Below are 458,175 nucleotides of genomic sequence, written 5' to 3' on the forward strand. Positions count from 1 at the left end.
AGCATGGCGGCGGGGCAATCGTTCTTCGCAAGCATCGCGCGAGGCTTCGCGCTGTTCGTGCGTGAGATGGGTATTCGCATGGTCGCGGCTACCGGCGCGATTCACGTCGAGGCGCAAAGCGATAAGGTGCATATCGCCGCGCAGAAGGACGCCGACCTCGTTAGCGCGGATGGCTGGATTAACCTGACGGCTGCTAAAGGCGTCCGCATTAATGGCGGCGGAAGCGTATTAGAGATTAGCCCGCAAGGGTTGATCGGCTACACGAACGCGGCGTTTCTCGTACATGCCGGCAGTCACGGCACGGACGGCCCGAAAGCGGACCCGCTTACCGCGAGCGTCGCCGCCGTCGCGCCGCGCATCTGCCTTGAATGCCTGCTGCATGCCGTCGAGAACGGCACCTCTACATTGGTGCGCGCATGATTCCGCAAGATATACAAACACGCCTTAGCGACCTGTGCAAACGGCATGACAACGCGCGCCTCTATGCACTTGTCGACGGCATCCAATACGAGCGCGAGATTGGCGAACGTCTGAACGCGACGAATACGGGCATTACCGCGCTGTTCGCTGGAACGGAGGACGAACCGCTTGCGCATGCGGGGCCGTGGCTTGTCGAGGTGCTGACGGATGAATGCGCGGCCACCACAGCACGCCTTGAAGCGTCACGTCCATCCGTGGTCTGGCTTGTCTGCACGGATGATGCGCCGACGCTGGCGGGGAAACTCCGCGAACGATTGAACGCTGTGCAGCCGGACGGTCAGGAGGTGCTATTGCGCTATTGGGACCCGCGCGTATTACATGGGCTTGCTGCGTCGTTAAAGGGCGACGCGAGCGCGCAGTTCTTCGGCGCGGCGCTCGAATGGTTTTATTTGTTCAACGGTGAACGTTTTTATTTGAAGTCCAATGTATAAGTTTTCTGAAGCTGAATGGGCGGCATTGCGCGCGTCCGATGAAAGAAATTTTGTTTTGACGATCAAAGAAGACATTGTGACCGATCGCCCCGATTTGGTCGATGACCATGAATTGCTGAACCGCCTGAACGCCGCCTATGAAGAGGCTAAACGGATTGGCTTCACGGACGATAAGCATCTGGTGATGTTTTTATGGCTGGATAGCGTTCAACGCGGGTTCTACATGCAGCCCGCTATGGCTGCGTGGCTCAATAAACGGGGGGTCTCACCGGAGGAGCGTTTTGACATGATGATGGACGTAGCGCGTGGCAAACTCCGCGAAAAGCAGGAGGCTAGATAATGGCGGCATTAGCTCTTCCACTGCTCGAAGGCGTCGGCGAATTACTCGCCGCCGCGTGGACCGCATTCACTTCGTCAGGCGCGGCGTCAGCAGTAGCCGGGGGCGTCGCAACCGGCGCGGTTCTTTCCCTGCCGGGAGATACCGCGAAAGACAAGGACAAGGCCAAGACGGAAACCGGCGCTGCCACGCGGACGCAGTCGCGTAACTGCAAGTGTCCGCCCGATCGCGGGCAGATCGTCACGCGTAACCTGGAATATGTCACAGATATCGCGGGAATATCAGAGCTACGTGACTGGCTTTGCACCGATGACTGAATGGAGTTTCGCCGGCGCGGACTTCGACGGGTTCAGGTCGTCGCTATGCCAGTTAGAAGAAGCAAAGGCGCGTTACGATCAGTTTTTTGACAAGATGGGCGAGCCAAAGAGATTCTTTAGGCTTTTCGGCGTTACTAAGATGCTCGGTCAGGGAGCGAATCAGAACGCCATTGTTGTCGCTAATGCACCCGCTAAATTAAGATGGTATTTCATGCAGCCGGTCAGCCATCGATATTTTACGCGTGCCTTTCGAACGAGTGCGCCGTTAATCGTTACTGAACTTAAACCAATGCAGTGATTAAGAAACGCAGAGGCATATAAGATGAGTGCAGACTTCAGATTGAATTTCGAGTTTCTTTTTTCTGTTAAGGGGCAGCAGCTTCCGGCAAAAGACGCGCAGTTTGAGCAGTTAAGGCGGTTCTGTTTGGCTTTTCCTCAAGACGATTTGCCGACTGATCGCTGGTTTCCGGCTGCAGCAAGCGAAAAGGAATCGCTTCTTTCTCCTGCTTTCGAGCAAGACCGGGTTTCTTCGCGAGCGATCGACTTAGTGGATGAAGATTACGACGATATTCGTACGGTCGGAGTTTGGAATGGTCGAGAAGGAAGAGGAAGCGCAGTCGTTACGCTAATGTTGAACACGAAAGGAGTCTGCCTCGCGTCGTTTGAATCGGACGGAATCTCCGGCCTGAAATTTTACGGTCGCGTCGCGGATGTCATTGAAAGCGCTTTGGCAGTTTGGCCGGTCAAAGCTGCGACAGCCGGGCCGTTTGCATATGCAGCAGACAAGCAGGTATTTCCAGACCGTCCCGGCGTAGGCTGGATGCTCTACCTACCGCAGCGCATTGAGTTCGAGCAGGTGCCGGAGGCGCGAATGATTCGCCATGTAAAGGACCTCAACGGCACAGAGGGAACCATCATCATCAGCGAGATTGACGGACCTTTCGACGCCGACAACCCCGAGCATGTGAAGGTGGCGAACTCGATAGAGATTCGGCTGGCCGATCAAGACTTTTTGCCGCGCTATGCGGACCTGTAATCGTTGCGACAAAGTGCAGGAGTGGCATAAATGGCGGCATTAGCTGTTCCACTGCTCGAAGGCGTCGGCGAGCTTATCGCCACCGCATGGGCTGCTTTCGCGTCGTCGGGCGCTGCTACTGCGGTCGTCGGAGGCGTTGCAACAGGCGCGGTCCTCTCGTTGCCGGGAGATACCGCAAAAGACGAGGACAAGGCGAAGACGGAGACCGGCGCTGCCACGCGGACGCAGTCGCGTAACTGCAAGTGTCCGCCGGACAAAGGGATGATGGGTCCGCCGCCTCATAAAATAGCGGGCCTGTCAGCCGCTTATCAACAGTACGTCACAGGTTTTCCGATGGGGCAAGAATGGTATTTCGCGCCGATCTGGTTCGATGGCTTTCGCTCACAGCTATGTCAACTCGAAGAAGCTAAAGCAAGGTATGACCAATTTTTTTTAGACGATGGGCAGCCTAAGTATTGGTGGGTCGACACTGGCGGCGCAGATATGATTGACGAAGCGCAGAGGCAAAACGTTGTGGTAATGGCTAACCCTGGCACAAAGCTGCGGTGGTTTTTCATGCAACCGAGAAGTTGCGCATGGGCGACACGCCAATTCGCAAGCCGCGCGTTTTTGATTACAACGGAAGTCAAGCCGATGGCTTGAAATCAAGAAGGAGACTAGCTCATGGACTTCCCACAACAACTTGAATTGCGCTTTCGTCTCTCGGACGACAAGTTTCCGACCTGCGAAGAATAATGCGTGCAGCTTTGGCGGTTCGCTAAGTCGCTAGAGCCGTTTGGCTATGCCCTAAACCGTTGGCATCCCCCCGCGCCTAAGCCCAAAGAGCGTTTGTTATACGAAGCGTTTGACACGGACGGACCGACTGCGGTTATGTTGGAGCGCGCCGCTATCGAACGGTCAAGACGCCCCGGCACGGCGAGCGTCGGAGTGTGGAACGGCTTAGAAGGAAGGCAAGGAGCAGTATTTCTGGTCGGATATAGCCAATCTGGACTTTCCACTGTGTCCCTGCAGATGGGGGCGGTATCCGTCGCTCTAGGCTATTCGCATGCTGCGAAGCTTATCGAGGAAGCGTTGACCATATGGCCGGCTCTAACCGTTGAACTAGCCCCATATCGGTACTCTGCCGACAGCAAGCAAATTTTCCCCGATCGCCCCGGCGTCGGCTGGATGCTTTACCTACCGCGTCGGATTGAATTCGAGCAGGTTCCCGAGGCGCGCATGATTCGCCATGTAAAGGACCTGACCGGAACAGAGGGAACCATCATCATCAGCGAGATTGACGGTCCTTTCGACGCCGACAATCCCGAGCATGTGAAGGTCGCGAACTCGATCGAGATACGGCTCGCGGATCAGGACTTGTTGCCGCGCTACGCGGACCTGTAAGGGAGCATAACGGCGCGGACTCTTTCAGGGCCGCGCCGTTTCTTCGCCGTCGCCGTCCGCGTCCGCTTCTCCTTCGTCCAGCTCGGGGACCTCAACGATACCATCCGGTTCTGTCTCGAAGACTTCGGCCTCTCCGGGTTCCAGCGTCAAATCGTTGACGTTATCTACGGGCTTTTCGGCGCGCCTCGCTGATAAGACAGGGCATGAACCATAACGCAATTGTTATAGCGAATGCGCCGGCGAAATTAAAATGGTATTTCATGCAGCCTGTGAGTCATCGATATTTCACCCGCGAGTTCAAAGTGAATGCACCGTTGCTGGTAACTCAACTGAAGCCAATGCAATAATTGATAAAGCTAGAGGCAAAAGAACTATGAGTGCAGATTTGGATCTTCGCTTTCTTTTCTCTACTAAAACGGAATCGTTGCTGACGAAAGCCGAGCAATTCGAGGAGTTGAGGCAGCTTTGCCTTAGCTTTCCACAAGCCGACTTGCCTATTGATAGGTGGTATCCGGCTGCATCAACTGAAAAGGAATCGCTTCTTTCTCCAGCTTTCCAGCAAGACCGGGTTTCTTCGCGAGCGATCGACTTAGTGGACGAAGATTACGACGATATTCGTACGGTCGGAGTTTGGAATGGTCGAGAAGGAAGAGGAAGCGCCGTTTTTACCTTAACCCACCACACTAAAGGAGTCTGTCACGCGTCGTTTGAATCGGACGAAATCCCCGGCCTGAAATTTTATGGTCGCGTCGCGGATGTCATTGAAAACGCTTTGGCAATTTGGCCGGTCAAAGCTGCGACAGCCGGGCCGTTTGCATATGCCGGTCTTGTTGACGAAGGTAGTAGGAAGAAAAGCCCCGCAAGGTTTGCGCCTTGCGGGGCTTTCGCTTTGCAAAGTCAGGAACGACTCGTCTCGGTAACGTGGCATGAGCCCGTTGCGTCGCCGACGTGTTCGTTGAAGTCGCGAGGGGCCTCGGCGGTCGTCCACGTTAATAGGCATGACTAATAAACGCTGGCACGTTGCGGATAGTTGCGCTGCCGTCGCAATGACAGCCTGACCGTCGGCGTGCATTACTTTTTCTGATCGCCGAGGCGTTGCGGCGCGGCCTCGATGCCCGCGCCGCAAAACACCGGCGGCAACACTGCCGCCGGTTGACCTCAAATTACTTGCTCGAAGCGATGCGCTCTTCGATGTGCTTCGCACGCGAAGGCGACGACGGGTGCGAGCTCAACATGCTCGACTTGCCGCCGTCGAGCGCCGCCAGCTTCTGGAATGCCGTCACGAGGCCGGCCGGGCTGTAGCCCTTCTTCTTCTGCTGGTCGAACGAGTAGTCGTCCGCGGCGCTTTCCTGCGACTGCGAGAACTGCGCGTTGACGAACTTCTCCGACAGATCGCCGAGTTGCGAAGCCGAGAGGCTCGCGACCGCGCCGCCCGCCGCCGACGCCACCGAGCGCGCCGCCGACGTCGCGTAGGCGACCTGCATCGCCTTCTTGGTGTGACCGAGCGCCACGTGGCCCATCTCGTGACCCACGACGCCGCGCACTTCGTCGTCGTTCATCATGTCCATCAGGCCACTGTAGACGCGCACGCAGCCGTTGGCCATCGCCCACGCGTTGACATCCTTCGTCATGTACACCTTGTAGTTGACCGGGACGCCGTTGATGTTGTCGCCCAGTTGCTTCGAGATGCGGTTCAGGCGCTGCGTGTACTGGCTCGACGCCGGCGCAATCTTGTTCTCTGCGTCCATTTGCTGGCAGGACTTGTCGGAGAGACCGCGCACGTCGCTGTCGCTGAGCGTGAGCGCCTGGGTGGCCAGTTGGCCCGACTGAAGGAGCGTATCGGGATTCAGATTGGCAACGCTGCCGCACGAGGCGAGCGTGAAGATGGCGGATGCAACTGCGGTCGCGGCCAATGCCAGGCGGGTAATTTTCATGGTCTGCCTATGTTTATGAGCTGTTGTGGTTGTCTATCCGCGAACATCGCGGACGGGCGCAATGCTCAATGGGAGTCGTGCCGTAAGCTATCCGACAATTCCGATTTTGCTGACAAAGAGCGATGCAAGGCCAGCGGCGAACGTGAATCAGTCGCGCGCGAAAAGCGAAACCGGTCACGGACAGGCGATAGCGGCAGGAGCGCAGCGGTCGACGAAAGCCGGGCGCCCGTCGCGCATCTTACATTTTCGCAAGCGTTAGCTTCAGTAATGGGACGTTACCAAGTCGAACACTCGTCGCACCGTTTCTCGATATAGTCCGGTCACACAACAAACAACGCATCGAGGTAGGGCTTCACATGAACAAGGTATGGAAGGCCTCCGTGGCCTACGCGCTCGTCATCGGCGGTTTGACGCTGTCCGGTGCAGCGATGGCGGGCGTTTCCGTGGGCGTCAACATCGGGATTCCGGCGCCCGTGTACGTCGCTCCGGCCCCCGTCTACGCGCCGCCTCCGCCGCCCGTCGTGTATGCGCCGCCGCCCGTGCCGGTGTACGCGCAACCGGCTATCGTGATCGGCTGGCACGGGGATCGATACTATGACGGCCGCCGCTACTGGGACCGCGACGATTGGTATCGCCATAACGGTCGCGGTCACGCCTATGGGCACGAAAATCATGGGCGACACGGCTGGCATTGAGTAACCGTCTCGCATTCCCCCCAAAAAAAAAACCACCCGCGCGGGTGGTTTTTTCTTGCCGTGCGACGGAACGGCGAAGTGTCCACCGTTGGCGGTTGGCGACAGAATGTAACAAAAGGTAAGCTTTCCTCTGACGTTACGTCAGAATGCGCGGGAACTTACAAAGCTGAAATATCCGCCAGAAAGCCTTTGGTTATATTTCCTGCACGCCAACATTCCAATAAAGAGGTTCGACGCCATGAAAGCCAAACTTACGGGGCGTATTCTTACAGCCGCGCTGAGCATCGTCGCTTGCGCTGCGATCAACACCGCCCACGCGGCGGATGTCCATGTGGGCGTCAATATCGGCACGCCCGCGCCGGTATATGTCACGCCGGCGCCCGTCTATGCGCCGCCGCCACCGCCAGTCGTCTATCAGGCTGCGCCGCCGGTGATCATCGGCTGGCATGACGACCGGTACTGGGACGGCCGGCGCTACTGGAGCCGCGGTGACTGGGAGCGGCATCACGGCCACGGGAAGGGGCACGACAAACACGGCCACGGTCACGGCAACGGACATGGCAACGGACACGGTCACAGTCACCACTGAGTGCCCGCGCGCCGCGTCGCTGCTCAACGTACGCATTTCGCGCGAATCGCGGCCCCCTGCATCCGCCACGATGACCTGATATCGGCGCGCCAGAACGGCAAAAGGGCCGCTTCCCTCAGGAAAGCAGCCCTTTTTTGCTTGTCGCTGCGGGAACGCGCCAGGGCTTACTCGCCGATGCCCGCCATTCCACCCACGACCGCGTGGAAGCCCGAATCGACGTGAACGATCTCCGCGCTCACGCCGCCCGCCAGATCCGACAACAGGAACGCCGCCACATTGCCGACTTGCTCGATCGTCACGTTGCGCTTGAGCGGCGCGTTGTCTTCGACGAAATCGAGAATCTTGCCGAAGCCCTTGATGCCGCTCGCCGCGAGCGTCTTGATCGGGCCGGCCGAAATGCCGTTCACGCGCACGCCCTTGTTGCCGAGCGATACCGCGAGATAACGCACGCTCGCCTCGAGCGATGCCTTCGCGAGACCCATCGTGTTGTAGTTCGGGATCGCGCGTTCCGCACCGAGGTAGCTCAGCGTGAGCAGGGACGCGCTGTCCGACAGCATCGATTGCGCCGCTTTGGCGAGCGCCGGAAAGCTGTAGGCGGAGATGTCATGCGCGATGCGGAAGTTCTCGCGCGTCATGCCGTCGAGGAAATCGCCTGCGATAGCCTCGCGCGGTGCGAAGCCGATGGAATGCACGAGACCGTCGAGCGTGCCCCAGCGTTCCTTGAGCGACGCGAAGAGGGCGTCGATTTCCTCGTCGCTGCCGACGTCGCACGGATAGATCATGTCGCTGCCGAACTCCGTCGCGAATTCGGTGATGCGGTCCTTGAAGCGCTCGCCGACATACGTGAACGCCAGTTCCGCGCCTTCGCGCTTGCAGGCTTCCGCGATGCCATAAGCGATCGAGCGGTTCGACAGCAAGCCGGTCAGCAGAATTCGTTTTCCAGCGAGAAAGCCCATGAATGCTCCTTGAATGTCAATGTCACGCGAGGCGCGCGGGGCGGCTCGATTGCGGTTGCGGGGTGCGCGCTTCGCGTCGGGTGCTGCGCGCATCGGTTCGACGGGCGGGCAGGCATCGTGCTAGTGCCTCCCATGCGCCGGAACCGGATGGCGTTTCGATTGGGTAGAATTCTCTCACATCGACACTGCGGTCCGGCTGTCTTCAAGCCTTCTTCACTGCCCTGCAGGCCGCGTTTCCATCGTGCCGGGGCCCTTACTCATCCCGCAAGGAGCCTATGACCGGGCTGACGACGTCCGCCACGCCGATCGCATCATCGCCCGCCTGGGGCAAGCGCATCGCGCTCGCGCTCGCGGCGTGCATTGCCTGTGGTGCCGGCACGCCCGCGTATGCGGCGCATGCCATCGCACAGTACGGCGAGCCGAAATATCCGCCCGGTTTCAAGCACTTCGATTACGTCAATCCCGACGCCCCGCGCGACGGCACGCTGGTGCTGGCGAATCCGAATCGCCTCACGAGCTTCGACAAGTTCAATCCCTTCACTCTGCGCGGCAATCCCGCGCCGGGCCTCGGCCTCATGTTCGAGAGCCTGACGACCGGCAGCTCGGACGAAGTGGCGAGCGCCTATTGCCTTCTTGCCGACGATATCGCCGTCGCGCCCGATGGTCTTTCGACGACGTTCCACATCAATCCGAAGGCGCGCTTCACCAACGGCGACGCGGTCACCGCCGAAGACGTCAAGTTTTCGTTCGAAACGCTGAAGAGTCCGAAGGCCGCGCCGCAGTTTTCGGTGTACTTCGGGCAGATCGCGCGCGCGGTCGTCGTGGATCGGCTCACGATCCGCTTCGAATTCAAGGTCGCGACGCGCGAGATGCCGCTGCTCGCGGGCGGCATTCCGGTGTTTTCGCGGAAGTGGGGTTTGCGGTCGGACGGCACGCGCATCCCCTTCGATCAGCTCGCGTTCGAAAAGCCGATCACGAGCGGCGACTATCTGATCGACACGTTCGACAACGGCCGCACCATCACCTACAAGCGCGACCCGAACTATTGGGGCGCGTCGCTGCCGGTGCGCGTCGGCACGCACAACTTCGCGCGCATCGATTACAAGCTGTATTCCGATGCAACCGCGCGGCTCGAAGCATTCAAGGCGGGCGAATACGACGTGCTCGTCGAGAACGTCGCGCGAAGCTGGGTGCGGCGAGACATCGGCAAGCGTTTCGACAGTGGCGAGCTCATCAAGCGCGAGTTTCCACATCACAACGGCACGGGCATGCAGGGTTTCTTCATGAACCTGCGGCGGCCGCTTTTCAAGGATGTGCGCGTGCGCCAGGCGCTCGATCTCGCGCTCGACTTCGAATGGCTCAATCGCCAGTTGTTCTTCAATCAGTACAAGCGGACCGACAGCTTCTTCGTCAACACCGATCTCCAGGCGAAGGGCACGCCGAGCGAAGGCGAGCTCGCGATCCTGGAGCCGCTGCGCAGGAAGCTCGATCCGGCCGTCTTCGGCGAGATGCCGAAACAGCCGGACACCGATCCGCCCGGCTCGCTGCGGGCAAATCTCATCAAGGCGCGCGAGTTGCTGTCGCAAGCCGGATGGACCTATCGCGATGGCGCGCTGCGTAACGCAAAGGGCCAGCCGTTCGTGTTCGAGATACTGGACGATACGGGCGGCGGCGCGTCGATGGAGCCGGTCGCCGCCGCATTCGGCCGCAATCTGCAAAAGCTCGGCATCACGATGAACTTCCGCACGGTCGACTACGCGCTCATCCAGAAGCGCCTCGACGCGTTCGATTTCGACATGACGAGCGTGCGTCTGCCCGACGTGCAGGTGCCGGGCACCGAGCAGGTCTCGCGCTTCGCGAGCAAGTATGCGGACGAGCAGGGCTCCGACAATCTCGCGGGAGTGAAGTCGCCGGCCATCGATGCGATCCTGCACAAGGTCGTCGGTGCGCAGACGCGCGAACAGCTCGTCGATGCGACGCACGCGCTCGATCGCGTGCTGATGCATGGCTACTACGTCGTGCCGCACTGGTACTCGGCGACGCACCGCATCGCGTATCGCAATACGCTGGGTTATCCGTCGACCCTGCCGCTCTATTACGCGGCGGACGAGTGGGTGCTGTCGACGTGGTGGAAGAAACCCGCCGGCGCTTCAAGGTAGAGGACGACGAGCATGTGGAGCTATATCGCGAAGCGCATCCTGTTGATGATCCCGACGCTCATCGGCGTGCTCACGCTCACGTTCGTCGTGATCCAGTTCGTGCCGGGCGGTCCGGTCGAACAGGCCGTGCACGACTTGCGGCGCGGCAATGCGGAAGGCGGAGGCGGTGGCGCGGGCTTCGGCATGCGCGCGCATACGGGCGTCGATGCGCAACAGATCGCGCAACTGAAGGCGCTTTACGGTTTCGACAAGCCGCCGCTCGAACGGTATTTGTCGATGCTCGGCAAGTTCGCGCGCTTCGATCTCGGCGAAAGCTACTTTCGGCATCAGAGCGTGTGGTCGCTGATCGTATCGAAGCTGCCGGTGTCGATCAGCATCGGCTTATGGACGTTCTTCATCACGTATCTGATATCGGTGCCGCTCGGCATCGCGAAAGCGGTGAAGAACGGCTCGCGCTTCGATGTCGCGACGAGCCTCATCGTGCTGATCGGCTTTGCTATTCCGGGCTTCGTGCTCGGCGTGCTGCTGCTCGTGCTGTTCGGCGGCGGCACGTTCCTGCAGGTCTTTCCGCTGCGCAACCTGACCTCCGATAACTGGGCGGCGCTCTCGCTCGGCGGAAAAATCGTCGATTATTTGTGGCACATCACGTTGCCGGTGGTGGCGTCGGTGGTGGGAAGTTTCGCCATCGTCACGATGCTGACGAAGAACGCGTTTCTCGACGAGATCCGCAAGCAATACGTATTGACCGCGCGCGCCAAGGGGCTGTCCGAGCGGCGCGTGCTGTGGAAGCACGTGTTCCGCAACGCGCTCCTGCCGCTGATCGTGGGCTTTCCGGCGGCGTTCATCGGCGCGTTCTTCACGGGCAGTTTGCTCATCGAGACGCTCTTTTCGCTCGACGGACTCGGGCTGCTTTCTTACGAATCGGTCGTGCGGCGCGATTATCCGGTCGTGCTGGGCACGCTTTATCTCTTCACGCTGATCGGGCTCGCGACGAAGCTCATCTCGGACCTCTGCTATGTCTGGGTCGATCCGCGCATTCAATTCGAGCAACTGGAGCGCTGACTTTGAACCGAGCCGCATCGTCGCGCCGCGCCGCGACCGCCAGCGACGGCCAGCCGCTTTCGAGCGAAGTATCGATCACGCCCGGGCAGCGCGTGTGGCTGCGCTTTCGGCAGAACCGGCTGGGTTACTGGAGCCTCGTCGTGTTCGTCGCGGCGTTCGTCATCAGCCTTGCCGGGCCGTTGTGGTCGAACGACAAGCCGCTCGTCGTGCGATATCAGGGGCAGTTCTACTTTCCGCTCGTGAAAACGTATCCGGAGACCACGTTCGGCGGCGATTTCCCCACTCCCGCCGATTATCTCGATCCCTTCGTGCGCGACCGCTTCAGCGCGCCCGGCAACTTCGCGGTGTATCCGCCGAATCACTACGACTACGACACGCTCAACTACTTCTCGAAGGGCTCGAATCCGGCGCCGCCGTCGCGTGAAAACTGGCTCGGCACCGATGATCGCGGACGCGATGTATTCGCGCGGCTGCTCTACGGCTTTCGCGTGTCGGTGCTCTTCGCACTGGTGCTGACGGCTATCGGCACGGTGCTCGGCGTGGTCGCGGGCGCGGTGCAGGGCTTTTTTGGCGGAAAGACGGATATCGTCGGGCAGCGGCTGATCGAAATCTGGAGCGCGCTGCCGGAGCTTTATCTGCTCATCATTTTCGCGTCGATTTTCGAGCCGAGCCTCGTGCTCCTGATCGTGCTGCTGTCGCTGTTCGGCTGGATCGGGCTGTCGGATTACGTGCGCGCCGAGTTCCTGCGCAATCGCACTCAGGACTATGTGCGCGCCGCGCGCGCGATGGGCTTGTCGAACTGGCAGATCATCTGGCGGCACGTGCTGCCCAATAGCCTCACGCCGGTCATCACCTTCTTGCCGTTCCGCATGAGCGGGGCGATTCTCGCGCTCACGAGCCTCGATTTTCTCGGCCTGGGCGTGCCGTCGCCGACGCCTTCGCTCGGCGAACTGCTGGCGCAGGGCAAGGCGAATCTGGATGCGTGGTGGATTTCGCTCTCGACTTTCGGCGTGCTCGTCGCGACGCTCCTGCTGCTTACGTTCATGGGCGATGCGCTGCGTAACGCGCTCGACACGCGCATCGCGGATGCGGTGAAAGCGGGAGGCGGGCAGTGAGCGAACAATTGCTGTCCATCGACAATCTGCGCGTGCGTTTCGGCGATACGCTCGCAGTCGACGGCGTGAGCCTCGACATTCGTCCGGGCGAGCGTGTGGCGCTCGTCGGCGAATCCGGTTCGGGCAAGAGCGTGACGGCGCTGTCGATTCTGCGGCTCATCCGCGATGCGGATGTCAGCGGCTCCATCCGCTTCGCCGGCGAGGAATTGCTCACGAAAAGCGAGCACGCGATGCGCGGCCTGCGCGGCTCCGATATCGCGATGATCTTTCAGGAGCCGATGACCGCGCTCAACCCGCTGTACACGGTCGGCGACCAGATCAGCGAAACCATTCAGTTGCACGACGGCGCGAGTCCGCGCGAGGCGCGCGAGCGTGCCATCGCGCTTCTCGCGCGCACCGGCATCACCGAACCGGAGCGACGCGTCGACAGTTATCCGCATCAGCTTTCGGGCGGCCAGCGTCAGCGGGTGATGATCGCGATGGCGCTCGCGTGCCGGCCGCGTCTCCTGCTCGCCGACGAGCCGACGACCGCACTCGATGTGACGATCCGCGCGCAGATCGTCGAATTGCTGCTGGAACTGCAGCGCGACGAAGCCGAGAAGCGCGGCATGGCGGTACTGCTCATCACACACGATCTGAATCTGGTGAAACGCTTCGCGCAGCGCGTCGCGGTGATGGAGAAGGGCGTGCTCGTCGAAAGCGGAGCGGTCGATGCCATCTTCGAGGCGCCGCAGCATGCCTATACGCAGCGGCTCTTGCAGAGCCGGCCGAAGCGGACCGTCCTGCCAGTGTTGCCGATCGCGCCGGTGCTGCTCGACGCGAAAGACGTCCGTGTCGAGTATCCGACGCGGCTTCGCGGATTCGAAGGCTGGTTCCGGCGCGGCCGCTTCAAAGCCGTCGACGACGTCACGCTCGCCGTGCGGCAGGGCGAAACGCTCGGGATCGTCGGGGAATCGGGATCGGGCAAGTCCACGCTCGCGATGGCGCTCCTCGGCCTGCAGCGCATCTCGCACGGCAGCGTGCAATTTCAGGGCAAGGCGCTCGACAGCTTTCGCGGACGCGAAAAAACGGTGCTGCGCTCGAACCTGCAGGTGGTTTTCCAGGACCCGTTCAGTTCGCTCTCGCCGCGGCAGACGGTGGAGCGGATCGTCGGTGAAGGGCTCGCGCTGCATCGGCCAGAACTCGACGCCAATGCGCGGCGCGCGAAGGTCATCGCCGTGTTGCGCGAAGTCGGACTGGATCGCACTGCGCTCACGCGTTATCCGCACGAATTCTCCGGCGGACAGCGGCAACGCATCGCAATCGCCCGCGCGCTCGTGCTCGAACCGAGTATTTTGATTCTCGACGAACCGACGAGCGCACTCGATGTCTCAATCCAGACTCAAGTTCTGGCGCTTCTTGCCGATATTCAAAGAAAGCACAATCTGGGTTACGTCTTCATCAGCCACGACTTGCAGGTGATCGGCGCGATGGCGCATCGGGTCGCGGTCATGCGAGATGGAAATGTCGTCGAAGCTGGTGACGTGGAGAAGATTTTTGCGAATCCCTCCGACGAATACACACGAAACCTGCTGGCGGCTGCCCTGAATTCCTAAATTTCTTTCTTTTTCGCCAATTGCGTGTCCGCGTCCATTGTATTTTTCTATTTCTTTTGACAGTTAAATACTTTGTGGCTAGTATGCGTTCAAACTTTCGCATATCTCACTGATTTTTCAGTCTTTAATTGTAAAACCTACCGACCGATGCAGCCACTCACAATGACTCAGACATGCGCGCGCGCTGCCGCTGGCATGTTGATCGGCCTCCTGATGACAACCACTTCCGGCGCTTTCGCCGACGAAGTCAGCAGTTACAGCCAAAACGCCGGCAACGGCAACCTTGCTCCGAAGTCCGCCGACGCTGCAGCTCCGCTCGACAGCGCGAGCGCTCCCAGCGGCGCGAAGTCCTTTCTTTCCGGCATGGCGAGCAAAGCGGGCGACGTGGTCGTCGGCGCGCTCAATATGATCGGCGTGCGTTATCGCTGGGGCGGCAACACGCCGGACTCCGGTCTGGATTGCAGCGGCTTCGTGCGCTACGTCTTTCAGGACACGCTCGGCATGACGCTCCCGCGCCGCGCAGAAGAAATGAGTCGCGTGGGCGAAAAGGTCCGCGTGTCGGATCTGAAGCCGGGCGACCTCGTGTTTTTCAATACGATGCGCCGCTCCTTCTCGCACGTAGGCATCTATATCGGCGACAACAAGTTCGTGCATTCGCCGTCCACCGGCAGCACCATCCGCGTCGACGACATGGAAAGCGGCTACTGGGAACAGCGTTTCCAGGGCGCGCGCCGTATCGAGAATGCTCAGATTGGCGACGGCAGCGAACTGCGTCAGCGCGTCAGCGCCACGCTCGGCGGTTATTGACCGACCAATCGCTTCCTGACCATGGTCAACGAAAAGCCTGCTTCTTGCGAACGCAGGCTTTTTGCTTTTCGGGGCGGCGTACTGGCAACTCGCATTCACCGCCTATGGATTCCATCGGAAAGCCTCATTGCACGGGTTTCCAAAAGCCGTTATAGTTTTCGAATGAACTTTTCTTCGTTCCTCCTCTCGTCTTCTCTGGCTGGTGCGCCCCTACGCGCGCTATCGCTACTAGCGCCGCTCGCGCGCTGATTCTTCTCGCCTCCCGTCTGCTCGTTCAAGGTTTTCGACGCCAGCGGTGGCGCGAACACCCGGATTCCGTTTTGTCGTTTCATCTCGATATTCCCAACAATCGATAAATCTCCCCACAGGAGCCCAAAATGGCAGCAGACAAGTTGATCATCTTCGACACGACCTTGCGCGACGGCGAGCAATCCCCCGGCGCTTCGATGACGAAGGAGGAGAAGATTCGCATCGCCAAGCAGCTCGAGCGGATGAAGGTCGATGTGATCGAAGCCGGCTTTGCCGCGAGCTCGAACGGCGATTTCGACGCGATCAACACCATCGCATCGCTCGTGAAGGACAGCACGGTCTGCTCGCTTGCGCGTGCCAACGACAAAGACATTCAGCGCGCCGCCGATGCGCTCAAGCCCGCGAACCAGTTCCGCATCCACACGTTCATCGCTACCTCGCCGCTGCACATGGAAAAGAAGCTGCGCATGACGCCGGAGCAGGTGTATGAGCAGGCGCGGCTTGCGGTCCGCTTCGCGCGCAAGTTCACCGACGACGTCGAGTTCTCGCCGGAAGACGGCAGCCGCTCGGACATCGACTTCCTGTGCCGCGTGCTCGAAGCCGTCATCGCTGAAGGGGCGCGGACGATCAATATCGCCGATACGGTCGGCTACGGCGTGCCCGAGCTCTACGGCAACCTCGTGAAGACGCTGCGTGAGCGCATCCCCAATTCCGACAAGGCAATCTTCTCGGTGCACTGCCACGACGACCTCGGCATGGCCGTGGCGAACTCGCTCGCGGGCGTGCAGATCGGCGGCGCGCGGCAAGTCGAATGCACGATCAACGGCCTCGGCGAGCGCGCGGGCAATACGTCGCTCGAAGAAATCGTGATGGCGGTGAAGACGCGCAAGGATTACTTCGGGCTCGATCTCGGCATCGATACGACGCAGATCGTCCCGACCTCGAAGCTCGTGTCGCAGATCACCGGCTTTGTCGTGCAGCCGAACAAGGCGGTCGTCGGCGCGAACGCGTTCGCACATGCGTCGGGCATTCACCAGGACGGCGTGCTGAAGGCGCGCGACACCTACGAAATCATGCGCGCGGAAGACGTGGGCTGGAGCGCGAACAAGATCGTGCTTGGCAAGCTGTCCGGGCGCAATGCGTTCAAGCAGCGGCTCGAGGAACTGGGCGTGGCGCTGCAATCGGAAGCCGATGTGAACGCCGCGTTCGCCCGCTTCAAGGATCTTGCCGACCGCAAGGCCGAGATTTTCGACGAAGACATCATGCAGATCGTCTCCGAAGAATCCGCGGAAGCGCAGGCCAAGGAGCATTTCCGCTTCGTCTCGATGAAGCAGCATTCGGAGACCGGCGAGCAGCCGCAAGCGAGCGTCGTGTTCGCGGTGGAAGGCACCGAAGTCACCGGCGAAGCGCGCGGGAACGGTCCGGTCGATGCGACGCTGCACGCGATCGAATCGAAAGTGGACAGCGGCGCGGAGCTCGTGCTGTATTCGGTCAACGCCATCACCACCGGCACGCAGGCGCAGGGCGAAGTGACGGTGCGTCTGTCGAAGAGCGGGCGCATCGTGAACGGCGTCGGCACCGATCCGGATATCGTCGCGGCATCGGCGAAGGCGTATATCGCGGCGCTGAACAAGCTGCATTCGAAGGTCGAGAAGCTCAATCCGCAGCTTTGATGCGCGAGCGCTCCATCTGAAACAGGAAAGCCCTCCGAGCGAGGGCTTTCCTGCTTTTGCGCTTGGTCAGAACAGGCTGCGCCGGTCGGGATCGTGCAGCGGATCGGGCGTTTTCTGCGTCATGCGCAGGATGCCCTGATCGTCGAAATAAAAGTTGTACATCAGATACCAGAAGTTCGCTTCCATATAGCGATACGTCCACACTTCCCGCTTCATCAGCGGAAAGTACGACGTCTCGACCGGCCGGCCGAAGTTGACGAGCACGTCGTTCTTCGTCCACGTGCCGATCTGCGCCTTGTAGAACTCGTTCTCGTCGAGCACCTGGCGCACGCTGACGATTCGTCCGGATGCGTCGATATCGGCGGCAGTGGTGAATTCGCCGAGCGGCTGTGTCGGCCACATCAGGCGCTTGCCGCCGCCGGGCAGGTCATAGACTTCGCGCGGCGGGCCGAGTCGCGCGGTGATTGTTGATGCGTCCGCGCCCGGCTGATAGTTCTGCCACGGCTGCGCGCACGCCGACAGCACAAGCGCGGCCCCCGCGCATGCCAGCGCGCCGCGCAGACCGATGAATGAGTGCAGCATTGCAGCCTCCACGTGCTTGTCCCGCACGAGGGCGGGAATCGTTCGTCGTTTTCCGTGATTCTGACACGCGGCGCAAGAAGCATGCGCTCTTGCTCGCCCACGAGGCGCGGCCTATCATCCGCGCTTCCTCTCTCTCGGAAGGATCGATGGCAAGCGTTCATCCCCGGAAAAAATCGCGATGGCTGCTCGCGTGCGTCGCGTTCCTATGCGTTCAGGCGAGCGCGGCGACTCTGCCGCCGATCAGGCTCGCGATGATCGAAGGCATGTCCGGCCCGTTCGCAAACGCGGGCGCGGCGGTCGAGCGCAATCTGCGCTTCGGCGTGGAGCGCGTGAATGCGAAGGGCGGCGTGAAGCTCGCCGACGGCATGCATCCGCTGGAGCTGGTCGTGCTCGACGGCAAGGGCAGCAGCGAAGCGAGCCTCGTGCAACTGCGCGCGGCGATCGACGAGAGAATCGGGTTCGTCATGCAGGGCAACAGTTCAGCGGTGGCGGCGGCGCTGGTCGCGGCCATCGACAAGCAGAACGCACGGGAGCCCGATCGCCGCGTGCTGTTCCTGAACTATTCCGCCGATGATCCCGCGCTCACCAACGAGGCGTGCAGTTTCTGGCATTTCCGTTTAGACGCGCACGCCGGCATGCGCATGGACGCGCTCGCCGATGCGCTCGCGCGCGACCGGGCGGTGAGGAAAGTCTATCTGCTGAATCAGGACTACAGCTTCGGTCACGACGTGAGTCGTGAGGCGCGGCGCGCATTGGCGGAGAAGCGGCCCGACGTCGCGATCGCGGGCGACGAGTTTCATCCGATCGGACGCGTGAAGGATTTCGCGCCGTATATCGCCAAGATTCGCGCGAGCGGGGCGGACGCGGTCATCACCGGCAACTGGGGCAACGACCTGACGCTGCTCGTCAAGGCGGCGCGCGAGCAGGGGCTCACAACGAAGTTCTACACGTTCTACGGCAATAGTCTCGGCGCTCCGGCCGCGCTCGGCGATGCCGGCGTGAAGCGCGTGATCGCCGTCGCGGACTGGCATCCGAACGCGGGCGGCGCGGCTTCGGACGCGTATTATCGGGCGTTCCGCGCGCGCTTTCCGTCCGCATCGGACGATTACCTCGTACTGCGCATGCCGCTGATGGTCGAGATGCTCGCCACGGCGATGACACGCGCCGGCAGCGCCGATCCGCTCGCCGTGGCGCGCGCGCTGGAAGGCATGCGGTTCGATGGCGAGGGCTTCCATCCGTCGACGATGCGCGCGGCCGATCATCAACTGATTCAGCCCCTTTACGTGATGGAGATGGACAAGGCCGGCGCGCCGGGCGTGCGTTTCGACAACGAAGGCTCCGGTTACGGTTTCCGCACGCTCGTCGCGGCGCCGGCGGAAGCCACCGCGCAGCCGACGACCTGCAAGATGACGCGGCCGTCGCGCTGAGGACGGGCGGATCGCGTGCCGACCACGCGCTGTGCTATACTCTGCGCTTCGTTTTTGGCGCCAAGCTGAAGATGAAAGGAGACGGGCTCAGGCCGAGCTCGTCGAAGCAAACCACGGCACGGCCTTTCTTCCGTGACCGCCTGTCTGTTTCAAAGGAAAAGCAAATGTCCGTAGCAGAAATCAAGAAATCCGACGTCGTCGCTGAGTACGCGCGCGGCGCCAACGACACCGGCTCCCCCGAAGTGCAAGTCGCACTGCTCACGAGCCGCATCAACGAACTGACCGTCCACTTCAAGGCTCACACGAAGGATCACCACAGCCGCCGCGGCCTGCTGCGCATGGTGAGCCGCCGTCGCAAGCTGCTCGACTATCTGAAGGGCAAGGATGCGGACCGTTATCGCTCGCTGATCGAAAAGCTGGGTCTGCGCAAGTAATTGGCCCATAGCGTGGCTTCGCGGCCAGTGTTCTAACGAAGTGCCTGTGTCAGTTCGCTGATGCAGGCATTTTGTTTTTGCGCGATCCGCTCGCGAAGTGGTGCCTGATCGAAGTTTCATCGTCGGCACGTGTTGTTGCAGTCAGCAGTCCCGGTCGTACCCGGATGAGTCATCCGGTTCACACACGGTCCAGCCTCGCGGCAGAGCTTTGTGTCATTCCAGCGCGGCACGGCGGCGCAGTACGCGCGTCGCGCTGGAATGGCATAACACACCTCTCAAGCCTGGCGCGGGACCGTCCCAGCCCAGCGCCGTTCGACAGCCCCATGCGCTCGGTCGAAGGCGCGGCGCAACATAGAAGGAGTCGCAATGTTCAATAAGATCGTCAAAGAATTTAAGTGGGGACAACACAACGTCCGCCTCGAAACCGGTGAAATCGCGCGTCAGGCGAGCGGTGCGGTCATCGTCGATGTTGAAGACACCGTGGTTCTGGCCACCGTCGTCGGCGCGAAGACGGCGAAGCCCGGCCAGGACTTCTTCCCGCTGACCGTCGATTACCTCGAGAAGACCTACGCCGCCGGCAAGATCCCGGGCGGCTTCTTCCGCCGCGAAGGCCGTCCGTCCGAAGGCGAGACGCTCATCTCGCGCCTGATCGACCGTCCGCTGCGTCCGCTGTTTCCGGAAGGCTTCTATAACGAAGTGCAGGTAGTGATCCACGTCCTGTCGCTGAACCCGGAAATCCCGGCGGACATCCCCGCGCTGATCGGCGCGTCTGCTGCGCTCGCCGTGTCGGGTCTGCCGTTCAACGGCCCGGTCGGCGCCGCGCGCGTCGCGTACATCAACAACGAATACGTGCTCAACCCGACGCGCGCGCAGATGAAGGAATCGGCGCTTGATCTGGTCGTCGCGGGTACGGAGCGCGCGGTGCTGATGGTCGAATCCGAAGCGCAGCAGCTTTCGGAAGAAGTGATGCTCGGCGCGGTCGTGTTCGGTCACGACCAGATGCAAACCGCGATCGACGCCATCCACGAACTCGTGCGCGACGGCGGCAAGCCGGAATGGGACTGGCAGCCGGCCCCGAAGAACGAAGCGCTGATTTCGCGCGTGACCGAAATCGCCAAGCCGGAGCTCGAAGCGGCTTATCAACTGCGCAACAAGCAGGCGCGTTCGGCCAAGCTGAAGGAAGTCTACGCATCGACGTCGGCCAAGCTCGCCGAAGAAGCGGCGGCGTCGGGCACGGCGGCAGCGGATGCGGCCACCGTCGGCAACGTGCTGTTCGACATCGAAGCGAAGATCGTCCGCACGCAGATCCTGAACGGCGAACCGCGCATCGATGGCCGTGACACGCGCACGGTGCGTCCGATCGAAATCCGCACTGGCGTGCTGCCGCGCACGCACGGCTCGGCGCTCTTCACGCGCGGCGAGACGCAAGCGCTGGTCGTCGCCACGCTCGGCACGAAGGGCGATGAGCAGAACATCGACGCACTCGAAGGCGAGTACCGCGAGCGCTTCATGCTCCACTACAACATGCCTCCGTTCGCGACGGGCGAAACCGGCCGCGTCGGTTCGCCGAAGCGCCGCGAAATCGGTCACGGCCGCCTGGCCAAGCGCGCGCTGGTCGCGTGCCTGCCGAGCGCCGACGAGTTCGGCTACTCGATCCGCGTCGTGTCGGAGATCACGGAATCGAACGGTTCATCGTCGATGGCTTCGGTTTGCGGCGGCTGTCTCGCGCTGATGGACGCCGGCGTGCCGATGAAGGCGCACGTCGCGGGCATCGCGATGGGCCTGATCCTCGAAGGCAACAAGTTCGCGGTGCTGACCGACATCCTCGGCGACGAAGATCACCTGGGCGACATGGACTTCAAGGTGGCCGGCACGGCGCAAGGCGTGACCGCGCTGCAGATGGACATCAAGATCCAGGGCATCACGAAGGAAATCATGCAGGTCGCGCTCGCGCAGGCGAAGGAAGGCCGCATGCACATCCTCGGCAAGATGACCACGGCTGTGCCGGGCACGAACACGGAACTGTCCGAGTTCGCGCCGCGCATGATCACGCTGAAGATCAATCCGGAAAAGATTCGCGATGTGATCGGCAAGGGCGGTTCGGTGATTCGCGCGCTGACGGAAGAGACCAACACGACCATCGACATTTCGGACGACGGGGTGGTGACCATCGCGAGCACGAGCTCCGAAGGCATGGCCGAGGCGAAGAAGCGTATCGAGAACATCACGGCGGAAGTGGAAGTGGGCCAGGTCTATGAAGGCCCGGTGCTGAAGCTGCTTGATTTCGGCGCGATCGTGAACATCCTGCCGGGCAAGGACGGTCTGCTGCACATCTCGGAAATCGTCAACGAGCGCGTGAAGGACATCAACGACTATCTGAAGGAAGGCCAGATCGTGAAGGTCAAGGTCATCCAGACCGACGAGAAGGGCCGCGTGCGTCTGTCGGCCAAGGCGTTGCTGAACGAAGCCGCGCAAACGGAGACGACGCACCCGCAGCAGTAATGCGGTAATGTGTCGACGGCCGGCTCGCCTTACGCGAGCCGGCCGTTTTCATGTATGGGAGCGTCCGGGCTATGCATTGTCCGACGCGTCATCGGATTCGATGGCAGTGTGGCGCGTGCATCGCGCTTCGCGTGCGCACTGCCATCCGGTTAGAGCCGTATGTTCTTTCGATCAACCTGCCACGCATTCAGGGGAAAGCTATGAAGGCCATCGAAATCACGGAGTTCGGCGCACCCGAGGTGCTGAAGCCGGGCGAGCGTCCGATGCCCGAAGCGGGCAAGTGCGAAGTGCTGATCAAGGTCGCGGCTTCGGGCGTGAACCGTCCGGACGTCTTTCAGCGCAAGGGTGCCTATGCACCGCCGCCCGGCGCCTCGGACCTGCCGGGGCTGGAAGTGGCCGGGGAAATCGTCGATGGCGATTTTGACGCGAGGCACAATCCGTTCGGCTTGAAGAAGGGCGATCGCGTCTGCGCGCTGCTCGCGGGCGGCGGCTATGCGGAATACGCGGTCGCACCGATCGAGCAATGTCTGCCCGTCCCGGCCGGTCTGTCCGATATCGAAGCGGCATCGCTGCCGGAGACGTTCTTCACGGTGTGGAGCAACGTCTTCGAGCGCGCGCATCTCGGCGCCGGCGAGAACGGCGAAGAGGAGACGCTGCTCGTGCAGGGCGGATCGAGCGGCATCGGCGTAACGGCGATTCAGATCGCGCGAGCGCTCGGTTTTCGCGTGTTCGCCACGGCCGGCAGCGATGAGAAATGCCGTGCGTGCGAATCGCTCGGCGCGGAGCGTGCAATCAACTACAAGACGGAAGATTTCGTCGAAGTGGTGAAGTCGCTGACGAACGACCGCGGTGTCGATGTCATTCTCGACATGGTCGCCGGCGACTACCTGCCGCGTGAGCTTAAGGCGCTTGCCGACGGCGGGCGCATCTGCGTGATCGCGCTTCTCGGCGGCGCGAAGGCGGAAATCAATCTGAACGACATCTTGCGCCGCCGGCTGGTCATCACCGGTTCGACGCTGCGTCCGCGTCCGATTGCGTTCAAGGCGAAGATCGCTGCGAAGCTGAAGGAGCGCGTGTGGCCCGAGATCGAAGCGGGGCGCATCAAGCCGGTGATCCACCAGGTGTTTCCGGCGCGCGAGGCAGCCGCTGCCCATGCGCTGATGGAGAGCAGCACGCATGTCGGCAAGATCGTGCTCGACTGGCGCGAGATGCGTGACGGCGCGCGATGCAAGACTCCGTTTTCGGCGGTTTGACCGGTTTCGCCGTATCACAGTAAAATCGCCTGTTTTGTAAGCAATCGGCAGTTCATAGCGCTTCATTCCATAACAAGGCGGTCCGCGCAGCAACGGGCCGTTCCTGATCGACAACAAGGGCGGCTGTCGCCAGCCGCCGAGCGACGAGACAATGTCCAGAGAACGAGCAAAACTGGTGGTGGGCAACTGGAAGATGCATGGTCGCATCAAAGACAATGCGGCCTTGCTGACCGAAGTCGCCGCGGGCGCATCGGCTTTGCAGAATGGCGTGAGCGTCGGCGTATGCGTGCCGTGTCCGTATCTGGCGCAATCGCAGGCGCTGCTCTCGGGCTCGCTGATGCGCTGGGGCGTGCAGGATATTTCGGCGCACGCGCAAGGCGCATACACCGGTGAAGTCGCTGCGGAGATGGCGGCGGACTTCGGCGCGACGTATGCGATCGTCGGACATTCGGAGCGTCGCGCGTATCATCGCGAAACGCCCGAACTCGTCGCGGCGAAGGCGCGTCGCGCGCTGGAAGCGGGCTTGACGCCGATCGTCTGTATCGGCGAAACGCTCGAGGAGCGGGAATCCGGCGCAACGGAGCAGGTCATCGGCGCGCAACTGGACGCCGTGCTCATCATGCTGAGCGCGGAAGAAGCGGCGCGTATTGTCATCGCCTACGAACCAGTGTGGGCGATCGGTACGGGCAAGAGCGCCACCGCTGAGCAGGCGCAGGGCGTTCACGCGTTCGTGCGCGCGAAGCTGGCTGAGAAGGGCGAGGCCGTGGCGAACGTGCCGGTGTTGTATGGCGGCAGCGTGAAGCCCGAAAACGCGCAGGAATTGTTCGGGCAACGGGACATCGACGGCGGGCTGATTGGCGGCGCGTCGCTGAAGTCGAAGGATTTTCTAGCGATCTGCCAGGCGGCGCACACCGCGACGCGATAAGCGGCCGGGCGCAGGGCAGTAGAAAGAGAGCAAGTCGCGGCACGTGAGTGCCACGGAAACATCAAGATCAGGTGAGTTGAAATGCTGTATTTGAAGACAATCATTATCGTCGTCCAGTTGCTGTCGGCGCTTGGCGTCATCGGACTCGTGCTGTTGCAGCACGGCAAGGGCGCGGACATGGGCGCGGCTTTCGGCAGCGGCGCATCGGGAAGCCTGTTCGGCGCGACCGGATCGGCCAACTTCCTTTCCCGCACGACTGCGATCCTCGCGGCCATCTTCTTCATCACGACGCTCGCGCTCACCTACCTCGGAAGTTACAAGCCGCAGGTTTCGGCTGGCGTGCTGGGCGGTGCCGCTCCGGTGCCTGCATCGGCACCTGCTGCGGGTGCTTCGACGCCGGCAGTGACCGCTCCTGCATCGGCAGCTCCGGGCACTGACGTGCCGAAATAACGTCCGGAACATTTTTTCGCGAAATTCGTGTTTTATGCGTTGAACAATTCTTGAGGCCTAGTTATAATTCAAGTCTTGAAGCGATTCGCGGCAATTAAGAAGTTGTTTTCCCGGATTGCAGTACAGTGCCGACGTGGTGAAATTGGTAGACACGCTATCTTGAGGGGGTAGTGGCGAAAGCTGTGCGAGTTCGAGTCTCGCCGTCGGCACCAAAAGTTATCCAATGCCAGCCGCTTGCAACGCTTCGGCTGGCATTGTCACTTCTGGAGTACCCTTACGTTGCTGCGGGCATCGTGAGTGCTCCCAAGTGAGTCCCACCGCCGGGTGGTCCGTCCCGGCAGAAGTGCCCAATCATCGACTGACCGAACCTACCGATCTGAGGATAGCCTTGAACCTCGCACCCTATTACCCCGTCTTCTTGTTCCTCGTGGTGGGCCTTGGTTTAGGTATAGCGTTGGTCAGCATCGGCAAGATTCTCGGTCCCAGCAGACCCGACACCGAAAAGAACGCGCCTTACGAGTGCGGCTTCGAAGCCTTCGAAGACGCGCGAATGAAGTTCGATGTGCGTTACTATCTCGTCGCAATTCTTTTCATCATTTTCGACCTTGAGACGGCGTTCCTGTTTCCGTGGGGCGTGGCTCTGCGTGATATCGGCTGGCCCGGCTTCATGGCCATGATGATCTTTCTCCTCGAATTCCTGCTCGGCTTCGCCTACATCTGGAGAAAGGGCGGGCTTGACTGGGAGTAACGGGTAGATCACCGGATTCATGGGCGGCTTTGGCTGGCTGCTCATCTGGAGTGGAAATCAAATGAGTATCGAAGGGGTCTTGAAGGAAGGCTTTGTCACCACCACGGCTGACAAGCTGATCAACTGGACGCGCACCGGCTCGTTGTGGCCGATGACGTTCGGTCTCGCGTGCTGTGCGGTCGAGATGATGCATGCGGGCGCGGCCCGCTACGACCTGGACCGCTTCGGCGTGGTGTTTCGCCCGAGCCCGCGTCAGTCCGACGTGATGATCGTCGCCGGCACGCTGTGCAACAAGATGGCGCCCGCGCTTCGTAAGGTGTATGACCAGATGGCCGAGCCCCGCTGGGTCATCTCGATGGGTTCGTGCGCGAACGGTGGCGGCTACTACCACTATTCGTACTCCGTCGTGCGCGGCTGCGACCGGATCGTGCCGGTCGATGTTTACGTTCCCGGCTGTCCTCCCACGGCCGAAGCGCTGGTCTACGGCGTGATCCAGTTGCAGGCGAAGATTCGCCGCACCAACACCATCGCCCGTCAATAAAGGCCTGAGCCTCCCCAACTATGGCAAGCAAACTCGAGACCCTGAAGGCGAACCTCGAGGCGGCGTTTGGCGGCCGTCTCCAGAGCATCACCGAGTCGCTGGGTCAGCTGACGGTCGTCGTGAAAGCGGCCGATTACCTCGAAGTCGCAACGAAGCTGCGTGACGATCGCACGCTCGGCTTCGAGCAGTTGATGGACCTCGCCGGCCTCGACTATTCGACCTATGGCGACGGCGCCTACGAAGGCCCGCGCTTCGCAGCCGTCCTGCATCTTCTCTCCGTTTCGAACAACTGGCGCGTGCGCGTGCGCGTGTTCGCACCGGACGACGACGTGCCGATCATCCCGTCGGTGGTCGATGTCTGGTCGTCGGCCAACTGGTACGAGCGCGAGGCGTTCGACCTCTACGGCATCGTGTTCGAAGGCCACCCCGATCTGCGTCGCATTCTGACGGACTATGGCTTCATCGGCCATCCGTTCCGCAAGGATTTCCCGGTGAGCGGTTTCGTCGAAATGCGCTATGACCCGGAAGAGAAGCGTGTCGTGTATCAGCCCGTGACGATCGAGCCGCGCGAAATCACGCCGCGCGTGATTCGCGAAGATCGCTACGGTGGCCTGAAACATTAAGAGAGCGTCATGGCAGAGATCAAGAACTACACGCTGAATTTTGGCCCGCAGCACCCTGCCGCACACGGCGTGTTGCGCCTCGTGCTGGAGCTGGATGGCGAAGTGATCCAGCGCGCCGATCCGCACATCGGCCTGCTGCATCGCGCGACCGAAAAGCTCGCGGAAACGAAAACGTTCATTCAGTCCGTGCCGTACATGGACCGTCTGGACTACGTGTCGATGATGTGCAACGAGCACGCTTACGTGCTCGCCATCGAAAAGCTGCTCGGCATCGACGTGCCGGTGCGCGCGAAGTACATCCGCGTGCTGTTCGATGAAATCACGCGGGTACTGAACCACCTGATGTGGATCGGCTCGCACGCGCTCGACGTCGGCGCGATGGCCGTGTTCCTCTACGCGTTCCGCGAGCGCGAAGACCTGATGGACGTCTACGAGGCCGTATCGGGCGCGCGCATGCACGCGGCGTATTACCGTCCGGGCGGCGTCTATCGCGATCTGCCGGACGCGATGCCGCAATACAAGGTCTCGAAGATTCGCAATGCGAAGGCGCTCGAGAAGATGAACGAGAACCGCCAGGGTTCGCTGCTTGACTTCATCGACGACTTCTTCACGCGCTTCCCCGGTTATGTCGACGAGTACGAAACGCTGCTCACCGACAACCGCATCTGGAAGCAGCGCCTCGTCGGCATCGGCGTGGTCAGTCCCGAGCGGGCGCTGCAGCTCGGCATGAGCGGCGCGATGCTGCGCGGTTCGGGCATCGAATGGGATCTGCGCAAGAAGCAGCCGTACGAAGTCTACGACCAGCTCGACTTCGACATCCCCGTCGGCGTGAACGGCGATTGCTACGACCGTTATCTCGTGCGCGTCGAAGAAATGCGTCAATCCACGCGCATCGCCAAACAGTGCATTGCCTGGCTGCGTGCGAATCCCGGCCCTGTGATGATCGATAATCACAAGGTTGCGCCGCCGTCGCGTGTCGGCATGAAGAGCAACATGGAAGAGCTGATTCACCACTTCAAGCTCTTCACGGAAGGCTTCCACGTGCCGGAAGGCGAGACGTACGCCACGATCGAACACCCGAAGGGCGAGTTCGGCATCTATCTGGTTTCGGACGGCGCGAACAAGCCGTACCGCCTGAAGATCCGCGCGCCCGGTTATGCGCACCTCGCTTCGCTCGACGAAATGGCGCGCGGCCACATGATTGCCGACGCCGTCACGATCATCGGGACGCAGGACATCGTGTTCGGCGAGATCGATCGCTGATCCATTCGCCCGCTGCAAGCACGGCGCGCTCGTCGGGCCGCCGTCGCGGTGAGTCGGAGCGGGAAGCGTAGAAGCAATTACAGGAAACCGCAGGACGCCAGGTCTGCTGCAATAAGATGGTCGCGGCAGGTTTTCGTTCGGTAGGAATTGAAAGAGTCGTGTCTGAAAATGATCTCAGCTGAAGGCCTCAAAGAAATCGATCGTGCGATCGCGAAGTATCCCGCCGAGCAGAAGCAGTCGGCGGTGATGGCGGCGCTCGCTGTCGCGCAGGAGGAGCACGGATGGCTGTCGCCGGAACTGATGAAGTTCGTGGCCGACTATCTGGGCATGCCGCCTGTTGCAGTGCAGGAAGTCGCCACCTTCTACACGATGTACGAGCTCGCGCCGGTCGGTAAGCACAAGATCACGCTCTGCACGAACCTGCCTTGCCAGCTCGGTCCGGACGGCGGCTCGGACAGCGCGGCGCAGTATCTGAAGCAGAAGCTCGGCATCGATTTCGGCGAGACCACGCCCGATGGCAAGTTCACGCTGAAGGAAGGCGAGTGCTTCGGCTCGTGCGGCGATGCGCCCGTGATGCTGGTGAACAATCACCGCATGTGCAGCTTCATGAGCCGCGAGAAGATCGACCAGTTGATCGAGGAACTTTCGAAATGACGTCTCTCCACGATCGTCACATCAAGCCGCTGATCCTCGCCGGCCTCAACGGCGAGAACTGGCATCTCGAAGATTACGTTGCGCGCGGCGGCTACAAGCAACTGCGCCGCATCCTCGAAGAAAAGATTCCGCCCGAGCAGGTGATCGCCGACGTCAAGGCGTCGGGTCTGCGCGGCCGTGGCGGCGCCGGTTTCCCGACGGGCCTGAAGTGGAGCTTCATGCCGCGTCAGTTCCCGGGACAGAAGTATCTCGTCTGCAACTCGGACGAGGGCGAGCCGGGCACGTTCAAGGACCGCGACATTCTTCGCTGGAACCCGCACGCGCTGATCGAAGGCATGGCCATCGGCGCGTACGCGATGGGCATCACCGTCGGCTACAACTATATCCACGGCGAGATCTTCGAAGTCTATCGCGTGTTCGAAGCGGCGCTGGAAGAAGCGCGCGCAGCCGGTTATCTCGGCGCGAACATCTTGGGCTCCGGCTTCTCGTTCGAGCTCTACGCGCATCATGGTTACGGCGCGTATATCTGCGGCGAGGAAACGGCGCTGCTGGAATCGCTCGAAGGCAAGAAGGGCCAGCCGCGTTTCAAGCCGCCGTTCCCGGCGAGCTTCGGCGTGTACGGCAAGCCCACCACGATCAACAACACCGAGACCTTCGCGGCGGTGCCGTTCCTGCTGGAGATCGGGCCGCAGAATTATCTGGAACTGGGCAAGCCGAACAACGGCGGCACGAAGATCTTCTCGGTGTCGGGCGACGTGAATCGTCCGGGCAACTACGAGATTCCGCTCGGCACACCATTTTCGACGCTGATGGAACTCGCCGGCGGCGTGCGCGGCAACTCGGTCAAGGCGGTCATCCCGGGTGGTTCGTCGGCGCCGGTGGTGCCGGGCGAGATGATGCTCGCCACCGACATGGACTACGATTCGATCGCCAAAGCGGGCTCGATGCTCGGTTCGGGCGCGGTCATCGTCATGAACGAAACGCGCTGCATGGTGCGCTCGCTGCTGCGCCTGTCGTACTTCTATTACGAAGAGTCATGCGGCCAGTGCACGCCTTGCCGTGAGGGCACGGGCTGGCTGTATCGCGTGGTGCATCGCATCGAGCATGGTCTCGGACGCAAGGAAGATCTGGATCTGTTGAACTCGGTCGCCGAGAACATCATGGGTCGCACGATCTGCGCGCTCGGCGATGCAGCGGCGATGCCCGTTCGCGGCATGCTCAAGCACTTCTGGAACGAATTCGAATATCACGTCGAGCACAAGCACTGTCTCGTCGGCGGGCACGCGCATCATGCGGCGTCCGAAGCGCTTACCGCGTAATCAGGCGCACAGTCAGTTGCGCGAAAGAGGTTGAGGACCATTCCCCATCATGGTTGAACTAGAAATTGACGGCAAGACGGTCGAGGTGCCCGAAGGCAGCATGGTGATCCAGGCTGCGCACAAGGTCGATACGTACATTCCTCACTTCTGCTATCACAAGAAGCTGTCGATCGCGGCGAACTGCCGGATGTGCCTCGTCGAAGTCGAGAAGATGCCGAAGGCAGTCCCCGCGTGCGCGACGCCTGTTTCGGCTGGCATGGTCGTTCGCACCACGTCCGACAAGGCCGTGAAGGCCCAGCAGTCGGTGATGGAATTCCTGCTGATCAACCATCCGCTCGATTGCCCGATCTGCGATCAGGGCGGCGAATGCCAGCTGCAGGACCTGGCGGTCGGTTACGGCAAGTCGCAGTCGCGCTATAGCGAAGAAAAGCGCGTCGTGTTCCACAAGAACGTCGGTCCGCTCATCTCGATGGAAGAGATGACGCGCTGCATCCATTGCACGCGCTGCGTGCGCTTCGGCCAGGAAGTCGCCGGTGTGATGGAACTCGGCATGCTGGGCCGCGGCGAGCACTCGGAAATCACCTCGTTCGTCGGCAAGACAGTGGATTCCGAACTGTCCGGCAACATGATCGACCTGTGCCCGGTCGGCGCGCTCACGAGCAAGCCGTTCCGCTACAGCGCGCGGACGTGGGAGCTGTCGCGCCGCAAGTCGGTGAGTCCGCACGATTCCGTCGGCGCAAATCTGGTCGTCCAGGTGAAGAACAACCGCGTGATGCGCGTTCTGCCGATGGAGAACGAAGCCATCAACGAATGCTGGATTTCGGACAAGGACCGTTTCTCCTACGAAGGCCTGAACAGCGACGAGCGTCTCAGCACGCCGATGCTGAAGCAGGGCGGCAACTGGATCGAGACCGACTGGCAGACCGCGCTCGAGTACGTGGCGAAGGGCATCAAGGGCATCAAGGCGGATCATGGCGCGAACGCCATCGCCGCGCTCGCGACGCCGCACAGCACGGTCGAGGAACTGCACCTGCTGAAGGCGCTGGCTGAAGGCGTCGGCACGCCGAACGTCGATTTCCGTCTGCGTCAGAACGATTTCTCCGCGCCAGTCGGTGCGGGCGCGCCGTGGCTCGGCGTGAAGATCGCGGATCTGTCGAATGTCGACACCGCTTTCGTGATCGGCTCGTTCCTGCGGCGCGATCATCCGCTCTTCGCGGCGCGCCTGCGTCAGGCGGCGAAGAACGGCGCGAAGCTCACGTTCCTGAACGCAACCAATGACGACTCGCTGATTCCGACCGCGCATCGCCTGGTGGCGGCGCCGTCAACATGGCTGGATCAACTGGCCGGGATCGCGGCGGCCGTGTCCGAGGCGCGCGGCGTCGCGTTGCCCGAGGCGTTTGCGGGCCGCGAAGCGTCGGCTGCGGCGAAGGACGTTGCCGCGTCGCTGTCGGCGGGCGACAAGCGTGTCGTGCTGCTCGGCAACGTGGCGGTTCAGCACCCGGATTTCGCGCAGATCCAGGCAGCGGCGCAGTGGATCGCCGACAACACCGGCGCGAGCTTCGGGTTCCTGACCGAAGGCGCCAACTCGGTCGGCGCGTATCTTGTCGATGCATTGCCCGGCGAAGGCGGCCTCAACGCGCGCGAAGTATTCGAACAGCCGCGCAAGGGCTACGTGCTTCTCAACGCCGAGCCGGAATTCGATACGGCGAACCCGGCGCAAGCCATCGCCGCGCTCAAGGCGGCGGAGATGGTCGTCGTGATGTCGCCGTTCAAGCACGGCATGGAGTATGCGGACGTGCTGCTGCCCATCGCGCCGTTCACGGAAACATCGGGCACGTTCGTCAACGCGGAAGGCACGGCTCAGTCGTTCAACGGCGTGGTGCGCGGTCTGGGCGATACGCGTCCGGGCTGGAAGGTGCTGCGCGTGCTCGGCACGATGCTCGGCCTGCCGGGCTTCGAATTCGACACGGCCGAAGAAGTGCGCATCGCGGCCCTGGGCACGGGCGACCTGACCGCGCGTCTGTCGAACGAGACGACCGTGGCGGCGAAGCGCGCAGCTTCGAACATCGCGGTGAAGGGTGGCTTCGAGCGTCTCGCCGATGTGCCGATCTATCACGCCGACCCGCTCGTGCGTCGCGCGCCGTCGCTGCATCTGACGGCAGCGGCCCGCGAGGCGAATGTCGCCGGCCTGCCGACGACGCTCTTCGACAAGCTCGGCCTGAAGGATGGCGACGCGGTGCGAGTCAGGCAAGGCGATCTGTCGGTGGTGCTGCCCGCGGTCCGTGACGCGAATCTGGCTGAATCGGTGGTTCGCGTGCCGGCGGCCACGGCGGCCGGAGCGGCACTCGGCGGCCTGTTCGGTGAACTGGTAGTGGAGAAGGCGTAAATGGGCTTGTTCGATACGATCAACGCAGGCGGCACGCAGCTTCTTGGCGTCGCATGGCCGACCGTCTGGGCGCTCGTGCGCATCCTCGTCGTCGCGGTAGTGATCCTGCTGTGCGTCGCGTACCTGATTCTCTGGGAGCGCAAGCTCATCGGCTGGATGCACGTGCGTCTCGGTCCGAACCGCGTCGGCCCGGCGGGTCTGTTGCAGCCGATCGCGGACGTGCTGAAGCTGCTGCTGAAGGAAGTGATCCAGCCGACGCAGGCCAGCAAATGGATCTACGTGATCGCGCCGATCATGACCGTGGTGCCGGCGTTCGCCGTGTGGGCGGTTATTCCGTTCCAGGCGAAGGCGGTGCTCGGCAACATCAATGCGGGCTTGCTGTACATCATGGCGATCTCGTCGATCGGCGTGTACGGCGTGATTCTCGCGGGCTGGGCGTCGAACTCGAAGTACGCGTTCCTCGGCGCAATGCGCGCGGCGGCGCAGATGGTGTCCTACGAAATCTCGATGGGCTTCGCGCTGGTCGTCGTCCTGATGGTGGCCGGCACGCTGAACATGTCGGACATCGTCGCGTCGCAGCAGCGCGGCATCTTCGCGAGCTTCGGCGTGAACATCCTGTCGTGGAACTGGCTGCCGCTGTTGCCGATGTTCGTCGTGTACTTCATCTCGGGCATCGCTGAAACGAACCGTCACCCGTTCGACGTGGTGGAAGGTGAATCGGAAATCGTCGCGGGCCACATGATCGACTATTCGGGCATGGCGTTCGCGCTGTTCTTCCTGGCCGAATACATCAACATGATCGTCATTTCGGCGATCGCGGCGACGCTCTTCCTGGGCGGCTGGGATGCACCGTTCGGCTTCCTGTCGTTCATTCCTGGCGTCTTCTGGTTCGTGCTGAAAGTCTTCTTCCTGCTGTCGATCTTCATCTGGGCGCGCGCGACTTTCCCGCGTTACCGCTATGACCAGATCATGCGTCTCGGCTGGAAGGTGTTCCTGCCGGTGTCGGTCGTGTGGGTGGTCGTGGTCGGCTTCTGGATCATGTCGCCGCTCAACATCTGGAAGTAACGGCGAAAGAGCGGACGAAAACCATCATGAATGCAATTCAGAACTTCTTTAAGACCTTCTTCCTGACCGAACTGCTGAAGGGGCTGGCGCTGACGGGACGTTACACGTTCCAGCGCAAGATCACCGTGCAGTTCCCGGAAGAAAAGACGCCGGTTTCGCCGCGCTTCCGTGGGCTGCATGCGCTGCGCCGCTACGAAAACGGCGAAGAGCGCTGCATCGCGTGCAAGCTGTGCGAGGCGGTATGCCCGGCGCTCGCGATCACCATCGAATCGGAAACGCGCGCGGACAACACCCGCCGCACGACGCGCTACGACATCGACCTGACCAAGTGCATCTTCTGCGGCTTCTGTGAAGAGAGCTGCCCGGTCGATTCGATCGTCGAGACGCATATCCTCGAGTATCACGGCGAGAAGCGCGGCGACCTGTATTTCACGAAGGACATGCTGCTTGCAGTGGGCGATCGTTACGAGAAGGAAATCGCCGCGTCGAAGGCGGCGGACGCTCCTTACCGTTGATGCGGATTCGATGCCGGTGAAGAATCATGGCTCCGCGCGAGACCGGCATCGAAACCCAAGCGATTCTGTTGTTGCTGTCGGCGCACGTGAAGAGCGGGACGCGCGCCGACACACCATGCCTGATGATGGCCTAACGATGAACCGGTAATCATGGAATTCACAACCGTACTGTTCTACATCTTCGCGCTGCTGCTGACCGTATCCGCGCTAAAGGTGATCACTTCGCGCAACCCGGTGTCGTCCGCGCTGTTTCTCGTGCTCGCGTTCTTCAACGCGGCCGCGATCTGGATGCTGCTGCAAGCCGAATTCCTCGCGATCCTTCTGGTTCTCGTGTATGTCGGCGCCGTGATGGTGCTGTTCCTCTTCGTCGTGATGATGCTGGACATCAACATCGACGTGCTGCGACGCGACTTCCGGCGCTTCGTGCCGCTCGCGACCATCGTGGGCGCGATCATCGTGATCGAAACGGCGCTGATCCTGTGGCACGGCTACGGCGCGACCGTCACGCCGCTGCGCGATGCGGCAGCGGGCGCGGGCGTCGGCAGCGCCGCGGTGATGCCGAACACGCAACTGATCGGCAAGGTCATCTACACCGATTACATCTTCGCGTTCGAAATCGCGGGTCTCGTGCTGCTCGTCGCCATCATCGCGGCAATCTCGCTGACCATCCGCGACAAGAAGGACAAGAAGACGCAAACCGTCAGCAAGCAGGTCAAGGTTCGCCGCGAGGACCGCGTGCGTCTCGTGAAGATGCAGGCCGAGAAGCAGGCGCCGGACGCGTCTGTCGAGCCCGCCGTGACCGGCAACGTCGGCGCGGGCACGGTCGACAACAAAGGCTGAGCGAGAGAGGAGAAATCGAAACATGTTGAGTCTTGCCCATTACCTCGTGCTCGGCGCGATCCTGTTCGCGATCAGCATCGTGGGAATCTTCCTGAACCGCCGCAACGTGATCATCATCCTGATGGCCATCGAGCTGATGCTGCTCGCGGTGAATACCAATTTCGTCGCGTTCTCGCACTATCTGGGCGACGTGCACGGCCAGATTTTCGTGTTCTTCGTCCTGACCGTGGCCGCTGCCGAAGCCGCGATCGGTCTCGCGATTCTCGTGACCCTGTTCCGTAGCCTCGACACGATCAACGTCGAGGATCTCGATCAGCTCAAAGGTTAATTTCAGGCTAGGCTGTTATGTCCACGACACTCAACGAAAACCTCCTGCTTGCGATCCCGCTGGCGCCGCTCGCGGGCTCGCTGATCGCCGGGCTGCTCGGGCGTGCGATCGGGCGCAAGGGCGCGCATCGCGTGACCATTCTCGGCGTCTTCGTCGCGTTCATCCTGTCGGCGATCGTCTACGCCGACGTGCTGAAGGGCGCGAGCTTCAACGCCACCATCTACCAGTGGATGTCGCTCGGCTCGCTGAAGATGGAGGTCGGCTTCCTGGTCGACTCGCTCACCGCGATGATGATGGTCATCGTCACCTTCGTCTCGCTGATGGTGCACATCTACACCATCGGCTACATGGCGGAGGAAGACGGCTACCAGCGCTTCTTCTCGTACATCTCGCTCTTCACGTTCTCGATGCTGATGCTCGTCATGAGCAACAACTTCCTGCAGCTCTTCTTCGGCTGGGAAGCGGTGGGTCTCGTGTCGTACCTGCTGATCGGCTTCTACTACACGCGTGAAAGCGCCATCTACGCGAACCTGAAGGCGTTTCTCGTGAACCGCGTCGGCGACTTCGGCTTTCTGCTGGGCATCGGCTTGTTGCTCGCGTTCGCCGGATCGCTCAACTACGGCGATGTCTTCGCGCAAGGCGACAAGCTCGCGAACATGCAATTCCCCGGCACGACCTGGGGCCTGTTGACGGTCGCCTGCATTTGCCTCTTCATCGGCGCGATGGGCAAGTCCGCGCAGTTCCCGCTGCACGTGTGGCTGCCTGACTCGATGGAAGGTCCGACGCCGATCTCCGCACTGATTCACGCGGCGACGATGGTGACCGCCGGCATCTTCATGGTGACGCGCATGTCGCCGCTTTTCGAGCATTCGGACGCGGCGCTGTCGTTCGTCACGGTCATCGGTGCAATTACCGCGCTGTTCATGGGCTTCCTCGGCGTAGTGCAGAACGACATCAAGCGTGTCGTCGCTTATTCGACGCTCTCGCAGCTCGGTTACATGACGGTCGCACTCGGCGTGTCGGCGTATCCGGTCGCAGTGTTCCACCTGGGCACGCACGCGTTCTTCAAGGCGCTGCTGTTCCTCGGCGCGGGTTCGGTCATCATCGGCATGCACCACGATCAGGACATGCGCAACATGGGCGGTCTCGCCAAGTACATGCCGATCACGTGGATCACGTCGCTGCTCGGTTCGCTCGCGCTGATCGGCACGCCGTTCTTCTCGGGCTTCTACTCGAAGGACTCGATCATCGATGCAGTGAAGCTCTCGCACCTGCCGGGTTCGGGCTTCGCGTATTTCGCGGTGGTGGCGAGCGTGTTCGTCACCGCGCTGTACTCGTTCCGCATGTACTTCATGGTGTTTCATGGCAAGGAGCGTTTCCGCGGTCCCAAGCACCCCGACTCGCCGATGGGCGCCGAAGAAGCGGCGCACGGTCATGGCCACGGCCACGATGACCACGGTCACGGTCATGCGCACGAGCCGCACGAGAGCCCGTGGGTCGTTACGCTGCCGCTGATTCTGCTGGCGATTCCGTCGGTGGTGATCGGCGCGATCATGGTCGGCCCGATGCTCTTCGGCGACTTCTTCTCGCACGGCGTCGTGTTCGACAAGGTGATCTACATCGCCGAGAACCACGAAGGCATGCACGAAATGGCCGAGGAATTCCACGGCTGGTTCGCCATGGGCCTCCATTCCGTCACCGGTTTGCCGGTGTGGCTGGCGCTCGCCGGCGTGATCGTCGCCTGGTTCCTGTACATGAAGCGCCCCGATCTGCCGCCGGTCATCCGCCGCCGCTTCGGCCCGATCTACACGCTGCTCGACAACAAGTACTACTTCGACAAGATCAACGAAGTGGTCTTCGCGAAGGGCGCCATCGCAATCGGCCGCGGGCTGTGGAAAGAGGGCGATGTGGTCGTCATCGACGGCGTCGTCAACGGCAGTGCGCGATTCGTCGGCTGGTTCGCCGGTGTCATCCGCTTCCTTCAATCCGGTTACATCTACCACTACGCGTTCGCCATGATTATCGGCATGTTGGGGCTGTTGACCCTGTTTGTAACGCTCGGCGGCAAATAAGAGGCGAGGGACCCCATGCATTCTTTTCCGATTCTCAGTGTCGCGATCTGGTTGCCGATCATCTTCGGCCTGCTGGTTCTCGCGGTAGGCAATGACCGCAATCCGGCGCCCGCGCGCTGGGTCGCGCTGGTCGGCTCGGTGCTCGGTTTGATCGTCACCATTCCGCTGGTCACCGGTTTCGACTCGTCCACCGCCGCGCTGCAGTTCGTCGAGCAGGCGAACTGGATCGAGCGGTTCAACATCACGTATCACCTGGGCGTCGACGGCATCTCGATGTGGTTCGTCGTGCTGACCGCGCTGATCACGGTCATCGTCGTGATCGCCGGCTGGGAAGTGATCACCGAGCGCGTGTCGCAGTACTTCGCCGCGTTCCTGATTCTCTCGGGCATCATGATCGGCGTGTTCTCGACGGCCGACGGCATGCTGTTCTACGTGTTCTTCGAGGCCACGCTCATTCCGATGTACATCATCATCGGCGTGTGGGGCGGCCCGAACCGCGTCTATGCGGCGTTCAAGTTCTTCCTGTACACGCTCGCCGGCTCGCTGCTGATGCTGGTCGCGCTGCTGTATCTGTACACGCAGACGCACACGTTCGACCTCGCTACGTGGCAAGCCGCGAAGATCGGCATGACGCCGCAGGTGCTGCTTTTCATCGCATTCTTCCTGGCGTTCGCCGTGAAGGTGCCGATGTGGCCGGTCCACACCTGGCTGCCCGACGCGCACGTCGAAGCACCGACGGGCGGTTCGGTCGTGCTGGCGGCCATCATGCTGAAGCTCGGCGCATACGGCTTCCTGCGCTTCTCGCTGCCCATCGCGCCGGACGCGAGCCATTTCCTCGCTCCGGTAGTCATCACGCTGTCGCTGATCGCGGTGATCTACATCGGCCTCGTGGCGATGGTGCAGGCGGACATGAAGAAGCTCGTCGCGTATTCGTCGATTGCGCACATGGGCTTCGTCACGCTCGGCTTCTTCATCTTCAGCCAGCTCGGCGTCGAAGGCGCGATCATCCAGATGATCTCGCACGGCTTCATCTCGGGCGCCATGTTCCTTTCCATCGGCGTGCTGTACGACCGTGTCCACTCGCGTCAGATCGCGGATTACGGCGGCGTCGTCAACACGATGCCCAAGTTCGCGGCGCTGTCGATGTTCTTCGCGATGGCCAACTGCGGCCTGCCGGGCACGTCGGGTTTCGTCGGCGAGTTCATGGTGATTCTGGCTGCGGTGAAGTTCAACTTCTGGATCGGCTTCCTCGCCACGTTCACGCTGATTCTCGGCGCGGCCTACACGCTGTGGATGTACAAGCGCGTGTACTTCGGCGCGGTCGCGAACGACCACGTCGCCAAGCTCGCGGACATCAACAAGCGTGAGATGTTCATGCTCGTCGTGCTCGCGCTGTTCACGCTTTACATGGGCCTGCATCCGAAGCCCTTCACCGACGTGATGCACGAGTCGGTGGCAAACCTGCTCTCCCACGTCGCGCAGTCCAAGCTGCCGCTGGATCAGTAACGCCGTGCGGAGGAACTAAAAGATCATGCAAAACGCCCCTATGAGTGTCCTGTTGCCCGACGCGGTCCTGATGGCCGCGGTCGTCGTGGCCTGGTTGAACGACACGATCTTCGGACCGTCGAGCCGTCGCGTCACGTATCTGATCGCGCTCTGGTCGACGGTCGTCGTCGGCGTGTGGTTCGCGTTCACCGCGCTCGATCCGACGCCGCATTACTTCTTCTCGCGCATGTATATCGTCGATCCGTTCGCGAGCGCGATGAAAGCGGTCGTGACGCTCGGTTACGCGGTATCGATCATCTATTCGCGGAAGTACCTGGAAGACCGCGATCTGTTCCGCGGCGACTTCTTCCTGCTCGGCCTGTTTTCGCTGCTCGGCCAGTGCGTGATGATTTCGGGCAACAACTTCCTGACGCTGTATCTCGGCCTGGAACTGATGTCGTTGTCGCTGTATGCGGTCATCGCCCTGCGCAAGGACGTGCCGCAGTCGAACGAATCGGCGATGAAGTACTACGTGCTCGGCGCGCTCGCTTCCGGCTTCCTGCTCTATGGCGTGTCGATGCTGTACGGCGCGACCGGCTCGCTCGAACTGAACGAAGTGCTCAAGGCGGTGGCGTCGGGCCGCATCAACGACGCCGTGCTGCTCTTCGGCGTGATCTTCATCGTCGCGGGCGTAGCGTTCAAGATGGGCGCGGTGCCGTTCCATATGTGGGTGCCTGACGTCTATCAGGGCGCGCCGACCGCCATGACGCTGCTGACCGGCGGCGGCCCGAAGGTCGCGGCGTTCGCGTGGGGCCTGCGCTTCCTCGTGATGGGTCTGCTGCCGTTCGCAGTGGACTGGCAGGAGATGCTGGTGATTCTCGCGGCGCTGTCGCTGATCGTCGGCAACGTCACGGGTATCGTGCAGCGGAATATCAAGCGGATGCTGGCTTACTCGGCCATCTCCAACATGGGCTTCGTGCTGCTCGGCCTGCTTGCGGGCGTTGTCGACGGCAAGGTGACGGGCGCGGCGGGCGCATACAGCTCGGCAATGTTCTACAGCATCATCTATCTGGTGACGACGCTCGGCACCTTCGGCGTGGTCATGTTGCTGGCACGCCGTGACTTCGAAGCCGAAATGATCGACGACTTCAAGGGTCTCAATCAGCGCAGCCCGGTTTTCGCGTTCGTCATGATGGTGATGATGTTCTCGCTCGCGGGCATTCCGCCGACGGTCGGCTTCTATGCGAAGCTCGCCGTGCTCGAAGCGACGATGAACGCCGGCCTCACGTGGCTCGCCGTGCTCGCGGTTCTGACCTCGCTGGTCGGCGCGTTCTACTACCTGCGTATCGTGAAGCTCATGTACTTCGACGCACCGCAGGACGCATCGCCGATCGAAGCCGGCACCTTCAATCGTTCGCTTCTCGCGTTCAACGGCCTGGCCGTGCTGGTGCTCGGTCTGGTCCCGGGCCCGCTGATGACGGCGTGCCTGCAGGCGATCTCGCATACGCTGCCGCTGTAATGTCGGCTGCGGGCTGGTTCATTGTGCTGTTGGCGCTCGTGGGCGCCAACATTCCTTTCCTGAATCAGCGCCTTTTCGCAGTCGTGCCGTTGCCGCTTCCCGCGGCGGCGGGGCGCAAGACCGCGAGGAAGAGCGCCTGGATCAGAATCGGCGAGCTTATCGTTCTGTACTTCGTCGTCGGCGCGCTCGGCTTCATGCTCGAAGCGCGCGCCGGCAACCGCTTCACGCAGGAATGGCAGTTCTATGCCATTACCTTCAGTCTCTTCGTGGTGCTCGCGTTTCCGGGCTTCACGTATCAATACCTCGTCAAACGCCGCTGACGGTCCTGCCGTCAGCGGCTTGTTTGCGTCCGACACAGGGTTCAGCATGGCAGATCACACGTCCACTCCCGGCAGCGATGACGGCCTCATCGAGAAGAAGGTCGAGAGCGTCACCCTGCACGCAGGGAAGTTCCTGACGCTTAAGCGCGACACCGTTGCCTTGCCCGACGGCAAACACGCCACGCGCGAGTTCGTCGAGCATCCGGGCGCGGTGATGATTCTCCCCGTGTTCGACGATGGCCGCGTGCTCCTCGAACGGCAGTTTCGTTATCCGGTCGGCCGCGTGCTGCTCGAGTTTCCGGCGGGCAAGCTCGATCCGAACGAGGACGAACTCGCGTGCGCGAAGCGCGAGCTGCAGGAAGAGACGGGCTACAGCGCGCGCGAGTGGACATTTTTGACGCGCATCCATCCGGTGATTTCGTATTCGACGGAATTCATCGACCTGTATCTCGCGAGCGGCCTCACAGCCGGCGACGCCAAGTTGGACGAAGGCGAATTCCTCGAGACGTTCATCGCGGATCATGCGCAACTGATGACGTGGGTCAAGGACGGAACCATCAGCGATGTGAAAACGATCATCGGCGCGTTCTGGCTCGAGAAGCTCCGGTCCGGCGAGTGGCAGGCGGGCGAATCGATCAAGGCGTAAGCCGAAGCGTCGTCGAATATCGAAGCGGCCCATGTGGCCGCTTGGTCGTTTTGGTGCACTCGAACGGCTAAGCGTTGCACGCTTCGAACGGCTAGAATCCAAAGAACGGACGCCTTATCGTCCTACATGACGAACGACCGTTCACAAACAGCAGTTCCGAGCCTAAACTCCAAGAATCCCCATCAGCATGAAGGTCCTCGATTTAAAGTGCGCGCACGAGCATCGCTTCGAAGGCTGGTTCGCATCGGCCGACGAATTCGAGTCGCAGTTGGCGCGCAAGCTGGTCGCCTGTCCCGTCTGCTCGGCGACTGACGTCAGCCGCATGCCGTCCGCGCCGCGGCTGAATTTGTCGTCGGCGCGCGGGGATGCGTCCGCACCGGCTCAAGCGCCGGTGGCCGCTCCCGACGCCGCCGCGTTGCAGGCGCGCGCGCTGCAATTCATGCGCGAGCTCGTCGAGAAGACTGAAAACGTGGGGGAGCGGTTCGCGGAGGAGGCAAGGCGCATTCACTACAACGAAGCGCCCGCGCGCAACATCCGCGGCGTTACGACGCCGGAAGACGCGCACGCTTTGCTCGAAGAGGGAATCGAAGTGATGCCGCTGCCGGTGCCGGCAGCGTTGAAGGAGCCGCTGCAGTAAGCGCGAGCGCGGCGTCTCCGAAGGCTTCGGCACGATGAGGAGACACCGCGCATGGATCTCGATTATTCCCCTGCGGACAACGCCTTTCGGGCCGACGTCCGCGCCTGGCTCGAAGCCAGTCTGCCACGCGCCCTGCGCGACAAAGTCCTCGGACACAAACACCTGAACCGCGATGACTACGCGAGCTGGCACAAGCTGCTTGCGGCGCGCGGCTGGTCGGCGGTGGCGTGGCCGCGCGAATACGGCGGTCCCGGTTGGGACGCCACGCGGCGTCACATCTGGGACGAGGAATGCGCCCGCGCCGGCGCGCCGATCGTGCTGCCCTTCGGCGTGTCGATGGTCGCGCCCGTGCTGATGAAATACGGCAGCGACGCGCAGAAGTCTCGCTATCTTCCACGCATCCTCAATGGCGACGACTGGTGGTGCCAGGGCTATTCCGAGCCCGGCGCCGGGTCCGACCTCGCGTCGCTGCGCACGCGCGCCGAGCGCCACGGCGATCACTACATCGTCAACGGACAAAAGACCTGGACGACGCTCGCGCAGCACGCCGACATGATGTTCTGCCTTGTCCGCACCGACAGCAGCGCGAAGAAGCAGGAAGGCATCTCGTTTCTGCTCATCGACATGAAGACGCCGGGCATTACCGTGCGTCCGATCATCACGCTCGATGAGGATCACGAGATCAACGAAGTCTTCTTCGAGGACGTGAGGGTGCCGGCCGCCAATCTCGTTGGCGACGAGAATCGCGGGTGGACCTATGCGAAGTATCTGCTTGGCCACGAGCGCACGGGCATCGCGCGCGTCGGACAATCGAAGCGGGAACTGGCGTTTCTGAAGCGTCTCGCGCTCGATCGGAACAAGCACGGCAAGCCGCTGCTGCACGATCCCCTGTTCGCGGGCAAGGTCGCGGCGCTCGAGATCGAATTGATGGCCCTGGAGGTGACGGTCCTGCGCGTCGTCGCGAGCGAGGCGGGCGGAAGGGGACCGGGACCGGAAGCATCGATGCTCAAGATCAAGGGCACGGAAGTCCAGCAGGCGCTGACCGAACTGATGTTCGAAGCCATCGGCCCGCAGGCGGCCGCCTTCGATCCGGCATTCCTCGAAGGCGAGCGCGAAACGAGCGTGACCGGCGACGATGACGCCGCGCCGCTCGCCGCTTACTACTTCAACTTCCGCAAGACATCGATCTACGGCGGATCGAACGAGATTCAGAAGAACATCATCGCGCAGATGATTCTGGGACTTTGAGGAGCCGCCATGAACTTCGACTTCAGCGATGAACAGCAGCAGTTCCGCGATGCGCTGCGCCGCTATCTCGACAACGAGTATGGATTCGATGTGCGGCAACGAATCGTGGCATCCGAGGCGGGCGTCGATGGCAAGCACTGGCGCGCCTTCGCCGAGCTCGGCCTGCTCGCGTTGCCGGTTCCGGAAGCGCTGGGCGGCTTCGATGGCGGCCCGGTCGACATGCTCGTTGTCATGGAGGAACTGGGGCGCGCGCTCGTCGTCGAGCCGGTCTGGGCGACGTTGTCGGGTATCGAGGCTTTGCGGCTCGTCGCATCGCAGGGAAGCGCAATGGCCGGCGAGTTGCTCGAGCGCGCGGCAACAGGCGACGTGCGGTTGACGGTCGCTTTCCACGAGCCGCACGCGCGCTACGACCTGTTCGACCTGCGCGCGACGGCCACCGTCACCGGCGATGCCTGCGCGATCACAGGCGTGAAGTCGGTCGTGCAGCACGGCGCGCAAGCGGATTACTGGATCGTGCCGGCGCGCGTCGACGGCGAGATCGCGATCTTCGTCGTCGCGCGCGATGCGGCCAACGCCGGCATCACCGAATATCGCACGATCGACGGCCAGCGCGCGGCAACCCTCGTCTTCGATGCAACGCCCGCCACGCGCCTCGATGAGCACGGCGCGGGCGCAGCGACGCTCGAACGCATCGCGGACTACGCGACTTTCCTGCTATGTGCCGAAGCGCTCGGCGCGCTCGATGCACTGAATCGCGCGACGATCGATTACACGAAGGAGCGCCAGCAATTCGGCGGACCCATCGCGCGGTTTCAGATATTGCAGCATCGCATGGTGGACATGTTGATTCACACGGAGCAGGCGCGCTCGATCACCTACCTCGCCGCCGCACGCTATCCGAACGACGACGCCGCCACGCGCGCGCAAGCGATATCGGCGGCAAAAGCGCGTATCGGACAGGCTGCGCGCTTCGTCGGTCAGCAGGCGGTGCAGTTGCACGGCGGCATGGGCGTGACGAACGAGTTGCCGGTTGCGCACTGGTTCAAGCGCCTGTCGATCATCGAGACGACGCTCGGCGACGTGGATCATCATCTCGCGCGCTTTGCATCGTCGCCCGCGTTTTCCCTTACCGACGTTTGACGTTCAAGAGGACCTTTGCATGACCTATAGCTTTGAAGACTTCGAAGTAGGCGCGGCGGTGACGCTCAGCGCGCATACCTTCACGCGTGAAGAGATCGTCGATTTCGCCGGCCGCTACGATCCGTAGCCGTTCCATCTTTCCGACGAAGCCGGGCGGGCGTCGCATTTCGGCGGTCTCGTGGCGAGCGGCTGGAACACCTGCTCGGCGATGATGGGCATCCTCGTGCGCGACATGCTCGCGGATTCCACATCGATGGGCTCGCCGGGCCTCGACAACATTCGCTGGCTGAAGCCGGTGCGCGTCGGCGATTCGGTGCGCCTCACGGTGCGCGTGCTCGATAAGCGCGTATCGAAGAGCAAGCCGGATCGTGGCATCGTGTCGACGCGATGGGAGGCACATAATCAGGATGGCGAACTGGTCCTGACGGTGGACTCTGCTGCGTTGTTCGGACTGCGCGAGCCGGCATCGCAGTCCTGATCGGATAGTCGTGGTATTTCGCCTGCTCCAGCCTGGCGATCGCGTGTTCCGGTGCACTTCATCCGGCCCGTCCGCCAGGCGCAGGCGCAAGGTGCGGGCAGACGCATACGCATACGCATACGGATACGCGGGCGGAGAGTCACCGCAGACGCCGCCCGCGCCGTGCGCCTGGATCGCCCAGTCGATGACCTGACACGCGACATCCCACGCGCATCTTTGTTGCCGACGGTTTCGACTTTCCCGGTGTCTTACCGCCGGGCCTCTTTTTTCCTTACTCTTGCGTTCCCGGAACAGGCCGCTGATCCCATATCATTGGTTCGTCCAGTGTCAACTCCAGACGGGGCCGCAGCTCCGGATGAGCTTGGGCTTGCGAAAGAAGCACCATGCAGCCGATTTGCCGGGCGTGTTCGTCAGTGAAGGGAGCGGTGCTGAAGTCTTCCCTATCAGTGGGCACATTGAATACGAAGCCAGCCTGATCAATCACCGACTGCACGTGCTTGCGCATGACGCCGCAAAGTCGCACTTGCCGGGTGTCCTCGTCATAGAAGACGATCGTTGCTCGTAGGGTTTGCTCATAGATTCCGCGACAGGTCTGGTATCGCGCAAATGCACGCGCTTTACACATTGCAAGCGTGCGAGTCATGCAGATGCGTCCCTCCGTGATCATCGTCCCACTTTCTGCGCGTATCGCCACGCGAGTTCCGCCATCGGGCGGGCGCGGCGTCCCGCGTCGATGGCTTGCGCGCTCGCGGCGGTGCCATCGGCGACGCGCTTCATGATGCCCTGCAGGATCGCCGCGATGCGGAACATGTTGTAGGCGAGATAGAAGTTCCAGTCGCCTTCGATGGTGAACCCCGTGCGCTCGCAATAGCGCGCGACATATGCGGCTTCTTCGGGAATCCCGAGCGATGTCCAGTCCAGTCCGGCGATGCCGCGAAACTGCGACGGTTCGACATGCCACGCCATGCAGTGATACGCGAAGTCGGCAAGCGGGTCGCCGAGCGTCGACAGTTCCCAGTCGAGCACGGCGAGCACGCGCGGCTCGTCGCGATGAAAAATGAGGTTGTCGAGCCGGAAGTCGCCATGAACAACGCTGGCTTTCCGTTCCGATGCGGGCGGAATGTGGTGCGGCAGCCAGTCGATCAGCCGATTCATCGCATCGATTTCCTCCGTCTGCGACGCGACGTACTGTTTGCTCCAGCGCCCGATCTGCCGCTCGAAGTAATTGCCCGGCTTGCCGTGATTCGCGAGACCGGCGGCTTCGGCATCGACCGTATGCAGGGCGGCGATCACGCGATTGGCTTCGTCGTAGACCGCGGCACGCTCGCCCTGCGTCATGCCGGGCAGCGACGGGTCCCACAGCACGCGGCCGTCGACGAACTCCATCACGTAGAACGCGCGGCCGATCACGCTTTCGTCCTCGCAGAGCGCCAGCATGCGCGCGACGGGCACGTCGGTGGCGGCGAGCGCGTCCATCACGCGGTATTCGCGTTCGATTGCGTGAGCCGAAGGCAGCAGTTTCGCGGCGGGGCCGGGCTTGGCCCGCATCACATAGCTGCGCGATGGCGTGACCAGCTTGAACGTCGGGTTCGACTGGCCGCCCGCGAACTGCTCCATGTCGAGCGGACCCGCGAAGCCATCGACGTGCGATGCGAGCCATGCGGTCAGCGCATCGGTATCGAAGCGCTGCCGTTCGTGAACGGGGCGCGTGCCTTCGAATGCTGAAAAATCGGAGTGCTTGTTCGTATCGTTGTCGGGCATCGTCTCCTCCGGTCTGGTTGGCGAAGCGTCGTCAGTTCATGCCGCTCGCCTTGAATCGCACGAACTGCGCGTAGAGCAGTTCCATCGTCGTGTTGCGGACGTCCGCGTGCAGGGGCGAGGGCGGCGAGTGGTTGATCGCATGCACGACCCAGTCGCCGGGTTTGTCGCCGACATCGAGCGCGTTGATGCAGCCCGTCGCCTGCGACAGATGCCCGTAGAACGCGCGCCCGCCCGCAGTGATCGCATGCGAGAGCAGCGCGCGATTGACGCCGCCGTGCAGCACGAGCAGGACCGTGTCCCACGCGGTGTCGGCGCGCAGCCGGGCCATCGCGGGGAGGGCGCGGTCGAGCAATTCGCCGATGGTCTCGCCGCCGAGAAACTGCGTCGCCTCGGGCACGACGCCATCGAACACCGAGAGGAACGCGCGCTCGATGTCGCTCGTCGAAAGATTCGCGAGCCGGCCGCCGCGTATCTCCTGCCATTCCGGCCAGATTTCGATATCGACCGATTGCCCCGTCTCCGCCAGCACGCGCTGCGCGGTTTCCAACGTGCGCGGCAGGCCGCTCGCGATCACGCGATCGAAGCGTACGCGTTGCGCCGCGAACTCGCGCCCGGCCGCGCTCGCTTCCTCGCGGCCGCGTTCGTTGAGCGGCACGCTTTCGGGATCGATCGCGCGGCCTGTGTCGTCGAAATAGGTGACGTCGCCGTGACGCATCAGGAAGATGCGCCGCCGCTTCGGCAGTTCGTAGTGAGCCATGACTTAACGATAGTTGGGCTGGCGCTTGTCGAGGAACGCGGTGATGCCTTCGAGCGCATCGCCGTGATGGAGGGCATCGACGAAAGCGTCGCGTTCGAGGTCGAGATGCGCGGCGAGCGGCTGCACGTCCGCCGCGTTGATCAGCGACTTGATGCGCGCGAGCGCTTTCGGCGACACGCTGCCGAGATCGTCGGCCCAGGCGATGGCCGCATCGAGCGCAATGCCCTTCTTCGTCAGCCGGTTCACGACGCCGACCTCATAGAGACGCGGCGCGCCGATCGGCTTCGCTTCGAGCAGCACCTCGCTCGCGAGCGTGCGCGGCAGCGCGCGTGACAGGAACCACGAAGCGCCGCCATCCGGCGTCAGGCCGACGCGTGCGTACGACATGACGAAGCGCGCATCGTCGGCGGCGACGATCAGATCGCATGCGAGCGCGAGCGAGAAACCCGCGCCGGCCGCCGCGCCTTCGACCGCTGCGATCACCGGCTTGGTCGATGCCCGCAGCGCGCTGATCCATTCCGCGAGCAGGTCGATGCTTTCCGCCTGCACCGATGGCGCCTTCGCACGGTTCTCCAGCAGACGATTCAGATTGCCGCCCGCGCAGAAGAAATTGTCCGCGCCGGTCAGCACGATTGCGCGCACCGAGCTGTCGCGCTCGGCGGTGGAAAGCGCCTCGATGCCCGCTGCGTACATGTCCGGATGCAGCGCGTTGCGCGCGCCCGGATTGGACAGCTTCAGCACGAGCGTGGTGTCGCTGCCGGCGGGGCGATGTGTCAGAAGTTCGGCGCTCATCGGCGCTCCTCGTCGTGGGTGAGCGAAAGTCCAAGCTGCGCGCGGCGCGTGAGCCACGGAGAAGGGCGGTAGCGCGGATCGCCGAGCACGCTTTGCATATTGCGCAGGATCGTGAGAATGGTCGCCGCGCCGAGCGAGTCGCCCAGCGCGAGCGGCCCGCGCGGATAGCCGAGCCCGAGCGTCACGGCGAGGTCGATATCCCCGGGCGTCGCAATGCCTTGCTGCGCGATATCGCAGCCGATATTGACGATCGTCGCCACGACGCGTTGTGCGACGAAGCCGGTGGAATCGCGGATCACGGTGACGGGCACGCCGTCGGCGGAAAAGAGCGCGTGGGCGGCGTCGCGCATGGCGGGCGTCGTCGCGGGCGTCGTCATGATCGTGCGGCGCGCGACGGTATCGAGCGGAAAGAGCGTGTCGACGGCGACGACGCGCGTGGCGTCGAGATGCTCCGCGACGGCGGTCGTCGTCGCATCGAAGCCGAGCGGCGTGACGACGATCAGCGATTCCGGCGCGGGCGTGACGCCGCAATCGATGTGAACGCCCGCGTCATGCTTCGCGATCACTTTGAGCACTTGCTCGCGCGCGGCGGGCGTCGCCCGGCTGATCCACACGCGCGCCGGAAGTTGCGTCGGCGCGGGGGCTTCGTCGGGCGCCTGCTGCTTGCCATCGATATAACGATAGAAGCCTTCGCCCGCCTTGCGCCCGATCAGCCCGCCCGCGAGCCGCGTGCCGGTGATCGGCGACGGCGTGAAGCGCGGCTCTTCGTAGAACTGGTGATAGATGGATTCCATCACCGGATGCGAGACATCGAGCGCGGTCAGGTCGAGCAATTCGAACGGTCCGAGCCGGAAGCCCGCCTGCTCGCGCATGATGCGGTCGATATCCGCGAAGCTCGCGACGCCTTCGCTCGCCACGCGCAGGCCTTCGGTGTTCATGCCGCGCCCCGCGTGATTGACGATGAAGCCCGGCATGTCCTTCGCGCGCACCGGCGTGTGGCCGATGCGGCGCGCGAGTTCCATCAGCGCATCGCCGGCGCTCGGATCGCCGCGCAGTCCGTCGATGACTTCGACGACGCGCATCAGCGGCACCGGATTGAAAAAGTGGAAGCCCGCGACGCGCTCCGGTTTCGCGCAGCCCGCGGCAATCGCGGTGATCGACAGCGACGACGTGTTCGACGCCAGAATGCATGATGCGCCGACGACCGCTTCCAGTTCGCGAAAGACCTCGCGCTTGATGTCGATGTTCTCGACGATCGCCTCGACGACCGCGCCGCAGTCGGCGAGTTCGCTCAGGTCCTGTGCATCGTGGACGAGTGCGAACGCGGCGTGCGCGTCGGCCTCCTTGATCTTGCCTTTGGCGGCGAGCTTGCCGAACGTCTCGGACAGATACGCGCGCGCGGCGTCGAGCGCGGCCGGGTTCGAATCGCAGAGACGCACGGTCAGCCCGGCGAGCGCGGCGATCTGCGCGATGCCGCGTCCCATCGCGCCGCTGCCGACGATGCCGAGTGTCTCGATCTTGTATTCCTGCGGACTCATGATGCGTTTCGTCTCCTCGGTATGCTTCATCTGATCTGAATGTCCGGCAGTGAGACGCGGCTAGAGCTTGCTGAGCCGCTCCAGTGCCAGCGCAAGCGTCTCTTCCTTCTTCGCGAAGCAGAAACGCACGACGCCGGATTCGTGAGGCTCGTGATAGAACGCCGACACCGGAATGGCCGCGACGCCGATCTCGCTCGTGAGCCATTGCGAAAAGTCGGCTTCGGACATGTCGCTGATCGCCGAATAGTCGACGCACTGGAAGTACGTGCCGTCGCAAGGCAGCAGCGAGAAGCGCGTGTTCGCGAGGCCCGCGCGGAAGAAGTCGCGTTTCTTCTGGTAGAACGCGGGCAGTTCCAGATACGGCTTCGGGTCTTCGAGATAGTGCGCGAGGCCGATCTGCATCGGCGTGTTCACCGTGAACACATTGAACTGATGCACCTTGCGGAATTCAGCCGTGAGCGGCGCGGGTGCCGCGACGTAGCCGAGCTTCCAGCCCGTCACATGAAACGTCTTGCCGAAGCTCGACACGACGAAGCTGCGTTTCGCGAGTTCCGGATAGCGCGAGACGCTTTCGTGCGGCGCGCCGTCGTAGACCATGTGTTCGTAGACTTCATCGGAGACGATCAGCACGCCGGTGCCGCGCACGATGTCTTCGAGCTTGCGCATGTCCGCTTCGCGCCAGACGCGGCCGGTCGGATTGTGCGGCGTGTTGATCATCAGAAGGCGCGTCTTCGGCGTGATCGCGGCGGCGATCTTGTCGAAGGGCAGCGCGTAGTCCGGCGCTTCGAGCGATACGAACACCGGCTTGCCGCCCGCGAGTTCGATCGCGGGCACGTAGCTGTCGTACATCGGCTCGATCACGACGACTTCATCGCCCGGATGCACGCAGCACAGCACGGCGGTCAGCAGCGCCTGCGTCGCGCCGGCGGTGACGGTGATTTCGCGGTCGGCGTCGTAGGCGCGGCCGTAAAGCGCTTCGATCTTGCGCGCGATGGCCTGCCGCAGCGGCGCCGCGCCGGCCATCGGCGGGTACTGATTATGGCCGTCGCGCATCGCGGAGGCGACGGCATCGACGATACGGGGATCGCAGTCGAAATCGGGGAAGCCCTGACCGAGATTCACCGCGCCCTTTTGTGCGGCGAGGGCGCTCATCACGGTGAAGATGGTCGTGCCGACGTTCGGCAGACGCGAGGGAAAGGACAGCTCGGGTGACGCTTCAGGCATTGGGTGCATGGCGTTCATGATGATTGTTGGACGTGGGCTGTGCGGTTCTCGCGCACGTTTCAGGCGACTTCTGCGATGGCCCTCGCTTCGAATGCCGCGACGAACGGCTTCGGCTCGGCGATGCGAAACGCGAAGTCGCGCGCGACGCGGCGTGCGAGCTTCAGCACCGCGCGGTCCTTCGAGACGAGCCAGTCCGCGTTCGATGCGTGCGCGAGTTCGAGAAACTTCTGGTCGTCGCGGTCGCGGCACTTCGGCAAGGGCCGCTCATCCGCCGATGCTTCCGGCGCGATCAGTGTCGACAGGCGCGCGAGCGTATCGAGCGCCGCCGCCTTGTCGATGTTGATGCGCACGAACTGCGGATAGTCGAGCACGTGCGTGAGTTCGGCGAGACACCGCGCATCGATCAACGCGTCGAGCGTGCGGGCTTCGAGCGCGGCGCGGATCGGCCGGGTGGCGGGATCGTCGAACACCAGGATGTCGATCCACACGTTCGAATCGAGCACGACGCGCGCTCTGGTGGGTGACGCGGCGGAATTTTCCATTCGATACAATCGGGGGTTTATGCCTATGATCGTCGGCGGCGTGCCGGCGAGCCTCCATGATAATCGTTCTCTCGCCTGCCAAATCGCTCGACTACGAGACGCCCGCCCACATCAGGAAGCACACGCTGCCCGAATTCGTCGATGATGCCGCCGAACTGATTCAGGGCTTGCGGCAGCTTTCGCCGCAGCAGATCGGCGGAATGATGGGCATCTCCGACCAGCTCGCCACGCTCAACTTCCAGCGTTACGCCGAATGGTCGAAGACTTTCGACGCGCAGAACTCGAAGCAGGCGGTGCTCGCGTTCAACGGCGACGTGTACGAAGGCTTCGCGGCGAAGACGCTCACCTCCGCCGATCTCGATTTCGCGCAGAACCACGTGCGCGTGCTGTCGGGGCTGTATGGACTCTTGCGGCCGCTGGATCTGCTGCAGCCGTACCGGCTGGAGATGGGCACGAAGTTTCCGAACTCGCGCGGCAAGGACCTGTACGCGTTCTGGGGCGAGCGCATCACGGCGGCGCTCAATGAGCAGTTCAGACGGCGGCGCGGCGCGCGGGTGCTGGTCAACTGCGCATCGGAAGAATACTTCAGGTCGGTGAAGCCGAAGCTGCTCGACGCGCCGGTGGTTTCGCCGGTGTTCGAGGACTGGAAGGGTGGCCGCTACAAGATCATCAGCTTTCATGCGAAGCGCGCGCGCGGACTGATGGCGCGCTATGCGGTGCAGAATCGGATCGACGAGCCGGAGGCGCTGAAGGGCTTCGACAGCGAAGGCTACCGGTTCGACGAAGAGGCATCGAACGATACGACTTACGTTTTTCGCCGCCGCATCGCGGAGTGATCTGCACGCATCGCGAGTGGACAAAGGACATCGACATGAGCATTTCCATCACCAGCAACTTCGACGCGGGCGCGATCGAGGTCATCGACGCCCGCAATCCCGCGGACATTCGTCTGCGCGTTCGGCCGGATACCCGCGCGGACTTCGCGCAGTGGTTCTACTTTCGCGTGTCGGGCGGGCGCGGCCAGCGCCTCGTGCTCACCTTCGAGAACGCGTCGAAGTGCGCGTTCCCCGACGGATGGCGCGATTACCAGGCGGTCGCGAGCTACGATCGGGTGAACTGGTTCCGCGTGCCCACGCGGTACGACGGCACGGAACTGGTGATCGACCATACGCCGGACTTCGATCGCATCTATTACGCGTATTTCGAGCCGTATAGCGAGGAGCGCCATGCCGAATTTCTCGGCGCGCTTCAGCAGATGCCCCACGCGACGCTGACGGAACTCGGCCGCACCGTCGAGAATCGGCCGATGTCGCTGCTCACGCTGGGTCTCGATGCGGAGCCGGGCGGACAGCCGAAGAAGAACATCTGGATCATCGCGCGCCAGCATCCCGGTGAAACGATGGCGGAATGGTTCGTCGAAGGGCTCGTCAAGCGCCTCGCCGGATGGGGCGACTGGTCCGGCGACCCCGTCGCGCGCGCGCTGTTCGATCGCGCGGTGTTTCACATCGTGCCCAACATGAATCCGGATGGCAGCGTGCTCGGCAATTTGCGCACGAATGCGACGGGCGCAAACCTGAATCGCGAATGGATGGAGCCGAGCGCCGAGCGCAGCCCCGAAGTGCTGCTCGTGCGCGACGCGATCCGCGCGAACGGCTGCGACATGTTCTTCGATATCCACGGCGACGAAGGCATTCCGTATGTGTTCGTCGCGGGCTCCGAGATGCTGCCGGGCTTCACCGCGCAGCAGGCGAAGGAGCAGAAGGCGTTCGTCGAATTCTTCAAGCAGGCGAGCCCGGACTTTCAGGATGTCCACGGCTATGAGTCGGGCAAGTATCAGTCGGATGCGCTGAAGCTCGCGTCGAAGTACATCGGCAACGAGTACAAGTGCGTATCGCTGACGCTGGAAATGCCGTTCAAGGACAATGCGAATCTGCCGGATGAGCGCGTCGGCTGGAACGGCGAGCGAAGCGCCGCGCTGGGCGCCTCCATGTTGCAGGCGATTCTTTGGCACTTGCAGGCGTTCGCTGACGGCATCGCGCGAGCTGATTGAACATCGCCGGCGTGGGATAAGAACGAAGGGCGTGGTCATCTTTCGATGGCCACGCCCTTTGTCTGGTTATGTCTTCTTGAGGCCTGGTTGAAGCTCAGTGCTTCTTCGATGTCTTCTTCGTGCTGCCCGACGCCTTCGTGGACTTGGCGGGCGCCTTGCTCGTCGTTGTCGCCTTGCCTGCCGGCGCCGCCTTGGTCTTCGCGCCGTGTCCGGCGGTTGCGCCGTGCTTCGCGCTACGCGCCGTGCTTCGCGCAACAGGCGCTTCGGCCCGCGGACGCAGGGGCGGGACGGGGTCATTCCAGCCGAACGCGAGCATCTGACTGCCGACATAGCCGCAGCGGAACTTGAGCGGCATTGGATCGCGCTCGCCGCTCTTCGACATGCCTTGTCCCTCGACGGTCACGACGTTGTCGACCTTGATGCGCTGCTTCTTCTCATCGAACGAATCGTTCCACGGTTCGATGGTGGAATGCGATGAATCGAAGGAAGATGCGGGGAATTCGACGTGATCGAACGCCGCCGATGTGCTGGCGATGAAGTTGCCGTGCGCTGCGCAATCGGCAACAAGCGGATTGGCGCTGTAATCGGTGACGAAGTGGTGAATCAGTTCATTGCGCTCGTCGAGCGTATCGGCAAAGGCGGATGCTGAGCATGCAAGCCATGCGCATACCGCGAACCGGCCGACGAGCCGCATGAGCCGGCGCGGTGCGTAAATACTTTCCATCAATTTGGCGCTAAGAAGACACGGGCAAGTAAGATGCCTCGTGTGGGGAAGGAGTTCAATCTTATCGTACTTTGTGCGCGCTCCGGACCGCCTGAAGTCCGAGATGATGCCGCCGGGCCCGTGAAAAGGCCGGCGCGTTCACACCCGAGGGCCGCGGTCCAGCCGATAGCGGCGGACGTCGTAGGTGGTGATCCACGCGGGCTTGTAGACCGTGATCAGGATGGTGAGCAGCCCCGTGAACAGCGCCTCGCCGGTGCCGAGCAGCAGCGAGCCGCGCGTAAAGGCCGCAGGGACGTTGATGCGGCCGCCCGCAAGCGCCATCTCCAGAAGCACCGTTGCGCCGCATGCAGCCGCCACCGCCGCTGCCGAAGCGATGAAGCCGTGCCCGACGATAAACGTGAAGAGGTTGCGCGGCAGCCACGCGTTGGAAAGACGTTGCAGCAGCGTCGATACCCCGACCGGGAGGGCGCCGAAAAGCAGGTACGTGGTTGCGACCGAGAGCCACGACGCATCGAGCACCACTGCCGCGAGCCCTGTGCTGGCGGCAGTGCCGATGAGCGCGAGCCGCCAGTCAAAGAGCGTGACCATGAGCGTTGCGCCCAGCAAGTGAATGACGGGTCCGTCATCGAACCATGCATTGCACGCCCACAACACCGTCACCGACACGATCACGCCCAGCCACACGTGCTGAAGCGTAGCGTCATGCAGGCGGCTAAACGGCCGCTGCACGACTACGAGTGCGAGCAGCCCCGCGGCGACAAGCCAACTGCCGACGGTCAGCCACAGCGGTAGCGGTGTATAGAAGAACCCCATGCCTTGCATCTTACTCGTTGCGTGTGAAACGTGTGCGCAATCCACGAACCCGCTTTCCGCCATTGTTGCTAAAACGAAGCCTCAGGTTCCGCGGCCATGGGCAGGGGCGCGGCGGCGCCGTCCGTCAGGGGCGGATACTTGATGTGCCGATGACGAAGCGGAATGACGTTGGACTCGCCGGGCGTCGGGCGGACCGATTGCTGAGTTTCGCTGCGCAGGATCTCCAGGTGCGAGTTCTGCACGCCGTTGTAGATGGCCACCGCGGCTGCGCGATTCGTCGCGCCTAGTTGCTGAAAGATGCTCGCGAGATGAATCTTGACGGTGCCTTCACTGATGCCGAGCGTCTTCGCGATCATCTTGTTCGTGCTGCCCATATGGACGCAGCGCATGATCTGCTGTTGACGCGGCGACAGGGTCGAATGAATCCTCCTGCTGCGCGGTAGTGCAGCGTTGCTTTGAAAGCGGCGGAGCGGAAGGTCGCGCAGCGATTCGAGGTCGATGATATCGGGCGGAACATAGTGCCCGCCGATGAGCACCATCTCGAGCGCGCGGAGAATCAGGATAGGTTCGAGGGTGCGCGGGATGACGCCCATCGCGCCGGCGCCCATCAGCATATACACCTGCGCAGCCCCGCAGCGATCCACCATCGTGGCGGCGGGCACGCCGGGCGCGTTATCGAGCAATGTCTCCAGATCGCTCATGCGCAAGGTTTCGGCCCAGTCGATGACGATCATGCTGGCCTCGATACGCTTCAGCGCCGACGCAGCTTGCCGCCAGTCTTTCACTTCGGTGAACTGTGCTTGACGCGCGACACGGCGCAGCAATGTTTTCAGGCCCGCACGGCGCTCCGCGTCCGAACCCATGATGATAATTTTCATGCTTGACCTCGTTTCAATACGTCCGCCGCCATTCGCGACGGGTCTCGACACCGGCGATTTGTCGGTGTCGGCGTCATATTGACAAACTTCTGGCCGTTGCGCGCCCTATCCGAACGGCATAGGCAAAATGGACAAAGCCCCGCGCGAGGCGGGGCTTGGCTGGGCGGCAAATTAGCTGAGTTTGGTCAGTGAAAATGAGGCTGCGCGGGCTCCGCGTCTTCAGGCATTTCCGCGTGTACGATCTCGCCGAGAGGGTCGGCATAAAGCGGGACGCCGCAGTCGTCGCAGAATTCCGGTTCGAAGCGGCCAGCGTGGCGGCGGACGTCCGAGACGCCTGCTTTCCTCAGCAGTTCGACGATTTCTTCGATCGGCCCGTCCGCCCCTTCCATGTCGGCTTCGTCTTCCATGGTGGCGTCTGCGTTTTCACGGCCATAAAGCGGCCAGACGACGCCGTAGATCACATCGTTGCTGCCACGGCGCGTGAAGCCGATGCGATATTCGTCGATACGGCGCTCGCCGAAGCCGGCGATGACCGCACGCAGTTCCTGGGGTGCGGTGCCGAGCGTATCGAAAAGATAACGGACGGCAGTGCGAACAGTGTGGGGTCGTACTTGCTCATCAGCATCACGACACGCTGAATAGTAGGCATCCGGCAGCAAACATTCGAACTCGCAACCAGGCAGGATCGTCGCAAAGCTGGCTCCGCCCTGCGTCGCCCATTGTTCGAGACACTGACCGCGTTCGATCCGCGCGCCGTTCTCCTCTTGCTGCCAGCGGAAGAACGCGGCGTCCGCCGGCACGACAGCCACCGCGAGCAAGAAGCGCGGGTCGGCGAGAATCGGTGATGTCTCGGGCAAGTCGGACAGGTTGAGGCGGGCGGTGGCGCCGCCAAGCGCGGTCTGCATCAACTGTTGCGCGAGACGCGCCGTGTCGACGTGATGGCGCGGCAACTGGTCGATGCTATACAGGTACGGCGCGACGGCGACGCGCGCGTCGGACGCGAGAACATGTGCCTGCAATTGCGTGCGCAGGGCGTCGATCGTATCGCTCTTGAGCGTACCCGAGGGGATCGCATAACGCGTCCACGCGAGCACCGGCGCCGCGATCAACAGCGCTTCATGCGGAACGCCGTCGATGTCGATGCGGAACGACTCGCTGTGCGTTTCGGCCATATCGGCGAGTGCGCCGTAGGCATCGGGATGATTCTGCTGAAGGTGATCGAGCGCGGCATCGAGCGTCGTCTGGTTGCCGTTGCGCACGAGTTTGGCGATGATCGTGTCGAGGCGGCCTTCCCAGAAGCGATCCTCGACGCGGCTGCCCGAGGCGAACAGCGCGAGAGATAGACTGACGAGTTTGTCCGCGTCGGGGGGAATACGTTTTGCGGTTCGCGTGCGCATATCGATACAAGTTATTGGGGCAGTGAACCTTTTATTGTAGTCGCTCGGGCCACGGTTTTACCGGAGCGATCGTCGCGGAAGGCAGACAAGCGACGATGCGGCGCGCCTTGCGACGTAGCCGCGACGGCCAGGCACCGCAGTGACTTTGCAGATTTTCGTGTTGCAGGCCTTGCATATTGCCCCGGCGCTAACTAGAATTCCGTTCCTTCGCGATTCACTGAACGCGAAGGAAGCGGGATGAGGCGGTTTGGAAGGGCGCGGGAGAGTGGAGGTAGAAGGTCTCCAGCGCAGTCAGCAAGTAAAGCGATTAAAAAACTTGTTGACAGACTTCGAAGCGATGTTCATAATCTCGTTTCTCTGCTGCTGACGCAGCGACGCAAGACGAAGCGGGAAGGTCTAGCGAATGTTCTTTAAAAACTAACAGCCGATAAGTGTGGGCGCTTGATGGCGAGTGCGGTTCTGGTGCTTAGGTGCTGGAGCGACAAGCAAAAGTAATCAAGAGTCTCACACGAAGTATTAAGAGGAAGGTTTATCTGTCTTCTGACGGATTAATCATCGTCAGTACGTTGAGTGAGCGACCGGTTTCTAACGGAACCGAAAAACAGTAACAGGGTTTGAACTGAAGAGTTTGATCCTGGCTCAGATTGAACGCTGGCGGCATGCCTTACACATGCAAGTCGGACGGCAGCGCGGGCTTCGGCCTGGCGGCGAGTGGCGAACGGGTGAGTAATACATCGGAACGTGTCCTGTAGTGGGGGATAGCCCGGCGAAAGCCGGATTAATACCGCATACGATCTACGGAGGAAAGCGGGGGATCTTCGGACCTCGCGCTGCAGGGGCGGCCGATGGCAGATTAGCTAGTTGGTGGGGTAAAGGCCTACCAAGGCGACGATCTGTAGCTGGTCTGAGAGGACGACCAGCCACACTGGGACTGAGACACGGCCCAGACTCCTACGGGAGGCAGCAGTGGGGAATTTTGGACAATGGGGGCAACCCTGATCCAGCAATGCCGCGTGTGTGAAGAAGGCCTTCGGGTTGTAAAGCACTTTTGTCCGGAAAGAAAACTTCGTCCCTAATATGGATGGAGGATGACGGTACCGGAAGAATAAGCACCGGCTAACTACGTGCCAGCAGCCGCGGTAATACGTAGGGTGCGAGCGTTAATCGGAATTACTGGGCGTAAAGCGTGCGCAGGCGGTCTGTTAAGACCGATGTGAAATCCCCGGGCTTAACCTGGGAACTGCATTGGTGACTGGCAGGCTTTGAGTGTGGCAGAGGGAGGTAGAATTCCACGTGTAGCAGTGAAATGCGTAGAGATGTGGAGGAATACCGATGGCGAAGGCAGCCTCCTGGGCCAACACTGACGCTCATGCACGAAAGCGTGGGGAGCAAACAGGATTAGATACCCTGGTAGTCCACGCCCTAAACGATGTCAACTAGTTGTTGGGGATTCATTTCCTTAGTAACGTAGCTAACGCGTGAAGTTGACCGCCTGGGGAGTACGGTCGCAAGATTAAAACTCAAAGGAATTGACGGGGACCCGCACAAGCGGTGGATGATGTGGATTAATTCGATGCAACGCGAAAAACCTTACCTACCCTTGACATGGTCGGAACCCTGCTGAAAGGTGGGGGTGCTCGAAAGAGAACCGGCGCACAGGTGCTGCATGGCTGTCGTCAGCTCGTGTCGTGAGATGTTGGGTTAAGTCCCGCAACGAGCGCAACCCTTGTCCTTAGTTGCTACGCAAGAGCACTCTAAGGAGACTGCCGGTGACAAACCGGAGGAAGGTGGGGATGACGTCAAGTCCTCATGGCCCTTATGGGTAGGGCTTCACACGTCATACAATGGTCGGAACAGAGGGTTGCCAAGCCGCGAGGTGGAGCCAATCCCAGAAAACCGATCGTAGTCCGGATCGCAGTCTGCAACTCGACTGCGTGAAGCTGGAATCGCTAGTAATCGCGGATCAGCATGCCGCGGTGAATACGTTCCCGGGTCTTGTACACACCGCCCGTCACACCATGGGAGTGGGTTTCACCAGAAGTAGGTAGCCTAACCGCAAGGAGGGCGCTTACCACGGTGGGATTCATGACTGGGGTGAAGTCGTAACAAGGTAGCCGTATCGGAAGGTGCGGCTGGATCACCTCCTTTCTCGAGCTTCGCGCTTAAAGTTAAGCGCTCACGCTTATCGGCTGTCAGAAAGACAGGCTAAGGGTCTGTAGCTCAGTCGGTTAGAGCACCGTCTTGATAAGGCGGGGGTCGTTGGTTCGAATCCAACCAGACCCACCATCCGAATCAGGCGTGGCTGGGCAACACCTTAGTCAGGCCTCATCGGGGGATTAGCTCAGCTGGGAGAGCACCTGCTTTGCAAGCAGGGGGTCGTCGGTTCGATCCCGTCATCCTCCACCAATCCTCAATGCCTAGCGCTTCGGGTAAGCGTTAAGCATTGGCGATTGCTAGCCAGTTGATGTCGCAAGTATTGAAACACGCTTGTCGGCTAAACGTTCTTTAACAATCTGGAAGAAGTAGTAAAGAGAATCTGGGAAAGCGCTTAGAGATGGGCGTGAGTAGCAGGTTCAGGGTAGTGATTGTATCGAGTATGAAAAGTGATCTTAATGATGACTTGGAATACGGCACAACGCGAAAACTCAGCCTATGGCGGATGTGGCTCGATGAGAGACGCACTCGTTATAGGGTCAAGCGAACAAGTGCATGTGGTGGATGCCTTGGCGATCACAGGCGATGAAGGACGCGGTAGCCTGCGAAAAGCTTCGGGGAGCTGGCAAACGAGCATTGATCCGAAGATGTCCGAATGGGGAAACCCGGCCCGTATGGGTCACCCATGACTGAATACATAGGTCATGTGGAGCGAACGCGGTGAACTGAAACATCTAAGTAACCGCAGGAAAAGAAATCAACCGAGATTCCCAAAGTAGTGGCGAGCGAAATGGGAAGAGCCTGTACTCTTTATCTGCATTGTTAGCTGAACGCTCTGGAAAGTGCGGCCATAGCAGGTGATAGCCCTGTAAGCGAAAGCAGCGTGGAAGAACTAGGGGTACGACAAGTAGGGCGGGACACGTGAAATCCTGTCTGAAGATGGGGGGACCATCCTCCAAGGCTAAATACTCGTGATCGACCGATAGTGAACCAGTACCGTGAGGGAAAGGCGAAAAGAACCCCGGGAGGGGAGTGAAATAGATCCTGAAACCGCATGCATACAAACAGTCGGAGCCTCGCAAGGGGTGACGGCGTACCTTTTGTATAATGGGTCAGCGACTTACGTTCAGTAGCGAGCTTAACTGATTAAGGCAGGCGTAGCGAAAGCGAGTCCGAATAGGGCGATCAGTTGCTGGGCGTAGACCCGAAACCAAGTGATCTATCCATGGCCAGGTTGAAGGTGCGGTAACACGTACTGGAGGACCGAACCCACTAACGTTGAAAAGTTAGGGGATGAGCTGTGGATAGGGGTGAAAGGCTAAACAAACTTGGAAATAGCTGGTTCTCTCCGAAAACTATTTAGGTAGTGCCTCGTGTATCACCTTCGGGGGTAGAGCACTGTCATGGTTGTGGGGTCCATTGCGGATTACTACGCCATAGCAAACTCCGAATACCGAAGAGTGCAATCACGGGAGACAGACATCGGGTGCTAACGTCCGGTGTCAAGAGGGAAACAACCCAGACCGCCAGCTAAGGTCCCCAAGATTGGCTAAGTGGGAAACGAAGTGGGAAGGCTAAAACAGTCAGGAGGTTGGCTTAGAAGCAGCCACCCTTTAAAGAAAGCGTAATAGCTCACTGATCGAGTCGTCCTGCGCGGAAGATGTAACGGGGCTCAAGCCAGTCACCGAAGCTGCGGATGCGTACGCAAGTACGTGTGGTAGGAGAGCGTTCCGTAAGCCTGCGAAGGTGTGTCGAAAGGCATGCTGGAGGTATCGGAAGTGCGAATGCTGACATGAGTAGCGATAAAGGGGGTGAAAAGCCCCCTCGCCGTAAGCCCAAGGTTTCCTACGCAACGTTCATCGGCGTAGGGTGAGTCGGCCCCTAAGGCGAGGCAGAAATGCGTAGCTGATGGGAAGCAGGTCAATATTCCTGCACCATTGTTAGATGCGATGGGGGGACGGATCGCGGAAGGTTGTCCGGGTGTTGGACGTCCCGGTCGCTGCATTGGAGAAGGTGCTCAGGCAAATCCGGGCACAGGATTCAAGGGTGTGGCGCGAGCTTCTTCGGAAGCGAAGCAATTGGAAGTGGTTCCAAGAAAAGCCTCTAAGCTTCAGTCTAACGATGACCGTACCGCAAACCGACACAGGTGGGCGAGATGAGTATTCTAAGGCGCTTGAGAGAACTCGGGAGAAGGAACTCGGCAAATTGGTACCGTAACTTCGGGATAAGGTACGCCTCTGTAGCTTGACTGGCCTGCGCCAGAAGGGTGAAGAGGTTGCAATAAACTGGTGGCTGCGACTGTTTAATAAAAACACAGCACTCTGCAAACACGAAAGTGGACGTATAGGGTGTGACGCCTGCCCGGTGCCGGAAGATTAAATGATGGGGTGCAAGCTCTTGATTGAAGTCCCGGTAAACGGCGGCCGTAACTATAACGGTCCTAAGGTAGCGAAATTCCTTGTCGGGTAAGTTCCGACCTGCACGAATGGCGTAACGATGGCCACACTGTCTCCTCCCGAGACTCAGCGAAGTTGAAGTGTTTGTGATGATGCAATCTCCCCGCGGCTAGACGGAAAGACCCCATGAACCTTTACTGTAGCTTTGCATTGGACTTTGAACCGATCTGTGTAGGATAGGTGGGAGGCTATGAAACCGGAACGCCAGTTTCGGTGGAGCCGTCCTTGAAATACCACCCTGGTTTGTTTGAGGTTCTAACCTTGGTCCGTGATCCGGATCGGGGACAGTGCATGGTAGGCAGTTTGACTGGGGCGGTCTCCTCCCAAAGCGTAACGGAGGAGTACGAAGGTACGCTAGGTACGGTCGGAAATCGTGCTGATAGTGCAATGGCATAAGCGTGCTTAACTGCGAGACCGACAAGTCGAGCAGGTGCGAAAGCAGGTCATAGTGATCCGGTGGTTCTGTATGGAAGGGCCATCGCTCAACGGATAAAAGGTACTCTGGGGATAACAGGCTGATACCGCCCAAGAGTTCATATCGACGGCGGTGTTTGGCACCTCGATGTCGGCTCATCTCATCCTGGGGCTGTAGCCGGTCCCAAGGGTATGGCTGTTCGCCATTTAAAGAGGTACGTGAGCTGGGTTTAAAACGTCGTGAGACAGTTTGGTCCCTATCTGCCGTGGGCGTTGGATATTTGAAGGGGGCTGCTCCTAGTACGAGAGGACCGGAGTGGACGAACCTCTGGTGTACCGGTTGTCACGCCAGTGGCATCGCCGGGTAGCTATGTTCGGAAGAGATAACCGCTGAAAGCATCTAAGCGGGAAACTCGCCTTAAGATGAGATATCCCCGGGGCTTCGAGCCCCTTGAAGGGTCGTTCCAGACCAGGACGTTGATAGGTCAGGTGTGTAAGTGCAGTAATGCATTGAGCTAACTGATACTAATTGCCCGTAAGGCTTGATCCTATAACCAGTGTGTTTCACAGTGAGTTAGCGCTTTAGCGCTTACTCAATGCAACCCCCGAAGGGAGCACGCCGGTTGAGTGACGCGACTGTGCCCAACAGTCACTACCGAATCTACTTCTTCCCAGATTGGTTGTCGCGCCACCTCGCGAGACAACAACAAGTCATGCCTGATGACCATAGCGAGTCGGTCCCACCCCTTCCCATCCCGAACAGGACCGTGAAACGACTCCACGCCGATGATAGTGCGGATCCCCGTGTGAAAGTAGGTAATCGTCAGGCTCCTCATGCCTTAAACAAAAACCCCACCCCATAAAGGTGGGGTTTTTGCGTTTCGGCGCAAGAATCTTCGCAGTAACCCGCCTTTCCTCGCACTCCTAAGCCCCACTCCTACTACCCCTAGCGGTTACCATTCCCCTCGAAATACTGTATAAATATACAGTACAGCTAGAGGTCGCCACGTATCAGGCATGAGCGGCCCGTCCAATTTATCGAGCGGGAACATATGGGTGCCGCACTTTCATTGCTCGATTTCCAGCTGACTGCGCGCTTGCAACAGCAACTGTGGCAAGGCGAGCAGTTCAGCTCGTCGCATCCGAATGTTATCTCGAGCGGTTATCGGTTACTTGATCGCGTTTTGCCCGGCGCAGGCTGGCTTCCCGGCACCGTGACGGAATTGCTGATCGAAGAGAGCGGCGTTGGGGAAGTCCGCCTGCTTGCACGCTGCCTTCGAGAACTGACGACCATCCAGAGTCGTTCCGTCGTACTCATCGCGCCACCGTGGATGCCTAATTTCGCCGCCTTCCGGGCGATGCACATCGCGACGAACAAGCTGGTTTGGGTCAGAGCAACTGACGAGCAGGTGCTGTGGGCCGCGGAACAGTCGCTGAAGCAGGAGGGCATCGGCGCAGTGCTGATCTGGCTGCCGAAAGCGCGTCCTGAAGCGTTGCGCCGACTTCAGGTGGCGGCCCAGGAGTCGCAATCGTTGGCGTTTTTGTTCCGCCCGCTCAATGCCGCAAAGCAATCTTCCGCCGCGCCGTTGCGCATGGTGTGCAAGCCGATCCTCCCGCCCACCGCACAGACGATGAACCGTCGCGAATGGATGCAGGCCGTCATGCTGGAAATCGACATCATCAAGCGGCGCGGTCCGCTGCTGGAGAAGCCGTTGCAGTTGCGCTTGCCGTTGCAGTTGCCGGCGTTGCCCGAGCATTTGCGTCGCGCGAGTCAGCAAAGGAAAGCACGAGAGGTCAAACATGTTGTGGATAGCGGTGACATTGCCGCTTTTGTCGCTCGAAGCAGTCAGGCCGCCATCGATGCCATCCGCATCGGCGAGTTCGATTTCGCCTGGAGCGAGGCCGACGGGCAATGACGACCCAGCAGACGCCATCGACCAGCCTTGCTTCGCGCTTGCCGATCACGCGCGCATCCTGCTGCCCGATCTCATCGCGTTTCGGCTCGGCGTGCGGCCCGGCAGCACGCGCTCGCACGCGTTTGCGCTGGCGCCGCACCTGACGCTGCTGGCGGTGGATATCAGCGAGGAGCAGCGCGCGCTCGAAGCCGTCGCGTTGGCCTTGCTCGCCTTTACGCCGAAGGTCGTGCTCGCGCACGCCAATACGGTGCTGCTGGAAGTCAGCGGGAGCACGCGGCTGTTCGGCGGGCTGCGCGCGCTGCTGGCGAAGGTGACGTCCACGGTGAGGGGCTGCGGCTTTACTTCACGCCTGGGTTGCGCGCCGACTCCGTGGGGCGCGTGGCTGCTCGCGCACGCGCGTACGCGACGCGTGACGCGTCGTGTGCGAATCGTGAAAGGTACGACGCTCGTGCGCGTGCTCGACGCCTTGCCGGTGTCGCTCGTTCCGTCGGCGGAATCGCATGGCAATGTGTTCGAACAGATCGGCTGCTCGACGCTCGCCGATTTGCGCCGCTTGCCGCGCAAGGGCGTGGCGCGCCGGTTCGGTCAAGGCATTCTGCAGTGGCTCGCGCAGGCGTACGGGCAGGCGCCGGATCCTCGCGAGGCGTTTTGCGCGCCCGCATCGTTCGAGGCGCGGCTCGAATTGCAGGCGCGCGTCGATAGTGCCGAGGCGTTGCTGTTCGCAGCGCGCCGGCTCGTGCTGCAGTTGGCCGGCTGGCTGAGCGCGCATCACGCCGCCGTCAGCGGATTCGCTCTGCTGCTCGAGCACGAACTCGCCGCGCGCAACGCGCCGAAAACCTCGACGTTGCAGATCGGCTGGGCCGTGCCGACGCGCGATGCCGACCACATCCTCTGGCTGCTGCGCGAAAAGCTGAATCAGACGACGCTCATCGCGCCGGTCATCGAGATGAAGCTGCTTGCCGACAAGGTCAGCGAGCACGCGCCGCCGTCCGACACGCTTTTTCCGATGCCCACCTCCGATAACGAATCGATGGCGCAACTGCTCGAACGTCTGAGCGCGCGGCTGGGCGCGGAGAACGTCGTGCAACTGGTCGCGCGCGAGGATCATCGGCCGGAGGCGGCAATGACGGTCGAGCCGTATCAGATCGTGCGCGATGCCAGGCCGAAGCGCGGGAAAAAGCCGAAGGAAGCGCCTGCCGAAGCACTACCTGACGAAGAGCAGGAAACGGCGGAGCCGGACATGGAACTCGGCGAGCAGTTAGAACTTCCCGACCGGGCTGTTCCTTCGCAGCCGCGCCCGTCGTGGATTCTGGAGACACCGCAGCCACTGAAGCTGCGCAACGAGCGGCCGTTCTATCGTCGTCCGCTGAAGCTGATCAGCCGCACCGAGCGCATCGAGGCGGGATGGTGGGACGGCAACGGCGTGCAGCGCGACTATTACGTCGCCTCTGACGATCGCGGCCGCATGTTCTGGCTTTATCGCGAGCGATTGAGCGGCGCCTGGTTCCTGCACGGATTTTTCGGATGACGCCGCCATGGACGATCTGAACGACATCATCGGTCTGAGCGGCGAGGGCAGCGACTTGTCGGGCGCGGTGTCTGCATCGGCGCTTTTGCCCGGATATGCCGAACTGCACTGCCTGAGCAACTTCTCGTTTCTGCGCGGCGCGTCGCATCCGCAGGAACTGGCCGCTGCCGCGCTCGAACACGGCTATACCGCGCTCGCCGTCACCGACGAGTGTTCACTTGCGGGCGTCGTCCGCGCGCATGGCGCGATCAAGGACATTCAGGCAAAGGCGAAAGCCGCGATCGAGGCCGCACGGCTCGCAGGCCAGCCGCTACCCGACAAGCCGACGTTGAAGCTCATTATCGGCAGCGAATTGCATCTGACGGATGCGGATGGCCAGCCGTTCTGCACGCTCATCGCGCTCGCGACGAACCGCGAAGGCTACGGCAATCTGTCGGAGCTGATTTCGCTCGCGCGTTCGCGTTCGCCGAAAGGCCAATATCGGCTGGGGCCGGAAGATTTCACCGATCCGGCCGCATCGTCCGATGCCACGGACGTCACCGACTTGCGCGGCGACATCGCGCATCTGAAGCATTTGCCCGGCTGCCTGCTGATTCTCGTGCCGCAGCGCGCAGCGACGCTTGCCGACACGCTCGACCGCGCGCACTGGCTCGCCGGTTTCGCGGCGGGGCGAGCGTGGCTCGCGCTGGAGTTGTGGCAGGACGGCAGCGACGACGAGCGTCTCGCCTCATGCCGCGTCATCTCAGAGGCGAGCGGTCTGCCGCTCGTCGCGGCAAGCGGCGCGCTGATGCACGCGCGATCGCGCAAGCCGTTGCAGGACACGCTGACCGCCATTCGACTGGGCCGGCCGCTCGGCGAATGCGGGTATGCGCTCGAAGCGAACGCGGAGCGGCATTTGCGCACGCGCTTGCGTATCGGCGCGCTGTATCCGAAGGCGGCGATCGCGGAAACGCTGAAAGTCGCAGCCCGCTGCACGTTCCGGCTCGACGAGCTTCAGTACGAATATCCCGAGGAACTCGTGCCGACCGGCGAGACGCCCGCCAGCTATTTGCGCAAAAAGGTGATCGAGGGCGCGAAGCAGCGCTGGCCGGACGGATTCGACGCCGACACCATCGGCCAGATCGACAAGGAACTGGAACTCGTCGCCGAACTGAAATACGAGAAGTATTTCCTGACGGTCTACGACATCGTCGCATTCGCGCGCAGCCAGGGCATCCTGTGTCAGGGACGCGGTTCGGCGGCGAACTCCATCATCTGCTTCTGTCTCTTCATCACCGAGCTCGATCCGGTCCGGATGGGTCTCCTGGTCGAGCGCTTCATCTCGCGGGCGCGCAACGAGCCGCCCGATATCGATGTCGATTTCGAGCACCAGCGGCGCGAGGAAGTCATCCAGTACATTTATCGGAAGTATGGGCGGCATCGCGCGTCGCTGGCGGCGTCGGTCACGACGTATCACACGAGAAGCGCGCTGAAGGACGTCGGCAAGGCGCTCGGACTCGATGCATCGCTGATCGAACGCATCGGCAAGTCGCAGCAGTGGTGGGATGGACCGTCGGCGGTCGCCGGCTATCTCAGAGAGGCGGGTTTTAGCGAGGACTCGCACATCACGCGGCATCTCATCCGCCTGACGCGCGAACTGCGCGGATTTCCGCGCCACCTGTCGCAGCACGTCGGCGGCTTCGTGATTGCGCGCGAGAGGCTGTCGCGGCTCGTGCCGATCGAAAACGCCGCGATGAAAGACCGCTGTGTGATCCAGTGGGACAAGGACGACATCGACCAGCTCAAGCTCCTGAAAGTAGATGTGCTCGCGCTCGGCATGCTGTCGGCGATCCGCCGCGCACTCGAGTTCGTCGCGCTGCGGCGCGGTGTCCCGAATTTCGGCATTACGCACATTCGCCGCGAAGACAAGGCGGTGTATGAGATGTGTTGCCGCGCGGATACCATCGGCGTGTTTCAAATCGAATCCCGGGCGCAGCAGAGCATGCTGCCGCGCTTGCGGCCCCAAAAGTACTACGACCTCGTGATCGAAGTAGCGATCGTGCGGCCCGGCCCGATTCAGGGCGGCATGGTGCATCCGTATTTGCGACGCAAGCAGGGTCTGGAAGACGCGGACTACCCGAAGGAAGAACTGCGGCCGGTGCTCGGCCGCACGCTCGGCGTGCCGATTTTTCAGGAGCAGGTGATGAAGCTGGCGATGGTCGCGGCGGGCTATTCGGCGGAAGAGGCCGATCAGTTGCGCCGCGCGATGGCCGCCTGGCGACGCGGCAGTTATCTGGAGGAGTATCAGGCCGACCTGATGAAGAAGATGCTCGCGCGCGGCTACGAGCACGACTTCGCGGCGCGTGTGTGCAAGCAGATCGAGGGCTTCGGCGAATACGGTTTCCCGGAGAGCCACTCGGCGAGTTTCGCGCTGCTCGTCTATTTCAGCGCGTGGATCAAGCGTTACGAGCCCGCGGCGTTTCTTGCCGGCTTGCTGAACAGCCAGCCGCTCGGGTTCTATTCGCCGTCGCAACTCGTGCAGGACGCGCGGCGTCACGGCGTCGAGGTTTTCGCGCCGGATGTTTCGCTGAGCGACTGGGAATCCGTGCTGGAAAGGGCGCCTGGGAGGGGCGAGCGCGTCGTGTTCGATCCCGGCAGGGAGCAGCGGCGTCAGCAGTTCTACGGCACGCCGCTACCGGATCAGGTGTTTCGCAAGACCATGCGGCGCGGCGCGCGCAAGCTGAAAGCGCGCATCACGCTGGCCGCGCAGCGATACGGCGCCAATGGGCCGGGCGTGCGGATCGGCCTGCAACTGATCAAGGGTCTGCCGCAAGCCGCGGCCGAGCGGATCATGATCGCGCGCGCCGAAGCGCCTTTCGTCGATGTCGACGATCTCACGCGGCGCGCGGCGCTGTCGCGTCGGGAACTCGAAGCGCTGGCGGCCGGCAATGCGCTCGCGAGCATCGCGGGGCACCGGCGTCAGGCGTGGTGGGCGGTGACCGCACAGCAGCGCGCGCCGGAATTGCTGCGCGATGCCCCGATGACCGAAGCGCCGCTCGCGTTGCCGCAGGCATCGGAAGGCCGCGAAATCGTCGATGACTATGCGAGTCTCGGGCTCACGCTCAACCGCCATCCGCTCGCGTTGCTGCGCGCAAAGCTCTCGCGCCTGCGCTTCAGGACGGCCGCCGATCTGGCGGATCTGAAAAGCGGACGCATCGTGCGCGCATGCGGCATCGTGACGGTGCGTCAGCGGCCGGGCACTGCTAACGGCACGATCTTCGTGTCGATCGAAGACGAAACGGGCGCAATCAACGTGATCGTCTGGCCGGGGCTCGTCGAAAAGCAGCGCAAGGTGTTGCTCGGGTCATCGCTGCTCGGCGTGCATGGCGTCTGGCAGAACGAGGGCGACGTGCGGCATCTCGTCGCGCAACGGCTCGAAGACCATACCGCGATGCTCGGCCGCCTCGCTGCGGCGAGTCGCGATTTTCACTGAGCGTCACTGCGCCGGCAGTGCCGGATAGCCCGCCAGCAGACTGGCGATAGCCGTATCGAACGGCGTGCGCCGGCCGATACCGAGCGCTTCGAGCCGCGCCGAATCGAGATGGCAGTCGCGCGGTCGCGGGGTTGCGTCGGCGGGTGTGCGCTGCGCGATCAGTTTCGCGTCGACCTTCAGCGCCCGCGCGATGCGTTCCGCGATATCGAACTTCGTCATCGGCTCGTCGCCGGACCATTGGGTGATGCCCGAGATCGTCGCGCCCCGCGCGTGGTGCCCGATCATGCCGCGGATTGCCACCGCGACGTCGGGCGTGTAAGTCGGATAACGCGTCGCCCAGGCGTCCATCGTGGCGGGCGCGTTCGCCGGATCAGCCGATGCGACGATCGCCGGCGTGAGGCTCGTCACCGCCGATTCGCCCCAGTCGACGACCGGCCCGTAAAGCAGCGGCAAGCGCAGCACGCACGCGTTCGGATCGCAGCCGAGCAACGCACGTTCGCCGTCCAGCTTGCTTTGGCCGTAGGCGTTGAGCGGCGCGGGGGCGTCATCGGGCGAATACGGCGGGGACGTGCCGTCGAACACGTAATCGGTTGAAATCGACAGAACCCAGGCGCCGAGCGCGCGCGCTTCGGCAGCGATCGCGCCGAGCGCCTCGACGTTCAATGCGCGAGCGAGCGCGGGGTCGTTCTCGCACACGTCCGGCCGGCGCTCTGCCGCCGCAACGACGACCGCCTGCGGCTTCTCACGCCGAAGGAAGGCGCGCACGGCCTCGTGATCGCGAATGTCGAGCGGCACGCTTCCGGCCGCGGGCCGGCGATATGCCGTACGCACGACACGCCAGTCCTTCGCGTGTTGCGCCAGTTCCGCCGCGACCGCGCGTCCGAGCAGTCCCGACGCCCCGATCAGCGCGACCGTGAAGCGCTCGCCGCCCCTCATGCCGATGCGACGCCGACGACCGTGTAGCCGGCGTCGTCGATGGCATCCTTCAGCGCCTGTTCCGGCTGCGTGGAATCGATCGCGACCTTGCCGTTGTCGAGGTCGACGCGCACCTGCGCTTTCGGATCGATCTCCTGAATCGAGCGCGTGACCGCAGCGACGCAATGCTGGCAACTCATACCTTGAACCCTGAATTCCGTCATGTCGGTTTCCTCTTCGAATGAGCCTCAATATCGACATCGTATACCTTGCCATAATGGGAAGGTGTAGAGTCGGGCCAATAAATAACGAAGGAGCGGACCATGAACATCGGCGAGGCTGCGCGCGCATCGGGCGTGACGGCCAAGATGATTCGCTATTACGAGAGTGTCGGACTGCTTAATCCGGTCGGGCGTACGTCGGCGGGGTATCGCGTGTACGGGCCGCAGGAGGTGCATGCGCTGCGCTTCGTGCGCCAGGCGCGCAGGCTCGGCTTTCTCGTGGAAGACATTCGGAAACTGCTGGCGGTGTGGCAAGACCGCTCGCGCGCGAGCGCGGAAGTGAAGGCCATTGCGCTGGAGCATGTTGCAGAACTGGATCGGCGCATCGCGGAACTGACCGACATGCGCGACACGCTGACGCACCTGGCGAAGCATTGCCACGGCGATGGCCGGCCCGAGTGCCCGATCTTGGACAAACTCGCGCAGTAAATGCACCGTTATGGTGCTCCGAAGTTGCCGTTTCTCGATAAATCAACGCTCTGGACATGGTTTCGGCACGCACCATTCCGAAACAGAATGCACCTTATGCATGCATTTCACTACCGGATTCCTGAGGGCACCGCTATAATCCGGGTTATCCCTAATGCGGGTTATCCCTGACCCGAACGCCAGGGACCATACAGAATCCTTGGAGAACATCATGTTTGCAATCCTGCTCGAAAAACTCAGCATCTGGTTTGAAGCCGCCGAACAACGCCGCCGCGAAGAATACCTCGCGCAATCGTCGGACGTGGTTCAACTCGAGAAGCGCATCCGCTCGCTCGAGAACAACGGCTACAACTTCTAAGGCAACGAGCCCCGCGCGAACAGCGCAAGAAGTCGAATGAAAGCCCCGCATTGCGGGGCTTTGTCGTTTCTGGCGGGGTGCGCGGTGCGCGCGAACCTTACTTTTTCTCCGGATGCGCGGCCAGCCACTGATTCATGAACGCGATTTCCTTGTCCTGCGCCACAATGATTTCCTTAGCCAGCTTGCGCAGCTTCGCGTCTTTCCCGTACTTCAGCTCGATCTTCGCCATCTCGACCGCGCCCCGATGATGCGGGATCATGTGCGCGACGAAATCGCGGTCCGCGTCGCCGGTGTACTGAATGTCCGACATGGCCGACATCATCGACTGGTCCGCGGCCTGAAAGGCAGCCGTGGAAGGGAAATCCGTGTCGCTCGCCGCAGGCTGGCTCGCGTTCATGCCAGGCATGTCGCCGTGCGCGGGCGCCGTCGTTTGTGCGATAGCGGTCGCGCTGCAGAAGGCGATGCAGACGGCGAGTAGCGCGCTTGTAGGTTTCATCGATTCTCCTTAGAGCTGTTGTCCGAGTCGAAGCGCCTAGCGTAAAGCTTGCCACCGGGGTAAGGTAAAGCGTTTCGTCTATTCAATCGAGCCAGCGATGCCAGGCGCTATCCGCAAGAAGATGAAGTTGCGTATCTGTATGCTCGTCGCCGTGTGCGTGCCATGTTGTCAGGTGGCCTGGGCCAAGCCTGGCGGTGAACCGCTCGTGCTCGACACGCAGACCGGCATCCACAGCGGCGTGAGCGGAACGGTTCTGCAAAGCGCGCCGCTCGGAGCGCCCGGCATGGTGCCGATGGCGACGTTGCCAGGCTTGCAGCAACAAGAGCAGCAGCCGATCGTCGTTTCGCCGTATGTTCAGTATGGCGGCGAGAGCGCAGTGTCGCCGGGTACGAGCCAGGGCCACTATCGCAGGCAGCGTGCGCCGTATCCCTGAACGCCGCCGGCTCAGTCCGCGCGGTGCTCCAGCTTGAACGATGCGTTCGCGTCCTGCCCCAGCACATCGACCAGGTAGGGCAGCGCGCCCTTGAGTTCGCTCGCCAGCTTGTACGGCGGATTCAGGATGAACATGCCGCTGCCGAAGAGACCGAAACCGTCCGCCGGCGGCGCCTTGATCGTCAGCGAGGCGTGCAGCCATCCGTTCGGCTGAATGGCCTTCAACTGTTCCGCGAAGCGCTGCGACTCCAAACGCGCGACCTGCGGGTACCACACCGCGTAGGTGCCCGTCGCGAACCGCTTCAGCGATTCCTCGAGACACGTCAGCGTGCGCGCGTAATCGCGCTTGTCCTCATACGACGGATCAATCAACACCAGCGCACGGCGCGGGGGCGGCGGAAGAAGCGCCTTGATGCCGTCGAAGCCGTCGCCGTCGTAGATCATGGCGCGGCGGCCGGCATCGCGAAAATTGTGGCGCAGCACGTCGATCTCCGTGCTGTGCAGTTCGAAGAGCCGCATGCGGTCCTGCTCGCGCATCGCGCGCCACGCCAGGTACGGCGAGCCGGGATAAAAGCGCAAGCCGCCGTCCGGATTCAACGCCCGTACTTCGTCGACGTAATCCGAAAGCAGTGCGGGCAGATCCGTGCGGTCCCACAGCCGCGCGATGCCGGTTTCGTACTCGGCGTTCTTGGCCGCGAAGCCTTCGGTGAGCGCGTACACGCCCGCGCCCGAATGAGTGTCGATGTACCAGTACGACTTGTCCTTGAGGCCCAGATAACGAAGCATTTGAATGACGATCGCGTGCTTCAGCACGTCGGCGTGATTGCCGGCATGAAAGGCGTGGCGGTAACTGAGCATGGCGAATGGCGCCTGAAATGAGAGCTAAACAGCCGATTGTAGCGGAGCATGTGCGACCGGCTTACGGGTTGATACGCTGGTGCGGCGCACCACGGCGTTCATGCACAATAGCCGGTCCCGGCCGCGCGTAGTAGTCAGCCGAACGGCATAGGCGGTGTCGCATGCATCGCTCAATTGGTCCTATGCCGAACGGACAGCTTGATGGGCCGCTGCATCGCGTGTTGTCATTCAGTCATCCGACAAGGAGATTCGCATGTCACAGAACGGTAAGCTCGACGGCAAGACGGCGGTAGTAACGGGCGCGGCGAGCGGCATCGGCCGCGCGATCGCTTTTACGCTCGCCGAGGCAGGCGCGGCGGTCGCGATCGCCGATCTGAATCAGGCCGGCGCGGATGCCGTCGCCGCCGAGATTCGCGGGAAAGGCGGCAAGGCGGTCGGCATTGCGATGGACGTCACCGACGAACAAGCCGTCGATAGCGGCATCGACCGCGTCGCGGCGGAGCTGGGCTCGGTGGACATTCTCGTATCGAACGCGGGGATTCAGATCGTCAATCCGATCGAGAGCTACGCCTACGCCGACTGGAAGAAAATGATGGCGATCCACGTCGACGGGGCGTTTCTGACCACCCGCGCCGCGCTGCGACACATGTACAAGGACGACCGCGGCGGCGTAGTCATCTACATGGGATCGGTGCATTCGCAGGAGGCGTCACCGCTCAAGTCGGCTTACGTCACGGCCAAGCACGGTCTGCTGGGGCTCTCACGCGTGCTGGCGAAGGAGGGCGCGAAGCATAACGTCCGCTCGCATGTTGTCTGTCCCTGGTTCGTGCGCACGCCGCTCGTCGACAAGCAGATTCCCGAGCAGGCGAAGGAGCTGGGCATCAGCGAGGAAGAAGTCATTCGCCGCGTAATGCTGGGCGGCACGGTAGACGGCGTGTTCACCACGGTCGACGACGTCGCGCAGACGGTGCTCTTCCTGTCCGCGTTCGAAACGGCGGCGCTGACGGGGCAGTCGTTTGTCGTCAGTCACGGCTGGCACATGCAATAAGGGGGCGCGTCGTGGCAGACATGGAACCGCTCACCGAGAACCAAACCGCGCCCGCTGCGCACAGCAAGCCGGCCCCTGACAAGCGCATCGCGTTGCCCCCGTACGAGACGATCGCGCTCATGCTGCAGGGCGGCGGCGCACTCGGCGCGTATCAGGCCGGCGTCTATCAGGGGCTGCACGAGGCGGATATCCATCCGAACTGGATCGCCGGCATTTCGATCGGCGCGCTGAATACGGCGATCATCGCGGGCAATGCGCCGGAGAATCGCGCGACGCGTCTGCTGGAGTTCTGGGAAACGATCTGTCAGCCGGCCTTCGGCTTTCCGTTGCCCGCGTTCGCGGAGCGCGCGTTGTTCGAGTCGCCCGACGAAATCCGAAAGGCATTCACCGCCCTCCAGGCGGTCGGGGCGCTCGTGGAAGGGCAGAAAGACTTCTTCGTGCCGCGCTTCCCGCCGCCGTCTCCGCTGGCCGCCGGTTCGCCGCAAACCGCCAGCTACTACGACACGACGCCGCTAAAAGCCACGCTCGAGCGCCTCTGCGACTTCGATCGAATCAACTCGGGCGAGACACGCGTGTCGGTTGGCGCGGTCAACGTCGGCACGGGCAACTTCGCCTATTTCGACAACACGCAGATGAAGCTGCGCGTCGAGCACTTCATGGCTTCGGGTGCGCTGCCGCCCGGCTTCGCGGCGGTCGAAATCGACGGCCAGTTCTACTGGGACGGCGGCCTCATGTCGAACACACCCTTGTACGAGATCGCGCAGGCTACGCCGCGCCGCGATACGCTCGGCTTTCAGGTCGACCTGTGGAGCGCGCGGGGACCGGTGCCGGACAGCATCGTCGATGTGATGGGCCGCGTGAAAGACGTGCAGTATTCGAGCCGCACGCGACTCGTGACCGATCAGATGCAGCGCGCACAGCGGTACCGCAACGTGCTGCAGCACGTGCTCGATCTCGTTCCCGAAGAGGTCCGCAAGAACGACGAATGGTGCCGCCGAGCCGCGGAACTCGCGTGCTCCAAGCGCTATAACATCATCCATCTGATCTACCGCCAGAAAGAGTACGAGGGACATTACAAGGACTACCAGTTCGGCCTGTCGACCATGCGCGAACACTGGGAAAGCGGGCTCACGGATATCCGCCGCACGCTCGCTCGTCGGGACTGGCTCGAAATGCCGAACGGCGAAGCGCGGTTCGTCACCCACGACATCCACCGCGAGGAACGCTGATTCGCCGAACCGGCCGTCCCGGCGCGTTTTGTCACCACTTTGTATAATCCGACCGCGCCGCCCCCATCGTTCTTCACGTTCTCGTCCCGATGAATTCGATCGCTGTCTGCTTCGTCTGTCTCGGCAACATCTGCCGGTCTCCCAGCGCGGAAGCGGTCATGCGCGAACTGGTCGCGCAGGCCAGGCTCGCGGACCGGATCATCATCGATTCGGCGGGCACGGGGGACTGGCACATCGGCCAGCCTCCGGATGAGCGCGCCCAGCGCGCGGCGAAGAAACGCGGCTACGACTTGTCCAGCCTGCGAGGCCGTCAGGTCGCGGCGGACGATTTCGCGCGCTTCGACCTCTTCATCGTCATGGACGACGCGAACGCGTCGGCGCTCGCCTCGGTCTGTCCGCCGGAGCACCGGGACAAGATTCGTCTGCTGATGGAATTCGCCACGCTCGATGACAGCCGCGTCGTGGTCGATCCGTACTTCGGCGGCGAGGAAGGCTTCGAGCGCGTGCTCGATCAGTGCGAAGACGCGTGCGCGGGCTTGCTCAAGACGTTGCGCGCGCAGCTGATGGCGTGAACGGGCGCGAGCCGACGCGGCAGAAAGCAGCGGGCGAAAAATCCCCTTAAACCGCTACATATTTCGCCCCAGATACTTGACTAAAACTGTGGGCTATTTATACTTGACGAAAATCATCGAGTATTAGCGTTAGCCCCCAATTATGAGACTCACCACGAAAGGCCGTTTCGCCGTCACGGCGATGATCGACCTGGCGTTGCGCCAGGAGCAGGGCCCGGTGACGCTGGCAGGCATCAGTCAGCGCCAGCGCATCTCGCTTTCCTACCTCGAACAACTGTTCGGCAAGCTGCGGCGCCATGAGATCGTCGAATCGGTACGCGGTCCGGGTGGCGGGTACAACCTCGCGCGCCGCGCGGAAAACGTCACCGTGGCCGACATCATCATCGCGGTCGACGAGCCGATCGACGCCACGCAGTGCGGCGGCAAGGGCGCGTGCGAAGGCACGAAGCAGCACGACGGCCACTGCATGACGCACGAGCTGTGGGCGACGCTCAATCAGAAGATGGTCGAGTACCTCGATTCCGTCTCGCTGAAAGACCTGGTCGACCAGCAGCGCGCCCGCGAAGGTTCCGCGGCGGTGTTGCGCGACCGGCGCGCCGAGCCGGCCGGCGTCGAGGCCGCGCGTGTCGTGCCCAAGGGCCCGAATTCCATTTTCAATCTGGCCGGATGATCTGCGCCGCCGCGCGAAGCCGGCAACGGCGGCGCGGCAGGCAGCGGCCTGGCAGACGATTAGACCGATTATCCCGGAGCGACTGATGAATAACGATATTCCCCACCTGCCCATTTACATGGACTACAGCGCGACGACGCCGATCGATCCGCGCGTGGTGGACAAGATGATTCCGTATCTTCGCGAGCAGTTCGGCAATCCGGCCTCGCGCAGCCACCAGTACGGCTGGGACGCGGAGCGTGCGGTCGAGGAAGCGCGCGAGAACGTCGCGGCGCTCGTCAACGCCGACCCGCGCGAAATCATCTGGACTTCGGGTGCGACGGAATCGGACAACCTCGCCATCAAGGGCGCGGCGCACTTCTACAAGAGCAAGGGCAAGCACATCATCACCGTGAAGACGGAGCACAAGGCCGTGCTCGACACCACGCGTGAGCTGGAGCGCGAAGGCTACGAAGTCACGTATCTGGATGTGAAGGACGACGGTCTCATCGACCTGGAAAAGCTGAAGGCGGCCATTCGGCCGGACACGATCCTGGTCTCGGTGATGAGCGTGAACAATGAGATCGGCGTGATTCAGGACATCGAGGCGATCGGTGAGATCACGCGTGCGAAGGGCATCATTTTTCACGTCGATGCCGCGCAGGCCACCGGCAAGATCGAAATCGACCTGCAAAAGCTGAAGGTCGATCTGATGTCGTTCTCGGCGCACAAGACGTATGGCCCGAAGGGCATCGGCGCGCTGTACGTGCGCCGCAAGCCGCGCGTGCGCATCGAAGCGCAGATGCACGGCGGCGGCCACGAGCGCGGCATGCGTTCGGGTACGCTCGCGACGCATCAGATCGTCGGCATGGGCGAGGCGTTCCGCATCGCGCGCGAGGAAATGGCGACCGAAAACGAGCGCATCCGCATGCTGCGCGACCGGCTGCTGAAGGGCCTGCAGGATATCGAAGAGGTGTACGTCAACGGCGACATGGAGCGCCGTGTGCCGCACAACCTCAATATCAGCTTCAACTTCGTCGAAGGCGAATCGCTGATCATGGCGGTGAAGGATGTCGCGGTGTCGTCGGGATCGGCGTGCACGTCGGCCTCGCTGGAGCCGTCGTATGTGCTGCGTGCGCTCGGCCGCAACGACGAACTCGCGCACAGCTCGATCCGCTTCACGGTCGGCCGCTTCACGACCGAGCAGGACGTCGATTACGTCATCAACCTGCTCAAGAACAAGATCGCGAAACTGCGCGATCTGTCGCCGCTCTGGGAAATGCACAAGGACGGCATCGACATTTCGACCATCCAGTGGGCGGCGCACTGAGCGACGCGCGTCATCGAATAAAGGAGAGTTTGAATCATGGCTTATAGCGACAAGGTTCTGGACCACTACGAAAACCCGCGTAACGTCGGCTCGTTCTCGAAAGACGACGACACGGTCGGCACCGGCATGGTCGGCGCGCCCGCTTGCGGCGATGTGATGAAGCTGCAGATCCGTGTCGGCGCGGACGGCGTGATCGAAGACGCGAAGTTCAAGACGTACGGCTGCGGTTCGGCGATCGCGTCGAGCTCGCTCGTCACCGAATGGGTGAAGGGCAAGACGCTGGACGAGGCGATGTCGATCAAGAACACGCAGATCGCCGAGGAACTGGCGCTGCCGCCGGTGAAGATCCACTGCTCGATCCTCGCGGAAGACGCGATCAAGGCAGCGGTCGCCGACTACAAGCAGCGTCACGGCGCGGCCGCTCCGCAAGCGCAGGAAGCGCAAGCGAAGCAACAGGCAGCGTAAGCACGCGCACGGGACGGATTTTGAAGCAGGGCAAGGCCGCAGCGGCGCCGCATGAACGGCGGCCACGCTGCGAGAAGCGGGATTTGAGCGCGAGAGACGCGAAGACTATGGCAATCACGTTGACGGAGAAGGCGGCACAACACGTGCAGAAGTATCTGACGCGGCGCGGCAAGGGCGTCGGCCTGCGCCTGGGCGTACGCACGACGGGCTGCTCGGGTCTGGCTTACAAGCTTGAGTATGTCGATGAACTCGCACCGGAAGACATGGTGTTCGAATCGGCCGGCGTGAAGGTCGTGATCGATCCGAAAAGCCTCGCGTATCTCGACGGCACGGAACTCGACTTCGCGCGCGAAGGGCTGAATGAGGGTTTTCGCTTCAATAATCCGAACGCGAAGGACGAGTGCGGCTGCGGCGAATCGTTCCGCGTATGACGCGAGTAACGCCGGCGGTTTCGGCAAAAGAGGCGGCGCGGGCCGCCTTTTTCATTCGCGTTTCTTGAACACACACTACGTCATGGCCACGCTCACCGACAGTCATTTCGATCTCTTCGACCTGCCGCAGACGTTCGCCGTCGATCGCCAGAAGCTCGACGACGCCTATCGCACCGTGCAGGCGCAAGTTCATCCCGACCGCTTCGCCGCCGCCGGCGACGCCCAGCGACGCCTCGCGATGCAATGGGCGACGCGCGCCAACGAGGCGTATCAGACACTGCGCGATCCGCTCAAGCGCGCGCGCTACATGCTGTCGCTGCGCGGCGTCGATGTCGGCGCGGAAAACAACACGGCGATGGAACCCGCCTTTCTGATGCAGCAGATGGAATGGCGCGAAAATATCGAGGATGCCGCCGCCGCGAAGAACGTCGGCGCACTCGAGGCGCTGCTCGACGAGTTGCGCGACGAAGAGCGCGTGCGCTTCACGAAGCTCGAAGCGTTGATCGACGGCAAGGCCGATCAGGCGGCGAGCGAAGCGGTGCGTCAGTTGATGTTCATCGAGCGCGTGGCGCATGAAATCGGCGCGCAGATCGAGCGGCTCGAACACTGACCAGCACGCGCCGGATACAACCCCACAAGACCAACGATGGCTTTACTGCAAATCTCAGAACCCGGCATGGCGCCCGCGCCGCACCAGCGGCGCGTCGCGGTCGGCATCGATCTCGGCACCACGAATTCACTCGTGGCCGCCGTGCGCAACAGCGTGCCCGAAGCGCTGCCCGACGAGGACGGCCACGTGCTGCTGCCGTCGGTCGTGCGCTATCTGGAGAAGGGCGGCCGGCGCATCGGCCGGATCGCGAAGGAAGAAGCCGCCACCGATCCGCGCAACACGATCGTCTCCGTCAAGCGCTTCATGGGCCGCGGCAAGAGCGAAGTGGAGGGCGCGGAGAACGCGCCGTACGATTTCATCGACGCCCCCGGCATGGTGCAGATTCGCACCATCGATGGCGTGAAGAGCCCGGTCGAAGTATCGGCGGAAATTCTCGCGACTTTGCGCTATCGCGCGGAAGATTCGCTCGGCGAGGACCTCGTCGGCGCGGTCATCACCGTGCCCGCCTATTTCGACGAAGCGCAGCGCCAGGCGACCAAGGACGCGGCCAGGCTCGCGGGCCTGAACGTGCTGCGCCTGCTGAACGAACCGACCGCGGCCGCGATCGCGTATGGCCTCGATAACGGCGCCGAAGGCCTTTACGCGGTCTATGACCTCGGCGGCGGCACCTTCGACCTGTCGATTCTCAAGCTGACGAAGGGCGTCTTCGAAGTGCTCGCGGCGGGCGGCGATTCCGCCCTCGGCGGCGACGACTTCGATCACGCGCTGTACCGGCATGTGCTCGCGCAGGCAGGCGTTCAGCCGGACGCGCCGGAAGACGTGCGCCTGTTGCTCGACCGCGTGCGTACCGCCAAGGAAGCGTTGTCGTCGGCGAGTGAAGCGCGTGTGCAGGCGACGCTATCGACGGGCGCGCGAATCGACGTGACCGTGAGCGAAGCGCAGTTCGCCGCGCTGACGGAATCGCTCGTCGCCCGCACGCTCGGGCCGACGAAAAAGGCGCTGCGCGACGCGAAAGTGACGCCCGCCGAAATCAAGGGCGTGGTGCTGGTCGGCGGCGCGACGCGCATGCCGGTCATCCGCCGTGCGGTCGAGGCGTTCTTCGGCCAGCCGCCGCTCGTCAATCTCGATCCCGATCAGGTGGTCGCGCTCGGCGCCGCTGTTCAGGCGGATCTGCTCGCGGGCAACCGGCGCGGCGAAGGCGACGACTGGCTCCTGCTCGACGTGATCCCGCTGTCGCTCGGCGTCGAAACGATGGGTGGCCTCACCGAGAAGATCATCCCGCGCAATTCGACGATTCCGACCGCCCGCGCTCAGGATTTCACGACGTTCAAGGACGGCCAGACGGCGATGGCGATCCATGTCGTGCAAGGCGAGCGGGAGCTCGTATCCGACTGCCGCTCGCTCGCGCGTTTCGAGCTGCGCGGCATCCCGCCGATGGCCGCCGGAGCGGCGCGCATCCGCGTCACGTATCAGGTCGATGCGGACGGCCTGCTGTCCGTGTTCGCGCGCGAGCAGTTGTCGGGCGTGGAGGCGTCGGTGGTGGTGAAGCCGTCCTACGGTCTCGCCGATGACGACGTCGCGCGCATGCTCGAAGAGAGCTTCAGGACCGCGGAAACGGACATGCGCGCCCGCGCGCTGCGTGAAGCGCAGGTCGAAGCCGAGCGCCTCGTCGAAGCGACGCACGCGGCCCTCGCCGCCGACGGCGAATTGCTCGACGACGCCGAGCGCGCCGAAATCGACACCCTCACGGCCGAACTGGCGGCGCTCGCGAAGGGCGACTCGACGCAGCAGATCGAAGACGCGACCAAAGCGCTGTCCGCCGCCACCGACGAATTCGCCGCGCGCCGCATGAACAAGAGCATTCGCCGCGCGCTCGCCGGCCGCAAGCTCGACGACGTCTGATCCACTCAAGCATTCACGGAAAACCATGCCTCAAATCGTTGTGCTGCCTCATGTCGAACTCTGCCCGGACGGCGCGGTGATCGACGCCGATGTCGGCAAGAGCATCTGCGACAACCTGCTGGAACACGGCATCGAAATCGAGCACGCGTGCGAGAAGTCGTGCGCGTGCACGACCTGCCACGTGATCATCCGGGAGGGCTTCAACGCGCTGGAACCGTCGGAGGAGACCGAAGACGATCTGCTCGACAAGGCCTGGGGCCTGGAGCCGACTTCGCGGTTATCATGTCAGGCGATGATGCCGGCCGAGGAAGACCTGGTGGTCGAGATTCCCCGGTACTCCATCAATCACGCCAAGGAAAATCACTGACAGGAGGCTCGCCCATGAAGTGGACGGATACCCAGGAGATCGCGATGGCGCTCACCGACGCGCATCAGGATGTCGATCCCCAATACGTGCGTTTCACGGATCTGCATCGCTGGGTGACGGAACTCGACGGTTTCGACGACGACCCGCAGAACTCGAACGAGAAAATCCTCGAAGCGATCCAGGCGGCCTGGATAGAAGACGCGGATTATTGATTTCCCCACTGCATCGGTTCAGGCAAACGGCGGCGCTCGCAAGAGGCCGCCGTTTTTCATTGGGCGCGCCGCACGCCAGCGCCGCCATGTGCCGCCGTCGAATCTTGACAGAACTTGACGCCCCGAGCGTTGTTCACCTTTCCCCTGCGACTTAAAATCGCGCCCGCTATCTGTCGGCAACCAATGCCGACCGGCATCCATCACGCCCAGACGCCGTAGTTGCTTGCGCGTCGATGTTTGGCATCACGAACAAATTTTTACATGCCCGCGTCGAGGCGGCGTGGGGCCGTCCGTCCATCGGATGGTCTACGGGCGTTCATTTGAGGAGAAGTACATGGGGAAACTCGGCCTGTCGCGTCGTGGTTTTCTGAAAGCGGGCGCGCTTGCGGGCGTGTCGGTTTTCATTGCGCCCCTGGGAAGCCGCGCGTTCGCGGCCCTGTTCGAAGAGACGATCCTGACGCCCGTGCAGTGGGATGCGGCGAGCGGCAACGCGAAGTTCCGTATCGACGGCATCGCGAAGGTGACGGGCGCGAAAGTGTTCGCCCGCGACATCCGCGCGAAGGACATGCCGCACTGGCCGCAGGAGCAGTCGCACGCGCTCGTTCTGCGCACGACGCTCGCGGATCGGACCTATGCGGGTATCGACCTTTCGTCGCTCGATGGCGGACTCGCGCCCGATCGCATCGTCACGGCGGACGATCTCGCGCGCGACAAGCTCGCGTTCCCCGCTTTCTACGGCGACGACATGCTGTTGCCCGCCGGCAAGACGCCCGCCTATCTGGGGCAGGCGGTCGCCATTCTGATTTATCACGACTTCGCGCGCTTCCGTCTCGCGAAGGACAAGCTGCAGTTCCGCGAAGGCGTCGTCCGCTACGGCGAGCGCACTGCGTTGCTCGAGCGCGATCCTTGGGCGTCGTTCCGCTTCGTGCGCGTCGGCGGCAAGACGCCGTATGACGACGACACCTTCTCCAGCATGAAGGACTCGCCGCTCTTCCCGCACATGATGAAGAAGCGCGAGCCGGTCTGGGCCGACGCACACGAGCATGGCAAGCTCGACGAACAGGGCATGTTCCACGCCGAGGCCATCGCGAGCGAGCTGGATCATCCGCCGGCGGAATGGCTCGTCGTGGATCGCGAGTACAAGACGCAATCCGTCGATACTGCTGCGCTCGAACCGGACAACGCGAACTGCTGGTACGACGCGGCGACGCAGTCGCTGCACATGGTCGTCCCGACGCAGGGGCCGCACGAAGTGGCGCAAAGCGCGCTCGAAATGGCGGGCAAGTCGCGCTTCCCGGTGAAGAACCTGTTCCTGCATCCGTGCTACACGGTCGGCTACGGTTCGAAGGATCACTACAACGTGCCGTTCTACGGTCTCGTCGCGGCGATGTACGGCGATGGCCGCCCGGTGCGCCTCGCGTACGACCGCTTCGAGCAGTTCCAGCAGTCGCTCAAGCGGCACGCGTTCGACATGCGCTATCGCATGGCGGTCGACCGGAAGACTGGTCAGATCCAGTCGTTCAAGGGCGACTTCAGCGCGAACGGCGGCGGACGTTGCAACTTTTCGCCGTCCGTGGCGATGGTCGGCGCGACGGCTGCGCAGTCCATCTACTACATCCCGAAGAGCGACCTGACCGCTGTCGCGACGGCCTCGCGCGCGGTCGACGCCGGTTCGGCGCGCGGCTACGGCACGCTGCAGAGCATGGCGGCGACCGAGATGATGATCGACGATATCGCCGCTCAGCTCGATATCGATCCGATCGACCTGCGCCTCAAGAACGTGATGCGCACCGGCATGAAGAACACGCAGGGCGCGATTCCCGCTGGCGCCGTGCGCGCCGAGGAGGTGCTGCGCAAGGCGAAGGGCCATCCGCTATGGGTCGAGCGCGCGAAGCGCAAGGCCGAATTCGAGGCCGCGCATCCCGGCACGCGCTATGGCGTCGGCTTTGCGTGCACGCAGAAGGACTTCGGCACCGGCGCGGAAAGCGCGTTCGCGAAGGTCGAATTCACGGCGGACGGGCGCATCGCGCTGTCGCACTCCGGGGCGGAGATCGGCACGGGAACGTCGACCGCGCAGGCGCTCGTCGTTGCCAAGTGGCTGGGCAAGCCGGCCGCCGAGGTCCACATGGCCGTCACCGACTGGGCCGATCTGCCCGTCGTGACGAGCGGCGATCCGTACATCATGTCGCAGGCGGAGCAGGATCGTCTGAGCGCGAATCCGCGCTGGTCGCCGTCCTACATGTCGCCGGCGAGCGCCACCAACTCCGCGTACTACTTCTCGCACGCGACGCGCGAGGCGGCGCGCGTCGTGTTCCGTCACGGCCTGTGGCCCGCTGCGATGGCCATCTGGACCCAGGGCATCGGCGGCGGTCAGGCCGCGTCGTTCGTCGTCCTTATCGAGGATGCGCGCTGGATCGACGGGAAGCTCTCCGCCGACGGCCTCGAACCGATCCCGTTCGACGTCCTCGCGAAGAAGGCGCACGAACTCGGACTCGTGACCGGCGCGGTCGTGCATACGTTCAACCGCTGGCAATGGAGCGAGGCGCAGTTCGATATCGCGGGCAAGGCCGATCAGCTTCCGCTCGATGGCCTGTCGGTGCGCTTCGGCGCGAACGACGCGCAGCACAAGGGCAAGGCCACGGCCAACGGCTACACGGTGCTGGATCGCAAGAAGCTGTCGATTCCGCCCGTTCAGCGCAACAACGCAACGGTCACGTACTACAGCGCGGTCGGCACGCTCGTCGAACTCGCGGTGAACGAGGCGAGCGGCAAGGTCGAACTGCTGTCGCATCACTCGATCATGGAGTGCGGCAACCAGATTTCGCCGCAACTCGTGTCGGGCCAGTTGCACGGCGGCCTGGCGATGGGCATCGGCCACGCGCTGCACGAATATCTGCCGCTCTACGAAGACGGTCCCGGCAACGGCACCTGGAACTTCAACCGCTATCACTTGCCGCTCGCAAGCGACGTCGCCGTGTGGAAGCAGACCGGCGAAGTGTTGCCGCCGCTCAGCGAGACCGATCCGCCGAAGGGCATCGCCGAAGTGGTGATGATCCCGGTGGTAGGGGCCATCGTCAACGCGATCGCGCATGCGATCGGCCATCGCTTCACCGATCTGCCGGTGACGCCGAAAAACATTCAGGAGGTGCTCGCATGACGGCCATCCAATCCGCTGCGGGCGTCGAAATGCGCTCGCTCTCGATGACCATCAACGGCAACAAGGTCGGCCCGATGCAAGTGCCGGCCGGCCTGCCGATGATCGATTTCCTGCACGAGTACGCGGGCCTCACGGGCTCACGGCTCGGCTGCGGCCAGGGCATCTGCCATGCGTGCGTCGTGATCGTCGATCGCGCCGACGGGACCAGCGAGGAAGTACGCACGTGCATCAACGGCGCGCATTTCTTCGACGGCAAGACGGTGCGGACGATCAAAGGCCACGCGAAGCGCAACGAGCAGGGCGAAGTCGTCGAACTGGCTCCGGTGCAGCAGAAGTTTCTCGAGCACTTCAGTTTCCAGTGCGGCTATTGCACGCCCGGCTTCGTCAACGCGACGACCGTGCTGCTGGAGCGGCTCAAGCGCGAGCCGGTCGCGAAGGATCGGATCGAAGCGACCATCATGGATGCGCTCAACGATCACATCTGCCGCTGCACGGGATACGTCCGCTATTACGAGGCGGTGAAGGACCTCGTGCTGTCCACGCCCGGACTCGTGAAGGACGCCGCATGATGGGAGCGACCGTGACTCGTTACTTCACCCGCGCGATGCGCGCGTTGCCGCTCGCGCTTGCAGCCGCCGGCGCGTTCGCGTTGTCGGCATGCGGCAGCCACGAGAGCGCCGCGCCGAAGACCAGCTCTCCCGAACTCCTTGCGCGAGGCCGCTATCTGTCCCAAGCCGCCGATTGCGCCGCGTGCCACACCGCGACGGGCGGCGCGCCGTTCGCGGGCGGGGTGAAGCTGGAATCGCAGTTCGGCACGTTCTACGGTACGAACATCACGCCCGATCCGAACTACGGCATCGGCAAGTGGAGCGCGGATGACTTCTACGCCGCGCTGCACGACGGCAAGGCGCCGAAGGGCAAGCTTTACCCGGCGATGCCGTACACCTCGTATCGGCAAATTACCCGCGACGACAGCGATGCGATTTACGCCTATCTCATGTCGCAGAAGCCTGCGGCCGTGCCGAACATCGACGCGAACCTGACGTTCCCGTACAACGTGCGCTTCGCCGTGCGTTTCTGGGACGCGCTGTTCCTGAAGGACCGGCTGCCCGATGCATCGACGGGGCAGTCCGCCGACTGGACGCGCGGTCGCTACCTGGCGAACGGCCTCGGTCACTGCACGGAATGTCATACGCCGCGCGGCGCGTTCGGGCAGCTTCAGGACGCGAAGACACTGCAGGGCGGAACACTCGGCCGCATCGGCGCCCCCGACATCACGCCCGCTGCACTGGCGGCGCGCGGCTGGACGGGTCCGGATCTGCAGGCATTCTTCTCCACCGGCTTCGCCAAGCAGGGCTCGGCGTTCAGCGAGATGCATCCGGTGATCTACCTGAGCACGCAGCATCTGAATCCGGACGATCTCCGTGCGCTGACGGTGTATCTGCTGGGCGACGCGCCGCCCGCACCGGCGCCGGTGACCGCACAGCGTGGCGATGCGGCGCAACTGGCGGCAGGCCGCAATCTGTACCTCGATTCGTGCGCCGGCTGTCACGGCCGCGAAGGCGAGGGCAAGCCGCATGTCGCAGTGGCGATGAAGGAGAACTCGACGCTGCGGCAGAGCGATCCGCGCAACGTGATCGTGTCGATGCTCGACGGCATCGAGGCACAGGCGTTCCCGGGCGTCGAAAGCATGCAGCACATGCCGGGCTTCGCCGGGACGTACAGCGACGAGCAGATCGCGCAGTTGACGAACTATCTGCGCGCGACCTGGGGCGGACAGCGAAGCGACGTGACCGCCGATGAGGTCAAGTCGTTGCGTTAAAGAGGAAAGGCCACGCATTGCGTGGCCTTCGTGCTTTCAGGCCCTCCGTTTGTCGGACCTGGCGTTCAGACGCGCACGCCGCGCTCAACAAGCTGGCGCTGAAGCGCCGGCCACATCTTCGCCACCGCTTCCTCGCCCGCAAGTATCGCCGCGTTGCGCTGACTGAAGTCGCTGCTGCTCATCGCGTTGAGATTCGGGCGAATGACCGCGTCCGCGTACTTGTCGAGTTCATAGGCCTTGATCGACTGGCCCATGATCGTGAAGGTCTGCATCAGCACGTCGAAAGAACTTTGCGTGAGCGCGGTTTCCGGTCTCGCGGAGATGTCGACGGCGATCACGAAATCCGCGCCCATCTTGTGCGCGAACGCGGCGGGGACGGGGCTGACGAGCCCGCCATCGACGTATTCGTGATCGCCGATCTTCACCGGCTCGAAAATCGAAGGCACGCTGCACGACGCCCGCACCGCGATGCCGGTATTGCCGCGCTGAAAGAGAATCGGCTGGCCGTTTCTGAGATCCGTGGCGACGATGCCGAGCGGCTTTGCCATTTTCTCGATCGGCCGATTGTCGAGCGTCCTGTTGAGATAATTCTGCAGCGCGACGCCTTGCAGGATGCCGCGCGTGCGAAAGGGCATCGCCCAGTCGCTGATCGACGCTTCGTCCATTGTCAGGGCGAGTTTGTTGATCGCGATGCCGCTCATCCCCGATGCATAGAGCGCGGCGATCACCGATCCCGCGCTCGTGCCTGCAACGAGATCCACGCGCACGTTACGCGCTTCCAGCGCCTTGATGACGCCGATATGCGCAAAGCCGCGCGCCGCGCCGCCGCCGAGCGCGAGACCGATGCGGGCCGGGCGCTGCGAGCCCGCGTTCGGCGCAGGCGTCGCCGCGACGGGCGCGCCGCCGCCGCTGCTGCCGCCGCTCGTGGTCGTGCACGCGGCGAGAACGGAAGAGGCCGCCGCGAGCGAGAACGCGCGGCGCGAAAGGCGAGGTGACGATGACTTCAAGACGGACTCCAGCGGTGCGGCAGGTTCGAAGCCGGTCGCGTTGGGCGACGGCTGCGCGTGCAAGGGAAGCGGCGCGCACATCATAAAACAAAGCCGCGCGGGGCGGCGCGAAGCGGTCGACGAGTATAATTTCGTCTCATTTTCCAGGTGGCGCGCGCCTCGTACACGTGGTGCTTTCCGTTCGCGCCGAGCGCTTCGGGCGACCGACATGCGAAGGCATCGCGGTTTGCGCGCGCCGACCATCGAGTATTTCGAGAACAACGCAATGACTCAAGTCCGTACACGCTTCGCCCCGAGCCCGACCGGCTTCATCCACCTCGGCAACATTCGCTCCGCGCTTTATCCGTGGGCGTTCGCGCGGAAGATGAAGGGCACCTTCGTGCTGCGCATCGAGGACACGGACGTGGAGCGCTCCACGGAAGCCTCCGTCGACGCCATCCTCGAAGGCATGGCGTGGCTCGGTCTCGATTTCGACGAAGGCCCGTTCTATCAGATGCAGCGCATGGACCGGTATCGCGAAGTGGTCGCGCAGATGCTCGAGAACGGACTTGCGTATCACTGCTATATGTCGACGGAAGAACTCGACGCGCTGCGCGAACGGCAGCGCGCCGCCGGCGAGAAGCCGCGTTACGACGGCACGTGGCGCCCGGAGCCGGGCAAGGTGCTGCCGCCGGTGCCCGAAGGCGTGCAGCCGGTGGTGCGCTTTCGCAATCCGCTCACGGGCGTCGTCGCGTGGGACGACGCGGTTAAGGGACGCATCGAAATCTCGAACGCAGAGCTCGACGACCTCGTGATCGCGCGGCCGGACGGCACGCCGACGTACAACTTCTGCGTGGTCGTCGACGATCTCGACATGAAGATCAGCCACGTCATTCGCGGTGACGATCACGTGAATAACACGCCGCGCCAGATCAACATCCTGCGGGCGCTCGGCGGCGAGCCGCCCGTGTACGCGCATCTGCCGACCGTGCTGAACGAGCAGGGCGAAAAGATGAGCAAGCGCCACGGCGCGATGAGCGTGGTCGGGTATCGGGATGCCGGCTATCTGCCGGAAGCGGTCGTGAACTACCTCGCGCGGCTCGGCTGGTCGCACGGCGATGCGGAAATCTTCTCGCGCGAGCAGTTCGTCGAATGGTTCGATCTCGAGCATCTTGGCAAGTCGCCGGCGCAGTACGATCACGACAAGCTCAATTGGCTCAACGCGCATTACATCAAGGAAGCGGACAACGGGCGGCTCGCCGAACTGGCCCGGCCGTTCCTTGCCGAAGCGGGGATCGACGCCGCGGCCATCGATGGCGGCGCGCCGCTGGATCAGGTCGTCGCCCTGCTGAAAGACCGCGCATCGACGGTGAAGGAGATCGCCGATAACGCCGCGATGTTCTATCGCGAGCCGGCCATCGACCCCGACGCGTATGCGCAGCATGTGACCGATGCGGTGCGCCCGGCCATCGCCGATCTGCGCGCGGCGCTCGAACAGGCGGAATGGAGCAAGGAAGCCATCTCCGCCGCGCTGAAATCGACGCTGGCCGCGCACAAGCTCAAGATGCCGCATCTGGCGATGCCGGTGCGCCTGCTCGTCGCGGGCACGACGCACACGCCGTCGATCGACATCGTGCTGATGCTGTTTGGCCGCGAAGCGGTGCTGCGTCGGCTTGGAAAGGCGGCTGGTTGAGGAAGCGGCGCGCAATGGGCGGATGGCGGATCATCCATTGCGCGCGAAACCGGCAGGTGAGGCAGAAAAGTTTCGATTTATCGCTCCGAAGGTATTTACAAGTTCGAAAACGGCCGATAGAATCTCGTTTCTGTTCTGCAAGGGGGTATAGCTCAGCTGGGAGAGCGCTTGCATGGCATGCAAGAGGTCAGCGGTTCGATCCCGCTTACCTCCACCAAAGAACAGATGAAGCAGTTTCGCGAAGTATTGTCCGGTTCATTTGCCAGATTCGGAAGTCGCAAAAAATACTTCACAAGATACTCGAAGTTGTTTAGAATCTCGGTCTTCGTTGATTCGAAGCAGCAAACGGAATCAGCGAAGCAAGCATCAAAGACAGATTCACAAGTTTCTGTCCCCTTCGTCTAGAGGCCTAGGACATCACCCTTTCACGGTGAGTACAGGGGTTCGAATCCCCTAGGGGACGCCAGAACATCGGCGGCTGCTAGTTAAAAGCGCTGCAAGGTTTCATGAGCTGAATAAGCGCGTGAAACGACGAAAGAGCTGGAGCGGTAGTTCAGTTGGTTAGAATACCGGCCTGTCACGCCGGGGGTCGCGGGTTCGAGCCCCGTCCGCTCCGCCAACACTTTGCGAGCAGGAGTAAGTCCGGCTGATCAGCCGGTTTTTTTTCGCCGCAGGGTTGCAATAAGTTTGTTGTCCCCTTCGTCTAGAGGCCTAGGACATCACCCTTTCACGGTGAGTACAGGGGTTCGAATCCCCTAGGGGACGCCAGAACATCGGCGGCTGCTAGTTAGCGCTGCACGTTCGCGAGGTTCATCATCCTCGCGGGCGGGATGAAAGAGTTGGAGCGGTAGTTCAGTTGGTTAGAATACCGGCCTGTCACGCCGGGGGTCGCGGGTTCGAGTCCCGTCCGCTCCGCCAACTCACGATGAGAAAATCCAGCCTTCGGGCTGGATTTTTTTTCGCCTGTTCTTTCCGCGCCGTCCGCTTGAATTCTGCGGCGTTTGCAAACCGCGTCCCGACCATCGCATTTTCGATTGCCAGCACGCTCGCGCTGACATAGTGTGGAGGCACTGTCCCGTGCCTGCATGCGTGCGATGCTCGACCCGACCGAAGACCTTTCCCTCTACCAGCTCCGCCAGGCGACCATGGCCGACTTCGCGTTCGCCGAGGCGCTCACGCACGACAACATGGTCGGCTACTACCGGCGGCACAATCTCGTCTGGCGCGGCGATCTTTTCTTGTCGAGCTGGCGCGAATCCGAGAACTTCATCCTGCAGGCCGACGGCGTGCCGATCGGCATGATGCGCGTCACCGAGGAACATCACTCGCTTCATATCCGCGATGTCCAGATCGCGCAGGGCTATCGCGGCCGGGGCGCCGGCACCTTCCTGCTCGACACGGCCCATCGATGGGCCCGGGCGCGCGGTCTCACGGAATGCCAGTTGCGCGTGTTCGTCGATAACCCCGCCGCACGCCTCTATGTGCGCATGGGCTATCGGCCGGCCGGGCCGCGGCTGGCGCAACTCGGCGCGATCCGGCACATGGTTCGGCGTGTCTAGCGCCTTCGCCGCAGCCGATCAGAGGCTATCGACGTTGCGCTCGTCGCTCGCATCGCGTGCGAAGAAGGCGCGGGGACTTTCGCCGAAGGCGCGGCGGAACATCGCCGAGAACGCGCTCTGACTCTGATAACCCAGCTCCCGCGCAACCTGCGCGAGCGGCCGCCCCTGGCTCAATAGCGGAATGGCGCGCGCGAGCACGGCCTGCTGACGCCACTGCGAGAAACTTACGCCCAACTCGCGCCTGAAAAGCCGTGCGATGGTGCGCGTGCTCGCGCCCGCTTCCGATGACCAGCGCTCCAGGTCCGCATGCGACGGATCGGCGAGCACCGCGTTGCAGAGCGCGCGCAGGCGTTTCTCCGTGGGCATCGGCACGGAAAGCGGCAGCGGCTGGGAACGAATGATTTCGTCGAGCGCGAGCGTGCCGAGCAGCCGCTCGCGCTCGCGGGTGATCGGCTTATCGTCCAGTGCTGCGATCACTTCGCGCAATAGCGGCGATACCTCGACGACGCGGCACGCATCGAGCCCCGGCGGCACGACGCTGGCATCCACGTAAAGCGTGCGCAGATACGCGTCCTCGACGATCACGACTTCGTGCGTGACGTTGGGCGGCATCCAGATCGCGCGCGAGGGCGGGACCATCCATGTGGAATCGGCGGTTGCGACGCGCAGCACGCCGCGCGACGTATAAGCTACCTGCGCCCACGCATGCGTATGCAGCGCGATCCGGACGCCGGACGGCACCGGCCGCGAGCGCACGCGAATGGGATGATCGAGCGTCGGCGAGTGCTCGACGGGGATATCGAGATGCTCGACCTCCTCGTTGAACGGCCGCGGATCGGCAAACGTCGCCATATTCGGATTGGTGTGAAAGCGTGCTGCATGACGGCGCTGGACCCTGGCCGCGACTTGTCGATGTTAATCGACCATTGCAGGCAGCGGTTTTTTGGGCGGCGATAATGCTCGCTCATCCGATTGTCGACATGGGAGCGCTTCCGCCGATGCAACACGTTTTCGTCTATGGCACGCTTCGCGCGGGCGAGGTCAACGATATCAATGCCGCCGCGCAACGTCATGCGATTGCGGCGCCGACGCGGATCGGCGCGGCGCACGTGGCAGGCCGTCTATACGATTTCGGCTCGTATCCGGGACTGGTGCTGGACGACGCCGGCGCGCCCGTTCATGGCGATATCTATCTGATCGAAGATGCGCTCGTGCCCGTGCTCGATGAGATCGAGCACGTGTATCCGGGCGTGGAAGGGCTGTTCCGCGCGCATCGATTGCACGTCGAAGTCGAAATGGACGGCGGCGCGACGCACATCGATTGTCTGGTCTACCCGGTGACGGCCGCGGCGGCGCAAGGGCTGCCGCGCATAGAAGGCGGCGACTGGATCGCGCACCGCACTGCTCGCGCCTGAGCGAAGGGCGAAGGGCGAAGGGCGAAGGGCGAAGCGAAAAGCGGGGCAAAAGCAACCCACGCCGTCACGCGAGGCACATGCATCGCCGTGACGGCGCGGCCGACCCGCGCGGCGAGGTCGGAAAGCCGAAGCGCGTTACTCGGCCGAGTGCTTCTTCGACTTGCCGTGCGACTTCTTGTGATGGCCCGACTTGCCCGACGTCGACTGATCCATCTGCATGTCCTGCATGCTGGACTGACGCGATTGCAGCGCCTGCGCGCGCGACTCGACGTCGGCGATCCGTGCCGGGTCCGTGCTCATGCGCACGCCTTGTTCGCTTTGCGCGTATGCCGATGCGACGGCGCTGATGGACAACAGAACAGCCAGGGACACCTTCTTCATTTTTAGCTCCTAATAGCAGTTGAACCCGGGAATCGCCTGCCGACCCGGTCAGACAGACCCAAGGATTCGAGCAAAAAGCGCTCCTGCTTTTGCCGGCGAGCGCCTCTCCGGTCGAGCGACGATCCGGGTAAGTCGATCGTAAGCCTAAAACAAGTGCGCAGGATGTCGGGCAGGCGATTTCGGCCGGCCGTCGGCCGGTGCGGAATCATACCGGCGCGGTTCGGTCCTTTCTAGTCCTGATTATTTTGATATGGCGCCCTAGTAGAGGTGCAGCCAGCGATACACATGAAACCGCGCAAGCCCGACGAGTTCATGCAGCGCGAGCTCGCTATTTTCGAAACTCTTGAAACGCGGAATGAGCGTTAGCCGGGAGCGCCGCACGTCGGAGACATAAGGCTGTGGTTCATAGCCGAACGCTTCGAACGCCCGGACAGAACGCCGCATGTGATAGGCCGACGTGATGACGATCAACGCGCCATCGTGTGCATTCCCTAATATCTCGGCTACGTTTTGTGCGTTTTGATAGGTGTTCAGGCTCTTGTTTTCTCGCGTGAGATCGGCGGAAGGCACGCCTCTCGCCAGCACGTAGGGCGCGTAATTGTCGGCTTCCGCTTGTCCGTGATCCTGCGGATCACCGCCGCTGACGATCACGCGGCACGATGCGCCTCTCTCCCGGCACTCACGATACACCTGCGCCGCCGCCGCGATGCGCGGCATCGCGGCCCGCTTGGGAACGAGTCCCGAGTCGCTGCGCGAGGTTCCGCCGCCCATCAGGACGATCGTCGTCTTCGGTGCGAAGGAGGGCGGTATCGTCTCTTCATAACCGTACTGTGCGAGAGCGAACAGCGGTCTTGCGAACCAGCCTGTACCGAATCCCCAAGCGAGCAGTAATCCGACGATGGCGATTTGCTTGCGCCTTCTCGGCCAAAGCGCGAACAATGCAAAAAAAAGCAGCAATAAAGTAAATAGAACCAATTTGATTGGGGTAACGTATTGGTTTCAGGGCAATTCGCTCCGTCATCGCGTGTTCAGAGCGCATCGGCGAGTGGTGCAGAAAGCGCGTGATCAGCGCGCGTTCAACGGGGGTTTTTAAGAGAAAGCAGCACCTAACGCAAGCGGCGGCCAAACATTCAGGCTGCGAACGGTGGTCTCGCTCGTCAGTGTGAAATTCGGCGCGCCGCGTTTAGTCGACGTCGCGGGCCGTCTTGCGACCGTCACGAGCGTCGTCATGGCTGCATAGGAAGAAAGAACGAGATGACCACGTATTCCAACGAAGCCGTACTGGAAGCACTTCGCCGGGCGCAGTATCGTCAGGTTCCGTGGGCGAAACGCCCCAACGTTTTCGACCGTCTTCGCGCCCTCGGACTACTCGAACTCGCGCGGCAGAGAACCGTCGCGCCGGCGCCCGGGTTCCACGCACCCGTCGATATCGCCGTCGTCACCGAGCGGGGAAAGCAGGAATTTTCGCGGTTGTCGAAAGATGAGCGGTCGATCGACTGGGACCTGCGCCGGAGCGAGCCTTACACCTTCGGCGGCCACGAAGCGATGCTCGAAGCGAGAATCTAGTCCACGCGCTCGAGGGCAGCGTCAGCATCGGCTACTGGCCGAGGGTGCGGCGTCGTCGGTGCATGCGGGTGAGGAAAGTGGAAAAAAGCCCGTATCCTGGGATACGGGCAGACCGGATATCACTGTTGCCATGCTGTGCTCATGGCATAAGGTGTGACTGATGGCGGCGCGCGTGGTTCCGCCTCGACGAACGTCGGCGATCAGTGCTGCGGCGAGCGTTCTTCGCGATCGTTGTCAGGCCGGGCGCGCACGTTACTCGCGATATCCCCGCGCGGCGCGGGCGGTGCCGTAGCGCGGGCGCGCGCGGCGTTCTGTTGCGTGGCCGTCGCGGTCCGGGTACTCAGGCGCAAATCGGACGATGCCAGCGGCGGCTGCGTGTGGCCCGCTGCCGCTACACCGGCGAGCGCACCGAGCGCACCTCGGACGAGCAGAGTCGATGCCTTCATGGAAAGTCCTTCGAGTCCTCGTGGACGTGTTTATCCACCCCACAAGCTATGCCTCGTCGGACCGAACCGCTGTAAGCAATGGTAAAGAGTTGTATCGCGTCAGGCGCGCAGCGCTTGGGCGATGAGGGAGAACAGCATGCGCGAAAGGGAGAGCGGCCGAGCCGTAGCCGGCGCGCAACCGGCTACGTTCAGAGAAGCGAACTCAGGCCATTTTGGCGGGCGCGCGCCACGATTCCGGATTGGTCCAGAATGCGCCGCGCAAGCGATCGCGGCTCGGCGGCGCCGGCGGCTTTACCGCGCTGGAGCCGATGCGTCCACGCAACGAGACCTCGCGGCCGTTGCTCGACAGACGCTTCACGATTTCGGCGAGCGTGCCATCGGCTTGCCATTCGTCGAAGCGACGACGGCAGGTGGGCGGCGAAGGATAACGGCCGGGGAGCTTCGACCAGCCTTCGCCTGTCGACAACACCCAGAGCACGGCGTTGACTACCGAGCGCGCTTCGACACGCGGACGGCCGCGCCGCTCGCTGCGTGCCGGCTCGGAACAGAACAACGCCTCAACCAGCGCCCACTCGTTATCTCTCAAATCGTCGAACAGCACCATATCTCACCTCAGCGAAGCTAACCCCGGTGCGCTGCCCCGCGCCGCGCACTCTGGTCGGAATCCGATGAACGAATACCAGGGAAGGCCGAAACCGCCGCGGCGACCATGTTTCGATATCTCCGCGTAGGACTCCGACCCTGTGCGCAATGAAATGCGAGAACCGTGCCATGCATGTCGCGAAATCCGGGAAACCCGCATGGCAGTAGGCTGACGCGATGCCAGCATGGCCCGTATCAGACCCGAAACGGATTGATTAAGAAATCGGGACAATCACCAATCCTGTGCAGCGGGCCCATCAGCCGTGCGTCGAGGGTGGATTGCTGCACTGCGGCGAAACCGCGGCTGCGAGCGGCGCGAGGCGCTATGCGCATATAATCCGGCATGAAAACCGGCTATTAATGAATCATCGGAATGAACGCGCCTTTGAACGTGACGTTGCGGCAACTGCGCGTCTTTATCGAGGTATCGCGCCTGCGCAGCTTTAGCCGCGCAGGCGATGAGATCGGCCTCACGCAGTCGGCGGTCAGCCGGTGCGTGCGTGAGCTGGAAGGCGAGATCGGCCTGAAACTGATCGACCGGACCACGCGCGAAGTGCAATTGACGGATGTCGGCGTCCATCTCGTCGGCACGGTGTCGCGGCTGCTGGCCGATCTGGACGAAGCGCTGCGCGAAGTGCGCGACCTCCGGCAGCAGCGCCGCGGACGCGTGATTGTCGCCGCGAGTCCGACGGTCGCCTGCCGGCTGATGCCGCGCGTGATCGCATCGTGTCTGCGTCAGCATCCGCTGATCGCCCTCAGCCTGCGCGACGACGTGCAGTCGGACGTGGTGCGCAAGGTCAAATCGGGCGAAGTCGACTTCGGGGTCGTGATCGGCCCGTTCGCCGCCGACGAGCTCGAGTGCCAGCCCGTGATGACCGATTCCTTCTGTCTCGTCGCGCGACGCGACCACCCGCTCGCGCAGGATCGCGTCGCGCCCTGGGCCGCCCTCGCCGGCGAACGGCTCGTGATGCTCGATCACGCATCGGGCAGCCGGCCGATTATCGATGCCGTCATGGCGGAGCACGGCGTCGACGCGCACGTCGTGCAGGAGCTCGGTCATTCGGCGACCGTCTTCGGTCTCGTGGAGGCGGGCGTCGGCGTCAGCGTGCTGCCGTGGCTCGCGCTGCCGCTGCCGGCGGATTCGTCGCTCGTCGCGTTGCCGCTCGAGCCGCGCGCCGAGCGCACCGTCGAGCTGGTGCGGCGGCGCGACCGGTCGTTGTCGCCTGCCGCGGAATCCGTCTGGACGCTGATCGCTGGGCTCCCGGCGCGAGCGGAAGAACTGGAGTGAGCGCGAATGAACGCGAATGAGCGGCGGGCCATCTCGAAATTGACGCCGCCGCGTTAGACTTCGTTCTTTTCGACGGAGCGGGCGATGAGTGAATCGGAAGGCGCGGTGATCGTTGAATTGAGCGGCTTGACGGGCGCGCAGCCGGACACGCGCGGCGCTCCTAATGCGCGCGATGCCGTGCGGGCGCTGCGGCCTTCGCAGATCCGCGAAGTCGCGAATGCGGGCTTCGGCGTGCCGGATGTGCTGCCGTTCTGGTTCGGCGAGTCGGACCGCGTCACGCCGCCGTTCATCCGGGATGCCGCGAGCCGCGCGCTCGCCGACGGCGCCACCTTCTACACGCACAATCTCGGTGTCGCACCGCTGCGCGAGGCGCTCGGGCGCTACGTCGGCGCACTGCACGGCGAGACGCCGGCGGCCAACATCGCGGTCACGAGCGCCGGAGTCAACGCGCTGATGCTGGCGGCGCAGCTCGTCGTCGGGGCGGGCGATCGCGTCGTCGCCGTGACGCCGCTCTGGCCGAACCTCGTCGAAATTCCGAAGATTCTCGGCGCGACGGTCGAGACCGTGTCCCTGAGCTACGGCCCGCGCGGCTGGGCGCTGGACGTCGAGCAACTGCTCGCCGCGTTGACGCCGTCCACGCGGATGCTGATGATCAACTCGCCCAACAACCCGACCGGCTGGACGATGACCCGCGACGAGCAGCGCGTCGTGCTCGAACACTGCCGGCGGCATGGCATCTGGATCGTCGCGGACGAAGTCTACGAGCGCCTCTATTACGGCGGGGAGGCAACGGTCGCGCCGTCGTTTCTGGATCTCGCGGCGCGCGACGAACGCGTGATCGCGGTCAATTCGTTCTCGAAAGCGTGGCTCATGACCGGCTGGCGTCTCGGCTGGATCGTCGCGCCGGCGGCCTTGATGGACGATCTCGGCAAGCTCGTCGAATACAACACATCGTGCGCGCCGTCGTTCGTGCAGCAGGCGGGCATCGTCGCAGTCGAGGAGGGCGAAGCCTTCACGCGATCGCTCGTCGCCGATCTGCGTGCAAGCCGCGATCACCTCGTCAAGGCGCTGCAAACCATCGACGGCGTGGATGTCCGCGCCCCCGACGGCGCGATGTACGTGTTTTTCTCGCTGCCCGGCGCGTCGAGCAGCCTCGCGTTGTGCAAATCACTGGTGCGCGAGGCTGGCCTCGGACTCGCGCCCGGCAGCGCGTTCGGCGCGGAAGGCGAAGGATTCGTGCGCTGGTGCTATGCGTGCGACCCGGCGCGACTCGACGAAGGCGTCGAACGCTTGCGGCGTTTCCTCGCGGAACGCACGTAATCAGTGAGCGCCGGGGCAGCGAATCAATCACCTTTACGCCCCGGTTCTTTTTGCGTAATATGGCGCTCAGTCATGCGCTTTCGCCTAGGAAAGCGCCACCTCGTCCGGCTGGGATGGCCCGGCGATTCGCTCACCGATCGCCCATTGACGCCTCTCCCCGGTGCGTGCTCCCAATCAATATGACCGATCAATCGGGCGAGCGCGTCTGAAACTCCGCGTCCAGCATTATCGCGCGCACCGCTTCGGTGCCTTTCGAACCCGCTCAGGCTCGATTTGAATTCGGATCATTGACCATACAGGGTTGACCCAAGCTGCATGAATACCCAAGAGGCGAAAATCGTCCTCGAGACCGCTTTGATTTGCGCGCAAGAGCCGTTGCGGCTGAGTGAACTGCGCAAGCTCTTCGTCGAAGACATATCGGCGGATACCGTGCGCACGCTGCTCGAAGAACTCCAGGCCGCATGGTCGGATCGTGGCGTCGAGCTGGTGGCGCTCGCGTCGGGATGGCGCTTTCAGAGCAAGCCCGCCATGCGGACCTATCTCGATCGTCTGCATCCGGAAAAACCGCCGAAGTATTCGCGCGCCGTCATGGAGACGCTGGCGATCATTGCTTATCGTCAGCCGGTGACGCGGGGCGATATCGAGGAAATTCGCGGCGTCACGGTCAATACGCAAGTGGTCAAGCAGTTGGAAGATCGCGGATGGATCGAGGTGATCGGTCATCGTGACGTGCCCGGCCGGCCCGCGCTCTACGCGACGACGAAGCAGTTCCTCGACGATCTCGGCCTCACCGCGCTCGACGAGTTGCCGGCGCTGGACAATCCGTCGTCGCAACTGGAAGCGACGCTGCTCGCGCAGCATTCGATCGATTTCCCGGATGGCGCGGCGGCGCAGACATCGCCGGAAAATGCTGCCGGCGAGAGCGGCGGGCAGGGCGCGCCAGCGGTGGTTATCGATAAGACCGGCGCAGGCGCGTCGGAGAGTCACGACGAAGGCGGAACGGTTCATGCGGATTTCGATGGCGCCAATGCTGCCTCGCCGCTGACCGAACTTCGCGTGCAGCCGCTGAAGCCCGAGCACGAGGCCTCCGAAGCCGGCCGTGCGGATGCCGCTCGTGGGGCGCAGCGCGACGAACAGGACACACACGCATCGGCCGACGCTGATCTGACTGACGACGATTCCGAAGAGGAACCGAAGGCGCGCCGCGCGTGATGCAATTGCATGGCCCCTGATTTCACCGGTCTTCGATAAAAGATTACGTCGAAGACGAAGGCCGGACCGGTCAGCGGATATTTTTGACGCGCCCCCTTGTGCGCGCAATTCGACATTTGAGGTTGTTTTGACACACTCCCACGACAGCGATTCGCCCGAATCCGCGCGGCCCGTGCATGCCGCGGACGCCCATGAGTCGGCCGATGCCGGCGAACGCACGCGCATCGACGAGAGCGCCGATGGCGATGATCGCCCGCGCCGCGGCCTGCGCCGCGGGCCGCGCAGCCTGATCGCGCGACGCCGCGCTGTCGCCAAGACGAAGGGCGCCGATGGCGCGCCCGCCGCGCCCGGCGCGGTGACGGAAGCGCCGCCCGATGGCGTCGTGGCTGCGCAGGTCCGCATGCCGCGCAAGGATGCGAGCGCGAAGAAGCCGCGCAATGCCGGCGGCGAACCGCACGAGGACAAGCAGGGCGAGAAGCCCGCGCAGAAGCAAGGCGGGCGCAAGAACACGCGTCGCAATCCGGGCGAGGCGGGAGTCGAGGCATCGGGCGATGCCGCAGCTGCTGCCCCGCGCGAAGGCGGCCGGCGCAAAGGTCCGCAGCAGAAGCGCGAGAAGCCGGAAAAGCAAGGCAAGCGCGGCGACGCGGGTCCCGCGACGGTCGAGAAGGCCGCCGCCGCTGCCGTCGACGACGTCTTCGCCTACGTGACATCGCCCGCATTCGACGCGGACAACGGCGCCGCCGGCGTGCGCGCGCCGATGCTGCGCCGTGGCCGCAACGCGCCTCAGCAAAAGCGCGTGCTCGAGCCGGACGACGACGCACCGAAGCTCCACAAGGTCCTCGCCGATGCCGGCATGGGCTCGCGGCGCGACATGGAAGAACTGATCATCGCGGGGCGCGTGTCGGTCAACGGCGAGCCGGCGCACATCGGCCAGCGCATCATGCCGACCGACCAGGTGCGCATCAACGGCAAGCCGCTCAAGCGCAAGCTCGCGAGCAAGCCGCCGCGCATCCTGCTGTATCACAAGCCGACGCGCGAGATCGTCAGCCACGCGGACCCGGAAGGGCGTCCGTCTGTGTTCGACAAGCTCCCGTCGATGAAAACGGCCAAGTGGCTCGCGGTCGGCCGTCTGGACTTCAACACGGAAGGGCTGCTGCTGCTCACCACATCGGGTGATCTGGCGAATCGCTTCATGCACCCGCGCTATAGCGTCGAGCGCGAGTACGCGGTGCGCGTCGTCGGCCAGTTGTCGGAGGCGATGAAGCAGAAGCTGCTGAAAGGCATCGAACTCGACGACGGTCCCGCGAACTTCCTGCGCATTCAGGATGGCGGCGGCGAAGGCACGAATCACTGGTATCACGTCGCGCTGGCGGAAGGCCGCAACCGCGAAGTGCGCCGGATGTTCGAAGCCGCTGGCCTGATGGTCAGCCGTCTGATCCGCACGCGTCACGGTCCGATCGCGTTGCCGCGCGGCCTCAAGCGCGGCCGCTGGGAAGAACTGGAAGACAATCAGGTGCGCAGCCTGATGGAGTCCGTCGGACTGAAGGCGCCGGTTGCCGAAAAGGGCGGACGCAGTGCGGCGCCGCGTGTGCAGCCCGATCCGATGCAGACCTCGATGGGCTTCATCACGCGCGAACCCGTGTTGAGTTCGCACTCGCGCATGGCGCAGACGCCGGTTCGCGGCGGGCGGCGCGGTGCGGCGGCGGGCGGGATGCCGGGCGCGTTCGGCGTCGGCGGCATGGGGGGCTTCGGCGCGAACACCGGCAATGCGGGCGGTCCCGGCCGACGCGGCGGCCGTGAAGTGAACGGCAACCGAATCGGCGGTGAGCCGAACGGCAATCGCGCAAATGGCGGCGGTCGCGGTCCGGCTCAGCGCGGCGTTCGTCCGCAAGGCGGGCCGCAGGGTGCGAGCGGCCCGGCCAAGCGCGCAAACGGCAATGGCCCGCGCGGCGGCAATCGTCAGGGCGGCGGCCAGCAGCCGGGCGCAGCGCAAGGGAAGGCCGGTGCGGGTCGTGGCGGTCCGCGCAATCGCTCGCGCGGGCGATGAAAACCGTGCGCGTCGCCTGATCGGGCGACGGGCCGAACCGGTCGGAAGCGGTGCTTTCGACCGACTTCGAAAACGCGCAGCCAGCACTATCGAGAGAACGCAAAAAAGCATGCGATCCGGCGCGAAACGGGGCCGAACGCGCGCGCTACGTTTGCGTTTATCCCGAAAAATGGCTAAAATCACGAAGTCGCTGGGCACATAGTTTTCGCGCTGCCCGGGTGCGACCTCGGTTGAAAAAGATGGGCGTTGCGCCCATTTTTTTTTGGCTTTTTGGTTCGGCATCTCGGGAGCAGGGGTGCGCGCCCGGTCAAGGCGCTCGCCCGCAGGTGTTTCGCGGCGCGATGCGCGAACACCTTGGAGTTACTGTGCAACTGACGGAATTGATTGAAACCACGGTCTCGAGCCTGGGCTACGAGCTTGTCGATCTCGAACGTTCGGGAGGCGGCATGCTGCGCATCTATATCGACCAGCCGGCCGGTATCGCCATCGAAGACTGCGAAAAAGTCACGCGTCAGCTCCAGTACGTGCTCGAGGTCGAGAATATCGACTATGACCGCCTCGAAGTGTCGTCGCCGGGGCTCGATCGCCCGCTCAAGAAGCTGGCCGATTTCGAGCGCTTCGCGGGAAGCGAAGTCGTCATCACACTGAAAAAGCCGCTGGACGGGCGCAAGTCGTTCCGGGGCATTCTGCACGCCCCGCAAGGCGAAAAGATCGAATTGGAATTTGAAGGGAAAGACGGCGCCGCAGTGCTCGATTTCACGCTCGCGGACCTCGATAAAGCACGTCTCGTCCCCAAAGTTGACTTTAGGAGCCGCAAACAATGAGTCGCGAAGTTTTGATGCTGGCGGATGCGCTGGCGCGCGAAAAGAACGTCAACAAGGACGTGGTGTACGCAGCCCTGGAGGCTGCGCTTGCTTCGGCAACGAAGAAGCTGTTCGAGGAAGATGTCGATATCCGTGTCGCGATCGACCGTGAAAGCGGCGAACACGAAACGTTCCGCCGCTGGCGTGTGGTGCCGGACGAGGCCGGCCTTCAAGAGCCGGATCAGGAAATCCTGTTGTTCGAAGCGAAGGAGCAAAAGCCCGACGCGGAAGTGGACGATTTCATCGAAGAACCCATTCCCTCGATCGAGTTCGGCCGTATCGGCGCGCAGGCGGCCAAGCAGGTCATTTTGCAGAAAGTGCGTGATGCCGAGCGCGAGCAGATTCTGAACGACTTTCTCGAGCGCGGTGAAAAGATCATGACCGGCTCGGTCAAGCGTCTGGACAAGGGCAATTTCATCGTCGAATCGGGCCGCGTCGAAGCGCTGCTGCGCCGCGATCAGCTCATTCCGAAGGAAAACCTGCGCGTGGGCGACCGCGTGCGCGCGTACATCGCGAAGGTGGACCGCACGGCGCGTGGCCCGCAAATCGAACTCTCGCGCACGGCGCCCGAGTTCCTGATGAAGCTGTTCGAGCTGGAAGTGCCGGAAATCGAACAAGGGCTGCTGGAAATCAAGGCGGCCGCGCGCGATCCCGGCGTGCGTGCGAAAATCGGGGTGATCGCCTATGACAAGCGTATCGACCCGATCGGTACCTGCGTTGGCATCCGCGGTTCGCGCGTTCAGGCGGTACGTAACGAGCTCGGTGGCGAGAACGTCGACATCGTGCTATGGTCGGAAGACCCCGCGCAGTTCGTGATCGGCGCCCTCGCGCCGGCAGCCGTCCAGTCGATCGTCGTCGATGAAGAAAAGCATTCGATGGACGTCGTCGTCGACGAAAGCGAGCTCGCGGTCGCCATCGGCCGCAGCGGCCAGAACGTTCGACTCGCCAGCGAACTCACCGGCTGGCAGATCAACATCATGACGCCGGACGAATCGGCGTTGAAGCAGAACGAAGAGCGTGGCAAGTTGCGCGACCTGTTCATGGCGCGTCTGGATGTGGACGAGGAAGTCGCAGACATCCTGATCGACGAAGGCTTCACGAGCCTCGAAGAAATCGCCTATGTGCCGCTCAACGAGATGCTCGAAATCGAAGCCTTCGACGAAGACACCGTGCACGAGCTGCGTAACCGCTCGCGCGATGCGCTCCTGACGATGGCCATCGCCAACGAAGAGAAGGTGGAAGGCGTCGCGCTCGATCTTAAAAGTCTGGAAGGCATGGACAACGAGCTTCTCGCGAAGCTCGCGGAGCACCAGGTTCAAACCCGCGACGACCTCGCGGAGCTGGCAGTAGATGAACTGGTCGAAATGACCGGTATGGAAGAGGATGCCGCTAAGGCGTTGATCATGAAAGCACGTGAACACTGGTTCCAGTGAGAAATGACCATGGCGCACTGAAATTTGGCGGCCGGTTCGGCCGCGTGACCCCGATCTAACCGCAAGGATTGGTCCTTGCATCAAGAGGAATGAATGGCGAGTAACAACGTAGCCCAATTTGCCGCGGAACTCAAAATGCCTGCGGGCGTCCTGCTCGAGCAGTTGCAGGCGGCTGGCGTCCAGAAAGCGAGCGCGAATGACGACCTGTCCGAGACGGACAAGGCGCGTCTGCTCGATCATTTGCGCAAGTCGCACGGTTCCGCCGAGGCCGACAAGCGCAAGATCACTTTGACCCGCCGGCATACGTCGGAAATCAAGCAATCCGACGCAACGGGTAAAGCTCGCACCATTCAGGTCGAGGTGCGCAAAAAACGTGTTTTCGTGAAGCGCGACGAAACCGGCGTCGAGCAGCCTGTCGAAACGCCGAATCACGTCGAAGAGCCGGAAGTCGACGAGGCCGAACTGCAGCGCCGCGAGGAAGAAGCACGCCGCGCCGCCGAGCAGCTCGAGCGCGAAGAGCGCGAGCTGAAGGAGCGTCAGGCTCAGCTCGAGCGCGAGGAAGCGGAGCGTCGCGCTCGCGAGGAAGCGGCCGAAGCCGAGCGTCGCAAGCAGGAAGCCGAGGCGGCACGCCGCGCGGCGGCGGCGGCGCAGGCAGCCGAAATCTCGCGCGCGGCTCAGGCTGCGCGTCAGGAATCGCGCGCGCAGGTCACCGCGGAAGCGAAGGCCGAGCCGAAGCAGGACAAACAAGACAAGCAGGACGACAGCGCCCAGCGCGCAGCCGCTGCTGCCGCCGAGAAGGCCGCCGCGGAAAAGGCAGCGGAAGAGAAGGCAGCCACCGAGCGCGCCGCGCAGCGCGAAGCCGCGAAGAAAGCGGAAGAAGACGCGAAGGCGGCCGCTGAGAAGGCGCGCATGGAGCAAGAAGCAATCGCGAAGCGCAGGGCGGCGGCCGAAGCCGAAGCGCGCGCTATCCGCGAAATGATGAACACGCCGCGCAAGGCGCAAGTCAAGGCGCCGGAGCCGGCGCCTGCTGCAAAGCCCGCGGAAGCGGCGAAGGCGGCCGAGGCCAAGGGTACGCTGCACAAGCCGGCGAAGCCGGAAGGCGCGCAGGCACCCCGCCCCGCAGTGAAGAAGCCGGCTGTCGGCGGTGCGGCGGCGCCCGCAACGGCGGCTCCTTCCGGCGACAAGAAGAAGGCCGGCGGCAAGGGCGGCTGGCAGGACGACGCATCGAAGCGCCGTGGCATCAAGACGCGCGGCGACACGAGCGGCGGCGTCGATCGCGGCTGGCGCGGCGGTCCGAAGGGCCGTGGCAAGCATCAGGACCAGACCACGTTCCAGGCGCCGACCGAGCCGATCGTCCGTGAAGTGCACGTGCCGGAAACCATTTCGGTGGCCGACCTCGCGCACAAGATGTCGGTGAAGGCTTCCGAAGTCATCAAGGTGATGATGAAGCTCGGCCAGATGGTCACCATCAATCAGGTGCTGGACCAGGAAACCGCGATGATCGTCGTCGAGGAACTGGGTCATCGCGCGGTTGCGGCCAAGCTGGACGATCCGGAAGCGCTGCTGATCGAAGGCGAAACGACCGAGGAAACGGCGGAGCGTCTGCCGCGTCCGCCGGTGGTGACCGTGATGGGCCACGTCGACCACGGCAAGACGTCGCTGCTCGACTACATCCGTCGCGCGAAAGTGGCGGCGGGCGAAGCGGGCGGCATCACGCAGCATATCGGCGCTTATCACGTCGATACGCCGCGCGGCGTCATCACCTTCCTCGACACGCCGGGTCACGAAGCCTTCACGGCCATGCGTGCGCGCGGCGCCAAGGCGACCGACATCGTCATTCTGGTGGTCGCAGCCGACGACGGCGTGATGCCGCAGACGAAGGAAGCGATTGCTCACGCGAAGGCGGGCGGCGTGCCGATCGTCGTCGCGATCAACAAGATCGACAAGCCGGAAGCCAACCCGGACCGCGTGAAGCAGGAACTGGTCGCGGAAGGCGTGGTGCCGGAAGAGTACGGCGGCGATTCGCCGTTCATCGAAGTGTCGGCGAAGACCGGCAAGGGCATCGACGATCTGCTGGAAAACGTCTCGCTGCAGGCCGAAGTGCTGGAACTGACCGCACCGGTCGAAGCGGCCGCGAAGGGCCTCGTCATCGAAGCCAAGCTGGATAAGGGCAAGGGCCCGGTCGCGACCATCCTGGTGCAGTCGGGCACGCTGAATCGCGGTGACGTGGTTCTCGCGGGCAGCGCCTACGGTCGCGTTCGTGCAATGCTGGACGAAACTGGCAAGCCGACGAAGACCGCGGGTCCGTCGATCCCGGTCGAAATCCAGGGCCTGTCGGAAGTGCCGGCGGCGGGCGAAGAAGTCATCGTGTTGCCGGACGAGCGCAAGGCGCGCGAAATCGCGCTGTTCCGTCAGGGCAAGTTCCGCGACGTGAAGCTCGCGAAGCAGCAGGCCGCGAAGCTCGAAAACATGCTCGAGCAGATGGGCGAAGGCGAAGTGCAGAACCTGCCGCTCATCGTCAAGGCGGACGTGCAGGGCTCGCAGGAAGCGCTGGTGCAGTCGCTGCAAAAGCTGTCGACGGGCGAAGTGCGCGTGCAGATCGTGCACAGCGCGGTCGGCGCGATCAGCGAGTCGGACGTCAACCTGGCGACGGCGTCGAAGGCGGTCATCATCGGCTTCAACACGCGTGCGGACGCGCAAGCCCGCAAGCTGGCCGAATCGAACGGCATCGACATTCGCTACTACAACATCATCTACGACGCAGTGGATGAGGTGAAGGCGGCGATGTCCGGCATGCTCGCGCCGGAGAAGCGCGAGACGGTGACGGGCACGGTAGAAGTGCGTCAGGTCATCCGCGTGCCGAAGGTCGGTCTGATCGCGGGTTGTATGGTGACGGACGGTTTCGTCAAGCGTTCCTCGTCGGTGCGCGTGATCCGCAACAACGTCGTCATTCATACGGGCGAGCTGGATTCGCTGAAGCGCTTCAAGGACGACGTCAAGGAAGTGCGTCAGGGCTTCGAGTGCGGTATCTCGATCAAGAACTTCAACGACATCGTCGAAGGCGATCAGCTGGAAGTGTTCGAAGTGACGGAAGTGGCTCGCACGCTGTAACGCATCACTACGCTGAGCCTCGGGGCGGAGCGGGCCAATTGGCTGGCTCCGCCTTTTTCTTTGGCGCGGCGGCGGATTAGAAACGGAACGAAATCATGGCTAAAAGACGGACATCCACGAACCGCAACGTGCAGATTGCGGATCAGATTCAGCGCGATTTGTCGGAGCTGATGCGCGAGGTGAAAGATCCGCGCGTCGGAATGGTGACGATTCAAAGCGTCGAGCTCACGCCGGACTACGCGCACGCGAAGGTCTACTTCACCACGCTGACGGGCGATCCCAAGCAGACGCAGGAAGCGCTGAATCACGCGGCGGGGCATCTGCACAATCAGTTGTTCAAGCGGCTGCATATTCATACGGTGCCGACGCTGCACTTCCGCTATGACCAGACGATCGAGAAGGCTGTCGAGATGTCGCGCCTGATCGACGAGGCAAACGCGACGCGCGCGAAGGACGACGAGGAAGGCGCCTGAGCGATGACCGCTTCGAAGAATCAGGCCGCGCGGCCCAAGCTCGTGCGCCGCGCGCTCGATGGCGTGCTGCTGCTGGACAAGCCGCTCGGGTTGTCGAGCAACGACGCGCTCATCAAGGCGAAGCGCATCTATCTCGCGAAGAAAGCCGGTCACACCGGCACGCTCGATCCGCTCGCGACCGGCCTCTTGCCGCTTTGCTTCGGCGAGGCAACCAAGTTTTCGCAGGACCTGCTCGAAGCCGACAAGACCTACGAAGCGACGATGCGCTTGGGTATCCGCACGGCGACGGGCGATGCCGAAGGCGAGGCGGTCGAAGTCCGCGACGTCGCGTGCGATGAAGCGGCTGTCGAAGCGGCGATGACGCGATTTCTAGGCGATATCGTGCAGGTGCCGCCGATGTACTCGGCATTGAAACGTGATGGCAAGCCGCTCTACGAGTATGCACGCGCGGGGCAGACGGTCGAGCGCGAAGCCCGTCCGGTGACGATCCACGCTTTGAAGATGATCGCGTGCGCGCTGCCGCTCGTGACCTTTCGCGTGACGTGCAGCAAGGGTACGTATGTGCGTACGCTCGCGGAAGATATCGGTGAGGCGCTCGGCTGCGGCGCGCATCTGACGGCGTTGCGTCGCACGTGCGTTGGCGCGTTGACGCTCGAGAACGCGGTGACGCTGGACGAACTGACGGCACTGAACGAAGCGGACCGGGACGCGCGGCTTCAGCCGGTGGATGCGCTGTTGTCCACGTTTCCCGCCGTGCAGCTCGACGACAAAGCATGTCGCCGGTTTCTGCATGGGCAGCGGCTGAGGCTGGCCGATGTATCGCCCGATCAAATCGAAGCGGGCCGCGTGCGCGTCTATGCGCAGGAAGGCGGCCGATTGCTCGGCGTCGCGAAAGCGGGCGAGGGCGTGCTCGCGCCGGAGCGGCTGGTGGTCACGGCAAGCTGAGAGCGTAAAAGAAAAGCCCGGAGGCGCAAGACTCCGGGCTTTTTTTCTCAGGCGTGCGGCGCAAGAAGACTCAATGCGCCGCCGATGCCGCCGCCGCCGAATCCCCGCCGCCCGCACGTTCCGGGCGCGTAATCCAGATCAGCGCGATCAGCGCGACGAAAATCCCCGCCGAAATATAAAACATGTCGTTCACGCCGAGCTGCGCGGCCTGCTGCGTCGCCATGCTGTTGAAGAGACCGTAAGTCTGTTCCTGCGACATGCCCAGCGCGCCCATCTGCTGCATCGAATTGGCGAATGTCGGGTTGTAGGCGTTCGCCTGTTCGACGAGCTGCGCGTGATGCACGATCGTCCGATGCTCCCACGCCGTCGAGAAAATCGACGTGCCGATACCGCCGCACATGATCCGCACGAAGTTCGACAATCCCGACGCCGCCGGAATCCGATGCCCCGGCAGGCCCGACAGCGTGATCGACACCAGCGGAATGAAGAAGCCCGCCATGCCGATGCCCTGAATCAGCGTCGGCAGCGTCAGCGACCACGTATCGACGCCGGTCGTGTAACGCGAACGCATCCAGAAGCAAAGCGCAAACACGAGAAACGCAGCCGTCGCGATGCGGCGCGGATCGGTGCGCGGCAGGAACTTGCCGGTGATCGGCGAAAGCAGGATCGCGAACACGCCGACGGGCGCCATCACGAGCCCCGCGTTGGTCGCGGTATAGCCGATGTCCGTTTGCAGCCACAGCGGCAGCAGCACCAGATTGCCGAAGTAGAGGCCGTATCCGACCGACAACGCGATCGTCCCGCCCGTGAAGTTGCGCAGATTGAAGAGCGACAAATCGACGACCGGATGCTCCGCCGTCAACTCCCACACGATAAAGAACGCGAACGAGATGACCGCGATCAGCGCGAGCACGACGATGGTCGTCGAATTGAACCAGTCGAGGTCCTTGCCCTTGTCGAGCATGACCTGCAGCGAGCCGACCCACACGACCAGCAGCGCGAGTCCGACCGTGTCGATCGGCGCCTTGCGGATGGCCGAATCGCGGTCGCGGAAGATCGCGTACGTCGCGAGCGCCGCCGCGATCCCGACGGGAATGTTCACGTAGAAGATCCACGGCCACGAGATGTTGTCCGAAATCCATCCGCCGAGCACGGGGCCGGCAACGGGCGCGATCAGCGTGGTCATCGACCACATGGAGAGCGCCATCGGCGCTTTTTCGCGTGGATAGCTTGCAAGCAGCAGCGTTTGCGAGAGCGGAATCATCGGGCCGGCGACCGCGCCTTGGAGCACGCGCGCGGCGAGCAGGAAGGGCAGCGTCGGCGCGAGCCCGCACAGCCACGACGCGAGCACGAAGAGAATGATCGAGCCGAGAAAGAGGCGCACCTGGCCGATGCGCTGCGTGAGCCAGCCCGTGAGCGGCACCGAGATCGCGTTGGCGACCGCGAACGACGTGATGACCCACGTGCCCTGATCCGACGATACGCCGAGGTCGCCGGAGATCGACGGAATCGATACGTTCGCGATGGACGTGTCGAGCACGTTCATGAACACCGCGAGCGACACGGCGATCGTCCCGACGACCAGCTTCCCGCCCGAGAGAGGCGCATGAACGACGTTAGCTTGAGACATGTGTTAGGTCCGCGATACTGCCGCTTACATGAGCTTGGCGGCCGACGCCGACTTCGCCGCAATGCCGCGCGAAGCGGACGACGGCGACGACGACGCGCCCTGCGTACCAGCGCTCGTACCGGCGTTTTGCTGGATGATGCGCGCGATTTCAGCGTCCGCCTGCTCGCCGTACTTGTCGAACACGTTGGTCTGATACACCGTGTTCTGCGCCGCGCCGAGCTGGCCGCCTTGCTCGTCCTTGATCGTGACATCCACGTTCATCGACAGGCCGATACGCAGCGGATGCTGTTCCAGTTCCTTCGGATCGAGCTGGATACGGACCGGCAGGCGCTGCACCACCTTGATCCAGTTGCCCGTCGCGTTCTGCGCCGGCAGCAGCGAGAACGCCGAGCCGGTGCCGGCGGAAAAGCCGATCACCTTGCCGTGGAACACCACGCCCGAACCATAGAGGTCGGCCGTCAGTTCGACCGGCTGGCCGATGCGCATGTGCTTCAGCTGCACTTCCTTGAAGTTGGCGTCGACCCATACGGCGTTGAGCGGCACGATCGCCATCAGCGGGTTGCCCGGCGCCACGCGCTGGCCGACCTGCACCGAGCGCTTCGCCACATAGCCGGTGACCGGCGCGGGCAGCGTGTTGCGCGCATAGTTGATGTACGAATCGCGCACCTTCGCGGCGGCGGCGAGCACGTTCGGATGATCGGCGATGGTCGTGTTGGCCGTCAGCGACCGGTTCGACGCGAGTTCCTGCTGGGCTGCGTCGAGCGCGGCCTGCGCGCTGCGCACGGCATCGCGTGCGTGCGAGATTTCTTCCTGCGATACCGCGCCCGTCTGCGCAACGGTCAGGCGGCGGCGAAGGTCGTCCTGCGCGCGAGAGAGGTCCGATTTGCGCAGCGCGATCTGCGCTTCGTACTGGTTGTTGTTGACGAAGAACGTGCGGACCTGGCGAACCGTCTGCGCGAGGTTCGCTTCGGCCTGATCGAGTGCGACCTTCGAATCGGCCGGATCGAGCGCGACGAGCGGATCGCCCGCTTTCACGGTCTGCGTATCGTCGGCATTGACGGATATGACCGTGCCGACCACTTGCGGCGTGATCTGCACGACGTTGCCGTTGACGTACGCGTCATCGGTGTCTTCGTGGAAGCGCGCGACGAGGAAGTAATACAGGCCGTACGCGACAGCCGCGATGATGATGACGAGCACGATCAGCGCCATCAGCCGGCGGCGCTTGCCGTTGTTTTGCTTCGGCGCGGGCGCGGCGGCGGGTGCGCTGGCGGCGTTTTGTTTAGGGTCGCTCATGAAGGGCTCCGAAAATTCCGTATTGGTCTTGATGCGTGTTCTTGTGCGCGGCTCAGTGCGATGCCGCCTGATTCGCGGTCTGATTCGCGGTCTGGTTCGCGGCCTGGCGCTGTCCGCTGCCGTCGATGGCGAGGTCGGTGCTCGTCGCGTCGAATCCGCCGCCGAGTGCGCGGATCAGCGCGATTTGCAGATCGCTTCGCTTCAGGCGCAGGTTCGTCACCGTCTGCTCGTTGGCGAGGCGGTTCTGATCGGCCGTCAACACCTGCAATTGCGGCGACAGGCCCGCCTTGTAGCGGATCACCGCGAGCTGGTAGGCGCTCGTGGCTGCGGCGAGTGCGCGCTGTGCGTCGGCCATTTGCCTGTCGAGCGCGCGGATCGCGGCGATGTTGGTCGCCACGTCGTTCAGCGCGTTGATGAGCGTCTGGTTGTAGTTCGCGACATCGCCCTCGAAATCCGCGTAGCGGCCTTTCAGCTGCGCGCGCAGTGCGCCGGCGTCGAAGATCGGCAGGTGGATTGCCGGGCCTGCCTGAATCTGCCGGCTGCTCGCCTGCAGGAAACGGCCCCAGCCGAAGGCATCGAAGCCGAAGCCCGCCGCCAGGTTGATGTCCGGGAAGAACTCGGCCTTCGCTTCCTTGATGTTGTGCGTAGCCGCTTCGATCTGCCAGCGGGCCGCGACGATATCCGGCCGGCGCGAAATCAGATCGGCGGGCACGTTGTCGGGCAGCGCCACGTTGATGTCCGGATTGATCACCGGATTGGCGATCTGCAGCCCGCGATCGGGACCCTTCCCGAGCAGCGCCGCCAGCTGATAGCGCACCGACTGGATTTGCCCGTCGAGCTCGCTGAGATTGGTCTGGCTGGTCGCGACGTTGCCCTCGGCCGTGCGTTGTTCGACGTTCGTGTCGAGACCGGCGGTGACGCGCCCGCTCGTGATGCGGCCCACGTTCTCCCGATTGGCGATTTCGCGCTGCGTGACGTCCCGCAGCGCGTAGAGCAGCGCCAGCTGGTTGTACGTGCGCGCCACCGACGCGGCCAGCGTGACGCGCGCCTGCTGCATGTCCGCCTCGGCGGCTTTCTGCTGCGAAACCGCCATGTTCAGGCGCGAGCGGTTCTTGCCCCACAGATCGAGGTCCCACGACGCGCTCGCGAGCACGTTGTTCTCGCTGTACCACGTCCCGCCGTAGGGCGGCGGGAAGAGGGCGTTCGCCGAGTACAACTCGCGCGTCCACGAATACTTCACGTCGGCGTGCGGATACAGCGTCGAGCGCGAGCTTTCGATATAAGACGACGCCTTCGCGATGCGCGCCTGCGCCTGCGCGATGCTCGGATTGCCCGCGAGCGCCTCGTCGATCAGTTGCGGCAGTTGCGGGTCGCCGAACTGTTTCGCCCAGTCGAGGCTCGGCCACTGGCCGCCCTGCGCCGGCACGCTCTGCGAAGACTCCAGAGTCTCGGGCGCGGTGATCTGCTTGTCGCTCGAAATGCCCGCGTAATTCGCGCAGCCCGCGACCGCGAGCGCCGCCACGGCGGCGGCCACGGCGCTCTGCGCTCGGCGCAATCCGCTCGCGGGCCGAAGTGCGGACAAGGAAAGGTGTTTCATCGCTCGTCTCTCGAGAGAGGTATGGATTATGGACGTTGCAACTATCTCAGGTGCTGGCAGACGCGAAATCTGCGTCATCGCGAAGGCGCGCCTGGCTTCTCGACATTGCCGGCGAGGCAGGCGGCAGCGGGATCGCACGTGTTCGCGAGAATCCGGCGCAGCATGCTCTTCAGGAAGCCCACTTCCTCGGGCGTGAATCCCGCGAGCAGCGTGTCGAGCACGCGGGTGAAGATCGCCGGAACCTGCTCGGCCATCGCGCGCCCGTCGGGGGTGAGCGCAAGACGCACGACACGCCGGTCCTCGTTGCTGCGCACGCGCGACAGCAGCCCGCGCTTTTCCAGACGGTCGATGAGGCGCGTGACCGCGCTTGCATCGATGCCGTATTCCCGCGCGATATCGGCGGCCGTCATGCACTTGCCGACCGCCAGCATGAACACGATGCTCGCCTGCGTGCTCGTGATGCCGAGTTCGGACGTCGTGTGCTGCGTCACCATGTTCCAGAGCGTCGAGCGCACGCGACTGAGCAGATAGCCGACGCTTTCGCTCAGCACATAGCTGTCGATCGCCGTGGGTTTTGGAGCGTCGCTCATGAAAGGAATATGCAACTGCAATAGTGGACTAGGCAGGATTATAGGCGCGGCGTTACGTCGCCTGCAAGGAACTTTTATGGACTTGCTTACAATATGCGCGCGGCTTCCTCGGATGCCTTGTGGGACGGGGCTTCGCGCGTGGGTGGAGTCGGCGCGGCCCCGCTGGCCTGGCGCCGCGGATTCGGGTAGCGTCCTATTGTCGAAAAGCGGACGTTTGTGCGTGCTATACTTTACGGTTCTCACCGCGCCGGGCCGGAAGAGTAGTTCAAATCCCTGAAGTCTTCCGAGCGATCCACGCCGGGCGTCACGCACGATCTGACGCTCAATCGACGGTTTGCCGAGCCAGCAGGAGCCTTCAACTCCCGGGTTCGCTTCGACGGCGCACAACCAAGATATCCCTTATGACTCGCGCCCTCCGCAATATCGCCATCATTGCCCACGTCGACCACGGCAAGACCACGCTCGTCGACCAGTTGCTCCGTCAATCGGGCACGTTCCGTGAAAACCAGCAGGTCGCCGAGCGCGTCATGGACTCGAACGACATCGAAAAGGAACGCGGCATCACGATCCTCGCGAAGAACTGCGCGGTCGAATATGAAGGCACGCACATCAATATCGTCGATACCCCCGGGCACGCCGACTTCGGCGGCGAAGTGGAGCGCGTGCTGTCGATGGTCGATTCGGTCTTGCTGCTCGTCGACGCCGTCGAAGGCCCCATGCCGCAAACGCGCTTCGTCACGAAGAAGGCGCTTGCGCTCGGCCTGAAGCCGATCGTCGTCATCAACAAGGTGGATCGTCCGGGCGCGCGTATCGACTGGGTCATCAACCAGACCTTCGATCTGTTCGACAAGCTCGGCGCAACCGAAGAGCAGCTGGACTTCCCCGTGGTCTACGCATCCGGCCTCAACGGCTATGCGGGCCTCGACCCGGACGTGCGCGAAGGCACCATGCGTCCGCTGTTCGAAGCCATCCTCGAGCACGTGCCGGTTCGCCCGGCCGACCCGGACGGTCCCCTGCAACTGCAGATCACCTCGCTCGACTACAACACGTATGTCGGCCGGATCGGCGTGGGCCGCGTTGCGCGCGGCCGCATCCGCCCCGGCATGCAAGTGGCCGTGCGTTCGGGTCCGGACGGCGCGATCCTGAATCGCAAGATCAACCAGGTGCTGTCGTTCCACGGCCTCGAGCGCGTGCAGGTCGAAGAAGCGCAGGCGGGCGACATCGTGCTGATCAACGGCATCGAGGAAATCGGCATCGGCGTGACCATCTGCTCGCCGGAAAACCCCGAAGCGCTGCCGATGATCACCGTCGACGAACCGACGCTCACGATGAACTTCCTCGTGAATTCGTCGCCGCTCGCGGGCAAGGAAGGCAAGTTCGTGACGAGCCGCCAGATTCGCGACCGTCTGATGAAGGAACTGAATCACAACGTCGCGCTGCGCGTGAAAGATACCGGCGACGAAACCACGTTCGAAGTGTCGGGCCGCGGCGAATTGCACCTGACGATTCTCGTCGAGAACATGCGCCGTGAAGGGTATGAACTCGCGGTGTCGCGTCCGCGCGTGGTGCTGCAGGAAATCGACGGCGTGAAGTGCGAGCCGTACGAGAACCTGACGGTCGATATCGAAGACCAGCATCAGGGCGGCGTGATGGAAGAACTCGGCCGCCGCAAGGGCGAAATGCTCGACATGACCTCCGACGGCCGCGGCCGCACGCGTCTCGAGTACAAGATTTCGGCGCGCGGTCTGATCGGCTTCCAGAGCGAGTTCCTGACGCTCACGCGCGGCACGGGCCTGATGAGCCATACGTTCGACTCCTACGCGCCGGTGAAGGAAGGCTCGGTAGGCGAGCGTCGCAACGGCGTGCTGATCTCGCAGGACGATGGCGCCGCTGTCGCTTATGCGCTGTGGAAGCTGCAGGATCGCGGCCGCATGTTCGTGTCGCCGGGCGATGCGCTGTATGAAGGCATGATCATCGGCATTCACAGCCGCGACAACGACCTCGTCGTGAACCCGATCAAGGGCAAGCAGCTGACCAACGTGCGCGCGTCGGGCACCGACGAAGCCGTGCGCCTCGTGCCGCCCATTCAGCTTTCGCTGGAATACGCGGTCGAGTTCATCGATGACGACGAACTCGTCGAAGTGACGCCGCAGTCCATCCGTCTGCGCAAGCGTCATCTGAAGGAGCACGAGCGCCGTCGCGCGAGCCGTGAGGCCGCTGCCGACTAAGCGCACGCAGCGTCAGCCGCAGCCGCAGCAAGAAGCAAAAGCCGCCTTCGGGCGGCTTTTGCGTTTAGTCGCCGCAGATAGTCCTGCAAGCGCCTAAAGTTTGTCCGGCGGCAGCCGCTAAACATCGGCAGCATGCGCCCTTGCATCGCGGACAAACGCCCGCAAATGCCCGTTGCGCAAGGGCGAAGACGAGAGTGAAGGTGCGACCACCGGTCATATGACGAATGGTTCTGTGCTATGCTACCCGGATTAGCTGTCGCTTTTTAGGTCCTTCCAAGCAGACTTGATTCGCGCAATCCGCTAAACGGTCAGGCCGTGTCGCGGAAGGTTTCGTAACCCGCACTTCCTCGAGAAACTCGAAGAAAGGTGAGCGTAAAATGATGAAGCAATTCCAGTCGAACTCTTATTTGTTCGGCGGTAATGCTCCGTACGTCGAAGAGTTGTACGAGGCATATCTCGATAATCCCGCGTCAGTGCCCGAGACCTGGCGAGCCTATTTCGATGCGTTGCAGAACGTACCCGCATCGGACGGCACGAACCACAACGACGTGGCCCACGGCCCCATCGTCGAATCTTTCGCCCAGCGCGCGAAGTCCAATGGCTTCCTCCCGCGCGAAGGTGGAACGGAAGATCTCGCCACCGCGCGCAAGCAAGTCTACGTTCAGTCCCTGATCGGCGCATATCGCTTCCTCGGCTCGCAATGGGCCAATCTCGATCCGCTCAAGCGCCGCGAGCGTCCGCATATCCCCGAACTCGAGCCTGCGTTCTACGACTTCACCGAAGCCGACATGGACCAGACGTTCAGCGCCACGAACCTGTACTTCGGTTTCGAGCGCGCGACGCTGCGCGAGATCGTCAAGGCATTGCGCGACACGTACTGCGGCACGATCGGCGCCGAGTACATGTACATCAGCGATCCCGAGCAGAAGCGCTGGTGGAAGGAACGCCTCGAGTCCATCCGCTCGACGCCGAACTTCTCGAACGAGAAGAAAAAGCACATCCTGAATCGCCTGACGGCCGCCGAAGGCCTCGAGCGTTTCCTGCACACCAAGTACGTCGGCCAGAAGCGCTTCTCGCTGGAAGGCGGCGAGAGCTTCATCGCGTCGATGGACGAAGTCGTCCGTCACGCGGGCAAGAACGGCGTCCAGGAAATCGTCATCGGCATGGCGCACCGCGGCCGCCTGAACGTGCTGGTCAACACGCTCGGCAAGATGCCGGCGGACCTCTTCGCCGAATTCGAAGGCAAGCACGTCGATGACCTCCCGGCCGGCGACGTGAAGTACCACAAGGGCTTCTCGTCGGACGTCTCGACCGAAGGCGGCCCGGTTCACCTGTCGCTCGCGTTCAATCCGTCGCACCTCGAAATCGTGAACCCGGTGGTCGAAGGGTCGGCGAAGGCGCGCATGGATCGTCGTGGCGACGAAGAAGGCCTGCAAGTGCTGCCGGTGCAGATTCACGGCGACGCGGCTTTCGCGGGCCAGGGCGTCGTGATGGAAACGCTGAACCTCGCGCAGACGCGCGGCTACGGCACGCACGGCACGCTGCATATCGTCATCAACAACCAGATCGGCTTCACCACGTCGGACCCGCGCGATTCGCGCTCGACGCTGTACTGCTCGGACGTCGTCAAGATGATCGAGGCGCCGGTGCTGCACGTGAACGGCGACGATCCCGAAGCCGTCGTGCTCGCCACGCAGCTCGCGATCGACTTCCGGATGAAGTTCCACAAGGACGTGGTGGTGGACATCATCTGCTTCCGCAAGCTCGGCCACAACGAGCAGGACACGCCGGCCGTCACGCAGCCGCTGATGTACAAGACCATCGCGAAGCATCCGGGCACGCGCGCCGTCTACGCTGAAAAGCTCGTGCAGCAAGGCGTGATCACCGCCGAAGACGCCGACAACTTCGTGAAGGCGTACCGTCAGGCGATGGACGAAGGCCATCACACCATCGATCCCGTGCTCTCGAACTACAAGAGCAAGTACGCGGTCGACTGGGTGCCGTTCCTGAACCGCAAGTGGACCGACGCCGCCGATACGGCCGTCCCGCTCGCCGAACTGAAGCGCCTTGCCGAGCGTGTCACGACGATTCCCGAGAACTTCAAGCTGCATCCGCTCGTGGAGCGCGTGATCAACGATCGCCGCGCAATGGGCCGTGGTGAAGCGAAGCTCGACTGGGGCATGGGCGAGCATCTCGCGTTCGCGTCGCTGGTCGCATCGGGCTATGCGGTGCGCCTGACCGGCCAGGATTCGGGCCGCGGCACGTTCACGCATCGCCACGCCGTTCTGCACGATCAGAACCGCGAGCGCTGGAACGACGGCACCTACATTCCGCTGCAGAACATCGCGGACGGTCAGGCCAAGTTCACGGTCATCGACTCCGTGCTGTCGGAAGAAGCGGTGCTCGGCTTCGAGTACGGCTATTCGACCGCCGAGCCGAACACGTTCGTCGCGTGGGAAGCGCAGTTCGGCGACTTCGTGAACGGTGCGCAGGTCGTGATCGACCAGTTCATCTCGTCGGGCGAAGTGAAGTGGGGCCGCGTCTCGGGTCTCACGATGATGCTGCCGCACGGTTACGAAGGCCAGGGTCCGGAGCACTCGTCGGCGCGCATCGAGCGCTTCCTGCAACTGTGCGCGGATCACAACATGCAAGTGGTCCAGCCGACGACGCCCGCGCAGATTTTCCACCTGCTGCGCCGTCAGATGATCCGCCTGTTCCGCAAGCCGCTGATCATCGCCACGCCGAAGTCGCTGCTGCGTCACAAGGAAGCCGTGTCCGATCTGTCGGAACTGGCGAAGGGCTCGTTCCAGCCGGTCATCGGCGAAGTGGACGAAACCATCGAGGCGAAGAAGATCAAGCGCGTGATCTGCTGCTCGGGCCGCGTGTATTACGACATCGTCGCGCATCGCCGCGAAGCGAAGGCGAACGACGTCGCCATCGTGCGTATCGAGCAGTTGTATCCGTTCGCGCACAAGCAGTTCGACGCGGAACTCAAGAAGTTCGAGAACGCGACCGAAGTGGTCTGGGTGCAGGACGAGCCGCAGAATCAGGGCGCATGGTTCTACATCGAGCACCATCTGCGTGAAGGCATGAAGGAAGGGATGAAGCTCGCCTACAGCGGCCGCCCCGCTTCGGCCTCGCCGGCAGTCGGCTACTACGCGAAGCACTACGAGCAGCAGAAGGCGCTGATCGAAGGCGCGTTCGGCCGCCTGAAGGGTGCGCAGACCATCGCGAAGTAATCTGCCTGACCGGGACCGGCGCGCGAAGCGTGCGCCGGTCCCGATGCTCGTACACACAGACACGCATTAGGACAATACAGAAATGGCTATCGTAGAAGTCAAGGTTCCCCAGCTTTCCGAGTCGGTCTCGGAAGCGACCATGCTGCAATGGAAGAAGAAGCCGGGCGAGGCTGTCGCCCAGGACGAAATCCTGATCGAAATCGAAACCGACAAGGTCGTCCTCGAAGTGCCCGCGCCGTCCGCCGGCGTGCTCGCGCAAGTCATCAAGCATGACGGCGATATCGTCACCGCCGACGAAATCATCGCGAAGATCGATACCGAAGCAACGGCGGGCGCCGCGCCCGCCGCCGTCGCCGCTGCCGGCGACGCCGAAGTGAAGCCCGCGCCGCAAGCGGAACCGGCGGTTGCATCGTCGTCGGCGAACGCGCAGGCGACCGCCACCGCCACGGGCGGCTCGGTCACGGGTGGCGCAACGTCGCCGGCCGCGACGAAGATCCTCGCAGAGAAGGGCGTGTCCGCCGACCAGGTGTCCGGCACGGGCCGCGACGGCCGCATCACCAAGGGCGATGCGCTCGCCGCTTCGGCATCGGCGTCCGCGCCTGCGAAGGCTGCTGCTCCGGCCGCTGCACCGGCGAAGGCTGCGAAGCCGTCGCTGCCGCAAGTGAACGCGCCGGCATCGGCCGATCAATGGCTGAAGGATCGCCCGGAGCAGCGCGTGCCGATGTCGCGTCTGCGTGCGCGTATCGCCGAGCGCCTGCTCGAATCGCAGCAGACCAACGCCATCCTGACGACGTTCAACGAAGTCAACATGGCGCCGGTCATGGACCTGCGCAACAAGTACAAGGACCGCTTCGAGAAGGAACACGGCGTCAAGCTCGGCTTCATGTCGTTCTTCGTGAAGGCCGCCGTGCACGCGCTGAAGAAGTTCCCGCTCGTGAATGCGTCGATCGACGGCAACGACATCGTGTATCACGGTTACTTCGATATCGGTATCGCGGTCGGTTCGCCGCGCGGTCTCGTGGTGCCGATCCTGCGCAATGCGGATCAGATGAGCCTCGCCGACATCGAAAAGAAGATTGCCGAATTCGGCCAGAAGGCCAAGGACGGCAAGCTGTCCATCGATGAAATGACGGGCGGCACGTTCTCCATCTCGAACGGCGGCGTATTCGGCTCGATGCTGTCGACGCCGATCATCAACCCGCCGCAGTCCGCGATTCTCGGCGTGCACGCGACGAAGGAACGTCCGGTCGTCGAGAACGGCCAGATCGTCATCCGTCCGATGAACTACCTCGCGCTGTCCTACGACCACCGCATCATCGACGGCCGCGAAGCCGTGCTGTCGCTGGTCGCGATGAAGGACGCGCTGGAAGATCCGGCGCGCCTGCTGCTCGATCTGTAAGAAGCATCGTTGCCCCGGCGCGCGCGATAGGCTCGCGCGCGCCGCGTCACGCGTCTCCGCAGAAGCGGAGTCACCTCAAGGAAAGTCATGTCCAAAGAATTTGATGTCGTCGTGATCGGCGCGGGCCCTGGCGGCTATATCGCGGCGATTCGCGCAGCGCAGCTCGGCAAGACGGTTGCGTGTATCGAGAAGTGGAAGAACCCGGCCGGCGCGCTCAAGCTCGGCGGCACGTGCCTCAACGTCGGCTGCATTCCGTCGAAGGCGCTGCTCGCGTCGTCCGAAGAATTCGAGAATGCGTCGAAGCACCTGGCCGATCACGGCATCAGCGTGTCGGACGTGAAGCTCGACGTATCGAAGATGCTCGCGCGCAAGGACGGCATCGTCGAGAAGATGACGAAGGGCATCGAGTTCCTGTTCCGCAAGAACAAGATCACGTGGCTCAAGGGTCACGGCAAGTTCACCGGCAAGACGGACGCCGGCGTGCAGATCGAAGTGTCCGGCGAAGGCGAGACGGAAGTCGTCACGGCGAAGAACGTGATCATCGCGACGGGTTCGAAGGCGCGTCATCTGCCGAACATTCCGGTCGACAACAAGCTGATCGCCGACAACGAAGGCGCGCTGTCGTTCGACTCCGTGCCGAAGAAGCTCGCCGTCATCGGCGCAGGCGTGATCGGCCTGGAGCTCGGCTCGGTGTGGCGTCGTCTCGGCGCGGACGTGACGGTGCTCGAAGCGCTGCCGCAATTTCTCGGCGCAGCGGACGAATCGCTTGCGAAGGAAGCCGCGAAGCAGTTCAAGAAGCAGGGCCTCGACATTCACCTCGGCGTGAAGATCGGCGAAGTCAAGACGACGGGCGAAGGCGTGTCGATCGCCTACACGGACAACGCCGGCAATGCTCAGACGCTGGAAGCGGATCGTCTGATCGTGTCGATCGGCCGCGTGCCGAACACGGACAATCTGGGTCTCGAAGCCATCGGCCTGAAGGCGAACGAGCGCGGTTTCATCGACGTGGACGACCATTGCGCGACGAGCGTGCCGGGCGTGTACGCGATCGGCGACGTCGTGCGCGGCCCGATGCTCGCGCACAAGGCGGAAGACGAAGGCGTGGCGGTGGCGGAAATCATCGACGGGCAGAAGCCGCATATCGACTACAACTGCGTGCCGTGGGTCATTTACACGGAACCGGAAATCGCGTGGGTCGGCAAGACGGAACAGCAGCTCAAGGCCGAAGGCCGCGAGATCAAGACCGGCCAGTTCCCGATGATGGCCAACGGCCGCGCATTGGGCATCGGCCGTGCGGAAGGCTTCGTCAAGATGATCGCCGACGCGAAGACCGACGAGATTCTCGGCGTGCACGTGATTGCTGCGGACGCGTCGGACCTGATCGCGGAAGCGGTCGTGGCGATGGAGTTCAAGGCGGCGTCGGAAGACATCGGCCGGATCTGCCATCCGCATCCGTCGTTGTCCGAAGTGATGCGTGAAGCGGCGCTGGCGGTGGACAAGCGCGCGCTGAACATGTAACGCTCGGCTTCGGGCATCGAGGCATCGCAACGAAGGCGAGCGGATCAACCGCTCGCCTTCGTCATTTTCAAACGGCAGAAGATGAACGTCACCGAATACTACGAAAACGAACTGCGGACGCGGGGTTATCAATCGGATGCGGCGCAGCTCGCGGCGGTCGCGCGGCTGCAGCGCTGCTACGAGGAATGGGTGGCGTACAAGGCGCGCCGCTCGAACGCGCTGAAGAAGTTCCTCGTGCATCCCGATCTGCCGCGCGGCGTCTACATGTGGGGCGGCGTGGGGCGCGGCAAGAGCTTTCTGATGGACAGCTTCTATGCGGTCGTGCCGGTGCAGCGCAAGACGCGCCTGCATTTTCACGAATTCATGCGGGAAGTGCATCGCGAGCTGGAAGAACTGAAAGGCCAGTCCGACCCGCTCGACGAACTCGCGCGGCGCATTTCGAAGCGGTATCGGCTGATCTGCTTCGACGAGTTTCACGTTTCGGATATCGCCGACGCGATGATTCTTTATCGCCTGCTCGATCGCCTCTTCACGAATGGCGTGCAGTTCGTGATGACGTCCAACTACGAGCCGGACACGCTGTATCCCGAAGGGCTGCATCGCGACCGCCTGCTGCCGGCGATCGAACTCATCAAGAACAATCTGGACGTGCTGAACGTGGATGCCGGCACCGACTATCGCAAGCGCACGCTCTCGCAGGTGAAGGCGTATCACTGGCCGCTCGGCGCGGCGGCGGACAAGGCGCTGCGCGCGGACTACGCGAAGCTCGCGGCCGTGCCGGACGAAAGCCCGATCCTGCATATCGAGAAGCGCGAGATCAAGGCGTTGCGTAAAGCCGATGGCGTCGTCTGGTTCGACTTCGCGACGCTGTGCGGCGGGCCGCGCTCGCAGAACGACTACCTGGAACTGGCGAGCCGTTTTCATGCGGTCATCCTCTCGGACGTGCCGCAGATGTCCCCGCGCATGGCGTCCGAAGCGCGCCGCTTCACGTGGCTCATCGACGTGTTTTACGACCACAAGGTAAAGCTGCTGATGTCGGCGGCCGTGCCGGCCGAGCAGCTCTATGTGGAAGGCCCGATGGCCAACGAGTTCGCGCGCACGGTGTCGCGCATCGTCGAGATGCAGTCGCAGGAATACCTCGAGGCGCCGCGCCGCACAGTGAACGTATCGCTTACTTAGGCTAATACGAGAAATCAAAATTAGGCCGTTAGGCAAACGGCACAAGGCTCGCGCCGGGTTTTCAAGATTCGGATGCCTCTGATTTGCCAGCCGGAAGGCACTCGGTATCGTTCTAGCCAGTTATTGGTCAGCTAATTGGAGAGAACACCGTGAAGCCCTACCGCGACATGTCCGACGAAGAATGGCAGATGGTTGCTCCTCTGCTCCCCGAACTGCGCCCGCGTTCGGAATTGCGCGGCCGGCCGCTCGCCAACACGCGCGCCGTGCTGAACGGCGTGCTGTGGGTCATGTACAGCGGCGCGTCGTGGTCCACGCTGCCGCGCAAGTATCCGTCCTATCAGACGTGCCATCGCCGCTTCAAGGCATGGCACGAGTCGGGCGTGCTGCTGCGCGTGATGACGCAACTGTTCGGCCCGGCGGGCGAATCGCTCTATGCGCTCATGACCTCGCGCATGCGCGTGCCGGCGGAGATGCCTGTTGCGACGGCGGAGACCATCGGCGTCGTGCAGCAGATTGCCGTCCCGCGCGTGCAGCATGTCGAGGCGCCTGTGCGTCAGGCAGCCTGAACACGGTTCGAAAGACGGCACGCGCTTGCGCGTAGCCCGAAAGACAAAAGCCGGCAAGACGCGAAGTCTTCGCCGGCATTGTCGTTTATAAGCGCGTCGCGCGCATCATTGCTGCCGCAGCCACGTCTGCGAGCGTCCGAGCAGCGAAACGCCGATATAGCCGCGCACCACCAGCTTCTGTCCGCCGCTCTCGAGCGTCATCCTGCACTTGTAGAGCTTGCCGTTTTCCGGATCGAGGATGTGTCCGCCGGTCCACGCGTCGCCGTCGCGCTTCATGCCGGTGATGATGGTCATGCCCTTGATGAGCTGGTCCTTGCGCTCGTCCGTGCAGGCCGTGCAGCGGCGCTCCGGATGATCGAACTCGCCGATACCCCGCACGACCTTGCCTTCCAGTTGTCCGTTGCCGTCGTCGACGATCTGAATGATGGCCCGGGGCTTGCCCGACGCGTCATCGATGGTTTGCCACGTGCCGACCGGCGTCGCCGCTTGCGCGAACGCGGCCGATGCCGTCAGCGCGAAGAGGGCGCTTGTCACCACGCGCGCGCCGAGGCGGCCAATGTAATGCGTCATGTCGTCTCCTTGTTCTTGTGATGGCGCGTCGATGCCGAGGGCTTTCAGCCGCTCAGACGTTGCCCTTCAAGCCGGCCTGAAGCGTTTCGAAAGTCTGCAGGGCGGTGCGGTCGAAATGCAGCGGCGTCACCGAGACGCGCTTCGACGCCACGACCGCCGTTTCGCTGTCGGGGGCATTCTCGCGCGGTCCGCGCTGAAAGCGCAGCCAGAAATAATCGATGCCGCGCGGATCGACTTCCGGCGCCACGTCGATGCCTTCCACGAGCCCGACACCTTGCCGCGTGACGGTCAGCGGACCGGCGGCGGAGGCATCGCAATCGGGGAAGTTGACGTTGAGACAAGTGGGCGCGTCGTGCGAGATGGCGAGCAGCCGGCGGATCACGCCAGGCGCGAGTTCACGCGCGGTGTCCCAGCGCACGTTCTCGCGATCGCTGAACGTCTGACTGAGCGCAATGGACGGCAGGCCGAGCAGCAGGCCCGTCATTGCTGCACCGACGGTGCCGGAGAACATCGTCTCCACGCCCAGATTCGCGCCGCGATTGATGCCCGAGAGCACGAGCGTCGGCGGCGCGTCTTTCATCAGATGGCGCGCGGCCATCACGACGCAGTCGCCGGGTGTGCCTTGTACGCCGAAGCGCCGCTCGCCCCGGCGCGAGATGCGCAGCGGCGAATGCAGGCTGATGGAATGCGACGTGCCGCTTTGATCGTGCTCGGGTGCGATCACCCAGACTTCGTGCGCGAGCTCGGCGGCGACGGCTTCGAGCACGGCGAGGCCGGGCGCGTCGATGCCGTCGTCATTGGTCAGCAGCACACGTTGAACGATGGGTTCAATAGCGGACATCGCGAATCGCTCCTTCGGCCGGTGGTGAAAGTATCGACCGATTATTACAGAGTTCGCGATGAAAAGCGGGCCGCTTATTTGACGCCGAGACCGCGCAGCACGGCGTTGCCGTCTTCGGTGAGGCGCACTTTCGGGCCGCTCGCGTCCGGCGACACGATCTCGACATAGCCGTATTCCTGCAGCGACGCGACGTCGGGCGTCGCTGCCATGGCGTCGATCGGTGCGTGCAGCAGCAGGAGCAGCGTCGCGATCTCGTGGTGGCTGAGCAGCCGCTTGATGACTCGCCTGGGAGCGAGGTTGGCGCGGAGGTTCATGAGCGAACTCCTTGTGTTTGCATGACGATGCGCGCCGCTTGTCCGTGCGGCCGCGTTGATGTCGATGATGAGGTCGGGCAAGCGTATCGACGCATTCTTAGGCGAGACTTAAATCCTGCGCCGCGAGCGTGAAGCAGGCGTTACAGCGTGTGTCAGCAACTCAGTAGGCGCTTCAGAAGCGATAGTCGGGATTGGCGGGATCGAAGGTCAGATCGTCGAACGACCTGGGGACGATGTGTTCGAACAAGACGCTTTCAAAGAGATTGCCGTCGTCGTCGAATGACTCGACGGTGCGAAAGAGCGGCTGGTTCAGGTCGAGGCCGAGCACTTCGCGTTTCGCGTAGAAGCCCGGCTGTGCATCGGGCGCGGCGTAGGTAAGGGCGACCACGCGTACGCCGTGGACCGTTTTCACTTCGATGTCCGCCGGCTGCGTGATGCCGGCTGCGGGGAACTTGCGGCCTTCGTCGATGAATCGTTGCGTGATGGCGTCGATACCGAGTTCGCGGATCGAGTGATTCGATTGCGCGCGGGCGAGTGGTCCGTTGATAGACGCCCACATCGGCAGGACGCCGAGCATGCCGCCCAGATGACCGTAAAGTTCGCCCGGCCGTCTGGATGCGTCGTAGATCACTTCCTGACCGGCGTGCGCGCCGTCGGGGAGCCACTTGGCGTAGATGCGTAGCGGGTCGTGCGTGACGCGCACGAGCATGTGATCGGCGCGCCGGGGCCATCGCCCGTTGATGCGTTCGCGCCGCAGCATGGTGAATTCGCACGATGCGTATCGCGCGAGTCCTTGTTGCAGGTAGAGGGGGAGCGTATGCGGATCGAGCGAGCGGAAGAGGGCGACGAGTTGATGATCGTCGAGCGCGGCGAGCGTGCCATTGGCGGCGGCGTGGGCGAGCCAGCGCACTTGCTGGCCGGTGGTTAGCGCGCCGACGCTGTCGGGACTGGTTACTTGCGCGTGGGCGTGCAGGCCAATGCAGAGGCAAGCGAACGCAACAACGCGACGAAGCCAGCGGCAAAAACGGCGGGGCGTTGGCGGCATGGCGAATCCTCGATGTCGGCACGGCGTGGGCTGGCATCAAGCGAGAGCGATGCCAAATGCATCGTTAACGATGGAGTTGGTGAACTTCTTCCGCGGATGCTTCGCGAGGTACGGTGCGACCGTTGGTGTCAACCAGCTAACGGGCTGGGAGGACGCAAGTTGTCAGCGGGCGTGGAAGGTGACCGATGTGCTACGGAGCAATTACGCCAGTTCGTGCCTTTTGCGGTTCGAAAAAGGCTGCTTTCTCACCCCCGCTCGCGGGACGGGCGCGCCAACAACCGGCACGAATACAAGCTCTCCGCAGGATGACCGTTACCGCTCCAGAACCGCAACAACCCCTTGCCCGCCGGCGGCACAGATTGAGATGAGCCCTCGCAAGGGCTGACCATCGCTATGCTCAGGCGCATGGGCGAGCAGCTTGGCAAGCGTCCCCACGATCCGTCCGCCGGTAGCAGCAAACGGATGCCCGACCGCCAGCGATCCGCCACAAACATTCATCCGTGCAGGATCTACACCGCCAAGCGGCGCGGAAAGCCCGAGCGCATCCCTGCAGTACTCCTCGTCCTGCCAGGCAGCAAGCGTACAAAGCACCTGCGCGGCAAACGCCTCGTGGATCTCGTAAAAATCAAAGTCCTGAAGCGAGAGGCCGGCGCGCGCGAGCATCGAAGGCACCGCGTAGACAGGCGCCATCAACAAGCCTTCGCGCTTGTCGAAGTAATCAACCGCAGCAGTAGCGGAGAACGTGAGAAAAGCGAGCACCGGCAGTCCTCGCCGCGCCGCCCATTCCTCGGAAGCAAGCAGAACGACAGAAGCCCCGTCGGTAAGCGGAGTCGAATTGCCGGCGGTGAGCGTCCCGGCATCGCGATCGAATACGGGCTTCAGCTGCGCGAGCTGGTCGAGCGAAACATCGGGACGGACATTGTTGTCCCGCGTGAGCCCATGAAACGGCGTCATCAGATCGTTGAAGAAGCCGCGCGAATAGGCCGCCGCGAGCTTGAGATGGCTCTCTTGCGCAAGCGCGTCCTGCCCCTCGCGCGAAATCTTCCAGCGTTTGGCCATGAGCTCGCAATGCTCGCCCATCGAAAGCCCGGTGCGCGGCTCGGCGTTGTGCGGCAGCGCGGGCCGAAAGAACATGCCGGGCCGCAGCTTGGCCAACGCACCGGCACGCTGACGCGTCGAACGGCTGCGATTCGCCTCGAGCAGAATCTTGCGCATCCGCTCGTTCACGCCGATGGGCGCGTCCGACGCCGAATCGACACCCCCCGCGATGCCGGCATCGATCTGCCCGAGCGCGATCTTGTTGGCGACGAGAATCACCGCTTCGAGCCCGGTGCCGCACGCCTGCTGCACATCGCAGGCGGGCGTTTCCCTCGCAAGCGTCGTCGCGAGCGCGGCTTCACGCGTGAGATTGAAGTCGCGCGAATGCTTGATGACCGCGCCCGCCGCCACTTCGCCGAGGCGCACGCCGTGCAGTTCGTAGCGGTCGACGAGCCCTTGCAGCGTGAAGCTCAGCATGTCCAGATTCGACGCCGTGGCATAAGCGGTGTTCGATCGCGCGAACGGAATGCGATTGCTGCCGATGATCGCGACGCGCCGCACTTCGCTCATGGCAGCTCCCATTCGAAGCGACCTCGCAGATGCGGACGCTCGCCCGCGAGATCGCGCACTTCGAAATCGCGCGCGTCGGGCGAGGGCGCGGCGGTCCACAGGCTCGCATCGCCGGGAAGGTAGAGCGGCAGCTTGAAGTCGCCGTGCGCGTGACCCGCTGCGAGCGTCTTCGACGGAGACAGCGCCGCGAGCGTGCGGGCGAGCGTCCACATGCCGTGGGCGATGGCGCGCGGAAAACCGAACGCCTTTGCGCTGAGCGCGTGCAGGTGGATCGGATTGAAGTCGCCCGATGCCTTCGCGTAATCGCGTCCGAGCTGCGCGGGCAACTGCCAGCGCGCCTCGCGAGCGAGCAATACGGCGGGCGGTTCGGCGGCGCGAGGCAGCGGCGCGACGCCATGGCTCTTGCCGTCACGTCTCAGATAGACGCTGTCGCCATCCCAGACCGCTTCGCCGCGTCGATAAATCCGCGTGTGCAGCGTGAAAGCATGGCCTTTCTCGTGCGGCACGACCGGCCCGCATTCCACTTCGATCCGCACGCGCTGCCCGGCGGCGAGCGGCCTGCGCAGCCGGACGCTGTTCGAGAGATGCACCATGCCGAGCGCGGGCCACGGAAACGACGGATCGGTGAGCATCATCAGATGCAGCGGAAACGCGAGCACATGCGGAAACGTGAGCGGCAGGCCATGTTCGGGAATGAAGCCGCACACGCGCGCATAGCGCCCGATGTGTTCGGCGTCGAGCCGCACGTCCGGCCGCACGAGCCGCAGCGCGGGCAGCTCCGGAGCACGACCGCGCCGGAATAGGCCGGGCAGGGCGCGCCCATACAGCCTGGCGGGCGGCGGCAGCGTGTCGATGACGACGGTGCGCGCGCGCTGCATCGGCGATGCCGGCAGGGGCGTCTGCATCGCTAGGCTCCGACGAGGCTTTGGCCGCACACGCGCACGACGTTGCCGGTGATGTTCGCGCACCCCGGACTCGCGAGCCACGCGACGGTTTCGGCGACATCGACGGGCAGGCCGCCTTGTCCCATCGAGTTGAGGCGTCGTCCGGCCTCGCGCGTCGTGAACGGCATGCGCGCGGTCATCTGCGTTTCGATGAAGCCCGGCGCGACCGCGTTGATCGTGATGCCGCGCTCGCGCAAGAGCGGCGCCATGCTTTGCACACGCCCGATCACGCCGGCCTTCGATGTCGCGTAGTTCGTCTGTCCGCGATTGCCCGCGATGCCGCTGATCGACGACACCGCCACGATGCGGCCTCCCGCGCGCAGCACGCCTTGCCCGAGCAGTGCATCGTCGATGCGTTCCTGGGCGATCAGATTGATGTCGAGCACGCTGTCCCACATGTCGCCTGTCATCCGCGCGATGGTCTTGTCGCGCGTGATGCCCGCGTTATGCACGACGATATCCACGCCGCCCGATGCGAGAAGCGCCGCTGCGATTTCGGCGGGCGCATCGGCGGCGGCGATATCCGCGATCAGCGCGGCATGCGCGCCGTCCGACGGCGACATGTCCTCGATGGCGAGCATGGTCTGGTCGAGCGCGTCGCGGGCGGCGTCGATGTCGATTCCGGTGACGATGGCGCCTTGCGTCGCCAGCACCGTCGCGATCGACGCGCCGATGCCGCGCGCCGCACCCGTCACGACGGCGCGCTTGCCGGCAAGCGGCTGCGTCCAGTTCCCGGGGACGGGGACGGGGGCGGGGGCGGCGGGTCCGTCGATGTGCACGACCTGGGCCGATACATAGGCCGAGCGCGGCGAGAGAAAGAAGCGCAGCGCGCCTTCGATATCGGCGTTGCCGGTCACGTACAGCAAATTGGACGTGACGCCGTTGCGCGCTTCCTTGCCGAGCGAGCGCGTCATGCCTTCCAGCGCGCGCTGGGCGGTGGCGGCGCGCGGGTCCGCACAGGACGATGGTGATCGCCCGAGCACGACGATGCGTCCGCTTCTCGCGAGCGAGCGCAGTGCGTCGTGAAAGAACGCGTACATCGACCGGAGTTCGCTGCTTCCGGTGATGCCGGTTGCGTCGAAGAGGAGCGCATCGACGCGGTGAGCGGCGGCATCGGCGGTATCGGCGGTATCGGCGGCGTGCGGCTCGAATCGGCCGGTCATCGCGCCGTGGGCGCGCGCAAGCGTGAGCCAGCCCGGCGCGGTGTCATGGGCGATGCCCGTCATGCCGATCGCCCTGAGCACCCCGATGATCTGATCCAGCAGTTGAGGCGACGGCCCGGCTCCGATGGCCGCCATGCCGCCGAACTCGGCAACGCCCGGGCGATGACGCCGCAGCACCTCCGGCTTCGGCAGCCCGAGCGCGCGGGCGAGGCTCATGCCGAAGGGCGAATTGACGAAGTCGAGATAGCGGTCTTTCATCGATTCATTTGGGCGGCGGTCAGTCGGGCGCGATGCTCGCAGAAACCGTCGCTGCGGTTATGCCATGAATCGAGGATACCGAAGTTTCGGGGAGGGCGTCGACCGCGACTCCTGGCTTGCGAGAAATCGCGAGCGCGGCACTCCGCATCCCGCGTACTAGCGGGCCGCTCCCATTTCCCGCGCCGACCGCGTCATATCGATTCCCCTTCGCTCGCGGCTAAAGAAAATCAACGCGGCAATGACGACAGCGACCGTCCCCGCGACGATCGCCATCGCCAGGCCATAATTGTTTCCGTGCGCTGTCGCAATACTCGCCTGCATCGTCGCGTTAATGGCGGCGAGCAGATTGCCGAGTTGATAGACGAGCCCCGGAAACGTCGCGCGTATCTCGTCCGGCGATATTTCGTTGAGGTGAACGGGAATCACGCCCCACGCGCCTTGCACGGAAATCTGCATGAGAAACGCGCCGATTGCGAGCGCCACCGGTCCGGCGGAAAACGCCCACAGATAAAGCACCGGCAATGCGATCAACGCCGCGATGAAAATTGCCACGCGCCGCCCGATTCGCTCCGACATCGCCCCGAAAAACAGCCCGCCGACGATCGCACCGATATTCAGCACGATGGTGATGATGGAAACCGTGTGCGGGTCGAAACGATGCTGTTCGCGCAAGAACGTCGGATACAAATCCTGTGTGCCGTGCGAAAAGAAATTGAATGCGGTCATCAGAACGATTGCATAAAGCGAAAGCGTCCAGTTTTGCCTGAGCATCGCGATCAGACCGGGCCGCTCGCGCTTTTCCATTGCGCGCCAGGCGGGCGATTCCGGCACATGCGCGCGCACATAAAGCACGAGCAGCGCGGGCGCGACGCCGACAAAGAACATTCCTCGCCAGCCGACATACTGATACAGCACACCGAACACGATCGACGCGAGCAGATAACCGCTCGGATAACCCGCCTGCAGCAGCCCGGAAACGAAGCCTCGCGCTTTCGGCGGCACGGTTTCCATCGTCAGTGCGGAGCCGACGCCCCATTCCCCGCCCATTGCGATGCCGAAAAGCGCCCGAAGAACCAGAAGCGTCGTCAGATTGGGCGACAGCCCCGAAAGCAGTTCCAGCAGCGAATAAATCGCGATGTTGATCATCAGTGTCGGACGGCGGCCGAATCTATCCGCAAGCCGGCCGAAAATCAGCGCGCCGATGGGCCGCATCGCGAGCGTCAGCGTGATGGCAAAAGCGACTTCTGGAATCTTCGTGTTGAACTCGGCGGCAATGTCTTTCAACACGAAGACCATCAGGAAGAAATCGAATGCATCCAGCGTCCAGCCAAGATAAGCCGCAATCGTTACGTTTCTTTGTTCTCGCGTCCAACTCATCGCTCGCGCCTCCCGTTCCGTTCCGATCTAATCAATCAGCGTTGACACGCGGCAGGCATCATGCGCCGCGCCGTATCGACGCGCGCGACAAAAGTATGGCGAGCCGCGCGGGCAGAACGAGTGTACGCCGGCGATTAACGGTGCGCTGAAATCGGAAGTGGAAGCGAGTGTTAATCCGGAGCGAATATGAATAACCGGATTCGGGATTAATTCAATTGCCTTTTATCGAATAAGAACTTCGAACGAACGTGAAAGGGCGTTGAATCTGATTGGAAATAAAAAGGCGCGGCGGGAAAGACGCATCGCAAAAACAAAGCCCCACGTTCAAAGCGTGGGGCTGCTTGCGGCGCTGTTGCGCGTTCGCGTGTTTCGCGAGAGGGACCTTGGTGCCCAGGAGAGGACTCGAACCTCCACGGTGTTGCCACCGCTAGGACCTGAACCTAGTGCGTCTACCAATTCCGCCACCTGGGCCAAGGGGTACAGCGAGCCCGCTATTTTAGCGGGAAGCCGGGCCGTGTCAACTGCAAACTTCACGACCGGCAGGAGCCAAAAACGCGGTCTCCGCATAAAAAGAAAACGCCACCCGAAGGTGGCGTTTTCCGACATCTGGTGCCCAAGAGAGGACTCGAACCTCCACGGTGTTGCCACCGCTAGGACCTGAACCTAGTGCGTCTACCAATTCCGCCACCTGGGCAAGGGTGCGTGTTGCTGCCGTCTTGTGTTCAGCAGCAAAGAACGCCATTGTAGCGTGTGCAAGAGGCTTGTCAAGCGTTTCTTTCGATCATTCTTCTGGACCGACGTTTGCACGTGGTCTGCCACCGGGGCGCCTGCCAGCGCATTGGCGGCAGGGGAAGATCACGGCAAGACCATGTATGGTGCGGTGTTAGAATCGTTTCGACGATTGCCGCTCGACTCGCGGCAAAACACGGCGAAACTCCCGTTCAACGAGAAGAACATTATCAAGCCCTTGAGCAAATATCCGTATCCGATTCCCAGCCGCGAAGAGATCCTCGGTGTGCTGCGCACGAGCGAGACTCCGCATGCCGCGAACGACATCGCAGAGGCGCTGTCGATCAAGCGCCAGGAGCGCGAAGGCTTCTTCAAGCGACTGGCGGCCATGGAACGCGACGGGCAAATCCGCCTCGACAAGCGCGGCCATTACCAGCTCACTCATCCATCGAATTTCGTCGCGGGCCGCGTGCAGGGCCATCGCGATGGTTTCGGCTTCCTGATCCGCGACGACGGCCAGGACGACCTGTTCCTGCCCAACGGCGAGATGCAGAAGGTCATGCACAACGATCGCGTGCTCGCGCGCATCGTCGGCTATGACCGGCGCGGACGGCCCGAAGGTCATATCGTCGAGGTCACGGAGCGCGCGAACAAGCGCATCATCGGCCGGCTCATCAACGAGAACGGCGCGCTGATTCTCGTGCCGGAAGACAAGCGCATCGGCCACGACATCCTCATCACGCAGAATCCGAGGAAAGCGAAGGTCGGCCAGGTGGTGTCCGTCGACCTGACGGACTTCCCGAGCCGGCATTCGCAGCCGCTCGGACGCGTGGCCGAAGTGATCGGCGATATCGACGATCCCGGCATGGAAATCGAAATCGCCGTGCGCAAGTACGGTGTGCCGCATCAGTTCAGCGAAGCCGCGCTCAGCGCAGCCGCGAAGCTGCCCGACGAAGTGCGTCCGGTGGATATCAAGCATCGCGTCGACTTGCGCGATGTGCCGCTCGTCACGATCGATGGCGAAGACGCCCGCGATTTCGACGACGCCGTGTATTGCGAGCCGATGACCGTCGGCCGCGGCACGGGGTTCCGTCTGCTGGTGGCGATCGCGGACGTCTCGCACTATGTGCAGCCGGGCGAGCCGCTCGATGTCGACGCGCTGGATCGCAGCACATCGGTGTACTTCCCGCGCCGCGTGATCCCGATGCTGCCGGAGAAGCTCTCGAACGGCCTTTGTTCGCTGAATCCGGATGTCGACCGCTGCGTGCTCGTGTGCGATATGGTCATCACGGCGCGCGGCGAGATCAAGGCGTATCAGTTCTATCCCGGCGTGATGCATTCGGCGGCGCGGCTCACGTACACGGAAGTCGCGGCGATCCTCGCGAACACGAAGGGCCCCGAAGCCGCGCGACGCGCCGAGCGCGTGCCGGACCTGCAGAATCTGCACGGCGTCTTCAAGGCGCTGCATGCTGCGCGGCAAAAGCGCGGCGCGATCGATTTCGATACGACCGAGACCTATATCGTCGTCAATTCGCAAGGCAAGATCGAGCAGATCGTGCCGCGTCATCGCAACGACGCGCATCGGCTGATCGAGGAATGCATGCTGGCCGCGAACGTCTGCGCGGCGGATTTTCTGAAGCGCAACAAGCATCCGGGGCTGTATCGCGTGCATGCGGGGCCGACCGAGGAAAAGCTCGAGAATCTGCGCCAGTTTCTGCGCGGCGTCGGCCTCACGCTCACCGGCGGCGACAAGCCGCATGCGAGCGATTACGCCGCGCTGATCGCGCAAATCCGCGACCGGCCCGATGCGCAGATGCTTCAGTCGATGGTCCTGCGCTCGATGCAGCAGGCGGTCTACAGTCCGGACAACATCGGCCACTTCGGGCTTGCTTACGAGGCCTATGCGCACTTCACGAGCCCCATTCGCCGCTATCCCGACTTGCTCACGCATCGCGCGATCTACGCGATCCTGCAGGGCAAGAAGTACGTGCCAAACATCGGACACGACGTTTCGCTGAGCACCGGCCTCACGAAGGCGGCGCGCGAGATGCAACTGGCCGACGACAGCGCGCGCGGCCGCTCGAGCAACAACGTCGCGGTGTGGGAGGAGCTGGGGCTGCATTGCTCGTCGAACGAGCGCCGCGCCGACGAAGCCTCGCGCGATGTCGAAGCCTGGCTCAAGTGCTACTTCATGCGCGACAAGCTGGGCGAGGAATACGGCGGCATGGTGAACGGCGTGACGTCGTTCGGCATCTTCGTGCAGCTCGATTCGCTGTTCATCGAAGGGCTCGTGCATGTGACGGAACTCGGCTCCGACTACTTCCAGTACGACGAGATCAAGAACGAGTTGCGCGGCGAGCGCACCGGCATCCGCTATCGGATGACGGATCGCGTGCGCGTGCAGGTCGGCCGCGTCGATCTCGATGCGCGCAAGATCGACTTCCGCCTCGTGCGCGATACGCCGGTGAAGCCGTCGCCGAGAGCGGCGTCGTCGGCGGAGGCTGGTGCGGCGGGCGGCAACGGCTCGTCGGGTCCGCGCATCCGTCAATTGAGCGATGACGACACGCCGGGCACGCGTCAGCGCGGCGGCTCGAAGAAGGGCGCGACGGCGACGGTGCGCGGCGGCGGCGCGGCGAAGAAACGCGGCGCGGCGTCGAAAGCGCCGGCGCAGGCGAGGCCGGCTCGCAAGAAGCGCGGATAATCGCTGACGGGCGGGGCCGTTCGCGGTCGTTTGGCCCACTACATTACGCGCGGTCCGATGCGTTTTCGCGTCGGACCGCGTCGTGCTTTTCATGGTTTCCAGCTCAGGTTCAGATCAGTCATGTCACGTCTCAAGGTTCTATACGGTTTTCACGCGGTGACGGCGCGTTTGCGCGCGGATGCATCGTCGATCGAGGAGGTGCTGTACGACCCCACGCGCAAGGATCGGCGCATGCAGGACTTCCTGCGGACCGCGAAGGAAGCGGGCGTGCGGCTGATCGCCGCCGATGAATCGCGCCTGTGGGGCCTCGCGGGCAACATTCAGCATCAGGGCGTGGTCGCGCGCGCGAACGACCTGCCGCTTGCGCAGAATCTGGCCGAACTGCTCGATGGCATTTCGGGTACGCCATTGCTGCTGGTGCTCGACGGCGTCACCGATCCGCACAACCTCGGCGCGTGCCTGCGTGTCGCGGATGCGGCGGGCGCGCATGCGGTGATCGCGCCGCGCGACCGTTCGGCGGGCCTGAACGCGACGGCCGCGAAAGTGGCGAGCGGCGCGGCGGAAAGCGTGCCGTACATCACGGTGACGAATCTGGCGCGCGCGCTGCGCGAACTGAAGGATGCGGGCGTCTGGGTGATCGGCACGGCGGGCGAAGCGACGGCGAGCCTCTATGAGACGAAGCTGGATGGCCCGGTGGCGATCGTCGTCGGCGCGGAAGGCGAGGGCATGCGCCGCCTCACGCGCGAAACGTGCGACGAGATCATGAATATTCCGATGGCCGGGGCGGTGGAAAGCCTGAACGTGTCGGTGGCGAGCGGGATTTGCTTGTTCGAGGCAGTGCGGCAGCGGGGAGTGAAGAAGTAACGTGCACGTCCCGCTTCGCCTGTCGGCGTTCGCGCTTGCCTGTGCCTTCGCCCTGACCCTCACCGCCTGCACCTCCACCATGCAAAACCGCGGCACCTACATCGCCGACACGCAGTACCACGCGAAGAACGCCGACTCGCGCGTGCGCTTTCTCGTGATGCATTACACGGAGATCGACGAAGCGCGCTCGCTCGCCGTCCTGACCGGCGACGAAGTCAGCGTCCATTACGTCGTGCCCGACGCCCCGCGCATCCGCGACGGCGAGCCGGTCGTCTATCAGCTCGTGCCGGAAGATCAGCGCGCATGGCACGCCGGCCAGAGCTACTGGCAGGGCGCGACCGAACTCAACGCATCGTCGATCGGCATCGAGAACGTGAACCTCGGTCCCGTCGATACCCTTTCGGGCCGCGGCTGGCAGCCCTATCCGCCGGCGCAGATCGACGCGCTCGTAAAGCTCTCGCGCGATATCGTCGAGCGATACCGCATTCCGCCAACGCGCGTCGTCGGCCACAGCGACATCGCACCGCAGCGCAAGATCGATCCCGGTCCGCTGTTCCCGTGGCGCACGCTCTACGATGCGGGCATCGGCGCATGGCCCGATGAATCGACGGTCGCCGCGCATCTCGCCGGCCGCGATCCGAAAGCGCCCGCCGACGTGCGCGCGCTGCAGGAGAAGCTCAGGCGCTACGGCTACGATATCGCCGCCGACGGCGAATTCGACGAACGCACGCGCCGCGTCTTCAGCGCGTTCCAGATGCATTTCCGCCCGTCCGACTACGCCGGCGATGCGGACGCCGAAAGCGACGCCATCGCACAGGCATTGCTCGACAAATACTTCTCACGATAAAGAACATGGGCGATTACTTTCTGCCGATACGCGCGCTGCACATGGCCTGCGCGGGCATCAGCATCGCGGGCTTCGTGCTGCGCTGGATCTGGATGCTGCTGGATTCGAGGCTCCTCGCCGCACGCGCGACGAAGATCATTCCGCATATCGTCGATACGCTCTTGCTCGTGAGCGCCATCGCGCTCGTCGCGATCATCGGCTTCGGGCCGAACGCCGCGTGGCTGTCCGCGAAGATCGCCGGGCTGCTCGTGTACATCGTGCTCGGGACGCTCGCGCTGAAGCGTGGCCGCACGAAGGGCGCACGCGCGGTGTTCGGGGTGCTGGCGATCATCGTGTTCGCGTTCATCGCATCCGTGGCGCGCACGCACGATCCCGCAGGCTTCCTGCATCGCATCGCCTGAAGTCGCGCAAAAACGCATGGCCGCCGTGCGCGCTCCGATAAAATCGGGCTTTTCTCTCACGCGCAGCACCACTTCATGACTCAGGACGAACTCAAGCAACTGGTCGGCCAGGCCGCCGCCGACTATGTGAACGCGCAGGTGCCGGAAGGCTCGATCATCGGCGTCGGCACCGGATCGACGGCCAACTGCTTCATCGACGCGCTCGCCGCATCGAAGTGGCGTTATCGCGGCGCGGTATCGAGCTCGCTTGCCACGACCGCGCGGCTGGAATCGCACGGCTTCCAGGTGTTCGACCTGAACGAGATCGAATCGCTGCCGGTCTATGTCGACGGCGCCGACGAGATCGACGCAAGCGGCGCGATGATCAAAGGCGGCGGCGGCGCGCTCACGCGCGAGAAGATCGTGGCCTCGGTGTCGGACGTGTTCCTCTGCATCGCCGATGCAAGCAAGCGCGTCGACGTGATGGGTACGTTTGCGCTGCCCGTCGAAGTCGTGCCGATGGCGCGCACCGCGATCGGCCGCAAGCTCGCGGCGCTCGGCGGCGTGCCGATCGTGCGCGTGACGAAGGACGGCATGCCCTACATCACCGACAACGGAAACGAGATCATCGACGTGAAAGGCCTGGCGATCACCGATCCGCGCGCGCTCGAAGCGCAGATCAACGCATGGCCGGGCGTGGTGACGGTCGGTCTCTTCGCGGCGCGCGGCGCGAACCTGTGCCTGCTCGGCACGGAGCAGGGGGTCGAGCGCATCGACTACTGAAGCGGCGCATGAAACGCAAATGGCCGGGCGACTCGCGTTGCCCGGCCATTTTTATTGCCTCTCTCGCGATCAGTACGCGTTGCGCCCGATGAAACCCTTGAACAGCGTCATCGCGACGATCTTGATATCGAACCAGAACGACCAGTTGTGAATGTAGAACAGGTCGAACTTGACGCGGCTCTGCATCTTTTCGACCTTCTCGGTCGCGCCGCGATAGCCGTTCACTTGCGCCCAGCCGGTAATGCCCGGCTTGATGCGATAGCGGAACATGTAGCCGTACACGAGATCCTTGTACAGATCGTCGTGCTCGATCGCATGAGGTCGCGGCCCCACCACCGACATATGCCCGAACAGCACGTTGATGAACTGCGGCAGTTCGTCGAGGCTCGTGCGGCGCAGGAAAGCGCCGATCTTCGTCACGCGCGGATCGTTGCGCGTCGCCTGCGTGACATGGCCCTGCGTTTCCTTGTGCACGGCCATCGAACGGAACTTGTAGATGCGGAACGGCCGTCCATCCGCGCCCTTGCGATGCTGCGTGAAGAACACGGGACCGTCAGACGTCGCCTTGATCGCGATGGCGATCGCCACCAGCAGCGGCGACAGCGCCAGCAGCGCGGCGGCCGCGAAACAGCGATCGAACAGCAGCTTGGGCCACATCTGCAGCGTATTGACCGGTGACGTCGTCAGGTTGATGGTTGCAAGCCCGGCGACATCGGTCATCGAATGATTGAAGAGCGAGATGCTGCGCGTGTCCGGAATCAGCCGCAGGTTCACGAAATCATGGCGCAGCGCATGCACGAAGCGATAGATCGTGTGCTCCTGCGACAGCGGCAACGCGAGCCACACTTCGTTGATTTCCTCGGCGCGCACTTTCTCGACGAGTTCGTCGAAGTCGTTCAGCACCGGCAGGCGAGTGGAAGCGCCGAGCCGGCTGCCGACGCCACTTGCCTGCAATTCTTCATCGCCGGTCGTATCGAGCAGGCAGACGGGCGTGAAGCCCTGTTCCGGCGTGCTGCTCAAATGCGCGAGCAGCGTGCGCGCGAAGCCCTGCGCGCCGACGATCGCCACGGTGCGCTGATTGAAGCCGCGTGAGCGCATCACGCGCAAGCCGAAATGCACGGCGCACTTCGCGAACACGATGAGCGCGCCGGAGATCAGCGTCGAGTAACCGAGCCACAGGCGCGACACCGCATCCATGCGATGCAGCGTGAACGCGAGCAGCAGGGCGCCCGCGACCACGGCCATCCAGGCGAGCGTGACGCGCGCGAGCATCATCGGCAGCGGCTTGCCGCGCCAGGTGTCGTACACGCCGAACGCGGGGAACAGCAGCAACGCGAGCACACTGTTGAACGCGATCAGCAGTTTCTCGACATCGCTGAAATCGAGCGAGGAGAAGCGCATCGAATGCGCGATTACCCCGCCTGCGACGATCAGCGACACGTCGAGACAACGTGCCGTCCAGCCGAACATGTCGTGCGTATTTCTCGTCTGCATCTGCATCGTCAGACGCTGGACGCCGACACGGCTTCCTGCGCACGCAGACGGGGCAGAAGGCGGTCGAACTCGCGCTTCACGAGGCCATAGCACTCGCAGGCGCGCGCTTCGAGGCCTTCGCGATCCACGACCTTGATGCAGCCACGGCTGTGATGGATGAGGCCCGCGTCGTGCAGCTTGCCCGCCGCTTCGGTCACGCCTTCGCGACGCACGCCCAGCATGTCGGCGATCAGTTGCTGCGTCACCTGCAGTTCGTTCGACGCGGTGCGGTCGATCTCGATCAACAGCCAGCGGCAGAGCTGCTTGTTGAGCGAGTGATGACGATTACATGCGGCGGTTTGAGCGACCTGCGTGAGCAGGGCTTGCATGTACAGCAGCATCAGGCGACGCAGAAAGTCGGAACGGCCGAACTGCTCACGCAGCGCCTGCGCGCTCATGCGGTACGCAAAGCCCGGGCATTGCACCTGCACGCGCGTCGGCATGGTTTCGCCGCCCGTCAGCACGGGCACACCGGTCATGCCTTCGCGGCCCACTGCGGCGATTTCGACCGAGCCGCCGTCTTCCATCGTATGAAGCAGGGAGATGATGGCCGTCGTCGGAAAGTACACGTGATGGATGCGTTGGCCGGAGTCACAGAGCAGTTGTTCAGTGCGGAGCTGAACGAGTTCGAGATGCGGAGTCAGCGCTTGCCATTCGTGCGCGGGAAGCGCGCCAAGCAGGTGGTTGCCGTGCAGGTCGGACTGGAGGGTCAGCATGATTTTTTCTCTCGTAACTTCGCGCGTTGCGCTTCACTTTTTATACTGGTGTCACCGTTCTCTCGCGCGGCGCTTGCCGCTGCTGAAAACGCCTCACACCAGCCCCGTTAGCAGCCCGTCCTCGCTTGAGTTGGTTTAGTTGTCGCGTCGGTTCGGGTTGCGCGACTCTTTTAGCGAGGACTGTGCCAATCCGGGCAACCTCAATGCTGGTGGGGCCTCATAGCGGGAGCACCCCTCGTGATGCGGCGCAGCGCCGCATTTTTGTTTCAGTCTTGAACATGGGTGGTCTTAAGAATACGAATGCGCCGCCGAGCCTATCGTCAGCGCAATCCCGAGAATCCGCAGCCCTGTCGTCGATCATCACCGTGCGATAAGCCTCGCGGCGATCCGCCATCGTTACCGAACACTTACTATCGTAGGGATAAAGAAAATTGATTCATCCATGTTCCATCGGTTTGGTGGCTTAGCGAACGCGTAATCGGGACACGCGATCTTCATCCCCCTCGCAGCCTTGTCATACGGGGCTCACAGCGCGCCCGACGAAACGTCGCGGGATTTTTCCGGAAAACAGCGAACGTTGCGCTGACTGCACGTTTCGAAAAGTGTGTGGGCAACGCCTCGTACGAATGCGCCCAGGCGCACCACGCCGCAGCGCGAAGAGGCCCACACAAGCCTTGCGCGGCCTCCGACTTTCTCATGACAAAAAGGCCGCAGGCGTAAAACGTTTGCGTGGGATAAACGACGCGTCGTGCTTTTTCGACTGACGAGAGTCGTGATGCAAGCGCACAGAAACGTTTCATCGAGGACAATCTTCGTGGTCATTCATCTCATCACGTGCCGATGAAATGCCAATGACACGGTCCGGCTGCACGACGCTACTGTCGGCGCTGCACCGACACACCGCCTCGATGTGTCGGCGCGGGCGCGTTTCGAATGATCAACAGACGATAGCGGCCAACGGCGCAACGACGCGATCGTAGGCCTCCTGCATCGCGTCGAAGGATGCATCGCAGAGGTCGCGCTTCGAGTGCGAGAGCGCACGAGCAAGACGGCATTGCATGACCATCGCTTCGCTCGCGATTCTGCGCGCGCCGAGATGCGTCGACACGGGAATATCGAAGCCGTGCTCGCGCATCCATTGCAGGTAATGCGCGAGCAGCTCGAAATTCGCGCCGAGTGGATGCATCACGTTGCACGCACAGAGGCGAGCGTATGCTTCGCCCCGCGAGAGCATGGTATCGACGTGTTCGGGGAACGCAGCGCGCCATCGTTCGATCGGGTTATGCATCGGACGCCGCAGGAGATGCGCGCAAAGCAGATCCGCCGAAACTTCGGCGAGCGCCGTCCCGGCAAGCGGATCACGTACACGCTTTGCGAACTCGACGTGCGGAAAGAGCGCCTGCCCATGCACTGTGCCCGCTGCACCGCCTTGTTCCGCCGCGTGCGCAGGGCTGGTTCTCAGGACGCCGTCGTAATCGTCGTCATCGAGCAGGTGATAGCCTGTGTGATGAAAGTAGCCGAGCCGCTTCGCATCGGGATCGATCACGTCGATACCGATAGTCGTCTTCGCATGTTCCGATCGATACGACGGCGCACGCGTATCAGGCAGAAAGAAGGCGTCCACTTCGACGAGCACGATGTTCCCGCGCCGCGTCTGCACCATCGCGCGTTCTTCGAGCGAATCGAATACGGACAGCTCCTGCACCTGCAGCCCGTATAGCTTCTCGATGTCTTCTTGCGGCAGGCGCGCGAGCGTGAACTGATCGTCTTCGAAATCCTGCGTGACGGTGAAGGCGAGCCCCGCATGCGGGTCGAGTCCGTTGCCGTGGAGAAGCTCGATCCACAGATCGACAGGACCGGCGCCGTCGCGCCAGATGCGCTCGCCGCGATGCAACTCGTGCGCACGATGACGCCGCGCGCGCATGCGTAGCGGGTCCAGTGAAACAACGCGTGAACGACTGACGCTGGAAGTCGTCATAGCGCTGGTATGAAACGCGCTCATGGTGTGACCTCGGGACCGGAGAAGCCGGCAACCGATACCGCGTGCGTTTGGAAGCGCTCGTTGTTTTTACCTGCGTTTTTATCGCGTTCGATGGCGGTATGCATTTTGATTTTCACATGAAGGCGCCTGAAGACGCGAGCGCAATCGGCACACGTGCGCCATCCTTGCGTGATTTTTTTCGCAAGGCATTTCGACGTGTGCGCGCTGAAGCGAGCGACGTCTTTTCCCCGGACGTCTCGTGCGCTTGAGGCCTTATTTGACGGGCCCGCAACGTCGAGCGTCGGTGCGCCCGCGCACTGAAACATTGGCGCGCGGGACTTAACGTTCAATCGTCAACGCCGGGACAACCGGAAAGCAAGGAGAACAAGAATATGAATTGGAAAATCCTGGATTTCGAACAGCTCACTGCGCGCGAGCTTTATCTGATTCTGCGCGCGCGCAGTGCGGTGTTCGTCGTCGAGCAATCGCATGTTCATCTCGATGCAGACGGCCGCGATGAAACCGGCGTGCATATCTTCGCCACCGATGACATGACGCGCCCGATGCCGGTGCTTGCCTACGCCCGCGTTCATGAAGGCGATCTCGAAGATCCCGAAGTCGTGGTGGACAAGATCCTGACAAGCCCTCTGCGTCGTGGCGACGGCACCGCGCACGCGCTCATCGAGCGCGTGCTCGCGGTATGTGCGGAACGCTGGCCCGGCCGCGCCGTGCGTCTGACGGCGCCGGTCAGCCTGCGCGGTTTCTACGAAGCATTCGGCTTCAGAAAAACTGAAGGGCCGTTAATCGAACATGGCATGCCTTTTATCGGTCTGACGAGAAAGAGCCGTCAAGCGCGCGAAACGATGAACTCGGGCAAACGTCCGATCGGCGCGAACGCATTCGCGAACACCTACGAACTGCTGTAACCCGCGCCGGCGCGCGTCGCTCTGCTGCGCGCCATCCGCATTTCCAATCCAGAAGAATAACGAAACACGCGACCGGCGTACTCACGTATGACGGGCACGCGTGCAACCTGCACCCTCATGCGAATAGTTCATCTCGCCAGCCACGCGCAGACGATCGGTAACGGCACCGTCAACATGATGGTGGACCTCGCGTGCATGCAGGCGCGTATGGGGCAAGACGTGGTGGTGGCTTCGTCGGGCGGCGGCTTCGAGCCGCTCTTGCGCCGGCATGGCATCACGCATATTCCGCTTCAGCAGTCGCGCCAGCCGTGGCGTGTGCCGTCGATGATCGCGGGCTTCAACAGACTCATCGATCGTTTCGATCCCGACATCGTTCACGCGCACATGATGACGGGCGCGCTCATTTCGCGTTTCGGCAGCATGCGCCGGCGTTTTGCGCTCGTGACCACGGTGCATCACGAGTTGCAGAAGAGCGCATCGCTGGTGCGCGCGGGGGACCGCATGGTCGCGGTGAGCGACGCCGTCGCGCGCACGCTCGAGGAGCGAGGCATCGGCCGCGAGCGGCTGTCGGTCGTGCTCAACGGCGCGGTAGGCGCGCCGCGCCTCGTGTGCCGGCCGATGGCGCGGCAGGTGCGCCTGAAGCATCCGAACGTCGTGTGCGTCGCGGGGCTGTATCGCCGCAAAGGCATCGCCGATCTGCTCAGGGCGTTTGCGCTCGTGCGCGCACAGACCGAGGATCAGCGCTCATTCGTGTCGGAGCCGCATCTGTACCTGATCGGCGATGGCCCCGAGCGCGACGCGATGGAAGCGCTCGCCGCCGAACTCGGCATCGCGCATGCGGTGGAGTTCACGGGCTTCGTCGCGGACCCGCGCCCGTATCTCGCGTGCACCGATGTTTTCGCGCTTGCATCGCATCAGGACCCGTGTCCGCTTGTGATCGCGGAGGCGCGCGAGGCCGGTTGCGCAATCGTTGCGACGCGCGTGGGCGGCATCCCCGACCTGCTCGACGATGGCGCCGCCGGCGTGCTCGTGCCGCCCGGCGATCCCGCGCAGTTCGCCGCGAAGCTGCGCTGGCTGCTCATCGACTCGCCGGCGCGCGGCCAGTACGCATCGCGCGCGCGGGACGATCTGCAGCGCCTTTCGGTGGAACGCGTCGCGTCCGACTACATGACGGTTTATCAGCAGACGCTGACCGAACGCGCGTCGCTGGATCATCGGTCGATGCGTATCGACACGAGGCGCACGCATACTTCCGACGGAGCCGCCTGACGTCACGACGAAAGCGTGCCGGCAATCGTATTCGTCAGGGGAATGTACTAAGCAGTGCAGGATATTCGCTGCAACGCGTCATACAATAGCCGCGCCCAATCGGGCGAGCGTTCGCGTTCGCACAGAAAGCCTACGAGATGCTTGCTCAAATGGGTGTATCAGCGGCCAGCGAAATTAACGGCCGAAAAATAGCGAACGCCAGCGCCGCGCTGCGGCGCCGCCATTCCTCAGTTTTGCTGATGAATGGCGGCACGCGCGCGGCGCAAGCGCAGCTAGGAGAAACAAGCGGACGGACAAGGCAAGCGGCAATGCGCGGCGCTTCGTGCGAAGGTGAGAGGGATAACCCTGTCAGGAGTCCCCCCGACTGGTTTTCGACGCAACGAAGACGCAACGTATAGCGCGATGATCGAATGCGAAAGCAGTCATCGTGCCTTGCCGCCAGGGGACGCGCAACGCGATGCGCACGGACACACACGGCTACGGACAGGCGGAAAGGGGAGAAGCGTAATGGATGAAAACAAAGAGCGATCGCTGGTGGCGAAAGTCATGGACGGACTCGTCTCCGGCATCGTCGAGCAAAAATACGGCGCGATATTGCCGCCGCAGGACATTCTCTCGAAAGAATTCGACGTGAGCCGCACCGTAATGCGCGAGGCGCTCTCGATGCTGCTCGCGCGGCACATGCTGGACGTGCGGCCCAAGACGGGCACCCGCATCCGTCCGATGAGCGACTGGCGTCTCATCGACGAAGACGTGGTGAGCTGGCGTTTTCGCGCCAAGCCGGATCAGACTTTCTTGCGCGATGTAATCGAATTCCGCATGCTGATCGAGCCGCGCGCCGCCGCACTCGCCGCCGCCCGCGCGACGCCCGATGAGATCGCCGGCATCCGCGATGCGTTCGAAGCGCTGTCGCGCCTGCACTTCGGCGAGCCCGAATATCAGGCGGCGGACGAGGTGCTGCATACGCGCATCGTCGCCGCGAGCGGCAATCAGTTCTTCAGGCAAATGACCGCCATCGTGCGCGGCGCGCTGGTCACGGTGAATCCGATCGTCGACGGCATCGAGTCCGTGCGCGAAGCGACGCTTGCGGCGCAGCGAAGCGTCGTCGAAGCGATCGAGGCGAAAGACCCGGCAGCGGCCGAGCGCGCGACGCGAGAACTCGTCGATCTCGCAGCGGAGGAGGTCGGCCGCGCGTTTTCGCTCGAGCGCATGGGCGCGCGCGCGACGCCGCCGGACGTGAACGCTTCCGCAGGCGCCTGACGCCATCGCCCGCGCAATCGCGCCAGGGGCGAACATGCTGTCCGAGCGAAGCCGGGATGCGTCCCGGCTTTGTGCTTTCTGCCACGCGCGCTCCGATACCTTTTCGCGCACGCGTTCAGGCACAATGCCCCGCACGACGAACACATCGCGGAGGCGCGCTTGACGCATACCGACACCAATCTCGAAACGATACGCTGGGGCATCGTGGGCGCGGGACGCATCGCGCGGCGCTTCGCCGACAGTCTTCAACACGTGGAAGGCGCGATGCTCGCGGGCGTGTGGTCGCGGCGCGGGGAAACGGCGCGCGCGCTCGCCGAGCCCTTTGGCGCGCGGGCATTCGATGGCTTCGACTCTCTGCTTGCGGGCATCGACGCCCTCTATATCGCGACGATGCAGGACAGTCACCCGCAGTACGCGTTGCGCGCGTTCGAAGCGGGCAAGCCGGTGCTCTGCGAAAAGCCTGCCGCCGTGAACGCGCGCACGCTGCAGCGCATGATCGATGCGGCGCGTGCATCGAAGCTGCTCTTCATGGAAGCGATGAAGCCGCCTTTCTACCCGCTCTATCGACGCTTGCGCGAGCATCTGCAAAAGGATCCGATCGGCGATATCGGTCTCGTGCGCGCGGGCTGCTCGATGGCGAACGTGCCGGCCGATCATCCGTCGTTTTCGCTGGAGGCGGGCGGCGGCGCGCTGCTCGATATCGGCATTTACGAGGCGTTTCTCGCGGTGGACTGGCTCGGCGAGCCGCTCGACGTGCAGACCATCGGCCGGCTAGGCGCGACGGGCGTCGATGTGTTCGCGAGTCTCAACGTGCGTCACGAGCGTGGCATATCGCAGACGTTCTGCGGGCTCGACATGCAGGGGCGCGGCGATGCGCTGATCGGCGGCACGCTCGGCACGGTGACGATTCACGAGAACTGGTGGAATCCGGCGCGCGCGACCATCGCTTATACGGACGGGCGCACGGTCGAACTGGATGAGCCGTTCACGGGCGGCGGCCTCAATTACGAGACCGCGCATTTCTGCGCGCTGCTGCGCGAAGGTGCGATCGAAAGTCCGGTGATGCCGCACGTGATGTCCATGCGCATGATGACGATCATGGACGCCGCGCGGCGTGATCTGGGGGTTCGGTTTCCGTTCGAAACCGATTGAACGAAGGCGGCCTCTCAATGCCGCCCAGGCAACGCGAGACGCCGCTCGAACACGCGCTGCACCACTTCGAGCACGCTGCACAGCACCCAATAGACGAACGCCGCCGCGAGATAGAGCGGCAGCGGCTGATACGTCGATGCAATCACCTCCTGCGCGCTTCTCAAGAGTTCCGTGACGGTGATGACCGACACGAGCGACGTATCCTTGATGAGGCTGATGAGGCTGTTCGACAGGCTCGGCACCGCGATGCGCAGCGCCTGCGGCCCGATCACGTAGCGCAGCGTCTGCGTGCGCGACAACCCGAGGCTGTACGCCGCGAGCCATTGCCCGCTGTGGATGCCGAGAATCGCGCCGCGCATGCTTTCGGACAGATACGCCGCGACGTTCGCCGACAGTGCGATCACGCCGGCGGGCGTCGGTTCGAGCGAGATGCCGAGACTCGGCAAGCCGTAATAGATGACGAAGATCTGCACGAGCAAGGGCGTGCCGCGCATGACGCTCACATAGCAGCGCCCGACGGCGACCAGCGCCCGATTGCGGCTGATGCCCATCAACGCCAGCACGACGGCCGCAATGAGGCCGAAGAACATCGAGTAGAGCGCGAACTTGATCGTCAGTAGCGCGCCTTGCGCCAGCACCGGCGCCGATTGGACGAGCAGGGAAGTCGTGGACATGAAAGGGGAAACGTAAGCGGAAAGCGCGCGAATGGCGCACCGGTTGCGCGCAAAGCGCCCATCATAAACCGGACGCCAAAAAGAGAAGGGCGGCACCGCGAAACGATGCCGCCCACCACCAATGCCGATCAGGCTGCGATTACTTCGCCGGCTTGGTCACGTCGATGCCGAACCATTTGTCCGAGATCTTCGCGAAGGTGCCGTCCTTTTCGAGCTGGGCCATCGCGTCGTCGATCGCCTTCGCGAACTTCGGATTGCCCTTCTTGAACGGAATGCCCGACGGGTTGCCCGCGCCGACGCTCGCGCCCGTGCGCAGCGGCAATTGCGAGTTCTTCAGCAGATACGCGAGCATCAGGCGGTCGTTGAGCGCCGCGTCCAGACGCCCCGCAGCGAGATCGCGCAGGTATTCCGGCGCGCCCGGATACGTCTTCACGTCGATGCCCGGCACCGACTTCGCCATGTCCATGTAGTTCGTGCCGAGGCCGACGCCGAGCTTCTTGCCCTTCAATTCCTCGAGCGACTTGAACTCGCGCTTGTCGTCGGCGCGCTGGATCAGCTGCGCGTTCGAGTACGTGTACGCCGGCGAGAAGTCGAGCGTTTCCTTGCGCTTGTCGGTGATGCCGACCTGGTTGACGATCACGTCGAACTTGCCCGCCTGCAGGCCCGCGATGATGCCGCTCCATTCCGTCGTGACGAATTCCGGCTTCACGCCGAGCTTGGCGGCGACCGCCTTCGCGATGTCCACGTCGTAACCGACGAGCTCGCCCGACGGCGCTTTCGAGTTGAACGGCGGGAACGTGCCTTCCAGACCGACGCGCAGCGTGCCGCGCTGCTTGACCTGATCGAGCAGGTCCTCGGCGTGCGCGGCCGTGGCGACGGCGGTGAAGGATGCGCCGATCAGGCTGGCGGCGACGAGCTTCTTGAGCGTGGACAGTTTCATCGTATTGTTTTTCCTGGTGTTGACTAGGGCGCGGCGCGCGTCTCTCGCGTCACGCCCGATAGGTGCGGCATCATAGAGAAAAGGCAAGCCGCGCGTCATATCGTTTGCTTATGTCGATATTCCCTGAGCGAGCGCCTCGACGCATTCCGTCACCAGCGCCGGCCCGCGATAGATCAGCCCCGTATAAATCTGCACGAGCGATGCGCCCGCCGCGAGCTTCGCGCGTGCATCCGCGCCCGAAAAGATCCCGCCCACGCCGATGATCGGCACATCCGCGCCCATTTCCGCGCGCAACTTGCAGATCACCTCATTCGATGCATCGAACACCGGACGCCCGGACAGGCCGCCCGCTTCGTCGGCGTGCGGCATGCCGGCGACAGCCGTGCGCGAAAGCGTCGTGTTGGTCGCGATCACGCCGTCGATGCCATGCGTGAGCACGGTGCCGGCGATCGACTTGATCTGCTCGTCGTCGAGATCGGGTGCGATCTTGAGCGCGAGCGGCACGAGCTTGCCGTGCAGGTCGGACAGGCGCTGCTGCTTGTCCTTCAGCGCGCCGAGGAGGGCGTCGAGCTCGCCCGCGCCCTGCAACTGGCGCAGGTTCTTCGTGTTCGGCGACGAAATGTTGATCGTCACATAGCTCGCGAACGGATACACGCGTTCGAGGCAATAGAGATAGTCCTCGGCGGCGCGCTCGATCGGCGTGTCGGCGTTCTTGCCGATGTTGAGCCCGAGGACGCCGCGATACCGCGCGGCCTGCACGTTGGCGACGAACTGATCGACGCCGCCGTTGTTGAAGCCCATCCGGTTGATGAGCGCGTTCGCCTCCGGCAGCCGGAAAATGCGCGGACGCGGATTGCCTGCTTGCGCGCGCGGCGTGACCGTGCCCACTTCGATGAAGCCGAAGCCGAGCGCCGCCAGCCCGTCGATGCACGCGCCGTCCTTGTCGAGACCCGCAGCGAGCCCGACCGGATTTCGGAACGTGAGGCCCATCACCGTGCGGGGCGAGTCGGGGCCGTGTTTGCCGAGGATGCCGGCGAGCCCGGTGCGGCCGGCCGCGCGAAGCATGCGCAGCGTCAGGTGATGCGCGTCTTCGGCGTCCATGCGAAAGAGGTGCGAACGCGCGAGCGGGTAGAGAGAACTGAACACGAAGTGAAAGCCGGCGACGGCGATTTTTTTTAAGACCGCCATTTTAGCGGCTTTGGCGCGCCTGCCGGACTGCTGGAAACGCTGCCGCTATTTGGGCTGGCCCGGACCGTTCATGCGCCCGGGCATCGGCAGCGCACCGGCCGAATGCGTCGACGTGGGATCGAGCAGCGACCAGTGGCCGTCGATCAGTCCTTCGAGCGGCCGGAAGTTGGCCTTGTACGCCATCTTCTCGCTTTCGCGAATCCAGTAGCCCAGATAGACGTGCGGCAAGTCGAGGCTTTTCGCCTGCTCGATCTGCCAGAGGATGTTGAACGTGCCGAAGCTCGTCTTCGGCATGTCCGGTTCGAAGAACGTATAGACCGATGAGAGCCCGTCGCCGAGGATATCGATCATGCTGATCATGCGCAGCGCGCCCGGCGTATCCGGCTGCTCCGGCGACGGCCGCTCGCGGAATTCGACGAGCCGCGAGTTGATCCGGCTCTGCAGCAGGAACTGCTCGTACTGGTCGCGGCTGTCGCGGTCCATGCCGCCGCCCGCGTGCCGCGCCGACTGATAGCGCATATAAAGCGCGTAATGTTCTTCGTCGTAGTGCAGCGGCGCGACGCTCGCGACGAGATCGCCGTGCAGCTTCCAGACGCGCCGCTGCGCACGGTTCGGCACGAAGCGCCCGACCGGCACGCGCACCGGCACACAGGCCCGGCAGCCGTCGCAGTACGGCCGATAGGTGAAGACGCCGGAGCGCCGGAAACCGGCCTTGACCAGTTCCGTGTAGACATCGGAGTTGATGAGATGACTTGGCGTCGCGACCTGGGAGCGCGCGACGCGCCCTTCCAGATAACTGCAAGGGTAAGGCGCTGTTGCATAGAATTGCAGCGCGGAAAGCGGTGACAGCGGCAGCTCGTTCGGATGTGTCACGTTGGCGGCTCTCGCAGGCGTCGTCTCTCGTGGCCGGCATCGCGGGCTTAGGCAAGCGGTGCCTGGCTAATCGGGCTTGTCGTCAGTAGTGCGTCGCACACTCGTTGCAAGGGTCGCGCCTGGCGGGATGCCGTGCGCTGAAGGCGTCAGCGCGCGGGCGTCTCGATGAGACCGGCGAGGACGGATTTGTCGAAGCGCCAGGGAATGGGCGGTTCGGCGACAGCCTTGCGCAGATGCGCGACGAACGCGCGGCGGGCAATCTCGCGGCCGCCCAGTGACGCCAGATGCGACGTGTTCTGCTGGCAGTCTACCATCTCTATTTCGTGGCGGCGCAAGTGTCCGACGAGTGCGGCGAGCGCAATTTTCGACGCATCCGTGCGGTGCGCGAACATGGATTCCCCGAAGAACATTCTTCCGAACGAGACGCCGTACAGCCCGCCGACGCGCACGCCGTCGAACCACGTCTCCACGCTATGCGCCTTTCCCGCGCGGTGCAGCGTCGTGTAGGCGTCCACGATATCCGCCGTGATCCACGTGCCGCGCTGGCCCTCGCGCGGAGTTTGCGCGCACGCGCGCATGACGGCGGGGAAATCGTCGTCGACGCGCACTTCCCAGCGCGGATCGCGCAGGACGTGCTTCAGCGTCTTGCGCAGCGAATGCGACACCTTGAACTCCGCGGGCAAGAGCACCATGCGCGGATCGGGGCTCCACCAGAGCACCGGCTGGCCGTCCGAATACCAGGGAAAGATGCCGCGCCCGTAAGCGTCGACGAGGCGCGCCGGCAGCAGATCCGCGCTCGCGGCGAGCAGCCCCGGCGCACCGCTCGATGCGCCGAGCGCCCGCTCGACGGGCGGGAACGGATCGTCAAATGCGAGCCAGGGGACCATGATCGTCGGGCGGGCCGGATTCAGCCTTCGCGCAAGGTGCGGAAGATATCGCCCGTATGCAGGGTGAAATTGCCGGCGGCGCGGTCCGCGAAGAAGAAGCGCAGCGTCTGCCCGACTGTCGGGAACGCGATTTCGTCCCACGGAATCTCGTTTTCCTCGAAAAGACGCACTTCGAGACTTTCCTCGCCGGCATCGACTTCGATGTCGAGCAGCCGCGCGAGATAGAACAGATGCACCTGATGCACGTGCGGCACGTTGAGCAGCGTGAAGAGGCTCTGAATCTCGACGCGCGCGCCGGCTTCCTCCAGCGTTTCGCGCGCCGCGCCCTCGCTCGTCGTCTCCTCCATTTCCATGAAGCCCGCCGGCAGCGTCCAGTACCCGTAACGCGGCTCGATTGCGCGGCGGCAAAGCAGCACCTTGTCGTCCCACACTGGCACCGTGCCCACGACGTTGCGCGGATTCTGGTAGTGGACGGTGCCGCAACTGCCGCAGACATAGCGCTCGCGGTTGTCGCCGGGCGGAATGCTCAGGCCGACCTCATGGCCGCAGACGGAACAGAATTTCATGGAAATGGATGGCGGGAAGTGTGGTGCGAGTGTATCACCGGGGCGGGGCGGCTTTGGCGCGTGACGGCGGTTCGCTTTCTGTCTTGTCGATGCTTCGCTCGCGCGGGCGGAGCCGGCCGCCTACTCGCTACAATAGTTGCCTATAACCTGCCGTCCCTCTACACGAGCGCCCCGCGCGCCCCCAAGCGAACCATGTCATCACAGCCCCGTCCTCCGCTGCTCGCCACCGCCGACGCCCTCGGCCTCCTGCTCGACGCCGCGCGCCGGGTGGATGGCGTCGAGCGCATCGACACGCTCGACGCGCTCGGCCGCGTGCTCGCCGCCGACGTGATCTCCCCGCTCGATGTCCCGCCGATGCACACCAGCTCGATGGACGGCTATGCGGTCCGCGCCGCCGATCTCGCCGCCGCCAGCGACGCCGCGCCGGTCACGCTGCCCGTGTCGCAGCGCGTCCCGGCCGGTCACACGGCCGAGCCGCTCGCGGCGGGCACGGCGGCGCGCATTTTCACGGGCGCGACGGTGCCGCCGGGCGCCGATGCGGTCGTGATGCAGGAAATGGCGCGCGTATCGAATGACGGTGCTGTCGCCTTCATGCAAGCGCCCGGGGCGGGCGAGTGGATCACGCGGCAGGGCGCGGATATCCGGCACGGCTCGGTCATCCTGCCGTCGGGGACGCAATTGACCGCGCAGGCGCTGGGGCTCGCCGCATCGGTCGGGTGCGCGTCGCTCGACGTCGTGCGCCCGGTGCGCGTCGCGATCTTCTTCACCGGCGACGAACTGCGCATGCCCGGCGAGCCGCTCACGCCCGGCGCGATCTACAACTCGAACCGCTTCACGCTGCGCGCGCTGCTTGCGAAGCTCGGCTGCGACGTGACGGATTTCGGCATCGTTCCCGATCGCCTCGACGCGACCCGCGATACCCTGCGCCGCGCCGCGCTCGAACACGATCTGATACTGACGTGCGGCGGCGTGTCGGTCGGCGAGGAAGATCACGTGAAGCCCGCGGTCGAGGCCGAAGGCCGCATCGCCATGTGGCAGATCGCGATGAAGCCGGGCAAGCCGCTCGCGTTCGGCGCGGTGCGGCGCGGCCAGGCGGGTGAATCGGGGCGGCCGGACGAGGCGTATTTCATCGGTTTGCCGGGCAATCCGGTATCGAGCTTCTGCACGTTTCTGCTCTTCGTGCGGCCGTTCATTCTTCGGCTCGCGGGCGTGGCGAACGTCGCGCCGCGCGTCCATACGATGCGCGCCGACTTCACGCAGAAGAAGGCCGACCGGCGCAATGAATTCCTGCGCGCGCGCGTGAACGAAACGGGCGGGCTGGACGTGTTTCCGAACCAGAGTTCGGCGGTGTTGACATCGACGGTATGGGGCGACGGAATCATCGATAATCCGCCGAATCACGCGATTCAAGCAGGTGAAATGGTGCGCTTCATTCCGTTCTCTGAACTGATGCGCTAATCGAGGGTGAAGGACCCGCGTAAATGAAAGTCGAACTGAGATTTTTTGCGAGTGTGCGCGAGGCGCTGGGCGTCGCGAACGAGACGGTGAGCGTGCCGGACACGGTCGTCAATGTCGGCGATGTACGCGCCTGGCTGCGCATGCGCGGCGGCGCATGGGCCGAGACGCTCGCGGAAGGCCGCGCGCTGCGCATGGCGTGCAATCACGTGATGACGAACGCCTCGCAGCGCATCACCGAGGGCTGCGAAGTCGCGTTCTTTCCGCCGGTCACGGGTGGCTGACATGACGACGCTCGCCAAAGTCCGCGTACAGGAAGCCGACTTCGATCTGAGCGCCGAAGTCGCCGCGCTGCGCGCCGAGAACCCGAAGGTCGGCGCGGTGGCGTGCTTCATCGGCACGGTGCGTGACCTGAACGAAGGCAGCACCGTCGAGACGATGGAGCTCGAGCACTATCCCGGCATGACCGAAAAATCGCTGGAAGCGATCGCCGATCAGGCGCGCGAGCGGTGGCCGGGCTCGGACGTGCTGATCGTGCATCGCGTGGGGAAGCTGAAGCCGCTCGATCAGATCGTCCTCGTCGCGACGACGGCGATGCATCGCGCGGAAGCGTTCGAATCGTGCGCCTTCGTGATGGACTATCTGAAGACGCAGGCGCCGTTCTGGAAGAAAGAGAAGACCGAACGCGGCGAGCGCTGGGTCGACGCCCGCGAATCCGACGACGCCGCGCTCACGCGCTGGACGACGCCGGAAACCTGATCGCTAGCGCCCGTCGACGGACTTGCCGACGAACTTCGCGGGAAACGGCTCGCCGGCCGGCCGCTCGGGAAACCGTGGCTCGTCGTTGCCGCCGGTGCGCTGGCGCTTGAGCGCCGCAAGCAGTTCCTCCTGCTCGGCGGGAATCTTGTAGTCCCAGCCGAACTTGCTCAACTGCAGGCTCTGCGCGATGCGCAACGCCGGTTCCATGAACTGCACCGCGGCGGCCGGCTCGTAGCGCGCCTCGACGGTGTTGAGAAACAGCGACAGCCAGCGCGCGAAGTGACGCGGCTCGATGCCTTCCAGTGGCCGATGCGCCTCCTGCACATTCCCGCGATACCGCTTCGAGCCGAGCACGAGGCTCGACCAGAAGGTCGTCATCTTCGCGAGATGCTCGTCCCATCGGCCGGTGAGTTCGCGGGCGAAAATGGTGCCGAGCAGGGGATCGTCGTCCACGCGGCGGTAAAACGCTTCGACCAGCGCGCGCACGTTGGCTTCGTTCGGTTCGCGCTCGCGCGTGGCGGCGGCGCTTCGGTGTTCTTGAATCATGGCGGGAAATCAGTCGGACAGACGTCGATAGCTTTTCCTGACGACACGCATTCAAGTGACGCGGAATGCGTGTCTCATGCAGGCTGTGCCCGGATATTAGACCTTGCAACGCCCGCGTGCGCTGATCGTCCCCTCGCATCGCACGGACTTATTGCCGCGCCCGGCATTCCACTCATCCCACGACATCATGCGACTGACCGACTGCATCGATAATGCGTTGTGCGTCCTGTTTTACCTGTCGGTGCGGCCGTCCGGCCTCTCGACGATTCGCGAAATGGCCGACGCTTACGGCATCTCCGGGGACCCTCTGACGAAGGTCGTTCAGCAACCCGGAGACCCGGGGTCGGTCGAGACGGTGCGCGGGCGGCGCGGCGCTCTGCGGCTGTTTCGGTCGTGAACCGGGCAACGCCGATCAGCCGGGTCTGCTGCTTGCGCGGCGCGCTCGCCGCTGCCCGCGACGCCGTCTCGGTCGATGCGACACCCCGAGCGCGTCTTCGCGCTGTAGCGCGAACGGTCGCACCCTCGTCGCGCCCGAGACTCAAAAAATGCGCTCGCTTAGCGAAACCATGCTTGAAAGCGGCCAAAACCGCCTCATTTTGGTCGTATTCAGAATTGGAGCTTTCCAAAAATGAGAATCGACAAACTCACAACCAAGTTTCAGGAAGCACTCTCCGACGCGCAAAGCCTGGCTGTCGGCAACGACAACCAATACATCGAGCCGGTGCATCTGCTGTCCGCGCTGATCGCGCAGCGCGACGGCTCCGCGCGCTCGCTGCTGTCGCATGCGGGCGTGCAGGTTCAGGCGCTGCAGGCGGCGGTGAACGAAGCGATCGGCCGTCTGCCGCAAGTGCAGGGCACCGATGGCAACGTGCAGGTGAGCCGCGATCTGGCGGGCCTGCTCAACAACGCGGACAAGGAAGCGCAAAAGCTCAACGACACGTACATCGCAAGCGAAATGTTCCTGCTGGCGGTGGCCGATGACAAGGGCGAGGCCGGCCGCATCGCGAAGCAGCACGGGCTCACGCGCCGTGCGCTGGAAGCGGCGATCAACGCGGTGCGCGGCGGCGCGCAGGTCAACAGCCAGGATGCCGAAAGCCAGCGCGAGGCGCTGAAGAAGTACACCGTCGATCTGACCGAGCGCGCCCGCGCCGGCAAGCTCGATCCGGTGATCGGCCGCGACGACGAAATCCGCCGCTCGATCCAGATCCTGCAGCGCCGCACGAAGAACAATCCGGTGCTGATCGGCGAGCCGGGCGTCGGCAAGACGGCGATCGTCGAAGGTCTCGCGCAGCGCATCGTCAACGGGGAAGTGCCGGAGACGCTCAAGGGCAAGCGCGTGCTCTCGCTCGACATGGCGGCGCTGCTCGCGGGCGCGAAGTATCGCGGCGAGTTCGAGGAACGCCTGAAGGCCGTGCTGAACGATATCGCAAAGGACGAAGGGCAGACCATCGTCTTCATCGATGAAATCCACACGATGGTTGGCGCCGGCAAGGCCGAGGGTGCAATGGACGCGGGCAACATGCTGAAGCCGGCGCTTTCGCGCGGCGAGCTGCATTGCATCGGCGCGACGACGCTCGACGAATACCGCAAGTACATCGAAAAGGACGCGGCGCTCGAGCGTCGTTTCCAGAAGGTGCTGGTGGATGAACCGTCGGTCGAGGCGACCATCGCGATCCTGCGCGGCCTGCAGGAGAAGTACGAGCTGCACCACGGCGTCGAGATCACCGATCCGGCGATCGTCGCGGCGGCGGAACTGTCGCATCGCTATATCACCGACCGCTTTTTGCCGGACAAGGCCATCGATCTGATCGACGAAGCCGCGTCGCGCATCAAGATGGAAATCGATTCGAAGCCCGAAGAGATGGACAAGCTGGACCGCCGTCTCATTCAGTTGAAGATCGAGCGCGAGGCCGTGAAGAAGGAAAAGGACGAGGCATCGCAGAAGCGGCTGCAACTCATCGAAGAGGAAATCGAGCGGCTCAACCGCGAGTATTCCGATCTCGAAGAAATCTGGACCGCCGAAAAGGCTGCGGTGCAGGGCAGCGCGCAACTGAAGGAAGAGATCGAGAAAGCGCGCGCCGATATCGCCCGTTTGCAGCGTGAAGGCAAGCTCGAGAAGGTCGCCGAGTTGCAGTACGGCAAGCTGCCCGAACTGGAGGCGCGGCTCAGGCAGGTCACGCAGGCGGAATCGCAGGAACAGAACAACCCGACGCGTCCGCGTCTCTTGCGCACGCAGGTGGGCGCTGAGGAAATCGCCGAAGTCGTGTCGCGTTCCACGGGCATTCCCGTTTCGCGCATGATGCAGGGCGAGCGCGAGAAGCTGCTGCAGATCGAAGGCAAGCTGCATGAGCGCGTCGTCGGCCAGGATGAAGCGATCGGCGCGGTAGCCGATGCGATCCGCCGTTCACGCGCGGGCCTGTCCGATCCGAATCGTCCGTATGGTTCCTTCCTGTTCCTCGGGCCGACGGGCGTGGGCAAGACGGAACTGTGCAAGGCGCTCGCGGCGTTCCTGTTCGATTCGGAGGAGCATCTCATCCGCATCGACATGAGCGAGTTCATGGAGAAGCACAGCGTCGCGCGGCTGATCGGCGCGCCGCCGGGATACGTCGGTTATGAGGAGGGCGGCTATCTCACGGAAGCGGTGCGTCGCAAGCCGTATAGCGTGATTCTGCTCGATGAGATCGAGAAGGCGCATCCGGATGTGTTCAACGTGCTGCTGCAAGTGCTGGACGATGGCCGCATGACGGACGGACAGGGCCGCACCGTCGACTTCAAGAACACGGTGATCGTGATGACGTCGAACCTCGGGTCGCATGTGATTCAGGGCATGGTCGACGAGCCGCACGACAAGGTGAAGGACGCGGTCTGGGAAGAAGTGAAACTGCATTTCCGGCCGGAGTTCCTGAACCGTATCGATGATGTCGTCGTGTTCCATTCGCTCGATCGGGCCAATATCGAGTCGATCGCCAAGATTCAGCTGCAGCGCTTGCATGACCGGCTGGCCAAGCTGGATATGCAACTCGACGTGTCGGATACAGCGCTGGAGCAGATCGGGAAGGTCGGTTACGACCCGGTGTTCGGTGCGCGGCCGCTGAAGCGGGCGATTCAGCAGGAGATCGAGAATCCGGTCGCCAAGCTCATTCTCGCGGGGCGTTTCGGGCCGAAGGATGTCATTCCTGTCGATGTGCGCGAAGGCGAGTTCGTGTTCGATCGGGTGATGCATTAAGGTGGATGCCGGTTTCTCGGTTCGGTAAGGAACCGGCTCCAGAAGGCAACGGAGCAATCCGTTGCCTTTTTTGCTTTCGTTGTCGATTGACCGGGAGGACGATCCTCATGCCGCCGCATGGCGCCTGTCGTTCCAGATGATGACTTCCTGCTGCAGGTCAGGTCCGTAGCCGACCTCGCCGGGCGCGTATGGCGCGGTGAAAGAAGCTTGCCTCTCGATCATCGGGGATTCGTCGAAAACATGCGCGCAGGTCGGGTAGATATAGACGATCGTAAGCCTTTGAATCGCTTGTTCGGTAAGCGCTTTGTCGAACCTTTCACGCATGACCGTCATGAGTTCGGCGCCGAACGGATTGAAGAAGAATGCGACGATGTCCTTTGAAGGAAAGGGCATGGTGGTCGCATCATCGACGAACGCCCGCATCGGCGTGCGATCAGGGAATCGGCGCGCGACGATCGCCGCATTGCGGTTCGCGGTCTCGACGAGCGGCGCCGCAATGTCGTAGCCGAGCACGGCATCGAAGGGAAATTCGGTGGCGACGATCATCGGCCGGCCCTTGCCGCAGCCAATGTCGATGAACGTGCGACCCGTCACGTCGCCGAGCTGCTGCAGCACATGCCGGACGATGCTCGGCTGGCATCCCATATAGGGCAAATTGCCGGACTCCGGACCATTGGTTCCCGTAGCCGATTCGGGCGGATAAATGCCGCCGGTATCGGTGCCGAGCATGCGGTCGATCGGATGCGTTCGATAACACCCGCTGTAGACCGCCCGCAAAACCGGCACGCGCTTGCCATACTTGCGGATAGCCGAAACGAAAAGAAGAGATTGGACCGAATCGGGTAGCCTCGCGACCGCGCCGATCAACGACCATTTGACTCGCCGCTTGATTTCCGCCTTCAGGGTTGCGTTCATAACCAATGTATCCTCCACGTCGAGTAGAAGAGAACGATCGTATGATCGGGTGAACGAAATGAACGCCGCGACGTCAGGCGTAAAGATGCGGTTCAAGGAAGCGATTTCATACAGCATGTGTCAAGCGAAACTAAAGAAGAAGAGTATCTTCCCGTAGTGCAGCGGTGCGATGGCGGGTTTCATGCGTCGGCGCTTTCATCCGCTGAAAGAGACCCAGCCAGTTTTTAATTACATCGTTATCCGAATAATCTTATCGCTCTGGAATTGTTCGCCGTTTCGCGCTTGCGATCGCGCTTTAGCCAAACTGGCGAAGAGCAAAAAACAAAACCCCGCACGGCGCTAACCGTGCGGGGTTCGGTCAATGCAGACGATTCGCGCTTAACCTTGCTTCGATTGTCCGAACAGGCCGGCGAGCCCGCCAAGCGACCCAAGCACGCCCGTCAGATCCAGTTTTCCCTCTGGCGGCACTTCGCCATTCGGCGTCGCCCGGTCGACGATATGCGGCAGCACCGCCGCGAGCAATCCGGAAAGCTGGTCGCCTGACACACCCGCCTTCTGCGACAGCGCGCCGATATTTTCCGACCCGAGCACGTTCGTCAGCAGCCCTGGACTAATGGACTTGTTCTCCCCGGTCCCAATCCACGACGAGACGATATCGCCCGCGCCGTTATCGTGAAAACGCTGGATCAGCCCCATGATGCCGCCGGGCTGGCTGTTGACGAATTCAAGCGCTGCCGCGATCAGCGCGGCCTGGCCGCCGCCGCTCTGGCCGCCTTGTTGCGACGAATTGCCGAGGGAAGAGGCAAGGATATCGAGTAGGCTCATTTCTATCTCACTACGAAAAGTTTTGGGGTAACGTTGCGCATCAAAGGCTGCTGGCGGCAGCATCGCTCGCCGCCTTGTCTTTCTTGCGCTGCGATCGGGACGTTTTGGCGTCGCTCGTCGCCGCCGGTGCGGATGCGCCGGCAGTCGCCGCGCTCGACTTCTTCTTGCCGGAGGCAGCCGATGCGCCCGATGCCGGCGTCAGGGCCGGCGTGCGTTCGTTCGTCGCGGCGGGCGATGTCGCCGCCGTCGCGGCCGTCGACGACCTGACCGTCGAATTCGGCGCCGCGCCACCCTGCGACGCGGTCGGCGCGGGCTTCGAAGGCTTGCCGGTCGGCGGCAGCGACGAACCGCCGATGGTCAGTCCGCGCTCCTCCAGCTTCGCCACCGATTTCGCGCCCAGACCCTTCACGCGGTTCGCGAGATCGTCCGCGTCCTTGTAAGGTCCGTTCTTGGTGCGTTCGTCGATGATCGCCTTCGATTTTACCGGCCCGAGGCCTTTGACCGATTCGAGCGCGGCTTCGTCGGCGGTATTGACATCGACGGTGGCGAAGGCGGCGCCGATGGACAGCATGAACGCAATGCACAGCATCAAAAGCTTCTTGAGCATAACGACACTCCGGACAAAAGAATTGGACAGTGGATCGGAAACGCTCCGCACGTGCCGCTGAACGCGCCGGCAGGGCGACGCCGTCAAGCATAGGACAAATTCCGCCCCGGGCGTTGACCGGGGCATTTTGCATGAGTCCGCAAGATGCGCCGCGTCTGCGCACAATCTTTAACGTCGCAGACGTGAGAAGCGTGCCGCGCAGCAATGGATGGCTGCGAAACTTTGGTTATGCCAATATCCCGCGCGACAGGCAGCTTATTTCGATGCCGGCGCGGCCGTTTTCGCGAACGCGCCGCGCACTTCGAAGCCGACCTTGTCGACCGTTTCGCCGCGTGCATCGACGAGTTCGAGCACGTGCCGTCCGGGCCACGGCAGCCAGGCGGCGCGGGCATCGTGACCGAACGGCTTGCCGTCGAGCCGCCACGTGAGCCGCCCGCCGCCGGCGCGTTCGAACCACACGCGCTGGCGTGCGGGCGGAATGTCGGGATCGAGCGCGAAGATGGTGCCGTCGGTCGGTGCGCCGATCTTTGCCGCCTGGGCATCGGGGCGCGCGTTGCGCTTCGCTGTCGTGGCCGATGACGCCGCCGCCGTCGCCGTCAGCCCGACACGGTCCATCTGCGTGCCGCGCAGGAACCATTCTTCGCGCGGCGGCTCGATGTCGTCCTGATAGGCGACGCGCGTCTTCGCCACGCCCGGCGGCGCATCGGGCGCGCGGCTTCCCGCCCGCCGATGCAGATAGTCGACCAGCGCATGCCACGCGGGCGCCGCGCCCGTCACGCCGGAGACATCCCACATCGGCGCGCCGTCGGCATTGCCGACCCAGACGCCCACTGTATAGCGCGACGTGAATCCGACCGTCCAGTTGTCGCGCATGTCCTTGCTGGTGCCGGTCTTGACCGCGCTGAACGTGCGCGTGGCGAGCACGCTGTCGAAGCCGAACGTGCGGGTGCGCGCGTTGTTGTCGGCGAGAATGTCGGTGACGATGAAACTCGCGTCCGCGCTGAAGACGCGCGTTCCGGCAGGCGCGGCCGGATGATCCGCCAGATCGAAAACGGGCCGCGCGATGCCCCCGTTCGCCAGCGCGCGATACGCGTTCGTGAGCGACGCGAGTGTCACGTCGGCGCTGCCGAGCGCGAGGCTGAAGCCATAGTAATCGCCCGATTGCGACAGCGGCAGCCCGAGCGCGACGAGCGTTTTCGCGAAGCGATGCGGCGTCACCAGCACGAGCGCGCGCACGGCGGGCACGTTCAGCGACGAGCCGAGCGCCGTGCGCACGCTCACCCAACCCTTGAAGTCGTGGTCGTAGTTCTGCGGGATGTAGAGGCCGCCGCCCGTTGCGAGATCGAGCGGGGCGTCGTCGAGCAGCGTGGCGGCGGTAAGCCGCTTCTCGTCGATCGCCTGCGCATACAGGAAAGGCTTGAGCGTCGAGCCGGCCTGACGTTGGGCGACGACGGCGTCGACTTCGGGTGCATTCGACAAGCCGCCTGCCGATCCGACCCACGCGAGCACGTCGCCGGAAGCATTGTCGATGACGACCGCCGCCGCATCGTGCACATTGCGCGGATGCGCGCGTGCGTTGAGTTCGGCGAGCGTGCGGGCAAGCGTGTCGCGGGTGAAGCGCTGCAGCCGCGCATCGAGTGTCGAACGCACGCGTGCGCCGGCCGCCGGATGCACTTCATTCGCGATGCGCCGGGCAAAATGCGGGGCGAGGGCATCGTCGCTGCGCGCGTAAGACGGGGCCGAGGCTGTGCGCGTCAGCGTCAGTTGCACATAGCTGTCGAGGTTGACGCACGGATCGGGAGTGTTCTTCTTGCCGTCTCCGTGCAAGGTCTGCATGTCACGCAGGATGATGCACGCGCGCGCGGCAACCTTCGCGTAGGGCGCATTCGGTGCGCGCACGAGCGAGGCGGCAAGCGCTGCTTCGCGCTCGTCGAGGCCGGAGGGCGTCTTGTCGAAAAGCGTCTGCGACAGCGCCGACAGTCCGATGATCTCGCCGCGAAACGGCACGAGGTTCAGATACGCTTCAAGGATCTGATCCTTGCGCCACGTACGCTCGAGCCACAGCGCGCTGACGGTTTGCCGCGCCTTCTCCGCGAAAGAGCGCCGCCCGGACGGCTTCCTGCCCTCATCGCCGATGAGGCCGGTCAGCTGCATCGTCACGGTGGATGCGCCGCGCGTCCGCGTGTTCCACATGTTGCCCCACGCGGCGGCGGCGGCCCCGCGCCAGTCGACGCCCGCGTGCTCGTAGAACCGTTTGTCCTCCGAAACGACGATCGCTTCCCGCAGCGCCGGCGACACGTCCGCGAGCGCGACCCAGTCGCCGCGCCGCGCGCTCTTGTCGATGCGCGTGCGCTGCAGCGTTTCGCCGTCGCGGTCGAGCAGCAGCCAGTCGGAACTGCGCCAGTTCGCGCGCACGCCGTCGAAACCCGGCGCGGCGTAAGCGGCCGCGCAAAGCGCCATCGCGACGACGAAACAGGCGGCGCGTTTCACGATGTCACTTTGCCGCGAGCGGTTTGACGACCATCGGCGCATTCGGCAGCGCACCGAACGTCGACGGGGCGTAGAGCGCTTCCACGCGCGTGGGCGGCAGGCCGAACGTGCCGGCGTTGTTGAGGCGCATCGTGTATTCGACGTGCAGCGAGCCCTTCGGCAGATAGTCGTAATACGCGCGATAGCCGTCGAAACTGCGCTCGATGAACGCCGCCCACGCGCCTGCGTCCGGCTTCTCGCCGCGCGTCGCCGCTTCGGAATCGCGGCCGAGTCCCGAGCCGAGAATCGTCGCGCCGGCGGGGATCGGATCGTTGACGACGACCCAGGTCATATCGCTCTGCGCGTCGATGTCGAGACTCACGCGCACGATGTCGCCGCGCGACAACATTCCTTTGACGGCGGGTTCGATCGGCGTCACGGTCTTCGTGATGCGATAGCCGGCCGCCAACGGCGCTTTCAACGCGACCGCGGCGAGACTCTCGATGGTCGCCCACGGCTTGCCCGTGCCGTCCTGCGTCAAGGTCAGCGAGCCCGTGGACCACGGCAGCATCGTGCTGCGCGTGCTGGCTGCCTTCGTGACCGGCGTGGCCGATGCCATCGACGCCATCGCGGCGGGCGCGGCGACGTCCCAGTTCACGTCACGCGCCGACGAGCCGAGCGCGATCTTCGTGCTGCCCGTGACCGGCGTGCTCTCGAAGAGGCGCGAGAAGCGGCCGACCGCAAGCGATCCCCACAGGTTGGCGGTGGTCGTCTGCCACGCGCCGTGCTGCTGCATCGCGAGCAGGCCCGCGACCAGACGCGGCATCTCGTCCTTCCAGCCGGGCGCATTCGCAAAAATCAGCGCGGTGCGCGCGGCGTTCGTCTCGACGCCGGTCATGAGCCACCAGAGGTCGTCGTCGCGCTCGGTGGAGAAGGTGAGGCGGGTGCCCTGATACGTCAGCCGCGCGCGGATGATCTGCTCGGCCTGCGCACGCTTCTCGTCGCGATTCGGAACGCCGTCGACGCGCGACAGGATGGCGTAATAGTCGAGCACCGCCGATGTCGGCCACTGATTCGGCGCGACCGTGATCGAGCCCAGCATGCGCGGCTGTGCAAGGCCGTAGCGGGAGAGCGCCTCGATGGCCGCGAGCTTTTCGAAGTCGAGATCGTCGCGGGGCGCCCAGAACTTTCGTTGGAGCTTGCCTTCGACGAAGTTCGCGAGGCCCGCCGTGAGACGGTCGCGCAGATCGGCAGACAGCGCGAAGCGGCGATCCAGCTTCGCAGCTTCGTCCGTGACCGCGAGCAGATACGCAGTCAGCGTCGGGCTGCCGCTTGCGCGCTGATCGTCGGACGGCGGGAAGTAGTTCGCGAGGCCGTCGCGGTCCAGATACGCGGGCATGCGCGTGAGCACGCCTTGCCATTGCGCGGCGTCCATCAGGCCGAGCGCGCGCGATGTCTGCTGTTCCAGGCAGATGTACGGATAACGCTCGAACCAGCGGCGCACGCCCGGCAAGCCATCCGCGAGCTTCGGCTGCAGCGATACCGCGATGCCGCCGCGCACCGCGCCATCGGCGGACTTCGCGGCATCGGCGGGCGGCGCGACGGGCAGCGCGAGCGTGCCGTCCACCTGCGCGATGGTCGCCTGCTGCACCGTCACCGGAACCGCCGCGACGACGCGCTGCGTGACTTTCACGGCGTCGGTGGCGCGGCCGGTCCCTTGCTCGCTGGCGCTCACAGTCCACGCGAGGCTCGCCGAAGCGTTCGTGCCGAGCACGTCCGGCGTGCTCACCTCCCAGGCCACTTCCTGCGACGATCCCGCCGCGAGTTCGATGTTGCGCACATCCAGCGCGAGCGAACCCGCATGCGGCGCGACCACGACGCGCATCGTCCGGGCGGCCGCGTTGCGCAGCGTGAACTGCGCACGGAACGCATCGCCGACGCGCACGAGCGGCGGCAGTCCCGAAATGAGCTGCAAGTCCTGCGACGTCTGAACCGACGCACTGCCCGTGCCGAAACGGCCCGCGCCGACTGCCGCGATGGCGACGATCCGAAAGCGCGTGAGCGCATCGTTCAGCGGGACATCGACGGATGCTTCGCCGTTCGCGTCGAGCGTCACGCGCGGATTCCACAGGAGCAGGGTATCGAAGAGTTCGCGCGTCGCGCCATGTCCGCCGCCGCCGCCCGCGGGCACGGCCTTGCGTCCGAAATGACGCCGCCCGACGATTTCCATCTGCGCGGTTGCCGTTTCGACGCCATATGCGCGCCGCTGCAGCATCGCGTCGAGCACGTTCCAGCTTTGGTTCGGCATGAGTTCGAGCAGGGCTTCGTCGACGGCGGCGACGGCGATCTGCGTGCCGGCCGGCGCGGGCTTGCCATCGGGCAGGGCGACCCTGACCTTTACATGCGCCGTCGCGCGGACGGAATACGACTTCGCGTCCGGGCTCACGCTGACCGCGAGCTTGTGCGACGCCGTGCCGACTTTGATCGATGCAACTCCGTAACGGAACGCGGGCTTCGACAGATCGACGAGCGGCGTCGGCGCCTGATACTGGCGTCCTTCGTACCAGAACGCGCGCGCCCATTCGACCGGCGCCTTCCAGCCCCACGTGAAGAAGGAGTACCATGGCACTTCGCGCACGCGTCCGCGAAGCGCGAGCACGGACACGTAGACGTTCGGCCCCCAGGCCTCCTGCACCTTGAAGTCGATGGTCGGGTCTTTGCCGTTCAGTTCGACGACCCGCGTCTCCACGATCCCTTCGCGCTCCACCGCGACGAGCGCCGTCGCCGCGCGGAACGGCATGCGCACCTGAAAGCGCGCGGTTTCGCCCGGCTCGTAGCTGGTCTTCTCCGGCAACACGTCGATGCGGTCCGTGTTCTCGCCGCCGAACCACAGTTCGTCCTCGCGCGTGACCCAGACCGACGTGCTCGCGTTGGCTTCGCGGCCGTCGCCGTCTTTCGCAACGGCGATCAGATCGACGTTGCCGGCCTGTTTCAGTTTCGCGTCGCAGGAGAGCAGGCCGTGATCGTCGCTCTTGCCGCTGCAGAGCGTGCCGAGGTTGCTCGTCTCGCTGTGGTTGTCGTAAGCGTAGAAGCCGCCGACCATGCGCTTGCGCGAACTCGACATCACGCGCGCAACGCCCCTGATTTCGATCGATACCCCCGCGCGCGGCTTGCCTTGCAGGTCGAGTGCGAGCGCCTGGACCGGCACCGTATCGCCGACCGATACCCAATGCCCGGCCTTCACGCCGACGGCGACAGCGGCGGGCCAGAGCGTCGCGTCGCCGCTGATCGTCTGAACCTCGCCGTTCGGGTCGGCGAAGGTGGCTTCGAGCGCGAGACGCTTCGGCGAATCGACGGCGGGCAGCGGCATCACGGTGAGCTTGCCCGCGCCATCGCGATCGAGCGTCACGCGCACCTTGTCGGCGACGAGCTTCGTCGTCGAATCGCCTGCCTGATCTTCGCCGCCATCGCCTTCCTGATCCTCGGCGGGCGCGCTTGCGCCATCGTCCACCGGCTTGCGATACGGCGAGAAGCCGAACCCTTCGAATTGCGAAGCGAACGGCGGATACGTATCGCGCACGAGCGCCGATACGTGCACCGGCAGATTCGACGCCGGCCCGCCCTGTACGTATTCGACGCGCACGGAAACCGGCGCTTCCTTCGCGGCGACGAGTCCGGGCGAATTGTTGTCGCCGGCCGAAATCGAGCCCTTGAACACCGGCAGCCGGAACTCTTCGACGCGGAAGCTGCCCGTTTCATACGACTGACCGACCGGGCCGCCGTCGTCGTCTGCGTTGCTGGCGCTGGAGGTGCCGTCATCGAGCGATACGCTGTACTCGCCGAGCTTCGCCGCTGCGGGCACAGTAAAAGCAGAGTCGGCGCTGTGGTCCGCGGCCCACGCGAGCGGCAGATGCCACGATTGTCCGCTGCCGATATGGCGGATGGTCACGCGCGTCGGATACTTCTTCGCGAATGCAAAGCCGCCGAGCGTCTCGACGCGCAGCAGGTGCTTCATCGACACTGTTTCGCCCGCGCGCAGCAGCGTGCGGTCGAAAATGGTGTGGGCGCGCTCGGTGCGCGTCGCGCTCATGTCCGTCGGCACATTGAAACGCCACGATTCGATGCCGCGATTCCAGTCCGATTGCACGAAAGCCATGTCGGGACCGGTGACGGGATCGTTCACGCGTGCGGATACGAAGAAGCCGTCGTAGGAGAAGCTCGCGTCATTGCACTTGCGCGCGGCCGCGAGCGGCTTGCCGATTCTCGCGATGCCCTGGGCATCGGTGGTGGCGGTGGCGATCTGATCGCCGTTGCAGTCGGTCACGCGCACTTGCGCGTTCGCCACAGGCTTGCCCTTGTCGAGCGTCGTCACCCAGACGACGCTGTTCTCACGCCCTTGCTTGAAATGCACGCCAAGGTTCGTGACGAGCACCGAGGTGCGGACGTACATCGCCTGTTGCTTGCTGAGGAGCGATGCGCCGAGCGTCGGCGACGCCAGTTCCACCACGTAGAACCCGGGCTTCGCGAACGGAATGCCGACGACTTCGAACGGCCGCAGCGCCTTCGGATCGGCGGCGGGCAGCGTCAGCGTTTCGACGCCCGCGCGTTGGGTCAGAAGCGAGAGCGAGCGAATGTCGATGGCCGGATCCTTGCTGACGGAGCCATCCTGATTGCGCACGATGACCGGCGCAATGCCGTTGCGCAGCGCCTCCGGCATGCGCGCCTCGACGCCCGAGCGCGACATCGTCATGCCGTTGAATTCGTCGACCCTGCGCATCCATCGGCGAATGTCGCTATCGGCGTCCAGCCTCAGTTTCGCGATCTTCGACGTACCCGCATTCAGCCCCTGCACGTGCAGATCCGCTTCGACGTGACGCAGCGTGACCGGCAGCATCGCGGGCATGTCCGGTTCGGCGAACCGTTCGATGATGCCGAACGCACCCGACGAGAACTTGGCGAGCGGCGGCATCCCGGCGGTGGCCGTCTTCAGCGGGAAGAAGTCCGCATTGGCGAGCGCACGTCCGCTCACATCTTTCAGGTTCGACGGCGCTTCGATCGTCAGCGTCGCGCGTTCGGGCAGCGGCGCGGCGAATTCGACGGTAGTTACTTCGGCATCCTTGTCGTCCGGATTGGAGTACGGCGCGGCGGCGCCTTTCGGCCCGCGCAACACGAATTTCGCGGCGTCCGCGCGGCTGATCGGCGCGGTGAACGTGAGCCGCAGCGGACTCAGTGGCGTGCAGGGCGCGTTCGCGTTCTCGCGCTCGCACGTGAAGGCGGCCTTGAACGGTTCGCGCACTCTGTAGTCGAAGCGCTCCTCGACGTCGTTCGGGAGGCCGCTCGGGCCAGTGACGCCTTGCCCGAAAACGAGCTGCATCTTCGACGCCGACGGCAATCTCTGCTGACACGCGAGCGTCAGCACGCGGTCGCTTTCCTTCTGATAGCCGAAGTGTTCGAGGAGTGCTTTGCGCGTCGCGTCATCGGACATGCGCACAGGGATGCGGTTGCCGAGCGCGCTCGATTCGCACCAGACGTGATCGAGCACGGACGCTTGCGTGGCCGGCCCGTTCAGGCGCAACACGAAGACCTGATCTTCTTCGATATCGCCGTAATTCGGCTGGATGCGCGTGACGAAAGGCCCGCCGGTCTGGAACGTGAAGTGACTCGGGCGCGCGAGCGCGTTGCCCGCGGCGGACTTGATGCCCGCCTTGAGATCGACCGCGCAGCGCACGCCGGGCGGAAGATCGCTGTTGAAGTCGAAGGCCCACGTCTTCTCGTCGATCCAGCGCGCGCTGCCGGCCGTGGCCGCAGCCGGCGCGCCGTCACACGCGAGTTTCCCCGGTGGCGCGGCAGCGGGGCTGCCGAACGCGGTCATTGCTTCGTCGAACTTGACAACGACCTGCCTCACCTGGGCGACCTTGCCTTGCGGCGACACGCTGACGGCGCGCGCGGCATCGGCCCGATGGTTCGTCACGCTGAAGGTCAGCGCGGCGAGTACGGTGGTTGCGGCCAGGATCCATTTTTGTTTGCTGATAACGCGGCTCATCCACTCGCTCCGAGTGTTCCTCGACGCGCGATTTTACTGGAGGCCTACGCCGTTCTTTCCGTCCGGGTGCAAGCGTTGACGCTTTACGACGATTTCCTAACGCAGGTCGACGGTGCCGATATGCCGGGCGCTCACGCGCCGCCAATAAACGAAGAGGCCGACGCCCGCCACGCCGAGACTCAGCGAATTGGCGATCCAGAAGCCGCGCGCGCCTTGCAGCGAAGCGGGAATCGCGCCGCCGACGTCGAAGCCGAGCAGATAGCCGCCGCCGAGCCCGATGCCCCACAGCGCGATCGCATAGATGACGGTGGGCACGATCGTCACCTTGTACGCGCGCAAGATGAACGCGGTGGTGATCTGCAGCGCGTCGCACAGGTGATAGAAGAAGATGATGAGCACGAGCGGCATCGCCGCGGCGATCACGTTCGGATCGGGCGTGTAGGCGGCGATCACGTGCGGGCGGGCGGCAATCAGCACCACGCCATAGACGAGCGCCAGCACGCAGGCCATCGCGATGCCGTGACGCGAGATCGACGCGGCATCGTCGAAGCGCTGTGCGCCGAGCGCCTGCGAAACGAGTGTGGACGATGCAATGCCGATCGCGAGCGGCGTCATGTACAGCACCGCGCCGAGGTTGCCCGCGATCTGATGGCCGGCGAGCGTCGTCGTGCCGAAACGCGAGATGAAAAGCGCCATGAACGTGTACGACGTCACTTCGATCAGGTACGAGAGGCCCATCGGAATGCCGAGCCGCAAGAGCGCGACCTGACGTCGCAACACGGGCCACGTGAAGCGCGAAAAGATGCCGAAGGGGCGGAAGAACTCGAACTTCAGCAGCACCGTCATGCCGACGACCGCCAGCACCCAGTTGATGAGCGTGCTCGCGAGCGCGCAGCCCGGACCGCCGAGCGCCGGCACGCCGAAGCCGCCGAAGATGAACCAGGTGTTGAGCGGGAACTTGAGCACGAGTCCGCCGACCTGCAGGAACATCACGAGCCGCGGCTTGCCGACCGCGTTCGTCAGCGAGCTATAGACGCGAAACGCGAGGCTCGCGGGCAGGCCGAACGACAGGATGCGCAGGTAGTCGACCGTGCGGTCGTGCAACGCGGGCGGCGCTTTGGCGAGACTCAGGAGCGGCTCGGGAAAATAGAGCAGCACGAAGCCGATGACCGTCAGCGCTGCGGCGAGCCACAGCGCCTGGCGCGTCTCCTCGCCGATCTCGCTTTCGCGGCCCGCGCCGAAAAGTTGCCCGGCAATCGGCTGCAGTGCGACGAGGATGCCCGTCAGCCCGATGTAGACGGAGATATAGACCGATGAGCCGAGGCCGAGCGCGGCGAGATCGGTGGCGGAAAAGCGGCCGACCATCGCGGTATCGATGACGCCGAACGCGATCACCGCGAGCTGGCCGATCAGCACGGGCCACGCGAGCGATGCGATCTTGCGCACATCGCGCCACATGCCGGTCGTGCCGGGTTGAACGGGTGATGTCGAGGTCATGTCCTTTTTATTGCGGCCGGCGCAGGCTGCGCTTGCGCACGGGTTTTTTCGGCGGCGGAACGGGGCGCTCGATGCGTACATACAGCCGGAAGCGCTCGTCGCGATCGGCGACGCGCCGGCCTTCCCAGACGAGCTTCCATTCGAACGTCGACATCGACGACGGATCGCCGAAGTCCGAGCGATCCTGACGCAGGATGACGTCGCAGTCTTCGTCGAACGCAAACTGCATGCCGCCGAAATAGGCGAACGTCGCGATCTGCGCGTCGCCCAGGCGCGCGGGCGAGATGCAGGTGTAGTCGGCCGGAAGATGCGAGGCGATCTGCTCCGCGACATCGCGATACGTGCGGCTATAGTTGACCACCGGCAGCCATAAGGTCATGAGCAGCACCCACATGAGCGTGGTGCCTGCGCTCGACAATACGACGCTGCGCCACAGTACCTTCGGATGACGCGTGAGCCGCCAGCGCGCGAGCACGAACCAGCAGACCGTCACGGCGACCGCGCAGACGAACGAGATCAGCTTGAACTCGGGATGAAAGCCCGGCGCGAGGCGCGCGAGGTTGCGGGCCATCGGCGCGGGAAAGCCGAACATGCCGGCCGTCCACACGAGCCAGACCAGCGTGCCGATGATCGTGAAGCTCAACATCGCGAACCAGTCGATCGCGTTGATCGCGCCGCGCTTGAGCGTGGGCAGCGCGAAGGTCGCGAGCACCGAAAGCGGCGGCAGCAGCAACATGAAGAGCCGGTTCGTTTCGTGTGCCTGCAGCACGACCAGCACGAGCAGTGGCCCGATGACCGACAGCGGCACGGCGACGTGCGGCGAGCGGCGCATGCCGCCCCAGCTCACGAACGCCCAGATCGCGAGCGGCCACGCGGGCCACGTGAAGAGCGGGAGGTTCTTCATCGCGTAGCCGAACTCGAGCGCCGGCGGCGCGGTGAACGTGTGGAAGCTGTTGCGCCACCATTGGCGCAGCCACCATTCGCCGTCGTCGGGGAAAAAGTGCAGCGTCGGCAGCACCCAGGCGGCGATCAGCACGACTGCGACCGGCAAGCCGAAGATCAGCAGCGGCGCGGCCCGCACCTGACGCACGATGACCGTCATCGCGAGCGTGCAAAGCAAGAGCGCGAACACGAGCACGGGCGAGCTCGACAACCCGACGACGCCGATCGCCGCACCCCACACGAGCGCGCCGTGGATCGGCTTGTCGAGGCTGCGCACGAGGCCGTAGATGAGCATCGCGGTGCCGGCGAACTGCGCGACTTGCGGCGTGGTTTCGTGACCGCGCTCCGCGAGGCCGAAGCAGGCGAGCAGAATGAGCAGTGCGCCATCTGCGAGCGTGCGGCCGTAGTCGCGCGGTTCCGGCTCGCCGCCGAATGCATATTTGAAGGGCTGCGCTTCGTCACGCCGGCCGAGCAGATACGCCGAATACCAGACGAACGCGCAAGCGAGACAGAACAGCAAGCCGGTGATCACGCGCGATGCGTTGCTCGCATCGACCCACGGACTCAGCACGCGTATGAACGACGCGCCGAGCCAGTACATCAGCGGTCCGTCGCCGGTGGCGGCCTTGCCGAGCAGGTTCGGCAGAAGCCAGTCGCGGGCGTCGCCGTTGGCCATCGTCCACATGACGCCGAAGCCCGCCGCGTCTTCGTTCTTCCAGGGATCGCGGCCGAACAGGCCGAACGACGCATAGGTGATGCAGATGGCGAGCAGCAGCCAGCGCGGCAGGGCGCTGGTAGCGGAGGCGGTCAGACGAACGACAGATCGCATGCGAGAAGGCTTGATGGAGAGACGGGCCTGGAAGATGCGCCGCGGGGCCGGAGCATCCGGCATTGTAGTCGTGTCGCGGGTCCTGGCGGCACTGCGAAACTTCGCGCCACGCATCGCGATGCAGGCCGCGCCGATGTTTAAAACCGCGAGCCGACAAAAAAGGGCAGCCGAAGCTGCCCTTTCTTGCTGAAACCCGAAGCCCGACTTACTTCTTGGTGGAGAAGCGCGCGAACTTGTTGTTGAACTTCTCGACGCGGCCGGCCGTGTCCATGATCTTCTGCTGGCCGGTGTAGAACGGATGCGATTCCGACGACACTTCGATCTTCGCGAGCGGGTAGGTCTTGCCGTTGAATTCGGCGGTTTCGCGCGTCTGGATGGTCGAGCGGGTCACGAAACGGAAGTCGTTCGACATGTCGACGAACAGGACTTCGCGGTAATCCGGGTGAATGCCTTCTTTCATGGTCTTTCCTGATATCTGGCGGTAGCCAACCCGCCGCACCGTTTCATGGCGCCCTTAGCGAGTCACTTGCCTGGGTCGAAAAACGGCGATTATGCCAGAAAATCAGCCGCTCGACACCTTTTCCCGTCACGCGTGCGAGCCGGCCAGCGCGCCGACGCCGGCGGGATCCTGCCGGTAGTACCGCGCGAGCAGCCGGTACAGTTCCGGGTATTCGGCCTCGAATGCGCCTGGCGTGACGAACAGCGCCTCGCTGCACACGGCGAAGAACTCCGACGGATGATCCGCTGCATAAGGGTCGATCAGCGATTCGCGCTCGAAGCGGCGAAAGCGCGATTGCGGCACGGCATCGACGCCGGCGCAGAACTGGTCGTAGGCGTTGTCGAAGATATCGGACCAGGCGGCGTTATCGAGCGGCGCATGCCAGCGGCGAAAGAGCGGAGGATGCCCGTCGGCTTCGCCGTTCACCATGTCGATCTTGTGCGCGAACTCGTGGATGACGACGTTGTACGCGTCCGAGGCATCGGCCATCTGCGTGTCTTCCCACGACAGCACGACCGGCCCGCCTTCCCATGCCTCACCGCTCGCGTCGTGCTCGATCTCGTGAACGACGCCGGCCTCGTCCTCCACCGTCTTTCTAATGACGAACTCGCCGGGATAGACGATCACGCCGACCCAGCCGCCATAGAGGTCGAGGTCAAGGTTGAGCACCGGCAGGCAGGCTTGCGCGGCGATCGAGACGATCATCTCGTCGGTCAGTTCGAGCCCGTGCGCGGTCGAGAACTCCTTTTGCGCGATGAACAGGCTCGTCGTCTCGCGCAGGCGCTCGCGGTCGGTCGCGATGAGGTGGCGATAGAACGGGAAGGCATCGAGCGTGCGCTGCCAGAGGGCATCGTCGATTGCATACTTGCGCAGCGCGCGCTCGCGGCGTTGCGCGCCGAACCAGCGGGTGAAGAGGTTGGCCATGCGTGGTATCGGAAGGCTCGGACAATGCGGATTGTACGCAAGGCGCCCATGAAAAAACCGCCTGACGATGCAGGCGGTTCTTTTATACGTCACGCGGAAGATCAGCTTCCGCCGCGGCGCATCATGTCGAAGAACTCCGAGTTGCTCTTTGTCTGACGGATCTTGTCGAGCAGGAATTCCATGGCTTCGACTTCGTCCATGTCGTGAATGAATTTGCGCAATACCCAGACCTTTTGCAGTAGGTCCGGCTTGATGAGCAGTTCTTCGCGGCGCGTGCCCGACTTGTTCAGATTGATCGACGGATAAACGCGCTTTTCGGCGAGGCGGCGTTCGAGGTGCACTTCCATGTTGCCGGTGCCCTTGAACTCTTCGTAGATCACGTCGTCCATGCGGCTGCCCGTTTCGATCAGCGCCGTGCCGATGATGGTCAGCGAACCGCCTTCCTCGATGTTGCGCGCGGCTCCGAAGAAGCGCTTCGGACGCTGCAGCGCGTTTGCATCGACACCGCCCGTCAGCACCTTGCCCGACGCCGGCACCACCGTGTTGTACGCACGCGCGAGACGGGTGATGGAGTCGAGGAGAATCACGACGTCGTGCTTCATTTCGACGAGACGCTTGGCCTTCTCGATGACCATTTCGGCCACTTGCACGTGACGCGCGGCGGGTTCGTCGAACGTCGATGCGATGACTTCGCCGCGCACCGAACGCTGCATTTCCGTCACTTCTTCAGGACGTTCGTCGATGAGCAGCACGAACAGAATGACATCCGGATGATTCGCCTTCACCGCATGCGCGATGTGCTGCAGCATCACGGTCTTGCCCGACTTCGGCGACGCCACCAGCAGGCCGCGCTGGCCCTTGCCGATGGGAGAAATCATGTCGATGATGCGGCCGGTGACATTCTCTTCGCCGCGCATTTCGCGTTCGAGCGGCAGCGGCTTGTTCGGATGCAGCGGCGTGAGGTTCTCGAACATGATCTTGTGTTTCGAGGCCTCGGGCGGCTGCCCGTTGACTTTGTCGACCTTGACGAGCGCGAAATAGCGTTCGCCGTCCTTCGGCGTGCGCACCTCACCTTCGATCGTGTCGCCGGTATGCAGATTGAAGCGGCGAATCTGCGACGGGCTGATATAAATATCGTCCGTACTCGCGAGATAGGAAGTCTCGGGCGAGCGCAGGAAACCGAAGCCGTCCGGCAGCACTTCGAGCGTGCCGTCGCCGAAAATCGTGTCGCCAGCCTTGGCGCGCTTTTTAAGAATCGCGAACATCAATTCCTGCTTGCGCAGGCGGTTCGCATTTTCGATCTCGAGGCCATTGGCCATCTCGATCAGTGCAGACACGTGCTGAGACTTGAGCTCGGATAAATGCATACGGATTTCCCGCCAGGGAGAAGAGGTGCGACAGAAAGATGGGAGAAGAGGTGAGCGGAACCGCTCTAGGACTTAATACTTCTTGAAGTCTTGTAATTCTAGCATAGCACACGCCGTGCGGGCCTCGGATAGGCCGGGGGCGGGGCTTTTCAGCCGATGTTGTCGCGCGACAACATCGGCCGGGGCGCGGTCTTCAGGGCTCCGCCGCCGCGATCGAGCGAGGCAGACTTCCGATGACGACGCGTTTTACAGGTTGCTATCGAGGAATGCGGTGAGTTGCGACTTGGACAGCGCGCCGACCTTCTGCGCGGCGACCGCGCCGTTCTTGAACAGGATCAGTGTGGGGATGCCGCGCACGCCGAACTTGACCGGCGTCGACTGATGCTCGTCTACATTGATCTTCGCGATTTGCAGGCGATCGCCGTAATCCTTCGCGACTTCGTCGAGGATCGGGGCAATCATCTTGCACGGACCACACCACTCGGCCCAGAAGTCGAGCAGGACAGGTTTATCCGACTTGACGACGTCCTGTTCGAAAGAAGCGTCGCTGATGTGCTTGATTGATTCGCTCATTGTCTGAATACCTCAATTGATTCGAGGCCGCGTTGGAATGCTCGCCACGATACACCAAAACTGAAAAGGAATTTCGCCGCTCGAAGCCGCGAACTCCGCTCGCCGGACGTCGTGCAAAAGCGTGCAATTCGCCGGTCACGGATAAGTCATGTGTCATCTTAGCCTACTTTGCTATCCGTTGCCGGTGCCCGATAGGGACAATCTGAGGCCGAAAGCACGCAGCGCAAGAGGGCGCCGATCGCAGGCTTCCGGGCCTCGCGCGGGGCGTGATATACTTCGACGTGACGGGCCTCCTCGCATGGTGGCGCGGTCAACCTGGTCAGGTCGGGAACGAAGCAGCCACAGCCGTTTTCTACCAGTGCCGAGGGTCGGGCTCGTCACCTTCCGCTTTTCTTCTGCGCTTTTTCTGCGCTTCTCTTTCGCTGTATCTCCTTCGTCTTTGAGTCATTCCGGCACTGGCCGGTGCTTCTGACGCGCGTGTGTCGTTTGCATACTGCTGCCGCGAAAGCGGCCGTTCCGACGCCTGGCTTCGCCCGTCCGAGCGGCGTTTGCCATAAGTCGTTGCTGATACAATTTCGCGCATGACCTATCAAGTTCTCGCACGCAAATGGCGGCCGAAATCGTTCGAGTCGCTCGTCGGCCAGGAGCACGTCGTTCGGGCGCTCACGCACGCGCTCGACGGCGGCCGTCTGCATCACGCTTATCTCTTCACGGGCACGCGCGGCGTCGGCAAGACCACGCTCTCGCGCATCTTCGCGAAGGCGCTCAACTGTGAAACCGGCGTGAGCTCGAAGCCGTGCGGCGTGTGCCGCGCGTGCCGGGAAATCGACGAGGGCCGGTTCGTCGACTATGTCGAAATGGATGCGGCGAGCAATCGCGGTGTCGATGAAATGGCCGCGTTGCTGGAGCGCGCCGTGTATGCGCCCGTCGATGCGCGTTTCAAGGTCTACATGATCGACGAAGTCCACATGCTGACGAACCACGCCTTCAACGCGATGCTGAAGACGCTGGAAGAACCGCCGCCGCATGTGAAATTCATTCTCGCGACCACCGATCCGCAGAAGATTCCGGTGACGGTGCTCTCGCGTTGTCTGCAGTTCAATCTGAAGCAGATGCCGGCGGGGCATATCGTCTCGCACCTCGAGAACATCCTTCAGCAGGAACAGATCACGTACGAGCCGCAGGCGCTGCGGCTTTTGTCGCGCGCAGCCGACGGCAGCATGCGCGATGCGCTGTCGCTGACCGATCAGGCCATCGCGTATTCCGCGAACGAGGTCACCGAGGAAGCTGTGCGCGGCATGCTCGGCGCGCTCGATCAAAGCTATCTGATCCGCCTGATCGACGCGCTCGCCGCCAGCGATGGCGCAGGCGTCCTGACCATCGCGGATGAAATGGCGCTGCGCAGCCTGTCGTTTTCGACGGCGCTGCAGGATCTGGCGAGCCTGCTCCATCGAATCGCGTGGGCGCAGTTCGCGCCGTCGTCCGTGCTCGACGAGTGGCCCGAAGCCGCGGATATCCGCCGCTTCGCGGAGATGCTGTCCGCCGAGCAGGTTCAATTGTTCTATCAGATTGCTACCGTGGGGCGCGGCGAACTCGGCCTTGCGCCCGACGAATACGCGGGCTTCACCATGACGCTCCTGCGCATGCTGGCGTTCGAGCCGGCGGGCGGGCCGGGCGGTGGCGTCGTCGCCGTCAACGCGCCGCAAGCGACGAAGGCGCCGCGCAGCGCCGCGCTTGCCGGCGCAATGGCCGAACGTGCGGTCGTGCCTCTGCCCGTGTCGGCGAAGGCGGCGGAAGCTGCGCCGGTCGAGACATCGGCGAACGGTTCGCCGCAGCCAAAGCGCGGGGACGTTGCGGAAACTCGTGTATCACAGCCGGCGACTGGCATCACGTCGACGCGTTCGGACGAGCCGACTGCGAGCAGCGCAGAGAATCCCGCGGCTTTGCGCGCAACGAGCGACGCGAAAGCCAGTGACGCACCGCCGGTCGTGGTAACGCGAACGATCGAGCCGAATGAACCGGCAGACGCGCCGCCCGCCGCGACCGCGCCGATTCGCGCAGCAGCCCGTCAGGCGGCCGATGATGCCGTGAGTCAACCACAGGACGCATCGCAAGCCGATGCAGCGAAGCGCCCTGGCGGCGGAGCCAGCGCGGCGCTTGAAGTGCTGCGCAGCGCGGGCATGCGCTTGTCTTCGGATCGCGGAGCGCGGGGGGCATCGGCGGCTGCGGCGAATGGATCGGCTGCACCGAAGCCTGCCGCACCGAAGCCCGCCGTCCAGGTCCAGCCGCCCGTGCCGCGCCGGCCCGCGCCTGCGCCCGCCGCCGCTGCCCCCGAACCGAAGGCGAAGCCCGCGGCGAAAGTCATCCCGCCGTGGGAGGACATGCCGCCGGACGACTATCCGCCGGCATCGTCGCAAGACGAGTATTTCATGCCGCCCGATGACGGTTTTATGCCCGCGTTCGACAGCGGCCCCGACGACATGCGTTTCGCCGGCGAGCCCGCATCCGCATCCGCGCCCGCGCCGAAGGTCGATACGACGCCGCTGCCGCCCGCCGTCCCGCTCGATGCGCTCGGCGTCGCGGTCGAATGGGCGGTGCTCGCGGCCGATTTGCCGCTCAAGGGCGTTGCGTATCAGCTCGCGTTCAATAGCGAACTGACCGCCTGCGACGCGAATTCCGTCACGCTCAAAGTCGCCGTACAGATGTACTCGGACGCCTCGCACGTCGCGAAGCTGAAGGCCGCGCTCGCGGAAAAGCTCGGGCGCGCAGTCGAAGTCAACGTCGATGTCGGCCCGGTGCGCCGCACCGCCGCCGCGCTCGATGCCGTCGAACGTGCACGACGCCAGCAGGAGGCCGAGCAGGAAATCCAGCGCGACCCGTTCGTGCAGTCGCTGATCCGCGATTTCGGCGCGAGCATCGTTCAGGGTTCCATCCGGCCGCTCGCATCGGACGCATCCGCACAGCAGGCGCCGCGCGCACAGTAAGATAGGCCGCATTCGCGGCATCGCCATTTTTCGCGCGCCGTTGCAGTCGTTGCACGCGCGGCGCGCTCGTCGCCATCCGCCATATCCGCTTTCCAGTAAGGAGCCGAACCATGATGAAGAACCAACTCGCCGGGCTGATGAAACAAGCTCAGCAGATGCAGGAAAACATGAAGAAGATGCAGGACCAGCTCGCGCTGATCGAGGTCGAAGGCCAGTCCGGCGCGGGCCTCGTGAAGGTGACGATGACCTGCAAGAACGACGTCAAGCGCGTGTCGATCGACCCGAGCCTGCTCGCCGACGACAAGGACATGCTCGAAGATCTCGTCGCCGCAGCCTTCAACGACGCGGTACGCAAGGCCGAAGCCACCACGCAGGAAAAGATGAGCGGCATGACGGCCGGCATGCCGATGCCGCCCGGCTTCAAGCTGCCGTTCTAAATCCGCGCGCCCCGCGCGGGGCGCGTCATGAGGACACATGAAACAACCTTCCGCTTTGTCGGCGCTCGTGGAGGCGCTGCGCGCGCTGCCCGGCGTCGGTCCCAAGTCGGCGCAGCGCATGGCGTATCACCTGATGCAGCACGACCGCGCCGGCGCCGAAAAGCTCGGGCAGTCGCTCTTGTTCGCGACCGAGCATCTGCGGCACTGCGAGAAGTGCAACACCTTCACCGAGGCGGCCGTGTGCGAAGTCTGTCTCGATGAAGAGCGCGATCCGGCGATGCTGTGCGTCGTCGAGACGCCCGCCGACCAGATCATGCTCGAACAGACGCTCACCTATCGCGGGCTTTATTTCGTGCTGATGGGCAGGCTCAGTCCGCTCGACGGCATCGGGCCGAAGGAGATTCACTTCGACCGGCTCATCAACCGCGCGCTCGACGGCGTCGTGCAGGAAGTGGTGCTCGCCACCAACTTCACCAACGAAGGCGAAGCCACCGCGCACTACCTCGCGCAGACGCTGAAGTCGAAAGGGCTCAGGGTGACGCGGCTCGCGCGCGGCGTGCCGGTCGGCGGCGAACTCGAATATGTCGATGCCGGCACCATCGCGCGGGCGATGATCGACCGGCGCTCCGTCTAACTCAGCAAACCAACACGTCATGACCGAAAACGAAGCACTCGCGATTGCGACGCACCGGCATTACAAGGGTGGGCTCTATCGCGTGATCGGCGTTGCGCGGCATTCCGAAACCGAAGAAGAGATGACGGTCTACGAACATCTCTGGCCGCACGAGCGCGGCATGTGGGTGCGTCCCGCAGCGATGTTCAACGATACCCTCGCCGACGGCACGCCGCGCTTTACGCCGCTCTGAAGCGGGACAGCAAAGCCCATAAGAAAAGGAGACGAGAATGACCGCATCGACCGGGCCGCTCGCCGGCGTCAAAGTGCTCGAACTCGGCACGCTCATCGCCGGCCCGTTCGCCGCGCGCTTCATGGGCGAGTTCGGCGCGGATGTCATCAAGATCGAAGATCCGAACGGCGGCGATCCGCTGCGCAAGTGGCGCAAGCTGTATCCCGAAGTGGGCGGCACGTCGCTGTGGTGGGCGGTGCAGGCGCGCAACAAGAAGTCGGTGACGGTCAATTTCAAGGCGGAAGAGGGCAAGGAAATCGTGCGGCGGCTCGCGAAGGAAGCGGATATCGTCGTCGAGAATTTTCGTCCGGGCCTGCTCGAGAAGCTTGGTCTCGGCTACGAAACCTTGTCCGCCGAAAACCCTGGCCTCGTGATGGTGCGGCTTTCGGGCTACGGGCAGACCGGGCCGTATCGCGATCGGCCGGGCTTCGGCGCGATCGCCGAATCGATGGGCGGCCTGCGTCACATCACCGGCTATCCGGATTTGCCGCCGCCGCGCATCGGCATCTCGATCGGCGATTCGATCGCGGCGCTGCATGGCGTGATCGGTGCGCTGATGGCGCTGCATCATCGGCAGGTGAACGGCGGCAAGGGGCAGGTGGTCGACGTCGCGCTGTACGAAGCCGTCTTCAACATGATGGAGAGCGTCGTGCCCGAGTACGGCGTCTACGGCCTCGTGCGCGAACGCACCGGCGCGTCGCTGCCGGGCATCGTGCCTTCGAATACGTATCCTTGCAGCGATGGAAGCATCGTGATCGGCGGCAACAGCGACCCGATTTTCAAGCGCCTGATGACGGCAATCGATCGCCCCGATCTCGCCGACGATCCCGCGCTCGCCTCGAACGATGGCCGCGTGCCGCGCACGCAGGAAATCGACGACGCCATCGCCGCGTGGCTCGCGACGCGCAGCATCGACGAGGCGCTCGCCGTGCTCAATGCCGCCGATGTGCCGGCAGGGCGCATCTACAGCGTCGCGGACATGTTCACCGATCCGCAATATCTGGCGCGTCAGATGCTGCAACGCTTTCCGTGGCAGGACGGCCGCGAGATCACGCTGCCGAACGTCACGCCGAAGCTCTCTGACACGCCCGGCGAGACGCGCTGGCTCGGACCCCGACTCGGTGAACACACCGATGAAGTGCTTCAAACGCTCGGGTATCATCCTGACGATATTGCGCGGCTGAGAGCGGCCAGGGTTATCTAGGCCAGGCTCCGCCGCGACAACGACAAAGAACATGCAGCGCGCCATGTTGCATGAGACAGGAGACGAACAACGATGAAACGAAGGACGTTCATCGCGAGCGGCGCAATGCTCGCGGGTAGTGCACTGTCGGGCATGCCGCTCGCATTGGCTCAGGGCAAGCCCGAGCAGACGAAGGTGTCGATCGCGGTCGGCGGCAAGAATCTTTTCTACTACCTGCCGCTCACCATCGCGGAGCGCCGCAACTACTTCAAGGACGAAGGGCTCGACGTCGAGATCGCGGACTTCGCGGGCGGCGCGAAGGCGTTGCAGGCGGCGGTCGGCGGCAGCGCCGATGTCGTATCGGGCGCATTCGAACACACGCTGCTGCTGCAGGCGAAGAATCAGTACTTTCGCGAATTCGTGCTGCAAGGACGCGCGCCGCAGATCGTGCTCGCCGTATCGAAGAAGACGATGCCGAACTACAAGTCGGTCGCCGATCTGAAAGGCAAGAAGATCGGCGTCACGGCGCCGGGTTCGTCGACGGCCATCATGGCGAGCTTCGTCCTCGCGAAGGCGGGGCTCAAGGCGAGCGACGTGTCGTTCATCGGCGTGGGCGCGGGAGCGGGCGCGATCGCCGCGCTGCAATCCGGCCAGATCGATGCAATCGCCAATCTCGATCCCGTGATGACCAAGCTCGATCGCGCGGGCGAGATCCGCATCGTCTCCGATACCCGCACGCTCGCGGATACGAAGACGGTCTTCGGCGGCAACATGCCGGCGGGGTGTCTCTATGCTTCGCAGAGCTTCATCAACAAGAATCCGAACACGACGCAGGCGCTGACCAATGCGATGGTCCGCGCGCTGAAGTGGCTGCAGACGGCCTCGGGCAAGGAACTGATCGCGACTGTGCCGGAAGGTTATCTGCTCGGCGATCGCGCGCTGTACCTCGATTCGTGGCAGCACGTGAAAGAAGCGCTGTCGCCGGACGGACTGATGCCCGAAGACGGCCCGGCGACATCGCTGAAGACGCTGCAGGCATTCGACGAAACGGTGAAAGGCAAGCCGATCGACGTGTCGAAGACGTGGACCAACGACTTCGTGAAGAAGGCGCTCGCGACCGTCAAGGCGTGAGCGATGAGCACACTTTCGACACACGCGCTCGCGCTGGAAGACGTCACATGCACGTTCGCTGCGCGCGAGAGCCGCAGTGACCGTTATACCGCCGTTCGGAATACGAACCTTTACATTGCTCCCGGCGAATTCGTATCGGTCGTCGGCCCGACGGGCTGCGGCAAGTCCACGTTGCTGAACGTATCGGCGGGACTGTTGCAGCCGTCGTCGGGCGCGGTGAGCGTGTTCGGCGAGCCGCTCAGGGGCATCAACCGGCGCGCGGGCTACATGTTCCAGGCCGATGCGCTGATGCCCTGGCGTTCAGCGCTCGACAACGTCACCGCCGGCCTCGCATTCCGTGGCATGACGAAGGACGAAGCCGGCGCGCGCGGCGAGGAATGGCTCAAGCGTGTGGGCCTGGGCGGTTTCGGCGACCGCTATCCGCATCAACTGTCGGGCGGCATGAGAAAGCGCGTCGCAATGGCGCAAACGCTCATTCTCGATCCCGACATCATCCTGATGGACGAGCCGTTTTCCGCGCTCGACATCCAGACGCGCCAGTTGATGGAGAACGAACTGCTCGATCTATGGGCCGCGAAACGCAAGGCGGTGCTTTTCATCACGCACGATCTGGACGAAGCCATTTCGATGTCCGATCGCGTCGTGGTGCTGTCGGCGGGGCCGGGGACGCATCCGATCGGCGAGTTCGCCATCGACTTGCCGCGTCCGCGCGATGTCGCGGAGATCCGCTCGCATCCGCGTTTCGTCGAACTGCACGCGCAAATCTGGGGTGTGCTGCGCGAGGAAGTGCTCAAGGGTTATCAGCAGCAGTTGAAACGGAACGATCATGTGGAATAGGCTGCGCCCGAATCGAACGAATCTGATGGTCTGGCAATGGCTGTTGCTCGTCGCGTGCTTCCTGCTGTGGTACGCGCTCACCAGCCCGACGCTTCTGCCGCCTTTTTATTTCGACGACGCGAACAAGGCCGCGTTCTTCTTCGGCGAGCCGCAGAAGGTGCTCGTGCGCATCTGGGAGTGGTTCAGCAGCGGCGAGATTTACCTCCATCTGTGGGTGACGCTGATCGAGACGGTGCTGGCGTTCGTCATCGGCACGGTCTTCGGTCTCGCGGTCGGGCTATGGCTCGCGCTCGCCCCGACGATGAGCGCGCTCCTCGATCCGTACATCAAGGCCGCCAACTCGATGCCGCGCGTGATTCTCGCGCCGATCTTCGCGGTCTGGTTCGGTCTCGGCATCTGGTCGAAGGTCGCCCTCGGCGTGACGCTCGTGTTTTTCATCGTGTTCTTCAATGTCTATCAGGGCGTGAAGGAAGTGAGCCCGGTCGTGCTCGCGAACGCGCGCATGCTCGGCGCGAATCGCAAGCAACTGCTTCGCTACGTGTATCTGCCGAGCGCGACGAGCTGGGTGTTTTCCAGTCTGCATACGTCGGTCGGGCTGGCGTTCGTCGGTTCGGTGGTGGGCGAGTATCTCGGCTCGGCGCGCGGGGTCGGCTATCTCATCTTGCAGGCCGAAGGCACGTTCGATATCAACACGGTGTTCGCCGGTATCCTCGTGCTGACCGCGTTCGCGCTCGTGCTCGACGGACTCGTCGCGCTCGTCGAGCGTCGGCTCATGAAGTGGCAGCCGAAGAGCGGCGAGACCGAGAAGCTGTAGGCCTCCTGCGCGTGATGATACGTGTCAGCCGGTGTCGGCCCGATCGGCGCAGGTGGGTTATCCTTTCGCAAACCGAATCGATACCATCGCCGCGCTCGCTGCCGCATTGCTGTAAGATTCGGCCCGACTTTCCCGCCTCGGGGCATCGGCGACACGGCGCCTTCGTGACGCGATTCACGCGATTTGCGCAAGACAAAGAATGAGATTGGACACCAGCAGTGCGGTGGCGGTGGCGTTGCCACCGCCGATCGGAGATAGCCTCATCGGGCTCGTGCTCGTCAACAATCTCGTCCGCAACGGCTATCGACCGGTCGTGTTCGGCTGGGTGGCGGAACAGCTCGCGGACGGGCTGCCAGGCGTGGAGGTGCGGCAACCGGGCGCGTGTCCGCGCGCTTTCGAGACGGTCATCGAACTCTGGAAGACCGACTACGGCGCGGCGCTCAGCCGTTCGGGACAGACGCTTCGTCTCGACCAGCTTCCGGAATACGGCGGCACCAAGCATATGGTGGAGCGCATCGTCGATGTCGCGACCCATGTGCTGGAGCTTCGCGAAGTGACGCGTTCGAATGGACTCGTCGTGCCGGCCGGCGTCATGCGCGGGCGGTTCGCAAATCGCGTGGCTATCCATCCGACCGGCAGTCATCCTGAAAAGATGTGGGATCGCGACAAGTTCATTGCGCTGTCGCGCGCGCTCGCGCGGCGTCAGTTCGTGCCGAGCTTTCTGGTTTCGCCGGGCGAAATGTCCGACTGGAACGATGTTGCGCGTGCCGGGCATGAAGTGAATGCGCTGCCGCGCCTCGGCGATGTCGCGACGTGGATCGCCGAATCGCGATGGTTCATCGGCAACGATTCGGGGCTTGGGCTCTCGCGTCGTCCCTCGGCGTGCCGACGCTGACGCTCTTCATGCGACGCGGCCTCGCGCGGTCGTGGAGGCCGGGCTGGGGGCCGGGCGCTATCGTGCTGCCGCCGGCGCTGGTGCCGTCAGCGGCGTTGAGGGAGCGGTTCTGGAAGCGGCTCCTGAGCGTGCGTCGCGTGATGGCCGCGTTCAGCGCGTTGCAGGGCGCGAACGCGCGCGAGACGCAGCACCTGCGATCCACTGCGCGGCGGGAGAGGGATGCAGCGCAGGCGACGATATTACCGGATGCCTAGCCGGCATGCCTGTGTCGCCGGCGCCCCTCACATCGACATCTCCACCACGACCTTCCCTGTGACCCGGCGATTCATCATGTCATCGAGGGCCTGCGCGGTCTCATCGAGCGGATAGCGCCGCGTCACGGCGGGACGCAGCTTCCCCGCTCGAATCCACTCGACCATCGTCGCGAATTCGCTGTCTGCAAGCGCAGGTTCGCGCCGCATGTGGTCGCCCCAGAACACGCCGACGATGCTCGCGCCTTTCAGCAGCGCGAGATTGAGCGGCAGCTTCGGAATTTCGCCATTCGCGAAGCCGACGACGAGATAGCGCCCGCGCCAGCCGATGCTGCGAAACGCCGGCTCCGCATACGCGCCACCGACGGGATCGAATATGACATCGGGGCCATCGCCGCCGGTCAGCGTCCTGACGCGTTCGCGCAAGTCCTCGTTCGCATAGTCGATGACATCGTCCGCGCCATGTTCGCGGCAGAACGCGAGCTTCTCCTCACTCGACGCCGCCGCGATCACGCGCGCCCCGATTATCTTGCCGATCTGCACCGCGGCCAGCCCGACGCCGCCCGCCGCGCCGAGCACGAGCAGCGTGTCGCCGGCTTTCAGCGCGCCGCGATCGACGAGCGCGTGATACGACGTGCCATAGGCGATGGTGAAGGCGGCGGCATCGGCGAAATCGACGTCATCGGGCAGCGCGATGCACGCGGCCTCGCTCGCCCGCGCCTGTTCGGCGAACGCGCCCTGCGCCGTGTAGGCCGCCACGCGCATGCCGGGGCGAAAGCGCGTCACGCTTGCGCCCACTTCACGCACGACGCCCGCGAACTCCGCGCCCGGCGTGAAGGGCAGCGGCGGCTTGAACTGATACTTGTTCTGAATGATCAGCACGTCAGGGAAATTGACGCTCGCCGCCTTCACGTCGATGACGACTTCGCCCGCTTCGGGATGCAAGTCGGGCAGCGTCTCGACGGTCAGCGTGTCGGGTAATCCATGCTGGTTGCAGCGAACGGCGCGCATGTCGTCTCCTTGTCGATAGTCGCTCAGTTTATGACACGGCGCGCACCCCGGACGAGCCCCGGCGAGTCGTCCGCGCGCCATCTTTCCTCGGTTACAATCGCCGGATGCGAATCCTAATCAGCAACGACGACGGTTACCTGGCTCGCGGCATCAACGTGCTGCACGACGCCTTGCAGCCGCTCGGCGAAGTGACCGTGATGGCGCCGGAGCAGAACTGCAGCGGCTCATCGAACTCGCTCACGCTGTCCCGGCCTCTGAGCATCCATCGCGCGGCGAACGGTTTCAATTTCGTGAACGGCACGCCAACCGACTCCGTGCATATCGCGCTGACCGGCATGCTCGACGAGCAGCCGGACCTCGTCGTGTCCGGCATCAACAACGGGCAGAACGTCGGCGAGGACACGCTGTATTCCGGCACCGTTGCGGCGGCCACCGAAGGCTTCATGTTCGGCATTCCGTCCATCGCGTTCTCGCTGGTCGGACGCGACTGGCTGCATCTCGAAGACGCGGCGCGCGTGGCGGCGGAAATCGTCGCGCATTTCCTCGAGCACCCGATGCCCGGCCATCCGTTGCTCAACGTAAACATTCCCAGTCTGCCGTACGACCAGCTCGGCGAATGGCGCGTCACGCGCCTCGGCAAGCGCCATCCTTCGCAGCCCGTCATCCGCCAGACCGATCCGCGCGGCAATCCGATCTATTGGATCGGCCCCTCGGGCGATGCACTGGACGCGAGCGAAGGCACCGATTTTCATGCCGTGGCGAACGGCCATGTCTCCATCACGCCGCTTCAGCTCGACCTGACGCATACGCGGCTCATGGCGGAAACGCGCGAATGGGCGCGCGCCGGGAGCCGCCGCACATGAGCGACGAGCGCGCCAAGCGCTTTCCGCTGGCGCTCGCGGACCTCGTGCGCGAGCCGCGCAAGCCCGCTGGCCGGGCCGATGCATCGCGCGTCAAGCCGGCCGTCGCATCGTCGGGCAAACCCGGCGCGTTGCGGTCCGCCGCAAGCGCGCCGAAGAGCGGGGCGGCTGCATCCACGTTTTCCGCGAAATCGTCAACCGGTCTCGCGAAACCGGTTCCCGGCACGACGCGCAGTCCGGCTCAAGCGCCGCATCCGCGTACGAGCGCATTGCGCACTGCGCAGCGCGGCGGCGAGCGCGATGCGCTGAACGGCGCGGCGAACGCTGCGTCGAAAAAAGGCGCGCCCAATGTCGCGCTGGCCAGCACGCAGACGCTGACCTCGGAACGGGTGCGCGAGCGCATGGTCGAACGGCTGCGCGCCAACGGCATCACCGATTCCCGCGTGCTCAACGCGATGTCGGTGGTGCCGCGCCACATGTTCGTCGATCCCGGGCTCGCCGCGCAGGCCTACGAAGACGCCGCGCTGCCCATCGGCCATCACCAGACCATCTCGAAGCCGTCTGTGGTCGCCCGCATGATCGAACTCGTCGCGGCCGGGCGCACGCTCGACAAGGTGCTCGAGATCGGCACCGGTTGCGGCTATCAGGCGGCGGTGCTGTCGCAGGTCGCGAAAGAGGTGTATTCCATCGAGCGCGTGCGCCCGCTGTCCGAGCGCGCGAAGCTCAATCTGCGGCCGCTGCGCGTGCCGAACATCCGGCTTCACTACGGCGACGGCCGCCTCGGCCTGCCGGCGGCGGCGCCTTTCGATGCGATCGTGATCGCATGCGCGGGGCTCGATGTGCCGCAGGCCCTGCTCGATCAACTGGCGGTGGGTGGCAAGCTCGTCGCGCCGGTCGGATCGCAGGCTGCGCAGTCGCAGGTTCTCACGCTCGTCACGCGCATTTCGGCGACGCAGTGGCGAGAGTCTCAGCTTGATCGCGTTTTCTTTGTACCTTTAAAATCCGGAGTGATTTGACACCGATGAGTATCTTGCGTGCTTTGCGAGAAGGAAGTGCGGACGTTCGTCTGACGGCGGCGCAACGCGGCGTTTGCGTATTGGCGCTATCCGTGCTGGCGGCCTGTTCGACGCGCATGGACATGGCGCCGGTGGTCGACAGGACCGGCGCCCCGATCGCCACCGACGCGGCCCAGGCAGCCGCCGCCGCAAACCTTCCGCCGCCGCCGGGCTATTACCGTGTGAAGCCGGGCGACACCCTATATCGGATCGCACTGGAAAACGGTCAGAATTATCACGACATCGCCACGTGGAACAACCTGACGAACCCGAATCAGATCGAAGTCGGTCAGTTGGTGCGCGTCGCGCCTCCGGGCGCCAATCTCGCGGCGGCGACGCCGGGTGTGTCGACGGCTCCGATCGCCGGCGGCGCGGTGCAGGCGCAGCCGCTCGGCGGCACGCAGCAGCCGGGCGTTGCAGCGGGCGCAACGCCGGGTGCAACATCCCAGCCGCCGTATTACGGTCCGAGTTCGGGCATGGGCGCCGCCACTGGCGAAGCGGGCAGCGCGCCGGGCGTGCCGGGCGTCGATAGCAGCGCGGCGGCGACTCAGCCGGCGTTCAGCTGGCCCGCACGCGGTCCGATCATCGGTACGTTCGACGAAGCGAAGAACAAGGGTTTGAATATCGGCGGTGCGGCGGGCGACGCGGTCAACGCTTCAGCGGATGGACGCGTGGTCTACTCCGGAAATGGGCTGCGCGGCTACGGCAATCTCATTATCATCAAGCACGACGCTACTTTTCTCACGGCATATGCACATAACCGCGCTTTGATGGTAAAAGAAGGAGACGCGGTGACTAAAGGGCAGAAGATCGCTGAGATGGGCAACAGCGATTCGGACCGTGTGATGTTGCATTTCGAAGTTCGCCGGCAGGGTAAACCTGTTGACCCACTGAAGTATTTGCCGCCGCAATAAAGCGGAACCATCATGCCGAAAACGAAGCGCCGCCTGCCGCAAGCCGAGACTGAGACGATCAGCCGACCTTTGCAAGTGTCGGTGGAGGAGGGTGCTTCGACCCATGATGACGACGCCGAGAACATCGACGTCGACGTCGATTCCGAGGAAGAAAGCGGAAGCCGGGACAAGAGCGAAGAAGGCGCCGAACGCGCAAACGATTCCGCTCCCGACGCCGACGACTTTCGCTCGCTTCTTCAGGCCGAACTCACGGCCGATACCATCCAGCATTACCTGAACCGCATCAGCGTGAAGCCGCTGCTTACCGTCGAGGAAGAGCAGCGGTATTCGCGTCTCGCAAAGGCGGGCGAGTTCGAGGCGCGGCAGGTGATGATCGAGCGCAATCTGCGGCTGGTCGTCAGCATCGCGAAGGGTTACCTGAACCGCGGCGTGCCTTTGCTCGATCTCATCGAAGAGGGCAATCTCGGCCTCATGCATGCCATCGAGAAGTTTGATCCGACGCGCGGTTTTCGTTTCTCGACATATGCGACATGGTGGATCCGCCAGAGCATCGAACGTGCGATCATGAATCAGGCGCGCACGGTGCGGCTGCCGGTGCACGTGATCCGCGAACTCAATCAGGTGTTGCGCGCCAAGCGCCATCTGGAAAAAAATTCCGCCAACTCGAACGATGCCGTCGCGCCCGAGCGCCGCGATGCGAGCATCGACGATATCGCCTATCTCACCGGCAAGACGCCGGAGGAAGTGACCGACATTCTCGCGCTCAACGAACATACCGCGTCGCTCGACGCGCCGCTCGATCTCGATCCGGGCAGCAGCCTGCTCGATCTTCTGTCGGACGACCAGAGCCAGTCGCCCGATGCCGAAGTGCAGCATCGCGAACTCGAGTCGCTCACGCGCCTCTGGCTGTCGCGGCTGTCGGACAAGCATCGGCATGTGATCGAACGACGTTTCGGACTCAATCACATCGAGCCCGCGACGCTCGAAGAACTGGCCGACGAGATGGGCCTCACGCGCGAACGTGTGCGCCAGATCCAGCAAGAGGCGCTCGTAAGGCTCAAGCGTTTCTTCGCATCGAACGGCGTTCGCAAGGACGCCGTGCTTTAAAGCTGATCGACGTCCGCGAGGGCGTCGCATCGCCGTACTTCTGCAGGATTCAATGACACCGATTCTCGTATTCGACATCGAGACCATTCCCGATGTCGACGGCATTCGCCGTCTCGAAGATTTGCCCGACGATCTCTCCGACCGCGAAGTCGCGGACCATGCATTCGCCGCGCGGCGCGAACGCGTCGGCAACGATTTTTTGCCGCATCATCTGCAGCGCGTGGCCGCGATCTCCTGCGTGTTCCGCGACAACAACGGCTTCCGGGTCCGCTCGCTGGGCACGAAGGACGATGGCGAGGCTGCGCTCATCCAGTCGTTCTATCGCGTGATCGAGAAGTACACGCCGCAACTCGTTTCGTGGAACGGCGGCGGCTTCGATCTGCCGGTGCTGCATTACCGTGCGCTCGTGCAGGGCATCGCCGCACCGCGATACTGGGATCTCGGACAGGACGATCGCGAGTTCAAGTTCAATAACTACATCAGCCGCTATCACATGCGGCATATCGATCTGATGGACGTCCTCGCGATGTATCAGGCGCGCGCCAATGCGCCGCTCGATGCGCTCGCCAAACTTTGCGGCTTTCCGGGCAAGCTCGGCATGGACGGCGGCAAGGTCTGGGAAGCGTATTGCGACGGCCAGCTCGACGAAATCCGCAATTATTGTGAGACCGATGTCGTCAACACGTATCTGATGTATTGCCGTTTTCAGATGATGCGCGGCGGTTTCACGCCCGACGAGTACGCCGACGAAATCAACTTCGTGAAGAACGCGCTCGCGCAGGAAGCATCGCCGCACTGGGCGGAGTATCTCGCCGCGTTCGGGCAATGACTTCGTGACGTTCGTCTACAATCTCGTGTTTGCCATCCCGTCAGTCAGGAAGTACGCAGGTGTCTGAAGCCGCTCGAAAAAATCCGCATCGCCGCCGCGCCGCGCCGGCCAAATCCGTTACGCCCGATCCCTCGTTCGTCGCGCCCGAAATCGAAATCGACGCGCTCGATATGGAAGCGCGCGGCGTCGGCCGCACGGTCAACGAGGACGGCGAGCCGGGCAAGGTCATCTTCGTCGAAGGCGCGCTGCCGGGCGAACGGGTCAGCTACTCCAGCTACCGCAAGAAGCCGAGCTTCGAGCAGGCGCAAGTCGTCAAGGTGCTGCGCGAAAGCGTGATCCGCGCGAAGCCGAAGTGCCAGTTCTTCGGCACGTGCGGCGGCTGCTCCATGCAGCATCTCGATGTCCGCGCGCAGATCGCCGTGAAGCAGCGCGTGCTGGAAGACAACCTGCAGCATCTGGCGAAGCTCCGCGCCGAAACCATGTTCCGGCCGATTCACGGTCCGTCGTGGGGATACCGCTATCGCGCGCGGCTGACGGTGCGGCATGTCGAGAAGAAGGGCGGCGTGCTGGTCGGTTTCCACGAGCGCAAGAGCAGCTACGTCGCGGACATGACGAGCTGCGAGGTGCTTCCGCCGCACGTCTCCGCGATGCTGGTGCCGCTGCGACACATGGTGGCGGGGCTGTCGATCCGCGATCGCATGCCGCAGATCGAACTTGCCGTCGGAACGGACGTGACTGCGCTCGTGCTGCGCATTCTCGAACCGCTCACCGAAGCAGACGAAGCGCTGATTCGCGCGTTCGCCGATGAGCATGACGTGCAGTTCTGGCTCCAGCCGAAGGGGCCGGATACGGTTTATCCGTTCTATCCGCTCGACCGCGAACTGGCTTATACGCTGCCGGAATTCGATATCCGCATGCCGTTCAGGCCGACCGATTTCACGCAGGTCAATCACCAGATCAACCGCGTGCTGGTGGCGCGCGCGCTGAGCCTGCTCGCGCCGCAGCCGTCGGACCGCGTGCTGGACCTGTTCTGCGGCATCGGCAATTTCACGCTGCCGCTCGCGCGGCTGTCGCGCGAGGTCGTCGGCATAGAGGGAAGCGAAGCGCTGACGGCGCGCGCGCTGGAAAATGCAAAGGCGAATGGCGTCGACGGCCATACGTCGTTCGCTTGCCGGAATCTCTTCGAAGTCACGGCCGATGATTTCCGCGCGCTAGGCGCATTCGACAAGTTCCTGATCGATCCGCCGCGCGAAGGCGCGCTCGCGGTATCGAAGGCGCTCGCGCACATCGCGCAAAGCGGCGACGGGCCGCTGCCGGAGCGCATCGTCTATGTGTCGTGCAATCCGGCGACGCTCGCGCGCGATGCCGGTCTGCTCGTACACGAAGCCGGGTATCGGATGAAGGGGGCCGGCGTCGTGAACATGTTCCCGCATACGTCGCATGTCGAATCGATCGCGTTGTTCGAGCGCGACTGAGGCATCGCCCGATTTCAGCGGACGCCAAAAAACCGGCCTGAAAAGGCCGGTTTTTCATTTTCGAAGCGCGTACCGCCGATCAGTTGCGGTTGCCGCCGAAGATGCCGAGCAGCGCCAGCAGGTTCGTGAACACGTTGTAAAGATCGAGGTAGATCGCGAGCGTCGCGCTGATGTAGTTCGTCTCGCCGCCGTTCACGACGCGCTGCACGTCGAACAGCATGTATGCCGAGAAGATCACGATGGCGAGCACCGAGATGGTCATCATCAGCGCCGGCAGTTGCAGGAAGATGTTCGCGAACGCCGCCAGCAGGATCACCAGCACGCCCATGAACAGCCACTTGCCGAGGCCCGAGAAGTCACGCTTGCTGACCGTGGCGATGGTCGCCATTGCGGCGAAGATCACGCCGGTGCCGCCGAACGCCATCATGATGAGCTGCGGCCCGTTCGAGAAACCGAGGATGAAACTCAGCAGGCGCGAGAGCATCAGGCCCATGAAGAACGTGAAACCCAGCAGGACGACGACGCCCATGCCGCTGTCCTTCGTCTTTTCGATCGCGAACATGAAGCCGAACGCGATGGCCAGGAACGCGATGAAACTCATCGCCGGGCTCGTGGCGGCGAACAGCGAGAAGCCCGTCGCCACGCCGACCCAGGCGCCGAGAACCGTCGGCAGCATCGACAGCGCGAGCAGCCAGTAAGTATTGCGCAGCACCTTGTTGCGCACCTCCACCGAGGTGACGCTGCCGTTACGGCCAAAGCTGTAGGGTGATTCGTTCATGGTTTCTCCTTGCTCCAATTGTCTTCGTTGGTCCTGCTTCAATATGCGTCACACGTCAATGATAGGGTCGCGGACTTAAGCCATTCTTAGGATTCGCGGCGCTTCCTTCCCGCCATAACCGGCTCGAATATGGCTGCGGCCCGTGCCGAATTCAATGCCTGGCGCTGCCTTTCACGCGGGGTGGTCCTTGCACCTTTGATGCTTACGGCGCCGTAAGGTTTCAATCGCAATCATACCTTGGTTCGTGCTACAATTGTCGATTCGTTTTAATCCGTAAACCGTTCATTTTTTGGAGTTTTTCATGGCGATCGAGCGCACCCTGTCGATTATCAAGCCGGACGCAGTGGCAAAGAACGTTATCGGCCAGATCTACAGCCGTTTCGAGAACGCTGGTCTGAAGATCATCGCGTCGCGCATGGTTCATCTGTCGCGCGCCGACGCTGAGAAGTTCTACGCCGTGCACGCCGCACGTCCGTTCTTCAAGGACCTCGTGGAATTCATGATCTCCGGCCCGGTCGTCATTCAGGTGCTGGAAGGCGAAAACGCAATCGCCAAGCATCGCGACCTGATGGGCGCGACCGATCCGAAGAAGGCCGAGAAGGGCACGATCCGCGCTGACTTCGCCGACAGCATCGACGCAAATGCCGTGCACGGCTCGGACGCACCGGAAACGGCACGTCAGGAAGTCGCGTTCTTCTTCCCGGAAGTGAACGTTTACTCGCGTTAATCGCAACGCCGATCGCACGCCGGTCGGCAAACCGATCCAAGCGTTGGTCGCCGCGCCGGACCAATCGCGCGGTCATCGCGCCGCAACGCAGAAATAGTTGTCACAAAGCAGGAATTGGCGCGAACGGTCCCGGACCCGGTTGATGCAACCGGTCCGGGCTTCGCAATCTGTAAATGGCAGAACTAGACATGACGAGCAGCACCACCGTCAATCTTCTCGATCTCGACGCCGCCGGGCTGGTCGCTTACTGCGGCAGCCTCGGCGAAAAGCCGTTTCGCGCCAAGCAATTGCAGCGCTGGATCCACCAGTTCGGCGCCGACGATTTCGACGGCATGACCGATCTCGCGAAATCGCTGCGCGAAAAACTCAAGGGCCGCGCCACGCTGGCGATGCCCGGCATCATAAGCGACCACGTTTCCTCCGACGGCACCCGCAAGTGGCTGATCGACGTCGGCAACGGCAACGCGGTCGAAACCGTGTTCATTCCCGAAGAAACGCGCGGAACGCTGTGCGTCTCGTCGCAGGCGGGGTGCGCGGTCAACTGCCGGTTCTGCTCCACCGGCAAGCAGGGTTTCTCCCGTAATCTGACGACCGCGGAAATCATCGGCCAGTTGCGCATGGCGGAGTTCGCCCTGCGCAAGTCGCTCGGCCGCGAAGTCGGCGGGCCGGGCAAGGGCGAGCGCGTCGTCACGAACGTCGTGATGATGGGCATGGGCGAACCGATGCTGAATTACGACGCCGTCGTGCCGGCCATGCGCCTGATGCTCGACGACAACGCCTACGGCCTGTCGCGCCGGCGCGTCACGCTGTCCACGTCCGGCGTGGTGCCGATGATGGACCGCCTCGCGGCGGACCTGCCGGTGGCGCTCGCGGTATCGCTGCACGCGCCGAACGATCCGCTGCGCGACATGCTGGTGCCGCTCAACAAGAAGTATCCGCTGCGCGAGTTGATGGCCGCGTGTCAGCGTTATCTGAAGGTCGCGCCGCGCGATTTCATTACGTTCGAATACTGCATGCTGGACGGCGTGAACGACACCGAAGCGCACGCGCGCGAACTGCTCGCCGTCACGCGCGACGTGCCGTGCAAATTCAACCTGATCCCGTTCAACCCGTTCCCCGAGTCGGGCCTGACCCGGTCGAAGAACGAGCAGATCAAGCGGTTCGCGCAGGTTCTGATCGACGCGGGCATCGTCACGACCGTGCGCAAGACGCGCGGCGACGATATCGACGCGGCCTGCGGTCAGCTCGCCGGTGCGGTGCAGGACCGGACGCGGCTCGCCGAGCGCACGAATCGCGCGGGCGGCAAGGTGATCGAGGTGCGCGCGGTCTGACGGCGGCGCGTTCCCGGACGCACCGTCGGGCATGCTAGCCGGCACTGGTCTGTCGCTACAACAAAGTCCATACATAACAACGAAGCAAGCGCCCCACAGGGCGCGCAAAGCCGAACATTTTGTTATAAAGCGGTCTGCAACAGCGCCGGAGTTGTATCGTTCAGTGCTTTTTGCACTTCACGGCGCAGCAGCGCTATATAAAAGATTCGATGCGAGGAATTTGGGATGAGTGAGCCGCAACACCCGACGCCTTTCGGCAGTCATACCGGCGATCTGTCTGCCACTCAACAGGATGGCCGGACGCGAGTCGACGGGGCGGCATCGGACGAGCGCCAGGCGGGGCCCCTGGACTCGCTGCAGGCAGTCGGCGCGCGTCTCGCGCAGCTCCGGCACGCGAAAGCATGGTCTATCGACGATGTATCGGCGCGCCTCAAAGTGTCGCCGCAAAAGCTGGCGGCGCTCGAAGAGGGCGATATCAGCCACTTGCCGGACCGTACGTTCGCGGCGGGCATCGTGCGCAGTTATGCGAAGGTTCTGGGCGCTGACCCGACGCCGTTCACGCAGGCGTTTCGCCGTGACGGCGTGCCGGTGGAACATAATCTGAAGGTGCCGGCGTCGTCGGGAGCGGGCTTGCCGCGGGGGCGCGTCTCGGTGCCGCTCGGCAGTTCCTCCGGCCGCAAGCGTTCGTGGCTGTGGGGCGTAGCGGCCATCGTCGTGGCGCTGGTGGCGCTCGCGATGTGGCATACGGGCGGGGATTCGTCGGTGTGGCTCGCCCGGTTGAAGTCGAGTGCGACTCCTGCAGCGACTTCGAGCGACAAGCCCGCCGCGTCGCAAGTCGCGACGCCCGATGAAGCAGCGGCGGCGAATACCGGCGAGGCATCGTTGCCCGAGGTGGCCGCAGCGCCCGGCGAACAGCCGATGCCACGACCGCTCGGCACGAACGCGTTGCCGGCGTCGTCGTCGACGATTGCAGCGGTGCAGGGCGCGAGCGCGGCGGCTGCGGCATCGACCGTCAAGGCTGCGCCGGCGGCTGCGGCGCCCGCATCCGCTGCGGTGGCATCGGCTCCGACGGTCGGAAGCGTGGGCACGGGCGCGAACGCCATCGAATTGAAGGTAAAGGAAGACAGCTGGTTCAACGTGCGCAGCAAGGACGGCAAGGAATTGTTCTCCGGTCTGGTTCGCGCGGGCAGCGCGCAGCGCGTGCAGGGCGAGGCGCCGTTCCGGGTGACCGTCGGGAATGCGAAGGGCGTCGAATCGCTGTCGATCGACGATCAGCCCGTCGATGCAAAGAAGTATTCCGGCGCACGCGGAAACGTCGCGCGCCTGTCGTTGCCCTGACAGCCAGGCAGAGCCGGCCGGCGTCGGTGATTCAGCGTGCGGAAAAACGAGGGGCGTCACGGTTCGGCTGTGACGCCCGTTTGAGGTTCAAACCAAGCGACGGTCGCTGCGCGTGCAGCGCGCCGGTTGCCAAAGGGTTTTTCGATGCAATCCGAAGCTCAATCCCTGATTAGCAGCAAGATTTGTTCGACCGATCCGGTCTTCGGCGGTCCGCTGCCGCGCCGTTCGTCGCATGCGGTGGACGTGCGCTGGGGCGGCCAACTGGTGACGATCGGCGGTGATGCGCCGGTGCGCGTCCAGTCGATGACCAACACCGACACCGCCGACGCCATCGGTACCGCGATCCAGATCAAGGAGCTCGCACAGGCCGGCTCCGAACTCGTGCGCATCACGGTGAACACGCCGGAAGCGGCGGCAGCCGTGCCGCACATCCGGGAGCAGCTCGATCGCATGGGCGTGACCGTCCCGCTCGTCGGCGACTTCCATTACAACGGCCATTTGCTGCTGCGCGACTATCCCGCTTGCGCCGAGACGCTGTCGAAGTACCGAATCAATCCCGGCAACGTCGGCCAGGGCGCGAAGCGCGACACGCAATTCGCGCAGATGATCGAAGCCGCGATCAAGTACGACAAGCCGGTGCGGATCGGCGTGAACTGGGGCAGTCTCGACCAGGACCTGCTCGCGCGCATGATGGACGAAAACGCCGCGCGCGCGAAGCCGTGGGACTTGCAGAGCGTCATGTACGAAGCGCTGATCCAGTCGGCGGTCGGCTCGGCGGAACGCGCCGTCGAACTGGGACTCGGGCGCGACAAGATCATCCTCTCGTGCAAGGTGAGCGGCGTACAGGACCTGATCGCGGTGTATCGCGAACTGGCGAAGCGCTGCAGCTTCGCGCTGCATCTCGGGCTGACCGAGGCGGGCATGGGCTCGAAGGGCATCGTGGCTTCGACGGCCGCACTTTCCGTGCTGCTGCAGGAAGGCATCGGCGACACCATTCGGATCTCGCTGACCCCGGAGCCGGGCGGCGCGCGGACGGGCGAAGTGGTCGTCGGGCAAGAAATCTTGCAGACGATGGGCCTGCGCTCGTTCACGCCGATGGTCATCGCGTGTCCCGGTTGCGGCCGCACGACGAGCACGCTGTTTCAGGAACTGGCGTCGCAGATTCAGACGTATCTGCGCAACTCGATGCCTGAATGGCGCGACCAGTACCCCGGCGTCGAGAAGATGCACGTCGCGGTGATGGGCTGCATCGTCAACGGGCCGGGCGAGTCGAAGCACGCGAATATCGGCATCAGCCTGCCGGGTTCGGGCGAGAATCCGGCCGCGCCCGTGTTTATCGACGGCGTGAAGGTCAAGACGCTGCGCGGCGAGCGCATCGCCGAGGAATTCCAGCAAATCGTTAGCGATTACGTCGAGCGCACTTACGGCCAGCGCGTCGAGACGTCCGCGGCATCACTTTAAAGACAGATGACTGAACAGAAGAAACGGCTTCCGAAGCTGAGCGGCGTGAAGGGCATGAACGACATCCTCCCGCAGGATGCCGCGTTGTGGGACTTCTTCGAAAGCACCGTCAAGTCGATGCTGCGCGCATACGGCTATCAAAACATTCGCACGCCGATCGTCGAGCATACGCAGCTTTTCACGCGCGGCATCGGTGAGGTGACCGATATCGTCGAGAAGGAGATGTACAGCTTCACCGACGCGCTCAACGGCGAGCACCTCACGATGCGTCCCGAGAACACGGCGGCCGTCGTGCGCGCGACCATCGAACACAATCTGCTGTACGACGGCCCGAAGCGCCTGTGGTACATCGGCCCGATGTTCCGCCACGAGCGTCCGCAGCGCGGACGGTATCGGCAGTTCCATCAGGTCGGCGTGGAAGCGCTCGGCTTTGCCGGTCCGGATACGGACGCAGAAATCATCATGATGTGCCAGCGCCTGTGGGACGACCTCGGCCTCACCGGTATCCGCCTCGAACTGAATTCGCTTGGTCAGGCGCAAGAGCGCGCGGCGCATCGCAAGGAACTGATCGCCTATCTGGAAAAGCACGCCGATTCGCTGGACGAAGAAGCGAAGCGCCGTCTCTATACCAATCCGCTGCGCGTGCTCGACACGAAGAACCCGGCGATGCAGGACATCGCGCAGAACGCGCCGAAGCTCGTCGATTTTCTGGGCGAGGAATCGCGCAAGCACTTCGACGGCGTTCAGCGTCTGCTGAAGGCGAACAACATTCCGTTCACCGTCAATCCGCGTCTCGTGCGCGGCCTCGACTACTACAACCTCACCGTGTTCGAATGGGTCACCGACAAGCTCGGCGCGCAAGGCACGGTGGCGGGCGGCGGCCGCTACGATCCGCTCATCGAGCAACTCGGCGGCAAGCCGACGGCGGCGTGCGGCTGGGCGATGGGCGTCGAGCGCATTCTCGAACTGCTGAAGGAAGAGAATCTCGTGCCGGAAGCCGAAGGCACCGACGTGTACGTCGTGCATCAAGGAGAGAAGGCGGCGGAGCACGCGTTCATCGTTGCAGAGCGGCTACGCGACACGGGGCTGGACGTCGTTCTGCACTGCAGCCCGGATGGCGCACCCGCAAGCTTCAAGTCCCAGATGAAGAAGGCGGATGCGAGCGGCGCGGCGTTCGCCGTGGTGCTCGGTGAAGACGAGCTCGCGCAGGGGATGATCGGCGTGAAGCCGCTGCGCCGCACCGGCGACGAAACGGCCGATGCGCAAAAGAACGAGCAAGTGAACGTTCCGGCGGAAGACTTGACCGAATACCTAATCAATGCGATGGTTGCATCCGCCGACGAGGACGCCTGACAAACAGGCATCGATCGGATCAAGAGCCGCGCGCATCGTGGAGATCGGTTCGATCCCGCCATCGCGCAACGCTCAGGATGAGCAATGAGACGCAGGAAGGAATAGCTGGACGATGAGTTACCACGACGAACAAGAATCACTGGAAAGTGTGAAGGCCTGGTGGGCCAAATGGGGTAACGCCACGACGTGGATCGTGCTCGTGGCGCTCGTCGTTGCGGCCGGTTTCAACGGCTGGAATTACTGGCAGCGCCGTCAGGCGGCCGAGGCTTCTGTGCTCTACGACCGGCTGCAGCAAGCCGCGAACGGCAACGATCAGAAGCTCGTCGCGCGTGTGGCGTCGGACATGGAAGACAAGTTCGGCGGCACCGCGTACGCGCAAATGTCGGCGCTCGCGGCGGCCAAGTCGCTCTATGCGGCGGGCGATTCAGCCGGCGCGAAGGCGCAACTGCAGTGGGCCATCGACCACGCGAAGGACGACGAGTACAAGCAGATCGCGAAGCTGCGCATGGCGCTGATCCTGCTTGACGAAAAGAGCTACGACGCCGGCCTGAAGCTGCTCGCCGACGCCCCGCTCGATGCGTTCAAGGGCGTCGTCGCCGACCGCCGAGGCGATCTGCTCGCGGCGCAAGGCAAGCGCGACGACGCGCGCACCGCCTACAAGACGGCGCTCGACACGTTGCCGAAGAACGACACGGCCACGCGGCAACTGATCGAGTTCAAGCTCGATGCGCTTGGCGGCTGATCGCTGACGAGCGGCGGTTCCGCCCGTCGCCTCGTGCAAGCGCCAACGCAATTTCGCCAATCAAGCCGCCGCGCCGCGCATCGCCATCGAGCGAAAACGCGGCTGCGCCGGTCAACCGAATTCACCCATTCATGTTGCGTCCACCGATGATTCATTTGAAACGCTACGCCGTGCCCTTCGCCTGCGCGATGACCGTCCTGCTGGCCGCCTGCGCGTCCACCAAGGACGAGCGCCGCGTGCCGACACCGCTCGTCGACATCAAGCCGGTGCTCAACGTCACCCAGGCATGGAAAGCGAGTGTCGGCAAGGCCGGCCGTTATCTGTTCGCTCCGGTCGCCGTGGGCGATGCGGTCTTCGCCGCGGGCGAGAACGGCACCGTCGCGAAGATCGACGCAAAGACCGGCCAGGAAGTCTGGCGCACGAAACTCAAGGACGATCTCTCGGCGGGTGTCGGAAGCGACGGCAACCTGACGGCCGCCGGCGGCCTGAAGGGCTCGGTCTACGCGCTCGGACCGGACGGCAAGCAATTGTGGACGGCCACGGCGCCGGGGGAAATCATTTCGCCGCCGCTCGTCGGCAACGACCTCGTGGTCGTGCGGACCATCGACGGCAAGGTTATCGCGTTCAGCGCGCAGACCGGCGAGCAGAAGTGGATATTCCAGTTGCGCGCCGTGCCGCTGAATCTGCGCGTGGCAGCAGGCATGACGTTCGCCGGCAATCAGGCGGTGCTCGCGGGCTTCCCGGGCGGCAACTTCGCGGCGATCAATCTGCAAACGGGCGATGCGTACTGGCAAGCGCCGGTGTCGTATCCGAAGGGTGTGACGGAAGTGGAACGCATCAACGACGTGACCGGTGCGCCGGGTCTCGTCGGCGCGCAAACCTGCGCGGTGACGTTCCAGGGCAAGATCGGCTGCTTCGATGCGAACTCGGGCCGTCCCGTCTGGGAAAAGAACTTCTCGAGCGATAGCGGCCTCGCGCAGGACGAGCAGATCGTCGCGGCCGGCGACGACTGGTCGGTGGTCAACGCGTTCCGCGCATCGGATGGCGCGCCCATCTGGAAGAACGACAAGCTGAAGAGCCGTCAGGTCAGCGTGCCGTTCATCCTGGGCCGCGCCGTCGTCGTCGGCGACTACAAGGGCTTCGTGCACTTCCTGAGCGTGGACAACGGCGAGATCGTCGGCCGCGCGCCGACCGATGGCAGCCAGATCACCGCGGCGCCGGTGCTGGCGGGCAACACGCTCGTCGTGCAGACGCACGATGGCGGGCTGTACGGCTTCCGTCCGCAGTAAGCGTCACGCAGCGCTTCGTCCTTCGCCGGACGAAGCGCAGTCGGAAAGACCGGCGCCCGTGGCGCCGAGACCCCGAACGGGTTGCAGAACGAGGGCGCGACATCCGTTCGCGCTCGACAAGAAAGCCCGCTCAGCCGGGCATGAAAGAACAAGGCGCGCGATGCCGCGCAACAAGAGCCCGCGCACGGCACCGGCCGATTCACGGCGCCGGCGCCTGACAGCGGCGTGCGCTGCAAAGCGGCGGGCCGAATCCATGCTAATTTTCGACAAGCGCAGCCATTCTCGCGGCGCAAGCGGCGAAGACGCCGACCCGCGCCTTTCGCACATCGCCTGCGTTCAACTGTGAACAAACTCTGATGAAACCCGTGATTGCCCTCGTCGGGCGCCCCAATGTGGGGAAATCGACTCTCTTCAACCGGCTGACGCGCTCGCGCGACGCGCTCGTCGCCGATCTGCCCGGTCTCACGCGCGACCGCCACTACGGCGAAGGGCGCGTGGGCGGCGAACGTCCGTATCTCGTCGTCGATACGGGCGGCTTCGAGCCGGTCGCGAAGGACGGCATCCTGCACGAGATGGCGCGTCAGACGCGGCAGGCCGTCGAAGAAGCGGATGTCGTCGTGTTCATCGTCGATGGACGCAACGGGCTGGCGCCGCAGGACAAGTCGATCGCCGACTATCTGCGCAAGACCGGCCGGCCGCTCTTCCTGGTGGTCAACAAGGCCGAAGGGATGAAGTACACGGCGGTCGCGTCGGACTTCTATGAACTCGGTCTCGGCGATCCCCGCGCCATCTCAGCAGCGCACGGCGACGGCGTCAGCGAGATGATCAACGACGCGCTCGACATCGCCTATGCCGGTCAGCCGGAAGAAAGCGAGGAAGAAAAGGCGCAGCACGGCGTCAAGATCGCGATCGTCGGGCGGCCGAACGTCGGCAAGTCGACGCTCGTCAATACGCTGATCGGCGAAGAGCGCGTGATCGCGTTCGACATGCCCGGCACCACGCGCGATTCGATCTATGTTGATTTTGAGCGGCAAGGCCGCAAATACACGTTGATCGACACGGCGGGTTTGCGTCGCCGCGGCAAAGTGTTCGAAGCGATCGAGAAGTTCTCGGTGGTGAAGACGCTGCAGTCGATCTCGGATGCCAACGTCGTGATTCTCCTGCTAGACGCACAGCAGGACATCTCCGATCAGGATGCGCATATCGCGGGTTTCGTCGTCGAACAGGGACGCGCGCTCGTGGTCGGCGTGAACAAGTGGGATGGGCTGGATTCGCATGTGCGCGAGCGCACCAAGGCCGATCTCACGCGCAAGCTCAAGTTTTTGGACTTCGCTAAATTTCACTACGTCTCGGCGCTGGAGAAGACCGGCATCGGCGCGCTGATGAAATCGGTCGACGACGCCTATGCCGCCGCGATGGCGAAGCTGCCGACGCCGAAGCTCACGCGCGCGCTGATCGAAGCCGTGGAGTTTCAGCAGCCGCGCCGCCGCGGGCCGGTCAGGCCGAAGCTGCGCTACGCGCATCAGGGCGGGCAGAATCCGCCGATCATCGTCGTGCACGGCAATGCGCTGGATGCAGTCACAGATACCTATAAGCGGTATCTGGAAGGGCGCTTCCGCGAAACTTTTGGGCTGGCCGGCACTCCATTGCGCATAGAGTTTCGCTCGAGCAAGAACCCTTACGCGGACAAAGAGTAACTGCCGCGGAGCCAAGTGTTTCGGGCCGGTTGGCCGAATGGCCGGTCTGGTGCGGAAACGAAAATCGGCTATAGTGTAGCGATTGTCGGCGGATCTCTTTTTCTTCGTCACAATACTTCTAACCTGCAAAAAACACGGAGTTTGCTATGAGCAACAAAGGGCAATTGTTACAAGACCCGTTTTTGAACGCACTGCGTAAAGAGCACGTGCCGGTGTCGATCTATTTGGTCAACGGCATCAAGCTTCAAGGGAACATCGAATCGTTCGACCAGTACGTCGTGTTGCTCCGGAATACGGTCACCCAGATGGTCTACAAGCACGCCATTTCCACGGTCGTGCCGGCTCGCCCGGTGAATTTCCACCCGGACGCTGAATCGTCCTAACCTCGTTGCGGCCGGCGCGCCGTTGCCATTCCGAATTCGAACATTGCGCAACTCGCCGGTCGCTTCAAAAACTATCCAGACATAATTTGATTAACGCAGCGCTCGTCGGCATCGACTTCGGCAAGATTGATTTCGAAGCCAGCCTCGAAGAACTCAGCCTGCTCGCAGAAAGTGCGGGCGCCCATCCTGCCGTTACGCTCACCGGCCGCCGGTCCAGTCCGGACGCCAAAATGTTCATTGGCAGCGGAAAGGTCGAAGAACTGCGCCTTTCCTGCGAAGCGAACGACGTCGAACTCGTTATCTTCAATCACGCGCTCGCACCCGCGCAGCAACGCAATCTCGAGCTTGCGTTGAACCGCCGCGTGGTCGATCGCACCAGTCTCATCCTCGATATCTTTGCGCAGCGCGCGCGCAGCCATGAAGGCAAGCTGCAGGTCGAACTCGCGCAATTGCAGTATTTGTCCACGCGGCTGATTCGCGCCTGGACTCACCTCGAACGTCAGAAAGGCGGGATCGGTTTGCGCGGTCCCGGCGAGACGCAGCTCGAAACCGACCGCCGGCTGATCGGCGAGCGCATCAAGGCGCTAAAGACGCGTCTTGCGAAACTGCGCCGCCAGCACGGCACTCAGCGCCGGCAGCGCGAGCGCAACCAGACGATGTCCGTGTCGCTCGTCGGCTATACGAACGCGGGTAAGTCGACGCTCTTCAACGCGCTGACCAAGGCGCAGGCGTATGCCGCGAACCAGTTGTTCGCCACGCTCGACACCACCTCCCGCCGCGTGTTTCTCGGCGAAGAGGCGGGCCATGTCGTCGTGTCGGATACCGTGGGCTTCATCCGCGAGTTGCCGCACCAGCTCGTCGCGGCGTTTCGCGCGACGCTCGAGGAAACCATCCACGCCGACTTGCTGCTGCACGTGGTAGATGCCTCCAGCTCCGTGCGCCTCGATCAGATCGATCAGGTGAACGAGGTGTTGCGCAGCATCGGCGCGGACTCGATTCGCCAGATTCTCGTCTTCAACAAGATCGACGCCGTGCCCGAACTTGCGGCCCGCGGCGAGGCGGTTGAAAGGGATGAGTATGGTAATATTTCGCGCGTCTTTTTGAGCGCACGCACGGGTCAGGGACTCGACGCACTGCGCGCCGCCATCGCCGAAATCGCTTCAGCGGAAGCAGGCGAACCCGAAGAAAGCATGCCGAGCGTATTGGCCGAAACCGGCGAGCCGGCACAGGCGTCAGAAGCCACGCAATCCACGCAGTCCGGGCCGAACGAGACACACGACGCGAACGCGCAGCCGGAAGACCACCGGCCAGCCGGAGAACGTGACGGCCACAAGGTTCCCGAACACGGACACTGAACTGCTCCGCATGACCCGCGGCATCGAACCGGCTGTCTAATGGTGAATCACCGAGTGAACGATTACAACGAGCGGACTAACAGGCAGCGCATGCATGCCGTCTTTTCGATCAACGATCCGCGCTGGGGGCGGGGCGAGGGCGACGGCGTGAAGAACGATTCCAAGCGCCCGCAAGACGGCAAGCGCGGTAACGGCAAGGAAGAAGGCCCGCCGGATCTCGATGAAATGTGGCGCGAATTCAATCGCCGGATTGCGGGCATTTTCGGCCGCAAGCCGAACGGCGGCATGCCGCGCGACAACGGACGGGGCACGCGCATCGGCGTGGGCATCGTCATTGGCGTGCTGATCGCGATCTATCTCGGCAGCGGCGTGTTCGTGGTGCAGGATGGACACGTCGCCGTGGTCTCGCAATTCGGGCAGTATCGGCAGACGGTGACGCAAGGTATTCACTGGCGCCTGCCGTACCCGTTCCAGTCGCACGACATCGTCGATACGTCGCAGGTGCGCTCCGTCGAAATCGGGCGCGGCGCGGCGCTGTCGCAAGGCAATGTGCGCGATGCATCGCTCCTCACGAACGAAGCGGACATTCTCGACGTGCGCTTCGCCGTGCAGTATCAGATCAAATCGCCGACCGACTTCCTGTTCCGCAACGTCGATCCCGACCAGAGCGTCACCGAGGCGGGGCAGGCTGCGATCCGTGAAATCGCCGGCGCCGCGACCACCGACGACCTGCTTTACAAGGACCGCGAAGCACTTCGTCCGCGGCTGACCGAATCCATCCAGCGTTCGCTCGACGCCTATCGTACCGGCCTGCAAGTGACGGGCGTCACCGTGCAGAGCGTGCAGGTGCCGACTCAGGTGCAGGCGGCGTTCGAAGAAGCATCGCGCGTGCGGCAGGACAACGAACGCGCCCGCGATACCGCCGAGGCCTACGCGAATCAGCTGCTGCCCCGCGCGAAGGCGGATGCCGCGAAGATGGTCGAAGAAGCCACTGCGTACAGCAATCGCGAGGTCACGCAGGCTCAGGGCGACGCCGAGCGTTTCAAGGAGGTCTACGCGGAATACTCGAAGGCGCCGGCGCTCATTCGTCAACGCATGTACCTGGACACGATGCAGCAGATCTACTCGCGCACTACAAAGGTCTTCGTGGATAGCAAGGCAGGCAATAACGTGATTTATCTGCCGCTCGACAAGCTCGTCGATGCGAACCGTCAGCAGGCGAAAGACACAGCGGCGAATACCGGGGGCGCAGCGTCGGCTGCCGTGGAAGCGCAGGTGCGTCCGCAGGCCGCCGCGCCTGCTTCCGCGCCGGCCGCGCCCGCGACGGCGGCGCCCGCAAGCGGTGCAAGCCCCGCAAGCGGCGCCAGTGCCGCCAGTGGCGACCCGCTGCGCTCGCGCGATGCGTTCCGCTCGCGCAGCCGTCAAGACGACCTGCAGTAAGGAGCGCGAACATGAATCGAATCATTGCGCTCGTCGTCGCAGTCGTCATCGTGCTGTTCATCGGTTCGTCGATGGTCTTCACCGTCGACGAACGGCACGCCGCCATCGTCGCCGCTCATGGCGACAGCAACCCGCGCCTCGACGGTCCCGGCCTGCACTTCAAGCTGCCGCCGCCGTTTCAGACGCTCACGCTGATCGACACGCGCACGCTCACCATCGACGAGAGCGGGGCGGACCGCTTCACGACGTCGGACAAGAACGAAGTGCTGGTGAACACGGTCGTGAAGTATCGCGTGGCCGATCCGCTCAAGCTCTTCGTCAGTAACGAGAAAAACACGCAGACCGCCCAGGAGCGTTTGATCGCGCTTGCCCGGACGGCACTGGCGAGCGCGTTCGCAAACCGCTCACTGACCGATGCGCTCGGCAACCAGCAGGCACTCGAAAGCGAGGCGCTGAAGGCGGTGGAAAGCGCGGCCGGTGCATTCGGCGTGCAGCTCGTCGATCTGCAAATGACGCGTATCGACTTTCCGTCGGCGGTGGCCGAGTCCGTCTACAAGCGCATGATCGCGGCGCGCCAGCAGGCGGCGGCGAACGAGCGCGCGAAGGGCACGGCTCAAGCCGACAAGATCAAGGGCGATGCCGAACGCGAGCAACAGCAGATTCTCGCCGATGCCTATAGTCAGGCGCAGTCGATCCGTGGCGAAGGGGACAGCAAGGCGGCGGCCATCGCAGCCGACGCATATGGACGCGATCCGCAGTTCTATCAGTTCTATCAGAGCCTCGAGGCGTACAAGAAGACGTTCAAGCCGGGCGACGTGATGGTGGTCGATCCGAGCAGCGATTTCTTCCGCTTCATGAAAAGCCCGAACGGCGGTGCGGACGCATCCGCTGCCGCAGCCAAACGCTGACCGTACCTGCGCCGCGCGCGAAGTGAACCAACAATCGCGCGGCGCCTTCTTCCCATGAACATGGTCGAGACGATACTGCTCGCTCTTGCGTTGATGCTCATTATCGAAGGCATGTTTCCCTTCGTCTTTCCCACGGCCTGGCGCGACACGTTTCGCCGTATCGCCGAGCGGCCGCCGCATCACATCCGCATCGGCGGGTTGATCGCAATGGCGCTGGGGCTGATTCTGTTGTGGATCGCCACGTAAGTCCGTCTGCCGATCTCAGCGCCCGGCGGTGTTCCGCCATTTAGCCTATCTTGTCTCTATCCGCCCAATGCGCGCCGTGCCGAGCGCCGCGCGCCCAAGCAGGAAACGTATCGATGTCCACCTGGTTGCTTCCCGAAAATATCGCCGACGTGTTGCCGTCGGAAGCCCGCAAGATCGAAGAGCTGCGCCGCCGCCTGCTCGACCGGTTTCGCTCGTATGGCTATGAGCTCGTCATGCCGCCGATGCTCGAATATCTCGAATCGCTGCTGACGAGCGGGGGAAGCGACCTCAATTTGCGCACGTTCAAGCTCGTGGATCAGCTGTCCGGACGCACGCTCGGCCTGCGCGCGGACATCACGCCGCAGGTCTCGCGCATCGACGCGCACTTGCTGAACCGGCAGGGTGTGACGCGTCTTTGTTACGCGGGTGTCGTGCTGCATACGCGTCCGCGCGGCCTGCACGCCACGCGCGAGCAGATTCAGATCGGCGCCGAAATCTACGGCCACGCGGGGCTCGAAGCGGATCTCGAAATTCAGCAACTGATGCTCGATTCGCTGCATCTCGCGGGGTTGTCGAAGGTGCGTCTCGACTTGTGTCATGCGGGCGTGCTCGCGGCGCTGCTTGAACTGGAACCGGCGGCGGCATCGCTCGGAGAAGCGCTCTACGACGCGCTCGCCAGCAAGGACGTGCCGCGTCTCAACGAACTGACGGCGCATCTAAGCCACGTGCCGCGCGAGGCGCTGCGTGCGTTGCCGTCGCTCTATGGCGATGCCTCGGTGCTCGAGATGGCGCGCGCGCGTCTGCCGAATCTGCCGGTGATCGCCCGTGCGCTCGACGATCTCGCGTTTCTCGCCGCCCGCGCGGACGGCGCCGAACTGATGATCGATCTGGCCGATCTGCGCGGCTACGCGTACCACAGCGGCGTGATGTTCTCCGCTTACGTCGACGGCGTGCCGAACGCGGTCGCGCGCGGCGGCCGTTACGACGATGTCGGCTCGGCGTATGGCCGTGCGCGGCCCGCGACGGGCTTTTCGCTCGACCTGCGCGAAGTGGCGCGCATCTCGCCCGTCGACGCACGCGGCAGCGCCATCCTCGCGCCGTGGAAGCATGAGGAACCGTTGCGCGCGGCCGTCGCGGCGCTGCGCGATGCGGGCGAAGTCGTGATTCAGGCGCTGCCGGGCCACGAACACGATCTCGACGAATTCGCGTTCGATCGCGTGCTCGTGGAGCGCAACGGGCAATGGGCGGTGGAAGAGCGTTCCGGCGCCTGAGCGCCGAGGACTTTTCGCCAGGACACGCGCGAACGTGGCCTGATCGCGGCATGCATCCCGAAAAACTCGGAAACGGCCGCGAACATAGGTAAAATGCGTTTTTAACCAGCTAACGAATCAACATGTCTGCCAGTGCAGTGAATGTGAACCCGGGGCGCAACGTCGTCGTGGTGGGCACCCAGTGGGGTGACGAGGGCAAGGGCAAGATCGTCGACTGGCTGACGGACCATGCCCAGGGCGTCGTGCGCTTCCAGGGCGGCCACAACGCCGGCCACACGCTCATCATCGGCGGCAAGAAAACCATCTTGCGCCTCATCCCGTCGGGCATCATGCGCGCGGGCACGGCCTGCTACATCGGCAATGGCGTCGTGTTGTCCCCGCAGGCGCTGTTCAAGGAAATCGACGAACTGGAAGCCGCGGGCATCGATGTCTGCCAGCGCCTGTTCGTTTCCGAAGCCGCCACGCTCGTTCTGCCGTACCACGTTGCCATCGACCAGGCGCGCGAAGCCAAGCGCGGCGCCGGCAAGATCGGCACGACCGGTCGCGGCATCGGCCCGGCGTACGAAGACAAGGTTGCCCGTCGCGGCCTGCGCGTGCAGGACCTGTTCGATGCGCCGCTCTTCGCCGAACGCCTGCGCGAAGCGCTCGACTTCCACAACTTCGTGCTGACGCAATATCTCGGCGCGGCCGCAGTCGACTATCAGGAAACGCTGGACACCATGCTCGGCTACGCCGACCGTCTCGCGCCGATGGTTACGGACGTCTCCCGCCGTCTGTACGACGAAAACCACGCCGGCCACAATCTGCTGTTCGAAGGCGCGCAAGGCACGCTGCTCGATATCGACCACGGCACGTATCCGTATGTCACCTCGAGCAACTGCGTGGCCGGTGCCGCGACGGCTGGCGCGGGCGTCGGTCCGCAGAAGCTCAACTACATGCTCGGCATCACGAAGGCGTATTGCACGCGCGTCGGCGCGGGCCCGTTCCCGAGCGAACTGTACGATGCGGACAATCCCAAGCGTCAGGACCCTGTCGGCGTGACGCTCGCCTCCGTCGGCAAGGAGTTCGGCTCCGTCACGGGCCGTCCGCGCCGCACCGGCTGGCTGGATGCAGCCGCGCTGCGCCGCTCGATCCAGATCAACGGCATCACGGGCCTGTGCATGACGAAGCTTGACGTGCTGGATGGCCTCGAAGAAGTGAAGCTCTGCGTCGGCTACACGCTCGACGGCAAGACGCTCGACATCCTGCCGCGCGGCGCATCGGAAGTGGCGCGCTGCGAGCCGGTCTACGAGACCTTCGGCGGCTGGAAGGAAAGCACGGTCGGCATCACGCAATGGGACAACCTGCCCGAGAACGCGCGTGCTTACCTCACGCGTGTGCAGGAAGTGGCGGGCGTGCCGATCGACATGGTGTCGACCGGTCCGGACCGCGACGAAACCATCCTGCTTCGTCATCCGTTCAAGGTCTGAGGGCACCGAGCCTCGGCCTGAACGGACGCTGTAAAGAATGTGGCCGCTTCATGCGGCCACATTTCGTATATAACCGCACTAATGCAATCGAAAGAGCCTCACCATGATCGCGATGACCGACCCGCGTAACGACGAAAAGAACCTCTGGGTCAACTGGGACGAATATCACCGGTTGATCGAACTTCTCGCGCTGAACGTGCACGAGTCGGGATGGAAGTTCGACAAAATCCTCTGTCTCGCGCGCGGCGGCTTGCGCGTCGGCGACCAGCTTTCGCGCATCTACGACCTGCCGCTCGCCATTCTCGCGACGAGTTCGTATCGCGAGGCCGCGGGCACGCAGCAGGGCGACCTCGACATCGCGCAGTACATCACGATGACGCGTGGCGAACTGTCGGGCAACGTGTTGCTCGTCGACGATCTCGTCGACTCCGGCGTCACGCTCGCGCGCGTGCAGGACCATCTGAAGGAGCGCTATCCGGCGATCACGGCGGTGCGCTCGGCGGTGCTGTGGTACAAGGCGTGCTCAAAGGTCAAGCCTGACTACCACGTGCAGTTTCTCGAGACGAATCCGTGGATTCATCAGCCGTTCGAGGAATGGGACACCGTGCGTCCGCACAACCTCGGCGCGTGGATCAAGCGCGGCACGCAGAACGGCCGCGTGTAAGGCATCGGCGTTCGCTCTTGGTTCGCTGCGCTGCGCCGTTGCGCCGGGTTGTCTCCCGACGCAACGGCGTTTTGCTTTCCGGCCGCGTTCGACCGTGACCGGGATGCGAGTGTGCACGCGCGCCGCTTACGCTTACGGGGCACGATGCTAAACTCTCACTCGCGTCTCTCGTGGCGCATCAGCAACATGCGGGCAGACGTTTTTGCGTGCGACGTTAGATAGAATGGCGTTCGGTTTTCTTCCGCCCTGGACGGATATCTCGCTTTTATGACTAACTTGACTCACGCGCAAGAGCGCAAACAGCCTTTGCCTTCGCTTGCGCTCGCGGCCATCGGCGTCGTCTTCGGCGACATCGGCACGAGTCCCCTCTACGCTTTGAAGGAAGCCTTTAGCCCGACACACGGCATCGCGCTTTCGGAAGCCTCCATCCTCGGCGTCATCTCGCTGTTGTTCTGGGCCATCGTGATTGTGGTGGCCATCAAGTACGTGCTCTTCGTCATGCGCGCCGACAATAACGGCGAAGGCGGCGTCTTCGCGATGATGACCCTCGCGTTGCGCAGCGTGAAAGACCCGGGCCGTCTGTCGGGCGTGCTGATGATGCTCGGCATCTTCGGCGCATGCATGTTCTACGGCGATGCGGTCATCACGCCGGCGATGTCGGTGATATCGGCGGTCGAAGGGCTGGAGATCGCCGCGCCCAAGCTCTCGCCCTACGTGATTCCCATCACGATGGTGATCCTCGTCATGCTGTTCTGGATTCAGCGTCACGGCACCGCCGTCGTGGGCAGGCTCTTCGGCCCGATCATGCTGGTGTGGTTCGCCACGCTCGCGGTGCTGGGCGGCTATCACATCGTGCTCGCACCGGGCGTGCTGGTCGCGTTGAATCCGTATTACGCTGTCTCGTTCATGGCCGAGCACGTGCTCCAGGCGTATATCGTGCTCGGTTCGGTCGTGCTGGTGCTGACCGGCGCGGAAGCGCTTTATGCCGACATGGGCCACTTCGGCGTAAGGCCCATCCGCTACGGCTGGTACGGGTTCGTCATGCCGTCGCTGCTGCTGAACTACTTCGGCCAGGGCGCGCTGCTGATGCACTCGCCGAAGGCCATCGAAAGCCCGTTCTTTCTGCTCGCACCGGATTGGGCGCTGCTGCCGCTCGTGATTCTGTCGACGATCGCCACCGTCATTGCATCGCAGGCCGTGATTTCGGGCGCGTATTCGCTGACGAGCCAGGCCATCCAGCTCGGTTACGTGCCGCGCATGAAAATCCTGCATACGTCGGACCTCGCGATCGGGCAGATTTATATCCCGCTCGTCAACTGGATGCTGTTGTTCATCATTCTGTGCATCGTGGTCGGGTTCAAGAGCTCTGAGAATCTGGCAGCCGCGTACGGCCTCGCCGTGACCGCGACGATGCTCGTGACGACCATCCTCGTGTCGGTCGTGATGACGAACCTGTGGGGATGGAACCGCTTTCTCGTCGGCGCGATGATCGCGGTCTTCCTCGTCATCGACATCGGTTTCTTCGGCGCGAGCCTCTTGAAGATCGAGCAGGGCGGCTGGCTGCCGCTGTGCATCGGCGGGGCGCTCTTTTTCCTGCTGATGACCTGGTACAAGGGCCGCATGATCGTGAAGGATCGCACGGCCGCCGACGGCATTCCGCTGATGCCGTTCCTGCAAGGCTTGCTTGCGCACCCGCCGCATCGCGTGTCGGGTACGGCCATCTATCTGACCGGCAGCGATTCGCTCGTGCCCGTCAGCCTGCTGCACAACCTGAAGCACAACAAGGTGCTGCACGAGCGGACCATCTTCCTGAATTTCATCACGCGCGATATTCCTTATGTGGACGACGCGCACCGGCTGGAAGTGAAGGACGTGTCGGGTGGTCTCTTCCTCGTGAAGGCCGCGTATGGCTTCAACGAGACGCCCGATGTGAAGGCCGTCCTCGAACAGATCACGCGCACGCACGCGATGACTTTCGAGCTGATGGACACGTCGTTCTTCATGGCCCGCGAGACCGTGGTGCCGACGGAGTTGCCCGGCATGTCGGTGTGGCGTGAACGCGTGTTCGCGTGGATGCATCAGAACGCCGCGAAACCGACCGACTTCTTCAGTATTCCGGCAAATCGCGTGGTCGAACTGGGGACGAAGATCGAAATCTGAGCGCCGCGACGACCAAACAAAAAACCCACGCACTGCGAAGTGCGTGGGTTTTTTATTGTCAGCGTAGTCGCTTACCGTTTCAGCTTCGCGAAAGCCGCGGCCATCGCGCCGCCTGGTACCGGCTCCCGGCGCTGGTTGCGCTGCGCATCGCGCCCGCCGCTGGCGCCGCGACGATCCTGCCCGCCGCGCGCCGCCGATGAACCCGCGCCGCCGCCCGCCGACGCGGGCGCGAAATCGTCATCGAGGCGCATGGTCAGCGAGATGCGCTGGCGCTTCACATCGGTTTCGAGCACCTTGACCTTCACGACCTGGCCCGCCTTCACGACTTCATGCGGGTCCTTGATGAACTTCGTCGACAGCGCCGACACGTGCACGAGACCATCCTGATGCACGCCGATATCGACGAACGCACCGAATGCCGCGACGTTCGTCACGACGCCCTCGAGCACCATGCCCGGCGCGAGGTCGGAGATTTTCTCGATGCCTTCGCGGAACGTCGCCGTCTTGAACTCGGGACGCGGATCGCGGCCCGGCTTTTCGAGCTCGGCGAGAATGTCGCGCACGGTCGGCAGGCCGAAGCGATCGTCGACGAACTCGGCGGCCGTCAGCCCCGCGAGGGCTTCGCGCTTGCCGAGCACATCGCCGACGTGCTTGTTGATCTTGGCGAGAATGCGCTGCACGACCGGATACGCCTCCGGGTGCACCGATGAACGGTCGAGCGGATTCTCGCCGTTGTTGATGCGCAAGAAGCCCGCAGCCTGCTCGAAGGTTTTGTCGCCGAGACGCGGGACCTTCTTCAGGTGCTCACGCGACGGGAACGGCCCATTGGCGTCGCGATAGTCGACGATATTGCGCGCGAGCGTGGCGTTCAGGCCCGACACGCGGGCGAGCAGGGCGACGGACGCCGTGTTCGCATCGACGCCGACGGCGTTCACGCAGTCTTCGACGACCGCATCGAGCGACCGCGCCAGTTCGCGCTGATTCACGTCGTGCTGATACTGACCGACCCCGATGGCCTTCGGCTCGATCTTGACCAGTTCGGCGAGCGGGTCCTGCAGACGCCGCGCGATCGATACCGCGCCGCGCAGCGATACGTCGAGCGCCGGAAACTCCTTCGCCGCCAGCTCGGACGCCGAATACACCGACGCGCCCGCCTCCGACACGACGATCTTCTGCAGCTTCAGATCCGGGTGCTTCGCGATCAGTTCGCTTGCGAGCTTGTCGGTTTCGCGCGACGCCGTGCCGTTGCCGATCGACACCAGTTCCGCCTGCGTTTCGCGTGCGATCCGCGCGAGCTTCGCGATGGAGCCGTCCCAGTCGCGGCGCGGCTCGTGCGGGTAGATCGTATCGGTGGCGAGCAGCTTCCCGGTGCGATCGACGACGGCGACCTTCACGCCGGTGCGCAGGCCCGGATCGAGACCGATCACGGCCTTCGGACCCGCGGGGGCGGCGAGCAGCAAGTCTTTGAGATTGCGCGCGAAGACGCGAATGGCTTCGTGCTCGGCTTCTTCGCGCAGCTGCGTGAGCAGTTCGTTCTCGATGTGCGGCTGCACCTTCACGCGCCAGCACCAGCGGCAGACATCGGAGAGCCACTTGTCGGCGGCGCGTCCGCGACTGGCGATGCCGACGTGCTGCGCGATCATCGCTTCGCACGGGTGCGGCACCTGCGCGTCCAGCTCCTCGCCGAGTCCGAGCTTGACGGACAGCACGCCCGCGTTCCGGCCGCGGAACAACGCGAGCGCGCGATGCGACGGCACGGTGCGGATGGTCTCGCTGTAGTCGTAGTAATCGCGGAACTTCTCGCCTTCCTCGCCTTGCTTGCCGTCCACGACGCTCGACATCACGCGGCCCTGATTGAACAGGTAATCGCGCACTTTGCCGAGAATCTCGGCCGTCTCGCCGAACTGCTCCGAAAGGATGTCGCGGGCGCCGTCGAGTGCGGCTTTGGTGTCGGCGACGCCCTTTTCGGCATCGACGAACTTCGCCGCCTCGGCTTGCGGATCGAGCGTCGGGTCGGCGAGCAGGGCCGCTGCCAGCGGCTCGAGGCCGGCCTCGCGAGCGATCTGCGCGCGCGTGCGGCGCTTCGGCTTGTACGGCAGATACAGGTCTTCGAGCACCTGCTTGCTGTCGGCGCCTTCGATCGCGTCGCGCAGTTCGGCGGTCAGCTTGCCTTGCTCGTCGATGCTTTGCAGGATCGCGGCGCGGCGGTCTTCCAGCTCGCGCAGATAGAGGAGCCGCTCTTCGAGCGTGCGCAGTTGCGTGTCGTCGAGATTGCCGGTCACTTCCTTCCGATACCGGGCGATGAACGGGACAGTCGAGCCTTCGTCGAGAAGCTGCACGGCGGCGGCGACCTGGCGCGGCTGCACGGTGAGTTCGGTGGCGATGCGCTGTACGATCTTGAGTGCTACAGTTTCCGTCATGATTCTGCGCTGTCTGCTGGCTCGTCGGGAAGCGGCGGCGGGGATGCTTCGGGCTTTCGCGGATGCGGGCGTGCGTGCGCTTCTGTGCGCCGCCGGACGCTGTGACGAGCGATGGGCCGGGTTGCTGGAGCGGGGCATTTTGCCATAAATGCCGGAGCGCTCCGGCGCGCGGTGATAGAATTTCGGGACCGCGCAAGCCCCTTTTTTACCTTCGCGCACCTGATTCCTGATCACGTTGCCGTTCATCAATTTGCTCAACTTTCGCTCTTCAAAGGCCCCGCGAATTGCGCTGGCCGTTTCGTCGATAGGCGCGCTTCTGGCGCTCGCGACGCAGCCGGTAATCGCGCAGACGGCTAATGCGCCGAGTTCGACGACCGCCGCGATGGCGCAGTCGCCCGATGCGGCCGAGAGCGACGCCGGCAAGCCCGACGAGGCGTTGCGAGCCGACTACGACAGGCGCCAGAAGGCGCTCGACAGGCGGACATCGGAGAACGACTACCGCTACGGCGTGAAGCAGCACAATTGCTACAGCGCTTTCTTCGTCAACCACTGTCTCGACAATGCACGCACCGAAATGCGGGAAGCGCGTCAGCAGATCCGCCAGGAACAGCTCGCGCTCGACGACGAGCAGCGCACCGAACGCGCGAAGGAGCGCGATCGGCAAACGGCGTTGAAACAGGCGCAATACGAAGCCGAAGCGCCGCAACGCGCGGCCAACGAGAAGGCGAATCAGCAGGCGTACGAGGACAAGCAGCGCCAGAATGCGCTGGCCGCCGCCCAGCGCGACGCCGATGCACCGCAGCGTGCGGCCAATCAGGCCGCGTACGACCGGAAGCAGGCCGACTACCAGAAGAAGCTCGACGAAGCCCGTGCGCGGGGTGTCGCCCAAGCGCAGGAGCGCGAGCAGAAGGCGCAACGTTTCGAGCAGAAGCAGCAGGAAGCTGCGCAGCATCGCGCCGAGGTGGAAGCGCGTCAGAAGGAAGCCGCGCGCAAGCAACAGGAAAAGGCGCAGCAAGCACAGCAGGAACAGTTGAAGCAGCAACAGCAGCAACAGCAGGGAAAGTAGCGCCGCAGGGCGCGGCGCGATGGTCGACGGCGATGCATGGGACCGGACTAAGCGCTAAAGCGCCAACTCCGGTCGACAGCTTTGCATGGGACGGGACTAAGCGCTAAAGCGCCAAGCCCGGTCGACGGCGATGCATGGGACCGGACTAAGCGCTGAAGCGCCAAGCCCGGTCGACAGCTTTGCATGGGACCGGACTAAGCGCTAAAGCGCTAAGTCCGGTCGACAGCTTTGCACGGGACCGGACTAAGCGCTAAAGCGCTAAGTCCGGTCGACAGGAGGCGAGGATGCAGCAGCGATTGAACGCACCCCGACAATCCGCCGCGGATGCCGCTCTGATCCGCGATCGAATCGCGCAGTTGCAGGAAGAGCATCACGGCCTGGACACGCTCATCGACAAGCTGTCCGGCATCGACGATCTCGAATTGCGCCGTCTCAAAAAGCGCAAGCTCAAGGTCAAGGACACCATACTCCTGCTGCAATTGCAGCTGGACGCCGACCCGCACTAGGCCGCTTCGCGCCGTGCCGGAGCCACGCGCTCGCTGGCCGCACGCGCCGCCGGCGGCGCGGCGCATTGCACAACCCGCGGTATCCGCAGAATTCGCAGAATCGAGCTCACTTTGAACTCTCCCGTCCCATCCCCCGACGCCGCGAACACGCCGTTCTCACTGACGGACAAGCGCCGCGTCGAACTCGATGCAATCTTCTCCGCCGATGGCCTGCTCGCGCGCGCGATCGACGGCTATCGGCCGCGCGCGTCGCAGATCGAAATGGCGCGCTCCGTCGCTGCCGCGATGGAAGCGTCCGGCCGCGCAATGCCCGAGCCCGCGATGTTCGAAGCGCAGCGCCGTCCCGCGCGCAAGCTCGGGCCATCGGACAAGCCGTATGCCCCCGACGAGACGCCCGCCGACGACATCGGCATCGCAACCGCGAAAGCGGCCATCGACGGCGGCGAGAACACGCTCATCGTCGAAGCAGGGACCGGCACCGGCAAGACCTACGCCTACCTGGTCCCGGCCATGTTGTGGGGCGGCAAGGTCATCGTCTCGACCGGCACGAAGCATCTGCAAGACCAGCTTTTTCAGCGCGACATCCCGACCGTGCGCGATGCCCTCGCCGTGCCCGTCTCGGTCGCGATGCTCAAGGGCCGCGCGAACTACCTCTGCCACTATTATCTGGAGCGCACCGCCGATAACGGCCGCCTGCCGTCGCGGCAGGACACGTCGCATCTGCAGGAGATCGTCCGTTTCGCGAAGATCACGCGCACCGGCGACAAGGCCGAACTCGCAAGCGTCCCGGAAAACTCGCCCGTCTGGTCGATGGTCACGTCCACGCGCGACAACTGTCTCGGCCAGGAATGCCCGCATTACAAGGATTGCTTCGTGATGCAGGCGCGCAAGGAGGCGCAGCAGGCGGACATGGTCGTCGTGAATCACCACCTCTTCTTCGCCGACGTGATGTTGCGCGACACCGGCATGGCCGAACTCCTGCCGATGGCCAACACGATCATCTTCGACGAAGCGCATCAGCTTCCGGAAACCGCAACGCTTTTCTTCGGCGAGACGCTCTCGACGACGCAACTGCTCGAACTCGCCCGCGATACCGTCGCCGAAGGTCTGAGTCACGCTCGCGACGCGGCCGACTGGACCAAGCTCGGCGCCGCGCTGGAACGCGCCGCACGGGATTTGCGGCTCGCGTTCAAGGAAGACTCGGCGCGCTTCTCGCTCGGCCAGCTTCCCGACGGGCATCCGCTGTTCGACGCGCTCGATACGCTCGAAACGCATCTCGATGCGCTCGCGGCGGCGCTGTCATCGCATGCGGAGCGGGCGGAATCGCTGCAGGCGCTCGTGCGCCGCGCGCGCGAGTTGCAGGACCAGCTCTCGGGCTGGACCACGCCGCCGACGCCGCTGGAGCGCGCCGTCGTCGAGGACGAGGCCATCGCGAAAGAAGCCGCGAAGGAAGAGCCGAACGAGATGGTGCGCTGGATCGAAGTGTTCTCGCACACCGTTCAGTTGCACGAGACGCCGCTGTCGGTCGCGCCGATCTTCGCGAAACAGCGCGCCGGCGTGCCGCGCGCGTGGATTTTCACGTCGGCGACGCTGTCGGTGCGCGGCGACTTCACGCATTACGCGGCGCAAATGGGTCTGAACGCGCGCCGCTCGATGACGCTTCCGAGCCCGTTCGATTACCCGTCGCAAGGCCTGCTCTACGTGCCGCGCAATCTCCCGCAGCCGTCGTCGCCGCAGTTCACCGACGCCGTCTTCGAAGCCGCGTTGCCGGTGATCGAGGCGGCGGGTGGCGGCGCGTTCGTGCTGTGTACGACGCTGCGCGCGGTCGATCGCATCGCTTCGCGTCTGCGCGATGTGATCGAGCGGCGCGGCTGGGACAATCCGCTGCTCGTTCAGGGCGATGCGAGCCGCACCGAACTGCTCGATCGCTTCCGCGCGTATGGGAACGCGATTCTCGTCGGCAGCCAGAGTTTCTGGGAAGGCGTCGATGTGAGAGGGGATGCGCTGTCGCTCGTCGTCATCGACAAGCTGCCGTTCGCGCCGCCCGACGATCCCGTGCTCGCCGCCCGCCTCGACGCGCTCACGAAGAAAGGGCTGAGCCCCTTCGCGGTGCATCAGTTGCCGCAGGCGGTCATCACGCTCAAACAGGGCGCAGGCCGCCTGATTCGCGCCGAAACCGACCGCGGCGTGCTGATGATCTGCGACACGCGCCTCGTCGACAAGCCCTACGGACGGCGAATCTGGCAGAGCTTGCCGCCGTTCAAGCGCACGCGTGAACTGGACGTCGTCCGCGCGTTTTTCAGTGATTCGCCGACTTCCGCCGTGGAACTGGCCGACTAGCGGCCGTCGCGATGCGTTCGATGTTCGCGACCGCCTGAGCGACGCGCGCGCTCGCGTCCGTGGTCGATGGCGCTCGCGCCGGCGCTTGCCTGAAACGCATGGAAAGGCTGCCGTATGCGTCGCCGTAGCTCCGCGCTTCTCGTGGCGGATTGCCGGATGCCGCGCGCTCGCTCGCTTCGTCGTTACCCGCCGAAAGGTTCGCAACGATACGCGCATTGGTGATCGTGCCGGCCTTGATGCGAATACCGTTCGCCGCCATCACGCCGTTCACCTCGGCCAGCAGCGCCGCCGCCGATTGCTGCGACTGAAGAACGCTCCGGAATTGCTGAATTGCCCGGGCGTCAGGCGCGATCGGGCATTTTTCATCGATGCGCGCGAAACGCCTGAACGCGAGGCTGTCGATGAGCGCATCCTCGCAAGCGCGATCCGACAGACCGAACCAGCTCTGGATGAAACAGACGCGCAACATGCGCTCGATGCCTGCGGGAAAGCGCTCGCCGCCATCGCGCCGGTGCTGCTTGACGATGGCGCACAGGCGCGGCCACGGAAGCAGCAGGTCCATCGCATCGAGGAACTCGTCTCGCTGCGTGAGCCTGGGTTGCGTCGCCGGAGCTGATTTGTTGCGCAAGGAGGATGCGGCCATGCTGATCTCTTTTAGTTTTCGTCGAGTTGAGGCGCGCGCAGCACCGCTGCCATGCCTGACACTGACGTGAGGATTGCTAAATTTTGTTGCTCAAGAGAAAAATTTTGAGCGAAAAAATAGGGCCTCCGCGACGCCCTGTCGACAGGCCGACGCAATGCGCCGGCCGTTACGCGACTCTTACCAGATTTGATACCACGGCTTGTCGGCGCCCGCGCGGCGCTTGCCGGTGACATACGGGCTGTCGGGGAACGTCGCGGCGAGCACGCGCTTGGTGTCGTCGGCGAGTTGCGGCTGGTCGAGCCGCTGATACGACATCATCATGATGTGCAGCGCCTCTTCCGTTGCCGGCGCATTCTTGTATTCGCGGATGGCGAGCTGCGCGCGGTTGATCGCCGCAACATACGCGCCCCGGCGATAGTAATAGTCGGCCGCATGCACTTCATGCGACGCGAGCGCGTTCACGATGTAACGCATGCGCTGTGCGGCGTCCGGCGCGTACTTGCTTTGCGGGTATTTGTCGACGACGACCTTGAACGCGTCATACGACTCGCGCAGCGACTTCGGATCGCGCTCGCTCATGTCCTGACCGGAGAAGCGGCCGAAGAGACCCAGGTCGTCGTTGAAATGGATCATGCCCTTGAGATAGTACGCGTAGGAAATCTCGGGATGATCCGGATGCAGCCGGATGAAGCGGTCGATGGCCTGATCGGCGTTGGCGGTTTCGCCGTCCTTCCAGTTGCAGTACGCGACGTTGATCTGCGCCTGCTGCGCGAAGTGACCGAACGGGTCGCGCCCTTCGAGTGCTTCGAAGTACTTGGCGCATTTGCCCCAGTCGCTGCCCGACAGCGCGTCCTGGGCCTCCGTATATAATTTGTTGTTGTTCCAGAGTGCGGTTTCGTCGGTCTTCTCGGGCAAGCCGTGACAGGCCGCCACGACGGCGACGCTCGCGGCCAGCGCCAGATACTTGATCGATTGCCGCATCGATTGATGAATGGTGTTGAAGGCTCGCATCAGTGCTTGCTTATCCTGGCTAATACTGGCTGTTACTGGCTGATTGAAGCTGTGTCCAGCTGTGATTCCGGTGCAGTCTCTACCGCGCGGCATGCCGTTCGGTCGATCGCGATGTTTCCCGGTCCGCAACGTCGAAGCACGGGGACTCGCGGGTTGCGTGCTGACGTTCCGCATTCATCGCTTCGTCCGCCGGTTGGCTCCCCGCGGCGGTTCTCCGCGGTGGTTCTCCGCGGTGGTTCTCCGCAACGTTCCCGCCGCATTCCCGCAGCTTTCCCGCTAATCTTCTGCAAATGACCCGCTCAAGTACTCGTGGTACCAAAGATCAACTCAAAGATTATAGCCGATGCAATACGGCCGACGACGCGGCTTCGCCGGAACCGGCGCGCGTGACGGACCCGGCTGCATCGTCCGGGGACGTGCGCACCGCGCTCGTTCCCGACGCGCTCGCGGGCGACCGGCTCGACAAGGTGCTCGCGAAGGTTTTCCCAGAGTTCTCGCGCAGCCGCCTGCAGGGCTGGATCGAAGAAGGGCGCGTGCTCGTCGACGGGGCGCGCGCCAAAGTGCGCCAGTCGGTACCGCTCGGCGCGACCATTTCGCTTGTGCCCGACCTGCTGCCGGAGCAACTGGCTTTCACACCGGAGCCGGTGCCGCTTCATATCGTCCATGAAGACGACGCGCTCGTGGTCATCAATAAGCCGGCGGGCATGGTCGTGCATCCGGCGGCCGGGAACTGGAGCGGCACGCTGCTGAACGGCCTGCTCCATCGATACGGCGACGCGGCGGCCGGTCTGCCGCGCGCGGGCATCGTGCATCGGCTGGACAAGGAGACGTCGGGGCTGATGGTCGTCGCGCGCACGCTCGAGGCGCAGACCGACCTGGTGCGCCAGTTGCAGGCGCGCACCGTGAAGCGCCGCTACGTCGCGTTCGTCTGGGGCAACATGCGCGATGACGGCGCGATCGACGCGCCCATCGGCCGCGATCCCCGCGAGCGCACGCGCATGGCCGTCGTGCAGAGCGCGGCGGGCAAGCACGCGCGTACGCATTTCAGGACCATCGACCGGGCGCTCTGGAAAGGCCAGCCGGTCAGCGCCATCCATTGCGATCTCGAAACCGGCCGCACGCATCAGATCCGCGTGCATTGCGCGCATGTCGGCCATCCGCTGCTGGGCGACCCGGTTTACGGACACGCGCGCGGCAAGCGTTCTGTGACGCCGCTGCCGAACGGCTTCGCGCGGCAGGCGCTGCATGCGTGGCGGCTCGGGCTGATCCATCCGCTGACGGGCAAAGACGTGCACTGGCGCGCGGACGTGCCCGACGATATGTCCGCGCTCGCCGCCGAACTCGGCTTCGGGCGCGACGAGGATATCGATTTCGACGAAGACGACGACTTCGCCCAGGCCTACGAGACGGACGAGGACGAAGGCGACTGGGACGAAGACGAAGATTACGAGGACGACGAAGCATGAGCGAGAGTTCGACCGGTTCGCGCACCGCCGATGCGCCCCCGCTGGAAGCGCGGCACTGCCTGTGGCCGCAATGGCGCGTGTCGCCGCGCGTTCGCGCTTTCGTCACGACGCGGGCTGGCGGCGTCAGCGTTGCGCCTTATCACGGCGGCGCGCCGGACGCGGGCGGGCTGAACCTTGGCCTTTCGACCGGCGACGCGCCCGACGCGGTGCGCGAGAACCGCCGCCGTGCGCTCGCGCTCACCGGTGCGCGCGACGCCGCATGGCTGCAGCAAGTCCACGGCACGCAAGTCGAGGACGCTCACGCGGTGATCGACGCAGGCGCACCCGTCGACGCCGATGCGAGCGTCACCGATCGCGCGGGCATCGTGTGTGTCGTGATGACGGCCGATTGCCTGCCCGTGCTCTTCTGCGACGACGACGGCCGCGCGGTCGGCGCCGCGCATGCGGGATGGCGCGGGCTGGCGGGGGGCATCGTCGAGAAGACCGGCGAGCGGGTGGCCGCGCTGGCGGGCGCATCGGCGTCCCGGCTCAACGCATATCTCGGGCCGGCCATCGGTCCGAACGCGTTCGAAGTCGGAGAGGACGTGCTGCAAGCGTTCGCCGCTGCGTGCAGCGCAGACCGCCGCGACGCCACGGTGGCCGCGTTCCGTTCGACAGGCAGCGGGAACAAGTATCTCGCCGACATTTACGCACTCGCGCGCTTGCGCCTCGCCGGCATCGGCATCGACGCCGCGCGCATTCATGGCGGCGCGCATTGCACGGTGACGGAGACGGAGCGCTTCTATTCGTATCGTCGCGATCGCGTGACGGGGCGCATGGCCGCCATGATCTGGCTCGCCGATTAATCCGCCGGTGCCTTAATCGCGATTTCAACCCCCGTGACGAAGCCTTTTCTTTCATGGGGGAAAACGATAATTATAAAAATATCGCACTGCGGCAAAATCGGATGAAGCATTGACATGCTCGACACCGTAGAGCAAGAATGTTCCCGGAATTCATTCAATCGGGCACGGCGTAGCAAGGCACTCTTGCCACGCGCAATTTAAGGCGCATCAAACTCTGCGCGCTGGTCAGGAAAGCCCGGCAATGCCTGCATCACAATCAGTCTTGCGAGACTCAGAGGTCAAAGGCGGGTATGGCTTCCAAAACTTCTTCTTCATCTTCCCGCTCCAGCACGGCCGACAGCACTCCGGCACAACCTTCAGCCGATACGACTGGCGTGCAGCAGGCGTTCGAACAATGGCTCAACGCATGGCGAACGGTGGCCGATCCCGGTCAATGGGCCAAATTCACTGAACAGACGAATCAGGCCGCGAGCGCGTTTTCATCGAATGGCGCGACGCCGGCCATGCCCGGACTGGGCGCTCTGCCTTTTCCGGGACTCGGCGGACTCACGAACGGCCTGGCCGGCGCGTTCCCGACCATCGCGAATATGCCGCAGATGCCGGACATCGCGAAGATGAACGGACTGGCGGAATTCGCGAAGCTCGCGAGCAGCATGCCGGGCTTCGGCGCGGCGATGCAGGGCTTGCCGACGCTCCCGAAGATTCCGACGGCAGCCATTGCACCGGAACGACTGCATCAACTGCAAAGCGACTACACGCGCGACGTGACCGAGCTGCTCAAGCAGGCGAGTGCACAGAACATCGACGCCGCCGCGCTGAAAGACCGGCGCTTCAAGGACACCGCGTGGCAATCCACGCCGGCGTTCGCGTTCACCGCTGCGTGGTATCTGCTGAACGCGCGTTATCTGCAGGAACTCGCCGACGCGATCCAGAGCGATCCGAAGACGCGTGAGCGCATCCGTTTCACGGTGCAGCAGTGGGCCGCGATGGCCGCGCCGAGCAACTTCCTCGCGCTGAATCCCGAAGCACAGAAGGCGCTCATCGAGAGCAAGGGCGAGAGCTTGCGTCAGGGCATGCTCAACCTGCTCGGCGACATGCAGCGGGGCAAGATTTCCCAGTCGGACGAATCGGGCTTCAAGGTCGGCAAGAACATCGCGACGACCGAAGGCGCGGTGGTGTACGAGAACGAACTCGTGCAACTGATCCAGTACAAGCCGCTCGCGCCGAAAGTCTACGCGCGGCCGCTTCTGATCGTGCCGCCGTGCATCAACAAGTTCTATATCCTCGATCTGTCGCCGGAAGGCTCGCTCGTGCGCCATGCGCTCGAATCGGGGCAGCAGGTGTTCATTCTGTCGTGGCGCAATGCGGATCAGTCGATCGCTGACAAGACGTGGGACGACTACGTGCAGCAGGGCGTGATCGACACGATGGCCGTCGTGAAGGAAATCAGCCGCGCGGACAAGATCAACACGCTCGGCTTCTGCATCGGCGGAACGCTGCTCGCAACGGCGCTCGCCGTCGAGAAGGCGCGCGGCAGCGAGCCGGCCGCATCGATGACGCTGCTCACGTCGATGCTCGACTTCTCCGATACCGGCGTGCTCGATGTCTTCGTCGACGAGGCGCACGTGCAGATGCGCGAGCAGGCCATCGGCGGCAGAAACGGCGCGCCGCCGGGACTGATGCGCGGCATCGAGTTCGCCAACACGTTCTCGTATCTGCGCCCGAACGATCTCGTGTGGAATTACGTCGTCGACAATTACCTCAAGGGCCGCACGCCGCAGGCGTTCGATCTGCTCTTCTGGAACAGCGACTCGACAAACCTGCCGGGCCCGATGTGCGTCTGGTATCTGCGCAACACGTATCTGGAAAACAAGCTCCGTGAGCCGGGCGCGCTGACCGTGTGCGGCCAGGCCGTCGACCTCACGAAGCTCGACCTGCCGACCTTCATCTACGGTTCGCGCGAGGACCATATCGTGCCGTGGAAATCGGCGTATGCTTCCGCGCCGATCCTGTCGGGACCGCAGACGTTCGTGCTCGGCGCATCGGGACATATCGCGGGCGTGATCAATCCGCCGTCGAAGAACAAGCGCAGTTTCTGGATGCTCGACAACGCGAACGGCCGCCTCCCGGACGATCCGGATGCGTGGTTCGAAGCCGCGAGCGAGCACCCCGGAAGCTGGTGGCCGACGTGGACGGAATGGCTTGCCGCGAACGCGGGCGAGCAGGTGAAGCCGGGCGCATCGCTCGGGTCGAAGGCTCGTCCGGTGATCGAGGCGGCGCCGGGCCGTTATGTACTGGAGCGTGACAGTTGAGCGGTGCTTGCATCGAAATGGCGACTGTGCGCGAGACCGCATAGGCACTCACGAAACGGCATTAACATGCGATGCCAAAGGAAACTGAAATGACTGACGTAGTGATCGTATCGGCCGCGCGTACGGCGGTTGGCAAGTTCGGCGGTTCGCTCGCGAAGATCGCGGCGCCGGATCTCGGTGCAACGGTGATTCGCGCGGTGCTGGAGCGCGCGGGCGTGAAGCCGGAGCAGGTGAGCGAAGTCATCATGGGGCAGGTGTTGACGGCGGGTTCGGGGCAGAACCCGGCGCGTCAGTCGGTGATCAAGGCGGGTCTGCCGGACATGGTTCCCGGCATGACGATCAACAAGGTGTGCGGCTCGGGCCTGAAGGCGGTGATGCTCGCGGCCAACGCGATCATCGCGGGCGATGCGGAAATCGTCGTGGCGGGCGGTCAGGAGAACATGAGCGCCGCGCCGCACGTGCTGCCGGGCTCGCGCGACGGCTTTCGCATGGGCGATGCGAAGCTGATCGACTCGATGATCGTCGATGGCCTCTGGGACGTGTACAACAACTACCACATGGGCACGACGGCGGAGAACGTCGCGCGCGAGTACGGCATCACGCGCGAAGCGCAGGATCAGTTCGCGGCGCTGTCGCAGAACAAGGCGGAGGCTGCGCAGAAGGCGGGCCGTTTCAACGATGAAATCGTGCCGATCGCGATTCCGCAGCGCAAGGGCGACCCGCTGCAGTTCAACACGGACGAGTTCGTGCGTCACGGCGTTACCGCCGAAGCGCTTTCGGGCCTGAAGCCGGCGTTCTCGAAAGAAGGCACGGTGACGGCGGCGAACGCATCGGGCATCAACGATGGCGCGGCGGCGGTGGTGGTGATGTCGGCGAAGAAGGCCGAGGCGCTGGGCCTCACGCCGCTGGCGCGCATCAGGGCGTATGCGAACGCGGGCGTCGATCCGAAGGTGATGGGCATGGGTCCGGTGCCGGCCTCGAAGCGCTGTCTGGAGCGCGCGGGCTGGGGCGTGAACGATCTGGACCTGATGGAGATCAACGAGGCGTTTGCGGCGCAGGCGCTGGCGGTGCACAAGCAGATGGGCTGGGATCAGTCGAAGATCAACGTGAACGGCGGGGCGATTGCAATCGGTCATCCGATCGGCGCATCGGGCTGCCGCATTCTGGTCACGCTGCTGCACGAGATGCAGAAGCGCGATGCGAAGAAGGGCCTGGCGTCGCTGTGCATCGGCGGCGGCATGGGCGTCGCGCTGGCGGTCGAGCGTCTGTAAGACGCGTCGGCGGCACGGACACGAGAGAAGCGGGCGGCGCGGTCGGGCGCGGTCCGCATAACGAAAAGGGAGTCGGGAATGACGAAGCGCATAGCGTATGTAACGGGCGGCATGGGCGGCATCGGCACGAGCATTTGCCAGCGTCTGCATAAGGATGGCTTCACGGTGGTCGCGGGCTGCGGCCCGAATTCTCCGCGCCGCGTGAAATGGCTCGAAGATCAGAAGGCGCTCGGTTACGACTTCATCGCGTCGGAAGGCAATGTCGGCGACTGGGACTCGACCAAGGCCGCGTTCGACAAGGTCAAGGCCGAGGTCGGCGAAATCGATGTGCTCGTGAACAACGCCGGCATCACGCGCGACGTGGTGTTCCGGAAGATGACGCACGAGGACTGGACGGCCGTCATCGACACGAACCTGACGAGCCTTTTCAACGTGACGAAGCAGGTGATCGACGGCATGGTGGAGCGCGGCTTCGGCCGCATCATCAATATTTCGTCGGTGAACGGGCAGAAGGGCCAGTTCGGCCAGACGAACTATTCGACGGCGAAGGCCGGCATTCACGGCTTCACGATGGCGCTTGCACAGGAAGTGGCGACCAAGGGCGTGACGGTCAACACGGTGTCGCCGGGCTATATCGGCACGGACATGGTGAAGTCGATTCGTCCTGAAGTGCTGGAAAAGATCGTGGCGACCATTCCTGTCCGACGTCTCGGCACGCCGGACGAGATCGGGTCGATCGTTGCGTGGCTGGCTTCGGAGGAATCGGGTTTTTCCACCGGCGCGGACTTTTCGCTCAACGGTGGCTTGCACATGGGCTGACGGGCGGCGGCGGTCGGCCGGGCGCCCGGGGCGCCTGTCCGGCTCGCCGCGCTTGCCGGATATATCAATGACGCGGCGACCCAGCAGCAACGCTTTTTTGCGACAACGCAAGACATGCCTGCTGCCACCGCAGTAAAGTCTTGCGTTTAAAGGCGTTCAATGACCACCCCTACTACTACAAAGAAATCCGCCGAGCGGCTGATAAAAAAATATCCGAATCGCCGGCTGTATGACACGGAGACGAGCACCTACATCACGTTGTCGGATGTGAAGCAACTCGTGCTCGATCAGGAAGACTTCAAGGTGCTCGACGCGAAGTCCAACGACGACCTGACGCGCAGCATTCTTCTGCAGATCATTCTCGAAGAAGAGAGTGGCGGCTTGCCGATGTTTTCATCGGTGATGCTTTCGCAGATCATCCGCTTTTACGGCCATGCGATGCAGGGCATGATGGGCACGTATCTGGAGAAGAATATCCAGGCGTTCATCGACATTCAGCAGAAACTGTCCGAACAGAGCAAGGGCATTTATGACGGCAATGCGCTGAATCCGGAAGTCTGGTCGCAGTTCATGAACATGCAGGCCCCGATGATGCAGGGGATGATGACGAACTATATCGAGCAGTCGAAGAATATGTTCGTGCAGATGCAGGAGCAGATGCAGAATCAGGCGAAGTCGATGTTCAATACGTTTCCGTTTCCCGGGCAGCAGGGTTCGGGTTCTTCTGGCGAGAAGAAGTAAAGCGCTTTTTCTTGTCGCTGAGCGTGGGGTTGTAGTGGTGTTTTTCTCTGCGGGTCGGCGGGCTTGTGTTTGTTTCGTTCGCCTGTGTTTGCGTTGAACTTGTATTCGTGTCGGTTTATTCGTGCGCTCCTCCCCGGGGCGGGGGTCACTCTCTCGGCTGTCGACCAGAGTTGGCGCTTCAGCGCCTTACTCTGGTCCCATGCAAAGAAAATCACCAAAGAAAGCAGCTTTTTCTCGAACGGCACGATGCACTGATCTGAGTGGCCACTTCGTAGAAAATCGGTGGCCCTCAGTTTGACAGAGCCTTGAATCACCTTCCACGCCCACTGACTACTAACGTCCTCCGAGCCCCCTGGCTCGTTAATACCGGTGGCACACTAGCTCGCGACGAAGAACAGGTGGTTGCCGAGGGATCGGTCCTGGTGTTCCTAACGCAGTTCTTCACGTTGCAGTGGTGGCGTCCGTTGAGCTTGTTCGCGACCGTATGGGCACCGTTGGTTTTTCGAGCCAAGGGGCTCGCAGGACGTTAGTAATAGTGGGCGCGGAAGGTGATTCAGGGCTGTTTGCAAGCTGAGAGCCACTGGTGTCCTACGAAGTGGCCGCATAAATCACTGCATCGAGCGGTTCAGAAGAGAAGCTGCTTTTCTTGCATGAAACCAGAGTAAGGCGCTGAAGCGCCAACTCCGTCGACAGCCAAGAAAGTTACCCCGCCCGCCGGGAAGGCGGCTACTGAACACAAACCCGAGACGCCGGCAAGAGCACCACCACAAGCCGCACAAAACCCCCCGCCCAAACCAGTTAAAATACTAAACCTCGCCGCGCCCCAGCGGCAAAAAGCACGCCGCAACCGTGCCCCTGCCCGAATACCCCGTGAACACTCCAGCAAAATCCACCCCCGCAGCGCCAGCGCCGAAAATCGGTATGGTCAGCCTCGGCTGCCCCAAAGCCCTGGTCGATTCCGAGCAGATCATCACCCAACTTCGCGCCGAAGGCTACGAAATCTCCGGCACGTACGACGGCGCCGATCTCGTCGTCGTCAACACATGCGGTTTCATCGATGAAGCCGTCCAGGAAAGCCTCGACGCCATCGGCGAAGCGCTCAGCGAAAACGGCAAGGTCATCGTCACCGGCTGCCTCGGCGCAAAAAAGAGCGCGAGCGGCACCGGCCTCATCGAAGAAGTACACCCGAAGGTGCTCGCGGTCACCGGTCCGCATGCCACCAACGAAGTGATGAACGCGGTGCACACGCATCTGCCGAAACCACACGATCCCTTCGTCGACCTCGTGCCGCCCGCCGGCATCAAGCTCACACCGCGTCACTACGCGTATCTGAAGATCTCCGAAGGCTGCAATCATCGCTGCGCGTTCTGCATCATCCCGTCGATGCGCGGCGACCTCGTGTCGCGGCCCGTCGCCGAAGTCATGCTCGAAGCCGAGAATCTGTTCAAGTCGGGCGTCAAGGAACTGCTCGTTATTTCGCAGGACACGAGCGCGTACGGTGTCGACGTCAAATACCGCACCGGTTTCTGGAACGGCAAGCCGCTCAAGACGCGCATGACCGAACTGGTCGGCGCGCTCGGCGAGCTGGCCGCGCAGTACGGCGCGTGGGTGCGGCTGCATTACGTCTATCCGTATCCGAGCGTCGATGAAGTCATCCCGATGATGGCCGCGGGTCCGCTCAAAGGCCACGTCCTGCCGTATCTCGACGTGCCGTTCCAGCACGCGCATCCGGAAGTGCTGAAGCGCATGAAACGCCCGGCCAACGCGGAGAAGGTGCTCGAACGCGTGAAGGCGTGGCGCGCCATGTGCCCCGACCTGACCATCCGCAGCACGTTCATCGCGGGCTTCCCCGGTGAAACCGAAGAACAGTTTCAGACGCTGCTCGACTTCATCAAGGAAGCAGATCTGGACCGCGTCGGCTGCTTCGCGTATTCGCCGGTAGAGGGCGCGAGCGCGAACGAACTCGACGGCGCGCTGCCCGACGAAGTGCGCGAGGAACGCCGCGCGCGCTTCATGGAACTCGCCGAGGAACTGTCGGCGAAGCGCATGAAAAAGAAGGTCGGCAAGACGGTGAAGGTGCTCGTCGACGAAGTCAGCGCCGAAGGCGGGGTCGGCCGCACGGCGGCGGATGCGCCGGAAATCGATGGCGTCGTCTATATCGCGCCGCCGACAAAGGCGTCCAAGCGCTACAAGGCGGGCGACTTCGTCTCCGTGAAAATCACCGGCGCGGACGGCCACGATCTCTGGGGCGAGGTCTGAACCATGACGATGACGCCGCAGCATCCCGCCATCCTCGCGCTCGGCGAGGCAATGATCGAGTTCAATCAGTCGAAGCGCAACGAGCCGAATTATCTGCAAGGCTTCGGGGGCGACGTCTCCAACTTCCTGATCGCCGCGGCGCGGCAGGGCGCGGCGACCGGCTTCGTCTCCGCCGTGGGCAATGACCAGTTCGGCCAACTGCTGTTCGATCTGTGGCGCGCGGAGAACGTCGATACATCCTCGGTGCGGATCGATCCTCACGCGCCGACCGGCGTCTATTTCGTATCGCACGGCGAGACCGGGCATCGCTTCGACTATTTGCGCGCGGGATCGGCGGCGAGCCGCTATGCGCCCTCCGACTTGCCGCTCGACACGATCGCGGGCGCGAAGGTGGTGCATCTGTCGGGCATCAGCCTCGCGATCGGCGTCGCCGCGTGCGATGCCGCGTTCGCCGCCATCGACCACGCACGCGCGCACGGCGTCCAGGTCAGCTTCGATACGAACCTGCGCCTCAAGCTGTGGCCGCTCGCCCGCGCCCGCGCAGTGATGCTCGAAGCCATCCGCCTTACCGATATCTGCCTGCCGAGCTACGACGACGTCACCGTGCTCACCGGTCATGAGGACAAGGACGCCATCGTCGATACGCTGCTCGCGCTCGGCCCGAAAGTCGTCGCGTTGAAGCTCGGCAAGGAAGGCGCGTATATCGCGACACCCGACGAGCGGCGCGTGGTGCCGGGCCGCGTCGTCAATGCGGTCGATGCGACCGGCGCGGGCGATTGCTTCGGCGGCGCGTTCATCGCACGCATCGTGGCGGGCGACGATCCTTTCACCGCCGCTCACTATGCGAACGTGGCGGCGGCATTATCGACGCAAGGCTTCGGCGCGGTCGCGCCGATTCCGGACCGGGCGGCCGTGCAACAGGCGCTCGCCGGATAATCCAGAACACAAGACAAGGAGACGACAACATGAAGCGCGAAGTAGTGGTGGCAAGCGGCGTGCGCACGGCGATCGGCGACTTCGGCGGTGCGCTGAAGGATTTCACGCCGGGCGATCTCGGCGCGCGCGTGGTGCGGGAAGCGCTGTCGCGGGCGCGCGTGTCGGGCGATGAGGTCGGCCATGTGGTGTTCGGCAACGTGATCCAGACCGAGCCGCGCGACATGTATCTGGCGCGCGTCGCCGCACTCGAAGGCGGCGTCACGCAGGACGCGCCCGCGCTCACGGTCAACCGGCTGTGCGGCTCGGGGCTGCAGGCGATCGTGTCGGCGTCGCAGTCCATCCTTCTGGGCGATGCCGACATCGCGATCGGCGGCGGCGCCGAAAGCATGAGCCGCGCGCCGTACGTGATGCCGGCGGCGCGCTTCGGCCAGCGCATGGGCGACGCGCGCATCGTCGACATGATGCTCGGCGCCCTCAACGATCCGTTCAACAAGATCCACATGGGCGTGACGGCGGAGAACGTCGCGAACAAGTACGGCATCACGCGCGAGGCGCAGGACGCGCTCGCGCTCGAATCGCACCGCCGTGCGGCGAAGGCAATCGAGGCCGGTTATTTCAAGGACCAGATCCTGCCGATCACGCTGGCATCGAAGAAGGGCGATACCGTCTTCGACCGCGACGAGCACGTACGCATGAACGCGACGGCGGATGACTTCTCGAAGCTCAGACCAGTGTTTGCGAAGGAGAACGGCACGGTAACGGCGGGCAATGCGTCGGGCATCAACGACGCGGCGGCGGCCGTCGTGCTGATGGAGCGGGGCGTCGCGGAGAAGCGCGGCCTGCAGCCGCTCGCGCGCCTCGTCGCCTACGCCCACGCGGGCGTCGATCCGAAGATCATGGGCATCGGCCCCGTGCCGGCGACGCAGAAGGTGCTGGAACGCGCGGGGCTTACCGTCAACGATCTCGACGTCATCGAAGCGAACGAAGCCTTCGCCGCGCAAGCCTGCGCGGTCACGAAGGAACTCAAGCTCGATCCCGCGAAGGTCAACCCGAACGGCTCGGGCATTTCGCTCGGCCATCCGATCGGCGCGACAGGCGCGCTCATCACCGTGAAGGCGCTGTACGAACTGCAACGCATCGGCGGCCGCTACGCGCTCGTGACGATGTGCATCGGCGGCGGGCAGGGCATCGCGGCGATCTTCGAGCGCATTTGACGTGGTATCGAAGGAAGCAAGCATGAAAGAAGCAACCAGGCGGCCGGCCTTCCCGGTCCGGCCGACGATGATGATTGCGGCCTCGCTGGTGTCCGCGCTTGCGCTCGCGGGCTGCAATTCGCCGATGCCGCCGGATACCTCGAGCGGGGCCGGCACGGTCGCGCCGAAAGGCGAGTCTCACGGCGCGGACGACGCCATCCGCACGCTCGCCTTGCCGCCGCAAAAGCCGCTGTCGCCGAACCCTGACTACGCGCGTTTCCCGCGCTATGTCGGCACGCTGGGCGGCAGGCAGATCGAGATGAAGCTCGGCGCGAAAACGGACGAGCCTTCCGGCGTGCATGGCGAATACCGTTTCGCGGGCAGCGCGTCGGTGATTCTCGTGGCCGGCGACCGTGACGGCGATGCGCTCGAGATCGAGGAATCGAACGACGGCACGCATATCACGGGCAACTGGATCGGCAAGTTCGAGGCGGACGGCAGCGTGTCGGGCGAGCGCATGGACCCGGACGATTCGAACGCGCAGCCGTTCGATCTGCGCCCGGCCGTGGCGGGCGTGAAATTGCCGCCTGCGCCGAGCCACGCGGCGCCATCGCTGGAACCCGCGCCGCCGCCTCCGCCGCCCAATGCCGTCGGTGGCACGAGCAACGTGATCATCGGCGAATGAAGGCGCGTTCGTTGCACTTCCCCTCATCCTCAACGCTCTTTACCTCATGACCGATTCAAGCAGCCAGAACCGCGACCTGCAAACCCGCATCGTGCAGCCGAACGATCGCATCATGCCCGGCTTCGAGTCGTTCGCGGTGCCGGTGGCGCGGGCATCGACGGTCGTGTTCCCCGATCTCGCGACGATGCGCGCACTCGTCTGGAGCGACGATTCCAAGTGGCGCTACGGCCTGCACGGCACGCCGACGACGATCGCGCTCGCGCAACGCCTCGCGGCGATCGAAGGCGGCGAGCACGCGCTGCTGCAGCCGTCCGGTCTGGCGGCGATATCGAACGTGTATTTCGGGCTGGTCAAGGCGGGCGATCACGTGCTGGTACCCGACAACGCTTACTCGCCGAATCGCGAGCACGCGGACTGGCTCGCCGCCGACTTCGGTCTCGAAGTGAGCTATTACGATCCGATGGCGGGCGCGGGCATCGCCGAATCAATCCGGCCGAACACGAAGCTGATCTGGCTGGAAGCGCCGGGCTCCGTGACGATGGAAGTACAGGACGTCCCGGCGATCGTGGCGGTCGCGCGGGCGCGCGGCATCGTGACGGCGATCGACAATACGTATTCCGCAGGGCTCGCGTTCAAGCCGTTCGAGCACGGCGTCGATATTTCGGTGCAGGCGCTGACGAAGTACCAGTCGGGCGGCAGCGACATCCTGATGGGCGCGACGATCACGCGCGACATCGAGCTGCACAAGAAGCTGAAGCGCGCGCGGATGCGTCTGGGCGTCGGCGTTTCGGCGGACGATGCATCGCTCGTGCTGCGCAGCCTGCCGTCGATGAAACTGCGCTACGAAGCGCACGACCGCTCGGCGCTCGCACTCGCACGCTGGCTGAAGACGCGCGCGGAAGTGGCCGCGGTGCTGCATCCCGCGATGGAAGATTGTCCCGGCCACGCGTGCTTCGCGCGCGACTTCACGGGCGGCGCGGGCGGGCTGTTCTCCATCGTGTTCGACGGGCGCTATAGCGCCGCTCAGGTCGATGCGTTCGTCGAGGCGCTGAAACTGTTCGCGATCGGCTGGAGTTGGGGCGGCGCGCACAGCCTCGCGATGCCGTACAACATCCGCTCGATGCGCACGGCGTCGCAGTGGCCGCACGAAGGGGTGCTGGTGCGGCTTTATATCGGTCTGGAAGACGAAGCGGACTTGCGCGCGGACCTGGAGGCGGCGCTCGGCAAGGCGCTGGGCTGATCGCTTCAGAACAGGCGCAGCAGGCCGTCGAGACCGACGAAGTTGAATGCAACGGTCGCGGCCTCGCGCACGACCGGCTTCGCGCGGAACGCCACCGAGAGGCCTGCTTCGCCCATCATCTTCAGGTCATTCGATCCGTCGCCCATCGCGATCGCCCGCTTCGGATCGATGCCGATCGCTTCGCACGTCTCGCGCAGCGTCCGCGCTTTGACATCGGCATTCACGATTTCGCCGATGACCTTGCCCGTCAGCTTGCCATCGACGATTTCGAGCGTATTCGCACGCGTGTAGTCGATGCCGAGCCGCGCTTTCAAGCGCTCCGTGAAGAACGTGAATCCACCTGAAACGAGCAGCGTTCTGAGGCCAGCGGCGCGGGCACCTTCGAGCATGCGTTCCGCGCCGGGCGATAGATGGAGGCGTTCTTCGTAGACGCGCTCGAGGGCGCTCGCGTCCAGGCCTTTCAGCAACGCCACGCGGCGGGTCAGGCTCTCGTTGAAGTCCTTGATCTCACCCCGCATCGCCGCTTCGGTGATCGCTGCGACTTCGGCTTTCAGCCCGCAGAAATCGGCGATTTCGTCGATGCATTCGATCGTGATGAGCGTCGAGTCCATGTCCATCGCGACGAGGCCGAAGTCGGAGAGTTGCGCTTGCGGCTCGATGAACGCGTAGTCGAGCGCATGTGCTCCGCAATAAGCGTCGATGTCGGCGCGCTGAAGCGGGTCGGCATCGGACAAACGCAGGAGCGTGTCGTCGATGCGCGCTGTTTCGCTACAGCGGGCGAGGGCCGCGAGCGGTCCCATGTGCGAATCGGAGATCGGTGCGGGGCTCTGTATGACGAGATTCATCGAAGACGGTGCGGAGGTTGCGCGAAGACGGCTATTGTACGGGGCGCGGTGAGGCTTCATCGGAATGCTTGTTGTGTGGGCGCGCGCTTTCGCATGTTGCGTTGTGCATGATGCGCGCGGCGTGATGCATTCAGAATGCGATTGCCGCTGCGTGACGTCATGCGCGATGCGGTTGATTTCTGGTAACGCGGCGGCGCGTAGAAGGTCGAAGAGGGCGGAGCCGAAGCGATCTGCATGCAGCACGCAACATGCAAGATGCAACATCCGATGCGGTTTGCAACCCGTCTTTGCACCCGCTCCGTTAAGCAGCATCCCAGGCGTGGGTTTTCTTCGCTGCTTCTTGAAACTCACAGGCGCACTAAAGCGATATCCATGCAGCACGCGAGACGCGTCATCCAGCATGCAAGACCTCGCATCTACCTCTGCACCCGCGCCGGCTCCCGATCCCAGTAAGGCGGCTCGCCGAACTGTCCCGCCAGGAACTCGATGAAGGCCAGCGTCTTCGGCGGCACGAACGCGCGGCTCGGATACACCGCCCATATCGCGACGGTCTGCGCGAGCGGATAGTCATGGAGCACCGTCACCAGTTCGCCGCTCGCCAGAAGCGGCGCGACGCTCCACGTCGATTTCAGTCCGATGCCGATGCCCGCGGCGAGCGCATCGCGGATGACTTCGCCGTTGTCCGTCACGAGCCGGCCCGACACGCGGACATCGATGACGCCGGTCGGCGTGACGAAACTCCAGTCGCGCTGATCCGCGAGGATGACGCATTCGTGATGCGTGAGATCGGCTGGATGGCGCGGCGTTCCGTGCCGCGCGAGATAAGCCGGCGACGCGCATAGCACGCGGCGATTGCTCGCGAGCTTGCGCGCGACCAGCGTCGAATCCTTTAGCGCGCCGATGCGCACCGCGAGATCGATCCCTTCCTCGACGAGATCGACGATCTGATCGGTCATGCGCAGATCGACGGTGACGGCCGGATGCTGCCGCAGGAATTCAGGGATGAGCGGCGAAATGTGCTGCCGGCCGAGCGATGATGGCATCGTCACGCGCAGCCGTCCGTGCGGCTGTTCGAGAGCCCGCCCGACCGACGCCCGCGCCGCTTCCGCCGCTTCGAGCAGGCTGCGCGCATGCATCGCGAAGATTTCGCCTTCCTGCGTGACGCTCACGCGCCGCGTCGTCCGATGCAGAAGCCGCGCGCCGAGCATTCTCTCCAGTCCCGCGATCCGCGCACTCGCCACGGCAGGCGACAAGCCGAATTCCCGCGCCGCCGACGACAGATTCGCGAGCGCTGCGGCCCGCACGAAGAGCGCCACGTCGAGCAAATCGAGCCGATCGCGCCCGCCTCCGGACAACAGTTCGCCCATTCGATGGATTTCCCGAAAAATTGTTTCAGGAATTATCGTGGTTTTCTGCATGCTGCATGCAAGCTACGATGCGTCCATCGTTTCAATTCAACATAGGAGCTTTCATGAAAGCCATCGGTCTGACCCGCTATTTGCCGATTTCGAATCCCGAATCACTCGTCGATATCGAGCTGAACAAACCGACCCCCACTGGCCGCGACCTGCTCGTGAAGGTGGAGGCGATCGCCGTCAATCCGGTCGACACGAAAGTCCGCGCGCCGAAGGACAAGGTCGAAGAAACGCCGCGCGTGCTCGGCTGGGATGCCGCCGGCGTCGTCGAAGCGATCGGCCCCGAAGTCACGCTGTTCAAGGTCGGCGACCCGGTGTACTACGCCGGCGACATCACGCGTCAGGGCGCGAATAGCGAGTTCCATCTGGTGGACGAGCGCATCGTCGGGGCGAAGCCGGCATCGCTCGATTTCACGCACGCGGCGGCGCTTCCGCTCACGACCATCACCGCATGGGAGGCGCTCTTCGACCGCCTGAAGGTGTCCGCCGAAGGCAAGGACGAGGGCAAGACCGTGCTGATCATCGGCGGCGCGGGCGGCGTCGGCTCGATCGGCATCCAGCTCGCGAAGCAGGTCGCAAAGCTGCATGTCATCGCGACGGCGTCACGGCCCGAATCCGCGAAATGGGCGACGGAGCTGGGCGCGGATCGCATCGTCAATCACTTCGAGGACATCCCGAAGCAACTGAAAGACGCAGGCATCGGCCAGGTCGATTACGTGCTCATTTTCAACGACACGGACAAGCATTTTCCGGCAACTGCCGAGGTCGTGAAGCCGCAAGGCGGCATCTGCACGATCGTCGAGAATGCGGGGCCGCTGGCTATCGATCTGCTGAAGGCGAAGAGCGCCGCGTTCCATTGGGAGTTCATGTTCACCCGCGCGATGTTCAAGACGCCCGACATGATCGAGCAACACAAGCTGTTGTCCGAAGTGGCGCGGCTGATCGACGCGGGCATCATCCGCACGACGCTCGGCAAGAACATCGGCAAGATCGATGCGGCCAATCTGCGCGAGGCGCATCGCCTTCTCGAAGAAGGCCGGGCGATCGGCAAGCTCGTGCTGACGGGCTTCTGACACTGGTGCCGAAACGGTTGGGTGCTTCGTTTTGCCGCGCGGCCGCCTCGGGTTTTCCATGAGAAGGGCCGCGCGCGCGCGGCGCTAGACTGACTCCGCTATAAGCCGATTCGGCGTCCACTGCGCCGGATCATCATCGAGTGCTTGTCACGGAGGTGCCGGATGAATCGACGTTCGAACGCAGGCCGGAGCGCCATCACAGCCATGGTCGCGATGACCGCGCTCGCGACGGCTCACGCGACGCCCGGTATCAAGGTCCTCTCCGAGGCGCCCAACGACGGCCCCATCAAATATACGATCAAGATGGCGTCGAAGAACTTCGGCAACGAGCAGGAGACGCGCACCATCCGCTCAGGTCAGTCCGACGACTTCACCTGGCAGGGCACGGCGCCGAGCGGTGCGCAACCGGTGCCGGATGCGTGCCTGCAGGTCGCATCCGTGCCGCGCAGCGCGGAAGGCATGGCCGTGCGGCAAGTGCAGATTCGCTTTGCGCCGGTCGTCGCGGATAACGGCGTCGCCAACGTGCAACTCAGCTTTCGTGCCTATGCGCCGAAGGGCACGAGCAAGGTCACGGTAGGCGGCAAGTCGCTGCAATGTCCCGGCGATAACCACCTGAGCCAGATCATTCGCTTCTCGATGCCGACGTCCACCGGCTCCAAGAAGACCGTCACGCTCGATGACGGCACCCAACTGACTGTCACCGCCAGCCGGAAGTAGAGGTCGCTGTTTCGCGCACGCACGGGCGAACGGCATTTTGCATTCGGTCCACCACGCAACTAACTGTCGATTTTTCAGCCGCCACCGACATCGCGCGCCGAAAGCGATGTTTGGCACACTTCCTGCGACACCTCACGATGCGCAATGCGCCGCATCTCCACGTCCGGCGCACTCATCGACCGTTCCGACAAAGAGGTGCTCGCGATGCCGCACATGATCTGGAAAGGCGCGATCAGCTTCGGGCTGGTCCACGTGCCCGTGCAACTCTATCCGGCCACGCAGTCGGAGAAAGTCGGCTTCAATCTGCTCGACAAGCGCTCGATGGACCCCATCGGCTACAAGCAGATCAACAAGAACACGGGCAAGGACGTCACGCGCGACAACATCGTGCGCGGCTTCGAATACGAGAAGGGCAAGTATGTCGTGATGACCGACGCGGAAATCCGCGCGGCCAATCCCGAGTCGACGCAGACGGTCGATATCCTCTCGTTCGTCGACGCGCCCGAAATCTCGTTCCTGTCGCTCGATACGCCGTACTACCTGACGCCCGATCGCAAGGGCGAGAAAGTCTATGCGCTTCTGCGCGATGCGCTGAAGGACACCGGCAAAGTCGGCATTGCAAGCGTCGTCCTGCACAACAAGCAGCATCTTGCCGCGCTGATTCCGGTCGGTCCGGCGCTCGCGCTCAACACCTTGCGATGGGGCGACGAAGTCCGCGATTTCACGCAGTTCACGTTTCCCGACGAGGACACGAAGAAAGCGGGCGTCACGTCGAAGGAGCTGGATATGGCCAAGCGCCTCATCGACGACATGAGCGATTCCTGGGATCCGACGAAGTATCACGACACCTTCCGCGACGACATCATGAAGCTCGTCGATCAGAAGGTGAAGGAAGGCAAGATCGCCGAGGTGATGAAGTTCGAGGAAGGCGGCGAAGAGAAGGCGAGCGCGGACATTCTCGATCTGTCCGAACTGCTCAAGCGAAGCCTGAAGAGCGGCGGCGCGACGAAGGGCGGCAAGGCATCGCGGGCGAAAGACGATTCGGGCGATGACGCCAGTGAGGAACCGGCGCGGCCCGCGCGCAAGACGGCGCGTCGCAAGCGCGCCTGAGCGCGATGATCCGCAATCCATGAAAGCACCGGCAAAGGAGCCTTCACGACGATGACGGGCAAGCTCGAAACCTATCAACGCATGCGGCGTTTCAACGAGACGCCTGAGCCGTCGGGAGAGAAGACCGCCGCGCGCCGGGCGTCGCGCGCGAAAAAGCCCGCGAAACAGGCACTTTCCTTCGTCATTCAGGAGCACGATGCCCGTCGTCTCCACTATGACTTTCGACTGGAACTCGACGGCACGCTCAAGTCATGGGCAGTGCCGAAGGGACCGAGCCTCGATCCGTCGGTGAAGCGGCTGGCGGTGCATGTCGAAGATCATCCGATCGATTATGGCTCGTTCGAAGGCGCTATTCCCGAGGGGAATTACGGCGCGGGCAGCGTCATCGTATGGGATCGCGGGACGTGGGCGCCGCAGGCAGGCGGCCCCGAGGACGCCGCGCGCGAGTACGAAAAAGGCAAGCTCAAGTTCGTCCTCGACGGCGAAAAGCTGCAAGGCGGCTGGACGCTCGTGCGCAGTCACATGCGCGGCAGCGGCGACAAGGAGCAATGGTTTCTCATCAAGGAGCGCGACGACGAAGCGCGGCCCGAATCGGAATACGACGTTCTCCTGAAGAAACCGGGAAGCGTGTTGTCCGATTCGCTCGGCGCGCGGCTCGAGAGCGGCGAGCTGCGCGACCGCACCGAACGCAAGGTGAAGCCGGCGGCGCGGCGAACGGTTCCGCGTGCGGCGAAAGCCGCAAGCGACAAGGCCGACGGCCACGCGCATCCGGATATCGTCGCGACACGCAATGCGGAGTCGTTGCGCGCGCTGTCGCATGATCCGGCGATCGAAGGCGCAGTCAGGGCGAAGCTCCCCGCGCTGCTCAAGCCGCAACTCGCAACGCTCGTCGATGCCGCGCCGCCCAGCGACGAATGGACCTATGAAATCAAGTTCGACGGCTATCGCGTGCTTGCGCGCATCGAGCAATCGAACGGCAAGCGCGACATCCGCATCTTCACGCGCAACGGCAACGACTGGACAGCCAAGTTTCCGAAGCAGGTCAAGGCGCTGGAGAAGCTCGATATCGAAAGCGGATGGCTGGACGGCGAAGCCGTCGTGCTCGACGATCGCGGGCTGCCGGATTTCCAGGCGCTGCAAAACGCGTTCGATGTCGGTCGTCCGCAGGGCATCGTCGTGTACTTCTTCGATCTCGCGTTCCTCAACGGCTATGACTTGCGCAATGTGCCGCTCGTGCAGCGTCGCGCGTTGTTGAAGGCGATTGTCGAGCCGGTCGACGATCCCGCGCTGCGTTATTCCGAAGACTTCGCCTTCAGCGCCGACGATCTGCTGAAGAGCGCGTGCGACATGTCGCTGGAAGGCATCATCGGCAAGCGAATCGACAGCACGTATGTATCCGGGCGCAGCAATTCGTGGATCAAGCTCAAGTGCCGCCGGCGGCAGGAGTTCGTCGTGTGCGGCTATTCGGAGCCTTCGGGAAGCCGCGGGCAGTTCGGTGCGCTGCTGCTCGGCGTGTATGACGGCAAGGGCAAGCTGCAATATGCGGGACGAGTCGGCAGCGGCTTCGACCATGCGACGCTCGTCGCGGTGAAAAAGGAACTCGACAAGCGCGAGACGGATCGGATGCCCTTCGAGCGCGAGCCGCAAGAGCGCAGCCGCACACCCGTGCATTGGGTGAAACCGGAACTCGTGGCCGAATGCAATTTTGCGGAATGGACCAAGGAGCGCATCGTGCGACAAGCATCGTTCGTCAGTCTGCGCGACGACAAGCCGGCGCGGCAGATCGTGAAGGAAGAGGCGGCATCGGCGGAGAAGGTGGAAGCGGAGGTCGAAGACGACACGGCTAAGAAGCCGAAAGCGCGCAAGACGGCGGCCAGGAAAGTGGCGGTAAAAGCGCCGGCGAAATCGGCGTCGAAAAAGAGCGCGACCGAGGTGGAAGGCGTGAAGATAAGCCATCCTGAACGTGTGATCGATAAATCGACGGGCCTCACGAAGCTCGATGTCGTCGAGTATTACGCGTCGATCGCCGAATGGATGCTGCCGCATCTGCAGGACCGTGCCGTGTCGCTGGTGCGCGCGCCGGACGATATCGGCGGCGAGCTGTTCTTTCAGAAGCACAGCGCGAGGCTCGCGATTCCGCATATCACGCAGCATCCGGATGCCGACCCCGACCATCCGCCGCTGCTGACGGTCGAGTCGGCGCAGGCGCTCGTCGGCACCGCGCAAATGGGCACGATCGAATTGCATACGTGGAACTCGGTGATCTCGAACATCGAGAAGCCGGATCGCATGGTGTTCGACCTCGATCCGGGAGAAGGCGTCGGCTGGGACCGCATGCTCGAAGCCGCGAAACTCACGCGCGACCTGCTGAATGAACTGGGGCTCGCGTCGTTCTGCAAGACGAGCGGCGGCAAGGGCGTGCACGTGGTCGTGCCGCTTGCGAAGCAGGCCGGCTGGGACGAGATGAAGGGCTTTTCGCAGGCGGTCGCGCAGCATATGGCGAAGACGCTGCCGAAGCTCTTTTCGGCGAAGATGGGCATGCAGAACCGGCGCGACAAAATCTTCATCGACTATCTGCGCAACAATCGCGGCTCTAGCACGGTCTGCGCATTCTCGCTGCGCGCCCGGCCCGGCATGGGCGTGTCGATGCCCATCGCCTGGGACGAACTCGACGACACCACGAGCGGCGATCAATGGAACATCGGCAACGCGCGCGCGCGCATGGACGCGCTCGGCGCCGATCCGTGGGAAGGCTATGCGAAAGCGCGCCAGCGGCTCACCGTGCAGATGAAAAAGCGGCTGGGCATCGGCGGATGAGCACATCGACGCGAACTCTGGACATCGACATGAAACCGACGAACGAATCGCCCAAGGACGAGCCTGAAGAGGAGGCCGCCAGGCCGCCGCTGCCGCACGAAACCGATCAAAGCGCGCAGTCGCAAGCGGAAGAGGAGCCGCGCGATATCGGCAGGCAGGCGCATGAGGACATCGAACGCGGACTTGTCGATACCGACCGGCGCGGCAATCTCGATGGCGACGGCCAGCCCGCGCAGTGAACCGAATAGTGAGTTTTCGGGTAGGGACAGCGCTTTGCTGCGCGCAACGTGCATGACATCGCGGCGGCCGGTTGCGTAGAATGATTCTCTGTCTCAGAAAAGGGCGCAGCGCTGCGCTCTTTTACCGATTCGCCCCGCGACGACATCGTCGAATCGGTAAGCCCTTCCCATCAGCATGCCTCTCGCCGTATCGCCGGCGCCGCAGCCGACACGATCAAACAATGCGACATGACCTTCTGTCACGCCTGAAGAACGAAACCACCGCGTGCCACACACGGCTGGAGAATTCACTCGATCTGATGCGCGACGATCTGCAACGCGACGAATACATCGCGCTACTGCAACGCTTCCATGGCTACGTTGCGCCGTGGGAGGACGCGATCGGTGCGCGTCTGCCCGCATCGCTGCGGGCGTTCTTCGACGAGCGCCGCAAGACGCCGCTTCTCGCCGCCGACATTGCCGCGTTGACGGGCCAACCCGCGACGCCCGAGCTTGCCGATGCAAGCGCCGCGCTGCCGCCTGTCGACAATATCGGCGCGGCGTTCGGCTCCATGTACGTGATGGAAGGCTCGACGCTCGGCGGGCGCTTCATCGCGCCTCACGTCGCGCGCCTGCTGCAACTGGAGCCGGGCGTCGGCAACCGCTACTTCGACGGATATGGCGCGCGCACCGGCAGCATGTGGAACGCGTTCCGCGAAACCGCCGCGGCGACGGTCCCCGAAGCGCAGTACGACGCGGCCGTGAGCGCCGCCATCGCCACGTTCGAAAGCCTGCAGTCGTGGCTGTGCGTTGAACCGCTGGAAGCGCCGGCGTCATCCGGAGCCGCCGCATGAGCGATAACCCCGGCGCGCCGCGTGCTCCCAACGAGGGCGAGGCGCGAAGCGCAGGCCCGCCCGACGCCGAAGCGCGCCGCCGCACGCTCGATTCGGGCGTCGTCGGCGAGGATTGCGGCGCCGAACCCATCCATGTTCCCGGCGGCATCCAGCCGCACGGTTATCTGCTCGTGCTCGAGGAGCGCAGCGCCGGCGCGGCGGGCCCGCGCATCGTGCAGGCGAGCGAAAACATCGCGGAACTGACGGGCGACAGAGCCGAAGCGCTGCTCGGCAAGCCGCTCGATGCGCTCGTCGATGCCCGCGGCGCCGAGCGCATCGTGCAGGCGGCATCGACGATGGAAGTGGACGACTCGCCGCTCTACGTCGGCTCGATGGACATGCAGCACAGCGGCCCGGTGCGTCTCGACGTGACGATTCACCGGCACGACGGCGCGCTGATTGTCGAAATGGAAGCGGCCGCGCCATCCGGCGAATCCGCGTTCTCGCCGATGTATCCGCTCGTGCGAACGTTTGCGCGCGGCCTGCAGAACGCCGAGTCGGTTCAGGCGCTCGCCGAACTCGCGGTGCGGGAAGTGCGGGCGATCAGCGGCTTCGGCCGCGTGCTGCTCTACAGCTTCGATGCGCAAGGGCGCAGTCACGTGCTCGCGGAGGACCGCGACGCGCAGTACGCGTCGTTCCTGCATCAGTTCTTTCCGGCCTCCGACATTCCGCCGCAAGCCCGCGCGCTGTATCTGCGCAACCGCATCCGCCTCGTTTCGGACGTCAACTACGTTCCCGCGCGCCTCGTGCCCGAACGTCATCCCGTCACGGGCCGCCCCACGGATCTGACCTACGCGGCGCTGCGCAGCTTCTCGCCGGTGCACCTCGAATACATGCGCAACATGGGCACGCATGCGTCCATGTCGGTGTCGATCGTCGTGCGCGGCAAGTTGTGGGGGCTGATCTCCTGTCACGATCACAATCCGCGCAAGGTGCCCTTCAGCACACGGCTCGCGATCGAGCATCTCGGCAACATGCTGTCGCTTCAGATCGAGGCGAAGGAAGAACGCGCCGAGGCCGAATATCTGGCCGAGCTGCGCCGCACGATGGCCCTCATGATCGCGGCGATGGGCGAGCAGGAGAGTTTCGTCGCGGGGCTGCGCGGCGTGCCGAAGGACGTGCTGAGCTTCGCGCGTTCGGCGGGCGCGGCCATCGTGATGAACGATCAGGTCACGCTGATGGGCGCGACGCCCGATGAAGACACCGTGCGCGCGCTCACGGACTGGCTCGCCGAGAACACGTCGGGCGTCTGGGCGAGCGATTCGCTCGCGCGCGAATGGCCGCCGGCGAAGGCGCACGAGGACACGGCGTGCGGCGTGCTCGCGGTGCCCGTATCGCAGATTTTTCGGAACTACTTGCTGTGGTTCCGGCCGGAACTGATGCAGACCATCAGATGGGCCGGCGAGCCGGTCAAGCTGCGCGGGGCGGACGGCGCGAGCGCGCCGCGCACGAACTTTAGCCCCTGGCTCGAGACCGTGCGCGGACATTCCGCGTCATGGCGTCAGGGGGAGCTCGAAATCGCCAGCGAGCTGCGCGGGGCGCTGCTCAACATCGTCCTGCGGCGGGCGGAAGAACGCGCCGAACTCGCGACCGAACTCGCGCGCGCGAACAAGGAGCTGGAAGCGTTCTCGTATTCGGTGTCGCATGACTTGCGCGCGCCGTTGCGTCACATCGCCGGTTACGGAGACTTGCTGCGCGAACAGGAGGGCGAGCGCATGTCCGAGAAAAGCCGGCGTTTCCTGAACAACATGCTGGAGTCGGCGCGTTTCGCGGGCACCCTCGTCGACGATCTTCTGACGTTTTCGCAGATGGGCCGCGCGGCGCTGCGCCCCGCGCCGGTCGATCTCGGGCAGCTGGTGCGTTCGATCGTGCAGGAATTCGAGGCGGACACGCCGGAGCGGCGCATCGACTGGGTGATTCGCGACCTGCCGCGCGTGACCGGCGACGCCGCGTTCCTGCAACTCGCGCTGCGCAACCTCATTTCGAATGCGGTGAAATATACGAGAACGCGGGAATCGGCGAAAATCGAGATATTCGCGACCCGCAGCGGCGAGGAGCACATCATCGGCGTGCGGGACAACGGCGTCGGCTTCGACATGAAATACGGGGCCAAGCTGTTCGGCGTGTTCCAGCGGCTGCATCGCGCGGAGGAATTCGAAGGGACGGGGATCGGGCTTGCCAACGTGCGGCGCATCATCGAACGGCACGAAGGGCGCACGTGGGCCGAGGGGCGGCTGGGCGAGGGAGCGGTGTTCTACTTCTCGCTGCCGGTCGAATTCCGCAGCCTGACCGGCCGCGAGGCCGCCCGCCCGTATTCCGCCGCGCCGCCGCATCCGCAGCGTCAGTAACGAAGTCAACAACAGACCATGCTCAAACCCATACTGCTCGTCGAAGACAATCCGAACGACCTCGAGCTGACCCTCGTCGCGCTCGGCAAGAGCCAGCTCGCCAATGAAGTGATCGTCGCCCGCGACGGCCAGGAAGCCATCGACTATCTGACAGGCGCCGGCGACTGGGCCGACCGCACGCCCGGCAATCCGGCGGTCATCCTGCTCGACCTGAAGCTGCCGAAGATCGACGGTCTCGAAGTGCTCGACATGATTCGCTCGAACGCGGCGCTCAAGAGCATCCCCGTCGTGATGCTGACTTCGTCGCGCGAGGAGCAGGACCTGATTCGCAGCTACGAACTCGGCGTGAATGCGTACGTGGTGAAGCCCGTGGAGTTCGCGGAATTTGTCGAAGCGATCAGCGATCTCGGCGTCTTCTGGGCCGTGCTCAACGAGCCGCCGCCGGGCTCGACGCGTTTTCGCCGACCGCTGGCAGGACAATGAACGCTGTGCTCATGCCCGCCATCCCGACGCCACCCGTGCCGCTTGCGCCATCCATGCCGTTCGTGCGCCCGCTCTTTCGCGAGGCCGCCTAGATCATGCAGCCCCTGCAACTGCTTCTCGTCGAAGACAACGCGCTCGATGCGGAGCTGACCATCGCCCAGCTAGAACGCGCCGATTACGTCGTGGAGGCGTCGATCGTCTACGATTCCGCGAGCTTCATCGGCGAGCTCGAAGCGCGGCGCTTCGACGTGATCCTCGCCGATTTCGTGATGCCCACGTTCTCCGGCATCGAGGCGCTGTCCATTGCGAGCGAGCGCGCACCGGATACGCCGTTCATCTTCGTGTCGGGCCTGCTCGGCGAAGAGCACGCCGTCGACATGCTGAAGCGCGGCGCCACCGACTACGTGCTGAAGCAGCGCCTGCAGCGGCTGCCCGCCGTCGTGCGCCGCGCGATGCGCGAGTCGGCGGAACGTGCGCAGCGCATCGCGGTGGAGCGCGCGCTGCGCGAAACGGAAACGCATTTCCGTCTGCTGATCGACGCGCTCAAGGACTACGCCGTCATCACGCTCGATCCGGAAGGGCGCATTCGCACGTGGAACGCGGCGTCCGAGCGCATTCTCGGCTTTCCGCCGCAGGACGTGCTCGGGCAATCGGCGAGCATTTTCTATAGTCACGACGACCGCGAAGCCGGCGTCTTCGATAACGAGCTGGAAACGGCGCGGCGTGAGGGCAGCGCCTCCGACGACCGCTGGCTCTGGCGCAAGGACGGGCATTCGTTCTTCGCATCCGGCGTGACGACCGCGATCCGCACCGAACAGAACGAGCTCATCGGCTTCTCGAAGATCGTGCGCGATGCGACCGACGCCCACATGGCCGCCGACGCCTTGCGGCTCGCGAAGGACCAGGCGGAGTCGGCGAACCGCGCGAAAGATCATTTCCTCGCGGTGTTGTCGCACGAATTGCGCACGCCGCTCACGCCGATTCTCGCCGCCGTGCGCCTGCTCGAAATGAAGCACTCGCTGCCGCGCGAGGCGCATCCGACGCTCGATCTGATCCGCCGCAATGTCGAACTGGAGGCGCGCCTGATCGACGATCTGCTCGATCTGACGAGCATCGCGCGGGGCAAGCTCAGCCTGAACTTCGCGAGCGTCGCGCTCGACACGCTGCTCACCAGCGCGCTCGACATGTCCGAAGCCGACTTGCGCGCGAAGAACCTGACGCTCGAAACGAAGTTCGAAGCGACGCGCTTCGTCGTTTCGGGCGATGCCGCGCGGCTCCAGCAAATCGCGTGGAACCTGATGAAGAACGCGGTGAAGTTCACGCCGGCGGGCGGGCGCATCGAAGTGCGCACGTGGAACCCGGACGAAGCGACCATCGCGGTGTCGGTGACGGACAGCGGTATCGGCATCAGCGCCGAAGCCTTGCCGCGCATCTTCTCGGCGTTCGAACAAGCCGACGATTCGATCACGCGCTCGTTCGGCGGACTCGGCCTCGGACTCGCGATCGCCAGCACGCTCGCGCAGAAGCACGGCGGCACGCTGTCCGCCTACAGCGACGGCCGCGATCAGGGCGCGCGCTTCACGCTGACGCTGCCGCTCGCCCGCGTGCAGCCGGCGCACGAGCCCGCGCCGCTGCCGCAGGCCGCCCAGCAGGAGCCGGGCAGCGCGCTCCGGGTGCTGCTCGTGGAGGACAACGAGCAGACGTCGTCGGCGATGGCGGAAGTGCTCGACATGCTGGGCCACGACATCACCGTCGCGACGACCGTTGCCGAGGCGCTCGAATGCGCGAGGCGCGGCGCCTTCGATCTGCTCGTGAGCGATATCGGCTTGCCGGATGGCACCGGCCTCGACATCGCGCGCGCGTGGACGACGCTTCAGCCGGGGCGGCCGTCGGTCGCGATCACCGGATACGGCATGGACGAAGACATCCGCCGCTGCCGCGAAGCAGGGTTTCGCGATCATCTGACGAAGCCCGTCAACTTCGCGCGGCTCGAAGCATTGATTCAGTCGCTGGCGGACGAACTCACGCGATAAGTCCATGTGAAAAATTGCGCTCCGTGCGCGGATCGGTGTCGATTGGCGGCATGCTTGCTCGTCGTAGCGTTGATGCGTTGTTTCCACCGTTCGTTCACGGAGCCGATATGTCGCAATCGCCATCCCCTGTCAAGGCCATTCCCGAAGACATGCACTCGCTGACCCCGCACATCGTGTGCGCGGGCGCGGCCGAGGCCATCGAGTTCTACAAGCGCGCGTTCGGCGCCATCGAGACGGGGCGTCTGCCCGGACCCGATGGCAAGCTGATGCACGCGATGATCCGCATCGGCGATTCCGCGCTGATGCTCGTCGACGAAAATCGCGACTTCGGCCTGCTCGGCGCGACCGCGCTGAAGGGCTCGCCGGTCATCATCCATCTGTATGTCGAAGACGCCGACGCCACCGTGAAGCAGGCGCAAGCCGCCGGCGCGCGCGTGATCATGCCCGTCGCCGAGATGTTCTGGGGCGACCGTTACGGGCGTCTCGAAGATCCGTTCGGGCATCAATGGTCGGTCGCGACGCATGTGCGCGATGTCAGCCCCGCCGAAATGCAGAAGGCCACGTGCGGTCATCGGGAATGACGCGCGCCGCGTGTCGACGAACAGCACGAAGGAGGAGCGCATGGACAAGCGCATCAGCAAGATTTCGCCCTGTCTCTGGTTCGACGGCAATGCGCAGGAGGCCGTCGACTTCTACGTCAGCGTGTTCAGGAACGCGCGCATCACCGATACCTTGCTTCATAACGAAGCGAGCCCAGGTCCGGTCGGCAAGCTGCTCGCCGTCCAGTTCGAACTCGATGGCGAAGCGTTCCTCGCGCTCAACGGCGGGCCCGAATTCAGCTTCACGCCGGCCATTTCGATGTTCGTCCAGTGCGACGATCAAGCCGAGATCGACCATTACTGGGACAAGCTGCTCGACGGCGGCGAGGCAATGGCCTGCGGGTGGCTGACCGACCGCTTCGGCGTGACATGGCAGATCGCGCCTCGCCGCCTGCTCGGCATGCTTCAGGATGCGGACCCGGCGAAGGCGAATCGGACGATGGCGAAGATGCGCGAGATGATCAAGCTGGATATCGCGGCGCTGGAGCGGGCGTATCGCGGAGAATGATCAGGCGCGGCGGTTCTTCTTCTGCCGCTCGATCAGCCTGGCCGCCATGAACCGGTGATCCGGCGAGAAAAGCCGCAGGTAAGTCAGCACGACGGCGCCGACCACGCCCAGCCCCGACGCCGCCGCGATCAGAAACATGATGACGATCTGATACCGCACCGCCTGCAACGGCGATTGCCCCGCGAGCACCTGGCCGGTCATCATTCCCGGCAGGCTCACGAGGCCGACGACGGCCATTTGGTTCAGCGTCGGGATCATGCCGGCGCGCACCGCCTGCCGCGCGGGACCTTGCGCCGCTTCCCAGCGGGTCGCGCCGAGCGCAAGCGACATTTCGACGGCCGCGCGTCCCGCCGTCAGTTCCTCCGTCATCCGTTCGATCCCGAGCGATACGCCCGTCAGCGTATTGCCGAGGATCATGCCGAGAATGGGGATTGCGTACTGCGGCTCGTACCACGGGTGGATGCGGATCACCGCGAACAGCCCGAACGCGCCGATCAGCCATGAGCTGCCCCATATCGATAAGAGGCTGTCGACGCGCTGGCCCGCATACGTGCGCCGCCCGCGATTCGACGCCGCGAGGCCGGCGATCACCGTCATCAGCGCCATCAGCGGCAGCACGACGGTCCAGCGGCTGAACGCGAACACCCAGCCGAGCACATAGCCGACCAAGAGCAGTTGCACGACGGTGCGCACCGCCGCGATCAGAAGCCGCCGCTCCAGTCCGAGCCGGAGCGCCACCGAAAGCGCGCCGTTCACGACGATCAGCGCCGCCGCGAGCCCGATATCGAACAGGCTGAGAGTCTGGTAGCCGTTCATTGCGCGCCCTCACGTTCGGCGAGCAGGCCGGCGGTCATCGTGAGATGCCGCGTGGCGACGCGGCGAGCCTGCCCGATATCGTGCGATACCCAGATGCACGCGCGCTCGCCGCCATCGAACCAGTCGCCAACGAGCGCCTCGATGGCGCGCGCCGAAGCCGGATCGAGCGATGCGGTCGGTTCATCGAGCAACAGCACGTCGGGCGAAAGCTGCAGCACGCGCACGAACGCGGCGATTTGCGCTTCGCCGCCGGACAGCTCGCTTGCCGGCTTGTCGAGAAAATCCGCGCCGCGACCGGCTGCGTGCGCCAGCCGCGCGGCGATGTCGCGATCGAAACGTTCATCGCGGTAGACCTTCAGCGTATAGGGATAACGCAGGTTGTCTTCGACGCTGCCATCGAGCATCGCGGGCCGCTGCGCGATATACGCGACGCGCCGCCGATACGCCGGTATGCCGGACCGCGCGATGCGCTCGCCTCGCCACGCGATGAAGCCCTCGTCGCACGGATCGAGCAGGGCGAGCGTGCGCAGCAAGACGCTCTTGCCGGAACCCGACGGCCCGGTGATCGACACGCGCTGTCCGGCGTCGAGCGTGAAGTCGGTCGGCTGCAGCAGCAAGGCGCCGCGCGCCGCATCGCGGCGCACGATGCCGTTCGCGGCGACGAGCGGCGCAATTGAAGTCTGCATTCGTTCAATGTGGGGAAGGTTCCGGTGTCGCGCCATCTTACGCGCCATGCCCGCCATGCCAACCGGGCATGCCTTGTGCTGGCGGATCGTCAATCAGCAAAAAACGGATGGAGCCGATATGGCGCAAGCCCCAACCGCCGGGCACAACGGGAATGACCCCCGCAAGAACGCCGGCAAGAAGGTCGGCAAGATCGTCGCATGGATCTTCGCGGTCCTTGCCATTCTGATCGCGATCCTCGTGGTCTTCTTCCTGACGTTCGACTTCAACCGTTTGCGTCCCTGGGTCGACGACAAGGTGACGCAGGCCATCGGCAGGCAGTTTCACATCACCGGCGATCTGAAGGTCGGCTGGCGGAGGCCGCCGAACGAAACCGGCTGGAAACGCTGGGTGCCGTGGCCGCGTTTTTCCGCCGAGAAGATCACCATCGCCAATCCCGACTGGGCGCGTCAGCAACATTTTGCGACGCTCGATGAAATCGACTTTCAGGTAGCCGTGCTGCCCTTGCTCGCGCACGACATCGTCATTCCGGCGATCAATCTGGTGAACCCGTCCGTGGATATCGAGCGCCTCAAGGACAATCGCAACAACTGGACGTTCAAGTTCAGGCAGTCGACGGAGCCGTCGACGTGGAATCTGAAGCTCGGCGATATCTCGCTTGCGAAGGGCACGATCGCCGTGCGCGACGAAGTGACGAAGGCGGACATGAACATCGTCGTCGATACGCTCGGCCAGGCCGTGCCGATCGGCGAAGTGATGAAGCAGCAGGAAGCGGCATCGGCGAAGTCGTCGGCGGAAATGGTCGGCAAGGGCGGCGCCGCCAAGCTCGAAAAGCAGGCCGACGCGGCGGCGGCGTCCGAGGCTTCGGCGGCATCGGCTGCGGCATCGGCTGCGGCGGCGAATGCATCGGCGCCGAATCCGGCGAGCACGTCGGCGCAGCAGAGCATCACGACGAAGAACGCGGAGAAGCCGCCCGTTCCACCGTATGCCTTCGGCTGGACCGCGAAAGGCACGTACAACGGTGGCAAGGTGTCGGGCGAGGGCAAGCTCGGCGGTGTGCTCGCCGTGCAGGACGCGAAGCGCCCGTTCCCCGTGCAGGCCGACGTGCGTCTTGGCGATACGCATATTGCATTCGTCGGCACCGTGACCGATCCGGCGCATCTCGCCGCGCTCGATCTGCGTTTGTGGGTGCAGGCGGTCAGCATGGCGCATCTGTATCCGTTCACGGGCGTGACGCTGCCCGAAACCCCGCCGTTCGCCACGGAAGGCCGGCTGACCGGGCAATTCCGCGAAGAGGGCAATGTCTTTCATTACGAGAACTTCACCGGACGCGTGGGCGGCAGCGACATCAACGGCTCGCTCGTCTATGCGGCGAGGAAGCCGCGACCGCTGTTGCAAGGCGAACTGGTGTCGCATCTGCTGCAGTTCTCGGACCTCGCACCGATCATCGGCGCCGATTCGAACGCGAGCAAGGCGAAGCGCGGCGAGGCGGAGAAACAGCCGTCCGCGAAGGCGCTGCCGACGGAGGAGTTCAAGACGGATCGCTGGAAGGCCATCGACGCCGACGTGAAGTTCACCGGCCAGCGCCTCATCAAGGACCCGAAGCTGCCCATCACCGATCTCTATACGCACGTCATCATGAAGAACGGTGTGCTGTCGCTGGAGCCGCTGAAGTTCGGCGTCGCGGGCGGGACGTTTGCATCCAATATTCATCTGGACGGCAGCAGTGCGCCGCTGAAGGGCAAGTTCTCGGCCGAGGCGCGGCATCTGAAGCTGAAGCAGCTTTTCCCGACGAACAAGACGATGCAATCCGCGCTCGGCGAAATCAATGGCGACGCGGCGCTGTCGGCCACCGGCAATTCACCGGCGACGCTCGCGGCGACATCGAATGGCGAAGTGAAGGCGCTCGTCACGCAGGGCACGGTGAGCCGGCTGTACATGGAAGCGGCGGGCCTGAACGTGGCGAACGTGGTCTATGAAAAGCTATTCGGCAAGCGCGACGTGAACATCAACTGCGCGGCGGCGGACTTCGTCGTGACGGACGGCGTGCTGGATTCGCGCGTGTTCGCCCTCGATACCGACGACGCGGTCATCAATGTCGACGGCAATATCAACCTGAAGACCGAGGACATGGACCTGAGCATCCATCCGCACACGAAGGGCTTCCGGGTGTTCTCGCTGCGCTCGCCGCTCTATGTGAAGGGCACGTTCAAAGACCCGAACGTCGGTGTGAACGTCGGGGCGCTGGCGGTGCGCGGCGGGGCGGCGGTCGGCCTCGGGCTCATCAATCCGTTTGCCGCGCTGATTCCGCTCATCGCGCCGAGCAACAACAAGCCGCTGCCTTGCAACCAGATGCTGGCCGACATCCGCAAGGCGCCGACCGCGCCGCCCGCGGGCCAGAAGCAGAAGGCAAAAGCGGCGCCCGCCTATATGTCGTCCGATGCGGCGGCGAGCGGCGCTGCTGCGCAAGGCGCCGGCAAGGGCGCCAGGAAGCCGGCGGCGCCGGCCGGGGCGAGTGCGGCGCAGTATCGGGGAAGCTGAAGCCGTCAGGCGATGACAGACGGCTCACGACAGGCGGCTCAGGCTCGTTGCCTGAGCTTCTCTATCCACAGCTCGCGGAGCGTCGAGTACGTCTGCATGTATTCCTCACGTCTCGTGAGCGCGGCCATCTTTAGCGCGTCGAGCACGATCATCCCGCGCCTGTAATCTTCGCTGCGGCCATACAGCAACCCCAGCGGGATAGGGTTGATGCTTTCGACACGCCACTGCGGTTGCGTCGACAAGATCAGCGAGACCAGCCGTTCGATAACGAATATCTTCTCGGCCACGATTCCGCTGCGATACGGCCGTCCCGAGTTCAGCGACTTGCCGAGCGGCGTCTCGTTCCGCTCCGCTTCGGCGAAGAGCTTCTCGGCCAATTCCAGCCAGCATCGCCAGAAGGCGGGTTTAGCGAGAAAGTAGTTGCAGAAGATGGTGTTGGTCGAGTCCATCACGAGTTCCTCGATCCGGACCTCGGGCATGAGCCACTTCACGGCCTCCGCGTAGACAGGCCAGCTCTCGGCGAAGTCGAGCGCGCCCTGGATGAACACGTTGCGGTTCAGCGCCCCGGCGTCGAAGAAAGGAGAAAGCGAGATGACGTCTGTCGCATCCGGTACTGCCTGCGCGAAGTCATGGACGCGAGATGAATCGAGACCGGACTTGGGGCCGAACTGCGGGGAGAGGAACCCGTAAAACTCATTATCGTTCAACGGGGTGTCGAGCAAGAAGCGCCGTATCGGCCAGTATTCGTACCAGTCCGACCGGCCGTGGGTGTTATCGAGTGGGATGAAGCCGGGGTCCAGCGCGTTTCTGCTATCCGGAGAGCAGAAGATCTGGTAGATGCTGGCCTTTGGCATGCTGGACGTGCTGAGAGGGCGGGCAAAGGTTGCGTAAGGGTACTGAACGAATTCGAAAGCGAAAGGAGCATAGAGGATGCGCTCTCATCAGTCTGTTCGTCCTTCTCCTAAACCCAGTGCGACGATACCCGCCCGGTCAGACCCAGCCAATCAAACCGAGATTCCCGGCCCGCCGTTGCTGCCGAGCAGCCGTTCGACTGCATCGGCATCCTGATAATCCTGCTCGGGGAGGCCATCGAACACGGTGATGACATCGTTGCTGACGCCCGCTTCGCGCGCTGCATCGACGAGCGCATCCTTGTTGGCGGGGTAGGTCACGCGCTGCAGGACCTGGGCAATTTCGTCGTCGATCGGTTCGTCGTTCAAGCCGTGTTCGTGGGATGGCTGATCCGTCATCGTGGCGTCCTTTGGATGTTATTGAATTCCGGAAGCTGCGCGCGAGGCACTCAGGCACTCAGGTCTGCACCTGGATCGTCTGGCTTGCCATGCCGCGGCTCGGCGCGCGCGACTTCGGCAGCGGCACGTGACGCCAGCGGGCGTGGTCGAGACTCTGCGCCGAGATGTCGGGCGCGGGCGGTGCGACCGGCGCGGCATTGAGGCGCAACGCGGCGCGCGTCGCCGATGCGACGGCCACCGATCCGTCCGACGAACTCGTATGCAGCGGCGCCGCGTAGCACGACACCGAGACAAGAGCCATCGACAACAACGTTGAGGTCTTCATCGGGCAACCCCTCCTCACGTAAGCAGCGAGTATCACGAAGCAAGGGCTATGCCGATGCCGTACTCGCCTGCCTTCCGCACGTTCGGGAGCAATAGGCCCGGGCGCACGGGCGCGACGAGCGGGCGTCGCGCGACCATACTTCGAGTGATGTGTGAACTCGCGCAAACGACGATTGCAGCGCGCGGTTTTTCGCATGCACGGGTAATGCGCCACCAAATTGCATGCGTTTCAGCGCGGCGTCGGGTTCAGCCGAAAGTATGCGTCGAGAAGCGAGGTCTTGTACACGACGCCCAGCAAGAGCGGTTCGCTTCGCCGTTCGACGACCGGCAGCCGCTCGCCCTGAAACGCGAGGAAGTGCTGCAACGCCTCGCCGAGCGACATGTCCGGCGTGAGCACGTCGAAATGCGGCTGCAGATAATCGGCGGCGGTTTTCGTGGCGGTATCGTGCTCGTCGAGCAGATCGGACGTGATGTCCTTCAGCGCGACGACGCCACGAAAGTGCCCGGCTTCATCGGTCACGTACAGATACTTCACCGGATACTCGAGGAACACACGCGTCATGTCCTTCACGTTCGCAGTGAGCGGGACGACGGTATCCGCGGGCTTCACGAGCTCGCGCATCTGCGTCGCCGCGAGGCGCAGGCGCTCCTTCTCCTCGCGCGTGCGACGCAGCGTGACTTCGTACATCGACGTCTGTTCGGACGTGCGCGCGATGAAATACGCGACCACGCAGGAGAGCATCAGCGGCAACACGACCTGATACGAGAGCGTCATCTCGAAGATCATCAGGATCGCCATGAGCGGGGCGTGCGTTGCGGCGGCGAGGAACGCGCCCATGCCGACCATCGCGTAGGCGAAGGGCGCGGAGGTCGCATGCGGCCAGACCGTATGAACCACGATGCCATACAGGCAACCGAGCACCGCGCCGACGAAAAGCGTCGGTGTGAAGATGCCGCCGACCGCGCCGGAGCCGGTCGTCGCGGCGGTCGCGATGATCTTGAACACGAGCACGGTGAGAAGCGCGGTCCACGTCCACGGCTGATGCAACAGCGAGTTCACCACTTCATAGCCGTTGCCCCAGACTTCGGGCCACCAGATCGAGATGATGCCGACGATCAGACCGCCCAGCGCGAGACGCAGCGGTAAAGGCAGCGGCAGCAGCGAGAAGCGTTTCCTGGACGCCGCCAGCAGCCGCAGAAAGTGCGGCGCGAGCGTGCCGCATAACACGCCCAGCACGACGAACAGCAGGACTTCCACGCCGGCGATCGTCGGGAACACCGGCATCTCGTACGGCGGGCGATATCCGGCGAACTCGCGCATCGTGATGTTAGCGACGACCGACGATACGACGACCGGACCGAAGCTCTCCATCGCCATGGAGCCGAGCACGATTTCCGTGACGAAGAACGCGCCTGCAATCGGCGCGTTATACGCCGACGTGATGCCCGCCGCCGCGCCGCACGCGACGAGCAAGCGCAGGCGCGGTGGATCGAAGTGAACCCATCGCCCGATCAGCGACGATACGAGCGCGGCGAGCTGGACCATCGATCCTTCTCGGCCGATCGAGCCGCCGCTCGTGATCGTGAACAGCGACGACAGGCTGCGCCAGATGCTTTGCCGCACGGGCACGGCGCCATCGCCGATGGTGACCGCTTCCATGTAGTCGGTGTTCGCGTTCTTCCTGGCGTGACGCCGCGCGGCGATCAGGCAGAAGCCCGCGACGAGCCCGCCCGCGGCGGGCAGCACGGCTCGCACGGGCCAAGGCAGGATATTCGCGAGCGCAACGAGTCCCTCCGAGTGATTCCCGAGCAGCCGTTGCGTCAGCGCGATGCCTTCGCGGAACACCGTCGTCGCAAGCGCCCCCGCCACGCCGACGACGACGGCCCAGATGAGCATCGTGTGCGAGTCGGACAGGCGAAAAAGCTGTTGGGCGCGCGTGCGCAGCTTGAGCAGGAACGAAAGCACGTTTGCTGTTTATCTGAAATGCTTAGAAGGAAATGGAATATCGAGCGCTCGCAAGGATAGCATTGCGCGGCGGGCATGAAAAAGCCCGGCTCGTGAGACCGAGCCGGGCTTCATCGCGCTGGCCGATGTCGCGCTCCGTGGCGCGTCACCACTTCGGCGCGAACGACGGATTGGCGTTGCGCTTGCCTTCGTCGAGCGCGTCGATTTTCGCGATATCGTCGGCATCCAGCTCGAGCTTTTGCGCGTCCCAGTTGATCTGCTGATGCTCCGCATTCGTCGATGCCGACAGCACCACGATATCCCGCGACAACAGCCATGCGAACGTGACTTGCGCGGGCGTTGCGCCATGTTTGGCGGCGATCGCCCTGATCGTCGGATCGTCGTGCGCGCGGCCTTCGCCGAGCGGCATGTAGGCAGTCACCTTGACGCCGAGCCGTTGCGTGGCTTCGACGAGCGCGCGGTTCGCGAGGAACGGGCTCACCTCGATCTGATTCGTCACGATCGCGCTGCCGCCCGGGGCATTCAGCGCCTCTTCGAGCAGCGGCGCGGTGAAGTTCGACACGCCGTAATGGCGGATCAGCCCCAGTTGCTGCGCTTCCTGCATCGCGGCGAGCGTCTCGGCGATCGGCACGGCACTATCCGGCGATGGCCAGTGCACGAGCGCAAGGTCGATGGTGCCGATGTCCAGTTGCGCATGACTGTCCTGCAGGCTCGCGATCAGCTTGTCGCGCGCGAGCCGCTCCCACCAGACCTTGGTCGTCACCCAGACGTCTTCGCGGGGAATGCCCGAATCCCTCACGCCCTGACCGACGGCGGCTTCGTTCTTGTAGAACTGCGCAGTATCGATGTGCCGATAGCCGATCTGCAAGGCGCTCCTGACTGCGTTCACCGTTTTCGCGGCATCGACGCGAAACGTGCCGAGACCAAAGGATGGAATCGTTTCGACCATTGTGGCTCCTTGTGATGAGTGAGTATGCATCCACCGGATGCGAGGACTACTTTGCGTCCTGATCGAGTTCGGGATAGTGGCGGAAAATGCCCGATTCGTTGAACGGGGTGCGCCGCTCCGATTCGACGTACGTAGCGACGTTGGGCCGCGCGAGCACGGCGTCGTGCAGCGCCGAGACTCGCGGGTAATGTTCGGTGAAGGTCTTCATCGCACGGGGGAATGCATAATGCAAACCTTCCACGAGCTGGAAGATCGACAAATCGACGTAAGTGATCGTGTCGCCGATCATCTGCGTGTCGCCGTGCGGATTCTGCTTGAGGATGCGCTCGAAGTATCCGAAGAATTTCGGCACGCGCTTTTCGATGAAATTCCGCGCGCGAATCTTCGCGGCGTCTTTCTGGTCTTCGTAATACAAGTCGGTTGCGAGCGGATGATGCGTGTCATGCACTTCGGCGACGAAGTCGGCGATCGTCAGTTGCAGTCCATGCGCGACGTAACGCAAGGCTTCATCCTTCGGCGCGAGATTCAGCTTTGGTCCGAGATACAACAGGATGTTCGCGACATGCGGCACGATGAGTTCACCGTCTTTCAGAAACGGCGGCGCAAATGGGATTTGCGGCTCGGTCTTGCTGTTCATCAACTTCATCATGGCATCCGTGCCATGACCATCCTTCTTTGATCCGCGCGCGACGTCGATGTACTCCGCGCCCGCATCTTCGAGCGCGAGCCGCACGAATTCTCCGCGTCCCTGCAGACCGTCCCAGTAATAGAGTTCGTAAGCCATGCGTGAGCTCCTCGTCAGTGATGCCGCACGCGGCGGCGTTGCCGGCAGTCGCCTATTGAAGCACGACTGCGAGCAACGGCTATTCCTGTGTTCTGCATGCGCCCAGCGATCAAAAAGCCCCGGTGTAGAATGGTTTTCTGCATTCGGCATGCATGTAACGGAAGGCAAGTAACCCAGCGAAAGCGATATCGACATCGAAGCGGAGAAGGGATGAGCAAGCAAGGCTTCACCACGGGCATCGTTCACGGCGACAGAAACACGGGCGTCGAACATGGCGGCCTGCGCCAGCCGATTCACACATCGGTGCAGTACGGATTCGAGCGCGTGGAAGATTTGATCGGCGTGTTCCAGGGTACGAAGAAGGGTGGTTTCAATTACGCGCGGCAAGGCACGCCGACCACCGCCGCGCTCGAACGCAAGATCACGAGCCTCGAGGAAGGCGTCGGTTCCATCTGCTTCAGCACCGGCATGGCCGCGATCACGGCGGTCTTCCTCACGCTCTTGCGTGCCGGCGATCATCTCGTCGCGAGCCGCTATGTCTTCGGCAACACGAACAGCCTGTTCAACACGCTGCGCACGCTCGGTGTCGAAGTGACGACCGTCGATGCCGGCGCGCGCAATAACGTCGCCGACGCGATCAAGCCGAACACGCGAATGGTGTTCGTCGAAACGATCGCGAATCCCGGCACGCAGATTCCCGACCTTCAGGGCATTGGCGAACTGTGCTGCGAGCGGGGGCTTGCGTATATCGTCGACAATACGATCACGTCGCCCGCGCTGTTTCGCCCGAAGAACGTCGGCGCGAGCTTGGTCATCAATTCGCTGACGAAGACCATCGCCGGTCATGGCGCGGCGCTCGGCGGGGCAGTCACCGATACGGGCCTTTTCGACTGGAGCCAGTATCCGAACATCGCGGACGACTACCGGCGTTCCGCGCCGAAAGAACAAGGTCTGTTGCAGGTCCGCAAGAAAGGTCTTCGCGATATGGGGGCGGCGCTGTCGTCGGAACAGGCGCATCAGATCGCGCTGGGGGCGGAGACGCTAGCCTTGCGTGTCGGGAAATGCAGCGACAATGCGCTTGGGCTCGCGAAGTTTCTCGAGCAGCACGATGCGATCGGCAAGGTGTTCTATCCGGGACTCGAAAGCCATCCGCAGCATGGCATCGCGAAGGCGCTGTTCAAGAACGGCTCGTGGCTGTTGTCGTTCGAGCTGCGTAATCCCGAGAGAATGGTCGACGTCATCAACGCATTGCAACTACCCGTCAAAGCGACAGGTCTCGGCGATACACGCACACTCATCATTCCCGTCGCACCGACGATCTTCTTCGAAGCCGGCGCGGAAACCCGCAAGGCGATGGGCATATCGGACGGGATGATCCGGCTGTCGGCGGGCATCGAAGAAATCGACGATCTGATGGGCGATTTCGATCAGGCCTTGAGGCTGGCCTAAGTGGTTTTCTGAATGCAAACGAAAAGGCCGCCTTTGGATGAAGGCGGCCTTTGCATGTTGAATGCGGGATTAGCCGAACAGGCGCTCGACGCCCATGGTGATGGCCAGTCCGCCGCCGATCAGCCATGCATACAGGATCGCGCCGGTGGCGATCGCACGCGGGCCGGCTTCGCGGATCTGCGCGATGCGCGTTTCCATGCCGAGGGCGGTCATCGCCATGGTGAGCGCAAAGGTGTCGAGCGTATTGAGCGTAGTGGTCGCGGCATCGGGCAGCACATGCAGTGAGTTCACGACGACCAGCGCCAGGAAACCGAGCGCGAACCAGGGCACCGCGAGCTTGCCTCTGCCAGCTTGCGCGACACCATCCGACGCGTGGTTTGCGCCGCGCGACCGGCTCACCCAGAAGCCCACGACCAGCAGCACCGGCACGAGCATCATCACGCGCGTCATCTTCACGATGGTCGCGATGTGCGTCGCTTCCGGGCTGACGTTGCTCGCCGCGCCGACCACTTGCGCCACTTCGTGGATCGTGCCGCCGAAGAACAGGCCTGCGCCAAGGGTGTCGAGATGCAGCCAGCCGGCGTGCATCGCGAGCGGATACAGAAACATCGAGAGCGTGCCGAACAACACGACGCTGCCGACGGCCATTGCGCTCTTGTGCGGCTTGGACTGCAATGTGGATTCGAACGCGAGCACGGCTGCCGCGCCGCAAATCGCGCTGCCGGCGGCGGTGAGCAGGGCGGTATCGCGATCCAGCTTCATCAGCTTCATGCCCGCCCACGTACCGATGACGAGCGTGCTGACCACGACCAGCACCGACACGGTCACGCCCGCGAGCCCGACGTGAGCGATTTCCTGCAGACTGACGCGCAGCCCGAAGAAGGCGACTGCGATGCGCAACAGCTTGCGCGCCGAGAAATTGACGCCTGCCGCCCAGCTCTGCGGCATGCCATCCTTGAGCGCATTGCCGTAGATTGCACCGGCGATGATGCCGACGATCAGCGGGCTGATTCCGAGCCCGGCGATGGCCGGCAGTGACGAAAGCCGCGTAACGGCCGCCGCGAAAAGCGCGACGAACAAGATTCCGTTGAGTTGTCCGCGTGCGCTGGACTGCGAAGTGCCGGAGACGGGCGATTGAACCGTGGACATGGCGTCCTTCCTGCGAGCGTAAGGGCAATGGCGCTATCCTATTCTCGATATATGCATATGAGAAATCGTGATTTAGAATGCGATATATCGGATCAGATGATATTTCGCTAACGTGACCCCGGACCAACTGATAACTTTCGCTACTGTCGCGGAGCACGGCAATATCAGCCGCGCCGCAGTGGCGCTGCATTTGTCCCAGCCGGCGGTGTCGGGGCAGCTCCGGCTGCTGCAGGAGGAGTTCGGCGAACCGCTGTACCAGCGCGATGGGCGCGGCGTTCGCCTGACGCCCGCCGGCACCCAACTGCTCGTCCACGCCGCGCAGCTACGGGAAACGTTTCGCGAAGCGCATGCGCTACGCGACGCCATGCGTGGTCTCGAGCGCGGCACGCTGCGCGTCGGCGCGAGCACCACGCCCGCGAGCTACCTGTTGCCGTATCTGATCGCGGCATTCCATCAGCGCTTTCCGGACGTGGCCGTGACGACCATCGACGGCAACACGACCGAAATTCTCGCGGCCCTTGCATCGCTCGATATTGCGATCATCGAAGGGCCAGCGGGACTCGCGTTGCCTGCCACCGCGAGCGTCAAGCCGTGGCGCGAGGACGAGATCGTCGCGATCGTGCCGGGCGGCCACCCGCTCGCCGATGGCCGCGAAGCCGCGACGCTTGCAGCTTTGAGCGAGCATCCGCTCGTTCTGCGTGAACGCGGTTCCGGTGTGCGCCAGATCGTCGAGCGCGCGTTCGCGGACGGCGGCGTCGAGATGCGCGTGGCGCTCGAGATCGCGGGCGTGGAGGGCGTGAAGGAAGCGGTGCGGGCAGGGATGGGGGTCGGTTTCGTATCGGCGATGTCGATTCGTCACGAGGCGACTGTGCTCCGCTGCCTGCGCGTGGCGCCGACCCCGCTCACGCGCCGCTTTTCGATCGTCATGCCGCATGCAGCGGCGCCGTCGCGGGCGGCATCCCGCTTCCTGGAACTCTGCGAAACGGCTGATTGCTTCGGCTAGGGAATTCCACTATGGCGCGACTTCCCGTGCGCGGCGCACTATTCGGTCTTAGCAAGACGCTTCGGGCGTCTTTTTTCAAACCGGCGATTGGAACCGGTTCCAACGGAGCGAGAGCGTGGCGGAAAACTCGGACAGCATCGAAGTCGTCATCGTCGCAAGCGCATTCGGCGCGGATGCCGTGCGGCGCGATGGACACGCCGCGTGCGCCGAAAAGGCCGCGCTCGCAGGCGCGGACGGCTTCGAAGTGCGACGCGAGCTCTTCGCTAATGATGCCGACGCGCAACTCGATGCGTTGTCACGTCTCGGAGAGCACATTCACGGTGCAGGGCTATGGGCCGTACATTCGACGCCCGCAGCACTCTTTCGCCCCGACGGTTCCCTGGATGCCGACGCGCTGACGCTCGCCATCGACGAGGGCCACGCGCTCGGCGCGCGCATCGTGAAGCTGCAGTTGGGCGGCGAAGCTGGCAGCGTCGCCACGGATCCCGCGACGCTCGATCGCATTACGCATGCAATCGCCGGCTCTCGGGCGCGAGTGGTGGTCGAGAACGGGCAGTCGAAAGAGGGCGGGCTGCCCGGCGCATTCGAAATGCTGTTCGCCGCGCTGCCTGCCGCAAGCGGCCTCAGCATGACGTTCGACACGGGCAACTGGTATTGGGCGGACGTCGATCCGCTCGACGCGGCGCAACGGCTGGCGTCCCATGTCGCCTACGTGCATTGCAAGACGACGCAAGGCGAGGGCGCACGCCGCTTCGCCGTCGCCCCGGCGCATGACGACACCCGCTTCGCTGCGATCCTCGGACGCTTGCCGTCGAACGTGCCGCGTGCGATCGAATATCCGTTCCGCGACGATGCCGATGCCGCCGTCCAGGTCGCGCGCATCGCGGCATTCTGAATTCAGCGCGCCGCATGCCGCATGAAGCATGCAGACGCGAAGCAATCGACACAGAGCAAGGACTCGACATGCAAGCACAGCACGAAGCCCTCGATGTAGTGACCTACGGCGAAGCGATGGCGATGTTCGTCGCCGCCGCCACGGGCGATCTCGCGACGGTCGGCCAGTTCACGAAGCGCATCGCCGGCGCGGACCTCAACGTCGCGATCGGCCTGTCGCGACTCGGTTTCCGGGTGGGCTGGATGAGCCGCGTCGGCAACGATTCGTTCGGACGTTATGTACTCGATGTGCTGGCCGCCGAAGGCATCGATGCGCGGCGCGTGACGGTCGACGATCGCTATCCGACGGGCTTCCAGCTCAAGGGCAAGTGCGATGACGGGAGCGATCCGGCCGTCGAATATTTTCGCAAGGGGTCGGCAGCGAGCCATCTTTCGCTCGACGACTACGCCGCCGACTACGTGCTCGGCGCGCGTCACCTGCATCTGACCGGCGTCGCCCCGGCGATCTCGGCGACGTCGCGCGAACTCGCGTTTCACATGGCGCGCGAGATGCGCGCGGCCGGCAAGTCGATCTCTTTCGATCCGAACTTGCGCCCGACCTTGTGGCCTTCGCGTGAAGCGATGGCCGATGCCTTGAACGCCCTGGCCGAACTGGCCGACTGGGTGCTGCCCGGCGTGAACGAAGGCCTGACGCTCACCGGCTATGCGAAGCCTGAAGACATTGCAGCGTTCTACCTTGACCGTGGCGCGAAGGGCGTGGTCGTGAAGCTCGGCGCGGAGGGCGCGTATTTCCGCACGGCAGACGATGCGGGCATCGTGCCCGCGATGCCGGTTGCGAATGTCGTCGATACGGTCGGCGCCGGCGACGGCTTCGCGGTCGGCATCGTCAGCGCGCTGCTCGAAGGACGCGGCATGCAAGATGCAATCGCTCGGGGCAACCGCATCGGCGCGCTGGCGATACAGGTCATCGGCGATAGCGAAGGCTTGCCGACCCGCGCCGCGCTCGATGCGCTCGAAGCACAGGATTCCAACGACAAGACGGCCCGAGCCGCAGTCATCGCCTGATGGCCGGACGGGGCGAACGCCTCGTCGGCATCGTCACGGAACACCCGACTCAACCGACTTACGATCGGAGACAACCATGCAATCTTCCTCGACACCCAAGCTGGCCGTGCGCCGCTGGTGGGCGATCATGCCGATCGTCTTCATCACCTACAGCCTCGCCTATCTCGACCGCGCGAACTATGGCTTCGCGGCGGCTGCGGGCATCAATCAGGACCTCGGCATCAGCAAGGGCTTGTCGTCGCTCATCGGCGCGCTGTTCTTTCTTGGCTACTTCTTCTTTCAGATTCCCGGCGCGATCTATGCCGAGCGGCGCAGTGTAAAGAAGCTCGTCTTTTGGAGTCTCGTGCTGTGGGGCGGCTGCGCGGCGGCGACGGGCATGGTCAGCAATATCCCCTCGTTGATGGCGATTCGCTTCGTGCTCGGCGTCGTCGAGGCCGCGGTGATGCCTGCGATGCTCGTGTTCATCGCGAACTGGTTCACCAAGTCCGAGCGCTCGCGTGCCAACACCTTCCTGATCCTGGGCAATCCGGTGACGGTGCTGTGGATGTCCGTCGTATCGGGCTATCTCGTGAACTCGTTCGGCTGGCGTCACATGTTCATCGCGGAGGGCTTGCCGGCTGTCGCGTGGGCGGTGATCTGGTGGTTCATCGTGAAGGACAAGCCTGCGCAGGTGAGCTGGCTGTCGGACCAAGAGAAGCGCGATCTCGATGCGACGCTGCGCGCGGAACAGGCCGCCATCAAGCCGGTGAAGAATTACGGAGAGGCGTTCAGGTCGCCGGCTGTGATCAAGCTGTGCGCGCAGTATTTCTGCTGGAGTATCGGCGTCTATGGCTTCGTGCTGTGGCTGCCATCGATCTTGAAGAACGGTTCGACGCTTGGCATGGTCGAGACCGGCTGGCTGTCTGCGGTGCCGTATCTGGCTGCGACCATCGCAATGTTGCTGGCCTCCTGGGCTTCCGACAAGCTCCAGGCGCGCAAGGCCTTCGTGTGGCCGTTCCTGCTCGTCGGCGCGATCGCGTTCGCCGGTTCGTATTTGCTCGGTTCGACTAACTTTTGGGCTTCTTATGCGTTGCTCGTGATTGCCGGGGCGGCCATGTATGCGCCTTATGGGCCGTTCTTCGCGATCGTGCCCGAGCTTCTGCCGAAGAACGTCGCCGGTGGAGCAATGGCGCTCATCAACAGCATGGGGGCGCTTGGATCGTTCGTGGGATCGTATGTCGTGGGCTATCTGAATGGGGCGACGGGATCGCCAGCGGCGTCGTATGTCTTCATGAGCGTCGCGTTGCTCGGCGCCGTTGGGCTTACTCTGGCCGTCAAGCCTCAGGCTGTTGTGCGTGCTGCGGGTATTGCCCGGTCCTAGTGCTGGCTGGTTGGCTCGATGTCACGCAACATGAATACGAGCACGATAGAACAGGCATATCATCGCCAGGCAACGAAGCCAGAAGCGAACATCAGAGAGGCAACTCGAAAGTCATGAACCGCAAGAAAATCGTAGCCTACAAACCCTTGCCATCCGACGTGGAAGCCTACCTGCGCGAACATGCAGAAGTGGTGAACGTGGACCCGAAGAACAAGCCCGCGTTCATAGCGGCGCTGAAAGACGCCGACGGCGCAATCGGCGCAAGCGTGAAGATCACGCCTGACATGATCGAGGGCGCGACGCGCCTGAAAGCGCTATCGACCGTCTCGGTAGGCTTCGATCAGTTCGATGTGGATGACCTCACGCGCCGCGGCATCGTCCTGACGCACACGCCCGATGTGCTGACCGAATCCACCGCCGATACCGTCTTCGCACTGATCCTCGCGAGCGCGAGACGCGTCGTCGAACTGGCCGAATGGGTCAAGCAAGGCAACTGGAAAGCAAGCATCGGCGAAGCGTGCTTCGGCGTCGACGTGCAGGGCAAGACACTCGGCATCGTCGGACTCGGCCGTATCGGCGGAGCAGTGGCGCGACGCGCGGCGCTCGGCTTTCGCATGAACGTGCTCTACACGAATCGCCACGCGAACGAAGAAGCCGAGAAGCAATACGGCGCCAGACGCGTCCCGCTCGACGAACTGCTCGCGCAATCGGACTTCGTCTGCCTCCAGGTGCCGCTCACGCCCGAGACGCGCGGCCTCATCGGCGCTGAAGAACTGAAGAAGATGAAAAGAAGCGCGATTCTCATCAACGCATCGCGCGGACCGACTGTCGACGAGACCGCGCTCATCGATGCGCTTGAGAACGGCACGATCCGCGGTGCAGGACTCGATGTCTTCGAGCACGAACCGCTGCCCGCCGAATCGCCTCTGCTGGCGATGAAGAACGTCGTCGCGCTGCCCCATATCGGTTCGGCCACCTACGAAACGCGTCACGCCATGAACCGCAACGCTGCGGAAAACCTGCTCCGCGCGCTCGACGGTACGCTCACGCAAAACATCGTCAATCGCGAAGTGCGCATGCGCTGACAACGATGGGAGGGCGCCGGCGCATGCGCTAACATGCACGGGCGTGCGCACGCCATCCGCAGGGGATGGCTTCGCCGACCACCAGCAGGAGTCAGGCAGCAATGACGAAGATGTCCAACGACCCCGATCACCCAAGGAAAGAGCTGCAGCTTCCGCAACCTTTCAGCGGCCGACGCGCCACGATCACCGACGTCGCCCGCGAAGCCCGCACCGGCAAGACCAGCATCTCGCGCTATCTCAACGGCGAAACGGGCGTGCTGTCGCGCGACTTGCTCGGCCGCATCGAGGCGGCCATCGCGAAACTCGACTATCGGCCGAATCAAATGGCGCGCGGCCTCAAGCGCGGCCGCAATCGGCTGATCGGCATGCTGCTCGCCGACCTCACCAATCCTTACTCCGTCGAAGTGCTGCAAGGCGTCGAAGCCGCGTGCCATGCGCTCGGCTACATGCCGCTCATCTGTCACGCGGCCAATGAAGTCGACATGGAACGGCGCTATCTCCAGCTGTTGACGACGTATCGCGTGGAAGGGGTGATCGTCAACGCGCTCGGCGTAAAGGAAGAACTGCTGCAGGGCTTCACGCATGGCGGCATTCCGGTCGTGCTCGTCGACCGCACTGTCGAAGGCATCGTGACCGACATGGTCGGCCTCGACAATCCCGCCGCCGTCGCGCTTGCGACGCGTCATCTCGTCGATGAGGGCTTCGAAGAACTGCTCTTCATCGTGCAGCCGGTGATGCACGTGAGTTCGCGACGCCTGCGCGAAGCTGCGTTTCGCGAGACCATCGCGTCGCTTCGCGCAAGCGGCTCCACGCTCGTCGTCGATCTCGCCCACGCCGCGCCTGCGCTTGCTGAGCTCGACGAGCGCATCGATGCCGCGCGTGCTGCGGCCAGGCGCGTCGCGCTCTTCGCTGCGAACGGTCCCGTCGCGCTGCGCGTCGCCGTGCACCTGAAGGAGCGCTACGGTGCGAACTGGCAGGCGAGCGTCGCGCTGCTCGCCATCGACGATTCCGAGTGGGCGCAGCTCGCCGGCATGACGGCAGTGCGGCAGCCCACGTATGAAATCGGCCGGCGTGCCGTCGAATTCCTGCACGAGCGGCTCGGCGGTGCGGCCATGCCAGCGCGAGAGTGCCTGTTGCCGGGCGAACTCGTCGTGCGCGCATCGACGCATCGCGCAGCGGAGGATCAAGGAACGTGAAGGACATCGAATGATCAGCATCCCGACGATCGCGAGTCTCGTGCTCGTGACGCTCGTCATCGCCGCCATGCCCATCGTGCTGTATCGACGAATGCGGCCTCGTTTCGGTCTGATACCGCGCGACGCGATTCTCGGCATTGCCGTGTTCGCGCTCTTCGCGATGGTCATCGAGCGCGCGCTGCACGGCGTCATGCTCGGCAATGCGGTCACGTCGAAGTGGCTCGCGAATCCCGTCGCCTTCGTCGTGTATGGGGCGCTGGCCGCCGGCGTGTGCGAGGAAGCGGGGCGCTTCCTCGCCTTGAGGTGGCTGATCAGACGCGAGCCTGCGGCCTTGCAGCGGCCCGGTCCGGGGCTCGGCTATGGCATCGGCCATGGCGGGGCGGAAGCGTGGATCGTCGGCGTGCTCGTGCAGGCTCAGTGGATCGTCTATGCCGTGCTCGCGAATAACGGCACGCTCGATTCCCATTTCGAAAGCGCACCGCTCGATGCCATCGCTCGCATTCACATGAATCTCATGAGTCTGTCGCCTGCATCGGCAGCGATCTTTCTGGTCGAGCGCGCGAGCGCGTTCGTGTTTCAGCTCGGCTTTTCCGCGCTGATGTGGCAAATGCTGCGCGAGCGTTCGCGCCATGCGCTTGCCTTGCTGGTCGCGGCACATGCACTCGTCGGCTTGCCGGCGGCGCTGTTCCAGGCGCGCCTGATCCCGCTCGTCGCCGCCGATGCGGTCTATCTCGTGCTGGGCGTGATCGTTGCGGCAGCGCTGGTGCGGTACTATCGCCGCGCGGCGGGCGGTCCACGCATCGACACGCGCCAACCTTGAACGACCGACATCATGGACGACTACCAATACGACTGTCCGAGCGCGGACATCGACATGCTCGCGCACGTCATCAGCGATCTCTTTCCTGAACAGACGCAGTTCGCCGAGCGCATCGACGATACGGGCCGCACCTCACTGATGATTCATTACGTGGCGATGCGGTTCGGCTCGACCGCACGTCGCATCACCATCGACGTGCGCTTCGATCCCGCCGCGCTCGCACGCTATCGCGCGATGCCGCCGCGCATGCACGCGCGAAGTTATGCCGTGCTGCGCGCCTACGTGGAAGCGACGCTCGGTTCACTGGAAGAGACGTACGCGAACGGAGAAGCGGTGCCGCGCGAAGTGGACATCGACATGGGCGAAGACTTCGCCTGATCGAATACGCCGATTGAAGCGACGCTTACGCGTCGCGATAAACCTTCGCGAAACGCGCCGCTTTCACGACGCCATAGTCGCCTGGCGCATATTGCATGACCCAGTCGCCGGCATCGCCGGTGAGCACGTCACCCGCCGCTGAACGCGCGATGGAGAAGGGCTCGTTCATCTGCTTCGCGAGCACGACGCTAGGGCGGTTCCGGTACGCGCCCGCCTCGCCGTGCACGGTGCCGCCTTCGGCCAGATACTTCACGTCGAACCGATCGCGCGATACGACCCAGCGCTCGCCGGATGCGCCGGTCACGATCGCATCGCCCGGCGCATGGCGGTTCGGTCCTTCGAGGCTCATCAGTTCGCCCGCGACGGTAGCGAAGTCGACTGAGACCACTTCGCTCTTGACGACACGGCGTGCGGCGGGATCGGATGCGAGGTCGGGTTGAGAGAGCTTGAGCATGAAAAGATGGTAGGCGATAGGGAGCGCGATACTAGCGGCAATCGCTGCGAACTGCAAAAAAGCCCGCATCGCTAAAGATGCGGGCTTGGCTTCACATGATGTTGGTGAGCGCGCTTACGGCTTCGTCGCTGATGCCGCATCCGCACCGGATGCGCGCGGCTGCCGATGCGCGTGATCGCGCCGCGCGTGGTCGCGGCCTTCCTGACGGAAACTCGTGTCGGCGAGCTTCTTCTGCTCGGGCGAGAGGCTCGTGTACAGCGGCTCGAACGCATCGACCAGACGCTTCGTGCCGTCGGCGTTCGCTTGCGTGATCTGCTGGTACTGCTTCATGTCGTCGAGCGCGGACATGGTGTCGCGTTGCGCGATGCGCTGGCGATAAAGATCCGCCATCGCGCGCGCATTGTCGCGCATGGCATCGGCGAACGGCGCCCATTGCGCTTCTTGCGCCGACGTAATCCTGAGGTCCGCATGCAGTTTCGCAATACGCTCTTCCACGCGCGTTTCGCGCTTCGAGCCGGCCGGCGCGGATGCAGCGGTCTGCACGCCGGCTGCGGTTGCAGGCGCCGAAGGCGCCGACGCCTGAGCAAAGGCTGCAGTAACGGCGCATGACGTCACGATTGCGACGAGTGTTTTCTTCATTCGGGGAGTCCTTCGATCAATGGAAAAAGAGGCGAGCCGCGTGTCTCGGACATTGCGCTGACAGGCTGCCGACAGTTCGATACGGGCTGTAACGCCGTCGCCCGATATTAGTATCACGATTGACCTGCAAATCGCCTGCATTGCCACAACTGCTTACATTCGATACGTGCTCGAAAAATCGCAAGCCGTTGCGGGATTGCGTGTTGCACGCCGCATGCCGCATGCACCATGCAAAAGCGATAATCGACAAAGCAACGACAACGCAAAGCCAAAGGACGACATGAGACCGCCGCGCCTCGATCAACTGGACGACATCGATCGCAATCTCGTCGCGCTGCTGCAGATGAATGCGCGCGAGAGTGTCGCGAATCTCGCGCGGCAACTCGGCATCGCGCGCACGACGGTGATCGCGCGCATTTCGCGTCTGGAAAAGAACAACGTCATCGCGGGCTACGGCGTGCGGCTCGGGCAGGACGTGCTCGATGCGAGCATTCAGGCTTATGTCGGCATCAAGATCGGCCCGAAGTACGGCCGCGACGTACAAAAGCGTTTCGCACGCATGCCGGAGATTCAACTGCTGTGCGCCGTGAGCGGCGAGTTCGATTACGTCGCATGGCTGCGCGCCGATTCGCCGGACCGCCTGAACGACCTGCTCGATGAAATCGGCGCGCTCGAGGGCGTCGAACGGACGACGACTTCGATCATCCTGGCGCGGAAAATCGATCGCGCCGGGTAGCTTGTCGACAAAATGCAAAGCGCGATCGTCAAAACGACGAGATTCGTCGTCGATCCGCATCGTTTTGCACCTAGGATCAGCAGTCGCGTCCTCCTAGACTTGTGGCGTCCGCATCCACGAGAGGAGACGAAAAATGAAAGTGGCTCTCATAGGCGCCGGTCTGATCGGCCAAAGCATTGCCCGCTTGCTGCGTGAAACGGGAGACTTCGACATTGTCGCGTTCGATCGCGACGAACAGGCGCTTGCGCAGCTCGACGCGCTCGGCGTCGCCACACGGCGCGTCGACTCCGCCGATACGCCCGCGCTCCGTCACGCGCTCACCGGCTTCGATGCGCTCGTCAACGCGCTGCCGTATTACCTCGCGATCAGCGTCGCGTCGGCGGCGAAAGCAGCGGGCGTCCATTATTTCGATCTCACGGAAGACGTGCGCGCGACGCACGCAATACGCGCCATCGCCGACGATGCGCAAACCGCATTCATGCCGCAATGCGGCCTCGCGCCGGGCTTCATCGGCATCGTGGCGCACGATCTGGCCAGGCGTCTCGACAACCTCCGCGACGTGAAGATGCGTGTGGGCGCGTTGCCCGAATTTCCGACCAACGCGCTCAAATACAACCTGACGTGGAGCATCGACGGTCTCATCAACGAGTATTGCCAGCCCTGTGAAGCCGTGCGCGACGGCCGCACGCAATGGGTGCAGCCGCTCGAAGGCGTCGAACATTTCTCGCTGGACGGCATCGAGTACGAAGCGTTCAACACATCGGGCGGGCTCGGCACGCTATGCGAAACGCTCGCGGGGAAAGTGGAGACCCTCGATTACAAATCCGTGCGCTATCCGGGTCATCGCGATCTGATGAAGTTCCTGCTCGACGATCTGCGCATGTCCACCGACCGCGACGGCCTCAAGGCCATGCTCAAACGCGCGGTGCCGTCGACCACGCAGGACGTCGTGCTGATTTTCGTCACGGTGACGGGGATGCGCGGCGGTCCCGGCGGCCAGCTCGTGCAAGACGTGTTCACCCGGAAGATTTTCGCAAAGGAAATCTGCGGCGCGCCGATGAGCGCGATTCAGATCACGACGGCCGGCGCCGTGTGCGCGGAACTCGATCTGTTCCGCGAAGGCGTGCTGCCGCAAAGCGGTTTCGTGCGCCAGGAGCAGGTGCCGCTCGAAGCGTTTCTGAACAACCGTTTCGGCAAGCTGTACGAAGGCGCCGACGCGGTCGCAACCGCCCGGCAACTCGCGGCGGCCTGATCAATCCACGAGGCGCGCGAGCAGGCGCGCCTCGTCTTCTTCCGACGCCGACGTGCTGTCGAACATCAGCAGATCGGCGGCGAGGGCATCGTCGGGAAAGAAGAGGCGCTGCCGGTACTCCTTCCAGTGCGCGAGCTTGTACGCGTCGTTCGGATCGCCGCGCGCCACGATGCGCTCGCGCGCCACGTCCTCGCTGACGTGAACCCAGACGACGCGAATCGCGACATCGTCGCCGACGCCGAGCCACCCGCGATCGAACAGCCGCCGCTCGCGCACTTCGCGGGAAAGCGGCGCGATCACGACCACGCTCACGCCGAGCGCGAGGTTCTCGGCGGCTGTATCGACGAGACCGCGATACTCCGGATCGCGCAAATGTTCGATGAACAGCGGGCTGTCGCGGTCGTGGGGATCGCCGGTCAGGGCGCCGATGGCAGCGGCGCTGTACGCGCCGTACAGCGTGTCCTTGTCGAGCAGGCAAAACGGTGTAGCGGTCGCGTGCATCAATGGAGCGAACAGGCGTCTGGCGAGCGTGGTCTTGCCGGCTCCCGCGTGACCGCAAAAGAAAAGCAGATGCTTCATGGGCGCTCGTCGTCAGTCTTTTTCATGGATACGCTGATAGCGGTTCATCAGCGGCGTCGACGTCGCGCCGTGCAGGATGACCGATGCCGCGATCGCCGCAATGATGAACGGCACGAGCGGCGCGGCCACGTCCTTCGGCGCATGCTCGATTGCGTAAAGCAGATAGTAGAACGAGCCGACCCCGCGTATGCCGAACCAGCCCATCAAGAGGCGTTGCGGACGCGATGCACACGCGCCGATCAGCGACGCTTCCACCGCGAGCGGCCGCACCACGAGAAACAGTCCGCCGATCAGAATCGCCGCGTGCCAGGTGAACAGTTCGCGCCACATCGCGCCGAGGACGGAGCCGACCATCAGCATGATCGCGACTTCCGCGATGCGTTCGAGTTCGATCGTGAAGCCGTGCACGCGCTCGGCCATGAATGCGTGCGCGCGCCCGGGATCGGAGGCGGTGGCGCTGACATCGTCGGCGTCGATCGTGCCGACCGCCTCGCGCGCGGACTTGTCGCCGCTTTCCTTCTGCTCGACGCGGCGCATCGCGAGGCCCGCCGCGAACACCGCCAGAAACGCATAGGCATGCAGCAATTCCGCGACGCCATAAGAAAGGGCAATCAGGCCGAGCGCATAGAAGCCTTCGGAGCCGAGCGCCTCGCGGTGATGCGTGCGCAGATAAGCGACGAGGCGCACGGTCAGCCCGCCGAGCAGCCAGCCGCTTGCGAGCGCGGCGAACGTGCCCCACGCGGCCTGGAGCACGAAGTTCCAGTGCAGCGCGTCGTCGGGCGAGGCTTCGTATCGGCATACGGCGATGCCGAGCAGCGCGAAGGGCATCGCGATGCCGTCGTTGACGCCGCCCTCGGCCGTCAGCGAGAAACGCAGCAGGTCCGTGTCGCCGGGCTTTTCGACCTGCACGTCGTGCGCGAGGACGGGATCGGTTGGGGCGAGCATCGCCGCGAGCAGCAGCGAGGAGCCCCAGCTCATGCCGAACGCATACACGCAGAAGAACGTCAGCGGCACGATGGTCAGCACCATCGCGACGAAGCCGAGCCGCACGGGCAGCAGCCAGCGCGTATCGGTGGGCGGCACGCGCAGCCGCAGGCCGACCGCGAACAGCGATACGAGCATGCCTACTTCGGTGACGAGGCGCAGGACGGTCGCGTCGCCGTCGAGCCGAATGCGCAGCAGATCGAAGCCGGCGGGGCCGAGCACGAAGCCGATCGCGAGATAGCACATCGCGGTGCTGACCGGCAGGCGCTTGAACGTCGAGCCGGCGAGTCCCATGAAAATGAGCACGCCGCCGACGACGAGAAACCAGATCGTCTCGGTCATTGAACGCCTTGGAAGCAGCGGGTGAATGGACGTATGCGGTCCGGGGCAGCACGCACCGTGCCCGTCGGCGGCGTTCGGCGTAAGATGGCCGGGCGTTTTCATCCCGATCATGTACGCATCGTTCAGAACAATCGCGTCGATGCACGTCACGGAGGCTCACGCATGTCACAGCATTTCGATGCAGTCGTCATCGGCACGGGACAGGGCGGTTCACCGCTGGCCGTGCGGCTTGCGCAAAGCGGCAAGCGAACAGCGGTGATCGAACGGCACCGCTTCGGCGGCACCTGTGTGAACGTCGGTTGCACGCCGACCAAGACCTATGTGGCGAGCGCGCGGGCGGCGCACGTGGCGCGGACGGCGTCGAGGTACGGCGTCGATATCGGCGGCGAGATCACGATCGACATGGCGCGCGTGAAGGCGCGCAAGGACGAGGTCATCGGTGCGTCGCGCGATGGCATCGAGAAATGGCTGCGCGGCACGCCGAATGTGACCGTCTTCAAAGGGCATGGGCGGTTCACCGGGCCGCATGCGCTCAGCATCCGGAGCGACGACGGCTCGACGCAGGACATCCGCGCCGACATGATCTTCATCAACACCGGCACGCGTGCGACGGTTCCGCACATCGACGGGCTGGACGGCGTCCGGTATCTCACGAATTCGACGATTCTCGAACTGACGGAAGTGCCGGAGCATCTCGTGATCGTCGGGGCGAGCTACATCGCGCTGGAATTCGGGCAGATGTTCAGGCGCTTCGGCAGCCGCGTCACGCTGCTCGTGCGCGGCGATCGCATCCTCACGCGCGAGGACGCCGACATCGCGCGCGCGATGCAGGACGTGCTCGTGCGCGAGGGCGTCGAGTTCCGTTTCGGCGCTGAAGCCGAGCGCGTGGAGCGCGTCGGGCATTCGGGGGACGCGCTGCGCATCTCACTCGGCGGTGAACCGATCGTTGCATCGCACCTGCTTTTTGCGACCGGGCGCACGCCGAATACCGATGACCTCGGTCTCGATCGAGCGGGCATCGCAGTGAACAGGCATGGTCTGATCGACGTGGACGGCCAGTTGCGCACGAACGTGGAAGGCGTCTGGGCCATTGGAGACGTCAACGGGCGCGGCGCGTTCACGCATACCTCTTGGAATGACTACGAGATCGTCGCGGCCAATGTGATCGATGGAGAGTCGCGCAGCGTCGATACGCGCATCATGACTTACGCGGTGTTCGTCGATCCGCCGTTCGCCCGCGTCGGCATGAGCGAAGAGGACGTGCGCAAGGACGGCCGCGAGGCGTTGATCGCGACGATGCCGATGACCCGCGTCGGCCGCGCGCGCGAGCGTGGCGAAACCGACGGTTTCATGAAGGCGCTCGTCGATGCGGATACGAAGCGCATTCTCGGTGCGGCGATCTACGGTATCGAGGGCGACGAGGTGATTCACACCTTCGTCGACATCATGAACGCCGATGCGCCGTACACCACGCTGCAACGCGCGATGCACGTGCATCCGACCGTGAGCGAACTCGTGCCGACCCTGCTCGGCGATCTGAAGCCGCTCTGCTGAAGGCGGCGAACGCGCGTCACGCCTCCACGGGCGGCTTTTCCACTACCGGCGCGGCGTGTGCGGTGCGCGTTTCGGGCATCGCCAGCCAGACCAGCGCCACCGCCAGCGCGCCCGCGCCGGCCAGGCCGAAAAAGCTCATCGCCGTGCCGAAGCGATCCGCCGCGAAGCCCGCCGCCGCCGTCGAGAGCGTCGCACCGACGCCCGCGGCGAGACCGAAGAAACCGATCGTGAGGTTGTAATGCCCGCGCCCGCCTGCAACATCGGCGGCGATCAGCGGCAGCATCACGCCGAACACGGCTGCGCTGATGCCGTCGAGCATCTGCACCGGCACCAGCAGATACGGGCTGCTCACGCCCGCGAACAGCAGCGCGCGGATCGGCAGCGCGCAGAAACCGAGGATCAGGACGGGCCGCCGGCCCCACTTCTGCGCCTGTCGCCCGACCCAGGGCGACAATGCCGCGACGATGAACTGCGGCACGATGATGCACGCCGCGATCACGAGTTGAACGTTGTCGCCCATGTGCGCCGTGACTTCGCCGGCGGCGAGATTGAGCATCGCCGCGTTGGAAAGGTGGAACAGCACGACGCACGCGGCAAAGATCAGCAGACGCCTGTCCTTGAGCAACTCGCGCAGCGATTCGCGCTCTTCGCCCTCGGGCGTGAGCTTCGGCTTGCCGGCCGGGGTGCGCGGCACGGCGGGCGGCGGATCGTAGTGAATCATCCGCAGCGCGACGATCGCCGGCAGCGCGAGCGCCGCCGTCAGGAAGAACACCGAGCGCAGCGACAGGTATTCGCCGAACGCGCCCATCAGCGCGGCGGTCAGCGCGCTGCCGATCGACGCCCAGCGCGCATTGCGGCCGAGCCGGTCGCCGAGATCGGCGCGCGAGACGAGGGCGAGCGAAATGGCGGCCATCGCCGGGACGAGCATGCAGCTCGCGAAGCCGTGCAGCACTTCGGCGGCGAAGACGGGGATGAAGGTCGGGCTCGCGGCGAGCAGCAGGGCGCTCACGATGATCGCGATGATCGCCGAGAGCGCCGCGAACTTCTTGTTGCGCATGGCATCGACGAGCGCGCCTGCGGGAAGCTGGCTCGCCATCGCGCTGATCGTGCCGACGGACAGCATCAGGCCGATCTCGCCCTGCGTCCACTTGTGGGCGGCGAGATACGACGCAATGAAGGGGCCGAAGCCAGTCTGCACGTTGGCGACGAAGAAGTTCAGCCAGTCGAGCGCACGCAGACTTCGTGCAATTACCATGTCGTGATTCGGTTATCCATGTCGTGATCCGGTTATCGGGCGGGCCGCGCGCCCGACGAGGAAGCCTGCGCCGCCACCGCGCCGGAAGCGGTCGTGCCGGAATGCGCGGCCGATCCCGCGGAAGCCGCCGAGGCCGCAGCCGTCGCCGATGAAGCCGCCACCGGCGCGACCGGCGATACGATCTTGATCGGCTGCTCGGGCCCGTAAGTCGGCGAGGCCTTGAGCTGTGCGTCGTTGAAATCCATCTGCAAGGCGAGCTGCTTGTTGCGAGAGACGACCTGCAGATCGCCCCAGTTCACCGCGACGTGGCGTTTATCCGCCGCGAGTGAACTCGACAGATCCACGACGAGCGCCTGAGGCTGCGCTTGAGAATCGACGAGTACGTCGACCACGCGTCCGATGCGCGCGCCGTTCTTTTGCGTCACCGTCGAATCGACGAGTTGCATGAAGGTCGGAGGCGTCTCGTTGACGGGCAGCGGCTTTGGCGGCGGGTCCGCGGCCTTGCCTTTCGCGGGCGGCGGCGGGGGCAGGAACGTGATCGGCGCGGCCTTCGCGTTCGGCGTGAACCGGAACGCGGTCCACGGGAAGTTCACCTTGCGATCGCCGACGCCGAGAAAGCCCGACAGGTTGACCATCAGCAGTTTCGGCTTCGTGGACGTATCGACGTACATGTCCACCGCGCGGCCCACGACCTTGCCGTCCGGGCGCTGCACTTCGGCGTCGAGGAGGCCGTGCAACTGATCGTGCTGCATGATGCGCGTCGCGATGATCTGCGGCGGCGGCGGCGGTTCAGGCGGCTCGGCGGGCGTCGCGACGACGGGCTCCGGCGGCTTCGGCTTCACGATGCGGCGCTTCGGCTTCGGTGCGGGCGGCGGTTTCACAGCCGAGGCCGGCTCGGGCGCGACGACGACGGACGCGGGCTCGTCGCTATCGGCGATCTCGGTCTCGTTCGGCGCCGGGATGTACGAGTGCTCGACGATGGGCGCGGGCGTCTGCTGCGGAAAGATGCCGCACGCCGACAACGCGCACGCGGCGAGCATGACGAAGCAGTTCGAGAACCGCGACAACCCGGCGATCAGGCGCAATGCGGCATGCCGTGCATGCTGTGTGCAAAGAGGCGCTGCGAACGCCGCATGGCCGGTCGAGATACCGCCTGTCATCACAAAAGCTCCATGTATCCGTGCCGCCTTCCTGGTTTGCATTTTGTCGGCCGACGCGGCGAGCGTGCGGCCCTGTGATCCGCGCGGATCATGCGCCGGGCGGTGCGGGCCGCTCAGCGAGCCGCGCCGCCGTATCGGCCGCGCCCATTCTCTGCGCGAAGTCGCGGGCGCAGAGGCCGCCCTGGTCGCGCGCGTCTGGATTCGCGCCGCGCGCAATCAGCAGATCGACGATTTCCACGCGATTGAACATTGCCGCGATCATCAGCGCCGTGCGTCCATCGGGCGATGCGCCTTCCACGTCCGCGCCATGCGCGAGCAGCGTGTCGATCACGTCCCTGAAGCCCTTGAACGCCGCGCCCGCGATCGGCGTCTGGCCGTTGTCGTTGCGCAGGTCCGGATCGGCCTCGTGCTCGAGCAGCACGCGCACGGCGTCGGCGTGGCCGTGGTAGCTCGCGAGCATCACGAGGCTGTCGCCCTTGTCGTTGAGCAGGTTCGGCGGCAAGCCCTTATGAAGCAGGGCGTCGAGCATCGGGGCGTCGCCCCGGCGCGCGGCGTTGAAGACTTCGGCTGCGAACGCAATGGTTTCTTCGTCAGGGCCTTCGCGAGGTGCATTGTGCGAATCGGCGTTGGGGTCCTGCTGCATGTTTCGCTCCGATGGACACGCGGCGGTGCGCGGCCGGTTGGTCGTAATGCATTCGACGATGCGTGGCGCACGATGCGCTGGCGGAATCATCGGCAGCATACACAGGTTTGACGACGCGCCGCACCCGGCCCGCAGGCAGCACGTTCTGCGCCACGCTCGGCAGCGGCGTCGCATTGCTTGACGATGCGGCATGTGCGCCCTTAGGCTCGACGACACTTCCCGTCTTCCACGCCGCCATCCATGACGCACTCTCCAACGACTCCGGACGACGCCATACGCCGCCGCGCGCCCGCCGCCGAACGCAATCGCGATGCGATTCTAGCCGTCCTCGCACGCGTACTGCCGGCTCGGGGCGTCGTGCTCGAGATAGCGAGCGGCACGGGACAACACGCCGTCCACTGCGCGGCCGCGTTGCCGGGCGTCGTCTGGCAGCCGAGCGATCCCGACGCCGCCGCCCGCGACTCCATCGCGGCCTGGCGCGCGCACGCCGGTCTCGCAAACCTGAACCCGCCGCTCGCCATCGACGTGACGCACGGCGATTGGGGCATCGGCGCGGTTGCGGCCATCGTGTGCATCAATATGATCCACATTGCGCCGTGGCAGGCGGCCGAGGCGCTCGTGCGCGGCGCCGCCGAACGACTGAGTGCGGGGGGCGTACTGTACCTGTATGGGCCGTATCGACGCAACGGCGCGCACACTGCGCCGAGCAACGAAGCGTTCGATGCCCAACTGCGCGCAACCAATGAACTGTGGGGCGTGCGTGATCTCGAAGCGGTCGAGTCGCTGGCGAACCGCGCCGGTTTCGCGCTCGCGGAGATCGTGCCGATGCCCGCGAACAACTTCAGTCTCGTGTTCATCAGGCAAGCACCAAGCATAGCTGCCACTTGCGCCGAAACCGGCGACGCCGTGTAGACTGCGAGAGATCGTTCCATTGCGCCGGCATGCGTACCGGCGCGTAATCCGATCTCCTTCCACCGGAGGCGTTCTACATGCACGCAGCGTTGCCGCAAGGCGAGCAGGAAGCCGGTCCCATCGATACGTCCGCAAGCCCGCCGCGCGATCTGCGCCGCATCGACATTCATCCCGATCACTGGTATCCGCTCGCATGGTCGCGCGAAGTGAAGCGCGGTCACGCGCATGCGGTGCGCTTCGCGGGCGATCCCATCGTGCTCGTTCGAACGGACTCGGGCAAGGTGTTCGCGCTCGAAGACCGTTGCGCGCACCGGCAGGTGCCGCTTTCGGCGGGCGTCGTCGACGGCGAATCGATCCGCTGCTGCTATCACGGCTGGACCTACGACTGCACCGGCCGCTGCACCGACATTCCGTATCTCGGCCGCGAGCGCCTGCCCAATGGCGTGCGCGCGTATCCGTGCCGCGAAGAAGCGGGGCTGGTGTTCGTCTTCACCGGCGATCCGCAACTCGCCGACACCGCGCGGTTTCCTTCGCTCGCTTCCGCCGTCGACAAGACCTACAAGACGCGCCGCTTCGGGCAGAAAGTGAACTGCCATTACACCTTCATGCACGAGAATCTGATGGACATGAACCATCAGTTCCTGCACCGGCGGCAGATGGGCAGCATGCGCGCGCGGTCCGTGGGGCGCCGGCGGGGTGAGGACTGGATCGAGGTCGATTACACCTTCGCGCGTGAGGCGGGCAAGCAGCCGATCGGCGAGGCGCTCGTCTTCGGCCAGAAGCGCGGCGCGAAACCCGATCCGGCGCAGAAGGACGTGATGACCATCCGCACGGAGTACCCGTACCAGACGCTCAAGATCCGCACGAAGGACGAGACGATGGTGATGGATCTGTGGATCGCCTACGTTCCACTCGATGCAAAGCAGCGCACCAATCGCACGTTCGGGCTGTTGTCGATTCGCCGCCCGAAGATTCCCGTTCTGCTCGATGCCGCGTGGCCGCTGCTCGTGTGGTTTACCGAGCGTATCTTCAAAGAAGACCGGTGGATCGTCGAGCGTGAACAGGAAGCACATGACCGGCAGGGCGCGGACCACAATCACGAAGTCTTTCCCGTCATCAACGAACTGCGCGCGCTGCTGATGGAACATGGCGCGCCGCATCGTGGTGCGACCGTGCATCGCATCGTGCCGGTGGAAGAGTTGCCTGCGTCGTGACCGGCCGCCATGCAGCGCGACACTGCGGCGCGGCACGCACGGATTGCGGCCAGCGCGCTGCGGCGCTATACATGAAGCTCGCACCAGCCACCGGAGGCAGACCATCATGAGCACCGACCCGACCGAGCCGCGCGATTTGCGCCAGATACGCTCGACCGAGCCCGATCTCCAGGAGCCGCATCCGAACGTCGAGCATTTCGATGCGGCGATCACGCACGTCGACGAATCCGTCGCTGCAGGGCGGATGGCCGCCGGGGCGGCGAAGGGCATTCTGTATAGCCTGATCGAGACGCTCGGCACGCTCGTCGGCGATCCCGACCTGCCGTCGCATGCGCGTTCCGGCTATGAGGGACTGCTGGAAACGGCCCGCGAGTTGCGCGCGAAAATCGAGCAGTAATTCAATCTTCGGGCGACGCGCGGCTTTCGCGTGTCGCTCGCGTCTTATCGTCGCTGCTTTCCCGGTGCTTACGAAGAAAATCGGCTTCGCTTATCCGAGGCGGCGCTAAAGGGTTTCGCATTACGCGGTTCAGTTCTTGCGCGGATACCCGTTTCCTTACGGGACGCATCTCCGGAAGGTCTCACCGATTCTCCCCCGCAGCCTTATGCCACGGCGCTTTCGCACGCGCCGACGGTTTAACGACGCCCCGTTGCCGTCAGGCTTTTGTCATGTTGGTGACCGAATGCCGAATATTTGCCGACTCGCAAATACTGGTTAACCATGCGGTGAAAAAAAACGACACCAGCGCGCGCGATTCTTTCGGATTCTATCGGTAAGCCATACACTTGCCAGCGATAAAAGTTACGGCCGATGTAACCGGAGAACGTTCCCGGTTTGGGGGTTTCACTATCGGCCATGCACAGTTCGCCCATACCGCACGATGCAAGAGGAGAAGAAATGAAAGGCTTCAAAAAGACCCAGGCCGCCGTCATCGCCGCGACCGCGTTTGCAGCCGCTGCGCCGGCTTTCGCGCAAAGCAGCGTGACGCTGTACGGTATCGTCGACGACTCGATCGTTTATCAGAGCAGCCAGACGAATCTGGCGCGCACGAACCCGGGTCGTTCGAACGTCAAGCTGGCTTCGGGCATCTGGGCCGGCAGCCGTTTCGGCCTGAAGGGCGCTGAAGACCTCGGTGGCGGCAATAAGGCCATCTTCCAGCTGGAATCGGGCTTCGATATCAACAGCGGTTCGCAGCAATTCTCCAACGCGATGTTCGGCCGTCAGGCCTGGATCGGTTTGACGAACCCGGCTTACGGTACGTTGACTCTGGGTCGTCAGTACACGTCTTACTACACGCTGCTCGCACCGTATAGCCCGACGAACTGGCTGACGGGCTACTTCGGCGCGCATCCGGGCGACGTGGACGGCCTCGATACCATCTACCGCGCGAATAACTCGATCGTCTACACGACTCCGAAGCTCTACGGCTTCACGGCAAGCGGCTCGTACTCGTTCGCCGGCGTTCCGGGCAGCGCGTATCAGGGTTCGACGTGGTCGGCAGCGTTGCAGTATCAGCAAGGCCCGGTCGGCGGCACGGTGGCGTTCTCGCGCATTAACAACGCGGCTCCTGGCGGCGGTATCTACAGCGGCAGCTCGACCACGATCAACGACACGACGAGCACGACGGGCGCCGGCCAGCCGGGCGTTTCCGCGATCACGTCGGGTTATCAGCGTGCGCAGGCGCAACAGCGTTTCGCCGTCGCCGGCGGCTATGCGTTCAACAGTGCGTGGGACATCTCGCTGACCTACACGAACGTTCAGTACATTCCGGGCATCAACTCGCAGTTCACCGATGAGGCCGTCTTCAACACGGCGGGCGGCGTCCTGCACTGGAAGGCTTCATCGGCATGGGACTTCGCAGCGGGCTACAGCTACACGTGGGCCAGCAAGGCTAACGGCATTTCCGATGCCGCGTCGTACCACCAGTTCAACCTGTCGCAGTATTACTCGCTGTCGAAGCGTACTGGCCTGTACGCACTGGAAGCGTTCCAGCGCGCCAACGGAAACACGTTGTACTACCCGTCGAGCGGCGTCCTCCGTCAGGGAGCAGCGAACGCATCGATCGGCGACGGCTTCCAGAGTGCGCCGTCCGCATCGCGCAGCATGTTCGCAGCAGGCGTGGGCATCATCCACCGCTTCTGAGCTTTACTCGCTCCACGAGAAAACCGGACGCCTCGGCGCCCGGTTTTTTTTCGGCCCGCGCATTGCGTCAGATGAACATTCCGCCCGACACCTCCACGCGCTGCGCAGTCATCCATCGATTGCCTTCGGACAGCATGGCCGCAATCGCACCGCCGATGTCGTCCGGGACGCCCGCGCGTCCGAGCGCCGTGTTCTGCGCAACGAAGTCGTTCACGTCCTGATCGTCGCGCACGGTTCCGCCGCCGAAATCCGTTTCGATCGCCCCCGGCGCGATGGTATTCACCGTGATGCCGTGCGGGCCCAGTTCCTTCGCAAGATAACGGGTGAGCACTTCGATGCCGCCTTTCATCGTCGCATACGCCGCGAAGCCGGGCAGCGCGAAACGCGTCAGTCCGCTCGACACGTTCACGATGCTCCCTTCCTCGTGCAAGTACGGCAGCAACGTCTGCGTCAAAAAGAACGGCCCCTTCAGATGAATGTTGACGAGCGTGTCGAACTGCTCCGGTGTGGTTTCGGCGAAGGGCGCGTTCGCGCCGATTCCCGCGTTGTTCACCAGAAAGTCGAAGTTGGTGCGCTCGAAGGTCTGTTCCAGTGCCTTGCACACTTCATCGCCGAACGCGCCGAAGGTTTCGCATCGGCTGACGTCGAGCTTGAGCATCGCGCACTTGCATCCGAGTTCCTCGATCTCGCCGGCTACCGCTTCGGCCGACGCGGCGTCGCTGTTCCACGTGCCGATGATGCCGACGCCCTGTTGCGCGAGCTTGAGCGCCGCGCTGCGTCCGAGTCCGCGGCCGGCGCCTGTGATGACTGCGACCTTTGAGCTCATGTATCCGTCCACTGGCTGCTCCTTTGCGTTGCGTTGAACGATGCACGAACTGTAGGACGACCGGGCGCTCAAGGAAACTCCGCGCGATGCTGCAGCGCATCGTGCGCGGGCGCGTGCCTTGCTGCTTCGCTTCGATCAACGCATCAATGGAGAAATCGCCATGACGACAGCAGGCAACTCGAAACAGGACAGTTCAGCCCAAGGCGGCGATGCGCCCGGTCTTGCTCGACCGTTCCGCCTCTTCGCGGTGGAGCAGCGCGTGCTCGCGCAGAACGTCGACGGCAAGGTGATCGATATCGGCGCGATGGATTCGAGTAACGGACAGTTCTGCGCGCGCCTCGACGTCGACGATATTTCGGTCGAGCCGAAGCGCAGTCCGGAACTGGCGCTCAAGGCGCTCGTCGACAAGCTCACGTTCGACTATCTCGATGGCCTTTTCACGAGCGAGCGCGAAGCGGAAGTGAGCGGGCGTCTGCAGGACTTCCCGAACGTCGAATTCGAACTCGACGAAACGCTGCCGCGCGACATGACCGACCGCACGCCGCCCCACATCTTCTAGGCGATCACGGCCCTACTGGCCGAGCGGCAAGCCGCGCAGTTGTTCACGAAAAGCGGGATACGAGTCGAGGAAGCCGGGCGCATCGAGACGATCGAACAGGCTCGGATCGATGGTTTCGTTCAGTGCCGCGCCCGCTGCGCGCGGCACTTTCTGGCAGACATCGCGCAGCAGCGGGTTCTTGCTGGTGAATTCGGTATACGAGTCGATGGGCTCCGACGCGTAGGCGGCATCGGGGATGGCGATCGGCTTGTCGAACGCGAGGCCGTGGGATTCGGCTTTCTGCCGCAGCCACTCGGCCGGAATCAGCGGCAAAAGGTCGGCCGGATCGCGAGGCGGGCTGACGTAGCCGCCGCCGACGTTCGCATGTGCGCCCGCGAACCAGCGCTGCTCCAGCGGCAACGCGCCGCGGTCTTCCGCGCCTGGCGTCCACAAGGTCGGCTTGTACAGCGAGCGGAATTCATTGGCGGCAATCGCGTGGTAAGCGGCTTTCGTGCGATTCGAGAGCGTGGTGTCGTGAAACCTGTAGTAGCTGGAAAAGCCGGGCACCGCGAGGCCGTCTATCGGTATGCCGAGTTCACCAACCGTATCCCATACGCCGATGAACGCGACATCCACCTCACGCGAAAATTGCTGGCGATACGCCTGTACCGATTCGTCTTCGGCGCTGACGGCCTGATCGCGGTAGATGCCGTAGGCCTGACGAATGGAATCCGTGCCCCAGTCATTCGCCAGTCCGCATTTGCGGATCAACCCGGCAAGGCTGCGCGCGGAGTAGGCGCCGCGCGAGAAGCCGAAAATATAGATCGATGCGCCCGGCGTGTACCGCTCGCACAGCCATGCGTAACCGCTTCTAATGTTCTCGGAAAGGCCGTCGCCGAACGCGCCGCCCAGGAACTTGCTTGCGAGCGAAAAGAGTCCGTTGCCTCGCGTGCCGACTCCGGCCACGTAGAGCGTTTCCTGTTCATCCGATTCGGGCGCCAGCTTGTAGAGCAGGTACGCGTTGGTCCGGTCGTTCGGCTCGTTCCAGGTGCCATCGAAGAAGAGGGCGAGTCGCGTCATGATGATCTCCTGGACGTGGTCTTCTGTCCTAACAAATAGGAAATCGGCGCACGGCATGCAAGCGCTTTACGTCGCCCTGTTCACCCGCGGCGTGACCGTGCTGGATTTTGTCGGAAACGACAGAGCGCGAGTCGCGGCGACGTGCGATGCTACAGACTTACGGAGCAGTCTTTTCGTGGAGTGAATCATGAAGAAGCACTTCGCCGGAATTCTCCTCATCGTCTGTGCATCGACAGCCGCCGTTGCCTATGCGCGCGACGACGGGCCGCGTTTCGCTCAGGATCGGCTCGATGCGCTCGTCGCGCAACACGCGCAGGCCAACCGCCATATTGCCCCTGGCAAGCACGACAGCCCGCCGGCCAGCGCACCCGCGAAGCGCGCGGTCAGCGGCACGGCCAGCACTTCGTGACTTCAGTTTGAGTTCTGCTGCGCGCAAGCCGGATTGAAAACCCGCTTCGTGGATGCCGGGTTCTTCGCGAGCTTCTCAACCGGGCGACGCGGGCGGGGCACGAGCTCGCCGCCGCAGTTCGGGCATCTTGCATTCAGCACGCGGCTCGCACAGTCCGCGCAAAAAGTGCATTCAAACGAACAGATCCGCGCATCGGCGGAATCAGGCGGCAGGTCTTTGTCGCAGCACTCACAGCCTGGTCTCAGTTCCAGCATCACGTTTCCTCGATTGATGGTCTCGGCCCGTTATGGTCGAGCCAGCATAGCAAGGTGAGCGTTGCCTGTCGGATTTTTTTGCATACGGTATGCAAATTGCTGCGGTGCCGCGATGTTCCGCCGGCTTCACGCCGACGATCCTCCTCGCCTAATTCACCCGAGCCCATGATCAGGATTCTAGCCAGCACGATCCCAACCAAAGCCTTGTCCATCGCCGTTCTGAGCGCCTCTTTTCTTGCGGCGGGCTGTTCCAGCCTCGGCCCCACGCGGCTGAAAGCCGATCAGGTCGACTACGCCCGCGCCCTCGGCGATGCCCAGAAGCGCGAAATTCTCGCTGCGATCGTCGGCTTGCGTTTTGCCGATGCACCGTCGTTCCTCACTGTGAGCAGCATCATCGCCGCGTACAACTTTGATGCAAGCGGTGGTGCGATTTTGAATGCGGGATCGGGCGCGCAGCCGAACTATGCACAGGCGACGGGCAGCGTATCGTATTCGAATCACCCGACGTTCACCTTCACCCCGACGACCGGCGACGCCTACGCGAGCGCCTACATCCGCCCGCTGCCGCCGACGCTCGTGCTTCCGCTCGCGGAGAGCGGCATGCCGATCGATCTGCTGCTGCGCATGACCGCGCAATCGATCGCTGGCCTGCAGAACGGCAACGCGCTCGGCGGCCCGAACGCGTCGGGCGCGCCGGAGTTCTTCCTGCTGATTCAGGCTTTGAGGCGCTTGCAACTGGCGGGCGAACTGAACGTGGAATCGCGCAACGAGGACCACGCGGGGCGCGTGTACATAACGCTTGCCGCGACGCGCAGCGGAACGAACAAGGCCATCACCGACGATCTCGCGCTCGTGCGCAAGCTGCTTCATCTGTCGCCGAAGATGAAGACGTACGAGATCGTGTATGGCCAGTCTTCCGACAAGGACCGGATTCCGATGGTGACGCGCTCCGTACTCGGCATCCTGACCGACCTCGGTGCGCAGATTCCCGTGCCGGACGCGCAGGTCGGGACGGGCGCAACAAAGCCGACCATCGGACTGATCGGCGGCGAGACGCGGCCGACCATCGTCGTGAAGGTGGGCGAGAAAGCGCCGCAGGATGCCTACGTGAGCGTGCTCTACGACCGATCGCAGTACTGGATCGACAGGGGCGACTTCGATTCGAAGTACGCGTTCACGGTCGTGCAGAACCTGATGGCGCTCGCGGAAGTGACTGATACCTCGAAGGCGCCGGTCGTGACGATTCCCGCAAACTGAACTGGCGTTTTTGCATGCGGCATGCAACGCGCCGCATGCCAAGTGCAAAACTGACGGCGCGCTGACCGTTTCATGTCACGGGCGACAAGTTGTGCTCAACAAGAGCAGCGACAAATGCTGTGCAATCCCGCGACGATGCAAACTGAGCTCACTGATCCGAAGAAACCTTCCGCATAAACCCTCGCAACCGTTTGCGCGATTTGTTTTGTAAGCTCTATTTGTGTCATCGTATCGAGGCTTTGAAGCAGGCGACAAGCAGCACGGCACTCAGATAGCGAACTCAAACGGGGCAGGCGGAATTTCGATGTGGATCGTAAGACTCGCGCTCAGGCGTCCGTACACGTTCATCGTCCTGTCGCTGCTGTTGCTGATCATCGGCCCGCTCGTCATCCTGCGCACGCCTACCGATATCTTTCCGAACATCGACATACCGGTCGTCAGCGTCATCTGGAGTTACAACGGACTGCCGCCGGACCAGATGGAACGCCGCATTACACTCAACTATGAGCGCGGTTTGTCGGTGGCGGTCAACGACATCGAGCACATCGAATCCGAGTCGTTGCCGGGTATCGCCGTCATACGCATCTATTTCCAGCCGAACGCGAACGTCGACGAAGCCATCGCCGAGATCACCGCGCTCTCGCAGACGCAGTTGCGCTCGCTTCCTCCCGGCATCACGCCGCCGAACATCCTGCGCTTCAATGCATCGACGGTGCCGATACTGCGGCTCGCATTGTCGTCGGCCGAACTCACGGAGCAGCAACTCTACGACTTCGGCAACAGCTTCCTGAAGACGCAGCTCGCGACGGTGCAGGGCGCATCCGTGCCGCTGCCCTATGGCGGCAAGCAGCGGCAGATCATGGTCGATATCGATTCGCAAAAGCTGCAGGCCAAGAACCTCGCGCCGACCGATGTCGTCAATGCGATCAGCGCGCAGAACCTGATCCTGCCGACCGGCACGACGAAGATCGGTTCGATGGAATATTCAGTGGGCCTGAATGCCAGCCCGGGCACCATCGAAGGACTCAACGATATCCCCATTCGCACCGGCCCCGGCGGCACGATCTACATCAAGGACGTGGCGCACGTGCGCGACGGTTTCCAGCCGCAAACCAACATCGTTCGCGTCGATGGCACGCGTGCGTCGCTACTGACGATCAACAAGAGCGGCAACGCATCGACGCTCGATATCGTCGCGCGCGTGAAAAATCTCTTGCCGACCTTGCGCGGCATGGTGCCCGAATCGCTGAAGATCGAACCGGTCGCGGATCAATCGTTGTTCGTGCGTGCATCGGTATCCGGCGTGCTGCGCGAAGCGGTCATCGCAGCGGGACTCACTGCATTGATGGTGCTGCTCTTTCTCGGCAGCTGGCGCGCGACGCTCATCATCGCCATTTCCATTCCGCTATCGATGCTGACGTCGATCGTCGCGCTTTCGGCGATCGGCCAGACCATCAACATCATGACGCTTGGCGGTCTTGCGCTGGCCGTGGGCATTCTCGTGGACGACGCGACGGTCGCGATCGAGAACATCAGCCAGAACCTCGAGCAGGGCAAGGAACTCGAACAAGCCATCCTCGATGGCGCACAGCAGATTGCCGTGCCGACGCTCGTCTCCACGCTATCGATCTGCATCGTATTCATCCCGATGTTCCTGCTGACAGGCGTCGCGCATTACCTCTTCGTGCCGATGGCCGAGGCCGTCGTGTTCGCGATGCTCGCGTCGTACTTCTTCTCGCGCACGCTCATTCCGACGCTTGCCAAGTATCTCTTGCGGCATCACGGGCACATGGGTGGCGATGTCGAATCGATGAAGGGTTCGCGCAACGTATTCGTGCGTATTCACCTCGGCTTCGAGCGGCGTTTCGAGGCAGTGCGCAGCCGATACCGCGCCTTTCTCGAAGCGCGGCTCGCGCATCCGGGCCGCTTCGCATCGCTGTTTCTCGCATGTTGTCTGCTCTCGCTTGCGCTTGCGTCGTTTCTTGGACGCGACTTCTTTCCTTCGGTCGATTCGGGCGTCATCGCGATGCACATGCGAACCAAGACAGGCACGCGCATCGAAGAGACAGCGGTGCTAACCGACCGCGTCGACAATCGTATACGCGAGTTGATCCCTCGCAACGAGATTCGCTCGTTCATCGACAACATGGGCTTGCCGGTATCGGGCATCAACCTGTCGTATAACAACACGGGCACAGTGAGCGCCGCCGATGCCGACGTGCTCATCAGCCTCAACGAAGATCACGCGCCGACGGACGACTATATCCGCATGCTGAGAAAGCGCCTGCCGCAAGAGTTTCCCGGCGTGACGTTTTCGTTTCTGCCCGCTGATATCACCAGTCAGATCCTCAACTTCGGCCTGCCCGCACCGATCGATATCTCGATCACCGGCCGCGACGTGCGCGCGAACCGCGACTTCGCGAATCATTTGCTGGAGAAGATACGGCGCGTTCCCGGTCTCGTCGATGCGCGCATACAGCAGCCTTCCGATCTTCCCTCGATCAATGTCGAAGTGGATCGCACGAAAGCCTTGCAGGCCGGCTTCACGCAGCGTGATGTCGCGAACAACCTGCTCATCACATTGTCCGGCAGCCAGCAGACGACGCCGACGTTCTGGCTCAATCCGGTCAATGGCGTGAGCTACAACGTCATCACGACCGCGCCGCAATACGACATGAATTCACTGCAGTCAGTGGCCAATATTCCGGTGACATCGGCGAGCGGCAAGACGAACATTCTCGGCGCGCTGGCATCGCTTTCGCGCAGCTCGCGCGACGCGGTCGTCTATCACTACAACGCGCAGACCACCATCAATCTCTATGCGACCACGGAACGCCGCGATCTTGGCGCGGTATCGGATGACGTGCAGCGCATCATCGATGATTCGCGCGGACAGTTGCCGAAGGGGTCGTCCATTGACATACGCGGCCAGGTCGAAACGATGAACACATCGTTCTCCGGTCTCGCGCTCGGATTGATACTGGCCGTGGTGCTCGTGTATCTGCTGATCGTCGTGAACTTTCAGTCGTGGCTCGATCCGTTCATCATCATCACCGCGTTGCCGGGCGCGCTCGCGGGCATCGTGTGGATGCTGTTCATCACGCATACGACGCTGTCGATTCCCGCGCTGACGGGCGCCATCATGTGCATCGGCATTGCGACCGCGAACAGCATTCTCGTCGTGAGCTTTGCGCGTTCCGCGCTCGCCGAACATGGCGATGCCGTGCGTTCCGCGCTCGAAGCAGGCTATACGCGATTCCGTCCCGTGCTGATGACGGCGCTTGCGATGATGATCGGCATGGTGCCGATGGCGATCGGCCTCGGCGAAGGCGGCGAGCAGAACGCACCGCTTGGACGCGCGGTGATCGGCGGGTTGATGGTCGGCACGGTCGCGACGCTGTTCTTCGTGCCCGTCGTGTTTTCGATGGTCTACAAGCACATCGAGGCGCGCAAGGAACGCGATGAACGCATGCGGAATGCACACTTCTGAACTTACGGAGAACGAATGGAAGAGCAGTTGACGCAACGTTCGGCAACGGGCAAGCGAGGGCGTGTATGGCTCGTGATCGCGCTAGTGATCGTGGCCGGCATCGTCGCGCAGGGCATCTGGTCGCGCCATGCCGAACACGCCGAGCTTCAGCGCGATGCAGCCGAACACGGCATGCTGACCGTCGAGGTCATCAAGCCCATGCAGATGAAGCCGACGCAAGACCTGTTGCTCGCCGGCGATATCCGTGCGTTCTCCGATGCGCCGATCTTCGCGCGCACCAGCGGTTATCTGAAGCGCTGGACGGTGGATATCGGCAGCAAGGTGAAGAAGGGGCAGCTGCTCGCCGAGATCGATGCGCCCGAGATCAACGATCAGTTGCGCCAGGCGCGCGCGGATGCGCAGACTGCCCGCGCGAACTATCTGCTCGCCAAGAGCACGGCGGAACGCTGGGCGCAAATGGCGAAGAACAACTCGGTATCGCGTCAGGAAACCGACGAGAAAAACGGCGACATGCTCGCGAAAGAAGCGGCGCTGAATGCCGCGCAGGCGAACGTATCGCGGCTCGAACAACTCGTCTCGTTCCAGAAGATTTACGCACCGTTCGACGGCGTCGTCACTGCGCGCAACACGGATGTCGGCCAGTTGATCGATGCCGGCAGCGGCGCAGCGGGCCGCGAACTCTTCCACGTTCAGGATGCGACGACGCTGCGGGTATTCGTCGATGTGCCTCAGACCTATGCGCGCATGGTGACGGTCGGCATGCCCGCGGAACTGCTGCTGAACGAGGAGCGCAATCGCAAGTTCGAAGGCGTGACGGTTCGCGCGGCCGGCGCGGTCGATCCGGTTGCACGCACCATGCGCGTCGAGGTCGATGTGAAGAATCCGAGCGGCGAACTGCTGGCGGGCGCTTATGCGCAAGTGCGCTTTCGCTTGACGAGTGCGACGGCGTCCTACACGTTGCCGGGCAATGCGCTGCTGTTCAGGCCGGATGGCGTGCATGCGGCGAGCGTCGATGCGAACAATCGGGTGAAGCTGCTGCCCATCACGCTCGGCACCGATTACGGCACGCGCGTGTCGATCGTATCGGGATTGCGCGGCGATGAGCGCGTGATCGTGAATCCGCCGGACTCCATCGTGGATGGTGCGACCGTGCGTATCGGGCAGACGCAAGTCAAAAAGGGCGGGCAGTCGTCATGAAGCGCACGCATGCAGGCTCGATGCTGGCGCTGCTGTCGATGACGATGACGATGTCCGCCTGCACGGTCGGCCCCGACTACGTGCGCCCTGAAGTGCCAACGCCGGCGGCTTACAAGTCGGCGATGCCGGGGGATGCAGCGATATCGACGCAAGACTGGAAGCCTGCGCAGCCCGCCGACGCCGCGCCGCGCGCGCCGTGGTGGGAGGTCTACGGCGACCCGCAGCTGAACGCGCTGGAAGAGCGCGTGATCGTGTCGAATCAGACGGTGGCGGCCGCAGCCGCCCGATATCGCGGCGCGCGTGCGGCGGTCCGTCAGGCGCGTTCCGCGTTCTTTCCGACGATCACAGCCAACGCGTCGTTCAATCAGTCGCGCGTATCGTCGAATGTGCTGTACCGCTCGAGTGCGGGCGTGACCGTGCCGGACTACCTGGTCGAGGCTCAGGTCTCGTGGGAGCCGGACCTGTGGGGCCGCATTTCACGCGCAGTCGAAGGCGGTCGCGCCGAAGCGCAGGCCAGTGCGGCGGACCTGCAAAGCGCCATCCTTTCGATGCAGGCGGAACTCGCGACGAATTACTTCGATTTGCGCGGCACCGTCGAAGAAGAACGCTTGTTGCAAGAGACGCTGCAGGCCTATGAAAAAGCGCTTGCATTGACGCGCGATCGCTTCGCGGGCGGTGTGGCTGCGGAGTCGGACGTAGCGCAGGCAGAGGAGCAGTTGCGCGCGACGCAAGCGCAGTTGATCGGACTCGAGACCACGCACGCGAGCCTCGTCAATGCAATTGCGATTCTCATCGGCGAGCCGCCGTCGAGCTTCGCACTCGAGGTCGCGCCGCTCGATGCGGACCACGTGCCGCATCCGAATGCGGCGCTGACCGCATTGCCGTTATCGCTGCCGTCGGCGTTGCTCGAGCGCCGGCCCGATATCGCATCGGCCGAACGCCGTGTGGCTCAGGCGAACGGGCGCGTCGGTGTCGCGACGGCTGCGTTCTTTCCGAATCTGTTGCTGGCCGCAACCGGCGGTCTCGAAGCAACGCGCTTCAGTTCATGGCTGACGGCGCCGAGCCGCTTCTGGTCGCTCGGGCCGCAGCTTGCATTCACCGCGCTCGACTTCGGCGGCCGCACGGCAGCCCGCGATGCGGCGCGTGCCGCGTATGACGAGAGCGTAGCGGATTACCGGCAGACGGTGCTGACCGCGTTCGGTCAGGTCGAGGACAACCTTAATGCGCTGGACGTGCTGCGTCGCGAGAGCGAGGCGCAAGCGCAAGCCGTCGATGCCGCGAAGCGCGCGCTCGACAAGATCGGCAATCGCTACGAGAACGGCGCGATCACGTATCTGAACGTCGTCGTGACGCAGGCCACCGTGTTGTCGGATCAGCGTGCGGCAGTGCGTATCGAACGGCGCAGGATGGCTGCAAGCGTTGCGCTCATCAAGGCGTTGGGCGGCGGATGGACGACGGATCGGCTGCCTCGCGCCGATGAAGTATCGGCGCGAGAGTGAAGCGTCGCGTTCGAGGTCAGGCGCGCGTGCGTGGCCGGCAAATCATGAAGTATTGCGAACTAATCCACCACGGTGCATGAGGAACGGGGCTGACATGCGCCGCATCGATGGTGAAACGTTCGCCGACGACCGCGCGCAGTTCCCGAAAATCGAAGCCTTTATGCGTCGTGCGCGGATTCTCCGGCCGCTCGACGCGAATGCCGATCATCGACTTCAGCAATTCGGCGGGCGAGTATTCGGACTTCAGCGTGCGGCTGCGAATCATCCAGTTCGATACTTTCGGCGCAATCGCGAGGCCGTACATGATCGGCACGGAGATCAGCAGCGCGCCGTTCGGCTTGAGAATGCGCGCGGCGTCGTCGAGCAGGGACTCGACTTCGCTTTCGTAAAGGTGCTCGCAGACTTCGAACGACGTGAGCACATCGACACTGTGCGATGCCACGCCATCGAGCGATTCCGCGTATCGGACTTCGGCAAACGCCGGGGCCATGAACTTGTCGTGGCCGATGAGCGTGATGTCGGGCCGCGTTTCACCGAGCGCATGCAGAAAGAGTCCCGGACCCGCGCCGAAGTCGACCACCGTGCCACGTGTCGGGCACAGGCCGGTGACGAGATCGGTCGCCATCGTCATTCGCGTTCGATGCGCAAAACGCGCGAGCGGATTGCCCGAATTGACGGTCTGTTCTGCGTATGAAATCTCGCGCATTCGAAAGTCCCCTTTTTTTATCGACTCGTTATCGAATGATCTATTTTCTGGCCGTTTCGGACGATATTGCAGCGATGCGCCGTGCCGCGCAATCGCCGTCGATAGGCGTCGTCCGCCGAACTTCTGCCGGCCTCCGCCATCGCTTCGACGTTATAGGAAGAGCCATGCGCCGCATGCGACGAGCGCCACGCTCCAGAGCCAGTCGACGTTGATCCAGCCCGTGCGCAGAAAGCTCAGGCCCGCGCGCTCGTGCACCGACATTGCGAATAGGGAGATGGCGGCGATGACCGCGAGCATCGCGGCGGTATGAAGAGACAAGGCGACCGCGCCCGCTTCGAACGCGTCCGCTGCCGGTGCCTTCGCCGCTGATCCGCCGCAGAACGGCAGCAGCGCAGGCACGAGCATGAGGCCCGCCCCGTGCGCGCTCGACATGACGAACGACCACAGCGCGAGGCCCGCGAGTCCGGTGCGCATGCCGACGGCCGGACGCCCGCGATGCCCGCGCCACGCACGCCACGCGCCCCCGCCGATCAGCAGCACCCCGCAGCCGCGCGCAAGCGTCTCGTGACTGGCGTACGAACCCAGCGTGAGCACGCCCGCCAGCACGAGCGCGACGGATAGCGCATGACCCAGTGCGATCGGCACGAGCGATAGCAAGACGACGCGCTTGCTATGCGCGTAGAGTCCGAGGGCGAGCGCGAACAGCCATCCCATCGCGGGATTGATGCCATGAAAAGCGCCGAGGCCCGCAGCGGTGATCCAGAGCGCGGGCGTGCCGGTGTTCATGGGTCCGCGCTCCTCGAAGGCATCATGGATAGCAATACGAATCCGACGAGCAATCGCCGCCTTGCAGCCGGATCTGATGCGGCCGATGCCCCTTCGGCCAGTCGATGAAGAACCGTTCGTCGACACTCAGGCCGCCGTCCGCGCCTGCGTCGAGCTTCACCATCCAGCCATTGATGCCTTCCGGATAGAACTGCGAATCCACGGCGCCGTATAGCGAGTTGGTGAAGTACACGCGGCGTCCGTCGCGGCTGACTTCGACCATTTGCGGGCCGCCGTTCAAGTGGCCGTTGCTCGCGCCTGCGTGCGTCGCGCGCGCGACCACGCCGCCGATGCGCACCTTGCCCGCGAGCTTCGGCGCGAATGGATCGGAGACGTCGTATTGCAGCATGTCGCCGGTGCCCCAGCACGATACATATAGAAAGCGGTCATCCATCGAGAGATCGATGTCCGATACCAGCGGCGGCACCGCGCCGAAGCCTTGCAATAGCGGCGGCAGCACGGAGGCGTCGGCGGGTTCGGCGGGAATGTCGATGACCTTCTTCACGGCCCATTGGTCCTTGTCGCGATACCATGTCCAGATCGACGACGAGAGGTCCTTCAGGCTGATCACGCAATTGACGAAGCCATATGCCTTCGTCGGATCGTGCGCGGGGCGCAGTTCGAAGACGAGCTGATACTCGTCGCCGAAGTCGATCTCCTGCACGTGCCTGCGCTTCGTCAGGTCCCAGAAATGCAGCTTGCGGCCGTACTTCGCGCCGAGCAGCAGTTCGGGCACGAGACCTTCCTCGAAGGTATCGGGCGTGCCCCATTCGCTCGTGACCATCGTGTCGTAACCGAGATGCCACCACGCATCGTAGGCAAGCTGCTGCGGTCCTCGCTCGACTTCCCATCGGCCGAGCGGATCGAAGCTCTGTTGATCGAGCATCAGCACGCCGCCAGGCGCCTTGCCTTCCGCGTTGCCGAGCGCGGTGACGTAGATGCCGCCCGGGCCGCAGTGAACGGTATGGGGCCGCGTATAGCCGGTTTTCTCCGCGAGTTCGGCGGCCTCGATGGTCTTGACGATGACCGGCTTCTTCGGATCGGGCTTCGTATCGACGATATGAATGCGCGACGAACGCAGCCCCGGCACGACGAGATAGCGGCGCTCCATGTGCGGATGCGGCGCGTTAGGACACAGGCACGACGAGCACGCGTTCCAGCCGAAGTGATGCAGTTCGTCGCCGGCATCGGGCATCGCCAGTTCGCCCACTATTCGCGCATAGTCCGCCGATTCGGGATCGACATCGACGACCGCGAGTTTGTCGGGCGTCTTGCGCTCGGGATCGAACGTCGCGACATAGGCGAGCGTTTCGCACGGGGCCTTCGCAGCGAGTCGCGGGGAAGGGTAGAAGCTCGGATCAGGTTTCCATGTCGCCATGTCGGTTCTCCCAATGAGCGGTCCTTCTGCACTATAGGACACGCCTGCGCCGAATGCGTCGGGCTGCTTATAAGGGATTACGCAATACAAAGCGAAACAGGCGCAATGCCCGCATCGAACGGCGCGAGAGCATCTACAATGAAAGCGTCGTCTTCTTGCGCTCGAAGGAGGTTGCGATGACCGAGCCGATGATCACCCTGATGGTCGGAGTCGTCGTGGTGCTATGCGCCATCGTGATTCTGGTCATGCATCACAGGCACCCGCATATACATCCGCCGAAAGCGCGCTGGCTGGATTCGCATCCGCCTCGTGACTGGTTGCATCACAGGCATTGAAAGCATGAGCCTCGAGCGGATATGACGCCGGTTTTCACCGGCGTTTTTTGTACTCAGCGTCTTGGCCCTTTCATCGCTTCGGCTTCCATCGCGGCATGCCATTCTTCGCTGTTCTCGATCGGGTCGATACCTTCGTCGATGGACGCCGATGCGCGCTCCGCGAAAGCCCGGTTTCCTTCGTCGACGTCTTCGTCCGGTGAATCGTCGCTGTCTGGGGGATCGAGCATGTCGCGCAGCATCGCGCTGAGTTCGGGCGTATTCCACGGTTCGCCGCGTTGCTTCTTCTTCTTGATGTAGTGCCTGACTTCGGCATCCTGCTCGGGCGTGAGCGGCAGGCCCCGAAACGTGCGCTTGGCGTCGGTGTCGATCATCGGATGCTCCCTCTTTGAAGCAACGGGCACTTCAAGTGTAGCGCCGTTCCCTGCCGGACACGCGATTGTTCAGAGCGGAGGCAGCCTGCGTTCGATGGGCGTCGTCTTCACGATGGCCGTGCTCGTCGCGGCGCGGTCGGTGACTTTCGCGAGGATGTCGTCGAGATGCTCGATGGAACGCAGATACAGGCGGCAGACGAAGCAGTCATCGCCCGTGACCTTCACGCATTCGACGAACTCCGGGATGCGCCGGATCGCGTCCTCGACGAGATGCAACTGTCCCGGCAACGGCTGCACGCGCACGATGGCCTGAAGCGTATAACCGAGCGCCGACGGGTCGATCTCCACCGTGAAACCGCGAATGACCCCTTGGGATTCCAGGCGGCGAATGCGCTCGGCCGTGCTCGGTGCGGACAGTCCGATGCGCTTCGCCAGTTCGCTCACCGCGATGCGTCCGTCGACTGCAAGCACGCCGATCAGCTCGCGGTCGATCGCGTCGATGCTCGCTTGCGATGGGCCAGGGTTCTTCGGCATGATGGCCTTCGATAGCAAGGTAATGAATGAAATGTGCCTTATTTTAGGCATGGTTTAACGTGCCGCGCATCGATAGACTTCAACTCATCGAAACCGCATTCGCCTGACCGCCATGAACACACACGCAATCGGCAACACGCGCAACGCCGCCGAGCAGCGGCGCGGGGCCATCGAGATGACGCTCGCCATGCTGATGTCGGGCACGATCGGCTGGCTCGTCGTGTCGTCGGGGCAGTCCACGGGCAACGTCGTGTTCTTTCGCTGCGTATTCGGCGGGGCGACGCTCGTTGCCGTCTGCGCGATGCTCGGACTGCTGCACAAGCGCTATTTCTCATGGTCCATGCTGGGATGGGTCGCGCTCGGCAGCGTGGCGATCGTCGGCAACTGGCTGCTGCTTTTCGCGGCGTATTCGCGCGCGTCGATCTCGATGGCCACGACTGTCTACAACACGCAGCCGTTCATGCTCGTCGCACTCGGGGCCCTCGTGCTGCGCGAACGCATTTCGGCTTCGACGCTCGCGTGGCTCGGCATCGCGTTCGTGGGGCTCGTGATGGTGGTGCGCGTCGAACCGGCCGTGCTTGCGATGCACGGACGCTATCTCGAAGGCATCGCCTATGCGCTCGGCGCGGCCTTGCTGTACGCGATATCGTCGATTATCACGAAGCGGCTCAAGGGCACGCCGCCGCACCTGATCGCCATGCTGCATGTGCTGCTCGGCATCGTGATGCTCGCGCCCTTCGCGCATTTCGACGCGGCGCCCGCGAGCATCGGCGGATGGGCCGATCTGATCGTGCTGGGAGTCGTGAACACCGGCCTCATGTACGTGCTGCTTTACGGCGCGATTCAGAAGCTGCCCGTCGCGACGACCGGTGCGCTGTCGTTCATCTATCCGGTCGTGGCGATCGTCGTCGACTGGCTCGCATTCGGCCAGCATCTGGCCTGGCTGCAAGTCGCCGGCGCCGCGCTGATCCTGCTCGCGGCAGCGGGCGTCAATCTGCAATGGCGAATCGTGCCGGCCCGCCGCGCAAGCGAATGAACGATGCATGCAGAATGCGACGCGCGTCGTATAGAATGGCCCGCTTTTCCGAACAACATCGAAAGCGCCGCCATGTGGTTCAAGAATCTTCAGCTTCACCGCCTTCCCGCTCACTGGACCGTCACGCCCGAACAGATGCACAAATGGCTCGCGCCGCTTGCGTTCAGCGCGGCGTCGAGCGTCGAGAACGAGCGGCGCGGCTGGGTCTCGCCGCGTCATGACGATGCGCTCGTCTACACGGTCAACCGCCAGATGCTGATCACGTATCGCGCGGAGAAGAAGCTGCTGCCGGCGTCGGTCGTCACGCAGTTCACGAAGGAGCGTGCGCTCGAACTCGAAGAGCAGCAGGGCTTCAAACCCGGCCGCAAGCAGATGCGCGAACTGAAGGAGCAAGTGACCGACGAACTGCTGCCGCGTGCATTCAGCATCCGCCGCGATACGCGCGTGTGGATCGATCCGGTGCACGGATGGCTCGCGATCGATGCCGCATCGGCGACGGTCGCCGACGACATCATCGGCTTGCTGGTGAAGTCGGTCACGGACCTGCCGCTCGCGAGCGTCCGGCCGGCGCGCTCGCCGGTGTCGGCCATGACGGAGTGGCTGCTGACCGGCGACGCGCCTGCGGGTTTCACGCTCGATCGCGATACCGAACTGCGCTCGACCGGCGAAGGCAATGCCACGGTGCGCTACGTCGGCCATGCGCTCGAGGCGGAGGACATGCGCCGTCACATCGAAGCGGGCAAGCAGTGCATGCGTCTTGCGATGACGTGGGACGACCGCGTGTCCTTCGTGCTGACGCCTTCGCTGACGCTCAAGCGCGTGACGCCGCTCGACGTCATCAAGGAAGCCGCCGATCCCACCGCGGCCAACGACGACGAGCGCTTCGAATCCGACTTCCTGCTGATGACGGGCGAACTCGACCGGCTGTTCACGGCGCTTGCCGAAGCACTCGGCGGCGAAGAAGACCTGCGCGCGGCGGCATGAACTGCGATAGAAACGCGCTCACGCCGCCGGCGATGCAAACGCGTAGCCGTTCTTGCCGTTGCGCTTGACGGCGTACATGGTGTCGTCGGCGGCGGCGACGAGCCGCCAGTAATCCGTCACGCGATCGGGATAACTCGCGATACCGATGCTCGCGCGCACCAGCGACAAATCCATGCGCGCATCGGTTTCCGCCACGCACGTGATGATGCGCTGCGCGATCGCCGCCAGTTCGAGATCGCTCGAGAACTCCCGCACGAGCACGGCGAACTCATCGCCACCAATCCGCGCGACCACATCGCTGTTGCGCACTGTCTGACGAAAACGCCGCGATACCGCGATCAGAAATTCATCGCCGATGCGGTGGCCGTGCGTATCGTTCACACGCTTGAATCCGTCCAGATCGATATACAGCACGGCAATGCGCTCCGCGCTCGCATTCGCGCCGCCGCCGAGCTGTTCGGCCGTTTCCTCGAGCGCGGCGAAGAGCTTGCGGCGGTTGGGCAAACCGGTCATCGCATCGTGCAGGGACGCGTGCTCGAATTCGCTCGATATCCCGACGAGTTGCCGATTGCGTTTTGCATACATTCCGAGCGCGGTGATCAGCACGCCGAATACGATCGACGACAGCGCGATCAGCGTATGCGACACGCTGACGATCCGTTCGCGCACGTCGGCGCTCGCGCGGTCACGCTCGGCGCGCCAGTACAGGTAGGCAGCATCCAGCGCGGCGCTCGCCGCTTTCAGATCGGATGCGGGAGAGAGCACGAGCGGAGGGAGCGCGGGCGCGGGAGCCGGACTCGCTGCGATGAGCGCATGGAGGCTTGCGAGCCGCGCGGCGAATTCGGTGCGCGCATCGCGGTATGCCGCGCGATGGGCGGTATCGCCGGCCGATGCGTCCTGCAGCGACAGCGCCGATGCACGCGCCGTATCGGCCCGCTCGACGGCTTCGAGCACGAGCCCGATGTATTCCTGCTGAAGTTGCGCGGAGAAGATCGCGCGGACCTGGAACGCGAGAAACAGCAGCCCGATCAGAAGACTGAGCAGCGCGACGCCGGCGAGCGGCGCGGGGCCCGGCACACGCAGGCGCTGCAGATGCGCCCGCGCGCCGCCCAGCCAGCGAAGTGTGCGTGCCGCAAGCGCGTCGTCGTCACGGACGGGAATATTCCTCTCGCTGACCGGATGTGGCATTGCGTCGATAGCTCACTCGATGAAAGAAGGCGCCCACGCGGGCAAAGAGTCCGGGCTCGGCCTTCGAAGGCGGCGCACGACGTTTGGTGGTCTGGCTGGCTTGCGCCGTGCGCACCGGCTTGTCACCGGCACGGTTCGCGCGATTGTTCGGTTGGTTCGATGCCGTCGCCCGGCGCTGCGTGGCGTCGTCCTCGGCGATGGCAACCGGCGCCGCCGCGACAGGGCTCAGGCCGGGCCGGTCCAGAGCAGGCGGGCTGCCGGCGAGCCTGATGTTCTCGGGATGCGCCGTCACGGGCGCTTCCACCACGCCCGATGACTGCGTGGCCGCCAGTACCGGCTGATCGATGCCGAGTGTCTGCCGGGCACTGTTCATCGCTTCGGCATAGACGCGCTGGTCGTGGTTGAACCACATGCTGTATGCGACGGTGCCGAGGACGCCTACGCCGAGCGCAGTCGCCGAAGCCATCCACAGCGCGAGACGGCCGAAGCGGCGCGGCGTGCGGACGGGCGCCTCGTCGGGATCGGCGTCGTCGTCGAAGTCGGCGAGGGACTCGGACAAAGCAGGCACGGAGGGATCGTTAGCGGGACTCGGGCCGCCTGCGAACGGCTCATCAGGTAGCTCAGCGTGTTGAGGCATGGCAGCGCTCCAGAATCATGTTCGTCGACGGCGGCAGGCGTTCGGTGCATGCAGTGCGCGGTGCGGCCCGGCGCATGAGCCGGGTGACACGCCATGCGATTAGGTCGCGCAAGACGAGTGATGCGCGGCACGTGCCGAATCGATCGAAAAAACAAACGAATGAATCTCGCGCATTTGAAGCATCGCGCGATGCAAACGCTCGCCGCAAGCCGGCAAAAAGTACGAGGTGCGGCGGCAGCTACAGGACAATAGTGCTTGCCGGGGCGATGCGCGTGACTGCCGCGCCGCACCGCGCCGTGCAAAGGATGAATAGTACCGTAGCAACGACGAAGCCAGCAGCCCACGTGCGAATTCCTCAGATCAACGATGCTTCGATGGGTTGCATCGCGTCCACGCCGATTGCGCTTTGCATCTTGCCTCAAGCATGTTGCGTGCAGAACTCAATTCGCTGCGTCGTCGGTCGTGAACGGCTGCGGGGAATTGCGTTCGGGCAGGCCGTAGCGCTCGAATTCCGATATCACCTGTGCGCCGAAAAGCAGCAGGGTCGCGAGCGCTTCCAGGCTGAACAGCACGACGATGGATGTCGTCAGCGAACCGTACACGACGCTCACTTGCGAGAGCGTCGCGAAGTACCAGACGAGTACGTGCCGCGTGATCTCCCACAGCACGGCGGCCGTCACGCTGCCGAGCAGCGCGAGCCGGAACGATGGCCGTCCGACCGGCATCACGAGATAGATCGACGTCAGCACGAAAATCTCCCCCGCGACGCCGAGCAGGTACAACAGCACGCGCGACGCGCCCTTCAGCGACACTTCGACGCCGAGCAGCATCACGCTGTTGTCGCCCATCGCCTGAAGGCCGTTCGACACGAGCGTGACGATCAGCATGCCGACGCCGAGGAAGAGGATGTAGCAATAAGGCAGCAGCGCGGACAGCAGGAAATGCCGCCGGCGGATCGCCACGCGATGCACGAAGATCACCGACATCGCGTTCTCGAGCACGGTGAAGGCGAGCGAGCTGAAGAAGATCATCGTGACGAGCAGCAGCCAGCCGATGACCGCGCGATGCGTCAGAAAGTTGGCGAGTTCGCGCACGATCGCCCGCGCCTGTCCCGGCACGAGCCATTCGAGCAGATGCGCGAGCGTTTCGAGCAGTTCGCGCTGGCCGACGAACTTCGACAGCACGATGACGATGAGGATGAGCAGCGGCACGATCGACAGCAGCGCGTAATACGCGACCGCGCCCGCGAGCAGCATGCCCTGATTGGCGCGAAACGCCTTGATCGTGCGCTTGAGGAAGCCGAACGGATGGCGCGCGACGTTGTGAAGCTGAGGCCCCAATACAGGGCCGAGAATCTTCGACATGGGACCTCCGCGACGCGCGCATGTGCGGCGATGGGCGCGTTTGTCCTGCCCGCCTGCCTCTAACAAAGGATTCGAGGCTCGGGGAGCAAGTTGCGCGCCCAACGGCGGAGTTCAGCCCGCGTTGTCGGCGTCGGCGTCGGCGTTGGCGTTGCTGCGCGCAGCCGCTTGTTGCGCAGCCTCTTCGAATGCGATGTCGAGCAACGCGTCGACATCGCGTGCGGGCATGTCGGCCGCTTCGATGCGGCGCAGGCGGCAGAAAAGCGCGAGCGCTTCGGCGGCGGCGGCGAAGGCATCGCCCAAGGCCAGGGCGGGGACTTCCGGCTGTGCGATTCCCGAATCGCGGGACAGGAGGCGTTTTTTTCTCATGGCCCACATATCGGCATCAATGCGGCTTTACTTGAGCGATATGCCGCGCATCGTTCACCTTTGCGGCGTCATGCACTAATCTTGCATGAGCGGCTGCGCGACGGGTCCTTGCCGGCGCGCCCCATCGCATGTTCATCGCGGCTTCTTTTTGTCTGCCGAACGCGACGGGTGAATCACGCGTTCATCCGCGCTTTCGTCCACGCGTTCAGCCTGGGAGACGGTCATGCCTGCTTCTCACGTAGCCGATTCGTCCGCGCCCGGCCTAGGCGCCGATATCGAAGTCGTCAACGCAGACGAACGCCTCTATAACCACGATCTCGCACCCGTTCCGCGCTCGCGCCGCACATGGACGGGCTACAGTATCTTCGCGATGTGGATGTCCGACGTTCACAGCGTCGGCGGTTATACGTTCGCGGCGAGCCTCTTTCTGCTCGGCCTGTCCGGCTGGCAAGTGCTGCTCGCGATGACCATCGGCATACTCATCGTCTATGTGCTGATGAACTGGGTCGGCAAGCCGAGCCTCGTGCACGGCATTCCGTTCCCGGTGATGGCCCGCGTGTCGATGGGCGTCATGGGCGCGAATCTGGCCGCGCTGATTCGCGGAGTCGTCGGCATCGTGTGGTACGGCGTGCAGACCTACTTTGCATCGAAGGCGGTCGCGACGCTCCTGCTGCTCTTCGTGCCGTCGGCGGTCGCACTGCGCGATTCGAGCTTTCTGCGGCTCGACATGCTCGGCTGGGTCAGCTTTCTCTTCATGTGGCTGCTGCAGCTCGTGATCTTTCAGCGCGGCATGGAGATCATCCGCAAGTTCATCGACTTCTGCGGGCCGGCCGTGTATGTCGTGATGTTCTTTCTGATGGGCTGGATTCTCTACCGGGCGGGACTCGGCAGCCTCGACCTCACGCTGTCCGGCAAGGTCCTGCCCGGCGACGAACAATTGCACGCGATGATCAACGCGACGCTGCTCGTGGTGAGCTACTTCGCCGCGCTGTTGCTGAATTTCGGCGATTTCTCGCGCTTTGCAAAGAGCGAGCGGCAAATGAAAGTCGGCAATTTCCTGGGCCTGCCGTTCAACTTCCTTGCATTCGCCGTCATCACGGTGATCGTCACGGCGGGCAGCGAGAAGGTCTTCGGCACGATGATCATGGACCCTGTAGAAATCGTTTCGCGCATCGACAACAAGTTCGCGGTGGCGATCGGCAGCATCACGTTCATCATCGCGACGATGGGCATCAACATCGTTGCGAACTTCGTTTCGCCGGCTTACGACATCGCGAATCTCTTTCCGAAGCACGTCGATTTCAAGAAGGGCGGACTGATCGCATCGATACTCGCGGTCGTCGTGTGTCCGTGGATCTTCGTCGACAGCCCGAAGGCAATCACCATCTTCGTTTCGGTTTTCGGCGCAGTGCTCGCACCGATGTACGGCGTGATGATGGCGGATTACTACCTCGTCAAGCGCCAGAACGTGAATGCCGCCGAACTCTACACGATGCAGCCCGGCGCGCGTTTCTACTACGACGGCGGATGGAACAAGGTCGGGCTTGCCGCGCTGCTGCTGTCGGGCGCGATCTCCGTGGGATGGGAACTCTCGACGCAGCTTTTGAAGATTCTGCCCGCCAACAACCTCGGCTGGCTCATCGGCGCGGTGGCCGGGGCGCTGCTGTATGTCGTCCTGATGCGGATTGCACGGCGCAGATAAGCGTTCGCATCGGCGGGGGCCATCTCAACTTGAGACGTTCGAGCATTCGAACGAGACGCCGCGGCATTCGCGCGGGCGTCCCGCGCCCCTAAGCTCTCTTCAACGACAGACGAACGCATTGGCGTTCGCCGCGTCCTTCGAAAAGGAGAGGGCACATGAACACGAATCTTCCATCCAGGCCTGCGCCGATGCCCGTCGCGTTCTTCGGCATCGCCGTCGGTGCGCTGGCGCTTGCCGGTGCATGGCGCGCGGCCGCCGGCGTGTGGCCGGTTCCCGCGAGCGTGCCGGCGCTGTTGACGGTCGCCGCGCTCGCCGTGTGGCTCGTGCTGATGGCCGCCTACGCGCACAAGTGGCTCACGCAGCGCGCCGACGCCATCGCGGAGATGCAGCATCCGGTGCAGTCGTCGTTCGCGGCGCTCGCGCCGGTATCGACGATGCTCGCGGCGCAAGCCGTGCAAGGCCAGTCGCGGGCATTGGCAATCGCGCTGTTCGCGGCGGGCGTCGTCAGTCAGCTCGCGCTCGGCGCGTATCTGCATGGACGATTCTGGCAAGGCGGCCGCAAGCCCGAACTGACGACACCCGCCGTCTATCTGCCGACGGTCGCGCCCAGCTTCGTCGCGGGGACGGCCGCAGCGGGCCTGGGCTGGACGCAGATCGGCATGTTGTTCTTCGGGGCGGGTGTGTTCTCGTGGCTGGCGATCGAATCCATCGTGCTGCATCGCGCGGCGGTGCATGAACCGCTGCCCGACGCACTGCGCCCGAGCCTCGGCATCCAGCTCGCGCCGCCGGTCGTCGGCGGGGTGTCGTATCTCGCGATCACGCACGGCTTGCCCGACCTCTTTGCGACGATGCTGCTCGGCTACGGGCTGTATCAGGCGCTGATGCTCGCGCGTCTCGTGCCGTGGATTCGCCAGCGCGATTTCACGCCGTCGTACTGGGCATTCAGCTTCGGCGCGGCCGCGCTGCCGACGATGGCTATCCGCATGATCGAACGCGGCGCGCAAGGGCCGGTCGAGTGGATCGCGCCGGTGGCCTTTGTCGCGGCCAATATCATCATCGCGATGCTGGTCGCCGCAACGGTGCGGGCGATGATTGCAGGGCGCTTGCTGCCGGCGACGGTCGTGGCAAAGCGCGCCTGATGCATTCGCTGCGTCGTCTCGCGCGAAGCCCCCGCACAAAGACGACGCAGCGCTTCACGCGAGCTCGTTTTTCAGCGTCCCCACGACGAACTCCCGCAGGAACGCGACCCACGTCTTGATCTTCGCATCGAGATACTGGCGCGACGCGTACATCGCATAGATCGTCATGGTCTGCAGTTCCCATTCCGGCAGCACGCGCACGAGCGCGCCGCTTTTCAGCAACGGCTGCACCGACAGCGCCGGCAACGGCGCAATGCCGAGCCCGCCCGTGACCGCGACGGCGAGCGCGTCGGCGGCATTCACGCGCAGGCGGCCCGGCGGCAGGTCCACTTCGACGCTGCCCTGCGGGCCTTCGAAAATCCACCGGTCGACCGGAAAAAATGCCGTAACGAGCTGCAGGCAGGCGTGACGGGTGAGATCGTCGATGGTGCGCGGCACGCCCGCCCGTTCCAGATACTGCGGCGACGCGCACAGCACGCTCGGCATCGAGCAGATGCGGTTCGAGACGAGTGCGGAATCCGGCAGCGTCGATGTCGTGATCTGCAGGAACACGTCGTAGCCTTCGTCGAGCATGTCGGGGACGTTCTGCGAGAGCGTCAGCTCGACGCGGACCTGCGGATGGGCATCGAGATAGCGCGTGAGCGCCGGCACCACGTAGTGCTGCCCGAACGTGATCGGCGCATGCATGCGCAGCAGGCCGCTCGGGGACACTTGTGCGTTGCTGGCTTCGGCTTCGGAGACATCGACGAGCGCGATCACCTCCTTGCAGCGGGCGAGATAGCGATTGCCGGCATCCGTGAGCGCCACGCGGCGCGTCGTGCGATTGAGCAGCCGCGTGCGCAGATGCGTCTCGAGTTCCGTGACTGCCCGCGACGCCTGCGCCGTGGTGATGTCCAGCTGTTGCGCCGCCGCAGTGAAGCTCGATGCTTCCGCGACGCGCGTGAAAATCCGCATGCTCCGCAACAGGTCCATTCGCCCATCCCGTTTCGACGAAGCCCGCACTATCCCACGAGCATGCACGCCGGCGCAACGGCGGGCCGGGGCGTTGCCTTGTTGCCGACCGTTCGTTTCAGCGTTCACATCTGTTACAGGGCTTGTAACGCAAGCGCGGGCCGTCGCGAATAACATGGATTCATGGCCGTACTGTCATTGCGGCCTTCGCGCAGAGGAAGAAATGAAGATCAAGCGTTTCATTGGGCTGGGCATCGTTGCGTGCGCGGGTCTCGCTTGCGAGGCGGCGACGGCGGGCGTGAGCATCGGGGTGAATCTCGGGATACCGGTCGCGCCGGTTTATGCCGCGCCGCCGCCCGTTTATGTGCAGCCGCAGCCGGTCTATGTTCAGCCGCAGCCGGCTTACGTCGAGCAGCAACCGGCCTATGTGGAGCAGCCGGGGCCGCCGCCTGTCGCGTATCAGGCTGCGCCGCCCGCCGTGTATCCGCCCGCGCCGGTGATCGTGGCGCCCGCGCCGGCGGTCGTCATCGGCTGGCATGGCGACCGGTACTGGGACGGCGCGCGCTACTGGGATCGTCGCGACTGGCGCGCGCATCACGGCGGCTATGGTTATCGCCACTGGTAAGCCGGCGCACGCGAGGAGGTCATCGTCATGAAGAAGCGAAACAAAACGGAACCGGGCACGCGAAGACTCGCACGCTCGCTTGTGGCACCGGTCGCGCTCGCCGTTGCGGCGGGACTCGGCGGTTGCGTCTATGCGCCGCCCTATGGCTATGCGCCCGCGCCGGCATACGGCTACGCGCCGGCTTATGGCTATGCGTACGGGCCGGCTTACTACGCGCCGTCGGTATCGGTCGGAGTGGGATTCGGCGGCGGTTACGGACGCTGGCACGGGCGGTGATGCGGGCGTCGCTATCGGCGTCGCTGTCGGGCCGCTTCGAGGCGACGACCTTCATGCTGCTTGCGAAGTCGTCGCGATCTTCGTTCGCGGACGCATCGCGCCATCACTGGAACACCCGTTGCTCGGCCTCTGCAAACCCTCGCGGAGAACGCACCATGGCCGAGCAATCCGAAATCCTTCATGCAGCCGAAGCCCGCTGCGAGCACTTCATGCTCGCCGCCAACGGCTGGGTCCCCAACAATGCCCGGCTGCCGGTGCTGCTCTGGCGCGGCGCGGTCGAACCCGAGGGCCGCGACTGCGGCAGCCGCTTCGAGGCGCTGTTCGCGCAGAACGGCTGGCCGCCGCAATGGCGTGACAGCGTCTTCGACTATCACCATTTCCATTCGACGGCGCATGAGGTGCTCGGCGTGGCATCGGGGGAAGCCGAGCTGGTCATCGGCGGTCCCGATGGACGCGCCGTTTCGGTCCGCGCCGGCGATGCGCTGCTGCTGCCCGCCGGCACCGGCCATTGCCTGCTGCAAAGCGCCGGGCGCTTCCAGGTGATCGGCGCGTATCCGCCGAATCAGCAATGGGACATCCGGCGCGACGCCCTGAGCGACGACGAACTGCGCGCGATGCAGGCTTTGCCGTTCCCGGACACCGATCCCGTCGGCGGAGACAACGGAGCGCTGGTCCGGCTATGGCGTTGAGCGGCGCGCCGCGCGCTGTCCTTACTGCTTGACGCATTCTTCGCGGCGGGCGCGCCAGGACGGCAGGCGTTTGACGACGCCCGTCGCGAGCGCGGTGCCCGCGAGCACGATTCCGCATGCCGCCGCCATTCCGATCGACACGCGTTCCGACAGAAACAGCGCGCCCCACAGGATGCCGAAGATCGGGATCACGAACGTCACGGTGATCGCGCGCGCCGGCCCGGCCACCGCGATCAGGTGGAAGAACAGCATGTACGCGACGCCCGTGCAGGCGATACCCAGCCCGAGCACCGCGCCCCACGCGTGCATCGACACCGGCGCTGCCGGCCATGAAACCAGCGCGAACGGCAGAAGCACGAGCGTGGCCGCGCTCATCGTGCCGGCGGCGACGGTCAGCGAATCGACGCCCATCAAATGGCGCTTCGTATAGCTCGCCGCGATGCCGTAGCACAGCGTCGCCGCGAGCGCGGCCAGTGCGGCGAGCGCGGTGCTCGTCGGCGCGATCGCGGAGGCCGCCGCGCCGGCAGGATGCGCGAAGGTCTGATCCCACACGAGCGCGAGCACGCCGGCAAAGCCGATCGCCAAACCCGCGACGCGCAGGCGGCTCAGGCGGTCGCCGAGCCAGAAGAAGGCGACGAGCGCGCCCCAGAGCGGCGTCGTCGCGTTGATCACGGAGGTCACGCCCGCCGACAGCGTCAGCTCGGCATACGCGAAGAGACAGAACGGCGCGGCCGAGTTGAACACGCCGACGACGATGAGCGGCCAGGCGCGCCGGCGCATCGTCGCGATGGCTTCGCGCGGCGAGCCGCGCAGCGCCAGCACGATCAGCAGGAACAGCGCGCCGATGCCGACGCGCAACGCCATCAGCGGCGCCACGCCGAGATCGGTCACGCCGACACGGATGAACAGGAACGAGCCGCCCCATAGCGCGGCGAGTACGAGCAGTTGAGCGAGATTGACAGGGTTCATGGCGGGCTTCGCAAGAGAGTCGGGAGCGAAGCCATCGTATCGGCGGGAGGGCGCGCGATGCTTCGGCGCGGCGTGAAACGAAAGATGCTTCGCGCGACAGGAGACTCATCGTAGGCGCGGGCGTCGTTCGGGACAAACGAGCAATTCTCACCGGTATGTGAAAGAAATTGCGATACGTCGCTCGGTTCATGCCCGCGAAGCCCGTGGATCGGCCTATGTCCGACGGACGAGTGGCGCGCGCGGGGGGGGGCGGTGCGACTCTTGCGTCATCGATACGCGCATTGGTTCGGTCAATGCATCGGGCAAGCACAAAGGAGAGAGAGCCATGGCTAACGCAAACGGCAATGCATCGGGGAGCACGTCGGGTATCACGACAGGCAATGTGTCGAACAACGGCGCGGGAACGCCGGCCGGACAGCCGCCGGAACCGCCGCTTTCGCGCAGCGCGGTGACGAGCGCAATGGAAGCGGCGCTCGGACCGGGCATGGAGCAGGGCGATCACGACAATGTCACGCCGCTCGCGCCCGGAGCCGCGCATCGGCCGGTGCGCAATGTGCCGACGCGTTCGCCGGCGCATGTGCACGGCAGCGCGCTCGAAGGCGGCGACAGTCCCGCGGTGCTGGCGCAGCCGGCTTCCGCATCGTCGGAGGGGCAGGGCAGCCGCTTCCATCCCGATCCGGCTTCGACGAGCGGACGCGCGAAACGCGTGATCGCGGGCGCGCAGGACGTGGCCGTCGCGCGTTATCGGCGCGTCACCGAGGGCACCGACGACTTCGTGCACGACAATCCCTGGAAGGCGATCACGCTTGCCGGTATCGGCGGGCTGATCGTCGGCCTGTTGATTTCGCGCTGAACGCATCGCGCCGCGCGGCGGGCCTCGTCCTTGCTCGCGGGCGTGACAGGGCGGCGCTCATCGCCGTGCCGAACGGACATGAATGGAGAACCGGACACAGCGGGAACCGGGCGCCGCGAAGTGTGGACGCATCGAAGGGCGGCCGTGGCGGAGCCACGGCGCGTCCTGATCGCGCATTCGGAGCCAAACGTGGGCGACTCGTTCGCGCTGCTGCTCGCCATGCGCGGCTTCGAAGCCGTGCAGATCGGCGATGCAGAACGCGCCGTTGAACTGGCTTCGACCTGGCGTCCGCAGGCGGTCTTCGTCGATACGCGTCTTGGCAGGGCGTCAGGCGGCCAGACGCCGCCGGGAAGGCATGACCACTGGGTCGTGCGTGAGTTGCGCAAAGGAGCCGATACACCCGATACCGCGCGACAGCTGGTGATCGCCTTCGGCAGCGACGAAGCGCGCGATCCGTGTGAGGCGCTACGCACAGCCGGCTATGACGGCGTGTGCCGGAAGCCGTGTCCGTTGTGGTGGCTCGTGGATGTGCTCACGCGGTTTTTTGCGCAATGAGACAACGCAGGCGCGCTTTGGTCGATGTGTCGGGCCATCGTCCAAAGAGAAAGGGCAGCACGAAGGCTGCCCGATTTCATCGAAGGTCGCGTACTGCTCGCGCGTCGGGCCAGCCGCACAACGCGACGGAACAGCGCGACCCGTCATGCCATCAACGTCGATTGAAATCGTTCGTTTCGAGTTCGACCGATTGTCCGCCGTTGCGCTCGAGCGTTCGCCGGGCTGCCTGCTCGATCTCCACGCGTCCGCCCTCGAATGCACTCAGCATTGCGTGCGACGAAGTGCCGGCATTGCCGAAGTGATCGTTGAGCGCATCCAGAGACACGCTGCACCAGACTTCGCGTCCGTCGACTGTCGCTTCGAATGCGACTCGCGCTGCCGCCACGACGTGACGCCGCCCGCTGAACTCAATCGCCATCCTTCACCTCCTGTTTTCGTCAGAGAAACGCTGATTCGCCTGCAACGGGCATGCCTGCATGACGGACCGTTGTCGCGCTAACAGCACGAACAGCCGCCCACATGACGCATGCCGTAACCGCCCACGTTTTCTTTCGCTTGCGCGCTGCTGCTTCGTACCGATGGCGCGCCGATGGTGACGCGCATCGCGGTTTCGCCGCACTCGGGACAAGGCGCGGGTTCGTCGCGCTCGGCGATGCGGCGTACCGTTTCGAACGCGCCGCATCGCGCGCACTCGTAGTCATAAACGGGCATGGTGCTTTGGTCGGGATAGGGGATAAGGACAGTGTAGCAAGTCGTATTGGCAGCAAGGCATGTTCCGCGCGTAAGGCCGACGCAAACACTCGAGCGAAGCCGCGTGGCATCGGTATTGCTGAAGAAGCGGGCAAACAACCGCCTAAGGAGGCTTCAATGAAACGCAATGCAGTTCTGCTCACCGCGCTGGCATCGGCGCTTCTTTCCGCCGCGCCGGCAGTCGCGCTCGCGCAGACGCAGGCGGCCAGCACCACGCAAGCCAATGAGCTGGGATCGCCGGACAAGGAATTCGTGCAGGCTGCGTCGATGTCCAGCTCGACCGAGATCGATGCCAGCAAGCTTGCGAGCAAGCAGTCGCAAGACAAGGACGTGAAGAACTTCGCGCATCACATGATGGTCGATCACACCAAGCTGACGCTGCAGCTCAAGATGGCCGCGCCGCACGGCGTGACCGTGCCGAAGGACAACTCCGACACCGCGGTGCTCGATTCGCTGAAGGGCCTGAAGGGCAAGGAATTCGATACCGCCTATATCAAGACGGTCGGCGTCGAGGGACACCAGAGCGCCGTCGAGGCTTTCCAGAAGGAAGCGCAGGAGGGCCAGAACGCCGATCTGAAGAAGGCGGCTCAGAAGGCGCTGCCGACCATCCAGCAGCATTTGAAGATGGCGCAGGATCTCGCGGCCAAGAAGGGCGTGCAGTAAGCAGTCCGATGACGGCGCGGCGGGAAGCCGCGCCGTCTCTGCAATCATGCGTCAGCGCGCGCCCTGGCGCAGCAGACGCTCCCGCGCTTCGGGAATCGACTCGAAGACGCCGCCGCCTTCATCGAAGACCGACACCTCTCCCTGCCCGATGTCGTAGACCCAGCCCTGCACCTGCAGTTGCTTCAGCGCGAGCCGCCCGGCCACCGCCGGATGCGTGCGCAGATGTGTCAGTTGCAGCCGGATGTTCTCTTCGACCATCGCCTGCACGACGCGTCCTTCCTCCAGTTTCCTGGCCGTCACGACGCTGCGCGCCGCTTCCGCGTTGCGCAGCCACGCGTGAACCGTCGGCATTTCGTCGGCGATGGTCGCGCCCGACGCGAGGCCCTTCATCGCGCCGCAATCCGAATGGCCGCAGATCACGATCTGCCGCACGTTCAGCGCAAGCACCGCGAATTCGACGACCGCGGAGACGCCGCCGAGCATCTCGCCATACGCCGGCACGATATTGCCGATGTTCCGGCACACGAACAGCTCGCCGGGGCGCGTCTGCGTAATCATTTCCGGCGATATGCGCGAGTCCGCGCACGTGATGAACAGCGTATGCGGAGTTTGCCGATGCGCGAGGCTCTTGAAGAGCGCTTCGCTGTCGGGAAAGACGAAGCGGCTGAAGTCTTCGGCGCCTTGCAAAAGGTACAGGAGATCGGGCTGATCGGAGCCTTCGCGTTCTTCGGTCATCGTGGATTTATCGGACATGGGGGCCCTTTGATTGCGGATCGGCGAGCGGCCGCCCGCCGCCAGCCGAAAGCTTGCGGGGTTTTGAGATGATGCGCAAGTCATCGGCGAATCCCGCGCACGCGCGGGCGCATCTGCCGCTTCATTTCGGTTTTCGCACGGCTTTATAGTTCTTGACGAATCGGTTCGGCGAGTCTGTTAGTTTTACCCTTCGATAGTCACCGAAAACTGCCTCGCACGCGCTTTCGCACATGCTCACCGATCCCGATCCCAAGTCCGATACCTACCAAAGCGCGGCGCGCTGCTATTCGAACGGCGATTTTCAGCAGGCGTTGCACATTCTGAACCCTTTGATCGAAGCCGCAGCCGGTGATCCGGAGGCGCTTAATCTGGCCGCTATCTGCTGCTATCGGCTCGATCGTGCCGCTGATGCAGAGAGCCTATGGCGCCGCAGTATCGACGCGGACCCCGCGCACGCGGGCAGCTATTGCAATCTCGCCAATCTGCTGATGTCGCAGGAGCGTCTGGCGGATGCGGAGGCTGTTTATCGGCGAGCCATTTCGATCCGGCCGGAGTTCGCCGAGGCGCATTACAACTTGGGCAATCTCTTGCGGGAACTCGGCCGCCCGGAAGACGCGGAAGCGCACTTGCGCGAGGCACTGCGCATTAGCCCCGGTCTCGCGGAAGCGCATTACAACCTGGCGGCGTTGCTGGCCCGACAAGGCCGCGTGGAAGAAGCCGAAGCCGCATATGTCGCCGCGAGGACCGCACGCCCCGACTACGCCGAAGCGCATAACAATCTCGGCAACCTGCTGCGCGAGCAGGGGCGGCTGAACGAAGCACGCGCGGCGCTGCGGCGCGCCGTGAGCGTGCGCCCCGGCTTCGCGATCGCTCATCACAATCTGGGGCTGGTGCTGCAACAGCTCGGCGATCACGCCGGGGCGCAGGCGTTCCACCGGCGCGCGACGCAACTGCAACCCGGCTATGTCGAAGCGCACTGCGGCCTTGGACAGGCGCTCATGTCGCAGCGGCGTTACGCGGAAGCCGAAGCCGCATTTCACGCGGCGCTGGCGCTGCGCGCAGGCTATGCCGATGCTTCGATGGGACTCGCGCGGGCGTACGCCGAGACGGGGCGGCCGGACGATGCGGCGCGTACGTATCGCGAAGTGATACACCGCGTGCCCGATCACGCTGACGCGCACGCCGCACTGGCGTACCTGTTGTATCGCGAAAAGCGCATCGACGAAGCTGAACGCATGTACCGCGCGACGCTTGCCTTGTGTCCCGACGCTCCCGAACTGCATTACAGCCTCGGTGTGCTGCTGGCCGGCGAGGGTCGTCTGCCGGAGGCCGAAGCGGCGTATCGTCAGGCGATCGCGCTTTCGCCCGATCACGCGCCGGCTCATGCGAACCTTGGCCGCGTCGTGTACGACCTGGGCCGGCCGGCCGAGGCGGAGTCGCTATTTCGCCAGTCCATCGCCATTCGCCCCGATCTGGCGGCCGCGCACAACAACCTTGCAGGCGTGCTCAAGGACACAGGCTGCATGGACGAGGCCATCGATTCCTTCCGGCGTGCGATAGCTTGCGCACCGGAGGACGAGTGCATCCATCGCAATCTCAACTACGCGTTGACTTATTGCGCCGAGAAGTCGAAAGACATTCTGGACGAATGTCTGCGTTTTGCCGCGCGGCATGAAGCGCCGTTTCTGCGGGGGACAGTAAGTCATCCGAACGAACGGTCAGTCTCCAGACGCCTGAGAATCGGTTATGTCGCGCCGGATTTTCGAAATCATTGCCAGTCGATGTTCACTGCACCGGTGCTCGCGCAGCACGATCACGCTTCGTTCGAGATCTTTTGCTATTCCAGCGCCAGGCGGCCCGATGCCATCACGGAACAAATGCGTCCGCTCGCCGACGTCTGGCGTGACGTCGCCGCGCTCGACGATGCCCGCCTCGCGCAACTGATCCGCGACGACGGCATCGACGTGCTCGTCGATCTGACGATGCACATGGCGTCCGGCCGCCCGTTGCTGTTCGCCCGCCGTCCCGCGCCCGTGCAGGTGCAATGGCTCGCCTATCCGGGCACTACGGGCAGCAGTGCGATTCGCTATCGCCTGACGGATCCGTGGATCGATCCGCCGAACGAGCCGATGACGGAGCGCTGCAGCGAGCAGTCCGTCTGGCTTCCCGAGACCTTCTGGTGTTTCGATCCACGCGTGACGACCCCGGACGCGCCGGACGACGGGCCGTTGCCTGCCGAGCGAAACGGCGTAATTACGTTCGGATGCCTGAATAATCCGTGCAAGGCATCGGCGCGCACGTTGCGCATGTGGGCGGCCGTGCTCGCGGCGGTGCCCGAAGCGCGCTTCATCCTCCTGGCGGAAGCAGCGCCGCGCGCGCGGTACAGCCAGCAATTGAGCGCGCTCGGCGTGGACATGTCGAGGGTGACGTTCGTCGGCTATCAGGAACGCGTGGCTTATCTGAGCACGTACAACGAGATCGATATCGGTCTCGACACCTTTCCTTACAACGGCCACACCACGAGTCTTGATGCGCTGTGGATGGGCGTGCCCGTGCCTTCGCGGGCAGGCGAGACGGCCTGCAGCCGGGCGGGACTCAGTCTGCTGATGAACCTCGGCTTGCCCGAACTCATCGGCCACGACGACGACGCTTACGTGGAAATCGTCACCCGTCTTGCGAACGATCGTCCGCGTCTCGCTGCATTGCGCGCGTCCCTTCGCTCACGCCTCGAAGCCTCGCCGATGATGAATGCTCCGCGCTTCACCCGGCACCTGGAAAGCGCTTATCGCCAGATGTGGCGCGCGTGGTGCGACGAATCGGCGGGGTAACGACACATCGCGTCCGGCCTGTGCCTCATGCATGGACGCTTCGGTTTTTCCGAACCAACGCGCTCGGTTTCGTGCATTTCATGCCGTCGATGCTTCGGCTAGATTGTTCGCATCGAAAGCAATTGGAAAGGATTCGACATGAAATGCCCTGCCTGCCCCGCGACGGACCTGCTGATGACCGCTCGTGAGGGCATTGAAATTGATTACTGCCCGAAGTGCCGCGGCGTCTGGCTCGATCGCGGCGAACTGGATCATCTCATTCGGCGCGACGAGCAGGTGTCGCTGCAGCAAATGCAGCCGCCGCAACAGTATTCCCGCGATGGCGACTGGGGGCGTCGGGACCACGATCACCGCTATGGCGATTCGAAAGGACGCCACGGTTATCCGCGTCGCAAGAAGTCTTTTCTCGGCGAATTGTTCGACTTCGACTGAAGCAGTCAGCAGGTGCAGCGCAACTTCCTACGCAACGGAGAATGGCATGGCAACGGTGAGGCAAGTCCTGAAGGCGAAGACCGATACGGCGGTCCATACGATCGGCGCCGACGCGAGCGTCTATGAAGCGATCGCGTTGATGTCGCACGCGGGCGTCGGTGCGCTCGTCGTGACGGCGGGCGGCGATCAGAACGGCGCGGTGCGCGGCATCGTGACCGAGCGCGACTATGCGCGCAAGGTGATCCTGCAGGACAAGGCGTCGCGCACGACGACCGTTGGCGAGATCATGTCCGCGCCTGTGTTGTCGGTCGGCCTTGCCACGCGCACGGACGATTGCATGGCGCTGATGACGCGCCATCGCATCCGTCATCTGCCGGTGATCGAGGGCGTGCGGCTGGTCGGGATGGTGTCCATCGGCGACCTGGTTCGGCATGTGATCGACGAGCAGCAGTTCGCGATCGATCAACTCGAGTCCTACGTGCGCGGTCCGCATCACGATGCGCCCACTTGCGCACTCACGCGCCGCAGTCCGCTGCCGCAGACGCTCGCGACGCGGCTTGCGTGATTTTCATCGGCCGGCTCAGGTCGCGTCGGCCTCGGCCGGATACACGGCTTCCCGGGGGACGGCCTTCTCATTGCGGCGCAGGCGGTTGACCTGCGCCAGCCCGAGCGACAGCCCGGGGTCCAGATAATGAATGACGAGGCTGCGGCGCTCGCCTTCGAGCACGTCGAGATTGCAGTGCTGCATCAGAAAGCCGTTGAACACATAGACGCTGCCCGCCGTGCCGCGGATACGCGTGCACAGTCCCTTGTCCAGATGACGTTGCGTGCGCGCCGCGCGAAGCGGGAAGGGTAGCGCGCGCTCGCCCCACTGCATGCTCTTGCGCAAGACGTTGTCGCGGCGTCGCGGAATGCCGCGCGTCTTCGGATAGACGACGAGATCGCCACTGCGGTCATCGTCGCTTGCGGTTTGCAGCACGATGACGAGCGTCAGCACCTGCGAATCGAAATGACGGCAATGGCTGCCCGACGTCGATGCGCTGCTTCCCACGCGAAGCCCGAACCACGGTCCCATCGTTCCATCGACACGCATCGTCGACGCAAGCCACCTGGACGCGGCGCGCACTGCTTCGCTCTCCAGCTCCCTGAACGCGATATCGTCCCGCAGCGTATGCACGATGTCTTTGGCGCAGCCGAAAAACTGCTCGTGATCCGGCGTCGCTTCGTAAGCTGCATCGAGCTGGCGGTTGATCGCGCTGAGCGTCGGCTGCGCCACCATCGATTCGAAAATCGCGATACCGCCTCGCGATGCCTGTGTCAGGGCGGCACGGTCTTGTGCATTCATTAGGCGCTCTCGGAATGACGTGAATGGACGGCGATTCGCTTGCGGGTGGCTCGTTCTGCGTCACATTTGATAGGTAATCCTATGCTTGCGCACCACGCCGCTATGTACGACGACGCACGCATGTTCGACGCAGGCTCTATCCGCGTGAAAGCATCAGCCGGGGTGACGATGCAACGCCTATGTGCGCTGCCGCGCTTAACAACGATTGCGAGCGCGCCGATATGAGCGCAAGCCGACATAGCAAACGTGAACGCGCATCGGCGGCTGAACGAAGCGTGCGTATGCGCACGGAGCGGGCTGTACCGCACGGGTAAATTTCCGGCAACGGGGACGAGCCTGGCCAGGTTCGTTGGCAGTCACCCACGCGTGCAAACAACAAGAGGCGGTCGCCGCTCGCTTTCAAACGACGACCCCCAGCGACATGCGACGGTAGAACAATGAATAGGGTATTGGAAAGGGCATCGCTCGAAGACAAGCTGTGGGTGGCGAGTTTCATCGCAGCCGTCGGTAGCGACGTGCTCTCGGGCGTCATCCGCTACTACACCTCCATGGCAGGCGTGCCGCAGGCCGCATACCTTCCCAAGCTGCTGATGCTTGCATGGGTGATGGTCACGCTGATCAGGCGTCCCAAGGCGAGCCACGCGCTCATCGCGCTGTACATGCTCGCGGAATCGTTCGTCTCGCTATCGCATGGCGTCGCGCCCGAAGCCGTCGGCTTCTGGCTATGGACGGTCACGCCGATGCTTTTCGCGCTCACCGCTACGCCGCAAGCACTTGCCCTGCTCAACGGCCGCGCGGCCACAACGGGATTCGCGGTGCTGGCCGCGCTCTGCGGCATCGGCATTCTCGCCAACACGTTCATGACGATGCCGTGGGTCGGCGTCAGCGTCTCCGTCGGCGGGCATAACGTGCGGGCCGCTGTGGCGTCGTATGTCGGCATCGCATCGCGGCTTTCGGGCTTCGGGCGCGACAGCGCATCCACCGGACTGATGGCGGGCCTTCTCACGGCATGGCTGCTGATGCGCACCGACAAGCGCTGGTTGCAGTGCGTGTTGCTCGCGTGCGCGGGCGCGGCGATTCACGCGACGACCAACAAGACAGCGCCGGTCTCGCTCGCCATCGTCGTCATTGCGCATTGCTTCTTTTCCACGATGACGATCAGGCGCGCCTGCTTATGGGCGGCGGGCATCGCGATCGCGTTTCCGTTCGTGTCGTATATCGCCACGCTGATGTTCAATCTGTCTGGCACCGGCTTCACGACGCTCGCTTCGTTCCAGGACCGCATGTTCAACACCTGGCCGGTCATCATGGAAGGATTGCTAAAGAATAATCGCATCTGGCTCGGCCTGGGACCTGGCGGCTTCGGCTCGGCAACGACGTATTACGAGAGCGTGTTTGGCTTCAACGTCGCCTACGCCGACAACTCGCTGCTGTATGCGCTCGCGAACTTCGGCATCGTCGGGGCGTTCCTGCTGGTCGCGTTCTTCGTTCGATTGATGATGCGCGCTCCGACCGACGACCGGCCGACTTGGGCGATGCTGCTCTACCTGCTCTTTTCCTGTGCGACGACCGATACGTTCGAATCGATCGGCTGCCTGCTGTTCTTCGGCATCACGCTGAGCTTCATGCGCGAAAACGCGGCGTTCATGCAACCGCACATCTGGCGCTTGCCCGCCCGCTTTACGCCGACGAACTGGCGCACGCGCGCAACGGTGATCGATGCGCCTCACGACGGACTGCGAGGGCTCTGACATCATGCACAAGCGCGGCAATCTGAGACGGCGGCTTGGAGTGGCGGTGGTGCTCGCGATGTGCGCGCCGATGCTCCCTGCATCGGCGACGCCGAGTCTCGCCATCGATGGCGCATCGTCGTCGCTCGAACGCGCTTATGTCGCGTTGCCATCGTTTGCATCTGCAAGGGCAAATACGGGCATCGCGATCCACCAGATCGGCGATACGAAACTGCTCGACGCGGTGAAGGATGTCGGCTTCTCGTTCGTGCGGACCGACCTCTTCTGGGAAGCCGTGCAGGCGCCCGATGGCTGGCATTTCGCCGGCTTCGACGGTCTCGTCAATAACCTGCGCGCACGCGGCCTCGGCGCGCTGTTGATCCTGGGTTACAAGCATTACGCCTTCAGCCCCAACCAGCCGCCGACGTCCCCGCCGCAACTCGCCGCGTTTCGCACCTATGTCTATCAGGCCGCTTTCCGCTACCGCGATGCGCCGGTGCGCTTCGAAGTATGGAACGAGCAGGACCACAAGGACTACTGGCTCGCTGAGCCGTCGCCTGCGGCGTATCGCGCGCTGCTTCGGAACGCGGTGCAGGCAGCGCGCACCGCGAATCCGAATGTGGTCATCGCGACGGGCGGAGTGCAGCAGGTGGATCGCGGCTTCATTCGCGCGGTCGGGGACATCAGCGCGACGCAGGCGGGACCCGATGCAGTCAGCGTGCATCCGTACCGGCAGCAGGAGCCCGAAACGGTGCTCGATGACTATCGCGGGCTGCGACGTGACTTGTCGAGCTACGTGAAGCGTCCGCAAGTGTGGGCCACCGAATGGTCATACCCGAGCTTCGGATATCACTATGTAGCCGATATCGCGAATGGTCATTCGAGCGAAGCGCGCGCAAGGCAGGCCAGCTATGCGGTGCGGCTGCTGCTGATGAACTGGATCGCGCAAGTCGGGCTGACATCGTATTACGACATGCGCAACGACGGAACGAATCCGAAGGAAATGGAGCACAACTTCGGACTACTGGATGCCGGAAACAGAAAGCTGCCCGCGTATCACGCCGTGAAGCATCTGTTCGCATTCACGGCCAACGCAAGGAACGCGCGCTACTTCATCGACGAGAAAGAGCAGACGGTCGTGCTCAAGCTCGACGATGGCCATGCGACCAAATACGTTGTCTGGTGCTATGGCGCGGGCAACGTCATGAATCTCGATGTATCGCGTCTGCCGGCCAGCGCGGTCATCGCCGATCTGTACGGTGCGCGGCGCGACAGGCGCAACGTGCTGGCAGTGACTGAAGCGGAAGGACCGGTGTTCATCACGGCCGGTTCATAGCATCAAGCGGCGTGTACGAGGGAACGCGCCGTCGTCGGTTGCGACTGACGTCTCTGGTTCTCATCTTTTTTGTTAGGGATATAACATGCTTTCATATAACATGCGCCCCGCCATGACGCCAGTTCCGCAACGCGGCGACGGTCTTGTCGACCTGTGGCGCAGCGTCGTGCGTCACAAGACCTTGCTCGGCGCTGTCACCGGCACGTGTTGCGCAGCGGGCGTGCTCTACGTTCTGCTTGCGACGCCGCAATACCGCGCTGAAGCGCTGTTGCGCGTGCAAAGCAAGGCGGGGACGTCGATCAGCGCACTGTCCGACGTATCGGGTTCCATGGCCGCCGATGCTTCCGCCAGCGATGAAAGCGACGTGCTGACTTCACGCTCGGTCGTGAGCGCGGCGATTGCGCAGACGAGCGCCGATACCGTCGTCGAGACGGAGAGTCACTTCCCGCTGATCGGCAGTTTCCTGGCTTCACGTCATGCAAGCGACAGCGAACTCGCGCCCGCGCCGTTCGGACTGGACCAATACGCGTGGGGAGGCGAGCGCCTGAAGCCCGGCGTGTTCACCGTGCCGGAAGCTGCGCTGAAGATGAAATTCCACGTGATCGCGGGCCAGGGCGGGCGCTGGACGCTTTTCGACAAGGACGACAAGGCGCTCGCGCAAGGGCGCGTCGGCGAAACCGTGTCCTTTCAGGTCGATACGCCGGAAGGCCGTGCTCCCGGCGAACTGCGCATCGATACGTTGCGCGCGCGTCCGGGCGTGAGCTTCGAACTGCGCAAGTATTCCCAGCAGACGACGTTCGACAATGTGCTTGCGCGGCTGCGCACGTCCATTCCGCCGCGCGAATCGACGCTGCGCGATCCGTCGTTGATTCGCTTGAGCTATCAGGCGGAATCGCCGCTCGTCGCTCAGGCCATGGTCAACGCGATCATCAAGACGTATCAGGAGCGCGATGCCGAACGCCGCGCGGCGCAGGCGCAGACGAGCCTCGACTTTCTCAAGAAGCGCCTGCCCGCGTTGAAGCACGATCTCGAAACGGCGGAGAGCCGGCTGAACGCGTTCCGCACGCAGACCGGCACTGTCGATATGGCGCAGCAGAACACCGCGCTCATCACGCGCATGAGCCGCCTCGAAGAGCAGCAGACGACCTTGCAACTCGCGCTCGACGCCGCGCAGCATCGCTATCGGCCGGAGAACGAGAACTATCAGAGCGCGCTCACGCAGCTCAACCAGGTGAAGCATGAGATCGCCGAGACGTCGAAGATCGCGGCGAATCTGCCCACTGTGCAGCGCCAATACGTCGAGCTCGCACGCGACGTGGCCGTCACGACGCAGCTCTACACCAGCGTGCTGACCAACGCGCAACAGCTCGAAGTCGCGGCAGCCAGCACGCCGCCGGGCATGGCTGTCGTCGATTGGGCTGTCGCGCCCGAGAAGCAATCGTGGCCGCGTGCGTGGATCGTGTTGCTCGGCTCGATCTTCGGCGGCTTGTTCGTGAGCACCGTGTCGATCTATCTGATCGCGATGAATCGCAAGGAGCTTCGCAGTCCGGAAGAAATCGATCACTTCTCGCAACTCCCGCGCCTCGCCGTGATCGCTCGCTCGACTGCGCAACTGAAACAGGACGTTCGCGCGCTGACGCACAATGCGGCGCCCGCAAACCTCCTCGCGATGACGAGCCCGACCGATCCGAGCATCGAGGCGCTGCGTTCGCTGCGCAGCAGCGTGCGCGCAATGTTGAGCGGCGCGCCGGTTCCGATGAACCCGTTCGGCCTGGGCGCCATGAAGCCGTTCAATCCGGCAAACGCGGTGTCGTTCGCGGGCACCACGAGCGTCATGAATCCCGGTTATGTCGTCGATCCGGATCAACCCGGCGGCAAGGTCATTCTCTTCACCGGTCCGACGCAAGGTGTGGGCAAGAGCTTCGTGTCGTCGAACTTCGCGTATCTGCTCGCCGAGACGCGCGCATCCGTGCTGCTGATCGACGCCGACATGCGCCAGGGCCGGCTGCGCCATCTCGTCGATGGCCGCACCGGGCCGGGGCTGGCTGAGGTGCTCGAAGGGTCCGCGCGCCCGGACGAAGCGATCGTTCCGCTCGGCAACGGTGGCCTGTCGATCATGGATGCGGGCGCGTTCTATCCGGAGAATCCGGCAGAGTTGCTTGGCCGGCCCGCGTTTCAGGAAACGCTCGCGATGCTGCGGGATATCTACGACTACATCGTGCTCGACTCGCCGCCGGTGTTGCCGGTCAGCGACGCGCTGTCCATCGCGACGCAAAACTGCGATCTCGTGCTGCTCGTCTCGCGCGCCGATCGCACCGGCGCCCGGCAACTCGAGGAAACCTTGCGCCGCCTGGAGAACGTAGGCGCGAAGGTCGGCGGTCACGTGTTCAACGGGTTCGCTCCGGGACGATACGGCGCACGCGAGGAGTACGGCTTCAAGACCGTGGCGCGTTAAACGGGAAGGGCAGTCCGGCGAGGTGTTGCGCCGGACTGTGACGTGTTCAGGCGTCGGCGTGCAGGAGTTGTTGCACGGTGCCGACGACTCCATCCCAGCCGCCGAGCTCGCGCGCCCGCACGAGCCGCATGCCCGGATACCACGGCGTGGACGTCGGATCGCGCTCGTAACGCCACTCGGCGACCTGATTCAACAGCATGTAGCAACGCTTGCCGAGCGCGCCGGCGAAGTGACTCAGCCCGCCATCGTTGCCGACGAATGCATCGAGCCGGTCGATGATCGCGGCCGATTGACCGAGATTCAGGTTCAGGTCCAACGTGGTGAATCGGTCCAGGTCGGCTGAGCGCGGGTCGTTCAGCCAGCGCCGGCGTTCGAAGCCACGTTGCATGACGACCCAGTACACATCGCCGGAGTGATCGAAGAGGGGAGCGAGGTCGGGCAGGCACAGGCTGCGGTTCGCGAAGTTGTTCGCCGATTCGCACGACGACCAGAACACGCCCACGCAACGCCGTCCACGCGCACGCTGCCGGATCTCGTCGATGATGGCGTCGACACTCGACGGATCTGCCGGTTCGATGTACCGGTGTGACGGCGCATAACCCAGCACCGGGAAGAGCGACGAGAAGAGACTGAACGGGTCGGTCCACATCATGCGGTCGCCGGAAGGACTTTGGAAACCGGCGGCGTACATCGCGCGGGCCAGTTCGGCTCGCTCCGACTCGGGCATCGCGAGGCGAAGCAAGTTGGTGTCGTAGGACACCTGTACGCCCATCGCTTCCAGCGCGCACAAGTAACGAGCCCAGTTGACCATATCGCCGAACCCGGACGCGATCAGGCGGACATCGAGGCGTGCGGGCAGGGCGCGCTCGCCGGCCCAATAGTCTGTGAGGTCAAGATGCGGGAACAGGACGCGACGCGATTCGTGCGACGACCAGTAGCGCTGCATCGCCGCGACGCCATGCGCAATGCCGTCGCGCCGCATCGTGCTGCGCGCCTGATGATGGCCGACAACGAAGGCCGAGTGTTCGTCGATACCATCGGCACTGAGATTCATGACGGCGTCGTCGTCACCGAGATAATGCCAGCCGTAGACGCGCCACAAATGGGCGACGATTGGCGCGGTGCCGGGTTTCTGCGTGAACAATTCGATGGCGGCGAGCGCGACTTCCTTCAGCCCGAGGTGTACACAGACGTCGCACAGACAGTGGAGGTGGAAGGCGAATGTGGCGGATTGGCGGCTCAGCCGGAAGCAGATTTCGAGCGCCTGATGAAACTGGCCTGCGCGCACATGCGTAAGGGCGCGCCAGTGCCAGTACTCGGCGGTATGGCCGTCGGAAGAGAGCCGTTCATCGAGAAAACTGAAACACTCGGCGATATTGCCCTCGTACAGTTTCGAATAAAGGTCGTCGTATTGTTCGATCATGCTGGAGTCCGCAAGAGAATTGGGTGCGCGAGATCCCGTCCCGCTTGCTTACTTCTTTTGTAGTAGGAACAGCGTGGCGGATCAACACGCGACTATGGCATGTTGAGCAGCAGTGTTTCGTTTCTGGATGGATCGCCTAAGAAATTTGACGATTAGCGGACCACAGGTTGCGATCGAAGCGGGGAGACTCCGCGGTTATTCGAGATAAGCCGCGGCGATAGTCACGAATCAGGCGTTCGTCAAAAAGCCAAGGGACAAGCGATACGCATTTTGGACGACTCGCGCACGCCATGATTGAACGCGCTTATACTGATGTTCGCGCGTTTAAACCAGGTCGCGCGCACCGCGAAACATCGCATCGATTTTGGGTGATACGCCGCCGAAACTACCGGATAAGAGCTGCTCGCAAAGACGGAGAATGTCCACCAATTCATCCGCCTTGCTCGAAAGTGCGATTCGGTTCATGCAGAGAAACTCGTCGAGAATAACCGCGTCTCTTAGTGTGGTATAAATCAAAATAGGAACGGCTGAGAAACGACGTCTCAAGTCGAGAATAAAATCCAGATTACCGATATCCACGTCACGCTGCACGAACGCCGGATCGAGTATCAGCAGGTCGACGCCGCCGGACTGTAGGCGGTCGATCAGGTCGAAACGTAGTTCCGCCAAGCTAACCGCATTCCCGAATGAACCGTCGCTCAGCAGCGATCGCAGCGTGCGAGCAACGTTCAGTGTGGGATCAGCGATCACAATCTGACGACGAGCAAACTCCTGTTTCATTTTCGTGCCTCGTAAGGTGTTGAAAGGTGAATCGGTTTCAAAAAGTGAGGATAGCCGAGTAACCCGTCACGTACTATTTAAATTTCTGGAAAGCCCATTCTAAATGCATAGGTCGGAACCATTCTTAAGAATATCCGAGTTAAATTAAATGCTTTTACGCTCAATTAACGGATGGCCGGCAATCAGTTTTTGTGAATGCGTGATTTTTGCCGGTAATGTTTAAGCGACGCGAGTGAACCGGGGTGTGGACGAAATCATCAAAAACTGTGAAAACGGCTGTACCGATGCAGTTCGTCTTGCTGGACGTCCTGTAAACCCCTCCCATGCGGTGGAAGAGTGTGGTCAGGCAGACGACTGCGCAATACGATGTGTCTGAAATGAGTTGCCGTGGTGCGCTGCCTTTCGGTAGCGGCGGCGGCTCGCCGTACTTGCTGTACAGGGCCGCGCCGTCGACGCCGGAGTTTTCGACTTACAGGCGGTAAGCCTAGATGGCTCCAGCGCAAATCGATTTTTACACCGTCTGTACAGCAGCGCGCTAATTCGTTCACGAATGAAAATCGTCTCGCCGCATAAAGCACGGTGTGACTCGAGGCTTTTGGAATACGCGTTGGTTTCTATTAAGGCGTTGGTTTGCTGCATTGAGTCGGCGCAGTCGGCAGCCGATGTGGATAGCTGCAACGCAATCCTTTGAAAAACAATTCGATTCCCGTGATTCGGCTTATTTCTATTGGTTGACTGCCTATAATCTCGTTCCCGAACCACGATAGTCGTGCGTACAGTGAGGCGCATGTCTCGCGCTGACATGCGCTGTACAGTTGAGAGGCTTGTATGAATGATGTACGAGAGCGCATCCTCGGAACCGCTGCGCGCTTATTTTCCCAGCATAGCTGCCGCCAGATCGGCGTCGATCTGATTGCGAGGGAATCGAATGTGTCGAAGGTGACGATGTATCGGTATTTCGAATCGAAGGAAGCGTTGTTGCTGGAGGTGTTGAAGGAGCGGATGCAGGCGATCGAGGAGGCGCTGACGGGCGCCGTCGCCCGCAGTCAGTCGGGCAGGGACCGGCTACGAGCGATCTTCCGATGGTACGAGAACTGGTTCAATCAGCCCGACTTTCAGGGATGCGTCTTTATCGCCGCGCTTTACGAATATCAGGCCGATCCCCAAGTCGTCAGCATGGCGGAGGCGCAAAGGGAGCGGCTTCGAGAATTGATTCGGCGCACTTTGCTCGACATCATTCATCCGTCCATACTGGACCAGTTGAGCCGCCAACTGGTGTTTCTTCTGTACGGTGCGATCATCTTTGCGCAGACCGGCAGAAAAGGCGCGGCGGCGCAAGATGCGTGGGAATGCGCGAGTCAGCTTATCGACTTCGCTTTGCAGGGAAGAATGTGACGGCTGTCGGCATTAGCGAGGTTGAAAACGGCGAAGTCAGCATTGCGGCAACGTCCGTGCGTCAGCGATGCGGATTTTCGGCGTCCGGCGGCACGCCTGCGGGACTCGGGGGATCGCGCAGTTCGGCGTCTTCTCCTGCGCGGTGCGGCGGATTTGCAGGCTGTGCCGGACCGAGATCGGTCAGGCCGTCGGAGTCGATCGGATTCTCAGGCGGCTCGGCGCTTTCGGTAGACGTGGCAGACATAAGCGGCTCCATTTCTTTGGTGATTCGGCTGTCGATGTTAAGCAAGGGCCGTTCCGCAGTCGTGGGCATCGTTCGTGCTGAATTCGTATTGCGTCTTGCACGCGCTTTCAATCATCCACGAAATGGAGTTGACCATGACAATTCCGCAGAACGAGCCAGGCACCGATGTCGTCGATACGGACAAGGCAAAGCAGCCAGCCACCGGCGTCGATGAGTCCAACAAGGATCTGCCGCTGACAGAAGCCGATGACGGCAACACGCGGGTGCCGACGGATCCGTCGTGAGAGCTTACGAGCGGCCGCTGCGTGCTCCGCCCATTTGACGTTTCTTGAAAGCCCGGTCAGATGGTGCTGGACGTGGAGCGTTCAGCTTGCCCAGAACGCGACATTAGGATATGGCCGCTACAAGCCATGTCACGGCCAAATACAAATGTCGGGGTTACCGCTAAATAGAAATGTCGCGGTTTGCACGGATGTTTGGCTTACTTGCATTCAAGTTTCGGGGTTGGGGCGGCGCAGCCGCCCCCCGTTCCGTCATTGTTTTTGCGCTGACTTCGAGAATCGCTTCGTTCATGTCTGCGATGCTCAACGCGCGTTGCTTCTTCAGTCCTTCGAGCGCCTTCTTGGCTCGAACCTGTTCGCCGCGATGCGTGCGTGACGGTGCATCGCACGACCGACGATCGTCTCGTTTGGCTTGAAGCAACCGTGCAGCTTCGAGTGCGTGCGCCAAGCGCTTGTTGTCGACTTCCGCACCCTGATCAATCCTCGCAATACGGTCGTAAGTGCCGCAGGAAAGCACCTCGCCGCCAGCCTGAACCTCGACGCAGCCACTCGGATACTCGACCACCTCGACTTGCTGGTGAATCAATAGGCGATTGGCAGGCGTGTCTTCCAGCAGATACATCACGCGGTCGTATTGCACCGTCAGCGCGTGGGTGACCTTGCGCCAGACGCGATGCGCCAGCAGTTGCGTTAAATCGTCGTCGGCACGCAGGGGCCGATGGGCATCGTGGTTGCTGCGTGGCGGTTTGCCGAAGCGATGATTGAAATCAGCAATGAAGCAGGGCGCATAAGCGTTGGCCGCTTCCCAGGTGCTGATCCCTCGCAAGCGCAATTCCTTGACCAGCCGGTCCTGCAAGGTCAAATTGGCGCGCTCAACGCGCCCCTTGGCCTGACTCGTATTCGCGCAGAACGCGTCGATGTTCAGTTCGTACAAGGCCCGCCCGAACTGCGTCACGCCCTTGCCAGCGGTCTGGGAGCGGTTCTTGACGTAGAAGACGCTGGCCTTGTCGCTATCGAACGCGATCGGCTTGCCATGTGCGCGCGGGTACTTCGATAGCGCCTCGAAATAGCTGAAGGCCGACTCGGTGGCCGTAAAGTGCAGCGTCATCAGCGGGCCCGTCGCATCGTCGATGAATACCAGCAGCGTGCACGCCGGCGCACGATCCTCGAACCAGCGGTGATCGCTGCCATCAATCTGTATCAACTCGCCCAAACACGCGCGGCGGTTGCGCGGCTGGTGAATCCGCGGCGGGCGCTGTTTGCGAGGCACCCAAAGGCCCGCCGCCGTCATCAGGGAGCGGACCGTCTCGACGGCCAGTTCGATGCCGTGGCATTCCCTTAACTTCTCGCACGCCAGTGTCGGGCCGAAGTCCGTATAACGCGCGCGGATCAAGGTGATCGCGCGCTGCGCGACGCCATCTGGCAGCCGATGATTGCTCGCGCGCCCGCGCTTACCCGATACCAGCCCGCACGCGCCGTCAGCGCCATACCGCCGCACCAGCCGCTCGATCTGCCGCACACTCAGGCCCAGCCGCTCGGCGGCACGCCCTGGCTTGAGCCGGCGCTCGGCGACGGCCTGAATCACCTTGAGTCGGTCCAGTTCGCGCATGCTTGCCGTGATCAGTCCACGCCTGTCCATGATTGAGCCCTCGATGACGCATCGAGCCAGCATGCGCCCAAGGGCGGAAATCGGACATTTCTAATGAGCCCAAATCGGACATTACTAAAAAGGCGTGACAAATCGAATTATCGCTAATTCGCCTTATGTCAAATAAGAAATAGCACGCAGGCAATTCACCCCAACTCCCGCCCACGCCCCAACAAAAACTCCCGCTCTCTCTCGTTCCTCGCCAGCTCGGCCGCTCGAAAGAACTCCTCCCGCGCCTCGTCCTTCCGCCCGACGCGAGCCAGCAGATCAGCCCGCACGCCGGGCAACAAGTGATACCCCCGCAACGCATCCGACTCCCGCAACCGATCCACGATATCCAAGCCAGCCTGCGGCCCGGTGGCCATACTGACCGCGACCGCCCGATTCAACTCGACAACGGGCGTCGGCGCGACAACCATCAACATGTCATAAAGCGCGACGATCATCGCCCAATCGGTCTCTGCAGCGGTCGCCGCCCGCGCATGACAAGCAGCGAGCGCCGCCTGCAACGCATAGACGCCACGTTCCCCGCCCAGCGCTTCGGCACGCCTCAGCGCCGCAAATCCGCGCTGGATCAGGAGCGGATCCCATCGGTTGCGATCCTGGTCCGGCAACAGCACCGGACGCCCGTCGCGATCCACGCGCGCTTTCATCCGCGACGCCTGAATCTCCATCAACGCGACGAGCCCATGCGCTTCGCTTTCGTCCGGCATCAGTTCCGCCAGGACGCGCGCGAGCCGCAGCGCATCGTCGCATAGCGCAGGACGCATCCAGTCGGCGCCGGCCGTCGCCGAGTAGCCTTCGTTGAAAATCAGGTAGATCACTTCGAGCACTGACGCCAGCCGCGCCGCGCGTTCATCGGCCTTGGGCGCTTCGAAGGCGACCCGAGCCGCCGACAACGTCCGCTTCGCACGCACGATCCGCTGCGCGATCGTCGGTTCCGGCACGAGAAAGCCCCGCGCGATTTCCTCGGTCGTCAACCCGCCGAGCAGCCGCAAAGTCAGCGCGACGCGCGCATCCAGCGACAGCACCGGATGGCACGCCGTGAAGACGAGGCGAAGCAGATCGTCGCCGATCTCGTCTTCGCGGGCGGCGTCGAGGGCATCGACGAAATCGGGCGTGACATGCATCTCCTGCGCATCCAGGTCGCGGCCCAGTTCCTCGTGCTTGCGCGCGTGCAGCGCATGCTGCCGCAGACGGTCGAGCGCCCGGTTTTTCGCTGTCGTCATCAGCCACGCTCCCGGCTTGTCGGGCACGCCCGCACGGCTCCAGTGCTCGAGCGCCGCGACGAATGCATCCTGCGCAAGTTCCTCCGCGAGGGCGACGTCGCGCACCACGCGCGCCACGCTTGCGATCACCTTCGCGGCCTCCATGCGCCACACCGCGTCGATCACGCGCCGCGTCGAGGCTTCCCGTTCGCCCGGCGCGTCGCTCACGCCGCTTCCGGCGCCATGTGCACCAGTTCCCAGATGTGTCCGTCGAGGTCCTCGAAACCGTGTCCGTACATGAAGCCGTGGTCCTGCGGCGGACGCGGCGCTCGACCGCCCGCGCCGACAGCTTTGGCGACGACTTCGTCCACTTCCGCCCTGCTCTCGCACGACAGGCAGACGAGCGTTTCGACGTGCGTGCGCGCATCGATCAGCGTCTTGTCCGTAAAGGTCTGGAAGAACGGTTCGGTGAGCAGCATCGCATACAGGTTCTCGCCGATGACGAGGCAGGCGGCATCCTCGTTCGTGAATGCAGGATCGAAGCCGAGGCCGAGCGCCTTGAAAAAGGTCATCGATCGCTTGAGGTCGCGTACCGGCAGATTCACGAAGATTTGCTTGTGCATGTTGCGTGTCCCTGGTCCTTGAGTTTTCTCTGATGACGACGATCGATGCCCGCACCAATCGACAGGCAATCACAAATAACACGGCCCGACCTTGCGCACTTCGACCGTGCACCACGCGGCAGCGGGACATTCGGCGGCAATCGCGACAGCCTCGGCGTGCGTCTCGCAATCGAGCAGAAAGAAGCCGCCGATCATTTCCTTCGCTTCCGCGAACGGTCCGTCGATGATTCTGGCGCTGCCATCGGCGCGCGATCGATGCGATACCCGCGACGCATCCTTGAGCGATGTCAGCGATTCGCACGCGCGCAACACGCCGCGCGCCTTCAGTTCATCGGCGAATTCGACCATCTGCCGATACGCCTCGCGGCCCTCTTCCGGCGTCCGCTGCGCACGCTGTTCGACAGGTTCGACGATGAGTAACAGAAAAGCCACGGCGGTCTCCTCAGAGCGGATGCGTGCCGCCAACTTAAACCGTCGCGCGGCGGTCGGCAATCGGGAAAGATTCGTACGACAATAAAGGCGAATTATCAGACGTTACATCGCGTTACGAGCGATTGCGTGCAGTTCGCGTTTGTCGAAGGTAGTATCTGCGGCCATTCGTCTGATCGCTGACTCGCGGCAGGCAAAAACGACCGAGCCGCGTGCGCGGCGTCGACCGACCTCACTACTGCCAATGAACAACAAGAACGCGACTTTGCTGTCTCCCCTCGTCCTTGCGCTTGCTGCCTGTGGCGGCGGAACCGACGATGCCGCGATGCCCGCTTCGGTCGCCAACGCGGCCGCGAAGCCTGCCTTGACGTGCGCGTCCACGCTGACGTCGACCGGGTCGGGCGGTTCGGGACAGATCGCCGTTGATACGCCAAGCACTGACGGCTCGCGCATGTATCCCGCGGGCGCGAAGTTCCAGGTGGCGATCACCACGCGCCCCGGCTCCGCCGATACGCTCAAGTGGAACATCGCCGATGCGCTCGGCAAGACGGTCGCAAGCGGCAGCTTCGCCGCGCCGGCCGCTGCAACGAAGACCACCCTCACCTGCTCGTCGACGCTCGCGGGCTACTTCGCCGTGTCCGCGACGCTCGCTAATCATGGCGGGCAGGTGCAGACGGCGGGCACGCGGCCCAACGGCATCGCGACCTTCGGCGTGATGCCGAATCTCGCGGGCGTCATTCCGCCGGTGACGTATGCGAAGCAGGAACAGCATCGCTTCGGCATGCAGGGCTTCAACGGCAACGCGGCGATGCTCGGCGCGCTCGGCATCTCGTCGACCATCGACGATCGTCAGATGTCCGTGATGGAGCCGAACGGCCGCAACACCTTCGATCCGGCGGCGAACAATCTCGATCCGTTCTACACGTCCGGCAACGTGATGCGCCTCGTGCGCCTCGACGGCATCCCTGGCTGGGCGAGCGCGCACGGCCAGAGCCCGGACTACGGCTACGTTCCGAGCGACCTGTCGTACTTCGCGAACTACATGGCGCGCGTCGGCCAGGAAACGGAAGCGATCCGCGCACGGTATTACCCGACGATGTCCGCGAACTATTACCAGGTGACGTGGGAGCCGTACATCCTGTGGAAGGACACGGATGCCAACTTCGTCGCGCTGTACAAGGCCGCGTATCAGGGCCTGCACGCGAAAGATCCGCATGCCGTCGTGATGGGCCCGGCCGAGCCGTTCCCGTCGCTGACGACGGAGCGCCTGAAGCGCCTTGCGCCGCTCGGGCTCGCGCAGTATCTCGACGGCGTCGCCACGCACGGTTATTACGATGCCGGCACGTCGCCGTCGCATCCGCCGGAGCGGCATCACACCGATGCCAATGCCGCCGATGCCGCGAACTCGCTGCTCAACGAAATGCGCAATCTGCGCGCGGAGATGGCGAAAGACTACAAGCCGAACATGAAGCTGTTCGTGACCGAAACGGGCATCAGCTACGACATCGGCTCGAGCTACGGCCCCAACTATCCGACGCCGAACGTGCTGTTCGCGCAGGGCGCCGTCGTCGCGCGCACGCACATCATCCTGCTCGGCGAAGGCGCGGACCAGACCTACGTCTTCTTCGGGCCGGACTTCCCCGGCGAACCGGGTTACGGCACGTTCTTCGATCTCGATCATCCGCAGGCCGCATTCGGCACCACGAACATCAGCCCGAAGCCGGCCGCGATGGCCGTCGCCGCGATGACGCGCGTGCTCGACGGCACCGTGACGCTCGGCCCGGTGAACAACCTGCCGCCGGGTGTGTATGCGTACGCCTTCCAGCAGCGCGGTAACGGCAAAGTCGTCACCGCGCTGTGGACGCACAACAACGCGGTGTGGCCGGCATCGAACGGAACGTTCAGCGCAACCTACAGCACCGCGTACAAGCTCAACGTGGACGCAGCCGGCACGAGCGGCGCCGTGCAACTGATCGACGCGATGGGCAACGTGACGAGCGCGCCGTACACGAACGGCGTCGTCACGCTGACGCTGACCGAATCACCGCAATACGTCGTATCGGTGAACGCGGATATCGCGAAGAAGAACGCGACGAAGCCACAAGGCTATACCGCGCTGTAACGTCATCTCGATATTGACAGCGCCGCGCGTTCGCCTCGATACTGCACTCCATGCACGCAAGCCTTCGCCTCGCCCTCGCCGCGATTAAAAACCCAATGAACGCCATGGTCGGCGGGTCATCGGGAGAGCGTGTGCGCTAGCGAGAGAAAGCAAAAGCTGGCAAGTCGATTCCGAAGGCCCCGCCGAAAGACGGGGCCTTTTGCTTTATGCGTGCATCGCGTCCCGTCTTCGGCTCACATCATGGAGAGCAAGATGGGAGAGCTGTCGAAACTGCTGGAAAGGCGCGGGACGCGCGTCGTCGTGTATGTCGAGGTGGCCGCGCGTCGGACCGTGTCATGGCGTCTTCCGTGCGATGCGGAGTTGCGCATCGGGAGCGCGTCGGTGTGGCTCACGCGTCACCGCGATCCCTACGACTACTGGATGCAGCCGGGCGATGTCCTGCGTCTCGTGCGCGGCGAACGCATCTGGCTGTCGTCGGACTGCGATCACGCGATCGAAGTCTCCCTGACGTCGTATCGTGCGAACGACAAGCGTCCGGCGTGGACGCGCATCGTCGAGCGCTTCATGCCGCGCGCCGCGGACGTTGTTTGAAGCCGTGGCCCCTCAAGGCGCGACGCACCGAAAGCTCGCCGCGAGATTGACGCTGCCCCGGCCGACATAGCGCGGATAGCCGGGATAGCGGCAAATGGGCCGCGTGCGTCCGTTGGTGGCGGGCGCGATGTCGCTGCCGACGAGCGTTTCCGGCGCCACGCCGTTCGTCACCCAGTCGTCGAGCGCGCCGAGTTCGTCCCATGCGGGAACGAACACGCCGTTGCCGTGCTGAAAGCCCGGCACCATGTAGAGCCGCATGAACGAATCGACGGTGTCCTGGCCGTAACGCTCGACGAGCCCGCGATAGAACGCGATCGTCTGGTTCGGGCTGATGACTTCGTCGGCGAGGCCGTGCATCGCGACGAGCTTGCCGCCGTGCGCGATGAACGCGGAGAAGTCCGGGTTCATCGCACCGACGGTGTACGACAGCGTGACGAGCCGCTGCCGCCAGTTCGCAGGATTGTCGATATCGAACGACAGCGCGCTGAAGCCCGGATCGCGCGTGACGAAGTGGCGGATGTACGCGTCGCCCTGCGCGAAGAGATAGCCGTTGGCCGCGAAGGTCGGCGGCGCAACGAGCGTCGGCGAATCGCCGAGGCCGAGCGCGCCCGACAGATCGACGCCCTGGAACACGTTGTAGCCCGGATACTGATCGGCACCGTAGGCAAGCGCGTAAGGCATCGAGAGGCCGTCGCGCAGCAATTGCAGCGTGTCGAGTTGCGCGTCGGACAGGCAACTGTCGCGCAGCGACGGACGCTGCCCGTTCGCGCAACGCAGCGACGCGACGATCTGCGGCTCGAGCTTGCGGCACGCCTCCACGTTACCGACGATGCCATCCGCGAGGCCGTCGAGCCGGTCGCATTCGTGCACGACGGTTTCGAACACGCGCCGCTGCTGCGCGATCCCGACGAAACCGCCCGGTTTCGCATACGACGCCTGGCCGAGCTTCACGCCGAGCAGCCGCACGCCGGAGAAATTGATCGCGGGCGCGTTGGCGATCACGCCGTCGTAGTCGTTCGGAAAGCGCTCGATCACGGTGAAGCCTTCGCGCCCGCCCGTCGATCCGCCCGCGAAATAGGTCTTGTCCGGCGCGCGCCCGTAGCCCATCTGGATCAGCGCGAGCGCCACGTCGCGCGTTTTCTTGAGATGCGCAAAGCCGAAATTGACGATGGCCTCGTCGTTGACCGCGAAGTCCGCCCGCCCCGAATTGCCGACGTGTCCCGAATCGGAGCCGAAGGTCGCGTAACCGCGCGCGAGCGGCGTCGAGTCGGGCGCGAAGGGCATCGGCTGCGTGCCCGAGACGAGCACGCCGTTGTAGCCGCCGCCGCCCATCTGCAGCGCGCGGCCGTTCCAGCGGCTCGGTAGATTCACTTCGAAACGGATGTCGGGCGTGGTGTCCTGCAGCGCCCGGATGACGCCCGTGATGCGGCAATACTCGCCGTTGCGGTTGCCCGGCGCAGCCGCCTTCACGACCGATGCCGTCGCGATCAGCGCGCCGCGCGTCGGCAAGCCGATGATCGACGCGGGCACCGTTTTGCCGGCGAGGTCGTCGCAATGCTTCGTGACGTACGCGGCGGCGTGGGCGCTCGCGAGCGGCATCGTCGCGGCAATGGCCACGGAAAGCGCACGGCACGCCCGTGACAACCGGCGCGAGGCATCGGACGAAAAGAAGCGGCGTATGGGAAGCACGGGTTGGGAAGATACTTCGATGGCCGCTCAATATATAAGAAGCGATCGGCGATAGCCATTCGGGGCCGCCGTCCGGCGTTGCAGCGGCACAACCGGGCCGAAGCAGGAGCCATGCCTCACTCGCCGTCCCACTCGCCGCGAAGATCGCTGTCCTGCAGGAGTTGAAGCAGCGTTTCCGCGGGCCGGCTCAGATGCTTCGCCCCGAACGCGATGAACTCCACTTCGGGCAACTCCGGCAAGTCAGCGCGATTTAACGGCGGCGCAAGCCCCCGCCCCGCCAGAAAGTGCGAGCGCACCGTCAGCCCGAGGCCGCCGCGCGCCGCAGCGATACAGCCCGCGTGGCTGCTGCTCGTGCACACCATCTGCCAGCGCGCGCCGGCCATCGCGAGCGCATCGAGCACGACGGCGCGCGTGACGCTCGGCTCCGCGACGAGGATCAGCGGCAGCGGCAGGCTCGTATCGACGACGGCGCCCGGTTTCGCGAGCCATTCCAGACGCCCGCTGAAAAGCCGCGTGCCACGCGCATCGCCGAGTCTTCGCTTGCCGACCGCGAGGTCGAGTTCGCCCGAATCGACCAGTTGGTAAAGCCGTCCCGTCATACCGATGGTGATTTCCAGCTCCACGTCCGGATGCGTGTCGCGGAACGCGGCGAGCACGCTCGGCAGCGGCCCGAGCGCGAGGTCGTCGGAGGAGCCGAGGCGCACGCGCCCTCGCAGCTTGCGCGAGCTGAATTGCGATTCGGCGTGCGCCATCGCTTCGAGGATTACGCGGGCGTGGACGAGCATCGCTTCGCCGTCGGCGGTGAGCGCGAGGGAATGCGTGTCGCGCACGAGCAGCCGCCGGCCGACGCTTTCTTCCAGACGCCGGATGTGCTCGGACACGCTGGACTGCCGCAAGCCGAGCTGCCGGCCTGCGTCCGTGAAGCTGTGCGACGCGGCCACCGTCGCGAAGGTGTTCAGCCAGATCGGATTCAGCATGATGCATTGTTATCGGCGCAGCCGATTGCAGTCAATGCGGTTAGCGGGGTTCCCGATGGCGCGACCCGTCATTAAAATTTCACGATGTTGCCGACACTCATATCGGCGACGCGCTCATCACTCGATTCCCATGACCAGACAGTCTTCGCACACGGCGCTACTTTGGATCGTCGCCGTGGGCTTTTTCATGCAGGCGCTCGACACGACGATCGTCAATACGGCGCTGCCATCCATCGCGCGCGACCTGCATGCCGCGCCTCTCGCGATGCAGGCCATCGTCGTCGCCTACACGCTCACCATGGCGCTCTTCACGCCCGGCTCCGGCTGGCTCGCGGACCGTTTCGGCACGCGGCGCGTCTATTTCGTGTCGATCAGCCTGTTCGTCATCGGATCGCTGACCTGCGCGATGGCGCGTTCGCTCGATCAACTGGTGATCGCCCGCGTGCTGCAAGGCATCGGCGGATCGATGCTGCTGCCGATCGGCCGCCTCGCGATCCTGCGCGCCGTCAGCGGCGAAGCCTACGTCTCCGCGCTCGCGATGATTTCCGTCGCCGGCCAGGTCGGTCCCATTCTCGGCCCGACGCTCGGCGGCTGGTTCGTCGAGTCGTTCACATGGCACTGGATCTTCCTGATCAACGTGCCGATCGGCGCGGTCGGGCTGTATGCGGTGCAGCGCTTCTTGCCCGCCGACACGCTGCACGATGCCCCGCCCTTCGATTTCATCGGCTGCGGGTTGCTGTCGCTGTGCATGGTGTCGTTTTCGCTCGCGCTGGATTGCCCGGTGAAGACGCATCGCGGCGCGGTGTCGGCTGCGCTTTTCGCCATCGCCGTGGCGTCCGCGTTCGCCTATATCCCGTATGCGCGGCGTCGGGCCCATCCCCTCTTCAAGCTCGCGCTCTTTCGTGAGCCGAACTTCAGCGTGGGGCTCGTCGGCAATCTGCTGTGCCGCATCGGGTCGAGCGCCGTGCCGTTCCTGCTGCCGCTCATGATGCAGCTCGAACTCGGCTATAGCCCGCTGCACTCCGGCATGATGATGCTGCCCATCGCGGTCGCCGGCACGGTGTCGAAGCGCTGGATCGCGCGGCTCGTCGGACGTTACGGCTACGACAACTTCCTGCTGGTGAACACGGCGCTCGTCGGCGCGTCCATCGTCGCGTTCGCGGCGTTTTCACCGTCGCTGCCGCTCGCCGTCGAAATCGCGATCCTCGTGCTCTTCGGCGCGTGCAACTCGATGCAGTTCGCCGCGATGAACAGCGTCACGCTCAAAGGCTTGTCGCGCGAGGACGCGGGCAGCGGCAACAGCCTCTTCTCGATGGTGCAGATGCTCGCCATCGGCCTCGGCGTGTCTATCGGCGGATCGCTCGTGCAGGTGTTCGAGGGGCATTTCGGTTCGGCGTCGGCGGGCTTCAGGCTGAGCTTCCTCTGCATGGGCGTGGTCACGCTATTGTCGGGTGCGGTGTTCCGCCGGCTGGATGCACAGCCGCACACCGCTGCGCAGGCTTCGGCGGTGCGCTGACCGGCGGTGCGCTGATCGCCGGGCTTCGGCAGGCGCGCGGCATCGGCGCTATTCTGCCGGTTCGCCTCGCCCTTCCTCTTCCCTGGAGCGCAACCGTGCAATACCGCAAATTCGGCAGCACCGGCCTCACCGTATCGCGTCTTACCCTCGGCACGATGACCTTCGGCCTGCAAACGGACGAAGACGTCTCGCGCGCCATCATGGACCGCGCGGCCGATGCGGGCGTCAACTTCATCGACACCGCCGATGTCTATCCGCTCGGCGGCACGGAAGATATCGCCGGACGCACGGAGGAAATCGTCGGGCGCTGGCTTGCGGGCAAGCGCGACCGCTTCATCCTCGCGACGAAGGCCGTCGGCGTGATGGGGCCGCTCGCGTGGAACAAGGGCGCGTCGCGCAAGCATCTGCTGGACGCAATCGATGCCTCGCTCAGGCGGCTCAACACCGATTACGTCGATCTGTATCAGCTGCACATGGACGACCGCGACACGCCGCTCGACGAAACGCTCGAAGCGCTCGACGTGATCGTGCGGCACGGCAAGGCGCGGTATATCGGCGTGTCGAACTTTCTGGCGTACCGGCTCGCGCGGGCGCTAGGCCGTGCCGACGTGCTGCGCACCGCTCGCTTCGTGTCCGTTCAGCCGCGCTATAACCTGCTGTTCCGGCAGATCGAGCGTGAATTGCTGCCGCTCTCGAACGAGGAAGGGCTCGCGGTGATCCCGTACAACCCGCTCGCGGGCGGATTGCTGACGGGCAAGCATCGGCACGACGCCGCGCCTTCCGATGGCCGCTTCACCACGACGGTCGGCAAGGCGGGCGAGATGTATCAGGAACGTTACTGGCACGAGCGCGAGTTTCGCACCATCGAGAAGCTGAAGGAAGTCGTCGCGCCGACCGGACGCTCGCTTGCCAACACGTCCCTTGCCTGGGTGCTGGAGAATCCGGCGGTGACATCGGCGATCATCGGGGCGAGCCGTCCCGAGCAACTCGACGATACGCTCGGCGCCGTCGATCAGCCGCTCGATCCCGGCATCAAGGCGAAGCTCGACGATCTGACCGTTGAATACCGCTGGGGCGACGCGCAGCGTTGATGCATGCGCATCATGCTCGCGCCTGCCGCGCCCGATAGATGCCTTCGAGCGAATACACCGCGAGCGCGGCCCAGATCGCGCCATAGCCGATCAGCTGATCGTGGCCGAACGCCTCGCGATACAGCACCACGCCGATCAGCAATTGCAGCGACGGCGTGATGTACTGAATGAGTCCGAGCATCGAAAGCGGAATGCGGCGCGCGCCGGCGGCGAACAGCAGCAGCGGCACGGCGGTCACCGGTCCCGCCGCGGCGAGCAGCAGTTTGACGCCGGCGGACGCATGCGCGAAGCCGCTGCCGCCGTGCGAACTCAGCACGAAGAGATACAGCAGCGCGATCGGGCACAGCAACATGGTTTCGAGCGTGAGCCCTTCCAGCGCGCCGAGCGTGGCGGTCTTGCGCAAGAGACCGTAGCCGCCGAACGTGAGCGCGAGCGCGATGCTGATCCACGGAGGCGCGCCGTTCACCCACGTCAGCCACGCGACGCCGAGCGCCGCGACGATCACGGCGACCCACTGCATCGGCCTCAGGCGCTCGTGCAGGAACGCCATGCCGAACAGCACGTTGACGAGCGGATTGATGAAGTAGCCGAGACTCGCCTCGACGATGCGCCCGTCGTTGACCGCCCAGATATAGATGCCCCAGTTCGCCGATAGCAGCACCGCACTCGCCGCGAAGCGCGCGAGCAGGCGCCTGTCGCGCAGCACGGGACCGAGCCATTGCCACTGACGGCGCACCGTCAGCACGACGAGCAGAAAGGCCATCGACCACGCCATGCGGTGCGCGAGCATCTCGACCGCGCCGATCTCGTGCAGCGCCTTGAAGTAAATCGGAAAGAGGCCCCAGATGGCAAAGGCCGCGAATGCATAGACGACGCCTGGATTCATTGTTCGATGCGTGAAGCAGTGAGGCTGCAGAGCCGGCCGGAAGGCATCTGCAAGGAATGGAAGCAGGATTTTAGTCGACGCGCAGGCGATTCCCGTCATTTGCGCGAGGCCGGGCGAGATTCGTGCTCGAAGGCCCGTGCTAGCATGGCCTCGCTAAATTACCTGTCGTCTTCCCTAATGAACAACAATCAGTCCGTCCATACGCGGTTTTTTCACATCCTGCTGTTCGTCGTCTCGCTCGCGCTCGGCTGGGTGTTGCTGCCGTTCTTCGGCGCGATCTTCTGGGGCGCGATACTCGCCCTGCTCTTTCAGCCGATGCAGCGCTGGCTCACCGTCCGCTTCGGTAAGCGCCGCAATCTTGCCGCGCTGACGACGCTCGCCGCCGCGATCCTCATCGTGATCATTCCGGTGTCGGTGGTGGCGGTGACGCTCGTGCAGGAAGTCGCGCTCGTCTATACGCGCATCAAGAGCGGCGATCTCAACTTCGGCCTGTACTTCCAGCATGTGCTGCACGCATTGCCCATGTCCGCGCAGCAAATGCTCGGGCGATACGGCCTCGACGACATCCCCGGCATTCAGCGCAAGCTGATGGAAGGCGCATCGCAGATCAGTCAGTTCGCTGCGGCGCAGGCGCTGTCCATCGGTCAGAACACGTTCCAGTTCGTCGTGAGCTTCGGCGTGATGCTTTACCTCGTGTTCTTCCTGCTGCGCGATGGCGGCGAGATCGGCCGGCGCATCCGTCGCGCGATTCCGCTCGATCCCGCGCCGAAGCAGCATCTGATCGCGAAGTTCACCACCGTCGTGCGCGCGACGGTCAAAGGCAATATCGCGGTCGCGGCCGTGCAGGGCTTTCTCGGCGGCATGATCTTCTGGATTCTCGGCATCAACGGCTCGTTGCTGTGGGGCGTGCTGATGGCGTTTCTGTCGCTGTTGCCCGCCGTGGGCGCGGCGCTCGTCTGGGTGCCCGCCGCCCTGTATTTCTTCATGACGGGCGAAATATGGCGCGGCGTCGTGCTGGTCGTGTTCTGCGTCGTGGTGATCGGGCTCGTCGATAACGTGTTGCGGCCGATTCTCGTCGGCAAGGACACGAAGATGCCGGACTGGGTTGTGCTCATTTCGACGCTCGGCGGCATGGCCCTCTTCGGCATCAACGGTTTCGTGATCGGGCCGCTCGTCGCCGCGCTTTTCATGGCGAGCTGGGACATCTTCTCGCAGGATGAGGAAGGCAAGAGCCTATGAGAAAACGGCTCCGCGAAGGAGCCGTTTCTTCATGCAGCGAACAACCGCGTCAGCGCGTATGCGGCGCGGTGTAACGACACTCGAAGCGCTTTCGCACCGTCCCGTTTTCATCGACGCTTTCCAGATAGACATCGAACTGCCATAAGCGCGCCATGTGCTTGAGCACCTCGTCGCTGTCGTTCGACAGATGGCGGTTGTCGGTCATGAAGTGACGCAGCGTGAGACTCCGATCGCCGCGCGTGTGGACCGAATACACTTGAATGTTCGGCTCCCGGTGATGAATGTCGTACTGCCGCGATAACGCCTGCCGCACATAGCGATAGCCGCTTTCATCGTGAATGGCGGATACTTCGAGCGCGTCGCGCATGTCGTCGTCGAGGATCGAGAAGAGACGCATCTCGCGAATGAGATGCGGCGACAGATACTGCGCGATGAAGCTCTCATCCTTGAAATTGCGCATCGCGTAGTGCAGCGATTCAAGCCAGTCGCTGCCCGCGAGCTCGGGGAACCACTCGCGGTCCTCGTCCGTCGGGCTCTCGCAGATGCGGCGAATGTCGCTCATCATCGAAAAGCCAAGCGCATAGGGATTGATGCCGCTGTAATACGGCTTCGTGACCGGCGGCTGATACACCACGTTGCTGTGCGAATGCAGGAACTCCATCATGAAGCCGTCTTCGAGCCGGCCTTCGTTATAGAGCGTGTTCAGAAGCGTGTAGTGCCAGAACGTCGCCCAGCCTTCGTTCATCACCTGCGTCTGACGCTGCGGATAAAAATACTGCCCGACCTTGCGCACGATGCGAATGACTTCGCGCTCCCAGGGCTCGAGCAGCGGCGCGTTCTTCTCCGCGAAGTAGAGCAGGTTCTCCTGCGGTTCAGGCGGGTAGCGGCTTTCCGTTTCCTCGGCGGACGGCGCTTTCTTGTTCGGCAGCGTGCGCCACAGTTCATTGACCTGCGATTGCAGATAGGCCTCGCGCTCGCGCCGCATCGCCGCTTCCTTCGCGAGCGAGAGCTTCTGCGGGCGCTTGTACCGGTCGACGCCATAGTTCATGAGCGCGTGACACGAGTCGAGCAATTCCTCGACGCGATCCAGCCCGTAACGCTCCTCGCACTCCGCGATGTAGTTCTTCGCATAGACGAGGTAATCGATGATCGCGTGCGCATCCGTCCACAGCTTGAACAGATAGTTGCCCTTGAAGAACGAGTTATGCCCGTAAGCGGCATGGGCGATGACGAGCGCCTGCATCGTCATCGTGTTCTCTTCCATCAGATACGCGATGCAGGGATTCGAATTGATGACGATCTCGTACGCGAGGCCCATCTGCCCGCGCCGATAGCTTTTCTCGGTGGAGAGAAAGTGCTTGCCGAACGACCAGTGCCGATAGTTCACCGGCATGCCGACGGACGCATACGCATCCATCATCTGCTCGGCGCTGATGATCTCGAGCTGAATGGGATACACATCGAGCCCGTAGCGATTCGCGACGCGCGAAATCTCGGCGTCGTACTCCTCGATCAGTTCGACGCTCCAGTCCGACGGGCACGGCAGAGGCCGCTTGTCTGCAACGTTCATCCTGCCTTCCTTGTGCGTCTTTTCGGACGCATTGCGTTGCCCCGCTTCCGGTCCGAGCTTCGAAGGGGCACGATCGTCCGCGCCGTCCAGATGATAACCACGCGCTTCGTTGTTCGAATGCCTGCTCGTCATGCGGCCGCCTGTTGTTTTTCGAAGAGTTCGCGGAACACCGGATAGATATCCGAGGCCGAGTCGACTTTCTTCATCGCCAGTTCGGGTGCGCCGGCTGCCAGTTGAGCATACTCCAACCAGAGATTCTGCTCCTCTGGCGCCACCTGGATATAGGCAAAATACCGGACCTTCGGGAGGATGTCTTCCGCCAGCAGCTTGCGGCACTTCGGGGAATCATCGGTCCAGTTGTCGCCGTCGGAAGCCTGTGCGCCGTAAATGTTCCATTCAGTCGGCGAATAACGCTCGTCCATGATCTTCTTCATCAGCTCGAGCGCGCTCGACACCACCGTGCCGCCGCTTTCGGTCGAATGGAAGAAGGTGTCCTCATCGACCTCTTCGGCGCGCGTGTGGTGACGGATGAAGACGACTTCGATCTTCTCGTAGTTGCGCTGCAGGAACAGGTACAGCAGGATGAAAAAGCGCTTCGACAGGTCCTTGCGCTGCTCGTCCATCGAACCGGATACGTCCATCAGGCAGAACATCACGGCCTTGCTCGATGGCGTCGGCTGCTTCACGCGGTTGATATAACGCAGATCGAACGGATCGATGAACGGAATGCGCGTGATCCGCCCCTGCAACACGACGATCTCTGCTTCGAGCCGCGCGATCTCTTCGGCATCGCCGTCCTCGGCCTTGAGCTGCTCGAGCTGGCGTTCCATCTCGCGCAATTGCGACGCGAGCGGCCAGCCGAGCGCGATGCGCCGTCCGAGCGCGGAGCGCAGCGATCGCACGACATCGATGTTGTTGGGCGTGCCTTCGGCGGCCCAGCCTGCGCGCACGTTCTTCCACGTCGGCACGGCGAGCAGTTGCGTCTTGACGAGGCGCGGCAGTTCGAGATCGTCGAAGAAGTACTGCATGAACTCTTCGCGCGACAACTCGAAGACGAAATCGTCCTGGCCTTCGCCCTCGTTGCTTGCACTCTTGCCGCCGCCGCCCGCGCCGCCCGGCGGACGAGGAATCTTGTCGCCGCGTATGTAATCGGCGTTGCCCGGATGCACGTATTCCCGCTTGCCGCCCGGCCCATGCCTGAACGACGGCTCCGCGATATCCTTTTTCGGAATCGTGATGCTCTGCGTGCTTTGAATGTCCTTGATGCTGCGATCGCGCACCGCGTCGGAAACCGCGCGGCGAATGTAATTCTTGACGCGTCGCAGGAAGCGCTCGCGGTTCGCGATGCTCTTGTTCTTGCCGGCTAACCTGCGGTCGATGATTTGGTGCAGCACATCCAGTCTCCCGCGTAATTGGCGAGGTGCGAGGCGCTGCCCGAGCCCTTGGCGCACCGAGCGGCCCGCCAGCGTCTCTCACTCGCAACGTGCCCGCCTTGCCGCCCGGTTCAGCCAACTGAAACGGGCGGCGCGGGCCTGAGCTACGACAACCTTTCCTGCCCCATCACTTACGACGACTTGCGCACCCGCAGATACCAGTCGCACAACAGACGCACCTGCTTCGGCGTATAGCCCTTCGCGACCATGCGATTGACGAAGTCCTCGTGCTTCCTCTGCTCTTCCGCCGATCCCTTCGCGTTGAACGAGATGACCGGCAGCAGTTCTTCCGTGTTGGAGAACATCTTCTTCTCGATCACGACGCGCAGCTTCTCGTAGCTGATCCACGCCGGGTTCTTGCCGCCGTTGGCCGCACGCGCGCGCAACACGAAGTTCACGATCTCATTGCGGAAGTCCTTCGGGTTGCTGATGCCCGCGGGCTTCTCGATCTTCTCCAGCTCCGCATTGAGCGCGGCGCGGTCGAAGCTCTCGCCGGTGTCGTGATCGCGGAACTCCTGATCCTGAATCCAGAAGTCCGCATACGTCACGTAGCGATCGAAGATGTTTTGTCCATACTCGGAATATGACTCCAGATACGCGGTCTGAATCTCCTTGCCGATGAATTCCGCATAGCGCGAAGCCAGCACGTCCTTGATGAAGGACAGATACTTCTGCTCGGTTTCGGGCGGGAACTGCTCGCGTTCGATCTGTTGTTCGAGCACGTACATCAGATGCACGGGATTGGCCGCGACTTCGGTCGAATCGAAGTTGAAGACGCGCGAGAGAATCTTGAATGCAAAGCGCGTGGAGACGCCCGTCATGCCTTCATCGACACCCGCGAAATCGCGGTACTCCTGATACGACTTCGCCTTCGGGTCCGTGTCTTTCAGGTTCTCGCCGTCATAGACCTGCATCTTCGAAAAGAGACTCGAATTCTCGGGCTCGTGCAGGCGCGTGAGGACGGCCATCTGCGCCATCATCTTGAGCGTGCCCGGCGCGCAGACCGCATCCGCGAGCGACGAGTTGCGCAGCAGCTTCTCGTAGATCTTGACCTCTTCGCCGTAGCGCAGGCAGTACGGCACCTTCACCACGAAGATGCGATCGAGCAGTGCCTCGTTGTTCTTGTTATTGCGGAACGCCTTCCATTCCGACTCGTTCGAGTGCGCGAGGATGATGCCGTCGAACGGAATGGCGCCGAAGCCTTCCGTGCCCTTGAAGTTGCCTTCCTGCGTCGCGGTCAAGAGCGGATGCAGCACCTTGATCGGCGCCTTGAACATTTCAACGAATTCGAGCAGGCCCTGATTGGCGAGGCACAGGCCGCCGGAATAGCTGTACGCATCGGCGTCGTCCTGCGAATACGTTTCGAGCTTGCGGATGTCCACCTTGCCGACGAGCGAGGAGATGTCCTGATTGTTCTCGTCGCCCGGCTCCGTCTTCGCAATACCGATTTGCCGCAGGATCGACGGATAGCGGCGCACCACGCGGAACTTGCGGATGTCGCCGTTGTACTCGTGCAGGCGCTTGACCGCCCACGGCGAAAGAATGCTCTTGAGATAGCGGCGTGGAATGCCGTACTGCTCTTCGAGCACGGGGCCGTCTTCGTCGTAATCGAAGAGGCCGAGCGGCGATTCGTTGACGGGCGAGCCCTTCAGCGAGTAGAACGGCACGCGCTCCATGAGTTGCTTCAGACGTTCGGCGATCGACGACTTGCCGCCGCCCACCGGACCCAGCAGATACAGGATCTGCTTCTTCTCTTCGAGACCCTGCGCCGCGTGCCGGAAATACGACACCACGTTCTCGATCACCTCTTCCATTCCGTAGAACTCGCGGAACGCCGGATACACCTTGATGACCTTGTTTGCAAACACACGCGACAGGCGCGGATCGAGACGCGTGTCGACCATTTCGGGTTCACCGATGGCCGTCAGCATGCGTTCGCCGGCTGTTGCGTATGTGGCAGGATCTTCCTTGCAGAGCGCGAGATACTCTTCCAGCGAGAACTCTTCCTCGCGCGTTTTTTCGAAGCGGGTCGCGAAACTGCTGTAGATATCCATGCTACCTCCTCGCCGAAGTCAGAAAGCCTTGGTCGTCCCGACGCGCGTTATCGAAACGACATCGCTTGAAATCATCCTAAACCCTTTCGAATTTTTTTTCACGCACTAGCTAATATGATTTGCTTCGAAGCTCCTTCGAACAATCACTAGCTTGGTGAGTTATTTTCGTTCACCTACAATCCTCAGTCCCGATGTCAGCATCGCCGTGTTCGCTGCATCGCGCTTTCGTTGCATCCGCACAGCCTCGTTCCGCCAAAGTGGTGGCGTGGCGCGAACGCATCGCTCATGCGTTTTTCCTGTTGCGCGCAAATGACATCGATCATGTCAGGACGAGTTCGAGCTCGCCGATGCGATCGATCGCGCCATGCACCATCGACGGTCCTTCCACGCGATACGCGCCCGTATAGGAACCGGTGGTGATGGTCCAGAAAGGCTCGACGGTCAAACCCATGCGGGAACAATGGTTGACGAGCCAGGGCAGCAACTCGCGAGGATCGCCCGCGGGATTGCCTAGCGTAGCCGGAGCAATTGCCACGCCATCGAGTGTGAGTTCGAGCCGTGGCGCGAGAAAATCGAAGCCGGGTGCGACCACGTCATAAGGCTCCATGCCGCTCGTGATGAGCGCGCCGTTGTTTTGCGCATCCGCGAGTTGCGCAAGCGGATCGAGATTGGGCCATTGCGCGAAACGGCTATCGACCACTTCGAGCGCGACTGCAATGCCGCCGATTGCCCCGAGCACTTCGGCGCGCGTATAGGCATCGGGTTTCGGGGGTAACGCACAGGCGAAGCGAAACGCGATCTCCAGTTCCACCAGAACGCGAAAGAAGCCGCTGCAAGGCAGGCGCGCGGGCGATACGTACACGCATTCGGCATCGATGGGCGCGCCGGTGGCGAGCGCATCGGGTGCGCGTGCGCCGATCTTCCACGCGCCGATGCGCGCTTTCGTGTCACGCAGGACTTCGTGCTGGATTGCGTAGGCGGTGTGCGCGTCGGGGGGAAGATCGCGCTCGTCGAGCGCGTCGATCAATTGATGCCGACGCCGCGCGGCAACGAGCTTCGCGGCGAGTGTCGATCCGGTCATGTTGCTATCCTCGTGTGAACGATGACGCACAGTGCAACAGTGTACGGGCTACCGGATCGATTTGCGTTTGCCCTTGCTGGCGTCGTGTAGCCCACGCGCCGCACGGCTGTTGAACGAATCGTGAACGGACGTTTGACAGCCCTCGCGCGCTCGGTGGCGATCTATATCGACACTTCGTTCCGATGCGGAATGGACGGCTGCGCGCCTTCCCGCGTCACGGCGAGCGCGGCGGCACGTTGACCGAACGCAATCGCATCGGCGACGGCGCTGCCTCGTGCGAGCTCGGCCGCGAATCCGCCGATGAAGGTATCGCCGGCGGCGGTGGTGTCGACGGCATCGACTTTCGGTGACGGCAAATGCCGGCCGTCGCCGTCGCCTTCGAGCAGCGCATACACGCCCTGCGCGCCCAGCGTCACGATGACGTTGCGCGCGCCCTTCCCCTTCAGCGCGTGCGCGGCGCGGCGGGCATCATCGGGCGTGGCGATGGCAGCGCCCGTCAGCGTGCCGGCTTCGAGTTCGTTCGGGATCAGGTAGTCGATGAGCGCAAACCAGTCGGCGGGCAACGCGCTCGCGGCGGGCGCGGGATTGAGAATCGTCGTGCGCCCGAGCCGTCGCCCTGCGGCGAGCGCCGCGCGCACGGTTTCCGCCGGCGTTTCGAGCTGGCAGACGATGACATCCGCCCGCGCCAGCATGTCTTCCTGCGCGACGATGCGCTCCGGCGTGACTTCGGCGTTGCTGCCCGCGACGATCACGATCGCATTCTGGCTCGCGTCATCGACGATGATGAGCGCGACGCCTGTCGGTGCGTGTTCGCTCGTGGCGAGCGCGGTGCAGTCGATGCCCTCCGCTTCGAGGCGGCCCTTGAGCGTCGCGCCGTTCGTATCGTTGCCGACGCAGCCGATCATCGCGACTTGCGCACCGAGGCGCGCCGCCGCGACGGCCTGATTGCCGCCCTTGCCGCCCGGCGCCTGCGCGTATGCGTGGCCCGCAAGCGTCTCGCCCGGCAACGGCAGGCGCGGCGCGCGCGCGACGAGATCCATGTTGAGGCTGCCGACCACGGTTACGCGGCCACGCGGGGCGCCGTTCGGCTGGGCTTTGTCGGTCATCGTGCTGAGTCCGTCGATCGAAGGGTTATTCCGCGCTCACCGCGAAAGTGCCGCCTCGCGGCGCGCGGCAGGCTTGCGGCGCGACCGTCGTCGATTCACGGCGCACGAGGCGCGGCGGCACGACGCGGCGGCGCGTCGGACCCGCCAGCTTACCCGTGATGCGCTCGATGAGGGTCTGCGCGGCCATTTCGCCGAGCGAGCGCACCGACTGCCCGACCGTCGACAGCGCGGGATAGGTGTAGCGCGACAGTTCGACATCGTCGAAACCGATGATCGAGCAATCGTCCGGCACGTTTATGCCGCGTTCCGCCGCCGCCCGCAGCGCGCCGATGCCCATCATGTCGTTGCACGCGAAGATCGCGGTCGGCTTCATCGAATCGAAAAGTTGCGAGGCCGCCGCGTAGCCGCCCGTCGCCGAGAAGTCGCTCTGAACGATCGCGTCCTTGCCGATCTCGACGCCGCGCTCCGCCATCGCGCGGATGAAACCGTGCAGGCGCATTGCGCTCACCGCCGTTCCCGCCGGTCCCGTGATGCAGCCGATATCCGAATGGCCGAGCTGCAGCAGATGCCTCGTCGCGCAGTACGCGCCCTTCTCATGGTCGATCTGCACGAGATCGGCCGAGATGCCCTCGATGTTTCTGTCGACGATCAGAAGCGGCTCGCGGGCGTTGGCGAGGCATTGCGCGAGCACCGCATCCTCGCCCGCCGATGCGATCACCAGCCCGTCGATGCGTTTCTCCTGCAGCACGCGCAGATAGTTGCGCTGTTTGGCGGGATCGTCGTCCGAGTTGCAGAAGAACACGCAGTAGCCGTTCTTCGCGCAGCCGTCCTCGACGCCGCGCGCCAGTTCCGCGAAGTACGGATTCGTCGCGTTCGGCACGAGCAGGCCGATGGTCGCCGTCGAACGCGCCTTCAGAGAACGCGCAACCGCCGACGGCACGTAGTCGAGCTCGCGGATCGCCCGCTCGACCTTCGCCCGCACGTCGGCGGACACCGGCCTCGAATTGTTCACTACGTGGGACACCGTCGTAAACGACACCCCGGCAATGGCTGCCACGTCTTTGATCGTCGCCATACATCGTCCTTCGCTTTTCTGGTCCAACTGCCTTATCGACCGGATGCGTTCCGCGCGCACGACCCTCCCGTACGCGATTGCCGCTCCCCGTTGCTTCCTTCGCGTGCAAACGGAAACGCCCGGTTCCTCTTTCTGCTTGTTTTACGTCGCCACGCTACGCCCGCGACGTCCTGCGAAACCTGCCCTCAGGCGCGCTTGCGCCTGCTGCGGTACGTGTCCAGCACGACCGCCACCACGATCACCGCGCCGGTGATGATCCGCTTCGTCGGCTCGTTTGCGCCGATCTGCGCGAGCCCCGCCGCGAGCACCGAGATGATGAGAACGCCGAAGAACGTGCTGATGACCGAGCCGCGCCCGCCCATCAGGCTCGTCCCGCCGATCACCACCGCCGCGATCACCTGCAGCTCCAGCCCCGCGCCGGCGTTCGGATCGGCGGCTTCGAGGCGTGAATTTTGAAACAACGCCGCGAGGCCGGACAGCGCGCCCATCAGCGTGAAAACGATTACCTTGTAGGGCCGCGGATCCACGCCCGCAAGTCTGACCGCTTCCTCGTTCGTGCCGATCCCTACCAGATATCGGCCGAAAATCGTCCGAGTCAAGACCCAATGCGCGACGATCATCACCGCGACCGCGATCAGGAACGCAGGCGAGATGCCGAACGCGATCGGGTTCGAGAGAAAGTCGAACGCATCGCCGATATACGCGGTGCGCGAGTTCGTCATCTGATACGCGAGCCCGCGCGCCGCTTCGAGCACGCCGAGCGACACGATGAACGACGGTATGCGCCACGCGACCGTGACGAGTCCCGTCACCGTGCCCGTCAGCGCGGCGGCGGCGAGGCCGATCAGCGCAGCCGGAAACGCCGGCCAGTGCCACCTGAGCGCGGCGACGCTCACCACCGACGCGCCCAGCGCCAGCACCGATCCCACTGAAAGATCGATCCCCGCGATGATCAGCACGAAGGTCATGCCGACCGACATCACGACGAGATCCGGTATCTGGTTCGCGATCGTGCTGAACGTGTCGTACGTCAGAAAGTGCGAACTCAGCACAGAAAACAGCGCGATCATCGCGGCGAGCGCGCCCGCCAGCCCGAGGTAATTCGAGAATCCGAGGCGCGTGCCGGCGCCCTTCGCGGTTTTCGGTGCATCGGCTGAGAGCTTCGCGTCGGTCTGGCCCGTCATTCAATGCTCCACGAAAGTGTCTTGTTCCGGCGGCTTCGCATCGGGCGCGAGGGGCTCGTGCAGAATCGCCTCGCGCTTCGCATAGCCCGCGAAGGCGGCCGCCAGCAGTGCGTCCTGCGTCCAGCCGTCGCGCTCGAAAATGCCCGTCATCCTTCCCGCCGACATCACGCCGATGCGGTCGCAGATCAGCATCAGCTCGCGCAGATCGCTCGATACGACGACGAGCGCCCGGCCTTCCCGGGCGAGCGCGCCCATCAGCCCGTAGATGTCGAATTTCGCGCCGACATCGATGCCGCGCGTCGGTTCGTCGAAAAGCAGCACGCGGCACGCTTCGCGGCCCTCGCGCGCGAGCCAGCGGCCGATCACCACTTTCTGCTGATTGCCGCCCGACAGTTCCGACACCGCCTGCGCGGGACCGGACGTACGCACGCGCATCGCGTCGATCTGCCGTTGCGCGAGCGACGCCTCGCGGCGCGTGTCGATCACACCACGCCGCGCCACCGCGCCCACGTTGCCGAGTGAAACGTTCGCGGCGATGGGCAGGCCGAGCAGCAGGCCCTCGCCCTTGCGGTCCTCCGTGATGAGCGCGATGCCGTGCTTCACCGCATCCGACGGCGACTGCACCTGCACCGGCTGCAACGTTTGCCCGTCGCGCGCAATCGACACCGTGCCCGCGTCCGCGCGATCCGCGCCGTAGACGAGGCGCATGAGCTCGGTGCGTCCCGCGCCGATCAGCCCGCTCACGCCAAAAATCTCGCCCGCGCGGACATCGAATGAAACGTCGCGCACGGCCTGGCCGCGCGTCAGGTGTTCCACTCTCAGCGCGATACCGCCGAGCCGCTTTTCGCCCAGGTCGATGCGCTCGCCCAGTTCGCGGCCGACCATCAGCGTGACGAGCTGCTCGCTCGACAGCGCGTCCATCGGACCGGCGTGCACGAGGCGCCCGTCGCGCAGCACCGCCACGCGCTCCGCGATGCGCCGCAATTCCTCCAGCCGATGCGAGATGTACACGAGCGCCACGCCGCGCGCCTTCAGCCGCGCGATCTGTTCGAACAGCAGATCGACTTCGCGGGCGGTGAGCATCGCGGTCGGCTCGTCGAGAATCAGCACGCGGCAGTCGCCGATCAGATTGCGCGCGATCTCCACCATCTGCTGATGGCCGATGCCCAGATCGCCGACGAGCGTGTCCGGATCGATCGCATCGAGCCCGACCTGCGCCATCGCGTGACGCGCGTCGCCGGCAAGACGCTTGCGGTCGATCCAGCCGAACTTCACGCGGCCCTTCTGCGGCAGCCGGTTCAGAAACAGGTTTTCGGCGACCGAGAGCGTCGGCAGCAGGTTCAGCTCCTGCATGACCATCCGCACGCCCTGCGCTTCCCCATCCGTGCGGCTTTGCGGCGCATACGGGCGGCCCGCCAGCGTCATCGTGCCCGTGGTCGGATCGGTGAGGCCGCCGATGATCTTCGACAGCGTGCTCTTGCCCGCGCCGTTCTCGCCCGTCAACGCAAGCGCCTCGCCGGGCCTGAGCCCGAGCGAAACGTCGGCCAGCACCGGCTCGACATAGGTCTTGCCGATGCCCGCGACCGTCAGCACGCAGGGGTCCGCATCGTTCATGTTGGCGTAGGGTCGGTCAAGGCTGGGTGAGCATCCTCGCTTCGTCAAACTTTCGAGCCGCGTCTCTCGTCCGCGCCCGTGCGTGTCTTAACGGCATGATGGCCGCGAACTTGAGGACGCACCGTTCGCGCCCACGCGCTCGCGGACCGGCGGATTACTTCGTCACCAGATCGACCGGCGTTTCCACCACGGTCGACAGTTGCGACTGCTTCTGATGGCCCGCGATCGCCTTCAGCGCGACATCGATGCCGAACACCGCCTGCTTCGCCGCATACTGGTCCGCGGTCGCGAGCACACGGCCGTCCTTCAGCATCGGCTTGATGGCGTTGATGTTGTCGTAGCCGACCACCTGGACCTTGCCCGTCTTGCCCGCGGCGCGCACCGCCGACACCGCGCCGATCGCCATGTTGTCGTTGCCGCAAAGCAGCGCCTTGACGTTCGGATTCGCGTTCAGGATCTGCGAGGCGACCGCGTTGCCCTTGTCGATTTCCCAGTCGCCCGATTGCAGCGCGACCACCTTCATGCCGCCCGCGTCCATCGCATCCTTGAAGCCGGCGGTGCGCTGCTGCGCGTTCGTCGTCGTCGACACGCCTTCGATGATGCCGACTTCGTCGCCCTTCTTGAGCCGCCTGGCGAGATAGTCGCCGACCTGGCGCGCGCCCTTGCGGTTGTCCGGTCCGACGAACGGCACGTTCAGGTCCTTCGACTTCAGCACGTCCTGATCGAGCCGGTTGTCGATATTGACGACGATGATTCCCGCATCCGCCGCCTTCTTGATGACCGGCACGAGCGCCTTCGAATCCGCCGGCGCGATGATGAGCGCATCGACCTTCGAGACGATCATCTGCTCGACGATGCGGATCTGCGCGGCGGTATCGGTTTCGTCCTTGATGCCGTTGGTGATGAGGTCGAACTTCGCCGCGTTTTTCTGCTGATAGTCCTTCGCGCCGGTTTCCATCGTCAGGAAGAATTCGTTGGCGAGCGACTTCATCACGAGCGCGACTCTCGGCTTCGCGGCGCCCTGCGCGAACGCGGACGACGATGCAAACGGCAACGCGGCGCATGCGGCCAGCGCGACGGCAGCCGACAAAACGCGGCGGCGAACGGTTGATTCCATGCGGATCTCCTCCAGTGCTTTCGTTTGTGTTGTCGGACGGGCGAAGCGGCACGGAACCGCGAATTGCAACGTTTGCCCGCCGTCGATTCTCGTAGCTGCCGGATGTGCGGTCAAATGGGGCTAACGTGTACGGAGTGCTCGATACAATCGCGGCGCTCAGAGCCCTTCGACCGACTCGCCTTCCACTTCGTTGTCGATGATCTTCCGTCCATATTCGATGCCGGCGCGCGTCGCATCGACGGGGCTGTCGAACGGTTCCTGGTCGGGCACGCCGAACATGGCCTCGCGTCCGCTTTCGCCCGCCGCGCTGCGCGAGATGGTCACGAAGATATCGAAGTGGCGCGGACCGTCGTCCGGCTCGCCGCGTTCGTGCGCGCGGCGCATGGCCTGCACGCGGATGTCGAAGCCCTTGTAGTGATCGGCGAGCGGCGTGGACATGGGGCGGCTCCTTCTATCGTGGATGAACGGCGCGCAATGCGCCCGACCGGCGACTCGACCTTACGAAACCCGCGACCACTCGTCGTCGCGAAAGGACGATGCAAGCGTGGCGTTGCAGCGGCGTCGAATGTGACCTTATCGCACACTTTGCAATGACCCGGTTTGCCATAATGCGCGGGCGGGTCATCGATACTCGCTGTCCTAACAAAAGAATTCACTTACTCAGGGAGCGTCCCCATGAACATGCGAGCTACTGCGCTCATCGCCGTGCTGAGTCTCACGCTCGGCGCGAATACGGCTTTCGCGGCCAACAGCCAGCAATCGAAGATGAGCGAATGCAACAAGCAGGCGGCCGACAAGAAAGGCGATGACCGCAAGGCCTTCATGAAGAGCTGTCTGTCGGCGACTCCGGCTGCAGCGGCGCCTGCCGAAGCTTCCGCACCGCTGACGCAGCAGCAGCGCATGACGGCGTGCAATGCGCAGGCATCCGGCAAGAAGGGCGACGACCGCAAGGCGTTCATGAAGAGCTGCCTGTCCACTGCCCCGGCTGCGGCCGCTTCCGAGCCGATGACCCAGCAGCAGCGCATGACGGCGTGCAACACCCAGGCGAGCGGCAAGACCGGCGACGATCGCAAGGCCTTCATGAAAAGCTGTCTGAGCAACAAGGGCTAAGCACCCTTCACCATTCGGCCGCGCCGTTCGCGCGCGGCCACCTTCCTTCCCTGCGTTCCTTTCCCTGCATGCCGGCCGATATTGCACTGCAACCAAGCAAGTGATTCGCGCCGCCGTCTTTTTCTCCTAAGATGGCGCGAAGGCGGCCCCTCGACAATACAAGAAATACGCCATCGGCCGCCGTTCGTCTAGCGCAGCGTTTCTGCTTCGCAAGGAGGCACGGATGGCATGGAAGCACAAGAACCGCTGGTTCCGCCGATGGCTCATGATCATCACCTTCTGGGCGGTGCCCGTGATGATCGTCGCGGTCAACGAGGCGCGCGAGGAGATGGCCTACAACCGGGTCGATCTTCAGAGGTCGCTTGCCACGTGGGAGTTGACCGATGCAGAGCGCGCGGCAGGCGCCGCGGTCCGCTGTCACGGCAATCCGGACGAGGCGCGCGCCGCCGGCTGTCCGGACGCCGTGCTCATCGCCAATGCGCCGAAGCATCAGGAAGCGCTCGACGAATACGCGCATCGCAAGGCGACGCTCGCCGATTATCTCTGGCATGCGTTCGTCGGCTACTGGGTGACGCCCGCAGCGTTTCTGCTCGTCGTCGGAATGACGATAGGCGCTATCCGGCGTGCGTTGAGACGTCCCACACAGGCGTCGCGCGCCGTTGCATCGACTCATCCGACGGAAGTAAAAACGACGGGCCATCCTTGAGCGTGCGCCGGGTACGGTCGTTGCTACTGGCAACGGCGGCGTTCCTGTAACACGCGCAAAAGGATGCGGCGCAATGGGTGCATGGCGGATATGACGCCGCGGCAAATTGGCCACGTGACCGGCCAGCTTTCAGATAACGTTCGGAAAACTTGACGTTTTGCCGCTGGCGTCATGCAATGAATGGAGATCGCCGATGTCCGCTTCGTGTGGCTTGGGCGCGTCGCCCGGGTCTCGCGTTTCGTTGCCGCTGTGCTATAACTTGGCGTGCCTCACCCTCCCGCTCTATGGGGTTTCCTAATTCCACGATGGAGAACAATGATGCAAAGACGAAACTTCATGCTCAAGTCGACGGCCGTGTTGGCGCTGGGAGGCCTCGCGCTTGCCGGTTGCACGACCAACTCGAACACGGGCGCTGAAAAAGCCGCCGGCACGGCTGACGACCGCCGCGCCATCGACGCCGACGTCGACGGCACCATCCAGCGTCTTTACACGACGGTTCGCGGCTCGCGCGAACTGGTGGCGAAGTCGCGCGGCATTCTCGTCTTCCCGTCGGTGATTCAGGCCGGCTTCATCGTCGGCGCGCAATACGGCAAGGGTTCGCTGCGTGTGGGCGGCAGCACCGTCGGCTATTACAGCACGACGTCGGGCTCGTTCGGCCTGCAAGCCGGCGCGCAATCGAAGGCCATCATCTTCCTGTTCATGACGCAGGACTCGCTCGACAAATTCCGCAATTCGGACGGCTGGGCCGCAGGCGTGGATGCATCGGTTGCGCTCGTGAAGATGGGTGCGAACGGCGCTGTCGATACGACCACCGCCACCGCGCCGGTCGAAGCATTCGTGCTGACCAACGCGGGCCTGATGGCCGATGTGTCGCTGCAGGGCACGAAGGTGACGCGCCTCAAGATGTAACGGGCGCCCGATTCGTTCACGGCACGAAGCATGACCGCCGTGTGGCGCGACGCGAGGGTCGCGCCACACGGCGGTTTTTTTGTTTCAGGTCGTCGCGCTATCGATCAGCTTGAACTTCGACCGCTTCTGCGCGCGCACCACGGCCCGATACGCATCGAGATACTGCCGCGCCATCCGGTGCGACGTGAAGCGCTCCTCGAAACGCCGGCGCACGCCCTCGCGCGGCAGCGTATGCAGCCGGTTCACCGCCGCGACCGCGCCGATCTCGTCCTCGACGATAAAGCCCGACACGCCCTCGTCCACCACCTCCGGCACCGCGCCTCGATTGAATGCGATGACGGGCGTCCCGCAGGCCATCGCTTCGATCATCGCGAGCCCGAACGGCTCCGGCCAGTCGATCGGAAACAGCAACGCGAGCGCGCCCGAGAGGAAGTCGGCTTTCTGGCTGTCGTTGATTTCGCCGATGTATTCGACATACGGCAGCTTCAAAAGCGGCGCGATCTCACGCTCGAAGTACTCGTGATCGGCGGCATCGACCTTGGCGGCGATCCTGATCGGCAGACCGCAGCGGCCGGCAATGCGAATCGCCGTATCGACGCGCTTCTCAGGCGAAATCCGTCCGAGAAACGCCAGATACTTGTGCTCGACCGGCTGCGGCACGTAAAGCTTTTCCGGTAGCCCGTGATAAACCGTCGACACCCACTTCGCCTGCGGCAGCGGATGCCGCTGCGCATCCGAAATGGACACGACCGGCGCGGTGTTGAACGTGTCGAACACCGGCTGCTGCTCCGGGAGATCGAGCCGCCCGTGCATCGTCGTGACGAACGGCGTTTCCTGGCGGTTGAAGAGCGAGAACGAGTAATAGTCCATGTGAAAATGCAGGACGTCGAACTCTTCGGCCCGGCGTCGCACCATTTCCATCAGCAGCATGTGCGGCGCGATGCGGTCGCGAATCGCAGGGTCGAGCCGCAGTGCGCGCGGCCAGACCGCTTCCAGCTTCGCGGTCGTCTGGGAATCGCCGGTTGCGAACAGCGTCACTTCATGCCCCAGTTCGACAAGCGCTTCGGTCAGATACGACACGACACGCTCCGTGCCGCCATAGAGCTTCGGCGGCACCGATTCGGTCAGCGGGGCGATCTGGGCAATTCTCATCGTTCGTCTCCATGCGTTTTCGACGTGTGCCGGGCGTGGACGCCCGGCTTTCCTGCCACGCGCATCGAGTATGACAGCAGGGTGTAAGCCGGACTAACGAGGTTTTGCCCTAGGCGTCGATTCGGCGCGATGGCTCATTATCGCGGGCGAACGGCGGCCAAACGCCGCTTCCTTGCACTTTCGAGGCGTTGTTACAGACGCGAAACACCCGTTTCGCGATCGCGTTACTTGCGCGGCACGTCGCGCAAATCGGCGAGGAAAGTGTCGCGCCAGACGCCCAGGTCGAACTTGCGCAACGCGGCCATGTTGGCGTGATAGCGTTGCTGCCGCTCGGCGAGCGGCATGGCGAGCGAGCGCGCGAGGGCGTCGCTCATGCCGACGACATCGTGCGGATTGACCATCACCGCGCCGGACAGCTCGCCCGCCGCCCCCGCGAATTGCGACAGCACCAGCACGCCCGGATCGTCCGGATTCTGCGCGGCGACATATTCCTTCGCGACGAGATTCATGCCGTCGCGCAGCGGCGTGACGAGCCCGATCTGCGATTCGCGAAACAGCGACATCAGCTTCCAGCGGTCGTATCGCTGATTCAGATAGCGAATCGGCGTGTAGTCGAGGCCGGAAAAGCGTCCGTTGATGCGCCCTGCTTCGTATTCGAGGTTCTGCCGGATCTGCTGATACGTTTCGACGTCCGAGCGCGTCGGCGGCGCGATCTGCACGAGCGTTACATTGCCGCGCCACTCCGGCGATTTCTCCAGAAAATGCTCGAACGCGCGAAAGCGCTCGACGAGTCCTTTCGAATAATCGAGCCGGTCCACGCTCATGATGAGCTTGCGGCCCTCGAGGCTTTGCTTCAGGTCCATCACGTCCTGCCGCGCCTCGCCGCGCTGCGCCTGTTCCGCGATCTCGTCCGGAAACACGCCGATGCGATACACGCCCGTCCGGAGCTTGCGCCCGAACGCTTCCACCTGCCCGTCGCTGCTCGCCTTGCCGTGCGCGTGCCGCACGATGTAGTCGTGGAACGCGATCTGATCGCCTTCGGTCTGGAAGCCGACGACGTCATAGCAGCACAGGGACCGCACGAGTTCCTCGTGCGGCGGAATGTTCAACAGAATCTGCGGCGACGGAAACGGGATGTGCAGAAAGAAGCCGATGCGGTTCGGGATGCCCGCGCTGCGCAGCGCTTCGGCGAACGGGATCAGATGATAGTCGTGCACCCAGATGACATCGTCGGGCTGCAGCAGCTTGATGAGCTTGTGCGCGAGCCAGGAGTTCACGCGCCGGTAGCCGGCGTACTCGTCGCGGTCGTAGACGGCGAGATCGTTGCGGTAGTGGAAGACCGGCCACAGCATCGCGTTCGAGAATCCGCGGTAATACTGGTCGTAGTCCTTCTTCGGCAAGCCGACGGTGGCGAACGTGACCGCGCCGTCCTGTTCGAGCGACGGCCCCTGATTCGCGATGGTCTCGCTCACCACGTCTCCGCTCCACCCGAACCAGACGCCGCCGCTGTCCTTCAGCGCGCCGAAGACGCCCACGGCGAGGCCGCCGGCGGAGCCCTTGGTTTCGGTCGGCGTGGCGACCCGGTTGGATACGACGACGAGACGGCTCATATGCATTCCTCTTGCGTTTTATTGTCCGATGCGGGGCGCGTCACGGCCCCGTTTCCGATTTTTCGACTAGCAAACGGCGTGCGGGTTTCAACGCGGGGCGCGGCGCGCATTCAACGAAGGGAAAGAAGAGACCGTGGGCGGCGTGGGACGGCCCGGCCCGCGGGACTCCCTGCAAACAATGATGCAACCGTCAGGCGGCGGTCAGCCGGCGAACGGCCTCGCCGCCTGACCGATCAGCGAAATCTCAACGCTCCGCCTTGCACGGAAACGCTTTGCCCAGCCCCAGCGAGACCATCGTAGTCGCGTTGAACGCCGCCTTGTCGGGGTTGTCGGCGATGTACTTGCGCACCGCATCCGTCAACTGTTGCGGCTTCACGTCGGCGGGCAGGCAGAAATACTGGCCGACCTGCGGCCCGGTGGTCCCGCCGATCGCTTCGATCGTGTTGTAGATGCCGTCTGCCGCGCCTTCGATATACGCGGCGCAGGCCGTACGCGAGTTGGGATCGGTCTTGGTACAGAGCGTGTTGAGATCGTGGCCGGTGAATGCGAACGCGCAAACCGGCGTTGCAAGGGCACAGGCAATGACGAATTCCCGCAGCATGATCTTCCTTTTATGTTGAGCGGCGGCTTGACGGGCGAAAGCTGTCAGGGCCCGCATCAGGCCCGAGCGCCCTTGCCCGGCGTTGCCCGGATTCATGTCGGCGTGACGGTACGGCGCGTCGTGCGCGTTATTTTGACCCATTTGCGCCGCTTTGCGGAGCGCCGCCCTGCATGGCGTCGAGGCGCGCCTGCAGGCCTTCCGCGACATCGCGCTCGTTGTACTTGCGCGCGAAATCCACGGCCGTCATGCCGAGTTGATTCTTCACGCGCAAGTCCGCGCCTTCATCGAGCAGCAGCTTGCACGTCGACAGATGCCCGCCGCGGGCGGCCATCATCAGCGGTGTCGTGCCGTTAGGCGATCCCGCGTCGATATACGCTGAATGGTCGAGCAGAATCTTGACGATATCGTCGTGTCCGTTGGTCGCCGCGTAATGCAGCGGCGTCCAGCCCTTCTTGTTGACTTCCGCTTCCTTCGCGATCAGCAGGTTGACGAAGGTTGCGTCGCCGTTGAGCGCCGCGAGCATCATCGCGTTCTCGCCGGCCGGATCGACTTTTTCGAGGTCGATGTTCGGGTTATCGGCAAGAAGCTGGCCGACTTTATCCGACTTCTCCCGCGCCGCGATGACGAGGATCGGCGCGCCGGTGTTGTCGACCGTATTCGGGTCCGCGCCCTGCGCGAGTTGTTTCCTGACCGCCGACACATCGTCGAATTTCACTGCCTTGATGAGCGAGTCCACGGACGCTGCCCACACGGGCTGCGCACACGCGCACGCCGCGACGAGCGCGCCTGCAAGGAGTCCGCGCATTGTCGAGCGCTTCGCCGCACGCTTCGCGCCGTTCGTCGTGGACTGAGTGGAAATCATCGGGGAATTGTTCATGGTGGACCTTCGCATTGCTTGATACAGGGGAATTACCGCGCTCCCGACCCGGAGCCTGGGGACGTTCAGGCCGAAGCCGTCGGCCGGGCAATCTTGAATAGCCGGAAAAAATTCTCGGTGGTGGCCTGCGCGACCGCTTCATCCGTCTCTTCGCGCAACTGCGCGATGAAGCGTCCGACATAGCTCACGTAAGCAGGTTCATTCGGCTTGCCGCGATACGGCACCGGCGCCAGATATGGCGAATCGGTTTCGATCAGCAGCCGCTCGAGCGGCACGCGCCGCGCGACGTCCTGCACGTCGGTCGCCTTCTTGAACGTGACGATGCCGGACAGCGAGATATGAAAGCCCTGCGCGAGCGCGGCTTGCGCGACGTCCCAGGGCTCGGTGAAGCAGTGCATGACGCCGCCCGGCACGCTCGCGCGCTCCTCTTCCATGATGCGCAGCGTATCTCCCGACGACGACCGCGTGTGGATGATGAGCGGCTTGCCCGTCGCGTGCGCGGCGCGAATGTGCGTGCGAAAGCGTTCGCGCTGCCATTCCATGTCGGCGATGCTGCGCCCTTCCAGCCGGTAGTAGTCGAGCCCGGTCTCGCCGATCGCGCACACCTTCGGATGCGCCGCGAGTTCGACGAGTTCGGCAACGCTCGGTTCCCTCATGTCCTCGTGATCGGGATGAACGCCGACCGACGCATAGACGTTCTCGTGCTGCTCGGCGATTGCAAGTACCGAGGGCAGCGTTTCCAGATCGACGGATACGCAGAGGGCATGCGTGACGGCGTGCTCGCGCATCTTGTCGAGCACGTCGGGCAGACGGTCGGCGAGGCCTTCGAAATTGATGTGACAGTGAGAATCGACGAACATCCGTGCTCCTTTCCTTCGAGTGCCCTCAGGCCGCTGCGGCGATTGCAGGCTTTTCCGAACCGTCGAGCCGCAACCCGAGAATGACGAGATCGCGCTCGACGCCATCGAGCATCGCGACGCGCGGCAGCCTCCCCCACGCGGTGAAGCCGAAGCTCGCGAAGAGCCGCATGCTCGCTTCGTTGTGTCCGAAAACGAAGCCGAGCACGGTATCCACGCCCAGCGACGGCGCCCGGTCGAGTGCTTCCTGCAGCAGCTTCTTGCCGAGGCCCTTGCCGCGCGCGCGTTCATGCAGATAGATGCTGACTTCGACGGTTCGCGCATAGGCGGGCCGGCCATAGAAGTCGGAAAAGCTCAGCCACGCGATGACCTCGCCGCCCTCTTCGACGACCCACAGCGGCCGGGCGTGCGGCCCGTGCGAGTGAAACCAGGCGAGCCGGCTTTCGATGCTGACCGGGTCGAGGTCCGCCGTCACCTGGCGCGAGGCGATCGTCGAATTGTAGATGGCGACGATGGCAGGCAGGTCGTCGAGCGTGGCGTCGCGATACGTGAGGCTCATGGGCGTGGGTCGGAAGATGCAGGAGTCAGTGGGCGAAAATTGCGCGATAGCCGAGGAACAGTTCTTCGAACACGAGCCGCGCGTTCAGCGGATGATTCTCCACCGCGCGCTGGCGCGTGACCGCCTTGATGTAGCGCGCGAGCGCGGCCGGATCGGCGCCTTGCGCGCAGCGGTCGAGCGCTTTGCGCGCGCCGGGGAAATAGCGCGGCCGGCCTGCGGTGCGCTGAGCGAGCAGATCGTAAAGCCAGCGTTGCAGCCAGCCGAGCACCATCGGCACGGGCAGTTTCTGCAGGTTTTCACCGCACGCGAAGGCGTCGCAATTCGGGCCGGCCGCCAGTTGCGCGAGCGTGAAGTCACGCAGCGCACGGTTTTCGCCGCTCGCGAGCGCAAGCGCGGCAAGCGGCGCGCCGCCTGCTTCGGCGAGCAGCGCGGCGGCATCGTCGATGCCTTGTGCGGCGAGCCACGCGCGGGCGTCGCCGGCATTGGGGACGCTCATCGGCCATTGACGGCATCGGCTGATGATGGTCGGCAACAGCCTGTCGATGCGCGCCGACACCAGCAGAAACACGACGCCCGACGGCGGTTCTTCGAGCGTCTTGAGAAGCGCGTTCGCCGCCGCGACGTTCAGCGCCTCGGCGGGATAAAGCAGCACGACACGCAAGCCCCCGCGATGCGAGCCGACGCCGCAGAAGTCGAGCAGCGCCCTCACCTGCTCGATCTTGATTTCCTTGCTCGGCGCGCGGGACTTCTTGCTGTCGCCGTCGTCGGATTTATCGGCGGATGCATCGTCGCCGGCGAGGCCCGCGAGCGCCTCGGGCAGCACGGCGCGGTAGTCCGGGTGATTGCCCTGCGAGAACCACAGACATGCCGGACACGCGCCGCACGGCTCGCCGTTCGCGGCCGGCGTCTCGCACAAGAGGCCCTGCGCGAGATGCTGCGCGAGATGCAGCTTGCCGATGCCCGCTTCGCCGTGCAGCAACAGCGCGTGCGGCCAGTGTGCGCGGAGCTGCTGGATGCGTTGCCAGTCGTCGCTTTGCCAGGGATAGATCATCGGTGCGTAATAAAGTCAGAGTCCGGCGACGACGTCTTCCAGCCGCTTGCGGATGGTATCGATCGGCTCGGTCGAATCGACGATCACGAAGCGCTCCGGCGACTCCGCCGCGCGTCGCAAATATTCGGCGCGCGTGCGCTCGAAGAACGCCTCCGACTCGCTTTCGAACTTGTCGGGCGCGCGGGCGGCCGAGCGGCGTTCGCTCGCGGTATCGGTCGGCACGTCGAAGAGCACGGTCAGGTCGGGATGAAAACCGCCCTGCACCCAGCGCTCCAGCGCCTCCAGCTTGTCGCGCGGCAGGCCGCGCCCGCCGCCCTGATAGGCGAACGTCGCGTCCGAGAAGCGGTCCGACAGCACCCAGTCGCCGCGTGCGAGCGCCGGCTCGATGACTTGCGCGAGGTGCTCGCGGCGCGATGCGAACATCAGGAGCGCTTCGGTTTCGAGGTCCATCGGCTGGCTGAGCAGGATACCGCGCAAGGTTTCGCCGAGCGCGGTGCCGCCCGGCTCGCGCGTCATCACGACATGGCGGCCGCTCGCGGCGATTCGCTCGTCGAGCCGCTGGCGGAACCAGTCGAGATGCGTGGTCTTGCCCGCGCCGTCGATGCCTTCGAACGTAATGAACTTGCCACGCGCCATCATTGACCCCGGATGTACTTGTCGACGGCCCTGTTGTGGTCGCCCAGATTGTCGGAAAAGAAGCTGCTGCCGTCGCCGCGCGACACGAAATACAGCGCGCTGCTCGTCGCGGGATTCAGCGTGGCGTTCAGCGCGGCCACGCCCGGTAGCGCGATCGGCGTCGGCGGCAGGCCCATGCGCGTGTAGGTATTGTACGGAGTGTCCGTTTGCAGGTCTTTTTTCTTCAGACGACCGCCGTACGCCGGGCCGAGGCCGTAGATTACAGTCGGGTCCGTCTGCAGCGGCATGCCGATGCGCAGCCGGTTCGCAAATACGGCTGCGACGAGCGGCCGGTCCGCCGCGCGCCCCGTCTCTTTCTCGACGATCGACGCCATGATCAGCGCGTCATACGGCGTCTTGTAAGGCAGGTTGGGCGCGCGCGTGCTCCACGCTTCGGCGAGGCGGCGCTGCATCGTGCGGTAGGCGCGCTTGTAGACGGCGAGATCGCTCGTGCCCTTGTCGAATAGATAGGTGTCCGGGAAGAAAAGCCCCTCGGCGGACATCTTGTCGACTTCGGTCGCGCCGATCGCCCTCAGGATGTCGATGTCGCTCATGCCGGCGGTATCGTGCGCGAGCGCGGGATTGCCGTCCAGCTCGCTGCGCATTTTCTGCAGCGTCCAGCCTTCGATGACCGTCGCCACGTATTCGTTCACATCGCCGCGGGCGATTTTCTGCAGCACTTCGTAGGGCGTCACGCCGCTCTTGAACGCATAGTTGCCCGATTTGAGCTGCGCCGACAGGCCGAGCACGCGCGTCATCAGCACGAAAAGCTCGGGCTCGACGGGCACGCCGCCGCGGTTCAGTTGCGCGCTCACGCTGCGCAGGCTGCTGTGAGGCTTGATGGTGACGTCGAGTTCGGCGGGGGAAAGCGTCATCGGCCGATTGGCCCAGTAAAACACACCGCCTGCGACGGCTGCTGCGAGCATCGCGACGAACACCATCGCCACGAAGCATTTCTTCAGGAAGGTCATGCGAAACACGCTTGGGGTAAGACCAATATAATAACTTGCCCGCCTGCGTGAAGGCCGGACGCGTCCGAATCACCTTGCACGGATGCCCCGCCGCTACGCCGGCATCGACTCTTCCCGACACAATGACCCTCCAGACTCCTTCCCTCGCCGCCGCCGATTTCGAAGCCGTCCGGACCGCGGGCGTGTTCATTCCGCTCACGCAGTTCGGTGTCGTCGACGTCAAAGGCGAAGACGCCGCCGCCTTCCTGCACACGCAACTGACGAACGACGTGCAGCATCTCGACGCATCCACCGCGCGCCTTGCGGGCTATTGCTCGCCGAAGGGCCGCCTGCTCGGCTCGTTCCTGATGTGGCGCACGTCCGACGCGGTGCGCCTGCTGATTTCCGGCGACATTCAGGCGCCCGTGCAAAAGCGCCTGTCGATGTTCGTGCTGCGCGCGAAGGCCAAGCTGTCGGACGCGACGGCCGACGTCGCCGCCGTAGGCTTCGCGGGCGATGTTCGCGCGGCGCTGTCCGGCATCTTCGACGCGCTCCCCGACGGCATTCACGTCAAGGTGGAAGGCCCGCATGGCGCGCTGATCCGCGTGCCGGATGCAGCCAGCCGCCCGCGCTTTCTGTGGGTCGGCCCGAAAGCCGATGTCGAAGCCAGGCTCGCGAGCCTCGGCGAGAAGCTGCACCGTGCGCCCGCCGCGCTCTGGGACTGGCTCGACATCCACGCGGGCGAGCCGCGCATCACGCAGGCGACGGTCGAGCAGTTCGTCCCGCAGATGGTCAATTTCGACGTGCTCGGCGGCGTGAATTTCAAGAAAGGCTGCTATCCGGGGCAGGAAGTGGTCGCGCGCAGCCAGTATCGCGGCACGATCAAGCGGCGCACCGCGCTGGCGCGCGCCGCAGCCGCGACGCCCGGCGCGGAGCTTTTTCATTCCGCCGATCCGGGGCAGCCGTGCGGGCTCGTCGTGAACGTGGCGCCGTCGGAGACCGGCGGGGTCGATTGTCTCGTCGAGATCAAGCTGGCCGCGCTCGATGACGGCGCGGTGCACGTCGGTTCCGCCGATGGTCCCGCGCTCGAATTCCTGCCGCTGCCGTACGCGTTTCCGTCGGACGTCTGAGCGCGTATGTGCCTCATCGTTTTCGACTGGCAGCCGGACGCGCAGGCCGACGCGCGGACGCCCGGCGAGCGCGCCTTGCTGACGCTGGCCGCCAATCGCGACGAGTTCTTCCGCCGCGACGCCGAGCCGATGCACTGGTGGACCGACACCCCCGGCGTGCTCGCGGGACGCGATCTGACGGGCGGCGGGACCTGGCTCGGCGTGAGCCGCGATGGCCGTTTCGCCGCGCTGACGAACTTTCGCGCGCCTGCCGAGATGCGCGCGGACGCGCCCACGCGCGGCGCGCTGGTCAGCGCGTTCCTCGCGGGCGAACGCGTCGCGCCGCTGGATTATCTGGAGCGCGTCGCGGCACGCGGCCATCGCTATAACGGGTTCAACCTGCTTTGTGGCGATTTCACGCGGCGCGAGCTGGGCTGGTACGGCAACCGCGCCGACGCGCCGCCCGCGCTGCTGGAGGCGGGCGTGCACGGCCTGTCGAACAGCTTGCTGAATACGCCGTGGCCGAAACTCGTCGCGCAACGTGACGCGCTTGCCGACCTGATTCACGCCGATGAACATCCGGCGCTCGACGTGCTGATCGATACCCTGCGCGATCCGCGTATCGCCGACGATGCGCTGCTGCCGTCGACGGGCGTATCGGTCGAGCGCGAGCGTGTGCTGTCGGCGGCGTTCATCGAGACGCCCGAATACGGCACGCGCAGCACGACGGCGCTGCGCGTCACGCCGACGGCGCGCGGGATGTCGATTCGGATCAAGGAACGCAGCGATGACGATGGCTCGCATCGCATCGTGCGGCCGGGCAGCTTCGAGCGGGCGTTCGAGTTCGATATCGATGCGTAGCTCGCGGCCGCGCTTATCGCTTGCGCTGGAGCGTCCGGAAGGCGAAGAACAGGAGCAACGCGGTGGGTAAATCGACGGTGGCGAGAAGCGGCATTGGATCGACCCATTTGTCCATGTTGGCGGTGCGCGAGTAGTACGGCGCGCCGCTGCCGTACGCTTCCAGAAGGTTGACCGCGTTGAAGACTGCGACGAATGCGAGAAGCAGAAGGGCAAATGCCCTGCGGTATTTGGTGTCCCGCGAGAAACCGCTTCCCGACCAGTGTTTGCGACGATTCACCCCAACGCCGCCCTCAACGCCGTCACCGCATCCGCGTGCGCCCGCGCCACTTCGGGCACGAATCCGCCCATCTTGAAGAACTCGTGGATCATGCCTTCATAACGCGCGAGCGTCACGCGCACGCCGGCCGCTTCGAGCTTCGCGGCATATGCGATGTCCTCGTCGTAGAGCGGATCGTGGTCGGCCGCCGCGATCCGAGCCGGCGCGACGCCCGCGAAATCCGGCTGGCCGCCCGCTGCATCGAGCGGTGCGAAACGCCAGTCGTCGCGGTCGCGCTCGTCGCGCAGATATTGCGCGAAGAACCATTGAATCGTTTCCCCCGACAGCAGATACCCTTCGGCCAGCCGCGCGTGTGACGCACTATCCTGCCGCGCGCTCGTGCCCGGATAGATCAGCAGTTGCAGCCGCAGCGGGATGCCGGCATCGCGGGCCAGCACCGCACAGACAGTCGCAAGCGTGCCGCCCGCACTGTCGCCGCCAATCGCGAGCCGCGCCGCATCGATGCCCAGAAGCGGCGCTTCGCGCGCGAGCCATTGAAGTGCGTCGAAGGCATCGTCGACGGCGACAGGAAAACGATGCTCGGGCGCGAGCCGGTAACCGACCGATACGACCGCGCAGCCCGCATCGCGCGCGAGCGTGCGGCAAAGGGCGTCGTGAGTCGCGATGCTGCCGACGGTAAAGCCGCCGCCATGCAGATACAGGAGCGCCGCCGCCGGCTCCGCCCAACTCGGGGCGACCGGATGATAGACGCGCACGCCGATTTCATTGCCGTCGCGCGTGGCGATCCGCAGGTCTTCGACGCTGTGCATCGGCAGCGGCGCGATGTCGAGAATCGGCGCGCTCATCGCATAGGCGGCGCGCGCTTCGGCCGGCGTCAGCGTGTGATACGGCGGACGGTTCGCGCGCGCGACCATTTCGAGGATCTGCGCGATCTTGGGATTGAGCGGCATCGGAGAAAGAAGCGTTCAAAGGGCACGATGATGCCACGACCGTCCTAGTCCGAGCGATTCGCTTCCCTTCTCAACGACATCGGATCGGTCGGGCTGCGCAACTGCGCGATGTCGTCGAGGCGCAGCCGGATCGACGACATGATGTTCGGATGCGTGATGACGTAAAAGCGCCCTTCCCGCACGGCGTCGAAAGTGAGCGCGGCAACGTCGCGCGACGATAGCCGCCCGCCTTCCACCGCCCGCGTCAGTTGCCGCGCCGCCATTTTCTGCGATGCCGTCGGCGGTGCATCGTTGGCGAGCGTCGCGGGGCGCGCGCGTTCGGCATCCGCGATGCCCGTCGGCACGAAGGCCGGGCACAGCAAGGACACGCCGACCGGCGCACGCGCGAGCCGCAGATCGTGATACAGCGTCTCCGTCAGCCCGACCACCGCATGCTTCGACGCGTTGTAGACGCCCATCGCGGGCGCGGCGAGCAAGCCCGCCACCGACGCCGTATTGACGATATGCGCGGGCTCGCCCTGCTCCAGCATGATCGGCTTGAAGGCGCGCAGGCCGTTCGCGACGCCCATCACATTCACGCCGAACACCCATTGCCAGTCTTTCGGGCTGTTCTCCCAGACGAAGCCGCCTGCGCCGACGCCCGCATTGTTGAAAAGCAGATGCACGCCGCCGTACGCATCGAGCGTGGCGCGGGCGAGCGCATCGACCTCGCTCGCATCGGATACGTCCGTGCGTACGCCCAGCGCCTGCCCGCCTTGCGCGCGCACGGCATCGACGGTGGCGGCGAGCGCGGCATCGTCGATATCGGCGAGTGCGAGCTTCATGCCGAGCGACGCACCCATGAGCGCGAATTCACGGCCGAAACCGCTGCCCGCGCCGGTGATGACGGCTACCTTGTTCTCGAAGCGATCCAAGCGTTCTCCAGGGTGTTGTCGCACAGACAGGACAAGCCGCGATCATCGCGGCTGACGGCGAAGCTCGTCCTCGCCGGCGACACGCACGCCGGCGATCCCGAGCGTTCGGGCATCACGCCTGTATGCCGATGGCCTCGCGCAGCAGTTCCGCGAGCTTCTCGTTTTCTTCGATGCGGATCTGCTCGATCGCGACATCGTCGGCGCTGCCGGCGTGTTCCGCCCAGCGCCGCCGTTCCTGCGCGAGGATGATGCGCTCGTGAACCGCGCGAATGGCGCTCCAGATGCCGTCCTCGGTGCGCTTCGCGTTGCCCTCCTCGAGCGACAGGCTCGTGAACGCGTGACCGGTATGGCAACGATAGCGAAGCGGCTGCTCGTCGCGCATGCGCCAGAGCGTGCCGGAACAGTTGGGGCACGTGAGCGCCGAACGCTCGCCGATCTGGTCCAGTTCCTCCGGCGGGACCACGCCCTTGTTGCCGATCTGTACTTCCCGGTCCAGGTCGGGTCGGGTACTCACTTGGACCTCCTCGCGCCCCCTGGCGCCTCTCACTGCAGCGTCGACCACGCCCGCGAGTTCGTCGATTTTCACCACCGCATCGGCGGACGTCGCCGCCAGCGCGCTGCGCGGCATCGATGGCGCCTCGCAATCGGCGGGGTCCTGCACGACGCAGTAACCGCCGCGCGCACGCACGGCGGCGAGTCCGGCGGCGCCATCGTCGAGATCGCCGCTCAGCACGACGCCCACGACGCGCGGACCGAATTCCATCGCGGCCGAGCGGAACAGCGGATCGGCTGCGGGCCGCGCGAAGTTCTCCGCGGCCGTGTCGAGCAGACGCACTTTGCCGCCCAGCAATATCATGTGCCGGTCCGGCGGCGCCACATAAATCTGCCGGCGTTCGAGCCGCTCACCTGACTTGGGATGCCGGGCTGGCAAAACGCCCCATTCAGTCAGCATCTCGGGAAACACGCTCTTGTGCCGGCCGATATGCAGCACGATGCACACGGCCGCAGGAAAATCAGCTGGAAACGCCGCGATCAGTTTTTTCAGGACTGGAATGGCGCCACGGGATGCCGCGATGACCACAATGTCTCGATGATCCATGGACCCTCCTTTGGGTCTTTGAAGCAATCCGTGCGCCGGTTATCTGCGCATTCCGGAACGAGTCCATGTCGCCTTTGGGGCTCGCGGTACGGGGAGCAGGTGAATCGGCATGGCGTCGCACGCATCGCCGATCGCGTCGGCAACGAGGCGGCCATGTGACTGGTCCAGCCTGGCCGACGCTCCCGATGACGACTGCGCGCGAGGCCGCTGCCGGGAGCAGCGGCGGCCTCGCTGTTCATGCTGCGCTGTCGCTTCGCGGACGGCTGCCGTCTCGCGCGACAACCGTGCATAGCGTTTCGAGCAATTGATTGAAGTCGAGCGGCTTCGCCAGATGCGCGTCGAATCCCGCGTTTTTCGCGGCCTGCACGTCTTCCTCGCGGCTGTGTCCTGTGAAGGCTATGGCGGAAACGCTCGCCCATCGGGGGTCCGCGCGCATGCGGCGCATGAGTTCATAGCCGTTCATGCCGGGCAACGAGATATCGGACAGCACCACGTCGATGGTTCGCTCCGCCTGCAGTTCCAGTGCTTCGGGCGCGCTCGTCACGCCCGTCACCGACGCGCCCTCCAGTTCCAGCAGCGTCGTCAGCGAAGCGACCGACTCGCGGTCATCGTCGACAAGCAAAATCTGCAAGCCCGCAATCGTCTCGCCGCCCTTGCCGCGACGCTCGAGATACGCGCTCTCGTCTTCCATTCTCGGAAGCCAGACGGTCATGGTCGCGCCGAGACCGGGCCCGTCCGAGCGCGCCTGCACGCGTCCGCCCTGCATTTCCGCCAGTTGCTTGACGAGCGCGAGGCCGATGCCCAGACCGCTTCGCGAGCGATCGCGCACGCCCTGGCGGAACATGTCGAAGATATAGGGCAACGTTTCCGGTTCGATGCCCTGACCGCTGTCCGACACGTCGATGCGATGCATGCGGCCGTCGCGGCTCAGGCGCAAGTCGATGCGTCCGCCGTGGTCGGTGAACTTGATCGCGTTCGATACGAGGTTCCAGATGATCTGCTCGCAACGGGTCGGGTCGGCCATCGTCGTGGCCGGGCGCGCGGGAATGCTCGTCGTCAGCGTGATGCCCCGCACGTGCGCGTCCTGTTCCACCGTATCCGCGACGTTCGCGAAGATCGCGGCCAGGTCGACGGTGCTGAAGTTCAGCGCCAGCTTGCCGGTCTGTATGCGCGACCAGTCGAGCAGGTCGTCGATGATCTGCGCCTGACTGCGCACCGCCTGGCGAATCCACCACGCGGCGTCGCGCACCGCTTCGATGTCGCGCGTCTGCGGCAGCCGGGGCAGGATTTCCGCCTTCACGCCGATCAGATTGAGCGGGTGCTTGAGCTCGTGCGACAGCACCGCGATGAATTCGTCCTTCATCTGGCTGGAAGTCGACGCCTGTTCCCGCGCCGCCTGTTCCTTGAGCAGCGCCTCACGGTTCGCGTCTTCGCGCAGCTTGCGCTCGGTCAGGTCGCGGACGATCTTCGCGAAGCCGGTGAACGAGGCGTCGACGATGGGCGTCACCACGCCGCTGCAAAAGATGCGGCGACCGTCCTTGGTCACATGCCACCGATCGTCGTCCGCGCGGCCGTCCCTCGCCGCGGACTCGCGCTCTCTTTCCGGCACCATCGCCTGACGGTCGTTCGCTTCGTAGATGAACGCGATGTCCTGTCCGGCCACCTCGCTCTCGGTATAGCCGAAGATGCGTTCGGCGCCGGCGTTCCAGCTTACGATCGCACCCTGGCTGTCCTGCACGATGATCGCGTAGTCCTTCGTCGACTGCGCGACGAGCCGCAGCCGCTGCTCGTTGGTGCGCGCGGCTTCTTCGGCCTGATGACGCGCCGTCACATCGATCAGCGTGATCACCGCGCCGTCGATGTGATCGTCCGCCGTGCGATACGGCAACAGGCGCATCAGATACCAGCGCCCCGTCTCGCTCTCGATCTCGCGCTCGGTCAGCTGCAGCGACTGGAACGACTGCCGGACATCGTCGGCGAGCGTCGGGTAGCGCAGCGAATGCGTGATGTCGAAAAGCGAGCGGCCGAGGTCGGAATCGATCAGCTTGAAGATGGCCGTCGCGCTGGGCGTGAAGCGCTTCACGCGGATTTCCTTGTCGACGAAGACCGTCGCGATCTCGCTCGACGCGATGATGTTATGCAGGTCGTCGTTCGCCTTGGCGGTGTCCTCCATGCGCGCCTGCATCTCGGCGTTCGCGGTCGTGAGCTCCTCGTTGACCGACTGCAGTTCTTCCTTGCTGCTTTCGAGTTCCTCCGAGGTCGACCGCAGTTCCTCGTTGATCGCCTGCAATTCCTCGTTCGACGCCTTCAGCTCCTCGACCGATGTTTCGTATTGCTCGATGACCGTCGCAAGCTGCTCGCGGCTGTGCTGCAACTCGTGTTCGAGCTGCAGCAGCACCGGGTCCTGGCCGCCTTCTGCCTGCTCGTCGTCCGTCATGTGGCCGGCGACTTCATCGAAGACGACGAGCAGGAATTCCGCGCCCGCGACCTGATCGAAGAACGGCCGCACCGTCATGCTCACCCACGACACACGCGAGTCATGATGCCATTTGACGCGGCGCGCCTCCACGCTCGTGCCCGTTTGTAGCGCGCGGAAAATCGCGGTGCGCAACTCGAGGCGCAAGTCCGGCAGCACCAGCGCGATGATGTTGCTCGTCAGCTCGCCGCCGGTATGGCGCAGGAACGTGCCCGCGTTATCGGAGAGATGAACGAGGTTCGAGTCGCGATCGATGACCACGCTCGGCGGCGCGTATTGCTCCAGCGCCCGCTGATGCAGTTCCGCATACGAGAAGCTGCGCTGCGCCGGGCTTGGCGGCGGCTGATGCATCGCCGACGCGCCGGCGCGCTCCTCCACCTTGGCCGCGCCCGTGTGAAGCGGCGGAAAGTTGACAGCCGGCTTCGCGCGATTGGCGACTGCCTTCGCCCGATAGATGCGGTTTTTCTTGTCGACGACGGCGAAGAGATCGTCGGCGGCGTCGGCCGATTCCGCCGTGCCGAGGAAAAGCACGCCGTTCGGCCGCAGTGCGAAATGGAACAATTCGAGAATCTGCCGCTGCACCGTGCGATCGAGATAGATCAGCACGTTGCGGCAGGAAATCACGTCGAGATGCGAGAACGGCGGATCGCGCATCAGACTGTGCGCGGCAAAGAGGATGCGCTCGCGCACCGCCTTGACGATCTGGTAGTGACCGCCCTCTTTCACGAAATACCGCTGCAGCAAGTCCGGCGGCACGTCGCTCGCGATCGACACGGGATACCTGCCGGTTCGCGCACGCACGATCGCAACTTCGTCGATGTCGGTGGCGAAGACCTGAATTGTCCGGGTCGACGACGCGGCATCGCGCGCGCGCGCCAGTTGCAGCGACAGCGAGTAGGCTTCCTCGCCCGTCGAGCAGCCCGCGACCCACACGCGGACCTGCGTTTCGTTCGCGCCGCCGGTGTGCTCGCTGAAAAGCCCGCCGATGACTTCGCGCTCGAGCGAATCGAACGCGTCGCGATCGCGGAAGAACTGGGTGACGCCGATGAGCATGTCGGCCAGCAAGGCGGTAGCTTCCTCGCCGTTGGCGCGCAGGAAGTCGCGATACGCGAGCAGATCGCGCTGACCGTTCACCTGCATGCGTCGCTCGATACGCCGCAACACGGTGGCGCGCTTATAGGGCCGGAAGTCGTGGCCCGTACGCACGCGCAGATGCATCAGGATATCGGCGAGCGCGCGCTCCGGGCCGTCGTTCGCTAAGCGGCGCGCGTCCGGCGGCGCGCTCAGCGCTTCGATCTGCTGCGCACGGATGAGCCGGGCGTCGTTCCACAGGTCGAGCAGGCGCTGCGGCAGCTCGGGTGCGGGCAGCGCGATATCGACGTGGTTCGTCGCGATCGCCTGCCGCGGCATCTCGGGATATTCGGCATCGTCCGGTGTCTGGGCGAGCGTGATGCCGCCCGCTTCCCTGATGCGGCTCAGGCCCGACGCACCATCCGCGCCGGACCCGGACAGCACGACGCCGATGGCGTGCGCGCCATGCGCATCGGCAAGCGTCCGGAAGAAATGATCGATGGTGAACAGCGCGGATTTCGAAGTATCGCGCCCGCTGACGCGAAGGCAGCCGTCGGACATCTCGAGCTGCTTGCCGGGCGCGATCACGTAGACGTGATTGCTTTCGATGGCGATTGCGGAGCTGACCTGATGCACCGGCATGCCGGTGGTGCGCTGCAGGATGTCGTGCAGGTGGCTGATCCTGTCCGACGCCAGATGCAGGATCACCACGAACGCCATGTTCATGGTCGTCGGCGCATGTTCGAAGAAGGTCTGCAAAGCCTCGACACCGCCGGCGGACGCCCCGATGCCGACTACCGGGAACGGCAGATCGCTCGTAACGACCGCGCGCTCCGGTTCTGCCTTGCGACCCGGCGGGTTCTGACGTGCCATACGTGCTTCTCCTCGTTCCTGTCCTTGCCGCGTGCTGTAATCGGCGAATCGCAGCGCGAGACGCATCTGCTCGCGCGCCCCTTGCGGTTTCCATGACCCGGCGCGATCTTACCTTTTCGAACGCCTGCCAGCGGCGCATCTTTCGTTATACGACTATCTTAGATGCGGTCGAAACGGGTTGTCATTCCTTTGCGCGCCGTCGTGCGTCGCCCGCCGGTTCGGAGGGCGAACGAGCGCGAAGCGAGCGCCGTGCGCGCAAGTGAGTGAATTGTAGTTAAGCGCGGCCGGAACAAAACGCTTATTGCATGAACGGGCGCCGGGCGTTCGCGTCAGGCGTCGCTCGGTCCGGGCGTGGCTTGGCGGTCGGAACGCAGCTTCTGCCTGACGACGTCACGCCCGACCGCGAGCCGCTTCATGTACTTGAAGGTCCCGAGCGCCTTTGCGACGAAGTGCCCTTCGCTGTCACGGATTTCGCCTTCGCAATAGGCCATCGTCGTGGAGCGGTGCAGCACGCGGCCGTAACCGCGCAACTCGCCGCGCCCCGGCTGCATGAAGTTCACTTTCATTTCGACGGTCACGACGCCGACGCCGTCGCCTGCCACGCTGCGCGCCGCGATGGCCAGCGCGGCGTCGAGCAGGGTCATGGTCACGCCGCCATGCGCGATGCCCCACGTGTTCAGATGCGCCTCGCCGAGCGGCAGGCGCACTTCGCCCTCGCCGTCGACGGCTTTGACCAGTTCCACGCCGAGCATGTCGATGAACGGGCTTTCGAGCGCCGGGCCGTGGCTTTTCCGGGTATGTCGAGTATCGGTCATCGCAGTCACACTTCGTAGTCGACGCACTGGCGCGCTTCGCGAATCGCCGCCACGAAGTCCTTCAAGGCCAGATGCCGGGGATGCTTCTGATAGGCGTCGAGCGAGGCTTTGTCGTCGAAATCGGAGACGAGCACGACGTCGTACGTGCAATCGAAACCCGGCTGCGCGGTGCCGACTTCGAAGTGCCCTTGCCCCTTCACGATGCTGCGGCAGGTCTCGAGCTTCGCTTTCAGCTTCTGCGCATTCTCAGCGCGGTCCGCGCCCTCTGCGAAGTCTTTCAGTTTCCACATGACGATGTGACGCAGCACGGCGGCTCCTGTTGTCTGGCGAAGCCAGAAGCGTAGCAAATCCTCGTTGCCGGCGGCGCTTCACGCCACGTTCACATGCGCCGACTGGATGCGTGCGACGCCCGCCGCCCGCATGTCGCTCCATGCCTTGTCGAGCGAGCCGTTCAGGTCGATGGCGCGGCACGCGTCGTCGATCACGCTGGCCTCGAAACCGGCGGCGCGCGCATCGAGCGCGGACCACGCGACGCAATAGTCGGTGGCGAGACCCGCGAGCCAGATGCGCTTCGCCCCGACATCGCGCAGATAACCGGCGAGACCCGTGGGCGTCGTGCGGTCCGCTTCGAGGAACGCCGAATAACTGTCCACGCTCTCGTGATGGCCCTTGCGAACGATCAGCCGTGCGTGCGGCACATCGAGATCGCGATGCAGCGCCGCGCCCGGCGATCCCTGCACGCAATGCGCCGGCCACAGCACCTGTTCGCCATAGGGCATCGGGATCGTCTCGAACGGCGCGCGGCCCGCGTGATTCGCCGCGAACGATACATGCGCCGCCGGATGCCAGTCCTGTGTCAACACAACGTGCGAGAACGCCCCCGCGAGCCGGTTGATGACCGGGACGATTTCGTCGCCACGCGCGACGGCGAGCGCGCCGCCGGGCATGAAGTCGTATTGCACGTCGACGACGAGAAGCACATCTTCCACAGGTTTCATATCAGTCGCATCAGGCGTTGAAGCGGCCGTTCGAGGCCGCGAGTCGGATGAGGAGCGCGGCTGGCTGCCACGCGTCGCCGTTGGGCTGTCCGGCGTACCGGCGGATCGCGCGCTCGACGTTCGACAGACCGATTGCGTCGGCGTGAAACATCGGGCCGCCGCGCCATAACGGGAAACCGTAGCCGGTCAAATAAACGATGTCGACGTCCGATGCCTTGCTCGCGACGCCTTCCTCCAGAATCTTCGCGCCTTCGTTGACGAGCGCATACACGAGCCGTTCGACGATCTCTTCATCGCCGATACTGCGCCGCTCGACGCCCTGCTCCTTCGAATACGCGACGATCATCTCGTCGATCATGGGCGATGGTCTTGCGTCTCGCGAGCCGTCCGCATAGTCGTACCAGCCCGCGCCGGTCTTCTGCCCGAAGCGCCCGGCCTCGCAAAGCCGGTCCGCGATCCCTGGATAACGCATCTGCGGCTGATCGCGATAGCGCCGCTTGCGAATGGCCCAGCCGATGTCGTTGCCTGCGAGATCGCTCATGCGAAACGGACCCATCGCGAAGCCGAACTGCTCGATGGCGCGATCGATCTGCGCGGGCAGCGCGCCTTCTTCGAGCATGAAAAGCGCCTGACGAACGTATTGCTCGATCATCCGGTTGCCGATGAAGCCGTCGCACACGCCCGAGACGACCGCCGTCTTCCGGATCTTCTTCGCGAGCTGCATCACGGTCGCGAGCACGTCTTTCTGCGTCTTCGCGCCGCGCACGACTTCGAGCAGCTTCATCACGTTCGCGGGGCTGAAGAAGTGCATGCCGACGACGTCGCCCGGGCGCTTCGTGAAGGCGGCGATCCGGTCGAGATCGAGCGTCGACGTGTTCGATGCGAGGATCGCGCCGGGTCTTGCGATGTCATCGAGCTGACGGAACACGCGCTCTTTCACGCCGATGTCTTCGAATACCGCTTCGACGATGAGATCGGCCTCTGCGAGATCGCCCCAGGCGAGCGTCGGCGTGATGAGCCGCATGCGGGCTTCGACCAGTTCGTGCGTGAGCCGGCCTTTCTTCGCTTGCGCTTCGAAGTTGCGGCGAATCGTGGCGACGCCGCGGTCGAGCGCGACGCGATCGGTGTCGAGCAGCACGACCGGCAAGCCCGCCTCCACGAAGTTCATCGCGATGCCGCCGCCCATCGTCCCCGCGCCGATGACACCGACGCGCTCAATCTTCCGCACCGGCGTGTTCGATGGCACGTCGTCGATCTTGCCCGCCGCACGCTCGGCGAAAAATGCGTGCCGCAAGGCCCGGCTTTCGGGCGTCTGCACGAGCGCGAGAAAGCATTCGCGCTCGAACGCGAGCCCGCGCTCGAAACCTTCTTTCACGCCGCGTTCGATGGCGTCGATGCACTTGTGCGGCGCCGGAAAATGCTTTGCGGTGAGCGCGATCTTTTCACGCGCAAGACGGATGACGCCGTCGGCGTTCGCGTGCCCGATAGCGCGGTCTCGGACCTTCGGATGCGGGCCGTCTTTTTCGGCTACGCGCGTGGCGAAGCGCACGGCGGCATCGAGCAGATCGCCTTCTGCCAGTTGGTCGAACAGCGCGGTTTGCGCGAGTTGTTCCGACCGGACCGGCGTGCCCGACACGATCATGTCGAGCGCGGTTTCGAGACCGACCGCACGCGGCAGACGTTGCGTGCCGCCCGCGCCGGGCAAGAGGCCGAGCTTGACTTCGGGCAGCGCGATCTGCGCACCGGGCGATGCGACGCGGTAATGCGCGCCGAGCGCGAGTTCGAGGCCGCCGCCCATCGCGATGGCGTGTATGGCGGCGATCACGGGTTTTTCGCTGTTCTCGACGGCCTTGATGACGGTGGCGAGCGTCGGTTCCTGCGTGGCTTTCGGCGTGTTGAATTCGGTGATGTCGGCGCCGCCCGAGAACGCCTTTCCCGCGCCGATGATGACGACGGCGGCCACGTTCGCATCGTCGCGCGCCCGCTCGACGCCTTCGACGATGCCAAGGCGCGTCGAATGCCCGAGCCCGTTGACGGGCGGGTTGTCGAGCGTGATGACGGCGACGTTGTCGCGGATGGTGTACTGCACGGGCATGTATCGCTCCTTGGGGTGACGCCGATGGCGCATTGTGGGCGGATGGGGGGAATAATCAAGGGGGGCGCAGCTTCATTCCTCCAGTGTGCGCGGTTCGGCTGTGGCCCTCATCAACTGTTTGAGCCCCGGCTGTCCGCGAGCCATCAGATTGAAAACCGCGACGCCCGGTCGCCGGGCGAATTCGTCGTCGAGCTTGAATTCGAACTGGTCCGCCAGTATCGGCATCGCGAGCTTCCCTGCGACAGCGGCCCGCTCCTTTCGGGTTCGACTTCGCGAACCGATAACATCTGTTCGTCTTCGAGACAGGTGAGACCACGGAATACGTCTGACGCATTCCCGTCAGACGCCTTGGCGCCTAAGAATCGTTTTCGACGTTGCCAGGAAGTCGGCATCGCCATGCTTGCACACGTGCATTCGGTCATACGGACAAGCGATGCTCAACGCGGTTCTCGGCCGTCTACAAAGTGATCGCATTACCTTTCCCATCAGTGATCTGCAGAAACTCTCGCAGCTCCGGATATTGCGTTGCAAACCAGAGCAATGCGCTCCCGCCGAACCGACGCGCGTATTCATCGTCGATTGGCTGCTGTGGTCCCACATCATGTTCCGCCATCAGATTCATCCTTACATCCTTCAGCAATCGGGAATCGACGAATCCGGTCTTGAAGGTCTTACTGTCCGGATCATAGTAGGCAACGAAGTGTTCGATCATAGGTATCCTCGGCAGGCTTGATAGGCTTCAAACGCCCGTTGTTTGCAGGTTAGATAAGTGCGGGCGTCACCGCCATACATCTTGCTCAAAGCATTGCAGTAGGTCATGCGTGCCTCGTACATCGCATCGCATTCGGCTTCATCCGCATCGGACAGACCTCGTGCCGCTAGCTTGACTGCGTCGCCGAGCGATGTCGCTGGCCCATACCGCAATGCTTGCGCTCCATCCGACAACGAGCGCGCTGCTGTCACGGCTGGCGATATCCGCATATCTTGTCTGATCGTCTCGACACAGGCCCGCAATTCGTCCTGTCTCGGCACGAAGATCAATCTGCCCTGTTTGACCGCATCGAGCACGGCCTGAATTACCTCACCGCGCTCGCGCAGTTCGACACGCAGCCCGCGGCAACAATCGATACGCCCGAGCACTGCCCGTAAGTCGGAGGTGGACGCCGAAAGAAAGACTATCTGACTGTGCGCCAGAAACGCCGCACGCGCCGCCGCCATCGCCCGTCCGATGTCGGCGAGCTCATCGCGTGTGACTTCAGTGAAATGCCGGCTGGTCGCGAAAAGGCCGAAGCGTTCGAAATACGGTGGAAGATAGAGCATGGTCCTTGCTGACCCCTCGCGTGTCGCCAAGAGGTCAACATGGTCGCTCTGGAAGACTGTTCTTCGCTAGTGACTTAGTCCGAATCTGCACTGCCTTCGGTACGACACCGCTAAACCGCCCTCTCCTCCACTCCCGGCAGCACGTGCTCCCGATACAACTCCCGCAGCCGCACCTTCTGCAGCTTGCCCGTAGCCGTATGCGGCAACTCGTCGGCGAACACGACGTCATCAGGAATCCACCACTTCGCGACCTTGCCTTCGTAGTACGCGAGCAGTTCCTCCCGCGTGAGCGTCGCGCCGGGACGCAGCACCGCGACGATCATCGGACGCTCCGTCCATTTCGGATGCGAACACGCGATGCACGCTGCCTCCGCCACCTGCGGATGCGCCACCGCGATGTTCTCCAGATCGATCGAGCTGATCCATTCGCCGCCGGACTTGATCACGTCCTTGCTGCGATCGGTGATATGCATGAAGCCATCTGCATCGATGGTCGCGACATCGCCGGTCGGGAACCAGCCGTCGACGAGCGGCGATTCATCACGCCGAAAATAACGGTCGATGACCCATGGTCCGCGCACGTGCAGATCGCCGAACGATTCGCCATCCCAAGGAAGTTCGCGGCCATCGTCGCCGACCACTTTCATATCGACGCCAAAAAGCGCATGTCCCTGCTTCTCGCGCGATACCCGCTGCTCCTCAGGCGTTCGCTGCTTCTGCCTGAAACTCAGGCGCGCGAGCGTGCCGAGCGGCGACATCTCCGTCATGCCCCACGCGTGGATCACTTCGACGCCGTATTCGTCTTCGAACGTGCGCAGCATCGCCGGCGGACAGGCGGAGCCGCCGATCACCGTGCGCTTCAACGTCGAAAAACGCCTGTTGTCCTGCTTCATGTAGGCGAGCAGGCCGAGCCATACCGTCGGCACGCCCGCCGAAAACGTGACGCCTTCGGCTTCCATCAACTCGTAGAGCGACTTGCCATCGAGGTCCTTGCCGGGAAACACGAGCTTCGCGCCGACGAGCGGCCCCGCGTGCGGAATGCCCCACGCGTTGACATGGAACATCGGCACGACAGGCAGGATCGCATCGCTCGACGATGCACCCATCGCATCCGGCAACGCCGCGCCATACGCATGCAGCACCGTCGAGCGATGCGAGTACAGCGCGCCCTTCGGATTGCCGGTCGTGCCCGACGTGTAGCAGAGAAACGATGCCTGGCGCTCGTCGAGCATCGGCCATTCATAGACGCCGTCGTGCGGCGCGATGAGGCTCTCGTAGCTCATCACCGGCACGCTCATGTCGCCGAGATGCTCGGCGATGCACGCAGCGTCGCCGAGCGCGATCCAGCCTTTGACGTTCGGGCAATGCGGCGCGATGTTCTCCACGAGCTGCCGGAAGGTCATGTCGAAGAACACGTAGGAATCGTCGGCGTGGTCGATGATGAACGCGATCTGATCCGGAAAGAGACGCGGGTTGATCGTATGGCAGACGGCGCCCATGCCGCTCACGCCGTAGTAACACTCGAGATGCCGGTAGCCGTTCCACGCCAGCGTGCCGATGCGCTCGCCCGCCTCGACGCCCAGCGCAAGCAGCGCCTGCGCGAGCCGCTTCGCCCGCTTCTCGCAGTCGCGATAGGTATAGCGATGGATATCGCCTTCGATGCGGCGCGACACGATTTCCGTATCGCCGAAATGCCTCGATGCGTGAGACAGCAGGGACGATGCAAGCAGCGGTACATCCATCATCTGACCGTAAAGCGGTGCCGCCATAGGTGATGTCCTCGACGAGTGGAATGCGGTTGGCTACACGATGAATGCAGCCATGAGGGCCGTCCTGCAGGCCCGCGGGCGCGGAATTACAATATCGTTTAACTTTGAGGCGCTCAACATGTCGTTTTCCCCAAGCAATGCGGTGCGCGCAACGACCGGCGAAACCGATGAATTCTCGTCTCACGCGCAATCCTTGCAGCGCATCGCCAATGCGATCCAGAGCGGCCGTCCCGGTTCCTTCGCCGCGCTCGGTCCCGCGTTCCTGACCCGTCTTCCCGCCACGCCCGTTCCCGACCCGTATGTCGTCGCCGTTTCACGCGAAGCCGCCGAATCGCTCGGCTTCGACGCTCGCCTCGCCTCGGGGCCGGAGCAAGCCGCGTTCGCCGCATACTTCGCGGGCAATCCGACGCCCCAATGGCCGCGCGAAGCCATGCCCTACGCCGCCGTGTACTCGGGGCATCAGTTCGGCGTGTGGGCGGGCCAGTTGGGCGACGGGCGCGCGATCACCCTCGGTGAAGTCGAGCATGCGGGCGCGCGGCTCGAAGTGCAACTGAAGGGCGCGGGCCGCACGCCCTATTCCCGCATGGGCGATGGCCGCGCAGTGTTGCGTTCGTCGATCCGGGAATTTCTGTGCTCGGAGGCGATGCATCATCTCGGCATCCCGACGACGCGCGCGCTCGCCGTCATCGGGTCCGACTTGCCGGTGCGGCGCGAGACCATCGAGACCGCCGCGATCGCCACGCGCATCGCGCCGAGCTTCGTGCGCTTCGGTCACTTCGAGCATTTCTATTCGAACGATCGCGTCGACGAGCTGAAGGCGCTGGCCGATCACGTCATCGACCGCTTTTATCCGCAGTGCCGCGATGCCGACGACTCGTACCTCGCGCTGCTCGACGAAGCCGTGCGCCGCACCGCTGACCTCATGGCGCACTGGCAGAGCGTCGGCTTCTGTCATGGCGTGATGAACACGGACAACATGTCGATTCTCGGCCTCACCATCGACTATGGCCCGTTCGGTTTCATGGACGGCTTCAACGCGCATCACATCTGCAATCACTCGGATACGCAGGGCCGCTATTCGTACAGCCGCCAGCCGCAAGTCGGGTACTGGAATCTGTTCTGTCTCGCGCAGGCGCTCGTGCCGCTGTTCGGCGCGAACCTGCCGGAAGAAAGCCGCGCGGAACGCGTGGTGGAAGAAGCGCAAAAGGTGCTGGAGCGTTACAAGACCGCGTTCGCGCCCGCGCTGGAAGCGAAGATGCGCGCGAAGCTCGGGCTGGAAGCCATCCGCGATGACGACGACAAGCTCGCCAACGGCCTCTTCGAAATCATGCATGCGAATCGCGCGGACTTCACGCTGACGTTCCGCAATCTGTCGAAGGTGTCTAAGGCGGATGCGTCGAACGATGCGCCCGTGCGCGATCTCTTTCTCGATCGCGCCGCATTCGACGCGTGGGCAGTGCAATATCGCGAGCGGCTGGCGCACGAATCGCGCGATGATGCGTCGCGCGCGGCAGCGATGAATCGCGTGAACCCGAAGTACGTGCTGCGCAATCATCTCGCCGAACAGGCGATTCGCCAGGCGAACGAGAAGGACTTCTCGGAGGTCGAACGTCTTCTGGACGTGTTGCGCCGCCCCTACGACGAACAACCGGAGAACGAAGCCTACGCCGGCCTGCCGCCGGACTGGGCGAGCGATCTCGAAGTGAGTTGTTCTTCGTAGAGCCGCCCCATCTTCGTGATCCAGGGAACGAAGGACACACAAAGGAACGATATGAACAGAGACGACACTCCCGGCGCGACCGAGTATCCGCTGCAGAAAGACGATGCCGCCTACCGCAGCGAACTCGACGAGATGCAGTATCGCGTGACGCGCCACGCCGCGACGGAACGGCCGTTCACCGGCGAGTACTGGGATCATTTCGAGCGCGGCATCTATGACTGCGTGTGCTGCGGCACGCCGCTTTTCGAGTCGGATACGAAGTTCGATGCCGGCTGCGGCTGGCCCAGCTATTTCAAGCCGATCAACGGCGAAGTCATCGAGGAGAAGACCGACCGCTCGCACGGGATGTTGCGCATCGAAGTGCTGTGCAAGAACTGCGGCGCGCACCTCGGGCACGTGTTCGAGGACGGCCCCGCGCCGACCGGCTTGCGGTATTGCATCAATTCGGCTGCGCTACAATTCGAACCCAAGTAAAGGGCTCGCCGCATCGACGCGTTCGCATCGCGTTTCATCCACGCCCGCTTTTTCGAGCGGGCGTTCGTTTATCGATGCTTTATCGATGCTTGTCGCTGCTTGTCGCTGCTTGTCGCTGTTCGCTGCATCGTTTCGCACCCGCACCCTCCGATGCGCACCACTACCGGACGCCAATGAAATTCCTGTTCGATCTGTTTCCGATCATCCTCTTCTTCGTCGCATTCAAGATCTGGGGCATCTACACGGCGACGGCCGTGACAATCGCCGCAACGCTCGTGCAGATCGCGTGGGTCGCGTTCCGTCACCGCAAGGTCGACCCGATGCTGTGGGTCAGTCTCGGCGTCGTCGTCGTGTTCGGCGGCGCGACACTCGTGCTGCATAACGACACCTTCATCAAATGGAAGCCGACCGCGCTCTACTGGCTGTTTGCCTTTGCGCTGATCGTCGCGCAGGTCGGCTTCAGAAAGAACCTGATCGAAGCGATGATGGGCAAGCAAATCGTGCTGCCGCATCGCGTCTGGGGACAGCTGAATGTCGCCTGGGCGGTATTTTTCGCGCTGCTGGGCGTCGTGAACCTGTTCGTCGCGTACAACTTCACCACGGATCAGTGGGTCAACTTCAAGCTTTTCGGCGCGACGGGCTGTCTCGTGCTGTTCATCGTCGCGCAGAGCTTCTGGCTCGCGAAGTACATGAAGGAGGACAAGCAATGAGCGATTCGTTCGACTTCGTGAACGCCGGCGCGCAGGACAAGATCGCGCATCTCGAAGCACGCCTCACCGCCGCGCTGGATCCTCAGGCCGTGCATATCGAGGACGACAGCGCCGCCCATGCGGGCCATGCCGGTGCGGCCGCGGGCAGCCATTACACGGTGACGATCGCGTCGGAACGCTTTGCCGGCAAGGCGCGCGTGGCGCGGCATCGGCTGGTGTATGATGCGCTGGCCGATGAAATGCGGCGCGGCGTGCATGCGCTCGCCATCCGGGCATTCACGCCGCAAGAGTTCGCAGAACAATTCCAATGAATGCGCGGCCTGCCGGTTCGCTCGGACCGGCGCCTGGTTTATCTTCGCTAATCTCGCCTGTTTAGGCGTCAGTTTGCTCAGTTAGGAACCTCCGATGACTTTGAATAAAACCCGCGTCTGGGTGTTGCTCGCGGCATTCGCGGCGGCTCCCGCGTTTGCGCAAAATATCGCTGTCGTCAACGGCACGCCGATCCCCACGGCGCGCGCCGATGCGCTCGTGAAGCAACTCGTCCAGCAGGGTCAGCAGGATTCGCCGCAACTGCAGCAGGCCGTGCGCGAGGAACTCATCAACCGCGAAATCCTGATGCAGGAAGCCGCACGCGAAGGCATCGCGACGCGCCCGGACGTGAAGGCACAGATCGCCGTCGCGCAGCAGACCGTCGTGCTGCGCGCGCTGATCGAGAATTTCGCCAACAAGAACAAGCCGACCGATGCCGAAGTGAAGGCGCGTTATGACCAGCTCGTGAAGCAGACAGGCGGCGGCAAGGAACTGCATCTGCATCACATCCTCGTGGAAGACGAGGCGCAGGCGAAAGACCTGATCGCGAAGATCAAGGGCGGTGCGAGCTTCGAAGACCTCGCGAAGCAGTATTCGAAGGATCCGGGATCGGGCAAGAATGGCGGCGATCTCGACTGGTCGTCGCCGTCGGCCTACGTGCCGGAATTCGGCGCGGCGGCTGAGAAGCTCAAGAAGGGCGAAATGACGGCCACGCCGGTGAAGACGCAATTCGGCTGGCACATCATTCGTATGGACGACAGCCGCGAGATCGCCCCGCCGCCGTACGATCAGGTGAAGGCGCAGATCGCGCAGCAGATGCAGCAGCAGAAGCTGCAGGACTTCGAGGAAGAGTTGCGGAAGAAGGCGGTCATCAAGTAAGCGTCCTTCAGCAGTTCATCGATGTGACAAAGCCGCCCTCGGGCGGCTTTGTCGTTCGTGCGTTCGCGCGCGGCATCACACGCTCATCGAAATACACCCCGAAGCCAACGCTTCGGAGTGCCATGACTCACGCGCCTTAACCCAGGAACCGCCGCGCATTCTGGAACACGCGCAGCCACGGGCTCGCATCCGTGGTCCAGTCCTCGGGCGTCCAGCTCATCTGCACATTGCGATGCACACGCTCCATATGGGGCATCAGCACCGTGAAGCGGCCATCGGGCGTCGTCACCGACGTGATGCCCTGCGGCGAGCCGTTCGGGTTGAACGGATAGCGTTCCGTCGCGTTCCCGCGATGATCGACATAGCGCATCGACACGAGCGCGCTCGCCGCATCGCCTTGTTGCGAGAAGTCTGCAAAGCCTTCCCCGTGCGCGACCGCCACCGGAATGCGCGAGCCTTCCATGCCGGCGAAGAAAATCGATGGCGAGTTCTGCACCTCGACGAGCGAGAAGCGCGCCTCGAACTGCTCGGACTTGTTGCGCGTGAACTTCGGCCACGCCTGCGCGCCCGGAATGATCGACGCGAGGCTCGACATCATCTGACAGCCATTGCAGATGCCGAGCGCGAAGGTGTCGGGACGGCCGAAGAACGCCTCGAACATATCCGCGAGACGCGGATTGAAGCGGATCGTCTTCGCCCAGCCCTCACCCGCGCCGAGCACGTCGCCATACGAGAAGCCGCCGCAAGCCACCGCGCCCGCGAAATCGGCGAGCGTCGCGCGGCCTTCGAGCAGATCGCTCATGTGAACGTCGTGCGCGTCGAAGCCGGCGCGATCGAACGCGTAAGCCGTCTCCAGATGCGAATTCACGCCCTGCTCGCGCAGGATCGCCACGCGCGGGCGCTTGTTCGTCGAGACGAAGGGCGCGGCTACGTCGTCCGCCGGATCGAAGGTCAGCACGGGCGACAGGCCCGGATCGTTCGCATCGAGGAGCGCGTCGTATTCGGCGTCGGCGCACGCAGGGTTGTCACGCAGACGCGCGATGCGCCAGCTCACTTCGCTCCACGCACGATGCAGCTCGACACGCGGTGCATCGTAGATTTTCTTGGCGTCGCGATAGATTTCGATCGCATCGCGCTCGTTCGGCTTGCCGATCACATGCGAACACGCCGACAGCCCATGCTCGCGCAGCGCGCCGAGCACCGCGTCACGATCCGATGCGCGCACCTGCACCACCGCGCCCAGTTCCTCGGCGAACAGCGCGCGCAGCGTGCGATCGTCGCGACGGCCGCTCGTCTGCTTCGCCCAGTCCTTCGCGTCGCCGTAATCGGATTCGTGGTTCGCGTCGAGCGTCAACATGTCCACGTTCAGCGACACGCCCACGTGACCCGCGAACGCCATTTCACAGACCGTCGCCCACAGGCCGCCGTCGGAGCGGTCGTGATAAGCGAGCAGCTTGCCGTCGGCGTTGAGCGCCTGAATCGCGGCGAAGAAGCGCTTCAGGTCTTCGGGATCGTCGACGTCAGGCGTCGTATCGCCGACTTGCTGCGTGACTTGCGCCAGGATGCTGCCGCCGAGGCGATTGCGCCCGCGTCCGAGATCGATGGCGATCAGCACGGTGTCCGTATCGGCGGCGAGTTGCGGCGTCAGATGGCGTCGCACGTCCTCGACCGGCGCGAACGCCGAGATGATGAGCGATACCGGCGACACCACTTCCTTTTGCGCGCCGCGCGCGTCCTGCCACTTCGTGCGCATCGACAGCGAATCCTTGCCGACCGGAATGCTGATGCCGAGCGCCGGACACAGGTCCATGCCGATCGCCTTCACCGTGTCATACAGCGCGGCGTCTTCCCCCGCGCTGCCGCAGGCGGCCATCCAGTTGGCCGACAGCTTCAGCTTGTTCAGCGATTCGATCGGCGCCGACGCGATGTTCGTCACCGCCTCGCCCACCGCCATGCGGCCGGAGGCCGGGGCGTCGATGACGGCGAGCGGCGTGCGCTCCGCCATCGTCATCGCTTCGCCACGGAAACCGGCGTAGTCCATCGTCGTGATCGCGCAATCGGCGACCGGCACCTGCCACGGACCGACGAACTGGTCGCGCGCCGTCGTGCCGCCCACGGAACGGTCCCCGATCGTGATCAGGAACGACTTGCTTGCCACGCTCGGATGCTTCAGCACATCGACGGCGACTTCGGACAGCAGCAGTCCGGTGACGTCGACGGGCTCGAAACTCGCCGCTTCGCGGTTCACGTCGCGATGCATCTTCGGCGGCTTGCCTAGCAGCACGTCCATCGGCATGTCGACGGGCGGCTGGCCCTCGTTCTCATCGTCGATCAGTTCGAGCTGGCGCTCGTCCGTCGCCACGCCGACGACCGCAACCGGGCAGCGCTCGCGATCGCAAATCGCCTCGAAGGCGGGGAGATCGGCCGGCGCGATCGCCAGCACGTAGCGCTCTTGCGCTTCGTTCGACCAGATTTCGCGCGGCGACAGGCCCGTTTCCTCGAGCTGAACCTTGCGCAGCTCGAAGCGCGCGCCCTTGCCCGCGCCATCGACGAGTTCGGGGAATGCATTGGAGATGCCGCCCGCGCCGACGTCGTGAATCGACAGGATCGGATTGCGCTCGCCCTGCTGCCAGCACGCGTTGATGACTTCCTGCGCGCGGCGCTGAATCTCCGGGTTGCCGCGCTGGACCGAATCGAAGTCGAGTTCGGCGGTGTTCGCGCCGGTCGCCATCGACGATGCCGCCCCGCCGCCCATGCCGATGCGCATGCCCGGCCCGCCGATCTGAATCAGCAGCGTGCCCGCGGGCAGGTCGTGCTTGTGCGTGTGCTGGTCCGAGATATTGCCGATGCCGCCCGCGATCATGATCGGCTTGTGATAGCCGCGCACGCGGCCCGCGACGTTCTGCTCGTAAGTGCGGAAGTAGCCGCCGAGATTCGGACGGCCGAATTCGTTGTTGAAAGCCGCAGCGCCGATCGGGCCGTCGATCATGATCTGCAACGGCGATGCGATGCGCTCCGGCCGGCCGTACGGCTCGTGCTGGTCGGCGGGATTGCGCGACGGCAGCGGCGTGGCGCTGTCGCGGGCGTTTTCCCACTTCTGGCGCGCGTCGGGCAGATCGAGGTTCGAGACCGTGAAGCCCGCAAGCCCGGCCTTCGGACGCGCGCCGCGTCCCGTCGCGCCTTCGTCGCGGATTTCGCCGCCGGAGCCCGTCGCCGCGCCCGCGAACGGCGAAATGGCCGTCGGGTGATTGTGCGTCTCGACCTTCATCAGCGTGTGCGTCAGTTCGACGTGGCGCTCGTAATGCTCGCTGTCGCCGCGCGGGAACCAGCGCTCTGCAATGCCGCCCTGCATGATCGCCGAGTTGTCGGAATACGCGACGATCGTTCCTTCGTGATTCAGCTTCTCGGTGTTGCGGATCATCTGGAACAGCGACATGTCCTGCTTTTCGCCGTCGATGGTCCATTCGCCGTTGAAAATCTTGTGGCGGCAATGCTCGCTGTTGGCCTGCGCGAACATCATCAGTTCGACGTCGGTCGGATTGCGCTTCAGCCCTTGAAACGCGTTCACCAGATAGTCGATCTCGTCTTCCGCCAGCGCGAGCCCGAGTTCCATGTTCGCGGCCTCGAGCGCCTTGCGGCCCGTGCCGATGATGTCGACCGTCTGCAGCGGCTTCGCGGGCAGTTCGTCGAACAGATGCAATGCCTGATCGCGCGACGCCGCGACGTTCTCGGTCATGCGGTCGTGCAGCGCGGCGGCCACTTTCGCGCGCGCTTCGTCCGACAGCGTCTTCTTGCCGCCGAGCAGCCCGCTTTTCATGACGACGGAGTATTCGACGCCGCGCTCGATACGCCGCACCTGCGTGAGGCCGCAATGATGGGCGATGTCGGTGGCCTTGCTCGCCCACGGCGACACCGTGCCGAAACGCGGCACGACCATGAACGTCTCGACGTGACCGCGCTCCTTCGGTTCCTCGAACGGGGCGCCGTAATGCATCAGCGCGTGGATGCGGTTCGTGTCCTCATCGGAGAGCGGCTCCGACGAGTTGACGAAATGCAGGAATTGCCCGCGCACGCCGACGATATTCGCATCGATCGTGACGAGCGTTTCGAGAAGACGGGTCTGACGGAAATCGGAGAGAGCCGAAGCGCCGGGGAAACACGAGAAGTGGGCCATTGTGACGATGCGTCGATGACGTCTGTGAGCCGCTCGACGGCACTCGGAGCGCCGAGTGTGCAAAGCGGCGTGAGGCGAAAGGAAGACCGCGATTATAACCCGGATGCGTCTCGAAATCGGACGGCCCCGGCGCGGACGGCCTGTCGCCTTCATGCTGCCGGCGCGGCGCGCTCATCGGCCTGTGTCCCGAAATAACCGCGCGCCCGGACGGCGTGCGTGGCGCGGCCCGCTCGGCGGTCCCCCGGCAGCGGTTTTGGCGCTATCATGGCGCGCTTTCCACGGGCGCGGCATGCCGCCGCGCTCGCCGTCCTGCCGTTAGAACACGCGGCTTCTCCGGCGCGCGATGCGTCGCTCCGGCCGTGCAATATCCCGCCTTCGGGCACGAAAAGTCATGGATGTCATCGTTATCGGCGGAGGAATCGCCGGCATCGCCACCGCCTATCAGTTGCACGCGGCCGGGCATCGCGTCTGCGTGATCGAGCGTCACGCGACCGTCGCCCAGGGCGCGACCTATGGCCAGGGCGGCGCGTTGCTGCCCTCGCCGCTCGACGTCTGGTTCGGCCCGACGTTCATGGCGTCGTCTCGCGCGAAACAAAGCGGCATGCTCGTCAAGACCGGCTTCGACGGCGCCGCGCGTGACTTCTTTCGACGGCTCGGCGGGCTGCGGGACCCGGAAGCGTTCGCGGCGCAATATGCGCTGCTTCAGCCGCTCGTCGCGTTGTCGCGGCGTTGCATCGACGAAATCGAATCGAAGCACGAGCTCGATTTCGAACAGCGCGTCGGGATGCTGCACGTCTTCCGTCATGCGACGGAACTGGAGGACGCGCAGCCGGCAATCGACCTGCTGAAAGCCGTCGGCGTGACGCACCGGTTGCTGACGCCCGAGGAATGCGTCGCGGCGGAGCCGTCCGTGCCCGACGATCCGCCCTTCGCCGGCGGCGTGCTGCTGCCCGACGAGCGCACGGGCAATTGCCCGCATTTCACGAAGCAACTCAAGCAGCTGCTCGAAGACAGCGGAGTGCAGTTCCGCATGAATCGCGATGTCGCGGCGGTGCGTCTGGAGGAGCGGCGCGCGGTGGTTGAATTGTCGGGCGAGAAGGACAACGGGAACCGCGCAGGCGAAGCCGAACTGATTTCGGCCGATGCGATCGTCGTCGCAGCCGGCGCCGATACGCCCGCATTGCTGAGCGGCTTCAGGTCGACGCCATCGCTCTATCCGGTACGCCTGCACACGCTGACCGCGCCCATCGCCTACGAGGAGCGCGCGCCGCATATGACGGTCGTCGATTCGGTGAAGCGCATCACGATGACGCGCGTGCACCAGCGCCTGCGTGTCGGCGGCGCGGGCGTCTTTCAGAGCTTCTCGAAAGCCGACAAGCCGCTCGACGCCGCCCTCGCCCGCCGCGCGCTCGGCGTGCTCGGCCAGGGCACGCACGACTGGATTCCCGGCGCGGCGCGCGTTTCGGCGGCACGCGCATGGGACGGCTTGCGCCTGCTGTCCGTGGACGGCCTGCCGGTCGTCGGCGCGACGCAGCATCCGCGCCTGTTCGTGAATGCGGCGCATGGTCCGGCCGGCTGGGGTCTCGCATGCGGCTCTGCTAAAGTGGTCGCGGATCTCGTCTCCGGTGTCACCCCCGGCATTCCCGCCGAAACGCGCGCGGCGCTCAGCATCGAACGCTTCTGACCCGCGCGGGGTGGCACGCAGGCTGCGAGCCGGATCGCCTTTCGCCGAACGTTCGATCACCTGCCCCGCGCCATCATGTCCGCTTCCTACTTCACGCCCGACGACGACGCCCTCGCGCTGCTCACGCTGAGCGAATTGCGTACGGTCGAGGCGCGCGCTTCGGCCGCGCTTGCGCCCCATACGCTGATGGCGCGTGCCGGCGAGGCCGCCGCCAACTATCTGCTCGACGCGCTCGCGCGCGATCCCGATACGCCTGCGCTTCCCGTCTGGCTCGCAGCCGGCCCCGGCAACAATGGCGGCGATGCGCTCGTCGTCGCAGAACGGCTGCATCGCGCGGGGGTTGCGGTGCGCGTCTGCATGCCGATCGAAGTCAAACCCGCCGACGCACGCTGGGCGCTCGACGCCGCACGCGCTGCAGGCGTGACGATCGAAAGCGTGCCGCCCGCCTCGTTTCACGGCGTCGGCTGGCTCGTCGACGGGATGTTCGGCATCGGCCTCACGCGCGCGCTCGATGGCGTCTTCGCGACCCTCGCCGCGCGCATGACACGTCGCGCGCGGGACTCGGGCCGCGTGCTCGCGCTCGATGTGCCGAGCGGTCTCGACAGCGACACCGGCGCGCCCGTCGGCGGCGGCGATGCGGTGCGCGCGAATGTCACGATGACGTTCATCGGCGCGAAGCCGGGGCTCTTCACCGCGCAGGGCCGCGATCTGTGCGGCACGCTGCATGTCGCGACGCTCGATGTCGAGCCGCTCGCGGAGCCGTCCGTCGTGCTGAACGCGACGTCGCTGTTTCGCGCGCATCTGCCGCCGCGCGACTACGCGACCAACAAGGGCACGTTCGGCACGCTCGCGGTCGTCGGCGGCGATACCGGCATGTGCGGCGCGCCGATCCTCGCCGCGCGCATGGCGCTCTATGGCGGCGCGGGCAAGGTCCACGTCGCGTTCCTCGGCGAAGGCGGCCCGCCCTACGATCCGCCGCACCCCGAACTCATGCTGCATCATGTCGACGGCTTCGCGCTCGACAGGATGGACGCGCTCGCCATCGGCTGCGGCATGGGCAAGAGCGATCGCGCGAAGAAGGTGCTCGCCGACGTGCTGAAACTCGACATGCCGAAGCTGCTCGATGCCGATGCGCTCAACCTCGTCGCCGAAGACGATGCGCTGGCCGCGGAAGTCGCCGCGCGCGGCCGGGCGGGCGACCCGTGCATCGTGACGCCGCATCCGCTCGAAGCCGCGCGTCTGCTGCGAACGGATGCCAGAAGCGTGCAGGCCGACCGCATCGCGGCGGCGCGCCAGCTTTCGGCGCGCTATGCCGCCGTCGCCGTGCTGAAAGGCTCGGGGACGGTGATCGCATCGCCGGACGGGCGCATCGCCGTGAATCCGACGGGCAACGCGGGACTCGCGACCGGCGGCACGGGCGACGTGCTCGGCGGCCTCATCGGCGCACTGCTCGCGCAGAAGCTGCCCCCGCACGAAGCGGCGCTCGCGGGCGTCTATCTGCATGGACTGGCGGCACAGACGCTGACCGAGGAAGGCGCGGGACCCGCCGGGCTGACCGCGGGCGAGCTCGCGCCGCAAGTGCGCAAGCTCATCAATCGCCGCTTCTATGCCGACAGCGTGTGACGCGTTGCAAGCATCCGGTCACGCATCGTCGCTATACTCCGTTGTGTTTTCTTTTGCTCCCTCGATTCGACAAGCGCGGCGGTGTCGGCTGCGATTGTCACTCACGACTATCGGACCGCTATGACGCTCAAATCGCTTCCCGCCTGGTCGGCGCTCCAATCCCATTACGATGCCATCGCAGGCGAGCGCCTGCGCGACTGGTTCGCGCCGCAGAACGACACCGCGCCGACGCGCGCCGAGCGCCTGACGTTCGAAGGCGGCGGACTCACGATCGATTTCTCGAAGAACCGCATCACCGACGCCACGCTCGAACTGTTGATCCAGCTGGCCGAGCAGGCCGGCGTCACGAAGCGCCGGGACGCGATGTTCAACGGCGACATCGTCAACATCACCGAAGAGCGCGCGGTGCTGCACACCGCATTGCGCGCGCAGTCGTCCGATGCGCCGTTCCATGAACAAGTGCAGGGCGAAAAGGCAAAGATGGCCGCGTTCGCCGGCAAGGTCCGCGACGGCTCGTGGACCGGCTATACCGGCAAGCGCATTCGGCATGTGGTGAACATCGGCATCGGCGGGTCCGATCTCGGGCCGAAGATGGTCGTGCATGCGCTGCATCATCTGGCGTCGAAGGAACTGGATACGCACTTCGTTTCCAACGTCGATGGCGCCGATCTCTATAACGTGCTTCAACAGATCGACGCGGAAGAGACGCTCGCGATCATCGTCTCGAAGACGTTCACCACGCTCGAAACAATGACCAACGCGCATTCGATGCGCGACTGGTTCATCCAGCAAGGCTGTCCGGAAGATCAACTGGCGAAGCACTTCGTCGGCGTATCGGCGAATCCGGCGGAAGTCGTCAAGTTCGGCATCGCGAAAGAAAACGTCTTCGAAATGTGGGACTGGGTCGGCGGGCGCTACTCGCTGTGGTCGGCGGTCGGATTGTCGATCATGCTGTCGGTCGGACCGGAGAATTTCAACGCGCTGCTCGAAGGCGCGGACCAGATGGACCGCCATTTCCGCGAAGCGCCGCTCGCCGAAAATCTGCCTGTGCTGATGGGCATGATCGGCATCTGGTATCGCAACTTCTTCGGCTCGCAAAGCGATCTGATCGCGCCTTATTCGCAGGCGCTGCACTATCTTCCGTCGTATCTGCAGCAACTTGAGATGGAAAGCAACGGCAAATCCGCGACGCTCGACGGCGGCATGGTCGATTACCCGACCGCCGCGGTCATCTGGGGCGAGCCGGGCACGAACGGCCAGCACGCGTTCTTCCAGATGCTGCATCAGGGGCCGACGATCATCCCGATCGACTTCATCGCCGTGCTCACGCCCGAGCATCCGCTCGTCGATCATCACGCGAAGCTGCTCGCGAACTGCTTTGCGCAAAGCGAGGCGCTGATGCTCGGCCGCACGCTCGAAGAAGCGAAGAAGGTTGCGGGTCCGGGCAAGGAGGCTCTCGCGACGCATCTGAGCTTCCCCGGCAACAGGCCGACGACGACCATCATGCTCGATGCGCTCACGCCGCAATCGCTCGGCGCGCTCATCGCGCTTTACGAGCACAAGGTGCTGGTGCAGGGAACGGTGTGGAACGTCAACTCGTTCGACCAGTGGGGCGTGGAGCTTGGCAAGATTCTCGGCAAGGTCGTCGAAGCGGATATCACTGCTGCGAGCGTCGATGCATCGAAGCACGATTCGTCGACCTCCGCGCTGATCGAACGCGCGCGCAAGGCGCTCAAGCGCTGAACGCCGATGGCGGCTCGGCTGCGGCTAGACGCTCAGGCCGTTGACGAGCCGCCCCGCTTCGATCGTCACCGTCGCGTCGCAGCGCTCGGCGAGTTCGGGATCGTGCGTGACGAGCACGAGCGTCGCGCCGTTGCGGCTGTTCATCTCGAACATCAGGTCGATGATCGCGTAGCCCGTGCCGGCGTCGAGACTGCCAGTGGGTTCGTCGGCGAACAGAACTGCCGGATGCGTGACGAAAGCGCGTGCCAGCGCGACGCGCTGCTGTTCGCCTCCGGAAAGCAGCTTCGGATAATGCCCGGTGCGCTGTGACAAACCCACTTGCTCGAGCAGCGACCGTGCGCGCTGCGCGATCTGATCGTGCGGCATCTCGGCGCGCAATTCGAGCGGCAGCATCACGTTCTCGAGTGCCGTCAGATGCGGCATCAGCTGGAACGACTGAAACACGAAGCCCACTGCGCCGCTTCGGAGCGCGGCGCGCTGATCTTCGTCGAGCGTGGTGAGTTCCTTGCCCAACAGTCGAACCGAGCCCTCGGTCGCGCTGTCCAACCCCGCGAGCAGGCCGAGCAATGTCGACTTGCCCGAGCCCGATGCGCCGACGATCGCCACGCTGCTGCCCTTCGCGATGGACAGGTCGATCTGGTCGAGAATCGTCAGCTCGCCCGTTGCGTCCTTCACCCGCTTGCTCAACCCCCGTACTTCGATGACCGGCTCGATATCGTTTTGCATGGACACCTTGAAAATTTACTGGAGCGCGCGTGCTTGCATCAGGGCGGCTATCGCGAGCGCGATGTTCGCGGCGGCGGCATCGTCGAGCGTGCAAGCTGCGCAAGTGCAAGCCGCGCAAGCGCCGCAGACGAAGCCTGCGATCGTCGTCCTGGGCGACAGCTTGTCCGCGGAATACGGCCTGCCGCGCGATACCGGCTGGGTCAATCTGCTGCGCGAGCGGCTGGCGAAAGAGCGCTTCGATTATAGCGTCGCCAATTCGAGCATCAGTGGCGACACCACGAGCGGCGGACGCGCGAGACTGACCGCCGTGCTGACGCGCATCAAGCCCGCGGTGGTGATCGTCGAGCTCGGCGCGAACGACGCGCTGCGCGGCGTGCCCCTCGCGACCACGGAGGCGAACCTTCGCGGCATCGTCGATGCGTCGCTCGCCGCGCACGCCAGAGTGCTGCTCATCGGCATGTACGTCCCGCCCAATTACGGCCCGGACTATTCGCAGAAGTTCCATGCAGTGTACGAGCGTATCGCGAAGGACAAGAAGGTATCGCTGGTGCCGTTTCTGCTCGCGGGCATCGAAGACAAGCCGACGATGTTCCAGCCCGACCAGATACACCCGACCGTCCAGGCCCAGCCTTTGCTATTGAACAACGTCTGGCCAACGTTGAAACCTTTGCTGGGCGCGGGTGCGTCGCAATAGCCGGACGCGAGCCGCGACAGCACTTCGACTAAACGCGAATAAGACGGCCACGATTCAGTTATCTGAGATCTTCGCGTCACTCACTTCAATATCACCGCTCAGTACGGAGCGAATCAACAAGGAGGTCACGTGAAATATTTCTCCCTGCTCGCATTGACCGTTGCGATCTCGGCTTGCGCCGCACAGCCGCCTGCAGGCGTGCAGCAAGTCGGCACGAGCCAGAAGACGCCGAAGGTGGTCGCGCAATGCATCGCCGAGAAGTGGGCGCAGAAGTCGCAGCAGCAGGTCATCTCGCAAGACACGCTCGCCAACGATCAGGCGCTCGACGTGTTCGTGCCGGGCCAGCAGCCGCCGAACGGCGCAGCGGCGGTGGTGCGTCCGTCATGGTCGGGTCCGGGCTCGTGGGTCGGCTTCCGCGCAGCGGGTGCGGCCGGCAGCGATACCACCGGCGATATTCAGGCTTGCCTGTAAGCGTCCGGGCGATCATCGGCGTTTGAATTCTGCGTCGCCGATAAAAAAGCCCCGCTTCTTTTCAGAAGCGGGGCTTTCTCTTTGTGCTTGCCGAGTGCCTTTGCGTCTCAGTTCGACGACGGCGCCGGCGCCTGGCTCAGCTTGACCTTCGAGCGCGCCTTGAGCGAGTCCATGTACGCCGTCATCTCGGCTTCGGCATAGCGCTCGGCAATCTGCTGCTGCGCGCCCGCAAGACGATCCGCCGCAACCGGCCCTGCCTTCTCGATGCCGTTCACGCGATAGATCGCATAGCCTTCCGCGCCGAGGTCGACGCCCACGTAAGCGGGCAGCTTCGACGCATCGGCCTTGAAGACCGCGCTCAGGGCCGCGGGCGGCAGACCCTGTGCATCGTTGCGCGACACGGTCATCGCCGACGTGAAGCCCTCGGTCGAGTTGGACTTCTGCAACGCGGCCAGCTTCGCCTCGCCTTCCTTGCGTGCCTGGGCGCTCGCCATATCAGCCACGACCTTGCCGCGCACCGCGTCCTTCACCGCGTCGAACGCGGGAACCGTGGACGCCTTGTAGTCGGTCACGCGCGCGGCGATCAGCGTACTGTTGCCGACATCGATGGCTTGCGTATTGTTGCGCTCCTTCACCGAATCCGGCGAGAACACGGCGGCGAGGAACTTCGCGTTATTGAGCGGGTTGTCCTGCGGCAGCTGCGGGTTCGGCTTCGGCGTCACCGTCGCGGTCTGGATGCTCAGCTTGTACTTGTCGGCGGCCGGCTGCAGCGACTTGGCCTTTTCATAGACAATGTCGTTCAGCCCGGTCGTCGCAGCGGAAAACGCGCTGGCCGCTTCTTGCGCGGCATAGTCCTTGGCGATCGAATCCTTCACTTCGTCGAACGGCTTGGTCGCGGCAGGCTTCACGTCCGTGGCCTGGATGATGTGATAGCCAAAGTCCGACTCGACGATGCCGCTCACCTCGCCCTTTTTCAGGCTGAACGCAGCGTCGTCGAACGCTTTGCCGCCCGCAATCTGACCGCGCGCGAAGTAGCCCAGATCGCCGCCCTTGCTCGCGGAGCCCGGATCGTCGGAATTCTTCTGCGCGACTTCCGCGAACTGGTCGGGATGCGCCTTCACCTGCGCGAGCAGCGACTCCGCCTTCTGCTTCGCCTTCGCCTTGTCGGCGGCGCTCGCATCCTTCGGCGCGTTCACGAGAATATGGCTCGCGCGCACCTGGCCCTCTGTGCGATACCGCTGGATGTTGTCGTCGTAGTACTTCTTGAGATCGGCGTCGCTCGGTTTCGATGCAGCAGCCAGCGTCGAGGGCGACAGCACGAGATATTGAATCGTGGCCGTCTCGGGCGTCGCGAAATCGTTGCGATGCGCGTCGTAATACGCGTGCAGCTGCGCGTCGGTCGGCTGCACTTTCGTGGCGAAATCGGCGGTGCGCAGCAGCAGGCCCTGAACGGCGCGGCGTTGTTCGGCGAGTTCCGTCAGGTTCTGCGCAAGCGCCTTCGACGTGAACGAAGTCTGCTGGATGCTCGCCGGAATCTGCTGATTGGCGATCGTGTAGCGCATGCGCTCGTCGTACTGCGCGGGCGTCATGCCCTGCATGGCGAGCAGTTGCTTGTAGCGGTCGACGTCGATGGTGCCGTCCGGCTTGCGCAGCGACGCGATACCGGGATCGGCCAGCAGCGCGCGCCGCACCGCGTCGTCCGATGCGGTCAGATGCAGACGCTGCGTCTCGTCCGACAGCGTGCGTTGTTGCACGAGGCTGTCGACCATCGCGCTGCGCGTCTCGGGCGTATCGAACATCTTGGGGTCGAACTGCGCGCCGAGCATCGAGCGGGCGCGCTCGACCTGCTGCCTGAAGGCGCTGTCGTATTCGGCGCGCGTGATCTTGTGACCGTTCACACTGGCGACGTATGCGCTTTCGTCGAAGAAGGTGTTGAAGCCCTGAATCCCGACGATGCCCAGCCCGGGCACGATGAGGAGGGTCAGCAAGGCCATCGCCAGGCGCTGGTGACTACGGAAGAATTCGAGCATGCTTACCGCTGCGTGATTAGACAAAACGCCCGATATTACAACAGTGGGACGGGAAAAGGCGAAAGGCGGGGATGATTTGCGTGCGTGTGCCATCGCACGGCGTCGTTGTCGTGCACTTCCGGCCATTATGAGAAGAACAACGGCCGCCTCGTCGCTGCGCACTGACCGTTAGGACGTTTAACGATACGGACGCAAAACAAAAATCCCGCAGGCCGCGCAGCCTGCGGGATTTTCGATTGATTCTGGCGGAGCGGACGGGACTCGAACCCGCGACCCCCGGCGTGACAGGCCGGTATTCTAACCAACTGAACTACCGCTCCAGTTCGACGCGCGCCGAAACGATGAATGGGAAACTGGTGGGTGCTGAGAGGCTCGAACTCCCGACCTACGCCTTGTAAGGGCGCCGCTCTACCAACTGAGCTAAGCACCCGTTTCGCCATTCCTTCGGCTTGCGTTCGCTGGCACGGCCCGGTTTGAAGTTCCGTATCCAGCGAGTCCGCTAGTTTAGCGCATCATTTCCGCGTTTGCCAGTGTGAAGTTGGGAATTCTTGCCGTTGCGGAACGGACGAAGCGCAAAAGAAAAACCCGCGGACGATGTCCGCGGGTTCGACCATCAGTGCTTCGACGTGATGTCAGTGCTTCACGACATCGCCCGCTGCGGGCTGGTCCTTCTTCGATTCAGCCGCGACCGGCGTTGCCTTGGCTTCCTCTTCGGGCAGCGCCTCGGGCAGACGCTCCAGCGCGAGCTCCAGCACACGGTCGATCCACCGTACCGGCACGATCTCGATGGCGTTCTTCACGTTGTCGGGGATGTCGGCCAGATCCTTCGTGTTCTCCTCGGGGATCAGCACGAGCTTGATGCCGCCGCGATGCGCCGCCAGCAGCTTCTCCTTCAACCCGCCGATCGGCAGCACTTCGCCGCGCAGCGTGATTTCGCCCGTCATCGCGACATCCGCGCGCACCGGAATGCCCGTCAGCACGGAGACCAGCGCCGTGGTCATCGCGATACCGGCGGACGGACCGTCCTTCGGCGTCGCGCCTTCTGGCACGTGGATGTGAATGTCCTTCTTCTCGAAGGACTCATCCGTGATGCCGAGACGACGCGAACGCGACCGCACCACCGAGCGCGCTGCTTCGACCGATTCCTTCATCACGTCGCCGAGCGAACCCGTGCGGATCACGCCGCCCTTGCCCGGCATCACCGCAGCTTCGATCGTCAGCAGATCGCCGCCGACTTCCGTCCACGCGAGACCCGTCACCTGGCCGATCTGGTTTTCCTTCGCGGCCAGACCGAAGTCGTACTTGCGCACGCCGAGGAACGTGTCGAGATTGGAACCGTCGACCTTCACGGCGCCGTCCGCCTTCTTCAGCAGCAGCATCTTCACGACCTTGCGGCAAATCTTCGACACTTCACGCTCGAGCGAACGCACGCCCGCTTCACGCGTGTAGTAACGGATGATGTCGCGGATGGCTTGTTCCGTAACGTCGATCTCGCCTTCCTTCAGGCCGTTGTTGCGCTTCTGCTTCGGCAGCAGATAACGCTGCGCGATGCTGACCTTCTCGTCTTCCGTGTAACCCGACAGGCGGATGACTTCCATCCGGTCGAGCAGCGGCGGCGGAATGTTCAGCGAGTTCGACGTCGCGACGAACATCACGTCCGACAGGTCGAAGTCCACTTCGATGTAGTGGTCCGCGAACGTGTGGTTCTGTTCCGGATCGAGCACTTCGAGCAGCGCGGAGGCCGGATCGCCGCGGAAATCCATGCCCATCTTGTCGACTTCGTCGAGCAGGAAGAGCGGATTGCGCACGCCGACCTTGGCCAGGCTTTGTAAAATCTTGCCCGGCATGGAGCCGATATACGTGCGGCGGTGGCCGCGGATTTCCGACTCGTCATGCACGCCGCCGAGCGCCATGCGCACGAACTTGCGATTCGTCGCGCGAGCGATCGACTGCCCGAGCGAGGTCTTGCCGACGCCCGGAGGCCCGACGAGGCACAGGATCGGCGCCTTCACCTTCTCCACGCGTTGCTGAACCGCGAGGTACTCGAGAATGCGTTCCTTGACCTTCTCCAGACCGAAGTGGTCTTCGTCGAGCACGCGCTCGGCGTTGGAGAGATCGTTGTTGACCTTGCTCTTCTTGCGCCACGGCAAGCCAATCAGCGTGTCGATGTAATTGCGCACGACGGTCGCTTCGGCCGACATCGGCGACATGAGCTTCAGCTTCTTGAGCTCGGCGTCGGCCTTCTTCTTGGCTTCCTTCGGCATGCGCGCGGCAGTGATGCGCTTCTCGAGTTCCTCGAGATCCGCGCCCTCTTCGCCTTCGCCCAGTTCCTTCTGGATGGCCTTGACCTGTTCGTTCAGGTAGTACTCGCGCTGGCTCTTTTCCATCTGGCGCTTCACGCGACCGCGGATGCGCTTTTCGACCTGGAGGATGTCGATTTCGGCTTCGAGTTGCGCGAGCAGGTGCTCGAGACGCTCGACGACCGGGAACATCTCGAGGATGTGCTGCTTCTGGTCGAGCTTGAGCGGCAGGTGCGCGGCGATGGTATCCGCGAGACGACCCGCTTCGTCGATCCCCGACAGCGACGTCAGGATCTCCGGCGGAATCTTCTTGTTGAGCTTCACGTACTGGTCGAACTGCGACACGATCGCGCGGCGCAGCGCTTCCGTTTCGGCGCTGTCGGCGTGGTCCGGTTCGAGCGGCATCACATCGCAGGAAAACTGTGTTTCCTGTTCTTCGATGGACAGCGTCTTCGCGCGCTGCAAGCCTTCGACGAGCACCTTCACGGTGCCGTCCGGCAGCTTCAGCATTTGCAGGATGTTGGCGACACATCCCACTTCGTACATGTCTTTTTCGGTCGGCTCGTCTTTCGCGGCGGTCTTCTGGGCGACGAGCATGATGTGCTTGCCGCCTTCCATCGCGGCTTCGAGCGCCTTGATCGACTTGGGCCGCCCAACGAAGAGCGGAATCACCATGTGCGGGAAGACGACTACGTCGCGCAGCGGGAGCAGCGGCAGCGTAATGCGTTCCTGCGGGAGGAGTTGGGTTCCTGACATTTCATTTCCCCATGAATGGAATCGGTTCGTTCGTAAGTAAGGCCGTTAAGAGCTATTGCAAGCCTTTATCGGAAGTGAAAAGTCGGTAGTCCAAGATCGTCAGCAAACGTCCACAAGATAAACCGAAAAAATAAACAAAGGCCGTTCACGTCGCCATGAACGGCCTCTCGCCGACACACAGCCCTGGTTAATTCGATCCTGCTACTTTCGGCGCGTCTTCATAGATGAGCAGCGGCTTGCCGTCGCCATCGATGGTGTTGTCATCGACGATTACCTTCGATACGCCCTTCATCGTCGGCAGTTCGTACATGACATCGAGCAACGCCTGTTCCAGAATCGAACGCAGTCCGCGCGCGCCGGTCTTGCGGCGAATCGCCTTTTGCGCAATCGCCTGCAGCGCAGCCGGGCGAATCTCCAGTTCCACGCGCTCCATTGCGAAGAGCTTGTGATACTGCTTCACCAGCGCGTTCTTCGGCTCGATCAGGATCTTGACGAGCGCGGCTTCATCCAGCTTGCCGAGCGTCGCCACGACGGGCAGACGGCCGATCAACTCCGGAATGAGGCCGAACTTGATCAGGTCTTCCGGCTCGACTTCGCGCAGCACTTCGCCCGCGTCGCGATCCTGCTTGCTCTTCACGCTCGCGCCGAAACCGATGCCGGTCTTTTCCGTGCGGTCCGTGATCACCTTCTCCAGCCCGTCGAATGCGCCGCCGCAAATGAACAGGATGTTGGTGGTATCGACCTGGATGAAGTCTTGGTTCGGATGCTTGCGCCCGCCTTGCGGCGGCACCGAAGCCATCGTGCCTTCGACCAGCTTCAGAAGCGCCTGCTGCACGCCTTCGCCCGACACGTCCCGTGTAATCGACGGGTTGTCCGACTTGCGGCTGATCTTGTCGATTTCATCGATATAGACGATGCCGCGCTGCGCCTTGTCGACTTCGTAGTTGCAGTTCTGCAGCAGCTTCTGAATGATGTTCTCGACGTCCTCGCCGACATAACCCGCTTCGGTCAGCGTGGTGGCGTCCGCGATGACGAACGGCACGTTCAGCATGCGCGCGAGCGTCTGCGCGAGCAGCGTCTTGCCCGAGCCGGTCGGCCCGATCAGCAGGATGTTGCTCTTCGACAGCTCGATGTCGTCCTTCTTGTCGAGATGCTTGAGCCGCTTGTAGTGGTTGTATACGGCCACCGCGAGAATCTTCTTCGCGCGTTCCTGGCCGATCACGTACTGATTCAGGATATCGCTGATTTCCTGCGGGCTCGGCAGGTCGGACTTCGAAAGCCCGGCCTCTTCCGCCGCGCCAGCCGCCTCATCGCGAATGATCTCGTTGCACAGGTCGATACATTCATCGCAGATGAATACCGACGGCCCAGCGATGAGTTTTTTCACCTCATGCTGGCTCTTTCCGCAAAACGAGCAATACAGCAGCTTTTCGCTGCTGGAACCTTTCTTGTCCGCCATAGATGTGTACGCCTCCGGACACTCTTGTTACATGATACGCCCTTCGATCCGGCCACGCAGATCAGCCCGCGCGGCCCGGTCGAAGCGCGTTTTGGCGTTGCGCCGCATCCGCCGTCCGAATTCGGCCGGTCCTGGCTGGCAGGCCCGGTGCGGCGCCGCTCCGGACGCCTTCAGGGACGCTTGTGCAGCACCTGGTCGACGATGCCGTAGGCTTGCGCGTCGTCGCCGGACATGAAGTTGTCGCGATCCGTGTCGCGCGCGATGCGCTCGACCGGCTGACCCGTGTGATGCGACAGCAACTGGTTCAGACGCTCCTTCAGATACAGAATTTCCCGCGCCTGAATCTCGATGTCCGACGCCTGGCCGCGCGCGCCGCCCAGCGGCTGGTGGATCATCACGCGGGCGTTGGGCAGCGCCACGCGCTTGCCCTTCGCACCCGACGCCAGCAGGAACGCGCCCATGCTCGCAGCAAGCCCCATGCAGAGCGTGGAGACGTCCGGCTTCACGAACTGCATCGTGTCGTAGATGGCCATGCCGGCCGAGACGGAGCCGCCAGGGCTGTTGATGTACAGGCTGATGTCCTTGTCCGGATTCTCGCTCTCGAGAAACAGCAGCTGCGCCACGACCAGGTTCGCCGACTGGTCATTGACTTCGCCGACGAGGAACACCACGCGCTCTTTCAGGAGGCGCGAGTAGATGTCATAGGCACGCTCGCCGCGGCCGCTCGTTTCCACGACCATCGGAACGAGGCCGAGCGCCTGGGCTTCGAAGTCCCGCGGAGCATGGGACGCCAGCGTGTCGAGCAATTCAGCGCGAAAGGTCATGCAATTTCCTTGTTCGGAATAGGGATACTGAACGACGAAGGGACAGCCATTCGAACGGCATTGGCACGTTCGAACTTTAATGCAAAAAAGGCGTGCGGGCCGCCATCGACGACACCGCACGCCCCTTGGCCGTTCGCGTCAGGCTTGCGCCGTTGCGCTGGCCAGTTCCTCGAAGCTGACTTCCTTGTCGGTCACCTTGGCCTTGCCGAGCACGAATTCGACGACGTTGCTTTCCACGACGTACGCTTCCATTTCGGCGAGGCGCTGCTGGTTCGAATAATACCAGCGGACGACTTCCTTCGGGTCTTCGTAGCTTTTCGCGAACTCGTCGACTTCAGCGCGGATCTGCTCGGGCTTTGCCTGCAAATCGTTGGCCTTCACGAGTTCGGCGAGAACGAGGCCCAGCTTCACGCGGCGCTCTGCCTGCTCGGCGAACATTTCAGCCGGGATCGGGGCGTCCGCGGCGTTCGGCACGCCACGTTGCTGAAGATCCTGACGCGCCATTTCGACGAGACGCTGCTGGTCCTGCTCGACGAGCGCCTTCGGCACGTCCAGCTCCGAAATCTTGAGCAGCGCGTCCATCACCTGGTTCTTCACGATCTGCTGCGTGCGGCGCTTGGCTTCACGCTCCAGGTTGTCCTTGATTTCGGCGCGCATCTTCGTCAGATCGCCGTCCTCGATGCCGAGCGACTTCGCGAAGTCCGCGTCCACTTCCGGCAGATGGGGCCATTCGATCTTTTTCACAGTGATGGTGAACTGCGCCGTCTTGCCGGCGACGTCCTTGCCGTGATAGTCGTCCGGGAACTTGAGGTCGAATTCGCGCGACTCGCCGACCTTCAGGCCCGTCGCCGCTTGTTCGAACTCCGGCAGCATGCGGCCTTCGCCCAGCACGAACGCGAAGTCCTGCGCACTGCCGCCTTCGAATTCGACGCCGTCCAGCTTGCCGACGAAGTCCAGCGTGATGCGGTCGCCGTCCTTGGCCGCCGTGTCCGCGCCGCCGTCGCCGTGCTCGCCGCCTTCGCCGCGTGCATGGAAATGAACGCGCTGCTTGCGCAGGATGTCGAGCGTGCGGTCGACTTCCGCTTCGGAGATGGTCGTCACGGTGCGCTCGATTTCAGCGGTCGCGACGTCGCCCAGCTTGACTTCGGGATAGACCTCGAAGGTCGCGTCGAAGGCGTAGGCGTCCGTATCGGTATCGGCAGCGGCTTCGCCCTTCGGCGCAAAGCTCGGCTGGCCCGCGACGCGCAGGTTCTCGGCGCGCGTGACATCGAAGAACTCCTTGCCGACCTTGTCGCTCAGCACTTCGGCCTCGACCTGGCCGCCATACTGCTGCGTGACCATCTTGAGCGGCACCTTGCCCGGGCGGAAACCCGGCATGCGCACGTTCTTGGCCAACTGGCGGATGCGCGAATCCACTTCCTTCTGCACCGATTCTTTCGGCAGGGAAATGGTCAGGCGGCGTTCGAGCTTGCCGAGGTTTTCAACTACGTTAGCCATGGCTTCAATCGTCCTAGAGTAAATCGATGTTCGGTGTTCGGTTCTTCCGCGGTTCTAAAGGCGCGGGTCCGTTGAAACCGCCGGCGCTCATCTCTTCGAGGACCGGCGTTCATGGAGCGCATGAAACACGAAACGCGCCTTCAGCAAACGCCCGGACCGTCGCCGAGCGAGTCAGCCAACAGAGCCAGCCATTCTAGCAAACAAATCGGACGGCCTTCGGCTGCCCGAACGGACATGCTCCGTTTCACGCTGTTTGGCCGTTTTTGAGGCCGTGTTCTGGCGAAAATCCGCGATTTCACCGCACACACGCCGCCGCACGATGCCCGCTATGAGGCGCCGGCTATTTTGCTGCGCGCGGCGCGCTGATAAGCTTGGCCGCGCAGTTCCCTCGCGACAGCCGCGTGCATTGCCGCCGTGAATCGCCGGCATGCCGGAAGCGCATAAGTGAGGCATTGCCGCGACATTTCAATCGTCCTTTCCTATCAGAATATCGAGACACCATGCCTAACGTCACGCCAGCCGCGCCCGCTCCGGTCGTCGTCATCGCTCCGGATTCGTTCAAGGGATCGCTTTCCGCCGAAGGCGTCGCCAATGCCATCGCGGACGGCATCAAACGCGCACGGCCGGACGCGGAACTCCGCATTCGTCCAATGGCCGACGGCGGCGAAGGCACGCTCGACGCGATGCTCGCGGCAGGCGGCGAACGGCGCATGCTGAACGTGCGCGGCGCGGCGGCCGCGCGGCGCGATGCGGCGACCGGGCTGCTCGCCGATGGCAGCGCGATCATCGAGACAGCGGAAGTGGTCGGCATCACCGATCCCGACGGCATGGTCGTCCCGGTCACCGAGCGCAGCACGCTCGGCATGGGCGAGGCGATCCGCGCCCTGCTCGACTCGGGCGCGCGCCGCTTCTTCGTCGCGCTCGGCGGCAGCAGCACGAACGATGGCGGCGCGGGCCTGCTCGTCGGCCTCGGGCTCAAACTCTTCGATGCGGACGGTCGGGAATTGCAGCCGGCGCCCTCGTCGCTGGCGAAAGTCGCCCGTGTCGATGCGTCCGGGCTCGACCCGCGCCTGAAAGAGGCCGAGTTCGTCGGCATGTCGGATGTCGATAACCCGCTCACCGGCGAGCACGGCGCAACCGCCGTTTTCGGGCCGCAGAAAGGCGTGACGCCCGATCAGATCGCGACAATCGATGCTGCCCTCGCCCATTTCGCCGACAGGCTCGAGCCGGCAATGGGCTTCGTCAGGCGCAACGAGCCGGGCGCGGGCGCGGCGGGCGGGCTCGGCTTCGCGCTCCACATGCTCGGCGCGCGCTTCGAGACCGGGGCGGAAGTCGTGGCCCGCGAGATCGGTCTCGACGACGCGCTCGCCGGCGCCAACTGGCTCATCACCGGCGAAGGCCGCTCCGACGTGCAGACGCTGCACGGAAAAGCGCCGTTCATCGCCTGCAAGCATGCGCGGGCGGCGGGCGTGACGGCCTCGCTGCTGTCGGGCGCGGTCGATTCGGCGGCGCTGCCGCGTCTGTCGCAGTTCTTCAGCGGATGCTTCTCCCCCGCGCCCGGCCCGATCACGCTCGATGTCGCGATCCGCGACGCCGCCCGCTTGCTCGCGAACGAAGCGGAGCAGCTCACGCGCTTGCGATTCGGCGCCGTCTGAGCACTGCGCTGCCGACGCCGGGGGCGCAGCGCGTCACGCCTGTGCTCGCGCCCCCGATCGCCGCCCGAACGCCACGCGATCCAGACACCACACCGCGAGCATCGTCGCGCCCATCAGCGGAAAGACGACGCCGACGAGCGCCATCCCGCCGCGCCACGCGCGCATCGGCGGACGCTTCGCCGGACGCGACGGCGCGCCGAGCGTCCGCGACGGACGGCGCTTGAGCCACATCACGAAGCCCGTCACCGACAGCGCGGCCAGTCCGAGCGAAATCGCCGAGCAGATGATCTGGTTCGCCAACCCGAAGTAGCGCCCCATGTGCAGCGACGTGCCATATGAGATGACTTGCGCGATCGGTCCGTAGCTCCGGTACGAGATATCGGAAAGCACGCGGCCGCTGTACTGGTCGATATGCAGCGTGCGTTCCGCGCGCGGATCGGCGGGAAAATACGACACCGTGTACACGCCCGTGGCCGATGACGGCAGCGCGACGCCGTAGTCATCCGCGACACCGAGCTTCGCCGCGAGCGCGACGACATCATCGAGCGATACGCGCGAGGCAGCCGCATGGCTGTCACTGTCCGGCACCGTGGTCGCGCCCACGGCCCACGGCGTCTGATGCAGCGGCAAGTCATCCATTTTCATGGCCATCCCGTGCATCGCGTGCTCGCCGCTTATCCCCGATGCCTTGCCCGGCGCGGTCGAATGCACGTGCGCTTCGCCCCACGCGCCCTTCGGATAGCCGAGCGATGCGGTCGTCGCCAGCGCCTTGAACTGCTTGCCCCACGAACCCGACCACGGCAGGCCGCTCAGCACGAAGAACAGCGCGCCTATCGCGAGCCATACGCCGCCGACCGCATGCAGGTCGCGCCACCACGCGCGCCCTTTGAGCGTCAGACGCGGCAGCCACACGCCGCCCGCGCGGCGGTTCGCCCTGCCCCACGGCCACCACAGCGCGACGCCCGTGCCGATCATCACGAGCGCCCAGCATCCGGCGAGTTCCATGAGCAATTCGCCGGTCTTGCCGAGCATCAGCCCGCGATGCAGATTGCGGATCTGCTTCATCAGTCGATGCTCGACGGAGAGCGTGCCGAGCACCGCGCCGTCGTACGGATTGACGTAGACGCTCTCGCTTTCCCCCGATCGCAGCCGGAACACGAACTCGGCGCTGCGGGTGCGATCCGTTTCGATCTGCGCGAGCGTGGGCACGGCGTCGCGCGGCTCGGCGGCGGTCGCTTTTGCGAGCAGCGCATCCTGCGAGAGACGCGGCGCGCCGGTATCGGCGACGACCATCCGCTCGCGATACAGCATCGGCTCGATCTGCGGCTGGAAGCAGTACAACGTGCCGGTGATCGCCAGCACGATGAGCAGCGGCATCACGAAGAGTCCCGCATAGAAATGCCAGCGCCACAGCGTGCGGCGCTCGGCGACGACTTCGCCATCCGGTGCGGCGAGCGTGGATTGAGGTGCGTGCATGACGTGTCCTGTCGAATGTTTGAGTTGGGAACAGACCGGCATCAGATGCCGATGCGCCCTTCCACGTAGAACGTGCGGCCCGGATAGGGATGAAAGACGTAGTAGCGTCGGTCGAACAGGTTGTCGACGCCCACGCCCAGTTGCGTCGTCCTGGTCGGCTTGTACGTGAGCTTGGCGTCGACGACGGCATACGTGCTCGTGCCGCCATACGTGTTCGGATTCACGTCCGTGTTGGTGAGCGTGTTGTACTGGCGGCCGGAGTAGCGCAGTGCGAGCGTGCCGGCCATCTTTTCGGTCGCGCGATACGTCGCGACCGCGTTCACGCGCCACAGCGGGATGCGATAGAAGTACTTGCCGACCGACGCCGGGTTGTTGCTGTTCTCGATGATCTTCGACTGCGTGTACGCGACGTTCGCGGCGAGATCGAGCCCGCGCAGCAGCACGTCCTGGCCTTCGTAGCTCGCTTCGGCCCCGCGTGAGCGCACCTTGCCGATGTTCTGGAAGTTCGTCACGTTGGGAATGACGGTCGTGTTCGTCTGGCTCAGGATCGTGTTCTTTACGTCATCCTGAAAGAGCGTGAAGCGATAGATGCCGTTGCCATGCGTCCATTCGGCGGTGAGCTCTTTCGACAGATCGTTCTCCGGTTGCAGATTCGGATTGCTATTGATGATGGATACACCGTTGACCTGCCCCTGGAACAACTCGCCGACGGTCGGAAAGCGGTACGCCCGCCCGATCGATGCGCGCAGCGTCAGGTCGCGGGTGGCGTCGAACGAAAGCGATGCTTTGGGCGACCAGTGGCTCTGGCTCACATCGCCATAGGCGAGCGACGTTGCGCCGAGCGCGCGGGAGCCGTCGTAGGCATTCCAGTTCTCGTAGCGCACGCCGTAAGTGAACGCCCACCGCGGCAGAAAGCGCCATGCGTCCTGCGCGTAGACGGCCTGCGTGCGCGTGCGGCCGGCGAACGCATTGGCGAACGAAACGCCCGCGCCATCGCGCCATGCGCTCGTGTTCGTCGTGACGTTGTCCAGAAAATAGTTGTCGTAGTGATAGCCGAACGAGAGCGCGTGCGCGGTGAGCCCCGCGCTTGCCGTCGGCGTCCAGCTCGTGCGCAGATCGAGCGACTTCCATCCCGAGCCGGAACCGTCCGTGAGCGTGCCGGGGCCGTCGCCGGGAACGCCGGAGTTCGCCGTGCGCGCGATGCTCTGCGTGATGTCGAAGTACGAAGCCACCGCCTCCGCATTCCAGCCCGTGTCGTGATGCGTGCGCAGCGAGAGGCCGTAGAGGAAGTTCTCGCTCGATCCCAGGCTCGGCGCGAACGTGGCGGCGGGAAGGTTGTATTCGAAGCCGTCGATGTTCACGCGGCCGCTGTACACCGGGTTGCCCGCGGCGTCGCGAAGGAAGCTCGTCGTGTCGCTGTTGTACTTCTGATGCCAGTAGCCGAGCGTGAAGCCGGCCTGCAGCGTGCTCGTCAGGTCGTAGGCGAGCTTCACGCGCAGCTGATCCTGAAACGTTCGCTCGATGCCTTCGGCCGCGGTGCCGACGACCGCCGTGCGCGCGTTGAACTGGTCGTTGTAGTAGCGTGCGCCGGTGACGGGCGTAGCGGCGGCGGTGGCGGGCGTGCGCGATTGCACGAAGGTCGCGAACTGCAGCGGCTGGCCGGTGTTCTCCAGATGATCGAAGCCGATCAGAAACGAGAACTTGCCGATGCGGTCGCCGACCTTCCCCGTCGTATTCGTGCCGTTGAAGCTGCGGTTGATGCCGAACAGGTCGAAGTGCTGCGTGAACGCCTGCACTTTCGCATCGGCTTCGAACTGCGTCGGCATGCGGGTCGTGATCGCGACGGTCGCGCCGATCGAGTTGCCGGGATAGAGCGCCGAGTACGGGCCGTAGATGACATCCGTGCGGGCGATGTCGTCGGCGAAAACCATCGACCAGCGCGGCGCGAAGGTCCATGTGTTGCCGAGGAAATTGCTGAGCAGCAGGCCGTCCGCATAGACGAGGCCGCGCGCCGTCTGCGCGTTGCTCGTGCCGCGCACGGAGATGGTCGCGTTCGGATCGCCGATGAAGCGCTTGCGCACGGCCATGTTCGGCGCGTACTTCAGCACGTCTTCGGGCGTCGTGACGTTCCAGTACTGGAACTGATCGGCGGTGACGGTGTTGACGCTGGCGGGCAGGTTCGGATCGAGCGGCGAGCGCACCGTCGAGGATGACTGCGCCGTCACGACGACGGGCGCAAGCGCGGTTTCCGCTTCGGACGCGGGCGAGCCGGTATCGGCGTTGGGCGTGGCGGTGGCGGCGACCGGTGTCGCGGACCATGCGGCATGGGCCATCAGCGACAACGGCAAAGCCGCGCGCCATGGCGTGACGGCGCGACGGCGCGAATGCCGTCGCGCTCGCTTGAGGAGCGTGAACATCGTGGATTCCTGAAAGAACTGACGAGCGACCGCATCGCCCGCGCGCTCATGCGCCGGACGAACGACTACGCGATCGGACGGGAGACGGCTTCAGGAAAGGACAGGAGGCGCGCGCGGTGCGGCGGCGTTGAAGGACTTCGTGCTGACGGGATCGTGAGCGGCGACCGGCGTCGCGCGCGCGACACGCTCCGTTGATGCGACCGCATGCGAAGCCGCGAATACGACCGGCAGATGATGCGCAAGGAGCCCGCAATACGAACAGGCGTCGAAGTGGCCGGCGTGTTCACCGGCTTCGGCATGAGACGCGTGGGCGGCGTGTTCGCCGGCTTCGGCGTCAGCGTCGGCGTTGTCGGCGAGCGTGTTGTCCGCGTCGAGGTGATGGTGAGCGTGCTCATCCGCGGTCGCGAAGACGCGCGGCAGCGTATCGACGGTGCAGAATGCGGCTTCGGTATCGAGCGCTCCATTGCGAGCGGCGATGCTCTGGCTGATGACCGGCGCGACAAAAGCGAGCCACATGGCGGCGATGCCGAGCCATGCGACGAAGCGATTGCGCGCGTTGCGGGTCATGAGAGCGAGGTGTCTGCGAGAGGCGAGGACGACGTGATTCTAGGCAGACGTGTGCGGGGCCGCAATCGCCACGCACGCATGGCGGATATGGACTGTCATTCGTCCTTCATGGACAGGCCGCGTCCAACGCCTCGCACGGCTGCATGCGACGCAAATTGGCAGACATCGCCTGACGAATGCGTTAGAATTCGCGGCTTGGCACAGTGGACCGGTGCCGGACACGGCGGCGGGAAAGCCGCCGTGCTGCGAGGATGGCGAAATTGGTAGACGCACCAGGTTTAGGTCCTGACGCCAGCAATGGTGTGGGGGTTCGAGTCCCCCTCCTCGCACCACACGAACCCCTTTGATCCGCAAAGGGGTTTTTGTTTTTCAGGCGCGTGCGCTACAGCACGATATCGCCCACTTCCACCATCATCACTTCGCCTTTAGCCTGCGATCGCCCGGCGAAGTCGAAGCCCGGCTGGCCCATCCGCTTCCTGATTTCCTGCGCGACTCGCTCGCTGGCCTGCGCGGCCGCGAACGGCCTGTCGATATGCGACAGGAAGCGCCGCACGCTCGACGGCTCCCAGTGCACGAACACGTTGAGCGGATAAGACAGCTTCGCGTCCGCCCGGCGCGCGGCCGTGATGTGCAGCCCGAGCGTCGGCGAGACGCTCATTTGACGCGGACACACGCGAAAGTCGAAGCCGAAATCCTTCGCCACGCTTCTCACGAGGAACGGCACGCACTTGTCGCCGAACTGCTTGTTCTCCGTCTTGCTGAGGGCCATTGTCGTCTCCGGTCGGTTTGCGTTTTCACGTGTCTTGCGCAGTGTTGCGCGGGCCGCGCGCATCGTCGGTGGGTGGGCGCACATCGGCTCGCGGCCGTCGCTGGACCCGCGCGGTCGGCATCGCTCGGGCTGCGCTGCATCGCCCGGCCGGATAAAATGGCCGCCGCCTCGCTTCCATTGCACATCCCACACGCCCTCTCCGTGAACTTCGACGATTACTGCCAGAAAAAGGCCGCCCCCGAAGGCTCCAGTACGTACTATGCGCTGCGCCGCGCGCCCGCCGCGCGTCAGCCGCTCCTGACCGCGCTTTATGCGCTGTATCGGGAACTGGAAGAGACGGTGAAGGAAACCAGCGATCCGACCATCGGCCGCACCAAGCACGCGTGGTGGCAAGCCGAACTCGGCAAGCTCGATGCCGGCGAGCCGACGCATCCGGTCACGAAGGCGCTGCGGGCGCAGTGCCCGCCCGGCAGTCCGCTGGATGCCGCGTTGCGCGCGGCGCTTGCGGCGCTCGTCGATGGCTTCCGCATGGACCTCGACCAGGCGCGCTATCTCGACTGGCCCGGCCTGCGGCGTTACCTGGATCAGACGGGCGGCGCGTTCGGCACGGCCGTCGCGAGCGCCACGGCGCGCAATCCCGCGGACGCCGCGTCATGGGCCGCGCCGCTCGGCGCGGCGCTGCTGCTCGCCGAACGCGTGCAGGAAATCGGCGACGACGCGCGCAACGGACGCATCTACGTGCCCATCGACGAATTGCAGCGTTTCAACGTGACGGCGGCGGACATCATCAATCGCAAGTACAGCGACGCCTTTTCCGATCTCATGCGCTTTCAGACAGAACGCGCCCGCCGTTCACTCGACGATGCGCTTGCCGCCATCCCGCACGCCGAGCGCGCATCGCAGCGCGTGCTGCGTGCGCAGGCGGCGCTGTCTCAGGCGCGTTTGGATGAAATCGAACGGGAAGGCTTTCAGGTGCTGCATCAGCGCATCTCGCTCACGCCGATCCGCAAACTGTGGATCACCTGGCGAACGCGATAGGCGCTACACGCGCACGAACGGCAGCGGCTCGAACGAGCGCCCGATGACCGGCGCCGACGCCACGCTCCAGCACGCGTCGAGCACCGTCGCGCAAAGCCGCCTGAAGTCGACGGAAGCCGGCACGCCGCCGTCCGCGTCGAGCTGATCGAGCTTCGGTGCGTCGCCGAACAAGCCGCCGCGCACCGCGCCGCCCAGCAGGAAATGCGGCGCGCCCGCGCCGTGATCGGTGCCGCGAGCGTCGTTCTCGTGCGCGGATCGTCCGAACTCCGAACGAGTCATCACGAGCGTGCGACGCCACTCACCGCTCGCCGTCAACGTCTCGCGCAAGGAAGCGATGCCATCGGCGAACTGCGCGAGCAACGATGCGTGCCGTGCTGCCTGATGCTCGTGCGTATCGAAGCCGTTCAGCGCGAGGCGGATCACGGTGACGCCCTTCTGCGCACGGCTCGCGTGGACCGCACGCGCAGCCGCTTCGCACGATGCCGCGAACGAACGCATGTCGAAAGGCAAGTGCAGTTGCGATGCGTCGACGCCAGCCGGAAACGGTCCCGCTTCCGCCGTGCCGAACGTGTGCATTCGCGATGCAATCGATCGCGCGAGCCAGCCCTCGCGACGATAGTCGTCCGCGTCCGACGCCGTGTTCCAGATCTGCTGCGAGCGGTAATGCGAGCGCCTCGGCTGCGCATAACCGACGCCTTGCACGATCGCCCATTCGCCCGCATTCCACGCGGGCATCAACGGACGCAGCGACGGGTGAAGCCCCGTGCGGTCATCGAGACGCAAGGCTCTGTCGCGGGGAATATGCAGCGTCGGCCGAAGCGCGCGATAGCGCTCGTCCGCGATGGGAATGACCGTGTTGAGGCCATCGTTGCCGCCGTTGAAGTCGACGAGAATCAGCGCCTTGATCGCGCCGTCCGCACGCGCCGCCGTCAGCGCGGCTGTGGCCGGCATCGGCGCTGCCGCCAGCGCGCCCGCGATCGACAGGAATCCACGTCGGTTCATCGCGTTCGCCCCTGTCAGAATCAGCGTTTATAGAGATCGCGCACGGCCTCTTCGATGTGCTGGCGCAAGAGTCGGCGCTCGTCGGCGGTCATCACCGTGTGCCGCGGCGGACGCGCGGGCGGGGTATCGTCGACCTGCTGTACGGGTTGAAGCACGGGCTGCTTGCTGTCGCTATTGCGCTTGCCGGAACCCTTGCCGCTGCGCTGCTGCGCGCGGACGATCTTGCCGTCCGAGCGGCTATCCGGCGTAAGGACGGCGCGGCTGATCGTGCTGACGGAACCGGCCGAGCCCGAAGGTTGCGCATAGGCATGCTGCGCGCTCAGTACGGCATAGAGCGCACTTGCGAGTAGCGTCCTTCTGGAGATGCGCCTGCTGCGCACAGGTCCGCGCTGCCGCGCTCCCTTCATGTTGTTCCCTTCGTTGCTCGACAACCAGACAGCCTCATTCTTTTCACGCTTTCACGCAGGCGGGACATGCCGCGCGACGCATTGGTCTAATGGAGTATCTACCGAATGGCGGGCCAAGGTAAAGCAGTGTACGCACGGATGATAAGAGGCGTGCCACAGGCCCCGTAAATTTTGTAACGGACTGTTACACTCGCTTTTGTTACAAACTCGGCGTTTGAACAAACGCGCTAAGATGCATCCATGGAAACCAAGAACCCTTCAAAAATCCTCGTAGTCGACGACGATCCTCGCCTGCGTGATCTTCTGCGGCGCTATCTCGGCGAACAGGGCTTCAACGTGTATGTCGCCGAAAATGCGCCGTCGATGAACAAGCTGTGGGTGCGCGAGCGCTTCGACCTGCTCGTGCTCGACCTGATGCTGCCCGGCGAAGACGGCCTTTCCATCTGCCGGCGTCTGCGCGGCAGCAACGATCGCACGCCGATCATCATGCTCACCGCGAAGGGTGAGGATGTCGATCGCATCGTCGGCCTGGAAATGGGCGCTGACGACTATCTGCCGAAGCCGTTCAACCCGCGCGAACTCGTCGCGCGCATTCATGCGGTGCTGCGCCGGCAAACGCCGTCCGAACTGCCGGGCGCGCCGTCGGAAACCACCGAGGTGTTCGAGTTCGGCGAATTCGCGCTGAATCTCGCCACGCGCACGCTCACGAAGAACGGTCAGGAGATCCCGCTGACCACCGGCGAATTCTCGGTGCTGAAAGTGTTCGCGCGCCATCCGCGCCAGCCGCTTTCGCGTGAAAAGCTGATGGAGCTTGCACGCGGCCGTGAATACGAAGTGTTCGACCGCAGCCTCGATGTGCAGATTTCGCGTCTGCGCAAGCTGATCGAGCCGGACCCGAGCAGCCCGCGCTTCATCCAGACGGTGTGGGGTCTCGGTTATGTCTTCATCCCCGACGGCGCGGCCTGAGCCTTCGCACGCTTCTTCAGCGAGTCCGATACGCTTTATCTCCTTCACCGGGCGGAACCCGATAGACCCATGCGCATCGACAGGCGGCTACTGGCGCTTGCGTTCGGCGGCCTGTTCTGGCGAACCTTCGCGCTGATCGCGCTGCTGATCGCGGTCAGTCTCACCGCGTGGTTCCAGAGCTTTCGCGTGATCGAGCGGGAGCCGCGCGCGCAGCGCGTGGCGCTTCAACTCGTCGCCGTCGTCAAGCTCACGCGCACGGCCCTTCTCTATTCCGATCCCGACCTGCGCCGCGCGCTGCTTCAGGACCTCGAAAGCAACGAGGGCGTGCGGGTGTACCCGCGCGAGACGACGGACAAATATCGTCTGCAGCCCGACGAATCGCTCAACCGGCTGATCGAGCGCGACGTGCGCGGCCGGCTTGGCAACGACACGATCATCGCGCAGTCGGTGAACGACATTCCCGGCGTGTGGATCAGCTTCAAGATCGACGACGACGACTATTGGGTCGCGCTCGACCGCGACCAGCTCGACACCGTCACGGGCCTTCAATGGGCCGGCTGGGGCGTGTTCGCGCTCGCGCTGTCGCTGTTCGGCGCGGCGTTCATCACGAGCCTCGTGAACCGGCCGTTCGCGCGCCTGGCGCTCGCGGCGCGCAAGGTCGGCTCGGGACAGTCTCCCGAACCGCTGCCCGATCGCGGCATGGGCGTCGCGGCGGAGACGAATCGCAGCTTCAACCAGATGGTGCAGAACCTCGAGCAACTGGAGGCCGATCGCGCGCTGATGCTCGCGGGCATATCGCACGACCTGCGCACGCCGCTTGCGCGCCTGCGTCTGGAAACCGAGATGAGCCCGTCGGACGAAGCGACGAAACTCGCGATGATCGACGACATCGAGCAGATGGACATGATCATCGGGCGCTTTCTCGACTATGCGCGGCCGATGCAGCGCATGCCCGAGGCCGTCGATCTGTCGATGATCGCGGGCGAGCTCGCCGCGCGCTTTCAGGCCGATGACGGCGTCGTGATGCGCACGGACCTCGCGCCGGGAGCGATCATCGAGGGCGATCCGACCGATGCGCGGCGCGTCGTCGGCAATCTGCTCGAAAACGCGCGCAAATACGGCCGCAGCGAACGCGACGACATCGCGCGGATCACGCTGCAAACGCGCGTCGTGCACGGCAGAGTCGAGCTTTCGGTAATGGACGAAGGCGGCGGCATCCCCGACGATCAGGTCGGGCTGATCACGCGGCCCTTCTATCGCGTCGACACGGCGCGCACGCAGGCGAACGGCACCGGCCTCGGCATGGCGATCGTTCAGCGGCTCGTCACGCGCCAGCGCGGCACGTTGCGACTGCGCAATCGCACGCCGCTGCCGGGCTTCGAAGTGACGATCGACTTTCCGCACATGAAGAACGCGAGGTTCGACGGTCCCCGCGACTGAGCGACCGAGCGACACCCATTCGTAAAACCTATCCGCTTCATTAGGCATAAACTTTTGAAGCCTCGAATTCGCGGAGTTATGATGTTCCGGTTCGACGCGCGGCGACCGTCCAGGCGGTGTCATTCTCGCGTTGCGGCTTTCCGGTAGTTTGGCTTGAGTTGTCCATTCAACGAACACAGGAGCGTTTGCATGAAGACCGTTGGCGATAAAGTCGAAGCATTCACCGTCACCGCTGCGAAGCCGGGTTTCAACAACCACGAAGAGAACGGCCAGTCCGCGTTCGAGGAAATTACCGAGCAGTCCTTTCCGGGCAAGTGGAAGATCATCTACTTCTATCCGAAAGACTTCACCTTCGTCTGCCCGACCGAAATCGTCGAATTCGGCAAGCTCGCTAGCGATTTCGAAGACCGCGACGCCGTCCTGCTGGGCGGCAGCGTCGACAACGAATTCGTCAAGCTCGCATGGCGCCGCGAGCACAAGGACCTCAATAAGCTGAACCACTATTCGTTCGGCGACGTGAAGGGCGAACTCATCGATCAGCTCGGCGTGCGCGACAAGGAAGCGGGCGTGGCGCTTCGCGCGACGTTCATCGTCGATCCGGACAACGTCATTCAGCACGTGTCCGTGAACAATCTGAACGTGGGCCGCAATCCCGAAGAAGTGCTGCGCATTCTCGACGGCCTGCAGACCGACGAACTCTGCCCGTGCAACCGCGCGGTCGGCGGCGCGACGCTCTGAGCGCCATACATCGAGCCTCGTGCATGAAGCCCGCCCTCTTTCGAGCGTTCGCTCGGAAGCCGGCGGGTTTTTTGTCGCCATCGAACGCCACAGAAGTTCATCGAATAGGAGAAGTCAGTGGAATTCCTTTCCTCGATCAAGGAGCTGGTCCCCGATTACGCGAAGGATATTCGCCTGAACGTCGACGGCACCATCGCCCGTTCGTCGCTTCAGGGCAATGACGCGGTCGGCGTCGCGCTCGCCGCGGCTTATGCGGCCAAGGCGACGAGACTCGTGGACATCATCCGCAATGCGGGCGTGCTGTCGCCCGAAGAGACCAATGCCGCGCTGACCGCCGCCGCGCTGATGGGCATGAACAACGTGTGGTATCCGTATCTGGAGATGGCCGACAACGCCGATCTCAAGACCCAGCCGGCCGGCTTGCGGATGAACGCGTATGCGTCGCATGGCGGCGTGGACAAGCGGCGCTTCGAGATGTATGCGCTCGCGGCGTCGATCATCGGCAAGTGCCACTTCTGCGTGAAGTCGCACTACGAAAATCTCGTGACCGAAGGCATGACGACGACGCAACTGCGCGATGTCGGCCGCATCGCCGCGGTGATCGGCGCGGTCGCGCTGACGATCGCGGCGGAGGGAAAGTAAGGCGCCGAAGAACGCCGCGCTGCTCCGGCGCGCGGCGTGTGCCGCTCAGTGATCGATCGACGTACGGCGCAGGAGCACCGCGGCTTGCGCCTCGATGCCTTCCTTGCGGCCCAGATAGCCGAGCTTCTCGTTGGTTTTCGCCTTCACGTTCACGCGGTCGGCCGGCAGATCGAGGTCCGCTGCGATGTTCCCGCGCATCGCCTCGATATGCGGCGCGAGCTTGGGCGCCTGAGCGATCACCGTGCTGTCGACGTTAGCAATCGCGAAGCCCGCCTCGGACACGCGCTTCGCCGCTTCGCGCAGCAGGACGCGGCTGTCAGCGCCCGCGAACTCCGTCGCCGTGTCCGGAAAATGCCGGCCGATATCGCCGAGCGCGGCCGCGCCGAAGAGCGCATCGGTGATGGCGTGCAGCAGCACGTCGGCGTCGGAGTGCCCGAGCAAGCCGAGTTCGTACGGAATCTTCACCCCGCCGATGATGAGCTCGCGTCCTTCGACGAGCTGATGCACGTCGTATCCCTGTCCGATTCTGAAATCCATCGATGCAACCCTTGCAGTAGAGAGTGAGCGATCCGGTCGTGGCGGCGATCAAGCCGGTGCGGAAAGGATCGCGCTGGCGAGACCGAAGTCTTCCGGATAAGTGACCTTGAAGTTGCGCAGGCTGCCCTGCACGAGCTTCGGCGAGTGACCGAGCCATTCGATCGCGCTGGCCTCGTCCGTGAGATCGTGGCCGTCGTGCCGCGCACGCTCGATCGCTTCGCGCAGCATGCCGACGCGGAACATCTGCGGCGTCTGCGCCTGCCACAAGCCGTCGCGGGATTCCGTGCGGGCGATGCGCGGCCCGTTCGACGGCGCATCGGGCATGTTCGCTGCGACGCGCTTGAGCGTATCCGCGACCGGCAGCGCGAGAATGCCGCCGATGGGATCGTCGCGCAGTTCCGCGACGAGCTTTCGGATCAGCGCCGGCGTGATGCCGGGACGCGCGGCGTCGTGCACGAGCACCCAGTCGTCGTCGCGCGCGCCGAATTCGCGCAACGCGACGAGCCCGTTGTACACCGACGCCTGCCGCGACGCCCCGCCGCGACGCTCCACGACGAAGCGCAGCCCGGCGAAGCGGCGCGCGTCGAAATGATGATCGTCCGGTGCGAGCACGACGAGGGTCTGCGAGAATTCGGGGCACGCGTCGAATGCGGCGAGCGTGTAGCCGAGCATCGGCCGGCCCGCGACCGTCTGGTATTGCTTCGGCATCGGCGCGCCGGACCGGCTGCCGGTGCCGGCGCAGGGAATCAGCGCGTAGAGACGCGCAGTGGTAGACGGGGCGGCGGGCGAAGTCACGAGAGAATCATGTGGCCAAGTCAAAGTGAAGCCCGGATTTTATAATAGGTCTTTCGCGACCACGTCCGGCGCGCAGCTTTTCATGCGCTGCGTGCGGGCGGTTCAATGCACACCTTATGTCCTCGAAAGCCGTCAACGCGCAGTCCAATTCCCCCATCGCGCTCGTCAAGGCAGGTCAGCGTTTCGTGTTCGACGGCGCATCCGGCTCGTCGGATGCGCTCGCCATCGCGCGATATCGCGCCGCTCATCGCGAAGCCGTGCCTCTTCTGACGGTGGTTTGCGCGAGCGCGGTCGATGCCCAGCGCCTCGCCGCCGAACTGCCCTACTTCGCGCCCGATGCCCGCGTGCGCCTGCTGCCCGACTGGGAAACGCTGCCTTACGACACGTTCTCGCCGCACCAGGATCTCGTCTCCGAACGCCTCGCCACGCTGCACGATCTCGGCGAAGGACGCTGCGACATTCTCATCGTTCCCGCGACGACCGCGCTGTACCGGATGCCGCCGGCATCGTTCCTCGCGGCGTACACGTTCTCGTTCACGCAGGGCGAGCGCCTCGACGAAGCGAAGCTGAAGGCGCAACTGACGCTCGCGGGCTACGAGCACGTAAGCCAGGTCGTGCGGCCGGGCGAATATTGCGTGCGCGGATCGCTCATCGACCTTTATCCGATGGGTTCGCCGCTGCCGTATCGCATCGACTTGTTCGACGATCAGGTGGATTCCATCCGCGCCTTCGATCCCGACACGCAGCGCAGCCTCTACCCGGTGAAGGATGTGCGCCTGCTGCCGGGCCGCGAATTTCCGTTCGACGAGGCAGCGCGCACCGCGTTCCGCAGCCGCTGGCGCGAAGTCTTCGAGGGCGATCCGAGCCGCTCGCAGATCTACAAGGACATCGGCAACGGGGTGCCGTCGGCGGGCATCGAATACTATCTGCCGCTCTTTTTCGACGATACCGCGACGCTCTTTCACTATCTGCCGCAAGGCTCGCAGCTTGCGTTCATCGGCGACCTCGATGCCGCGATCAAGCGCTTCACGCACGACACGAAGCAACGTTACGACTTCCTCTCGCACGACCGCGAGCGGCCGCTTCTCGAACCGCGCCGTCTGTTCCTGACCGACGACGACTTCTTCACGTTCGCGAAGCCCTTCGCGCAACTGAAGTTTCCGGCGGCGCCCGAAGGCGGCTGGGCCGTGCCCTTGCCGGGTCTCGCGATCGACCGTCACGCGGAGGAGCCGCTGCTCGCGCTGCGTCATTATCTGGATCAGACTGAAAATCGTGTGATGCTGGTCGCGGAATCGGCGGGCCGGCGCGAGACGATCCAGCAATTGCTCGCGGATAACGGCTTGCGTGGCGAGCTGCACGATACGTTTCAGGAGTGGCTCACCGCCGATGCGAAGTTCACGCTCGGCATTGCGCCGCTGGCGAACGGCTTTGCCTTGCCGGCAGAAAAGCTCGCCATTATTACGGAAACCGAACTATATGGACCGCTTGCGCGCCGCGCGGGGCGCCGTCGCCAGGAACAGGCCAGCAATGTCGATTCGATGGTGCGCGACCTCGCGGAACTCAAGGTCGGCGATCCGGTCGTGCATGCGCAGCATGGCATCGGCCGATACATGGGTCTCGTGTCGATGGACCTCGGCGAAGGCGAGACTGAGTTTCTGCACCTGGAGTATCAGAACGAATCGAAGCTGTATGTGCCGGTCGCGCAGCTGCATGTGATTTCGCGCTATAGCGGCGCGGACCCGGAGAGCGCGCCGCTGCACCAGCTCGGTTCGGGTCAATGGGACAAGGCGAAGCGCAAGGCTGCGCAGCAGATTCGCGACACGGCAGCCGAATTGCTCAACCTCTATGCGCGCCGGGCGTCGCGTGAAGGCTTTGCGTTCAAGCTCGAACCGCGCGATTACACGAAGTTCGCGGAGAGCTTCGGTTTCGAGGAGACGCCGGACCAGGCGGCGGCGATTGCATCGGTGATTGCGGACATGACGAGCGGCAAGCCGATGGATCGTCTCGTCTGCGGCGATGTCGGCTTCGGCAAGACGGAAGTCGCGTTGCGCGCGGCGTTCATCGCGGTGATGGGCGGCAAGCAGGTCGCGATTCTTTCGCCTACCACGCTGCTCGCCGAACAGCACACGCAGACGTTTACAGACCGCTTCTCCGACTGGCCGGTGCGCATCGCGGAACTATCGCGCTTCCGGACCGGCAAGGAAGTGTCGACGGCGGTGCAGCAGATCAACGAAGGCACGGTCGATATCGTGATCGGCACGCACAAGCTGTTGTCGAGCGATGTGAAGTTCAAGCGGCTGGGGCTCGTGATCATCGACGAGGAGCATCGCTTCGGCGTGCGTCAGAAGGAGGCGCTGAAGGCGTTGCGCGCGGAGGTCGATGTGCTGACGCTCACCGCGACGCCGATTCCCCGCACGCTCGGCATGGCGCTGGAGGGCTTGCGCGATTTCTCGGTGATCGCCACTGCGCCGCAGAAGCGTCTTGCGATCAAGACGTTCGTGCGGCGCGAGGACGACGGCGTGATCCGCGAGGCGATGCTGCGCGAACTGAAGCGCGGCGGACAGGTGTACTTCCTGCATAACGAGGTGGAGACGATCGAGAACCGGCGCGCGATGCTCGAGGCGCTCGTGCCCGAGGCGCGTATAGCGGTGGCGCATGGACAGATGCATGAGCGCGAACTGGAGCGCGTGATGCGAGATTTCGTCGGACAGCGTGCCAATGTGCTGTTGTGTACGACGATCATCGAGACGGGCATCGACGTGCCGAGCGCGAATACGATCCTCATGCACCGCGCGGACAAGTTCGGCCTTGCGCAGTTGCATCAGTTGCGCGGGCGGGTTGGACGGTCGCATCACCAGGCGTATGCATATTTGCTGGTTCATGATCCGCAGTCGCTTACGAAGCAGGCGCAGCGTCGTCTGGAGGCGATCCAGCAGATGGAGGAATTGGGCTCGGGCTTTTATCTTGCGATGCACGACCTCGAGATTCGCGGCACGGGCGAAGTGCTGGGCGACAAGCAGTCGGGCGAGATTCACGAGATCGGCTTCCAGCTTTATACGGACATGCTCAACGATGCGGTGCGCGCGCTGAAGGACGGGCGCGAGCCTGATCTCAATGCGCCGCTTGCGGCGACGACGGAGATCAACCTGCACGCGCCGGCGATTCTTCCTGCGGAATATTGTGGTGATGTGCAGGAGCGGCTGTCGTTGTACAAGCGGCTTGCGAATTGCGAATCGAGCGATGCGATCGATGGCATTCTCGAAGAGTTGGTGGACCGTTTTGGCAAGTTGCCGGCGCAGGCGCATGCGCTGGTGGAGACGCACAGGTTGCGGCTCGCGGCCAAGCCGCTCGGCATTTCGAAGATCGATGCTGCGGAGCTTTCCATCTCGATGCAGTTCGTGCCGAATCCGCCGATCGATGCGATGCGGATCATCGAGATGGTGCAGAAGCATAAGCACATCAAGCTTGCCGGGCAGGATAAGTTGAGGATCGAATCCCGGAGTCCGGATCTGGCTGTGCGGATTGCGACGGTCAAGGAGACGCTGCGCGCGTTGGGGGCGCCGGTTCGGCAGCCGGCGGTCATTGGGCGTTGAATGTTGTTGCTTCGTTGAGCTTGTGTTCGTGTCGGGCTAATTAGTGCGCCCCTCCCTGCGGTGTTAACGAGCCAAGGGGCTCGGAGGACGTAAATGGTCAGTGGGCGTGGAAGGTGATTCAGGGCTCTGTCAAGCTGAGTGCCACCGATGTTCTACGAAGTGACCAAACGGTGACTGCTTTGGGCCAGAAAAGCTGCTTTCTTTGGTTACTTTCTTTGCATGGGACCAGAGTAAGGCGCTAAAGCGCGAACTCTGGTCGACAGCCAAGAAAGTGACCCCCGCCCCGGGGAGGGGCGCACTAATAGACCGACGCGAGATCAAGCTCACCGACAAGCAAGGCTCGCCGACAAGCAAGCTCACCGACAAGCAAGGCTCACCGACAAGCAAGCCCAATAACCAGAGACCAATCCGTAGCCGAGCAACGGCAAGAAACCCTTCCTGCGGGCCAGCAAAAAAACTTTGCGCTATGATCGACCCGAACCCCAGGAGTAAAAAAATGTCCCATGTCGCTGACACGGCGCACGCCGAATCCCGAACGCAAGAAACCCCCAAATCCCTGCCGTGGGTCGAACGGCTAGTCTCCTTCGACACGGTGAGCCGCAACCCGAACCTCGGCCTGATCGAAACCGTGCGCGACGACCTGCGCGCCGCAGGCATCGAATCGACGATCACGACCGATCCGCGCGGCCAATGGGCCAACCTCTTCGCAACCGTCCCCGCGCACGACGGCCAAACGAACGGCGGCATCGTACTGTCAGGTCATACGGATGTCGTGCCGGTCGACGGCCAGGACTGGGCGAGCGATCCGTTCAAGCCCGAAGTGCGCGACGGCCTGCTCTACGGCCGCGGAACCTGCGACATGAAAGGCTTCATCGGCGCCGCCCTCGCCATGCTGCCGACAATGCAGGCGACCAGACTCGCGAAGCCTATCCACTTCGCGCTCTCCTTCGATGAAGAAATCGGCTGCGCCGGCGCTCCGCTGATGATCGCCGACCTGCAAAAGCGCGGCGTGCGTCCCGATGGCTGCATCGTCGGCGAACCCACGTCGATGCGCCCCATCATCGCGCACAAGGGCATCAACGCATTCCGATGCTGCGTGCGCGGCGCGGCGGCCCACTCGTCGCTGACGCCGAAAGGCCTCAACGCGATCGAATACGCCGCGCGGCTCATCTGCTTCATCCGCGACGTCGCCGATGAATTCCGCGCCCAGGGTCCGTTCGACGAACTCTACGACGTGCCCTTCACCACCGTGCAAACGAGCACGATCAAGGGCGGCAATGCGCTCAACACCGTGCCCGCCGAATGCAGCTTCGACTTCGAGTTCCGCAACCTGCCGACGATGGACCCCGAGCGCATCTTCGCGCGCATCGAGTCGTATGCGCGCGAGACGCTCGTGCCGAAGATGCTGAAGGAAAACGGCAACGCAGCGATCGAATTCTCGAAGATCGCCTCCGCGCCGGGACTCGACGCGACCGAACAGGCCGCCATCACGCAGCTCGTGCGCGCGCTCACCGAGAACCAGGAGAAACGCAAGGTCGCCTATGGCACCGAAGCGGGCCTCTTCGCGCTCGCCGGTGTGCCGAGCATCGTGTGCGGGCCGGGCAACATCGAACAGGCTCACAAAGCGAACGAATACGTCGCGCTCGAACAGCTCGCCGCATGCGAAGCGTTCCTCGGCAAGTTCATTCACAGCATGTCGGTCGAAGCGCAGGCGCGCTGAACCTTCGGATCAACGAGAGCCATGTCCACAGCCACGCAGCATTCCGACAATACAATCGACGGAACACCCATTCCCACGCTCGACGACATCGCCGAGCAGCACATGGCCCTGATGCCCTGGGTCATGCGCACGCCGGTCTTCGAGCGCCAGGACTTTCCGACGCTCGAAGGCACGCCGGTCACGTTCAAGTTCGAACTGCTGCAGGCGAGCGGCTCGTTCAAGGCGCGCGGCGCGATCTCGAACATCCTCGCACTCAACAGCGACGAGCGCACCGCCGGCGTGACGTGTGTATCGGCGGGCAATCATGCGGTCGCGGTCGCGTACGCGGCGCATCGCATGGAAGTGAGCGCGAAGGTGGTCATCACGAAGAACGCGAGTCCGACGCGCATCGCGCTGTGCCGTCGCTACGGCGCGGAAGTCGTGTTCGCGGAAAACGTCGCCGAAGCATTCGAGATCGTGCGGCGCATCGAAGCGGAAGAAGGACGCTTCTTCGTGCATCCGTTCAATGGCTATCGCACGGTGCTGGGGACGGCGACGCTCGGCTACGAATGGACGTCGCAGGCGCCGGACCTGGAAGCGGTGATTCTGCCGATCGGCGGCGGCGGACTGGCTGCGGGGGTATCGACGGCAATGCGCCTCGCCAATCCGTCACTGCATGTGTACGGCGTGGAGCCGGAAGGCGCCGACGCGATGAGCCGCAGCTTCGCGGCGAACCATACGGTGAAGATGGGCGCGATGCAAAGCATCGCCGATTCGCTGATGGCGCCGCATACCGAGCAGTACAGCTACGAGCTTTGCCGGCGGCATATCGATGAAGTCGTCACCGTGTCGGATGGTGAATTGCGGCGCGGGATGCAGCAGTTGTTCAACGAACTGAAGCTCGCGGTCGAGCCGGCGTGCGCTGCGGCCACGGCGGCTCTCCTCGGCCCGCTGCGCGAGCGCCTGCAAGGCAAGCGCGTGGGCGTGCTGCTGTGCGGAACCAATACGGATGCCGCGACGTTCGGGCGGCATATGGCTCACGCGTGAGCGTCATAGGAAGCGGCCCGTCCCGCACGGGCCGCTTTCGCAATCACATCACCGCCGCGAGCCGCCTTCTCTCGCTCCTTTGCATGAAGTAATTCGCGGCGATCACCCCTACCGTCACCAGCGCGATGAACAACGTCGCGAGCGCGTTCATCTCCGGATTCAATCCGAGCCGCACGCGCGAGAACACCACGAGCGGCAGCGTCGTCGAGCCCGGTCCGGACAGGAACGCCGACAACACGAGATCGTCGATCGACAACGTGAACGACAAAAGCCATCCCGCCACCAGCGCCTGCGAAATCAGCGGCAGCGTAATCGAAAAGAACACGCGCAGCGGCGTCGCGCCGAGATCCAGCGCCGCCTCTTCCAGCGACGGATTCAGCTCCCGCACACGCGATTCCACGATGATCGCGACATAAGAGATGCACAGCATCACGTGCCCGACCCAGATGGTGAAGAACCCGCGCCCCGCCGGCCAGCCGATGAGCTTCGCCATCTCGACGAACAGCAGCAGGAGCGAGATGCCCTGGATGACCTCGGGTATCACGAGCGGCGCGTTGATCATGCCCGTGTACAGCGTGAAGCCGCGAAAGCGCCCCATGCGCGCGAGGACGAAGCCCGCCCACGTGCCGATCACAACCGACGCGCACGCCGTCAAGAACGCGATGCGCAGCGACAGCCACGCTGCGTTGATGAGCTCGTCGTCGGTCCACAACGCGCGATACCACTTCAACGAAAACTCCGTCCACACCGTGACGAGCGGCGAGTCGTTGAACGAATAGACGATCAGGCTGATGATCGGGATATACAGGAACGCGAACCCGATCCCGAGCGAGGTGATCTGAAGCGAACGGCTCGGCTTGATCATCGTTTCTGCTCCAGTTGCTTCGCCTGGAAGTGCTGAAAGAGCGCCATCGGCACGAGCAGCAGCAGGACCATCGCGCAGGTGACGGCGGAGGCCATCGGCCAGTCGGCGTTATCGAAGAACTCGTTCCACATGACGCGGCCGATCATCAGCGTATCGGCGCCGCCGAGCAATTCGGGAATCACATACTCGCCCACCGCCGGAATGAACACGAGCAGACAGCCCGCGATAATGCCGTTCTTCGACAGCGGCAGCGTGATCTGCACGAACGCCTTCCACGGCTTGGCGCCGAGATCGTAGGCGGCCTCGAGCAAGGTCAGATCCATTTTCACGAGATGCGCGTAAAGCGGCATCACGAGAAACGGCAAGTACGAATACACCATGCCGATATATACCGCGATATTCGTGTGATACAGCTCGATCGGCGTATGAATCAGTCCGATCGACATCAGGAAGTTATTCAGTAATCCGTTGTTCTTCAGAATGCCGATCCACGCATACACGCGAATCAGAAACGACGTCCAGAACGGCAGCATCACGGCCATCAACAACAGATTGCGCGTTTCGGGATTCGACCGCGCGATGTAATACGCCATCGGATAGCCGATCAGCAGGCACAGCACCGTCGAAACCGCCGCGACCAGCAGCGAATTCATGTAGGTCGCGAAGTACAGGCTGTCGGTCAGCAGGAACGCGTAGTGAGAAAAATCGAGCGCGATGTTCATCACGCCCTCTTTCAGCGTCAGCAGTTCCGTGTACGGCGGAATGCCCAACTGGCTGTCCGCGAAGCTGATCTTCACGACCAGCAGAAACGGCACGAAAAAGAGCAGCAGCAGCCACACATACGGCCCCGCGATGACCGCCGTGCGGCCCGAAAGCCCAAGACGTTCGGCGATCATCTTCATGATGTCAGCACCACGCCTGCCTGCGCGCTCCATCGCACGTAGACTTCATCGTCGAAGGTCGGCGAATCGATCTCGCCGAGCGCAAGGCTCGTCACGTTGGCGACCACCGTCTTGCCGCTTTCGAGCAGCACGTGATAGAGCGAATAGCCGCCCATATACGCGATGTTCGTGACCTTGCCGCGGCCCCAGTTGAACGCGCCCTCGGGCGGCTTGCGCGTGAGCGCGATGCGCTCCGGCCGCACCGAGATCGTCACCGGCATGCCGAGCGGCCCGGTGATGCCGTGGCTCACATAGAGACGCACGGGCAGTTCCGTCGATTCGACGAAAATATGATCCGGCTCGTCCTCGACGACATTGCCATCGAAGAGATTGGTCGAGCCGATGAACTGCGCCGAGAAGCGGCTGTTCGGATACTCGTAGACTTCATGCGGCGTGCCAAGCTGGACGATCCGGCCTTCGCTCATCACGGCGATGCGGTTGGCCATCGTCATGGCTTCTTCCTGATCGTGCGTCACCATGATGCACGTGACGCCCACCTGATCGAGAATGTTCACGAGCTCGATCTGCGTGCGCTGGCGAATCTGCTTGTCGAGCGCGGACATGGGCTCGTCGAGGAGCAACAGCTTCGGGCGCTTGACGAGGCTGCGCGCCAGCGCCACGCGCTGCTGCTGCCCGCCCGAAAGCTGATGCGGCTTGCGCTTTGCGTACTGCGCCATCTGCACGAGTTGCAGCGCGTTATGCACGCGGTCCTTCAGCTCGCCGCCCTTCACGCCTTCCTGCTTCAGTCCGAACGCAACATTCGATTCCACGCTCATATGCGGAAAAAGCGCATACGACTGGAACATCATGTTCACCGGCCGGCGATACGGCGGCATCTTCGCCAGGTCCTCGCCGTCGATGAGAATCTGACCTTCCGTCACGGACTCCAGGCCCGCGAGCATGCGCAGAAGCGTCGACTTCCCACACCCGGAACTGCCGAGCAGCGCGAAGAGCTCGCCCTTTCTCACCGACAGATTGACGCCCTTCACGGCCACTGTTTCGCCGAACTTCTTCACGACATCGACGATCCGCACGAAGTCGTCGCCCGTGCTCTGGCCGGATGACGGACCCCCCGATTGTGGCGCTGCCTTCAACGCGCTCGACTGCTCACTCATGATTGCCTGTTCGACTCCTGCGTCTGTCGTTCGCGAGCCCGCCTTCGTTCGGCGGATCACGAACAAAGCCCCCGGAGGTCCGAGGGCTTCGTCGTTTCAATGAATAACCGGCTGTCCCGACTCAGCGGCCGGACTTGAATTCGGTCCACAGCCGCGTCTGCAGGCGCTGGACCTCCGGCGGCAACGGCTTGAGCAGGAACAAGGTCTTGATGACGTCCTGCGGCGGATACACGGCCGGATCGTTCGCCACGTCCTTGTCCACGTACTTGCGCGCTTCGAGATTGGCGCTCGGGTAATAGACCGCGTTCGTGATCGCGGCGTGCACCTGCGGCGTCTCGATGTAGTTGATCCACTCGTGCGCGGCTTCCTTGTTCTTCGCGTCCTTCGGAATCGCCATCACGTCGAACCACACGGGCGCGCCGCCCTTCGGGATGTAGTACTCGATCTTGAACGGCTTCTTCGCCTCGATCGCGCGATGCTTCGCGATCACGACGTCGCCCGACCAGCCGTAGGCAAAGCAGATGTCGCCGCCGACCATGTCGTTGATATAGCCGGACGAGTTGAACTGCGTGATGTACGGGCGAATCTTCTTGAGCATGGCGAGCGCTTCGCGATAATCGGCCGGATTCGTGCTCATCGGATCCTTGCCCATGTAGTGCAGCGCCGCCGCGAACATCTGGTCGGGCGCATCCAGCACCGACACGCCGCACGCCTTCAGCTTCGAGATGTTCTCGGGCTTGAAGAGAATGTCCCAGTTGTTGAGCGCGGTGTTCGCGCCGAGAATCTGTTTCGCCTTGTCGACGTTATAGCCGAGGCCGGTCGTGCCGTAAGCCCAGGGCACCGAGTACTGGTTGCCGGGGTCCGCGCCCGCGACGAGCTTCATCAGTTCGGGATCCAGATACTTGAGGTTCGGCAGCTTCGACTTGTCGAGCGGCGAGAAGATGTTCGCGGCGATCTGCTTGCCGGCGTAGTTGCTCGTCGGCACGACGATGTCGTAGCCCGAATTGCCGGTCAGCAGCTTGGCCTGCAGGGTGTCGTCGCTGTCGTAGTTGTCGTACTTCACCTTGACGCCGGTCTGCTTGGTGAAGTTGGGAATCGTGTCCTTGGCGATGTAGTCCGACCAGTTGTACACGTTGAGCTGCGTATCTTTCGCCGATGCCGCGAGCGGAAGCAGCGTGGCCGCGCATACTAGCGCACCCGCGAGTTGTCCGAGCTTGGACCGCTTCGAAGCGCAAGCCGCCAGTTTTCCGTTCATCCCGTTTCTCCCTTGTTCCCACTTCTCGACGACGTCGCCGCGCGGGTCCGTCGTGCGCGTGCGGCCCGCGGCTCCCTTAAAAACCCGAAAACTACCATTAAACCGAAGGCCGACAAAAAATAATGCGCCGCCTGTCGCGCAAAGCACACGGGCGAAGCGTCTCGTCCTCGGAAAGTGCGCGCATTTTAGCCCCTAATCCGTCGCCGCGGCACTTCATGAAACCACACTGAGCAAGTGGAGCGCCGCAGTGCCGGCGCCATGCGATGTCATGATGGATGACGGCCGTTCCTTTCCTGCGATCCCGCTCGCCGGCATCGTCCGAAAGAGGAAGGCCGCCAGCCTGACGAATAGCCAGCGGAACAGTCGTTGCTAGCCATTTCGACGTGCGTCGCAAGAAGCGTCGCCATCCCGCACCCGCAACGCACGCAGCCGTGGCACGGCGCAAGAAGCCGCCTGCCCGCGTGCGCCGTTGCACCGCTATTCGAGGCCAACGTCCGCATGAACACCAATCCGTCCGCGCTTGCCCAGCTTTCCGACGCGAAGTCCGGCGCGCCGTCGTCAACGCCTTCCGCGCGCGACGACCGCCCCCGCCGTTCGCGCGGCCGCTGGTACTCCTTCGCAGGCGCGGGCGCACTCGTCGCCGTCGGCTACATGGACCCCGGCAACTGGGCGACGGCGCTTGCCAGCGGCGCCCGCTACGGCTATCAACTGCTCTTCGTCGTCCTGCTCGCGAGCCTGATGGGGATGCTGCTGCAATGGGTCGCGTCGCGCGTGGGCGTCGTCACCGGGCGCGATCTCGCGCAGCTTTGCCGTGAACGCTATAGCCGGCGCACGACCGTCATGTTATGGCTCGCGTGCGAAGTCGCGATCATCGCGTGCGATGTGGCGGAGGTCGTCGGCAGCGCGGTCGCGTTGCAGATGCTGTTCGGGCTCTCGCTGACGGCGGGCGTGCTGTGCTCGGCGGTCGGCACCTTCGCGATGCTCGCGCTGCAGCGCGGCGGCAAGCGGCCCTTGCAGCGTGCAGTCACCGCGCTGATTCTCTTCGTGAGCTTCTGCTTCGTGGTGCAGCTCGCACTCGCGCATCCCGCCTGGCATGAGGCGCTGACGGGCTTCACGCCGCCGCCGGCGCTGCTGCGCGATGCCGGCATGCTCTGGCTCGCGGCCGGCGTGCTCGGCGCGACGGTGATGCCGCACAACCTGTATCTGCACTCGTCGCTGGTCAAGGACCATGCGCCGCAACGCGACGACGAAACCATCGGCGTCGCGCTGAAGGGCGTGAACATCGATACGTTCGCGTCGCTCGCGATTGCGTTCATCGTCAATGCGTCGCTCCTGATCGTCGCCGCTGCGGTGTTCCATACGGCGGGCTACACGAAGGTCGATGATCTCGCGGACGCGCATCGGTTGATCGCGCCGCTCGTCGGAAGTCATTGGGCGGGCATCGCGTTCGCGTCGGCGCTGCTCGCGTGCGGTCTCAACGCGACTGTCACCGGAACGCTCGCCGGTCAGGCCGTGATGGAAGGCTTTCTGAAGCTGAAGGTGGCGCGCTGGGCGCGCGCGCTGCTTACGCGCGGACTGGCGATCGGCCCGGCGCTCGTGGCCGTCGCGAGCTTCGGCCAGCATGGCTCCAACGCGCTGCTCGTCGCTACCCAGGTGGTGCTCAGCCTGCAATTGCCGCTCGCGGTGATTCCGCTCGTGCGTTTCGCGTCCGATGCCGGTCTGATGGGCCGCTGGCGCGTCGCCCGGGTGCCGCTCGCGCTCGCCTGGACGTGCGCGGGGCTGATCGTGGCGCTCAATGCCGCGATGCTGTGGCAGGCTGCCGTCGGGCAATGACGCAGGGCTGTGGCGGGCAAGTTCGGCGTCGCGCAGTTACGATGACGCACTCCGCACCCCGCCGCTTTAGAGAAAGGATGCCCGCCTGATGGCTTTCGGTTCACTCAAGGTCCCTCTTCCGCTTCATCGACGCCACGCGCGTCTCGCGTTGGCCCTCCTCGTGTCGACGACCAGCGCGCAGGCGACGGTCGCGGTGCTGCAACCGCCGCGGGAAGCCGCCGCGGCGCAACCGCTCGAACTGACGCTGCTTTATACCGACGACGATACGAAGCCGCTCACCATCGACGTGCCGAAGCAACTCACCGTGCAACTGACCAACGGCGACTTGCCGGCCGAGCCGCTGGCCCTTCAGCGCGATGCCGCGACGCCCGACCGCCTGCGCCTCGCGCCGGGGCAGTATCGCCGGGTGCGCTATTCGGCGCCGTGGCCCGAGTCGGCGCGCGGCACCGTCAAGATCGATCCGGTCGGCTCCGATGTATCGCCGATGCTCGTCACGCTGAACCGCGGCGAGAACCAGACGCAGGTCGTCGCGGCAGAAAAGCGCGAGGCGCAGGCGGCGACGCCCGCGCAACTGGCGAGCGCCGCCGCGCAGGCCGATACGTCGTCCGCAACCGTCGATACGATGCTCGCGGGCCGCTTCTCGACCTTCGAGCCGATCTATTTCGCCGACGGCAAGAACGGCGACAACCTCGCCAAGTTCCAGTTCAGCTTCAAATACCGGCTGCATCTGCCCGACGATCCGCGCTCGCGCGGCTTCCTCGACAACCTGTATTTCGCGTACACGCAGACGTCCATCTGGAACCTGTCAGCGCCGTCCGCGCCGTTCCGCGACACGAGCTATCAGCCGCAAGTGTTCTATTCCGTCGACGACACCGGCTGGAAGAGTCCGCTCTTCTCGCGCATGGGCGTGGCGGCGGGCATCGGGCATGAATCGAACGGCAAGAGCGGGGACGACTCGCGGGCGATCAACATCGCGTTCGTGCGTCCGACGTGGGAGTTTGGCGATGTCACGCGCAATCACCTGACGCTGTCGCCGAAGTTTTACTACTACCTGTCGAAGAGCGGCAACGAGGACATCGCCGATTATCGCGGCTATGTGGACTTTCTCGTGAAGTACGGCAGCCCCGATGGCTGGCAGCTCGCGACCACGCTGCGCAAGGGCACGAAGCACTGGTACGGCAGCATCGATTCGAACGTGACGTATCCGCTCGCCAAGCTGTTCGGCAGCGCCTGGGGTGGCTACGTCTTCGTCAGCTATTTCAACGGCTACGGCGAGGACATACTGGATTACAACCAGCGCCATCACTGGATCGCGCGGATAGGCTACAGTATCGCCCGCTGAACCTTCTTTCACCGACTTCTCCGCTCATGTCTTCGATCCTCCACGACCTTCCCGACAGCCCGTGCATCGGCGTCTGCTCCACGCTTTTCGACGACGTCTGCAAGGGCTGCGGCCGCACGGCGGGCGAAGTATCGAATTGGGTGTTTCTCAGCGACGACGAGAAGCGCGCGATCTGGGAGCGCATCACGCGCGAGGGAACGGCGATGCGGTTCAGGAACGACAAGCTGTGACGCAGCCTAGATCACCATTTTGAGCGGCGAGCCTTTGGAGGCCGCATCGATACGCGCGGCGAGGCGCGGCAGATTGCATGTCGGCACGCGCGGAAACAGGTGATGCTCCATGTGCATGAAGATGTTATAGCTGACGAGTGAGCGTAACTTGCCCCGCACCGTGCGCGACCTGGCGAGCGCATCGTCTGCATCGTGATGCACCGCCCAGACCGCGAAGAAGGAGGTGAGGCACTGGCCCATTGCCATTGCGATGACGTGATACTTCAGGAACGCGCAATCGAAAACACCGAATACGAGCGCGATCCACGCCACGTTCGCCACCGTCTCCGCGATGATCCACGCACGCGTGCGCTGATCGGCCTTGCGGATCGCGTTGCGATAAAGGCATAAAGGGAATAGCGGCCCCATCGAAATCGCCTGCCACCACGGCATGTACGCGCTGGCCGCTTCGAGGTCGTCCGGTCCGAGGGACTTGGCGTGGTGGCGAAGGTGATTGTATTTCACCGAATGCATCGCGCCGAGCAACAGCACGCTCATTACGAACATGAGGAGATCCGTCGCCCTTCGCGATACGCCGAGCGCACCGTGATACGCGTCGTGCACCTGTCGAGCGCCGGTCAGAAAGAACATGAACGACAAGCCGAGCGCGACGACGATCCACCCCCGGTAAGCCGCGAACCAGGATGCCAGCAGCCAGGGCAGCGGAATCGACAGTTCGCGGAGACTTTGCATCCGGGTGAGCGGCACCAGGTCTTTCCATTCGACGGCACGCAGCCAGTCGGGCCGCTGCATTGCAGCGTTGGGTGTGGCGGCCGAGTTGTCCCCCGCCACCCGGCGCTTTCCGCGCTTCACGAGCGATTCGCTCCGACTGCAAGCAGAGATGCTCATTTATCAAGACTCCTGTGCATATGGCGGCAAGTCGATACGCGACATGCGTCGCTCGACGCCGTTTCGAAGTATGCATGCAGGCAGAAAATACAGCCGGGGCATGGACGCTTTATTACGTTGACCGGAAGCAAATTCGCGGACCGCAAACGAAAAAGCCGCACATCGTGCGGCTTTTCCTTGAATTACGACTGAAACAGCGAGACCGTTACTGAATCCCCTGGCTCGCCAGAAAATCCTCGTAATTGCCGCCGAAGTCGCGCAGCGTGCCATCGGTACGGACTTCGATGATGCGATTCGCCAGCCCGCTCACGAACTCGCGATCGTGCGACACGAAAATCAGCGTGCCCTCGTACTTTTCCAGCGCGATCTGCAGCGATTCGATCGACTCCATGTCCATGTGATTGGTCGGCTCGTCCATCAGCAGCACGTTGTGGCGGCCGAGCATCAGCTTGCCCCAGATCATGCGGCCCTTCTCGCCGCCCGACAGCACCTTCACGTTCTTCCGAATGTCGTCCGCATTGAAAAGCAGCCGGCCGAGCGTGCCGCGCACCATCTGGTCGTCGTCGCCTTCCTGGCGATACTGATCAACCCACTCGGTCAGCGTTTCGTCCTTCGGGAACTCTTCGTACGTGTCCTGCGGCATGTAGCCGACGTTGGCGTTCTCCGCCCACTTGACCGTGCCGCCGTCCAGCTCGACGGCGCCCTTCAGCGATTTCAGCAGCGTGGTCTTGCCCGCGCCGTTCTCGCCGATGATCGCGATGCGCTCGCCCGGCTGCACGCTCAGATTGAAATTGTGGAAGATGGTCCGGTCGTATTTCTTCGTGATGCCGTCGGCCACGACCGCGATGTTATGCAGCTTCTTCTCGAAGTCGAAGCGGATGAACGGATTCTGCCGCGACGACGGCTTGAATTCCTCGATCTTGATCTTGTCGATCATCTTGAGACGGCTGGTTGCCTGACGCGCCTTGGACTTGTTCGCCGAGAAGCGGCGCACGAAGTCCTGCAGGTCGGCCACGCGCTCCTTCGCCTTCGCGTTCGCGGCCTGCTGACGCTCGCGCGCCTGCGTGCTGGCGAGCATGTAGTCATCGTAGTTGCCCGGATACACCTTCAGCGTGCCGTAATCCATGTCCGCCATGTGCGTGCAGACCTGGTTCAGGAAGTGCCGATCGTGCGAGATGATGATCATCGTCGAGTTGTACTGGTTCAGCACGTCTTCCAGCCAACGGATCGAGTTGATGTCGAGGTTGTTGGTCGGCTCGTCCAGCAGCAGCACGTCCGGCTTCGAGAACAACGCTTGCGCGAGCAGCACGCGCAGCTTCCAGCCGGGCGCGACGTTGCTCATCGGCCCGTTGTGATCGGCGATATTGATGCCGATGCCGAGCAGCAGTTCACCCGCGCGCGCTTCGGCCGTATAGCCGTCGTACTCGGCGAACTTCGCTTCGAGTTCGGCGGCGCGCATGTAGTCGTCGTCGGTGGCGTCGGGGTTCGCGTAGATCGCGTCGCGCTCGGTCATCGCGGCCCACATTTCCGTGTGGCCCATCATCACGACATCCAGCACGCGCATGTCTTCGTACGCGAACTGGTCCTGGCGCAGCTTGCCGAGCCGCACGTTCGGCTCGAGCATGACGTTGCCGGAACTCGGCTCCAGATCGCCGCCGAGGATCTTCATGAAGGTCGACTTGCCGCAGCCGTTCGCCCCGATCAGTCCATAGCGGTTTCCTTCGCCGAACTTGACCGAAATGTTCTCGAAGAGAGGCTTCGGCCCGAATTGCATGGTGATATTGGCGGTAGACAGCACGGCGCGTCCTTTGAATGATGTACGACGAAAAACCTGAGATTTTAGCAGCTTTTAGCCGCGATTTCCGGCGCGGCCGCGCGAGTCCGGCCGTTCACGGAGCGCACGCGCCAAACATGACTGAACGCGGCGCCAAACGAGGCATCAAAAGCGGCATCAAAACCGGCGCGGGGCGCGGCCCTCGTCGAACCGCGCCCCGCGCGCCGCGCCGAATTGGCGAACCGAACGCTCAGGTGCGCTCGGCGATGAACGCTTTCACGACGGCTGCGTCCGCCGCAACGATATCGAACCGCTGCGGCAGTTTTTCAAGGCCGACGAACGCCGCCGGGCGTTCCGGCTCGCGACTGAGCGCCTCCCGTATGGTCTCGCCGAATTTGATGGGCTGCGCGGTCTCGAGCACGATCATCGGCACGCCGGGTTTGAGGTTCTCGCGCGCAACCTTCACGCCGTCGGCTGTGTGGGTGTCGATCATCGTGTCGTAGCGCTCGAACACGTCGCGGATGGTCTGCACGCGATCGTCATGGCCGCTCTTGCCCGACACGAAGCCGAATTCCCTCACGCGCGGGAAATCGCCGCTCGCCGTCAGATCGAAGCCGCCCTTCTCTTCGACATCGCGGAAAAGTTGAACGACGCGCGCCGGATCGCGGCCCAGCAGGTCATACACGAAGCGCTCGAAGTTCGACGCCTTCGAAATGTCCATGCTCGGCGACGTCGTGTGATACGTCTCCGCCGCGCCCCGCACCCGATACACGCCGGTGCGGAAGAATTCGTCGAGCACGTCGTTTTCGTTCGTGGCGACGACGAGCTGGTCGATCGGCAGCCCCATCATCCGCGCGATGTGTCCCGCGCACACGTTGCCGAAGTTGCCCGAGGGCACCGTGAACGACACGCGCTCGTCGTTGCTCTTCGTCGCGGCGAAATAGCCCTTGAAGTAGTAGACGACCTGCGCGACAACGCGCGCCCAGTTGATCGAATTGACCGTGCCAATCTTGTGCTTCGCCTTGAACGCGTGATCGTTCGACACCGCTTTCACGATGTCCTGGCAGTTGTCGAAGTTGCCTTCCACGGCCAGATTGAAGATGTTTGGGTCCTGCAGCGAGAACATCTGCGCCGTCTGGAACGCGCTCATTTTCTTGTGCGGCGAAAGCATGAAGACGCGCACGCCGGCCTTGCCGCGCATTGCGTATTCGGCGGCGCTGCCGGTATCGCCCGATGTCGCGCCGAGAATGTTCAGCGTTTCGCCGTGCTTCGCGAGCGCGTACTCGAAGAGATTGCCGAGCAGTTGCATCGCCATGTCCTTGAAGGCGAGCGTCGGCCCGTTCGACAATTCCAGCAGCGACAGCGGCGCACCGTTCTCGACGCCGAGGGTCTTCAACGGCGTGATCTGCACGGCGGCTTCTTCGTGGCGCACGTTGCTGTAGACCTGTGCGGTGTACGTCTTGCGCGTGAGCGAGCGCAGGTCGTCGGCGGGAATGTCGTCGCTGAATCTGGACAGCACTTCGAACGCGAGGTCCGCATACGACAGCGTGCGCCAGCGCGCGAGTTCATCGGCGGACACGCGCGGGTACTCGGCGGGCAGATAAAGACCGCCGTCTTTCGCGAGGCCGCCCAGCAGGATGTCGGAAAACGTGTGGCGCTCGTTCATGCCGGCGCCGCGCGTCGAAATGTAGTTCATGTCGCGTACCTGTTTAGTGCAGCACTGCCATGCGCAGCTTCGTGACCTTCGAGACGACCGTGGACAGCGCTTCGATCTCCGCGATCGCCGCGTTCGCGTTCTTTTCCACCGTCTCGTGCGTGATGAGGATGATGTCCGTCTCGCCCTTGTTGCCGCCGTCGACCTGTTCGGATTCCTTTTGCAGGAGCGCGTCGATGGAGATGCCCTTGTCCGCGAGAATGCGGGTGATGTCGGCGAGCACGCCGGTCACGTCGGCCACGCGCAGGCGCAGGTAATAGCCGCTCGTGATGTCTTCGATTGGCAGGATCGGCGTGTTCGACAGGCTGTCGGGCTGGAAAGCCAGATGCGGGACGCGATGCTCCGGATCGGCCGTATGCAGGCGTGTCACGTCGACGAGGTCCGCGACCACGGCGGAGGCCGTCGGCTCCGCGCCCGCGCCCTTGCCATAGTAGAGCGTCGTGCCGACGGCATCGCCCTGAACGACGACCGCGTTCATCGCCCCTTCGACATTGGCGAGCAGGCGCTTTTCCGGCACGAGCGTCGGATGCGTGCGCAACTCGATGCCCTTCTCCGTGCGCCGCGCGATGCCGAGCAGCTTGATGCGATAACCGAGCTCGCCCGCATAGCGAATGTCGATGGCGGCCAGCTTGCTGATGCCTTCCACATACGCGCGATCGAACTGCACCGGCACGCCGAACGCGATCGCGCTCATGATCGTGACCTTGTGCGCGGCGTCGACGCCTTCGATGTCGAAGGTCGGGTCGGCTTCCGCGTAGCCCAGTTCCTGCGCGCCCTTCAGCGCGGTCGCGAAGTCGATGCCGCGGTCGCGCATCTCCGACAGAATGTAGTTCGTCGTGCCGTTGATGATGCCCGCGATGGCCTCGATGCGATTCGCCGTCAGCCCTTCGCGCAGCGCCTTGATGATCGGAATGCCGCCCGCGACGGCCGCCTCGAACGCGACCATCACGCCCTTGGCGCGCGCCGCTTCGAAAATCTCGGTGCCGTGGACCGCGAGCAGCGCCTTGTTCGCCGTCACGACATGCTTGCCGTTGGCGATCGCGCGCAGCACGAGTTCGCGCGCGAAGCCCGTTCCGCCGATCATTTCGCACACGATGTCGATGGAGGGATCGTCGACGACGGCGTGGAAGTCATCGGTGATCGCGACGCCCGCCGCGCCCTGCGCCTTCGCCGGCGTGCGCACGGCAATGCGCGAGATTTCGATGCCGCGGCCCGCGCGCCGTTTGATTTCTTCCTGATTGCGCCGCAGCACCGTGAACGTGCCGCTGCCTACCGTGCCGAAGCCCAAGAGTCCTACTTTGATCGGTTCCATACTGCGCGAGTCTTTAGAGAGAGATTAAGCGGAGTGCCGTTTGCGATAGCCGTCGAGGAAGCGCGCGATGCGGTTGACCGAATCGGCCAGATCGTCGACGTTCGGCAGGAAGACCACGCGGAAGTGGTCCGGCGTCGGCCAGTTGAAACCCGTGCCCTGCACCAGCAGGACGCGCTCTTCGAGCAGCAGGTCGGTGATGAACTGCTGGTCGTCGGCGATGGGGTACATCTTCGGGTCGAGCTTCGGAAACATGTAGAGCGCGGCCTGCGGCTTCACGCACGTAACGCCCGGAATGGCCGTGAGCATCTCATACGCGAGGTCGCGCTGCTTGAAAAGACGCCCGCCCGGCACGATCAGGTCGTTGATGCTCTGATAGCCGCCGAGCGCCGTCTGAATGGCGTACTGGCCGGGCACGTTCGGGCAGAGCCGCATGGACGCGAGAATGCCGAGCCCTTCCAGATAGTCCCTGGCGCGCCGGCGATTTTCTTCGATGAGCCCGGAAATCGCCATCCAGCCCGCGCGATACCCGCACGAGCGATAGCTCTTCGACAAGCTGTTGAACGTCACCGTGATGACGTCTTCGGAGAGCGCGGCCATCGACGTGTGCGTCTTGCCGTCGTACACGATCTTGTCGTAGACCTCGTCGGCGAAGACGATGAGCCCGTGTTCCCGCGCGATGCCGATGAGTTCCTGCAGCAGCTCGTCCGAATACAGCGCGCCGGTCGGATTGTTCGGGTTGATCACGACGAGCGCCTTCGTATTCGGCGTGATCTTCGCGCGAATGTCGTCGAGGTCGGGCATCCAGCCGTTGCCCTCGTCGCACATGTAGTGGCGCGGCGTGCCCGATGACAGGCTCACCGCCGCCGTCCACAGCGGATAGTCCGGCGCGGGGAGCAACACCTCGTCGCCGTCGTTGAGCAGCGCCTGCATCGCCATGACGATCAGCTCCGACGCGCCATTGCCGATGTAGATATCGTCCAGTTCCACGCCCGTCACGCCCTTTTGCTGCGTGTAGTGCATGATCGCCTTGCGAGCGGCGAAGACGCCCTTCGAATCCGAATAGCCCGAGGAGCCCGGCAGGTTGCGGATCATGTCCTGAATGATCTCGTCCGGCGCTTCGAAGCCGAACGGCGCGAGATTGCCGATGTTGAGCTTGATGATGCGATGCCCTTCTTCCTCGAGGCGCTTCGCGTGTTCGAGCACGGGTCCGCGAATGTCGTAACAGACGTTTTGCAGCTTATTGGATTTGAGGATCGGTTTCACGGCGGGCGGCTCTGATGATGGACGAATACGGTGCGGTTCTTGCGGCGTGCGTTCGGCGCAGCTCGCCGCGGCTTGCCGGGGCCTGCCGCGACGATACGCGCGGACGCCGGCGCACCGCTTGGAAGTATCGACGAAAGCGGGTGAAACGGGGTTGTGCGGAACCGACACGGCCGGGATTATCGCGCCTTGCGGCGCTCGCGGATGACGCCTCGCCAGATAGGGCGCGGGCGCTGCCGGCCGGATTGCGTGTCGATGGCGGCTTGTGGCGGCAGGCGAGCGCAACGGTTGCCGCGCAAGCAGACCGTGCGGCCGGAAAGTTATAATTTACCGATTATGGCCCGGTTCCGCAATGCACCAAAGCGCGGCGCGAAGTCTGCCGCGCGGCCTTGTTTGGCAGCCGTGTCCGCCCTTCTTCTCTTGCCGGATCTTCGTTTTGAAACTTCATCAGGAATCGAGCGGCGCACTCAATACGATCACGAGCTACGGAGACGGTTTCGTCGCCATCAATCTGCAGCGGCACGAAGGCAGCGTCATCGTGATCCCCGATGCGCCCGTCGCCGACTGGCCGGTTTCGTCGTTCGACGCGCTCACCCCCGAACATTTCGAGGTCCTCGTTCAGGCCGCGCCGGAAGTCGTGATCTTCGGCAGCGGCGGGAAGCTGCGCTTTCCGCATCCGCGCCTCGTCGCGCGGCTCGCGAAGCACCGCATCGGCGTGGAAACGATGGACTTCGGCGCGGCCTGCCGCACGTACAACATTCTGATGTCCGAAGGGCGGCGCGTCGCCGCCGCGCTGCTGATCGAAGCGTGACGGGATAAGCAGCGTGCCGATAAGCGTCCGTTAAGGCGCCATCGGCGACACTCGCGCGGCGCGGGCGGACGCCGTCCGATCCGGTCCAGTGCGCCAAAATGACGAATCGGGGTCAGGCGTGCGATACACTCCCGCCCGGCGTGCGTCACGCGCCCGTGCCGAGGCACGTGCGCGGCGGCGCGACGCCCCTTTCACCGGGCTTTCCGCTGGTTTCCCGTTGCTTTCCGTCGCGCTTCCCACTTCGAGCGCCGTGCGCGGAAACTTGCGCCGCATTTTCGTGCCTGAGGATGCGGAACGCGCGGGTCGCGCCCTGGCAGGCGGGCACGGCAGCGTCAAACAGCCCATCTCGATTCACTAGCGCCGCATCGCGGCATCGGACAGGTCGACTTCATGAACGATACGCCTTCGCGGCTACCGCTCACACGCCTTTCGCTCACGCTTCTCGTCATCGCGCTCGCGATCGTCTGGTTCGCGCCGCTCGGGCTGCGCCATCTCGTCCCGAGCGACGAAGGCCGCTACGCCGAAATGGCGCGTGAGATGTTCGTCACCGGCGACTGGATCACGCCGCGCTACAACGGCTACAAGTATTTCGAGAAGCCGCCGCTGCAGACCTGGGCGAATGCGCTCACGTTCGCATGGTTCGGCATCGGCGAATGGCAGGCGCGTCTCTATACGGCGCTGACGGGTTTCGCCGGCGTGCTGCTGATCGGCTTCACCGGCAAGCGCGTGTTCAACGCGATGACGGGCTTCGCCGCCGCGGTCATCCTCGCGACGTGCCCGTACTGGAGCCTGATGGGCCACTTCAACGCGCTGGACATGGGCCTTTCGTTCTGGATGGAGCTCACGCTCTGCGCGCTGCTGCTCGCCCAGCGCCCCGGCCTGCCCGCGCGCCACGTGCGCCTCTGGATGTGGCTCTGCTGGGCCGCGATGGCCGCCGCGGTGCTGTCCAAAGGGCTCGTCGGCCTGATCCTGCCCGGCGCCGTGCTCGTCCTCTATTCGATCGTTTCGCGCGACTGGGCGCTCTGGAAGCGCCTCTATATCGGCAGCGGGCTGATCGTCTTCCTGATCGTCGCCGCGCCGTGGTTCGTGCTCGTGCAGATGAAGAATCCCGAGTTCTTCGACTTCTTCTTCATCGTGCAGCAGTTCAAGCGCTATCTGACGCCCGAGCAGAACCGCCCGGGCCCCTTCTATTACTTCGTGCCCGTGCTGATCGTAGGCTTTCTGCCGTGGCTGTCCGTCGTGGTGCAGAGCGTGCGCCACGGCGTGAAGACGCCACGCCAGCCCAACGGCTTCGCGCCCGTCACGATGCTGCTCGTCTGGTCCGCGTTCATCTTCCTGTTCTTCAGCGCGTCGCATTCGAAGCTGCTGTCGTATGTGCTGCCGATCGCACCGGCTATCGCGCTCGTCATCGGGCTGTACTTGCCCTCGCTCACGAAGAGCCAGTACCGCATGCATCTGATCGGCTATGCGGTGTTCCTGATCGCGGCGGCGTTCGGCGCGATTTTCATCGGCCGGGCGGGAAGCGCGGGCACGCCGAACGCGTTGTATCGCGCATTTCAGGTCTGGGTGTATGCGGGCATCGCGGTTGCGTTCGTCGTGACGGTCTTCGCGCTCTGGCTGAACCGGCGCAGCGTGCTGGCGGGCGCGGCGGGGCTCGGCGCGGCGTGGCTGCTGCTCGGCACGATCGCCGGCACCGGGCACGACGTCTTCGGCGCCGAGAGTTCCGGCGTGAAGCTCGTGCCGGCCGTGAAAGCCGCGATGGCGAAGCTGCCGCCGGACACGCCTTTCTATTCGGTCGCCAAGCTCGATCACACGATGCCCTTCTACCTCGGCCGCACGATGACGATGGTGCAGGAAGCCGACGAACTGAAGTTCGGCGTCACGACCGAGCCGCAGAAGTGGCTTCCGACCATCGACGAGTGGGTGCGGCGCTGGAACGCTGATCGTTACGCGCTCGCGCTGCTGCCGCCCGCGCGCTACGACGAGATGCTCGCGCGCGGCGTGCCGATGCAGGTCATCGCCCGCGACGCGCGACGCGTCATCGTGGAGAAGCCGCAGCCGTGACGGCGCACATCGCTCGCGCCGGCATCAGCCATTGAACCGAGTATCCTTATTGTCCAATCGATGAATCCGATTTCCTTCACTTGCATCGTCATCGGCGTATTGTTGAACGCGTGCGCCCAGTTGTTGCTCAAGGCCGGCGTCAATGCCGTCGGCCATTTCGATATGACCCCCGCGAACATCGTGCCGGTCGGTTTCAAGATTGCGACGCAATGGCCCATCATCGGCGGACTCGCGTGCTACGTGATCAGCGTCGTCGTGTGGATCGTGGGACTGTCGCGGGTCGACGTGTCGGTCGCGTATCCGATGCTCTCGCTCGGCTACGTCGTCAACGCTTTCGCGGCATGGTATTTGTTCGGCGAAGTGCTGTCGGTGCAGCGGCTCGTCGGTATCGGCATCATTCTCGTCGGCGTGGCCGTGCTCGCGCGCGGCTGATTCCCGTTTCACTCCCTTTTTGTTAAGCAGACATTCCATGACTCAGACCTCGCGGCCGTTCCTGCCCTTCGTCAAGCCTGAGATCGACGAGGAAACCATTCAGGGCGTCGTCGACGTGCTGCGTTCCGGCTGGATCACCACCGGCCCGCAGAACCAGCAATTCGAAGCCGAGTTGTCGGCGTATTTCGGCGGCCGTCCGGTGCGCGCATTCAATTCCGGCACCTGCACGATGGAAATCGCGCTGCGCATCGCGGGCGTCGGTGCGGGCGACGAAGTCATCACCACGCCGATGACGTGGGTCTCGACCGCGAACGTGATTCTCGAAGTCGGCGCGACGCCGGTCTTCGTCGATATCGATCCGCTCACGCGCAACATGGACCTGAACTTGCTTGAAAAGGCCATCACGCCGCGCACGAAAGCGATCATGCCCGTTTATCTCGCGGGCCTGCCGGTGGACATGGACCGGCTCTACGACATCGCGCGCGCCCACAAGCTGCGCGTGATCGAAGACGCGGCACAGGCCTTCGGCTCGACGTGGAACGGCAAGCGCATCGGCTCGTTCGGCGATCTGGTGTCGATCAGCTTCCACGCGAACAAGAACGTGACGTCGATCGAAGGCGGCGCGCTCATCCTGAACAACGAGGACGAAGCGGAACTCGCGCGCAAGTACCGGCTGCAGGGCATCACGCGCACGGGCTTCGACGGCATGGACTGCGACGTGCTCGGCGGCAAGTACAACCTGACCGATGTCGCGGCGCGCGTCGGACTCGGCCAGTTGCGGCAGGTCGAACGCTTCACGGAAAAGCGCCGGGAACTTGCGCGCGCCTACTTCGATGCGTTCGAAGGCGGCGCGGCGGTCCGGCTCGGCGTCGGGCTGCCGCCGCGCAATTTCACCGACAGCAACTGGCACATGTTTCAGATCGCGCTGCCGCTCGACAGGCTGGAACTGACGCGCGCGCAATTCATGGAGCAACTGAAGGAGCGCGGCGTCGGCGCGGGCGTGCACTATCCGGCGCTGCATCTGTTTTCGCTGTATCGCGCGCGCGGCTTCTCAGAAGGCATGTTTCCGCACGCCGAGCGATACGGCGCATCGACGGTCACGCTGCCGCTCTTCACGCTGATGAGCAAGGACGATGTCGCGCACGTCGTGAAGTCGGTCGACGAAATCTGCGCGCAGCATGGCCTCAACCGTTAATGAAATGCACAGGAAATGCACAGCCACATGAGTCATACGGAGTTTCCGGCGAATTCGCCCGAAGTCTCGATCGTCATTCCGGTGTACAACGAGGCGGACGGTCTCGCCGCCCTCTTCGAGCGCCTGTACCCGGCGCTCGATGCGCTCGGCACGTCGTATGAAGTCATCTTCATCAACGACGGCAGCCGCGACAAGTCGGCGGCGCTGCTCGCCCAGCAGTTCCACGTGCGTCCGGATACCACGCGCGTGATCCTTCTCAACGGCAATTACGGCCAGCACATGGCGATTCTCGCGGGCTTCGAGCAATCGCGCGGCGAGATCGTCGTCACGCTCGACGCCGACCTGCAGAATCCGCCCGAAGAGATCGGCAAGCTCGTCGCGAAGATGCGCGAAGGCTACGACTACGTCGGCACGATCCGCCAGCAGCGCCAGGACAGCCTGTGGCGCAAGAAGGCGTCGCGCGCGATGAACCGCCTGCGCGAGCGCATCACCAAGATCAAGATGACGGACCAGGGTTGCATGTTGCGCGCATACAGCCGGCACATCATCGACACGATCAACCGGTGCGGCGAAATCAACACGTTCATTCCCGCGCTCGCGTACACCTTCGCGCAGAACCCGATCGAAGTGGACGTGGCGCACGAGGAGCGCTTCGCGGGCGAATCGAAGTATTCGCTCTATAGCCTCATTCGCCTCAACTTCGACCTCGTCACCGGCTTCTCGGTCGTGCCGCTGCAATGGCTGTCGTTCATCGGCGTGATCCTCTCGGTCGGCTCAGCCGGACTCTTCGTGCTGCTGCTGATTCGCCGCTTCATGTTCGGCGCGGAAGTTCAGGGTGTGTTCACGCTGTTCGCCATCACGTTCTTCATGCTCGGCGTGATCATCTTCGCGCTCGGGCTGCTCGGCGAATACATCGGCCGCATCTATCAGCAAGTGCGCGCACGGCCGCGCTATCTGGTGCAGACCATCCTCGAACAGCGCGACGGCCTGCCCGTCGCGGACCAGCCGATGCAGACCGTGATGCGGCCGGTCCAGCCGGTTGCGGCCGTCGTCAGCCGCGAGGACAACGGCCGATGAAGCCGCGCGCCGTCGTTTTCGCCTATCACAACGTCGGCGTGCGCTGCCTGCAGGTGCTGCTCGCACGCGGCGTCGATGTCGCGCTCGTCGTCACGCACGAGGACAGCGCCACCGAGAACATCTGGTTCGGCAGCGTCGCGCAGGTCGCGGCGGAGCATGGCATCGACGTCATCACGCCCGCCGATCCGGCGTCGCCCGACGTGCACGCCGCCGTCGCCAAAGCCGCGCCCGACTTCATCTTCTCGTTTTACTACCGGCACATGCTGCCGGTGACGCTGCTCGCGCTCGCCCGGCGCGGCGCATACAACATGCATGGCTCGCTGCTGCCGAAGTATCGCGGCCGCGTGCCGACCAACTGGGCGGTCATCAACGGCGAGACGGAAACCGGCGCGACGCTGCACGAGATGGCGGCGAAGCCCGACGCCGGCGCCATCGTCGCGCAGACGCCCGTGCCGATTCTCCCCGACGACACCGCCGCCCAGGTCTTCGATAAAACCGTGGTCGCCGCCGAACAGACGCTCTGGCGCGCGCTGCCCGCGCTACTGGCCGGGGAAGCGCCGCATCTGCCGAACGATCTCTCCGCCGGAAGCTATTACGGCGGACGCAAGCCGGAGGACGGGCGCATCGACTGGACGCAGCCCGCGCAGCGCGTCTACAACCTGATTCGCGCGGTCGCCCCGCCCTATCCCGGCGCGTTCACGGATATCGACGAGCATCGCTTCATCGTGGCGCGCGCGCGCCTCGTGTCCGAAACCGGCGCGCCCGGCGTGCCGGCGCACAAGCTGGCCGAACTGCGGAGTTTGCCGCCAGGCCTAAGGGTGACGGATAATGCGCTGTTTGGCGTCTGCGGCGACGGCCGCGTGATCGCCGTGCACGAACTGCGCCATCGGCTGCTCGACGCCGCTTCGCAACCCCTGGGCGAAGAACGCGCTATCGATCCCGCCGAATTCGGCCGACTCATTCAATCCACTCGTCATTCATGAAAAAAGTCCTCATCCTGGGTGTCAACGGCTTTATCGGCCATCACCTGTCCAAGCGCATCCTCGAAACCACCGACTGGGAAGTCTTCGGGATGGACATGCAAACCGATCGCCTGGGCGAGCTCGCGAATCACGAGCGGATGCACTTCTTCGAAGGCGACATCACCATCAACAAGGAGTGGGTCGAGTATCACGTGAAGAAGTGCGACGTGATCCTGCCGCTCGTCGCCATCGCCACGCCCGCGACCTACGTGAAGCAGCCGCTGCGCGTGTTCGAACTGGACTTCGAGGCGAACCTGCCGATCGTGCGTTCGGCCGTGAAGTACGGCAAGCATCTGGTGTTTCCGTCGACTTCCGAGGTCTACGGCATGTGCACTGACGAGCAGTTCGACCCGGAGAACTCCACGCTTTCCTACGGCCCCATCAACAAGCCGCGCTGGATCTACGCGTGCTCGAAGCAGCTCATGGACCGTGTGATCTGGGGCTACGGCATGGAAGGTCTCAACTTCACGCTGTTCCGTCCGTTCAACTGGATCGGCCCGGGCCTCGACTCCATCTACACGCCGAAGGAAGGTTCGTCGCGCGTGGTCACGCAGTTTCTCGGCCACATCGTGCGCGGCGAGAACATCAGTCTCGTCGATGGCGGCGCGCAGAAGCGTGCGTTCACGGACATCGACGACGGCATCGGCGCGCTGATGAAGATCATCGAGAACAAGGGCGGCGTAGCCACGGGCAAGATCTATAACATCGGCAATCCGACGAACAACTTCTCGGTGCGCGAGCTCGCCAACAAGATGCTGGCGCTCGCGAACGAGTTCCCCGAATACGCCGAAACCGCGAAGCAGGTGCAGCTCGTCGAAACCTCGTCGGGCGCGTACTACGGCGCAGGCTATCAGGACGTGCAGAACCGCGTGCCGAAGATCGACAACACGATGCAGGACCTCGGCTGGGCACCGCAAGCCACGATGGACGACGCCCTGCGCAAGATCTTCGAAGCGTATCGCGGCATCGTGGGCGAGGCGCGCAAGCTGGTCGAACAGGCCGATCAGAACTGAGGCCGGCGCGTGGCTCGCATCGTCCTTAAGATCGACGTGGATACGCTGCGCGGCACGCGTGAAGGCGTGCCCAACCTCGGGCGTCTGCTCGACAAGTACAGCGCCCGTGCGACCTTCCTGTTCAGCCTCGGCCCCGATCACACCGGCTGGGCGCTGCGCCGCGTGTTCCGGCCGGGGTTTCTGAAGAAGGTGTCGCGCACGTCGGTGGTCGAGCACTACGGCATCAGGACGCTCATGTATGGCGTGCTGCTGCCGGGGCCGGATATCGGCAGGCAGGCGGTATCGGAGATGCGCGCGATCCACGAGGCCGGCTTCGAATGCGGCATTCACACCTGGGATCACGTGTACTGGCAGGACAACGTGCGCGCACGCGACCGCGCGTGGACCGTCGCGCAGATGCAGCGGAGCCATGCGCGCTTCATCGAGATTTTCGGCGCACCGCCCGTCACGCACGGCGCGGCAGGCTGGCAGATGAACGGCTACGCGTTCGAGCAGATCGACGCATGGGGCATGCGCTATGCATCCGACGGACGCGGGCATACGCCGTATATCCCGGTGCTGGATGGCCGCACGCTCGATCACATCCAGATGCCGACCACGCTGCCGACGCTCGACGAAGTGCTCGGCGTGGATGGCGTCGACGTGAGCAACGTCGCGGCGCATCTCTTGCGGCATACGATGAACAACCCGCACGATCAGGTGTTCACGCTGCACGCGGAACTCGAAGGGCAGAAGCTCGCGCCGGTGTTCGAGCAGTTGCTCGCCGGCTGGCGTGCGCAGGGACACAGCTTCGCCACGATGGGCGACTATCATGCGACGCTGGATCGCGCCACGCTGCCCTCGTATCCGGTGACGTGGGGCGAGATTCCCGGCCGCGCGGGCGAACTCATCGTGCAGCCGGGCTGAACGAGCGTTATCGAAGCGCCGCGCGCCCCGTTCCACAAGAATCAACGACAAAGGAGAAACCTACGTGCCAGTCGCAGTCGGCCAGCCCGTTCCCGATTTCACCGCGCCCGCAACGGGCGGCGAGTTCACGCTCTCGAGCCTGCGCGGCCAGAAGGTCGTGCTGTTCTTCTATCCGAAGGACAACACGCCCGGCTGCACGACGGAAAGCCTCGGCTTCCGCGATAGCTACGAGCAGTTCAAGGCCGCGGGTGCGGAAATCGTCGGCATCTCGCGCGACAGCGTGAAGTCGCACGACAACTTCAAGGCGAAGCTGGAGCTGCCGTACACGCTCGTCTCCGATTCCGACGAAGCCATCTGCGCGCTGTTCGACGTCATCAAGATGAAGAAGATGTATGGCAAGGAAGTGCGCGGCATCGAGCGCTCGACCTTCCTCGTGGACGCCGACGGCGTGCTGCGCCGCGAGTTCCGCGGCATCAAGGTGCCAGGGCACGTAGAGGCCATCGTCGAGGCTGTACAAGCGATTTGAGGCACGTTATATTGGTTCGCAATGAGCGCCTGTCCACCCCATTCCCTTTGCCTTCGCGCCTGCCGCCGTGCGCCTTTCGGCGCCGTCGGCATGGACCCGGGCTACGTGGGACGGGCACGGCGCAGGCGCTCCGAAAGAGAAGTCAGCCGCTGGTTCCGCTAACACGGACGGCGGCTTTTTTATTTGCGTCGCGCGCGGGCCGGGTTGGCCGGCCGGGCGCGCGTCGCGAGTTACGCATCGAGGAGCAGATCGAAACCTAGGCGAACCGGCGTTTTCGACAACGAAGCGCGCCACCAGGCGCAAACTGCGGGACACTTAGCGCTAAACGCTAGATGGGCGAACGAGCAGGATGCGACAGGCGGCGCACGATACATGACCCGATTCCTTCTGAGGGAACACCATGCCTTTGCCTACCGCCCCGGCCAAGCTCGGCCATCTCCTTCCGGCCGAAGAGTACAAGGCCAAAGCCCGGCCGTCGAAGCAATCCAGAAAAGCCGCGACGAGCGATGACGACGCGAACGGCGCGGTCGATACCGTCGCCGCCGAGCGTCCCCAGGCAGCCAATGCGGCGCATACACTGCGCGCCATCGCGAGCGACGTGCTGACGCAGCCGCCGCAGGAGCCGTCGGCGCAAGCACCCGCGCCCGCCACGCGCGGACGTCGCACGAAACAGACCGCCGCGCTCTTGCAGCCGGTGCCGGACGCGCGCGCCAAAGCCGAAAAGCAGGACGATGCGGCCCAAGAGCCGCGTGCGCCCAAACGCGAAGCGCGCACCGAAGCGCCCGCCACGACGCCTGCCGCTCCGGCCGCCGCGCCCGCGAGCGACGCGCGCACCCAGACGAAGCGCCGCCAGCGCGGCGCGGTCGAGGACGAACTGCGCAAGCTCTTCGTGCTCGATACCAACGTGCTGATGCACGACCCGAGTTCCCTGTTCCGCTTCGAGGAACACGACATCTATCTGCCGATGATGACGCTGGAGGAACTCGACAATCACAAAAAGGGCATGTCGGAAGTGGCGCGCAATGCGCGTCAGGTGAGCCGCACGCTCGATGCGCTCGTGGCCAACGGCGGACAGATGTCCGAAGGCATCGCGCTCGCCGCGCAAGGCAATCGCGATGCGCTCGGCCGCCTTTACTTCCAGACGACGCTCACCGATATCGAGCCGGTCGAAGGCCTGCCCGTCGGCAAGGCGGACAACCAGATTCTCGGCGTCGTGCGCGCGTTGCAGAAGGAACGGCAGGATCGTCAGGTGGTGCTGGTGTCGAAAGACATCAACATGCGCATCAAGGCGCACGCCCTCGGCCTGCCCGCCGAGGACTACTTCAACGATCAGGTTCTCGAAGACAAGGACCTGCTCTATTCCGGCGTGCGCCCGCTGCCCCAGGACTTCTGGACGAAGCACGCGAAGGGCATGGAAAGCTGGCAGGACACGAAGACCGGCACCACGTATTACCGCGTGACCGGACCGCTCTGCCCGTCGATGCTCGTCAACGAGTTCGTCTACCTGGAGCCACAGAACGGCGAGCCGTCGTTCCATGCCGTCGTGCGCGAGTTGAACGGCAAGACCGCGCTCCTGCAGACGCTGCGTGACTACGGGCATCACAAGAACAACGTGTGGGGCATCACGGCGCGCAATCGCGAGCAGAACTTCGCGCTCAACCTGCTGATGAACCCGGAAGTCGATTTCGTCACGCTGCTCGGTCAGGCCGGCACCGGCAAGACGCTGATGGCGCTCGCCGCCGGCCTCGCGCAAGTGCTCGACGACAAGCGCTACAACGAGATCATCGTGACGCGGGCGACGGTGCCGGTCGGCGAGGACATCGGCTTTCTGCCGGGCACCGAGGAAGAGAAGATGCAGCCGTGGATGGGCGCGTTCGACGACAACCTCGAAGTCCTGCAGAAGACCGACGATGCCGCCGGCGAGTGGGGCCGCGCCGCGACGCAGGAGCTCATCCGTTCGCGCCTCAAGGTGAAGAGCATGAACTTCATGCGCGGCCGGACCTTCGTCGATAAATACGTGATCATCGACGAAGCGCAGAACCTAACGCCCAAGCAGATGAAGACGCTCGTCACGCGCGCGGGTCCGGGGACGAAGATCGTGTGTCTCGGCAACATCGCGCAGATCGATACGCCGTATCTGACCGAGGGCAGTTCGGGGCTCACGTATGTCGTGGACCGCTTCAAGGGGTGGACGCATAGCGGTCACGTGACGCTGGCGCGCGGCGAGCGCTCGCGTCTCGCGGACTACGCTTCGGACATTCTCTAAGCGCGCTGCACGCATCCAACCGAAGCCCGGCCGGAGCCATCCCGCCGGGCTTTTTTGCGACCGGACGTCCCGCGCCAGCAACAGTTATGGCGCGAACTTAAAGTGAAGTGTCACGAACTGTTGCGGCACGGCCGTGCGGCGGGCTACTATCGGCGGATTGATCCGTTCTGGCGAGCGTGGCTCGCCGCCTGCTCGAAATGCGTCGAATCTGGCTGCCGCTCATCGTCACCATCCTGCTTGCCGCGTGTGGAACCGCGCCGCAGCAGGCCGCGCGCAAGCCTGCTTCAGCCGGGGCAAGCACCGCTCACGGCGCCGCTTCCCGCGCCTACGCGCCGCCTGCGGGCTTTCCCAATTTCGTCGATCACAGCGTCGGGCGCGAGGAAATCTCCATTCAGGCGATGTCGCTCGTCGGCGTGCCGTATCGCTGGGGTGGCAACACGCCGGACGCGGGCTTCGATTGCAGCGGGCTCGTGCGTTATGTCGTCGACCGGGCCGCGTCCGTCAATCTGCCGCGCACGACCGCCGAAATGAGCGGACGCGGCGAGTCCATTCAGCCCGATGAAGTCGCGCCCGGCGACCTGATCTTTTTCAACACGACAGGCCGCCCGCATTCCCATGTCGGCATCTATGTGGGCAAGCTGCGTTTTGTGAATGCACCATCGACGGGCGGGACCGTGCGGCTCGATTACCTGACCAATCCTTACTGGGCCAAGCGCTTCGACGGAATCCGCCGTGTCGCGCCGGCGAAGGCTGCGCCGACGCCGTTCGATGCGCCGACGTATGTGGCGTCGCAGCCTCAGTCGGGCGCGCAGGCGGTTCAAGCGTCGGCGTCGGTCGTCGCTCGCGCCGATGGCTTCGCGCCTGAGTCTTCGTCTGCGGGCGCGCCTCGGAGCCAGACGTCAGGCCCCGATCCCTTCGAGCCACCGCCGTCGCCAGCCGCGGCGCAACGTCAATCATCCGCGATGGCGGCGGCTTCCGCGCGGCAATCGGTTAGCGTCGACCGGCAGTCGCCGCCCAGTGTACGCGCCGACGCGTTCGAACCCCCGCCATCGACCTCCACTGCGGCACGACGCCAGGCGCAAGGCGCGGCGGTCATCGACGCCGCGCCCGATCCGATCCAGGCCGCCGCCGACGCGTTCGAACCGCCGCCGCCCACCTCGCGCGCCGCACGCCTGCAGGCCCGCGCCGCACAAGCCACCGCGCCGGCCGATTCCGCCGAGGCACCGGTCCGCGCGATGCGGGCCTCGACCGGCTCGCTCGCCGCGCCGCGGCCTGCCGCAAGCGACGACCCCATCGCCCGCTTCGCCGACGGCCTCGACTGACACCCGCCTCGCCTCTCTGCTATCGTGTTCCGGTTCATCGTCAACAGCGGCACGAAAGAACCGATAGGAGCGAATTACCATGGACCTGGGTCTTGCGGGCAAGGTCGTCCTGATCACGGGCGGCAGCAAGGGCATCGGCTTTGCCTGTGCGAAAGCGTTCGCGCGTGAAGGCGCAAGAGTCGCCATCGTCTCGCGCGATGCCGCCAATCTCGCCCGGGCGCGAGAGCAACTCGCCGCCGACGGCCATCACGTGCATCTCGCCCGCGCCGATCTGCACGAAGCGCACAGCGCCGAGGACGTCGTCGAGGAAGCGAGCGCGGCGCTCGGCCCCATCGATATTCTCGTCAACAGCGCCGGCGCGGCGCGCCGCTACGATCCCGATTCGCTCGATGCCGCCGCCTACAAGGCCGCGATGGACGCCAAGTATTTCTCCTACGTCTACCCGCAGCAGGTCGTACTGAAGCGCATGGCCGAGCGCGTGCGCAATGAGCCGGACGCCGAGCCGGGCGCGATCGTGAATATCGTCGGAATGGGCGGCAAGATCGCGACGGATATCCACATCGCGGGCGGCGCGGCCAACGCGGCGCTGATGCTCAACACGGTCGGCCTCGCGCATCACTATGCGAAGCTCGGCATTCGCATCAACGCGATCAATCCCGGCGCGACGCTCACCGAGCGCGTCGAGGAGGCGCTGGAACTGGAGGCGCAACGGCAAGGCGTCACGCGCGAGCAGGTGCTCGCCGACAGCCAGGCCAAAGTGCCGCTCGGGCGTTACGCGAAACCGGAGGAAATTGCCGACGTCGCGCTGTTCCTGGCGAGCCGCCGCGCGAGTTATGTGTCGGGCGCGATCATCCCGATGGACGGGGTGTCGTCGCCGATCATTTGATGCGCTGCGGCCCCGGATGACCGGGGCCGCAGGCGAATGTGAAGCAGAGGCTCAGAAGCAGAGGCTCAGAAGATGTGATGACCGACCCACCAGCCGGCAGCGGCAAGCGCAGCCGAGGCCGGAATGGTCAGCACCCACGCCCACACGATGTTGCCCGCAACGCCCCAGCGCACTGCGCTGAACTTCTGCGTCGCCCCGACGCCGACGATCGCGCCGGTGATGGTGTGCGTCGTGGAAACGGGAATGCCGAGCAACGACGCGACGAATAGCGTGATCGCCCCGCCCGTCTCCGCGCAGAAGCCGCCGACGGGCTTGAGCTTCGTGATCTTCTGACCCATCGTGCGAACGATGCGCCAGCCGCCGAACAGCGTGCCGAGCCCCATCGACAGATAGCACAGCGCGATCACCCAGATGGGCGGTGCGTCCGCTGTGACCGAGGCGTAGCCGCTGGCGATCAGCAGCATCCAGATGATGCCGATGGTCTTCTGCGCATCGTTGCCGCCGTGACCGAGCGAATACAGACCCGCCGAGACGAGCTGCATGCGGCGAAAGCGCCGGTCGACTTTCGACGGCGGCGTGCGGAAGAACATCCACGACACGAGGAGCATGAAGAACGAGCCGAGGATGAAGCCCAGCAGCGGCGAGATGAAGATGAACGCGACGGTCTTCAGCAGCCCGTCCCAGTTCAGCGATCCCCAGCCCGACTTGGCGAGCGCGGCGCCGACGAGCCCGCCGATCAGCGCGTGCGACGAACTCGACGGAATGCCGTACACCCACGTCACGATGTTCCAGCCGATGGCCCCGACGAGCGCGCCGAAGATGACGTAGTGATCGACGATGTTGGGATCGATCGTTCCCTTGCCGACGGTGGCGGCGACCTTCAGATGGAAAATGAAATACGCGATGACGTTGAATGCGGCCGCGAACGCGACGGCTTGCTGCGGCTTGAGCACGCCGGTCGATACGACCGTCGCGATGGAGTTGGCCGCGTCGTGGAAGCCGTTCATGAAGTCGAACACGAGTGCGACTATGACGAGCGTGGCGACGGCCCAGAGGGCGAGTTGAATCGAATGCATCAGTTGGTGTTGTTTTGACCGGCTTCAAATGCGGGCCGGTCTGTGTCGTCAGCACCCGCCGCGCGCGATTCGTCCTGCGCGAGCGCGGGCTCGGGCGGCATGATCAGGCGTTTTCCAGCACGATGCCTTCGATGATGTTGGCGACATCCTCGCACTTGTCGGTGATCGTCTCCAGGAGCTCGTAGATCGCCTTGAGCTTGATGAGCGTCTTCACGTCGTCTTCCTCACGGAACAGCTTCGACATGGCCGAACGCAGCACGCGGTCCGCGTCCGACTCGAGGCGATCGATCTCCTCGCAAATCTTGAGAATTTCGCTCGCGCGCTTCATGTCTTCGAGCAGGCCGACCGCGTTCTGCACGCGCAGGCACGTGGCCGTGCAGATATGCGCAAGCTGGCTCGCTTCCGAGGTCACCGCGCGCACGTCGTACAGTGAAATGGCGGTGGCGACGTCCTCCATGAGATCGAGGATGTCGTCCATCGTCGTGATCAGCTTGTGGATTTCGTCACGGTCGAGCGGCGTGATGAACGTCTTGTGCAGCAGGTCGATGGTTTCGTGCGTGAGCTTGTCAGCGCGCTTCTCGTTCGCCTGGACGTTCTGCTTGTGGACCTCGGCTTCGTGGAGGTTGTCTATCAGCAGTTCGAGCTCGCGGCTGGCGTCGACCATGCATTTCGCGTGGGCGTTGAAGATCTCGAAGAATTTGCCCTCGGTGGGCATGAAACGACCGAACATGAAAATCCCGATAGATGGGTCAATGAGGCTGTCATCAAACCGTCGTATTGTACCTGCGCCCAGCACCCCGCGCACCGCGCCATGCGCCACGCGCGAAGGAGGTGTCGCAACGGTCTGACAGTTCGACGGCGAACGGTTGGTTCGCCTTATTCGCCGCCGTAAAAGTTTTGCACGCCGGCGAAGTTGTCGAACTTCGTGTACTGCCCGTGGAACGTCAGGCGCACCGGTCCGATCGGGCCGTTACGCTGCTTGCCGATGATGATCTCGGCCGTGCCTTTGTCCGGGCTGTCGGGATTGTAGACCTCATCGCGGTAGATGAAGAGAATCACGTCGGCGTCCTGCTCGATAGCGCCGGATTCGCGCAGGTCGGACATGATCGGGCGCTTGTTCGGGCGCTGTTCGAGACCGCGGTTCAGCTGCGACAGCGCGATCACGGGCACGTCCAGTTCCTTTGCAAGACTCTTGAGCGAGCGCGAGATTTCGGAGATTTCGGTCGCGCGGTTTTCACCGCCGCTGCCGGAGCCGGACATCAGCTGCAGGTAATCGACGATGATGAGCCCGAGCTTTCCGCATTGCCGCGACAGGCGCCGCGCGCGCGAACGCAGTTCCATCGGATTCAGGCCGCCTGTTTCGTCGATGAAAAGCTGGGCCTCGCTCATTTTCTGCACCGCGTGCGTGAGCTTCGGCCAGTCCTCGTCGGTGAGGCGGCCCGTGCGCATGCGATGCTGGTCGAGCCGGCCGACCGAGCCGAGCATACGCATCGTCAGTTGCGTGCCAGGCATTTCCATCGAGAACACGGCAACCGGCAGCCCGTATTCGACCGCCACGTATTCGCCGATGTTCATTGAGAACGCGGTCTTACCCATGGACGGGCGCCCCGCCACGATGATCAGTTCGCCGCCGTGCATGCCCGACGTCATGCGGTCGAGGTCGACGAAGCCCGTCGGCGTGCCGGTGACATCGCTCGGATTGGCCGTGTGGTAAAGCGTGTCGATGCGCTCGACCACCTGCGTCAGAAGCGGCCCGATTTCCAGAAAGCCCTGCGTGCCGCGCGCGCCGTCCTCGGCGATGGAAAACACGCGCGATTCGGCCTCGTCGAGAATCTGCCGGACTTCCTTGCCTTGCGGATTGAACGCGTCGGCGGAGATTTCATCGGCGACGGAAACGAGGCGGCGCAGCACCGCGCGGTCGCGCACGATTTCGGCATAACGGCGGATGTTCGCCGCGCTCGGCGTGTTTTGCGCGAGCGCGTTCAGATACGCGAGCCCGCCGACTTCCTCGGCCTTGCCGGCCATGTTGAGCGCTTCGTAGACGGTGATCACGTCCGCCGGGCGCGTGGCCGCGATCAGCTTGCCGATGTGCTCATAAATGATGCGATGGTCGTAGCGATAAAAGTCGCTCTGCGCCATGACGTCGGCGATGCGGTCCCATGCCGCATTGTCCAGTAACAGACCGCCGATGACCGATTGCTCGGCTTCGATCGAGTGCGGCGGGACCTTCAGCGCGTCGAGTTGCGGATCTTTGGACGGTGCGTTCATGGGGTGGAATTATCGACGAAATAAGACGGCCGGTGCTTCAATCAGACAACAAAAAAGGCAGGACCCGATGGAGGTTCCTGCCCTTCTTTTCCTGCTCGCGAGGCGCGGGGCCTCGCTTGTGCCTTACGCGTGTTCGCCGAGCACCGACACGTTCACGTCGACGAGGACGTCCGTGTGCAGCGCCACTTGAACCGGATGGTCGCCGACCATCTTGAGCGGACCTTGCGGCAGACGCACTTGCGCCTTTTCGACTTCGGCGAAGCCTTGCTTCTTCAGCGCATCCGCGATGTCCGCGTTCGTGACCGAACCGAACAGACGGCCGTCGACGCCAGCCTTCTGCGAGATCTGCACGGTGAAACCGCTCAGCTTTTCGCCTTGCGCTTGCGCGGCAGCCAGCTTTTCAGCGGCGTTCTTTTCGAGATCGGCGCGGCGAACTTCGAATTCGGCGATCGCGTCCTTCGTTGCACGGCGGGCCTTCTTGCCGGGGATCAGGAAGTTACGTGCGTAGCCGTCCTTGACCTTGACGATGTCGCCCAGGTTGCCCAGGTTGACGACCTTTTCCAAAAGAATGATTTGCATTTTTGGCTTTCCTTATTGCGTCGTCTGATTAGGCCTTGTGCAGGTCGGTGTACGGCAGCAGCGCGAGGAAACGCGCGCGCTTGATTGCCGTGTCGAGCTGGCGCTGATAGTGCGCCTTCGTGCCAGTCAGACGAGCCGGCGTGATCTTGCCGTTTTCGCCGATGAAGTCCTTCAGCGTTTCCGTGTCCTTGTAGTCGATGTACTCGACACCGGCTGCCGTGAAACGGCAGAACTTCTTGCGCTTGAAGAGCGGGTTTTGTTGCTGACGACGCTTGTCGAATTTCTTACCAGTCGGGCGGGGCATGTTCAGTCCTTTCCAATGTCCTGCAATTCTGTGATGTGAAACACCAGGGTTCGCGCGTTACGGCTTCGTTTCGCCAGAAAGCCGGTGAAGCGTGTTTCGACGCCCATCGGACAGCTTTCCAGCTTGCCGCTCGCTTCGCCGGCCGCGACCGCCTGCATGGTCAGTTCGATCTTGCGGACGATGCCCGCTTCGACGACTTCCGCGGCGTGTTGCAAGGTGCAGCTTGCGATCGGGATGCCGGCGGGCGTGTACCGCACCGGTTCGCGTTCCACGACGCTCG

412 protein-coding genes, 13 tRNA genes, 3 rRNA genes, 1 other RNA gene and 4 pseudogenes (2 of these 433 cut by a window edge) are annotated in these 458,175 nt (G+C 63.8%); 256 read left to right on the top strand and 177 right to left on the bottom strand.

Annotated elements, in window-relative coordinates; all coding sequences use genetic code 11:
* The 9 genes from P9220_RS09210 to P9220_RS09250 form a co-directional block, all read left to right on the top strand.
* Positions 1-420: the 3' portion of a type VI secretion system tip protein TssI/VgrG gene (locus P9220_RS09210; RefSeq protein ID WP_309765435.1), read on the top strand. The gene continues 1,566 nt to the left of window position 1, outside the view; only the last 420 of its 1,986 coding nucleotides appear in the window; its start codon lies off the left edge, out of view; its stop codon occupies positions 418-420.
* Positions 417-911, top strand: coding sequence for a DUF4123 domain-containing protein (locus tag P9220_RS09215; protein ID WP_309764580.1), 495 nt, complete (start codon positions 417-419; stop codon positions 909-911). The genes P9220_RS09210 and P9220_RS09215 overlap by 4 nt, the downstream gene beginning before the upstream one ends.
* Positions 904-1,251, top strand: coding sequence for a hypothetical protein (locus tag P9220_RS09220; protein WP_309764581.1), 348 nt, complete (start codon positions 904-906; stop codon positions 1,249-1,251). Before P9220_RS09215 ends, P9220_RS09220 begins: the two co-directional genes overlap by 8 nt.
* Positions 1,251-1,565 (top strand): hypothetical protein, encoded by a 315-nt coding sequence (locus P9220_RS09225; protein WP_309764582.1) that lies wholly within the window; start codon positions 1,251-1,253, stop codon positions 1,563-1,565. The genes P9220_RS09220 and P9220_RS09225 overlap by 1 nt, the downstream gene beginning before the upstream one ends.
* Positions 1,558-1,863, top strand: coding sequence for a Tox-REase-5 domain-containing protein (locus tag P9220_RS09230; RefSeq protein WP_309764583.1), 306 nt, complete (start codon positions 1,558-1,560; stop codon positions 1,861-1,863). Before P9220_RS09225 ends, P9220_RS09230 begins: the two co-directional genes overlap by 8 nt.
* Before the next feature lie 24 nt (positions 1,864-1,887).
* Positions 1,888-2,601, top strand: a complete 714-nt coding sequence (locus P9220_RS09235) for an Imm52 family immunity protein (protein WP_309764584.1) — start codon at positions 1,888-1,890, stop codon at positions 2,599-2,601.
* Between the two features lie 30 nt (positions 2,602-2,631).
* The gene (locus tag P9220_RS09240) at positions 2,632-3,243 is read left to right on the top strand and encodes a Tox-REase-5 domain-containing protein (protein WP_309764585.1); all 612 of its coding nucleotides are present in this window, start codon (positions 2,632-2,634) and stop codon (positions 3,241-3,243) included.
* A 96-nt stretch (positions 3,244-3,339) separates the two neighbouring features.
* A complete protein-coding gene (locus P9220_RS27050) occupies positions 3,340-3,984 on the top strand; it encodes a hypothetical protein (RefSeq protein ID WP_404989533.1) in 645 nt (214 codons plus the stop codon).
* Positions 3,985-4,357: 373 nt separating this feature from the next.
* Positions 4,358-4,990: a hypothetical protein gene (locus tag P9220_RS09250; RefSeq protein ID WP_309764587.1), complete on the top strand. Its 633-nt coding sequence runs from the start codon at positions 4,358-4,360 to the stop codon at positions 4,988-4,990.
* Between the two features lie 157 nt (positions 4,991-5,147).
* Here the strand turns inward: P9220_RS09250 and P9220_RS09255 are convergent, their stop codons facing one another.
* A complete protein-coding gene (locus tag P9220_RS09255; protein ID WP_309764588.1) occupies positions 5,148-5,918 on the bottom strand; it encodes a M48 family metalloprotease in 771 nt (256 codons plus the stop codon).
* 356 nt (positions 5,919-6,274) lie between these two features.
* Between P9220_RS09255 and P9220_RS09260 the strand changes: the two genes are divergently transcribed.
* Together P9220_RS09260 and P9220_RS09265 are read left to right on the top strand one after the other, a co-directional pair.
* The gene (locus P9220_RS09260) at positions 6,275-6,613 is read left to right on the top strand and encodes a hypothetical protein (protein WP_309764589.1); all 339 of its coding nucleotides are present in this window, start codon (positions 6,275-6,277) and stop codon (positions 6,611-6,613) included.
* A 238-nt stretch (positions 6,614-6,851) separates the two neighbouring features.
* Positions 6,852-7,202 (top strand): hypothetical protein, encoded by a 351-nt coding sequence (locus P9220_RS09265; RefSeq protein WP_309764590.1) that lies wholly within the window; start codon positions 6,852-6,854, stop codon positions 7,200-7,202.
* 164 nt (positions 7,203-7,366) lie between these two features.
* On the opposite strand, the gene fabI is transcribed toward P9220_RS09265, so the two are convergent.
* Positions 7,367-8,158, bottom strand: a complete 792-nt coding sequence (gene fabI, locus P9220_RS09270) for an enoyl-ACP reductase FabI (RefSeq protein ID WP_309764591.1) — start codon at positions 8,156-8,158, stop codon at positions 7,367-7,369.
* A 275-nt stretch (positions 8,159-8,433) separates the two neighbouring features.
* On the opposite strand from fabI, the gene P9220_RS09275 reads away from it, so the two are divergent.
* The 6 genes from P9220_RS09275 to P9220_RS09300 all read left to right on the top strand — a co-directional run bounded on the left by P9220_RS09275 (position 8,434) and on the right by P9220_RS09300 (position 16,818).
* Positions 8,434-10,317: an extracellular solute-binding protein gene (locus tag P9220_RS09275; protein ID WP_309764592.1), complete on the top strand. Its 1,884-nt coding sequence runs from the start codon at positions 8,434-8,436 to the stop codon at positions 10,315-10,317.
* Positions 10,318-10,329: 12 nt separating this feature from the next.
* Complete coding sequence (locus P9220_RS09280) at positions 10,330-11,379, top strand: microcin C ABC transporter permease YejB (protein ID WP_309764593.1); 1,050 nt, start codon at positions 10,330-10,332, stop codon at positions 11,377-11,379.
* Positions 11,380-11,381: 2 nt separating this feature from the next.
* Positions 11,382-12,494: an ABC transporter permease gene (locus P9220_RS09285; protein WP_309764594.1), complete on the top strand. Its 1,113-nt coding sequence runs from the start codon at positions 11,382-11,384 to the stop codon at positions 12,492-12,494.
* Positions 12,491-14,089 (top strand): dipeptide ABC transporter ATP-binding protein, encoded by a 1,599-nt coding sequence (locus P9220_RS09290; RefSeq protein WP_309764595.1) that lies wholly within the window; start codon positions 12,491-12,493, stop codon positions 14,087-14,089. The genes P9220_RS09285 and P9220_RS09290 overlap by 4 nt, the downstream gene beginning before the upstream one ends.
* 147 nt (positions 14,090-14,236) lie before the next feature.
* On the top strand, positions 14,237-14,896 hold the full coding sequence (locus P9220_RS09295) for a C40 family peptidase (protein ID WP_309765436.1): 660 nt from the start codon (positions 14,237-14,239) through the stop codon (positions 14,894-14,896).
* 377 nt (positions 14,897-15,273) lie between these two features.
* On the top strand, positions 15,274-16,818 hold the full coding sequence (locus tag P9220_RS09300; RefSeq protein ID WP_309764596.1) for a 2-isopropylmalate synthase: 1,545 nt from the start codon (positions 15,274-15,276) through the stop codon (positions 16,816-16,818).
* 66 nt (positions 16,819-16,884) lie between these two features.
* Here the strand turns inward: P9220_RS09300 and P9220_RS09305 are convergent, their stop codons facing one another.
* Positions 16,885-17,400: a hypothetical protein gene (locus tag P9220_RS09305; protein ID WP_309764597.1), complete on the bottom strand. Its 516-nt coding sequence runs from the start codon at positions 17,398-17,400 to the stop codon at positions 16,885-16,887.
* Positions 17,401-17,546: 146 nt separating this feature from the next.
* Between P9220_RS09305 and P9220_RS09310 the strand changes: the two genes are divergently transcribed.
* The 27 genes and pseudogenes from P9220_RS09310 (at position 17,547) to P9220_RS09440 (ending at position 44,218) form a co-directional block, all read left to right on the top strand.
* Positions 17,547-18,827 (top strand): branched-chain amino acid ABC transporter substrate-binding protein, encoded by a 1,281-nt coding sequence (locus P9220_RS09310; protein WP_309764598.1) that lies wholly within the window; start codon positions 17,547-17,549, stop codon positions 18,825-18,827.
* A gap of 164 nt (positions 18,828-18,991) precedes the next feature.
* Positions 18,992-19,261, top strand: coding sequence for a 30S ribosomal protein S15 (rpsO, locus tag P9220_RS09315; protein WP_040051561.1), 270 nt, complete (start codon positions 18,992-18,994; stop codon positions 19,259-19,261).
* A gap of 366 nt (positions 19,262-19,627) precedes the next feature.
* The gene (gene pnp / locus P9220_RS09320) at positions 19,628-21,763 is read left to right on the top strand and encodes a polyribonucleotide nucleotidyltransferase (protein ID WP_309764599.1); all 2,136 of its coding nucleotides are present in this window, start codon (positions 19,628-19,630) and stop codon (positions 21,761-21,763) included.
* Positions 21,764-21,963: 200 nt separating this feature from the next.
* Positions 21,964-23,016 carry an NAD(P)H-quinone oxidoreductase gene (locus P9220_RS09325; RefSeq protein ID WP_309764600.1) on the top strand — a complete coding sequence of 351 codons (1,053 nt, stop codon included), beginning with the start codon at positions 21,964-21,966 and terminating at the stop codon, positions 23,014-23,016.
* A gap of 151 nt (positions 23,017-23,167) precedes the next feature.
* Positions 23,168-23,941, top strand: a complete 774-nt coding sequence (tpiA, locus tag P9220_RS09330; RefSeq protein ID WP_309764601.1) for a triose-phosphate isomerase — start codon at positions 23,168-23,170, stop codon at positions 23,939-23,941.
* 81 nt (positions 23,942-24,022) lie between these two features.
* Positions 24,023-24,391 carry a preprotein translocase subunit SecG gene (gene secG, locus P9220_RS09335; protein WP_309764602.1) on the top strand — a complete coding sequence of 123 codons (369 nt, stop codon included), beginning with the start codon at positions 24,023-24,025 and terminating at the stop codon, positions 24,389-24,391.
* Positions 24,392-24,518: 127 nt separating this feature from the next.
* A tRNA-Leu gene (locus P9220_RS09340) sits at positions 24,519-24,603 on the top strand.
* 176 nt (positions 24,604-24,779) lie between these two features.
* Entirely contained in the window at positions 24,780-25,139 is a 360-nt protein-coding gene (locus P9220_RS09345) for an NADH-quinone oxidoreductase subunit A (protein WP_309764603.1), read from the top strand.
* Positions 25,140-25,200: 61 nt separating this feature from the next.
* Positions 25,201-25,680: an NADH-quinone oxidoreductase subunit B family protein gene (locus P9220_RS09350; protein WP_006052903.1), complete on the top strand. Its 480-nt coding sequence runs from the start codon at positions 25,201-25,203 to the stop codon at positions 25,678-25,680.
* 20 nt (positions 25,681-25,700) lie between these two features.
* Complete coding sequence (locus P9220_RS09355; RefSeq protein ID WP_309764604.1) at positions 25,701-26,303, top strand: NADH-quinone oxidoreductase subunit C; 603 nt, start codon at positions 25,701-25,703, stop codon at positions 26,301-26,303.
* A gap of 9 nt (positions 26,304-26,312) precedes the next feature.
* The gene (locus P9220_RS09360; protein WP_309764605.1) at positions 26,313-27,566 is read left to right on the top strand and encodes an NADH-quinone oxidoreductase subunit D; all 1,254 of its coding nucleotides are present in this window, start codon (positions 26,313-26,315) and stop codon (positions 27,564-27,566) included.
* A 168-nt stretch (positions 27,567-27,734) separates the two neighbouring features.
* Entirely contained in the window at positions 27,735-28,220 is a 486-nt protein-coding gene (nuoE, locus tag P9220_RS09365; protein WP_035959385.1) for an NADH-quinone oxidoreductase subunit NuoE, read from the top strand.
* Positions 28,217-29,539, top strand: a complete 1,323-nt coding sequence (gene nuoF / locus P9220_RS09370; protein ID WP_035959384.1) for an NADH-quinone oxidoreductase subunit NuoF — start codon at positions 28,217-28,219, stop codon at positions 29,537-29,539. The genes nuoE and nuoF overlap by 4 nt, the downstream gene beginning before the upstream one ends.
* A gap of 49 nt (positions 29,540-29,588) precedes the next feature.
* Positions 29,589-31,925, top strand: coding sequence for an NADH-quinone oxidoreductase subunit NuoG (gene nuoG / locus P9220_RS09375; RefSeq protein ID WP_309764606.1), 2,337 nt, complete (start codon positions 29,589-29,591; stop codon positions 31,923-31,925).
* Positions 31,926-32,990 carry an NADH-quinone oxidoreductase subunit NuoH gene (gene nuoH, locus P9220_RS09380; RefSeq protein WP_309764607.1) on the top strand — a complete coding sequence of 355 codons (1,065 nt, stop codon included), beginning with the start codon at positions 31,926-31,928 and terminating at the stop codon, positions 32,988-32,990.
* Between the two features lie 26 nt (positions 32,991-33,016).
* Entirely contained in the window at positions 33,017-33,505 is a 489-nt protein-coding gene (gene nuoI / locus P9220_RS09385) for an NADH-quinone oxidoreductase subunit NuoI (RefSeq protein ID WP_035959380.1), read from the top strand.
* Between the two features lie 150 nt (positions 33,506-33,655).
* Positions 33,656-34,345, top strand: coding sequence for an NADH-quinone oxidoreductase subunit J (locus tag P9220_RS09390; protein WP_309764608.1), 690 nt, complete (start codon positions 33,656-33,658; stop codon positions 34,343-34,345).
* Positions 34,346-34,367: 22 nt separating this feature from the next.
* Complete coding sequence (gene nuoK / locus P9220_RS09395; RefSeq protein ID WP_007588140.1) at positions 34,368-34,673, top strand: NADH-quinone oxidoreductase subunit NuoK; 306 nt, start codon at positions 34,368-34,370, stop codon at positions 34,671-34,673.
* Positions 34,674-34,690: 17 nt separating this feature from the next.
* Positions 34,691-36,745: an NADH-quinone oxidoreductase subunit L gene (nuoL, locus tag P9220_RS09400; protein WP_309764609.1), complete on the top strand. Its 2,055-nt coding sequence runs from the start codon at positions 34,691-34,693 to the stop codon at positions 36,743-36,745.
* Between the two features lie 15 nt (positions 36,746-36,760).
* Positions 36,761-38,251 carry an NADH-quinone oxidoreductase subunit M gene (locus tag P9220_RS09405; RefSeq protein ID WP_309764610.1) on the top strand — a complete coding sequence of 497 codons (1,491 nt, stop codon included), beginning with the start codon at positions 36,761-36,763 and terminating at the stop codon, positions 38,249-38,251.
* Between the two features lie 25 nt (positions 38,252-38,276).
* Entirely contained in the window at positions 38,277-39,749 is a 1,473-nt protein-coding gene (gene nuoN / locus P9220_RS09410; protein WP_309764611.1) for an NADH-quinone oxidoreductase subunit NuoN, read from the top strand.
* On the top strand, positions 39,749-40,069 hold the full coding sequence (locus P9220_RS09415; RefSeq protein WP_309764612.1) for a DUF2818 family protein: 321 nt from the start codon (positions 39,749-39,751) through the stop codon (positions 40,067-40,069). The genes nuoN and P9220_RS09415 overlap by 1 nt, the downstream gene beginning before the upstream one ends.
* 46 nt (positions 40,070-40,115) lie before the next feature.
* Positions 40,116-40,715 carry an NUDIX hydrolase gene (locus P9220_RS09420; RefSeq protein ID WP_309764613.1) on the top strand — a complete coding sequence of 200 codons (600 nt, stop codon included), beginning with the start codon at positions 40,116-40,118 and terminating at the stop codon, positions 40,713-40,715.
* 187 nt (positions 40,716-40,902) lie between these two features.
* Positions 40,903-41,352, top strand: a complete 450-nt coding sequence (locus tag P9220_RS09425) for a DUF1178 family protein (protein WP_309764614.1) — start codon at positions 40,903-40,905, stop codon at positions 41,350-41,352.
* 51 nt (positions 41,353-41,403) lie between these two features.
* A complete protein-coding gene (locus tag P9220_RS09430) occupies positions 41,404-42,600 on the top strand; it encodes an acyl-CoA dehydrogenase family protein (protein ID WP_309764615.1) in 1,197 nt (398 codons plus the stop codon).
* A gap of 9 nt (positions 42,601-42,609) precedes the next feature.
* Entirely contained in the window at positions 42,610-43,740 is a 1,131-nt protein-coding gene (locus P9220_RS09435) for an acyl-CoA dehydrogenase family protein (protein ID WP_309764616.1), read from the top strand.
* 19 nt (positions 43,741-43,759) lie between these two features.
* Positions 43,760-44,218, top strand: a pseudogene (locus P9220_RS09440) (MaoC family dehydratase).
* 13 nt (positions 44,219-44,231) lie between these two features.
* On the opposite strand, the pseudogene P9220_RS09445 reads toward P9220_RS09440, so the two are convergent.
* From P9220_RS09445 to P9220_RS09480, 8 genes and pseudogenes are all read right to left on the bottom strand, one after another.
* Positions 44,232-44,454: pseudogene (locus P9220_RS09445) on the bottom strand (acyl-CoA dehydrogenase family protein); the annotation flags it as partial.
* A gap of 35 nt (positions 44,455-44,489) precedes the next feature.
* Positions 44,490-44,861: a hypothetical protein gene (locus P9220_RS09450; RefSeq protein WP_309764617.1), complete on the bottom strand. Its 372-nt coding sequence runs from the start codon at positions 44,859-44,861 to the stop codon at positions 44,490-44,492.
* Between the two features lie 20 nt (positions 44,862-44,881).
* Positions 44,882-45,979 carry a phosphotransferase gene (locus P9220_RS09455; RefSeq protein WP_309764618.1) on the bottom strand — a complete coding sequence of 366 codons (1,098 nt, stop codon included), beginning with the start codon at positions 45,977-45,979 and terminating at the stop codon, positions 44,882-44,884.
* Between the two features lie 31 nt (positions 45,980-46,010).
* The gene (locus P9220_RS09460) at positions 46,011-46,736 is read right to left on the bottom strand and encodes a histidine phosphatase family protein (protein WP_309764619.1); all 726 of its coding nucleotides are present in this window, start codon (positions 46,734-46,736) and stop codon (positions 46,011-46,013) included.
* 3 nt (positions 46,737-46,739) lie between these two features.
* Positions 46,740-47,528 carry an oxepin-CoA hydrolase, alternative type gene (locus P9220_RS09465; RefSeq protein ID WP_309764620.1) on the bottom strand — a complete coding sequence of 263 codons (789 nt, stop codon included), beginning with the start codon at positions 47,526-47,528 and terminating at the stop codon, positions 46,740-46,742.
* Positions 47,525-49,066, bottom strand: coding sequence for a 3-hydroxyacyl-CoA dehydrogenase (locus tag P9220_RS09470; RefSeq protein WP_309765437.1), 1,542 nt, complete (start codon positions 49,064-49,066; stop codon positions 47,525-47,527). The genes P9220_RS09465 and P9220_RS09470 overlap by 4 nt, the downstream gene beginning before the upstream one ends.
* 60 nt (positions 49,067-49,126) lie before the next feature.
* Positions 49,127-50,308, bottom strand: coding sequence for a pyridoxal phosphate-dependent aminotransferase (locus P9220_RS09475; RefSeq protein ID WP_309764621.1), 1,182 nt, complete (start codon positions 50,306-50,308; stop codon positions 49,127-49,129).
* Between the two features lie 41 nt (positions 50,309-50,349).
* Positions 50,350-50,832, bottom strand: a complete 483-nt coding sequence (locus P9220_RS09480) for a putative toxin-antitoxin system toxin component, PIN family (protein WP_309764622.1) — start codon at positions 50,830-50,832, stop codon at positions 50,350-50,352.
* Between the two features lie 56 nt (positions 50,833-50,888).
* On the opposite strand from P9220_RS09480, the gene yaaA reads away from it, so the two are divergent.
* Together yaaA and P9220_RS09490 are read left to right on the top strand one after the other, a co-directional pair.
* On the top strand, positions 50,889-51,668 hold the full coding sequence (gene yaaA, locus P9220_RS09485; RefSeq protein WP_309764623.1) for a peroxide stress protein YaaA: 780 nt from the start codon (positions 50,889-50,891) through the stop codon (positions 51,666-51,668).
* A gap of 35 nt (positions 51,669-51,703) precedes the next feature.
* Positions 51,704-52,882 (top strand): M14-type cytosolic carboxypeptidase, encoded by a 1,179-nt coding sequence (locus tag P9220_RS09490; RefSeq protein WP_309764624.1) that lies wholly within the window; start codon positions 51,704-51,706, stop codon positions 52,880-52,882.
* A 94-nt stretch (positions 52,883-52,976) separates the two neighbouring features.
* Here the strand turns inward: P9220_RS09490 and P9220_RS09495 are convergent, their stop codons facing one another.
* The 4 genes from P9220_RS09495 to P9220_RS09510 form a co-directional block, all read right to left on the bottom strand.
* Positions 52,977-53,606: a BspC domain-containing protein gene (locus tag P9220_RS09495; RefSeq protein ID WP_309764625.1), complete on the bottom strand. Its 630-nt coding sequence runs from the start codon at positions 53,604-53,606 to the stop codon at positions 52,977-52,979.
* 138 nt (positions 53,607-53,744) lie between these two features.
* The gene (locus P9220_RS09500) at positions 53,745-54,419 is read right to left on the bottom strand and encodes an energy-coupling factor ABC transporter permease (protein ID WP_309765438.1); all 675 of its coding nucleotides are present in this window, start codon (positions 54,417-54,419) and stop codon (positions 53,745-53,747) included.
* 68 nt (positions 54,420-54,487) lie between these two features.
* Positions 54,488-55,297, bottom strand: a complete 810-nt coding sequence (locus P9220_RS09505) for a response regulator transcription factor (RefSeq protein ID WP_309764626.1) — start codon at positions 55,295-55,297, stop codon at positions 54,488-54,490.
* 185 nt (positions 55,298-55,482) lie between these two features.
* The gene (locus tag P9220_RS09510) at positions 55,483-56,694 is read right to left on the bottom strand and encodes a DUF2863 family protein (RefSeq protein WP_309764627.1); all 1,212 of its coding nucleotides are present in this window, start codon (positions 56,692-56,694) and stop codon (positions 55,483-55,485) included.
* Between the two features lie 616 nt (positions 56,695-57,310).
* Between P9220_RS09510 and P9220_RS09515 the strand changes: the two genes are divergently transcribed.
* The 8 genes from P9220_RS09515 (at position 57,311) to P9220_RS09550 (ending at position 68,634) form a co-directional block, all read left to right on the top strand.
* Positions 57,311-58,842: ribosomal RNA gene (locus P9220_RS09515) — 16S ribosomal RNA — on the top strand.
* Positions 58,843-58,903: 61 nt separating this feature from the next.
* Positions 58,904-58,980, top strand: a tRNA-Ile gene (locus P9220_RS09520).
* 44 nt (positions 58,981-59,024) lie between these two features.
* Positions 59,025-59,100 (top strand) — tRNA-Ala (locus P9220_RS09525).
* Positions 59,101-59,385: 285 nt separating this feature from the next.
* Positions 59,386-62,268 (top strand): 23S ribosomal RNA (locus P9220_RS09530).
* Between the two features lie 166 nt (positions 62,269-62,434).
* Positions 62,435-62,547 (top strand): 5S ribosomal RNA (rrf, locus tag P9220_RS09535).
* The 16S, 23S and 5S rRNA genes sit together here with 2 tRNA genes alongside, the layout of an rRNA operon.
* Positions 62,548-62,770: 223 nt before the next feature.
* Positions 62,771-63,634: a translesion DNA synthesis-associated protein ImuA gene (imuA, locus tag P9220_RS09540; protein WP_309764628.1), complete on the top strand. Its 864-nt coding sequence runs from the start codon at positions 62,771-62,773 to the stop codon at positions 63,632-63,634.
* A complete protein-coding gene (locus P9220_RS09545; protein WP_309764629.1) occupies positions 63,579-65,162 on the top strand; it encodes a DNA polymerase Y family protein in 1,584 nt (527 codons plus the stop codon). The genes imuA and P9220_RS09545 overlap by 56 nt, the downstream gene beginning before the upstream one ends.
* A 7-nt stretch (positions 65,163-65,169) precedes the next feature.
* Positions 65,170-68,634 (top strand): error-prone DNA polymerase, encoded by a 3,465-nt coding sequence (locus P9220_RS09550; protein WP_309764630.1) that lies wholly within the window; start codon positions 65,170-65,172, stop codon positions 68,632-68,634.
* A 3-nt stretch (positions 68,635-68,637) separates the two neighbouring features.
* On the opposite strand, the gene P9220_RS09555 is transcribed toward P9220_RS09550, so the two are convergent.
* Positions 68,638-69,570 carry an SDR family oxidoreductase gene (locus P9220_RS09555; RefSeq protein WP_309764631.1) on the bottom strand — a complete coding sequence of 311 codons (933 nt, stop codon included), beginning with the start codon at positions 69,568-69,570 and terminating at the stop codon, positions 68,638-68,640.
* Entirely contained in the window at positions 69,567-69,773 is a 207-nt protein-coding gene (locus tag P9220_RS09560) for a heavy-metal-associated domain-containing protein (protein WP_309764632.1), read from the bottom strand. The genes P9220_RS09555 and P9220_RS09560 overlap by 4 nt, the downstream gene beginning before the upstream one ends.
* A 99-nt stretch (positions 69,774-69,872) precedes the next feature.
* Between P9220_RS09560 and cueR the strand changes: the two genes are divergently transcribed.
* Together cueR and P9220_RS09570 are read left to right on the top strand one after the other, a co-directional pair.
* Positions 69,873-70,259 (top strand): Cu(I)-responsive transcriptional regulator, encoded by a 387-nt coding sequence (gene cueR, locus P9220_RS09565; protein ID WP_309764633.1) that lies wholly within the window; start codon positions 69,873-69,875, stop codon positions 70,257-70,259.
* A gap of 211 nt (positions 70,260-70,470) precedes the next feature.
* Complete coding sequence (locus tag P9220_RS09570; RefSeq protein ID WP_152562693.1) at positions 70,471-70,617, top strand: DUF3563 family protein; 147 nt, start codon at positions 70,471-70,473, stop codon at positions 70,615-70,617.
* 97 nt (positions 70,618-70,714) lie between these two features.
* Here the strand turns inward: P9220_RS09570 and P9220_RS09575 are convergent, their stop codons facing one another.
* Complete coding sequence (locus P9220_RS09575; RefSeq protein WP_309764634.1) at positions 70,715-71,113, bottom strand: DUF305 domain-containing protein; 399 nt, start codon at positions 71,111-71,113, stop codon at positions 70,715-70,717.
* Between the two features lie 97 nt (positions 71,114-71,210).
* Here P9220_RS09575 and P9220_RS09580 point away from each other — a divergent pair, with 97 nt between their 5' ends.
* Entirely contained in the window at positions 71,211-71,546 is a 336-nt protein-coding gene (locus P9220_RS09580; protein ID WP_309764635.1) for a hypothetical protein, read from the top strand.
* An 11-nt stretch (positions 71,547-71,557) separates the two neighbouring features.
* Here the strand turns inward: P9220_RS09580 and P9220_RS09585 are convergent, their stop codons facing one another.
* A complete protein-coding gene (locus P9220_RS09585) occupies positions 71,558-72,403 on the bottom strand; it encodes a 23S rRNA (adenine(2030)-N(6))-methyltransferase RlmJ (RefSeq protein WP_309764636.1) in 846 nt (281 codons plus the stop codon).
* Between the two features lie 253 nt (positions 72,404-72,656).
* Here P9220_RS09585 and P9220_RS09590 point away from each other — a divergent pair, with 253 nt between their 5' ends.
* The 14 genes from P9220_RS09590 (at position 72,657) to P9220_RS09655 (ending at position 86,197) form a co-directional block, all read left to right on the top strand.
* Complete coding sequence (locus P9220_RS09590; protein ID WP_309764637.1) at positions 72,657-73,451, top strand: 3-hydroxybutyrate dehydrogenase; 795 nt, start codon at positions 72,657-72,659, stop codon at positions 73,449-73,451.
* Between the two features lie 20 nt (positions 73,452-73,471).
* Positions 73,472-74,680, top strand: a complete 1,209-nt coding sequence (locus tag P9220_RS09595; RefSeq protein ID WP_309764638.1) for a patatin-like phospholipase family protein — start codon at positions 73,472-73,474, stop codon at positions 74,678-74,680.
* Between the two features lie 89 nt (positions 74,681-74,769).
* Positions 74,770-75,252 carry a low molecular weight protein-tyrosine-phosphatase gene (locus P9220_RS09600; RefSeq protein WP_309764639.1) on the top strand — a complete coding sequence of 161 codons (483 nt, stop codon included), beginning with the start codon at positions 74,770-74,772 and terminating at the stop codon, positions 75,250-75,252.
* Between the two features lie 142 nt (positions 75,253-75,394).
* Positions 75,395-75,922 (top strand): Fe-S cluster assembly transcriptional regulator IscR, encoded by a 528-nt coding sequence (gene iscR / locus P9220_RS09605; RefSeq protein ID WP_309764640.1) that lies wholly within the window; start codon positions 75,395-75,397, stop codon positions 75,920-75,922.
* Between the two features lie 85 nt (positions 75,923-76,007).
* Positions 76,008-77,231: an IscS subfamily cysteine desulfurase gene (locus tag P9220_RS09610; protein ID WP_309764641.1), complete on the top strand. Its 1,224-nt coding sequence runs from the start codon at positions 76,008-76,010 to the stop codon at positions 77,229-77,231.
* Positions 77,232-77,267: 36 nt separating this feature from the next.
* The gene (gene iscU, locus P9220_RS09615) at positions 77,268-77,696 is read left to right on the top strand and encodes a Fe-S cluster assembly scaffold IscU (RefSeq protein ID WP_309764642.1); all 429 of its coding nucleotides are present in this window, start codon (positions 77,268-77,270) and stop codon (positions 77,694-77,696) included.
* Positions 77,697-77,803: 107 nt separating this feature from the next.
* The gene (gene iscA, locus P9220_RS09620) at positions 77,804-78,127 is read left to right on the top strand and encodes an iron-sulfur cluster assembly protein IscA (protein WP_040050933.1); all 324 of its coding nucleotides are present in this window, start codon (positions 77,804-77,806) and stop codon (positions 78,125-78,127) included.
* Between the two features lie 82 nt (positions 78,128-78,209).
* Complete coding sequence (hscB, locus tag P9220_RS09625; RefSeq protein WP_309765439.1) at positions 78,210-78,737, top strand: Fe-S protein assembly co-chaperone HscB; 528 nt, start codon at positions 78,210-78,212, stop codon at positions 78,735-78,737.
* Between the two features lie 36 nt (positions 78,738-78,773).
* Entirely contained in the window at positions 78,774-80,639 is a 1,866-nt protein-coding gene (hscA, locus tag P9220_RS09630) for a Fe-S protein assembly chaperone HscA (protein ID WP_309764643.1), read from the top strand.
* 25 nt (positions 80,640-80,664) lie between these two features.
* A complete protein-coding gene (gene fdx, locus P9220_RS09635) occupies positions 80,665-81,006 on the top strand; it encodes an ISC system 2Fe-2S type ferredoxin (RefSeq protein ID WP_309764644.1) in 342 nt (113 codons plus the stop codon).
* A 14-nt stretch (positions 81,007-81,020) separates the two neighbouring features.
* Positions 81,021-81,218, top strand: coding sequence for a Fe-S cluster assembly protein IscX (iscX, locus tag P9220_RS09640; protein ID WP_309764645.1), 198 nt, complete (start codon positions 81,021-81,023; stop codon positions 81,216-81,218).
* Positions 81,219-81,552: 334 nt separating this feature from the next.
* Entirely contained in the window at positions 81,553-84,375 is a 2,823-nt protein-coding gene (locus P9220_RS09645) for a molybdopterin cofactor-binding domain-containing protein (RefSeq protein WP_309764646.1), read from the top strand.
* Entirely contained in the window at positions 84,372-84,944 is a 573-nt protein-coding gene (locus P9220_RS09650) for a 2Fe-2S iron-sulfur cluster-binding protein (RefSeq protein WP_309764647.1), read from the top strand. The genes P9220_RS09645 and P9220_RS09650 overlap by 4 nt, the downstream gene beginning before the upstream one ends.
* Complete coding sequence (locus P9220_RS09655; RefSeq protein WP_309765440.1) at positions 84,944-86,197, top strand: c-type cytochrome; 1,254 nt, start codon at positions 84,944-84,946, stop codon at positions 86,195-86,197. The genes P9220_RS09650 and P9220_RS09655 overlap by 1 nt, the downstream gene beginning before the upstream one ends.
* A gap of 65 nt (positions 86,198-86,262) precedes the next feature.
* Here P9220_RS09655 and P9220_RS09660 read toward each other — a convergent pair whose 3' ends face one another.
* Complete coding sequence (locus tag P9220_RS09660; RefSeq protein ID WP_404989534.1) at positions 86,263-87,204, bottom strand: patatin-like phospholipase family protein; 942 nt, start codon at positions 87,202-87,204, stop codon at positions 86,263-86,265.
* A 208-nt stretch (positions 87,205-87,412) separates the two neighbouring features.
* On the opposite strand from P9220_RS09660, the gene gltX reads away from it, so the two are divergent.
* The 7 genes from gltX to P9220_RS09695 all read left to right on the top strand — a co-directional run bounded on the left by gltX (position 87,413) and on the right by P9220_RS09695 (position 90,435).
* Complete coding sequence (gene gltX, locus P9220_RS09665) at positions 87,413-88,876, top strand: glutamate--tRNA ligase (protein ID WP_404989535.1); 1,464 nt, start codon at positions 87,413-87,415, stop codon at positions 88,874-88,876.
* 141 nt (positions 88,877-89,017) lie between these two features.
* Positions 89,018-89,093, top strand: a tRNA-Ala gene (locus P9220_RS09670).
* 173 nt (positions 89,094-89,266) lie between these two features.
* Positions 89,267-89,342 (top strand) — tRNA-Glu (locus tag P9220_RS09675).
* A gap of 76 nt (positions 89,343-89,418) precedes the next feature.
* Positions 89,419-89,495, top strand: a tRNA-Asp gene (locus tag P9220_RS09680).
* Positions 89,496-89,568: 73 nt separating this feature from the next.
* Positions 89,569-89,644: transfer RNA gene (locus P9220_RS09685), tRNA-Glu, on the top strand.
* Positions 89,645-89,717: 73 nt separating this feature from the next.
* Positions 89,718-89,794: transfer RNA gene (locus tag P9220_RS09690), tRNA-Asp, on the top strand.
* A 176-nt stretch (positions 89,795-89,970) separates the two neighbouring features.
* On the top strand, positions 89,971-90,435 hold the full coding sequence (locus tag P9220_RS09695; RefSeq protein WP_309764649.1) for a GNAT family N-acetyltransferase: 465 nt from the start codon (positions 89,971-89,973) through the stop codon (positions 90,433-90,435).
* Positions 90,436-90,453: 18 nt separating this feature from the next.
* Here P9220_RS09695 and P9220_RS09700 read toward each other — a convergent pair whose 3' ends face one another.
* Positions 90,454-91,287, bottom strand: a complete 834-nt coding sequence (locus P9220_RS09700) for a helix-turn-helix transcriptional regulator (protein WP_309764650.1) — start codon at positions 91,285-91,287, stop codon at positions 90,454-90,456.
* Between the two features lie 146 nt (positions 91,288-91,433).
* Here P9220_RS09700 and P9220_RS09705 point away from each other — a divergent pair, with 146 nt between their 5' ends.
* Entirely contained in the window at positions 91,434-91,850 is a 417-nt protein-coding gene (locus tag P9220_RS09705; protein ID WP_309764651.1) for a gamma-glutamylcyclotransferase family protein, read from the top strand.
* Between the two features lie 135 nt (positions 91,851-91,985).
* Here the strand turns inward: P9220_RS09705 and P9220_RS09710 are convergent, their stop codons facing one another.
* Entirely contained in the window at positions 91,986-92,231 is a 246-nt protein-coding gene (locus tag P9220_RS09710; RefSeq protein ID WP_309764652.1) for a hypothetical protein, read from the bottom strand.
* 258 nt (positions 92,232-92,489) lie between these two features.
* Entirely contained in the window at positions 92,490-93,002 is a 513-nt protein-coding gene (locus P9220_RS09715) for a YdcF family protein (RefSeq protein ID WP_309764653.1), read from the bottom strand.
* A 483-nt stretch (positions 93,003-93,485) separates the two neighbouring features.
* Between P9220_RS09715 and P9220_RS09720 the strand changes: the two genes are divergently transcribed.
* Positions 93,486-93,797, top strand: coding sequence for a hypothetical protein (locus tag P9220_RS09720; protein WP_309764654.1), 312 nt, complete (start codon positions 93,486-93,488; stop codon positions 93,795-93,797).
* A gap of 200 nt (positions 93,798-93,997) precedes the next feature.
* Here the strand turns inward: P9220_RS09720 and P9220_RS09725 are convergent, their stop codons facing one another.
* Both P9220_RS09725 and P9220_RS09730 read right to left on the bottom strand, forming a co-directional pair.
* Positions 93,998-94,243, bottom strand: a complete 246-nt coding sequence (locus P9220_RS09725; RefSeq protein ID WP_309764655.1) for a hypothetical protein — start codon at positions 94,241-94,243, stop codon at positions 93,998-94,000.
* A 202-nt stretch (positions 94,244-94,445) separates the two neighbouring features.
* Positions 94,446-94,847: a transposase gene (locus P9220_RS09730; RefSeq protein WP_035969202.1), complete on the bottom strand. Its 402-nt coding sequence runs from the start codon at positions 94,845-94,847 to the stop codon at positions 94,446-94,448.
* A 423-nt stretch (positions 94,848-95,270) separates the two neighbouring features.
* On the opposite strand from P9220_RS09730, the gene P9220_RS09735 reads away from it, so the two are divergent.
* From P9220_RS09735 to truB, 9 genes are all read left to right on the top strand, one after another.
* Positions 95,271-96,173, top strand: a complete 903-nt coding sequence (locus tag P9220_RS09735) for a LysR substrate-binding domain-containing protein (protein ID WP_309765442.1) — start codon at positions 95,271-95,273, stop codon at positions 96,171-96,173.
* Positions 96,174-96,257: 84 nt separating this feature from the next.
* Positions 96,258-97,493 carry a pyridoxal phosphate-dependent aminotransferase gene (locus P9220_RS09740; RefSeq protein ID WP_309764656.1) on the top strand — a complete coding sequence of 412 codons (1,236 nt, stop codon included), beginning with the start codon at positions 96,258-96,260 and terminating at the stop codon, positions 97,491-97,493.
* Positions 97,494-97,808: 315 nt separating this feature from the next.
* Complete coding sequence (gene scpB, locus P9220_RS09745) at positions 97,809-98,705, top strand: SMC-Scp complex subunit ScpB (protein ID WP_309764657.1); 897 nt, start codon at positions 97,809-97,811, stop codon at positions 98,703-98,705.
* A gap of 127 nt (positions 98,706-98,832) precedes the next feature.
* The gene (rluB, locus tag P9220_RS09750; protein WP_309764658.1) at positions 98,833-100,752 is read left to right on the top strand and encodes a 23S rRNA pseudouridine(2605) synthase RluB; all 1,920 of its coding nucleotides are present in this window, start codon (positions 98,833-98,835) and stop codon (positions 100,750-100,752) included.
* Between the two features lie 365 nt (positions 100,753-101,117).
* Positions 101,118-101,576, top strand: coding sequence for a ribosome maturation factor RimP (gene rimP / locus P9220_RS09755; protein WP_309765443.1), 459 nt, complete (start codon positions 101,118-101,120; stop codon positions 101,574-101,576).
* Positions 101,573-103,048 (top strand): transcription termination factor NusA, encoded by a 1,476-nt coding sequence (nusA, locus tag P9220_RS09760; protein WP_040050197.1) that lies wholly within the window; start codon positions 101,573-101,575, stop codon positions 103,046-103,048. Before rimP ends, nusA begins: the two co-directional genes overlap by 4 nt.
* A 93-nt stretch (positions 103,049-103,141) precedes the next feature.
* Positions 103,142-106,159, top strand: a complete 3,018-nt coding sequence (gene infB / locus P9220_RS09765; RefSeq protein ID WP_309764659.1) for a translation initiation factor IF-2 — start codon at positions 103,142-103,144, stop codon at positions 106,157-106,159.
* A gap of 95 nt (positions 106,160-106,254) precedes the next feature.
* Positions 106,255-106,632, top strand: a complete 378-nt coding sequence (rbfA, locus tag P9220_RS09770; protein WP_309764660.1) for a 30S ribosome-binding factor RbfA — start codon at positions 106,255-106,257, stop codon at positions 106,630-106,632.
* A 3-nt stretch (positions 106,633-106,635) separates the two neighbouring features.
* Entirely contained in the window at positions 106,636-107,577 is a 942-nt protein-coding gene (gene truB, locus P9220_RS09775; protein ID WP_309764661.1) for a tRNA pseudouridine(55) synthase TruB, read from the top strand.
* Between the two features lie 70 nt (positions 107,578-107,647).
* Here the strand turns inward: truB and P9220_RS09780 are convergent, their stop codons facing one another.
* The 4 genes from P9220_RS09780 to P9220_RS09795 form a co-directional block, all read right to left on the bottom strand.
* Positions 107,648-109,207, bottom strand: coding sequence for a DHA2 family efflux MFS transporter permease subunit (locus P9220_RS09780; RefSeq protein WP_309764663.1), 1,560 nt, complete (start codon positions 109,205-109,207; stop codon positions 107,648-107,650).
* A 24-nt stretch (positions 109,208-109,231) separates the two neighbouring features.
* The gene (locus P9220_RS09785) at positions 109,232-110,503 is read right to left on the bottom strand and encodes an EmrA/EmrK family multidrug efflux transporter periplasmic adaptor subunit (RefSeq protein WP_309764664.1); all 1,272 of its coding nucleotides are present in this window, start codon (positions 110,501-110,503) and stop codon (positions 109,232-109,234) included.
* 52 nt (positions 110,504-110,555) lie between these two features.
* Complete coding sequence (locus P9220_RS09790; protein WP_309764665.1) at positions 110,556-112,100, bottom strand: efflux transporter outer membrane subunit; 1,545 nt, start codon at positions 112,098-112,100, stop codon at positions 110,556-110,558.
* A 74-nt stretch (positions 112,101-112,174) separates the two neighbouring features.
* Entirely contained in the window at positions 112,175-112,690 is a 516-nt protein-coding gene (locus P9220_RS09795) for a MarR family transcriptional regulator (RefSeq protein WP_309764666.1), read from the bottom strand.
* Positions 112,691-113,091: 401 nt separating this feature from the next.
* On the opposite strand from P9220_RS09795, the gene typA reads away from it, so the two are divergent.
* From typA to P9220_RS09825, 6 genes are all read left to right on the top strand, one after another.
* The gene (gene typA, locus P9220_RS09800; protein ID WP_040050190.1) at positions 113,092-114,918 is read left to right on the top strand and encodes a translational GTPase TypA; all 1,827 of its coding nucleotides are present in this window, start codon (positions 113,092-113,094) and stop codon (positions 114,916-114,918) included.
* A gap of 377 nt (positions 114,919-115,295) precedes the next feature.
* The gene (locus tag P9220_RS09805) at positions 115,296-118,157 is read left to right on the top strand and encodes a 2-oxoglutarate dehydrogenase E1 component (protein ID WP_309764667.1); all 2,862 of its coding nucleotides are present in this window, start codon (positions 115,296-115,298) and stop codon (positions 118,155-118,157) included.
* A gap of 82 nt (positions 118,158-118,239) precedes the next feature.
* Entirely contained in the window at positions 118,240-119,556 is a 1,317-nt protein-coding gene (gene odhB, locus P9220_RS09810) for a 2-oxoglutarate dehydrogenase complex dihydrolipoyllysine-residue succinyltransferase (protein ID WP_309764668.1), read from the top strand.
* 87 nt (positions 119,557-119,643) lie between these two features.
* Positions 119,644-121,074 carry a dihydrolipoyl dehydrogenase gene (lpdA, locus tag P9220_RS09815; protein ID WP_309764669.1) on the top strand — a complete coding sequence of 477 codons (1,431 nt, stop codon included), beginning with the start codon at positions 119,644-119,646 and terminating at the stop codon, positions 121,072-121,074.
* Between the two features lie 81 nt (positions 121,075-121,155).
* Positions 121,156-122,253 carry a cell division protein ZapE gene (zapE, locus tag P9220_RS09820; RefSeq protein WP_309764670.1) on the top strand — a complete coding sequence of 366 codons (1,098 nt, stop codon included), beginning with the start codon at positions 121,156-121,158 and terminating at the stop codon, positions 122,251-122,253.
* 149 nt (positions 122,254-122,402) lie between these two features.
* Entirely contained in the window at positions 122,403-122,819 is a 417-nt protein-coding gene (locus P9220_RS09825) for a transposase (RefSeq protein ID WP_309764671.1), read from the top strand.
* Positions 122,820-122,924: 105 nt separating this feature from the next.
* On the opposite strand, the gene P9220_RS09830 is transcribed toward P9220_RS09825, so the two are convergent.
* From P9220_RS09830 to P9220_RS09875, 10 genes are all read right to left on the bottom strand, one after another.
* Positions 122,925-123,389, bottom strand: coding sequence for a DUF2147 domain-containing protein (locus P9220_RS09830; protein WP_309764672.1), 465 nt, complete (start codon positions 123,387-123,389; stop codon positions 122,925-122,927).
* Between the two features lie 52 nt (positions 123,390-123,441).
* A complete protein-coding gene (gene surE / locus P9220_RS09835; RefSeq protein WP_309764673.1) occupies positions 123,442-124,230 on the bottom strand; it encodes a 5'/3'-nucleotidase SurE in 789 nt (262 codons plus the stop codon).
* Between the two features lie 74 nt (positions 124,231-124,304).
* Positions 124,305-124,544 (bottom strand): hypothetical protein, encoded by a 240-nt coding sequence (locus tag P9220_RS09840; RefSeq protein ID WP_309765444.1) that lies wholly within the window; start codon positions 124,542-124,544, stop codon positions 124,305-124,307.
* Positions 124,545-124,716: 172 nt separating this feature from the next.
* Entirely contained in the window at positions 124,717-125,589 is an 873-nt protein-coding gene (locus P9220_RS09845) for a DUF1571 domain-containing protein (RefSeq protein ID WP_309764674.1), read from the bottom strand.
* Between the two features lie 312 nt (positions 125,590-125,901).
* Complete coding sequence (locus P9220_RS09850) at positions 125,902-127,197, bottom strand: acetyl-CoA C-acetyltransferase (protein ID WP_309764675.1); 1,296 nt, start codon at positions 127,195-127,197, stop codon at positions 125,902-125,904.
* The gene (locus P9220_RS09855; RefSeq protein WP_309764676.1) at positions 127,194-128,102 is read right to left on the bottom strand and encodes a MaoC/PaaZ C-terminal domain-containing protein; all 909 of its coding nucleotides are present in this window, start codon (positions 128,100-128,102) and stop codon (positions 127,194-127,196) included. Before P9220_RS09855 ends, P9220_RS09850 begins: the two co-directional genes overlap by 4 nt.
* A gap of 2 nt (positions 128,103-128,104) precedes the next feature.
* Positions 128,105-129,562, bottom strand: coding sequence for a 3-oxoacyl-ACP reductase (locus P9220_RS09860; RefSeq protein WP_309764677.1), 1,458 nt, complete (start codon positions 129,560-129,562; stop codon positions 128,105-128,107).
* A gap of 156 nt (positions 129,563-129,718) precedes the next feature.
* A complete protein-coding gene (locus P9220_RS09865) occupies positions 129,719-130,939 on the bottom strand; it encodes an MFS transporter (protein ID WP_309764678.1) in 1,221 nt (406 codons plus the stop codon).
* 384 nt (positions 130,940-131,323) lie between these two features.
* Positions 131,324-131,410, bottom strand: a tRNA-Leu gene (locus tag P9220_RS09870).
* 136 nt (positions 131,411-131,546) lie between these two features.
* Positions 131,547-131,633 (bottom strand) — tRNA-Leu (locus tag P9220_RS09875).
* Between the two features lie 273 nt (positions 131,634-131,906).
* Between P9220_RS09875 and rnr the strand changes: the two genes are divergently transcribed.
* From rnr to rpiA, 5 genes are all read left to right on the top strand, one after another.
* Positions 131,907-134,369 carry a ribonuclease R gene (gene rnr, locus P9220_RS09880; RefSeq protein WP_309764679.1) on the top strand — a complete coding sequence of 821 codons (2,463 nt, stop codon included), beginning with the start codon at positions 131,907-131,909 and terminating at the stop codon, positions 134,367-134,369.
* A 120-nt stretch (positions 134,370-134,489) separates the two neighbouring features.
* Positions 134,490-135,233 (top strand): 23S rRNA (guanosine(2251)-2'-O)-methyltransferase RlmB, encoded by a 744-nt coding sequence (gene rlmB / locus P9220_RS09885; RefSeq protein ID WP_309764680.1) that lies wholly within the window; start codon positions 134,490-134,492, stop codon positions 135,231-135,233.
* 1 nt (position 135,234) lies between these two features.
* A complete protein-coding gene (locus tag P9220_RS09890; RefSeq protein ID WP_404989536.1) occupies positions 135,235-136,080 on the top strand; it encodes an N-acetylmuramoyl-L-alanine amidase in 846 nt (281 codons plus the stop codon).
* Positions 136,081-136,085: 5 nt separating this feature from the next.
* Positions 136,086-136,481, top strand: coding sequence for a SirB2 family protein (locus tag P9220_RS09895; RefSeq protein ID WP_309764681.1), 396 nt, complete (start codon positions 136,086-136,088; stop codon positions 136,479-136,481).
* A gap of 75 nt (positions 136,482-136,556) precedes the next feature.
* Complete coding sequence (rpiA, locus tag P9220_RS09900; protein WP_309764682.1) at positions 136,557-137,243, top strand: ribose-5-phosphate isomerase RpiA; 687 nt, start codon at positions 136,557-136,559, stop codon at positions 137,241-137,243.
* A 69-nt stretch (positions 137,244-137,312) separates the two neighbouring features.
* On the opposite strand, the gene P9220_RS09905 is transcribed toward rpiA, so the two are convergent.
* From P9220_RS09905 to P9220_RS09915, 3 genes are all read right to left on the bottom strand, one after another.
* The gene (locus P9220_RS09905; RefSeq protein ID WP_309765446.1) at positions 137,313-138,713 is read right to left on the bottom strand and encodes an undecaprenyl-phosphate glucose phosphotransferase; all 1,401 of its coding nucleotides are present in this window, start codon (positions 138,711-138,713) and stop codon (positions 137,313-137,315) included.
* A 32-nt stretch (positions 138,714-138,745) separates the two neighbouring features.
* Positions 138,746-139,492 carry a Crp/Fnr family transcriptional regulator gene (locus tag P9220_RS09910; RefSeq protein ID WP_040050175.1) on the bottom strand — a complete coding sequence of 249 codons (747 nt, stop codon included), beginning with the start codon at positions 139,490-139,492 and terminating at the stop codon, positions 138,746-138,748.
* A 937-nt stretch (positions 139,493-140,429) separates the two neighbouring features.
* Complete coding sequence (locus P9220_RS09915; RefSeq protein WP_309764683.1) at positions 140,430-141,416, bottom strand: DUF1839 family protein; 987 nt, start codon at positions 141,414-141,416, stop codon at positions 140,430-140,432.
* Between the two features lie 449 nt (positions 141,417-141,865).
* Between P9220_RS09915 and P9220_RS09920 the strand changes: the two genes are divergently transcribed.
* From P9220_RS09920 to P9220_RS09935, 4 genes are all read left to right on the top strand, one after another.
* Positions 141,866-142,399 (top strand): GNAT family N-acetyltransferase, encoded by a 534-nt coding sequence (locus P9220_RS09920; RefSeq protein WP_309764684.1) that lies wholly within the window; start codon positions 141,866-141,868, stop codon positions 142,397-142,399.
* A 117-nt stretch (positions 142,400-142,516) separates the two neighbouring features.
* A complete protein-coding gene (locus tag P9220_RS09925) occupies positions 142,517-143,668 on the top strand; it encodes a glycosyltransferase family 4 protein (protein WP_309764685.1) in 1,152 nt (383 codons plus the stop codon).
* A gap of 507 nt (positions 143,669-144,175) precedes the next feature.
* Positions 144,176-144,928 carry an FCD domain-containing protein gene (locus P9220_RS09930; protein ID WP_309764686.1) on the top strand — a complete coding sequence of 251 codons (753 nt, stop codon included), beginning with the start codon at positions 144,176-144,178 and terminating at the stop codon, positions 144,926-144,928.
* 159 nt (positions 144,929-145,087) lie between these two features.
* A complete protein-coding gene (locus P9220_RS09935; protein ID WP_309764687.1) occupies positions 145,088-146,080 on the top strand; it encodes a Gfo/Idh/MocA family oxidoreductase in 993 nt (330 codons plus the stop codon).
* Between the two features lie 14 nt (positions 146,081-146,094).
* Here P9220_RS09935 and P9220_RS09940 read toward each other — a convergent pair whose 3' ends face one another.
* The 6 genes from P9220_RS09940 to P9220_RS09965 form a co-directional block, all read right to left on the bottom strand.
* Positions 146,095-146,754 carry an amino acid ABC transporter permease gene (locus P9220_RS09940; RefSeq protein WP_309764688.1) on the bottom strand — a complete coding sequence of 220 codons (660 nt, stop codon included), beginning with the start codon at positions 146,752-146,754 and terminating at the stop codon, positions 146,095-146,097.
* Between the two features lie 139 nt (positions 146,755-146,893).
* Positions 146,894-147,694, bottom strand: coding sequence for a cystine ABC transporter substrate-binding protein (locus P9220_RS09945; RefSeq protein WP_309764689.1), 801 nt, complete (start codon positions 147,692-147,694; stop codon positions 146,894-146,896).
* A 108-nt stretch (positions 147,695-147,802) separates the two neighbouring features.
* A complete protein-coding gene (locus tag P9220_RS09950) occupies positions 147,803-148,840 on the bottom strand; it encodes a quinone-dependent dihydroorotate dehydrogenase (RefSeq protein WP_309765447.1) in 1,038 nt (345 codons plus the stop codon).
* Between the two features lie 87 nt (positions 148,841-148,927).
* Positions 148,928-149,755 (bottom strand): arginyltransferase, encoded by an 828-nt coding sequence (locus tag P9220_RS09955; protein WP_309764690.1) that lies wholly within the window; start codon positions 149,753-149,755, stop codon positions 148,928-148,930.
* Between the two features lie 146 nt (positions 149,756-149,901).
* The gene (gene aat, locus P9220_RS09960) at positions 149,902-150,642 is read right to left on the bottom strand and encodes a leucyl/phenylalanyl-tRNA--protein transferase (RefSeq protein ID WP_309764691.1); all 741 of its coding nucleotides are present in this window, start codon (positions 150,640-150,642) and stop codon (positions 149,902-149,904) included.
* A gap of 20 nt (positions 150,643-150,662) precedes the next feature.
* Positions 150,663-151,208: an NUDIX hydrolase gene (locus tag P9220_RS09965; RefSeq protein ID WP_309764692.1), complete on the bottom strand. Its 546-nt coding sequence runs from the start codon at positions 151,206-151,208 to the stop codon at positions 150,663-150,665.
* Between the two features lie 216 nt (positions 151,209-151,424).
* Here P9220_RS09965 and glp point away from each other — a divergent pair, with 216 nt between their 5' ends.
* From glp to moaE, 3 genes are read left to right on the top strand one after another with little or no spacing between them, the layout of a single operon-like run.
* Positions 151,425-152,666: a gephyrin-like molybdotransferase Glp gene (gene glp / locus P9220_RS09970; RefSeq protein ID WP_404989549.1), complete on the top strand. Its 1,242-nt coding sequence runs from the start codon at positions 151,425-151,427 to the stop codon at positions 152,664-152,666.
* A 23-nt stretch (positions 152,667-152,689) separates the two neighbouring features.
* Positions 152,690-152,947 carry a molybdopterin converting factor subunit 1 gene (gene moaD, locus P9220_RS09975; protein WP_309764694.1) on the top strand — a complete coding sequence of 86 codons (258 nt, stop codon included), beginning with the start codon at positions 152,690-152,692 and terminating at the stop codon, positions 152,945-152,947.
* A 1-nt stretch (position 152,948) separates the two neighbouring features.
* Positions 152,949-153,422 (top strand): molybdopterin synthase catalytic subunit MoaE, encoded by a 474-nt coding sequence (gene moaE, locus P9220_RS09980; protein WP_309764695.1) that lies wholly within the window; start codon positions 152,949-152,951, stop codon positions 153,420-153,422.
* Between the two features lie 3 nt (positions 153,423-153,425).
* On the opposite strand, the gene P9220_RS09985 is transcribed toward moaE, so the two are convergent.
* Positions 153,426-153,968, bottom strand: a complete 543-nt coding sequence (locus tag P9220_RS09985; protein ID WP_309764696.1) for a group III truncated hemoglobin — start codon at positions 153,966-153,968, stop codon at positions 153,426-153,428.
* A gap of 187 nt (positions 153,969-154,155) precedes the next feature.
* On the opposite strand from P9220_RS09985, the gene P9220_RS09990 reads away from it, so the two are divergent.
* Both P9220_RS09990 and clpB read left to right on the top strand, forming a co-directional pair.
* Entirely contained in the window at positions 154,156-154,365 is a 210-nt protein-coding gene (locus P9220_RS09990) for an Rrf2 family transcriptional regulator (RefSeq protein WP_404989537.1), read from the top strand.
* Positions 154,366-154,596: 231 nt separating this feature from the next.
* Complete coding sequence (gene clpB / locus P9220_RS09995) at positions 154,597-157,194, top strand: ATP-dependent chaperone ClpB (protein ID WP_309764697.1); 2,598 nt, start codon at positions 154,597-154,599, stop codon at positions 157,192-157,194.
* Positions 157,195-157,299: 105 nt separating this feature from the next.
* On the opposite strand, the gene P9220_RS10000 is transcribed toward clpB, so the two are convergent.
* From P9220_RS10000 to trxA, 11 genes are all read right to left on the bottom strand, one after another.
* Positions 157,300-158,226 (bottom strand): class I SAM-dependent methyltransferase, encoded by a 927-nt coding sequence (locus P9220_RS10000; RefSeq protein ID WP_309764698.1) that lies wholly within the window; start codon positions 158,224-158,226, stop codon positions 157,300-157,302.
* 261 nt (positions 158,227-158,487) lie between these two features.
* Positions 158,488-158,934, bottom strand: coding sequence for a YidB family protein (locus P9220_RS10005; RefSeq protein ID WP_309765448.1), 447 nt, complete (start codon positions 158,932-158,934; stop codon positions 158,488-158,490).
* A 40-nt stretch (positions 158,935-158,974) separates the two neighbouring features.
* The gene (locus tag P9220_RS10010) at positions 158,975-159,541 is read right to left on the bottom strand and encodes a helix-hairpin-helix domain-containing protein (RefSeq protein WP_309764699.1); all 567 of its coding nucleotides are present in this window, start codon (positions 159,539-159,541) and stop codon (positions 158,975-158,977) included.
* 255 nt (positions 159,542-159,796) lie between these two features.
* On the bottom strand, positions 159,797-162,073 hold the full coding sequence (pbpC, locus tag P9220_RS10015; protein ID WP_404989538.1) for a penicillin-binding protein 1C: 2,277 nt from the start codon (positions 162,071-162,073) through the stop codon (positions 159,797-159,799).
* Positions 162,036-168,053, bottom strand: a complete 6,018-nt coding sequence (locus tag P9220_RS10020) for an MG2 domain-containing protein (RefSeq protein ID WP_309764701.1) — start codon at positions 168,051-168,053, stop codon at positions 162,036-162,038. Before P9220_RS10020 ends, pbpC begins: the two co-directional genes overlap by 38 nt.
* A 96-nt stretch (positions 168,054-168,149) precedes the next feature.
* On the bottom strand, positions 168,150-169,511 hold the full coding sequence (locus P9220_RS10025) for an MATE family efflux transporter (protein WP_309765450.1): 1,362 nt from the start codon (positions 169,509-169,511) through the stop codon (positions 168,150-168,152).
* Positions 169,512-169,557: 46 nt separating this feature from the next.
* On the bottom strand, positions 169,558-171,321 hold the full coding sequence (locus P9220_RS10030; RefSeq protein ID WP_309764702.1) for a glycosyltransferase family 39 protein: 1,764 nt from the start codon (positions 171,319-171,321) through the stop codon (positions 169,558-169,560).
* 205 nt (positions 171,322-171,526) lie between these two features.
* On the bottom strand, positions 171,527-171,781 hold the full coding sequence (locus tag P9220_RS10035; protein ID WP_040050153.1) for a type B 50S ribosomal protein L31: 255 nt from the start codon (positions 171,779-171,781) through the stop codon (positions 171,527-171,529).
* Between the two features lie 126 nt (positions 171,782-171,907).
* A complete protein-coding gene (locus tag P9220_RS10040; RefSeq protein ID WP_309764703.1) occupies positions 171,908-172,744 on the bottom strand; it encodes a zinc-dependent peptidase in 837 nt (278 codons plus the stop codon).
* Between the two features lie 101 nt (positions 172,745-172,845).
* Positions 172,846-174,111, bottom strand: a complete 1,266-nt coding sequence (rho, locus tag P9220_RS10045) for a transcription termination factor Rho (RefSeq protein ID WP_035968253.1) — start codon at positions 174,109-174,111, stop codon at positions 172,846-172,848.
* Between the two features lie 246 nt (positions 174,112-174,357).
* Positions 174,358-174,684, bottom strand: a complete 327-nt coding sequence (gene trxA / locus P9220_RS10050) for a thioredoxin TrxA (protein WP_008349330.1) — start codon at positions 174,682-174,684, stop codon at positions 174,358-174,360.
* 283 nt (positions 174,685-174,967) lie between these two features.
* On the opposite strand from trxA, the gene ffs reads away from it, so the two are divergent.
* The 11 genes from ffs (at position 174,968) to P9220_RS10105 (ending at position 184,124) form a co-directional block, all read left to right on the top strand.
* Positions 174,968-175,066, top strand: an RNA gene (gene ffs, locus P9220_RS10055) — signal recognition particle sRNA small type.
* A 199-nt stretch (positions 175,067-175,265) separates the two neighbouring features.
* Positions 175,266-177,668 (top strand): DNA polymerase III subunit gamma/tau, encoded by a 2,403-nt coding sequence (locus P9220_RS10060; protein WP_309764704.1) that lies wholly within the window; start codon positions 175,266-175,268, stop codon positions 177,666-177,668.
* Between the two features lie 110 nt (positions 177,669-177,778).
* Entirely contained in the window at positions 177,779-178,105 is a 327-nt protein-coding gene (locus tag P9220_RS10065) for a YbaB/EbfC family nucleoid-associated protein (RefSeq protein WP_014191628.1), read from the top strand.
* Between the two features lie 37 nt (positions 178,106-178,142).
* The gene (gene recR / locus P9220_RS10070; RefSeq protein WP_309764705.1) at positions 178,143-178,739 is read left to right on the top strand and encodes a recombination mediator RecR; all 597 of its coding nucleotides are present in this window, start codon (positions 178,143-178,145) and stop codon (positions 178,737-178,739) included.
* Between the two features lie 19 nt (positions 178,740-178,758).
* Positions 178,759-178,971 (top strand): DUF1653 domain-containing protein, encoded by a 213-nt coding sequence (locus P9220_RS10075; protein WP_309764706.1) that lies wholly within the window; start codon positions 178,759-178,761, stop codon positions 178,969-178,971.
* A 37-nt stretch (positions 178,972-179,008) separates the two neighbouring features.
* Positions 179,009-180,214 carry a CaiB/BaiF CoA-transferase family protein gene (locus P9220_RS10080; RefSeq protein ID WP_309764707.1) on the top strand — a complete coding sequence of 402 codons (1,206 nt, stop codon included), beginning with the start codon at positions 179,009-179,011 and terminating at the stop codon, positions 180,212-180,214.
* A 72-nt stretch (positions 180,215-180,286) separates the two neighbouring features.
* Entirely contained in the window at positions 180,287-181,324 is a 1,038-nt protein-coding gene (locus tag P9220_RS10085; protein WP_309764708.1) for an ABC transporter substrate-binding protein, read from the top strand.
* A 3-nt stretch (positions 181,325-181,327) separates the two neighbouring features.
* On the top strand, positions 181,328-182,161 hold the full coding sequence (locus P9220_RS10090) for an ABC transporter ATP-binding protein (RefSeq protein WP_309764709.1): 834 nt from the start codon (positions 181,328-181,330) through the stop codon (positions 182,159-182,161).
* Positions 182,151-182,975: an ABC transporter permease gene (locus P9220_RS10095; RefSeq protein WP_309764710.1), complete on the top strand. Its 825-nt coding sequence runs from the start codon at positions 182,151-182,153 to the stop codon at positions 182,973-182,975. The genes P9220_RS10090 and P9220_RS10095 overlap by 11 nt, the downstream gene beginning before the upstream one ends.
* Before the next feature lie 205 nt (positions 182,976-183,180).
* Positions 183,181-183,870, top strand: a complete 690-nt coding sequence (locus P9220_RS10100) for a glycosyltransferase family 9 protein (RefSeq protein WP_309764711.1) — start codon at positions 183,181-183,183, stop codon at positions 183,868-183,870.
* Positions 183,858-184,124 (top strand): hypothetical protein, encoded by a 267-nt coding sequence (locus P9220_RS10105; protein WP_309764712.1) that lies wholly within the window; start codon positions 183,858-183,860, stop codon positions 184,122-184,124. The genes P9220_RS10100 and P9220_RS10105 overlap by 13 nt, the downstream gene beginning before the upstream one ends.
* A 27-nt stretch (positions 184,125-184,151) precedes the next feature.
* On the opposite strand, the gene P9220_RS10110 is transcribed toward P9220_RS10105, so the two are convergent.
* Positions 184,152-185,132: an NADPH:quinone oxidoreductase family protein gene (locus tag P9220_RS10110; protein WP_309764713.1), complete on the bottom strand. Its 981-nt coding sequence runs from the start codon at positions 185,130-185,132 to the stop codon at positions 184,152-184,154.
* A 104-nt stretch (positions 185,133-185,236) separates the two neighbouring features.
* Between P9220_RS10110 and surE (P9220_RS10115) the strand changes: the two genes are divergently transcribed.
* From surE (P9220_RS10115) to rlmD, 6 genes are all read left to right on the top strand, one after another.
* Entirely contained in the window at positions 185,237-185,995 is a 759-nt protein-coding gene (gene surE, locus P9220_RS10115) for a 5'/3'-nucleotidase SurE (protein WP_309764714.1), read from the top strand.
* Positions 185,992-187,008 carry a protein-L-isoaspartate(D-aspartate) O-methyltransferase gene (locus P9220_RS10120; RefSeq protein WP_309764715.1) on the top strand — a complete coding sequence of 339 codons (1,017 nt, stop codon included), beginning with the start codon at positions 185,992-185,994 and terminating at the stop codon, positions 187,006-187,008. Before surE (P9220_RS10115) ends, P9220_RS10120 begins: the two co-directional genes overlap by 4 nt.
* Before the next feature lie 5 nt (positions 187,009-187,013).
* Positions 187,014-187,961, top strand: coding sequence for a peptidoglycan DD-metalloendopeptidase family protein (locus P9220_RS10125; protein WP_309764716.1), 948 nt, complete (start codon positions 187,014-187,016; stop codon positions 187,959-187,961).
* A gap of 12 nt (positions 187,962-187,973) precedes the next feature.
* Positions 187,974-189,068, top strand: a complete 1,095-nt coding sequence (gene rpoS, locus P9220_RS10130) for an RNA polymerase sigma factor RpoS (protein WP_309764718.1) — start codon at positions 187,974-187,976, stop codon at positions 189,066-189,068.
* Positions 189,069-189,120: 52 nt separating this feature from the next.
* Complete coding sequence (locus P9220_RS10135; protein WP_309764719.1) at positions 189,121-189,897, top strand: 3'-5' exonuclease; 777 nt, start codon at positions 189,121-189,123, stop codon at positions 189,895-189,897.
* A gap of 149 nt (positions 189,898-190,046) precedes the next feature.
* Positions 190,047-191,372 (top strand): 23S rRNA (uracil(1939)-C(5))-methyltransferase RlmD, encoded by a 1,326-nt coding sequence (rlmD, locus tag P9220_RS10140; RefSeq protein ID WP_309765451.1) that lies wholly within the window; start codon positions 190,047-190,049, stop codon positions 191,370-191,372.
* Positions 191,373-191,451: 79 nt separating this feature from the next.
* Here rlmD and P9220_RS10145 read toward each other — a convergent pair whose 3' ends face one another.
* Positions 191,452-192,150: a Bax inhibitor-1/YccA family protein gene (locus P9220_RS10145; protein WP_309764720.1), complete on the bottom strand. Its 699-nt coding sequence runs from the start codon at positions 192,148-192,150 to the stop codon at positions 191,452-191,454.
* A gap of 301 nt (positions 192,151-192,451) precedes the next feature.
* Here P9220_RS10145 and ndk point away from each other — a divergent pair, with 301 nt between their 5' ends.
* From ndk to P9220_RS10230, 17 genes are all read left to right on the top strand, one after another.
* Positions 192,452-192,877, top strand: a complete 426-nt coding sequence (gene ndk / locus P9220_RS10150; RefSeq protein WP_244794611.1) for a nucleoside-diphosphate kinase — start codon at positions 192,452-192,454, stop codon at positions 192,875-192,877.
* A gap of 188 nt (positions 192,878-193,065) precedes the next feature.
* A complete protein-coding gene (rlmN, locus tag P9220_RS10155) occupies positions 193,066-194,208 on the top strand; it encodes a 23S rRNA (adenine(2503)-C(2))-methyltransferase RlmN (protein WP_309764721.1) in 1,143 nt (380 codons plus the stop codon).
* A gap of 225 nt (positions 194,209-194,433) precedes the next feature.
* Positions 194,434-195,546, top strand: coding sequence for a helix-turn-helix domain-containing protein (locus tag P9220_RS10160; RefSeq protein WP_309764722.1), 1,113 nt, complete (start codon positions 194,434-194,436; stop codon positions 195,544-195,546).
* Between the two features lie 144 nt (positions 195,547-195,690).
* Positions 195,691-197,007 carry a flavodoxin-dependent (E)-4-hydroxy-3-methylbut-2-enyl-diphosphate synthase gene (gene ispG / locus P9220_RS10165; RefSeq protein WP_309764723.1) on the top strand — a complete coding sequence of 439 codons (1,317 nt, stop codon included), beginning with the start codon at positions 195,691-195,693 and terminating at the stop codon, positions 197,005-197,007.
* A gap of 6 nt (positions 197,008-197,013) precedes the next feature.
* Positions 197,014-198,360, top strand: a complete 1,347-nt coding sequence (hisS, locus tag P9220_RS10170; protein ID WP_309764724.1) for a histidine--tRNA ligase — start codon at positions 197,014-197,016, stop codon at positions 198,358-198,360.
* A gap of 112 nt (positions 198,361-198,472) precedes the next feature.
* The gene (locus P9220_RS10175) at positions 198,473-199,102 is read left to right on the top strand and encodes a tetratricopeptide repeat protein (protein ID WP_309764725.1); all 630 of its coding nucleotides are present in this window, start codon (positions 198,473-198,475) and stop codon (positions 199,100-199,102) included.
* Between the two features lie 146 nt (positions 199,103-199,248).
* Positions 199,249-200,391 carry an outer membrane protein assembly factor BamB gene (bamB, locus tag P9220_RS10180; protein WP_309764726.1) on the top strand — a complete coding sequence of 381 codons (1,143 nt, stop codon included), beginning with the start codon at positions 199,249-199,251 and terminating at the stop codon, positions 200,389-200,391.
* 356 nt (positions 200,392-200,747) lie between these two features.
* Complete coding sequence (der, locus tag P9220_RS10185) at positions 200,748-202,088, top strand: ribosome biogenesis GTPase Der (RefSeq protein WP_309764727.1); 1,341 nt, start codon at positions 200,748-200,750, stop codon at positions 202,086-202,088.
* Positions 202,089-202,234: 146 nt separating this feature from the next.
* A complete protein-coding gene (gene hfq / locus P9220_RS10190; protein WP_006999489.1) occupies positions 202,235-202,471 on the top strand; it encodes an RNA chaperone Hfq in 237 nt (78 codons plus the stop codon).
* 86 nt (positions 202,472-202,557) lie between these two features.
* The gene (gene hflX / locus P9220_RS10195; RefSeq protein ID WP_309764728.1) at positions 202,558-203,826 is read left to right on the top strand and encodes a GTPase HflX; all 1,269 of its coding nucleotides are present in this window, start codon (positions 202,558-202,560) and stop codon (positions 203,824-203,826) included.
* A gap of 54 nt (positions 203,827-203,880) precedes the next feature.
* Positions 203,881-205,266 (top strand): FtsH protease activity modulator HflK, encoded by a 1,386-nt coding sequence (gene hflK / locus P9220_RS10200; protein ID WP_309764729.1) that lies wholly within the window; start codon positions 203,881-203,883, stop codon positions 205,264-205,266.
* Positions 205,267-205,277: 11 nt separating this feature from the next.
* Positions 205,278-206,174, top strand: a complete 897-nt coding sequence (gene hflC / locus P9220_RS10205; protein ID WP_309764730.1) for a protease modulator HflC — start codon at positions 205,278-205,280, stop codon at positions 206,172-206,174.
* Between the two features lie 54 nt (positions 206,175-206,228).
* Entirely contained in the window at positions 206,229-206,420 is a 192-nt protein-coding gene (locus tag P9220_RS10210; RefSeq protein WP_309764731.1) for a DUF2065 domain-containing protein, read from the top strand.
* A gap of 113 nt (positions 206,421-206,533) precedes the next feature.
* Positions 206,534-207,691 (top strand): ATP phosphoribosyltransferase regulatory subunit, encoded by a 1,158-nt coding sequence (locus P9220_RS10215; protein ID WP_309764732.1) that lies wholly within the window; start codon positions 206,534-206,536, stop codon positions 207,689-207,691.
* Positions 207,692-207,813: 122 nt separating this feature from the next.
* On the top strand, positions 207,814-209,160 hold the full coding sequence (locus P9220_RS10220) for an adenylosuccinate synthase (RefSeq protein ID WP_309764733.1): 1,347 nt from the start codon (positions 207,814-207,816) through the stop codon (positions 209,158-209,160).
* Between the two features lie 103 nt (positions 209,161-209,263).
* Entirely contained in the window at positions 209,264-209,824 is a 561-nt protein-coding gene (locus P9220_RS10225; RefSeq protein WP_040050125.1) for a phosphoribosyltransferase, read from the top strand.
* 267 nt (positions 209,825-210,091) lie between these two features.
* Positions 210,092-211,984 carry a potassium transporter Kup gene (locus P9220_RS10230; protein ID WP_309764734.1) on the top strand — a complete coding sequence of 631 codons (1,893 nt, stop codon included), beginning with the start codon at positions 210,092-210,094 and terminating at the stop codon, positions 211,982-211,984.
* 71 nt (positions 211,985-212,055) lie between these two features.
* Here P9220_RS10230 and P9220_RS10235 read toward each other — a convergent pair whose 3' ends face one another.
* Complete coding sequence (locus P9220_RS10235) at positions 212,056-214,404, bottom strand: Tex family protein (RefSeq protein ID WP_309764735.1); 2,349 nt, start codon at positions 214,402-214,404, stop codon at positions 212,056-212,058.
* A 244-nt stretch (positions 214,405-214,648) separates the two neighbouring features.
* Between P9220_RS10235 and P9220_RS10240 the strand changes: the two genes are divergently transcribed.
* The 3 genes from P9220_RS10240 (at position 214,649) to P9220_RS10250 (ending at position 218,316) form a co-directional block, all read left to right on the top strand.
* Entirely contained in the window at positions 214,649-215,470 is an 822-nt protein-coding gene (locus P9220_RS10240; protein WP_404989550.1) for a colicin transporter, read from the top strand.
* Between the two features lie 284 nt (positions 215,471-215,754).
* The gene (locus P9220_RS10245; protein WP_309764737.1) at positions 215,755-215,976 is read left to right on the top strand and encodes a DUF465 domain-containing protein; all 222 of its coding nucleotides are present in this window, start codon (positions 215,755-215,757) and stop codon (positions 215,974-215,976) included.
* Between the two features lie 111 nt (positions 215,977-216,087).
* Complete coding sequence (locus P9220_RS10250; protein WP_309764738.1) at positions 216,088-218,316, top strand: ATP-dependent DNA helicase; 2,229 nt, start codon at positions 216,088-216,090, stop codon at positions 218,314-218,316.
* Here P9220_RS10250 and P9220_RS10255 read toward each other — a convergent pair.
* Positions 218,276-218,959 (bottom strand): transposase, encoded by a 684-nt coding sequence (locus P9220_RS10255; RefSeq protein ID WP_309764739.1) that lies wholly within the window; start codon positions 218,957-218,959, stop codon positions 218,276-218,278. The two genes, P9220_RS10250 and P9220_RS10255, sit on opposite strands and share 41 nt — an antisense overlap.
* A gap of 177 nt (positions 218,960-219,136) precedes the next feature.
* Positions 219,137-219,970: an outer membrane protein assembly factor BamD gene (locus P9220_RS10260; protein ID WP_309764740.1), complete on the bottom strand. Its 834-nt coding sequence runs from the start codon at positions 219,968-219,970 to the stop codon at positions 219,137-219,139.
* Positions 219,971-220,260: 290 nt separating this feature from the next.
* On the opposite strand from P9220_RS10260, the gene P9220_RS10265 reads away from it, so the two are divergent.
* The 11 genes from P9220_RS10265 (at position 220,261) to P9220_RS10315 (ending at position 233,737) form a co-directional block, all read left to right on the top strand.
* Positions 220,261-221,436, top strand: a complete 1,176-nt coding sequence (locus tag P9220_RS10265; protein WP_309764741.1) for an RluA family pseudouridine synthase — start codon at positions 220,261-220,263, stop codon at positions 221,434-221,436.
* The gene (gene pgeF, locus P9220_RS10270; protein ID WP_309764742.1) at positions 221,433-222,281 is read left to right on the top strand and encodes a peptidoglycan editing factor PgeF; all 849 of its coding nucleotides are present in this window, start codon (positions 221,433-221,435) and stop codon (positions 222,279-222,281) included. Before P9220_RS10265 ends, pgeF begins: the two co-directional genes overlap by 4 nt.
* A gap of 290 nt (positions 222,282-222,571) precedes the next feature.
* Positions 222,572-224,593: a class I poly(R)-hydroxyalkanoic acid synthase gene (gene phaC, locus P9220_RS10275; RefSeq protein ID WP_309764743.1), complete on the top strand. Its 2,022-nt coding sequence runs from the start codon at positions 222,572-222,574 to the stop codon at positions 224,591-224,593.
* An 89-nt stretch (positions 224,594-224,682) separates the two neighbouring features.
* Positions 224,683-225,864 carry an acetyl-CoA C-acetyltransferase gene (locus tag P9220_RS10280; protein WP_309764744.1) on the top strand — a complete coding sequence of 394 codons (1,182 nt, stop codon included), beginning with the start codon at positions 224,683-224,685 and terminating at the stop codon, positions 225,862-225,864.
* A 78-nt stretch (positions 225,865-225,942) separates the two neighbouring features.
* A complete protein-coding gene (locus tag P9220_RS10285) occupies positions 225,943-226,683 on the top strand; it encodes a 3-ketoacyl-ACP reductase (protein WP_309764745.1) in 741 nt (246 codons plus the stop codon).
* Positions 226,684-226,842: 159 nt separating this feature from the next.
* The gene (phaR, locus tag P9220_RS10290; protein WP_309764746.1) at positions 226,843-227,424 is read left to right on the top strand and encodes a polyhydroxyalkanoate synthesis repressor PhaR; all 582 of its coding nucleotides are present in this window, start codon (positions 226,843-226,845) and stop codon (positions 227,422-227,424) included.
* Between the two features lie 921 nt (positions 227,425-228,345).
* Positions 228,346-229,683 carry a 30S ribosomal protein S12 methylthiotransferase RimO gene (gene rimO / locus P9220_RS10295; protein WP_309765452.1) on the top strand — a complete coding sequence of 446 codons (1,338 nt, stop codon included), beginning with the start codon at positions 228,346-228,348 and terminating at the stop codon, positions 229,681-229,683.
* Between the two features lie 3 nt (positions 229,684-229,686).
* On the top strand, positions 229,687-230,619 hold the full coding sequence (locus tag P9220_RS10300; RefSeq protein ID WP_309764747.1) for a sugar kinase: 933 nt from the start codon (positions 229,687-229,689) through the stop codon (positions 230,617-230,619).
* A gap of 29 nt (positions 230,620-230,648) precedes the next feature.
* Entirely contained in the window at positions 230,649-231,833 is a 1,185-nt protein-coding gene (bktB, locus tag P9220_RS10305; RefSeq protein ID WP_309764748.1) for a beta-ketothiolase BktB, read from the top strand.
* Between the two features lie 22 nt (positions 231,834-231,855).
* On the top strand, positions 231,856-232,497 hold the full coding sequence (locus P9220_RS10310) for a hypothetical protein (protein WP_309764749.1): 642 nt from the start codon (positions 231,856-231,858) through the stop codon (positions 232,495-232,497).
* A gap of 46 nt (positions 232,498-232,543) precedes the next feature.
* Complete coding sequence (locus tag P9220_RS10315) at positions 232,544-233,737, top strand: cystathionine beta-lyase (protein WP_309764750.1); 1,194 nt, start codon at positions 232,544-232,546, stop codon at positions 233,735-233,737.
* A 5-nt stretch (positions 233,738-233,742) separates the two neighbouring features.
* Here P9220_RS10315 and serB read toward each other — a convergent pair whose 3' ends face one another.
* Positions 233,743-234,582, bottom strand: a complete 840-nt coding sequence (gene serB / locus P9220_RS10320) for a phosphoserine phosphatase SerB (RefSeq protein WP_309764751.1) — start codon at positions 234,580-234,582, stop codon at positions 233,743-233,745.
* Positions 234,583-234,998: 416 nt separating this feature from the next.
* Positions 234,999-235,949, bottom strand: coding sequence for a LysR family transcriptional regulator (locus tag P9220_RS10325; RefSeq protein WP_309764752.1), 951 nt, complete (start codon positions 235,947-235,949; stop codon positions 234,999-235,001).
* Positions 235,950-236,053: 104 nt separating this feature from the next.
* Here P9220_RS10325 and P9220_RS10330 point away from each other — a divergent pair, with 104 nt between their 5' ends.
* The 11 genes from P9220_RS10330 to P9220_RS10380 all read left to right on the top strand — a co-directional run bounded on the left by P9220_RS10330 (position 236,054) and on the right by P9220_RS10380 (position 248,796).
* On the top strand, positions 236,054-237,070 hold the full coding sequence (locus P9220_RS10330; protein ID WP_309764753.1) for a zinc-binding alcohol dehydrogenase family protein: 1,017 nt from the start codon (positions 236,054-236,056) through the stop codon (positions 237,068-237,070).
* Positions 237,071-237,232: 162 nt separating this feature from the next.
* On the top strand, positions 237,233-237,787 hold the full coding sequence (locus P9220_RS10335; protein WP_309764754.1) for a DUF6013 family protein: 555 nt from the start codon (positions 237,233-237,235) through the stop codon (positions 237,785-237,787).
* A gap of 204 nt (positions 237,788-237,991) precedes the next feature.
* On the top strand, positions 237,992-238,897 hold the full coding sequence (locus P9220_RS10340; RefSeq protein WP_309765453.1) for a Ku protein: 906 nt from the start codon (positions 237,992-237,994) through the stop codon (positions 238,895-238,897).
* A 51-nt stretch (positions 238,898-238,948) separates the two neighbouring features.
* A complete protein-coding gene (gene ligD / locus P9220_RS10345) occupies positions 238,949-241,714 on the top strand; it encodes a DNA ligase D (protein WP_309764755.1) in 2,766 nt (921 codons plus the stop codon).
* 29 nt (positions 241,715-241,743) lie between these two features.
* Positions 241,744-241,953 carry a hypothetical protein gene (locus P9220_RS10350; protein WP_309765500.1) on the top strand — a complete coding sequence of 70 codons (210 nt, stop codon included), beginning with the start codon at positions 241,744-241,746 and terminating at the stop codon, positions 241,951-241,953.
* A gap of 221 nt (positions 241,954-242,174) precedes the next feature.
* Positions 242,175-242,786 carry a biliverdin-producing heme oxygenase gene (locus P9220_RS10355; protein WP_309764756.1) on the top strand — a complete coding sequence of 204 codons (612 nt, stop codon included), beginning with the start codon at positions 242,175-242,177 and terminating at the stop codon, positions 242,784-242,786.
* Positions 242,783-245,173: an ATP-binding protein gene (locus P9220_RS10360; RefSeq protein ID WP_309764757.1), complete on the top strand. Its 2,391-nt coding sequence runs from the start codon at positions 242,783-242,785 to the stop codon at positions 245,171-245,173. Before P9220_RS10355 ends, P9220_RS10360 begins: the two co-directional genes overlap by 4 nt.
* 18 nt (positions 245,174-245,191) lie before the next feature.
* Positions 245,192-245,656 (top strand): response regulator, encoded by a 465-nt coding sequence (locus P9220_RS10365; RefSeq protein WP_309764758.1) that lies wholly within the window; start codon positions 245,192-245,194, stop codon positions 245,654-245,656.
* 95 nt (positions 245,657-245,751) lie between these two features.
* Positions 245,752-247,689: a response regulator gene (locus P9220_RS10370; RefSeq protein WP_309764759.1), complete on the top strand. Its 1,938-nt coding sequence runs from the start codon at positions 245,752-245,754 to the stop codon at positions 247,687-247,689.
* Positions 247,690-247,796: 107 nt separating this feature from the next.
* Positions 247,797-248,270: a VOC family protein gene (locus tag P9220_RS10375; protein ID WP_309764760.1), complete on the top strand. Its 474-nt coding sequence runs from the start codon at positions 247,797-247,799 to the stop codon at positions 248,268-248,270.
* A gap of 40 nt (positions 248,271-248,310) precedes the next feature.
* A complete protein-coding gene (locus P9220_RS10380) occupies positions 248,311-248,796 on the top strand; it encodes a VOC family protein (RefSeq protein ID WP_309764761.1) in 486 nt (161 codons plus the stop codon).
* Here P9220_RS10380 and P9220_RS10385 read toward each other — a convergent pair whose 3' ends face one another.
* Positions 248,797-249,612: an ABC transporter permease gene (locus tag P9220_RS10385; protein ID WP_309764762.1), complete on the bottom strand. Its 816-nt coding sequence runs from the start codon at positions 249,610-249,612 to the stop codon at positions 248,797-248,799.
* Positions 249,609-250,298 (bottom strand): ATP-binding cassette domain-containing protein, encoded by a 690-nt coding sequence (locus P9220_RS10390; protein WP_309764763.1) that lies wholly within the window; start codon positions 250,296-250,298, stop codon positions 249,609-249,611. Before P9220_RS10390 ends, P9220_RS10385 begins: the two co-directional genes overlap by 4 nt.
* Positions 250,299-250,416: 118 nt before the next feature.
* On the opposite strand from P9220_RS10390, the gene P9220_RS10395 reads away from it, so the two are divergent.
* Complete coding sequence (locus P9220_RS10395; protein ID WP_309764764.1) at positions 250,417-252,837, top strand: AsmA family protein; 2,421 nt, start codon at positions 250,417-250,419, stop codon at positions 252,835-252,837.
* A 38-nt stretch (positions 252,838-252,875) separates the two neighbouring features.
* Here the strand turns inward: P9220_RS10395 and P9220_RS10400 are convergent, their stop codons facing one another.
* The 6 genes from P9220_RS10400 to P9220_RS10425 all read right to left on the bottom strand — a co-directional run bounded on the left by P9220_RS10400 (position 252,876) and on the right by P9220_RS10425 (position 258,110).
* Positions 252,876-253,691 (bottom strand): hypothetical protein, encoded by an 816-nt coding sequence (locus P9220_RS10400; protein WP_309764765.1) that lies wholly within the window; start codon positions 253,689-253,691, stop codon positions 252,876-252,878.
* Positions 253,692-253,841: 150 nt separating this feature from the next.
* Positions 253,842-254,087, bottom strand: a complete 246-nt coding sequence (locus P9220_RS10405) for a DUF2795 domain-containing protein (protein ID WP_309764766.1) — start codon at positions 254,085-254,087, stop codon at positions 253,842-253,844.
* A gap of 58 nt (positions 254,088-254,145) precedes the next feature.
* Positions 254,146-254,412 carry a hypothetical protein gene (locus tag P9220_RS10410; protein WP_309764767.1) on the bottom strand — a complete coding sequence of 89 codons (267 nt, stop codon included), beginning with the start codon at positions 254,410-254,412 and terminating at the stop codon, positions 254,146-254,148.
* Between the two features lie 228 nt (positions 254,413-254,640).
* Complete coding sequence (locus tag P9220_RS10415) at positions 254,641-256,377, bottom strand: ClcB-like voltage-gated chloride channel protein (protein WP_309764768.1); 1,737 nt, start codon at positions 256,375-256,377, stop codon at positions 254,641-254,643.
* A gap of 145 nt (positions 256,378-256,522) precedes the next feature.
* On the bottom strand, positions 256,523-257,326 hold the full coding sequence (locus P9220_RS10420; RefSeq protein ID WP_309764769.1) for an aldo/keto reductase: 804 nt from the start codon (positions 257,324-257,326) through the stop codon (positions 256,523-256,525).
* 46 nt (positions 257,327-257,372) lie between these two features.
* A complete protein-coding gene (locus tag P9220_RS10425; protein WP_309764770.1) occupies positions 257,373-258,110 on the bottom strand; it encodes a glutathione S-transferase family protein in 738 nt (245 codons plus the stop codon).
* A 210-nt stretch (positions 258,111-258,320) separates the two neighbouring features.
* On the opposite strand from P9220_RS10425, the gene P9220_RS10430 reads away from it, so the two are divergent.
* Positions 258,321-259,559 carry a cystathionine gamma-synthase family protein gene (locus tag P9220_RS10430; RefSeq protein WP_309764771.1) on the top strand — a complete coding sequence of 413 codons (1,239 nt, stop codon included), beginning with the start codon at positions 258,321-258,323 and terminating at the stop codon, positions 259,557-259,559.
* Positions 259,560-259,628: 69 nt separating this feature from the next.
* On the opposite strand, the gene P9220_RS10435 is transcribed toward P9220_RS10430, so the two are convergent.
* Entirely contained in the window at positions 259,629-260,708 is a 1,080-nt protein-coding gene (locus P9220_RS10435; RefSeq protein WP_309764772.1) for a YeiH family protein, read from the bottom strand.
* Positions 260,709-260,820: 112 nt separating this feature from the next.
* On the opposite strand from P9220_RS10435, the gene P9220_RS10440 reads away from it, so the two are divergent.
* From P9220_RS10440 to P9220_RS10475, 8 genes are all read left to right on the top strand, one after another.
* Positions 260,821-261,711 (top strand): LysR family transcriptional regulator, encoded by an 891-nt coding sequence (locus P9220_RS10440; protein WP_309764773.1) that lies wholly within the window; start codon positions 260,821-260,823, stop codon positions 261,709-261,711.
* A gap of 115 nt (positions 261,712-261,826) precedes the next feature.
* Complete coding sequence (locus P9220_RS10445) at positions 261,827-262,606, top strand: TIM barrel protein (protein WP_309764774.1); 780 nt, start codon at positions 261,827-261,829, stop codon at positions 262,604-262,606.
* 68 nt (positions 262,607-262,674) lie between these two features.
* Positions 262,675-263,670, top strand: a complete 996-nt coding sequence (locus P9220_RS10450; RefSeq protein WP_309764775.1) for a sugar kinase — start codon at positions 262,675-262,677, stop codon at positions 263,668-263,670.
* 76 nt (positions 263,671-263,746) lie between these two features.
* The gene (locus tag P9220_RS10455) at positions 263,747-265,030 is read left to right on the top strand and encodes an MFS transporter (RefSeq protein WP_309764776.1); all 1,284 of its coding nucleotides are present in this window, start codon (positions 263,747-263,749) and stop codon (positions 265,028-265,030) included.
* Between the two features lie 113 nt (positions 265,031-265,143).
* A complete protein-coding gene (locus tag P9220_RS10460) occupies positions 265,144-266,115 on the top strand; it encodes a D-glycerate dehydrogenase (protein ID WP_309764777.1) in 972 nt (323 codons plus the stop codon).
* Positions 266,116-266,225: 110 nt separating this feature from the next.
* Positions 266,226-267,311, top strand: coding sequence for a LacI family DNA-binding transcriptional regulator (locus P9220_RS10465; RefSeq protein WP_309765454.1), 1,086 nt, complete (start codon positions 266,226-266,228; stop codon positions 267,309-267,311).
* A 10-nt stretch (positions 267,312-267,321) separates the two neighbouring features.
* The gene (locus P9220_RS10470; protein ID WP_309764778.1) at positions 267,322-268,131 is read left to right on the top strand and encodes a YhfC family glutamic-type intramembrane protease; all 810 of its coding nucleotides are present in this window, start codon (positions 267,322-267,324) and stop codon (positions 268,129-268,131) included.
* Positions 268,132-268,143: 12 nt separating this feature from the next.
* Positions 268,144-268,509 carry a DUF3022 domain-containing protein gene (locus P9220_RS10475; RefSeq protein ID WP_309764779.1) on the top strand — a complete coding sequence of 122 codons (366 nt, stop codon included), beginning with the start codon at positions 268,144-268,146 and terminating at the stop codon, positions 268,507-268,509.
* Positions 268,510-268,534: 25 nt separating this feature from the next.
* On the opposite strand, the gene P9220_RS10480 is transcribed toward P9220_RS10475, so the two are convergent.
* Positions 268,535-268,963, bottom strand: a complete 429-nt coding sequence (locus P9220_RS10480) for a PGDYG domain-containing protein (RefSeq protein WP_309764780.1) — start codon at positions 268,961-268,963, stop codon at positions 268,535-268,537.
* A 114-nt stretch (positions 268,964-269,077) separates the two neighbouring features.
* Positions 269,078-269,602 (bottom strand): Spy/CpxP family protein refolding chaperone, encoded by a 525-nt coding sequence (locus tag P9220_RS10485; protein ID WP_309764781.1) that lies wholly within the window; start codon positions 269,600-269,602, stop codon positions 269,078-269,080.
* Positions 269,603-269,882: 280 nt separating this feature from the next.
* Between P9220_RS10485 and P9220_RS10490 the strand changes: the two genes are divergently transcribed.
* On the top strand, positions 269,883-270,338 hold the full coding sequence (locus P9220_RS10490; protein ID WP_309764782.1) for an Lrp/AsnC family transcriptional regulator: 456 nt from the start codon (positions 269,883-269,885) through the stop codon (positions 270,336-270,338).
* Between the two features lie 133 nt (positions 270,339-270,471).
* Positions 270,472-271,590, top strand: coding sequence for a saccharopine dehydrogenase NADP-binding domain-containing protein (locus P9220_RS10495; RefSeq protein ID WP_309764783.1), 1,119 nt, complete (start codon positions 270,472-270,474; stop codon positions 271,588-271,590).
* On the opposite strand, the gene P9220_RS10500 is transcribed toward P9220_RS10495, so the two are convergent.
* On the bottom strand, positions 271,591-272,169 hold the full coding sequence (locus P9220_RS10500) for an ATP-binding protein (RefSeq protein ID WP_309764784.1): 579 nt from the start codon (positions 272,167-272,169) through the stop codon (positions 271,591-271,593).
* Between the two features lie 12 nt (positions 272,170-272,181).
* Positions 272,182-273,495 (bottom strand): cation:proton antiporter, encoded by a 1,314-nt coding sequence (locus tag P9220_RS10505; RefSeq protein WP_309764785.1) that lies wholly within the window; start codon positions 273,493-273,495, stop codon positions 272,182-272,184.
* Between the two features lie 162 nt (positions 273,496-273,657).
* Here P9220_RS10505 and P9220_RS10510 point away from each other — a divergent pair, with 162 nt between their 5' ends.
* Positions 273,658-275,049, top strand: a complete 1,392-nt coding sequence (locus tag P9220_RS10510; protein WP_309764786.1) for an FAD-containing oxidoreductase — start codon at positions 273,658-273,660, stop codon at positions 275,047-275,049.
* A gap of 16 nt (positions 275,050-275,065) precedes the next feature.
* Here P9220_RS10510 and P9220_RS10515 read toward each other — a convergent pair whose 3' ends face one another.
* The 3 genes from P9220_RS10515 to P9220_RS10525 form a co-directional block, all read right to left on the bottom strand.
* Positions 275,066-276,304: an MFS transporter gene (locus tag P9220_RS10515; RefSeq protein WP_309764787.1), complete on the bottom strand. Its 1,239-nt coding sequence runs from the start codon at positions 276,302-276,304 to the stop codon at positions 275,066-275,068.
* A gap of 32 nt (positions 276,305-276,336) precedes the next feature.
* Positions 276,337-277,344 (bottom strand): hypothetical protein, encoded by a 1,008-nt coding sequence (locus tag P9220_RS10520; protein ID WP_404980457.1) that lies wholly within the window; start codon positions 277,342-277,344, stop codon positions 276,337-276,339.
* A 208-nt stretch (positions 277,345-277,552) separates the two neighbouring features.
* Positions 277,553-278,107 (bottom strand): ankyrin repeat domain-containing protein, encoded by a 555-nt coding sequence (locus P9220_RS10525; RefSeq protein ID WP_309764789.1) that lies wholly within the window; start codon positions 278,105-278,107, stop codon positions 277,553-277,555.
* Between the two features lie 240 nt (positions 278,108-278,347).
* On the opposite strand from P9220_RS10525, the gene P9220_RS10530 reads away from it, so the two are divergent.
* The 3 genes from P9220_RS10530 to P9220_RS10540 all read left to right on the top strand — a co-directional run bounded on the left by P9220_RS10530 (position 278,348) and on the right by P9220_RS10540 (position 280,630).
* Complete coding sequence (locus P9220_RS10530; protein WP_309764790.1) at positions 278,348-279,019, top strand: DUF938 domain-containing protein; 672 nt, start codon at positions 278,348-278,350, stop codon at positions 279,017-279,019.
* Positions 279,020-279,096: 77 nt separating this feature from the next.
* The gene (locus tag P9220_RS10535; protein WP_309764791.1) at positions 279,097-280,233 is read left to right on the top strand and encodes an aromatic ring-hydroxylating dioxygenase subunit alpha; all 1,137 of its coding nucleotides are present in this window, start codon (positions 279,097-279,099) and stop codon (positions 280,231-280,233) included.
* A 106-nt stretch (positions 280,234-280,339) separates the two neighbouring features.
* On the top strand, positions 280,340-280,630 hold the full coding sequence (locus P9220_RS10540) for a hypothetical protein (RefSeq protein WP_309764792.1): 291 nt from the start codon (positions 280,340-280,342) through the stop codon (positions 280,628-280,630).
* Positions 280,631-280,866: 236 nt separating this feature from the next.
* Here the strand turns inward: P9220_RS10540 and P9220_RS10545 are convergent, their stop codons facing one another.
* Positions 280,867-281,088, bottom strand: coding sequence for a hypothetical protein (locus P9220_RS10545; RefSeq protein ID WP_309764793.1), 222 nt, complete (start codon positions 281,086-281,088; stop codon positions 280,867-280,869).
* 40 nt (positions 281,089-281,128) lie between these two features.
* Here P9220_RS10545 and P9220_RS10550 point away from each other — a divergent pair, with 40 nt between their 5' ends.
* On the top strand, positions 281,129-282,373 hold the full coding sequence (locus P9220_RS10550) for a porin (RefSeq protein WP_309764794.1): 1,245 nt from the start codon (positions 281,129-281,131) through the stop codon (positions 282,371-282,373).
* A gap of 67 nt (positions 282,374-282,440) precedes the next feature.
* Here P9220_RS10550 and P9220_RS10555 read toward each other — a convergent pair whose 3' ends face one another.
* Positions 282,441-283,199, bottom strand: a complete 759-nt coding sequence (locus P9220_RS10555; protein ID WP_309764795.1) for an SDR family oxidoreductase — start codon at positions 283,197-283,199, stop codon at positions 282,441-282,443.
* Positions 283,200-283,359: 160 nt separating this feature from the next.
* On the opposite strand from P9220_RS10555, the gene P9220_RS10560 reads away from it, so the two are divergent.
* Positions 283,360-283,758: a hypothetical protein gene (locus P9220_RS10560; protein ID WP_309764796.1), complete on the top strand. Its 399-nt coding sequence runs from the start codon at positions 283,360-283,362 to the stop codon at positions 283,756-283,758.
* A gap of 12 nt (positions 283,759-283,770) precedes the next feature.
* Here P9220_RS10560 and P9220_RS10565 read toward each other — a convergent pair whose 3' ends face one another.
* Positions 283,771-284,817, bottom strand: coding sequence for a DUF2235 domain-containing protein (locus tag P9220_RS10565; RefSeq protein WP_309764797.1), 1,047 nt, complete (start codon positions 284,815-284,817; stop codon positions 283,771-283,773).
* A 187-nt stretch (positions 284,818-285,004) separates the two neighbouring features.
* Between P9220_RS10565 and P9220_RS10570 the strand changes: the two genes are divergently transcribed.
* Positions 285,005-285,226: a hypothetical protein gene (locus tag P9220_RS10570; protein ID WP_309764798.1), complete on the top strand. Its 222-nt coding sequence runs from the start codon at positions 285,005-285,007 to the stop codon at positions 285,224-285,226.
* 2 nt (positions 285,227-285,228) lie between these two features.
* On the opposite strand, the gene P9220_RS10575 is transcribed toward P9220_RS10570, so the two are convergent.
* Positions 285,229-285,480, bottom strand: coding sequence for a DUF1272 domain-containing protein (locus tag P9220_RS10575; protein WP_309765455.1), 252 nt, complete (start codon positions 285,478-285,480; stop codon positions 285,229-285,231).
* 165 nt (positions 285,481-285,645) lie between these two features.
* On the opposite strand from P9220_RS10575, the gene P9220_RS10580 reads away from it, so the two are divergent.
* The 4 genes from P9220_RS10580 (at position 285,646) to P9220_RS10595 (ending at position 292,923) form a co-directional block, all read left to right on the top strand.
* Positions 285,646-286,737: a hypothetical protein gene (locus tag P9220_RS10580; RefSeq protein ID WP_309764799.1), complete on the top strand. Its 1,092-nt coding sequence runs from the start codon at positions 285,646-285,648 to the stop codon at positions 286,735-286,737.
* Positions 286,738-287,041: 304 nt separating this feature from the next.
* Positions 287,042-290,227 (top strand): efflux RND transporter permease subunit, encoded by a 3,186-nt coding sequence (locus tag P9220_RS10585; RefSeq protein WP_309764800.1) that lies wholly within the window; start codon positions 287,042-287,044, stop codon positions 290,225-290,227.
* A gap of 15 nt (positions 290,228-290,242) precedes the next feature.
* Positions 290,243-291,424: an efflux RND transporter periplasmic adaptor subunit gene (locus P9220_RS10590; protein WP_309764801.1), complete on the top strand. Its 1,182-nt coding sequence runs from the start codon at positions 290,243-290,245 to the stop codon at positions 291,422-291,424.
* On the top strand, positions 291,421-292,923 hold the full coding sequence (locus P9220_RS10595) for an efflux transporter outer membrane subunit (protein ID WP_309764802.1): 1,503 nt from the start codon (positions 291,421-291,423) through the stop codon (positions 292,921-292,923). Before P9220_RS10590 ends, P9220_RS10595 begins: the two co-directional genes overlap by 4 nt.
* Positions 292,924-292,939: 16 nt before the next feature.
* On the opposite strand, the gene P9220_RS10600 is transcribed toward P9220_RS10595, so the two are convergent.
* The 3 genes from P9220_RS10600 to P9220_RS10610 all read right to left on the bottom strand — a co-directional run bounded on the left by P9220_RS10600 (position 292,940) and on the right by P9220_RS10610 (position 295,832).
* A complete protein-coding gene (locus P9220_RS10600; RefSeq protein WP_309764803.1) occupies positions 292,940-293,629 on the bottom strand; it encodes a methyltransferase domain-containing protein in 690 nt (229 codons plus the stop codon).
* A 150-nt stretch (positions 293,630-293,779) separates the two neighbouring features.
* Positions 293,780-294,415: a hypothetical protein gene (locus P9220_RS10605; RefSeq protein WP_309764804.1), complete on the bottom strand. Its 636-nt coding sequence runs from the start codon at positions 294,413-294,415 to the stop codon at positions 293,780-293,782.
* 22 nt (positions 294,416-294,437) lie between these two features.
* Positions 294,438-295,832: a selenium-binding family protein gene (locus tag P9220_RS10610; protein WP_309764805.1), complete on the bottom strand. Its 1,395-nt coding sequence runs from the start codon at positions 295,830-295,832 to the stop codon at positions 294,438-294,440.
* 176 nt (positions 295,833-296,008) lie between these two features.
* On the opposite strand from P9220_RS10610, the gene P9220_RS10615 reads away from it, so the two are divergent.
* Positions 296,009-296,167, top strand: coding sequence for a hypothetical protein (locus P9220_RS10615; protein WP_309764806.1), 159 nt, complete (start codon positions 296,009-296,011; stop codon positions 296,165-296,167).
* Between the two features lie 53 nt (positions 296,168-296,220).
* Here P9220_RS10615 and P9220_RS10620 read toward each other — a convergent pair whose 3' ends face one another.
* Both P9220_RS10620 and P9220_RS10625 read right to left on the bottom strand, forming a co-directional pair.
* Positions 296,221-296,538 (bottom strand): hypothetical protein, encoded by a 318-nt coding sequence (locus P9220_RS10620; RefSeq protein WP_309764807.1) that lies wholly within the window; start codon positions 296,536-296,538, stop codon positions 296,221-296,223.
* Positions 296,539-296,607: 69 nt separating this feature from the next.
* Positions 296,608-297,072, bottom strand: coding sequence for an Lrp/AsnC family transcriptional regulator (locus P9220_RS10625; protein ID WP_309764808.1), 465 nt, complete (start codon positions 297,070-297,072; stop codon positions 296,608-296,610).
* Positions 297,073-297,184: 112 nt separating this feature from the next.
* Here P9220_RS10625 and P9220_RS10630 point away from each other — a divergent pair, with 112 nt between their 5' ends.
* Positions 297,185-298,108 (top strand): DMT family transporter, encoded by a 924-nt coding sequence (locus P9220_RS10630; protein ID WP_309764809.1) that lies wholly within the window; start codon positions 297,185-297,187, stop codon positions 298,106-298,108.
* Between the two features lie 72 nt (positions 298,109-298,180).
* Positions 298,181-299,092, top strand: coding sequence for a recombination-associated protein RdgC (locus P9220_RS10635; RefSeq protein WP_309764810.1), 912 nt, complete (start codon positions 298,181-298,183; stop codon positions 299,090-299,092).
* Between the two features lie 18 nt (positions 299,093-299,110).
* Here P9220_RS10635 and P9220_RS10640 read toward each other — a convergent pair whose 3' ends face one another.
* The 4 genes from P9220_RS10640 to P9220_RS10655 all read right to left on the bottom strand — a co-directional run bounded on the left by P9220_RS10640 (position 299,111) and on the right by P9220_RS10655 (position 302,647).
* Entirely contained in the window at positions 299,111-300,175 is a 1,065-nt protein-coding gene (locus P9220_RS10640; RefSeq protein WP_309765456.1) for a GGDEF domain-containing protein, read from the bottom strand.
* A 64-nt stretch (positions 300,176-300,239) separates the two neighbouring features.
* Complete coding sequence (locus P9220_RS10645) at positions 300,240-300,848, bottom strand: hypothetical protein (RefSeq protein WP_309764811.1); 609 nt, start codon at positions 300,846-300,848, stop codon at positions 300,240-300,242.
* 509 nt (positions 300,849-301,357) lie between these two features.
* Positions 301,358-302,281 carry a YihY/virulence factor BrkB family protein gene (locus P9220_RS10650; protein ID WP_309764812.1) on the bottom strand — a complete coding sequence of 308 codons (924 nt, stop codon included), beginning with the start codon at positions 302,279-302,281 and terminating at the stop codon, positions 301,358-301,360.
* A 111-nt stretch (positions 302,282-302,392) separates the two neighbouring features.
* Positions 302,393-302,647 (bottom strand): hypothetical protein, encoded by a 255-nt coding sequence (locus P9220_RS10655; protein ID WP_309764813.1) that lies wholly within the window; start codon positions 302,645-302,647, stop codon positions 302,393-302,395.
* Positions 302,648-302,870: 223 nt separating this feature from the next.
* On the opposite strand from P9220_RS10655, the gene P9220_RS10660 reads away from it, so the two are divergent.
* Both P9220_RS10660 and tehA read left to right on the top strand, forming a co-directional pair.
* Positions 302,871-304,349, top strand: a complete 1,479-nt coding sequence (locus P9220_RS10660) for an NCS1 family nucleobase:cation symporter-1 (RefSeq protein ID WP_309764814.1) — start codon at positions 302,871-302,873, stop codon at positions 304,347-304,349.
* 155 nt (positions 304,350-304,504) lie between these two features.
* A complete protein-coding gene (gene tehA, locus P9220_RS10665) occupies positions 304,505-305,488 on the top strand; it encodes a dicarboxylate transporter/tellurite-resistance protein TehA (RefSeq protein ID WP_309764815.1) in 984 nt (327 codons plus the stop codon).
* A gap of 54 nt (positions 305,489-305,542) precedes the next feature.
* Here the strand turns inward: tehA and P9220_RS10670 are convergent, their stop codons facing one another.
* Positions 305,543-306,460: a LysR family transcriptional regulator gene (locus tag P9220_RS10670; RefSeq protein ID WP_309764816.1), complete on the bottom strand. Its 918-nt coding sequence runs from the start codon at positions 306,458-306,460 to the stop codon at positions 305,543-305,545.
* A 202-nt stretch (positions 306,461-306,662) separates the two neighbouring features.
* On the opposite strand from P9220_RS10670, the gene P9220_RS10675 reads away from it, so the two are divergent.
* From P9220_RS10675 to P9220_RS10685, 3 genes are all read left to right on the top strand, one after another.
* Complete coding sequence (locus P9220_RS10675) at positions 306,663-307,064, top strand: hypothetical protein (protein ID WP_309764817.1); 402 nt, start codon at positions 306,663-306,665, stop codon at positions 307,062-307,064.
* 27 nt (positions 307,065-307,091) lie between these two features.
* On the top strand, positions 307,092-307,340 hold the full coding sequence (locus P9220_RS10680) for a hypothetical protein (protein WP_309764818.1): 249 nt from the start codon (positions 307,092-307,094) through the stop codon (positions 307,338-307,340).
* A gap of 155 nt (positions 307,341-307,495) precedes the next feature.
* Positions 307,496-308,029, top strand: coding sequence for a cupin domain-containing protein (locus P9220_RS10685; protein WP_309765457.1), 534 nt, complete (start codon positions 307,496-307,498; stop codon positions 308,027-308,029).
* A gap of 21 nt (positions 308,030-308,050) precedes the next feature.
* Here P9220_RS10685 and P9220_RS10690 read toward each other — a convergent pair whose 3' ends face one another.
* Positions 308,051-308,998 carry a DMT family transporter gene (locus P9220_RS10690; RefSeq protein WP_309764819.1) on the bottom strand — a complete coding sequence of 316 codons (948 nt, stop codon included), beginning with the start codon at positions 308,996-308,998 and terminating at the stop codon, positions 308,051-308,053.
* Between the two features lie 325 nt (positions 308,999-309,323).
* Here P9220_RS10690 and P9220_RS10695 point away from each other — a divergent pair, with 325 nt between their 5' ends.
* On the top strand, positions 309,324-309,851 hold the full coding sequence (locus P9220_RS10695) for a YqjD family protein (RefSeq protein ID WP_404980429.1): 528 nt from the start codon (positions 309,324-309,326) through the stop codon (positions 309,849-309,851).
* Positions 309,852-310,040: 189 nt separating this feature from the next.
* Positions 310,041-310,406 (top strand): response regulator, encoded by a 366-nt coding sequence (locus P9220_RS10700; protein ID WP_309764820.1) that lies wholly within the window; start codon positions 310,041-310,043, stop codon positions 310,404-310,406.
* Between the two features lie 151 nt (positions 310,407-310,557).
* Here P9220_RS10700 and P9220_RS10705 read toward each other — a convergent pair whose 3' ends face one another.
* Both P9220_RS10705 and P9220_RS10710 read right to left on the bottom strand, forming a co-directional pair.
* Entirely contained in the window at positions 310,558-310,824 is a 267-nt protein-coding gene (locus P9220_RS10705; RefSeq protein WP_309764821.1) for a DUF1488 domain-containing protein, read from the bottom strand.
* 77 nt (positions 310,825-310,901) lie between these two features.
* Positions 310,902-311,117, bottom strand: coding sequence for a zinc ribbon domain-containing protein (locus tag P9220_RS10710; RefSeq protein ID WP_309764822.1), 216 nt, complete (start codon positions 311,115-311,117; stop codon positions 310,902-310,904).
* Positions 311,118-311,273: 156 nt separating this feature from the next.
* Here P9220_RS10710 and P9220_RS10715 point away from each other — a divergent pair, with 156 nt between their 5' ends.
* Positions 311,274-311,819 carry a DUF4142 domain-containing protein gene (locus tag P9220_RS10715; RefSeq protein ID WP_309764823.1) on the top strand — a complete coding sequence of 182 codons (546 nt, stop codon included), beginning with the start codon at positions 311,274-311,276 and terminating at the stop codon, positions 311,817-311,819.
* A gap of 51 nt (positions 311,820-311,870) precedes the next feature.
* Here P9220_RS10715 and P9220_RS10720 read toward each other — a convergent pair whose 3' ends face one another.
* The gene (locus tag P9220_RS10720; protein ID WP_309764824.1) at positions 311,871-312,572 is read right to left on the bottom strand and encodes a carbonic anhydrase; all 702 of its coding nucleotides are present in this window, start codon (positions 312,570-312,572) and stop codon (positions 311,871-311,873) included.
* Between the two features lie 215 nt (positions 312,573-312,787).
* On the opposite strand from P9220_RS10720, the pseudogene P9220_RS10725 reads away from it, so the two are divergent.
* The 3 genes and pseudogenes from P9220_RS10725 to P9220_RS10740 form a co-directional block, all read left to right on the top strand.
* Positions 312,788-315,400: pseudogene (locus P9220_RS10725) on the top strand (tetratricopeptide repeat protein); the annotation flags it as partial.
* Positions 315,401-315,538: 138 nt separating this feature from the next.
* Positions 315,539-315,832 (top strand): zf-TFIIB domain-containing protein, encoded by a 294-nt coding sequence (locus P9220_RS10735; RefSeq protein ID WP_309764825.1) that lies wholly within the window; start codon positions 315,539-315,541, stop codon positions 315,830-315,832.
* A 46-nt stretch (positions 315,833-315,878) separates the two neighbouring features.
* Complete coding sequence (locus tag P9220_RS10740) at positions 315,879-316,397, top strand: CBS domain-containing protein (protein WP_309764826.1); 519 nt, start codon at positions 315,879-315,881, stop codon at positions 316,395-316,397.
* A gap of 15 nt (positions 316,398-316,412) precedes the next feature.
* On the opposite strand, the gene P9220_RS10745 is transcribed toward P9220_RS10740, so the two are convergent.
* Positions 316,413-317,177: a hypothetical protein gene (locus P9220_RS10745; protein ID WP_309764827.1), complete on the bottom strand. Its 765-nt coding sequence runs from the start codon at positions 317,175-317,177 to the stop codon at positions 316,413-316,415.
* A 437-nt stretch (positions 317,178-317,614) separates the two neighbouring features.
* Between P9220_RS10745 and P9220_RS10750 the strand changes: the two genes are divergently transcribed.
* The 3 genes from P9220_RS10750 to P9220_RS10760 all read left to right on the top strand — a co-directional run bounded on the left by P9220_RS10750 (position 317,615) and on the right by P9220_RS10760 (position 322,698).
* Positions 317,615-318,928 (top strand): hypothetical protein, encoded by a 1,314-nt coding sequence (locus P9220_RS10750; protein WP_309764828.1) that lies wholly within the window; start codon positions 317,615-317,617, stop codon positions 318,926-318,928.
* Between the two features lie 4 nt (positions 318,929-318,932).
* Positions 318,933-320,243: a cellulase family glycosylhydrolase gene (locus P9220_RS10755; protein WP_404980456.1), complete on the top strand. Its 1,311-nt coding sequence runs from the start codon at positions 318,933-318,935 to the stop codon at positions 320,241-320,243.
* A 112-nt stretch (positions 320,244-320,355) separates the two neighbouring features.
* Positions 320,356-322,698 (top strand): GNVR domain-containing protein, encoded by a 2,343-nt coding sequence (locus P9220_RS10760; protein WP_309764830.1) that lies wholly within the window; start codon positions 320,356-320,358, stop codon positions 322,696-322,698.
* 46 nt (positions 322,699-322,744) lie between these two features.
* Here the strand turns inward: P9220_RS10760 and P9220_RS10765 are convergent, their stop codons facing one another.
* Positions 322,745-324,121, bottom strand: coding sequence for a glycosyltransferase family 9 protein (locus P9220_RS10765; RefSeq protein WP_309764831.1), 1,377 nt, complete (start codon positions 324,119-324,121; stop codon positions 322,745-322,747).
* 324 nt (positions 324,122-324,445) lie between these two features.
* Complete coding sequence (locus tag P9220_RS10770; RefSeq protein ID WP_309764832.1) at positions 324,446-324,901, bottom strand: hypothetical protein; 456 nt, start codon at positions 324,899-324,901, stop codon at positions 324,446-324,448.
* Positions 324,902-325,729: 828 nt separating this feature from the next.
* Here P9220_RS10770 and P9220_RS27055 point away from each other — a divergent pair.
* Together P9220_RS27055 and P9220_RS10775 are read left to right on the top strand one after the other, a co-directional pair.
* Positions 325,730-325,879: pseudogene (locus P9220_RS27055) on the top strand (TetR/AcrR family transcriptional regulator); the annotation flags it as partial.
* 9 nt (positions 325,880-325,888) lie between these two features.
* Positions 325,889-326,296, top strand: coding sequence for a TetR family transcriptional regulator C-terminal domain-containing protein (locus P9220_RS10775; RefSeq protein ID WP_404980455.1), 408 nt, complete (start codon positions 325,889-325,891; stop codon positions 326,294-326,296).
* A gap of 61 nt (positions 326,297-326,357) precedes the next feature.
* Here P9220_RS10775 and P9220_RS10780 read toward each other — a convergent pair whose 3' ends face one another.
* Complete coding sequence (locus P9220_RS10780; RefSeq protein ID WP_309764834.1) at positions 326,358-326,540, bottom strand: hypothetical protein; 183 nt, start codon at positions 326,538-326,540, stop codon at positions 326,358-326,360.
* 134 nt (positions 326,541-326,674) lie between these two features.
* On the opposite strand from P9220_RS10780, the gene P9220_RS10785 reads away from it, so the two are divergent.
* On the top strand, positions 326,675-326,824 hold the full coding sequence (locus tag P9220_RS10785) for a hypothetical protein (RefSeq protein ID WP_309764835.1): 150 nt from the start codon (positions 326,675-326,677) through the stop codon (positions 326,822-326,824).
* 160 nt (positions 326,825-326,984) lie between these two features.
* Here P9220_RS10785 and P9220_RS10790 read toward each other — a convergent pair whose 3' ends face one another.
* From P9220_RS10790 to P9220_RS10810, 5 genes are all read right to left on the bottom strand, one after another.
* The gene (locus P9220_RS10790; RefSeq protein ID WP_309764836.1) at positions 326,985-328,460 is read right to left on the bottom strand and encodes an ISNCY family transposase; all 1,476 of its coding nucleotides are present in this window, start codon (positions 328,458-328,460) and stop codon (positions 326,985-326,987) included.
* Positions 328,461-328,615: 155 nt separating this feature from the next.
* Positions 328,616-329,842: an RNA polymerase sigma factor gene (locus tag P9220_RS10795; RefSeq protein ID WP_309765460.1), complete on the bottom strand. Its 1,227-nt coding sequence runs from the start codon at positions 329,840-329,842 to the stop codon at positions 328,616-328,618.
* A gap of 59 nt (positions 329,843-329,901) precedes the next feature.
* Positions 329,902-330,300 carry a VOC family protein gene (locus P9220_RS10800; RefSeq protein WP_309764837.1) on the bottom strand — a complete coding sequence of 133 codons (399 nt, stop codon included), beginning with the start codon at positions 330,298-330,300 and terminating at the stop codon, positions 329,902-329,904.
* 69 nt (positions 330,301-330,369) lie between these two features.
* Positions 330,370-330,732, bottom strand: coding sequence for a YciI family protein (locus P9220_RS10805; protein WP_309764838.1), 363 nt, complete (start codon positions 330,730-330,732; stop codon positions 330,370-330,372).
* Positions 330,733-330,834: 102 nt separating this feature from the next.
* The gene (locus tag P9220_RS10810; protein ID WP_309764839.1) at positions 330,835-331,221 is read right to left on the bottom strand and encodes a hypothetical protein; all 387 of its coding nucleotides are present in this window, start codon (positions 331,219-331,221) and stop codon (positions 330,835-330,837) included.
* On the opposite strand from P9220_RS10810, the gene P9220_RS10815 reads away from it, so the two are divergent.
* Together P9220_RS10815 and P9220_RS10820 are read left to right on the top strand one after the other, a co-directional pair.
* Positions 331,181-332,851, top strand: a complete 1,671-nt coding sequence (locus P9220_RS10815; RefSeq protein ID WP_309764840.1) for a hypothetical protein — start codon at positions 331,181-331,183, stop codon at positions 332,849-332,851. The genes P9220_RS10810 and P9220_RS10815 overlap by 41 nt on opposite strands.
* Positions 332,852-333,103: 252 nt before the next feature.
* Positions 333,104-333,442, top strand: a complete 339-nt coding sequence (locus tag P9220_RS10820; RefSeq protein WP_309764841.1) for a DUF2917 domain-containing protein — start codon at positions 333,104-333,106, stop codon at positions 333,440-333,442.
* A gap of 12 nt (positions 333,443-333,454) precedes the next feature.
* On the opposite strand, the gene P9220_RS10825 is transcribed toward P9220_RS10820, so the two are convergent.
* Together P9220_RS10825 and P9220_RS10830 are read right to left on the bottom strand one after the other, a co-directional pair.
* A complete protein-coding gene (locus tag P9220_RS10825) occupies positions 333,455-335,041 on the bottom strand; it encodes a tannase/feruloyl esterase family alpha/beta hydrolase (RefSeq protein WP_309765461.1) in 1,587 nt (528 codons plus the stop codon).
* 206 nt (positions 335,042-335,247) lie between these two features.
* Positions 335,248-336,108, bottom strand: coding sequence for a LysR family transcriptional regulator (locus P9220_RS10830; RefSeq protein WP_309764842.1), 861 nt, complete (start codon positions 336,106-336,108; stop codon positions 335,248-335,250).
* A gap of 55 nt (positions 336,109-336,163) precedes the next feature.
* Between P9220_RS10830 and P9220_RS10835 the strand changes: the two genes are divergently transcribed.
* Both P9220_RS10835 and P9220_RS10840 read left to right on the top strand, forming a co-directional pair.
* Positions 336,164-337,624, top strand: coding sequence for a DHA2 family efflux MFS transporter permease subunit (locus P9220_RS10835; RefSeq protein WP_309764843.1), 1,461 nt, complete (start codon positions 336,164-336,166; stop codon positions 337,622-337,624).
* A 95-nt stretch (positions 337,625-337,719) separates the two neighbouring features.
* Positions 337,720-338,715: an aldo/keto reductase gene (locus P9220_RS10840; protein WP_309764844.1), complete on the top strand. Its 996-nt coding sequence runs from the start codon at positions 337,720-337,722 to the stop codon at positions 338,713-338,715.
* A 10-nt stretch (positions 338,716-338,725) separates the two neighbouring features.
* Here P9220_RS10840 and rarD read toward each other — a convergent pair whose 3' ends face one another.
* On the bottom strand, positions 338,726-339,601 hold the full coding sequence (gene rarD / locus P9220_RS10845; protein WP_309764845.1) for an EamA family transporter RarD: 876 nt from the start codon (positions 339,599-339,601) through the stop codon (positions 338,726-338,728).
* 144 nt (positions 339,602-339,745) lie between these two features.
* Between rarD and P9220_RS10850 the strand changes: the two genes are divergently transcribed.
* Positions 339,746-340,840 (top strand): AI-2E family transporter, encoded by a 1,095-nt coding sequence (locus tag P9220_RS10850; RefSeq protein WP_404980425.1) that lies wholly within the window; start codon positions 339,746-339,748, stop codon positions 340,838-340,840.
* 49 nt (positions 340,841-340,889) lie between these two features.
* Here P9220_RS10850 and P9220_RS10855 read toward each other — a convergent pair whose 3' ends face one another.
* The 10 genes from P9220_RS10855 to P9220_RS10900 all read right to left on the bottom strand — a co-directional run bounded on the left by P9220_RS10855 (position 340,890) and on the right by P9220_RS10900 (position 353,512).
* Positions 340,890-342,542, bottom strand: a complete 1,653-nt coding sequence (locus P9220_RS10855) for a SpoVR family protein (RefSeq protein WP_309764846.1) — start codon at positions 342,540-342,542, stop codon at positions 340,890-340,892.
* A complete protein-coding gene (locus P9220_RS10860) occupies positions 342,539-343,804 on the bottom strand; it encodes a YeaH/YhbH family protein (protein ID WP_309764847.1) in 1,266 nt (421 codons plus the stop codon). The genes P9220_RS10855 and P9220_RS10860 overlap by 4 nt, the downstream gene beginning before the upstream one ends.
* 170 nt (positions 343,805-343,974) lie before the next feature.
* The gene (locus P9220_RS10865) at positions 343,975-345,897 is read right to left on the bottom strand and encodes a PrkA family serine protein kinase (RefSeq protein ID WP_040048479.1); all 1,923 of its coding nucleotides are present in this window, start codon (positions 345,895-345,897) and stop codon (positions 343,975-343,977) included.
* Positions 345,898-346,216: 319 nt separating this feature from the next.
* The gene (locus P9220_RS10870) at positions 346,217-346,978 is read right to left on the bottom strand and encodes a hydratase (protein WP_309764848.1); all 762 of its coding nucleotides are present in this window, start codon (positions 346,976-346,978) and stop codon (positions 346,217-346,219) included.
* 161 nt (positions 346,979-347,139) lie between these two features.
* A complete protein-coding gene (rbsK, locus tag P9220_RS10875) occupies positions 347,140-348,084 on the bottom strand; it encodes a ribokinase (protein ID WP_309764849.1) in 945 nt (314 codons plus the stop codon).
* Between the two features lie 25 nt (positions 348,085-348,109).
* Positions 348,110-349,159, bottom strand: a complete 1,050-nt coding sequence (locus tag P9220_RS10880; RefSeq protein WP_309764850.1) for a LacI family DNA-binding transcriptional regulator — start codon at positions 349,157-349,159, stop codon at positions 348,110-348,112.
* A gap of 185 nt (positions 349,160-349,344) precedes the next feature.
* The gene (locus P9220_RS10885; protein ID WP_309764851.1) at positions 349,345-350,343 is read right to left on the bottom strand and encodes an ABC transporter permease; all 999 of its coding nucleotides are present in this window, start codon (positions 350,341-350,343) and stop codon (positions 349,345-349,347) included.
* The gene (locus P9220_RS10890; protein ID WP_309764852.1) at positions 350,344-351,957 is read right to left on the bottom strand and encodes a sugar ABC transporter ATP-binding protein; all 1,614 of its coding nucleotides are present in this window, start codon (positions 351,955-351,957) and stop codon (positions 350,344-350,346) included. It abuts the gene before it with no gap.
* Positions 351,958-352,111: 154 nt separating this feature from the next.
* On the bottom strand, positions 352,112-353,074 hold the full coding sequence (locus P9220_RS10895; RefSeq protein WP_309764853.1) for a sugar ABC transporter substrate-binding protein: 963 nt from the start codon (positions 353,072-353,074) through the stop codon (positions 352,112-352,114).
* Between the two features lie 156 nt (positions 353,075-353,230).
* Complete coding sequence (locus P9220_RS10900) at positions 353,231-353,512, bottom strand: hypothetical protein (RefSeq protein ID WP_309764855.1); 282 nt, start codon at positions 353,510-353,512, stop codon at positions 353,231-353,233.
* Positions 353,513-353,755: 243 nt separating this feature from the next.
* Between P9220_RS10900 and P9220_RS10905 the strand changes: the two genes are divergently transcribed.
* The 3 genes from P9220_RS10905 to P9220_RS10915 all read left to right on the top strand — a co-directional run bounded on the left by P9220_RS10905 (position 353,756) and on the right by P9220_RS10915 (position 355,799).
* Positions 353,756-354,184 carry a PsiF family protein gene (locus tag P9220_RS10905; protein ID WP_309765463.1) on the top strand — a complete coding sequence of 143 codons (429 nt, stop codon included), beginning with the start codon at positions 353,756-353,758 and terminating at the stop codon, positions 354,182-354,184.
* 223 nt (positions 354,185-354,407) lie between these two features.
* Positions 354,408-354,890, top strand: a complete 483-nt coding sequence (locus P9220_RS10910) for a hypothetical protein (RefSeq protein ID WP_309764856.1) — start codon at positions 354,408-354,410, stop codon at positions 354,888-354,890.
* A gap of 318 nt (positions 354,891-355,208) precedes the next feature.
* Positions 355,209-355,799, top strand: a complete 591-nt coding sequence (locus tag P9220_RS10915; protein WP_309765464.1) for a YSC84-related protein — start codon at positions 355,209-355,211, stop codon at positions 355,797-355,799.
* Between the two features lie 84 nt (positions 355,800-355,883).
* Here P9220_RS10915 and P9220_RS10920 read toward each other — a convergent pair whose 3' ends face one another.
* The 9 genes from P9220_RS10920 to mltG form a co-directional block, all read right to left on the bottom strand.
* A complete protein-coding gene (locus P9220_RS10920; protein WP_309764857.1) occupies positions 355,884-356,951 on the bottom strand; it encodes a glycosyltransferase family 4 protein in 1,068 nt (355 codons plus the stop codon).
* Positions 356,952-357,175: 224 nt separating this feature from the next.
* Entirely contained in the window at positions 357,176-358,561 is a 1,386-nt protein-coding gene (gene otsA, locus P9220_RS10925; protein ID WP_309764858.1) for an alpha,alpha-trehalose-phosphate synthase (UDP-forming), read from the bottom strand.
* Positions 358,562-358,805: 244 nt separating this feature from the next.
* Positions 358,806-359,162, bottom strand: a complete 357-nt coding sequence (locus P9220_RS10930) for a Rap1a/Tai family immunity protein (RefSeq protein ID WP_309765465.1) — start codon at positions 359,160-359,162, stop codon at positions 358,806-358,808.
* Positions 359,163-359,289: 127 nt separating this feature from the next.
* The gene (locus tag P9220_RS10935; protein WP_404989539.1) at positions 359,290-360,039 is read right to left on the bottom strand and encodes an ankyrin repeat domain-containing protein; all 750 of its coding nucleotides are present in this window, start codon (positions 360,037-360,039) and stop codon (positions 359,290-359,292) included.
* 65 nt (positions 360,040-360,104) lie between these two features.
* Entirely contained in the window at positions 360,105-360,899 is a 795-nt protein-coding gene (locus tag P9220_RS10940; RefSeq protein WP_309764859.1) for a TatD family hydrolase, read from the bottom strand.
* Between the two features lie 25 nt (positions 360,900-360,924).
* Entirely contained in the window at positions 360,925-361,455 is a 531-nt protein-coding gene (locus P9220_RS10945; protein WP_309764860.1) for an N-acetyltransferase family protein, read from the bottom strand.
* 25 nt (positions 361,456-361,480) lie between these two features.
* Positions 361,481-362,506, bottom strand: coding sequence for a DNA polymerase III subunit delta' (locus tag P9220_RS10950; protein ID WP_309764861.1), 1,026 nt, complete (start codon positions 362,504-362,506; stop codon positions 361,481-361,483).
* A gap of 15 nt (positions 362,507-362,521) precedes the next feature.
* Positions 362,522-363,142 (bottom strand): dTMP kinase, encoded by a 621-nt coding sequence (tmk, locus tag P9220_RS10955; RefSeq protein WP_309765467.1) that lies wholly within the window; start codon positions 363,140-363,142, stop codon positions 362,522-362,524.
* Positions 363,142-364,152: an endolytic transglycosylase MltG gene (mltG, locus tag P9220_RS10960; RefSeq protein WP_309764862.1), complete on the bottom strand. Its 1,011-nt coding sequence runs from the start codon at positions 364,150-364,152 to the stop codon at positions 363,142-363,144. Before mltG ends, tmk begins: the two co-directional genes overlap by 1 nt.
* Positions 364,153-364,274: 122 nt before the next feature.
* Between mltG and P9220_RS10965 the strand changes: the two genes are divergently transcribed.
* Both P9220_RS10965 and P9220_RS10970 read left to right on the top strand, forming a co-directional pair.
* Complete coding sequence (locus tag P9220_RS10965; protein WP_309764863.1) at positions 364,275-365,261, top strand: folate-binding protein; 987 nt, start codon at positions 364,275-364,277, stop codon at positions 365,259-365,261.
* Positions 365,262-365,267: 6 nt separating this feature from the next.
* On the top strand, positions 365,268-366,101 hold the full coding sequence (locus P9220_RS10970; RefSeq protein WP_309764864.1) for an NRDE family protein: 834 nt from the start codon (positions 365,268-365,270) through the stop codon (positions 366,099-366,101).
* Positions 366,102-366,114: 13 nt separating this feature from the next.
* Here P9220_RS10970 and P9220_RS10975 read toward each other — a convergent pair whose 3' ends face one another.
* From P9220_RS10975 to P9220_RS11035, 13 genes are all read right to left on the bottom strand, one after another.
* Positions 366,115-366,378 carry a hypothetical protein gene (locus P9220_RS10975; RefSeq protein WP_309764865.1) on the bottom strand — a complete coding sequence of 88 codons (264 nt, stop codon included), beginning with the start codon at positions 366,376-366,378 and terminating at the stop codon, positions 366,115-366,117.
* Positions 366,375-367,328, bottom strand: a complete 954-nt coding sequence (locus tag P9220_RS10980; RefSeq protein WP_309764866.1) for an alpha/beta hydrolase — start codon at positions 367,326-367,328, stop codon at positions 366,375-366,377. Before P9220_RS10980 ends, P9220_RS10975 begins: the two co-directional genes overlap by 4 nt.
* 44 nt (positions 367,329-367,372) lie before the next feature.
* Positions 367,373-368,242, bottom strand: coding sequence for an SDR family oxidoreductase (locus P9220_RS10985; RefSeq protein WP_309764867.1), 870 nt, complete (start codon positions 368,240-368,242; stop codon positions 367,373-367,375).
* 112 nt (positions 368,243-368,354) lie between these two features.
* Positions 368,355-369,341: a chemotaxis protein CheB gene (locus P9220_RS10990; protein WP_309764868.1), complete on the bottom strand. Its 987-nt coding sequence runs from the start codon at positions 369,339-369,341 to the stop codon at positions 368,355-368,357.
* A gap of 235 nt (positions 369,342-369,576) precedes the next feature.
* A complete protein-coding gene (locus tag P9220_RS10995) occupies positions 369,577-373,761 on the bottom strand; it encodes a CheR family methyltransferase (RefSeq protein ID WP_309764869.1) in 4,185 nt (1,394 codons plus the stop codon).
* Between the two features lie 329 nt (positions 373,762-374,090).
* Positions 374,091-374,576 (bottom strand): PaaI family thioesterase, encoded by a 486-nt coding sequence (locus P9220_RS11000; RefSeq protein ID WP_309764870.1) that lies wholly within the window; start codon positions 374,574-374,576, stop codon positions 374,091-374,093.
* Positions 374,577-374,581: 5 nt separating this feature from the next.
* Positions 374,582-374,884 (bottom strand): Dabb family protein, encoded by a 303-nt coding sequence (locus P9220_RS11005; protein ID WP_309764871.1) that lies wholly within the window; start codon positions 374,882-374,884, stop codon positions 374,582-374,584.
* A 60-nt stretch (positions 374,885-374,944) separates the two neighbouring features.
* Positions 374,945-375,574, bottom strand: coding sequence for a bifunctional nicotinamidase/pyrazinamidase (gene pncA, locus P9220_RS11010; RefSeq protein WP_309764872.1), 630 nt, complete (start codon positions 375,572-375,574; stop codon positions 374,945-374,947).
* A gap of 10 nt (positions 375,575-375,584) precedes the next feature.
* On the bottom strand, positions 375,585-377,669 hold the full coding sequence (locus tag P9220_RS11015; protein ID WP_309764873.1) for a 3-hydroxyacyl-CoA dehydrogenase NAD-binding domain-containing protein: 2,085 nt from the start codon (positions 377,667-377,669) through the stop codon (positions 375,585-375,587).
* Positions 377,670-377,741: 72 nt separating this feature from the next.
* A complete protein-coding gene (locus P9220_RS11020; protein WP_309764874.1) occupies positions 377,742-377,894 on the bottom strand; it encodes a hypothetical protein in 153 nt (50 codons plus the stop codon).
* A gap of 232 nt (positions 377,895-378,126) precedes the next feature.
* Positions 378,127-378,381, bottom strand: a complete 255-nt coding sequence (locus P9220_RS11025; protein ID WP_309764875.1) for a hypothetical protein — start codon at positions 378,379-378,381, stop codon at positions 378,127-378,129.
* A complete protein-coding gene (locus P9220_RS11030) occupies positions 378,378-378,989 on the bottom strand; it encodes a hypothetical protein (RefSeq protein ID WP_309764876.1) in 612 nt (203 codons plus the stop codon). Before P9220_RS11030 ends, P9220_RS11025 begins: the two co-directional genes overlap by 4 nt.
* A 110-nt stretch (positions 378,990-379,099) precedes the next feature.
* A complete protein-coding gene (locus P9220_RS11035; protein ID WP_309764877.1) occupies positions 379,100-380,758 on the bottom strand; it encodes a 3-(methylthio)propionyl-CoA ligase in 1,659 nt (552 codons plus the stop codon).
* A 118-nt stretch (positions 380,759-380,876) separates the two neighbouring features.
* On the opposite strand from P9220_RS11035, the gene P9220_RS11040 reads away from it, so the two are divergent.
* The 5 genes from P9220_RS11040 (at position 380,877) to P9220_RS11060 (ending at position 384,850) form a co-directional block, all read left to right on the top strand.
* On the top strand, positions 380,877-382,478 hold the full coding sequence (locus P9220_RS11040; protein ID WP_309764878.1) for a protein adenylyltransferase SelO family protein: 1,602 nt from the start codon (positions 380,877-380,879) through the stop codon (positions 382,476-382,478).
* A gap of 51 nt (positions 382,479-382,529) precedes the next feature.
* A complete protein-coding gene (gene msrB, locus P9220_RS11045) occupies positions 382,530-382,952 on the top strand; it encodes a peptide-methionine (R)-S-oxide reductase MsrB (protein ID WP_309764879.1) in 423 nt (140 codons plus the stop codon).
* A gap of 173 nt (positions 382,953-383,125) precedes the next feature.
* Positions 383,126-383,662, top strand: coding sequence for a septation protein A (locus tag P9220_RS11050; protein ID WP_309764880.1), 537 nt, complete (start codon positions 383,126-383,128; stop codon positions 383,660-383,662).
* Positions 383,659-383,973, top strand: a complete 315-nt coding sequence (locus P9220_RS11055) for a BolA family protein (protein ID WP_309764881.1) — start codon at positions 383,659-383,661, stop codon at positions 383,971-383,973. The genes P9220_RS11050 and P9220_RS11055 overlap by 4 nt, the downstream gene beginning before the upstream one ends.
* A gap of 94 nt (positions 383,974-384,067) precedes the next feature.
* Positions 384,068-384,850: a peptidylprolyl isomerase gene (locus tag P9220_RS11060; RefSeq protein WP_309764882.1), complete on the top strand. Its 783-nt coding sequence runs from the start codon at positions 384,068-384,070 to the stop codon at positions 384,848-384,850.
* Positions 384,851-384,986: 136 nt separating this feature from the next.
* On the opposite strand, the gene purL is transcribed toward P9220_RS11060, so the two are convergent.
* On the bottom strand, positions 384,987-389,024 hold the full coding sequence (gene purL, locus P9220_RS11065; protein ID WP_309764884.1) for a phosphoribosylformylglycinamidine synthase: 4,038 nt from the start codon (positions 389,022-389,024) through the stop codon (positions 384,987-384,989).
* A 343-nt stretch (positions 389,025-389,367) separates the two neighbouring features.
* On the opposite strand from purL, the gene P9220_RS11070 reads away from it, so the two are divergent.
* The 3 genes from P9220_RS11070 to pgi all read left to right on the top strand — a co-directional run bounded on the left by P9220_RS11070 (position 389,368) and on the right by pgi (position 394,074).
* Positions 389,368-390,708: an FAD-dependent oxidoreductase gene (locus P9220_RS11070; protein ID WP_309764885.1), complete on the top strand. Its 1,341-nt coding sequence runs from the start codon at positions 389,368-389,370 to the stop codon at positions 390,706-390,708.
* 75 nt (positions 390,709-390,783) lie between these two features.
* Entirely contained in the window at positions 390,784-392,331 is a 1,548-nt protein-coding gene (locus tag P9220_RS11075) for an NAD(P)H-hydrate dehydratase (RefSeq protein WP_309764886.1), read from the top strand.
* Positions 392,332-392,451: 120 nt separating this feature from the next.
* Positions 392,452-394,074, top strand: coding sequence for a glucose-6-phosphate isomerase (gene pgi / locus P9220_RS11080; RefSeq protein WP_309764887.1), 1,623 nt, complete (start codon positions 392,452-392,454; stop codon positions 394,072-394,074).
* 24 nt (positions 394,075-394,098) lie between these two features.
* On the opposite strand, the gene P9220_RS11085 is transcribed toward pgi, so the two are convergent.
* Positions 394,099-394,800 (bottom strand): ABC transporter ATP-binding protein, encoded by a 702-nt coding sequence (locus P9220_RS11085; protein WP_309764888.1) that lies wholly within the window; start codon positions 394,798-394,800, stop codon positions 394,099-394,101.
* On the opposite strand from P9220_RS11085, the gene P9220_RS11090 reads away from it, so the two are divergent.
* Positions 394,799-395,494 (top strand): arylesterase, encoded by a 696-nt coding sequence (locus tag P9220_RS11090; protein ID WP_309764889.1) that lies wholly within the window; start codon positions 394,799-394,801, stop codon positions 395,492-395,494. The two genes, P9220_RS11085 and P9220_RS11090, sit on opposite strands and share 2 nt — an antisense overlap.
* Before the next feature lie 129 nt (positions 395,495-395,623).
* Complete coding sequence (locus P9220_RS11095; RefSeq protein ID WP_309764890.1) at positions 395,624-395,965, top strand: hypothetical protein; 342 nt, start codon at positions 395,624-395,626, stop codon at positions 395,963-395,965.
* A 107-nt stretch (positions 395,966-396,072) separates the two neighbouring features.
* On the opposite strand, the gene P9220_RS11100 is transcribed toward P9220_RS11095, so the two are convergent.
* From P9220_RS11100 to tig, 7 genes are all read right to left on the bottom strand, one after another.
* The gene (locus P9220_RS11100) at positions 396,073-397,995 is read right to left on the bottom strand and encodes a SurA N-terminal domain-containing protein (protein ID WP_309764891.1); all 1,923 of its coding nucleotides are present in this window, start codon (positions 397,993-397,995) and stop codon (positions 396,073-396,075) included.
* A gap of 243 nt (positions 397,996-398,238) precedes the next feature.
* Positions 398,239-398,315, bottom strand: a tRNA-Asp gene (locus P9220_RS11105).
* 34 nt (positions 398,316-398,349) lie between these two features.
* Positions 398,350-398,425 (bottom strand) — tRNA-Val (locus P9220_RS11110).
* A 202-nt stretch (positions 398,426-398,627) separates the two neighbouring features.
* The gene (gene lon / locus P9220_RS11115) at positions 398,628-401,051 is read right to left on the bottom strand and encodes an endopeptidase La (protein WP_309764892.1); all 2,424 of its coding nucleotides are present in this window, start codon (positions 401,049-401,051) and stop codon (positions 398,628-398,630) included.
* Between the two features lie 187 nt (positions 401,052-401,238).
* A complete protein-coding gene (gene clpX / locus P9220_RS11120; RefSeq protein ID WP_309764893.1) occupies positions 401,239-402,510 on the bottom strand; it encodes an ATP-dependent Clp protease ATP-binding subunit ClpX in 1,272 nt (423 codons plus the stop codon).
* 170 nt (positions 402,511-402,680) lie between these two features.
* Positions 402,681-403,334, bottom strand: coding sequence for an ATP-dependent Clp endopeptidase proteolytic subunit ClpP (gene clpP, locus P9220_RS11125; RefSeq protein ID WP_014191278.1), 654 nt, complete (start codon positions 403,332-403,334; stop codon positions 402,681-402,683).
* Positions 403,335-403,472: 138 nt separating this feature from the next.
* Complete coding sequence (gene tig, locus P9220_RS11130; RefSeq protein ID WP_309764894.1) at positions 403,473-404,831, bottom strand: trigger factor; 1,359 nt, start codon at positions 404,829-404,831, stop codon at positions 403,473-403,475.
* Positions 404,832-405,331: 500 nt separating this feature from the next.
* Between tig and P9220_RS11135 the strand changes: the two genes are divergently transcribed.
* On the top strand, positions 405,332-406,486 hold the full coding sequence (locus tag P9220_RS11135) for a glycerate kinase (protein ID WP_309764895.1): 1,155 nt from the start codon (positions 405,332-405,334) through the stop codon (positions 406,484-406,486).
* A 33-nt stretch (positions 406,487-406,519) separates the two neighbouring features.
* Here the strand turns inward: P9220_RS11135 and P9220_RS11140 are convergent, their stop codons facing one another.
* From P9220_RS11140 to P9220_RS11150, 3 genes are all read right to left on the bottom strand, one after another.
* On the bottom strand, positions 406,520-407,962 hold the full coding sequence (locus P9220_RS11140; RefSeq protein ID WP_309764896.1) for a PepSY domain-containing protein: 1,443 nt from the start codon (positions 407,960-407,962) through the stop codon (positions 406,520-406,522).
* 41 nt (positions 407,963-408,003) lie between these two features.
* Positions 408,004-410,379, bottom strand: coding sequence for a TonB-dependent receptor (locus tag P9220_RS11145; protein WP_309764897.1), 2,376 nt, complete (start codon positions 410,377-410,379; stop codon positions 408,004-408,006).
* Between the two features lie 90 nt (positions 410,380-410,469).
* Positions 410,470-410,946: a DUF2946 family protein gene (locus tag P9220_RS11150; protein WP_309764898.1), complete on the bottom strand. Its 477-nt coding sequence runs from the start codon at positions 410,944-410,946 to the stop codon at positions 410,470-410,472.
* Positions 410,947-411,191: 245 nt separating this feature from the next.
* On the opposite strand from P9220_RS11150, the gene P9220_RS11155 reads away from it, so the two are divergent.
* Positions 411,192-411,278 (top strand) — tRNA-Leu (locus P9220_RS11155).
* Positions 411,279-411,328: 50 nt separating this feature from the next.
* Here P9220_RS11155 and P9220_RS11160 read toward each other — a convergent pair.
* A complete protein-coding gene (locus P9220_RS11160) occupies positions 411,329-411,715 on the bottom strand; it encodes a hypothetical protein (protein WP_309764899.1) in 387 nt (128 codons plus the stop codon).
* A 201-nt stretch (positions 411,716-411,916) separates the two neighbouring features.
* On the opposite strand from P9220_RS11160, the gene P9220_RS11165 reads away from it, so the two are divergent.
* Positions 411,917-412,753: a squalene/phytoene synthase family protein gene (locus P9220_RS11165; RefSeq protein WP_309764900.1), complete on the top strand. Its 837-nt coding sequence runs from the start codon at positions 411,917-411,919 to the stop codon at positions 412,751-412,753.
* Between the two features lie 3 nt (positions 412,754-412,756).
* Here the strand turns inward: P9220_RS11165 and P9220_RS11170 are convergent, their stop codons facing one another.
* Together P9220_RS11170 and P9220_RS11175 are read right to left on the bottom strand one after the other, a co-directional pair.
* Positions 412,757-413,755: a DUF1501 domain-containing protein gene (locus P9220_RS11170; RefSeq protein ID WP_309764901.1), complete on the bottom strand. Its 999-nt coding sequence runs from the start codon at positions 413,753-413,755 to the stop codon at positions 412,757-412,759.
* A 20-nt stretch (positions 413,756-413,775) separates the two neighbouring features.
* On the bottom strand, positions 413,776-414,162 hold the full coding sequence (locus P9220_RS11175; protein WP_309764902.1) for a hypothetical protein: 387 nt from the start codon (positions 414,160-414,162) through the stop codon (positions 413,776-413,778).
* Between the two features lie 240 nt (positions 414,163-414,402).
* Here P9220_RS11175 and ompR point away from each other — a divergent pair, with 240 nt between their 5' ends.
* From ompR to P9220_RS11195, 4 genes are all read left to right on the top strand, one after another.
* Positions 414,403-415,128, top strand: coding sequence for a two-component system response regulator OmpR (gene ompR, locus P9220_RS11180; RefSeq protein WP_008349770.1), 726 nt, complete (start codon positions 414,403-414,405; stop codon positions 415,126-415,128).
* A 69-nt stretch (positions 415,129-415,197) separates the two neighbouring features.
* Complete coding sequence (locus P9220_RS11185) at positions 415,198-416,568, top strand: ATP-binding protein (RefSeq protein ID WP_309764903.1); 1,371 nt, start codon at positions 415,198-415,200, stop codon at positions 416,566-416,568.
* Positions 416,569-416,757: 189 nt separating this feature from the next.
* On the top strand, positions 416,758-417,306 hold the full coding sequence (locus P9220_RS11190) for a peroxiredoxin (RefSeq protein ID WP_309764904.1): 549 nt from the start codon (positions 416,758-416,760) through the stop codon (positions 417,304-417,306).
* A 117-nt stretch (positions 417,307-417,423) separates the two neighbouring features.
* Entirely contained in the window at positions 417,424-417,948 is a 525-nt protein-coding gene (locus P9220_RS11195) for a carboxymuconolactone decarboxylase family protein (RefSeq protein ID WP_309764905.1), read from the top strand.
* 45 nt (positions 417,949-417,993) lie between these two features.
* On the opposite strand, the gene ispF is transcribed toward P9220_RS11195, so the two are convergent.
* Together ispF and ispD are read right to left on the bottom strand one after the other, a co-directional pair.
* Positions 417,994-418,485 carry a 2-C-methyl-D-erythritol 2,4-cyclodiphosphate synthase gene (gene ispF, locus P9220_RS11200; protein ID WP_309764906.1) on the bottom strand — a complete coding sequence of 164 codons (492 nt, stop codon included), beginning with the start codon at positions 418,483-418,485 and terminating at the stop codon, positions 417,994-417,996.
* Between the two features lie 48 nt (positions 418,486-418,533).
* Complete coding sequence (gene ispD, locus P9220_RS11205; protein ID WP_309765468.1) at positions 418,534-419,193, bottom strand: 2-C-methyl-D-erythritol 4-phosphate cytidylyltransferase; 660 nt, start codon at positions 419,191-419,193, stop codon at positions 418,534-418,536.
* A 203-nt stretch (positions 419,194-419,396) separates the two neighbouring features.
* Here ispD and mfd point away from each other — a divergent pair, with 203 nt between their 5' ends.
* The 3 genes from mfd (at position 419,397) to P9220_RS11220 (ending at position 425,619) form a co-directional block, all read left to right on the top strand.
* The gene (gene mfd / locus P9220_RS11210; protein ID WP_309764907.1) at positions 419,397-422,873 is read left to right on the top strand and encodes a transcription-repair coupling factor; all 3,477 of its coding nucleotides are present in this window, start codon (positions 419,397-419,399) and stop codon (positions 422,871-422,873) included.
* A 496-nt stretch (positions 422,874-423,369) separates the two neighbouring features.
* Positions 423,370-424,593, top strand: a complete 1,224-nt coding sequence (gene argE, locus P9220_RS11215; RefSeq protein WP_309764908.1) for an acetylornithine deacetylase — start codon at positions 423,370-423,372, stop codon at positions 424,591-424,593.
* 21 nt (positions 424,594-424,614) lie between these two features.
* Entirely contained in the window at positions 424,615-425,619 is a 1,005-nt protein-coding gene (locus P9220_RS11220) for a threonine/serine dehydratase (RefSeq protein WP_309764909.1), read from the top strand.
* A gap of 43 nt (positions 425,620-425,662) precedes the next feature.
* Here the strand turns inward: P9220_RS11220 and P9220_RS11225 are convergent, their stop codons facing one another.
* The 4 genes from P9220_RS11225 to P9220_RS11240 all read right to left on the bottom strand — a co-directional run bounded on the left by P9220_RS11225 (position 425,663) and on the right by P9220_RS11240 (position 429,795).
* On the bottom strand, positions 425,663-426,481 hold the full coding sequence (locus tag P9220_RS11225) for an ABC transporter permease subunit (RefSeq protein ID WP_309765469.1): 819 nt from the start codon (positions 426,479-426,481) through the stop codon (positions 425,663-425,665).
* On the bottom strand, positions 426,481-427,386 hold the full coding sequence (locus P9220_RS11230) for an ABC transporter permease subunit (RefSeq protein ID WP_309764910.1): 906 nt from the start codon (positions 427,384-427,386) through the stop codon (positions 426,481-426,483). The genes P9220_RS11225 and P9220_RS11230 overlap by 1 nt, the downstream gene beginning before the upstream one ends.
* Entirely contained in the window at positions 427,383-428,540 is a 1,158-nt protein-coding gene (locus P9220_RS11235) for a polyamine ABC transporter ATP-binding protein (protein WP_309764911.1), read from the bottom strand. The genes P9220_RS11230 and P9220_RS11235 overlap by 4 nt, the downstream gene beginning before the upstream one ends.
* A gap of 121 nt (positions 428,541-428,661) precedes the next feature.
* The gene (locus P9220_RS11240) at positions 428,662-429,795 is read right to left on the bottom strand and encodes a polyamine ABC transporter substrate-binding protein (RefSeq protein ID WP_309764912.1); all 1,134 of its coding nucleotides are present in this window, start codon (positions 429,793-429,795) and stop codon (positions 428,662-428,664) included.
* Positions 429,796-430,293: 498 nt separating this feature from the next.
* Here P9220_RS11240 and P9220_RS11245 point away from each other — a divergent pair, with 498 nt between their 5' ends.
* The 3 genes from P9220_RS11245 to P9220_RS11255 all read left to right on the top strand — a co-directional run bounded on the left by P9220_RS11245 (position 430,294) and on the right by P9220_RS11255 (position 433,200).
* Positions 430,294-431,628 (top strand): Nramp family divalent metal transporter, encoded by a 1,335-nt coding sequence (locus P9220_RS11245; RefSeq protein ID WP_309764913.1) that lies wholly within the window; start codon positions 430,294-430,296, stop codon positions 431,626-431,628.
* Between the two features lie 88 nt (positions 431,629-431,716).
* Positions 431,717-432,970, top strand: a complete 1,254-nt coding sequence (locus tag P9220_RS11250; RefSeq protein ID WP_309764914.1) for a phospholipase A — start codon at positions 431,717-431,719, stop codon at positions 432,968-432,970.
* Positions 432,971-432,996: 26 nt separating this feature from the next.
* A complete protein-coding gene (locus tag P9220_RS11255; protein ID WP_309764915.1) occupies positions 432,997-433,200 on the top strand; it encodes a DUF1289 domain-containing protein in 204 nt (67 codons plus the stop codon).
* Positions 433,201-433,206: 6 nt separating this feature from the next.
* Here the strand turns inward: P9220_RS11255 and P9220_RS11260 are convergent, their stop codons facing one another.
* The 5 genes from P9220_RS11260 to P9220_RS11280 form a co-directional block, all read right to left on the bottom strand.
* On the bottom strand, positions 433,207-434,088 hold the full coding sequence (locus tag P9220_RS11260) for a fatty acid desaturase (RefSeq protein WP_309764916.1): 882 nt from the start codon (positions 434,086-434,088) through the stop codon (positions 433,207-433,209).
* A 205-nt stretch (positions 434,089-434,293) separates the two neighbouring features.
* Positions 434,294-435,886, bottom strand: a complete 1,593-nt coding sequence (locus P9220_RS11265) for an ABC-F family ATPase (RefSeq protein WP_309764917.1) — start codon at positions 435,884-435,886, stop codon at positions 434,294-434,296.
* 226 nt (positions 435,887-436,112) lie between these two features.
* Positions 436,113-437,558 (bottom strand): threonine synthase, encoded by a 1,446-nt coding sequence (gene thrC, locus P9220_RS11270; RefSeq protein ID WP_309764918.1) that lies wholly within the window; start codon positions 437,556-437,558, stop codon positions 436,113-436,115.
* 13 nt (positions 437,559-437,571) lie between these two features.
* Entirely contained in the window at positions 437,572-438,888 is a 1,317-nt protein-coding gene (locus P9220_RS11275) for a homoserine dehydrogenase (protein WP_309764919.1), read from the bottom strand.
* A gap of 24 nt (positions 438,889-438,912) precedes the next feature.
* Positions 438,913-440,151, bottom strand: coding sequence for a pyridoxal phosphate-dependent aminotransferase (locus P9220_RS11280; RefSeq protein WP_309764920.1), 1,239 nt, complete (start codon positions 440,149-440,151; stop codon positions 438,913-438,915).
* A 433-nt stretch (positions 440,152-440,584) separates the two neighbouring features.
* Here P9220_RS11280 and P9220_RS11285 point away from each other — a divergent pair, with 433 nt between their 5' ends.
* The 12 genes from P9220_RS11285 to P9220_RS11340 all read left to right on the top strand — a co-directional run bounded on the left by P9220_RS11285 (position 440,585) and on the right by P9220_RS11340 (position 453,668).
* A complete protein-coding gene (locus P9220_RS11285; RefSeq protein ID WP_309764921.1) occupies positions 440,585-440,959 on the top strand; it encodes an Mth938-like domain-containing protein in 375 nt (124 codons plus the stop codon).
* Between the two features lie 390 nt (positions 440,960-441,349).
* Positions 441,350-443,023, top strand: a complete 1,674-nt coding sequence (locus P9220_RS11290; protein ID WP_309764922.1) for a glycosyltransferase family 39 protein — start codon at positions 441,350-441,352, stop codon at positions 443,021-443,023.
* A 60-nt stretch (positions 443,024-443,083) separates the two neighbouring features.
* Positions 443,084-443,455, top strand: coding sequence for an SMR family transporter (locus P9220_RS11295; protein ID WP_309764923.1), 372 nt, complete (start codon positions 443,084-443,086; stop codon positions 443,453-443,455).
* 37 nt (positions 443,456-443,492) lie between these two features.
* Complete coding sequence (locus P9220_RS11300; RefSeq protein ID WP_309764924.1) at positions 443,493-444,650, top strand: DegT/DnrJ/EryC1/StrS aminotransferase family protein; 1,158 nt, start codon at positions 443,493-443,495, stop codon at positions 444,648-444,650.
* 27 nt (positions 444,651-444,677) lie between these two features.
* On the top strand, positions 444,678-445,727 hold the full coding sequence (locus P9220_RS11305) for a glycosyltransferase (protein WP_309764925.1): 1,050 nt from the start codon (positions 444,678-444,680) through the stop codon (positions 445,725-445,727).
* Positions 445,724-446,710: a formyltransferase gene (locus tag P9220_RS11310; RefSeq protein ID WP_309764926.1), complete on the top strand. Its 987-nt coding sequence runs from the start codon at positions 445,724-445,726 to the stop codon at positions 446,708-446,710. The genes P9220_RS11305 and P9220_RS11310 overlap by 4 nt, the downstream gene beginning before the upstream one ends.
* Complete coding sequence (locus P9220_RS11315) at positions 446,707-447,762, top strand: bifunctional UDP-4-keto-pentose/UDP-xylose synthase (RefSeq protein ID WP_309764927.1); 1,056 nt, start codon at positions 446,707-446,709, stop codon at positions 447,760-447,762. The genes P9220_RS11310 and P9220_RS11315 overlap by 4 nt, the downstream gene beginning before the upstream one ends.
* Positions 447,763-447,771: 9 nt before the next feature.
* Positions 447,772-448,668: a polysaccharide deacetylase family protein gene (locus tag P9220_RS11320; RefSeq protein WP_309764928.1), complete on the top strand. Its 897-nt coding sequence runs from the start codon at positions 447,772-447,774 to the stop codon at positions 448,666-448,668.
* 64 nt (positions 448,669-448,732) lie between these two features.
* On the top strand, positions 448,733-449,194 hold the full coding sequence (locus P9220_RS11325; protein WP_309764929.1) for a peroxiredoxin: 462 nt from the start codon (positions 448,733-448,735) through the stop codon (positions 449,192-449,194).
* Between the two features lie 400 nt (positions 449,195-449,594).
* The gene (locus P9220_RS11330; protein ID WP_309764930.1) at positions 449,595-451,460 is read left to right on the top strand and encodes a PhoH family protein; all 1,866 of its coding nucleotides are present in this window, start codon (positions 449,595-449,597) and stop codon (positions 451,458-451,460) included.
* Positions 451,461-451,657: 197 nt separating this feature from the next.
* Positions 451,658-452,782, top strand: a complete 1,125-nt coding sequence (locus P9220_RS11335) for an NlpC/P60 family protein (RefSeq protein ID WP_309765470.1) — start codon at positions 451,658-451,660, stop codon at positions 452,780-452,782.
* 79 nt (positions 452,783-452,861) lie between these two features.
* The gene (locus tag P9220_RS11340; RefSeq protein ID WP_309764931.1) at positions 452,862-453,668 is read left to right on the top strand and encodes an SDR family oxidoreductase; all 807 of its coding nucleotides are present in this window, start codon (positions 452,862-452,864) and stop codon (positions 453,666-453,668) included.
* A gap of 65 nt (positions 453,669-453,733) precedes the next feature.
* Here P9220_RS11340 and P9220_RS11345 read toward each other — a convergent pair whose 3' ends face one another.
* From P9220_RS11345 to priB, 6 genes are all read right to left on the bottom strand, one after another.
* Positions 453,734-454,744 (bottom strand): anion permease, encoded by a 1,011-nt coding sequence (locus P9220_RS11345; RefSeq protein ID WP_309764932.1) that lies wholly within the window; start codon positions 454,742-454,744, stop codon positions 453,734-453,736.
* Between the two features lie 103 nt (positions 454,745-454,847).
* A complete protein-coding gene (locus tag P9220_RS11350; RefSeq protein WP_309764933.1) occupies positions 454,848-455,474 on the bottom strand; it encodes a DUF47 domain-containing protein in 627 nt (208 codons plus the stop codon).
* 146 nt (positions 455,475-455,620) lie between these two features.
* Positions 455,621-457,012, bottom strand: a complete 1,392-nt coding sequence (locus P9220_RS11355; protein ID WP_309764934.1) for a replicative DNA helicase — start codon at positions 457,010-457,012, stop codon at positions 455,621-455,623.
* Positions 457,013-457,135: 123 nt separating this feature from the next.
* Complete coding sequence (gene rplI / locus P9220_RS11360; protein WP_309764935.1) at positions 457,136-457,591, bottom strand: 50S ribosomal protein L9; 456 nt, start codon at positions 457,589-457,591, stop codon at positions 457,136-457,138.
* A gap of 28 nt (positions 457,592-457,619) precedes the next feature.
* Entirely contained in the window at positions 457,620-457,895 is a 276-nt protein-coding gene (rpsR, locus tag P9220_RS11365) for a 30S ribosomal protein S18 (protein WP_007000150.1), read from the bottom strand.
* A 2-nt stretch (positions 457,896-457,897) separates the two neighbouring features.
* Positions 457,898-458,175, bottom strand: partial view of a primosomal replication protein N gene (gene priB / locus P9220_RS11370; protein WP_309764936.1) — the 3' portion only. Its footprint extends 22 nt past the window's final position; only the last 278 of its 300 coding nucleotides appear in the window; its start codon lies off the right edge, out of view — the gene reads right to left on this strand; it ends in the stop codon at positions 457,898-457,900.

This window comes from Caballeronia sp. LZ016, from assembly GCF_031450805.1.
Taxonomy (GTDB): Bacteria; Pseudomonadota; Gammaproteobacteria; order Burkholderiales; family Burkholderiaceae; genus Caballeronia.

What these genes read in the sequence shown, in the direction of transcription:
- P9220_RS09645 (WP_309764646.1), top strand. Translation starts at nt 81,553, where the DNA reads ATGGGGAAACTCGGCCTGTCGCGTCGTGGTTTTCTGAAAGCGGGCGCG.
- P9220_RS10025 (WP_309765450.1), bottom strand. Translation starts at nt 169,511, where the DNA reads ATGTGGCGCGATGTGCGCAAGATCGCATCGCTCGCGTGGCCCGTGCTG.
- P9220_RS10830 (WP_309764842.1), bottom strand. Translation starts at nt 336,108, where the DNA reads ATGCTGAATCCGATCTGGCTGAACACCTTCGCGACGGTGGCCGCGTCG.
- P9220_RS10715 (WP_309764823.1), top strand. Translation starts at nt 311,274, where the DNA reads ATGAAACGCAATGCAGTTCTGCTCACCGCGCTGGCATCGGCGCTTCTT.
- P9220_RS10655 (WP_309764813.1), bottom strand. Translation starts at nt 302,647, where the DNA reads ATGAGAAAAAAACGCCTCCTGTCCCGCGATTCGGGAATCGCACAGCCG.
- P9220_RS10255 (WP_309764739.1), bottom strand. Translation starts at nt 218,959, where the DNA reads ATGGCCGCATCCTCCTTGCGCAACAAATCAGCTCCGGCGACGCAACCC.
- P9220_RS11055 (WP_309764881.1), top strand. Translation starts at nt 383,659, where the DNA reads ATGAGCGATTCGTTCGACTTCGTGAACGCCGGCGCGCAGGACAAGATC.
- P9220_RS11295 (WP_309764923.1), top strand. Translation starts at nt 443,084, where the DNA reads ATGAATCCGATTTCCTTCACTTGCATCGTCATCGGCGTATTGTTGAAC.
- odhB (WP_309764668.1), top strand. Translation starts at nt 118,240, where the DNA reads ATGGCTATCGTAGAAGTCAAGGTTCCCCAGCTTTCCGAGTCGGTCTCG.
- P9220_RS10690 (WP_309764819.1), bottom strand. Translation starts at nt 308,998, where the DNA reads ATGAACCCTGTCAATCTCGCTCAACTGCTCGTACTCGCCGCGCTATGG.
- P9220_RS09650 (WP_309764647.1), top strand. Translation starts at nt 84,372, where the DNA reads ATGACGGCCATCCAATCCGCTGCGGGCGTCGAAATGCGCTCGCTCTCG.
- P9220_RS10085 (WP_309764708.1), top strand. Translation starts at nt 180,287, where the DNA reads ATGAAACGAAGGACGTTCATCGCGAGCGGCGCAATGCTCGCGGGTAGT.
- truB (WP_309764661.1), top strand. Translation starts at nt 106,636, where the DNA reads ATGACCGCTTCGAAGAATCAGGCCGCGCGGCCCAAGCTCGTGCGCCGC.
- rbsK (WP_309764849.1), bottom strand. Translation starts at nt 348,084, where the DNA reads ATGACCGACAAAGCCCAGCCGAACGGCGCCCCGCGTGGCCGCGTAACC.
- P9220_RS09985 (WP_309764696.1), bottom strand. Translation starts at nt 153,968, where the DNA reads ATGATTCAAGAACACCGAAGCGCCGCCGCCACGCGCGAGCGCGAACCG.
- P9220_RS10385 (WP_309764762.1), bottom strand. Translation starts at nt 249,612, where the DNA reads ATGAACGGCTACCAGACTCTCAGCCTGTTCGATATCGGGCTCGCGGCG.
- pgeF (WP_309764742.1), top strand. Translation starts at nt 221,433, where the DNA reads ATGAGCGAGAGTTCGACCGGTTCGCGCACCGCCGATGCGCCCCCGCTG.
- clpX (WP_309764893.1), bottom strand. Translation starts at nt 402,510, where the DNA reads ATGGCGGACAAGAAAGGTTCCAGCAGCGAAAAGCTGCTGTATTGCTCG.
- bamB (WP_309764726.1), top strand. Translation starts at nt 199,249, where the DNA reads ATGATTCATTTGAAACGCTACGCCGTGCCCTTCGCCTGCGCGATGACC.
- P9220_RS10260 (WP_309764740.1), bottom strand. Translation starts at nt 219,970, where the DNA reads ATGCGAGCCTTCAACACCATTCATCAATCGATGCGGCAATCGATCAAG.
- ndk (WP_244794611.1), top strand. Translation starts at nt 192,452, where the DNA reads ATGGCGATCGAGCGCACCCTGTCGATTATCAAGCCGGACGCAGTGGCA.
- P9220_RS10030 (WP_309764702.1), bottom strand. Translation starts at nt 171,321, where the DNA reads ATGCGATCTGTCGTTCGTCTGACCGCCTCCGCTACCAGCGCCCTGCCG.
- P9220_RS09465 (WP_309764620.1), bottom strand. Translation starts at nt 47,528, where the DNA reads ATGAGCGCCGAACTTCTGACACATCGCCCCGCCGGCAGCGACACCACG.
- P9220_RS10380 (WP_309764761.1), top strand. Translation starts at nt 248,311, where the DNA reads ATGGACAAGCGCATCAGCAAGATTTCGCCCTGTCTCTGGTTCGACGGC.
- P9220_RS09420 (WP_309764613.1), top strand. Translation starts at nt 40,116, where the DNA reads ATGGCAGATCACACGTCCACTCCCGGCAGCGATGACGGCCTCATCGAG.
- hfq (WP_006999489.1), top strand. Translation starts at nt 202,235, where the DNA reads ATGAGCAACAAAGGGCAATTGTTACAAGACCCGTTTTTGAACGCACTG.
- P9220_RS10175 (WP_309764725.1), top strand. Translation starts at nt 198,473, where the DNA reads ATGAGTTACCACGACGAACAAGAATCACTGGAAAGTGTGAAGGCCTGG.
- P9220_RS10635 (WP_309764810.1), top strand. Translation starts at nt 298,181, where the DNA reads ATGTGGTTCAAGAATCTTCAGCTTCACCGCCTTCCCGCTCACTGGACC.
- P9220_RS10235 (WP_309764735.1), bottom strand. Translation starts at nt 214,404, where the DNA reads ATGACGGAAACTGTAGCACTCAAGATCGTACAGCGCATCGCCACCGAA.
- otsA (WP_309764858.1), bottom strand. Translation starts at nt 358,561, where the DNA reads ATGAGCCGTCTCGTCGTCGTATCCAACCGGGTCGCCACGCCGACCGAA.
- P9220_RS09235 (WP_309764584.1), top strand. Translation starts at nt 1,888, where the DNA reads ATGAGTGCAGACTTCAGATTGAATTTCGAGTTTCTTTTTTCTGTTAAG.
- P9220_RS11275 (WP_309764919.1), bottom strand. Translation starts at nt 438,888, where the DNA reads ATGGAACCGATCAAAGTAGGACTCTTGGGCTTCGGCACGGTAGGCAGC.
- P9220_RS11170 (WP_309764901.1), bottom strand. Translation starts at nt 413,755, where the DNA reads ATGAACCGACGTGGATTCCTGTCGATCGCGGGCGCGCTGGCGGCAGCG.
- moaE (WP_309764695.1), top strand. Translation starts at nt 152,949, where the DNA reads ATGACGACGCTCGCCAAAGTCCGCGTACAGGAAGCCGACTTCGATCTG.
- P9220_RS10505 (WP_309764785.1), bottom strand. Translation starts at nt 273,495, where the DNA reads ATGACCGAGACGATCTGGTTTCTCGTCGTCGGCGGCGTGCTCATTTTC.
- P9220_RS10095 (WP_309764710.1), top strand. Translation starts at nt 182,151, where the DNA reads ATGTGGAATAGGCTGCGCCCGAATCGAACGAATCTGATGGTCTGGCAA.
- P9220_RS10790 (WP_309764836.1), bottom strand. Translation starts at nt 328,460, where the DNA reads ATGGACAGGCGTGGACTGATCACGGCAAGCATGCGCGAACTGGACCGA.
- rpoS (WP_309764718.1), top strand. Translation starts at nt 187,974, where the DNA reads ATGCCGAAAACGAAGCGCCGCCTGCCGCAAGCCGAGACTGAGACGATC.
- P9220_RS11235 (WP_309764911.1), bottom strand. Translation starts at nt 428,540, where the DNA reads ATGAGTGAGCAGTCGAGCGCGTTGAAGGCAGCGCCACAATCGGGGGGT.
- P9220_RS10160 (WP_309764722.1), top strand. Translation starts at nt 194,434, where the DNA reads ATGAGTGAGCCGCAACACCCGACGCCTTTCGGCAGTCATACCGGCGAT.
- P9220_RS11150 (WP_309764898.1), bottom strand. Translation starts at nt 410,946, where the DNA reads ATGACCCGCAACGCGCGCAATCGCTTCGTCGCATGGCTCGGCATCGCC.
- P9220_RS09265 (WP_309764590.1), top strand. Translation starts at nt 6,852, where the DNA reads ATGAAAGCCAAACTTACGGGGCGTATTCTTACAGCCGCGCTGAGCATC.
- nuoL (WP_309764609.1), top strand. Translation starts at nt 34,691, where the DNA reads ATGTCCACGACACTCAACGAAAACCTCCTGCTTGCGATCCCGCTGGCG.
- P9220_RS11300 (WP_309764924.1), top strand. Translation starts at nt 443,493, where the DNA reads ATGACTCAGACCTCGCGGCCGTTCCTGCCCTTCGTCAAGCCTGAGATC.
- zapE (WP_309764670.1), top strand. Translation starts at nt 121,156, where the DNA reads ATGAACGTCACCGAATACTACGAAAACGAACTGCGGACGCGGGGTTAT.
- ispD (WP_309765468.1), bottom strand. Translation starts at nt 419,193, where the DNA reads ATGCCGAAGCAATACCAGACGGTCGCGGGCCGGCCGATGCTCGGCTAC.
- P9220_RS10450 (WP_309764775.1), top strand. Translation starts at nt 262,675, where the DNA reads ATGCAAGCACAGCACGAAGCCCTCGATGTAGTGACCTACGGCGAAGCG.
- P9220_RS09505 (WP_309764626.1), bottom strand. Translation starts at nt 55,297, where the DNA reads ATGAAAATTATCATCATGGGTTCGGACGCGGAGCGCCGTGCGGGCCTG.
- mltG (WP_309764862.1), bottom strand. Translation starts at nt 364,152, where the DNA reads ATGACCTTCCTGAAGAAATGCTTCGTGGCGATGGTGTTCGTCGCGATG.
- P9220_RS11305 (WP_309764925.1), top strand. Translation starts at nt 444,678, where the DNA reads ATGAGTCATACGGAGTTTCCGGCGAATTCGCCCGAAGTCTCGATCGTC.
- P9220_RS09715 (WP_309764653.1), bottom strand. Translation starts at nt 93,002, where the DNA reads ATGGGCGGCGGAACCTCGCGCAGCGACTCGGGACTCGTTCCCAAGCGG.
- P9220_RS10610 (WP_309764805.1), bottom strand. Translation starts at nt 295,832, where the DNA reads ATGGCGACATGGAAACCTGATCCGAGCTTCTACCCTTCCCCGCGACTC.
- P9220_RS10400 (WP_309764765.1), bottom strand. Translation starts at nt 253,691, where the DNA reads ATGCCAAAGGCCAGCATCTACCAGATCTTCTGCTCTCCGGATAGCAGA.
- P9220_RS10820 (WP_309764841.1), top strand. Translation starts at nt 333,104, where the DNA reads ATGGGAGAGCTGTCGAAACTGCTGGAAAGGCGCGGGACGCGCGTCGTC.
- P9220_RS09895 (WP_309764681.1), top strand. Translation starts at nt 136,086, where the DNA reads ATGGGCGATTACTTTCTGCCGATACGCGCGCTGCACATGGCCTGCGCG.
- P9220_RS10815 (WP_309764840.1), top strand. Translation starts at nt 331,181, where the DNA reads ATGTATCCCGCGGGCGCGAAGTTCCAGGTGGCGATCACCACGCGCCCC.
- P9220_RS10265 (WP_309764741.1), top strand. Translation starts at nt 220,261, where the DNA reads ATGACCCGCTCAAGTACTCGTGGTACCAAAGATCAACTCAAAGATTAT.
- moaD (WP_309764694.1), top strand. Translation starts at nt 152,690, where the DNA reads ATGAAAGTCGAACTGAGATTTTTTGCGAGTGTGCGCGAGGCGCTGGGC.
- cueR (WP_309764633.1), top strand. Translation starts at nt 69,873, where the DNA reads ATGAACATCGGCGAGGCTGCGCGCGCATCGGGCGTGACGGCCAAGATG.
- rarD (WP_309764845.1), bottom strand. Translation starts at nt 339,601, where the DNA reads ATGAATCCAGGCGTCGTCTATGCATTCGCGGCCTTTGCCATCTGGGGC.
- tmk (WP_309765467.1), bottom strand. Translation starts at nt 363,142, where the DNA reads ATGGCGCGTGGCAAGTTCATTACGTTCGAAGGCATCGACGGCGCGGGC.
- P9220_RS09470 (WP_309765437.1), bottom strand. Translation starts at nt 49,066, where the DNA reads ATGAGTCCGCAGGAATACAAGATCGAGACACTCGGCATCGTCGGCAGC.
- P9220_RS10475 (WP_309764779.1), top strand. Translation starts at nt 268,144, where the DNA reads ATGGACGACTACCAATACGACTGTCCGAGCGCGGACATCGACATGCTC.
- yaaA (WP_309764623.1), top strand. Translation starts at nt 50,889, where the DNA reads ATGATAATCGTTCTCTCGCCTGCCAAATCGCTCGACTACGAGACGCCC.
- P9220_RS10245 (WP_309764737.1), top strand. Translation starts at nt 215,755, where the DNA reads ATGCAGCAGCGATTGAACGCACCCCGACAATCCGCCGCGGATGCCGCT.
- der (WP_309764727.1), top strand. Translation starts at nt 200,748, where the DNA reads ATGAAACCCGTGATTGCCCTCGTCGGGCGCCCCAATGTGGGGAAATCG.
- P9220_RS09360 (WP_309764605.1), top strand. Translation starts at nt 26,313, where the DNA reads ATGGCAGAGATCAAGAACTACACGCTGAATTTTGGCCCGCAGCACCCT.
- P9220_RS09705 (WP_309764651.1), top strand. Translation starts at nt 91,434, where the DNA reads ATGCAACACGTTTTCGTCTATGGCACGCTTCGCGCGGGCGAGGTCAAC.
- P9220_RS09595 (WP_309764638.1), top strand. Translation starts at nt 73,472, where the DNA reads ATGGAACCGCTCACCGAGAACCAAACCGCGCCCGCTGCGCACAGCAAG.
- P9220_RS10545 (WP_309764793.1), bottom strand. Translation starts at nt 281,088, where the DNA reads ATGGCCGATAGTGAAACCCCCAAACCGGGAACGTTCTCCGGTTACATC.
- P9220_RS10340 (WP_309765453.1), top strand. Translation starts at nt 237,992, where the DNA reads ATGCCGCACATGATCTGGAAAGGCGCGATCAGCTTCGGGCTGGTCCAC.
- rpiA (WP_309764682.1), top strand. Translation starts at nt 136,557, where the DNA reads ATGACTCAGGACGAACTCAAGCAACTGGTCGGCCAGGCCGCCGCCGAC.
- P9220_RS10110 (WP_309764713.1), bottom strand. Translation starts at nt 185,132, where the DNA reads ATGCGCGCCGTTCGCTGCAACCAGCATGGATTACCCGACACGCTGACC.
- P9220_RS10795 (WP_309765460.1), bottom strand. Translation starts at nt 329,842, where the DNA reads ATGGAGGCCGCGAAGGTGATCGCAAGCGTGGCGCGCGTGGTGCGCGAC.
- P9220_RS10980 (WP_309764866.1), bottom strand. Translation starts at nt 367,328, where the DNA reads ATGCCGCTCAATCCCAAGATCGCGCAGATCCTCGAAATGGTCGCGCGC.
- P9220_RS11085 (WP_309764888.1), bottom strand. Translation starts at nt 394,800, where the DNA reads ATGCAAAACGATATCGAGCCGGTCATCGAAGTACGGGGGTTGAGCAAG.
- hscA (WP_309764643.1), top strand. Translation starts at nt 78,774, where the DNA reads ATGGCTTTACTGCAAATCTCAGAACCCGGCATGGCGCCCGCGCCGCAC.
- P9220_RS10405 (WP_309764766.1), bottom strand. Translation starts at nt 254,087, where the DNA reads ATGACGGATCAGCCATCCCACGAACACGGCTTGAACGACGAACCGATC.
- P9220_RS10335 (WP_309764754.1), top strand. Translation starts at nt 237,233, where the DNA reads ATGAATCGACGTTCGAACGCAGGCCGGAGCGCCATCACAGCCATGGTC.
- P9220_RS11075 (WP_309764886.1), top strand. Translation starts at nt 390,784, where the DNA reads ATGTCCGCTTCCTACTTCACGCCCGACGACGACGCCCTCGCGCTGCTC.
- P9220_RS10390 (WP_309764763.1), bottom strand. Translation starts at nt 250,298, where the DNA reads ATGCAGACTTCAATTGCGCCGCTCGTCGCCGCGAACGGCATCGTGCGC.
- P9220_RS11175 (WP_309764902.1), bottom strand. Translation starts at nt 414,162, where the DNA reads ATGAAGGGAGCGCGGCAGCGCGGACCTGTGCGCAGCAGGCGCATCTCC.
- P9220_RS10470 (WP_309764778.1), top strand. Translation starts at nt 267,322, where the DNA reads ATGATCAGCATCCCGACGATCGCGAGTCTCGTGCTCGTGACGCTCGTC.
- P9220_RS10950 (WP_309764861.1), bottom strand. Translation starts at nt 362,506, where the DNA reads ATGATCTATCCCTGGCAAAGCGACGACTGGCAACGCATCCAGCAGCTC.
- P9220_RS11135 (WP_309764895.1), top strand. Translation starts at nt 405,332, where the DNA reads ATGCCTAACGTCACGCCAGCCGCGCCCGCTCCGGTCGTCGTCATCGCT.
- P9220_RS09550 (WP_309764630.1), top strand. Translation starts at nt 65,170, where the DNA reads ATGGACGATCTGAACGACATCATCGGTCTGAGCGGCGAGGGCAGCGAC.
- P9220_RS11250 (WP_309764914.1), top strand. Translation starts at nt 431,717, where the DNA reads ATGGCTTTCGGTTCACTCAAGGTCCCTCTTCCGCTTCATCGACGCCAC.
- P9220_RS10540 (WP_309764792.1), top strand. Translation starts at nt 280,340, where the DNA reads ATGAGCACCGACCCGACCGAGCCGCGCGATTTGCGCCAGATACGCTCG.
- P9220_RS10035 (WP_040050153.1), bottom strand. Translation starts at nt 171,781, where the DNA reads ATGAAAGAAGGCATTCACCCGGATTACCGCGAAGTCCTGTTCGTCGAC.
- tehA (WP_309764815.1), top strand. Translation starts at nt 304,505, where the DNA reads ATGAACACGAATCTTCCATCCAGGCCTGCGCCGATGCCCGTCGCGTTC.
- P9220_RS10355 (WP_309764756.1), top strand. Translation starts at nt 242,175, where the DNA reads ATGCGACATGACCTTCTGTCACGCCTGAAGAACGAAACCACCGCGTGC.
- P9220_RS09965 (WP_309764692.1), bottom strand. Translation starts at nt 151,208, where the DNA reads ATGAAATTCTGTTCCGTCTGCGGCCATGAGGTCGGCCTGAGCATTCCG.
- P9220_RS10880 (WP_309764850.1), bottom strand. Translation starts at nt 349,159, where the DNA reads ATGGCGACGATCAAAGACGTGGCAGCCATTGCCGGGGTGTCGTTTACG.
- P9220_RS10325 (WP_309764752.1), bottom strand. Translation starts at nt 235,949, where the DNA reads ATGGGCGAACTGTTGTCCGGAGGCGGGCGCGATCGGCTCGATTTGCTC.
- lon (WP_309764892.1), bottom strand. Translation starts at nt 401,051, where the DNA reads ATGTCAGGAACCCAACTCCTCCCGCAGGAACGCATTACGCTGCCGCTG.
- P9220_RS10020 (WP_309764701.1), bottom strand. Translation starts at nt 168,053, where the DNA reads ATGAGCCGCGTTATCAGCAAACAAAAATGGATCCTGGCCGCAACCACC.
- P9220_RS10570 (WP_309764798.1), top strand. Translation starts at nt 285,005, where the DNA reads ATGAAGAAGCACTTCGCCGGAATTCTCCTCATCGTCTGTGCATCGACA.
- P9220_RS10120 (WP_309764715.1), top strand. Translation starts at nt 185,992, where the DNA reads ATGAGCGACGAGCGCGCCAAGCGCTTTCCGCTGGCGCTCGCGGACCTC.
- P9220_RS11260 (WP_309764916.1), bottom strand. Translation starts at nt 434,088, where the DNA reads ATGAGCATCTCTGCTTGCAGTCGGAGCGAATCGCTCGTGAAGCGCGGA.
- surE (WP_309764714.1), top strand. Translation starts at nt 185,237, where the DNA reads ATGCGAATCCTAATCAGCAACGACGACGGTTACCTGGCTCGCGGCATC.
- clpP (WP_014191278.1), bottom strand. Translation starts at nt 403,334, where the DNA reads ATGACCTTTCGCGCTGAATTGCTCGACACGCTGGCGTCCCATGCTCCG.
- P9220_RS11190 (WP_309764904.1), top strand. Translation starts at nt 416,758, where the DNA reads ATGAAGACCGTTGGCGATAAAGTCGAAGCATTCACCGTCACCGCTGCG.
- tpiA (WP_309764601.1), top strand. Translation starts at nt 23,168, where the DNA reads ATGTCCAGAGAACGAGCAAAACTGGTGGTGGGCAACTGGAAGATGCAT.
- msrB (WP_309764879.1), top strand. Translation starts at nt 382,530, where the DNA reads ATGAACAGAGACGACACTCCCGGCGCGACCGAGTATCCGCTGCAGAAA.
- P9220_RS11000 (WP_309764870.1), bottom strand. Translation starts at nt 374,576, where the DNA reads ATGACCGATACTCGACATACCCGGAAAAGCCACGGCCCGGCGCTCGAA.
- iscA (WP_040050933.1), top strand. Translation starts at nt 77,804, where the DNA reads ATGGCAATCACGTTGACGGAGAAGGCGGCACAACACGTGCAGAAGTAT.
- P9220_RS10220 (WP_309764733.1), top strand. Translation starts at nt 207,814, where the DNA reads ATGTCTGCCAGTGCAGTGAATGTGAACCCGGGGCGCAACGTCGTCGTG.
- hisS (WP_309764724.1), top strand. Translation starts at nt 197,014, where the DNA reads ATGACTGAACAGAAGAAACGGCTTCCGAAGCTGAGCGGCGTGAAGGGC.
- P9220_RS09495 (WP_309764625.1), bottom strand. Translation starts at nt 53,606, where the DNA reads ATGGAAAGTATTTACGCACCGCGCCGGCTCATGCGGCTCGTCGGCCGG.
- P9220_RS11100 (WP_309764891.1), bottom strand. Translation starts at nt 397,995, where the DNA reads ATGCTCGAATTCTTCCGTAGTCACCAGCGCCTGGCGATGGCCTTGCTG.
- P9220_RS11315 (WP_309764927.1), top strand. Translation starts at nt 446,707, where the DNA reads ATGAAAAAAGTCCTCATCCTGGGTGTCAACGGCTTTATCGGCCATCAC.
- P9220_RS09560 (WP_309764632.1), bottom strand. Translation starts at nt 69,773, where the DNA reads ATGACGGAATTCAGGGTTCAAGGTATGAGTTGCCAGCATTGCGTCGCT.
- P9220_RS10000 (WP_309764698.1), bottom strand. Translation starts at nt 158,226, where the DNA reads ATGCTGTATGAAATCGCTTCCTTGAACCGCATCTTTACGCCTGACGTC.
- hscB (WP_309765439.1), top strand. Translation starts at nt 78,210, where the DNA reads ATGGCCACGCTCACCGACAGTCATTTCGATCTCTTCGACCTGCCGCAG.
- P9220_RS11140 (WP_309764896.1), bottom strand. Translation starts at nt 407,962, where the DNA reads ATGCACGCACCTCAATCCACGCTCGCCGCACCGGATGGCGAAGTCGTC.
- P9220_RS11050 (WP_309764880.1), top strand. Translation starts at nt 383,126, where the DNA reads ATGAAATTCCTGTTCGATCTGTTTCCGATCATCCTCTTCTTCGTCGCA.
- P9220_RS09250 (WP_309764587.1), top strand. Translation starts at nt 4,358, where the DNA reads ATGAGTGCAGATTTGGATCTTCGCTTTCTTTTCTCTACTAAAACGGAA.
- iscX (WP_309764645.1), top strand. Translation starts at nt 81,021, where the DNA reads ATGAAGTGGACGGATACCCAGGAGATCGCGATGGCGCTCACCGACGCG.
- P9220_RS10465 (WP_309765454.1), top strand. Translation starts at nt 266,226, where the DNA reads ATGTCCAACGACCCCGATCACCCAAGGAAAGAGCTGCAGCTTCCGCAA.
- P9220_RS10870 (WP_309764848.1), bottom strand. Translation starts at nt 346,978, where the DNA reads ATGACCGGATCGACACTCGCCGCGAAGCTCGTTGCCGCGCGGCGTCGG.
- P9220_RS09215 (WP_309764580.1), top strand. Translation starts at nt 417, where the DNA reads ATGATTCCGCAAGATATACAAACACGCCTTAGCGACCTGTGCAAACGG.
- nuoE (WP_035959385.1), top strand. Translation starts at nt 27,735, where the DNA reads ATGATCTCAGCTGAAGGCCTCAAAGAAATCGATCGTGCGATCGCGAAG.
- P9220_RS09390 (WP_309764608.1), top strand. Translation starts at nt 33,656, where the DNA reads ATGGAATTCACAACCGTACTGTTCTACATCTTCGCGCTGCTGCTGACC.
- nusA (WP_040050197.1), top strand. Translation starts at nt 101,573, where the DNA reads ATGAGTCGCGAAGTTTTGATGCTGGCGGATGCGCTGGCGCGCGAAAAG.
- P9220_RS10750 (WP_309764828.1), top strand. Translation starts at nt 317,615, where the DNA reads ATGAATAGGGTATTGGAAAGGGCATCGCTCGAAGACAAGCTGTGGGTG.
- P9220_RS09510 (WP_309764627.1), bottom strand. Translation starts at nt 56,694, where the DNA reads ATGCGCACGCGAACCGCAAAACGTATTCCCCCCGACGCGGACAAACTC.
- P9220_RS10930 (WP_309765465.1), bottom strand. Translation starts at nt 359,162, where the DNA reads ATGCTGCGGGAATTCGTCATTGCCTGTGCCCTTGCAACGCCGGTTTGC.
- P9220_RS11185 (WP_309764903.1), top strand. Translation starts at nt 415,198, where the DNA reads ATGCGCATCGACAGGCGGCTACTGGCGCTTGCGTTCGGCGGCCTGTTC.
- P9220_RS11220 (WP_309764909.1), top strand. Translation starts at nt 424,615, where the DNA reads ATGTCCACAGCCACGCAGCATTCCGACAATACAATCGACGGAACACCC.
- P9220_RS10370 (WP_309764759.1), top strand. Translation starts at nt 245,752, where the DNA reads ATGCAGCCCCTGCAACTGCTTCTCGTCGAAGACAACGCGCTCGATGCG.
- P9220_RS09230 (WP_309764583.1), top strand. Translation starts at nt 1,558, where the DNA reads ATGACTGAATGGAGTTTCGCCGGCGCGGACTTCGACGGGTTCAGGTCG.
- P9220_RS11160 (WP_309764899.1), bottom strand. Translation starts at nt 411,715, where the DNA reads ATGGCCCTCAGCAAGACGGAGAACAAGCAGTTCGGCGACAAGTGCGTG.
- P9220_RS09350 (WP_006052903.1), top strand. Translation starts at nt 25,201, where the DNA reads ATGAGTATCGAAGGGGTCTTGAAGGAAGGCTTTGTCACCACCACGGCT.
- P9220_RS11145 (WP_309764897.1), bottom strand. Translation starts at nt 410,379, where the DNA reads ATGTTCACGCTCCTCAAGCGAGCGCGACGGCATTCGCGCCGTCGCGCC.
- P9220_RS10485 (WP_309764781.1), bottom strand. Translation starts at nt 269,602, where the DNA reads ATGAAGAAAACACTCGTCGCAATCGTGACGTCATGCGCCGTTACTGCA.
- P9220_RS10990 (WP_309764868.1), bottom strand. Translation starts at nt 369,341, where the DNA reads ATGGATCATCGAGACATTGTGGTCATCGCGGCATCCCGTGGCGCCATT.
- P9220_RS09460 (WP_309764619.1), bottom strand. Translation starts at nt 46,736, where the DNA reads ATGGCTCACTACGAACTGCCGAAGCGGCGGCGCATCTTCCTGATGCGT.
- P9220_RS10455 (WP_309764776.1), top strand. Translation starts at nt 263,747, where the DNA reads ATGCAATCTTCCTCGACACCCAAGCTGGCCGTGCGCCGCTGGTGGGCG.
- P9220_RS11355 (WP_309764934.1), bottom strand. Translation starts at nt 457,012, where the DNA reads ATGAACGCACCGTCCAAAGATCCGCAACTCGACGCGCTGAAGGTCCCG.
- P9220_RS09855 (WP_309764676.1), bottom strand. Translation starts at nt 128,102, where the DNA reads ATGCAGACGCCCCTGCCGGCATCGCCGATGCAGCGCGCGCGCACCGTC.
- P9220_RS09295 (WP_309765436.1), top strand. Translation starts at nt 14,237, where the DNA reads ATGCAGCCACTCACAATGACTCAGACATGCGCGCGCGCTGCCGCTGGC.
- P9220_RS10780 (WP_309764834.1), bottom strand. Translation starts at nt 326,540, where the DNA reads ATGTCTGCCACGTCTACCGAAAGCGCCGAGCCGCCTGAGAATCCGATC.
- P9220_RS10905 (WP_309765463.1), top strand. Translation starts at nt 353,756, where the DNA reads ATGCGAGCTACTGCGCTCATCGCCGTGCTGAGTCTCACGCTCGGCGCG.
- P9220_RS09570 (WP_152562693.1), top strand. Translation starts at nt 70,471, where the DNA reads ATGTTTGCAATCCTGCTCGAAAAACTCAGCATCTGGTTTGAAGCCGCC.
- P9220_RS09795 (WP_309764666.1), bottom strand. Translation starts at nt 112,690, where the DNA reads ATGAGCGACGCTCCAAAACCCACGGCGATCGACAGCTATGTGCTGAGC.
- P9220_RS09945 (WP_309764689.1), bottom strand. Translation starts at nt 147,694, where the DNA reads ATGAAACTGTCCACGCTCAAGAAGCTCGTCGCCGCCAGCCTGATCGGC.
- P9220_RS10125 (WP_309764716.1), top strand. Translation starts at nt 187,014, where the DNA reads ATGAGTATCTTGCGTGCTTTGCGAGAAGGAAGTGCGGACGTTCGTCTG.
- P9220_RS11020 (WP_309764874.1), bottom strand. Translation starts at nt 377,894, where the DNA reads ATGCCGATACTGGCGGACCAGTTCGAATTCAAGCTCGACGACGAATTC.
- nuoH (WP_309764607.1), top strand. Translation starts at nt 31,926, where the DNA reads ATGGGCTTGTTCGATACGATCAACGCAGGCGGCACGCAGCTTCTTGGC.
- P9220_RS10135 (WP_309764719.1), top strand. Translation starts at nt 189,121, where the DNA reads ATGACACCGATTCTCGTATTCGACATCGAGACCATTCCCGATGTCGAC.
- P9220_RS10760 (WP_309764830.1), top strand. Translation starts at nt 320,356, where the DNA reads ATGACGCCAGTTCCGCAACGCGGCGACGGTCTTGTCGACCTGTGGCGC.
- P9220_RS09480 (WP_309764622.1), bottom strand. Translation starts at nt 50,832, where the DNA reads ATGGAAAATTCCGCCGCGTCACCCACCAGAGCGCGCGTCGTGCTCGAT.
- P9220_RS10650 (WP_309764812.1), bottom strand. Translation starts at nt 302,281, where the DNA reads ATGTCGAAGATTCTCGGCCCTGTATTGGGGCCTCAGCTTCACAACGTC.
- P9220_RS10420 (WP_309764769.1), bottom strand. Translation starts at nt 257,326, where the DNA reads ATGGTCGAAACGATTCCATCCTTTGGTCTCGGCACGTTTCGCGTCGAT.
- iscR (WP_309764640.1), top strand. Translation starts at nt 75,395, where the DNA reads ATGAGACTCACCACGAAAGGCCGTTTCGCCGTCACGGCGATGATCGAC.
- P9220_RS10900 (WP_309764855.1), bottom strand. Translation starts at nt 353,512, where the DNA reads ATGTCCACGCCGCTCGCCGATCACTACAAGGGCTTCGACATCCGCGTG.
- P9220_RS10310 (WP_309764749.1), top strand. Translation starts at nt 231,856, where the DNA reads ATGAAAGAAGCAACCAGGCGGCCGGCCTTCCCGGTCCGGCCGACGATG.
- P9220_RS09225 (WP_309764582.1), top strand. Translation starts at nt 1,251, where the DNA reads ATGGCGGCATTAGCTCTTCCACTGCTCGAAGGCGTCGGCGAATTACTC.
- P9220_RS10515 (WP_309764787.1), bottom strand. Translation starts at nt 276,304, where the DNA reads ATGGTAATTGCACGAAGTCTGCGTGCGCTCGACTGGCTGAACTTCTTC.
- phaC (WP_309764743.1), top strand. Translation starts at nt 222,572, where the DNA reads ATGGCTTCCAAAACTTCTTCTTCATCTTCCCGCTCCAGCACGGCCGAC.
- trxA (WP_008349330.1), bottom strand. Translation starts at nt 174,684, where the DNA reads ATGAGCGAATCAATCAAGCACATCAGCGACGCTTCTTTCGAACAGGAC.
- P9220_RS10865 (WP_040048479.1), bottom strand. Translation starts at nt 345,897, where the DNA reads ATGGATATCTACAGCAGTTTCGCGACCCGCTTCGAAAAAACGCGCGAG.
- P9220_RS10495 (WP_309764783.1), top strand. Translation starts at nt 270,472, where the DNA reads ATGAAAGTGGCTCTCATAGGCGCCGGTCTGATCGGCCAAAGCATTGCC.
- P9220_RS10365 (WP_309764758.1), top strand. Translation starts at nt 245,192, where the DNA reads ATGCTCAAACCCATACTGCTCGTCGAAGACAATCCGAACGACCTCGAG.
- P9220_RS09555 (WP_309764631.1), bottom strand. Translation starts at nt 69,570, where the DNA reads ATGAGGGGCGGCGAGCGCTTCACGGTCGCGCTGATCGGGGCGTCGGGA.
- P9220_RS09240 (WP_309764585.1), top strand. Translation starts at nt 2,632, where the DNA reads ATGGCGGCATTAGCTGTTCCACTGCTCGAAGGCGTCGGCGAGCTTATC.
- rlmN (WP_309764721.1), top strand. Translation starts at nt 193,066, where the DNA reads ATGACGAGCAGCACCACCGTCAATCTTCTCGATCTCGACGCCGCCGGG.
- P9220_RS09740 (WP_309764656.1), top strand. Translation starts at nt 96,258, where the DNA reads ATGAGTGAATCGGAAGGCGCGGTGATCGTTGAATTGAGCGGCTTGACG.
- P9220_RS09455 (WP_309764618.1), bottom strand. Translation starts at nt 45,979, where the DNA reads ATGCCCGACAACGATACGAACAAGCACTCCGATTTTTCAGCATTCGAA.
- P9220_RS09260 (WP_309764589.1), top strand. Translation starts at nt 6,275, where the DNA reads ATGAACAAGGTATGGAAGGCCTCCGTGGCCTACGCGCTCGTCATCGGC.
- P9220_RS09905 (WP_309765446.1), bottom strand. Translation starts at nt 138,713, where the DNA reads ATGTTCGGCTGGACGGCACGTTGTCTCGACGTGTCGCTGATCGTCGCA.
- P9220_RS09700 (WP_309764650.1), bottom strand. Translation starts at nt 91,287, where the DNA reads ATGGCGACGTTTGCCGATCCGCGGCCGTTCAACGAGGAGGTCGAGCAT.
- P9220_RS11060 (WP_309764882.1), top strand. Translation starts at nt 384,068, where the DNA reads ATGACTTTGAATAAAACCCGCGTCTGGGTGTTGCTCGCGGCATTCGCG.
- P9220_RS09860 (WP_309764677.1), bottom strand. Translation starts at nt 129,562, where the DNA reads ATGAAAGACCGCTATCTCGACTTCGTCAATTCGCCCTTCGGCATGAGC.
- P9220_RS10565 (WP_309764797.1), bottom strand. Translation starts at nt 284,817, where the DNA reads ATGACGCGACTCGCCCTCTTCTTCGATGGCACCTGGAACGAGCCGAAC.
- P9220_RS11290 (WP_309764922.1), top strand. Translation starts at nt 441,350, where the DNA reads ATGAACGATACGCCTTCGCGGCTACCGCTCACACGCCTTTCGCTCACG.
- P9220_RS10935 (WP_404989539.1), bottom strand. Translation starts at nt 360,039, where the DNA reads ATGAACAATTCCCCGATGATTTCCACTCAGTCCACGACGAACGGCGCG.
- P9220_RS09840 (WP_309765444.1), bottom strand. Translation starts at nt 124,544, where the DNA reads ATGAACCTCCGCGCCAACCTCGCTCCCAGGCGAGTCATCAAGCGGCTG.
- imuA (WP_309764628.1), top strand. Translation starts at nt 62,771, where the DNA reads ATGGGTGCCGCACTTTCATTGCTCGATTTCCAGCTGACTGCGCGCTTG.
- P9220_RS10520 (WP_404980457.1), bottom strand. Translation starts at nt 277,344, where the DNA reads ATGCTCGCCGCGTGCGCGTTGTCGGCGTGCGGCATCTTTCCGCAGCAG.
- purL (WP_309764884.1), bottom strand. Translation starts at nt 389,024, where the DNA reads ATGGCCCACTTCTCGTGTTTCCCCGGCGCTTCGGCTCTCTCCGATTTC.
- P9220_RS11335 (WP_309765470.1), top strand. Translation starts at nt 451,658, where the DNA reads ATGCGTCGAATCTGGCTGCCGCTCATCGTCACCATCCTGCTTGCCGCG.
- P9220_RS09585 (WP_309764636.1), bottom strand. Translation starts at nt 72,403, where the DNA reads ATGCTCAGTTACCGCCACGCCTTTCATGCCGGCAATCACGCCGACGTG.
- P9220_RS11245 (WP_309764913.1), top strand. Translation starts at nt 430,294, where the DNA reads ATGAACACCAATCCGTCCGCGCTTGCCCAGCTTTCCGACGCGAAGTCC.
- P9220_RS09845 (WP_309764674.1), bottom strand. Translation starts at nt 125,589, where the DNA reads ATGCCGCCAACGCCCCGCCGTTTTTGCCGCTGGCTTCGTCGCGTTGTT.
- P9220_RS09255 (WP_309764588.1), bottom strand. Translation starts at nt 5,918, where the DNA reads ATGAAAATTACCCGCCTGGCATTGGCCGCGACCGCAGTTGCATCCGCC.
- typA (WP_040050190.1), top strand. Translation starts at nt 113,092, where the DNA reads ATGACTCGCGCCCTCCGCAATATCGCCATCATTGCCCACGTCGACCAC.
- bktB (WP_309764748.1), top strand. Translation starts at nt 230,649, where the DNA reads ATGAAGCGCGAAGTAGTGGTGGCAAGCGGCGTGCGCACGGCGATCGGC.
- P9220_RS10525 (WP_309764789.1), bottom strand. Translation starts at nt 278,107, where the DNA reads ATGCAGCAGGACCCCAACGCCGATTCGCACAATGCACCTCGCGAAGGC.
- P9220_RS10920 (WP_309764857.1), bottom strand. Translation starts at nt 356,951, where the DNA reads ATGAGAATTGCCCAGATCGCCCCGCTGACCGAATCGGTGCCGCCGAAG.
- thrC (WP_309764918.1), bottom strand. Translation starts at nt 437,558, where the DNA reads ATGAACTACATTTCGACGCGCGGCGCCGGCATGAACGAGCGCCACACG.
- P9220_RS09305 (WP_309764597.1), bottom strand. Translation starts at nt 17,400, where the DNA reads ATGCTGCACTCATTCATCGGTCTGCGCGGCGCGCTGGCATGCGCGGGG.
- P9220_RS09490 (WP_309764624.1), top strand. Translation starts at nt 51,704, where the DNA reads ATGAGCATTTCCATCACCAGCAACTTCGACGCGGGCGCGATCGAGGTC.
- P9220_RS09430 (WP_309764615.1), top strand. Translation starts at nt 41,404, where the DNA reads ATGGATCTCGATTATTCCCCTGCGGACAACGCCTTTCGGGCCGACGTC.
- P9220_RS11040 (WP_309764878.1), top strand. Translation starts at nt 380,877, where the DNA reads ATGTCGTTTTCCCCAAGCAATGCGGTGCGCGCAACGACCGGCGAAACC.
- P9220_RS10995 (WP_309764869.1), bottom strand. Translation starts at nt 373,761, where the DNA reads ATGGCACGTCAGAACCCGCCGGGTCGCAAGGCAGAACCGGAGCGCGCG.
- ispG (WP_309764723.1), top strand. Translation starts at nt 195,691, where the DNA reads ATGCAATCCGAAGCTCAATCCCTGATTAGCAGCAAGATTTGTTCGACC.
- P9220_RS09405 (WP_309764610.1), top strand. Translation starts at nt 36,761, where the DNA reads ATGCATTCTTTTCCGATTCTCAGTGTCGCGATCTGGTTGCCGATCATC.
- rlmB (WP_309764680.1), top strand. Translation starts at nt 134,490, where the DNA reads ATGTCACGTCTCAAGGTTCTATACGGTTTTCACGCGGTGACGGCGCGT.
- P9220_RS10010 (WP_309764699.1), bottom strand. Translation starts at nt 159,541, where the DNA reads ATGCTCAAGAAGCTTTTGATGCTGTGCATTGCGTTCATGCTGTCCATC.
- P9220_RS10330 (WP_309764753.1), top strand. Translation starts at nt 236,054, where the DNA reads ATGAAAGCCATCGGTCTGACCCGCTATTTGCCGATTTCGAATCCCGAA.
- phaR (WP_309764746.1), top strand. Translation starts at nt 226,843, where the DNA reads ATGACCACCCCTACTACTACAAAGAAATCCGCCGAGCGGCTGATAAAA.
- P9220_RS09915 (WP_309764683.1), bottom strand. Translation starts at nt 141,416, where the DNA reads ATGCGCGCGCGGCGTCATCGTGCGCACGAGTTGCATCGCGGCGAGCGC.
- P9220_RS10890 (WP_309764852.1), bottom strand. Translation starts at nt 351,957, where the DNA reads ATGAACGATGCGGACCCCTGCGTGCTGACGGTCGCGGGCATCGGCAAG.
- P9220_RS09865 (WP_309764678.1), bottom strand. Translation starts at nt 130,939, where the DNA reads ATGAGTTGGACGCGAGAACAAAGAAACGTAACGATTGCGGCTTATCTT.
- ligD (WP_309764755.1), top strand. Translation starts at nt 238,949, where the DNA reads ATGACGGGCAAGCTCGAAACCTATCAACGCATGCGGCGTTTCAACGAG.
- P9220_RS10280 (WP_309764744.1), top strand. Translation starts at nt 224,683, where the DNA reads ATGACTGACGTAGTGATCGTATCGGCCGCGCGTACGGCGGTTGGCAAG.
- gltX (WP_404989535.1), top strand. Translation starts at nt 87,413, where the DNA reads ATGCGAAGGCATCGCGGTTTGCGCGCGCCGACCATCGAGTATTTCGAG.
- iscU (WP_309764642.1), top strand. Translation starts at nt 77,268, where the DNA reads ATGGCTTATAGCGACAAGGTTCTGGACCACTACGAAAACCCGCGTAAC.
- P9220_RS09790 (WP_309764665.1), bottom strand. Translation starts at nt 112,100, where the DNA reads ATGAAACACCTTTCCTTGTCCGCACTTCGGCCCGCGAGCGGATTGCGC.
- P9220_RS09475 (WP_309764621.1), bottom strand. Translation starts at nt 50,308, where the DNA reads ATGAACGCCATGCACCCAATGCCTGAAGCGTCACCCGAGCTGTCCTTT.
- P9220_RS09850 (WP_309764675.1), bottom strand. Translation starts at nt 127,197, where the DNA reads ATGAGCGAAGTGCGGCGCGTCGCGATCATCGGCAGCAATCGCATTCCG.
- P9220_RS10895 (WP_309764853.1), bottom strand. Translation starts at nt 353,074, where the DNA reads ATGGAATCAACCGTTCGCCGCCGCGTTTTGTCGGCTGCCGTCGCGCTG.
- P9220_RS10660 (WP_309764814.1), top strand. Translation starts at nt 302,871, where the DNA reads ATGCCTGCTTCTCACGTAGCCGATTCGTCCGCGCCCGGCCTAGGCGCC.
- P9220_RS10090 (WP_309764709.1), top strand. Translation starts at nt 181,328, where the DNA reads ATGAGCACACTTTCGACACACGCGCTCGCGCTGGAAGACGTCACATGC.
- P9220_RS09450 (WP_309764617.1), bottom strand. Translation starts at nt 44,861, where the DNA reads ATGACTCGCACGCTTGCAATGTGTAAAGCGCGTGCATTTGCGCGATAC.
- P9220_RS10740 (WP_309764826.1), top strand. Translation starts at nt 315,879, where the DNA reads ATGGCAACGGTGAGGCAAGTCCTGAAGGCGAAGACCGATACGGCGGTC.
- P9220_RS09220 (WP_309764581.1), top strand. Translation starts at nt 904, where the DNA reads ATGTATAAGTTTTCTGAAGCTGAATGGGCGGCATTGCGCGCGTCCGAT.
- P9220_RS10800 (WP_309764837.1), bottom strand. Translation starts at nt 330,300, where the DNA reads ATGCACAAGCAAATCTTCGTGAATCTGCCGGTACGCGACCTCAAGCGA.
- P9220_RS09575 (WP_309764634.1), bottom strand. Translation starts at nt 71,113, where the DNA reads ATGAAACCTACAAGCGCGCTACTCGCCGTCTGCATCGCCTTCTGCAGC.
- P9220_RS10915 (WP_309765464.1), top strand. Translation starts at nt 355,209, where the DNA reads ATGCAAAGACGAAACTTCATGCTCAAGTCGACGGCCGTGTTGGCGCTG.
- P9220_RS09655 (WP_309765440.1), top strand. Translation starts at nt 84,944, where the DNA reads ATGGGAGCGACCGTGACTCGTTACTTCACCCGCGCGATGCGCGCGTTG.
- P9220_RS10680 (WP_309764818.1), top strand. Translation starts at nt 307,092, where the DNA reads ATGAAGAAGCGAAACAAAACGGAACCGGGCACGCGAAGACTCGCACGC.
- P9220_RS09590 (WP_309764637.1), top strand. Translation starts at nt 72,657, where the DNA reads ATGTCACAGAACGGTAAGCTCGACGGCAAGACGGCGGTAGTAACGGGC.
- P9220_RS09355 (WP_309764604.1), top strand. Translation starts at nt 25,701, where the DNA reads ATGGCAAGCAAACTCGAGACCCTGAAGGCGAACCTCGAGGCGGCGTTT.
- P9220_RS10695 (WP_404980429.1), top strand. Translation starts at nt 309,324, where the DNA reads ATGGCTAACGCAAACGGCAATGCATCGGGGAGCACGTCGGGTATCACG.
- scpB (WP_309764657.1), top strand. Translation starts at nt 97,809, where the DNA reads ATGAATACCCAAGAGGCGAAAATCGTCCTCGAGACCGCTTTGATTTGC.
- P9220_RS10590 (WP_309764801.1), top strand. Translation starts at nt 290,243, where the DNA reads ATGGAAGAGCAGTTGACGCAACGTTCGGCAACGGGCAAGCGAGGGCGT.
- P9220_RS10765 (WP_309764831.1), bottom strand. Translation starts at nt 324,121, where the DNA reads ATGATCGAACAATACGACGACCTTTATTCGAAACTGTACGAGGGCAAT.
- P9220_RS10500 (WP_309764784.1), bottom strand. Translation starts at nt 272,169, where the DNA reads ATGAAGCATCTGCTTTTCTTTTGCGGTCACGCGGGAGCCGGCAAGACC.
- P9220_RS09580 (WP_309764635.1), top strand. Translation starts at nt 71,211, where the DNA reads ATGCCAGGCGCTATCCGCAAGAAGATGAAGTTGCGTATCTGTATGCTC.
- P9220_RS10230 (WP_309764734.1), top strand. Translation starts at nt 210,092, where the DNA reads ATGACTAACTTGACTCACGCGCAAGAGCGCAAACAGCCTTTGCCTTCG.
- P9220_RS10965 (WP_309764863.1), top strand. Translation starts at nt 364,275, where the DNA reads ATGACCCTCCAGACTCCTTCCCTCGCCGCCGCCGATTTCGAAGCCGTC.
- P9220_RS10375 (WP_309764760.1), top strand. Translation starts at nt 247,797, where the DNA reads ATGTCGCAATCGCCATCCCCTGTCAAGGCCATTCCCGAAGACATGCAC.
- P9220_RS11035 (WP_309764877.1), bottom strand. Translation starts at nt 380,758, where the DNA reads ATGGCGGCACCGCTTTACGGTCAGATGATGGATGTACCGCTGCTTGCA.
- P9220_RS10480 (WP_309764780.1), bottom strand. Translation starts at nt 268,963, where the DNA reads ATGCTCAAGCTCTCTCAACCCGACCTCGCATCCGATCCCGCCGCACGC.
- P9220_RS10080 (WP_309764707.1), top strand. Translation starts at nt 179,009, where the DNA reads ATGACCGCATCGACCGGGCCGCTCGCCGGCGTCAAAGTGCTCGAACTC.
- argE (WP_309764908.1), top strand. Translation starts at nt 423,370, where the DNA reads ATGTCCCATGTCGCTGACACGGCGCACGCCGAATCCCGAACGCAAGAA.
- P9220_RS09830 (WP_309764672.1), bottom strand. Translation starts at nt 123,389, where the DNA reads ATGACGCATTACATTGGCCGCCTCGGCGCGCGCGTGGTGACAAGCGCC.
- P9220_RS10510 (WP_309764786.1), top strand. Translation starts at nt 273,658, where the DNA reads ATGTCACAGCATTTCGATGCAGTCGTCATCGGCACGGGACAGGGCGGT.
- P9220_RS10770 (WP_309764832.1), bottom strand. Translation starts at nt 324,901, where the DNA reads ATGAAACAGGAGTTTGCTCGTCGTCAGATTGTGATCGCTGATCCCACA.
- P9220_RS10350 (WP_309765500.1), top strand. Translation starts at nt 241,744, where the DNA reads ATGAAACCGACGAACGAATCGCCCAAGGACGAGCCTGAAGAGGAGGCC.
- fdx (WP_309764644.1), top strand. Translation starts at nt 80,665, where the DNA reads ATGCCTCAAATCGTTGTGCTGCCTCATGTCGAACTCTGCCCGGACGGC.
- recR (WP_309764705.1), top strand. Translation starts at nt 178,143, where the DNA reads ATGAAACAACCTTCCGCTTTGTCGGCGCTCGTGGAGGCGCTGCGCGCG.
- P9220_RS10605 (WP_309764804.1), bottom strand. Translation starts at nt 294,415, where the DNA reads ATGAACACCGGCACGCCCGCGCTCTGGATCACCGCTGCGGGCCTCGGC.
- pbpC (WP_404989538.1), bottom strand. Translation starts at nt 162,073, where the DNA reads ATGCGCCGATGGTCGTCAAACCGCTCGCGGCAAAGTGACATCGTGAAA.
- P9220_RS11340 (WP_309764931.1), top strand. Translation starts at nt 452,862, where the DNA reads ATGGACCTGGGTCTTGCGGGCAAGGTCGTCCTGATCACGGGCGGCAGC.
- P9220_RS09725 (WP_309764655.1), bottom strand. Translation starts at nt 94,243, where the DNA reads ATGAAGGCATCGACTCTGCTCGTCCGAGGTGCGCTCGGTGCGCTCGCC.
- hflC (WP_309764730.1), top strand. Translation starts at nt 205,278, where the DNA reads ATGAATCGAATCATTGCGCTCGTCGTCGCAGTCGTCATCGTGCTGTTC.
- P9220_RS10555 (WP_309764795.1), bottom strand. Translation starts at nt 283,199, where the DNA reads ATGAGCTCAAAGGTCGCAGTCATCACAGGCGCCGGCCGCGGACTCGGA.
- nuoI (WP_035959380.1), top strand. Translation starts at nt 33,017, where the DNA reads ATGAATGCAATTCAGAACTTCTTTAAGACCTTCTTCCTGACCGAACTG.
- P9220_RS10425 (WP_309764770.1), bottom strand. Translation starts at nt 258,110, where the DNA reads ATGGCTTACGAACTCTATTACTGGGACGGTCTGCAGGGACGCGGAGAA.
- P9220_RS11310 (WP_309764926.1), top strand. Translation starts at nt 445,724, where the DNA reads ATGAAGCCGCGCGCCGTCGTTTTCGCCTATCACAACGTCGGCGTGCGC.
- P9220_RS09940 (WP_309764688.1), bottom strand. Translation starts at nt 146,754, where the DNA reads ATGTCCACGACTTCCCTGCTCGTCCAATCGGCGCCGGTGCTGGCGCAA.
- P9220_RS10885 (WP_309764851.1), bottom strand. Translation starts at nt 350,343, where the DNA reads ATGACGGGCCAGACCGACGCGAAGCTCTCAGCCGATGCACCGAAAACC.
- ispF (WP_309764906.1), bottom strand. Translation starts at nt 418,485, where the DNA reads ATGGATTTCAGAATCGGACAGGGATACGACGTGCATCAGCTCGTCGAA.
- P9220_RS10850 (WP_404980425.1), top strand. Translation starts at nt 339,746, where the DNA reads ATGGCCTCGCTAAATTACCTGTCGTCTTCCCTAATGAACAACAATCAG.
- nuoN (WP_309764611.1), top strand. Translation starts at nt 38,277, where the DNA reads ATGCAAAACGCCCCTATGAGTGTCCTGTTGCCCGACGCGGTCCTGATG.
- rpsO (WP_040051561.1), top strand. Translation starts at nt 18,992, where the DNA reads ATGTCCGTAGCAGAAATCAAGAAATCCGACGTCGTCGCTGAGTACGCG.
- P9220_RS10940 (WP_309764859.1), bottom strand. Translation starts at nt 360,899, where the DNA reads ATGTTCGTCGATTCTCACTGTCACATCAATTTCGAAGGCCTCGCCGAC.
- P9220_RS09435 (WP_309764616.1), top strand. Translation starts at nt 42,610, where the DNA reads ATGAACTTCGACTTCAGCGATGAACAGCAGCAGTTCCGCGATGCGCTG.
- nuoG (WP_309764606.1), top strand. Translation starts at nt 29,589, where the DNA reads ATGGTTGAACTAGAAATTGACGGCAAGACGGTCGAGGTGCCCGAAGGC.
- rho (WP_035968253.1), bottom strand. Translation starts at nt 174,111, where the DNA reads ATGCATTTATCCGAGCTCAAGTCTCAGCACGTGTCTGCACTGATCGAG.
- P9220_RS11230 (WP_309764910.1), bottom strand. Translation starts at nt 427,386, where the DNA reads ATGAAGATGATCGCCGAACGTCTTGGGCTTTCGGGCCGCACGGCGGTC.
- P9220_RS09920 (WP_309764684.1), top strand. Translation starts at nt 141,866, where the DNA reads ATGAATTGGAAAATCCTGGATTTCGAACAGCTCACTGCGCGCGAGCTT.
- P9220_RS09610 (WP_309764641.1), top strand. Translation starts at nt 76,008, where the DNA reads ATGAATAACGATATTCCCCACCTGCCCATTTACATGGACTACAGCGCG.
- P9220_RS10285 (WP_309764745.1), top strand. Translation starts at nt 225,943, where the DNA reads ATGACGAAGCGCATAGCGTATGTAACGGGCGGCATGGGCGGCATCGGC.
- P9220_RS10460 (WP_309764777.1), top strand. Translation starts at nt 265,144, where the DNA reads ATGAACCGCAAGAAAATCGTAGCCTACAAACCCTTGCCATCCGACGTG.
- P9220_RS09300 (WP_309764596.1), top strand. Translation starts at nt 15,274, where the DNA reads ATGGCAGCAGACAAGTTGATCATCTTCGACACGACCTTGCGCGACGGC.
- P9220_RS10945 (WP_309764860.1), bottom strand. Translation starts at nt 361,455, where the DNA reads ATGAGCCTCACGTATCGCGACGCCACGCTCGACGACCTGCCTGCCATC.
- P9220_RS10755 (WP_404980456.1), top strand. Translation starts at nt 318,933, where the DNA reads ATGCACAAGCGCGGCAATCTGAGACGGCGGCTTGGAGTGGCGGTGGTG.
- P9220_RS10315 (WP_309764750.1), top strand. Translation starts at nt 232,544, where the DNA reads ATGACCGATTCAAGCAGCCAGAACCGCGACCTGCAAACCCGCATCGTG.
- P9220_RS09780 (WP_309764663.1), bottom strand. Translation starts at nt 109,207, where the DNA reads ATGTCTCAAGCTAACGTCGTTCATGCGCCTCTCTCGGGCGGGAAGCTG.
- P9220_RS11330 (WP_309764930.1), top strand. Translation starts at nt 449,595, where the DNA reads ATGCCTTTGCCTACCGCCCCGGCCAAGCTCGGCCATCTCCTTCCGGCC.
- P9220_RS10615 (WP_309764806.1), top strand. Translation starts at nt 296,009, where the DNA reads ATGACCGAGCCGATGATCACCCTGATGGTCGGAGTCGTCGTGGTGCTA.
- P9220_RS09785 (WP_309764664.1), bottom strand. Translation starts at nt 110,503, where the DNA reads ATGAGCGACCCTAAACAAAACGCCGCCAGCGCACCCGCCGCCGCGCCC.
- infB (WP_309764659.1), top strand. Translation starts at nt 103,142, where the DNA reads ATGGCGAGTAACAACGTAGCCCAATTTGCCGCGGAACTCAAAATGCCT.
- P9220_RS10855 (WP_309764846.1), bottom strand. Translation starts at nt 342,542, where the DNA reads ATGACGAGCAGGCATTCGAACAACGAAGCGCGTGGTTATCATCTGGAC.
- aat (WP_309764691.1), bottom strand. Translation starts at nt 150,642, where the DNA reads ATGGTCCCCTGGCTCGCATTTGACGATCCGTTCCCGCCCGTCGAGCGG.
- P9220_RS10210 (WP_309764731.1), top strand. Translation starts at nt 206,229, where the DNA reads ATGAACATGGTCGAGACGATACTGCTCGCTCTTGCGTTGATGCTCATT.
- fabI (WP_309764591.1), bottom strand. Translation starts at nt 8,158, where the DNA reads ATGGGCTTTCTCGCTGGAAAACGAATTCTGCTGACCGGCTTGCTGTCG.
- P9220_RS09990 (WP_404989537.1), top strand. Translation starts at nt 154,156, where the DNA reads ATGCGACTGACCGACTGCATCGATAATGCGTTGTGCGTCCTGTTTTAC.
- P9220_RS10835 (WP_309764843.1), top strand. Translation starts at nt 336,164, where the DNA reads ATGGCGCGACCCGTCATTAAAATTTCACGATGTTGCCGACACTCATAT.
- P9220_RS09310 (WP_309764598.1), top strand. Translation starts at nt 17,547, where the DNA reads ATGGCAAGCGTTCATCCCCGGAAAAAATCGCGATGGCTGCTCGCGTGC.
- P9220_RS11025 (WP_309764875.1), bottom strand. Translation starts at nt 378,381, where the DNA reads ATGATCGAACACTTCGTTGCCTACTATGATCCGGACAGTAAGACCTTC.
- P9220_RS09910 (WP_040050175.1), bottom strand. Translation starts at nt 139,492, where the DNA reads ATGCTGACCCTCCAGTCCGACCTGCACGGCAACCACCTGCTTGGCGCG.
- P9220_RS09325 (WP_309764600.1), top strand. Translation starts at nt 21,964, where the DNA reads ATGAAGGCCATCGAAATCACGGAGTTCGGCGCACCCGAGGTGCTGAAG.
- P9220_RS11090 (WP_309764889.1), top strand. Translation starts at nt 394,799, where the DNA reads ATGGACACCTTGAAAATTTACTGGAGCGCGCGTGCTTGCATCAGGGCG.
- tig (WP_309764894.1), bottom strand. Translation starts at nt 404,831, where the DNA reads ATGGCTAACGTAGTTGAAAACCTCGGCAAGCTCGAACGCCGCCTGACC.
- P9220_RS10785 (WP_309764835.1), top strand. Translation starts at nt 326,675, where the DNA reads ATGACAATTCCGCAGAACGAGCCAGGCACCGATGTCGTCGATACGGAC.
- P9220_RS09415 (WP_309764612.1), top strand. Translation starts at nt 39,749, where the DNA reads ATGTCGGCTGCGGGCTGGTTCATTGTGCTGTTGGCGCTCGTGGGCGCC.
- P9220_RS10145 (WP_309764720.1), bottom strand. Translation starts at nt 192,150, where the DNA reads ATGAACGAATCACCCTACAGCTTTGGCCGTAACGGCAGCGTCACCTCG.
- P9220_RS11350 (WP_309764933.1), bottom strand. Translation starts at nt 455,474, where the DNA reads ATGTTCGGTCGTTTCATGCCCACCGAGGGCAAATTCTTCGAGATCTTC.
- nuoF (WP_035959384.1), top strand. Translation starts at nt 28,217, where the DNA reads ATGACGTCTCTCCACGATCGTCACATCAAGCCGCTGATCCTCGCCGGC.
- P9220_RS09545 (WP_309764629.1), top strand. Translation starts at nt 63,579, where the DNA reads ATGCCATCCGCATCGGCGAGTTCGATTTCGCCTGGAGCGAGGCCGACG.
- P9220_RS10735 (WP_309764825.1), top strand. Translation starts at nt 315,539, where the DNA reads ATGAAATGCCCTGCCTGCCCCGCGACGGACCTGCTGATGACCGCTCGT.
- P9220_RS10585 (WP_309764800.1), top strand. Translation starts at nt 287,042, where the DNA reads ATGTGGATCGTAAGACTCGCGCTCAGGCGTCCGTACACGTTCATCGTC.
- P9220_RS10685 (WP_309765457.1), top strand. Translation starts at nt 307,496, where the DNA reads ATGGCCGAGCAATCCGAAATCCTTCATGCAGCCGAAGCCCGCTGCGAG.
- P9220_RS10595 (WP_309764802.1), top strand. Translation starts at nt 291,421, where the DNA reads ATGAAGCGCACGCATGCAGGCTCGATGCTGGCGCTGCTGTCGATGACG.
- clpB (WP_309764697.1), top strand. Translation starts at nt 154,597, where the DNA reads ATGAGAATCGACAAACTCACAACCAAGTTTCAGGAAGCACTCTCCGAC.
- P9220_RS10550 (WP_309764794.1), top strand. Translation starts at nt 281,129, where the DNA reads ATGAAAGGCTTCAAAAAGACCCAGGCCGCCGTCATCGCCGCGACCGCG.
- P9220_RS10825 (WP_309765461.1), bottom strand. Translation starts at nt 335,041, where the DNA reads ATGCCGCTCGCGAGCGCCCACGCCGCCGCGTACGTCACGAAGCATTGC.
- rimO (WP_309765452.1), top strand. Translation starts at nt 228,346, where the DNA reads ATGGTCAGCCTCGGCTGCCCCAAAGCCCTGGTCGATTCCGAGCAGATC.
- nuoK (WP_007588140.1), top strand. Translation starts at nt 34,368, where the DNA reads ATGTTGAGTCTTGCCCATTACCTCGTGCTCGGCGCGATCCTGTTCGCG.
- P9220_RS10410 (WP_309764767.1), bottom strand. Translation starts at nt 254,412, where the DNA reads ATGAAGACCTCAACGTTGTTGTCGATGGCTCTTGTCTCGGTGTCGTGC.
- P9220_RS10560 (WP_309764796.1), top strand. Translation starts at nt 283,360, where the DNA reads ATGACGACAGCAGGCAACTCGAAACAGGACAGTTCAGCCCAAGGCGGC.
- P9220_RS09500 (WP_309765438.1), bottom strand. Translation starts at nt 54,419, where the DNA reads ATGGGGTTCTTCTATACACCGCTACCGCTGTGGCTGACCGTCGGCAGT.
- rbfA (WP_309764660.1), top strand. Translation starts at nt 106,255, where the DNA reads ATGGCTAAAAGACGGACATCCACGAACCGCAACGTGCAGATTGCGGAT.
- pnp (WP_309764599.1), top strand. Translation starts at nt 19,628, where the DNA reads ATGTTCAATAAGATCGTCAAAGAATTTAAGTGGGGACAACACAACGTC.
- P9220_RS09925 (WP_309764685.1), top strand. Translation starts at nt 142,517, where the DNA reads ATGCGAATAGTTCATCTCGCCAGCCACGCGCAGACGATCGGTAACGGC.
- P9220_RS10970 (WP_309764864.1), top strand. Translation starts at nt 365,268, where the DNA reads ATGTGCCTCATCGTTTTCGACTGGCAGCCGGACGCGCAGGCCGACGCG.
- P9220_RS10705 (WP_309764821.1), bottom strand. Translation starts at nt 310,824, where the DNA reads ATGGCGATTGAGTTCAGCGGGCGGCGTCACGTCGTGGCGGCAGCGCGA.
- P9220_RS10215 (WP_309764732.1), top strand. Translation starts at nt 206,534, where the DNA reads ATGTCCACCTGGTTGCTTCCCGAAAATATCGCCGACGTGTTGCCGTCG.
- P9220_RS10600 (WP_309764803.1), bottom strand. Translation starts at nt 293,629, where the DNA reads ATGCGCGAGATTTCATACGCAGAACAGACCGTCAATTCGGGCAATCCG.
- P9220_RS10580 (WP_309764799.1), top strand. Translation starts at nt 285,646, where the DNA reads ATGATCAGGATTCTAGCCAGCACGATCCCAACCAAAGCCTTGTCCATC.
- P9220_RS11030 (WP_309764876.1), bottom strand. Translation starts at nt 378,989, where the DNA reads ATGCTCTATCTTCCACCGTATTTCGAACGCTTCGGCCTTTTCGCGACC.
- P9220_RS10630 (WP_309764809.1), top strand. Translation starts at nt 297,185, where the DNA reads ATGAACACACACGCAATCGGCAACACGCGCAACGCCGCCGAGCAGCGG.
- pgi (WP_309764887.1), top strand. Translation starts at nt 392,452, where the DNA reads ATGACGCTCAAATCGCTTCCCGCCTGGTCGGCGCTCCAATCCCATTAC.
- P9220_RS10720 (WP_309764824.1), bottom strand. Translation starts at nt 312,572, where the DNA reads ATGTCCGATAAATCCACGATGACCGAAGAACGCGAAGGCTCCGATCAG.
- P9220_RS09280 (WP_309764593.1), top strand. Translation starts at nt 10,330, where the DNA reads ATGTGGAGCTATATCGCGAAGCGCATCCTGTTGATGATCCCGACGCTC.
- P9220_RS09730 (WP_035969202.1), bottom strand. Translation starts at nt 94,847, where the DNA reads ATGGTGCTGTTCGACGATTTGAGAGATAACGAGTGGGCGCTGGTTGAG.
- rpsR (WP_007000150.1), bottom strand. Translation starts at nt 457,895, where the DNA reads ATGCCCCGCCCGACTGGTAAGAAATTCGACAAGCGTCGTCAGCAACAA.
- P9220_RS10225 (WP_040050125.1), top strand. Translation starts at nt 209,264, where the DNA reads ATGATCGCGATGACCGACCCGCGTAACGACGAAAAGAACCTCTGGGTC.
- P9220_RS10575 (WP_309765455.1), bottom strand. Translation starts at nt 285,480, where the DNA reads ATGCTGGAACTGAGACCAGGCTGTGAGTGCTGCGACAAAGACCTGCCG.
- P9220_RS09720 (WP_309764654.1), top strand. Translation starts at nt 93,486, where the DNA reads ATGACCACGTATTCCAACGAAGCCGTACTGGAAGCACTTCGCCGGGCG.
- P9220_RS10625 (WP_309764808.1), bottom strand. Translation starts at nt 297,072, where the DNA reads ATGCCGAAGAACCCTGGCCCATCGCAAGCGAGCATCGACGCGATCGAC.
- P9220_RS10910 (WP_309764856.1), top strand. Translation starts at nt 354,408, where the DNA reads ATGGCATGGAAGCACAAGAACCGCTGGTTCCGCCGATGGCTCATGATC.
- P9220_RS10430 (WP_309764771.1), top strand. Translation starts at nt 258,321, where the DNA reads ATGAGCAAGCAAGGCTTCACCACGGGCATCGTTCACGGCGACAGAAAC.
- pncA (WP_309764872.1), bottom strand. Translation starts at nt 375,574, where the DNA reads ATGAAACCTGTGGAAGATGTGCTTCTCGTCGTCGACGTGCAATACGAC.
- P9220_RS10530 (WP_309764790.1), top strand. Translation starts at nt 278,348, where the DNA reads ATGACGCACTCTCCAACGACTCCGGACGACGCCATACGCCGCCGCGCG.
- P9220_RS11345 (WP_309764932.1), bottom strand. Translation starts at nt 454,744, where the DNA reads ATGCATTCGATTCAACTCGCCCTCTGGGCCGTCGCCACGCTCGTCATA.
- P9220_RS11255 (WP_309764915.1), top strand. Translation starts at nt 432,997, where the DNA reads ATGTCTTCGATCCTCCACGACCTTCCCGACAGCCCGTGCATCGGCGTC.
- P9220_RS10670 (WP_309764816.1), bottom strand. Translation starts at nt 306,460, where the DNA reads ATGGACCTGTTGCGGAGCATGCGGATTTTCACGCGCGTCGCGGAAGCA.
- P9220_RS09695 (WP_309764649.1), top strand. Translation starts at nt 89,971, where the DNA reads ATGCTCGACCCGACCGAAGACCTTTCCCTCTACCAGCTCCGCCAGGCG.
- P9220_RS10710 (WP_309764822.1), bottom strand. Translation starts at nt 311,117, where the DNA reads ATGCCCGTTTATGACTACGAGTGCGCGCGATGCGGCGCGTTCGAAACG.
- P9220_RS09425 (WP_309764614.1), top strand. Translation starts at nt 40,903, where the DNA reads ATGAAGGTCCTCGATTTAAAGTGCGCGCACGAGCATCGCTTCGAAGGC.
- P9220_RS10435 (WP_309764772.1), bottom strand. Translation starts at nt 260,708, where the DNA reads ATGTCCACGGTTCAATCGCCCGTCTCCGGCACTTCGCAGTCCAGCGCA.
- ompR (WP_008349770.1), top strand. Translation starts at nt 414,403, where the DNA reads ATGGAAACCAAGAACCCTTCAAAAATCCTCGTAGTCGACGACGATCCT.
- rplI (WP_309764935.1), bottom strand. Translation starts at nt 457,591, where the DNA reads ATGCAAATCATTCTTTTGGAAAAGGTCGTCAACCTGGGCAACCTGGGC.
- P9220_RS10360 (WP_309764757.1), top strand. Translation starts at nt 242,783, where the DNA reads ATGAGCGATAACCCCGGCGCGCCGCGTGCTCCCAACGAGGGCGAGGCG.
- P9220_RS10040 (WP_309764703.1), bottom strand. Translation starts at nt 172,744, where the DNA reads ATGGCCAACCTCTTCACCCGCTGGTTCGGCGCGCAACGCCGCGAGCGC.
- P9220_RS10535 (WP_309764791.1), top strand. Translation starts at nt 279,097, where the DNA reads ATGCACGCAGCGTTGCCGCAAGGCGAGCAGGAAGCCGGTCCCATCGAT.
- P9220_RS10620 (WP_309764807.1), bottom strand. Translation starts at nt 296,538, where the DNA reads ATGATCGACACCGACGCCAAGCGCACGTTTCGGGGCCTGCCGCTCACG.
- P9220_RS10005 (WP_309765448.1), bottom strand. Translation starts at nt 158,934, where the DNA reads ATGAGCCTACTCGATATCCTTGCCTCTTCCCTCGGCAATTCGTCGCAA.
- mfd (WP_309764907.1), top strand. Translation starts at nt 419,397, where the DNA reads ATGTCCTCGAAAGCCGTCAACGCGCAGTCCAATTCCCCCATCGCGCTC.
- secG (WP_309764602.1), top strand. Translation starts at nt 24,023, where the DNA reads ATGCTGTATTTGAAGACAATCATTATCGTCGTCCAGTTGCTGTCGGCG.
- P9220_RS09710 (WP_309764652.1), bottom strand. Translation starts at nt 92,231, where the DNA reads ATGAAGAAGGTGTCCCTGGCTGTTCTGTTGTCCATCAGCGCCGTCGCA.
- P9220_RS11070 (WP_309764885.1), top strand. Translation starts at nt 389,368, where the DNA reads ATGCGTCGCTCCGGCCGTGCAATATCCCGCCTTCGGGCACGAAAAGTC.
- surE (WP_309764673.1), bottom strand. Translation starts at nt 124,230, where the DNA reads ATGTCCGCTATTGAACCCATCGTTCAACGTGTGCTGCTGACCAATGAC.
- serB (WP_309764751.1), bottom strand. Translation starts at nt 234,582, where the DNA reads ATGAATCTCGTCATACAGAGCCCCGCACCGATCTCCGATTCGCACATG.
- P9220_RS10490 (WP_309764782.1), top strand. Translation starts at nt 269,883, where the DNA reads ATGAGACCGCCGCGCCTCGATCAACTGGACGACATCGATCGCAATCTC.
- P9220_RS11240 (WP_309764912.1), bottom strand. Translation starts at nt 429,795, where the DNA reads ATGAACGGAAAACTGGCGGCTTGCGCTTCGAAGCGGTCCAAGCTCGGA.
- P9220_RS10745 (WP_309764827.1), bottom strand. Translation starts at nt 317,177, where the DNA reads ATGAATGCACAAGACCGTGCCGCCCTGACACAGGCATCGCGAGGCGGT.
- P9220_RS09600 (WP_309764639.1), top strand. Translation starts at nt 74,770, where the DNA reads ATGAATTCGATCGCTGTCTGCTTCGTCTGTCTCGGCAACATCTGCCGG.
- lpdA (WP_309764669.1), top strand. Translation starts at nt 119,644, where the DNA reads ATGTCCAAAGAATTTGATGTCGTCGTGATCGGCGCGGGCCCTGGCGGC.
- P9220_RS10060 (WP_309764704.1), top strand. Translation starts at nt 175,266, where the DNA reads ATGACCTATCAAGTTCTCGCACGCAAATGGCGGCCGAAATCGTTCGAG.
- P9220_RS09930 (WP_309764686.1), top strand. Translation starts at nt 144,176, where the DNA reads ATGGATGAAAACAAAGAGCGATCGCTGGTGGCGAAAGTCATGGACGGA.
- P9220_RS09275 (WP_309764592.1), top strand. Translation starts at nt 8,434, where the DNA reads ATGACCGGGCTGACGACGTCCGCCACGCCGATCGCATCATCGCCCGCC.
- P9220_RS10075 (WP_309764706.1), top strand. Translation starts at nt 178,759, where the DNA reads ATGACCGAAAACGAAGCACTCGCGATTGCGACGCACCGGCATTACAAG.
- P9220_RS10675 (WP_309764817.1), top strand. Translation starts at nt 306,663, where the DNA reads ATGAAGATCAAGCGTTTCATTGGGCTGGGCATCGTTGCGTGCGCGGGT.
- P9220_RS10300 (WP_309764747.1), top strand. Translation starts at nt 229,687, where the DNA reads ATGACGATGACGCCGCAGCATCCCGCCATCCTCGCGCTCGGCGAGGCA.
- P9220_RS11015 (WP_309764873.1), bottom strand. Translation starts at nt 377,669, where the DNA reads ATGCCCGTGCAGTACACCATCCGCGACAACGTCGCCGTCATCACGCTC.
- P9220_RS10395 (WP_309764764.1), top strand. Translation starts at nt 250,417, where the DNA reads ATGGCGCAAGCCCCAACCGCCGGGCACAACGGGAATGACCCCCGCAAG.
- P9220_RS09805 (WP_309764667.1), top strand. Translation starts at nt 115,296, where the DNA reads ATGATGAAGCAATTCCAGTCGAACTCTTATTTGTTCGGCGGTAATGCT.
- P9220_RS10065 (WP_014191628.1), top strand. Translation starts at nt 177,779, where the DNA reads ATGATGAAGAACCAACTCGCCGGGCTGATGAAACAAGCTCAGCAGATG.